Consider the following 461,373-nt stretch of genomic DNA (forward strand, 5'->3'; position numbering starts at 1 on the left):
GTGTGGACCATGTTCTCCATTCTTGGCATCCGCATTAAAGCAGAACTGAATCTGAGCGAAACCGAATTCGGCCTGCTGGTCGCGACGCCGATTCTCACCGGTTCGCTCGTCCGCCTACCGCTGGGCATTCTCACCGACCGCTTTGGCGGGCGCATCGTCTTCTTTATCCAGATGATCATCGTCGCCATCCCGATCTACGGGCTGGCGTTTGCTACCCAATACTGGCAGTACCTGACGCTCGGCCTGTTCGTGGGCCTGGCCGGCGGCTCCTTCGCCACCGGCATCGCCTACACCTCGGCCTGGTTCAGCAAGGAACGGCAGGGAACGGCGATGGGCATTTTCGGCGCGGGTAACGCCGGTTCCGCCATTACCAACCTGGTCGCGCCACTCCTCGTCGTCGCCTACGGCTGGCGAATGGTGCCGCAAGTCTATTCCATCGCCATGCTGGTCATGGCCGTCGCGTTCTGGTTTTTCACCTACCCCGACCCTAAGACCGAAGAACGTAAAAAGTCGGGAGTCCATCTGACACTTGGCCAGCAACTCACGCCACTGATGGATTTGCGGGTGTGGCGGTTTGGCATGGCGTACTACTTCGTCTTCGGCGGTTTCGTGGCCCTGGCGTTGTGGCTGCCGAAATACTACGTTGGCGAATACGGGCTTGACCTGAAGACGGCCTCTTTCGTCACCCTGCTGTTCACCCTGCCTTCCGGCGTCATTCGCGCGCTGGGCGGCTGGATTTCCGACCGTTACGGCGGTAGCCAGACGACCTGGTGGGTGTTCTGGATTTCCCTGATCAGCCTGTTCTTTCTCTGCTACCCGCAGACCACCATGACCGTGCATACCTTGCGCGGCGATGTATCGCTGAATGTCGGTCTGGGCGTGGTGTCTTTCACCGTACTGGTGTTCGTGGTCGGCATCGCCCAGGGCATCGGCAAGGCCAGCGTCTACCGCAGTCTGGCCGACTACTACCCCAATAGCATGGGTTCGGTCGGCGGTCTGGTCGGCGTCATCGGCGGTCTGGGCGGTTTCACCATGCCCATTATCTTCGGCGTGGCCCTGGATGCACTCGGCGTGCGCAGCAGCGCCTACATGATCATGTTTGCGGTGCTGGCAATTACGATGTTGTGGACCTGGTTGGCCGAGCGGAATGAGCGTGAAGCGATTCTGGAGCGTCACGCCGACGTCCGCGCGGAACTGGAGCAAGCGCAACTCATCGAGCATGTCCGACCACGCCGGCATCTGCTGGTCGACTGGCGGCCCGATGACGAAACCTTCTGGGAGAAAACCGGTAGCCGCATCGCCAACCGCAATCTATGGCTGTCAATGCCGGCCTTGCTGCTGGCCTTCGCCGTCTGGGTGGTCTGGAGCGTGATCGTGGTCGAACTGCCGCATATCGGCTTCCAGTTCACGCCCAATCAACTATTCTGGCTGGCGGCGTTACCGGGTCTGTCGGGCGCCTTGTTCCGCCTGTTGTTTTCGTTCGTGGTGCCGATCTTCGGCGGACGCAACTGGACGGTGTTCAGCACGGCGCTGCTGCTGTTGCCGACCCTGTGGATTGGCGTGGCGGTGCAGAACCCCAACACCCAGTATGCCGTGTTTGTGGCAATCGCCCTGCTGTGTGGCCTGGGCGGCGGCAATTTCTCCTCCAGCATGGCCAATATCAGCTTCTTCTATCCGCAGCGCCTGCAAGGCACCGCGCTGGGTCTGAACGCTGGCATTGGCAATCTCGGCGTGGGCCTGGCGCAACTGATCGCGCCGATTGCAGTGTACGGCGGGGCGTTGCTGGTGCTGGGCGGCGATGCACAAAGCCATCTGGACGGTGGAACCACCGCACAGATCTGGGTGCAGAACGCTGGATTTATCTGGGTTCCCTTCATCGTACTCTCGGCCATCGCCGCGTATTTCGGCATGGACAATATTGCCAGCGTAAAAGCCGGTTTTGCCGAACAGGCGGCGATTTTCGGGCACAAGCACCAGTGGCTGATGAGTTGGCTGTACATCGGCACTTTCGGTTCCTTTATCGGTCTGGCCGCCGGTTTCCCGATGCTGGTCAACACTCTATTTCCCGGTGTGGATGCCTTCCAGTTCGCCTTTATCGGCCCAATGTTGGCTGCCTTTGTGCGACCCGTCGGCGGCTGGCTGGCGGATCGTCTGGGCGGCGCGGTCATTACCTTCGCCATCTTCATCATCATGGGGCTAGCGACCTTGGCGGCGGCGGCGTTTCTGCCCGGCGCAAACGATAGCGGTAACGTGATCGGCTTCGTAGCGATGTTCCTGGTGTTGTTCCTGGCCGCCGGCATCGGCAACGGCTCTACTTTCCGCATGATTCCCATCATCTTCCGCACCCTGCGGGAGCGGCAGGTCGCTGACCGAAACGATGCAGTGGCGCTGGAGCAGGCGCGGCGCGAGGGCGCGACCGAAGCCGCTGCGGCTATGGGATTAAGCGCCGCTGTAGCGGCTTTCGGTGGGTTCTTCATCCCGATGGCCTACGGCGCGTCCATTGAGTTGACCGGCAGTCCCCAGGGCGCGTTGTTCTTCTTTAGCCTGTTTTATCTGAGTTGCGTGGGGGTGACCTGGCGCTGGTATTTCCGTAAAGGCGCGGAGGTGGCGTGTTAGAAACGGCATAAACGCCCCCCACTGAAAACTGAAAACTGAAAACTTAACTTAAAACTTCATACTATTGAGAGGTTTTATCATCATGGCCGATATTCGTGACTGGCGCGTGGAAGACCCTCAGTTCTGGGAATCCACGGGCAAAAGCATCGCTAACCGCAACCTGTGGATTTCGATCCCCAGTCTGCTGTGCGGCTTTGCGGTGTGGATCTACTGGAGCATCATTACCGTCCAGATGCTCAACGCCGGTTTTCCGTTCAAGCCGGCGGAACTGTTCACCCTGGCGGCGATCGCCGGTCTGACCGGCGCGACTTTGCGCATTCCGTCGAGCTTTTTCATTCGCATCGCCGGCGGGCGCAACACCATCGTGTTCACCACGGCGCTGTTGATGATTCCGGCGCTGGGCACTGGACTGGCGTTGCAGAGTCAGGACACGCCGCTCTGGGTGTTTCAATTACTGGCGTTTCTGTCCGGTTTTGGCGGCGGCAACTTCGCCTCCAGCATGTCCAATATCAGCTTCTTCTTTCCCAAGCGGATGCAGGGACTGGCGCTGGGCTTGAACGCGGGCCTGGGTAATGCGGGCGTCACCACCATGCAAATTCTGGTGCCGTTGGTCATGACCATTCCGCTGCTCGGCTCCTTCGGCGGCGAACCCATCGCCCTGGTGCAAACCTCGGGTACGTTGATCGGCAAAATCGCTGCGGGTACGCCGACCTATATTCAGAACGCCGGCTTTGTCTGGTTGTTCCTGCTGATTCCGCTGGCCTTCATCGGCTGGTTCGGCATGAACAATATCCGCACCGAGGAGGTTTCGCCACACATTGGTTCACCCCTGGGCGCGATCACCAAGATCGTCGGGATGTTGCTGATTGGCTTTGTCGCCGCCGGCGTCGGTTTGTATCTGATTCTGCCCGCGCCGACCGGACTGGGGTTGCCGTCATGGACCAAGTGGGTGGTGTTGCCCGGCGTGATTGCGCTGACCGTGTTCCTGCTCAAACTGATTCCCGGCGAGATCAAGCCGAATTTGCAACGGCAATTCCAGATTTTCGGCAACCAGCACACCTGGGTCATGAGCGTGATTTACACCATGACTTTCGGTAGTTTCATCGGCTATTCCGCCGCATTCGCCCTGGCGATCAAGGTCATTTTCGGCTTTAGCCACATTGAAGGCGCGGATGGGGTGTTAACGCACAGCACGGTGAATCCCAACGCGCCCAGCGCCTTGATGTATGCCTGGATGGGGCCGTTTATCGGCGCGCTGATCCGGCCGATTGGCGGCTGGATTTCCGACAAGGTGGGCGGCGCTTTGGTCACGCAAGTGATTACCGTAGTGATGATCGGCGCGGCGCTGGGCGTCGCGTATTACATGAGCGCCGCTTATCAGTCAGCGACGCCGGAACAGTATTTCCTGCCGTTCTTTCTGTTATTCCTGACCTTGTTCGCGGCCAGCGGCATCGGCAACGGATCCACCTTCCGCACCATCGCCATGGTATTCCCCAAGGAACAGGCCGGGCCGGTGCTGGGCTGGACTTCAGCCGTCGCGGCGTATGGCGCGTTCATCATCCCGCAGGTGTTCGGCGAGCAGATCAAGGCCACGACGCCGGAATACGCGCTCTACGGTTTTGCGGTTTTCTACTTCATCTGTCTGGTGCTGAATTGGTGGTACTACCTCGGCCCCAAGGCGGAATTCAAGAATCCTTAAGTAAGTCATGCGTAGGTTGGGTTAGCGCGCAGCGCGTAACCCAACCTACATTTAATATGAGGTTGATTATCATGAGTCATTTTCTTGATCGACTAAATTTCTTTAAAAAAATCACTGACACTTTTTCCGGCGATCACGGCATCGTCACTAACGAGGATCGCGGCTGGGAGGACGCCTATCGCGCCCGCTGGCAGCACGACAAGATTGTGCGCTCCACCCACGGGGTGAACTGCACCGGTTCGTGTAGCTGGAAAATCTATGTCAAGAACGGACTGGTCACCTGGGAAACCCAGCAGACCGACTATCCGCGCACCCGCGATGAATTGCCGAACCATGAACCGCGTGGTTGCGCGCGCGGCGCGTCCTACAGTTGGTATCTGTACAGCGCCAACCGGGTCAAATACCCGATGATTCGCGGGCGGCTGATCAAGCTGTGGCGCGCGGCGCTGGCCGTCAACAAAGACCCGGTCGACGCTTGGGCGTCCATTGTGGAAGACCCGGCCAAGGCCAGCGAATACAAGAGTCAGCGCGGTTTGGGCGGTTTCGTCCGCTCCACCTGGGATGAAGTGAATCAGATCATCGCCGCCGCCAATGTGTACACCGCCAAGCACTACGGCCCGGATCGCATCTACGGCTTTTCGCCGATTCCGGCCATGTCGATGGTGTCCTATGCCGCCGGTTCGCGTTATCTGTCGCTGATCGGCGGTGCGGTCGGCAGCTTCTATGACTGGTATTGCGATTTACCGCCCGCCAGCCCGATGGTCTGGGGCGAGCAAACCGACGTGCCGGAATCGGCGGACTGGTACAACTCGACGTTCCTGATGATGTGGGGTTCCAACGTCCCGCAGACCCGCACCCCGGACGCCCATTTCATGACCGAGGTGCGCTATCGAGGCGCCAAGATCGTGGTGGTCTGCCCGGATTATTCCGAAGCGTCCAAGTTCGCCGATGTCTGGCTGCATCCCAAACAGGGCACCGACGCGGCGGTGGCGATGGCGATGGGGCATGTCATCCTGCGCGAGTTTTACCTTGATGGAAGGTCCGAGTATTTCACCGAGTACGTGCGCACCAAGACCGACTTCCCTTATCTGGTGATGCTCGATCCGCGCGAGGATGGAACCTATGTCAATGGCCGTTTTCTGCGCGCTTCCGACTTGGCGAACAACGCCGGTCAGGCGAACAACCCGGAATGGAAAACCCTGGCCTTCGATGAAATCAGCGGTCATCTGATCGTCCCCAATGGCTCGATCGGCTTCCGCTGGGGCGAGCAAGAAGGGATGGTCGGCAAGTGGAATCTGGAGCCAAAGGCAGCGCTCTCCGGCGCGGAAACCCAGCTGCGCCTGTCGGTCAACGAGATCAAGGATGCGGTAGCGCCGGTCGCTTTCCCCTATTTCGGTTCCACGCAACACCCGCATTTCGCCTGCACCGCGCATAACGCCGTGCAAGTCCGCCATGTGCCGGTGAAGAAGGTGAAACTGGCCGACGGTTCCGAGGCGCTGGTCGCCACGGTCTACGACCTGACTTTGGCGCAATACGGTCTGGATCGCGGACTGGGCGGCGATAACGTCGCCAAAACCTACGATGACGATGTGCCCTATACCCCGGCCTGGCAGGAGAAAATCACCGGGACGCCGCGCGAACAAATCATCACGGTCGCTCGTCAGTTCGCCGAGAACGCCGATAAGACCCACGGTAAATCGATGGTCATTATCGGTGCGGCGATGAATCACTGGTATCACATGGACATGAATTACCGGGGCATCATCAATATGCTGATGATGTGCGGCTGCGTCGGCCAAAGCGGCGGCGGCTGGTCGCACTATGTCGGTCAGGAGAAGCTGCGCCCGCAAACCGGCTGGACCGCGCTGGCCTTTGCCCTGGACTGGCACCGCCCGCCCCGGCACATGAATTCCACTTCATTTTGGTACATCCACAGCAGCCAGTGGCGGTATGAGAAGCTGGCGATGACCGAAATTCTCTCGCCGCTGGCCGATCCCAAACAGTGGCAGGGTACGCAGATTGACTACAACGTGCGTTCGGCGCGCATGGGCTGGCTACCGACTGCGCCGCATTTCGACGCCAATCCGCTGCAGATCGCCAAAGACGCTGCGGCCGCCGGTCAAGCGCCGAACGAGTATCTGGTCGAAAATCTCAAGGCTGGCAAAATTAATTTCGCCTTTGAGGATCCGGATAATCCGGTTAATTTCCCACGCAACCTGTTTGTGTGGCGCTCCAACCTGCTCGGCTCGTCGGGCAAGGGCCATGAATACTTCCTCAAGTATCTGCTCGGCGCAGTGCATGGCGTCCAGGGCAAGGATTTGGGCGCGGAAGGCGGCGAGAAACCGCAGGAGGTGAAATGGCGCAAGGGCGCGGAAGGCAAGCTCGATCTACTGGTGACCCTGGATTTCCGCATGTCCACCACCTGCATGTATTCCGACATCGTGCTGCCGACCGCCACCTGGTATGAGAAGAACGACCTCAACACCAGCGACATGCATCCGTTCATTCACCCGCTGAGCGCAGCGGTCGATCCGGCCTGGGAGTCGCGCACCGACTGGGACATTTTCAAAGGCATCGCCAAAGCGTTTTCGGCAACCTGTCCCGGTCATCTCGGCGTGGAAAAGGACATCATCGCGCTGCCGACTCTGCACGACACCCCCAGCGAACTCGCGCAACCCTTGACGGTGAAGGACTGGAAGAAGGGCGAATGCGAGCTGATTCCGGGCAAGACTGCGCCCAGTCTGGTGGTGGTGGAGCGCGACTACCCAAGCACCTACCAGAAATTCACCGCGCTCGGCCCGCTAATGACCAAGGTGGGCAACGGCGGCAAGGGCATTGCCTGGAACACCGAACACGAGGTGGAGGCGCTGGCCACGCTGAACTACACCGTGCAGGAGGAAGGCGTTGCCAAGGGTTTGCCGCGCATCGAGACCGACATCGACGCAGCTGAAGTGATCATGATGCTGGCCCCGGAAACCAATGGCCATGTCGCGGTGAAAGCCTGGGAAGCACTGTCAAAAATCACTGGCCGTGACCATACCCATCTGGCGATTCCCAAGGAACACGAGAAAATCCGTTTCCGCGACATCCAGGCCCAGCCGCGCAAGATCATTTCCTCGCCGACCTGGTCCGGTCTGGAAGATGAAAAAGTCAGCTACAACGCCGGTTACACCAACGTCCATGAACTGATTCCGTGGCGCACCCTGACCGGTCGCCAGCAGTTTTATCAGGATCATCCGTGGATGCTCGGTTTTGGCGAGGCGATGTGCGCTTACCGCCCGCCGGTGGATATGAAGACGGTGGAGCCGATCATCGGCAAGAAGCCGAATGGCCATAAGGAAATCGTGCTGAACTTCATCACTCCGCATCAGAAGTGGGGCATCCATAGCACCTACACCGACAATCTGCTGATGCTCACCCTGTCGCGTGGCGGCCCGATCATCTGGATGTCGGAAATCGACGCCAGGAAGGCCGGCATTGAAGACAACGACTGGATCGAAGCTTACAACCTCAATGGGGCCATCGCCGCTCGCGCCGTGGTCAGTCAACGGGTGCCGGAAGGCATGTCGATGATGTACCACGCTCAGGAAAAGATCGTAAACACCCCCGGTTCGGAAATTACCGGCACGCGCGGCGGCATTCACAACTCGGTCACCCGCACCGTACTCAAGCCCACGCACATGATCGGCGGTTACGCCCAACAGAGCTACGGCTTCAACTATTACGGCACGGTCGGCGCGAATCGCGATGAATTCATCATCGTGCGCAAGATGGCCAAGGTGGACTGGCTGGATGACGAACCTGAGGCGGTCGCTGAGGCGGTGGGTCACTGATTGTTGCTGTTAACCACGAAAGACCCGAAAGACCCGAAAATTTTTTGGAATGGGTCGGTCGGGTCTTTGGTGGTGAACCGAGAGGATAGAGAGAAATGAAAGTACGCGCGCAAATCGCCATGGTGCTGAACCTGGACAAGTGCATTGGCTGCCACACCTGTTCCGTGACCTGCAAGAACGTCTGGACCAGTCGCGACGGCATGGAATACGCCTGGTTCAACAACGTCGAGACCAAGCCCGGCATCGGTTACCCGAAAGACTGGGAGAATCAGCAGCAGTGGAACGGCGGCTGGAAACGGCGCAAGGATGGCAAACTGGAGCCGAAACAGGGCGGCAAACTGAAAATCCTGTCCAATATCTTCGCCAACCCGGACATGCCGGCGATTGATGACTATTACGAACCGTGGGACTACGACTACGCGCATTTGCAGAATGCGCCGGAGTCGAAAGCCATGCCCACCGCCCGCCCGCGCTCCGCGATCAGCGGCGAGCGGATGCAGAAAATTCACTGGGGGCCGAACTGGGAGGAAATTCTCGGCACCGAATTCGCCAAGCGCTCGAAGGACTACAACTTTGAGAAAGTGCAGAAGGACATTTACGGCGAGTTCGAAAACACCTTCATGATGTATTTGCCGCGCCTGTGCGAGCATTGCCTGAACCCGGCCTGCGTGGCGTCCTGCCCTTCCGGCGCGATCTACAAGCGCGAGGAAGACGGCATCGTGCTGATTGATCAGGACAAGTGCCGGGGCTGGCGGATGTGCGTCTCCGGTTGTCCGTACAAGAAGATTTACTACAACTGGAATACCGGCAAATCGGAAAAGTGCATCTTCTGCTACCCGCGCATCGAGACCGGACAACCGACGGTCTGTTCGGAAACCTGTGTGGGCCGTATCCGCTACCTGGGCGTTTTACTCTACGACGCCGATCGTATTGAAGAAGCCGCCAGCGTCCTGGATGAGCAGAGTCTCTATCAGGCGCAACTCGATATGTTCCTCGATCCGTTCGACGCCACGGTGCAGGCCGAAGCCCGCAAGGCCGGCATTCCCGAACCGTGGCTGAAAGCGGCTCAGGAGTCGCCCATCTACAAAATGGCGATTGAATGGAAGATCGCCTTCCCGCTGCATCCCGAATATCGCACCCTGCCGATGGTCTGGTATGTGCCGGCGCTGTCGCCGATCCAGGCCCGCGCCGAGGCCGGTCAGATCGGCATGAACGGCATCATCCCGGATGTCGGTTCACTGCGCATTCCCTTGAAGTATCTGGCCAATCTGCTGACCGCTGGCGATGAGCAGCCGGTCAAGCAGGCGCTGGAGCGGATGCTGGCCATGCGCGCCTACATGCGGGCCAAGACTGTCGATGGGGAAATCCGCGACGATGTGCTGAAAGCGGTCAACCTGCGTATTGATCAGGTCGAGTCAATGTACCGTTATCTGGCCATCGCCAATTACGAAGATCGCTTTGTTATTCCTACCAGTCACCGCGAATACGCCAGCGCGACTTATGACGCCTTTGGCGAACGCGGCGGTTGCGGGTTCAGCTTCGGCAACGGTTGTTCGCCGGGTACGGACAAGACCAACCTGTTCGGCGGCAAGAAGGTGACGACGCGCCGGGCGGTTCCGATCAAGGTCGAGCCGGCGAAAGGCTAAAGGTTAAAGGCTCAAGGCTCAAGGCTCAAGGCTCAAGGCTCAAGGCTAAGGTGAAATCAATGAAAACCTTGAAAGTCCTGTCTGTTCTGCTCGCGTACCCGCAAGCGGAGATGCAGGCGGCGCTGAGTGAAATGGTGGACGTTCTGGATCGGGAAACCCGGTGGCTGCCTAAACGCGACTATCGGGCGTTGCTGGCGCTGATCGAGTACCTGCGCCGCACCGACTTGCTGGAATTGCAGGAGCGGTATGTGCGGCTGTTCGACCGGGGCCGGGCGCTGTCGCTGCATTTGTTCGAGCATATCCACGGCGAATCCCGGGATCGTGGCCAGGCGATGATCAACCTGTTGGAGGTGTACCGTCAGCACGGTTTTGCACTGAGCGCCCGCGAGTTGCCGGATTATCTGCCGCTGTTTCTCGAATATCTGGCGCAACGCCCGGAGGGCGAGGCGCTGGACATGCTGACGGACGCCATGCCGATTATTGCTTTACTTGGAGCGCGATTGAACGAACGCGGCAGCGATTATCACGTCGTGTTCGACGCGCTCACGGCGCTGGTCGGCGAACCGGCGGAGATCGAAGACATTCGCCAGCAAGCCGCGACCGAGGGGCCGGATGAAGTCATTGTTAATATGGACAAAATCTGGGAAGAGGAGGCGGTGACGTTCCTGGCGAATCAGACAGGATGCGCCAGCCACCGCCTGCGGCCTGACGCCACGCAACCGGTGCAGTGGATGCGCCAGACCGGCGCAAAGCAGTAACCCGCTCGCTCCCTGTAACGCTCCCCTCACCCGCTTGCGGGAGAGGGATTGAGAGGTGAGGGCCGCTCCCACACCCATAGATGAGGCACAAGATCATGAGTTACTTTGATACCCTGTTGTTTGGCGTTTATCCTTATCTGGCCGGCACGATTTTTCTGCTCGGCAGCCTGGCGCGCTTCGACCGTGACCAGTTCACCTGGAAAGCCCATTCCAGTCAGCTCCTGAGCAACAAGAACATGCGCTGGGCCAGCAATCTGTTTCATGTCGGCATTCTGCTGCTGTTTATTGGTCATTTCGTCGGTCTGCTGACGCCGCCGGAACTGTTCCATGTCCTCGGCATTTCCGCCGGCGCCAAGCAGGTGCTGGCCATTGTCGCCGGCAGTATCGCCGGGCTGATGTGCTTTGTCGGGCTGACGATGCTGGTGCGGCGGCGTTTGACCGATCCCCGCGTGCGCGCGAACAGTACGCGAATGGATATTTTTATTCTGTTGCTGCTTTATGTGCAGTTGATTCTCGGCTTGCTGACCGTGCCGGTGTCGCTGATGCACTTGGACGGCGGCAATATGCTGCTGCTCATGGCTTGGGCGCGGAACGTCGTGACCTTCGATCCAGCGGAAGCCGTCGCGGCGATCAGCAGCATCGGTTTCCTGTTCAAGTTGCACATCTTCCTGGGCCTGACCACCTTCCTGGTGTTCCCGTTCAGCCGCCTGGTGCATATCTGGAGCGCCCCGGTGACTTATCCAGTGCGCCCTTATCAAGTCGTGCGGCAACGCTGAGGTCCTTGACGCCCATGCCTCCATCCCCAACCCCGCTGGTCGATCGTTTCGGTCGCCGGGTCACCTATGTCCGGTTCTCGGTGACCGACCGCTGCGACTTTCGCTGTCTCTACTGCATGAGCGAGCAGATGACCTTTCTGCCGCGCGCGCGCGTGCTGACGCTGGAAGAACTGGCGACGCTGGGTCGGGCGTTCGTGGCGCTGGGCGCGCATAAAATTCGCATCACCGGCGGCGAACCCCTGGTGCGGCAGAATGTGTTGTGGCTGTTCCGGAAATTGGGTCAGTTGCGTGAACGCGGCTTAGCGGAACTGGTGCTGACCACCAATGGTTCACAACTGGAGCGCTACGCCGCCGACCTGCACGCCGCTGGCGTGGCGCGAATTAACATCAGCCTGGACAGCCTGAACCCGGATCGTTTCCGGCGCATCACCCGGGTGGGCGACCTGGAGACCGTGTTACGCGGCATTCGGGCCGCTCAATCCGCCGGTTTCCAGCGACTGAAACTGAACGCGGTCATTCTCAAGGGCCGCAATCACGAGGAGGTCACCGATCTGGCGCGTTTCGCGGTCGATAACGGACTGGACATCAGCTACATCGAGGAAATGCCGCTGGGCGTCATCGGCGATCACGACCGCGCCGCCGCCTATTATTCCAGTGACGCCATCCGCGCCGATCTGGCCCAAACCTTTACCCTGATTCCTTCCACCGAAACCACCGGCGGCCCATCACGCTATTACCGCATTCCCGGCAGTCAAACACGCATTGGCTTCATTTCGCCGCACAGCCACAACTTCTGCGGCGATTGCAACCGGGTGCGGGTCTCCGCCGAAGGCCGGTTATTGCTCTGCCTGGGCCAGGAACATTCCGTGGATTTGCGACATGTCCTGCGCGCGCATCCCGGCAACCTTGAGCGACTGAAGCAGGCGATTGTCGCGGCCATGGCGATCAAGCCACGCGGCCATGAATTCCAGCTCGGCGGCCAACCGGTCATCCTGCGCCACATGAACCATACTGGCGGTTAATTCAAAATGGTCGCAGGTAGCGACCGCTACGCGGCTATTCCATGACGGCTGATTCAGGGATGCCGGCCGATCGACCTGTAGAAAACGGAAGAATCATGCAATTGCCCATGCCTGCGTTGAAACGCTTTGCCCGGCTCTATCTGATTCCCGACATGGTCAGCCCCCCGCTGACCGAATACTCCCGCACTTGTTTGGCCAGCTTCGCCGCGTTGGTATGCACTCTGTTACTGGCCCGCTCGTTGCTACCGGAAATCCCCGCTACGCTTCTTTGCGGGCCGCTCGCGGCTTCGACTATCCTGCTGTTCATGTTGCCGCATAGTCCGCAAGCGCAACCCTGGCCGGTCGCCGGCGGCTACCTGGTCGCCACCCTGACGGGCATTAGCGCAGGATTGCTGATGCAAGACCCGCTCTGGGCAGCGCTGATCGCTGTTCCGCTTACCGCCTGGCTGATGAGCGTCTTGCGCTGCCCGCATCCACCGGGCGCCGCGGCGGCGGTCGTATTCGCTACAACGTACTCGGCAACCTGGCCCTCCTTTGGATTCAGCGCGGCTCTGGGTGGGATGCTGATTTATCCCGCGCTGCTGTTGGGCGGCGCGCTGGCGCTGAACAATACCGCCTTGCGCCGTCCTTATCCCCATTGCAAAGCGCCTCCGCCGAAAACCATTCATCGAACCGACGATCCGCCGCCCCTGGCGCGTTTGGGGTTGCAAACCGCCGATTTGTATCAAGCGCTGCGGGAAGTTGAAACCTTCATGGATATTGCCGAGGATGACCTGGAGCGCATTTATGTGCTCGCCTCCCGCCATGCTTTTCAGCGCCATATCGGCTTGACCTGCGCCGACATCATGAGCCGCGATGTGATTTCCATCGCTCCGACCACGCCCCTGGATGAAGCCTGGCGACTCTTGCGACGGCACAAAATCAAGGTGTTGCCGGTGGTGAATCCTGAAAAACGGATTGTTGGCGTTGTGACCGTGGCCGATTTTTTGAAGCGCTTTGATCAGGACGAACCGCTGGTTCTGCACAGCCGCCTGCGGAGCTGGCTCGGGCGTGACCCCACGGAAAAGCGCGGGTTCCCGCAAACCGTGGTTGAAATCATGACCGCGCCCGTCCGAACGGTCGCTGCCCGCACCCCGGTCGTCGATCTGGTGCCCCAGTTATCCGACTGGGGGTTTCATCAATTGCCGATCGTGGACGAGCGCCAGGAGTTATGCGGGATTATCACCCAGACCGACCTTATTGCCGCTTTGTATCATCGCTGGGTCTTACAAACTTCTGCTGATGAAGCGCATTAGAGGCTGTGTGCCTGGAAGGGCTGAACTAAAAGGTCCTCGTCTTCCGGGTTGGCAAACCCCACGCCCCCCCGGAATCAAGTCCTGGTTCGTTGCATCCTGCTGAATGAGGATATCCTGACCCAGGATCTCTCAATGATCCTTGGCGCATGGCGAGTATGTATTACCATACTGTCTGATGTTACCAATATCAGTAATAGTTATATGACGACCCTTGACGGTAATCAATCCTGAATCGCTCAAATTGTGCAACACCCGCGATAGCGTCTCCGGCGTCAGATTCAGCCGCGAGGCAATCACCTGCTTGCTAGCGGGAAGTTCCAATTCAACAAAACCGCTTTCCCGCGATCCCGTCAGTTGCAACAGAAAGCCAATCAGCCGCTGCGTCGAAGAGCGCAGTGAATAATTCTCCACATCCTCAATCAGGCCGTGCAACCGGATGCTCAAGCCAGCCAGCATCCGGCGGGCAAAGGCGCTGTCATGGTCGATTGCTGTGAACAGACTGTGTTTGGCGATCAGCAACAGTAACGAATCTTCCAATGCCTGGCTCAGCACTGGACTGGGTCGCTCCATAAACACAACCGCTTCGCCAAAACTTTGCCCTGACTCCACGATTGACACGACTTTTTCATTCCCCTGTGGCGAGGAAAAGGCCAGCTTGATCGCACCGCAAACGACCACATAGAAGCCGTCCAGTATTGCGCCTTTCTGAAACAGAATTTGCCCTTTGTCCAGCCGGATTTCCCGCGCGTCCGTCGCCAAGTGACTGATCTCGCTATCATGCAATTGCTGGAAAAGCGGCAGGTTACTCAAGGTCCGAGCGATATCAACAGGTTTATCCATGGTTTTTTGCTTCTTTCTGGTTTGCTGGATGATTGGAACGCAGGGGAAATTCCCTGCTTCAGATCAGGGGATCCTGCTTAAACTTGATTCAAATCAAGGCATGATCACCCCGGTTGCTGTATTTAATTAACGTGAGTTCTGGATAAGGATGGGGAGATGGTCCCCGATGTGGAACCTGTTAAGGTTCCTGGTTACCACACCGACTACACCGAGGGCCATCCCGATGAGTTTAGAAGACTTATTCTGTGACGTTGATGAGTTCTGCCAAGTATTTCTGCCTGCCTGGCATCGTCAACTCCTAACGGAGGGTACCCGCCAACGACGGCGGGCCAGTCGCTTGACCCTCAGTGAAATCATGACGATCTTGATTTATTTCCATCAGGCACAGTACCGCAACTTCAAGGCCTTTTATCTGTTGCAAGTGTGCCGGCATTGCCGCGGTGAGTTTCCCAACCTGTTGAGCTACCATCGCTTTGTGGCCCTGATTCCCACCGCCCTGATGCCGCTGTGCATTTACTTACAGACCCGGCGCGGCCAGGACACCGGGATTGCCTTCGTCGATGCAACGTCCTTGGTGGTGTGCCACAACCGCCGCATTCACAGCCACCGGGTCTTCCAGCAGGTGGCCCGTCGCGGCAAAACCTCCATGGGGTGGTTCTATGGCTTCAAGCTCCATCTTGTCGTCAATGACCGGGGCGAACTGCTGGCCTTCCGTATTACCCCTGGCAACGTCGATGATCGAGAACCGGTACCCGAATTGACAGCGGGGTTGACCGGCAAATTGATCGGCGATCGCGGTTATATTTCCCAACAATTGTTCGACGAACTCTGGGAACGAGGGTTACAGTTGATCACCAAAATTCGCCGGAACATGCGCAACAAATTGATGCCCATGGTCGATAAGTTATTGTTGCGTAAGCGTGCCCTCATCGAAACCATCAACGACCAAATCAAGAACATTCAGCAGATTGAGCACACCCGGCATCGCAGCGTGGTCAACGCCATGGTCAATGTTTTGGCCGCTTTGGGGGCTTACACCCATCAACCTCGCAAACCCTCGCTGCATTTGTCTCAAAATGATCTTAACCTATTGACTTACGATGAATAATAAACGGAACTCACGTTAATTAGGCGTCCAAACCACGAACCGGGGAGGCGGCGGCGTCCGCTTCCTTATGGGGGAGCGCACCATGCCACACACTCGCTTAAAAATAAAACAACTCAGCCTGGCTCTGGCTGCCCTGCCATTAGTCGCCAGCTTTGCTTTGGCCAAGGATGAACCGGAAGCCAAAAAGGGCGTCACCGAGGCTGAAGTCAAATACCAGGCCGGCGGCTCGCCGCTGGCTGGCGCGGAGATGCATCAGAACATTAATCCCAAAGCCCCGCCCATGACCGCCGCCGAATTCGCCAAGGGCCGCCAGGTTTATTTTGAGCGTTGCGCCGTTTGTCATGGCGAAAATCGCCTGGGTGGGCTGGGACCGGCGTTGCTGCCGCAAAATCTGGAGCGGTTGAAGCGTTCCCAGGCCCTGACCGTGATCAATGCCGGACGAATCGCCACACAAATGCCCGGCTTTCAGGCACAGCTTAAACCGGAGGAAATTCAGGCGCTGGTCGCGTACCTCTACGCGCCGCCCAGGGAAAATCCGGTCTGGGGCGAAGCCGAAATTCGCGCCTCGCGGATTGAACACGTCAAGGCGGATACGCTGCCGAATCAGCCGCAATTCACCGCCGATCCGCTCAATCTGTTCGTGGTGGTGGAAGCGGGTGATCATCATGTCACGATTCTCGATGGCGACCGGTTCACTCCGCTGGCGCGCTTTCCCAGCCGCTTCGCCCTGCACGGCGGCCCCAAGTTTTCTCCGGACGGGCGCTTTGTTTACTTCGCCTCCCGCGATGGCTGGATCGCCAAGTACGATCTTTACAATCTGAAAATGCTGGCGGAAATCCGCGTCGGCATTAACACTCGCAATCTGGCGGTGTCCAGTGATGGTCAATGGGCAATGGCAGCCAACTCGCTGCCGCACACCCTGGTGTTGCTGAACGCGGTGGATTTAAGTCTGGCGCGCATTATTCCCGTAGTGAATGACGCCGGCCAAAGCTCGCGGGTATCGGCGGTTTACGACGCCGCCCCGCGTCAGAGCTTCGTAGCCGCGCTCAAGGACATCCCGGAAGTGTGGGAGTTGAGCTATAACCCCAAGGCCGAGCCGGTGTTCAAGGGCTATGTTCACGATTATAAAATGGGCGAAGCCATCGCCGCGCCCGGGATGTGGACGCCGCGCGTGACCCGGTTGGACGCCATTCTTGACGACTTCTTTTTCAGCCCGGACTATGCCTATGTGCTGGGCGCCGCCCGTCCCGTCGATGGGAACACGCCATCGACGGCCAGCGGCCAAGTGGTGAATCTGGATGTGCGGCGCAAAATCGCCGACGTGCCGTTGCCAGGCCTGCCGCATCTGGGTTCGGGGATTTCCTGGGATTATCAGGGTCGTCGGGTCATGGCGACGCCCAATCTCCGGGAAGGCGTGATCAGCGTCATCGACATGCAGGACTGGAAAATCCTCAAGGAGATCAAAACGGCTGGCCCGGCATTCTTCATGCGCAGCCATGAAAACACGCCTTACGCCTGGGTGGACGCCATGATGAGTCCCGCCAAAGACACCCTGCAATTGCTGGACAAGCGCCGCCTGGAAATCGCCCATACCTTGCGTCCCGCGCCCGGCCAGACTGCCGCGCATACCGAATTCACCCGCGACGGCAAATACGCCCTGGTGTCCATTTGGGAAGACGATGGCGCGCTGGTGGTCTACGATGCAGCGACCTTGAAGGAGATCAAGCGTCTGCCCATGCGCAAACCGGTCGGCAAATACAACGTCTATAACAAAATCACCCGTTCCGAGGGAACGAGTCATTAAATTCAGCGGATCAGGCGGCGTCGAGTTGTGCAGTAGCGTGCTGCAACTGTCTGCGGACCACCCCCACCTTGAGGCGATCCTTGTATTGACTGAGCAGTTTCAAGGTGCTCTCCACGTACTCCTGCGAGGAGATGTCGTCAGCGATATAATGTTGCAACAAGCTGAGCCAGAATGCATGAATTTCGCATTGCGGCGACCGCCGCTCGCCCAACAGCGGGCAATCCGGGCAACGCGCCTTGACCAAAATCTGCGCCACCGCGTTCTTTTGCCACTGGCGTCGATATTCACGGGCATGCGCCCCGATCCACTCCATGGCGCGCTGGTTACGCTCGCTGTCGGGAAATGGCCCGACATACTCTTCAATGGCGCTGATTTGCCGAAGCAAAAACTCGGCATCAGATACTTCAAGATGCTGGTTTTGGCCCATGAAACGGCTGATGAGGGCTAACAGGGGGTCGTCGACGATGTACATGATTTTGATCACGCCTGACAGAATCACGGGCGAAAATCATAGCAAAAGATTGTGCGATGCACAAAAAATTAAATGCTTCAGCGACGCTTGCCGAGTCAAACCCTCATGAATTTGCCCCTGTTTGCAAAGCCCGCGACGCCACAACCGGGCATCGCCTTATTCAACCTGGGATTCCGGCCGTTTTTCCTCGGCGCGGGGATTTTCGCCATTCTCGCTATGGCGCTATGGATGGGGGTTTATCTCTTTCAATTGCCCGTGCCGATGACCGGCATTTCCTATTTTCAGTGGCATGCGCATGAAATGATCTACGGTTTCAGCCTGGCGGTGATTGCTGGATTTCTGCTGACCGCCGTTAAAAACTGGACGGGCGTGCAAACCCTGCATGGATTCAGCCTGCTGGCCTTGTTCGCCTTGTGGGCGCTGCCGAGAATTCTGTTTTTGTTCGGAACGCGCTTTATGGTGATCGCATCCCTGTTGGATCTGCTGTTCCTGCTGGGGCTGACCGTTGCCGTCGCCTATCCGGTCTTTAAGGTTAAACAATGGCGGCAAATCGGTATTTTAGCCAAACTGGCGCTGTTTATCGTGACCAGCGGCTTTTTCTATCTGGGCATCACCGGCGTTCTGGAACCAGGGGTTTACTGGAGTTTGTATGGCGGCCTGTATTTAATTATCGGCCTGATCCTCACCATGGGCCGGCGCGTCATCCCCTTTTTCGTCGAAGTCGGCGTGGGCTATCCGGTCAAACTGTTCAACGCCAAGTGGATCGATGGGTCAAGCCTGGCGCTGTATCTGGCTTTTTTTATCGTCGCGGTGTTCATGCATGAACCTCGGTTATTGGCGTTGCTGGCCGCTGGTTTGTTCGTCATTCTCTCCATCCGCTTAATCGGTTGGCATACCGTCGGCATCTGGAAAAAACCGCTGTTATGGAGTCTGTTCATCGCCCTGTTCTTCATTGATCTGGGCTTTTTACTGGTGGCCTTAAGTGGTTTCCTGAATCTGTCGGCCATGCCGGTTATCCATGCGTTCAGCTATGGCGGCATTGGTTTGATGACGCTGAGCATGATGACGCGCGTTTCACTGGGCCATACCGGCAGAAATGTGCAGGAGCCGCCACGCGCGATGACCCTGGCTTTTGGGGCGATGATGGTGGGAACCGTAGTCAGGGTGTTCCTGCCGTTGATCGATCCAGCGCATTACCCGATCTGGATTGGCCTCTCGCAGCTCCTGTGGATCATCGCCTTTGCGATTTTCATCATCCTCTACGCGCCTATCCTGATCAAACCAAGAATCGATGGACAATTTGGCTAATTTCAAGATGAGATCACCGATGCCCCCTCCTGCTTCATCTACGCCCACTCCCCTGGAACTGGTGTGTCCGGCGGGCAACCTGCCCTCGCTCAAGGCCGCTGTTGACCACGGCGCTGACGCGGTTTATATCGGTTTCCGCGATGACACCAACGCCCGCCACTTTCCCGGCCTGAACTTTGACGCCAAAACCGCTGCGCAGGGCGTCGAATATGCGCAGCGTCGCGGACGGCGCGTGTTCGTCGCCCTGAACACTTTCCCGCAACCTTCCGGTTGGGAACGCTGGCGGACAGCCGTCGACCGGGCGGCGGAACTGGGCGTGGACGCCATCATCGCCGCCGATATCAGCGTGCTGGATTACGCCTGCCGTCAGCATCCCCATTTGCCTTTGCATCTATCGGTACAGGGTTCGGCCACCAACTACGAGGCCATTCGCTTTTATCATGAGCATTTCGGCATTCGCCGGGTGGTGCTGCCGCGCGTCCTGGCCTTGCCCCAAGTGCGTCATGTCCTGGAACACAGTCCGGTGGCGCTGGAGGTCTTTGGCTTTGGCGGCTTGTGCATCATGGTCGAGGGTCGCTGTCTGCTGTCTTCCTATGTTACCGGCGAGTCGCCGAATCTGTGCGGCGTCTGTTCGCCAGCCAAGGCGGTGCGCTGGCAGGAAACGCCGCAGGGCCTGGAAACCCGCCTGAATGGGTTGTTGATCGACCGCCATGCGCCCGGCGAACCGGCCGGTTATCCCACCCTGTGCAAAGGACGCTTCGCCGTGGGCGAGCAGGTGTATTACGCCATTGAAGAACCGACCAGCCTCAACACCCTGGAGCTGTTGCCGGAACTGTACGAGATGGGCATTGCCGCGATCAAAATTGAGGGTCGCCAGCGCAGTCCCGCCTATGTCAGCCAGGTTACTCAGGTGTGGCGCGCGGCGATTGACGCCTGCCGCCGGCATCCCGCCGGTTATGCGCCCAAACCGGAATGGCAACGGGCACTGGGCAAGGTGTCGGAAGGCCAGCAGACGACGCTCGGCGCATATCACCGTCGTTGGCAATGAGGACTGCACATGAATAACGCAACATCGCGCCTTCCCAAACTGGCGCTGGGGCCGGTGCTGTATTACTGGCCGCGTGAAACCCTGCTGGCCTTTTACCAGCAGATGAGCGCCACGCCGGTGGACATCATCTATTTGGGCGAAACGGTCTGCGCCAAGCGCCGGTCGCTGAACACCGACGACTGGCTGGAATTGGCCGAACGGTTGACGGCGGCGGGCAAGGAAGTGGTGCTCTCCACGATGACGCTGCTGGAAGCCGAGTCGGAACTGAAAACTTTGCGTCGCTGGTGCGCCAATGGCCGTTTCATGGTCGAAGCCAACGACCTGAGCGCCGTGCATCTGCTATCCGGTCAGGCGCCTTTCGCGTTGGGAACCGGCATCAATGTCTACAATCATCACACCCTGGGCTTTCTGGCCAGTCTGGGCGCCCGGCGCTGGATCATGCCGGTGGAGTTATCGCGGGTCGCGCTGGCGGAAATTCAGGCGCAGCGTCCGGCAGGGATGGAAACCGAAGTGTTTGTTTATGGTCGGTTGCCGCTGGCCTCTTCCGCGCGCTGCTTCACCGCCCGCTATCACAACCTGCCCAAGGACGATTGCCAGTATCGCTGTCTTAACGACCCGGAAGGGTTGACGGTGAGCAGCCGCGAAGGTCAGGCGTTTCTGACGCTCAACGGCATTCAAACCCAGTCGGCGCAAACCGGTAACCTGTTGGCGGAACTGGCGGAGTTGCAAGCATTAGGCGTGGATGTCCTGCGCATCAGTCCGCAGGCCGAGGGAACGGAGCGAGTGATTGCTGCATTTGCCGCCGCGCTGCGCGGTGAATGCGACGCCGGCGAAGCGGCGGCAACGCTTAACGCCCGTCTGCCGTATGGGGCGTGCAACGGCTATTGGCGGGGACAGGCGGGATTGCAGCAGATCGCTGCGTACTGATGGGCTATTCAAGCGCCGCTTAACCGCTCGTAAGCGCTTATCAAACCCGTTGCGGCGCGTAACAGCGGCGGCAACAGACCGCCCAGCGCCTCCAGGTCCGCGCCGTCCAGCCAGTTCTTCAATTCCAGCCCCAATGCAGTGTCGCCGGCCATCACCACTCGCCGGTGGAAAAACAGCGTATCGGAATCTTCGCGGCGGGTGGCCAGCGCCAGGAAATCGTAAAGAGCGCCGCTGATGGTCAAATCCGGCGCGGCTGCGGTTGGCCCGGCGGTGAATCCAGTTGCGTTGATCAAGGAGAGTCGGTATGTGATCCTGGCGTCGCGGACTTCAATGAGCAAGGTCCGCTGGCGCAAAAACGCGAATTCGCCTTGCTGAATCTGTTCGGCCAGCAGGATGTTCAGGGCGGCAGCCAGCGCGGTTGAATGAACCGCCTCGGGCAACAGGGCCAGCGGCCAGGCCAGCGGAGCGGGTAACCTGGGGTGGGGCGGGAACAGCGCGCTAAATAAGGTGGGCACGATTGCCTCCTTCATCTGCGTTTGCGCAGTCAAGCACGGCATTCAGATCGAGTTGCTGCAAGGTTGAAATCGCATACTCCCAGCGGCCCTCGGCGCACAGACCGAGAACACCGCCTTCTTCGTAGGCTTCCAGCGCGGCTTTAATACAGGCCGCGCGCACCGCTTCAGCAAGTTGTTGCTTATTTGTCAAGTGCATGGAATTTCTCAATGGAATCATCGATTGACTTGATCATACTGCGAAAACCCGATTGCGCCCCGCGTGTTTCGCGTGATAAACCGCTTCATCAGCGCGTGCAAAGAGCGTTTCCAAGGTATCGTTGATCCGGTATTCACTAACGCCAAAACTGGCGGTGATTTTAGGCAGATTATTGAAACAATGGCTCTCCATCGCGCTGCGCAGTCTTTCGGCGAGATCCACTGCGGCTTGATGTCCACCTTCCGGTACAAGAATAACGAATTCTTCCCCTCCCCAACGGGCAAAAATATCGGTGGTCCGGACGCAACTTTGGACCCGTTGCGCGACGCCTTTGAGCACCTGATCCCCGGCAATGTGTCCGAATTGATCGTTGACCTGCTTGAAATAATCAATATCAAAAACAATCAGCGCCAGTTTTCCGCCATAACGCTGTTGACGCTGTAAAATGATGTCAAACCATTCGGTAAACTTGTAGCGGTTATAAATACCGGTCAGTAAATCAGTGCACGCGAGCTTGTCTTTTTCCTTAATGAGAGATTCAACAATTATGAGTAATTTATTGAAATTATCAGAGATAACGCCGATTTCATCCGGAGTGAACAGTTTAATCCGGTTGGAAAAATCCTTGGTTTTTATCGTATATTCAATGCTTTTCAACAGTATATTCAATGCATGCAGAATGCGACGGATCGCTGATCCAATCAGCAGGGTTAGCAATAATGCAATGCTAATCACTATTGCTGCATTAAATATAAATTTTTTCTGCGCTAGGGCCATCTCCCTGGTCATCCCCTCATGCAAATAGGCGGTGTATGCGCGCTCTACGGTCTGCAATTGATTGATCCAATCAGTGGCTACAGTAAACCACGCTTCAGCGGTGATCATGGTATGGCTGCCGGTCAAAATCAGTTCAATGATCCGAAGAATATTTTGTACTTCAGTTTGTGCCTGAATGGTGTGAAATATGTTGACGATCTTGGGCGTTGCATCCCGAAAAAAGAGTTGTGTGTGATGTTGATAGAAACTAAATTCCCGACTCACTGTAGCAATATGATTTATATTTAATTTTCCGAGACTGAAAACTTCATTGAGGCTGGCGCGAATTTGCCCAAGGTATTCTTTTGCATACAGCAAATGGGTGTAAGCGCGAACATCGTTTTTCAAATCGGTATTCAGATGGTCTGTCAGCACATTAATATAGTCGAGTATTTCCACAATGATTAATGTGTAGTGATTAAAAGCATGAACGGCAGTCAGCTGATTGCGTAAAACCTGCTTCCTGATTTCTGGCAGATCTTCCAAACCTTGAGCAGGGTTGAGAACGCCATCTGCTACTTGTGTCCTGGCGTGGTTGGTCGCCGTATGTTGCGCATTCAGCAAGGCGGCGCTGGATATTGAACAACCCGCTAAACAACCCACCGAAATACCACGCTCTTTTTGCAATTCATGAACCAGATCGGAAAGGCTTTCGATGACTTTGATATCGGTCATTGAAGCAATTTTGTGGTTTTTTTCCTGGTTCAGTGCGACAAAGTAAGCCGCCAGAATGTAAAACAGGCAGGCTGTAATCAGCAGTCCAATCAATAGCATTCTTGCCCTGATGGTCATCAATCATGTCCTCTCGGTGGATGACATCACGGGAAGCGTCCAGCACCCAGTCGGTCAGGTTTTCCTCGCGTTTCTGGATCATAGCGGCATTGCCGGAACGAAGAATATCGGATGGACCTGGGGCATGGGCGCTGCTGATCATCGCTATTGCTCAGGCTGTCAGACGTGTATAGAGCAACAACAGCTGACGCGGCAAATCTTCCGGGTGGCGAACCAGGACAAAGCCGTCTTTCCCGAACAGATACGGCAAATAATCATCGGCCTCCTGATCAATCGTTACGCAGAATGGATGCAATCCGGCACGCCGCGCTTCAATCAGCGCCCTACGGGTATCCTCAATCCCATAGCGCCCTTCATAATGATCCAGATCATTGGGCTTGCCATCGGTCAACAGCAACAGCAAGCGGCGGGCGGCGGTCTGCCGACCGAGGGTCAGCGTGGCGTAACGCACCGCCGCGCCCATCCGTGTGTAATAACCCGGCTTGATGGCGTTAATCCGTCCCCGGATGGTCGCGGTATACCGCTCGGTGAAACTCTTGATGCGCTGCACCCGAACGTGCTGACGCTTGCGCGAAGAAAACCCGTACAGCGCAAAGCGATCGCCGGTCGCCGCCAGCGCTTCGGCGAACAGAAATAAACTGTCGCGGATCATCTCGATCACCCGCCCGTGATTATTTACCCAGGCATCGGTGGATAGCGACAAGTCCGCCAATAAGAGACAGGCCAGATCGCGCTCCTGCCGGGCCAGTTGCCGGTACAACCCGCGCTCATAACCGGATTCGCCGCTGGCGCGGTCGGCGGCATAGCGCACCCAGGCATCCAGATCCAGCTCCTCGCCGTCCGGTTGGGCGCTGCGCCAGCCCCGAGCTGGTCGCAGCACTTCAAACTGGCGGCGCAGGCGTTGCGCCGCGCGCCGCAAGACCAGCGGCAATTCACACGGCGTCGCCCGCCGCGCCAGCATTTCCTGCACCGCGCAATAATCGGGCAATAGCTTCTGTTTGCGATAATCCCATTCCGGAAAGGGCAGTCCCGGACCCAGCGGCAGGTCATCCTCGCTGGCGGAAGGCAAATCGAGATCGAACCGCACCCGCGCGGCAGTGCTGGCGCCATCCTGGGTGATGCTCAACACCGGCATATCATTGGCCGCCCGCCCGGCGTCCGCTGCCGGATCATCGTCATCCGGGCGATTCACTCGCACAAATTCGGCCCAGGACAATAAACTCTCGGCGCGAAACGGCAACAGAAACGGACTTTGCCGCTCCGGCAAATCGGTATATTCCGCGCGCCGGCGCTGACGATCCCGTTCCACGGGTTGACTGTCCGTCGGGCGAGGCGCGTCGGCAGAGGCCTCCTTGCGCCCGGGTCGGGTCGTTGCTGGAGCCGGTGGGGGATACAGCCAGAGCGGAACCGGTGGCAACGGTCGCCGCGCCGCCGGCCATTGCGCAACGCTGCCCGGTTCCTGTAACGCCTGACCGAGCGCCGTTTCCTGGGCTGCTTCATCCGGCGGCAACTGGGCCGGGGGCGTCCGCGTCTTCAATACCGCATCGACCAGACGCCGGTAACGCGACCGCAGACCCGGATAGCGCGCCAGCGTTATTTGCGTCGCCTGCTGATTCTGCGCCCACCAGGGCGCGTCAGGCTCCACGACATCGTGCGCGGCGGCCAGGGCAATCAGCCACAAATACAGGTCGCGGTTCAAAGCCCGACTCGGCAACACCGCCAGTTGTCCCGGCAATTGCAGCGTTTCCCGATCCCGGCGCGCGGGTTCCACGGTGTCCCCGATTCCAGCGATACGCGCCAGCCAACCGCGTCGCGCGCCCTGTGGCTGCGCCGACGCAGGCGCCACGCGCAGACCAGGATCGCCGCCGAAGGCGCGGAACAGCAACCCGGCGGTTTTCTCGATTTCCGCCAGCGTAACCGTTGCTTCCGGCGCCGACCGTTGCGCTACCCGTGTGATCCAGCGATGCCACAGCGCACCGATCTGTTCTTCCATCTGAAGGTCACTCCATCTTAGGCATGAATCTGTTGAAACTTTTGCAACCACTCAATAGCCTGACTGATAAGCTAACAACCTCCTGCTTTCGACACTGAGGACATTTTATGTATACGCTTTACCGTCTGAATGCTGACGAATTATCCATCGATCTTCTTGAATCCATTAAAACGCAATTTCGCCATCAACTTATTGAAATTGCAGTCTGCCCAGCCGAAACAGCGGAGCAGGATGAAACCGCTTATCTGTTGGCGAATCCGGCAAATCGCGCTCGTCTTCTGGAAGCAATGGAAAATGTTCGTCAGCAACGCGATCTAGTGACCGTAGACCTGGCTGATTTGCAATGAAAATCGCCTTTGAAAAGATCGCATTCGCCGATTTTACCGCGTGGGCTGAGCAGGATCGGAAAATTCATAAGCGCATTGTGGCCTTGATCATGGATATCATGCGTGATCCTCGTCAGGGCATTGGCAAACCGGAACCACTCAGACATGAATTGCATGGCTACTGGTCACGGCGCATTAACGATGAACATCGGTTGGTTTATCGCGTCGAAACCGAAACCATTACCATTATTGCTTGCAAACATCACTACGAATAAAAAAATTGCTTGTAGATAAATATATTAAGTCAATTATCAAACGACGGACTTGAGGGGTCTGGAACCGGTTTTAGCCTTGTCCATTGCTGACTGGCCCGTTAGCAACCCTTGCGAGCCATCGGCCTGCAACGCCTGCTGACCCTCGATCCAGTGCAACAGACTTCCCTGGGGGTTATCGCGCTGCACCGTTCCACAGGCGTCGATGCATTGCCCGCACTGGGTGCAAGCGAACATCAAACGCTTGATATTGCGTGGCTTGAGGCGCATCGGGCAGGCGTGATCGCAGAAAGACGGGCAAGCGGCGCAATCACGGGCGCGTTCCCGCGGATAACCCACGACCATCGCCTGACGGTTGCTCATCCACGCCAGACTCTGAAACATCCCGACGGCGCAGGCGTAGCGGCAGAACAGATGCCGGGCAAAGGTGAATTCCAGAAACAGCACCGTGGTCGCCACGCCGATGAACAGCGCCTGATTGCGCGTCAGGCTCCACTGGAACAGGTTGCCGTAAACCTCAGCTGGCGGCAGCAGATAAGTCAATAACGCCACGGCCCACAGGAAGGCGAAGACCAGCGCGAGAGGCATCGCCAGGAACCAGTAGCGCCGGTCGGATAACGCCGGCGTCCCGTTCGGGTGATAAGGCGGTCCCGGCTTTTTGTCCCAGATGCTTTGCTTGCCGCTGGCCTTGCGCACCAGTTGATTGATGGTTTCCACCACCGAGAAATGCGGACACAGCCAGCCGCAGTACAAACGGCCCCAGCGCCAGGCGACGCCGAGAAACACGACGGCCAGCAGCACCAGCGGCGCGATGACCCGCAACAGAATGTTCAGCGACATCTGCTGATGGTCGATCCGTCCGGCCAGATAATCGTCCAGGCCCAGCGTCCACGGCGCGCCAAAAAGGATCAGGTGCCCTTGCGTCAAATCGAAACGCAGCAGATCGACCACCGGCGCGAACAGGAACAGAATGAAAAAGCCGCCCTGATACAGGACGCGCTGGCGTTGAAAAGGCGTCATGACAGCAAATTTCCGACCAGAGGATAGCGAAAGGTTTGTCCGGCGAGCGCCCGCGCCAGTCCCAAAATGCCCAACAGCACCAAGGTCGCGTGTGCGGTGGTGAAATAGAGAATGACGATGACCCAGGTGCTGGCCGCGTCATAACCGCCCAGGGTAATGATCAGCAGATTGACGATCACCAGCAACCCGCCGGCCCACAAACTGGCGGAAAGCGTTTGCTGTAAATGCTGACGTCCCAGCAGCGGCGCTGTCCGGCAATAGCGCCCGTACAGTCCCAGCAGCAGCAGAAACGCCAGCCCCGGCAACAGTAACAGATTGATCAGGTACAATGATTCTGCGGCAATCGCCAGGCCCTGGCCGGGAGGGGAGGGGTCCTCCATCGGAGACGACTCAGGCGAAATGGGCATTCACCACCTCCAGCAACGCCATGGCGGTCAGGTCATCATCGGTCAGCGCCTCGACCAGCGCCACCCGGCAAGCAGTCACCGGCGCCATGCCGCCCTGGATTAACTGGGCGGCGTACACCAGCAGGCGGGTACTCGGCGCTTCGTCCAGATCATGCTCTTTCAAAGTGCGCAGCGCGTAACCCAGACGCACCAGCGCTTCGACTGTGGCGGCCGCACAACCGGTTTCTCCCATGACAATCGCCCGTTCCCGCTCCGGGGCGGGAAAGTCGAAACGCAGGGCAATGAACCGTTGGCGGGTCGATGGCTTCAGGCTTTTCAACAGGTTCTGGTAACCGGGATTGTAGGACACCACCAACATGAACGAGGGCGGCGCGATCAGCACTTCCCCAGTGCGTTCAATCGGCAGCACCCGCCGGTCATCGGCCAAGGGATGCAGCACTACCGTTGTATCCTTGCGCGCCTCGACAATTTCATCCAGATAGCAGACGCTGCCTTCACGCACCGCCCGGGTCAGCGGCCCATCGCACCACACCGTTGCCCCGCCGTGCAATAGATGCCGCCCGACCAGATCGGCGGCGGACAGATCATCGTGACAGGCCACGGTATGCAGCGGCAAACCCAGTCGCGCCGCCATGTGCGCGACAAAGCGGGTTTTCCCGCAACCGGTCGGTCCCTTGATCAGCAGCGGCAGGCGATGCCGCCAGGCGGCTTCAAACACCGCGCATTCATCGGCGGAGGGTTCGTAGTAGGGGAGGTCCGGCATGGCAGGGGACAGGGGGCAGGCATCAAAATCCCCTCGCCCTTGGTGGGAGAGGGTTAGGGTCACGGCCATGAACTTAAGCCTCTTAAGCATCCCAGGGCGTTGCCCTGGGCTAAAATTAGGACGCCCCTTTAGGGCTTAACTCAATGAAAATATTGTGGGTTCCGCCCTGAAAGGGCGATTCAATGTTAGCCCAGGGCAACGCCCTGGGTGATCAAGGTCATGTGATTTTCTTAAGTTAATGGCCGTGAGGGTGAGGGTGGGGGTGGGGGGCATTATGTCGCCGCTGGCTGCGCGGTGCCGACGTCTACCGCTTGCGGCTTATCCTTGGCGAAGAAGCTGTAGAGATACACGATCAGGCCGAGGCAGAACACCACGCCCGCCAGCCAGCGCATCCAGTAGAACAGCGCGAGTTGATCCTGCACCGCCATGAACGCCTGCGGATTATCGATAATGCGCTGCAGCCAGACTTGCAGAATGCCGGCGGCGGTCAGGAACAGGGTGATAAACACCATCGACACCGTCATCAGCCAGAAGCTCCACATTTCCAGCACCTGGGCGCGCTCCGGGTTGACCTCGCGCCCGCGCAACATCGGCATGGCGTAGGAAATAATAGTCAGCACCACCATGACATACGCGCCAAAGAACGCCAGGTGGCCATGCGCGGCGGTGATCTGGCTGCCGTGCGTGTAGTAGTTGATCGGCGCCAGGGTGTGCAGGAAGCCCCAGACGCCCGCGCCCAGGAACGCCATGACCCCGGTGCCCAGCGCCCACAAGGTGGCCGCTTTATTCGGATGCTGCCGGCGGCGGCGATTGACCATGTTGAAGCAGAATACCGTCATGGCGAAGAACGGCAGCGGCTCCAGCGCCGAGAAAATCCCGCCCCACCATTGCCAATACGCCGGCGTCCCGATCCAGTAGTAATGATGGCCGGTGCCGATGATGCCGGTGACCAGCGCCAGAGTGACAATCACATACAGCCATTTCTCAATCACTTCCCGGTCGACGCCGGTGATCCGGAGCAGCACGAAGCCGAGAATGGCGGCCATGATCAGCTCCCAGACGCCCTCGACCCACAGATGCACCACCCACCACCAGAAATACTTGTCCTTGACCAGATTCGACGGGTTATAGAACGCGAACAGGAACAGCACCGCCAGCCCGACCAGCCCAATCAGGAGAATCATGCTGATCGCGGTTTTGCGACCCTTCAAAATCGTCATACCGATGTTGTACAGGAAGGCCAGCGCCACCACCACAATGCCGACTTTGGTCGGTAACGGCTGTTCCAGGAATTCACGACCCATGGTTTCCAACAGGTCATTGCCGGTCATTTCCGCCAGCGTGGCGTAGGGCACGGCCAGATAGCCGACCACGGTCAGCGCCCCGGCGATCAGAAAGACCCAGAACAGGACCTGCGCCAGCAATGGGCTGTGCAGCTCGGTTTCCGTCTCTTCCGGCACCAGGTAGTACGCCGCGCCCATGAAGCCGAACAGCAGCCAGACGATCAGCAGGTTGGTGTGCACCATGCGGGCGACGTTGAAGGGAATCGCCGGGAACAGAAAATCGCCGATCACATATTGCAGGCCGAGAATCAGCCCGAACAGAATTTGCCCGACGAACAGGGCGATGGCGGCGATGAAATAGGGTTTGGCTACCGCCTGGGATTTATATTGCAAATGCATCATCAATCATTCCTCGCTGTCAATGGCGGAAGCCTCTTTAACCCTGGATATTGGGCGGCCAGTTTTCAGTGTTGATTTCCGAGGTCCACTTCAGAAATTCCACCAGATCATCCAACTGCTCGTCGGTAAAGTGAAATTGCGGCATTTGCCGACGGCCGGGCACCTTGGTCGGTTGCACTTTGATCCAGATTTTGATGAATTCCGCGCCGCGCCGTTGATAGACATTGCCCAGTTCCGGCGCGAAGTAGGCGCCTTCGCCCAGCAGGGTGTGGCAACCGATGCAGTTACGGGTTTCCCACAACGCTTTGCCGCGCGCGACCGCTGGCGAGGGGGTTTCGCTGGGAATGCGCTGCGGAATCTGCCGGACGGTATGAAAGGTCAGGGCCAGAAACAGCAGAATGAAAAACACGGTCCCGCCATAGAATATGTTGCGGGCCATGGCCTTGGTAAAGGTTGCGCTCATTTCCCCGGGTCTCCTTGATGGTCAGAGACGGACGATCCGCGTGTCGACCGCCGGCTAAGCGCGTATTGTCGCAAGATGCGGGATGAGGTTCCTTGACGCAGGTCAAGGAATGTCATTACCGTTACCGACATCCTTGCTCAATCATCAAGAGCACAGGACCGCATACGGTTGGCCGAAACAATCGTTCCCTGAGCGTCCATGATAAAGATCCCTACCGGCAGAATATCCATAACAGATCGCAAAAGCTGTTCGCTTTCGCGCAGAATCCGGCCGGGCGGCACATTTGGGCGGGCGGGCGCTCGGTCGGCATTGAACGATTCGGCGAATACAAAGCGTGGTGACTGGAGAACGGAAAGCGGATCGAACCGCATGAATGGGCGGGAGCGCGGGCTATCGAGAAAGGCGAAACGTCGCTGGACGAAGAAATCGAAATTGAGTGTTTCAATGGTACGCACAAGATCATCCTCAACTTCGCTGTACCCATCCGTGGAGACGATGGGCGCATCAAGGGCGCAGTTATCGTTAACCAGGACATCACCGAGCGCAAGGCCATAGAAAACCAGATCAAGAATCTGGCTTTCTATGATCCCCTGACCCAGTTGCCGAATCGGCGATTGTTACTGGCACCGGGCGATGGCGGCCAGTGCTCGCAACCAACGGCATGGAGCGCTGTTGTTTATCGATCTCGACCATTTCAAGACGCTTAACGACACCTTAGGTCATGACTACGGCGACCTGCTGCTGCAACAGGTCGCCGAACGGCTGGCGACCTGTGTCCGCGAAGGCGACATGGTAGCCCGTCTGGGCGGCGATGAGTTCGTGGTGATGCTGGAACGGGTAACCTGAAGATACGTGTAAAAAGTTGGGTCCTGTAAATTTTCCTGTGATCCGAATGGTAGCGTCATGGAACCGGTCCCAAACCAGATAGCGCCAGGGTTGATCGCCGAAGCAGGACGGTGCCCAGCGCGCTGCTTCCAGCAACGCCAGTAACTGTTCACGACTAACCGGCTGATCCCGATCGATAGCGCGAGGACTCCAGCGACGTGCAATCAAATCGGCGATCGGGGTTGAAGTCAGGGCAGGTTTTTCGAGCATGTGAGATCTCCAGGTCGGTTCAGCCAGAATCAATAGTTAATGGTATCGCTTTGTCTGAAACAATGTTGTCGGAGCTTACTACGTATCAGTTCCTCATCACGGGGCAAACTCGATGGTCCTGCAAATTTTCCTGTGATGGCGGGGGTTCGCGGCATGGGGTTTAATCTCTGAGGGTCTAATTCCCCGCAGCTTGCTGCGTCACGAATCAGGTATCTGTTTTTTTTGATCAGAAATTTTTGTAAGAAGGTCACATTAGAAAAAGGGGTCTTTGGAGTAATGCTACCCTTGTTTTAGCAACTGTGCTTGGGAGTGCAGCCGAAATAGGGGTAGGGAAAGCTCTCGCCTCCCACCGGGTCGCCGGAGGCAGTCACCCGCCTCCGGCTCCCACAGAACGTCGCGAGCAGATTTCCTGCACGACGCTCTTCGCAGCGTGAAAGATTCACAGCACCGCGAGTGCCTGCAACTCCCGATAGGGAAGATGCAGCTTCGGTCGCGGTAACGGATGGCGCACCTTAATCTGCTGGAAAATCTCCCAAGAAAGGTGCCCTTCCCGGCTCCGACTGCTCAGCATCTTATGCCAATACCACTCCGCAAACCGATGCACTTTCTGCAAGGCTCGGAAGTTGCCGGCGATGCCATAGTAGGCATAGTGACCCCGCAGGACACGATCGAGATGGATCGCCTGTTCCCGTAGCGGCAGATGCCGCATCCGCCGCATCAGGTCGCGTAGTTGACCAAGACTGCGCTGAAGTCGTGCCTTCTCCGTGCGCATGCCCACCTTGAAATTGCCCTTTTGATTGCGCGTGCAATAGAGGGTGAAGCCCAGAAAATAGATCGTCTCCGGGCGATTTCTCCCCCGCTTGGCCGCGTGGGCTTGGGCAAAGCGACCGAATTCGGCCAGCTTGGTCTTGCTCGGTTCCAGGCTGAGGCCAAACTTCCCCAACCGCTTGCGTAGTACCTCCTGGACACGTAGGGCATCCTCGCGGTATTGGAAACACAGCACAAAGTCATCGATATAGCGCAGCAGGTAGGCTTCGCCCCGCAGTCGAGACTTGACCACCCGCTCAAACCAAAGGTCGAGCACATAGTGCAGGTACACATTGCTCAGTAGTACGCTGATCGATCCGCCTTGCGGTGTCCCTTCCTCGTTCGGATGGAGTTCCCCATCTTCCAGAATGCCCGCTTTCAGCCAGCGCCGGATCAGGCTGATCAGGCGCGGGTCTCCGACTCGATGTTCCACGAAGCGGAGTAACCATCCGTGGTCGAGACTCCCAAAGAAGTTCTTTAGATCCGCCTCCAACACCCACCCCACCTTGCGACCGGCGATCACCTCGTGGAGGGTCGCTATCGCGCGGTGAGCACCCAACCCGGGCCGACCACCAAACGAGCAGGGCAGAAAATCCTGCTCGTAGATGGCCGATAACACCTCCGCTGTGCTGCGCTGGAGCGCCCGGTCACTCACACAAGGAATCCCCAAGGGGCGCTTCTCCTGCTTACCGGGCTTCGGAATGTACACCCGCCGAATCGGCGGCGCCGGGTAGCCTTGGCGGTGTACCGCTTCGAGCATCGGCTCGATCCAGACCGCAAAATCCTCCTTTGCCTCCGCGACCGTCTGGCCATCCACGCCGGGGGCCGAGTGATGGGGAATCTGTTGGAGATTCTTCCAGACCCGTTCCGCCGTGATGTGGTGCGCCAGCGAGGTCAACCGGAGCTTCGGTTCACACCGAGCTTTCGCTGCTATTCGTTCAAGTCTCGTTGCCATGACGGGTTGCTCTTCGCTTTGCATCGAAGACCATTGCCTCCCTCTGGGTGGAGCTCATGTTGCCCAAGAACGATTCACACTCCGCTGACCGCTTCCCCCTGTGGTCGGCTCTCCCGACCGCCGAGTACTATCAGTCAGTCTGACTTCCGCCAGGCCATTGGGTCGTCCTCGCGTTGGGCGCTTGTTGGACCCTACAAGCTCCGCTTGAACCCGGCGGATCTCCCTTGTTCCCATGAAATCCTTGGATGACATGCCGGCGGTACGAACCCCGGAAGCACCCCAGAAGACTCGCCCATACGCCTCCTGGAATTCCGCCTTCCCCATTGGGAGACTGGGTCGGCTACTTCAACCACGTTCGATTTCGGGGCTATGTTCCCGTTCACGGTCGTTCCGGCCTATCATCTTCCTGTCTACGCTTCGCAGTGCCCGTCACCGGTTCACCACGCAAGACTCGGTACCCGGCTGCTGGCTAGGCTTTACCAGGGCAGCCATCTCAGGCTGCTGTATTTCATGCGCTTGCAAGGCGCAACTCCCTCCGAACCGTGCGAGCGGGTCTCCCGCACACGGCTCTCCAGTCGGTTGTTTCCTCATCGGGATTGGCACGCCAACGCATGGGCTTCGGTCATGGTGAAAAGACCTTGCGCAGCGAAGAAGGCATTGGGCCAGCGACTGTGATCCGCTTTGGAACGCCCCGTCCGGCTATGCAGCCGGTGTTGTCGGCGCAGCAACGCGCGGAGTCGCCGTCGGATGAAGCCGTCGAGGATGTGAAAGATCGGAGGGTAAGCGTGTTTAAAGTAGCTGTACCAACCTTTCAACACCGGGTTGAGATCCGCGATGATGCGCGTCAAGCTCTCCCCGCGGGTTCGTCCCGTTTTCGCCCGGATTTTGTCCTTGATGGCGTGGAGACTTTTCGCCCGCACCCGACGCTGACCGTTTTCAAAGCGATAGCCCAAGAAGTCAAAGCCGTGTCCCGGTTGCCGACAGTCACCCCTCTGGGTTTTATCGGGGTGTAGGGTGAGGCCGTGTTCTTGAGTCCAGGTTTGCACCGGGTCTAACGCGCGCCGCGCGTCTAACTCGTCGGCACACAGGATCACGAAGTCGTCCGCGTAGCGGGCGATCCGATACCCTTGTGCCTGCATCCGGCGATCCAGCCCATGCAGGTAGAGATTCGCTAAGAGTGGGCTAAGCACCGCGCCTTGCGGGGTGCCTCGCGCGGGTGTCCACCGGGTCAGTCCTTCCAGGATGCCTTGACCCAGATAGGCGCTGATCAGATCCAACACCCGGCCATCACTGATGTGCCGGGCGACCTGAGTCATCAGCTCCGCGTGCGGGATCGTGTCAAAGTCGCTTTTCAGATCGGCATCGACCACCCAAGTGTAACCCGCCTTGATCCACGCATCGACCGTGCGGAGCGCGTCCTTGGCGCTGCGTCCCGGACGGAAGCCGTAGCTCACGTCCAGGAATTCCCACTCAAAGATTGGTTCCAGCACCCGTTTGAGCGCCCCTTGAACAATACGATCTTTGACGGTCGGGATACCCAGGGGGCGCTGTCCACCGCCGGCCTTGGGGATGTAGATCCGACGGACGTCTCCTGGACGGTAGTTTCCTGCTCTCAAGTCGGCCTCGATTTCACCCAAGTAGCGTTCCGCCTGTGCCGCAAAGCGTTCAATGCTCATGCCATCGACCCCGGCGGCGCCGTGGTTCCGCGCAACGGCGACCCATGACGCTTCCAGCGTCCGGCGATCACACACCTTATCCCATAAACTGTACCATTGGCCTCCTGTCACCCCGTTAACCAGGGCATCCAACATCCGCTCCGTCCACACGCTCGGTTCCACCCAGCCCCACGTCCGGGGATCACGGGTTTCTTGTGCTTGTTTAGCCCACTGGGGCACTGACGCACTCAACAGCATTTCGCCTCCGTCGTTCGTGAATGTCGTGGATCAACCTTCCTACCCCCCTTTGCTCCGCCCCGCGTTACCGGAGCCTCTGACGGCGGATGGTTCCGGGCTTTAGGGTGCTGTTGGTGTTCTCCGTTGCCGCCTGGTTTCCCGGCGGTGCCACAATATCGCGCCCCATGGCCTGGCCCTTATCACACCGTCGCGCTCTTATGAGGGTTCTGACTCCTGCTCCCGGTCACCTCCGTGAGCAGGTCTCCCCGCTTACTGCGCTTGGCCTTCTGATCGTTCCGTCCTCAACCACACTCTGCGCCCGCCCGTCGTTTGCTTCGCCCATCTCAACGCGGTCGGTGATTTTCAGGCTTCGCCACGGGATAGCAGGCTCGCCGCCACAGAATGCCGAATCAGGTTCGTTCTCCTACGGACCAATCTTTCGCCGCCGGTGGCTCCCCACCTCGCCTCACAGCGACGCAGTGACCTTGGGCTACCGAGTCTTGGCTTCCTCGGACACGGACTTTCACCGTGCTGACTAAGCGCCCTCACGGGCGCACTACCCCGCAGTTTGCTGCGGGGTCGTTTATTCATTGACCGCATCTAACCCCTTGATCCTAGCGATTGATGCTCATCACATTGGCCCGATCTACAGCCTGGCAACAAGCGTTTGAATGTCTGGCGGAAGGCAATCAAATGTGGGTCAGAAACGCGCCGGTGTTGCAGCAATTCCCGGCCTCTCGCCTTGTATCTGATTTAAAGGGATTTTTTATTTCAACCCAAGGTGCGTTCCTGAACGTGTTCTTTTTAAAAATCAATTTGTTGAAAGAAAGAGACCGGGAACTGCTGCCGGTGTTGTTGCTGTCGGTGGCCGCACCCCACTTCGGTCACAACAACCAACTCAACCGCTGGGCAGAATATGATACCGGCGCCGCCAGTGAAAATCTCTGTCTTCAAGCGACTGCTTTAGGTTTGGTAGCGCATCAGATGGGTGGGTTCGATTCTGATAAGGCCAAGGCAACATTCAATATTCCCGCCGACCATACTTGTATGGCGATGATTGCTGTAGGTCATCCCGGGTCCATTGATGTGCTGCCAGGTACGCTGCGGGAAAAGGAGCAAGCGCCCCGGGAGCGCAAGCCATTGGCGCAAATTGTGTCCGAGGGCGCTTGGGCTCACCACCTATCCGTTGATCTCAAACCAGAGTTTTAGAGTATTTGGGTCGCTTTCATACAACGGCAACTCAAGCAGTGAATACCGCTTTCTGACCAGTGAACTTGGCGTCTTTATGAACTGATAGGTGGTGAGGAGCCGACCCGTCACCGCTTGTTCGTTTTGAGCGAGTGAGATACGATGTATCTCGTTTCCAAACCCGGAGGATGACATGACAGCGAGCACCATGGTTCACGTTCGCGTGGACCCTCACCTCAAAGCGCAGGCGGCTGAAACCCTGGCGGCCATGGGCTTGTCCGTGTCCGACGCCGTGCGGGTTTTCCTCACGCAGGTCGTGGCGGAACAACAATTACCGTTCACACTCAAGGCGCCAAACGCCCAAACCCGGGCCGCGATGGCGGAAGCCGACACGATCGCCCGCACCCGTCAGGCACGCTTTGTGACGGCCAAAGCCCTGTTCGATGACCTCGAAAAGAACTGCGGCGAGTAAACGTGCCACGCTGCCTCGGGCCACGGATTACACCAAAGCGTTTCTCAAGGATTGGGAGCGCTTGGGGCGATCCGGCCGGTATGACCTCCATCGGCTCAAGGAAGCCATGCTCTTGCTGATTGCTAACGAGGCTCCGCTGGGACCGGAATGGCGGGATCATCCCTTGATAGGGGACTGGGAAGGGCATCGCGAATGTCACATCGGTGGCGATTTTTTACTCCTGTACAAGCTGAATGACCCTACGAAGCCGGGTTTACTGGTGTTTGTCCGCGCCGGTACGCATGCCGATCTGTTTGAGTAGCGACATCTGATCGTTTATCGGAGAGGCGTTTTTTCTTTTTAATCTTTACTGTTTATGATGACCTTGGCCTTCGGGGAAATTGCGATGCCTGGCACCGTTCCCGGTAGGCTTTCTGCTGACAGGCACGGGAGCAATACATCCGAGTGCGGCGTGGGGCGCTGACCCGTTGACCGCATTGCGCGCACGCGATGGTTGCGGGTGGCTGTGCTTCGGTGGCATAGCGGGTGTATCTTTCAGATTGCACTTGTTCTCGGCGCGCTGCACAGGTCTGCATCCGCCCATCGTGCGTGATGAAGGCGGGATCCGCACCCGCAGGCCACCATTCGGAATTTCGTGCGCTTCTGGGTGCGCCGGGCGCGACCCTCGACTTGCGGTGTGGAGTGCGTAGCGGTTGTCGATCAAGGAAGGCTTCTTCTGTCCTGGGGGTCCGTGTGATGTTAATTGGATTACTAAAAGCCGCAAAATTCCTGATTTGGCGTATTATCAGGAGTGAATGGACGTGTTCTATTTCGTAATAAATAACATTATTACGTGTTATGTTTTGTTTTTGTGATTATAAAAATGATGATATAAAAACCGAACCTGGGTACCCGTATCTACTCCGGATAAACCGCTTCCCTGAAGGAAAAGGTAGTGTTCCAGACATGGTTTTTATACTAAAATCCCGAATTCATATCGATTAATAAACAGGCCAATCACGATGTCATGCATTTTATGGTTCTGTTGCGTTAATTTTTTTCGAGCACGATTGGGTAACCCTTGCAGGTTATTAGGCAGCCAGTGAATAAAATTGTCCTGCGGCGGAGAGATTCGTCCCTTCGGCCATGATCATTTGGCCCTTCTTGATCATGTGCAGGAGTTCGATGCCCCGCAGGGTGGTCCGAGCAGAATGAAAGCCTTTGAACCCCAGCATGGGGCGGACGATCCGTTTAACGGCGCGATGATCTTGTTCCACTAAATTATTTAAGTACTTGTTTTGGCGAATCTCAATGGCGGCGCCCGTCTCCTCCTGGAGTGCATCCAGGGCAGCGGTGTTAGCGCCACTCTTATCGATCGTGACTTTGTCCGGAAGACCGTGCTGCCGTATCGCCTTTTTGAGAAAGCGCAGGGCGGCTTTCTTATCGCGATGCGCCGTGAACAGGAAGTCGATCGTCTGGCCGTCTCGATCAACCGCGCGGTAGAGGTACTTCCACTGGCCTTTGACCTTAATGTAGGTCTCATCCATCCGCCAACTTGTGCCCACCGGGCGCTTTTGTCCTTTGCGGAAAGCCGCTTCCAACTGCGGCGTAAACTTCTGGACCCAGCGGTAGACGCTGGAATGATCCACGTCGACACCCCGCTCCGCCAGCATCTCTTCCAGGTTCCGATAGCTCAACGGATAGGCGAGGTACCAACGGACACTCGTTAGGATGATGTCTCGTTCAAAGCGGTGGCCTCTAAAATCGATCATGCGGGTTCTCAAGTCAGGACAGGGGCCGTGTAGCTTACCGAAATCCGACCCTATCAGCTAACGCAACAGAACCGCGGTATTAACATGAATCTCATGGAAGCCATCGCCATCGTCGTCGCGGGCGTATTCACCCCGGCTGTGACACACCGTATGATGATCAAAGCCCCAATCCTTCAATGGGTTATAGATTGCATATTCATCGGTATACACCCGGGTTCCCGGGGCGATGAAAGTCTGAAGGAGCGGTTGGATGGTCGCTTGCTGGACATTATCCAGCATCCGGACGACCACCGCGCCGCCGCGCTCAATCATGCCGAGAATCGGCGGCTTTTCCTGCTCCAGGGTGCCTCGACCCCGTGCCCCCTTCAGCCGGCGACGCCGCCCGCGGCGGCCTTTTTTTTCACCGCGTCCGGATGCCCTTTATGCCCGGCCACCATATAGACCTCGTCGCATTCCACTTCCCCCGCCAAGGTGGGTTCGGGTTGGCGGGCGACGATACCTTGGCGCAGTTGCTCGGTCATCCGCTGCACGTCTCCGGATTCAACGCCAACTCTTGGGCAATCTGGGCATTAGACAAGTTCAAGCCCATAAAATATAAACATAATATCCAAATTCGTAACGGCGGGTGGTGGCCGGCCAACACCGTCCCGGTTAGATCGTCAAAAGAGCGATGGCACCCGGCACACCGATATTTCTGTCGCGCCGGTTGGGTCGTGTCGTGACCCTGCTTCGTCACGTTCGCCGCCCCACAATGGGGGCAGCGAACCCCATCGGGCCAGCGCAGTTGGCGGACCGTTTCGTAACACCGGACATCATCCAGTAGATTCTGAAGGTTGATCATCGGCGGGAGACCTGGAGCGCGGCAGTTTAAAACCCCTTCAGTGTAGTTCCTGTCCCTTGGCAGGGCGAGCCATCTTCAACAGCCTGGAATCCATATTGAGCCTAAAGTTAATAGTATTATATTTATACAAAGATACAAGACTATGAAAAAAAAGAAATAACTCACTTTATGTTGCATATTTCGGAATAGGTCTATTGATAATCTCGAAAAATCCGGTGAAAGAGTTAAGCCGGAGCGGGCACCCAGAAGGCGTTGAATAAATACCCCTGCTCCTGGAAAGACTGACAATTGTTCACAATGAACATTGTGAATTAACAACTTTAGTTGATTTCAGCATATCTTTTTGAATTCGTTAATTAAGAGACAAAAATGCCACTTGGTTTTTAACAAAAAAAATTGTAATTAACTCTTTTCTCAGGTACCCACTTAAAAAATAATGCCTTAAATTCAATTTCTTGATTAAAAATTTTTTATTGGCTCGAAGCTTGCTAAAGATGGCGTGAGAAGCTTTGGCGCACACCTGTGCATTTTTGTGAACCGGTGACCCATGCGATCAGATCTCTCGTTTGAAAAGCCGAACATCGGCTTAACACTATTAAGCATGACTTAAAGAGAGGAAGTAGCTGTGTCTATATTCAATCAATGGCTAAAAAACTTAAAAAATAACCGGTTGGCGACGGTACGGTCATCTTTGCTGCTTATTGCCAGTTTAACAGCGGCGAGTACCGTTCCAGCCTTGGCAGAGGAAACTGGAGTGACCGGTGCCGCCATACAACTTGGTGGGGTGATGGATTTGAAGGGCGACTCCAAAGGACTCGGCTTAGGCATGAAAGTGGGTATCGAAGCCGCGCTCAAGAGAGAGAAAGTCCAAGGCCGTGCGATTGAATTTACTGCACTCAACGATTTTTATACTTCCACAGAGACGATCAAGGCTACCAACCAGCTCATTGATCAGGGAATATTCCTCATGTTGGGCAGCGTGGGCACTCCTACGGCGAAAGTTGCGCTTCCCCTTCTAGCCGAGCACAAAGTGCCTGCCGTTGGATTTTTCACCGGCGCCGATCTCTTGCGGCCCGGAGTTGGCGATATTGTTAACTTTCGTGCCAGCTACATTCAGGAAATCGCCTACGCGATTCAGACGGCCCTTTCCGCAGGCGTGAAGCCCCAAGAGATTTGCGCCTTTGTCCAAAACGATGCCTATGGTATGGCCGGCGTGTTGGGCATTAAGGCAGCGCTCGCGAAACAACCCGACATGGCCGGAGTCATCAGCAAACTCGATCACATTCTTGCCATGAAAGGGGAGGAGCCCGCTCGTAATGGGATTGGGCCGGTGGGTGTTTACTTGCGTAATGCGACCAGTGTGAGAGAGGGTTATCTGTCACTAAAACAGTGGGAACAGACGGCGGGTACAAATTGTAAATTTGTAGTGACGGTAGGTACTTATGCTTCGATTGCTTCTTTTATCGGTTATTCGCGTTATAAAGGTGACAATTGGATTTTTAGCGCAGTCTCTTTTACCGGTGCCGACAACTTATTATCAGCCGTGAAGGATTACAAAGTAACCGATAAGATCATTCTGACGAACGTCGTGCCTGGCTTGGATTCATCCCTGCCCATTGTGGAAGAAGCCCGTAAAGCTCTTGGGGATCAATTGAGTTATGTATCATTGGAAGGATTCATCGTTGGCAAGATGTTTTTAGCCATCGCGCGCGATATCAACGGCGATATCACCCGCGAGAATTTCCTTAAAGCGGCGCGCGGCCGGACCTTCGATTTAGACGGTTTGAAGCTGGATTTCACTAACAATAACCAGGGCTCCGATTTCGTGCAACTCGCCTATCTCGACGGTGGAGAATTCAAGAGCACCACGCCCCAACAACTGGCTAAGATATTTCAACAGTAAGGCTGCAATGGAGCCTCGATCGCCGGCCAGCCAAGCCATAAGGGGTTGGACTCGCGAACTGCAAGGGTTGGGGGCAGAAAGCGCCTAAGTGCATGCCGCTCGGGCGCAACGCAACCCCATCTTGAAATTCTGGCGCCGACCTCGTTTCAGGAAGAGCAGGATTCACCAAGGACTCCGAATTATTAGTGGGGTTCGTCAAAATTGCCTGCAAGCAGGCTCCTACCTGTCAATTTTCGCCATGTCCATTAAGTCTTTATCGCGCTGCTGGACCCGCCTTTCGTAACTGGCCCGGTTTTTGGCGCAGATCAGGCTGTAAGGGCGGCTCACTTTTTGAGTCATGTAGTCCAAATCACAATGGTTACTCCGGATCGAATTTTCCACATGACTGCGCGTGGCTTCCACGGCCTTGAGCGCCCAGGATTCCCGCTGGGGATCGGCCAGGAACAGACTGAGTTCCCGGCAATGGGCGCATTGACAGGCGACTTGGCTGGGTCGCGCCCAGTCGCTGGGCGGGGCCAGCGGTTCAGCAATGCGCGCCTTGAGATGGTTGAGGCAGGCTGTGCGCAGGCGTTGAATGGCGGCGCTGTCCCGACTTTCCGGACGCTCAACCAAGGTCAACAGCGCAGGAATCAGAATCGCGTCCAGTCCATAAGTTTCGGGCCAGGCCAGAAGATAATCAACAGCACGGTTGGCCAGTTCGGCATCGATCATCGCCAGCGCAATCATGACATCAGCGACCGACCGGGATTCCACTTTAGACCGGTAGTAGCTCCAGGTCTTTTCCGTTTCAGGGATGCGAACCGGATCGCCCGGCAGGGCTTCAAACAGCAGAGTGGCGGCAGGGAGCAGGTCAGCCTGGCCGCCGGTTTTCTGTAAAACTTCGGCGTAACGCACCAGCAAGTCGCCGCAGGCGCCCAGCGCCTGACGGGTGTTTCCGGCAATGATATGTTCAATAAGTTCAGCCGCGCGCGGTGCAGGGAGCAGATCAACGGCGCGTATCAGCGCCTCGTTATCGCCTTTGCTGTAAACGCCTTCAGCGCTGATATCAGTTAGGAAGGCTTCGATGCGGGGAATGTCGCGCAACTCGGTCAACAGATCGAGTATTTGGGCCGATTCGGCGACTGAGTTGGAACGCCAACCCATTGATCTGGGCCAGGTATTCAGCATGAGTCCGGACAGCTCATGCGCCTGGCTCCAGAGTGGAGAGGCCGGATCCTGGCCGCCTTGCTTCCAGTCATCCACCATTTCTCTCAGGCAGGGCAGGGTCATGGACAAACCGGCTTGATTGAGTACGGCCAGGCGTCGCTGGCGCGGCCAGAGTACAAAAGCCGCGCGGTGATAAGTGCGTTCAAAAGATGCGCCTTCGTTACCGGTGGCTTCCTGAAAATGAACTTCGTCCGGTTCGAGGTTGTCGAGAGATCCAGGCGGGCACAGCTCTTCTTCGCCAAAAGGAAATCGCCCAAAGTCACTGGGTTGGTTATCCGGTCGTTGCCAATGCGAAAGAAAGGCGCTCCGGTCGTAGATCTCACCGATTTCAAAATCGTCCTCGTCCTCGTCGTCTCTCGACCAGCGGCGGCGTCCATAATAACCGGTTTCAATGGCTTCGCCACTTTCCTCAATGGTTATCAGCGTCAGGTGCAGGTCGCAATCGGCCTGCGCGGCCCCGGCGATGAGCAGGTCGGCCACGGCGCCATCAGCCCCTTTCAGTGCGTCGAAGAAGAGTTCCGCCGGCGTATAGGCATGTTCCAGAGGGTAGATCAGCTTGTCCGGGGAGTCATCGTCGGGGGCATCGGGGGCGGCGTTCCATTGCTGCAACAGATTTGCGACCAGCGCCTGTTCGGTCTCATAGTCCGGCGGTTTCGGCAGGGGACCCTTGCCTTGGCGCAACAGGTTATAGACCAACGTCAGTCGGCAACCGGAGGTGATGGGGCGGATTTCGTGAACGCAGTCGGCGTAGAAGGCGGCGAACGTGATCTCGGCAGGGTCGTCGCTGCGCAGATCGCATTCCCGTTCCTGGTCGCGATGGCGAATCAGCAACTCACCGCCGGTATAAGTCGAGGGCAGAACAATGATGAGCGTAGCGAACATACCGGGAGCTTTTTCGGTGTCGCGATGACTGACGAAGAAGCTGTCCTGGTCGTACACCAGCATTTTATAGAGTTCAGCGACGACCGGTGCAGTTACGCCAAGGCTGGCGGCAGCGCGTGACACAATATCTTCCAGGGTTTTTGACCAGTACTTGCCCTTGAGGTGAATTTTTTCCGCGTCAATCTGCCAGGTGCGGCGCACGCGGGTGTCGATCAGGGTTTCCGCGCCGCGACCATAGGGGGCCTGTTCGGCAACTGCGATGAGTTGCTGAGCTTGCACCGGGAGAAGCGGCAAGGCAATCGGTCCGATGCCTTCGACCTCCAATTGAGGCACATACATATCAACAACGCCGTTGATGCAGAAATCGCCGGGACGATCAACTGCGCTGAGCGCCTTGGCTAGTTCGATCGCAATGAATGACATTGGCGCTGTCCTTTGAGATGGTATGAAAAATACCGCATTCAGCCGATTCGCGGGTAAGATATTTAATTAATGAATAACTGACATTGCTTAGACAACGCGCGCTATCGACGCACTATCAACAGGCCAACAAGCCGCCGGTGAAGAGATGCGGCAAATCCAAAATGGGGATGGCGTTTTCGCCTTGGCGGAAACAGGACAGGGCTAGCTCGCGCCAGCCGCTTGGGTGTTTCGGCAAAGGACATGCCTGAGTATCGGCGACACGCAGGCGTCGCGGAACGCCCATAAGCAACAGGGCGCCGTAGTCCGGCGCGGCGCCCGGCGCTGTTTGATAAGCGACGACGCCCGCCAGCTTCCAGTTATGATCGGTTTGGGGTCGCCCCCAAAGCCAGGCGGATAGATCCAGAGCCGGCAGCAGAAGATGGTTCCACAGCACCACCTGCCGGCAATAATACGGACTCAATGGCGTTTCCAGCAGGGTGGGTGTCTCGATCAGATGGATCAGTTCGCGTTCGCCGACTGCGGCGCGCAGTTGATCGTCCAAGGCCAACATCCAAGCCGCGCTCTGTTCAGGGTTCTCAGTGGCCACCGCCGCTCTCCGTGAGTGCGGCCAGCAACGCCGCCAGATGCTCAGTCGTGGTTACGCAGCCCAGTTCGCCATCTATCAGTGCCAGCGCCTGAATAGGCGAATCCGGTAGCTTCATGCAGGCAGGCAATTCCAGCAGACGCGGCGCTTCGGCCAGCGTCTCGACCTGATCGCAAACCAGGCCGAAGCGGTCGGCGCGATTATCCAGCAGAGTGCAGGTTCGCCGACTGTCCGGTATTTGCCGTAGCCGTTGCAACTCGCCAGACAGACAGTATACAGGCCACCATTCGCCGCCCAGTCCGATAGCGCCGATACTGTGTGGCGCTCGCACGTCCGGGTCGATATCCAGCAACGACTCCAGAGAATGAATCTCGGTTTGCGGCAATAGCCACTGGTAGCCATCCAAAGTGAGCCTGGCAAACAGCCGCATTGCGCGCAGTTCGACCAGCATGGTTGGAGCAGGCCGGTTCATGCGCGCAGCAATCGGTGAATTTGCTCAAGCAAATCGTCTTCCATGAACGGCTTGGTCAAATACATGTCAACGCCTGCCGCTTCGGCTTCATGCCGGTGTTTAGCGGTGGAGCGCGAGGTAATCATGATGACCGGTAGAGCGCTTGTTGCTTGGTTAGCCCGCAGATGCGCAGTCAACTCCAGGCCGTTCATGCGCGGCATCTCCAAATCGGCTAATACCAGATCCGGACGCTTGCTATTGATGATTTCAATCGCTTCCAGGCCGTCGCGTGCGGTGCGCACCTCAAAGCCAGCGTCGCGCACGAATTGCGCCAACGAGCGGCGGGCGCTCAACGAATCGTCGACCGCCAGCACAATCCGGCGTTGGGGCACGGATGCAGTGGCCAACGCCGGTTGAACCGCCGCTGGCCACTGCTGGCCGATCGTTCGCGTGCGCAGTAGTTCAGGCAAATCCAGCACCGGAGCCACGCTGCCGTCGCCAAGAATCGTGGCGCCGATGATGCCAGGGAGCTGAGGAATGTACTGGCCCATGTTCTTGACCACCAAGTCGCGGCTGTCCAGGACTTCCTGCACCAACACGGCGCGGAGACTGCCGGTTTCTTCCCTCACTAGCAGCACTGGCGGCGCATTGCGGCTGTGTTGACGCGGGTCTTCGGGTAGGTTGAGTAAGGTCTCCAGGGACGTGAATTCGTGAACGTCGTTACCCAGCCGGTAGGTGGTCGCATTGCCCAGAGTTTGGACCTGACCTGCTCCCGAGTACAGAATCTGCTCAACGCCACGATCGGAAAGGGCGTAGATGTGTTCGCGCACGCGCAGCAGCAAAGCGTGCGTGGAGATCAGCGTGACGGGCAATCGCAATTCCATGAGGCAGCCCTTGCCAGCTTCGGTTTGTAAACGCAGCGACCCTTTCATCTCCAGTAGCCGGCTATAGACCATATCCATGCCGATGCCGCGCCCTGAGGTTTGAGTAGCCGTATCGCGGGTCGAGAAGCCTGGCAGCAGAATCAGCCGGGCCAGCTCATCCGGCTCTAGCGGCTTATCAGAAGCGATCAAGCCGCGCTCTTCCGCGGTTCGGCGAATCGCTGGCAGATCCAGACCAGCGCCGTCGTCCCGGCAATGGATGACGATATTGTCGCCTTCACGCATGAAACGCAGTTCGATGCGCCCGTTTTGCGGTTTGCCCAGACGTTGGCGCTGAGGGGGCGATTCGATGCCGTGGTCTACCGCATTGCGCAGGATATGCATCAGCGGGTCCACCATATCGTTCAGTACATTGCTGTCCATCGGCGTGTCAGCGCCGCGCACCACCAGTTCTGCTTCCTTGTCCACCAATCGGCAGGTTTGCCGCACGGTGCGTTGCAGGCGGGGGACGATGGTTTGAATCGGCACCATCCGCGTGCGCAGCACCGCTTCCTGGCTGTCCCGGTGCAGGCGCGCTTGATCCACTAGCAGCGAGTCCAGCAACACCAAGTTGTCTTCGACAGCCCGGTTCATTTCGCGGGCGTCGGCGGCGGCCTCGACCAGGCGGTGGGTAACGGTGTTAATCTCGTTGTACTGCTCCAGCTCCAAAGGGTCGAAACCACTGCGCTGTATTGATTTGGACAGCGGTGAGGACACATTGCGGATATCGGCCAGTTGCTCCAGTTCGGCGGTCAGGTTTTGCAACAACCGGTTCTGCATCGCCACCGTCCGGGTTTGGGTAATGGTTTTGCGGATCCGCTCTTGAAGCTGGCCGGTCAGGATGATGCTTTCGCCCACCAGGCGCAGCAGGTTGTCCACTAAATAGGCGGAAACCCGTAAGACCGTTTCAGGAGTTGCAGCAGCGGACGGGGGCGCAGCCGCTGCTTCAGGCGGCGAGGGCGCAGCGGTTTCCAACGGAGCGGCGGCGGTTTCCAGCAGCGGCGCAGCGGTGACGGACTCGGGCGTCACCGCTGGCGGCGGCGGGATTTCGTCGCCGACCGGCACCCCGAAGCGGTCAATGCGGTTGGCCCAGTCCAACACGGCTTGCAGCACGACCAGCGCCTGCGGTGGCGGTTCACTCATGCCTAACAGCGCTTCGCTCATGGTTTCCAGACAGTCGGCGGCGTTGAGCAGCATGTCGGCCAGGGGCCGGTTGGGCAGCACGCCCTGCTTGGCCAGCGCTTGCAGGATATCTTCCATGTGATGGGTCAGCGTGGCGATGCCGCGCACGCCAACGGTATTGCCCGCGCCTTTCAAAGTATGGGCGATGCGCCGCGCTACTTCCACGTCGGTCGGTTGGCCGTCGCCAGCCGCCAGGCGTTGGATCGCGGCGGAAAAGTCAGCCGCCTGGTGCGGCAGTTCTTGCAACAGACCATCCAACAAATCCTGATTGACATCGGCAGGCAGATCCAGCGATATATCATCGGGTTGGGCCTGTTGGGGCCGGACTTCCGCCTCCGCTTCCTCCGTCGTCAGCTCTGGCGCGAACAGCAAGTCGGTCAGCGCTGCCGCGTCGGCGGCTGTCAATGGCTGCGGCCAGCGGGCGTCTTGCAAGCATTGCGTGAGCGCTTCACACTTCGAGCGATCGTTCAGCGCTTGCAGGTAACCCAGGGTCAGCGCCGGCCAGGTTTCGACGACATCGCGTTGTTCTGGGCGCAATGGATCATCTTGAGTCGCCAGTTCGAGCAAGTTGGCGTATAGGTGAATACAGGCTTGTTGCAGACCGGTTAAATTGATGGAAGCCGAGGCTTCTCCCAGCCGCTCCAGGTATTCGGCATAGCCGGATAGAGCCTCGCTGCGGGTTTCGCCGGTGCTGTCAGCGGCTGTAGCTATCGTGAGCATTTCATCGCTGACTTCGGCCATCTGCACAATTTCCGCGCACAGAATTTCCAGAAGTTCTTGCTGAGCGGCGTTGGGCGTGAAGGGCGTGATCGCGTTGTCAGGTTCTTGGCTTTCCGCGTCCGCTGCTGAGTCCGAGCGGCTTGTGGCAGTCGTTGGTTCCATGCCACTGGCGGTTACAATTGGGCGTTCCGACGCCTGCTCTTCTATAGCAGCGGCTGGCTCGATGCCATAAACGGTTACGCTTGAAGACGCCGATTCCTGCCCAATGATCTCTGACGCAGCTTCAAACGGCTCCAGGGGGAGCAATACAGAGGCTTCTTCTCTCGCCTGTTCCGTTGTGACATCGAGCGCTGTTTCTTCAACCTTTTCGACGAGAGTATCCAGATCGGCTGCAACCGGTGGCGGCATAGCCGTCGGCTTTTCAGCAACGAAGTTAACAGCAGCATCCAGCGCCGTTGTTTCCTCAACAGCGTCAATCGGGAGGTCCAGTGCGGCGGTTTCCGTTGCCGCCGGTTCTTCAGCAACAGCGTCAGCTGGGAGGTCCAGGGTGGCGGTTTCCGTTGCCGCCGGTTCTTCGGTAACGAGGTTGACGGCAGCATCCAGCGCCGCAGTTTCCTCAATAGTGTCAGCCGAGAGGTCCGGGGCGGCTTCTGCTGTAGAAGGGGCGAGGACCGGTGGGGCGCTGTCGATGTCCCTCCTTTCCTTATTTTCGTCAGGAAAAGTTGGCAGGGGAGGAGGAAGAGTTGGCGTCAATAAATCGCGCAACACATCCGCTTCCGCCACTGCCAGCGGCATGCTCCAAACCGGACTTTGCAAGTGATCGAGCAAAGCTTCGCTGGCCTGCGGATCGTCGGGAGCCATAAGATAACCGATCACCAGCGTCGGCCACTCCTCCAATCGTTCGCGTTCGGCGTCGCTGAGGTTTCGAGCATTGGCGTCCAGCACTGTCAGATTTTCCTGAAAGAGTAAACAGGTATCCTGCAAGCCCAGCAAACCGGCTTCACTGGCCGCTACACTGATACGCTCTACCTGTCCGATATAACGGCGAATGACTGCGCGGACTTGCTCCTGATCAGCGCTGTCGTTTTCCGCAGGCAGGCTTTCCAGAATACCGAGCGCTTCAGCAACCTCGGCTTCCAACGCTGCAATGCTTTCTTCCGATACCTGCATCAGTGTTAAACCCCTCTCGCAAGCAGCAGCAATCTGGCGGCGGCTCTATTAGCGGCGACGGACACGAACCCACCGTCAGGTCGGTAACCGGAACACACGAACGGAGCTCAACAGATTTTTAGCGTATTCGACGAGATTCGTGGTCTGCACGGTCTGCTCCAGCAGCTGTTGGCTGGTTTGTTGCGTGCTGGCTTGAATCTGCTCAGCGCGGCCAAGCAGTTCATTGCTGACCCGCGCCTGCTCTTGCGAGCGCGAGGCGATTTGCTGCACGGAGGCCACCAACTCGGTTGTGGTTTGCTGAGTGTGCTGCATTTGTTCGCCGGCTTGTTCGGCCAGTCGGCTGCCATCGACCACTTGGCTGATCGCCGCGTTCATAGCGTTCACCGTGTCTGCCGTCTCGATCTGGATATTGCTGACCAAGGTGGCGATTTGCGACGTCGCCTCGCGGGCGTTTTCGGCCAATCTTTGCACTTCGTCGGCTACCACAGCAAAGCCGCGACCAGCCTCACCGGCTGATGCTGCGTGCATACTGGCGTTCAGCGCGAGAATGTGGGTGCGCTCAGCAATCGTGTTAATCAGGTTCACCACGCCGCTGATTTCTTGGGAACGCTCGCCTAACCGCTTAATGCGTTTTTCGGTTTCACGAATGGTGTCGCGGGTGCTATTGATGCCGCTGACGGTATTGGTCACTGTCTGCAGCGCCGATTGAGTGGTCTTGATCGTGGTTTCAGCAGTGCTGTTACACTCCTGCGCCAGTTGAGCAATCTGCTTCATGGTTTCAGCCGCGGCGGCCAAATCAGCAGCGGTTTGCTCCACCGCTTGGCGCTCGTTTTCGGCCACGGCGATAACCGTATCGGACTGGGTCTTAACTTTTTCGGATGCCGTCGCCACTTGTTCGGAGATGTGGGTTACGCCCTGCAGTACGATAGCAGTTTCGTTGGTAAGCAGATTTAGGGCGTCCGCCACCGGTCCGGTCACGTCCTCGGTCACCGGTACTTTAACGGTCAGGTCTCTCTGACTGAGTTGGGACACGGCTTGCAACAGATTGATAATCGAGTCATTGAGCTGTTCGTTTTCGTGTTCTGCCTGCACCAGGGCGTTGACTCGCTCGTTTAACACCTGGTCGAAGGCCTGACCCAGTTCCGACAATTCGTCAGAGCCGGTCAAGCCAGTTCGCGCAGCATAGTTGCCTGCGCCCACCTGCTGCACGGTCGCAGTTATCTGGTTAATGGGGTTGACGATGGCGTGATAAGTGGCGCTACCCAGACTGAAGGAAATAGCGATGCCGAGCAAACCGATCACTGCGATCAATACTGCAAAGGTATTGCTGGTATTTTGCGCCGTTTCCAGGTTCTGTTCGGAGAGCGCCTTATTTTCGGCAATGTTGGTTTGCAGGGCTTTGAAGAAGGGATTGAGTAGCGCATCGAGGTCGTTGCTGACGAAGAGGTTCAAACGAGCTCGATCCCGACCGGCAAACAAGTCTTCCAGTTCGGTAAAGGCATCGTTGATGCTGGCGAGGCCTGCTTGGTAGGCGCTTTGCAGGCGCTCTTGTTGGCTCGCGCTCAAAGTGCTGAGAAGCTCTTGCCAGCTTTTCTCGAACTGCGCTTTTGCTGCGGGTAAGAGGGTGGTTCCCTGCTCCCAGTTGCTGGTGCCGCGAGCCACGCTGTTCACCAGTGACAGCACGTCATTACGCAGGATTTCACCTAATCGCACCAGATCGGCTTGGGTAGTCAGGGATTGATTGAAATTTGATACATTGTTGTTCAATCGATTCATACCAACATAAGCGGTTAGTCCGATTCCCACCAGGATGACAAGCTGTACGATAATTGTAAAAGTCAAGCGAGCATTGATTTTTTGGCCGCCCATGATTATTTTTCCTCATAAAATGAGTTAGCAAGCTCCATGAATTGAAACACTCGTTTGCATTTCATGGATGGATATAAAGGTTTATCGGCTCAACAGCTTTTTAACATCGCTCGGCTCGATCACTCTAAAAGCGTCGTCTTGCAACAAGGTCAGCAGCACAAAATCGGAACCTTGATTGTCATTGGTGAAATCCACTCGAATACCGCCAATGTCGTAGGGCTGGCGGCGCGCCGCCTTAAGGAAGTTTTCCCGAGTCAGTGGGCCGTCGATTGCTTGCAGGATGGTGACAAACAATTTGCCGACGATGTAGCTTTCCAATGACGTGTAATCCAGATTGTCGCCTAACGCCTGATGCGCTTCTTTAACTACAGGCAAGGGCGCATCGAGCGCTGGCACGATCTGGGTAGCGATCACCTTGTTGCGAATTTTGTATCCCCGCAGAAGAACCGCTAACGGCTTGCCTGCCGCTGGCGAGGGTGAGCTGAAGATCCAGTTTTCATCTTTAAGATCGGCGGCATATCCAATGAAGGTAGCCGCTGGGTTGTAAACCGCCGTCGTGGCTACCAGCCGGCAGCGGTTACCGGCGCCGGTTTCCCATTTTTTCAACGAAAGATAGCCAGGCCGCGCGCTGACCGTATCGCGCGTATAAACCCCGACCGGACCGATATTATTGCGCTCAGGGTTATCCCCCGGCATGTTCAGGACTTGATCAATCTTGGCGACAATCTCTTCGGTACCTGGTTGCTTCGCCAAGGCGTTGCGAACCCCCTGAACACCGGCCATGCCATAGGCGTCGTTCTGGGCGTAGGCGCATACTTCGGTCGGTTTGACGCCCGCCGCCAAAGCCGCTTCCACTACGCGCTCTACTTCGGTGGCGTAACTGGCCCGGAAATTCAGCACATCGCCAGGTCCGGTGAAGGCGGCGCCGGTGTAAAAGCCGAATGCCGGCACTTTATGCTCAGCCAGCAACGGTAGCACCGCCTTGGTGGTGGGTGAGCCGAAGCTGTTGACCATCGCAAACACGCCTTGCTCAATCAATTGTTGGGCAGCTTTGATCGTTTCGGGAGGATTGTAAAAATCGTTGACGGCGACGAATTCGATACGGTGTTTCTGCACGCTTTGGCCAGCCAACGCCGCTTCCATACCGCGTTTCATTGCCTGACCGTACACTTCGAAATCGCCCTCCAGAGGGAGGGTAGCGCCGATGCGGAGAGTGTCGTTGGTAACGCCAGGCGCTGCGGCCCAACTCCAGGGCGCGATTGCACATAGACCCAGTAGTAGTCCGAGTACGACGCTGCTTCGCCATTTTCGCCAGCTTACCGCTCTGCTCATGCCGACGATAGAACGATTTCTTATACACATGCTGCGATACCTCTTTTTAGGTTCCTTCTATCCTGGTTTGTTGCCGGCAGCAACCACTCCAGTTTAACGTTGCCGGCATCAGGTGATTCCAGCGGCTTGCCCGCCTAATGCCCTAAAGAAGCTTTGATGATCAAACTCCAGCCAGATTTGCTCGTCCTGCGCATAGCCTCTGGCGACATGAGGCCGCAGCGCCGTGGGTAGTGGCGGCAGCCGGGAAAGCGCTTGACGGGTGATCGCTGGCCGGGGCAGGCCATCAACAAACAGGCCCACTGCGCGCTCGCCTCGATCCAGGACCAGCAGCCAGCGCTTTTCTCGCGCGCCTTCTTCCAGTTGCAAAAGCTGTTTCACATCGAATACCGGCGCCAGGTTGCCACGCAGGTTGATCAGCCCCGAAAACCAGGGAGGCGCGTTGGGCAGCGGATAAACCACCCAGCGCTCCAGCACTTCGCTGGTGGTGTCTTGATCGATCAGCAAGCCAATATCGCCGATTCGGAAACCGTAGCGCGCGCGCCGGCTTTCGACTCGGTCGAGACCGCCGACAATGCCGGGAGGCGGTTTGAAGCGATTGAGCGCCGCGCTGGGCTCCAGCCAGCGCCGGGGCATTTGGCCAGCTTTGTCATTGTTCATCAGGGGTTCCAGCCGACTAAAGCCACTTAGGAGAATGCTTTCAACTGATCGGTGATGGCGTCTGCAACGTAAGGCTTGGTGATGTAGCCCTTGCCGCCTTGCATCTGCGCCCACAAACGGTCAGCTTTCTGATTTTTGCTGGTTACGAAGATCACTGGAATGCTCTTGGTTTCGGATTCGTTGCCGAGCGAACGACAAGCGGCGTATCCGTCCATGTCAGGCATGATGATGTCCATAAAAATCAGATCAGGTTTTTCCGCCTTAGCTTTTTCAATGGCTTCTTTACCATTAGTGGCGGTGACTATGGCGCAGCCTGCCTCGCTGAGGATGCTTTTGATGTTCGCCAGATCAGTTGGGGAATCATCAACAACCAAGACTTTTCGTACCGGCATGGAAACCTCCTTTAATTTGATTTAATCAATTAAAACACACGCTTTCATATTTGACACAGACTGTTTCAGCGATTATCCAAAAAACGGGATGTCTGGGATTTTAAGGGGATTTCAAATACTTCTTGACCACTTTTTGAAAAGCGTTTTGTTTGGCGGGCTTGGTTAGATAAGTGTCGCAACCCGCCAATGCGCCCTTAACGCGATCGAAAGGCGATGACTTGCTGGTCAGCATGATGATCGGCGTCTTCTTCCTGGCTTTGTTTCGTTTAATCGTCTTGCAGATCTGGTAACCGTCGATTCCGGGCAACACGACATCCAGGAAGATGATGTCATAGTCTTGTTGCGCCAAGAGTTCGAATGCGTCTTCACCGGATTCAGCGGTGTCAGTCCGGATGCCAAGCAGCTTCAATTCCAACTCAACCTGTTTTCTGACCGTGCTGCTGTCATCCACCACGAGCGCCGTGAAAAGCGGAGCGTCGGCAGGCGGTTGTTCATCAGCCGCCGGAGTTTCTGTGCCGATGATGCGTTCCTGAGCGTGAGTGGAGGCAGTGATCAGTTGGCCAGCGACCTGATCCAGCACTGTCAGTACGCGGGTGGCTACGAAAGGCCGGCGAATGGAGTAGGATTGTTCGCTAGGCGCCTGATCTTTGGTGACCATGACGGACACGAGCGGGGCCGACAGATTTCCGTCGGTTGAAGATAGTTTAAAAGACCGCCATTCCGCTATAGCTTCGGGGTTTTCCGCGTCGACCATCAAAATTTGGATCGGCTCGCCAGCAGTAGCGAAAGAATAGGTGTGGGGGCGATAAAGAGAGAGCTTGAAGATATTTCTCAAGACATTTCGCTCGTTTTCGGGAATTCCGATCAAGGCAACGCTAAAGGGTTTCTTCTCGCTCATAAAATCCCCACTCCTCCTCTTTCCATCTTCTATTCGTTATTATTTTAAAGGCATTGTTGGAATTATGGAAAAATTTTAGCTTGGAACACAGGCGCTAAGAGACTCCCGTTTGGTGTGGCTGGGAGCTTGTAATGGCGTCAATAAGCATTGACTATAGTTGCCAGAAGTTTCAATGCAAGATAGAAGAGTAAGAAAAAATTGCGAAGTGACCAAGGGCGAGTAGGAACGCGCATGTCGGGCAAATCCTGTACCCGACCTACCGGCTGCGACATCAATTCCATAAGAATCATCGAAGTGACCGTTCAGTCCTCCCTTTTGGCAAAGGGGGGCTAGGGGAGATTCTGGCCCCAGCGCCCGTGCGGAATCCCCCCCGACCCCCCTTTTTCAAAGGGGGGAGGTGAATGCTTATCCATCGAAGAACCAATAATTCGGACCTTTTTGGCTAATTTATTGCGATCCCTCGAAATCACCGCACGCACCGGTAAAACGCTTCCGATTTCGTCGTGTGGTCGTCACCTTAAATCAGCCGACGCGGAAGGGTGATAAAAATCTCGTTCTATTGCAGCCATTACCGTTCTCCCGCAAGCGGGAGAACGGTTGGAGATGATAACACAATGAGAACTATTATTAATTGACCGTACTCACCCGCGCGTCAAACCGCGTAGTTCGCGCAAGGCCACCGACACCATGGGCATATCGAGACCGCCGCTTTGCCGCAACTCGGCCACGACCTGGGTGTAACGCTCGAACTGGGTGTGATGCGCGGTTTCCCATGCTGAAATCAGCGTTCCCGCACCATAACCCGGTGGACATTCAGCAAATACCCCCGTAGTCAACTCGGCGACGATGCCCGACAGATCATCGCGCAAGGCGTCGCGCGCCAGCATCTGCCAATGGCTTTCAATAGGCAGTTGGCGAATCTGTTGACTGAGCCACAGCAGATCAAGTTGGCTGACCAGTTCAAAATAAATGGACGCCACCTCTTCAACCCGCCGGTCAGCGTGCCGGGCAATCTCGGCGATGTCCAGCGCCGAATAAAGCGGCAGCAAACTGACCACCCGCCGGGCCAGCGGCTCCGGCGCGCCGGCTTGCACATAATCGGTCGCCGCGTCGTCAAAAGCGCCGCGCTCAGCGTCCTGGAACAACCGATCAAGCGTTGCTGACAGACCGGTGATGGCGTCACTAAACAACGTGACGGTTGACGCCAGATCATTGAGATAGTTCGGCCGGCGCAGGAACCAGCGCACACTGCGCGCCGCCAGGCGGATGATTTCGGCGAACAACGCATTCTGAATCGCCGCGGGTACGGACGTGTCCAGCGCTTCAATATCCTGCCACAGCTCCGCAAGGCGATAGGCGTCGCGGGTCACTACATAGGCTTTCAGCACCTGTCCAGCAGTGGCGCCGGTTTCCTCAGCCAAGCGGAAGGCGAACGTGCTGCCTACTCGGTTAATCATTTCATTGATGACGCAGGTGGCGATGATTTCCCGCCGCAGAGGATGCCGCGCAATCACCGCCGGAAAGCGTTCACGAACCAGAGTTGGGAAATAGCTTTCCAATACTGCGCCCACCAGCGGATCTTCCGGGGCGTCGGAAGCCACGACTGCATCGTAAAGATCGAGTTTGCTGTAGGCCAGCAGCACCGACAGCTCCGGCAGGGTCAGCCCTTGTCCCGCCGCGCGCCGCTCAGCCAGTTCTTCATCGTCCGGCAGGAATTCCAGCGCCCGGTTCAGCCGACCGGTCTTTTCCAGATGCCGCATATAGCGCGTCTGCTCGTCCAGCAAGCTCGCGCTGCGAGCCACCATCACACTGAGAATCTGCGTTTGCTGAATATTGTCGTGCAACACCAGGGTCGCTACTTCGTCGGTCATAGCCGCCAGCAATTGATCGCGCTGTTTCCGGGTCAATTCGCCATCGGCCTCTACGACATTCAGCAGAATCTTGATGTTGACCTCGTGATCCGAGCAGTCCACACCCGCCGAATTGTCAATGGCGTCGGTGTAGATGCGCCCGCCGGCTCGGGCGAATTCGATGCGCCCATTCTGAGTCAAGCCCAGATTGCCACCTTCGCCCACCACCCGGCAGCGCAACTCCACGCCGTTGACGCGAATCGCGTCATTGGCGCGATCGCCGGCGTCGGCGTGACTCTCGTCAGTTGCCTTGACATACGTGCCGATGCCGCCGTTGTACAGCAAATCCACTGGGGCTTTCAGAATGGCCCGGATCAGCGCCTCACTGGTCAGGGTGGGGAAGTCAACGCCGATAGCCCGCTGCGCTTCCTTCGATAAAGTGATCGACTTGGCGCTGCGCGGCCACACGCCGCCGCCTTTGGACAGCAGTTTCCCGTCGTAATCCGCCCAGGATGAACGTGGCAGGGCAAACATCCGTTCACGTTCAATGAAACTGATTTCAGGATCCGGGTTCGGGTCGATAAAGATATGGCGGTGATCGAACGCCGCGATCAGCCGGATATGGCGGGAACGCAGCATCCCGTTGCCAAACACGTCGCCGGACATATCGCCAATGCCGGCCACAGTGAAATCCTGGGTCTGGGTATCCAGGCCCAGTTCGCGGAAATGGCGCTTGACCGACTCCCAAGCGCCGCGCGCGGTGATGCCCATTTTCTTGTGGTCGTACCCAGCGGAGCCGCCGGAAGCAAAAGCGTCGTCCAGCCAGAAGCTGTATTCCCGCGCTATGGCGTTCGCGGTATCAGAGAAGGTCGCTGTGCCCTTGTCCGCCGCGACCACCAGATAGGCATCGTCCTCGTCATGGCGCACCACATTGGGCGGAGGCGCGACCTGCCCGGCTACCAGATTGTCGGTAATATCCAGCAACCCGCGCAAATAGGTCTGGTAACAGGCGATGCCTTCCCGCAACAGCGCGTCACGATCGCCGGGCGGCGGCGGACGCTTGACCACGAAACCGCCCTTGGAACCGGTCGGCACGATGACGGCGTTCTTAACGACCTGCGCCTTGACCAGGCCCAGGACTTCGGTGCGGAAATCCTCCATGCGGTCGGACCAGCGCAAGCCGCCGCGCGCCACATGGCCACCGCGCAGATGGACGCCTTCGATGCGCGGCGAAAATACGAAAATCTCGAACATCGGGCGCGGCTCCGGCAGACCAGGCACCTGTTTGGGATCAAACTTAAAGGACAGGTAATGCTTCAAATCCGCACCCTCTTCGCGCCGATAGTAATTCGTGCGCAAGGTCGCGCGAATCAGAGCTAGGAACTGCCGCAGGATGCGATCATCGTCGATATTCTCCACCTGATCCAGCGCTTCCAGAATCGCCTTGACTTTAGTTTCCTCATGGGCGCTTCGGTCGCCGGCATGGTTCGGATCGAAACGGATTTCGAAGAGTTCGATCAGCGCCCGCACGATAGCGGGGTGGGCGGCGACCGTGGCCTGCACGTAGGAACGGCTGAAGGTGAAGCCAATCTGCCGCAGATATTGTCCATAGGCGCGCAGCACTTTGACTTGCCGCCAGTCCAGTCCGGCGACTAACACCAGGCGGTTGAAATTGTCGTTTTCCACCTCACCGCGCCAGATTTTCAGGAACGCTTCGTGAAACAGCGTGCGCAGGCGTTCAATCGGCAATTCACCGCGATCGTGGCGCAGACCGAAGTCGTGAATCCACACCGGCGGCGCATTGCGACGGGCGATGTAATAAGGCTGTTCGTCGATGACCCGTACCCCCATGTGCTCCAGCATGGGCAGGCTGTCGGACAGATTCACTGGCCGTTCCGCATGATAAATGCGGAAACGCAACGCGCCTGGCGGGTCCTCCAGCAGTACATACAGGTTCACTGCAATACCGCCACAGGACTCCAAAGTTTCCATCATATCAATGTCATAGACGGCAGCGCGCCCCCCGACGGTTTCCCGATAGGCTGCTGGAAATCCTTCACCATAGCGTAACATCCGCTGGTTGCCCAATTCCTCGCCACAGTGGTCGACCAGTGCTTCCGCCAGTTTATCCTCCCAAAGTCGGGCGGTTTCCGCCAGGCGCTGCTCCAGTTCACGCACGTCGTATTCCGGCGCGGAACCGGGCGGGGTATGGATGATCATCAGCACCCGCGCCAGCATCGATTCCAGGAGCTGCACGGAAAACTCGGCGGAGGTTCCGGCGAACGCCGCCATCAACACGCTCTGCATCCGTTCGCGCAATTCGGTGTTGTAGCGATCGCGCGGGACGAAGATCAGACAGGAGAAGAAGCGCCCGTAGGGGTCGCGCCGCACGAAGAGCCGGGTTTTCTGGCGCTCGCCCAGTCGCAGGATGCCCATTGCGGTCATGTAAAGCTGTTCCTCGTCGATCTGAAACAGCTCGTCGCGCGGGTATTGCTCCAGTAACACCGCCAGTGCCTTGGCACCGTGACTGTTGGGCAGAAATCCGGTGCGCTCCATCACCCGGCCCACTTTGCGCCTCAGCAATGGAATGTCGGTCGGACTGGCGTTATAGGCGGTAAAAGTGAACAGGCCCAGAAAGCGATGTTCGCCGATCACTTCACCCTGGTGATCAAAGCGCTTGACGCCGATGTAATCCAGATAAGCCTGCCGATGCACGGTGGCGCGAGCGTTGCTTTTTGCCAGAATGAGTAATTTTCGCTCGCGGGCCTGGGCGCGCACCTCGGGCGGCAGGGTGGCGAAGCTGCCGGATACTGCGTCAGTGCCGCCGCGCAGGATGCCCAGCCCGGAATCCGGCGTGACCCGCAGCACATCGGTGTCGCCCTCTTTCCCAAGGTCATATTGCCGGTAGCCGAGCAAGGTGAAATGGTTATTGGCGATCCATTGCAGAAAGTCGCGATCCTCGGCGGTTTGCGCGGCGTCCTGGGGCGGCGGATTGCGGTTAATCTCCGCCAGTACTTCGCCCAGACGCGCCTGCATAGCCGGCCAATCTTCCACCGCAGCGCGCACATCGGCGAGCACCCGCGCTAATCCGGATTGCAGGGCTTCCAGTGCCGCTGCGTCGCTGCGCCGGTCCACTTCCAGGTGAATCAGGGATTCCAGTTTGCCTACCGAATCATGGCGATCGGCGGCGACATCCAGCAATTGGCTGGTTTCATCGCGCACCACGCGCATGACGGGATGAATGATCAAATGCAGGGTCAGGCCCTGGCGATTGATCTCGGGCACGATCGAATCCACCAGAAACGGCATGTCGTCGTTCAAGATTTCAATAATAGTATGCGGCGACTGCCAGCCTTGTTCCGGGACGTTTGGGTTATAAACACGCAGCTTGGGCAGGCCATCGCCCAGTTGCTGGATAAAATGCCAGTGGGAAAGCACTGCGCCGTAGAGATCTTCGACCGAGCGTTGCGCCAAGTCATCAGGATCGACCTGCTGGTAGTAGTTCGCGACAAAGCGCGCCACAACATCGACTTGCTCGCCAGCCATGCGGGTTCGCACCTGATGGATGACGTTTTCAATCAGTTCGAGTTTGCGGTCTTCGATATTCATTATGGTTCTCCCGGGGCATCCGATGATGAAGATCATCCTAATCAGGATAGCAGGCGTTTGTTGACTGTGACCCAAGATCACCTTTTCAGGCGATTGCAAACGTTGGTCACAAAGTACAGACTGCGATGGCCATTGCAACGGAGACCTGGGTAAAGGGTCGCTCTTATGATTGTTAATGGAGGTGAAGGCTGGGATGAGAGTTGAACAGTTACGTTCAGGCGATCTCGTTCCGGCTGAATCCACCCCTGTGAGCGGTCCAGACCGCTGCGACGGTCCACTTTGCCGCAACTGGCGACAGCGGCTGCATTCTGATAATGTTACATAGTTTAAATCAGGCGACAACATTAGTGAGGAGCGATGTATGCGTTGGCGTGATCTTCGGCGCAGCCGGAATGTGGAAGACCGACGTGATGAATCCCCTTCCGCGGAGCGAGGCGGAGGGGGCGGCGTGCGGCTCGGTGGGACGGGGTTGCTGCTAGTGCTGGTGGCCAGCCTGATCTTCGGGGTCAATCCGCTGGAGGTGATGAATCTGCTGGGGAATGCGCCGACCACCTCGGTCCCCCGGCAAACGCCGCCCCGGTCGCCCTCTCCGGATGATCCAATGGCGGACTTTGTCAGCGCCATTCTGGGCGATACCGAAGATGTGTGGAGCCGCTGGTTTCAGACCCAGGGTGGTCAGTATCCGCCGCCAAAGCTCGTTTTGTTTCGTGATGCGGTGCAATCCGCCTGCGGTTTCGCCAATGCGGCGGTGGGTCCGTTCTATTGCCCCGGCGACCGACAGGTTTATCTCGATCTGGCGTTTTTCCAGGAACTGTCCCAACGCTTCGGCGCCCCTGGCGATTTTGCGCGCGCCTACGTCATTGCCCACGAGATCGGCCATCATGTCCAGAACGTGATCGGCCTCTCCGAAAAGATTCAGGCGCAACGACGACAACTGCCCGAAGCGCAAGCCAACGCTCTGTCGGTATTAATGGAATTACAGGCGGATTGTCTGGCCGGGATTTGGGGCCATTTTGCCCAACAACAGGGTGTACTGGAGCCTGGCGACATCGAGGCGGCGCTGCGCGCCGCCGCCGCAATCGGAGATGATCGTCTCCAGCGACAGGCGCGCGGCGTGGTAATCCCTGATTCTTTCACGCACGGCACCTCGCAACAACGCACACAATGGTTCACGCGAGGGCTGGAAACCGGCGATGTCAAGGCCTGTAACACGTTCGTCGCACAGCGCCCTTAAGCGATGTTTGTCCATCCTGCACCTATCTGGATTTCAGAAGCTTCCAAACGGAGGCGAACCGGCAGCAGAGGCCGCCACACCAACCGCTCCAAGCCGATGCAGACCACTGTATCAAAGATTGATGAACCCGTCGTTTATTCGGTTAGTCAGCCACTACTTGATAGACGCCTTCGGTATAGGCCGCTATGGTGTCCCAATTGAATCTTTCCTCTATGGCCCGACGGCTATTGGCCCCAAGCGCCCGACAATGTTAACGCGCTTCCGGATTAGCGTTGCTTGCCCCATTGCCGCCATGTTGCAAAGCAGCAGTTCCCATGATTCACTTCCTGTTTTGGATTTTTTGTAATACTTTCCCTAGGGTTTTTAAGCGTTGTATTGATCTTTTGCTAAACTGAATAATTAATGTTTGGCCGGAAATTCCAGGACCTTGCAGGTTGGGCTTTGTAAGCCCAACCTGCAAGATTTGAAGGCGTCCGGGTATTGAATTAATTTTTTAAAAAATTATGTTAGGGAACTCAGCCTCAAAAATGACTTACCGAGTGCATGCTTCATGTGGAAAGCGCTGATTCGTTTTTTCTGGCCAGAAAAAACTTCCAGTTCACAATCATCTCAGAAAAAAACAGCTTCTGTCTGGGAAGCGCCCCTTCAATTTGAACAGGAAGATCTGCAGGCTGTTGACCTGGATGTTGATGAGGCTTTTTTGAAACTCGTTCTGGGCGTTCATTTATTCCTGGATATCAGATTAAATTTGATTGAAAAAAGAACGCTGGAGCAGATTGATCTTTTATTAACTTCAGATGTTTTTGATGACCGAACGCTGCCTCGATTACCCGCCGTTGTTCCACAATTGTTAAGTTCATTAAAAAGCGATGATATATCCGGTAAGCATTTAGCTGACCAAATCAGTCGGGATCCGGTATTGGTTGGTGAAGTCATTCGATTGGCTAATAGCGCTTTTTATCAGACTGGCTCTAAAATCAATAGCCTGCAACGCGCGGTTGTTCTGCTGGGGCGGACGGGTTTGCAGCGCTTAATCGCTAACGTAGTTATGAAGCCAATTTTCAACGTCCATGAAGGACATTTTGGTCATCTCGCAGCGAATTACCTATGGTCCCAGTCGGAGCGTTGCGCTCATGCCTGCGCGTATTTGGCCAGAGGTCGTTTCGACGGTTTCGACGCTTATCTGGCGGGTATCGTCTGCAATATCGGGATGATTGTCATTCTACGCATCATGGATCATCTTCGGATAGGTCGTGAAACCCCGCGATCCATCGCTTTTTACGAAGCAGTGCTGCTGAAAACCAGACAGTTGTCGTCTCGAATTGCTGAAAATTGGCAATTTCCTTCCCCGGTGCTGAACGCTTTACAGGAATTAGCCATTTTGGATCAGAAACCGGATATGGCAAAATTGAGCGGCACGCTTTACGCCGCTAATCAACTGAGTCAATTACGGGTGCTCGTTGACGAAAATCGTCTGGATGACGATATTGATCAGCTAAATCGCCGATTGGGCGGACAATTGACTGAACATTGCGTGCGCTGTTTTTTTGAATTAAAGCGTCTATCGGAATTGCATAAAAACTAGGCTTTCAGCAGTTATTGCTGACTTCATCCACAATAATTGATCCGTCATAACTGACATAATGTCATCGCCAACAAACCATAACGAGGAGATGCGCGATGCGGGAAATTTACCATGCTCTGGTGCTGAACATGCACCAACCTCCTGGCAATCTTGAACATTTGCTTGAGGTCAATGATTGGGAAACCAAGGAAATTCTTTTTGCCTACGATCGCATGCCCCGGTCGCTATGGGCTTATCAGGACATTGCGCGCGTCCACCTGTCATTATCCGGGACGTTGCTGGAGACACTGTCTAACCCTGACTTTCAGAGCCGGGTTTACGGCATGGTGGATTGCGGCAAGTTGCTTTGGCATTTGCAAAACCAGAATCTCTTCGAAGTGCTCGGCACAGGTTATTATCATCCCGTGCTGGCGCTGATTCCTGAAGCCGATTGGGACGAGCAGATTGCCCGTTGGCAATCCATTGCCGGTCATTTACTTTGGCGAACTCGGTTCAATGGTTTCTGGCCGCCGGAAATGGGGTTTGACATGCGGCTGATCCCGCATTTGAAGAAAGCAGGCTATCGCTATGTCATGGTTGACTGCGAATATGTTGATCCCGTGGGCCAAATGAGTTGGCAGGAACTGCGCTATCGTCCGCATATCGCGGAATACGGTGGGGAACAAATTGTGATTGTAGTGCGCGACCGTGAATTATCGGATGCCCAGTTAGCCGGCATGGACTATGGCTGGTTTTATCACGAACTGCATGAACGCACCAAATGGTGTGATTTCCCGCCGTTGGTGGCCACCGCAACCGATGGCGACAATGGCGGCTGGTTCCGTAACGTCACCGAAAAGTCCAATTTCTGGACCTGGTTCTATCACCAGGCGATGGAGGAAATTCGCGCGGGCCATTCCAGCATGCGCCCGATTTTTATCACAGAGTACCTGGACCGATTTGGCGCGCATGGGCAGGTCACAGTGCGGCGCGGCGCCTGGAATACCGATGAGCACCATGGCTGGGATTTTCACCAATGGCAAGGTTCCTGGGCGCAGCGCGATACTCTGGTGCGCATTCATGACATCAGTCGGGAATATCACACGATGGTGAAGGCGGTCGCGCGGGCTAACGATCCTAATCCGGAGCTGGCGCGCGTGATGAACGAGGCGCACTGGCATTTATTGCGCGCGGAAACCAGCTGTAATTTGTACTGGGGCGAGGCCTGGATTCATAAATCCCATGCCGACCTGGACAATGTCGCCTGGCATTTGGGCGAAGCCAGGGCCATCCTGGGCGGGCGGTTAACCCTGCTTATGACTTCGGAGCCGCCCGCAGAGACTGAAGCATCACCGAAAACCCGGAAAGGCATTGACGTTGACAACGTACCTGACGACGTTCCCGAGGCTACGCCAGCAGATGAAACATCCACGCCTTCCGAAAAGGCCCAGACCGGCACAAAATAGCGTAATCCCATAGCGTCTGTCGTGGCGCAGGCTCTCAACCCGTGCTACGCATTTCATACTACATTTTGGAGATTCATCACATGCCACTGCTCGCCCTGCAAACTTCCATTTCCTTGTCCAGTCAGCAACGTCATGAACTGCTTGCGCCGCTCTCGCAAATCGTTGGTGAATGTATTGGCAAACCGGAACGCTACGTGATGATCACGATCGCCGAAGCAGCTATGCTAATGGGGGGCGTCGAAGGTCCAACTGCTTATGCTGATATCCGTAGCATCGGCGGTCTGAGCGGCGCAGTGAATCGCAAACTCTCTGAACGTGTCTCCAATCTGCTCAAGGAACGGCTGGGCATTCCACCGGATCGGGTTTATCTTGGCTTCACCAGCGTCAGCGCCGAGAATTGGGGCTGGAATGGCGGCACGTTTGGCTGAACCTTGATTCGTCTCTTTTCCTTACTATCCACAGGCTGTGTATGACTGCAAAAACTCTGATGAGCGCGGATTTGGTGGCGCTGAAATCCACCGATACGGTAGCCATTGCCGCTGAAGGTATCTTGCAACATCACCTGCGTCATCTGCCAGTGGTGGATGAACAGGGCCGTTATCTTGGCACCTTTGGCATTTATTCAGTGCTGCAACTGACTCTGCCGTCGGCGGTGCTCAAACACGGGTTGGACAACATCGCATTCGTTACCGAAACTGCGCATGATATGGCCCAGCGTCTGCGCAGGCGTCAGGATGAATTGGTGCGCAACTGGCTGATTCAGGACCCGGTGGTGTATCCCGACACGCCTGCTATGAAAGTGGTGCAATTGATTCTGCACGGCCACACCAGCGTACCGGTTGTCGATCGAGAAACCGGTCGGTTGGAAGGCATTATTTCTTCCTGGAATGTCCTGGAAATTCTGATGCGGGAGCGCGCCTGAATGCATGGGTCAGAAGGTGCTGTAACATCGGTGATTTTCGGCCTGAATCCCATGTGGACCGCCGCTATCCTGTTCGCCATCACCTACGTGGTGGTCATGACCGAGAAGATCAATCGCGCCATTGTTTCGCTGGCGGCAGCGGGCATGATGATCGTTCTTGGCATTCTCAATCAGGAATCAGCCATTCGCGGCGTTGACTTTAATACTATCGGCCTGCTGATCGGCATGATGGTGATCGTCGCCATTACCCGCCAATCCGGGGTGTTTCAATTCATGGCGATCTGGTCGGCCAAGAAGGTCAATGCCAATCCCTGGGGCATCCTGGTGATGATCGCGCTGGTGACGGCAGTGACCTCGGCGCTCCTCGACAACGTGACGACGGTGCTGCTGGTGGCGCCGGTGACCCTGTTGATCACCGAGGAGTTGAAAGTCAAACCGTATCCGTATCTATTTGCCATGATCTTCTCCTCGAATATCGGCGGCACCGCAACGCTGATCGGTGATCCGCCGAATATTATGATCGGCTCCGCCACTGGGCTGACCTTCAACGATTTTGCCTACAATCTGGCGCCGGTCATTTTCGTCATTATGGCGGCCACCCTGATCCCTATCTACTTACTGTGGGGCCGGCATCTCCAGGCTGCTCCGGAAGACCGTCAACGGGTGATGCAGTTCAATGAGCGCGAAGCGATTACTGATCCACGCCTGCTCAAGCAATGCCTGCTGATCATTGGTCTGGTGATTGCCGGCTTTGTCTTCGCCCGCTTCCTGGAGTTGGAAGCAGCTACCGTCGCCATGACTGGCGCGGCGTGGCTGTTGCTGTTGAGCAACTGGGGCCGTAACGCCGAACATCAAAGTAAGAAAGTCACTCGTGCTTTCAATGAAGTGGAGTGGATCACTATCTTCTTCTTTGTCGGCTTGTTCATCGTGGTGCATGGGGTAGACAGCACCGGTTTGCTTAGGCTGCTGGCCGATAAGATGCTGGCGGTGACCGGCGGCGACCGGAACACGACTTCGATGGTTATTCTCTGGTCTTCGGCTATCCTGTCGGCGATCATCGACAATATTCCCTTTGTCGCCACCATGATCCCGATGATCAAAGACATGGCCCCGACCTTTGGCGGACCGGATGGACTGATGCCGCTGTGGTGGTCGCTGTCGCTGGGCGCCTGTCTGGGCGGCAATGGCACCTTAATCGGAGCCAGCGCCAATCTGGTCGTCGCCGGTTTTGCCGAACGGGCCGGTCAACCGATTCGCTTCGTCCAGTACGCTTTGTTGGCGTTTCCGGTCATGCTGCTCTCGATCGCCATTAGTACGGTCTATCTGTACTGGCGGTATTTGTAATCAATAGGCATTGCCCCGCCTATTCGGCCCAGAACTAGCGAAGCTGTCATGCGCTGCCATAGGAGCCAGTCAGGTGCTGGCCAAGCCATTTAACCGTCAACAACTACTGGAAGCGGTCGAGACAGCGCTGAAGTAAAACCTTCAAGTCCCAAGTTCGGGAGCTATACCGAAAACCAGTCTGTTGATTGATTGACAAGAACGTAACTCGGATGGAGCGCAGCAGAATCCGGAAAAACCCGGATTTCGGCCTGACGGCCTGCACAGGCTACGAAGTTTTCATACAGCCTTTAGTCCTCTACAGCGGCCGGATCTTCGCCCAGCGCATCGCGCAGGCAAACAGTCAGCGTGTCCAGAGTGTAGGGCTTCTGCAAAAAGCCGCATAACCGTTTGCCAGCGAAACGCGGCGCAATTTCCGCTTCCGTGTAACCACTGGTCATCACCACCCGCACTCTCGGATTGGCCCGCCGCAATTGCCGGAACGCCTCCTCACCATCCATATAAGGCATCGTTAAATCAAGCAACACCAACACAATATCTTCACTCCGCGTCTCATACAGTTCCAGCGCCTCCTGACCGTCGGTAGCGATCAGCGTTTGAAATCCAATACGCTCCAACATTCGGGCGCCTAGCGACCGCACCGATTCCTCATCGTCCACCAACAAAACAGTGCCGACTCCCTTCCACTCGCCCGACTTCACGCTGGGTTGGACCACGGATGTCCGCTTTTCCTGAACGACGGGGAACAAAACCTTGAAAGTCGTTCCCCGTCCTGGCTCGCTATATACTCGCAGCGTCCCTCGATGGCCCCGCACAATACCGAGCACCGCCGAAAGACCGAGACCGCGCCCGGTAAATTTGGTGGTGAAAAACGGCTCGAAAATCCGGCGCTGGGTTTCATGGTCCATGCCACAGCCGGTATCGGAAATTTCCAGCCAGACATAGGTTCCCTCAGCGAGGTTTTCATCCAGATAGCCTTCGGCCAGATAATCATGGGCGCATTCCATGATGCCCGTTGAAACCGTGACTACGCCACTTCGTTCGCCGATTGCTTCCGAGGCGTTGATAACCAGATTCATGACCACCTGACGAATCTGACTGGGATCGCCCCGCATCGGCGGCAACGACTCTTTCAGGTTCAAATTCAGAATCGCCTTCTTGGAAATCGACGCCTTGAACAGCGAAATCATCTCGCCAATCAGATCGTCAAGCCGGATATTTTCAATAACAAAACGGCCCTTGCCCGAATAGGCCAGCATCTGCCGACACAGTTCGGCGGCGCGCAGCGAGGTTTTCTCAATTGCTTGCAAACTGTCTCTAGCTGGAGACAACTGAGGAAGTTCGTCCAGCGCCAGGCTCGCATTGCCCAGCACAATGGTCAGCAGATTATTAAAATCATGAGCGATGCCCCCTGCCAATACTCCCAGGCTCTCCAACTTCTGGGTTTGCTGCATCTGGCGCTCCAGTTGCAACCGCTTGTCTTCGGCCCATTTGCGTTCGGTAATATCGGTTACTGCTAGCAGCAACAATGGCGCCTTCGCTTCACGACGTCCCTCCAGCGGTGTACCAAATACCGCCGCCTCCATTTGCGCGTAAAAAGCGGGACCCTGCGCCCGCAGAATCAGCGCCTCCAGACTTTTGCCCGTGGGATTCCTGAACAAAGCCCGGTAACGCGCCAGGAACACGCCACGATCATCCCCCTCCATACATTCCGAGAAAGGATTACCAATAAGCTGGTTCCGGTGCTGACTGACCATCCGACAGAAAGTCTCGTTCACCTCATGCACCAGTCCTACATCGTCCAGCACCAGATAACCTACCGGCGCCCGGTGAAACAACAGGGAAAACTGATTGCGAGAGTGCTCCAGATCGGCCATGATGCGGCGCAACTCTTCATTCTGAATCTCGAGTTCGATTTGATGAACTTGGAGTTCATGGACCAGCCGGCGGGCATCCTCAACCGAAAGCTCCGGCATCTCCGACTGACGCTGGGCAGCACTAGCTTCCGCCTTTTCCCTGAGGATTCGCGCCCGGTCTTTCTCACCCTGGATCATAGCGTCTCTTCACCTTGTTGTTGACTAGCTGTTTCCGCATCCGGCTCCCGCGAATTCCGCAACTGACCACGGACCCGGGCCAGCTCATGTATGGCATCGACCATCTCGGTAATGTCATTGAAAGTGGTATAAACCTGAAAGGGTTTTTTCTCACAGGTCTTGAACAATGGAATTGCGCTAACGCGCAGCCAACGCGGCGGGTTCCGCTGAGGATTAAAAATTCCCATCAATACACCGGTGACAGCTTGGCCCGTTCGCAACGCCATCATGGACGGATGCTGATCGCTGGGAAATTTCGAGCCATCCTCGCGAATTGCCTGCCAACGCGGATCTGCCGAGGTCCGGCCATTCATTTCATCAACGGTCAAACCCAGAATATTGACTGCCGCTGGATTCGCCGAGATGATCTCACCCTCCAGATTTTGATACACCACACCTTCGGCTATGGTGTTGAAAAGCTGCTGATACCGCTCTTCGCTAATGCGGACCTGTTCTGCTGCGCGTTTACGGCTGGACAAATCTAGTACGGTAAAAGTTGTCCCCGCATCGGGATTCCCTGGATTTACGAGCGATGAACTGAGCAATACCGGGAGTAGACCGCCATCCTTGCGCCGCCACTCCGTCTCTACCGCATTCACGCCATGTTCACGGATCTGAGTGTGCTTTCCATGACCTACAGATTCAAATTCCTCATTGGAGGGATAAAGCAGGCGAGAATTTTGACCGACCAGCTCCTCACGCGCATAACCCATCATCCGGCACATCTGGTCATTGACTTCCACGAAGATCCGGTCGACCACTCGGCCAATACCGATTGATGCAGCGCGATACAGGCTGGATAACCGACTCTCAGTATCCAAAAGGGCGCTTTGTATGGTTTTGAGCAACCCAATATCGATGAAAGTCAACACAATTCCTGACACAGCGCCAATCCCTACCTGGTAGGGCAGAACGCGCATCAAAAACCAAGCCCCATCCTGTGTGCGTACTTCCCGCTCCTGCTCGGCGGCGCTACGAACCACTTCGTCAATGAGTTCAAAAAGATTCAGCCCGTCCAAATTATACATGAGGTGATTCACCGGACGCCCCAGATCACTGTCCAGGATCCTGAAAATGCGACGAATCTCCGGGGTAAAACGACGCACGGTCAAGTTTTCGTCCAAGAATAGCGTACCGATTCGAGTGCTGGCCATCAAGTTGTCCAGATCATTGTTCAGCTCGGTCAGCTCAATAATCTTGCTTTGATATTCAGCATTAACCGTATGCAGCTCTTCATTGACCGATTGCAACTCTTCATTGGTGCTTTGCAATTCCTCGTTGCTGGCCAACAGCTCCTCATTGGTTGCCTGTAATTCTTCATTGGAGGTTTCCAGTTCCTCAATCGTAGCTTGCAGGTTCTCGCGAGAAAATTGAAGTTCCTGCTCCAGATCGTGAATACGCTGTTCAGCTTCCTCGGTGACGTTGTAAACCTGCATTTCACCCGAAGCCGTCTCCTTGAATTGTTGGGTCGTTTCCTCGATGAACACCGCCGCCAACAGGTCCTGGCCCTTTTTGCCAGGCAGGGGCCGGATGCGAATTTGCACAGTCCTGGGTTCATTATTCCACTTTAACCGGACGCTGGTGTACTTCAGTTCTTCGCCGGTCTTGAATACTTTTTGCAAACCAGTCGCCAGCGGGATGGCCAGCTCCCGCACCGCAATTTTAGTGATATCATTGATCATCTTCCCGGAGGACAATCCAAAGTAGCCTTCCGGATTACCCAGAATATGCAACACTTCCAATTGCTCATTCACCACGACGGCCAAGGGCACATAGTCGCCGGCCAGCAATTGCAGAAAGCGATCAAGCATACGCTCCTCATCCTGACCGCGTGGCCATGGACCATTTGGGAAGCGCGGGCGATTTTGCCAGGAGCGGACTTCGGGGACTGACAAAAACTCCGGGCCGCCTGCCGGACGACGCTTGCCCCTGGACGCATAAATTTTGTACTTCTGGTGCAGCGTTTCATAGAGGTCGGAGACCTCACCGGTGGTCTCACTGCTGCCCAACAGCAAAATGCCCTGCGGATTCAGGGAAAAGCTCATTAACTCCAGCGCCTTGCGCTGCAAGACGGGTTGCAGGTAGATCAACAGGTTGCGGCAGCTAACCAGCTCAATGTTGGTAAAAGGCGGGTCCTTGATCAGATTGTGCTGGGCAAACACCACCATCTCGCGGATCGAACGGTCAATCTGATAATGTTCTTCCCGGCGATGAAAATACTTGGTCAGCAATTTCGACGACAGATCGGCGGCGATGCTCTCGGGATACAAGCCGTTACTAGCGCGCAAAATCGCGTCGCGGTCGATGTCGGTCGCGAAAATTTTGATGTCGACCTGCCTGCCAATGCGCTCCATGACCTCGCGGCTTGACATCGCCAGCGAATAGGCTTCCTCGCCGGTCGAGCAACCCGCGATCCAGAAGCGAACTTCACGACCAGCAACGCGCTCGAAGAGCGCCGGGAGATGATTTTCCTCAAGCTCCTCGAAGACCTCGTGATCGCGGAAAAAGCTGGTCACGCCGATCAACAGTTCGCGATAAAGCGTCGTGACCTCGCCGGAGTAACTTTCCATGAACTTTACATAATCGCGCAAGTCATGGATTTGATTAACCGTCATGCGCCGCTCAATGCGCCGGATGACCGTGCTGGGCTTGTAGAAGGTAAAGTCTACCCGGGTTCGTTCGCGCAACAGAGCAAAAATGCGCGTCAGACGGTCTTCATCGGATAGCAGCGTTTGCGGACGGTCTACCTTGGCAGCGTAGGGATGGCGGACAAACGACGTCAACTTGGCAGGCATTTCGTCAGGCGGCAGGATAAAATCCGTCAAGCCGGTGGAAATCGCCGCTCGTGGCATCCCGTCAAATTTAGCGGATTCTTCGCTCTGCACCATGACCATGCCGCCAGCTTCCTTGATGGCCCGGATGCCGCGCACGCCATCGCTACCGGTGCCGGACAGAATGACGCCAATGGCCTTTTCGGCCTGATCATCAGCCAACGAGCGCAGGAACACATCGATGGGCAAATTCAGCCCCCGGGAATGGTCGGACTCGCTCAACAACAGCTTGCCGTGAAAAATCGACAAATTCTTTTTGGGAGGAATCAGGTAGACCGAGTTGACTTCGACCAGCATTCCTTCTTCAGCGCGGCGAACCGGCATGGCGGTGCGCTTGGACAGCAACTCCACCATCATGCTTTTATAATCCGGGGAAAGATGCTGGATAACGATAAACGCCATGCCGCTTTCCGCGGGCATTTGCGAGAAGAATGATTCCAGCGCCTCCAGACCACCCGCCGACGCGCCGACGCCCACATAATAAATCAGGTTGGAGCCATCGGCATCGGACTGGGAAAGAGTGTGATCTTGCATAGTGTTTATTCGTTTCGATCCGCGCCTGTGGGCAGACAACAGACGACTCAATTTAGTAACGCGAAAGGGTCATAATGGCTCCAGGAGTCATTTATCGCTCATCGCCGTTCAACTTCGCTGCTATCCTACTGCTTTATTCGCTTGATGTGAAAGAAACCTGGAACCTGGAACATGACGATCCATCATCTCGATGCGCTTTTTAAACCGGATGCCATCGCCCTGATTTGCGGAGAGGGCGACCGTGAAGTGATGATCGCCCGCAATTTGATGAAGGGCGGTTTCAAAGGGCCGGTGATGCCGGTGGACGCTACGCGCTGGGCGCTGGAAGGCGCCCTGACTTATCCCGATATCGCCAGTCTGCCGGCGCCTCCGGCGCTGGCGATCATTACTCAGCCATTGCAACAGGCGCCGGGGTTGATCGAGCAGTTAGGCGCGCGCGGCGCGCGCGCGGTGTTGTTGATTAGCGACCAGCGCAGCGTAATCGCCAGCGAACGCAAGAGGCTGTCCCAGGCCATGTTGAACGCCGCCAAGCCCTATGGACTTCGCATACTGGGGCCGGGTTCCCATGGGTTCAACGTACCACTCTCCCAATTAAATGTCAGCCTGAGCCATCAACCGCTGTTGCCGGGTGAAATCGCGTTTATCACGGAATCGGATACCATCGGTCAGACCGCTCTGGATATTGGCAATCATTACGGGTTTGGTTTCAGCTACTTGATTCATCTGGGCGATAGCCTCGATGTCGATCTTGCCGATCTGCTTGACTATCTGGCCGGCGATTATCGAACCCGAGCGATCCTGCTGTACCTGGAGCAAATTCGCGATGCGCGCAAGTTCATGTCAGCGGCGCGCCGCGCCGCGCGCCTAAAGCCGGTGATCGTGTTAAAGCCGCGCCGCTATCCCGAGGAGCCGGATGACGCGGTTTATGCCGCCGCCTTTCGCCGTGCGGGTCTGCTGCGGGTCGAGGACAGCGATGAACTCCTGCAAATGGTTGAGGTGCTGAAAGCCGCCAAACAAGTGAATAACGATCGGTTAGCCATCGTTAGCAACAGCTCCAGCATGAGTTTGCTGGCCACTGACACTTTGTACCGTTTTGACGGACGGCTGGCCCAACTTTCCGAGGTCACGCAGCAAGGTCTGGAAGCATTAATCGAATCTAGCGCTTTGCCCAATCCAGTGGACCTGGGCGATCAGGCCACCGTTCAGGCTTATCAGCAGGCGCTGGATTTACTCTTGGCTGATCCCGGAGTCGATGGAATACTGGCTATCAAAACGCCCAGCGCGTTCAGTGAGACCGCACCATTGGCCGAGGTATTGATTGAATGCCTCAGCCATAGCCGTTGTTGTCTGATCGCCAGCTTTCCAGGTCCGCAGACGGGAGAACAAGCGCGTAGGGTGTTGCTGAAACGGCAGGTTCCGACCTATGAGACCGCCAGCGCCGCCGTGCAGGCTTTCATGCGCATTGTTCAGTACAAGCGCAATCAGGCGCTCCTGATGGAAACGCCGCCTTCCCTGCCCGAGGCGTTCGCTCCTGACATCAGCGCGGCGCGGGCCATCATCCATCGGGCGCTGGCCGAGGGGAGGCGGCGGCTCGACGAATGCGAGGCGGCGCAATTGTTGAAAGCCTATGGCATCCCTATGGTAGACACGCGGTTGGCGCACACTCCAGAAGAAGCGGCGGAAATCGCCGCACTGCTGACCCCACCGGTTTTTCTGAAGATCTTCTCCCCGGATATTCCGCACAAATCGCTAGTGGGAGGAATGACTGGCTATCTCAACACGCCTGGGGTGGTGCGGGACGCTGCGATCGCCATGCTGGATCGGTTGCGCCAAGCTGCGCCGACGGCGCGCTTCGGTGGATTTGTACTACAACCCATGGTCGCGCGTGATGGCGCCTATGAGTTAACCCTGGGGGTGCGTTCAGGGGAGCGTTTTGGTCCGGTGATTTTCTTTGGCCAAGGCGGCGCCGAGGTCGCGGCGATCGACGATCTGGCCTATGGCCTGCCGCCGCTTAACATGCATCTAGCCCGCGAGATCATGGCGCAAACCCGGATTTACCAGCGATTGCGCTACAGTTTGTTGCGTCGCGCTAATCTTAATGCGTTGGCGCTGGCGCTGGTCAAACTCTCGCAGATGGTCATCGATCTGGGGGAGCTGGCGACCTTAGACATTAACCCCCTGTGGAGCAACGCGCAGGGGATTATGGCGCTGGACGTGCGAGTCGACGTCGCGCCAGCGGGTGGCGATCCGGCGCAACGTCTGGCGATCCGCCCTTATCCCAAGGAATTGGAGGAAACGGTTTGTCTGCCGGATGGACAGGAACTGTTGTTGCGTCCAGTATTGCCCGAGGATGAGCCTGCTCTGCAAGCGCTAGTTGCGCGAGCTTCACCCGAAGATTTGCGACGGCGTTTCTTTCAACCGATTCGTGAACTCAGCCATGAGATGGCGGCAACCCTGACGCAGATCGACTACCATCGGGAAATGGCGCTGGTTGCGGTGGGTCCAGGGTTGCCCGGTAAGGCGGAAATCCACGGCATTGTTAATCTCAGCACCGACCCGAATCAGGATCGGGCGGAATACTCAATTATTGTTGATCGAATAATGATCGGCCTGGGATTGGGCAATCGCCTGATGCGGCGGATTATCAGCTACGCCCGGGCGCGCGGCATTAGCGAGATTTATGGCGAGGTATTGCAGGAGAACAAACCGATGTTGCAACTGAATCGGGCGCTGGGTTTTGCGATTCGCTCTGACCCTGATGATCCGGGTCTAAAGCATGTTATTCTGAAACTCCACGAAGTCGGAATGTCCGCAGGCTGAGTAACATGAGCGAAAAACGTTTGCTGGTCGTCGACGACGAACCTGAATTTGGCGAGCTGGTGGCTCGAGTGGCGACTGATTTGGGTTACGAAACCCGGGTGACAACGAACGGTCGGGATTTCCAGAACGCCTTTCACGAACTGCAGCCCACTCTGGTTGTGCTGGACATGGTGATGCCCGAGATGGATGGCAATGAACTGGTGCTCTGGTTAATGGAACAACGTTATGCCGCCGATTTGATCATCATCACCGGCTATAGTCCCGAGTACGCCAAGGATGCTCGATTGTTAGCCGAATTCAAGGGCTTACATTCGGTGACTACCCTGACCAAGCCGATTCGGTTGGCCAGACTGCGGGAAGCGCTGGGAGGCTAGCTGGAAAGGGGGATCAAGCTGTATTGTATGATGCATTCATGCGCCCTCTCCCCCAGTCAAGAGGGAGAGGGTTAGGGAGAAGGGGGCGAATGTCAGCCCGTCTCGACCGTCGTCTGATCAAAGAAGGCTTCCACCGGCTTGCCAACCGTGCCGCCTTTAGTGTCCTGTTGCTCGTAATGCACGGTCACCTTGGCGTAGGCAAAGCTGACATTACTGATCGGCTCATCCTCGCCGCCGCTGCCGGACCAGTCCACATGCTCGACCAGGCAGTTGTCGAAGGTGTAAATCTCGAAGGGTTTCTGCACCGCGCCCTTGGCCCCAACGTTCTTGGTCAGATGCACGATGATTTTATCGATGTGCTGACCCGCAACCATGAACCCGAACAGTTGTGGAGTGGCCTTCTCACGCCGCATCATGACGTTGAAAGAACTAACCGATGTGCGTCCCGAGGACAAGCCAGTCGAACCTGAACTGACCGTGGACGGATTCGCTGCGCCAAAGCTGTAGCTATACAGCTTGATCCATTTTTCATAGCCCTTGGCCGTGCTTTCGCCCTCAATACCATTCGAGACCTGCATATATGAATCATAAGACATGTCATTCACCTCATGTTGGTTGTTCATCATGCGGCGCGGATAAGCTAACCGTGTCGCCAGTTTCAAACCGAGTTAGCCATCAATTCCCTTGTCTCTCTGAACATTGGGTTTAATCGCGCTCTTGATTTGATCTTTGCACAGCCTGTGCCATTTATATAAGTTATTTATTTTTAAATTTTTTTTAAAATCCAGGTTTTAGATACGGCTGGTCAGTTTGACCCAAGCCCATTCATTGTGAGCCACTGGTGGGTTAGCCAAGATCGGACCGGTGTGACAAAAAACCCGGTTTATGATCGAATATCCAGGCTCCAGAGTCGTCCTGGCGTCCTTGAACCGTATCCATGATCCGATCGCTTGCAACTTGGTGAACCCCCTATGAAGACCATGATGAACCGCTTGTCGCCCGCTCCGATCGCCATTCTGAGCTTGGCTGTTGCCATTCTTGTGCCTGCCGCATCTGCTTTTTCCCAGCCGGTTCCCCTGGGAGCGCCGGTCATGCGGGTTGATCAATGTGGCGACAAGGGATGGTGCTATGTCACGGTCTATCCTGACGGCAGCCGTGAAGCCCGGGCCAATCCGGTTACAGATATTTCCTATCCCCCGGCAGGCGTTTCCGCGAAGTTTGTAATCGGTGACCAGCAAACCGGCGTGGAAATCAACGAAGCAGACTTGCTAGGGGTGCTCAACAGCCAGCGGCTGATGATCCAGAATAATCCTTGAGTTCATAAAGAACTCGTCGGGGAATGGCCAGCGCTGCAGTCAACCCTGGCGATTCGAGTCCGAACAGATTGACCAGTCCGGCCACCCCGTGCGCGGCGGGTCCCTGAATCATGAAATCGCCGGCGGGTTCCGTGGGGCCAGTAATTTTAGGGCGAACCCCGGTATAGCCAGGTTGCAACGCGCTGTCGGGCAAATCAGGATAGTAGCGGCGGATCGCCTGGTAAAACTTGCTCTCCAGTCCCGGCTCGAATTTGTCATCCGGGGTCGTGGGCCAACTGCTGACGTCGGGACCGAATTTGCATTGTCCCCCGAGATCGAGGGTAACGTGAATGCCCAGACCCGCGCGATCGGGCATCGGGTAAACCAGATGCTGGAAGGGATGGCGCCCGCTCATCGTAAAGTAGTGGCCCTTGGCGTAAAACGTGGGTGGAATCCGGTCGGCGGGAAATCCGTCCAGGCGGCGCGCCATATCCTGGGCAAATAGCCCAGCCGCATTCACCACCCCCTGACACAACAATTCAAACGGCTCATCGCCCCCGATGCGCAGGATGATGCCTTGCGGGGTGAGGCGTCCACTGATCACCGGCGTGCAGGTGACCAATGTTGCGCCCGCCCGTTCGGCGTCCCCGAGCAACGCCAGCATCAGGCCGTAGCTGTCGATGATGCCGGTCGAGGGAGAGTACAAACCGGCGATCGCGCGCACGGCGGGTTCCAGTTTATGAATTTCCGCAATCGTCAGCGGTTCCAGCGGGACGTTATTGGCTGCCGACCGTTCCGCGTAACGGGCCAGTTCAGGCAATTCTGCCTCATCGCAAGCAACCAGCAGTTTGCCGATGCGGCGGTGGGCGATGCCGCGCGCTGCGCAATAGCGATAGAGCCTTTCCTTTCCTTCCACGCATAGCTGCGCTTTCAGCGAACCGGGCGGATAATAGATGCCAGCGTGGATCACCTCGGAATTGCGCGAGGAGGTTTGCGTTCCAAAGCGCTCGCGCGCTTCCAAAATCAACACTTCATGACCCGTCAGGGCCAATTCCCGGGCAGTGGCCAAGCCAATGACGCCCGCGCCGATTACGACGGTATCGATGGATTCCATAACGCGAACTCACTCGTTGGTTTCGATAGGGTATTTAACCATCCTATCAAGCGTCTGGCTGAAGACTCCATCAATCTATCGCCAGTTCGGGTCGATCCGGCCATCGACAATGCCAATACGCCGGTCAGCGGCGCTGGCGAAGGTGAGATCATGCGTGACAGCGACCACGGTTTTGCCCATCCGCCGGGTTAGGTCATGCAAAATCTGCTGCACGTTCGCCGAGGCGTGACTATCCAGATTACCGGTAGGTTCGTCGGCCAGAATGATCGGGGGATCATTGGCCAGCGCCCGGGCGATGGCGACGCGCTGACGCTGACCGCCAGAAAGCTGATGAGGATGTTTGTGAGCGTGGTCGCGCAAGCCGAACTGATCCAGGAGATGTTCAGCCTGACGCCGGGTCGCTGCCTCACCAAACACGCCCAAGCGGCGCATCGGCAAACACACGTTCTCCGCCACAGTAAATTCGGCCAGCAGGAAATGGAACTGGAACACGAAGCCCAACCGGCGCAATCGGGTGTCCGCCAACTGGTCTTCTCCATAACCGGAAGTATCCTGTCCATCCAGCAGCACCCGGCCCGAGGTAGGCGTATCCAGCAGGCCCAGCAGATACAGCAATGAGGATTTGCCGGAACCGGATGGCCCCATGATGGCCAGGAATTCGCCGCGCTGAACCTCCAGGTCAATGTCCCGCACCAAAGTCACTGCGATTTCGCCCGGCAGGATGCGCCCAAGTCGTTCCGCCGCCAGTACAGCATGTCCCGCGCCCTCGGTGGAAGAGTTAGGGGTGAGAGGGAAATTCACGCCATGCCCCGCAAAATCGTCACGGGTTGCACTCGTCCTGCTTTGCGCGCCGGTAGATAAGCCGCACCCACCGCCGACACCAGCGCGAAACTGGCCGCCAACAGATACTGCTCCCAACCCCAATAGATCGGCAGGTGAACGATCTCGGTCGCGCCCGGCGGCTTAATCTCAACCTGCGCCAACAGCCACATCAGCCCGATGCCTAGCGTCACTCCCATCAGGCTACCGAGTGCGCCGAGAATGACGCCCTCCGCCAGAAAAATCTGGCGGATATCGCGGGCGTGAAAACCCATCGATTTGAGAATGGCGATATCCTGGGTTTTCTCCATCACAATCGTGGAAATGGTGTTGTAAATGCCAAACGACGCTACAACCAGGATCGCCGACACCACGCTGTACATGATCAGATTGCGCACTAGCAACACGCTCATTAAATCTTCGGTCGCTTCCTGCCAGGACAGCGCCTTATAACCGATCCGCCGCTCGATCACCGCCGCAACCTCGCGCGCGGCGTAGGGATCGTCCAATTGAAGAATCAGCCGGTTGACGCGATTGGCCCGATCCAGCAGGCTCTGCGCCCGTTTCAGCAATACAAAGGTCTGCGACTCATCGTAATTGGCGTTACCTGTGCGGAAAATACCGGCGACTTTCAGCGTGCGCACTTCGCCGGCTGGTGAGGAAGCATTGACCACGCTACCCATTTCCAAACCGAACTTTTTAGCCAGACCATCACCGATGACCACACCGTTCGGATTGGCGGCCAGTGTATCCAGGGAGCCGTGAATCAGCTTATCCTCGATGGTCGATACTTCCTTCATTTTCTCCGGAATAACGCCGTTCAGGGTGACGCCCTCGATGCGTCCGGCGAAGGTCAACACCACTGATCCCACCAGCACCGGTGCGGCGCGCAGCCCCGGTAAGGACTCAATGAAGGCAAGCTTTTGGCCATGGCCGCGAATGCCGCGTACTTCGGTCAAGGGCTTGACTCGCAGTACTTCAACCGCGCCATCGGGCCATTGCTGACGCGCCGGTTGTTCCTGGGGTTTGCGGTACTCATCGGAAACCGTGATATGCGGATTGTTGTCGATCAGTCGCTTGATGAAATCACGCTCAGAACCGCGCATCAGCGAAGAGACCGCTAGAAAGAACGCCACCCCGAGGGCGATACCGGTTAACGAAACCAGGGTAGGCCGGCGACGGCTGATCAGCTGTGTCACAGCAATGGCGAGTTGGACAGACATAGTATTGCCAAGGCAAAAGAAGTAGCGCTCCAATCGTCTTGAATTGATGGGTAAAGGCGCTTGAGTTTAATGCGCGAATCGGGCGTGGTGAAGCGCCGGTTGATATAGAGGCATCAGGTATCAGAAACGGAAACAGAGAGTTGCTTCCGAAATTGTCCGATTTCCATCTAAAAAGGTAATAATGCAGAAAAATCCATACGAAGAAAACAATGCAAACTATCGATGGATAATGGTTAACATTAATACCATAATATAAGCAGCCCTCTCCATCGATCCCTAACCGAACGCCGACATTTTGCAACCGGAGAAAGACCGAATGAAAAGATATCGCAGCCTCAACGACGATGTCGAGCGCATCGTCATACTGAAACACGGTTCAGGTGGGATTCGCAAGGTCATCGACGCCCGCGATAACCCGCCAATCTACGCCAGCGACAGCAACATCAAGGCGCGGATTATTCGCCGCGACCGGCATGGCGTCTTGCAAATCGATGAAGTCTTTGGGCGTCGAAGCAAAAAACAGTCACGCTTCCTGCGTCCACTGGAAAAAATCATTCGCAAAGGCGTGAAACGAAACGTCCGGGTCATGCAACGATACCTGAATCTGCATGAGCGCTCCAACCGCAAGAAGAGAAATGGATGGATGCGCGATTACATTCGCAATATATCCAAGGCTCGTCGCAAATAAAGAAGTGCCCTTAACTCATCCATCGTGGAGAACTAAAAATGACTCTCAATTCCAATGGCAATGAATCAGCCCAGGCAAATGTGACTGGAAAACATGGTGCGGACGATCGTATGGGCGACATCTGCGTTCTGGATATGGGCAAACACGCCCGCAAGCGAATCAAGCAATTACGGCGCGGCAAGGGCAAACTGATGTATAAAGTCGAGCAGGCGATTGAGGACTTGCGGGAAGATGGCGTTCTGTCGTCGACGGCTCAAACGGTCATTGTCGTGGTGCGTGAAGAGGCTGGATTGTCGGGTCTTTTCGATTAACCCAGGGACGGTGCGGAACCGTGACGGCTCAAGCCGTCGCACCGATGCGAATCTAAGGAGATTTGGATGAACCAGCGCCGCGCCGTTGAGTGGATTGCCCTGCTGTTCATTGGGATGATCAGCGTCGCTTCTGCGGCGGCTGTCGCCGACGATGCGATGCCCGCTGCATCATCAGCGAAACCGGTGCCGGTGCAGGTTGCAGCGGTCGAAACCGCAACCATGATCGAAACCGCCAGTTTCATTGGTTCACTGGTTCCTTGGCGCAAGGCCGAGATTGGTTCGGCCAACCTGGGAAATATCACCAAGGTTTACATCACCCAGGGACAGAAGGTTGCGCAAAACGATCCGCTGTTCCTGCTCGATGACCGTGTGGCCAAGGCGGACCTGGAGTCAGCGCAAGCACAACTGCAAAACGTTGAACGGAATCTCAAACGCTCGCAAGAGTTGTGGCAAACTAAATCGATTTCACGGTCGCAACTGGACCAAGCCTCTACCGATTATGTAACGGCTCAGGCCAACCTGAATTCCGCTCAGACCAAGCTTGACCTGCTGACCCTGCGCGCGCCATTCACTGGCGTGGCGGGAATCATCAAATTCGACGTAGGCGCTTTCGCGATACCGGGGCAAACACTGGTGTCGCTGGAAGATAACTCCAAGCTGTATGTCGATTTCCAAGTCCCCCAGCGATTCTTGCCGCGGCTACAGATTAACCAACCATTCACGTTCACCTCGGACGCCCTCGGTCAACAGCGGATCAAGGGCCAGATCAGCTTTATCGATCCCAGCGTCGAAGGCAAAACCCGCTCGATCACGGTTCGTGGCTTAGCGCTGAACCCCGATGGCAAATTGGCCGGTGACTTAGGAGTGCGCGTCGATTTGCAAATGGCGGTGCATAACAATGCCTTAATAGTTCCGGCGTCAGCCTTGATTCCCACGCTGGAGGGAAATCAGGTTTATCGGGTTGTCGACCATAGGGCGCAGCGCGTACCTGTAAAAGTGGGCATGACCAGCGACGGTCGCGCTGAAATTCTCCAAGGCGTGCAAGCCGGTGATTCCATTGTCACCGTCGGCCAGTTTGCACTGGAAGACGGCATGGCGGTCACCGTAACCGGCGGGGCGCGCTGATGTTTCTGCGCGACTTCTGCATCCAGCGTCCGGTTTTTGCCATCGTTATTAACCTGTTCCTGCTGGTGGGTGGGTTTTATGCAATTTTTACCTTGCCGGTTCGCAACCTGCCGCAATTCGATATACCAGTGGTCGTCGTGACCACCACCCTGCCGGGCGGCAGCGCCGAATTGATTGAGCGTTCGGTCACGACGCCTATCGAACAGGCGATTTCCCAGGTTGACGGCATCGATTACATCGCTTCGACCAGTTCGGCCAACTTGTCATCGATTCAAATGGTGTTCAAGGGCAATGTCGATCCCGCTCTGGCGGCGAACGATGTCCGCGCCAAGATCAACCAGGTCCAGCAACAACTGCCCGTCAACGCACAACCACCGGTGGTGCAGCAGATCAGCATCGATAGTCAGCCCATCCTCTACTTGTCGTTCCGCGATCCCAACCGCAGCGCGCTGGAAATTACCGATCTGATCAATCGCCGCATTCGCCCGATGCTGTCGCTGGCCCCAGGTGTGGCCAGCCTGCAAATCAGTGGCGAGCGGAAATATTCCCTGCGGGTGCGCCTCGACCGGTTCCGATTGGCCAACAACAATCTGACGGTCGATGAGGTCATGCAGGCTTTGCGGGCGCAGAACGTCGATCTGCCGGGTGGGGAGATCATCGGCGATGACCGTCGCATCAGCGTACTGGCCCGCACTCTGCTGAGCCGCCCTGCGGAATTTGCTGAACTGGTGGTGCATTCCGGGGGAGATAGCGCCGCGCAGCCGAGTCTGTTCGGGACCGGTTCACAGCAAGGAGCCAGTTATCCGATCCGCTTGCGCGATGTCGCCGACATTGAAGTCGCTCCCGAATCCATCGACACCGGGGTGCGCATTGATGGCGCTGAAGCGGTTGCCGTGGGCATTGTGCGCCAGAGCGACGCCAATCCAGTCGATATTTCGCGCGCGGTTCGGAACATGCTGCCCCAATTGCGCCAGGTGTTGCCCGCGGGCATGAGCATGGAAATTCCCTACGATCAGGCCACGTTCATCGATGCCTCGATTCGGGAAGTCTTTGACACCCTGATCATCACCATTGGGCTGGTGGTGCTGGTGGTGCTGGTCACGCTGGTTTCATTGCGCTCCTCGTTTATCGCACTGGTGGCGATTCCCTTATCGCTGGGCGGCGGTTTGGCCTTCCTGGCGACGGCGGGCTACAGCCTGAATGTGTTTACCTTGCTAGCCTTCGTCCTGGTCATTGGTCTGGTGGTGGATGACGCCATCGTTGAAGTCGAAAATATTCAGCGCCATGTCGACGCCGGAATGGACACGCTCATCGCCGGCTTCAAGGGCAGCCGGGAAATCGGTTTCGCTGTCATCGCCATGACCCTCACGCTGGCCGCAGTCTATGCGCCGATTGGCCTGTTGCCCGGCATGATCGGCTCGCTGTTCCGGGAGTTTGCCTTTACCCTGGCGATGACCCTGATTTTCTCCGGCTTCGTCGCGATGACTCTGTCATCGATGCTGTGCTCGCGTATGCTGCGCCCACAGTCCGATAACTGGATGACGCGGGGGGTTGATGGATTCTTCCGAAATCTGGGCGCGGGGTACCGGCGAGCGCTGACCTTCAGCCTGGGCCATCGCTGGTTGGTCGCCCTGATTGCGATAGGCGCGGTCGCTTGGGGCTTCATCGCTCTGTCGAAGTTGCCGGGCGAGCTGGCGCCGTTTGAGGATCAGGGGTACTTGTTGATCATGTTCACGGGGCCGCAGGACGCCTCGCCGGATTACATGAATGCCCGCGCCGCCGATATTGAGCAGGTATTGACGACAGTTCCAGAGCGGCAAATGGTGATGTCGCTGACCGGCATTCCTACCCTCTACCAAGGGGTTGTCTTCATGCTGCTGAAACCTTGGGAGCAGCGCCAGCGCACCGCCGCGCAGATTCAGGCCGGTCTGGAGGCGGGACTGGCCGGGGTTGCCGGAGTGCGGGTGGCGGCGATCAATCCTGATCCCCTGGGCGGAGGGGGCCAGTATCCTATTCAGTTTGTCCTGAAATCGACATTGGAGTATGCACAACTCGATCAGGCGATTCAGCCCTTCCTGGCCGAGATCCGCCAACATCCCGGCTTGCGAGCGATCAGCACCGATCTCAATCTCAATACCCCGGTGGATAATATCGAGATTAACCGTGACCAGGCGGCGGACCTGGGGGTCCAGATGCAGGCCATCGCGGATGTGCTGGGCAAGCTGATGGGGCAACAGCAAATCAATCAATTCAACTGGCAGGGTACACTGTACCCGGTGATGATGGAGTTGCACACGAACGAAGGGACGGAGGAAACTGCGCAGCTTGAACAGGTTTACCTGCGCACCGCCGCCGGAGACATCGCGCCGCTCAGCAGTTTTGCGACGATCCACCGCGATGTCGGGGCCGCATCATTGAGTCATTTCAACCAGTTGCGTTCTGCGACGGTTAGCGCTGATCTGGCACCGGGTCAAAGTTTGGCTGCGACCGCCAAGGATATCGAGGCGATTGCGGCACGAACCTTGCCGGCTACGGTTCAGACTGACTGGAGCGGCTCGGTGCGGCAGATGAGCCAGGCCAGCGCCTTGATGGGCCTGGTGTTTGTGCTGGCGTTCGCTTTCATTTACCTGACCCTGGCGGCGCAATTTGAAAGTTTCCGCGATCCGGTCATTATCCTGTCGGTCGCGCCGCTGTCGATTGCCGGCGCGGGTCTGGCGCTAACCTTCAGCGGCGGAACGCTGAACCTGTATTCAGGGATCGGTTTTATCACCCTGATCGGCCTGATCGCCAAGCACGGCATCCTGATCACTGAGTTCACTAACCAACTCCGCGAGGCGGGCCAGGCCAAGCAGGACGCCCTGGTTGAAGCCGCCACCATCCGCTTGCGCCCAATTCTGATGACCACCGCAGCGATGGTGTTGGGCGCTCTGCCATTGATGCTGGCGAGCGGCGCAGGTTCGGTGAGCCGCCGGGATATTGGCTGGGTGATTGGCGGCGGCATGTTGTTTGGCACGCTGTTATCGTTGTTCGTGATCCCTACGGTTTATTCCTGGCTATCGCGCAAAGAACGACCGATCATCCCGCCGATTCCTCCCAACCTTTGAAGCAGGATCGAAAATCGATGCAACAGGTTCAGCAAAACCCGCTGAAGGAAGCGTTGAGTTATCTGTGGTGGTTTTACACGCCGTTTCGCGCCAAATCCGTTTCTGACATCTATGAATTGATATCGACCAACGCCTACAGTGGCGATGGGCTTTATCTCAATCTCGGTTACTGGAAGGAAGCGGATAATATCGACGACGCCTGTCGGGCCATGGCGCGATTGTGTGCGGATCAGGCCCGGTTAAGCGACCATGATGAATTGCTCGATGTCGGCTTCGGCTTCGCCGACCAGGATATGTACTGGATGGAGCATTATGGCCCCCGGCGCATCGTGGGGCTGAACATCACTCATTCCCAGGTTGAATTGGCGCGGCAACGAGTCGCCGAGCGCGGGATGAGTGATCGCATCGAACTGCTGGAAGCCTCGGCGACCGACATGCCTTTGGAGAACGAAACCTTCGATAAAGTGATCGGCCTGGAATGCGCTTTTCACTTTAATACCCGCGAGCGTTTCTTTGCCGAGGCCCGGCGCGTTTTGCGACCCGGAGGACGCTTGGTGCTGACGGATGTAATTCGCATGAAGCCGATGGAAGGCGCTTGGCAACGTTTGATCCAGCGGAGTAACTGGAATTTCTTTAGCAAGAAATATGTGGTTCCCGAAGAAAACGCCGATACCCAGGATACCTATGCGGAAAAATTGCAGCACGCCGGCTTTGTCAATATTCGAGTCGAATCCATCCGCGAACAGGTTTATCCACAATTGCATCACTATATGGCTACCGATCCGGAGATGTTGAAACGCTTCCACTTTCTGGCGCGGCTGCCCTACTATCTGGCGCTGCGCTTCGACGCCAGCAAGGTCTATATCGCCTACGATTACGTGCTGGTTTCCGCGGAGAAACCGGCTTGATCCATCCATCTCAGGGATATTCTGCGGGGTTCGACCTGAATGATCCGGACACGCAGCGCGATCCTTATCCGAGCTATCGCTGGCTACGGGAACATGCGCCCGTCTACCGGATTCCAGGCGCGCCGATGTGGGTGTTGTCCCGGTATGAAGATATTTCGCGGGTGCTGCGCGATCATCGCACTTTCTCCTCCAATATGGGGATCGATATCCCGATTATGTCGCTGGTGATGAAGGATCCGCCGGATCATGAACGCCTGCGTAAATCCCTGGGTCGCGCTTTCACCCCACGCCAAATCCAGCACCTGGCGCCGCGTATTGAAATGATTGCCGAAACATTGGCGGCGGAGCTGGATGAACGCAGCGAATTCATCAGCGCGTTTGCCGATCCGCTGCCGATCACGGTGATTTGCGAAATGCTGGGCGTGCCGACCGAACAGCGCGCCGCCATGAAGCAATGGTCGCGGGACGCACTGTTAGCCAGCTTTGCCGCTAAGGGGTTTGGAACGCCTGAACAGTTGGCCCGCGCGACCCGTGGTCTTGAGGCATTGCTGGCTTACCTGGATCAGGTCGTCGACGCTCATCAGGCGCAACCCCGAGATAATCTCATCAGTGCGCTGATTGCAGTGCAGAGGGAAGGACTGCTCAGCCGCGATGAAGTGCGTTATTTCTGCTGCTTACTGTTGATCGCCGGGCACGAAACAACTGGTAATCTACTGGGCAGCGGCATGGCGATTTTGGCGGAAAATACCGAACTCTGGACCCAGATCAAGACGCAACCGGAGCAAATTCCCGGCTTCGTTGAAGAGACTGTCCGCACTCGTCCGCCCTTGCAACGAATCGTGCGCCGTACAACCTGCGCTGTCGAAATCGCTGGCGTTCAACTACCGGCTAATGCGTTATTGATGTTGTTGCCCGGCTCTGCGAACCGGGATGCCGATCAATGGTCGGCGCCTGATGAGTTTGCCCTTGACCGGGATCACGGTGGCCATTTGGGATTTGGCGCGGGGATTCACTACTGCCTTGGCGCCCCTTTGGCCCGGCTGGAAGGCCGGATTGCTTTTGAAGTGTTGTTGCGTCGTTTCCGTGCGATCCGCTTGGACCCTGAGCAACCATCGATGCCGATTATGGGGTTTGCTTCGGGAAGTTTAGGTTGGGAAACCTTGCCGCTTTGCCTTGAGCGGGGGTAATCCATACATGATCTGAGAGACTGTACTAAAAATAAGTTATTGATTCTCGTTCGGGATACATACCCCGCAGCTTGCTGCGGGGTCGTTTATTATATACCCATATCCAATTAATGCATCGCCAACAGTATTATTACTTCTTGTTCCATATGGGTATGGCTGCCGTATTTCATGATTAAAATCAAATGGTGTTTGTTCAAGTTTCGAGGAGTACTTACTGTAATTTTTTCGTATAGCTCAAATTGTCTATGGCGATAGTCTGCTGAAAAAGGGTCTTCTATAATTTCGGAAGACCTTGGTTTATAAAATATCTTTGCCAATGCACTTCTTAACGCATCATCTGAAATAGCTGCTTTTTCTTCAGCACTATCTAGTGCTAAGATTAATTCTTCAACATTATCATACACATGAATTTTCGACATGTTTTCTTTCCTTCCGATTAGGCTAACGGGCGCGAGTTGAGCATCATTCCGCACGGAGCGTCTCTGTCGCCCGGCCAGGGAACTGTGAAGTTCCGTGCGTCGTGGTGGGCGGCAGGGACGCGAGTACGGGACGACGAAGTCGCCCCGAAGGGGTGACGTTCCAACAAGGGTTCGACGGCGCGCAGCGCCGAGAACCCGACGTTGGCTCAACTCGCGCCCGTTCATCGGCGCGAAGCGCCGATGAACATCTAGCTTGAGGGGCGCGGAGCCGGCTTGCCGGCGGAGCGTCCCTCTCAAAGCGATTGTTGGGCATGGCCTCGGATGACATTAGCGATTCCATGGGAACAGTGGCCGCAGAATGCGCTCGTAGTCTCTGGACAATGCCGTTAAAAGACAAAAGCCAAAAAGCTGGCCGAGGTAAGCCGTGGCGGTACTGCCTGGGAAAGCAACTGCGACGACTAAAAGAGCCAACAGGCTTATGCCGGCACCCCAACCAAATATCGCGGTTACGTACTCCCAGCGCAGCGATGAATGAGGCCCGCTTAGAAGATTGGCGACGAGCACAACAATTGCCGGCACGATTTGTGACAAGAAGTCCATGTTGATCGCGTCTCCTCTGGTTATGCCCAACGGGGCGCGAGCTGAGCGGAATCGGTCTAATACCGGAGAGCGCATAGGCGCTTGCAGGTGATTAGGCCGATTACCGCTCCAGCGAGTTGATAAGCGGAGCGCGCAGCGCGACACCTGCAACTCGCGTCGAGCGAAGCTCGGCTCGCGCTCCGCTTACGACCAAGCTGAGCGTCGCCGCGCAGCGGTGTACGCTCCAGCGCCGAGTTAGCCCGCGCCCGCTCACTGTCTCTGTCAATTCTCCAAAAAATCCCGGCCCCGCCTGCGCTCACCGTTCCTGCAGCGTCACTGACGGGCACCACTGACGCATCAACCTGTTATGCGTCTGCGGCGCCGCAGCGACGCTGCATAACCGATATTTGAAGTTTTTGCCAGAATTTTATTAAGAATTTCTAATAAAATCAATACGGGCGATGGGCTAACATCAAGTAGGTATCATAATTGACGCCTAACCTTACGTCAAAATTGACGCCTAATCACCAAAAGATCGATCAACTTCTTGATCAATATAGCACGTTGTGCGATAACAACGACACTAAAGCGCATGACCTTGGCGTCAGTGTTTCAGGTTCGCTTCTATTTGCCACTGCCCGCAGGAAATCAGCATTTTTGAAGCTTCCATGATCACAAGTATGGATGAGGAAAATGATGGATGTCAAACCAAAGTTGCTTGATCAGGTACGTCAAAAAATTCGTCTTAAACATTAGACTCGACTATCAAGGATTTTTTGGGTTGACCACCCTTGACAAGCTGTCTTGGATAAGATTGAGCGATACCCTATTGCCACGGTTTGCGCGGGAGAACCCGAATGATTTTTACCCAGCCACTGCCGTTCATCAATGAATTTGTTGAACTATTGGATCAGGGGATTCGAGAATGCGCCCTGCATCACCAGCTGTCGATCGCCCAGCGTTACTGGTTAAGCTTTTGCTTGATGGGCATCCTGCTGTCGCAGCAAGTCTGCTGGGCGGCGTTTGAACGCGTGGGTTTAAAGGGCTATTCGCAAGCGGCATTATCGTGGATGTTTCGACGCAGCAAGGTGCTGTGGCCGTTGCTGTTTCATGTGAGCATCCTGCTGATTTTGAAGAAGTATGGGACCACGGAGGAGGTATTGGTCGGGGACGATAGCGATCGTCAGCGGGCAAAAGTGACGAAACGGATTTTCAAGACGCACCAGATTTTCGATAAAAAGACCGGGGGCTGGTTTAATGGTCAGACGGTGGTGTTGCTCTATCGGGTGACGGCCGAGGTTAGCTTGCCGGTGGGGTTTGCGTTCTATCAACCGGACCCAGTGATCGCGACCTGGAAGAAAACTGATGCAGCCCTGAAAAAGCAGGAGGTCAAGAAAGCGGCCCGGCCGGCGAAACCGGTACCAAATCCGGCCTATCCGAGTAAATTGGACATCCTGATCAACCTGTTACGGAAGTTTTCGTGTTATCATCCGACCGTTCGGGTGAAGGCGGTGCTGGCGGATGCGTTATACGGCAGCGCGGAGTGGATGAATCGGGTCATGGCCCAGTGGCCGCAGACGCAAGTCATCAGTCAACTCCAGAAGACGCAGCAGGTGCGGTTTCGCCAGCGCACCCTGACCGTGGCACAGTATTTTGCGACGTATCCCGGGGTGGCCCACACCCTGCGCTTCCGCGGTGGTGAAGCCATCACCGTGATCTTGGGGAGTGCGCGGCTGTACGTCGGCGCCCACGAGCAAAAACGCTTATCCCGGTGAGGAAGAGTATCGGTATTTAGTGGCCAGTGACCTGAGTTGGCGCGCGATCGATATCGCGTCGGCGTATACCCTGCGATGGCTGGTTGAGGTTTTCTTTGAGGACTGAAAGTTACATGAAGGATGGGGGCAGTTGGCCCCGCAGTGGGACGCAGGGGGGGTCAAGCCGCGGCCTGACCCTGAGCCTGCGGTTGGACACGCCCTCCTCCTTCATCCCCAACAACAAGCCCGCCTGGAAAACCGGCGCCCCGCGTGTACCGTGGGGAGCCTGCAACCGTACGCCCGGATGGAAACGCTGATCAACGCTTTGACTGTCAAGACCGCCGATGATGGGATGTGGTAAACACTGAGTTCATGAAAAACGTTGGCGCCCTGCGCAAACTCAGCCACTGGGCATCGTTGCAATCCCGGTCGCGCACCCCGTTGTTTATCGCGCTGGGCGCCGGGTTGTTGATCATCGTGGCGATCATCGGGTCTTGGGGTGCAGGCGTTCTCATCGACTCGTTTTCGAAGCCTTCGCTGAAAGCGGAGCCGATCAGGATTGCCGTGGCTAACGCCTTCAGTGGGCCGAATGCCGCTGCCGGCATCGCCATGTTGCGCGGCGCGCAACTGCTCATTGATAAAATCAACGCTGAGGGTGGCGTTCACGGTCATCCTCTGGCGCTCCAGCCGTTCGACGATGTGCGTAATGCGCAACAAGCCGAGCGCGTCGCGGAACAGATCGGCCTCAGTCCGGATATCGTGGCGGTGATCGGTCATGGCTCCAGCACCGCCTCGCGCGCTGCCGGCTCGCTGTACCGATTGTACAAAGTGCCGGCGGTCACGCCGACCTCGACCAATCCCAATGTGACGCAGTTCAACCCCTGGTACTTCCGCGTTATTTTTAACGATGACTTGCAGGCGAACATCCTGGCGCATTACATCAAATCGGTCCTGAATTTCCGGTCCGTAGCCGTTGTGCGCTTGGCGGACGCTTACGCCGCCACCTTGAATCGAACGTTTGAGTTCACTGCAGACGCCATCGGGTTGCGCGTCCGCTCCTCGATCGTGTTGTCAGAACAACCCCGGCCCGAAGAGATCGACCAGGCAGTGTCGCAGTTAGCGGCGGATAACAAAATACAGGCCATCTTATTAATTCTGCGTCCCTCTCAGGCCAAGCCCCTGGTGCATGCCCTGCGCCAACGCGGCGTTACTGCGCAACTGCTGGGCAGCGACTCGCTGGCCTTGGCGGGGTTTAGCGCAGAACCGACCCCGGAATCGGCTGCTGATCGTGAACCTTCGCTACACTTTACCGAAGGCATGTATATCGCCGCGCCCTTCATTCCCGATACAGCGACCGCGGCAGCCCGGCAATTTATCCGCGATTATGCAGCAATCTATCAGGAAAACCCGGTGTGGAGCGCGATTTACGCTTATGACAGCGCGCAGGTGATCGCCGAAGCGCTGCGGCGATTGCCGGCGATCGATGGGGTTGATGTCCCAAGTCTGCGTCAGGCGGTGCGTGATCAACTCGCGGCGATGGATTCACCGGCGCGCGCCGCTTTGGGTCTGATGGGGCCGCTGTATTTCGATGCGGAAGGCGATGCGATTCGACCGGTTTACATCGCCCGCGCCAAGAATGGACATGTGACCCCCGCGACCCGCCAGTTGCAGTTCGTTCAGGACCCGGAGCAAGTCAGCGCCTTGCGGGCGCAGGGCGAGAACATCATTGATCTGGGCGACAGCCTGTTGCAGATCGTCCAGGTGGTTTATACCGGCATTCATTGGAACAAACTGTATGCGATCGACGAAAAGACGCGCACTTTTGCCGCCGATGTGGATGTGTGGTTTCGCTATAGCGGCGCGCTGGACATCGAAAACATTGTGTTTCCCGACGCGGTGACGCCGATCCGCTTGGCGAAGCCCAGCGTAACCCGGGATCTGTTCGGCGAGCACTATCGAGCGTTCCGGGTCCAGGGAACTTTTCACTACATCACCACGCACCGGAACCTGATCGACGGCAACGAAGATTTTACCCTTCAGTTTCATCACGCCTATCTGGATCACAATCGACTGGTCTTCGTTACCGACAGCCAGAACATGGGCTTGCGCGAAGGACACCGAGGATGGGGGCAAATTCTGCGTGCAGAGCAAGTGCTGGCGGCTGATTCCGGCTGGGTGATCAAGGACGGTGCGGTCTATCAGGAAATCCATAACCGCAGCACACTCGGCGATCCGCTGTTTCGGAGGATTGTGTTGCCGTACTCGCATTTCTACGCTCGCATCCAGGGTCATCAGGCGGAAGTCTCCTTGCGACGCCAACTCGCCCGGATTTTGCCCGATCAGTTTAGTGGATCGTGGTTTACCTTCTTCAGTATTCTGTTTTTCGTGAGCTGGACGCCCTGGCTACAACGCCGCGTTCCGGTGTCCATGGTTTTGCTGCGGCTGTTGGCCAGCGCCTGTCTGCTGTACCTGCTGGAATACCTTTTTAATAGCTTGTATGCCGAACGCCTGGAACTCTATCAGCTGGAATTGATGTTACTTTTCTTCAAGAGCCTGTGGTGGTTGTTGCCGGCGCTCTGCGTGGTTGCGCTGCTGCCACCGCTGGTCTGGCGTCCCATTGAACGGCAGACGCACTATCCCGTCCCGAATGTCGCCCGAACCTTCGTCAATTTGGTGGTTTTCGGGATAGCCGGCGTGTGCATTCTCGCGTTTGTGTTTGACCGGCCACTGACCACGATTTGGGCCGCTTCTGGATTGTTGACGTTGATTCTGGGCATCGCCCTGCAAAATTTGATTCTCGATGCATTTAGCGGCCTGGTGTTGAATCTGGAACGACCGTTCACTTTGTCGCAGTGGATCGGCATCGCGACCCGTTGGTACGGGCGGCAGTTCGGGCGCGTTGAGGAATTGAACTGGCGCACCACCCGGATCTGGACCCGGGATAACAATCTGGTGGTGATTCCCAACAGTGTGATCAGCAATGCAGTGATCACCAACTATTCCCGTCCCACCTATCCCAGCCGGATGGAGATCCCGGTCGTGCTGGAATTTTCCGTGCCGGTTGAACGCGCCCAGCAGGTGTTGGAGAACAGCGTTCGGCAGGTGGTCGCGACTGGCGTGTTATTAGCAGACCAGCCGATCCGCGTCGTGGTCGATACGCTGGAAAGCTACGGCGTTCGTTACAAACTACAGGTTTATCATCATCCGGAACGAGTTTCTCCCGAGATGGTCAAGACTGCGGTGAACCGGGCGATTATGGCGGGGCTACAGGCGGAAGGACTTCAGGTCGCCTTGCCGCTGGAACCGTGGTTAATGCGGCGAGGGTTCGGCTAGTAGTTCAAGAGGCGACCCGATCTCCGGCTTGATGGAGAAGAACGTCGATTTAGCAATTAACATGCCAGCAAAAGCGTGAAAATCGTTAACTCGGCTAGGTCTGGGTTCTCGTCGAATATGCGATGTGCCTTTTGTCTTTTTGAAAACCCCGCCGCAAGCGGCGGAGTTCTTTACTCTCCAGAATCGCAGCGCAATCCGTTACCGCTTTTCAATCGACACATAATCCTGGATAGCGTTACCGGTATAGATCTGCCGTGGCCGGTGCAAGCGAGCCTTGGTATTGTCATGAATTTCCTTCCAATTGGCGATCCAGCCGGGCATTCGGCCTATGGCGAACATCACGGTAAACATGTTGAGCGGAATACCCATGGCGCGCAAAATGATGCCGCTGTAGAAATCTACGTTCGGGTAGAGCTTGCGTTCTATAAAATAGGGATCGTTTAATGCCACATCTTCCAGTTCGCCAGCAATCTCCAGCAGCGGATCCTTGACATTCAGTTTGGCCAGCACCTTGTCCGCCGCCGCCTTGAGAATCTTGGAGCGTGGATCGAAGTTCTTATAGACCCGGTGACCAAAACCCATCAACCGCAACTTGGAATCCTTGGCTTTAACTTTGGTGACATAGTCGGACACGCTCATGCCGGATTGATTGATGAATTCCAGCATTTCCACGACCGCCACATTCGCGCCGCCATGCAGCGGCCCCCACAGGGCGCAGACTCCAGCCGCACAACTGGCGAACATGTTAGCGCCGCTGGAAGCGACCATCCGCACTGTGCTGGTCGAACAATTCTGTTCATGGTCGGCATGCAGAATCAAAAACAGCGAGAGGGCGCGAGTGATCTCCCGATCCGGCACATATTCCCGATAAGGCAGGGAAAACATCATGTGCAAAAAGTTATTGCAATAACTGAATTCGGGGTGGGGATACATCAGTGGTTGGCCAATCGACATCTTGTAACTGGCTGCGGCGACGGTGCGCACCTTGGAGATGATCCGCGCCGCTGCCCGCTCCAGAGTCGTTTCATCCTCGATCTCCATCATTTCCGGCTCATAGCAGCTCATGGCATTGATCATCGCCGAGAGAATGGCCATCGGAGGCGCGTTGGGCGGAAATCCCTCGAAATGATTGCGCAAGCTCTCATGCAACATTTCATTCGTGGTCAGCCGCGCCCGGAAGCGTTGTAATTCTTCGGGTGTAGGAAGGCGGCCCCAGATCACCAGCCAGGCGGTTTCAATAAAGGAACCCTTTTCGGCCAGTTGTTCAATCGGGATGCCGCGATAGCGCAGTATGCCCTTGTCGCCATCAATGAAGGTAATGTCCGAGGTGCAGGAACCGGTGTTGCCATACCCCTCGTCCAGAGTGATCAAACCCGTCCGGTCACGCAAAGTGGTGATGTCGATCGCCCGTTCTTTTTCAGTTCCCTCGATGATCGGGAATTCATAGGACTTTCCTTCCAGTTCGATACGGCAGTTTTGGCTCATGGCTAGGCTCCTAGGATTGGAATAGAGTGAGTTGTTTGGCAAAGCCTGATCATGGAGTCGATTTTTCTCGCTCCGTATGATTGCACAGTTCTTTTGGAGGCCGATCAGTCCTGTTGCGCCTTTTGGGTCAGTCCCAGGCATCTTGGGAAGATTATACAGGGGCAACGCGCGTTGCATAACTGGAACCTTGTGGATTTCCACATATAATCGAATAGTTATTAGATAATTTTAATATTATCTAATAATAACAAAATCTTATAGATAAGCGCGAAACCCCCCTCTTTGAAAAAGGGGGGCTAGGGGGGATTTTGATCCGCTCCAGGAGGGTTTGGCGTCGTTGGGCGGGCGATCATCGATGACCCCAAGCGCGCTATCACCAGGGCCTGTCTCTACGGTCCGCAAGTCCAGCGGAGTTATGCCGATTGCGCGGAGGGGTATGTGTTCCGGATTGAGCCATGTCCGCCCCGAGATCCGCAAAAAAAGTCCCGAGCTGCGCGTTCCATGCGGTTGAACATCGCCTTGTATAGCTCACAGTAGGGGTCTTTTTCAAACAGGGAGCCATGTACAGTGTAAGTTCGTACCGGGCAACCGCCGTGACAGAGTGATAAATAATTGCAGTTGAGGCAGTCACGCTGGATAAGTTGAATCGGTCGTTCGTTGAATTGCTGACGGGCGGGACTATTGCGCAACAATTCGCCAAAGTTGTCCGATTCAAAAATGTTCCCGTAGTGATATTCAGGATAACTGGTCACCCAGCAATCGCATTGCGCCACGTAACCCCGAGCGTCAATCGAGACCAGTGCGTTGGCGCAATTGTCACCCCAAATGCAAGGCAGTGTCGCTGATTCATGACTGAAATACTGGAGGAGGGCGTCCAGGGGTCCAACTCGCACCCCTTGATGGTAGCCGCGCTCCAACCAGACTTCAGCCAAATCCGTGTAAAAGCGATTGAGTTTCTGCACTTCCTTCACCGGCAATTCTTTTTTGACGCTGCTTGCTTCGCCGCCGGGGAAGGGCGTATTGACCTGGAAATCGGTAATGCCCAATTCATCGACGAAATGGGTGTAGAACCGTTCGGCACCGATGTCCAAGGTAGCCTGATTCGGCACCGCAATGACCTGCACATCGATACCCGCTGCCCGCGCTTCCCGCACCCGTTTGCCCCAGATTTCGTTATAGCTCTCCGGCCCCTGGCCAAGGAGTCTGCGGTGCAGGTTGGGGTAGTCCAGCGAGGTGCCCACGGAATTGCCGAACATTTTGGCAATGATTGAATTCCAGCGGGAACTGTAAGCCAGCATATTGCTTTGCAGGCTGTGAAAGACTTGTTTGCCGCGCGCTTCGGCTTCCCGCTGGATCAAATCGTGAGCCTGCTCGTACCAGCTCGGCGGCAGTAACATGGCTTCCCCGCCCTGCCAATAGATCGTCACTGCCGATAGCGACTTCTCCACCATATAGTCCAGCACTTTGCGCATAATCTCGCCCAGGCGATCGAGCGTCAACCGGTCAGTGGTTTTGTTCTCGAAACAGTATTCGCAATCTGCATTACATTGCAGGGTGGAGAGCAGGATCAATGAAAAGTGATTTTTCATGGGGAGGGTTCCTTAAAAACGGAAGGCAACCTTAATATAGAAGCTTCAGGCGTCAGGTTTCAGGTATCAAGAAAGGAAACAGGGAATTGCTTCTGAATTTGTCCGGTTTCCATGCGGAAAGACAATAGCAGGCGTTGTCTAAAGTCGGGTGGTGTCCCTCAGTTTACGTGATGAGCATCGTCGAGTGCGGGGAACAAGTGTTTGATGGTTTCCAAGGTATTCAGAAACGGTGCGGGTACCCGAAAGCCCAGCAACTCCGCCGTGGTCCAGATATGATCGGTCATCCCCGCCGCCATGGCCGGCGTGACAGGCCGCCATTTACGGGGCGATCCGTTGCCTCGGGTCGGTTCCGGGGTGGGCAATTCCTCACGCAGGCTCAGGTGGGGCAAGCAGAAATGGTAGTAAGCCAACGACAGCCACACCTGCTTTTCCATCCACGACCGTTGCTTGGAAAACGCGGTCGTCTTGCGAGCCAACCGCCGATTGTGTTCGCGCCAGGCCAGGTTATCCCGCTCCACAAAGCTCGTGTTGATCGTCGTGCTGGTGGCGGATGCGGCCAATCGCGCCTGAAGCTCGTCCGCGCTTCCCCAGACCCTCTTACGGGTCACCTCGACCACCCGTCCTTTTTCACGTCGCTTAACCACTTGAGCATACAGCAAATTCGGCGGTGGGCGGCACCGTGGGGCCGGATATCGTCCTCGCGTCCCTTGGCGCTCGGGCTGATACCATTCCCCATAGGCATGGAGCAAGGCGCTGGGATAGCCCGGCCATTGGTCGCTAGTAAAGAAGGGGACGTGATCGTCGGTCACATACACCACGCGCTCCAGGAGCAGGTTCGCCTGAGCCTGCGTGCGCTGGCCCACGACAAACCCTACCACCAGGCGCCATTCGGGCGCAAAGGCGACCCACACCCAAGCATCGCCATCCGTCTCGCACCATTGCTGCGCCATCGGCAGATTCTGGTCCTTGGTATGGACAAAGCTCCACAATTCATCCAGTTGACACTCGGTCACCGTCAGCTCGCGCCAATGGGACAAAACCACCAAACGACATTGCTGGGCGGCCCGAGTCAACCACGCACAAACCGTATCCTTGTCGATCTGGACGATTCGTGCCGTACCCTGGATGGAATTTCCCTCCGCCAACGCCCGCATCGCCAGTTCGAAAACGGCGGGGTCGGCCTCGAGGTCAAAATACGCAGTTCCGTACGTCAAGGACACTCTCCTCCCGCACGAACGACACAACGCCTGCTTTTTCCCGTGACTGGAACCATTTTTGACCAACAACCCTTGACCAAAGGGCCGACCGTAGTGGTGACAGGAACGATTGGGGCAGTAGAGCGTTTCCCACTTCATAAGATCCCCGGTCAGTGATTAACACCACAATCACAATGAGGATACATGTTGTCGTCGTCACTGGCTTAGCTCATCACGTAAACTGAGGGACACCACCTAAAGTCGTTGAAGGTTACTTTTCCAATCTTCCATTGCTTCAACTTTTGGTAGTGTCCCTCAACTGCTGTGGTGAACCTAGATGCTACTTTGATCATGCTGGGGCATCCGCCTCTGAGCTATGGTACTCAGCGGGGAGATCAGCATGGAGTGGGAGTCGTTGTATTGCCCAAACCGGAACTGCCGTCACTATGGAAAGCCCTTTAAAACAGGACAGTTGATCAAAGATGGGAGTAGCCGTGGTCATCCAAGAGCGCTCTGCCGAGCGTGCGGGAGACATGTCGTCTTGAGTTATGGAACGGCCTATTGTGGTTTGGATGCTGAACCCGCCGTTTTCGAATTGGCGGTACGCGCACTGGCGGAGGGGACTTCGCTGCGGGCGACCGCCCGGATTGTCCTGACGGACAAAGATACGGTGTGTGCCTGGTTGGACCGGGCGGCGCGCCAGTGTCGGCGGGTGATGCTCTATCTGTGGCATGATTTACATGTACTCCTCAGTCGTAAGTTCTCGGTCTAATCGTCGAACAAGACCGCCCCTGACTGAAGGTTAATCAGCCAAGAATACATTATTTAACCGAGTGATTTGAGCAAGGATTCAGACGATCGAAGGCGGGTCGGCCGGTTCCTCCTCCGTGGTACCTTGGAAAGCGTGTCGGATCTGCGCGATGAGACTGTTTGGTGGGAGATCGAGAAGTGGTTTGATCACCTGAGGAGCGAGGACTTGCCGGACTGTTTTCTCCGAGGGCAGGTCGCGGGAACGGGTGCGCAGATAGAACCGATGTTGTTGCCAGACTTCAGGGCCAAAGCGCAGAGCGATCAGCTGCAACAAGCCTTGGGCGACCACGGCGCAGAAGACGAAGACTTCATAGGCTTGCCAACAGGCGGCGACCGTGGGCTGACGCTCAATCACCGGGGCCTTGAGCGACCGATTCCGGGTCGGACGGCGGGCATGGCGTGGTAGGTGTGAAGTCCAGAAGTGAAAACAAAAAGCGCCCAGGAGCTGCTTTAATACCGCGAACAGAATTTCGATGCGGGTGCGGACACAATAGAGTTCCAACGCGGTGATGGGTGAGAGGCTCAGATCGGAGCACATGAGGACCAAAGGGCCGCGCGAGGTGATCGCGAAGATGAACAGGAGGGCGTCGCCGAGGGTTCTGTTGCGTTAATTTTTTTCGAGCACGATTGGGTAACCCTTGCAGGTTATTAGGCAGCCAGTGAATAAAATTGTCCTGCGGCGGAGAGATTCGTCCCTTCGGCCATGATCATTTGGCCCTTCTTGATCATGTGCAGGAGTTCGATGCCCCGCAGGGTGGTCCGAGCAGAATGAAAGCCTTTGAACCCCAGCATGGGGCGGACGATCCGTTTAACGGCGCGATGATCTTGTTCCACTAAATTATTTAAGTACTTGTTTTGGCGAATCTCAATGGCGGCGCCCGTCTCCTCCTGGAGTGCATCCAGGGCAGCGGTGTTAGCGCCACTCTTATCGATCGTGACTTTGTCCGGAAGACCGTGCTGCCGTATCGCCTTTTTGAGAAAGCGCAGGGCGGCTTTCTTATCGCGATGCGCCGTGAACAGGAAGTCGATCGTCTGGCCGTCTCGATCAACCGCGCGGTAGAGGTACTTCCACTGGCCTTTGACCTTAATGTAGGTCTCATCCATCCGCCAACTTGTGCCCACCGGGCGCTTTTGTCCTTTGCGGAAAGCCGCTTCCAACTGCGGCGTAAACTTCTGGACCCAGCGGTAGACGCTGGAATGATCCACGTCGACACCCCGCTCCGCCAGCATCTCTTCCAGGTTCCGATAGCTCAACGGATAGGCGAGGTACCAACGGACACTCGTTAGGATGATGTCTCGTTCAAAGCGGTGGCCTCTAAAATCGATCATGCGGGTTCTCAAGTCAGGACAGGGGCCGTGTAGCTTACCGAAATCCGACCCTATCAGCTAACGCAACAGAACCGACTTGAATGGCATCTTCGAAAATCAGAATTTCCCGACTTTCTGGGTCGTAAATATCAACATCAGGGTCAATGTTGATGACAGAACCACTCGTCTTCGATAAGGTTTCTTCCACTTGCGCGACGCACGCTTGACTGAGCGCTTGCGCCTTTTCAACCACCACATGGTGGATTTTTTGGTCACTGAGTTGTCGGAACCCGGTGACCCTCTCTATTAAATCGGATACATCGATATAGCTTAAGCGATTGCTATAATAAGCGGAGAATTCTTTTAACCGATCACTCACATAATCTTCCTGAAATTGATCCGTCAAATCAAAGTAGGTTCGATGAGGCAAACTAGGGTATTCTCGATCAATAAATCGCTGAAGTCTAAATTCAAAAGGTCCATGAAGCGTCTTAATCTTGATGGGTGTTGTCCCATTGCAAATCAAGTCTTTTTTTTATCCTGAATAAAGATGTTTTGAGCCGCTTCTAACAAATCAGCCTGAAGATCCGGTAGTGCATTTTTCTTAAATTCTTCAACTGCACCTTCAATACAATGCAAGCTTTGATTTCTCCAATCCAAAGAATATGTTCGTGTGGATCGATGATCAATAATACGACCTTCATCATCACGAAGAATCAATTCAACGGTCGGCATGGCGCTTCTCCAGATCAAAGAGGAGGCGTGGTTTTTTACAGAATTTCTGGACGCATCCTCAGCCGCCGCCCGATCGGCAGCCTTCCATGGATTTCGCCCTTTTTCAAAATCAATCAATGCCCTAATAGGCCGGCTCCAAAAGAGTTCTTGAAAAAGCAAAAAGTTAGATATCAGTATACCCTATGGTTTGTCTATCACAGGAAAATTTACAGGACCATTTTTCTTGGCCCGGGCCACGATCACCAAATACGGTTGCTTCAAGGCGATGGAATAAACGGATTGGGCCAAGCGAAAGACCCCCGCGATCGAGAAAAAGGCATCCAAGACTAAAAATGCGGGGCCATCCTGATCGATGGTCAACGTCAGGGCCATCTGCACCACCCGCTCGGGCAGGCTCGGGTCCGCGCCCCTTTGGGGTGAAGTCGGTTCCACCTGACCTAAATGGCAAAAGCCTTGATGCATGCGCAGGGCTAAAGGCAAACAAAAACAAGCATCGAGTGCGCCAACCACCACCCCGATCGCGCCCCAGCAGTGCCCGCGGAAGTACGATGGCTTGTGCTGGGTTTCTGAAGCGTCATGTAACGACACGACGCCTGGCATACGCCCCCCATCCTTGACCACCAGCGTATGATCACCCAACAAGACAGCCCGCCCGGCCACCTGGACGGCGACGGCCTGACGCCACACATAACCCTGCCACGTCGCCAACAGGGTCTCTAGATCATAAGCTTTGGAGCGACAGAAATGCAGAAACCGGTGATAGACCGCTTCATTCCCCTGCCAGAACCGGCACATTGACGTCACCCCGATCATTTCCGGGGCGGCGAGAAAGCTCAACACCACCGCGCAGAACAGCAGCCAACTGCGCTGCCGCGCAAAGGCGCTGCGAAAACTTTCTCAAGCATGGTATACATAAATCAGCATGGATTCTCCTCGGGCGACCGGGTTGTTCAGGCGCGGACCGCTGAGGGGAATTCATGCTGCTCTTGAGGAGCGGCCGTCAAGGCTTTTCAGGGAGAGAACTTATGACTGATGAGTACATGTACAAGAGTGTCAACTCGATGAATTGTGGAGTTTTGTGCATACCAAACAAGCGAATCTGCCGGGCACCAAAAGTTATCATGAAACGTATGGCGATGCGTGGGTCTGGCTCGCTTTTGCGCCGGAATGGCGGTTGGTATTGGCGTTTGTGATCGGCAAACGGACCCAAACTTATGCGGATCAATTGCTGGCACGCGTTCGACAAGTGACTGATCTACATATCCCTTTTTTTACCAGTGATCAATGGCCCGAGTATGAAAAAGCGCTGTTGATGACCTATGGGGAATGGTATCAACCGGTGCGTCGCGGTTCGCGAGGTCCTCAGCCCAAACCCCGGCGCCGACCGCTGCCCGAGATGCAGTATGCCCAAGTCATCAAAATCCGCCAGCAGGGTCGGGTCGTGAAAGTGAAGACCCATGTGGTGTTTGGCGATACCCAGACCGTGGCGGCCTACGTGCAAACTTCCCCCGTTAGCGGGGGGATCAATACCAGTTTTGTGGAGCGCGATAACCTGACCCAACGACAAAGCAACCAGCGTCTGACTCGGCGTACGATCAGATTTTCTAAAAATCTCAAATGGTTTGAGAAACAATTATGGGTTTCATTAGCCTACTATCATTTGGTGTTACCCCACCGCAGCTTGCGACAACCGCTCGTATCGCCCGAACCGACGCGCGGACACGGAACCCTGCGTCGATGGTCCCCCGGTACGCCCGCGATGGCGGCTGGCATGACCGATCATGTCTGGACCACCGCAGAATTGTTATCCTATCGTGTCCCCGCTGAAGTCATCGATCAACTACCGAAACTCGAACAGGTGTTTCCCGACTTCGCCCAGATTCACCACAGCAGTTGAGGGACACTACCCATATTTTAGACCAGGCTCTAAGAGAGAAGGCAACAGCGAAAGGCAAGGTGAAATATGGCAGGAGTGCGCAAAAGGCATACGGTTGAGTTCAAGACCAAAGGGGCCTTGGAGGCGATTCGTCAACAGAAAACCAGCAATCAGCTGACGGCAGAGTATGGTATTCACGCCACTCAGATCAACGCCTGGAAGAAACAGGCCCTGGCGGCGATTCCAGAAGCGTTCTCGGGTAAACCAGCGCGGGTACAGGAGACGCAACAGGGGCAAATCGATGAATTGCACCGGCAGATTGGACAACTGATTGCCGAGCGGGACTGGCTGAAAAAAAAGTCCTCAGCCCTGCATTAGAGGTCAGGAAGATGCTGATTGAACCCCACAACTCCACCTTCAGTCTCCGGAAACAATGCGAACTACTGGGCCTGAATCGTTCCAGCTTGTACTATCAGCCCGTCGGTGAGCGCGCGGAAAACCTGAACCTGATGCGCCTCCTGGATGAGCAGTATACGCGAACGCCCTACTACGGTGTTCTGCGCATGGTTGCTTACTTGCGCAGTCTCGGACATCTCGTCAACGTCAAGCGGGTTCGACGGTTGTTGCGCATCATGGGACTGGACGCGGTGTACCAGAAACCCAATACCAGTCAACCGAACGTGGAGAATCCCATCTATCCCTACCGGTTGCGGGGCCTGTCCATTGAGCGCTGTGACCAAGTATGGAGTACGGATATTACCTATGTCCGACTGGCCTCCGGCTTTGTTTACCTGATGGCGGTCATGGATTGGTACAGCCGCTATGTGTTGGGTTGGGCGATCAGCACCACCCTGGATGCGGACTTTTGCATCGAGGCCGTTGATCGGATTCTGGAGTCACGGCAGTGTGAAATCTTCAAGACGGATCAAGGTGCCCAGTTCACGACACCGCGCTTTACCCAGCCACTCCTGGACAAAGGTATCCAGGTCAGTATGGATGGACGAGGACGGGCCTTGGACAACATTTTTGTGGAACGACTTTGGCGAACAGTCAAGTATGAATACGTCTACTTACAGGAAATCCAGAGCGTTCATGAAGTCCGGTTAGGGCTGCAAGACTTCTTCCACTTCTATAACCACAAACGTTTCCATCAATCATTGGACTACCGGACACCCGCTCAGGTGTATCTGGGATCGTTGCAGGACAATGGTGACAGGATACGTGTTTATCAACCCGCCTCTCTCTTAATTTCATAGAATTTTGGTCTTGACAAGGGGGAGTATCTTAAATCACCTGCTTTTTCAGTAATCAGTTGAGCGATCGCTTTTTGACAATTCATGGCATCGGCTGTGACAATACATCCTGATAAATCAAGAAGTTGAAGAAGTTCTGGTAATGCATTAATTTCATTTGATTTGGAATCCGTTTTGCGCTGTCCAAGAATGAGATTATTTTCTGAAGCCCAAGCACTGATGATATGAAGGGCTGATTGTCCCTGTTTTTCATCATGGGAACGGCGCAAAGTTTTTCCATCGACCGCTACGACTTCTCTGGGAACTTTAAATCGAATCAAGTTCACCCACTCAATAAAACAGGCCTCAAATTCCTGAGGGTTAATCAATGAAAAGACCCGGCCGAAGGTGTCATGTGATGGAATTCCATGAGGGAGGGGTAAGAATTTTTTAAACCAATCATAATGATCATTTCCAAAGGATTCGATCCCAACCCAATCATCGATACCACCAATAACTGCACAAATGGCAATCACAATAGTATCAGACAAAAGGTGTCTTTTTTTTCGATCAAGGCGTGGATCTGCAGCAATTCCCGGTCTCTTGAAAATTTCTATATAATCAGTGTATTATGAAAAGCGATTTTTCGCCTCAATTTTTGTTTTTTTGGCGTGTTTGGATCTAAAACGCATCCGGTGTGGTTTGATCATGAAGAAATTCCCTTTTCACCCTTTACCGAATTCTTTAAATCAAACGGTGTCAGCGCCCAGCAATTCCCGCTCTCTTTTGCTCATCTAAATGATTTATCAATATATTTTTTATTAAACACTGATAAATTTTTTAGAAAAAACCATTATCAATCAAAGACTAGGAAAGAGACCGGGAATCGCTGGTCAGCGCCAGCGCTCCTGAATCAGGCGCGGCGGGCCTTTGAAAACATCCCTGACCCCCGTCGTTATGGCCAACAATATTCATTAACCGATGTCTTAATGTCGGGTTTAGCGGTCTTCAGCTTAAAATATCCTTCCTTGTTAAAATTTGATGAACACCGCAATGAAGCACGAATTCGCGCAAATTTAAAATCATTATATGGCGTTGAACAAGCGCCCTGCGATACCCAGATGCGGTCGGTGCTGGATCGCGTGGATCCCCTCGAACTTCGCGCCCCCTTTATTCAAATTAACCAAGGACTTTATGATCAAGGTCTTTTGGAAAATTTTCGTTATTTAGGACATTTTTTAATCAGTATTGATGGTACCGGGGAATTCGCTTCATCAAATGTTCATTGCCCGCACTGCTGTACCCGTCAGCATCGCAAGGGTGAAGTGAGTTATTATCATCAATTATTAGGCGCGGTGATCGTTCATCCTAACCAGAAACAAGTCATCCCTTTTTTTCCCGAAGCCATTACACATCAAGATGGTGAAACCAAAAACGATTGTGAAGCGAATGCGGGCAAACGCCTATTAAAAGCGCTTCGTGAAACCTTTCCTCATTGGCCTTTGCGCGTGGTGGAAGATAGTCTATTCGCGAACGGTCCGCACATCAAGTTACTGAAAGAACTAAATATTGGTTATATTATTTCGGTAAAACTGGGAGGTCAGGACGCTCTCTTTGCTGAGGTTAAACATCGTATTTACACGGGTCAATATGAAGAATTTGAGGTCTTAGGAGACGACAAAATTCTCCGAGGCTATCGGTGGATCAATGGCATTCCTTTGAACAAATCACATCCCGATTTAATGGTCAATTTTCTCGATTATTGGGAAATTCGCGACGGTCAGGAATTCAACTTTTCATGGGTGACGGACATCACACTCACGGCAAAAAATGTCCATCTTGTGATGAAAGGAGGGCGCAGCCGCTGGCACATTGAAAATCAAGTCTTCAATACCCTGAAAAATCAAGACTACGAATTTGAACACAACGATGGACATGGGGAACAGTATTTAGCGACCGTTTTTGCGATGTTGATGATGCTGGCTTTTCTTATTGATCAAGTCCAGGAATATGGCTGTGCCTTTTTCCAGGCTGCTCGCCAGCGTTTTCATTCACGCACCGCGTTATGGATCAAAATAAAAGGACTTTTTACCGAATTCTTTATTGATACTTGGGAATCACTCTGGCGTGCGATTATCTATGGACATTATGGTGGATTCCTACAGCCGAATACCTCTTAGCGTCTGGTTAGACTGTGGGCATGTTCTATTTTCTTAGTCTGGTTATCAGGGTCTCTTTAATATATAAGCTATTAAGCGTCTTTGAACGCTTAGGGGATATTTTTTCTTTCTTTTCTTGTATTCTATAATCACTAGAATTGATCTATTCGAAAAAGGTCTAAACAGAGAGAACGGGAATTGCTGGTGGATCTGTTATTTTTGAGAACACTTCTAAAATCGTTGATTTTGGTAGTGAATAAAGCGAAATTGGTTTTGATTCCCGGCATACATCCCCCATTGCACGGGCCAACGGATTCACAATAAATTGTGATTCTTGTATCGCAGCTAATGACTGAGACGGAAAAATACACATAAGAAAAATCTCATGACTAATTTAAAACTTTAACAGAGTGTTATAGTCATCATTATAATGAGAAAATAGGATTTTTAAAATACCTCAAAAAACTACAAAAAAGTAATTTATTTATGATATTGATTTTAATAGACTTTTTAATGCGCTTGCCCTGGCAAGCAAATTTAGGTTTATGATTATGAATACTGCCGTTTTTAACGACACTTAATTAATGAGTGGCAACGTGGACAAATCATGGTTTTTTATCGCTTCTCTTATCACCACTAAAACTATACCATAAATCAGTCACTACTTTCTACAGGACTACCCGGCGATGAACCGAAAGGGCGCAGGTAAAACAGCTGACGGTATCGGCAAGAAGTGGTGCCGATTGCTCCGATTGCCAGGTTTCGTGGCTCAACTAATGAGTATGGGCGGATTTACGACTTTCTTCATTGCCGCAGAGGTTTTGGCGGCATCTACAACCATAGAGAACGTGACCGCACACTTTCAACTCCCTATCCTGAGTGTTTTTGTACTGATATTGCTAGGTTTGGCGGCGATCAGCATCATCGCTTTCCTGATTATTCGGGATCGCCGCAGCCAGAAAGAGCGGGAACAGCAACAGGCGCGAATTGTTGTGCTGGATGACCGTCAACAACAATTGGAAGCAGAGTTGAAACGCCAACAAAATATTACGGAAGCACTACGTGAGAGCGAACAACGTTTTCGGAAACTGACGCAGCAACTGCCTGTAGGGATATTTATTAATGATACGCATGGTGAATGTCGTTACGTCAATAATTACTGGTGTTGGCTGGCAGGTTTAACCGCTGAGCAGGCAATGGGTTTGGGCTGGACACAAGCGCTGCATGCTGATGATCGTGAACAAACGTTGCAAATTTGGAAAAACGCCAATGAACAGGGTAACGAAGTTGCCACGCAGTACCGATTTCGGACGCCTTCGGGCCGAGAAACCTGGCTAAAAACCCGCGCCAGACCGATGCGTGATCGCGCAGGTCGGATCACGGGCCATTTGGGCGCCAGCATCGATATCGCCGATCTCAAGAAGACCGAAGAAACCCTGCGCGCTAGCGAGGCCCGTTTTCGTAATTATTTCGAATTACCGCTGATCGGTATTGCTCTGATTGGTCCTGACAAACGTTGGTGGGAAGTCAATGACCGAACTTGCGAGATGCTAGGCTACCGGCGGTCGCGATTGCTGGGCATGACCTGGGCGGAAATGACTCATCCCGATGATCAATCCGCTGAGGAGATCCAACTTAAACGGGTTCTTAATCGCCGCATCGAAGGTTACTCGCTCGACAAACGCTTCATTCGTCAGGATGGCGCGTTGCTGTACGCCAGCGTGTCCACCCGTTGCGTACGCCAGGCGAATGGCATGGTGGATCACTTTGTGACTGTCATCCAGGACATTACGGAACGTCGGCAGGCGGCTGAGCATATCAAGCATCTGGCTTATTATGACGCCCTGACCGGATTGCCCAACCGCACCTTGCTAAATGATCGCCTGCAACAGGCGTTGTTGCGCGCCGGACGCGAACATAATCTGGCTGGAATGTTGCTAGTGGATCTTGATCGTTTCAAATTGATCAATGATGCGTTAGGCCACAAAATTGGCGATCGATTGTTAAATGAAGTTGCAACTCGATTACAACAATGCATTCGTCAATGCGATACTATTTCTCGGCAAGGCGGTGATGAATTCGCTATTTTATTGCCTGATCTAACCAGTAATGATGACGCAACGCGAGCCGCACAGCGCATGTTGGACGCCATAATTCAACCCTTCCGTTTGGATGGACGTGAACTGAACATCACTTGCAGCATCGGGATCAGTCTGTATCCGCGCGATGGCCGCACGAATGAATCGCTGCTTAAAAATGCCGATATTGCTTTGTATCGAGCCAAGGATATGGGAAGGAACAACTACCAATTCTACCTGTCTGGCGGGACGATGCTGTCGCGGGAACGGTTAAACCTTGAAACTGATTTAAGACATGCAATGAATCGGCGTCAACTGGAGCTGTATTATCAACCGAAATGGGATTTTCGCACTGGCGCCATCACGGGCGCCGAAGCCTTGATTCGTTGGAATCATCCGGATATGGGTCTGGTTTCGCCGGTCCGATTTATTCCGATTGCCGAGGAAAATGGGTTGGTGCTGCCCATAGGTGAATGGATATTACGAGCTGCCGTTAACGAAATTACACAGTTGCATAAAGATGGTTTTCCTGGATTGCGTATTGCGGTCAATCTCTCGGGTCGTCAGTTCCGCCAAACGGATTTGAAGGATCGGGTTCGCGAGGCGTTAACGACGAGCGGTTTTGATCCCGCTTGCCTGGAACTAGAGTTGACCGAGGGAATCCTGATGCATAACAACGAGGAGAATATGGCGGTCTTGCACGCCTTCAAGGCGATGGGTGTGCGTATTGCTATTGACGACTTTGGCACGGGCTACTCATCACTCAGTTATTTGCAGCAGTTTCCGGTGAACGTACTTAAGATTGATCGCGCCTTCGTGAAGGATCTCCCGGAAAATACCAGCAGTGTGGCTATTGTGGACGCCATTGTCACCTTGGCGCATGGACTGGAGTTGGAAGTGGTGGCTGAAGGAGTGGAAACGCCTGAACAACAGGCGTTCCTGCAAGCGCACGGTTGTGATGAGGGCCAGGGTTATTACTTTGGTCGGCCCATGCCACTGGCCGAGTTCCGGGAACTACTGATACAGAACCGCCTTAGAACGGCAGCAGAAGCGGCGTCATGATCAAGGTAAGCGCCATGATCGCTAATAACAACGGTAATCCGACCCGCACGAAGTCGTTGAATCGATAACCACCCGGCGCCAGCACCAGGGTATTGACCGGTGAGGATACCGGAGTAACGAACGCCGCCGAGGCGGCGATGGCAACGGTCATGGCAAAAGGGTAAGGAGAGACGCCGATTTTTTGAGCGGCGACGATCGCGATCGGCGCTACTAGCACGGCGGTGGCGGTGTTGGAGATAAACATGCCGACCAGCGCGGCGAGCAGGAATACGCCAGCCAGCAGGACCAGCGGGCTGAACCCGCCCAGTCCGGCTACCAGTCCATCGGCGATCAGCGTGACACCCCCCGTCTGTTCCAGCGCCCTGGCCAAGGGCAACATGCCAGCGATCACAACCAGGCTGGGCCAGTTGATGGAACGGTAAGCGTCTTCCATGCGCAGGCAACGGAAGACGCCCATGGCCAAGGCCGCCAGCAGAACCGCCGCTACATTAGGCACGATGCCAAAGGTCATGAGCGCGACCATGGTCAGAAGGATGGCCAAAGCAAATGGGGCTTGTCGATACGCAGGAGCAACGTCGCTGAGTTCTGCAGGTAGATTGAGCACCAGGAAATGCTTATGGTCGTTTTGCAACAGGCTGATTTGCTTCCAGGCGCCAGCAATGAGCAGGGTGTCGCCAAACGCCAGTTTTTCCTCGATCAGATTGCCCGGCAGAGGCTGGCGATTGCGGCGAATGCCCAGTACGCTCAAGCCGTGATGGGTGCGGAATGCCGCCTGGCGCAGGGTTTGCCCGATTAATTCGGAATCGGGGGGCAACATAACCTCGACCATGCCCAATTCCTGAACCAGGCTGCGTTGCTGACTTTCCTGGATTAACAGACGGCCCAGACGTTCATTCGCGCACAGAGTTGCAATCGCTTCGTCTTCACCAACGACGTAGAGCGCATCGGCAGGATGAAATTCGGTATTGGCCAGCGCGGGTGATACGATTTCCGTGGCGCGCTCCGAATGACCAATGCCGACCACCGTGATGCCGTAACGGGTGCGTAATTGCGCCTCGGAAACCGTTTGGCCGATCAAAGGCGAACCCGGATCGAAGCGCAATCGATGGAGTTTCCCCATCAAATTGTAGTTCTCGGCCAGATCCACCAGGGTTTGTCGCCGACCCACCGTTCCGTTCCTGAGGGGATCAGCGGGCAGAAGGCGAGCGCCAACTATCCACATATAGAAGATGCCCAGCGCCAGCGCCAGCAGGCCAATCGGCGTGATGTCAAAAAAGCCAAACGGTTGCAGACCCGCGCTGCGCAAAGCGTCGTTAATGACCAGATTCGGCGGCGTAGCGATCAGGGTTAACATACCGCTAAACAGGGCGGCGAAGGCCATGGGCATCATCAGCCGGCTGGGGCTGATCCCAAGCCGGGCGGTGATGCCGAGCACTACTGGAATGAAAATAGCGACCACGCCAGTGGAACTCATAAATGCGCCCAGACCGGCGACCGCGAGCATGAGCAGAATCAGCAACCGACCTTCGCTGGCCCCAGCCATGCGGGTCAGCCAAAGTCCCACTTGATAAGCGACGCCAGTGCGCACCAGGCCTTCTCCAACCACGAATAGGCCGGCGATCAGCAGGACCAACTGGTCGCCAAAACCGGCGACGGCTTGAGCGACAGGCAGGATGTCGCCGAGAATCAGCGCTAAAATGACCAGTAGGGCGACTACATCCGGTCGCAATCGGTCGCTGGCGAACAGAACGACGGTCACGGCCAGCAGACCAAATACGAAGAGAGCATCAAAAGTCATGATTTAGTGGGTTCCTTTGAGGTCGTAAAATGAATTAGGTATTGGCGGGATCATCAATCGGAGATAAAGTTACAGCTTAAATGATAACGCGCCTATGAATAGCCGCACCGACTCCCCTCCCTACCACTTTCCAGGTTCAAGACATGCAGACTCATTCACCCAATATCTTCTTTAAAGTGGCCGCTATAGTGCTCGCGATTGGCCTGTTCCCTGGTTCGCCGCCGGTGCGCGCTGAGGATCCCTCCAAGGGTTTCATCCCTAATTTCGTGGGGTTAGGAGTAGGCGTGACCCCGGAGTACAGCGGTTCCGACGATTACATCTGGGGGGCGGCGCCCGGCTTATACTATCAATTCAAGGATAGTAATCGATTCATTGAGTGGTATGGCCCTATCCTGGATATCAACCTGCTGGATTCGCCGACCTGGCAGATCGGTCCGATTTTCTCTCTGCAATTCGGGCGCAGCGATGTGGACGACAAGGTCGTCGCCCGTCTGTCGGATGTAGACAACACCGTCCAGGGGGGGGTTGTCGTCTCATACATTTACAACAACTTTGAAGGTATTCCATGGCGCTTTCGGGTCGGCGCGCAGGTCATGGGCGATCTGGGTGATGTTTATAGCGGCACAAATAGTTCATTGTGGGCTAATTTCTGGTTCCCCATCAGTCACAGAGCGGTCATTGGGGTCGGCGGCGGCGCTTCGTGGGTGAGTTCAAGCTACAACCAGGCTTATTACGGCATCACTCCAAAAGACTCGCGGGCAAGTGGCTTGCCGATCTTTAGTCCCGGTGGCGGGCTAACGCAGTGGTATGCCTGGCCGGCGGTAGTGGTTCAAATCACGCCGGAATGGTACGCGGGCGCGGGATTGCTTTACCAACGGATTTCCGGCGATGCCGCTGACAGTCCGATTGTCAAACGCGGCGACGCCAACCAGTTGAGCGGTGGCGTCGGCATCGGTTACGCCTGGAAGTAGACTCTTTTAAATCTTGATCGGCGTGACAATCATCTGAATTTCCCGAAGATGCAACCGGCGCTGCATGGCGATGGCCGTGTGGTTATGCAGCCATGAAATCAGCCAGTTTTCATGGGAAAAAATGAGTTTGCTGCCTAGGCAAACGCTGTTGGGATACTCGCTGGTGACTTCCACCACCAGCTTTTCCAGCTCAGATTCTACATCTGTGCCATAAGCAGCATAGGAAGTCGCTGCCCATCCCTGGTTGTGGCAATAATGGACGTAGTAACGCAGTGAGTTTTCGATCTGATATTTCAACGAGCGTAGCGCGCCCTTACCGCCATAGCTTTCCGCATCCACCTCGCCTACGCTCAGAAAAATGAAATTTCTGAAATGGCCGGCAAATACTTCATTAAGCCATTTTAACGTGTACATCCCCAGGCCGCGATTCTTGCCGACCAGGAAAATGGCGGTAGGTAGAGCGGGATCCAGCGGTGGTTCTGGCAAATCCTCACCCCAGTCCGGGCGCGGCGCATAAAGCGCATCGACCGTGCGCAGCTGCTGGCGCACCTCTTCATAGTGGCGTTTGATCAGTGCGCAGAGGGTGATGATCAGACCCGTGATCAGGATCGTCAGCCAGCCGCCTTCGGTGAATTTTTCCACTACGGTTACGATCAGAATGCCCCCGGTGACGGTGAAACCCAGCAATGACAGCATTAACCGCGATTTGTAGTGTTTCTCATCGTAGCGATTGGTCCACCAATGCTTGCACAGGCCCAGCAGCGATAACGAAAAAGTTATGAACACATTGATGCTGTACAGCACCACCAGCACCGACACATCACCCTCGGTCCACGCCAGAATGCCGAGCGCCCCCAGTCCCATCAGCAGGATGCCGTTCTGGGTGACCAACCGTCCGGACAGATTGCGGAACTGGCGCGGCGCCCAGGAATCCACCGCCATATAGGCCAACACGCGCGGCCCGCCGAGAAAACCGATATTGGCCGCAACAAACAGCAGTCCTGTCTCCAGTAGCATCACAATCGCCAGCATGCTGTGGCTCAAAGCCGGGTCAAGCCGCCAACTGTCAATAATGGCGCTGAAGGTTACCGCATTCAGGGTCTGGTAGGGGATATATTGAGCGTTCCAAAGCAGATAGAGCAGGATAACGCCGCCAGCAGTGAAACTGAGCGCGATAGCCATGTACAGCATGGTATAGCGGCCAGTGGTTACCCGCGGCTCCCGCAGCAGTTGAACATTATTGGAAACCGCCTCCAAGCCTGTGTAGGTGCCGCCGCCAAGTGAATAGGCTTTCAGAAATAACGAAGCAGCGAATATCCAGCCCATCTGCTGGGTAAGTTGCTCGGTCTCGGCGAGCGTATCCGGGATCAGCGCAGGCAATCCTTCGGCATGGGTGACGATGCCATAGATGATCAATCCGGCGTGGGTCAGAATGAAACCGACGAAAATCGGCAGCAGGACTTGGAGCGACTCTTTCATGCTGCGCAGGTTGAGCGCGATCAAACCGATACCCAGAATGATTTCGGTGATCAGTTTATAAGGCTGTGCGCCAATGGGCAGCAGGCTGAACAGGGCATCGACCCCAGCGGCGATGGAAATCGCAATGGTCAATACGTAATCCACCAGCAGCGCTGAACCCGATACCAGCCCAGCTCGGGAACCCAATAGTTGCGTGGCGATTTTGTAACCGCCGCCGCCCGAAGGAAACAGTTCAATGACCTGGTTGTAGGCCAAGGCGATGATGAACACCGTCAGAAAAGTAGCGACCGCTAGGTAGAGGCCGAGATGGGTATAACGCCCTAGCGCCAAAAAAGCTTCCTGCGGGCCATAACAGGCCGAGGATAAACCGTCGGCGCCCAGGCTGATCCAGGCGAGAAAAGCGACTAAAGCGATGTTGTAGCGCTTGTCGGAAACATGAGGAGAATCAGTATGGAGGGGGTCTTGCGGTTTACCAATAACCACCTCCTTGACTTTGTTAGCGAACGGCATACATGGTTTCTCGTTGCGGTTTTAATAATGCCGGGTTTCACCATTGCAGCAGGTATCTGTTCAAAATACTTCGAGAGACAGATCTCTTGCCATGCTCATCCACCCTACCTCGTTTGGCCAAGTTTGTGTCGGAAATCGCTTTGAACTTCAGAGAGCGACTCTGATCACCGCAAATAAGTCCCATCCGCGCCGATTTTACCAGGACCATTCAACACATAGATCCCGGCGGAGTTACCGCGCACATGGAAGGAGATGTGGCCATGGCCGACCTGGATTTCATGGCCGGTGACTGCGTCGCGGTAAACGCCGTTGCGAATCCCGCCGACATTGACGCCTTGATCGCCACCGATGGCCAAGCCAACCACTACATAGCTTTCCCCGTTGTTATGATCGCGGACAAAGTTCATGCCGCTGCCCCACTCGTTGATATGGCTCATCGCGCCTTTTTGCAGGGCCGGGACGCTGCGGCGAATCTGGTTCAGGCGCTTGATATGTTGATAGAGTGGGTGGCTTTGAGTTTCAGCAATCCTTGCGTTAGTAAGGTAATCGCCGAAATAAGCGCGACCGGTCTGGTCAAGGGTGTCGTCGTTGCCGATCACATCCTGTGGCGCGCCCTTCATGAATTCGATTTCCTCGCCGTAGTACAGGCAGGGGATGCCGCGCACCGTCCAGAGCAGGTTGTAAGCCGCCGCCGCCATCCATTGCTCGCCCTTAAAACGGAAACGGAAGTCGTTGTCCGGACCTACATCATGATTTTGCAGGAAGGTGACCAGTGTACTGGCGTTGCCATAAATCCAGTCCATTTCCAACACCCGGGCCACGCCGTCAAAACTGCCCCGGCTGAGATTGTCGCGGAAGGTGGAGAACAGACCAAAGTCGAGTTGCGGAAACCCGGAGTCGCCGCCGGAATTCGGATTGCGGGGATCATGGCCCAGGCGGGTGTACCACCAGGGCCGGATGAATGAGGGCCCGTTGTCGCCGCCACCTAAATCGCCCCAGCCATAGCCCTTGACCAGGTTTTCACCAAAAACGAACAGCCCCGGCTTATACGCCTTCCAGGCGTTGACGTATTCCAGCAGGTTGTCGCGTGGTACGTGCTTGACGGTGTCGATGCGCAGCGCGTCCACGCCCATGTCAAGATAATGGTTGATGGAACCAATCAGGTAATCCTTGACGTTCTGCCGGTCGGTGGCCAGGTTGATGCAATCACCAGCGATATGCTTTAACTGCACCGCCGCGCTTTCCCAGTCGCCGCCACAGATGAAGCCGTGCTGCATGTACCATTCGGGATCAAGGGTTTGCGCGTCGATGCCGAAGAAGCGGCCCGGATTGTAGCCCGGCTTGGGCACGGTTTCGCCGGTCTTGGGGTCGACCAGCGGAATCTTACCCTCCGGGTCTATGTCATGCCGTTCCCGGTACCAGTCGGGCGCGACCGGGTTGTCAATGTCGTCGCGATTGGGCCAGGCGTAGTTGCCGAGATTGCCCTGGTAAGGGCCATGATTGACCCGGCCATGCTCGGAACCCTGGGGGATGTAGTATTTAATCGGTAGGTGATCGATGTGGACCTTGCCGCGAATGCCGTACTGGCAGGAGTGGTTGACGACCACGTCCTGGATGATCTTGATGCCGCGTTCATGAGCGGCGTTGATTAAATCCTGATAGGTCGCGTCCGGTGATTCCAGCCGGGGATCGATGCGGGTCCAGTCATAAGCGTGGTAGCCGTGATAGTCCAGACCACTGCGGTTTTCCACCGGCGGAGTGATCCAGATGGCGGTGAACCCGAGGTCGCGGATGTAATCCAGCCGTTCAATGAGGCCCTTGAAATCACCGCGCCAGTGGGGGTCTTCCGGCTGGCCGGTTTCGCGATTGAACTTGATGCGGTCCCGGCAAAAGAAGCTGGTGCTGGGGTCGCCTTCGTAAAAGCGGGCGGTGAGCAGGAAGTAGATGGTTTCCTCACGGAAGTCGCCCAAGGGGCCAGTAGGATCGATCGGGCCGCGCGGTAATGGGTCAACTGTGGCGATGACCGCTGTGGATGGGGCAGGATCGCCGTCATCCGTTGGATCTTCGGGTTGTTGGTCGTACCATTCGCCATTCAGGTAGTAGCCATCGCGTTCCCGGCGCAGATCGCTGGTTTGCCATCCCTGGACATCGTTGAAAATCAGATTGGCGGCTTTGACGCCGTTGAAACGGTAAATGAACCAGCCGTCATCAGCAGGAATCATGGGAACGCCGGGCCAAGCAGTGGCCGAGCCGCCCGGTTGCGTGTTCCAGTAATGAATATGAATGCTGTCTGCCCAGTCAGCGGGCTTTTTGAAGTGTACGGTCAAGTCGGTCATTTGATGAGATCCCAGCAGAGTAAGCAACTAGCAAATGGATGATTTGAATTGTAGCGACAATTTATCTGGAATCGAGGAGAATCAGCCGGGAATATTGCGCGCCTGGATGATTGGCCTGCCAGATCGATCGCAGCTTACTTTCATGAAAGTCCCAAGTCGCCCACCGACAGATGTGTTCTAAGAATACCATTCTGTCTATCGAGACATATCAGCATGAATATACCTCTGCTCTTCGGTTATGATGATCAGGCGCCGATCAACCATCAGCGTGTTGGTCTTGTTTCTTCAGCTGATCCTGATGAAAAGATCATATGGATGACCCGGCGCTTTATCGCCGGGTTTGATCTTGATTACCTGGTTATCCCCCTGCGCGTCATTCGCGAGCCGGATAGCATCACTGTGATTGCGACTACCCGATTCTAGGAGAAAATTACATGATCCCTAAAGCGCCTAAGATATCGATCATCCTCGATGCCATCGACAATCCTTTATCGGCTCAATCCCGGATTCCAGAGCGCGCGCTATGAAATACATTGCCGGAACCATCGCGGACGTGCTGGATGATGGAGCCATCGCGACGCTTGTCCTGGATACGGGTGCGCATAAACATCACCTGCAGGCTGATTCGGGTCCACTTTCCGAAGCCTTGAACGCACTTTATGGTAATGATTGTATTGGCAAACCTGTTGCCGTAGAGTGCGATGGCGCAATGCTTAGGAGCATCGAGATCCCTGGCGCTGCGCCCGATTACGCTATTTAATCCTAGTGGGCTGACACAGAAGTTTTGACAGGTAGCGGTGGGTGCCCTATGGTTGAGATCAACAGGAGGAATCACCATGGCCCACAAGTATCTGGTTGATCTAACTGAAGAGGGGCGGGAAGACCTGCTGAAGGTCATTCATAAAGGCAAGGCAGCGGCGCGCAAGGTTGCCCGTGCCCATGTGTTGCTGCAGGCTGCGGAAGGGGCGACGGATGAGGCCATTGCCCAAAGCCTTCACTTGGGGATTTCGACCGTTCATCGTACCCGTCAACGGTTTGTCGACGAAGGGTTGCTGGCGGCGTTAAGCGAGCGGCCACGAGTCGGTTTGCCCCCGGCCTTGACCGGCAAACAGGCCGCCTTTCTGGTCGCCTTGGCCTGTAGTACCCCGCCCGCTGGCCGTTGTCAGTGGACTCTCCAATTGTTAGCGGACCGCTTCATGGAACTCCGGCCCATCGAAGCCATTTCCCGTGAGAGTGTGCGGCGCATCCTTAAAAAAACGACCTCAAACCCTGGCAACGTCAAGAATGGTGTATTCCCAGTGTCAGTCCCGATTATGTTTGGCATATGGAGGATGTGTTGGACCTGTACGCCGAACCCGATGATCCTCAATACCCCCAAGTGTGCTTCGATGAAAGTCCGGTGCAATTGACCAGCGAAACCCGCTGTCCTCAACCCGCCCGCCCGGGTCAACCGGCGCGCTATGACTGTGAATACAAACGCGAAGGCACCGCCAATTTATTTCTATTCGTACAACCCTTGCGCGGGTGGCGTCATGTTAATGTCACGAAACAGCGCACCAAACGCGATTTTGCCCAGCAAATGCAGCAACTCGTTGATGTGTACTTTCCGAAGGCGGAGCGAATCCGGTTGGTCGTGGATAACCTCAATACCCACACTCCTGCGGCCTTGTATAGTGTCTTTTCTCCAGAGGAAGCCCGCCGGATCACCCGCAAGCTCGAATTTCATTACACCCCCAAGCATGGCAGTTGGCTCAATATGGCGGAATGTGAGTTCGCTGTTCTCGCCGGCCAGTGTTTGAATCGCCGCATTGCGAACCTCGAAACTTTGCGGAAGGAAATCGCCGCTTGGCAAGGCCCACGCAACCTACGTCAGACCAAAATCCACTGGCAGTTCGGCACCGACTTGGCCCGGGTCAAACTCAAGCGCCTCTATCCTCCCTTGAAATCTTCTGAAACCCCGGTGGACCTAGAAACCTCTGAACCTGTCAAAACTTCTGTGTCAGCCCACTAGGCAACGCAATCAGTTCCTCGGGAAGATCCTGCTCCTCGCGCCATGGCACTCAGTTGACTCCGAGCAGCGACAGGCCGAGCTTGCAGCCGGAGGCGTTGATTTTTAGCAAATTGAATTGTTCGACTGCGTCTTACAATTTTTTCAAGGTCGTTCAATCCCGCAACTCCTGGCGATCGCGGAATTGTTCTAGTGCCTCAGGATTTGCCAGCGCCTCGGCGTTTTTGATGGGCCGCCCGTGGATGATTTCCCGCACTGCCAGTTCAACGATTTTGCCGCTCCGGGTGTGCGGAATGTCGGTGACTTGCACAATTTTTGCCGGCACATGGCGCGGCGTCGTGTTATCGCGGATTGTGCGCTTAATTCGCTCCCACAGCGCATCGTTCAGTTCCAGCCCCTCGCGCAGCTTGACGAACAGCACGATTCGCACATCGTGATCCCAATCCTGACCCACAATCAATGCTTCCATGATCTCGGGCAATTGTTCCACCTGGCGGTAAATTTCCGCCGTGCCGATGCGCACCCCGCCGGGATTCAGCGTGGCGTCGGAGCGGCCGTAAATCACTACGCCGTCATGAGCGGTCATCTCGCAGAAATCACCATGCCGCCACACGCCCGGAAAGCGTTCAAAATAAGCCGCGCGGTACTTGACGCCATCCGGATCGTTCCAGAACCCGACCGGCATGGCTGGGAAGGGTTGCGTACAAACCAGTTCTCCCTTAGCGCCGCGCACCGGTTGTCCCCTCTCGTCAAACACCTCAACCGCCATGCCTAATCCCCGGCATTGGATCTCGCCGCGATAGACCGGCGCGCACGGATTGCCGAGTGCGAAGCAGGAGACGATATCGGTGCCGCCGGAAATCGAGGCGAGTTGCAGATCAGGCTTGATATGGCGATAAACGTAATCGAAGCCTTCTGGGGCCAGTGGGCTGCCGGTGGACAACATGACTCGCAGATGTTCCAGGCGATGGCTGATGCGGGGTTGCGCGTTAGCCTTGGCCAAGGCGTCAATAAACTTGGCGGAGGTTCCAAAGTGGGTCATGTCTTCGGCGTCGGCGAAGTCGAATAGAATGCGTCCATTCTTCACGAACGGATTGCCATCGTAGAGCAGTAATGTTGCGCCGGAAGCCAGACCGGACACTAACCAATTCCACATCATCCAACCGCAGGTGGTGAAATAGAAAAGCCGGTCGCCGGACTTCAGGTCGCTATGCAGTTGATGCTCCTTGAGATGTTGCAACAACGTCCCGCCGTGGCCGTGAATCATGCATTTCGGTACGCCGGTGGTGCCGGAGGAGTAGAGAACGAACAGGGGATGGTCAAAGGGAACTCGCTGAAACGGGATTTCGCTAGCGGAATGCGGCGCCAGGAAATCAGCGTACCCGATCCCCTGGCGGATCATGGAAACATCTGGCATGGGGTCTAAATAGGGGATGATCACGGTTGTCGTGACCGATGACAGGCGCTGAGCGATTTCGCTGGTGCGCAGCAGGCAATCGATGGCCTTACCGTTGTACCAGTAACCATCGGCGGCGATCAGCAATTTGGGTTTGATCTGCCCGAAGCGATCCAGCACTCCTTGCACCCCAAAATCTGGTGAAGCGGATGACCAGATCGCGCCGATGGCGGTCGTAGCCAGCATCGCCGCCAGAGCTTCCGGCAAGTTGGGCTGGTAACCGGCGACCCGGTCACCAGCCTGAACGCCAGCGGCCTTCAGGGCCTGAACCAGCCGGGAAACTTCGGCATATAATGCTGCGCGGCTCATCCGTCGCTGAACCTGATCCTCACCCCAAAACACCAGCGCATCGGTTTCGTCATGTTGGCGCAGCAGGTTCTCGGCGTAATTCAGCCGCGCTTGCGGAAACCAGCGCGCGCCGGGCATCCGGTCGCTATTGATTAGCACAGTCTCGCCCGGTTCGCCGATAACGCCGCCAAACGCCCACATCAGCCGCCAGAAATCGGTGGGAGCATCCACTGACCATTGCCAGAGTGACGCATAATCATCGAGCGGGCGCCCCGCGCACTGCGCCGCTTTTTTGCGGAACGCAGTGAGGGCAGCAGCTTTGATCCATTCGGGCGAAGGAGTCCAGAGTGGTTGATCAGCGTCGGTCATGATAGCGGTGCTCAAGAGGGCAAGATTATTATGGAACTTGCAATGACTTTCCATGACTCAAAACAGGGTTTGAACTTTGGAGGTCGCAACATGAAGAGACTTGCAGTGCTGGCGGCGGTATCTTGTTTTTCCCTGGCGGCGTTGGCTGACCATGGCGGTCCGCCCGCGCCCGGCCAGCCCCTGGTCATCGATGTGCGCACGCTGGGTGAATACCAGGCGGCCCATGTTCGTGAAGCGGTTAACATCCCCTATGATGAAATTGCAGGGCGCATTGCCGCCTTCGTTCCTAATCGCGACGCGAGAATCGTCCTCTACTGTCGCAGTGGTCGCCGGTCCGGCATCGCCGAACAAACCCTGCGGAAACTCGGTTACCAGCAGGTTGTTAATGGCGGAGGACTGGATAACATGTTGCACAACGGCTATCGAACCCATTGACTGCTAAGAGGCAATCCTGTGAGCAAAATTCATGTTGAACGTCAACCCGGCGCTCAGCGTTTGCATGAAATGAAGGTTGAAAGCTGGCCCATCTGGATAAAAGGGTAGTTCTGGGCGTGCGCGAGCGGACTGGCGATCAGACGCTGTAGATCGAATGTCAGGATTCATGCTTGAGTCTCTTTGTAGCGGGGACAGAGAATCTCAAACTCCGTCCCATGGAGGCTGTCAGCGATCCGCAGTGGCGACATGCGCTTTTCACCGCGCCGGCCAAAGGTCAGGATGCGCGCGACCAGATCGCACGCCCGTCCGGTGGCGATCATAATTTGCTGGAGATTCTCCTGGGCGACTGGCTCATTGAGTACAGCGTCCTGGGTCATTTCCGCATAGCCGAGGATCACGCCCAGCAGTGTGTTGAAGTCGTGAGCGATGCCGGAGGCCAGCGTGCCGAGCGCTTCGAGCTTGCTGGTTTGCTCCAAATGTTGCTGCACCATGGATTCATAATGTTGATGGAGTTGATGGCGGAACGCCAAGCCATACGCAATGAGCACTTCGATCAGCGGCGGAGTGAGCCGGCTGGCGATTTCGTCGAATGGGGTTGTGGGTGCAATTCGATTAAGTTCGGTGAGCGCAAACTGCTGAAATTCGCCAATCTCTTCCGAGGAGAGTTCCTCGTGAACCAGTCGCTTGCCCAAATCTGTTGCCCGGGCCAGAGCTTCCTCACTGCTGTTTAGCCAGTAGTCCTTGACTAACTCGATGTATTCATTGCGCAATATATCAACGTTCATGGTTAGGAGGCCAGGTTCAGGCGCGATAGACCAGGAGCGCTGCGTCGTCGGTTTCGACCGCCCATTCCTGTAGTGGCTATCACACTTGTTCGTCCAGTCCCTCTTCTCGCAGTGCTCGCTCCCAGAAGTCCGGATCATTGTAGCGCTCGGCGAGCGCGTCGAGATCGACGCCCGACCCTGTATGCGTGAACTCGAACCGTCCGAACAGATTGATGTGCTGCCAGGCGACGGGCGAAATAGGCCTGAGAATCTCAAGGGCCTCCACGTCGCCGGCGGCTTGCTTTTGCTCGTAGATCCGCGACAGCAACGCGGTGTTGTAGTAAATGACCGCGTTGGCGATCAGCCGCGAGCACTCGCTCCAGATCTGTTGTTCGGATTCGGTCTTCACCCGGAACTTGCCGGAATTGACGTAGGCGATGGCGCGACGGAAACGGTGATAGGCCTCGCCACGGTTCAAGGCCTTCTGCACGCTCTGGCGCAACTTGACATCGTCGATGTAGTCAAGGGTGTAGAGGGTGCGACAGATGTTGTCGAGCTCTGCCAAGGCCTTCTTGGTCCGGTTCTGCCGGGCATAGGCGTTCAGTTTCCGCACCATAGTGGCTTGCGTCACGTCCTTTTGAGCCAGGGAGACCATGATGCGCTGGATGTTCGGCCACTCGCTGCAGATCAGCGACTCGAGCACCTGGCGCGACGGCTTGATGAGGCTGTCGGCATAGTGCTTCGAATGCCGGAATCCGACCAGGCTCTCGGTCTTCTTGCGAAGATTGCGGTAACGCGGCGCGAACAGGTAGTCGAACATACGCAGAATCCAGAAGTTGACCTGGTTCGTGCCGTGCGTGTCGGTGGAGTGGCGCTCGGGCCTGACGTCCGTGGTGGTGTTGTGCAGCAGGTCGAACACGAAGTGGCTCTCGTGCTCGTGGGTGCCGATGATCCGGGCGCTGATCGGCACGTGATTGGCCACCAGCGTATACGAGCTCACCCCCTTCTTCAGGCCGAAATACTTGCGCGAATGCCGGGCGTTGATGGTCTCGATCTGGGTCTCGAGGCGTTGACCGTCGCTGCTGGAGTGCAGCTCGTCGCGGATGTCGTACTGGCGGAACATCGGCAGCGCGGCGATGGCGTTGGTCAACGCGTCGTTGGCCACATGCAGGGTCTCGAGGCGCAGGTAATTGCGCGCCGCGCTCACCAGTGACGGATGACCGAGTCCCGAGACTTCGGCCATCTTCCACAGCCCCCTGTTGGTGCCCATGGCGACGATACAGGCGAGGATGTTCCGGGCATCGGACTCGTACTTGACGTAGCGGTCGAGGACATGGGTGAAGCGGTCCATGAACCCCGTTTTCTCGGCGACGAACCACAGCAAGTCGGCGATGCCGATCACCGGCAACCGGCTGTAGAAGGGACTCTCGGTCGGCTGCTCGATGCCGGGGGATCTCAGTGTCCAGCGGCGTTTCTCGCCGGCGCCGGTGATCTTGATGTGTTTGTTCCGACCGCTGTCGATGTTCTCATTGACCGATTCGAACTTGGCGTTCAACTCCTTGCGGAAGGCCGCCAGGGTCTCCTCGATCGGGGCTGTGAGCATCGGGGCGCCGACCTCGCGCAGCACCGCGTCCTTATCTTGCCAGCGGGTGTCGCTGATCAGATCGTCCTCGAAGCGGCGGAACTCGGTACTGTCCGCCACATACAGGTCGCCTGCCTCCAAGGCGTTGTGCACCAGGCGGTAGACGAGAAACTCATAGAGGTCGACCTGCAGCTGCTTCTTCTTCGGGGCATTGTCCGTCTCGACGAACAGATGCCGGCGCAAGGTCTTCGGTATGAACGCCGTGGGGAAGGTGGCCGGATCGACGCGCCGCGGTGCGCGTCCGCTGCGCAGCAGAGCCTGCAGGAAAACCACGGCCTCCATCAATGGGGCATCCTCGACCCTGCCGGCGAACTGCAGGGCGGCGAACAGGTGGCGCAGATTCCGTTTGAAGTGCGTCGACAGGGTCTTGTAGTGGGCCCATTCACTGGCGGCCTTGTCGAACTCGACGTCGCGCAGATAGGCTGAAACCTGCTCGAATCGCTCGGGCTCGAGCAGGTCGAACGCCTGTGCTCGCACTTGCTCGAAGGGGACCTCGGCCGGGATGGAGGGGTCGACGAAGAGATTCAGCACCGCTCCGGCGGACTTCAGATGCTCGCTCGCCTCATCCAGCGACTGCCGTGCCGCCTCCTTGGCGGCCTGCTTGGCCTGTTTCTCATACTGATCGACAAGATGGATGAACGCGTCGGTGAGATTGTCGTTGATCTGGCCAAAGCGCTGATGGGCGAAGCACAGTAGATACAGACGCGTCGTTGCCACGGCCATGCGCCGCAGCTTATAGATGGTGTAGAACGGCACCAGGGAGGCGTAGTATTTGACGCTCTCGTTGGATAGGCCCGTGGTCTGCAGGAACTCGTGCGCGAACCGGTACAACGGCTCGAAGGCTTGGCGACGCTCGACCTCCTGGTGCAGCTCCATGTAGGCGAAGCTCTTGGCCTCGCGTTGCAGCGCGCGGATGCGGTAGATGCCTTCGTCCGCCTCCAGCAAGTCGTCCAGTTGGCGCTGTATCTCCGGAGTCAGGGCTCGCTCGAGCAGCTGCGTGAGTCGTTGGCGCTCACCGGAAACGGCCCGGCCGACCAGATCCTGCAGAAAGCTATACCCCGGTGCGACCAGGCGCTGCTGTTCCAAATACTTCAGCGCCTCACGCAGGATATAGACCGGCTGCGTCGAGAGCATGGCGACTCGCTGTGCCTTGCGCTCCAGATCCGCTCGGGCGGCGGCGTCGCACAGACGATAGGCGAACAAGCCGAGCACGATCTCCTGCTGACCGAGGCGGGTTGGCTTGGACAGGAGTTTGACGGTATCCAGGTCGCGCTCGGGGAAGTAGCGCCGCAGGATGTGCTGCAGATCGTCGAGCACCGCCGCGTGCTCGTAGACAAAGAACCGCCGCTTCGCCTTGAAGTAGCCGAGCTGAAGCACGAAATGCACGGCGGCCGAGGTGGTGTGCACGCCGTCCACGGCCTCTCGCTCCGTCGGGCTCAGCTCGAAATAGAGCTGCCGGTCGTCCTCGGTAAAACGCGGCAAGCCATAGAGGTCGTCGATCTCCGATGCGGTCAGGATCGACAGGCGGCGCGAATCGGCGGCCATGGGAAGGCGAGAATCAGGGAGTGCAGAAAGTACACTTCTTGCACGGCGGCTCCATGCCGTCCGAGAGCGCGTCTTCTCCCGTCTGGATCAGTGCAAAAACTGTTGCTGTAATCATCGTGCATTTATACTACAGGCACGACAGCTTTTTGCACCATCCGGGCCAGCACCTTGCCCACCACGGCACCATCAGCAAATCGAATCGGTTACGCCCGTGTCAGCAGCCAGGGTCAGAATCTCGACTCGCAGATGGATGCGCTGCGCGAGGCCGGTTGCGAGAAGATCTTTACCGACCGGATGACCGGATCGCGGTTAGACCGGCCCGGCTGGGAACAGATGATGGCTTACCTGCGTTCCGGCGATACCCTGGTGGTCACCGAGCTCAGCCGCATGACGCGCTCGCTGCTGGATCTGCTGGAAACGGCCAAGACACTCCAGCAACGCCGGATCGATTGGGTGTCATTGCGCGAGCGCATCGATACCGCAAGCGCCACGGGGCGCTGCTTCCTGTCGATGATGGGCGCCATCCACCAGATGGAGCGGGAACTGCGCGCCGAGCGGGCTGCAGCGGGTCGCGCCTCGGCGAGGGCCCGAGGAAAGACCGGCGGGCGACCGCGGACCGATGCGAAAAAGCTCGAGAACGCCAGAATCCTGTATGAGAACTCGGGGAAGACCGCCGCCGAGGCCTGCGCGGTTGCCGGCGTCGGACGACGGACTTTCTTCTCTTACCTGGCCAAGCACAAGAAGGCCCATGCCGGTGGGAGCGAGCGCATCGCATGAACTATTCCCAGATCCTCGAAGCACTGAACAGAGCTTCCCTGTTCGAGCTCTATCGCCTGCAGCAAGCCATTCGCCGCAGTCTGGAAGATCCCGCCAGAACCAGGCAGATCAAGAATTCGTTGAGGGTGGGGCAGGATATCGAGTACTTCGAGGCGGATGAGAACCGACTGATCGAGGCGACCATTGTCGAGCTGAAAAGGACGAAAGTCTTGGTCAAGAATCGTCACGACGGGGAACTCTGGAACATCCCCTTCTACCTCATCAACCTTGATCGCGCTGATGTCGCGATCTCGAATTCGAGCGGCAAGCTCGACCGAAACAGCCTGAAGGTTGGCGACAAAGTGGCCTTCAAGGATCGCAAGGGCAACGAGCAATTCGGCGAAGTGATCAAACTGGACCCGAAAACAGCGGGTGTGCTGGTCGGCGCGATGCGATGGAAAGTCAGTTACGGTCTCCTGTCCTCGATCATCGAAGGCGAGTTGAGAAGGGAGCCGAACTTGATCGAGAGTCAACCGATCCAAGGGGAGCTGCTGGGCAAGGAGTAGTCTCCAGAGACTCCGATCTCTGGATCCGGAGGGCCAGAGAGGCACCTGGAATATTAGCAAGAGCTAATTTTTACCTTTTCGAGGGGATGGGCTTAGATAGCCGTAGTAGAGCCTCTGCCAAGCGCTGCGCGCTCGAAAAGCCCTCTGAGATCGCGTCAGAGACGACGAAATGTTCGGGTATGCCTATCCCTCGCCATAATTAAAATATCGCCGGGAAGGAGGCTCTGCGTGTCTATAAACAGGTTTTTGAAACCGGCGCCGACAATTCCATAGCCACAAGCGAAGCGTCGGTGCTGGGTTGAGTTGATCAGCAGGGCGCGGATATTGCCCACGCCGCAGAAGCTAACGGGGCGCGAGCTGAGCGGAATCGGTCTAATACCGGAGAGCGCATAGGCGCTTGCAGGTGATTAGGCCGATTACCGCTCCAGCGAGTTGATAGGCGGAGCGCGCAGCGCGACGCCTGCAACTCGCGTCGAGCGAAGCTCGGCTCGCGCCCCGATAAGCGGAGCGCGAAGCGCTCCGCTTATCAGCCTGAGCGGTCGAATCCACCATAGCCAACCCCATCGCTACGCCGCGCGTAGAACGGAGGTCTTCGTCGCACTGGGCGATGATGTCGGGTAGAGAGGTGCTGGCGGGTTGACGCTGCGCGCTGGCCATTGCTGCTTGCGCTGCTTCGTTGGCGAATTTGCCATGCCCGAGACCGTCAGCCAGACTCAGATAAATCCGGTGGTCCTGTTCCCACCACGCGCAGACATCGCCACACAAGGTTTCGCCGGGGATAGGCCGGGTCACGATACCGATTTCCAATGATTTGTTTTTATTCACTAATATTCTCTTCTTCGCCTTGATCCTGGCTGGCGGCAAGAAAGGATGGTTGGTGTCAATGTCATTTTGATTGAATGTTAGTCTTTGAAGGATAATTGAAAATTCTGTTTCTATTCTTGATTGATGGTGTTGGAGTGTTAATGGATGGACTGGTGGTTTGTTGTTTTGGTGGATTCTTCTTGCCTGTTCGTTGAACGCTTTGCTGCGGTCTCTGGTTAGGAAGATGACCTTCGGATAACCACCTCCTGTAGACCGTCTTTTTGGGAGCGTCCGGGTTAGCGATGCCTTCCCCATCGTCTGCCTCTGTAGACCGTCTTTTTTTCCTTTGGAGTTCCGATGTGTTTGATTAAACCCTGTGCGTGTTTTCGATCGTCGACAGCTTTGTGGATAAGTCGCGATTTTGCAGCGGCGCCATATCGGAAAGACTATCGGGTATACATATAGGTTTGCGGGAGAAACTACCCGTGGATTTTCCCGGTCAAGCGGGAGAAACTACCCGTAGAAAGCGGGAGAAACTACCCGTAGAAACTGACTTATCCACAGGCTTTCAGGGTGAGCGGGAGAAACTACCCGTAGCCCAGCGCCCCAAACTACCCGTACCTCTTAGCTTATAAAATAAATTTATTTTAATAAACAATAGCTTTTTCATTTGCACTAATATGGTGCGGGAGAAACTACCCGTGCACTTTAAATCTTTTGAAAATAATGTTATCCACAGAGTTAAGTCCATTTTAGGGTCAAGCGGGAGAAACTACCCGTGGATTTTCTTGATGAATTTTATTAAAAAATAAATATAATATATTGATAAATAAATTAAATTTTAAAAAATGGCTTTGTAAGATTTAATTTACTTCTAACTGGCGATTTATTGTACAACGATTTTAAGCGATTTTGGGTTGAAATTGCCTTTTTGGCAAAGTTATCCACAGAGCTGGTTATTTTTTGATCAACAAAAAGGGGTATTTTTGGCAAAGTTATCCACAGCTTATTAAGTCTTTGATTAAAATATTATTTGTAAAAATACGACAATTTTTTGTTGTAAAAATACTACAGAAATGCCGGAAGAATTCGCTTGTATGACGAGGATCCTGCATCGCCCACAAATGGGTTCTTCCATAAAAAAACCTTCAGGATTTAGAACCATTGGGATCAGGTTTGGCCAGTTGTGGCGGATGTTCAATCAACACCGAGCGCTTTGGCACGGGTGACGGACTGTGGGAAAGCAGCATCCCGCCTTCGTCAACGCTGAATCGCGCGGTAGGGTACTGATCCTTGACCGCTTTCAGAACATTGAGGAAATCACGCCGAAACTTGCGAACTTCCTGGTAACCTTGCCCAAACTGTTGATGCAATTCAACCCATGGGACGAATTGGCCGCTTTTGGGGTCAACCCGGTGTAGGCGTTGCGCCAGCCAGCAATAAACATCCAGCCCCATCGCGGAATGCGCCAGAGCGGCTACCGCTCGTTCATCCAGCGGAATCGCATGTTCCTGGAGACTGGCGAAGTAATCCGCGCTCAGTTTGATGCTTTTAGGGGATAACACCCGCTCGCCGTCGAACTGTTCAACCCATAAATCGAGGGCGCTAACGATTTGCGTGTTGATTTGTACAGCGCGGGTTTCGTTGCGGCTCATCGAAAGACGAATCAGCGCGGCGGAAAGGCGGGTTAATTGCTCCTTGAATTTCGCAATCTCCTTCCCGTTGGGCGCATAGCCCTGCAAGCTACGGATGAAGGCGCTCAGACTGGTGTCCATCTCGATCACCGGTGAACCGGTGCGCAGGGCTTCGGTGTTCAGATGGCACAGGATCAAACGGGCGGTTGCGCCAAAGGGCAGACCTACCGGCACATACTGACCCTGGGGGTCCTTGGCCCGTCCCGCTTCCAAAGACAGGCGAACATTCCCCTGTTGGCGCTCCCAGATCCGTACTTCCGTGCCGGGATCACGATAAGGCAACACGGTTTGGCACAGCACCGTGTGTTGAAACAGCAATTCGTCAGGAATCCTGGCGTGGATATCGACGCTGCTTTTCAACAGGCGGCGGCGAACAGGTGTCGTTTTGCCGTGACCTTCGGTTTTGGCTTTCTTTGTTTCCAATTGTTGGCGGCGCTTGAGTTTTTCCAGCGCATCATCAAACGAAATGGTCATATCAGTCCCTCCGTTGGCAGTGTCATACGATTATCCGTGCGTTCATGACGGATCATGCCCCATTTATGGGCAAGAATGCGCGTTCCACAGCCCGGTTCGGATTGAATTTCCATTTCATCCATCAGGCGTTTCGCCCCAGGCAGACCACAGCCTAGCCCGCCCGAGGTAGTGAATCCGTCGCTGAGGGCCTGCTTCAGATCGGTGATGCTTGGCCCTTCGTCCTGAGCAATCACTTCAATGCCCACTCGGTCGGCTTGTTCAATGATGTTCAGTCGGATGGTAGTGTTCCAGACATGGTTTTTATACTAAAACCCCGAATTCATACCGATTAATAAATAGACCTACAACGATGTCATACATTTTGTCCAGCGTAGAGAAACAAATGGTCTTTCTCGCGAATCGTTTAATGCGTGTCCGCAGGGTGAGGTGCTTCCGTTCAATCTTCTGCGTATGGGCTTTACCCACCGTATGTTGTCCAGAGAGCAGGTGGCGTTCATAGGCTCCCCACCCATCCGTGTAAAATCGGTGAATTCCGAAAGGGTCTAGCAGCGCTTTAAGCGTTAAAAACACTTCGTCTTTGTGATCACCGAGGGTATAAGCCAGAATGTTCCCGGTCGGGTGATCGATGGTATGCCACCGCCAACGCGGATGGGCTTTGAGCTGGACGAAGCTCCACCTCTCGTCCAGCTCAACCTCTTGAGCTTCAACCTCTTGAGCTTCAACTTTTTGAATCTCAACGATGGCTTCCTGTGGATTGAAGCGGTTCAACACGGTTCGATGGACGGATTCAAGGTAAAATTCTTTTTTTTAATTCATTGACGACGGTCGTCGGACTGATTTGTAAAACGCGCGCGGTATCCCGAATGCCACTGCCATTCATCGCCCTATCAATACTCTGGTTTTTGATTTCAGGCAAATAGCCATGGTAATCGTAGTCTAAAATAAATGTTTTGACCGAGCATTCCGGATTCTGACAAAGGTAGCGTTGTTTTCCATTCTCCGTTTTTCCACGTTTTGCGATTTGTTCATGACGACAGCCGGGGCAAAGGACAGGATTTAAAACCATATTTGAATGCCTTAAAAAATATTAAAATACTTAAGCGAATTCTAGACCAAATATAGCATATCCAAGTCTAGAACACTACCCCCGTTCAGCCATTCAGCCGTCGACAAGCTTCGGGATGGGTCTATTGAGCAGGCTGCCTTGTCGCTCGATGAACACGGCGCGCAGCCGTTCAGCCAGAGTTTCATCCAATTGTTCCGCGCCAAGAATGGCAATGTCTTCACAAACTTCAAAAATGCTGGGCGTCGTGGCGACGCCAGTGACAATCACTACAACCGGGGAGAAGCGCTCATCCCGCAGGTGAGCGACAGCGCGCAGCAGTTTAAGCGCCGGTGCATCCCGGGGAAGAACGATCACGTCCGGATGAGTCATTAACGTTTGGCGTAACCCATCATCGCAATCCATCGCGTCGCCAATGAGCGTAAACCCAGGAACTGTTGCGAATTTGACTCGTTCCTGCGCGAGATTCCCTTTATGCATTCCGATGGTGAGCACCCGAATGCTACCTTGAGTATCGGCTGGATATGCCATCGATTGATAGGTCTCGACAGAAGTATAATCTGTAATTAAGTTAAATCTGCCGGGAAAAAGATGTGTATCAGGAGATACCTGATATTACCTCAGGGAAATGCTGATTTTGTTGTCCTTTTATTAGACAATAATAAATAATTCCAATAGATAATTTATTTTTTTATATTACTCAATAACTCGGGACTGATCAGACCGACACGGATGGCGAAGCGGGTGAGTCCAGCGATATCATGGATATCCAAACGCTCCATGACTTGAGCACGATGCGATTCGGCGGTCTTGATGCTGATGGATAGGCGCTCGGCAATATCGCGCGTGGAATAGCCCTCGGCGATCAGTTGCAGGATTTCGCGCTGGCGGCGCGTCAACAACTTAAGACCGGAAGTTGTGACCGATTGGCCGCGAATCATGCGTAGATACTCGTCGAGCAGGTGGTGCGACACGGCGGGACTAAGCCAGCGTTCGCCTCTATCAATGGCGCGCAATGCCTGCTCCAGTTCCTCGACGGCGGCATCCTTGATGACGTAACCGACGGCGCCTATCCGCAAAGCTTCCAGCACATAGTTCTCGGTGGAATGCATGGACAGAATGATGACCCGCGTTTTAGGCGCGTCTCGAATAATCAGAGTGGTTGCATCCAGTCCATTAAGTCCCGGCATACTGATATCGATTAAAGCAATATCCGGCTCCAGGAGCCGGCTCAGACGAACGGCTTCACGGCCTTCGCCCGCCTCGGCCACCACCTCAAAACCGTCAAATCCTTCGACCAGGCTGCGTAAGCCTGCTCTAACCAGCGTATGGTCGTCAGCTAGCAGGATCCGGGTCAGACTCATAGCGTTTTTCCAATAAGGGCAAGATAACTTTAACCGTCGCGCCTTCGCCCGGTCGACTGGCGAGAGTCCACTGGCCGCCAAGCAGTTCAGCGCGTTCGCGCATATTGCTCAAACCCATGCCAGGTTCGCAATGGGTAGGCGGCGTTTCCAGTTCGAATCCGCCGCCATTATCCTGGATCGTCAGCGTCAGTTCCTGATCATCAGTATGGATAGCGATGATGATGGATTGCGCCTGTCCATGCCGAATAGCGTTGTTGACCGCCTCCTGAGCGATGCGGAATACGGCGATTTCCAATTCTGCGGACAAGGGGGGAAGGTGGTCCTGAACTTTGATGACGCAGCCGGTGCGTTCGGTCTGACGCCGCGCGAACCAGTGCAGAGCTGAGGAAAGGCCGAGGTCATCCAGCATCGCCGGGCGCAGATTGCGTGCTGTGTCGCGGATATGTTCGAGGGTGTGGTCGACGATTTCCAGGCAGTCGGCGATCCGCCGCTGGTTTCCGGCATTCGTCAGGTTGCGCCCGAGAATGCCCAGATTGAGCTTGAGGGCGGTCAGTTGTTGTCCCAGGTCGTCGTGCAGTTCGCGCGCCAGGGCGCGACGCTCCTCTTCCTGCACCGACAGTAATCGACGCGACAGTTTCCTTAAGTACTCAGCCGATTGACGTGATAGTTCCTGAGCGAGATGGCGCTGTTGATTTTCCCGTAACTGGCGCAGCAATTCCTCATCGAATTTTTGATAGCGACAGAGGAGTCGGTAGAGTAAGGCTGAAGTAACGCCAATGAACAGCCAGCCCTTGCCAATGGAATAAATGAAGGGAAGAACGGCGGTCGACGCAGAGAATTGCGCCAGGAATAGATCAGAGATAAGCACCCAGGATAAGGCGACGATGGTGTAGAGCGCAGTCAGCTTTTGCGCCCGCGAGACGGTTCGGTCCATCTGACGATGTTCCGGTCAACGGTCATGCTGACTGGAACGTTAAGTAGTTTGCGGTGGGATAGCTAGATTCGATACTATATCTTCCATAAAGATTTCCATGACATCGCACAAAAGAAGCAGCGATCCGGGATGGCGATCCAGCATCTTCAGCAAGACGCCCGCCAGCGCGGGATTGCAATATTCGAGAGTGATGAGCCAGCGTGTGGTGCGGTCGACGAGGGCGGCGTTGGAGGGAACAGGCTGCATGTTGTTTCTCCGATACCTAATGTTAATAGTTTGTTTTTTTAGATACGACAATGTTGATAATTTACGACAAATTTTAGGATTGTGCAAGGGCGTGGGAAGCGCTGCACCAAATGCCCATGACCGGCCGCGCATAACCACGCATGATTGCTTTATAGTCAAACAGTTTTATAATTTTATCTAAATCAACAGGTTGTTTTTTTAATCTAACAAAGTAGAAATAGATATTGCGCCTTAGCAGGTTGAGTTGAACGAGGCTTGCTCGAACGGATTGCCAACGGAATCGGTGTGGTTGACAGCTAGGGCGGGATGCTCAGCGGTGGGCCGATCAAGATAATAGCCTTGGGCAAGGTCAACGCCCAGGTCCCGCAACATGTCAAAAGTGGCGGCGTCCTCGACGCATTCCGCCACCGTGGTTTTTCGCAGACCGCGCGCCACTTCCACCATAGCCCGGATGAATACTTGATTGTCGTGGTTGTTGGGCAGATCGCGGACGAACAGGCCGTCTATTTTCAAAACTTTGACATTCAAATACTTCATATATGCGAAAGTGGAAAACCCGCTGCCGAAGTCGTCCAGACAGACGCCGCATCCTAGCTGTTGAATGGCCTCGATAAAACGTTGCGCATCCTGGACGTCGGAAACGGCGGCGGTTTCGGTGAGTTCAATGAATAGCCGCTGCGAATTCACATTATGCTCTGTGAGCAGGCGCTGGATAAACTGGGGCAAGGCCGGATCGTCAAAGGTGCGGCCCGAAATATTGACGGCGAGCGGCGGCAAGTCAGGGCGCTGGCCCAGCAGAGCAATGCTCTGCTTTAGCATCCAGCGGTCGATGTCGAGCACCTGACCGCTTTTTTCCGCCAGGCGAATGAACTGACCGGGCAGAATGGGATGATCGGGGTCATCCGGATTATGCATCCGGATCAGCACTTCCAAGTGGCTGAGGATATTGTTTTTAGTATGATAAACACCCTGGAAGTGCAGCTCGAACAATCTGTCTTCCAATGCCTGGGCGATCCGGCTATTCCAGTTCAGGCGCCGCATTATCGCCTCGGTCGAGTCGCGGCTAGGGTCGTACAACGCCCAGGAGTTCTTACCCTGATTTTTCGCTTGATACATCGCCGTATCGGCGTGGGCCACCAGTTCTTCCACGTTCTCGCCGTGCTCGGGGAAGAGGGCAATCCCCACGCTGGCCGTCAGGCGCAGGTTGGTCCCGCGGAAACGAAACGGTATCGCGGAGATCATATCCACGATGCGCGTGGGCAATGCGCCAACCTCATGTCCAGTTCCGACGTTGCTGAGAATGGCGAACTCGTCGCCGCCAAGCCGCGCGAAGATTTCCGTGGCGCGCACCTGGGTGGTGATTTCACCGGCTGTGCGCACCAGCGCCATATCACCGGCTCGATGGCCGAAAGTGTCGTTGATAGCCTTGAATTCATCCAGATCGAAGTAGATCACCGCGAACTGATCGCCCGTTCGCAATGCGGTGGCGATTTTCTGTTCCAGATGTTTTTGGAAACTGTGCCGGTTACACAGACCGGTTAGCGGGTCGCGCTCGGCCAGATATAGCAGTTGCTGGGCGGTCTGGCGTTCGTGGGTGATATCCTCGTAAAGCCACAGTCGTCCCAATAAGCGGTCTTCGCTGTCCATGACTGGATACGACATTTGAGTGAGAGTGCGCCCATCGTAGAGATCGATTTCGCAGCGCTCGCTGATTGCATGAGTGTCCAGCACCTGAAGCACGTAGCGCGAGGCGTGGTCTGGCCGCGCGAAGCGGTGAGTGGAATGTTCCAGGATCTCTCGCAGCGGATGCCCGACCAAATCCAGGGTTTCGTCGATGGCCCACATCCTCAGGAAGGCCGGGTTGAGATATTCCGCCCGTTGTTGATTGTCTTCGAACAAAATGCCAACGTTCATCGCCGCCAGCAAAGCCCGTAACCGGCCCTGTTCGCGCTTGGTCACCGCCAGCAATTCCCGCTGCCGCTGCTCGGCGATCCGCAGTTCCTCAACGGTTTTCGCCAGCAAGGTTTCGGCTTGCTTGCGCTGAGTGATGTCGGTATTGGTCCCGATGATCCGTAGTGGTTCGCCTTGATCGTTCCACTGGACAATGCTGCCGAGGGAAAGGATCCAAATCCAGTCGCCGGTCTTGGCGCGCTGGCGAAATTCCGTCCGGTAGTCGGGAGTTTCCCCGGCGACATAACGCTGATAAGTCTCGGCCACCGGCTGGCGATCGTCCGGGTGCAGCCGCTCGATCCATGCCGCGCGCGTCTCATGGAACTCTTTGGGTTCATAACCGAGCATTCGGGCGTACTCGGGGCTAACGACGGCCACGCCGGTCCGCACGTCCAGATCGTAAAGACCTTGGTTGGCCCCCTCCAGCGCCAGCCGTAAACGTTCCTCGTTTTCGCGCAACGCGGTTTCGGCTCGCTTGCGTTCGCCGATTTCCTGCTCGAGTGTCGCGTTAGCCGCGGCCAGCGCCTGATTGCGCTCGACCTCGATCTCGGCCTGGCGGTGTAATTGCCGATGAGCGTTGCCCAGCTGTTCCAGCATCCGGTTGAAAACGCGCCCAAGTTGCTCGACTTCGAGCGCTCCGCGGAAAGTGAATCGGTGTTCCAGCGAGCCGCTCCTAATGATCGACTGGGCGACGGATTCCAACTCGCGCAGAGGCCGGGTCAGATAATGAGCGCCCGCCCGGGCGAGAGGAAAAACCGTCAACACCATGCCGATCCCGATGACGGCATAGAGCAGAAGCAGTCGGTTCAAAGATCTGGCCAGGGCGCTTCGATCGGTCGACACTTCCACAGCAATCCACAGGGGTTGCAGCTTAGTCGGCAGAGTAAGCATTTCCGTATGCGCCAGACGGTCGGGACCCTGAAGAGCGCCGGATAGCGCTACGGTCGGCGACGCGGCCACCCCTGGCTTCGGGTAGACCAGCCGCATGGTGGTGCGCTCATCGCCTGGACCTGGTAGGGTGGATTGGATGTTGGCGAGCATGACCTTGTAGAGCAAGGCTCCCTCGGGGGAGAGCGTGCGGGAATAAAAGATCGGTTCGGCCACGAGCAAATAATCGCCCGCAGCGTCGGTCCCGATCGCTGCATAAGGCTTGCCGGTCTCCAGCACCCGGCCCCGCCAGTCGTGGGCTTCGAGGGACAATTCGCGGTTTCCGGCGACGGGCTGGCCCTCGAAATCCGTCATCAGCAGGGTCACGGGCACGTCATTGACGCGGGAAAAGTCCTTGAGGAAGGGCGTCAGCGCGGTTTGGCGCGTCAGGCTGTCCATCAGCGAGTTCAGGATCAGTGCGTTTTCGGGCAGTGTTCCCAGGGTAGATGTGATGGAGTGCAAGGTGTTGCCAACCTGCTGAGCATACAAGATAGCCTGATTCTCCAGGGCGGTGTTCTGGTTGTCGATCAATTGCTTCCGGGTGACGGTATAGGATAGGCCGCCAACCGTCAGGATGAAGCTAAGCGTCAGGACCGTCGCCGCGAGCGCGATGCGTGTGGATAAGCGGATCCTGGAAAGCACGGATCCGCTATCAGCGCCGGAAGGAGAAGCCGACTCCCCTGGGTTGGCAGCGCACATGATTCAATCTCCCGGCGACACGGGCACAATAGCGCCATTGAGGCGGTAGGTCGCCATGAACACATCTTCGGCGCCGAGCGCGTCGTGGTTGTCCGGAGTAAAGGGCTGCTCGAAATACTTGACCAGCCCACGGTATTGGGTCACTCGCTCCAGGGCGTCGCGCACCGCTTGCCGGTCCGTAGTTCCGGCCAGGTCGATGGCGCGCGCCGCCAGATGGGTTAAATCGTAGGCGTGGCCGACCCCGACGGGCGATTCGATCTGTTCGATGCGAGACAGGCCGAACAGCCGGTCGCTCACCGCCAGCACCCGTTGCGCCATCTCCGGTTCCGCCTTGTAGAAGCTGAAGGTCTGCACCACTGAGAAATCCAGCTTGGCCAGATCTTCTCCCACCAGATTGACAAAATTCCCACCCGTGACTCCCCAGTGACTGACGATCGGCAGTCGCTGTTCCGGAGGCAAGGCGGCCATCTCGCGGCAGAGAATCACCGCCTCGCTGTCGTTGGCCACGAACACGATGGCTTGCGCCCCGCTCGAACGCAGCGCCTGGTACTTGTCAATCATGGTCTGGTCGCCCCACTGATACCACTCGATTCCCACCATGTGCGGTTCGGGCGTCTCAAGGAAGTATTTTTTGGCGGAAACCAAGTTGCTTCTGCCCCAGGAGGTGTTGGGCAGGAGCAGGCCAACTCGCTCGGCGCCTTTGCTGAGCGTATGCTTCAGCATCGCCGGCATCGCCAGTCCATCCCGCAACGAAAGGCGAAACATATAATTGGGCTTTCTGCCGTTGCGCGTGATGGCGTCCGCCGCCGCCCACGGGTCGAGAACGATCATTTTCAGTTCATGCGCCAGATCGACATACTCCAGCACGACCGGACTGAAGCGGCCGACGAACATCGCCACCAGGTCAGGCATCTTGGCGAATTCCTTCAGGTTTTTCACGCCGCGCGCCGTAACCGCGCGGTTGTCCTTGGAGATGAGCCGCAAGGGGCGGCCACCCAAGACGCCGCCCGCACGGTTAATTTCGTCGATGGCGATTAGAATGCCGCGCTCGATGGCTTGAGCAGAGGTGCTCTGCTCGACGCCGAATTCGCCGTCGAACCCTAAGTAAATCGGCTTGACTTCTTCGGCGCACAGGGTTGATGAAAGGAGGAGAACCATGTAGAAGAACAATGTTTGGAAACGAAACATAAGCGGCCCTCGAGCTGAGAGAACAAACGGGATGTGTAACTCAATATGGTCAACATGCGGAGTTATCAACAGTCATTTCAATCGGTCTTGACATCCCCGATGCTGAGAGTAGGGAACTACCGTATATTCATGCTGTTCATGATAATCTAACTTGAAATCATGCGAGTATTCTTTGGTTTCCATGATAAGTTTAAGAAAAACTAAGGAAACATTTTATTAATTAATATGAGGATATCTAAAAATAGTTCGACTGTAAATTCTCAGTATTGGAAAGTTAAGTATGAGATGCCGTGGTCTTGTTATACGTCGAGCCTTCGCCGGTTACTGACCGAAGACACTATTGTCATTCTCAGCCTGGCGGTCGATGCGATCTCCATCGGGGAGTGGAAGGAACTGTATGGGACGCTGAATTCTGTGGAATACGACCGCGTCCAATCCTTTCACTTCGATTTAGACCGGCGAGCCTACACAGCCGCGCACGCCCTACTCCGCCATTCGTTAAGCGCGGTGATTCAAGCCGACCCCGCTGACTGGCGTTTCGCCACGGGCGCGTTCGGCAAACCGCATCTTGCTGATCCGCCGCCAGGCTGCGACTTACGTTTTAATCTTTCGCATTCCAGAAGCCGCGTTGCGGTCGCTTTGGCGCTGGGCGCTGAAGTCGGCGTGGACGTGGAGGCTCTCGACCGCGCGACCCCGCTTGATCCGGGAATCGCTGACGCCTGTTTTGCCCCGGATGAAGCTGTGGCGCTGCGCGCTATCGAGACTGAAACCCTTCGGCGCGAGCGATTTCTGCGGCTATGGACGCTCAAGGAAGCGTGTATCAAGGCAACTGGTCACGGTTTGTCACAGCCCCTTAATGCATTCAGTATCGATCCTGACCGGTTGTGGATCAGCTCACCGTCCCTTCAAATCGACCGCTGGCGTCTTGCTCAGTGGTGCATCGGAGCGCATCAGTTAGCGGTAGCGGTTGTTTGGCCGCATTTAACGCCGCCATGCTTCATTCACCAGATTCTCGCAAAATAACCACTGACGCTCCGTAAGCTTTTAGCGTAGGCATTCACCTCCCCCCTTTGAAAAAGGGGGGTCGGGGGGGGATTGCGCACGGGCGCTGGGGCCAGAATCCCCCCTAGCCCCCCTTTGCCAAAGGGGGGAACTGAACGGTTACCTTTTAGCAAGTCCTTCAGTATTCAGGATTCCGCCACGGCATGGCGTAATCGCTCTATCGCGCGCCTGCTCAGCAATCCAGCTTCATCTGCCCGGCTCCAGGCAGCCGGCCAAGTGAACAGCCAGGTCAACCGGCCAGCAACCGTCACGGTTGAAATCACTGGCCCCCCGACCATCACTGTACCAGCGCTGATGGCTGACTGGAGCTGTAACGGGCCGTAATGCGGCTCCAGGGAAATCAGTCCGGGATTGGTCAGAGTCGCCACCAACTCCGGGCCGGTTTCCAATCGCCCGCCGGGCGCCAGCGCGCGAATCGTTTCCAGGGTCCGGTCAAAAGGTTCACCGCTTTGCATCGCGGCGGTGATCTGATGGCGCACGTTCCGCGCTAATGCCCAGAAGTCGGCGTCCGGCGTGATTCGATGCCAGGTCAGCAGCCGGGACAGGCATAAGCCCACCTCATCGCCAAAAGGCGGCGCGACGCTTTGACGCAAACTGACGCTGTGCGTGCAGGCAACCTCCGTCGGTTCATCAACCAGCGTCAGCAAAACCGTGGCGCTCAACGCCCCATGCACCGTCGTTTGTTCCGCGCGACAACGGGCGATCAGTTTAGCCGTGGTCTCCGGTGCCAGCGCATCGGCGATCACCCGAGTTTCGCCCACGAACGGCAACCGCTCAGCAAGGTCGTCCCAGTCAATGGCGGCCAATCGCTCACCGGTCTGACGACTCCACCAGCCATCTCGCAGCGTCGCGCTATCGGCAGCGCCGAATGCCTCTGCTGGAATCAGTTCCTCAAACGCGGGCATGGGCAGGCGCGGCGCGATTTCGTCACCCGCCAACAGGGTCAGGAGATCGCGCAACAGAATGAAAACGCCCAGAGCGTCGGCGGCGGCGTGGCTGACACACAGGATTAGATCCACGGCGTCAGCGCCCCGCAAGAGAGTCAATCGCAGCAATGGCCCCTCAGCCACCGGCAAACGGCGATTGAGTTCCTGTTCCAATACCCGTCGCCAATGGTCATCGTCAGTCCGCGTCTGGATTTCGAGAAGCGTCGAGGGTATTGGAGCGGTAATAAATCGGGGCCTTCCGTGAGTTTCAATCCGCAGGGCCAGGAGAGGATGAGCGGATTGTAAGCGGGCTGCCGCATGATGCAGCGCGGCGGCCTCCAAGCATCCGGTCATTCGCGCCGCCACGACCACGTTAAAGGGGGTGCGCCGGTCGAATAACCAGAGTTTTAATTCTTCTGGACCTAACAGTCTTTTCATCGAATTTTTCAGAACGGGAAGGGCTTTATTCACCCGATCTTAATAAAACCACTACCGATGCTCAGTAAGGTTTAGTTAATGTCTTAATAATCTTGCGCAGATAGCCGATAATCACCACCGCAAAAAACAGCATGATAATCCAATCATCATAGTTAAAGACATTGCGGAATCCTTCGGCGAAATTGTTCAGTAACGGATAGGTGGTAATCAACTTATCCGAATGGTAAAGATAAAGAAAAGTGTAAAGGCCAAACAAACTTACTAAAACCAGCACCATTCGCACCATGCTAAACACTGCCGTACCGAAATGGGCCAATCGTTCGGATTTATTGATCAATGCGGTCATATTAATCGCCTGCCAGCGCAGCATTGGGCTAATGACGTTGTCATATTCCTCAATGGTGGTCGATAAGTTCTTAATGCCGCGCATCATATTTGGAATTATTTTGCGAATGTTGCTGCGTCGTTCCGCAGCTTCGCGGAAATAAATCTGGAACAGCCGCATGTGATTCGCCTTGGGCATCAGAAAGCTTAAGGAAGCATCCAGCGTTGACCACGTTCGGCTGATGCGCATAAAAGCCCAGGTGAGCTGTACCTGATATTTGAACATGATGCGTCCGGAGTCGCTGCCCGCTGACGCGAGAGACCGTTCATGATAATCCAGCCCATGCAGATGCGTTCGCCCTTCCCAATAGCGGTAGGAACGCACCAGTTCAGCGCGTAATGCGTTTAATTGCGACGCCGCGGGCGGATTGATAGCCAGGCGCAGGGTGTAATCCGCGGCCTTCACATAATCATTTTCAGCCAGTGCGCGGAGACTGGAAACATAATTGCTGAGAAAGCTTTTTTCAGATCGGCCAATCGTGCCAAAATCAATCAGCGCAAATCGGCTGTCGCGCAGCAATAAAATATTGCCCGGATGAATGTCGGCATGGAACAAATTATCTTCGAACAATTGGCGCATGGCGGTCAGAAACAACCGGCGTCCGACCTTGCGCGGATTCACTTCGTTTGCATGGCACCAGCGGATCAAGCGTTGCGGATTGATTTGTCCGATGTGGATAAAATCCGACATTAGTACGCCCGCTACATACTCGGTGACCAATACCCGGCTTGTTGAATAATCAAGAAAAACCCGGGGAGCATAAATATCATGCCCGCGCAAAACCTTACGCATCCGCTGGGTATTGGAGGCTTCGTAGCGGAGATCCAACTCCTCCTGCACCATCTGCTCCAGTTCCCAGTAGGCGTCACGCCAGCGGATATGCGGCGCGACATTGAAGAATTCGAGCATGCGGATCAGCCGTCCGATATTCCGCAAATCCCGCATAAAGGAAATGTCGGCGTTCGGTCGGCAAACCTTGACCGCCACCTGGATATGGGGGTCGCGCAGCATGGCCAGATGCACCTGGCTGACCGACGCAGCCGCCAGCGGCAACTCCTCGAAGCTTTCAAAAATCAGCCCTAAATCCTCGCCCAGTTCAGCATGAAGCGTCTCGTAAACCCACCGGGTTGGAAAACCCTGCGCCCGGTATTGCAGTTTTGACAATTCACGGCAGATCGCTTCGGAAAAAATATCGGTGCGCAACGATAAAAGCTGTCCGAGCTTGATCCATAAACCGCCCAGACTTTCAAACACCCGGCGCAGACGCACCGCCGACGCATCCTTATCATAACGACGAATCAGACGCAGCCACCATCTGATCAAGAGGAAATGCGCAAAGCGGCTCAGCACCCGCAGCGAGGCAAAACGCGGTTCCTTCGGCAGTTCGACGATCTCAACCGTTGGGCGCTCTTCTTTCCAAAGTAGCGGGGTCGGTATCCATTCTTCATCTAACATCGAGGTCTCTGATCATTAGTCTTGTCAAGGTTTCCGCCAAATGATCAATATGGGGCGGGTTCATCATCTGCAGGTGATCGCCGGAAATCTCCAGCACTTGTATGGGATGCTCACAGAGCGTAGTCCAGCCCAGGGCGGGATCGGCCAGCGATTCGCCGCTTTCATGCTCCAGGAACTCCTCGGGAAATCCGCCCTCGCTCCGCACCAGGGTCAAAACACCCATATAGCGTTGCGGTTGATAGTCGGCCATCGCCTTGAAATTGGTCTTGAACACCCGCAATATCCCGTCTATGGATACGCCATCGGCGATCAGTCGCCGCTCCCGGAGTCGTTCCATCACCCGCTCCAACCGTTCTCGAAGCGGACGCTCACACAATGCCGCATAGGATTCAAGATGCGGCTCATACAAAGCGTAAAGCGCGCGAACGATGGAATCCAGGGCGATGTCGTCGATCTGGAAGGCTTCCAGACGGGAGCGCACCACAACGGTGTCGAGCAGAACCAGCAAACCCACCCTCTCGCCCGCTTGCATTAACTGTCGGGCCATCTCGTAAGCGACATAACCACCGTAGGAGTGGCCCACAATCTGGTAGGGACCCTGTGGTTGAGTGTGGCGCACTGAACGCAGATAGTAAGCGGCCTGATCCTCGATGCGCTCCAGCGGCAACCCGCCGTCCAGACCGGGCGCCTGGAAGGTGTAAAGTCCTCTTGCAGGCCCAAGACGCTCGGCCAGCGCGTTCAGATAATAGGGCGCAGCCAGAACCCCAGGCACGATGAACAGCGGTGTTTCCGGTCCGCTCCGCAGCGTGATCATGGCGTCGGCAGCCGGGGCTACGATTGGCGCAGTGCGCTCCACCAAGGCGGCGATTTCCGCGACGGTGGGATTACGGAACAGTTGCGCGACTTCCAGTTCCGCACCCAGTCCCTGGCGCAGTCGATTATGCAATTGCACCATCGCCAGCGAACTGCCGCCCAGGGCAAAGAAACTGTCTTCACGGTTGACCTGTTCCGCGCCGGTCAATTCGGCGAAAATCGCCGCCACTTTTTTCTCCAGGACCGATTCCGGGGCATTCCCGGCGCGGCGGGCCGACGGATCAGCGTATTCCGCCAGGGCGTTGCGATCCACTTTGCCATTGGCGGTCAGCGGCAAGGCCGACAGCAAAACCATTTCCGTGGGTACGAGCGCGGTTGGCAGTTGTTCGCGCAGGAAAGCGGTCAATGCTTCCACGGTTAGCGGCGGTGCGGCTTCCGGCGCGCGGGCTAGGAAGACCTCCAAACCCAGCGCATCGGCGATGCCGCCTTCAACCGCGAAGGCTTCGCTCTGCTCAAAACCGGTTTCCGCCAGCGCGTCCAGCCAGCCTTGACGCGAGAGCAACGGATGACGCCGCCGCCGCTGGCGGTCTTCAAAGCGGTCAAAACCCTGTTGCAAACCCATGCTCAGGTCATACCAGGGATGGAAGCGGGTTTCTTCCACCAGCAACAAGGCGCCGCCGGGCGCCAGTAGTTGCCGAAGATGACGCAGGCTTTCGGCGATATCGCGAGTCGCGTGGATCACGCTGCCCGCAATGGCCAGATCGAAGCCATGCCGGGTCATCCCCTGGTCTTCCGGCGGCTTTTCCAAATCGAGCAGGGCAAAGCGCATAAAACGGCAATCGGCGAACGCCTGACGGCCCGCTTCCAGGAAATAGCGGCTGATGTCGGTAAAGATGTATTCAACCGTTTCCGGCGACAGGCGATCCAGCACGGCCCGAGTCGTCGCGCCTAGACCCGCGCCCACTTCAAGAATCCGCAAGCGGGGGTGCTCATTGGCCAGCGCAGCGACGATGTCGCCTACGACCGGCAGAGTGAACTGGAACAGCGTGTCGTAGATGCCCGGCGTTTCTCGGGCGGTGTAAATCGCGGCGGAGTGCTGGCGTCCGGTCAGCAAATCCGGCAACGCGGCGACCACTTGTTCGAGCAGGGCAAAATCGTCTTGACCGAAGCCGAAGCGATCCATAGCGCGGACCTCATCTAGCGTCGGCGCGGATTCCGGCCAAGCGGCTACGCGGTGGAAGCCGTCGCCGGTTGCTTCCAGTTGACCGTGGGCGGTCAACGCTTCCAACGCCCGTTGCAGCCAATGCTGATAGCGCGGCTCCATATCGCACTCTTGCAACACTTCGTCAGGACGCGCGATTCGACCTGTTTCCCGGAAAGCGCCCAGGCGTTGCAAAGCGGAACTGACGGCGTCACGATAGAACTGCTCCAATCGGTCGCGTACTAATGCGAAATCAGCGGTCTCGAACGCCTGAGCGACCATTTGGGCGCGGTCGTGACCGGCATCTCGCATCGCCGCCCACGGGAGCGGCGGATCGACTGAGGCGGCGTCCGCGACTTCGGGAACGACAAAAGCCGCTAACCGCCGGTCGCCGCGCGCTTCTCCCAGCACCGTGGCTGCCGCCTGCCGCACCCCCGGATGACGGTCCAGCGTAGCTTCGATTTCGCCCAGTTCAATCCGGTGACCGCCAACCTTGACCTGAAAGTCTTCGCGCCCGAGAAACTCAATGTCACCGCCGGGGAGATAGCGCCCCAGATCGCCGGTAGCGTAAAAACGTTCGCCGGTTTCCGGATGCTGGATAAAGCGCCGCGCGGTTTGCTCGGGATCGCGCCAGTAACCTCGGGCTAACCCGATGCCACCGATATAAAGTTCGCCGGTGACCCATACCGGACAGGGTTCCAGCCGATCGTTGAGCACATGGAATGATTGATTCTCCAGCGGTCGGCCATAGGGGATGCTGCGCCACTGCGGGTCTACCGTTTCGATGGGATGATGAATCGACCAGATCGCCGCTTCGGTCGCGCCGCCCAAGCTGATGGTGTGGGCTTGGGGCGCCAAGGCTTGAATTCGCGCGGGCAAACCCAGGGGAATCCAGTCGCCGGACAACAGCACCAGGCGCAGGCGCTCGCCCAGCGGTTGCCCGTACTCGCAAAGCATGGCCATCAGCGCCGGCACCGTGTTCCACAAGGTGACGCCTTCATCGACGATCAGTTGTCGCCAGCGCTGCGGGTCGCGGGCGGCGTCTGCGCCAGGGAAGATCAACGCGCCGCCCGCCCCCAGTACGCCGAACACGTCGTACACCGACAGATCGAAGCTGAGCGAAGACAGGGCCAAGACCCGATCTTCGGCGCTCACCTTGAACCGCTGGTTGATGTCCAACACGGTGTTTAAGACCGCGCGATGCTCCATCATCACGCCCTTGGGCTGACCAGTGGAACCGGAGGTATAAATTACATAAGCCAGATCGTCGGGCGTTGCGTCGCACATTGGCAATGGCGCGGGCGGCTGATCGTCCACGATCAGCGGCTCGACTTCATCCGGCCAGTCCAGACGCAACGCCGGGTCGGTTAGAGCGATGCGGACTTCACCGTGGGCCAGCAGATAACGGCGGCGTTCCTCCGGCAGGGCGGCGTCAATGGGCAGATAAGCCGCACCCGAAGCCAGAATACCCAGCACCGCCGCCACTTGCCGCCAGCCTTTGGGCATCACCGCCGCCACCAGTTCACCGGGCTGCACTCCGCGAGTTTGCAGGGCTACGGCTACGCCGCCAGCGCGACCCAATAGCTCGGCATAGTTCAGGCGGCGGTCGCCGTCGACCAGCGCTTCCCGTTCACCGTAAGCCAGCGCTTGGGCCACAAAAGGACTGTGCAGCAACCCTTCCGGGATAGGCACAGTGGTTTGATTAGCCTGTTGGCGCTCGGCGAATTCCACGGCAGGCAACCAATAGGCGATGGGCGCATTCCAGGCGGCTTCGTCGCGGGCCAGTTCCCGCAACAGTCCGCAATAGGCGTCGAACATCCGGCTGGCTACGCCCGGCGCAAATACCGCTTCCACCACGTCCCAAGTGAACAGCAAACCGACGTCCTGTTCCGAAACCTGATGATCGATCAACACTTGCGGGGTTTGCGCGACGCTGTACACCATTTCGCCTAGTCCTTCCCAGGCGGAATCGCCAGGTTGACCGGCGTCCAAACCCAGGGCGCTGGTGAAAACCACTGGCACCGCCGAAACCTGCCCGCCCTGCCGCCGGGCCTGTTCGCGCATCACCTGGACGCCGCTGAACGCGCCGTGATCCAGGTCCGCAGCCAAGCGTTTCTGCAAAGTACGCGCGCGCTCAGCGAAATTCGGCGCGGACCCATCAAACTCCAAGAGAATGGTTGAGGTGAAATCGCCGATAATCTGCATGATTTCAGGATGCAGCGCCGGGCGATTGAACAGGGTCAGGGTAATGCAGAATCGAGGGTGGCGACTCCAGGCGGCCAGCACATCGGCGTAGGCGGCGCACAGCAGACCGGACGGAGTCAGTCCCAACTGCTGGGCGCGCGCGCGCAAAGCAGACCACTCGGCCTGATCCAGCCGCTGTAAGCGGCGGACAAAATGCGGGTGCGTCAGGCTGGCCGGATCGCGCAGCAACGGCAATTCCGGTCCGCCGGGTAGATCGGGTAGTCGCTCCAGCCAGTAATGTTCGGCCCGGTGGTAACTCTCACTCTCGCGTTGAGCCACTTCTGCCAGCACCACATCGCGGAAGGACAATTCCAACGGCGGCAGTTCCAGCGCTGGATCAGCGGCGAGCCGCACCCATTCCTCGCGCAACTGGAAAATGCTGGCGGCGTCCAGCACCAGCAGATCGAAGCCCAGATGCAGACGGGTGCGATGCTCATCGATATGGGTCGCCCGGATGTCGAACAGCGGCCATTGGGTAGCGTCGAAAACCCGATGCGACAACCCGCCACGCAAGCGGGTTAACTGCGTCTCCCGTTCGGCCTCGGGTAGGTCACGTAAATCCAGCACCGGAATTTCATAAAGCGGAACCTGCGTCAGAATGCGTTGCTGCCCGTCCCCGGCGACTACTGCCCGCAGCATATCGTGCCGCGCCACCAGCCGCCGCCAGGAATCCTGGAACTGTTCGAGCGGTAGATCATAGCCATCCATCTCGGTGTAGAGGTGGCAACCGATGCCGCCCAACTCCATCCCCGGTCCCCGGCCTACCCAGTAGGCTTGCTGAATATCGGTCAGCGGGAAGGGTTCGTAACGATGCGCTGGGTCCGGCTGAATCAATTCAGCGGGCGCGGCAACCGGCGCGGTTAGGTCTAGGTTGGCCAACAGCAGATCGGCCAGTTGTCCGACGCTGGCCCCTTCCAGAATGGCGCGCACCGGTAATTCGATGCCAAGCGCGGTCTTGACCCGGTTTTTCAGCTCCACCGCCATCAACGAATCGAAGCCCAGTTCCGGCAGCGGCGTCTCCAATTTCGGTGGACGACTCAAGCCAATCACTTCCGCGACCCGCGTTGCCAGGAAGGTTTGCAGCAGGCTCAGCCGTTCTGTCGCATCCGCCTGGCGCAACCGGGTTGGCAGGTCGGTGGTAACGACGGGCGCTTGCTCCGCCACGGCGGTTGACTGAATCGCCACGGTTTTTTCAAAGCCGGCGAAAAAGGGTGGATGGGCCGATTCTGGGAACTGCGCCAGCAATTGCGGCCAGTTCACTTCGGGCAACACGACGGCTTGCGCCGGTTGTTCAGTCAACGCCCATTCGAAAATCGCTAATCCCTGTTCCGGCATCATCGCGCCGATGCCGATGCGCTGCATCTGCCTTTCCACCCCGCGCCGCGCCGCCGCGCCGATGTCTCGCCACGCACCCCAGTCCAGACTGATCGCCGGTTGCCCTTGCGCCTGGCGGGCCTGGGCGAAAGCGTCCAGCCAAGCGCTGGCGGCGGCATGATTGGCCTGCCCCGTTGAACCGAGTACGCCAGCCATCGAAGCGAACAGCACGAAGAAATCCACAGGATGATCCAAGGCCAACCGATGCAAATGCCATGCGCCATCGATCTTGGCCGCCATAACTCGCTCGAAATGCGCCCAGTCCTGATCGCGCAACGCCGCATCGTCCAAAGCGCCCGCAGCGTGAATGATTCCGGCCAACGGCAGCCAGTCCTGTTGCAATTCGGCAAACAGCGCTTCCATCGCCGAACCATCAGCCACATCGACCTGGGGCGTCCACACGTGTGCTCCCGCTTGTTCCAGCCGAGTGATCGTTTGCCGGGCGGCTTCATCCGGGGCGCTGCGTCCTACCAGCGCCAGTGTGCGAGCGCCCTGCGCGACCAGCCAGTCCGCGACCGCCAAACCCAGACCACCCAAACCGCCGGTGATCAGATAAGTCGCATCAGGGCGAATTTCCGGCGTAGTGAGTGATTGCTCCCGGTTTGTCCGACGACCTAATCGAGCCACGCGGCGACCAGTTGGCGAAAGCGCTACCTGATCTTCACCACTGCCAGCCCAAATCTCGGCGAACAAGGCGTCGACCAGAACAGTCTCCCCCTTTAATAAAGGGGGGTTAGGGGGGATTTGCGTCGCACTGTCCGTGAGGAATCCCCCCCGACCCCCCTTTTCCAAAGGGGGGAGATAGGAGGTGGCGTCTTCCAAAGGGGGGAGATGGGAGGTGGCGTCTTCCAAAGGGGGGAGATGAGAGGTGGCGTCTTCCAAAGGGGGGAGATGAGAGGCGGCGTCCAGGTCAATCCGGGTGCAGCGCAGCTCGGGATGCTCCAACGCAATCGTGCGCCCCAGTCCCCACAGGGAAGCCGGTGCAACCGTCATCGGCGATCCCTCTGCAAATTGCGCAACCCCCGGAGTCACCAGCCATAACCGGGCCGGTTCCGATCGGTCGAGCAAACCTTGCGCCAGACGCAGAGCGGAAGCGCACAGCCGACGCTGCTCATCCAGCCGAGAGCCGGTGGCAGGCTCAGGAACTGGAGTATCCAGGGCGCGGAGATGAATCACACCGCGCCAGTTCCGGGAAACCAGCGTTTCGTCGAGAATTTCATCCTCTTCCTCCGCCAGCAGTCGGCAATGCGCGCCCTGCGTCTCCAGACGGTCGGCCAATGCCTCGCCCACTCCGCTTCGATCAGTGAGCAGAAGCCAATCGCCTGCGTCAGTACCCTTCGCTGCTGGCGCTTCGGCCAGAATCAATTCACCGCCGGGTAATGCCGCAGCCTGGGCAAAACCACAGGTGGGCAACAAATCCAGCCAGCCCTGGCGATCCAGCAGCGGATGATCGGGCCGCAAATCCGTGTCGGTAAAGCGCCACCAGCCTTCGGTCAAGCCGAACACCAGATCGACCCAGCGCCGCCGGGCAGTGCTTTCCAGCAACAGCAATTGCCCGCCGGGCGCCAGCAGGTTGAGAATGTGACTCAGACTTTGCCGCAAATCGCGGGTGGCGTGCAGGACATTCGCGGCCAGGATCAGGTCGTAACGCGCGCTGGCGAAACCTTGCGCGGTGGGTTCCTGTTCGATATCCAGGGTGTGGAAGGTCATGAACGGGAACGCTGCAAAGGCGGTTGCAGCCTGGGTTGTGAACCAGGACGAGACATCGGTGAATACATACTCCGCAGCGTTCGGGAGCAGACTTGGCAATACTGCCTGAGTCGTCCCGCCGGTGCCCGCGCCGATCTCCAATACGCGCAGACAGCGCCCCGAAGGTTGCTGCACCGCCATTGCCGCTACCGCATCCGCCAGCAGGTGGTTGACCACTCGCGCATAAGGCGATTCGCCATAGAGTTCACCGGCGCTTGAATGCTCCCCAAACAGCAGCGACAAGGCATCAACCTCACCGCGCAGCACTGCCGCCAGTTGCGCCCCGCATCGACGCAATAATCCCAATTCAGCGGCGCAGGCCGGGAATCGCTCCAGCAACGCCGCGCATTCGGCATCAAAATCCCCCCTTTTCCAAAGGGGGGTGAGGGGGGATTTCGCATCAGCGGGTTGCATCATTTGCACGACCCGCCACAAGGCATGATCGCGTTCCAACAATCCCTCCTCGGCCAGCATATCCAGCAAGCGCTCAAACAACCGCCAGTGAATATCGGCAATCTCAAGTTCTTCAGCCAAACCGTTGACGGTGAAGCGCTGGCCCGGACTGAAATCAGCCCCCAATTCAGCGAACGCCGCCAGGATATAGGCGATGCTCAACCGATCCAGCGCGGGTTCGAGTTCGGCGTAAACCGCCAAGCCCTGCTCTTGAGCTAACGTCTCCGCCAGCGGCGTCAACCGGTCGATCTGGGTTTTGATCGACGGGAGAAAATCCGGGCCGGGCAACCCTTCTAGCAAAGGCGCGGTGGGCCAGTGAATCTCATAAAGCCAGTCCCGAGGCAAATGCCGGGCGGCGCTCAACAACTTTGCCTGGGTCACGCGCGCCAAGATCAAACCCTCAACCCGCGCCAATTCCTCACCCTGTTCGTCCAGCAAGGTGACCCCGCCCTGCACCGTATCGCCATCGGCTTTGGCTTGGGCCAGGCACCAGCAACGCTCCAAGGCGGGCCGGTTCAGTCGATAGCGTTCGATGCGCATCGGTAACCAAGCCGTCCCCTCCGGTGTCACCGGCAACGCCGCCGCTAACACTTGCAAAGCGGCGTCCAGCAACGCCGGATGCAGTTGATAGGCGCTCAAATCCGTGTGGAGCGCAGGAGGCGCCGCGACTTCGGCCAGCGCCGCGCCAGCGCCGCGCCACAGGCGGAGAACACCCCGGAAACTTGGGCCGTAGTCCAGGTTGCGCTGCTGGAATCCGGCGTAGAAATCGGCAACCGGCGCTTGCGTCCACTGCTGGCGCAGCGACTCCAGATCAACCGGCGTAGCGGACGGCAAAGCGCCCATTCGCCGCAAACGCCCGGAAACCAGTTTCACCGGCGCAGCTTCATCGGCACAATGAAAGATGTGAATCGCCAACGTCTCGTCAGGACTGGGAATAGCTAACAGTTGTATCCACGCCCCGGAGTTTTCATCCAGACGCAGCGGGGCCAGCAAATCCAGGTCTTCGACCTGAATAGTCCCAATCCCCCCCTTTGTCAAAGGGGGGTGAGGGGGGATTTCGACCGTTCCAGGCAACAACTCATGGCCAGCGGCCAGGGCCATCTCCAGGAATCCAGCGGCTGGAAACACCGGCATTCCATAAACCTGGTGATCGCTCAAAAACGGCAGGCGGTCAACGGTCATCCAGGTCTCGAAACGAGACTCGGCGGACTGAGGCAGACGCAGGCGACGGGCCAGCAGGGGATGAATCGGCGGCGATAGTTCATCACTGCGATGCCAACTCCTCGTCGACGCTTTTGTCGCTGGCGCCAAATCCGGCCAATAGCGCTGACGCTGAAAGGGGTAAGTCGGCAAAGTGGCTTTGGCGTAATGCTGATCGCCTTCCATCGCCCGCCAGTCAAGCCGCGCGCCAGCGACCCACAGTCGCCCCAGGCTGTCTAACAGGGCGCGCCCGTTCGCTGTATTGCGCCGCAGCGAGGGCAGCCAGTCTCCCGAAGCGCCGGAACGCTGGCCGAGAATGCTCAACATCGGTTCGGGGCCGATCTCGATGAACAACGTGCAACCCAATCCGGCCAGCGTGCGCAGACCATCGGCGAAGCGCACCGGATAGCGGGCCTGCCGACGCCAGTAGGCCGCATCAAACCGCCGGGTTGGCTCAGCGGTAACATTGGCGATGATGTCAATGCGCGCTTCGGTATGAGGCGTTGCCGCCGCCGCTCGCTCCAGCGCATCCAGGCAGGGTTCGATCAACGGCGAATGGAAAGCGCGGGTAACCGCCAGAGGTCGGCTGTCGATGCCCTCTTTCGCCAGCGCCGCCGCCACCCGTTCCACCGCCGCGCGCTGCCCGGCAATCACCGTCGCTGTCGGCCCATTTTCGGCGGCGACTGAAACCTGACCTCCGCCTTGCTCATCGACCGCCTGATAGACGGTATCCGCATCCGCCAGAATCGCTATCATGGCCCCGCCTTCCGGCAGAGCCTGCATCAATCGACCGCGTTCTGTTGCGAATTGGAGGCCCGATTCCAGATCGAAAACGCCTGCCGTACAAGCCGCCGCCAGTTCGCCGACGCTGTGACCCAGCACCGCCCGAGGCTCCACGCCCCAACTGCGCCACAACGCCACCAGCGCCATTTCCAGGGCAAACAGCGCCGGTTGCGCCAGATCAGTGCGCGCCAGCAGTCCCTGGTCTTCGTCGAACAGCACACCCAGCAAGGGATATTCCAACTGATCGCCAAGCAGGGCGGCGCAACGATCCAGCACGTGCCGGACACGCGGCTCGCTCTCGTAAAGCTGACGACAGGAACGACCGCCCCGCGCGCCTTGACCGGTAAACAGGAAAGCAATGCCCGGCGGCTGATGACTAGCCTGACCCAGCGCGATGTCTGACGGCGTTTCACCAGTAGCCAGCGCCGTCAACGAGGCGCTGGCCTCAGCGGCGCTCTCGGCAACCAGCGCCAGGCGATGAGTAAAGGCTGTGCGGCCTACGCGTGAGGCATGGCACAAATCTGACCAGAGTTCGGCGCTGTTTTGTAGATGAATTGCGGCGCGGCCCGCCAGTTCGGTCAACGCCTCGGGTTCCCGAGCCGAAAGACAGAACAGAGTGCCTCTCTCGTCCCTGCGTGGGAGAGAGGTTGGAGTTGAGGAAGGCGGCGGCGCTTCCTCCAGCACGATATGAACATTCGTGCCGCTGAAACCGAAGGAGCTAACCCCGGCGATGCGGCGGTCATGAATGGGCGTCCAGTCGCGGGTGACGGTCGGGATTTCTATCGGAAAGCCGTCCAGCGTGATATGTGGGTTCAGCGTGGTGAAATTGCGGTGAGCCGGAATACGCTGGTGACGCAACGCCTGAACCACCTTGATCAGCGAAGAAACGCCGGCAGCGGCTTCCAGATGGCCAATGTTGGTCTTCACCGATCCCACCACCAGCGGTTCCTGCGTTGGGCGACCGGCGGCGAACACCTCGGCCAGCGCCTGCATTTCGATGGGGTCGCCCAGGGCGGTGCCGGTGCCATGCGCCTCGACGTAGGACACAACGCCTGGCTCCAGCCTGGCGTCTTCCAGCGCCTTGCGAATGACCATGACTTGCGCACGGCCATTGGGCGCGGTCAGGCCGGAAGAACGACCGTCCTGATTCACTGCGCTGCCGCGAATCACCGCCAGCACCCGGTCGCCGTCCGCCTGGGCGTCGGACAACCGCTTCAACACCAAGACCCCGCAACCTTCGCCACGCGCATAACCATCGGCGGCAGCGTCAAAAGTTTTGCAACGGCCATCGGGCGACAACATCCGGCCCTGACAGAAGTTAATCGTAATTTCCGGCGACAACATCAAATTGACGCCGGCGACCAAAGCAATCGCGCATTCCCGCTGCCGCAGGGCGCGCACCGCCAGGTGAGCCGCGACCATGGACGAGGAGCAGGCGGTGTCAATCGCCATGCACGGTCCCTGGAAGCCGAAGGTGTAGGAAATGCGCCCAGAGGCGACGCTGGCGGCGTTGCCAGCTCCGGCCTGGGCGTTGTTTGACGACGATTGCGCTGATTGACTGAGAATCTGACCGTAATCGTTGGTGCTGATCCCAAGGAACACGCCGGTATCGCTGCCGACCAATCGCTCGGGGATTAACCCGGCGTCCTCCAGCGCCTGCCAGACGGTTTCCAGCAACAAGCGCTGTTGCGGATCGATCCCGACCGCTTCACGCGGTGCGATGCGAAAGAACTGCGGATCGAACTGATCCACCTCGCTGACGAATCCCCCACGCCGGGTGTACATCTTGCTGGGAACACCCGGTTGAGGATCGTAGAAGCGATCGACATCCCAGCGATCAGCGGGAATCTCGCGGGTCCCGTCATTCCCGGCTTCCAGAAACCGCCAGAACGCCTCGGGGTCCTCGCCACCCGGCAGCTTGCAGGCCAGACCGATCACGGCGATGGGTTGGCGGGCGGCGGATTCCAACATATCCACACGCTGACGCAGGCGCTTGATGGCCAGGGTTGCCTTTTGCAATGGGGTCAGCGAGTCGGTCACGGTTGGAATCCTTGCGGGCTGGGAGTGAAGATATAAAGATTATATCAATTCACGCTGACCGATATGGCTGATGGGGAGTGCTGGCCGCTACCCGCCAGCCTCCAATTCAACCTATTCGCTGCACCGGTGTTTCGGCGAAAACGTCCGCCAAATGACTCGCCGTCAACACCCGCTCACTCCAAGTCAACAACGTTGTGCTGTCCGCCGCCGCCAAACGCGCTTGGGTCGCTTCATCCAGCGGTCCGAATTTCAACGTCAACAAGCGCTGTAGAATCAATGATTCTCCCTCCTGACGACCTTTCTCCATGCCTTTCTCCATGCCTTTCTCCATGCCTTTCTCCATGCCTTTCTCCATGCCTTTCTCCATGCCTTTCTCCATGCCTTTCTCCATGCCTTTCTCCATGCCTTTCTCCATGCCTTTCTCCATGCCTTTCTCCATGCCTTTCTCCATGCCTTTCTCCATGCCTTTCTCCATGCCTTTCTCCATGCCTTTCTCCATGCCTTGCCGCTCCCATTCTCGGGTCCACTCGATGACTCGTTCCGCTAACATATTTCGCACCTCGTTCAGTTCCGACATCGCTTCAATTCGTACTCCGGGCACTCGCGCCGGCAGTAACACATCCCGCAACCAGACGGCAAACGCCCGGCGCAAACTGACCTGTTCCGGGGCGTGTAACCAGTCGATCAGGCGTTCAATGACCGCTTGCAAATCTTCCGGTCTCCGGCTGTTTTCCAGTTGGAACAACGCCGCCGCCAGATTGTGCAAGGGGGCCAGGATCTCGGGCGGGTAACGGTTCTCTTCCAGCAGCAGATATTGCAATCGGGGTTGATAGCGTTCCAGACCGACCGGCGGCGGGACGATTAAATCATTGACCTCCGTCTTGGCGGTCCAGCACGGTTGGCCGTTATACAACACCAACGGCAGCACCGGCGGTAATTGTCCCTCGTCGGTGAGTTGCTTCGTGCGGATCAAGTCCTGGTAGAGCATCCCAACGTAGACTAGCAACCGCACCGCCATGAACGGATCGACGTCGGACTGGAATTCCAGCAGCAGATAGACATACAGCCAGCGCTCCCGCCAACGCACGCGCCAGACCACGTCATCGGCTCTGGGGCGCAAATCGTCGCTGACGTAGCTGCCTGATTGCTTCTCCAGGGTGGTGAAGTCCAGCTCTTTAACCCAGTTTTCATTGACGAAGCCGGTGAGCAAATCAGCCACCATCTCGGGATGCGAGAACAGCAGCTTGTAGCCGGAATCATGCGGCTGCGCCAGGTGTTGACGCGCCTTCGCCGTTTTACGCCGGATGCGACCGGTTTTTTGGGGTCGGGGTCGTTTGGTCATTCAGGGAGATTTCGCCCGGCGGCGCGGCGGACGCGGTCCGATCACTTCTTCCAGTGTGGCGGCGTCAAGAATTGCATCCAGCCATCCATCCAGTTGCGTCTCCACCGCCGCGTCGATGTGCGTGATCGCCCACTTGGGTAATCGGCCAAAACGGCGGGTGAGCAGGCGCTTGAGAGATTCAGCTTTGCCCTCGGTTTTGCCCTTGGCTTCCCCCTTGGCTTCCCCCTGAATTTCGCCCTCGGCGAACACTTCCTGGTAAAACCGGCTTTGTTTGAGATTGATTTCCGTTAAACCCAGCATGGTTTGAATCTCCTGTCGAGTCAGTTGGGGTAATCGGTAGACCAGGATCGTTTCGATCAAATCCAGCCATCCCGTAACGGGCAAGGCGCTCGGCACTCCGGGTGCGCGCAACTGCTGCGCCAATCGGGTCGCTGCCGGTTCCAGCGCCGCCGATTCGATCACCAGCAATTGCAGGAGCGCCTGTTCCAGGGTGTGCGCCGGTCGCTCCCGCCAATCTTCGAGATAGATGCGATGCACTTCCGGGAGCGTCAATAACGAGGCATAGCGTTCGTCGAGCTGTTCGACGCTCCGGTCGGGGTAGAGACGATCACTTGCCAGTTTCGGGGCGGCGTGGCGCGATACAGGTAGAGAAACAGTTCAGCAAACAAGCGTCCATAAAGCGCGTCATCCGGCTGATATTGCACCTCGACGATCACCTGCAAAATCTCCCTTCCTATCTCCCCCCTTTGAAAAAGGGGGGCCGGGGGGGATTCCGGTCACGGCGGCGTGCTTTCCCCGTCCTCATCACTCCCCCAACACACTACAAAACCATCGCTCTGCACCCCGCAGGTGTGATTCTGACCTGCGCTGACCTGGGTGAAAGTCCCTGCGGGGCGCATGGCTTGGCCATCCCCATTAGCCCCCCAACAGGCGACGGTGCCGTCGGTCTGCACCCCGCAGGTGTGAAAACTGCCTGCGCTGACCTGAGTGAAGGTCCCATCCGGCGGCGTGGCTTGGCCATAATCGTTATCCCCCCAGCAGGTGACCGTATCGTTGGTCCGCACGCCGCAGGTGTGAGAGCCGCCCGCACTGACCTGGGTGAAGGTACTTGTAGAGGGATTGACAAAGACCGCAGAGACCGTTTGAGCGTCGCTCATCGTTACTGTACAGGTAGAGGTACTCTCCGAACAGGCACCCTCCCAACGACTGAAGCGCGCTCCCTTTGCCGGAAGCGCTGACAGGATTACTTCTGTATCGGGTAAGTATTGCTCACCACAATCCGTCCCACATGCTATTCCCGTTGTGAGACTCTGCACTGTCCCGTGTCCAGTTACCTCGACCTGTAGAAACTGGTAATTCACTCCATCCGGCGGCGTGGCTTGGCCATACTCGTTATCCCCCCAGCAGGCGACTACACCGTCAGTACTCACGCCGCAGGTGTGCCCCCAGCCTGTGCTGACTTGGGTGAAGGTCCCGGCCGGCGGCGTGGCTTGGCCAGACCTGTTATTTCCCCAGCATTCGACCGTGCCATCGGTCTGCACCCCACAGGTGTGATAATCGCCCGCGCTGACTTGGGTGAAGGTTCCGGTTCCATTCGGCGGCGTGGCTTCGCCGTCCCCATTGGCTCCCCAGCAAGCGACCGCACCGTCGGTCTGCACCCCGCAGGTGTAAGCCCAGCCTGCGCTGACCTGGGCGAAGGTTCCACTTGGCGGCATGGCTTCGGCGTCATTATTCCGCCCCCAGCAGGCAACCGTGCCGTCAGTTCTGATCCCGCAGGTGTGAGACACGCCTGCGCTGACTTGGGTGAAGGTTCCATTCGGCGGTGTAGCTGTACCGTCCCTATTAGCCCCCCAGCAGGCTACTGCACCGTCAGTCTTAACTCCACAAACGTAAGATCCGCCCGCACTGACCTGAGCGTAGGGGCTATTGGAAGCGCTCGTGAAAATCGCTGTGACTGTTTGGGTTTGGCTCATAGTCACCGTGCAAGTTGGCGAGACACCTTGACAGCCACCCTCCCAACGCACGAAGCGGGTATCATCGGTAGAGATCGCAGTTAGCGTGATGACCATGTAGGCGGCATAGCCTGCATGACAAGCCGTTCCACACGCGATACCGTTAGGATCACTCTGTACCACGCCCCGTCCGGTCACCGCTACACCCAGGAGTAAATAAGAGACTCCCTCGGGTGGTGTAGCTTTGTCGTATTGGTTATCTCCCCAGCAAGCGACCACGCCGCTGCTCTGGAGTCCGCAAGTATGACTCGCTCCGGCGCTAACCCAAGTGAAGGTCCCAGCCGGTGGCGTGGCTTGGCCGGCCCAGTCATCCCCCCAACAGACGGTGGTACCATCGGTCTGCACCCCGCAAGTATAGAAAACGCCAGCGCTGATCTGGATAAAAGTCCCGGCTAGCGGCGTGGCTTGGCCGAAAAAATTATCCCCCCAACACGTGACGGTACTGTCAGTCTTTATTGCACAGGTATAGCCATACCCCGCACCGACCTGGGTAAAGGTACCGGCCGGCGGTGTGGCTTGGCCGTTATCATCACTTCCCCAGCAGACGATGGTACCGTCGATCTCTACCCCACAAGTGTGATCATAGCCGGTACTGACTTGGGTGAAGGTACCGGCTGGCGGCGTGGCTTGGCCGTCATCATCACTTCCCCAGCAGACGATGGTACCGTCGATCTCTACCCCGCAAGTGTGATCATAGCCGGCACTGACCTGGGTGAAGGTACCGACTGGCGGTGCGGCTTGGCCGCGCTCGTTATCACCCCAGCAGGTGACCGTGCCGTTGGTCTTGACCCCGCAGGTGTGAGACCCACCCGCGCTGACCTGGATAAAGATGCCAGCCGGCGGCGTGGCTTGGCCGGAACCGTCAGACCCCCAGCAGGCGACGGTGCCGTCGGTCCGCACCCCGCAGGTGTGAGCACTGCCCGCGCTGATCTGAATGAATTTCGTGACGTTCGGATTCCAACAGCCTTGCTCAATCACCTGCTGCACCCGTCCCTGAAATTCAGGCGTCACAATAAAGGCTTGCCGTATTTGTTCACGGGTCTGCACGCCGCGCGCCAGCTGCTCCTGCCAGTAATCGAATCCAGCCCAATCCGCGCCCCGGCGCAGAAAAGCGCCATACAGGTCTTGCAGGTATTCGCTGTCGGTGCGTTGCCGATCTCGGTATTCAGGAAGGTTGATGAACTGGTGGGAGATGGCTTCGACTGTGGCATTGATCGCGGCTGCGCCCTGACATTGGGCGGTGCGAAATTGCGCCAGCCAATAGGCAAAGCCGTCGTTATCCGGCAAGCGTCCGAGCAGGCCCCGGTAGAAATCGACGATGGTCGCTACTTCGGCGCGGCTGGTCGCCGGGCCAAACTGTTCTTGCATGTACGTGGTGAATTCAGGCGAAAACAGGAACTGGTAGAGGACGATGTTACGCGGTAACCCGGCGCGGATCTGACCGAGCCAGTAGCTCAGGCCGTCGTCGTCCGGTTCCCGGTTAAAGAAGGTGCGGTAGAGATCGGTGACAAACTGGGTATCATTGGGTTGCCGGTTTTGGTATTCAGCGCTGGCGAAGAATTGTCCGGCCATGACGCGCAGGGCTTCCTGCGGATCAATGCCTAATTCAATGGCCCGCGCCACTTCGCCTTGCCAGTAGGCCGCGCCGTCGTCATCCGCCGCGCGCCCGAGAATCGCCTGGTAGTAGTGTTGAACCAGCGCCGCCGCCGGGCCGCCTGCCGTGAAGGTGGCGGTGCAGGTGAGATCGTCTTCCGGCATCGCGAATTCTGCCGCGCAGGGGGCGGGACTCCAGCCAACAAACTGGCTGCCGGCTTCGGGGGTCGCGGTCAGGGTAATGGTGGTTCCCGGTTCATAATCCCCGGCGCTGTTGCTCACCGCACCACGCCCATCCCCGGCCAGGCGAATCTCCAGGCGGCGCAGACGGCTGGCGAAGGTCGCAATACACGTCAAATCGTCCCCAGACGACAGGGTGAACGCTGTCGCACAGGGCGCAGGACTCCAGTTCACGAAATCACTGGTCACGTTCGGCTGGGCGCGGAGGCTGACCGTTTCCCCGACGAAATACTCGCCACCGCCATTCACCGTACCCGCGCCATCGCCGGCCGTCCTCAGCGTGACCAGCCCGATCACCGGCGGCCCGAAAGTTGCGGTGCAGGTCAGCGCTTGCGCGGGCAGGGTGAAACTCGCGGCACAAGGCGTCGGTGTCCAGCCGGTGAAGGTGTCGAAACCGTCGGGCGTCGCCGTCAGTGTGACCGTCGCTCCTGCCGGATACGTCCCACCGCCGCTCACCGTCCCGCTACCTGCGCTGGCCGGGTTCACCGTGACCGTGAGCGGGTAGCTCACCGTCTCCCGTCGGGTAAAGGTCGCCCGACAAGTCAGCGCCTGCGCGGGCATGGTGAAACTCGCGGCGCAGGGTTCCGGTTTCCAGCCGGTGAACTGACTGTTGGCGTCCGGCGTCGCCGTCAGCGTCACGGTCGCGCCCGCTGCGTACTCCCCGCCGCCGCTCACCGTGCCGCCGCCATCGCCCGCCGAATCGATCTCGACTGTCACCGGACAGCCCGCAGGCGGGGGCGTTTTGACATTCAGCGCGCCGACCCGACACAGGCCCTTGACCGGCTTGGGCGTACCGTTGTCATCCGCCGTCCCGTCGCCCAATTGACCGGTGTCGTTTTGCCCCCAGGCCCACACCGTCCCGTCGCGTTGCGTCACCAGCGTGTGCGCTACCCCGGCGCTGATCGTCTCGACGCCCGTGACCCCGGTGACGGCCTGGGGCGCACACCGATCGGTGGACGTGCCATCGCCCAACTGTCCATGCCCATTATCGCCCCACGTCCATACCTGTCCATCCGCGGTCAGGGCCACGCCATGCGCTCCACCGCCGGCCAGGGTGGTTACGTTGCCCAAGCCATGCAAATGAGGCAAGGTCACCAGCGTCGTCTGCTTCTCCCAGGTCGTTCCGCCCAACTGACAGCGGCTGTTGTTGCCCAGCCATAGAAAGTTCCGTCTTCGGTTTACGCCAGAGTGTAGGCCGTGCCCAATTCCACATGGGTGCTGGCAAAGCCGCCGGCGATAATAGCGCACACACCGGTCAAGCCTGCCACCGGTTTTGCCGTCGCTGACCCGCCGAACGCCCGTTCGTTACCGAGCTGACCGTACTGGTTACCCCCCCACGCCCACACCGTGCCATCCCGTTTCAGCGCCACGCTATGCACTTCGCTGGTCGCCACCGCCACCACGTCCGTCAGCGGCGGGAAAGTCCAGGCCCCCATCGCTGCGTTCGACCACCGTCACCACCGGCGTCGGGACATGCGATTCGTCGGCACTGTTATTGCCCAACTGCCGGTAGGAATTATTGCCCCACGCCCACACCGTACCGTCGCTGCGCAAGGCCAGGCTGTGCCAGTCGCCGCTGGCCACTTGCACCGGCGCGTCATCTGTTGCCAGCACACTGACCGAGGAATCCGCCGCTGCAAAGGGTGACCAGCGGGAAGGGTACGGCTGATTGCGCCCGGTCTCTTCGTTGCCCATCTGCCCGTCCCGGTTTGCGCCCCAAGCATAACCAAAGGCATTGCCGGGACTGATCGCCAGCGAGTGCGTGCCCCTACCCGCCAACAGCCCGGCGGCGAAAACGCCCGGTGACCACAGCAAAACCGCCAGGCTGATCAACAGAAAGGACAATAGATGCAGTGGATTAAAGCGGGAAGATCGGTTCATGATGGCTGACTCGGAAAAGCGATATAGTCAATTATGAATAACATGTACTTTATTGAATCATATCAATTTTACGAACTGCCTTAAACCAGATTAGAAAGCTCATTATCGATCAACGCCTCCAGATCCGCTTCGGACAAATCAGCGATTTCCGCCCGCAGGGCCTCTTCCTCCGTCGAACGAACAGCCGTAGCGGGCGCCTCGGCAAGATCAAGCACATCATCCAGCAGATGTCCGGTCAGGGCAGCAACGCTGGGATAGTTAAATAACAAAGTCGCTGGCAATTTCCCACCGGTCGCCGCGCCCAGCCGGGTGCGCAACTCCAAAGCCAGCAGCGAATCCAGTCCCAGTTCGCTCAAGGGTTGATCGGGATCGATGCGCTCAGGTTCAGCGATGCCAAGCACCGCGGCGGCCTCGCTTTGTAGCAAGGTCATCAACCGGGTTTGGCGCTGTTCCGGGGGCATCGCCGCCAGCAGGGAACGGAGATCGATGCTGGAAGGCGCCACATCCAGGGAACGCTGTTTCCGCGCAGCGCTCACACCAGGAGCGCGAACCAGCCGTTCGAAGAAGGAGGGAGTTCGCGCGCCGTATCCCGCAAGGAAGAGTGGCCAATCCACGGGAATCACCCCAATCTGCGCCCGATGACCTTGCAGCGCACGACTTAGCGCCTCCAACCCGATAGCCGGCGACAGGGGCTTGGCGCCGGATGCCTGGAGACGTTCGGCATAAGCACCCTCCACCACCGCGCCCATCTCTCCCCAAGCGCCCCAGTTAACGCTCAGGCCGGGCAATTCATTCGCCTGACGGGCGCAAGCCAGCGCATCCAGCACAGCATTGGCGGCGGCGTGATTCGCCTGGCCCCGGTTACCGATCAGGGCCGCTGAAGTGGAAAACAGCACGAAATAATCCAGCGACCGGTCGCGAGTCAGGAGGTCCAGATTCCGCGCGCCTTCGACCTTGGCGGGCAACACGCTGGCGAAACGCTCCCAATCCTGCTGGAGCAATACGCCGTCGGCCACGCCACCCGCCAGGTGGAATACGCCCCGAAGCGCTGGCCCTTCACGATCCAGGTCAGCGAATAATCGGGCCATTGCCGCACGGTCCGCGACATCGGCCACTTCAAGCCGGACTTTCGACTCCAGAGAGCGCAAGCGTTCAGCCAGCGCTGGCGGCGGTAAGTGATGGCCCACCAGCGTCAAAGCGCCAGCGCCTTGCCCAGCCAACCACTCCGCTAACAACGGTCCGAGTCCGCCATAAGCGCCGGTAATCAGATAACTCCCTTGTGGGTTAAGCGTTAGAGGGGCGACCGCTGGCAGCGCAACCGGCGACAATCGACTGGCGTAGCGTTGACCACCGCGCCAGGCCGTTTCCGCTTCGGCATCGTCGCCTAACAACTCACTGGCCAATTCAGCAATCGGATTAAGCGTTGCAGGGTCCAGATCGACTCGGCGGCAACGCAGTTCAGGATGTTCCAGCGCCGCGACCTTGCCCAAACCCCACAACGCTGCGCCATCGGGTTGAGTGATCACATTGGCGACATTCTGCGCGCCCTGAGTGACCAACCACAGCCGCTCACGTCCCTCAGCAGCCATGACACGAATCAGATCAAACGCCTGATGTAAAGCCACCTCATCATCAGCACCCACGCCGCCGGTATAGACCACGCCCGCCGGCGCAGCTTCAGCCAGTCGCGGCAACGCTTCGGCAACCGGCATCACCTGACAGACGCCGCCGCGCTTTTGGAGAGCGCCCGCCAGTTCTTCAGCCAACCGCCGGGAGGGACTTTCGCCACCATCGTGAACGGCGAACAACGGCGCTTCCCAACCCACGCACGCCAGAATCAGCGACTGACACGCTTCCCGGTCAATCCCCACGGTAGCTGTAGCGGCAAAACCCTGTTCGATGAGCAATACACGCCAGGTTTCCGCCGGCAACAGCGGGTGGCGGGGACGCAGATCGGTATCCGTGAAACGCCACCAGCCCTCGGTCAGGCCAAACACAATATCCCACCAGCGTTGTGCGGTGGTGCTTTCCACCAACGCTAACAAGCCGCCGGGCTTTAACAAAGCGCGCAGATGAGCTAGCGAGCGACGCAGGTCCGCGGTGGCGTGAACCACGTTGGCAGCGATCACTATATCGAAACTGCCGGGCGTGAGTCCTTGCGCTGCTGGCGCTTGTTCCACATCAAACCGGGTAAATTCGATCCCGCGCTGCTTGCTGAAAGTGCGTTGCGCAGCGGTAAGAAAGGCCGGCGCAATGTCGGTGAACTGATAATGGGCGCTATCCTGATCCTGCAAAAGCGGCAGTAAGACCGCCGTGGTGGCCCCGGTTCCTGCTCCTGCCTCCAGGATGCGCACCGGGCCGGGGCCACGCCGTCGCAACGCCTCAGCGACCGCAGCGGCGATCATGGCGTTTGCCGCCTTGGCCAATTCGGAATCGCTGTAAATATTGTCGCCCGCCGTTTCCGAATCGTTGACGCCTGCCTGTAGATCGTGGGCAAACAGAAGTTGTAAAGGATCGGCTTGCCCACTCAGAACGCCGGCCAACCCGCCGCCACAGCGCGCGACCAGATCGATTTCGAGGGCATTCGCTGGATAGCGGCTACGCAGCGCTTCCGCCAGTGATTTACCGCCGATCAGAGCGGCTTCCGGATCTAGGGCGGCGATTTCGGCAACCCGGCGGAACAAACGTCGCCGGGATTCACGGGATTCAGTAAAGGTGTGTTCAATCGCTTCGATTTCATAGCTATCAACGCCTGGCGCCACACCCAGAGTGCGCAATGCATCAGCGGCAAATGCGCTTGCCAGCCGCTCCAAATCATTCGCCAACCCCCGATCCTCCGGCAGTTCGGCATCATGCGATCGGGCCGCTTCAACCAATAGCGCTGGGTCTGCCCAGTCCAGATCAGGCAACGGCGCGGGAATCCAGTCCAACTCCAAGAGGGCATCGGTTAGAGGGTCTGCCGGCGCGGGCGCGGCCACTCGCTTGATTTGCAGCCCCTCAACGCTCATGCAGATTTGGCCATTGGCATCCAGCAACCGGAAATGCCCGACCGCAATGTCGGCGCTGGACAAACCACCGCTGGTTGTCACATGGCACCAGAAGCGTTCCAGGGGACTGCGCCAGAACCGGACCCGGTCAATGGACAGCGGCAAAAACCCGCCTGAAGCGCCATCACCGCTGAACGTCGCACCCAAGGTTTGAAAGCAGGCATCGAGTAACGCGGGGTGGATCGGCAAATCGGACAGATCGCCCAACGCATCCGGCTTCCGGATTTCCGCCAACGCTTCGCCTTCACCCCGCCAAAGCGTCTGAATGCCCTGAAACATCGGCCCCAGGCGGATGCCGCGTTCCGCCAACAGAGCAAACAGCGATTCAGCACCGGCTTCGTCCTGCGTCAACCGGGCGCGCAGCGATTCCAGATTTTCACTGCTGGACGCCGATCGGGCATCCTCGATAATTCGCCCAGCGACGTGCCGAACCCAGTCCTGACCCTCGCGCTGGCTGTGCAGGGTGAAATCCCCGGACGGCTCCAGGATCAACTGCACCCGCACCCCTTCGGCAGGTACGGTCAGCGCCTGGGCAAATACCACATCCTCCAATGCGGGCGACGGTCGCTGCGTCGCCTGCGCCGCGATCAACGCCAGCACCGTATGCATAGCGCCCGGAACTACGATCTCGCCAAAGACGACATGATCGGCCAGAAACGGCAGAGTCTCTGTCGTCATCCAAGTTTCAAAAAGATGCTGTGGCAACGGCGTATCGAGTGGATGACCCAACAAGCGGTGCGCCGGTTTCCCCGGTCCCTGTTGAGAGAGGCGTGAAGTCTGAGCGGTCAATCTGGAAGTCGCTGGCCAAAAACGCTCGCGGCGAAACGGATAAAGCGGCGCTTCCACCCGGCGCCAGCCGGGACCCCAGTAAGCATTCCAATCGACGGAAGCACCTGCGGTGTATAACCGGGTCAGCGCCTCGGTTAAAGCGCGCCGGGGTTCGCTCTCCTGCCGCAGGGCGGCGATGAATTCCGCGTCCTCCACGATCTCACGGCCCAGAGCGGAAAGAATAGGGCGTGGTCCGACTTCCAGAAATACCGTACATCCTCGATCCGCCAGCGCCTGCATTCCTTCGGTGAACGCCACCGGTTGCCGCGCCTGCCGCCGCCAGTAACCGGCGTCGAAATGGTGTATCAGGTCGCCCGTCAGGTTTGAAGCCACTGGCAACCGGGCTGAACGCCAGGCTACAGCCGCCGCTGCTTGTTCCAGCGCGTCAAGACAGGGATCGAGCACCGGGGAATGAAAAGCCGTGGCGACTTCCAGTCGGCGATACGCAATGCTGGCCTGATCCAGCATCGCCAGGGCGCGAGGCAACGCTGCCTTGTCGCCAGACACGACGGTGTTTGCTGGGCCGTTGTGGGCAGCGATGACTGCGCCACTGCCGGTGATCGCAGCAGCCACCGTCTCCGGGGCGGCAAAGGCGGCGACCATGCCGCCCAGACCCGCGGTCGTTCCCATCAAGCGGCCACGCTCGGCAATGAAGACCAGACCTTCCTCCAGCGACATCGCGCCGGCAAAGCAGGCGGCGGCGACTTCGCCCACACTGTGCCCAAGCACCGCTACCGGCTCCATGCCCCAGCTGCGCCATAGTTCCGCGATTCCGTATTCCAGCGCGAACAGAGCCGGTTGCAACAGTTCCGTGCGATCCAGCGGCGCATCCTCAGCCAACAGCAAATCTGTTAACGACCGCTCCAAGCGTCCCGCCAGCGCCGTTTCGCAACGCTCGATGATTTCCCGGAAACGCGGTTCGGCCATCAATCCTCGGGCCATACCGGGATACTGGCAACCCTGGCCGGTGAACAGGAAAGCAATCACCGGCAGTTGCGTGGACCGAACTGGTTGCGCCGACGCCAATGCGGCGCGGGCGTCTTCAGCATTCCCGGCGACCACAGCGATTCGACAGGCATGGTGCGCGCGTCCTGCGCTCAAGGTCGCAGCCAGACCCGCCAGGTCTACGTCCGGCGCGGCCAGCGCGGCGTCTGTCTGGCGCCTCAATTCATCGAGCGCTTCGGGGTCACGGGCGGACAGGCAAAGCAGTCTTCCTGCCTCCCTACTCCCTGTCTCTCTATTTCCCGGCGCTTCCTCAAGCACGACATGAGCATTGGTGCCGGAGAATCCGAATGAACTGACTCCGCCGATGCGCCGGCCCGCGACAGGCGTCCACGGCGTGGCCACGGTGGGAATGTGGAACGGAAAACCATCGGCGGCGATATGCGGATTCAGCGTATGGAAGTGTAAATGAGGGAGATAGGTTGCATGACGCAGAGCCAGCGTTATCTTGATCAGTCCAGCGATGCCCGCTGCGGCTTCCAGATGGCCGATCTGGGTTTTCACCGAACCGACGGCTGGCGGTGTTGTAACCCGCTCACCGCCGAACACCGTGGTCAGGGCGCGCGCCTCGATCGGGTCGCCGAGCGCGGTGCCGGTGCCGTGCGCCTCAATACAGGAAACCTGAGCAGGCTCGACGCCGGCATTCGCCAGCGCGGCTCGGATCACTGCAACCTGAGCCGGTCCGTTGGGCGCAGTCAGACCATTCGAGCGACCGTCCTGGTTGATGGCGCTGCCGCGAATGAGCGCTTCAATCCGGTCGCCCGTCGCTAGTGCGTCAGACAGCCGTTTGAGCACCACCACCCCGCAGCCTTCACCACGAACATAACCATCCGCCGCCGCATCGAAGGTCTTGCAACGACCGTCCGCCGCCATCATCCGCGCCTTGCTGAACCCGATGGTCAATTCCGGACGCAGGGTCAGATTAACGCCTCCGGCCAGCGCCAGCCCGATTTCGCCGGTGCGCAGCGCCTGGCAGGCCAGATGCACCGCGACCAACGATGAGGAGCAGGCGGTGTCCACGACCATGGCTGGCCCCTGCAAACCTAGGGTGTAGGCCAGACGCCCCGCTGCGACCGCCGCCGAATTGCCCAAGCTAGCGTGGGCGTCAATCCAGTCGGCGCTGGCGCGGTCACCGAGAATTTCGGCGTAGTCGTGCGTGCTCAAACCGACGTAAACGCCGGTGAGGCTCCCGGTCAACCGATCCGGGGCGATGCCCGCCTGTTCCAGTGCGTGCCAGGCGACTTCCAGCAGCAGGCGTTGCTGGGGATCGATGCTCAGCGCTTCGCGCGGGGAGATGCCAAAGAACGTGGGATCGAAACAATCAGCTGCGTCGATCAAACCACCCCAGCGCGTGTTCATCTTGCCTGGCGCATCCGGGTCGGGATCATAAAACGCTTCGATGTCCCAGCGTTCCGGCGGAATTTCACGGATCGCATCGCGCCCTTCCACGAGGGTGCGCCAGAAGGCGGCTAAATCCAGGCCGCCCGGTAATCGGCAAGCCAGGCCAATAATTGCAATCGGCTCATGCGCTCGCGCTTCAACGGCTTGCAGCTTTTCACGCATGTCTCGAACCGCGCCGAGCGCGCGCCGAAGCTGTTGGGCGGCGTCTTGATTTAAGTGGTTATTCGACATTGGGTTAACGCTATGCTGACTCTCCAGACTCGGGAGAGCGGGGGCCAAGGGAGGAATTGCTATAAAGTGTAGCACTACCGTCTACCGTCCTTGCGCGAGATAACTCATCAGTCATCGCGTAAAAACATCCTGTAAAAAATATTAAATCCTGCTTGTAGAATGAGACACTCCACTCTATACCTAGAAATGGGAGTCTTCCCGAAAACACTTCCTGGTTTCACGAACCAAGAGTTCTAATATTTTCTTCATACAGGAGGAAGGTGGAGATGGTGACTCAGCAGTTTTCTTAAACCTATCGTCGGTATACTGTTGGGAATGCTGCTTACGGTCAATGTTCAGGCCGAGCCTGTGTCCTTCACGCCCTATTTCTTCCGTTCAAACGTGATGAATCCGAACGGGAGTATGTTTGACCTACTTTTGATTGGCGCGATTGTAAATCCCGTGCAAAACACCAGCGCCGTTGCCACGCAAGGCGCAACCAGCATCGTCCTCCAAGACACAGGGTTTAGATCTGACGAATTGAGCGCCAGCGCGCCCTACAATCCAGACCAACTGGGTCCGTGGACGGTCACCGCAATGAACGGACTTGACACCGCGACAAGTGTTACCAACGATCTTTTTGAAGTGCAAGCGCTGCCCTTTGTCAGCAACATCAATATCTCCGGCGATTTGCTCATGCCTATGATAACGTGGGAATTACCGGCGACCGGTTTGCCCTACACCCGCATTAGAGTCAGGGTAGTCGACTTCGCCGGAGGAGCTTTGGTCTTTACCTCCGATGCATTACCTATTGATGCCACGGCCTACGCTCTGCCCAGTGATGTATTGCAACCGGACCGGGATTACATGCTGCGCGTCATGCTGGAAGAGGTGCAAGGCAGCGCTTTAGTGAATCGTTCCGATACCCGAGTGACATACACAACTCACCAAGGCCCGGTAACGATCTCTGATGCCGAGGTTTATTACTTCAGGCGCACGGTTCGACAAGAGGGAACTGCAGATCGGGATCAGATTGTGCTGGAGGCTACGGTCAAGCCCGCCCTGGGTACGACCGTGAACGCAACAAGTTTGGTTGACAGTAATGTCAACCTTAATCTCGATTTCGATGGCTGCGGGATTTTCCCGAATGACTTTTTCACAGGCCGTCCCTTTGCGAATTTTTCCACTGATGTCGCAACCGGCGGCTTTACCATCACTGCTGAAAACAGTGGGGTTCAGGATCAAGTCATCAAACCTGGTATCGACGCCCCATTACCTATTGCTTTTGTGGAAAACGTCACCCTCTCTGGCGACGCATTGACGCCGACGCTTTCCTGGACTTTGCCGGTAGCCACCGCACCGTATAACTATGTTGAGGTGCGTATTGACCAATTTGACGCAAATTTCTGCTTCCTGTCCATTTTTTCTTCGTCTGGTCTCCCGACCACGACAACCACTTACACCTTGCCAAATGGCGTATTGACGCCTGATCATGGCGGTTACCAAATCCGCATCAGACTCAACGATGTCCGTGACGGGTTGTTGGTCAACCGCTCCGAAGTGCGGATTCCATATTCAACAGCCGGTTTTTCCAACGCAACCACCCTGATTACTCACTACTACGTCTCCATTCTGCGCCGCGACCCTGACGCGGAAGGACTGGCCTTCTGGCAGAATCTGATTGCCGAGCGCCAGAGGGAAGGCATGGACGTCAAACCGGTATTTCGGCAAATGGCGGACTTCTTCTTCAATAGCGCCGAATACCTGGGGAGAAATACCACCGACTTTGAATTCGTCACCAACCTTTATCTCACTTTCTTTCAGCGTGAACCGGACGAAGGCGGCTATACGTTCTGGCTGGAACAATTAGCGAGTGGTATGACGCGCAATGCTGCGATGGCGGGTTTTCTCTATTCTGTGGAATTCACTGACTTTATGCAGAGGCTTGGATTCTGAGGAGCGTAGGAGCGTAGCCTGGATGAAGCGAAGCGGAATCCGGGAACCTCCGAGTTTCGGCTTGAGGGCTGCATCCGGGCTACGGTGTTTTTGTATATATGGTCCGCCCCGCGATGCAAGAGGAAATCGCAGTTTGACTGAAGGAAAAGTTGCGGCCATATATCCGGCATCGTATTGAGGCACTGTCGCCAGTCCTCGTGCCCTGATGGAATTCGCGCGCATCCCCGTCCTTATCAATCTCGCAGTCTCGGCGGAGCCGGCTTTTGTACGAATCAGGTTTTCGGGAATGCAGGACTTGCCCTTTCATGCCATCACCGTGAGATTCACTCTTCGCAACTTGTGGTATTGTCTTGCTAATAGTTATCCCCACAAAAATCATGCTGGAGCTTTTTCAGGATTAGCAGCAATTCCCGGTCTCTTTTGCTCATCTAAATGATTTATAAATATATTTTTTATTAAACACTGATAAATTTTTGAGAAAAAATCCTTATTAATCAAAAGATAGGAAAGAGACCGGGAATTGCTGCAGGATTAGCGTATTGAGTATCAGGGAGCCTAAAAAATGATTTGACCCTTTCCTGAAATTCTTTTAGCTTTTCCAAAGCAGAATAAACGCGCGCTCTGAAATCAGCCCGGTTTTTAATTGGCTCCTTTTCCAGATGATCATTTTTGATCTCATTCCAAACCTGTTCATCCGGATTTAACTCTGGCGAGTGGGGGGGAAGAAAGAACAAGCGGATTTGTTTTCGATGCGTCTCAAGAAAGGCTTTGACTTCTTTCGAGGTATGATAAGACGCATTGTCCGTGATGACAATTAATGGGCGCTCTCGACCCTCTAATGCCTTCTCTAAAAAGGCAATGAAAACCCCACTCACTCATTTTTGAGTGGTCACTTCAAATATTAACTCGCCCGTCGCCGTAACCATCGATAAAATGTGAAACCCACCCCGGTCATCACTCACTTTAATTTCAGGCGGATGACCGACTAAGCCCCACGTCCGTCCAGAACGCGTATGGCCTTGAACCCATGACTCATCCTGAAACGCAATATCCGCTCCAAGTTCTTGAGCCCGCTTCTGAATCTCTTTAAATTCTTCATTAATAAACTTTTTAACTTCCTCCTGATCCTGGTTTAAGGCATGATAACAAGGTTTTTGACAACTCAGTCCTAATTGATGTAAATGCAGACGAACCGTGGCATCCGATACCCATAAACCAAAGTACTCTTTCAATAAATTAACCATGATCTCTAAAGTCCATAAAACCGTATCATAGCCATGATCCGCCGGCGTCGTATTGAGTATCGTTTCTTTTAACCATCGATCAATATCCGGAGTCATCACACACGTGGCGCCGAGCGCTTTCCGGGTATCCAGGGCTTCTTCTCCTTCATAACGATAGTTGCGAAGCCAATCATAAATACTCGTTCGGTCGATACCCAAAAAATCAGCAACAAGCTCCGGACCATAATGCTTCTCTTCGACCGCGCGAACCGCAATACGCCGGATGTAATTCATCACTTCATCCGGTATTTTACGTGCATCAAACATCCATTCCGCGTTCATTGCCGCACCTCCTCTATAAATTTAGAGTCTCTAAAGAGGTCTTCTATAGTTATTAGACAATTTGATTAACGCTCAGTTCGTTGATAATGTAGGGATAATCGTTGGCAAGCCTATAGGCGACCAGCAGTTCCAAGAGAGGTCTGAGCAAGCCTTTGCCCCGAATGCGGACGTTATGCACGAACTGAAAGAAGCCCAGGTAGAGCGGCAGCTTTTCTTGCGAAATTCCTCGATGGGGTCGCAACCAGGAACGCAACAGGGACCAGAAACCCTCAGCGGTATTAACATGAATCTCATGGAAGCCATCGCCATCGTCGTCGCGGGCGTATTCACCCCGGCTGTGACACACCGTATGATGATCAAAGCCCCAATCCTTCAATGGGTTATAGATTGCATATTCATCGGTATACACCCGGGTTCCCGGGGCGATGAAAGTCTGAAGGAGCGGTTGGATGGTCGCTTGCTGGACATTATCCAGCATCCGGACGACCACCGCGCCGCCGCGCTCAATCATGCCGAGAATCGGCGGCTTTTCCTGCTCCAGGGTGCCTCGACCCCGTGCCCCCTTCAGCCGGCGACGCCGCCCGCGGCGGCCTTTTTTTTCACCGCGTCCGGATGCCCTTTATGCCCGGCCACCATATAGACCTCGTCGCATTCCACTTCCCCCGCCAAGGTGGGTTCGGGTTGGCGGGCGACGATACCTTGGCGCAGTTGCTCGGTCATCCGCTGCACGTCGTCCGGATTCAACGCCAACTCTTGGGCAATCTGGGCATTAGACAAGTTCAAACCCATAAAATATAAACATAATATCCAAATTCGTAACGGCGGGTGGTGGCCGGCCAACACCGTCCCGGTTAGATCGTCAAAAGAGCGATGGCACCCGGCACACCGATATTTCTGTCGCGCCGGTTGGGTCGTGTCGTGACCCTGCTTCGTCACGTTCGCCGCCCCACAATGGGGGCAGTGAACCCCATCGGGCCAGCGCAGTTGGCGGACCGTTTCGTAACACCGGACATCGTCCAGTAGATTCTGAAGGTTGATCATCGACGGGAAACCTGGAGCGCGGCGGTTCAAAACCTCTTCAGTGTAGCTCCTGTCCCTTGGCAGGGCGAGCCATCTTCAACAGCCTGGAATCCATATTGAGCCAATTTTTAAAGATCATTAGCCGGTAAATCATTGAGTATTGATCACTACTTCTGCAAGACTACCCTTTTTCCAAAGCAGGATCATCATCGGGAGGAGTCACGCTCACTCCCTTCTGGTTCTTCATTTTTCGGTCGGTCGGACCCAGAATCGTGCCGAAGACCGACCGATTCAGCGGCCTCGTGATGCGCCGCCGGACTGCCCTTTGCCCCCACTATGCCGGCCACCGCCAAACCCTCCTGGCCCCTGGCTTCCCGCAGATGGGTTCTTTTTGCCATTAACCGATGCAGGCGGGTTTGCCGTGGAGTCGTCGCGATGGGTCGCTGCGCTCAGATCCGGCGCGGTCGTTTGGCCTATCGGTTCATTGCGGTCGGATGGTGCTGCCCGATCTTGGCTATCTGGGGGGGTCGGTAGGCCACCGATGGTGGAGGGTTGGTCGAGATCGCTGACATTGCGGTGGGCGGGGCGAACAGCGGTGGGTGAGAAGCGCTGGCTAAGAGGGGTCGAGCCATGCGATCCAGCGCTGACAGAGCCTTTGATGGTGTCGGCGACGATGCGATTTTTCCCCGCGAGATGGCCGGAAACGAGGACGAGCCGACCCTTGGCCAGCAAGCGGCTAGGGTCAGTATCGCTGATCTGGGTTTGCGGAGTGAGATCGATATCAAAATTCGAAATCCTCAGCTTGAGCGGATCCTGATGCTCCAACACCAATCCTTCGGCGATCATTTGGACACCCTCTTCCAGCAACGACGGTAGCGGATCGATTTCGACCTCTCGCATTACCAATTGCCGGCCGTTCCATCGACCTCGCACCAACGCGTTTTCACCCACACTAGCCGACAGACGGCGATTCGTCGCGTGCAGTGGCAAACCCGAAAGATTCCAGGCTCCGGATGCCGTGCGCTGCAACGTACCGACAGCACTGTGTTCCTTAAGATGAGAAACCGGTTCAAGGCGGGTCGCATGGACGATGCCGTTCACATCGCGAAAACCAGAGACGCGCACCAAATTGTTTAATTGTAGCGCTCCGAGCGTCACCAGACCGTTTGGACGCGTGGTGTCATTGATGATGATGGGTTGATCCATCACGTAAAGCATTCCGTGGCGCGGATCGAGGCGGGTCACGGGTCCTTGCAGCGCGTCCAGAATGAAAATATGTCGTGCCGTCAGTCGCAATTCGGGGCCACTGGCGTCGATGGCGACAATCTGACCGAGCGCCAAAGCACGCAAGTGGACAGGGATACCATTGTGACGGAGGGTTGTGCTGGAGTCGAAATCAATTTCCAAACCGTTGACGCAGACGCTGCCGAAAGCGGTGATGGTTCCCATGATGCCGGTACCGCCGCTGCCCCCTGGCATTTTGCCAGTACCGCCACTACCGCCCGGCATTTTGCCGGCGCTACCGCTGCCGCCCTGGGCCCAATGGCTGCGACCTTCGATTCCACCATGATCCAAGTCGTTGCTTGGTATTGGTTCAATGCAAGTCGGCTGCGCAGCCTGCGCGGCTGTCAGCCCGATACAGATCCCCAGAATCAGTAGCCATGCGGTGGTGACGAGATAGAGGGGATGTATCGCGGATCGAAACCACTGATAACGGTTCATGATGATTCATTTCCCTCTGACGACGTCGGTTCACTGTAGAAATAAATGCCGTAAGTAAAGCGTTGTCGATTTTGCTCGGTCATGGCATCTCGTTCTTCCAACGCAATCGCCTTGCTGTTGATGAGTTGCAACGATTTCATGCCAAGCCGTTTGGATAGCGCCTCAAGTTCCGAGATGCTTTCTAGCGACAAGGCGTCGTAATGGACGCTGCGCTCCAGTAGGGGGGGTGCTTCGCCGAGCAGATTGTGCACGGAAGCGGCAGCATGATCGTGCAGATTGTGGTTGAAATAAAAAACGATTTCATCGAAGCCGGGGCGTGGTACGAAACTGCCAGTGCTGAGTACCACTTCATCGCGCTCATTGAGCGTGGCGATTCCCAGGCGCAGCCATTCATCGAGCACGACGCGGGAGCGAATGTCTTTGCTGACGCTCGCCACCAGCGATTCAAAAGAAACGTCGGTACTCCCACTCGCCAATCGAGGCAACGGTCGCGGTTGGCCTTGTTGGTCGAGGTAAGGTGTTTTACCGATCCAGAGGCCGACCAGTTGCGCCCCGAAAGACACCGATTCGGGCGTTCGCCCTGCCGGGTCCGGTGGAATCTCGCGCAGGCGTTTCAGTTCCTTACGATGGATGCCGGTCAGTAGATGAAGGCGGCTGTCGCTGAGCGGAGTTTCAGGCAGAGAGAAATGACAGCGGGCCACATCGACGAATAGCGTTTTCAGTAGTTCCGAAAAAGCCGGGTAGGTAATGCCGTGTGCCAATGCGAGACGCACGATGGGTCTCAAGATGCGTCTCAGTGCGGCAGCCAGCGTGGAAGGCGGGGTGAGTGGCGTCATGATTCGGATTGGTTGAAGCCAATGAATGAGGTGATTATCCTACATTTTCTTGACGTGGGAAATTATCCCACTTAATATAATTCTACGTGGGAAATTTTCCCTCGATAAAAATGACCATTTGGAGCGATATGATATGAAAGCGCGTTATATTCCGGTATTGATCACGATTGGTTTGATGACTTGCGCGACCGCGCTGGCCCACGGCGGTCGTAATGGGGATGGTACAAGCATATCGACGACTGCTACCATTCCCACCACGGCCGTCAGCATCGATGAAAGCGCGACCTGTCAAGGCGGCGGCACACGCGCCATTAGCGGTTCGTATGATCCAACGACAGGCGCTCTGGAAAGTACGGTCACTTATACCAATTGCATAGACCGGGATTCAACCCAGGACGGTTCCATAACCACGACGGGCAATTTGATTCAGGATACCAGCGACAGCAATCTGTATATCTTGAGTCTGAGCACCACCACCGACATGAGTCGCACGAGAGGAACCGATGAAAACCAAATGACGTGCACGCGCACGACTGCTGGTACTTATGACCTAAGCGCGCAAACCTTTACTGGAACGGTCACGCAAGAGGCGGACTGCGTTGAAGAGATGGTGGCTACTCAATACGGCGATATCGTACAGCAACTGCTGAGTGGGGGCATGGGCGGACGTCACTGAAGTTTATCTTGGAGCTGAGAATTTTACTCAATAGCTAAAGGTCAATGACTAGCCTAAAGGCGGTAAACCGTCCGACGCACGGTATTGAGGATTGGGAATTCCAGATCCGTCGATCCATTGGCCAGAGTACCCGGAAATCGCGAATGTTTGGCACTGGTGGCGAATTCTCCTGGGTCGTTCACGCCACTCCTTGAAGGGCGGCAAACCGCGAACAACGGGTCGGAGCTGTTGGGGTCCCCGCTAACCACTCACCGGCCCGAATCAGGTTAATCGCGACGGCAGGGAGCACGTGTTGTAGGTGGGTTTTGGTCAGTCTAATGTAGCGGCACTGGCGCAGACCACAGCGCCGAATGGCTTGCTCGTGGGTACTTTCAACGGTTCTGTCGCGTTAGCCAAAGGAGTTCCAGTTTCGGTAAGCTACACGGCCCCTGTCCTGACTTGAGAACCCGCATGATCGACTTTAGAGGCCACCGCTTTGAACAAGACCTCATCCTGACGAGTGTCCGGTGGTATTTGGCGTACCCGTTGAGTTATCGGAACTTGGAAGAGATGCGGGCGGAGCGCGGTGTCGACGTGGATCATTCCAGTGTTGACCGCTGGGTCCGGAAGTTTACCTCTCAATTCGAAGCGGTGTTCCGCAAAGGATAAAAGCGCCCGGTCGGCACGAGTGGGCGGATGGATGAGACTTACATCAAACTCAAAGGCCAGTGGAAGTACCTCGACCGCGCCGTCGATCGGGATGGCCAGATGATCGACTTTCTCCTCACCACCCATCGTGATAAGAAGGCGGCTCGGCGCTTTCTCAAAAAGGCAATACGGCACACGGCCTGCCGAACAAAGTCACGATCGATAAGAGTGGCGCCCACACCGCGGCCCTGGATGCTCTCCAGGAGGAGATGGGCACCGCCATCGAGGTCCGTCAAATCAAATACTTGAATAACCGGGTGGAACAGGGTCATCGGGCTGTGAAACGAATCATCCGACCGATGCTAGGATTCCACACCTTTCATTCGGCCCGGGTGACTCTACAAGGCATCGAACTCATGCACATGATCAAGAAGGGCCAGATGATCATGGCCGAAGGGCTGAGTCTTTCCACCGCAGGACAATTTTATTCACTGGCTGCCTAATAACCTGCAAGGGTTATTCAATCGTGCTCGAAAAAAATTAACGCAACAGAACCGCGTTATTTACCGCTCCGGGCCGCCCAACGGCACCGATTGCAATCCTTCCGTTCCGCCCGAGTGACCCTGCAAGGTATCGAACTGGTGCACATGATCAAGAAGGGGCAGATGATCATCGTCACCAATCAGGGGCTATCTATGATGCTCCCCATATTTTAGACCAGGCTCTAAGAGAGAAGGCAACAGCGAAAGGCAAGGTGAAATATGGCAGGAGTGCGCAAAAGGCATACGGTTGAGTTCAAGACCAAAGGGGCCTTGGAGGCGATTCGTCAACAGAAAACCAGCAATCAGCTGACGGCAGAGTATGGTATTCACGCCACTCAGATCAACGCCTGGAAGAAACAGGGGTTCTGTTGCGTTAGCTGATAGGGTCGGATTTCGGTAAGCTACACGGCCCCTGTCCTGACTTGAGAACCCGCATGATCGATTTTAGAGGCCACCGCTTTGAACGAGACATCATCCTAACGAGTGTCCGTTGGTACCTCGCCTATCCGTTGAGCTATCGGAACCTGGAAGAGATGCTGGCGGAGCGGGGTGTCGACGTGGATCATTCCAGCGTCTACCGCTGGGTCCAGAAGTTTACGCCGCAGTTGGAAGCGGCTTTCCGCAAAGGACAAAAGCGCCCGGTGGGCACAAGTTGGCGGATGGATGAGACCTACATTAAGGTCAAAGGCCAGTGGAAGTACCTCTACCGCGCGGTTGATCGAGACGGCCAGACGATCGACTTCCTGTTCACGGCGCATCGCGATAAGAAAGCCGCCCTGCGCTTTCTCAAAAAGGCGATACGGCAGCACGGTCTTCCGGACAAAGTCACGATCGATAAGAGTGGCGCTAACACCGCTGCCCTGGATGCACTCCAGGAGGAGACGGGCGCCGCCATTGAGATTCGCCAAAACAAGTACTTAAATAATTTAGTGGAACAAGATCATCGCGCCGTTAAACGGATCGTCCGCCCCATGCTGGGGTTCAAAGGCTTTCATTCTGCTCGGACCACCCTGCGGGGCATCGAACTCCTGCACATGATCAAGAAGGGCCAAATGATCATGGCCGAAGGGACGAATCTCTCCGCCGCAGGACAATTTTATTCACTGGCTGCCTAATAACCTGCAAGGGTTACCCAATCGTGCTCGAAAAAAATTAACGCAACAGAACCTTTTTTCGTGCTGTGGGGGGTGGGGCAAAACGGTAAATCCACGTTCGTTGAAACCCTCTCGGCGCTCCTCGGTACGGATTACGCCCAGCAGGCCACGCCGGATCTGCTGATGCAGAAGAAGCAGGACCGCCACGCCACCGAGCTGGCGGTATTGCGCGGCGCGCGCCTGGTCGCCAGCGTCGAGACCGGGCAGGGCAAGCGGCTGAATGAGGTGCTGATCAAATCGATGACCGGCGGCGACCGCATTCGCGCCAATTTCATGCACCAGGACACTTTTGAGTTCCGCCCGGAGTTCAAGGTGTGGTTGTCCACCAATCACAAACCGGTCATCGCCGGCACCGACTTGGGGATTTGGCGACGCATTCGGCTGATTCCCTTCACCTATTGCATCCCTGACCACGAGAAAGACGGGAGTTTCAAAACGAGACTGCGCGAGCCGGCGGCCCTGTCGGGCATTCTGAATTGGGCGCTGGAAGGGGTGCGGCTGTGGCGCGAGGAAGGATTGAAGCCGCCGCAGGCCGTCTTGGACGCCACGCAAGCTTATCGGGAAGAGATGGATGTGTTGGCGGCCTGGCTAGCAGATTGTTGCGTGGTTAATAAAGTGGCCGAAGCGAAAGCGGCTGATTTGTACAAATCCTATAGCGATTGGTGCGAGGCGCAAGGAGAACGCCCTGAATCACAACGAAGTTTTGGATTAAGACTGGTTGAGCGTGGTTTTGACCAAAAGAAACGCACGGGCGGAACCCGCTACTGGCTAGGTATTGGTTTGCTTGTTGACAGTGGCGCAAGTGGCGCAAGTGGCGGAACTTCTGACATTAAGGAACCTAATTTTCTATAGGACATTAGAAATGTTGAAATCAACGCCACTTACGCCACTTACGCCACTCTTCATCACCTCATGGAAATTCGGATGGAATCGTCGTACCGCGTCGGTCAAATCCGCTGGTCGGGGGAATGGACGCCCAACTTGCCGACCACCGATTGGCAAGATCGGCTCGCCTGGCGCGAGGATGGCAATGTGGTGGCGCTGGTGCGCTGGGAGACGCCGGGCAATCAGCCGGGCTTCCGAATTGTGGTCATCGATGGCGTGGCGCGAACCGTGGAGACCAGCGAACGCTTTCCGGGCTGCTGCGAGGCATTAACCTGGGTCGGACTCGATACGCTGGCGTGGCGGGCGTTCCCCGACCAGGTGGGGTGTTACCGAATCCCAGGCGTGGGTGGGATCGAAGACGGTCGCGATTGAATGCTCCGAAACAATCCAGTGATAAAGAGACCGGATCAGAGCGAGGGCGCCGGATGCAACTGACGGGCGCGCGTCGCAAAGGCATCGATCATCGTCGCCCCCATCTGGGCGATCAACACCGTGTTGAACGGATTGAGCCAGAGCGCCCGAATCTCGCAGTCAAGGGTAAAATCAACGCAACAATGACCTTCAGAGGTGGGGGTAAAAGACCAACCGATCTCGAAGCGACGAAAGGCCCAATCGGCGGAGGTCACCCGGATGGCGTGTGGCCGGTTCAATTCAGTGCGGGTGCGAAACCGGTAGATCATGACGCCCAGCGCCAAGGTTTGTTGCGTTTCGTAAGTGTGGGCGTCGCGGCGAACGATTTGGGCCTGGCGCATCAAGGACAGAAATTCAGGATAGCGTTCTACATCAGCGATAAGATCGAACATCTGCTCACTCGAAAGGGGAAGCCTCCGACGTGCACGATACGGGATCAACATCCTCTTACCTCACAGACCTCTCAGGAGTAGACCTCTTTTTCACTGATCGTCAGTCCCGAAACGTCGCGGCTTGTCCGCAGCGCTGGCCTGCCGCATCGGTCAGGTTCCAGACGGTGGCGCGCTCGATCCGGAGGCGCCGACAGTGCGCGCGGTGCGCACCCCGGAATAATCGTCAATGTAGCCGCATGCAGCGACTTCCGCCAACAACCGCGCTCCTTCGGCCCGGCGGTGGCTTCCGGTTGCATGCACTGCTCTACAACGCTATGGTTTTACCCGGTCGTCTGGGCTTTCTTGTAAAACGTCCATACAACAGCCCCACTTCCCGTTCGTTCACATCGGACGACATCGAAAGGTTCTTCCCACCTGGTTTTCTTGTCGGTTTCACCACAATGCCAGACGAGCGCGATCCGCGGCGTTGCAAGTTCGACGAGCACGGAGGATGCAGAGGAAACAGGCACATCACCGTTTTTCGCCGTGAATCGGACCACTTCATCAATGGAACATTCACCGGCGCGAGCGCCGAGAAACATCAAGTTCTCATTCAGACGTCCAATGGCTTTTGCGAGCCTTGCATTCGTATGATCCAGCTTTTCGATCAAATTCTTTAGATCAGATTCGGCTTCTGCCGCCCGTGCCGCTGCAACTTGTTGGTCTGAATACGTTGTATAGGCGGCAAGAAAAAGTGAAGCTACAGCGGCAACAATGGCAAACTGACCGGGTTGAGTGAGCCGCTTTTTGTGTGGGGCTTTGGGATCGTCCTCTGTAAATTTAAACAGCCAATTTCCCGCGAATCCGAGTAGCGTTGGAAGCAGCCATGCAATGTATTTGACGATGTCCATGATGGGATGGGTTCTATTTTGCTTTAGCAGAATAGTTTTAAATTTCATTCCAATATAGGCATCACCTGCTGGACGGCGACCAAACCGTCCGGCCAGGCTTCATTGAAATGACTTAAATTGACTTCAGTTGATATGAATTAATTGAGATTAAAACACGTCATTTCCAGTCAATTTGACGGATTCCGCTCAGTAGCCCATTGTTCCAGCGTCAACTGCTTGAGAATCGGGATCAAGTGCCGATTCAGCAGTTTTTGCTGGCTGATATCCCGCGCTTCCGCCAGATAGCGCAGCATCGCCAACTGGTAATCGTTCAGCCGGATGGCGACGTTGTAGCGCGGCTTGGCGTTGGGGTCGAAGTGGTCCCAAGGCGGCGCTTCCGCCTTCCCGGTGTCCCGGCCCCTGGCGCCGGCAGCGAACGCTTCCAGCGCCTCGGGATTGATGTCAGGTTCTACAGCCGGCGTCGGGTTGGGTTTAAGGCTGAATTTCGCCATGAGTGTCTCCATAGATTTCTCCCGCCAGCGCCGCAATCTCGGCGCGGGCTTTGTCGTTGTCGAGTTCACAGGCCCCCCGCCCCTCGGTCATGGCGTCTCGGTAGACCTTGCGCTCGCTGATGGTCACAGCGGACGGTAGGAGGGCGGAAAGCTCTTGTAGCAGTTCCCGCGCGTCGACGGCTTCCTTGACCGAAGGATTCGTCGGAGCCATCGAAATCAGCACCCGTGCCTCCAGAGTGGGGTTCATGCCATGCGCCAGGGTGACCAGCTCGTTCATGTGCAAGCTGGTTTCCAGGTCAGGCTGGCTGGCGCGGAGCGGGACATAGACCTGGTGGGCCGCGACCAGGGCGGTGCGCAACTCTTCGGAGTCCCGGCCACCAGCATCGACGATCACCTGTTCATAGCGCTTGGCCAGATCGCGCAGCGCATGAAAGACATTGCCCCGGCGTTCGGCGCAATGCACAGCAGGCACATTCGAGAGCAGATGACGCCGGTCGACCCAGTTGGCGGCGGTGCGTTGCACGTCGGTATCCACCAGCAGCACATCACACCCTTGAACCGCCAGCCAGGCGGCCAGGTTGGTCGCTCGTGATAGCCGCGCTGGAGACGTCGCCGTTGTACGCGCTGGAAACGCGCCAGGGTGGCGGGATAGTTTTCGCAGGGGATATTGCGCTGCTGAACCCAGGCAGCGCCCCGCCGCCCCCAGGTTTACACCAACACCCACTCGCCCCACAGATCTTGCTGGATGCGCGCCTCGTAGTAGCGGCTGCCGCGTTCCCATCGACAGTAAAACCAGGACATGGCGGTCACCTTGCAGCGACTTAAATGAAGTTAATCTAAAATGATATAGATTAATTCAAGTCACTGCAAATTATTTTGAATCGATTCATCTTAACTTGAATCAAAATAGCTTAAGTCAACTTAATTCATAACGATGATCGGTCAATTATCGAATTATTTTTCAGAAATAAATATTTTTGAAAGTTTATGATGAAATCATGCATTTTTTTCAGCTTACCCCTTCATCGAATAGCCCATTTTTCGCGGACTTGGGGTATCATGCAGAAAATGACCTTCAACTTTGGTTTTCGGAAATCACCAATTCCGAAAATCATCAAGCCCGCCCGGAGCGCAGCAGGATCGCGCGGAGCGGGTGGAGCAGCGTCGCCATGTTCGACCGTGAAGTCTTTGACGAGGCCCGGAAAGAGTTCCTTTCGCATCTGCTGTACACGCGGGGCCACCGCACGTCGACCTGTTACGCCTACAACTCCGACCTGGGCCTCTGGGCCGACTGGCTCCAGGAGGCCGGCAAGGACTGGCAGCGCGCGCGGGCGGTGGACGTGGAACAATTCGCCGCCTGGCAGTTGCGCGAGCGCCAGGTCAGCGTCGCCATCGTCACCCGGCGGCTGAGCACTTTGAGCAGTTTCTACAAGTGGGCGATGCGCCATGAGATCGTCACCGGCGACCCGGTGTATCTGGCCGACAAGCCCAAGCGCCCCCAGCGCCTGCCGGTGTGGATGGAGAAGGAGGAGCAGGCGAAGCTGGAGGCGACCTTGAAGGATCGGAACAACCTGCCGTTGAACATCTTCGGCCAGAACCCCGAGCGGATGACGGCGACCCGCCGCCGTTACGAACTGCTGTTTGGGTTGTTGCTGAACTCGGGGCTGCGCATCTCGGAAGCGCTGGGTCTGAAGGTTTCGGATGTGCGGCTGGTGGACGGGATAGCCCGCTCGGTACGTGTGATCGGCAAGGGTGACAAGGAACGGCGGGTGCCGTTGCCCGAAGCGTTCGGCCAGGTATTCGGCTTCTGGCTCAAGGATCAGCCGCGCGGGGAGCGCGTGTTTGCCAAAGCGCCGGGTCAGCCGCCGGCATCCTCCCAGGCGGCGCGGGCTTACTTGCGGGGCATGGTGCGCCAGGCCGGGATTAATAAACCGATCACGCCGCATAAATTGCGCCATACTTACGCCACCAACCTCCTCAACGCCGGTGCCGAACTGGTGGACATCCAGGCGCTGCTGGGCCACGAGAGCATCGCCACGACGCAGATTTATACCAACGTGGGGCAGGAACGGATGGAGCAGGTGGTGGGGAGGTTGTGAGCGGCAGTCATATCTGCTGCTTGCACGGTGCGAAGCGCTGCACAATCACGCGGATCAAGTCGACATCGGTTGTCAAAGCCTTCGGTTTATCCGCCCTCGCGGCTTACCCGCCGCCTCGGTAGGTGTAGAGGACTGAAATCGAAAACGGTCAGGACTGAAATCAGCACCATTTCAGGCAGGTAGGCATCATAGAACTAGCACTGAGGAGAAAAGGCAATGGAGGTTAGAAGGTCTGTTCGTCAGATAATCTTGGCCCTCGCTCTTTGTACCATTACAGTCATGCACCCTTCAGGAGACTCGCTAGCTGCGCCCTTGCTCTTAGACGAGTTTTCCAGTTCAGCGTTGGATAGCTCCCGATGGACTATTATTAATGGTGCATTCGGTATCCAGGTGATTAATGGTGTATTGCAATTATCGGGGGGTCCAGATCATAAAGATGTTAATTCCCTCGCAACTTTCCAGCCTGGTACTGACATGCTCATGGCAACAGCCCGCATCAGCTTAGGCGGCGATTACCAGAAATTTGGGTTCGGCGTAAATTCGTTTTTGACGCCAATTGGTTTTTATTTCGATACCTATGATGCCAGGTTTGGCCCAACTATCAACTCTATACGAGCACTGGTGCTTTCTGGTTCTACAGGTACAGAACTCCTGAATGTAGGCATCCCAGTTTCCTGGGGCACTTATCATAATTTCACGGTTAACTGGACGCCGACCACAGTGAGCTTCTTCATTGATGGAAAAAGAGTGGCCAATTATAAGTACAATGCCACATCAGTAGCTCTTCCTGTCGGTGTTTGGAACGACCGAATGCCGACAATGATAACTGACATAGTAAAAGTGTCGGCAGGCCCTACCGTCACGACTCTGGCCAAGCTTGCTGAGGATGCCTACAGCCCTATTGCTTTTGGAGCAGACGGGTATAGCATCATAGATGATATTCTTACTATAGATGGCCTCAGTGCGAATGCATACCAGAAAAACAATCATATTGTAATTGCGATTCGTGGCACGGATACACAGAGTAATAAGGAAACTACCATTAAAAACTTTCTAGGAGACACATCCTTTGGAACTGGAACTCCAAATCTTCAGTTCATCAAGTACACGGTGGACATAGTAGACTTTTTAGCAGGCATAGCTGCTCAGCATTCCAACGCAGATATCACACTTACTGGCCATTCTCTTGGCGGAGGGATTGCACAGCTCTTGGGGGCAACGGCGAATCTCCGAACAATAACCTTCGATGCCCCTGGTCCCGCAGCTTTGCTGTCTCCGCTTATTGGTCTAGGTCTACTTAAGCCAATCGCTAACTTGCAGAATTTTTCGACGTCCCCAGAGATTACCAACTATCGGCTCTATGGGGATGCGATTTCGTTGGTTGGAACTCAACTTGGAGGAAGTGTGACAGTAGACCCGCCAGCGAACTTGGCTCGCATGGATATTGACAATGCTCCTTGGAACTTTCTCGACTATCACGGCATAGAGTTACTTCGCTTACAGATTAGCGCTGATGCCACTGAAACCGAAGGGGTAATCGGTGGGACGCCACTTGTTCTGGGCGTCAACTACATTGTTCCGACAACTGCAGCAAACAATACATTGAGATTTTTCGTGAATGCAGCGAGTGGCATAGAATATCTGCTCGATCCATTACCAGGTATCGGATACACCCTACTGGCAGACACTAGCTCACCATTCTTTCACTCAATCGGGCTTCCACATCTAGACACAGTCTCAGCATGGCGTCTTAATTACCTTGTAAACGGTGTTTGGTCTAGTGACCAATTCTTGACAGGTCTAGATGACTTCATCTTCGGACCAAACGTCAACGGTGTTCGATTCTTTCCACTCGATTCTGACGGTCTGCCTGTATTTAATGTCTCCCCTTTTGCATTCGGATTGTCTTTTACCAGCGACGGAGTATTTAGTGGCACTCTTCTGATTGATCCAGGTCCTGAGACAGTGCCAGAACCACCGGATTGTTCGGATGCTATAGCGTCTCCGGCGCAACTCTGGCCACCAAACCACAAGATGGTGCCTATAGAAATCCTTGGGGTCACGGATCCAAACAGAGATTCAGTGGCTATTACTGTTACCGCTGTGCAGCAGAATGAACCACTGCTTGGAACAGGAAATAATGACGCATGTCCAGATAGCAGTGGAATTGGTACTGCTACGGCCCTCGTGCGTGCAGAGCGGAGCGGAGAAGGACTCGGCCGTGTGTACTATATCAGTTTTATCGCTGTGGATGGCAAGGGCGGTCAGTGTGCTGGCACCGTAACGGTTTGTGTCCCACACGACCAAGGGGCAGGAGCAACATGTGTTGATAATGGTGTTATGGTGCCGTTAGCAGGGTTTTGCAAGTAGTGCCGTAGGCTGGGATGAGGTCGTACCGAATCCCACTAGTGGGCTGACACAGAAGTTTTGACAGGTTCAGAGGTTTCTAGGTCCACCGGGGTTTCAGAAGATTTCAAGGGAGGATAGAGGCGCTTGAGTTTGACCCGGGCCAAGTCGGTGCCGAACTGCCAGTGGATTTTGGTCTGACGTAGGTTGCGTGGGCCTTGCCAAGCGGCGATTTCCTTCCGCAAAGTTTCGAGGTTCGCAATGCGGCGATTCAAACACTGGCCGGCGAGAACAGCGAACTCACATTCCGCCATATTGAGCCAACTGCCATGCTTGGGGGTGTAATGAAATTCGAGCTTGCGGGTGATCCGGCGGGCTTCCTCTGGAGAAAAGACACTATACAAGGCCGCAGGAGTGTGGGTATTGAGGTTATCCACGACCAACCGGATTCGCTCCGCCTTCGGAAAGTACACATCAACGAGTTGCTGCATTTGCTGGGCAAAATCGCGTTTGGTGCGCTGTTTCGTGACATTAACATGACGCCACCCGCGCAAGGGTTGTACGAATAGAAATAAATTGGCGGTGCCTTCGCGTTTGTATTCACAGTCATAGCGCGCCGGTTGACCCGGGCGGGCGGGTTGAGGACAGCGGGTTTCGCTGGTCAATTGCACCGGACTTTCATCGAAGCACACTTGGGGGTATTGAGGATCATCGGGTTCGGCGTACAGGTCCAACACATCCTCCATATGCCAAACATAATCGGGACTGACACTGGGAATACACCATTCTTGACGTTGCCAGGGTTTGAGGTCGTTTTTTTAAGGATGCGCCGCACACTCTCACGGGAAATGGCTTCGATGGGCCGGAGTTCCATGAAGCGGTCCGCTAACAATTGGAGAGTCCACTGACAACGGCCAGCGGGCGGGGTACTACAGGCCAAGGCGACCAGAAAGGCGGCCTGTTTGCCGGTCAAGGCCGGGGGCAAACCGACTCGTGGCCGCTCGCTTAACGCCGCCAGCAACCCTTCGTCGACAAACCGTTGACGGGTACGATGAACGGTCGAAATCCCCAAGTGAAGGCTTTGGGCAATGGCCTCATCCGTCGCCCCTTCCGCAGCCTGCAGCAACACATGGGCACGGGCAACCTTGCGCGCCGCTGCCTTGCCTTTATGAATGACCTTCAGCAGGTCTTCCCGCTCCTCTTCAGTTAGATCAACCAGATACTTGTGGGCCATGGTGATTCCTCCTGTTGATCTCAACCATAGGGCACCCACCGCTACCTGTCAAAACTTCTGTGTCAGCCCACTAGGTAGCCAACTTGCGATTTAGCCAACTGGTTGAAAAGGAATTATAGAAACCGCCGCAACTGCACCGGTATCCGCTCCACCTCCCGTCCCTCCCCCGTCCCCAATGTCACCGCCGCCTCACCGGGCTTGAGCCAAAACTGCACCACGACCTCACCCCGGACGGCCACTCGATCCAGCCACGGCTGTAGCTCTTGGGCGCGGGCATAGTGGAGGGCAAGGATGCCGCCCTGGTAGATCGCCGGGTTGTAGCGTTCCAGGCTCTCCAGCCGTCCGGCCAGGGCGGGCGTCTTGCCGTCGGCAATCTCCACTTCCCCCAACAGGTAGTAGGGACGGTCGGGATCAATCCGGTTAATCAGCCCGCGCAGGGTCCGGCCTGTCATGTTGACTCGCTCAGCAACCACGCGCAGCGGTTCACCCTCGATGAGCCTTGCAGAAACCGGCAACAGGTTGTGTTGCGCTTGACTCTTGCCCACGGCTCGGGGTTTTCCCTCATACAGCACAATCAAGCCGTTTTTCCACAGGCCCATGACCGGGCAGCGGCAATGCACTCGCTCCAGGGTCAGATTATCGGATGCGATCAATTCCAGGTCGTACCAGTGCGTTCCGATCTGGCGCGTGTACTGCTCCACGGCAATATCGAAGCTCTTGAGCACCGCCTGGAGCGCATCCCGAAAGCCCCAGTGACTGAGCGGATACAAGGCGACGGTCAGACTCAGCAGCACGGCTAGCAGGATCATCTCCGCTTTGCTCCCGACCTGAATCCGCCAGTTCCGATTACCGGGCGTGACCAGCCGCACCGGCGAGGGCCAGAACAAATCCACGCCCCGGAGGTTCACCATATCCAGCCACAAGTGCGACCAGTAGCCGCCCACGATGCAACCCCAATAGTGCGGTTGAATCCAGGCCAGCGGATAGGTGACAACAGCCAGCGCCCCCAGGGCGACCAGGGAATGGGTCAAGGTGCGATGCCCGAAACGGCGCTCCAGCGGCACGGCGATGAACCAGAACAGCCGTCCGATCTTGGCGGGAGGATGATCGATGTCGGGCAGGAGGCTGGCGGCCACGATCAACAGCCCGCCGATCAAGTCGGGCTTGTAGCCAAACAGCGTCGCGCCGCCCAGATAGAGCACGGAGGCAAAGGCGGCATGGGTGCCCAGGGTCATGGGTCTATCCCGACCGCAGGGAAACACGCTGAATTCCCCGCCATCGCCGCCTTGCCGCAGGGCGGTAATGTTATTACTCTTGTAGCAACAAAAGAGGAATTTTTCATGGTTGAACTCAAGGTTCGCAAAGTCGGCAACTCGCTCGGTGTCGTTCTGCCCAAAGAGGTGATCCACCGCTTGAAGGCGAAAGATGGACAAGCCCTGTTCTTGATCGAAGCGCCGGACGGTGGCTATCAGCTCACCCCTTACGATCCGACCTTTGAACAGAAAATGGCGAAGGCGGAAGACCTTATTGAACGCTATCGCCACACGCTCCATGTGCTTGCCCAGTGACCGAGCCGCTCTGGATCGACACGCGGGACGCACTTGCCCTCCATGATCGCTTGCTCGCGCTGCACGGCGGCGCGCCCGGTGTGCGGGATCACGCCTTGCTGAATTCCGCGCTTGCTCGTCCGCAACAGCTTTACGCCTATGCCGATGCGCCTGACCTCCTCGACTTGGCGGCAGCCTACACCGCAGGCATCGTGCGCAATCATCCGTTCATCGATGGCAACAAGCGCACCGGTTTTATCGTCGGCATCTTGTTTCTCGAACTCAACGGCGCTCGCTTCACCGCACCCGAAGCGGAGGCGGCTCAGGCCGTTTTGGCGCTGGCCGCTGGGACGCTCGACGAAACGGTTCTGTTGCGTTAGCTGATAGGGTCGGATTTCGGTAAGCTACACGGCCCCTGTCCTGACTTGAGAACCCGCATGATCGATTTTAGAGGCCACCGCTTTGAACGAGACATCATCCTAACGAGTGTCCGTTGGTACCTCGCCTATCCGTTGAGCTATCGGAACCTGGAAGAGATGCTGGCGGAGCGGGGTGTCGACGTGGATCATTCCAGCGTCTACCGCTGGGTCCAGAAGTTTACGCCGCAGTTGGAAGCGGCTTTCCGCAAAGGACAAAAGCGCCCGGTGGGCACAAGTTGGCGGATGGATGAGACCTACATTAAGGTCAAAGGCCAGTGGAAGTACCTCTACCGCGCGGTTGATCGAGACGGCCAGACGATCGACTTCCTGTTCACGGCGCATCGCGATAAGAAAGCCGCCCTGCGCTTTCTCAAAAAGGCGATACGGCAGCACGGTCTTCCGGACAAAGTCACGATCGATAAGAGTGGCGCTAACACCGCTGCCCTGGATGCACTCCAGGAGGAGACGGGCGCCGCCATTGAGATTCGCCAAAACAAGTACTTAAATAATTTAGTGGAACAAGATCATCGCGCCGTTAAACGGATCGTCCGCCCCATGCTGGGGTTCAAAGGCTTTCATTCTGCTCGGACCACCCTGCGGGGCATCGAACTCCTGCACATGATCAAGAAGGGCCAAATGATCATGGCCGAAGGGACGAATCTCTCCGCCGCAGGACAATTTTATTCACTGGCTGCCTAATAACCTGCAAGGGTTACCCAATCGTGCTCGAAAAAAATTAACGCAACAGAACCAATACCGCTGAGGGTTTCTGGTCCCTGTTGCGTTCCTGGTTGCGACCCCATCGAGGAATTTCGCAAGAAAAGCTGCCGCTCTACCTGGGCTTCTTTCAGTTCGTGCATAACGTCCGCATTCGGGGCAAAGGCTTGCTCAGACCTCTCTTGGAACTGCTGGTCGCCTAACAACGCCAACTGACTGGAATCCATATTGAGCCTAACTTTATTAATCGGTATGAATTCAGGGTTTTAGTATAAAAACCATGTCTGGAACACTACCGACTGAGACATGGGTGACCTCATTTAGCTTCTCCGAAGCGTTATTGGTATAACACTCATTATATCAATGAGTTGAATGAGGTTCGCTTTTTTTTTATGGATAATCCGGGTTAGGAGTGTAGCCAAATACCCCGCAGCTTGCGGCGGGGTTCTTTACTGGGTTGGCCTTGAGAGATCATCGTCTTTTTCCAAGCGCACGGGTTGCCCAGCGTGTCCTGCTGTATTGCGCGCCGGCGGTGCGTATTTCACTGATGCCGGCCATCCATTTCACGGGATGACGGCCGGCGAGTTCAGTCGAAGGCGGCAGCGTATTTCACTCGGTCGGAGCGCAGCGACGCAGTGGATGAGTGTTTACTGTTCCGTGATGGAGTTCGTCAAGGGGGTTTTACGTTTTCGTAAGGATTCTCCGGTCAGGTTGAGGGTGTAGGCGTTATGGACGAGCCGATCGAGGAGGGCATCAGCCAGAGTGGGTTCGTCCAGATAGGCGTGCCAGCTTGCCACGGGCAACTGGCTGGTCACGAGGGTGGATTGACGGTGATGCCGGTCATCGAGGATTTCCAGAAGATCACGGCGGCCCTCGCTGGTGAGCGGTGTTAAGCCCCAGTCATCGATGACCAACACGTGTGCTTTAGCGTACTCGCGTAGCAGCTTGGGATAGCGGCCATCGGCGCGGGCCAACGCCAGTTCAGGGAGCAAGCGGGGCAAACGGACATAGCGCGCGGTATAGCCCAGACGACACGCATGCTGAGCCAAGGCACAAGCAATCCATGTTTTCCCCACGCCGGTGGGGCCGGTAATCAGGCAGTTGAGATGCTCCACAAGCCAGCGTTCACCGAGCAGATGCTGGATGAGGGTTTTATCCAGGCCCCGGGGATGTTGGTAATCCAGGTCTTCCCGGCAGGCTTGCTGGGGCAAACGGGCTTGCTGTAAGCGGTACTGGAGGCGACGATTCGCGCGTTCGGTCAGTTCGCGATCAACCAGGAGACTCAAGCGATCCGTAAAGCTGAGCTGATCGCTATCGGGCATCTGGAGTTGCTCGTGCAAGGCCTGACGCATGCCGCTGAGTTTCAAGGTGTGCAGTTGATCGAGAAGGGGTTGTTTCAGCATGGCGGAGGCTCCTGGGTTATTGGTAATAGCGTGCGCCGCGCACGTTCGCGTGGGTCGCGGTCGAAGGGATGGGCGGTGGCGAAGTCCCCGCATCCGGGAGGCGTTGCTGGTCCAGGCCATGCTTGAGAATCGACTCGATGCTCTTGTAACTCAGTCCCCCAATGGCTAACGCGCGCTGACAGGCGGCCTCCAAGCGGTCGGCGCCATAGGCTTTGCCCAGACGCAAGATGCCCAAGCACGAGCGGTAGCCCTGCTGAGGATGGGGCCGCGTGGCCAGGATACGTTCCACTAGAGTCGCCGTGTGGGGGCCGGTCTGGTGAGCCCAGCGCACTAACCGTTCGGGCGTCCATTCGGCGTACTCCCGATGGGCTTTGGGCATGTGGGCGGTTACGGTGGTATGGCGACCAGGCTGCGGATGGCGGCGATGACAAGCCACCCGCTGACGTTGATGGAAGACCTCGACCGTGGTGGCGGTCAGGCGCACCTCCACTTCCTGGCGCACCAGGAGGTAGGGGACCGAATAGTAATGGCGCTCGATGTCAATGTGATAGTCAATGTTGACGCGCGCTTTTTTCCATTGCGCGAACACGTAGGGTTCGGCCGGTAAGGGACGCAACGCCGGTTGTTCCAGCGTTGCAAACCAATGCTGACGGGAACCGGGGAGTTTTTTGAAGGCGCGCTGATTGAGGGCGTCGCGCAGTTCGCGGATGACCGTGTTGAGTTCGTCGAGACTGAACAGAGTCCGATGGCGCAAGCGGGCCAGAATCCAGCGTTCCACCACGAGCACGCCACTTTCCGCTTTGGCTTTATCACGCGGTTTTCGGACACGCGCGGGGATCACCGCGACGCCATAATGGGCGGCTAACTCCAGATAACTGGGGTTGAGGTCGGGCTCATAGCGGTGCGGCGTCTGGACGCCGGTTTTCAAATTATCTGGAACCACAATTTCCGGGACACCGCCGAAAAATGCAAAGGCCCGGACATGCGCCATGAGCCAGTCATCCAGTCCTTGGGTCCAGGTCGCCTCCACATAGGTGTAATTGCTGGCGCCCAGCACCGCAACAAACACTTGGGCCTGGCGGAGTTCACCCGTGATGCGGTCCACGATGGGCACGGTGGGACCGGCGTAGTCCACAAACACCTTCTCACCGGCCCGATGGGTCTGGCGCATCACCACATCGGTATGCGCCACCCAAGCCCGATACTGCTGGCAGAACCAGGTGTATTGATAGCCCTGGGGATGCGTGGCTTTGTACTCTTCCCACAAGAGCCACAAGGTGACGCCGGGGCGGCGTAATTCCTGGTGGACGGTGGCCCAATCCGGTTTTCCGCGATCCGCAGACCCAGCGGCGGGGCGCGGCGGAAACAACCGTCGTTCCAATTCATCGGCCATCATGCCCTTGGGCAGGGGCCAACCCAGGCCCGCTCGTCGGGCGCGTTGCAGATACTCTCCGACCGTGCTACGGCCGATCCCGCAACTCCGGGCAATTTGTGGTTGGCTATGGCCCGCCGCCTGCAAACGAAGCACTTCTTGAATCTTGCGCATGGATAACCTCTCAGTCGGCATGAGTTCCTCCTCGGAAAAAAAGGAACCAGCCTACAAGTTGTTAACCTGCGTCGCTGCTCATTGGCGAAACAACCCGCCGCCTTCCGTGTAATGGCCTGCCGCCTTCCGTGAAACGACCTGCCGTCATCCCGTGAAACGACCTGCCGTCATCCCGTGAAACGACCTGCCGTCATCCCGTGAAACGACCTGCCGTCATCCCGTGAAACGACCTGCCGTCATCCCGTGAAACGACCTGCCGTCATCCCGTGAAATACGCACGCCGGCGGTTCGGAGTTCTCCGGCAAAACCCGGATCACGCCGGTCATGGCCGGGCGTTCGGCTTTTCCAGAAAAGGTTTGGTTGGCATTCTGGCTCATATCGCCGCCGTGGGTGTTGGCCGGGCAGGGCGCATCCTGGTAGAAAATCCGCCCATTGTTCTCAACACACTTGTTGATGGCCATGGCTGGCGTAGCCAACAGACTCAATAACATGATTCCAGCCCATTGCTTATCTTTCATGATATTCCCATCGCGGATGCCTCAACAAAACGCTATTCTAGCTTGATACACGCCAGCCCGAGAGAGTTTCTCTGTTGAAAAAACCATGACCAGTAGGTCAGCATCCGCCCTCTCCCCTAAACCCGCTCTCGCAAGCAGACGAGTAGAGTAAGCGATCACACTCGTAACCAGAATAGAACAGGAGCAAGACATGACGACTGCCCGAATGTGGCGAACGCCCGGTGTTGTTCTCTTCAGTGGGGCGTTGGCGCTGTCCCTTTCCCTTGGTATTCGCCATGCCTTTGGACTGTTCCTACAACCCATGTCCGTTGATCTGGGCTGGGGACGGGAGGCTTTCGCTCTGGCGATTGCCACGCAAAATCTCATTTGGGGGTTGGCGCAACCGTTCGCGGGCCGGTTAGCCGATCGGCATGGCGCGGGCTGGATTGTGCTCAGCGGCGCGTTACTGTACGTGACCGGACTCTACTTGATGAGCCTGGCGGCCACCGAGTGGAGCTTACTGATCAGCGCAGGTTTGTTGATCGGCGTCGGCTTGAGCGGAACGACCTTTCCGGTGGTCTTTGGCGTCATCAGTCGGGTCGTTGCGCCGGAGAAGCGGAGCTGGGCGATGGGCGTTTCCATGTCTATCGGATCGCTTGGCCAGTTCCTGTTGTTGCCTGGTAGTAATGTGATGATTGCGGAATTAGGCTGGAGCCATGCGCTTTTGGTGCTGGCGGGGTTAAGCGTGCTCATGCTGCCCTTGTCCGCTGCGCTGATGGAACCGGGGCAAGGCGCGAAACATTCCGCCATGCCGTTGCGCGCTGTTCTCGCCGAGGCGGTGACTCATCGAGGATTCTGGTTGCTGTCCTTTGGGTTCTTTGTGTGTGGATTTCAAGTCATTTTCATCTCCACTCATCTCCCAGCCTTTCTCGTGGATCAGGGCTTGGCCCTGAGTTCCGGGGCAACGGTGCTCGCCCTGATTGGGCTGTTCAATATCGCGGGTTCCTTTCTGGCGGGATTCTGGGGCGGTCATTTCCCCAAGCCGTTGCTGCTTAGCGGGATTTACGCCGCTCGTTTGATCGTAATCGCGCTCTTTATCGGGTTCCCGGTAACCACATGGAGCGCCTGTGCGTTCGGCGTCGCCATGGGCCTCTTATGGTTAAGCACCGTGCCATTAACCAACGGTGTCGTAGCAACGCTTTTTGGCGTGGAGAATCTGTCGATGCTGGGCGGCATTGTGTTCCTGTTCCATCAGATGGGCGCTTTCCTCGGCGGCTGGCTGGGCGGCTACCTCTATGATCTGGCGGGCAACTATGACCGGGTCTGGATGATCGCTATTGCCTTGAGCGTCATTGCCGGCTTGCTCAATCTCCCGATCCGGGAGCGATCGGTTCCACGCCTTGTGCGGGCTGGCGCGTGAATCGATGAAGGCGCGTTCGTTAATGACCTTGGCGGGCGTCATCGCCTTAGGCGTTGCCCTGGGGTCAATGGCGCGGTTACTCCTGAATTATTACGGCTCGGCGGATATGACGATGACCGTGTTTCTTGCCAAGCTACCGGGATGTTGGTGAAGACCTGTTTCATCAGTTCCTATCCACTGCGGATTCGGACGTTTTTATTCATCTCCCAGCTCAGCAGCCAGCAGCGCCGATAAAGCGGCGGCATCCAGTCCAGCCAGATCCGCTTCGGTTTCGGGAGCAGGCGCGGTTGGGAACAGGTCAGTTAAAGCGCCCTTCGCCAGGAATGTAGCCAGCGCACCGACGCTCGGCTGATCGAACAATAAAGTCGCCGTCAACTTGACGCCGACCTGCGCGGCCAGCGCGTTGCGCATTTCCACCGCCATCAACGAGTCGAGGCCCAGATCGCGCAGCGGACGTTCATCCGTAATGGTATTCGCATCGTCCAGGCGCATGATTCGGGCGGCTTGCGCACGAATCGCATCCAGCAAAACCTCCATCCGGTGCGACAGGGGCGTAGCAGCCAGCTGCTCGTGCAAAGTAGCTGATTCCTGGAGAGTGAAGGGGCCTGTCTCCTCTCGCCCGGTGGGAGAAGGGCTGGGTGTGAAGATTGGCGCTCCACCCAACGGAAAGCGTTGGCGATAAACCACCCAGTCAGCGTCCACAATCGCAATTTGCGTCGCTTTCTGGCTCATCACCCAGGCGAGCGCCGCCAACGCTTGATCGGGCGCCATGTGGATTAATCCGGTGCGTTCCACACGCGCTTCCAGATCATCGCGCACCGCCGCCCCCACTTCCGCCCAAGCGCCCCAGTCAATCGCCAGCGCAGGTAAATGAGCCGAACGCCGTGCATGAGCCAGTGCGTCAACGAAGCTATTGGCGGCGGCGTGATTGCTTTGTCCAGCGGGTCCCAGCAATCCGGCGGCAGATGAGAACAATACGAAATGCTCCAGATCAAGATGAGCGGTCAGTTCATGCAAATGCCAGGAGCCGAACACTTTGGCCGCCAGCACCCGCTCGAACTTCTCCCAGCTTTGGCCGGCTAGATTGGCGTCGGCCAGCGCCCCGGCGGCATGAATCACGCCTTTCAACGGAGCCGTCTCTTGCGCAGTAGCGATCAGCGCCTGAACCTGAGAACGATCCGCCACGTTACAGCGGACAGGAATGATGTTGACGCCCTGACCACGCAAGGCGTCCAGTACGGTTTCGGCTTCCGGCGCAGGCGGGTTGCGACCGGCGAGGATCAGCGTCTGTGCTCCTCGTTCGACCAGCCAAGCCGCAACTTTAAGACCCAGTCCGCCAAAAGCGCCGGTGACCAGATAACTGGCGGCGGGATCGAAACGCAACGGCGGAGCGAGCATGGCTGGACGACCGATCAATTGCGGTTTCCGGCGGATGCCGCCGCGCCAGGCAATTTCGCGTTCACGCTCGAGGGTCAATTCACTGGCCAGCGCAGCGGTTTGATCGGTCACAGAACCGGCGGAATCAAGATCAATCAGGCGGGTATGGAATTCAGGCCGCTCGCTCATCAATGCGCGACCAAAGCCCAGCAAGGTCGCTTGCGCTACATGGACCGCGTCACCTACCGCCTGAGCGCCCATAGTAACTAAGGTCAATCGTAGTGACTCGGTCCGATTGATCAGCGTTTGGGTCAGCGCCAGCGCTGGAGCCAACACGGCGTTCTGCTGCAAGGGATCAGTGGCGGCGACCGCGCCCAGATAGACCACGTCGCTGATATTCGCCAATAACTCATCGGGTTGTTCTGGAAGCGCTTCAATACACGCACATGAATCTCCAGTCGCCGTCAGCGCTTGAAACAGCGGCGCAGTCAGCTCGTCCGGGCTGCCGACCAGCAACCAATGGCGTTGTACCTTGCGCTGCGCCAGAATCACGCATTGCTGCGACAGGCCACCCTGATCCGGCTCGCCCGGCGTGAGAATGGAAACTTTTTCAAACCCACAGCGCGGCAGCAGTTCCCGCCACTGGTGTTGATACAACAGGGCATAGTCGCGCAATGCCGTGTCGGTAAAATTCCACATGCCGTCAGTCAGGCCAAAAGTCAAATCTCCCCAGTTTAGGCGTCCGGTATTTTCGATCAGCAACAGCAGGCCACCGGGCGCCAGCAATTCATGGACATGGTTCAGGGTGCGCGCCAGATCGGGCGTCGCGTGCAATACATTGGCGGCGACCACCACATCCCAGACACCAGCGGCGATTCCCTGTCCTTCCGGTGGACGAGCGATATCGAGTACGGCGTAATCCAGACCGGCTCCGGCAAATTTGTCCTGCGCCCGAGCGACCAGTCCCGCGCCTAAATCGGTGAACAGGTAACGACTACCTGGAGGCAGATGTGGTAACAGATGCGCAGTTGTCGCCCCGGAACCGCCGCCGATTTCCAGAAAAGTCAGAGGCCGGGCGCGTGGTAAGCGAGCGATCGCCAAGCCAGCCAGGCGCTGCACGGCCTGTGAAAATGGAGAGTGCTCGTACAGCCGCTCGGCCAAGCGAATATCGCCGCCGGGGAACAACAATTCCAGCGGATCGACTCGTCCGGTCAGCACTTGACTCAACTGCCCGCCGCAACGACGCAGCAAGGTGAATTCCGCTTCCGCTTCAGGGTAGCGTGCTAATGCCTCGGCGGCGCGAGCATCCAGATCGCCGGTATCCGGCAGTTCACGCAGACCCGCCGCCTTCATCACCGTGACCAACCGGTCGCGTAATCGGCGGAAGGGCGGCGCAATTTCGACCTTGGCGGCGGCGTCCACATCGGTACAGCCCAGCGTGCGGAAAGCAGCGACCGTATAGTCGAGACTCAATCGGTCAGCCGTTGCGCCGGTTGCTGCGAACGGCTGCAAAGCGACCTGTTCTCGTTTGACGTCGGGAGTGAGGCTATCAGCGATAACCGAGGGATCCGACAGGGGTTCGGGGTTCGGCAGGGTGAGCCAGTCGATGCTATAGAGCCATTGTTGCCATGGGGAAATCCCCCCCAACCCCCCTTTTTCAAAGGGGGGAGTAATGCCTCTCTTTTCAAAGGGGGGAGTAACGCCCGTTCTAACCCCCCTTTGAAAAAGGGGGGTGGCGAAGCCGGGGGGATTTTGAGATCGCTGGGCGTTGCGTAACAGCCCTTCATTCGTTTCCCGCAGTACGGTTTCCTGCTCATGTGGCGCAGGTTGCGCGGTCAACAGCAGGTAGCGCATGAGGTCAGCGCGCAAGGCTCTGCCGATGTTAGCGTTCGACAGCAGGTGTCGACAGGTCAGTTCGCTTAAACCAAAACGGGCGGCCAGTGCGGCGACGTTCGTTTCGATGTTTGGATCTTCGAGCCAGTTGGCGATTTCAAGGCTGGTGTCCACCGCTCGGGTGAGCCGCAAGCGCCGGTTGCTGAACAATGCCGCCCACTGGGGAAAGTCTGGCGTGAAAGAGTGCGTTTCTGGGTTAGCGATAGGATCAGCGGTTGCTACAAAGTCGGCGATGACCAGTAGCCCGCCCGGCGCCAGATGAGCGGCGATATTGTCGAACAGAGCCTCTTTGTCAGCGATCAGGCCGGTGACCTCGAAGCCGAAGATCAGATCGAATACCCCAGGAAAAGGAACGGCGCTGGAGTCGGCGCGGTGGACTTGAACCCGGTTTTGCAAACCCAGCCGGGCGATGCGCTTAGCTCCAACATCGACCTGTCCGGCAGACAGCGTATAGCCCCACAGTTCAAGATGTGGATGATGCAGGGCCAGGCTGCATAAATCCGCCGCGTGACCACAGCCATAATCGAACACGCGCTTCATGCGGGAAAAGTCGATGCCTGTGAATAGACTGTCCTTGAGTTCCCGCTGACTGGCGCGGAACAGCGTGTGAGCGTCCGGATTTTCGTTCTTCTCGAACAGCGCTCGAACCCAGGAGAAACCGGGCAAGGGTTCCGGCAGGAAGCCGAAGGTTAGATGCGCTTCTGCATCCAAATCCGCAGTGCTGTCTGTTTCGTAAGTGCATGAAACAACCGTTAATTCGTCGTAGAAATCGTAGACCAGGGCTGAACCTTGCGACGTGGAGCTGGCTTCTAGCCGGTTTAATGGACCAGAAACCTTAACCCTTTGCTGTGGCGTATCCAGCCAATAGCGCCGATGCTGAAAAGGATAGGTTGGCGCGGTTGCCCAACCTGGCTGGGTTTCAGCGAACACGCCCGTCCAATCGACCGCTGCGCCAGTGCAATAAACCCCCGCCAAGGTCTCGGCAAGACAGACATCATCTGCAACCCCACGCCGCAGCGAGGTTAGCCAATGACCATCGTCCAACGCTGCTTTACCCAATGCGGTCAATACCGCTTGTGGCCCGATTTCCAGAAAAGCGTCGCAACCCAGGGCTTTCAAGGTTTCAAGACCCTGCATGAAACGCACGGGTTGACGCGCGTGTTCACGCCAGTAACCCGCGTCAAAGATCTCACGCGGCGTTCCCGTCAGGTTGGAAACCAGCGGCAGGTGAGCGCGGCGCACGCCATACCGGCGGGCCGCCTGTTCCAGTCCCGGCAGCGCGGGTTCCAGCAATGCAGAATGAAAGGCGTGGGAAACCGCTAAGGGGCGACTGTCGATATTGTGTTCGTCTAACTGTCTGGCCAGTCGGTCGAGCGCCGCCAGATCACCGGACACAACGGTATTAGCGGGACCGTTGAATCCTGCCAGATCGAGAACGCCATCTGTGACCGACAGCAGAGATTCTACCGCTTGAACCGGCGCAAAGACCGCCAACATGCCGCCGCCCGCTGGCAACGATTGCATCAACCGCCCCCGTTCCGCGATCAGGGCCAACACTTCTTCCGGGGTAAACACGCCCGCTACGACGGCGGCGGCATATTCACCGACGCTATGGCCCATGACCGCAACCGGAGTGATGCCCCAGGAACGCCAAAGATCCACCAAGGCCAGTTCCACGGCCACCACCAGCGGTTGGGCAAGACCGGTGGCGTCAATCGACGCATCGCCAAACAGCAGATCAAGCGCCGAACCGCCCAGCAGGTCGTCAAGAATGCGGGCATAGCGGTCCAGCGCGGCGCGGAAGACCGGGAAACATTCATAAGCACGACGCGCCATACCGGGATATTGCGATCCCTGACCGGTGAACAGGAAGGCGATGCGCGGCGCCCTTTGCACCTCAACCGGGGTAGCGCGGCGCAATGCAGCAGCAGCGGAGCGCGCATCGGATGCCGTAACCGCCAGGCGATGCGCGAAGTGGTTTCGGCCCGCGCCAGCGGTGTGAGCAATCGCGGGGAATGGTTCAGAAGTTTCCTTCAGCCAGTCCGCCCAACGCGCGGCAAGTTCGGCCAGCGCCTGTGGATCGCACGCCGAGAGCGGCAAAACTTGAACAGGCAAAGGTTCCCCTTGTGGGGGAGAGTCGGGGTGGGGGGTGAGAGGCGGCGCTTCCAACACCAGATGCGCATTCGCGCCGCCAAAGCCAAAAGCGCTGACTCCGGCAATCCGTCGCCCATCCACGCCTTCCCAGGTCATTGGTTGTGTGGGAATCACCAGATGCGCGGGTTTCGGGTCGATCTCCGGGTTTAGCACCGTAAAGTTCAGATGCGGTGGAATCACGCCGCGCTCAACGCACAACACCGCTTTGATTAATCCAGCGACGCCCGCAGCGGCTTCCAGATGACCAAGGTTGGTTTTGACTGAACCCACGATCAGCGGCGTATCCCGTTCTGCGCCCAGTACGGCGGATAGCGCTTCGATTTCAATAGGGTCGCCCAACCGGGTGCCGGTGCCGTGGGCTTCCACGTAGGACACCTGACGCGGCGCAATGCCAGCGCGCTCCAGTGCGGCGCGGACGACTGCTTCCTGGGCTGGACCGTTGGGCGCGGTCAGGCTGTTGGACCGGCCATCCTGATTAACCGCTGAACCGTGGATGACCGCCAGGATGCGGTTGCCATCCGCCAACGCATCCGGCAGGCGCTTCAGCAGGACCAGACCGCATCCCTCGCCATGACCAAAGCCGTCGGCGGCAGCATCGAACGCCTTGCAGCGACCATCGGGCGCAGTCGCGCCGAGTTTGGTGCTGGCCACCAGCGCCTCGGGCGCTAACAGCAAATGAACACCACCTGCCAGGGCCAGCGCGCACTCACCGGTTTGCAGACTGCGCACCGCCAGATGCACTGCGACCAGCGACGAAGAGCAGGCAGTGTCAACGGCCAGACTCGGCCCTTTCAAATCCAGCAAATAGGACAGGCGACCTGCAGCGATGCTGGTGTGATTGCCCGAAGCCGACCAGCCGTCGATAATTTCGGGAGCAGGCGAGCCGCGCCCGGTCAGCGCGTAGTTATTGTTGTACAGCCCGATAAAAACGCCACAATTCGCGCCTTTCAACCGATCAGGAGCGAGCGCCGCGTTCTCCAACGTCTCCCAGGCAACTTCCAGCAACAGGCGTTGTTGCGGGTCCATGCTGGTGGCTTCGCGCGGGGCGATGCCGAAAAAACCGGCGTCAAACCGGTCAATCCCTCCGGTGAGAAATCCGGCGCGCTGCATATTCATCTTGCCGGGCGCATCACGGTCGGGATCGTACCAGTCCGCGCTATTCCAGCGATCCGGCGGCGTTTCGACAATGCCGGAGCGGCCTTCTATCAACAAGCGCCAAAACGCCTCAGGTCCATTGACTCGTCCATTAACTCCCCCTGGAAACCGGCAACCGAGGCCAATCACGGCAATCGGCGTCGGAGCCTCGGCGCGAGCCAGGCGCGTTTTTAGATCCTCAATAGTCAGAATGGCGCGTTTGAGCGGACTTAATTCATCAACGTCAGAAGAGGTGGTCATCGGCGAGATTTCGACTCAAGTTCGGCCAACAGGCTAGTTAAATGGCTTTCCGCCTCTGATTCGGTCATGCGCTCGATCCGGGCGCGGTTCGCGGCAGGCGCTGGAGAAGCCGTGATCGAGCGTGCAGTGAGGAAGCGGACGATGGCGGCCACCGAGGGATGGTTAAAGGCGAGCGTGGCCGGAACGGGGGTGCCCAGTCGCCCGGACAATCGGTTGCGTAAGGTAATCGCCGCCAGCGAGTTCAGGCCCAGTTCGCCAAAAGGCCGATCCAGTGCCGGGTCCGTCACAGTCAGGCCCAACACCTCGGCTACAGACTCACGCACCAGGGTTTCCAGTGAGTGGCGAGTGGCGAGTGGCGAGTGGCGAGTGGCGTCGGTTGCTGGAACCAGCTCCGCATAGAGTTCCGCGCCGGAACCTTCTTCTTGCGCCCAATGGGCCAACCGGGACCAGTCAGCCCGCGCTGCTATGGCTTCGCTCACTTCCGGCGCGGACAGCAACGCTTCCAAAGCAGCGAGGCCGGTTGTCGGAGAAAAAGGCATCAGACCGTGGGCTTGCCATTGAGCGGCCAATTCCTCACCTGCCGTTGCCGTCATGCCGGAACCTTCCCAAGTGCCCCACTGGATGCTCAAAGCAGGCAAATCCTGACGCCGTCGCCAGCGGGCCAAGGCGTCCAGCGCAGCGTTGGCTGCGGCATAAGCGCCGGTTCCCGCCAAACCGCATAGGGCGGTAATAGAAGAAAACAGGACGAAAACATCAAGCGGTCGATCTTTAGTCGCCTGATGCAATACCAGCGCGCCTTCCGCCTTAGCGCGCAACGCCTGAGCAAATCCCGGCCAGTCCTGACGGAACAGCAATTGATCGGCAGTCACACCGGCAACATGGAATACACCGGCCAGCGGCAGACCTTCGGCATCCAGATCAGCAAGCATCTTCACCAGGGCATCGGCGTTTGCCACGTCCGCCGCCACGGTTCTAATTTGCGCCCCTTGCGCTTCCCAGGCAGCGCGTTCCGGGCATTCGCGAACAGTGCGGCCCATCAGCGACAAATGCCGTGCGCCATGCGCGATTAGCCATCCCGCCACTTGTCGTCCAATGCCGCCCATGCCGCCGGTGATCAGATAAACGGCGTCAGGCCGGGCTACAAACGGGCTGCACTTGACCGTTAAGAGTTTCAGACGCGGGATTAGCCGCCCGTTTGGCGTATGACGCACCCATTCTTCGTGATCCTCGGACGCCAGTTCTGCCGCGAGAACCGCCGCTGGATCGGCCAGCCGTGGATCGAGATCAATCCGCCGGCAATTCAATTCGGGATGCTCTAGCGCAATGGTTCGGCCCAGCGCCAGTGCCATAGCTGGGGTCAGTCCATCATCCCAGCCGCCTTCGGTGACGATTCGCAACTGTCGGGTTTTCTGCTCCGCCACGCTTTGAACCAGGCGCAACAAACCACCCAACATCTGGGCTTCCCGCTCGCGCAACGTCGTCAAGTCTGGCTCTGGCCCACCGCCCACCAGATAAAGCAGCCGCGCTTCAGGATCGTCCGATAGCTGTTCTGTTGTAGCAATCGTTGCGGTGAATCCGGCCTGGGTCAGTCCTGGCGCCAGCCGGCGGGCCAATGCTTCATCACCCAATAACAGCAAGCGTCCAGAGGCGCGGCGCAGCTCACCTATTGGAGCAGGACGCCAATCCAGTTGATGAAGTAAATCATCTCCCCCCTTTAACAAAGGGGGGTGGGGGGGGATTTTGGCCTTTTCCAAAGGGGGGAGTTGGCCGCTTCGGTCGTCATCCGGCCAAAAGCGGCGGCGCTGAAAGGGCGGTGACAGAGGACGCGATTTGCGCACAGATCGTATTGAACTCCCCTCTCCCTTTGAGGGAGAGGGGTTGGGGGTGAGGGGGGCAACAATCAGATGCGCGCTGGCCCCGCTCATGCCAAAGGCGCTGACGCCGGCGAATGCAGTATCTTCCGGCCAAGGCGTTGGCGTTGTCACCAGTTCCAATTGCAATTCAATGGGATCGATATCCGGATTCAGCCGTTCCACATGCAAAGTCGGCGGAATGCGGCGGCGCTGCATCGCCAGAATGACTTTGATCAGTCCAGCCATCCCCGAGGCTGCCTCCAGGTGACCGAGATTGGGTTTAACCGCGCCGATGCGCAAGGGATGGGCGCGCTGGACGCCATAGACTGCGCCTAAAGCCTGCGCTTCAATCGCATCACCCAAGCGGGTGCCAGTCGCATGGGCTTCCACATAGCCGACCGCCGCCGGTTCAATCCCGGCTTCCGCCAGCGCCTGACGCAGCACCGCTTCCTGTGCGGGACCGTGTGGAGCGCTTAACCCATTGCCGTGTCCATCTTGACCGATGGCGCTTCCCGGAATCACGGCCCACGGTTCATCATCTGCCGCTACCACATCGGAAAGTCGTTTCAACACCAGAACCCCGCCGCCTTCGCCGCGCACGAAACCATCGGCCCCAGCGTCAAAGGAACGGCAACGACCGGTAGCGGAGAACAATCCGCTTTGTTGCACGGCCAGCGACACCAGCGGCGACAGCACCAAATTAACCGCCGCAACCAAAGCGGTGTCGCATTCCCGTCGGCGCAGCGCCTGGCAAGCGAGATGCATGGCGGTTAAAGCGGATGCGCAGGCAGCGTCCACCACCAGGCTCGGTCCGCGCAGATCCAGCAAGTAGGAGAGACGCCCCGGCATCAAACTGTGGAAACTGCCGCTAATGACCTGCCCGTTGAGCCGTTGGGGATCGTTCAGCAACCACCAGGCGTAGTCGCTATTTTGCGCGCCCAGGGCCAGATAGACGCCGGTACGGGTTCCCGCCAGCGTCTCTTTGGTCAGACCGGCATCGGCCAGCGCTTCCCAAGCCAATTCCAGCAACAGCCGTTGATGAGGGTCCATGGCCAGTGCTTCGGCATCGGACAAACCGAAGCGTTCGGCATCGAAATCGGCAATATCGGCAAAAAACCCGCCTCGTCGAATTTCATCCGAGGCAACGGCGGCAAAAGGCGCAGCGCGTTCCGTTGGCGCGTCGCATACAGCATCCCCGCCCTTTTCCAGAAAATCGGCAAACGCTTCGGGGCCTTCCGAACCGGGAAAACGGCAACTCAAACCGACGATGGCAATCGGCTCGCGCACGGCGTGCTCAACCGCTTGCAAACGCGCCTGCATTCGCTCCAGAGCGTTTAGCGCGCGACGCAGGGCTTCAGTTTCGGCAGTCGGGCGGTTCGTCACCGATTCTGCTCCAGCATCCGGTCAATGCTTGCCAATTTGTCCTCCAGTTGATTCAACAAATCGTCGGCACCCTCCTCCAATTCTTCTGCTGCTTGTGGGTGAGCAGCGTTAATCGTTACATCGGCTTCTGGCGGCGGCGCAGTTGGTGTGATGCGGGTTAACAAATGCGCTGCGAGCGCGTCGAGGGTTGGATAATTGTAGACCAGCGTTCCCGGTAAGCGGATGCCCAACGCGGTGCTGAGCGTTGCAGCTAACTCGGTAGCCATCAATGAATCCAGCCCCTGTTCGCTGAATGGACGGTCGGATTCAATCGCGGCGGATTCCGCATGACCGAGGACGCGCGCCACAGTGTCCTGAATCAACGCTCGCAATGTTTCAGGAGTAAGGGGTAATTGACTCTCTCCCGATGTCCGAAGCTTGGAGTCTGATTCTTCAATAGCGGACAGCCACGGCGGCGGATCACCCATTTGGACAAGGTAACGACGCCAGTCGATGTCCAGGGCGATGGGGTCGCTATCGCCGCTCATCAAATCGTCGAACAGCGCCAGACCCGCAGCTTCTGTCAACGGTTGCACACCCCAGGAACGCCAGACGGCTTCGGCGCGCTGGCCCATGCTGTGACCGATGCCCATCGCCCACGGCCCCCAGTGAATCGACGTTGCGGGCAGACCCAGCGCTCGGCGTTGCCGCGCGAGATGATCCAGCGCGGCATTGGCGGCGGCATACGCTCCCTGTCGCGCCGAGGGCAATACCGACACCACCGAGGAGAACAGAGCGAAGATGCGCACCGGAAACCCGCGACTGAGCCGGTCGAGCAATCGCGCGCCTTCAACCTTGGGCCGGAAAACCTGCGCGAAGCGTTCGGCATTGAGTTCAGCGAGCGGCGCATCGTCGGTGATCGCCGCAGTATGCACGATGCCGGTCAGCGGCGGCCACTCAGCGCGCACCTGAGCGAAGAGCGCGGTCATGGCCGATTCATCCGTGATATCGAGAACTGCGGGCAGCGCTTCAACACCCTGCGCGTTCAACGCGGCTAACCGTTCAGAGGGCGGCGCAACACGATCCAGCAAGACCAGGTGGCGAGCGCCACGCGCGGCGAGATGCTGCGCTAACACCACGCCAATCGCTCCGCTGGCCCCGGTGACGAGCCAGGTTCCAGTTAATGCTAATGGTGGTTCTTCGGCCAGTCTCAGACATACGCGGCCTGGCGTGCGGCCCTGAATCTGACGGTGGAAGAGTTGAGGTAACTGTTCAGTCTCCCCCTTTTTCAAAGGGGGGAACTGAACGCTCTTATTCCAGGATACAGTTTCATGCGGCAACGGCGGCAATCGACCATCGTCCAACGCTTCAGTGACTGCATCAAACAACCGGGCAAAAGCGTCCGGTTCCTGCGTAGCCAGATGATCCAGATCAATTTCACCCGGCTCCCCGCGCCGGGTCAGGTCGATCAAACGCCCACTATCGGCCAGCGACTCCCGCGCCGCCAGAGCCAGGACGTCAAAAGCGCCAATGGCGACATCCACGCCCCGCCCCTCGGTCGCCTGTCGAGCAGCAGCAGCAAAAGCACCATCCCGTGAACTGCCGATAATCGGAATACCCAACGCAACCAGGTTAGCCTGCTTGGCCGGACTGGCGGTCGCCAGCACTCGTGCGCCGATCAGACGCGCAATGGCGATGGCCGCCAAGCCTACGCCGCTGCCGGCAGCATGGACGAGGACCGTTTCGCCGGCTTTCAGTTGCGCCCGTTCGATCAAGCCATGCCAGGCAGTGAGGTAGGCAACGGGAACCGCAGCCGCAGCGGTGAAAGATAACGGTGCGGGTTTGGGTCGCGTCAGGCGGGCTGGCAACGTCACATGCGTAGCAAGCGAGCCTTGCCCGTTCGGGACGTAGGCGATCACTGGATCGCCGGGCGCGAAATCAGCGACTTCCGGCCCCACCGTGGCAATCCGGCCCGCGCAATCCGCGCCCAGCCCTGGCGTCGCTGGGAACCGGTCGTGGATGACCAGTAGATCGCGGAAATTGGGCGCAGCGGCAATTACGGCGATTTCGACTTCACCAGGACCAGGGGCGCGGCGCTCCAGGGGAACAGCCCTCACCCCCAACCCCTCTCCCTCCGGGCGAGGGGAGTAAATGAGGCGCATTGGCGCGGTGGGCGATTCCAGCGGCTGACGCGGTTGCAGCCGCGTTGCGAAGCGTTGGCCATTGCGCCAGGCGCTGGCGGTTTCCGAGCCATTGTCAGCCAGTTCCGCCAGCAACGCCGGTAACAGATCCATCGTAGGATCGAGATCAACATTGCGCACAACAAGATCGGCCCGCTCCGCCCGCACGGCCTGAGCCAATCCCCAAAGACCCGCGCCGCCTTTAGCGACTGCTTGCACATCAGCGCCCGGTGTCCAGACGCCGCGAGTGATGAGAAATAGCCGGGCTGCGGACGGGCGAGAATGCATGGCGGTCAGCACATGGGCCAGCGCCGCCGGCTCAATCGCTGGATCGGTTTCCATCAGCAGCGCCGTGACAGTTCCAGATGCGCCGAACCGTTCGGGACGATCCGTCATCAGGCGTGTCGCCAAAGTTTCAGTTTCTGAACCCGTAGCCAGCAGACGACACGTTGCCGGTGTGGATTCAGTCGTGGGCGTCGGCTCCCAAACCAGCTCGCCGATCCAGGGCAAAGCCGGGTGTGGTTGCTCCGCTGGCGATGAACGCACATGGGTATTGAACGGCAGCGCCGCCGGATCAATGCGCGCCAGGATTGCTCCCTCGATACGCGCCAGCGTCTCGCCATCATCGGCGCACAACGTAATGTCCGCATCCAACCGGCTGCCATCGGCGCTGGCGGAAGCTGTGGCGCGAATCCAGGCTCCTGGCCGGTAAGCCGATACAGTACGAGTGAATCGCCGCCAACCGATGAGCATATAAGCGCCCGTCCGCTCGGGACAGGCCGCGATGGGTAACTGAACACCGGCTTCAATCAAGGCGGCGGGCAACCCGAAGGCCAAAGGTTCATCCACCGCTGGCGCGGACAATTGCGCCAAAGCTTCGCCGGGTTGACGCCAAAGCCGCTCGATGCGGCGCAGGTTCGAGCCTAGTGGGAAACCACGCGCCTCCAGGTCAGCATAAAAATCTTGTTGGGCCGCCGCTTGGCCACAACGGTTTCTCACAGATTCAAGATCGATTGCCGGGATTTGCGATGACGAACCCACCATCACACTCGCCTGAAAATGCTCGACCCAACCGCCTTCCCCGGAACGCGCAAACAGCGTCACGCAGCCCTCCGGCTCCCGAACAATTTGCAGATCGTGCGGCGCATCCAGCGTCAAGGCGCGTGGGAATGCCGCGTCGTCGATTTGAACGGGACCGGCATTCGCCTGATTCAACGCCGCAGCGAGAAAAGCCAGATGCAGACCCACATGAACTAAATGACCGCTATCGGCCAGGCCCGGTACATCCTCCGGCCTCAACCGGTCGCTGTAGATCGTTCCGTTGAAGGCCGGGGAATCCAGGCGGGCGCCAAACCAGCGTGTTCGAGGCGAAACAGCGTGATCGGGGATTTTCTCCAGCCAATGCCGGGTGCGACGGAAAGGATAGGGCGGCAAGGGCGCGCTCTCACGCGGCGTGATGCGCAGCGCCCGACGCCAATGGATCGGTGCGCCCAGTCGCCAGGCAGTTCCCGCTGCTTCCAGCAAAGTGCGCTGTTCGTCTTCGCCCCGGCGCAGGCTGGGCATCCATGCGCCATCTTCACGACAGGCGCGGCCCAGACCACACAGCACCGGTTGTGGCCCGATCTCAATAAAAGTATCGCAACCCAGTTCGGCAAGAGTAGCCATGCCCTCCGCAAAAGCGACGGCGTTACGCGCCTGAGCGCGCCAATAAGCCGCATCGAACCGAGTGCGCGCCTGACCGTCCAGATTGGCGGTCACCGGAATACGGGCCGGTTCAAACCTGATTCGGCCCGCTGTTTGTTCCAGATCATCGAGCATGGGATCGAGGCGCGGCGAGTGAAAAGCATGACTGACCATCAATGGCCGGCTTTCCACGCCGTGCGCCGTCAGTTCGGCCAGCACGGCCTCCAGAACGGTCTCGTCGCCGGATAACACGAGGTTCGTCGGCCCATTACGCGCTGCAACGACCACTCTGCCCTCCGCCTTAGCCAGTGCCTGAGTAATGTCCGTTTCCGGGGCCAGCACCGCCGCCATTGCGCCGCCAGCGGGTAAAGCTCCCATCAGGCGACCGCGTTCAATGATCAGCGTCATTGCGTCTTCCAGCGTCATCGCGCCCGCCACACAAGCAGCGGTGATTTCACCCACGCTGTGACCTAGAACCGCTATTGGCTCCACGCCCCAATGCCGCCACAATTCCGCCAGGGCGTAGCCCAGGGCGAACAGCGCCGGTTGAACATGTTCGGTGGCGACCAGTGGCCGGTTTGCATCAAATAATAAGGACGGCAACGGCCTAGCCAGGCGACCTCGTGCGATTTCAGCGCAACGATCCAGCGCCTCCCGGAACACCGGCTCCCGCTCGTAAAGAATTCGCCCCATGCCGGGATATTGCGACCCCTGACCGGTGAACAGGAAGGCAATGCGCGGTTGTCCGGCCCGACTGCGCGGCGCCGTGGCCAGCTTGCGCCGCAACTCATCGGAATCCGTTGCAACAACGGTCAGTCGATGTGGCAAACCATCGCGAGTCAGCACGGCCTCCTGACAGGCTTGCCGCCAATCCGGCGCAGCCAGAACATCCTTAGCCAACCGATCCAAATCGCTCGCACGCCGGGCTGAAAGGATCAACAGACGACTTCCATCGCTCTCTGGAACAGGGGCCAGGGGTGAAGGGGGAGCCTCCACGATTAAATGCACATTCGTTCCGCTTGCCCCGAAAGCGCTTAAACCCGCTAATCGGCGACCCTTGATCGGCTCCCACGGCGCACCCTCAGCAGCGACTGTCACTCGCTCGGTGGATACCTGAATGTGCGGATTCAGTCGCTTGAAGTTCAAATGTGGCGGGATGCATTCAAGATGCAGGCTGGCGATCAGTTTCAGTAGTCCGGCAATGCCTGCCGCCGCTTCGGCATGGCCGATCAGCGTTTTGATCGAACCGACCCACAGCGGACGGGCGCGCCCACCGCCATAAACCGCGTCAAGCGCATGTAGTTCCACCGGATCGCCCAGCGACGTACCGGTCCCATGCGCCTCGACATAAGACACACAGACTGGATCTATGTGAGCCTGAGCCAACGCGGCGCGCATCACCGCTTTCTGAGCCGCGCCGTTGGGTACGGTGAAACCGCTGGAAGTGCCGTCATGATTTGCCGCCGTTCCACGAATCACGGCGAACACCCGGTCGCCGTCGGCCTCGGCCTGGGCAAGCGGTTTGAGAACGACCAGTCCGCAACCTTCCGCCCGCACGTAGCCATCTGCTGCTGCGTCAAAAGTCTTGCAACGACCGTCCGCCGCCAACATCCGGGCCTGGATCAGCATTTCGGTGGTTTCCGGCATCAACATCAGGTTGACGCCGCCGGCCAGCGCTGTATCGCACTCGCCCGACCGCAGCGCCTGGCAGGCCAGATGCACCGCCATCGCCGAAGAGGAACAGGCGGTGTCGACCGCCAGACTGGGTCCGGTTAGTCCCAGGGTGTGGGAAATGCGTCCGGCGGCTACATTGAGGAACTGCCCGCCCACGGCATGAGCGTCCGGGCCGCCGTGCGCCGCCAGCGTCGCGTACTCCGTTCCGGTAATACCAACAAAGACGCCGGTGCGACTTCCCGCTAGCATCGGCGGCGACCAGCCCGCGTGTTGCAACGCCTCCCAGGCGACTTCCAACAACAGGCGATGCTGAGGGTCAATCCGCGCCGCTTCGCGCGGGCTGATGCCGAAGAAATCGGCGTCGAAACAGTCAATGCCGGTCAGAAACCCGCCCCGGCGGCGAGCCGGATCAGCAGGCAACGAGCCAACCCAGCGCTCCGCGGGTTGATCGCCCACCGCTTCAATTCCCGCCACAAGTAAACTTTCCAGACTCGCCAGATCGTGAACCCCGCCTGGCAGACGCAATCCCAGTCCGACAATGGCGATGGGTTCAATACAGCTTACATCTCCCCCCTTTGTAAAAGGGGGGTCGGGGGGGATTTCGTGCGGGCGCTGGGGCCAAAATCCCCCCTCACCCCCCTTTGTCAAAGGGGGGGACTGGATAGTAGGAGAAAGATTAAGGGAGGAGGGGGCCGAACCCGGCGCGAGACGCGCCGCCAGCGCCGCAATGGAAGGCGCTTCAAACAGGACGGATGCCGGCAACGTCACCCCAAACTCGGTTTCCAGTCGCCGCCGCAGATCGACGATGCCAAAACTGTCCAGACCCAGGGCAAAGAACCCGCGTTCAACATCAAGTTCTTCGGGTTGATCCACGCCGAGAATTTCCGCAACCCGCTCCCGCAATCGGGCTAATACCCACGGAAGCGTCAGCTTGCCGACCTCTGCGGACTTCTCTGCAACCGCAGGCGCAGCGGTGGATGCAGCAGCAGGAGTTGATCCCAGTCGCGCCAGCAGAGGACGGGGACGCTGACCTTCGTAAATGGGTTTGAAAACCGGCCAGCGCACTGCTGCAATTGTGGCTTGCGGTTGATCGATCGCTGCCAAACGGCGCATCGTGGCAAACGCCAGATTCGTCGGAATCGGGTCTAGCCCCATCCGGTCCAACAGCGCTGCGCCTTCCGCATCCAGCATCCCGCGCACGTCAAACCGGCCCCAATTGATGCTGAGCGCTGGCAATCCCTGCGCCCGACGCCAATGGGCGAAGCCATCCAGGGCGGCGTTCGCAGCGGCGTAAGCATCCAGACGCCGGTCACCCCACACCGCTGCTGCCGACGAGAACAGTACGAATTCTTCCACGGGCCAATTGCGCGACAGGTCATGCAAAACCTGAGCGCCCGCCAACTTCGGACGCAACACCGTGGCAAAGTCACCGTTCTTGACGCCCGCTGCGTGAAAGATGTAGGTGACCGGCGGCAGGTTTTTTTCAATGTGCGCCGCTATCTCAGCCATACGCCCGGTATCGGCCACATCGGCGGCGAATACCGCAACTGTGACGCCTCGGCTTTCCAGCCCTGCAATAATCTTTGCGGCTTCATCCTTTGGCGGGCGGCGACCGATCAACGCCAGATAGCGCGCTCCCGTTTCCGCCAGATAACCGGCCAGCGCCAGACCCAATCCGCCCAGTCCGCCGGTGATGAGACAGGTTCGGTCAGGGCGAATCGGACCCGATTCCGGCAAAGGCGCGGACCAGCGCGCCAAGCGTGGCGCATAAATCTGATAGACAGTTCCCCCCTTTGAAAAAGAGAGGTTAGAAATCTGAGATGCGGTTCCCCCCTTTGAAAAAGGGGGGTTAAGGGGGATTTTGCGCAGGACAACCTGATCTTCCCCTTGTGGATCGGCCAGGAAAGCCGCCAGCATCGCTCGATCCTGCGCCGGGTCGGCGGCTGGATCCAAATCGATCAATCCGCCCCAATATTCCGCATGACTCAACGCCAGGATGCGGCCCAATCCCCATAAGGCGGCGCCAGCGGGATGGGTGGTAGAAGCGGAGTCAATGCTCACCGCGCCGCGCGTGATCACCCAAACGGGCGCTTCAGCGGATTCAACGAATTGTTTAAGCGCCTCGCACAACGCTGGAATTGTGTCCGGTTGCGCGTCAAGTCCGGCCCACCAGAGTAGGCCCGCCGGGGTCGGTTCCAATAGGCTTTCCGGGTCAGCGGACAACCCCTCGCGGCCTTCCCATTCGATCCGGTAGACCCAGTCGGCGGATGGATCACGCGCGCCATCACGCTGACGACGGGTATCCATCCAGTCGAGCCAGTAGCGCTTACGGCGAAAAGGCGTCGTTGGGCGATTCAGTTCACTTAGAGGAGCAGGAAGCGGCGGCGCTTCGACAATAACATGCACATTGGTGCCACTGGCCCCAAACGAACTGACTCCGGCGATGCGTCGACCCTCGATCACTGGCCAGGGCGTCGTCACCGTCGGCACAACCAGCGGCAATCCGTCCAAACGAATATGCGGATTGAGCCGGTTAAAGTGCAAATTGGCGGGAATTTGTTCCATCGCCAGCGCCAAGACCGTTTTGATAAAGCCCGCAATGCCCGCCGCCGATTCCGCATGGCCGATATTGGTTTTCACCGAACCGACATACAACGGCGTCGTGCGGTTTTCCCCCAAAGCGGCTTCCAGCGCATGCGCTTCAATCGGATCGCCCAGCGCCGTGCCGGTGCCGTGGGCTTCCGCATAGCCGATTTGCGCTGGCTTCAAACCCGCGTCCGCCAGCGCCGCCCGAATCACCTGTTCCTGGGCGCGACCGTTGGGGACAGTAAAACCACTGGCCCGCCCGTCGTGATTGATCGCTGAACCGCGCACGACGGCCAGTATCGGATCATCGTCTGCCAGCGCTGCTGACAGTGGTTTCAAAACCACCACGCCGCAGCCTTCAGCACGCACAAAGCCATCGGCGCCCGCATCGAAAGTACGGCAACGACCGGTCGGCGACAACATGCCGGCGCGGGAGAGAATCACTGAGGTTTCGGGGGCCAACACCAGGTTCACTCCACCGGCCAGAGCAAGGCTGCATTCCCCGGAGCGCAGCGATTGACAGGCCAGATGCAAGGCGACCAGTGAGGACGAACAGGCGGTGTCCAGCGCAATCGCCGGGCCATTCAATCCCAGGGCGAAGGCAATGCGCCCCGCCGCCGTGTTATTGGGCTGACCGGTGATCGCCTGTGCTTCCAGATGTTCCGGCGGACCGCGCCGTGCCAGGGCCGCGTAATCGTTGCTGGTAATGCCGACGAAAACCCCGGTGCGCGTTCCGGTTAACCGTTCCTGACTCAATCCCGCCCGTTCCACCGCCTCATGGGCCACTTCCAGCAACAGGCGCTGCTGCGGGTCCATGTAAGCCGCTTCCTTGGGCGGGATGTTGAAAAAGGCGGCGTCAAACTGGTCGATGTCCTCCAGAAAACCGCCCCAGCGGCTGACCATAAAGCCAGGAGTATCCGCATTTTCAGAAAACCATTCGCGCCAGTCCCAGCGCATGGGCGGGACTTCAGTAACGGCATCGCGGCCTTCAAAGAGCAGCCGGGTAAACCCGTCGGGATCGACCACGCCACCGGGGAAACGGCAGCCAATGCCGATAACCGCGATGGATGCATCCACACGGCTGGAAATCGCCAGAGTCTCAGGAGGAGTCGGTGGCGCTGCTGAGGGCGCGAGCCAATCGGTGAGCGCAGCGACCGTTGGGTGGGAGAACAGCGCCGCTGCGGGAATGGATCGACCCAGGGCTTCCTCCAGGCGTCGGCGCAACCGCACCGCCATCAATGAATCCAGGCCCAACTCGAAAAATCCTCGGTCGGGGGCCACGGTTTTCGGATCGGCATGACCCAGGGTTTCCGCTACCAGCCGCCGCACTTGGTCAAATACGTCCTCCTTACTTTCTCCGACAAGAGGCGCAGGACGTGGAGTAACCAGAGCAGGGGTGATCTCAGCGCGCGGCAGTTCATCCAGCAGGGGGCGATGACCACGCGCTTCGTAAACTATGCGGAATCGCGGCCAATCCACCTTGGCGATGACGGCATGAGGCCGTTCGCCGCCGGTCAAGCGCCAGGCCAGATCAAAGGCCGATTTCGGCTCCATCGCTTCAAGGCCCATCTCGGCCAACGCTGCATCCTCGGCGATGGACAACAGACCGCGCTCGGTGAAGCGGCCCCAGGCGATACTCAGCGCCGGCAGTCCCCGACTTCGCCGTTCTGCAGCAAAGGCATCGAGCGCGGCGTTGGCGGCGGCGTAAGCTTCCTTCCCCTTCGCGCCCCAAACTCCGGCAGCAGATGAAAACAGCAGGAACAGTTCCGGCGCTGCTTCGGCGGTGACCTGATCGAGAATGCGTACGCCATCGAGCTTGACCGCCAAGGCTTCCGCCGGATCGTCTGTAGCGGTTCCGGCGGCATGGATAATCCCGGCCAGCGGCGGCGCTTGCCTGGCCAGCGACGCCATGACCTGGCGCATGGCGTCGAGATCGGCGATATCGGCGGCGAAGGTCCAGACCTGTACGCCAGCGGCCTTCAATGCCGCAATGGCGCTTGCCGCCTCGGCGGACGGGGGGCGACGCCCGACTAGCGCTAGATGTCGCACCCCGCGTTCAACCAGCCAGCGGGCAAAGCGCATTCCCAAAACACCGAGACCGCCGATCATCAGGTAAGTCGCATCAGCGCGCACCGGCAACCCGTTGTCTAGCGCCGTTAAAGAGCGAAGTCGTAGTCCTTGCGGTTCGGCGCTGCTAACGTCCAGTAATTCCTCATATTCAGTTCCCCCCTTTGTAAAAGAAGGGTTAGGGGGGATTGTGACCCCATCGTCGCTGCGAAATCCCCCCCCACCCCCCTTTACGAAAGGGGGGAGATGAGCACTGACCTCGGAATAAGCCAGTAACGCTTCGGCGATGCGCTCCGGATCAGCGCCGCGCAGCGTTCCACCCCAACGAGCTGGATCAGCTAAACCCGCTGCTAGCGCCCACCCACGCCGAACGGCTTGCAATACCGCATGATCGGCAACTGGCGTTTCCACCAACCGTAACCGACCCAACCGGGGATCCGCAAACAATGTCGCCAACCGGCGGCAAGCGGCAACCGGCGTTTCTTCGTCATCCAGAATCCAGGTTTCTCGCCATGAACCTTCGGCTGGAATCGACTCGGCGACTTCAATCGGCATTCCTGCTGCTTGTAACCGTTCCGCCAGTTCAGCAGCAAAGGAGGGATTGCCCAGCAACAAGCGCTGGCCCGGAACGACGCCGGCGCGAGCCAGAATCAGACTTTGCCGGTCGCCATCGGAAATAGCGGAAATGGCGTCAAATCCGGCTTTGGCCAACAATTCACGCCAGCGCTCCACCGGCAACAGCGCCGAAGCTTCGCGCAAGTCGCTATCCGCGAAACGCCACCAGCCCTCTAGCATCCCGAACACCAGATCGAGCCAACCAGGCGCTCCCGTTACTTCCACCAGAACCAGCCACCCTCCGTGGCGCAGCAAACCGCGAACATGAGCCAGCGTCGTCCGCAAATCGCGGGTCGCGTGCAGGACGTTGACCGCTAACGCTACGTCGAAAGCCGCCGTAACGCCCTGTTCAGCGGGCGGTCGCTCAATATCCAGCCGCGCCGTGGCAAAACCGGGATGCGCGCTGAATCGCTCCTGCGCCCGATCCAGAAAAGCGGGTGAGACATCCGTGAATAAATAGCGTCCGCTTTCCGGCAGGCTGGGCAATACGCGAACGGTCGCGCCGCCGGTGCCTGCACCGATTTCGATCACGGAGCTAATGCGCGGAGCGACTGTCGCAAACACCGTTTCCACCCAGCCGACCGTGACGCGGGCAAAGGGCGAGCGCTCGTAAACCGGTTGCACCCAGTCCATTGAGCCATCGGGAAACAACACATTCAGAGGATCAACGCGACCGGCCAGCACCTCGGACAACGCCTCGCCCGCCCGGCGAATCAAAGCCAGTTCATCCGCGCTCTCGGGATAGCGGGTTGCAATATCTTCAACCAGTGTCGTCGGTAACCGTTCAGTCCCCCCCTTTGCCAAAGGGGGGTTAGGGGGGATTTTGGCTCTGTCGCCTGTGTGCAATTCCCCCCGGCCCCCCTTTTTCAAAGGGGGGAGATGAACGCTTACGCTTGTGGCTTGGGTTGCCAATCCCCGAAGCGCGGCGAGTTGCCGGGAACGGAAAGCAGGTTCCACCGCCGGTTCAGGCACAGCGGCCAAGGCGTGCGCCGCATAAGCCACCGCCAGTTGATCGAGTAGCGCGGGTAAGGCAAGCCCCCTTTTCGCAGTAAAGACCGGAGCAGGCAGCGCCGCAACTATCTCACCCGGATCGGGCAGATCAACCCGGAACGGCGCAACCGGCGTCCAAGCTAACTCATAAAGCCAGGATGCAGCAGGCTTGGAAACCGGTGGCGTCGGCCAGTAACGCACCCGCTGAAAGGGGTAGGTGGGCAATAACACCCGGCGGCGCGGATACAGCCGGTCAAATGCGCGCCAGTCAATAGTCACCCCGGAAACATACAGATGGCCCAGGATTTCCAGCAGCACCCTCCATGCGTCCCCGTCGCCGAAGCGGATCATCAGCGCATCTGGTGCTGTCGACTCCAGCGCCAGTTCCGGTAAATCGCCCGCCAGCGTCAGCCGTAGCGCTTCTTCATCCGCCAGCCGCCCCGCCAGCGTCTCGGCAACCCAATGACCGATTCCTTCGCCCTGAATCTTCGCCGGACGGACTCCCCAAACGAACAGCAAGCGGCCCAGCGCCAGTTGCAGCCCGAATGCAAGAGCGCGTTCAGTCCCCTCCTTTAGCACTAGGGGCATTTTGCCAGTTCCCCCCTTTAACAAAGGGGGGTCAGGGGGGATTTTGTCAGGCGCAGGCTCCGCGAGTAAATCCGTCAGCAACCCGCCAGTCTGATCCAGAAAGATCGGGTCAAGCGCGCCGACCGCATCAGCAAAGACCGGTTGAGTGCGTTGCAATGCCTCCAGTCCGGTTAAATGGGGTAGATCGTTAGTGAACTGGAAAATGACCGGCGGTGTTTGACCAGGGCGAACATGACTCCGTTGAATAGATTGCCCCATCTCTGACCCATTGGCCAAAGCCGCCAGCCGTTCGCGCATCTCGTCAGCCGTCGCCGCAATCAGCGCCGCCCGCTCGCCGAATACTTCACGACCTGTATTAGCTGTATAGCTGGCGTCAGCCAATGCATCGGGCAGCGCCGCTGCATAACGCCGCGCCAGATCCTGCAAGCTCTCGGCATTCCGGGCGGATAACGTCAACAAGTGAAGCGGTCGATCTGGCGGCGCTTCCCCGGCAACCACGCCTATATTGTTCAAGCGTTCCAACAGATGGCGCAACGATACCGTGGCCGATTCGTCACGGATCAGGGTATACAGCGCCGGACCCGTTGCGCCCTTTGCCTCCAATCCCTGTTCCACCGCATGAGTCAGGATCGGATGGGGCGACAGTTCGACCAAGATTCCATCAGGCAGAGTAGCCACCGCCTGGGCGAAACACACCGGTTCGCGCAGATTGCGCCCCCAGTAATCGGCGTCGAAGGCGCGGCCAGGCAGGAGGGTGCCGGTCACCGTGGAGTAAACGGGAATGCGTTCGAAGCGTGGCCGTAATCCAGCCAGCGTCTCGACCAAACGCTGGCGCGGCGCTTCCATGGCCGGACTGTGATAGGCGATATTGACCCGGATGCGTTGACTGTTCACGCCCCGCTCCGCCCATGCGCCTATGACCGTTTCCACCGCAGCAGCCGGTCCTGAAATCGTAACCATCGCTGGCGCATTTGCGCCCGCCACCACCACTTCAGGGTACGTCGCCAACGCGGCTTGGGCTTCCTCCCAGGTCAGTTCGACTTGCGCCATTGCGCCCTGACCGGCGACTTCGGCTTGCAAGCGGCTGCGGTGAAACACCACGCGCGCCGCATCGTCCAAGCTCAACGCCCCGGCGGCACAGGCGGCAGCGACTTCACCCAGGCTGTGGCCCACTACCGCATCGGGCGCATAACCCCAGGATGCCAACAGTCGGGTCAGGCTGATCTGCACGGTGAACATCAGGCTCTGGGCAACCACTGTATCGCTCAGGCGCGACCCACCTGCATCCGCTATTAACTCATCCAGTACGCTCCAGGCATCGGTCAGGGCGCTAAAAGCAGCGTCGCACGCCTCCACGCTCGCGCGAAACGCCGGTTCGGTCGCCAGCAGATCGCGGCCCATGCCCAGCCACTGCGCGCCGTTACCGGAATAAACGAAAATCAGCGGGCGATTTCTTTGGGCGGGAGGATGAGAAGAGTGAACCAGCGACTCCGCCCGCCATTCTTCCAGAACCACATGGGCATTGGTTCCCCCAAAACCGAAGGAGCTAACCCCCGCCAGGCCCGGTCGGTTAACGGTCAGCCAAGGTTCCGGGGCTGTGGGAACTCGTAGATTAAGCTGGGCAAAGTCAATGTTCGGATTGGGCGAAAGAAAGTGCAGGCTGGGGGGAATCACTCGATGCTGCAAGGCCAGCGTGGCCTTGATCAAACCGGCGATCCCGGCGGCAGCTTCCAGGTGACCGATATTGGTCTTGGCCGAGCCGACGATCAGCGGTCGATCCGGGCCACGCGCCGCGCCCAGCACCGCACCGAGCGAGCCGGCTTCAATGGGATCGCCCAACAACGTACCGGTGCCGTGCGCTTCCACATAATCGACTTCCGCTGGAGCAATTTGGGCGCGGGCGTAGGCGTCGCGCAACACTGCGCGCTGGGCGTCTGGGCTAGGCGCAGTCAGACCGTTGGAAGGACCGTCATTATTAATCGCGCTGCCGCGCACCAACGCCAGCACCGGATCGCCGTCCGCCAGCGCCCGAGACAGCGGTTTGAGCAACGCGACGCCCGCGCCTTCGCCACGCACATAACCATTGGCCCGCGCATCGAAGGCTTTAGAGCGGCCATCCGGCGCCATCGCGCCAAACTTGGTCATCGCCACTGTACTGTCCGGCATCAGAATCAGGTTGACGCCGCCGGCCAACGCCAAGGTGCTTTCGCCTTCGCGCAGGCTCTGGCAGGCCAGATGCACGGCGACCAGCGACGAAGAACAGGCGGTGTTGACCGTCAGGCTGGGACCGGTCAAGCCCAGCAGATAACTGACTCGGTTGGCGATAATAGCGGTGTCGCGCCCGGTAGCGGAATGCTGGGCAATCGCTTCCAGCCCGGCAGCGAGTTGACCATATTCCGACCACATCGCGCCCATGAAGACGCCGGTGCGACTACCGGTCAGGCTTGAGGCGGGAATAGCGGCCCGCTCCAGCGCCTCCCAGACCAGCTCCAGCACCAAGCGTTGCTGCGGGTCGATCTCCAGCGCCTCGCGCGGCGAGATGCCGAAAAATTCAGTGTCAAACCCGTCGACCTGATCGAGAAACCCACCCCAGCGCGTCGCCATGCGACCCGGCGCATCGGGATCGGAGTCGTAAAGGGCGGCGACGTTCCAGCGGTTGTCCGGCATGGGACCGACTGCATCCACGCCATTCAACAGTAACCGCCAGAAAGCCTCTGGATCAGCCGCGCCGGGCAAGCGACAGGCGATGCCAATAATAGCGATGAGTTCCGTATCAGGCAGCCGGCGCATCGCTGTCGTTTCCTGCACGTCAGCGCTGCCAGTCAGGAAGCGAGCCAGTCGAGTTGCAGTCGGGTGATCCCAGACCAGTGTCGCGGGCAACGGACGATCCAGTTCCGCTGCGAAACGGGCGATCAGACCGACCGCCAGGCGCGAACTCAGTCCGTAACGACTGAATCGCTCATTGGGATCAATGCTGGCAGGGTCAATGCCCAGCGTTTCCGCCAGCATTTGAATGATGTGCGCGGTGGCGTCCTGATCGAAGTCAGCGGTCATATCCGGCTCAGGTTAGCCACGGTCGCTGGTTCAATTCACCGGCCAAATGCGGCAAAAAGCTGTCTCGCTGCTCATGCAAATAGAAATGTCCGCCTGGGAAACAGCGCAGATCAAAAGCGCCGGTCGTTAACGCTCGCCAGGCTTCCAGGTCATCCGATGAGGTTTGGGGATCGTCTTGCCCGCCATAAGCAGCAATCGGTACGTCAAGCACCGGTTCCTGCTTAAAGTCATGTCGCTCCAGCATCGTCAAATCAGCGCGCAGGATCGGCAAAAATAACGCCAATAGCTCCGGTTCCGCCAGAATAACGGCAGGCAATCCGGCAAAGCGGCGCTTCAGTTCGGCAATAAACTGAGCGTCAGGAAGCGGATGCAGCGGCGGTTCCCGGTTAGGCCGCGTGGGCGCGCGCCGTCCAGACGCATAAATCCGCACTGGCATTGGCAGTCCCCGCTGCTGCAACTCCCGTGCGGCTTCATAAGCCACAATAGCGCCCATGCTATGGCCAAAGAAAGCAAACGGTCGATCCAGTCGGGGCGCTAATTCATCGACGAGACGCTGCTGCAAAATCGCAAAATCCGTAATCAGTGGTTCGGACAGACGGCCTTCCCGGCCAGGGAGCTGGATTGCCCATATCTCGACTCCCTCCAGTTTTGCGCCCCAGGGATGGAAAGCAGAGGCCGCTCCACCGGCGTGAGCGAAGCAAAACAAACAAAGATCTGCATGAGGTTTGGGTTTAGATCGGACAAACCAGGGGCTGCTCATGAGTGTTTTAATTTCAAAAATTCATTAATGAACCAGGCGCTGTGGCTTGGCGTATCCGATAATCTTACTTCATCCTTCTCAAAGTAGTTTGACCAGAGTGTAGCCCAGATGGAGCGTAGCGAAATCCGGGAAAACCCTGCATCCAGGCTACAGAAGCCTTTGTACAGCTTCTTAGCTATTGCTTGAGGGCCTGCTTGCAGGCGAAGACGCCAATCGCTCCCAACGCTGAAAGCGGTAAGGCCAGGCATGATCGGCGTCGGCAGGATGCGTTTCCTCCCATTCCAGTCGCCAACGCTCTGGGTTCCATCCCGGAAACCAGGCGTCGCCGGGGAGATCGGTTTCAATCCGGGTCAAATACAGCCGGTTGGCCAACGGCAAGGTTTGCGCATAGAGCGCCGCGCCGCCGATGACCATGATTTCTGGAACTGGACCAGCGGCAATCACCGCCTCATCCAGGGCATGGACTACGGTGCAACCGAGCGCCGCGTAGTCGGGATCATGGGTCAAAACTATCATGCGTCGGCCTGGCAACGGCTGGCCAATGGATTCCCAAGTGCGCCGGCCCATGAGCAGGGGTTTGCCCATGGTGATTTGCTTGAAGAAACGTAAATCCGCCGGCAACCGCCAGGGCAGGCGGTTGCCATGCCCAATCACCTCGTTTCGGGTCAGCGCGGCGATCAACGTGAGTTGCGTAGTCATTTTTCTCCTTGTTCCATCCATGTCTATTGAGAATCATGGACGAAGTCATCACAATGTTTTAATTCTAATCGAATATCCTCACTGATCTCGTTTCGGCTTCCGGGAGAACGTTTGCAATGAAGAAAACGGTTTGGGGTGCAAGGATTTTTGCCGCTCTGGGTATGGCGCTGTCGCTATCTTTGACGGCAGGCGCGGAAGATCAACTGCATATCTACAACTGGTCCGACTATATTGCCGAGGACACCATCGCTTCCTTCGAGAAGCAGACGGGTATCAAGGTCACCTATGACGTTTACGACTCCAACGAGATCCTGGAAGCTAAACTGCTGGCCGGACGCAGTGGCTATGATCTGGTTTTCCCGACCGCACGGCCCTTTGCCGACCGGCACATCAAGGCCAGTATCTATCAGCCTCTCGATAAGAAAAAACTGAGCCGCTACGCGAATCTCGACCCAGTGATTCTCAAGTCGCTGAGTGACATCGATCCCGATAATCAATACCTGGTTCCCTACATGTGGGGTACGACAGGGATTGGCTTCAACATTGACAAGGTTCAGGCGATTCTAGGCGATCAGACGCCAAAAGATAGTTGGCGGTTGCTCTTCGATCCCGAGATCGTGAAAAAGCTTGCGGAATGCGGCGTCTCGCTGATGGATGATCCTATTGAAGTGTTTGTCGCCGCCCGCGCTTATTTGGGGAAGCCGACTGACGATTTCAGTCAGAAAGCCATCGACGAGGCGGCCCAGGCCGTCAGCGCCGTACGTCCCTTTATACGTTATTTTCACAGTTCCCAGTACATCAATGACCTGGCGAATGGCGATCTATGCGTGGCTCAGGGCTATTCTGGCGATGTTCTGCAAGCACGGGATCGCGCTAGAGAAGCGGGCAATAATGTGCGCATTGGTTATGTCGCGCCGGCTGAGGGCGCGGTAGTCTGGACCGATGTGATGGCGATTCCAGCCGACGCGCCGGACCCCGGCGCTGCCCACCAGTTCATCGATTATCTACTAAATCCAAAGGTTATCGCGTCGATTAGCAACTATGTTTCCTATGCCAACGCCAACGCGAAGGCTACTGAATTCGTTGACGAGGCGATCCGCAATGATCCGGGCATCTATCCGCCGCCATCCACTCGGGAACGGTTCATTGTCCTGAAAACTCCGTCCGAATCAGCGATGCGCGCGCTCAATCGGGCATGGACCCGTGTCAAGACCGGGCAATAGCAGCGTTTTTGCGAATCCCGTCACTTGCTCACCCCAACCTTGCTCCTGCCAGGAGTGGGGACGTTTTTTCGATCCAATGCCTCCATCCGCCATTCTGAATCCCGAGTACCCCTGGCAGTCGCCGGATGCTGAGCCGATTGTGCGCATTGACCGCGTTACCAAAACCTTTGGTTCGGTCTACGCGGTCGATGAGGTCAGCCTGACCCTCTATCCTGGCGAGTTTTTCTCGCTGCTCGGCGCGTCCGGTTGCGGGAAAACTACCTTGTTGCGGTTGATGGCCGGTTTTGAACAGCCGACCAGCGGGCGCATTTTTCTTGCCGGACAGGATGTTACCGATGTGCCGCCGTACCATCGGCCGGTGAACATGATGTTCCAGTCCTACGCGCTGTTTCCCCATATGAGCGTGGCCAACAATATCGCCTTTGGCCTGAAACAGGAGCGGATGCTCAGGGCTGAACGTCGTGAACGGGTCCGGGAAATGATGGCGCTGGTGCAAATCGAATCCCTGGCCCGGCGTCGGCCTCATCAACTCTCTGGCGGTCAGCGCCAGCGCGTGGCCCTAGCCCGGGCGCTGGCGAAACATCCGAAGATTCTGCTCTTGGATGAACCGTTGGCCGCGCTCGACAAGAAGCTCCGGGCGCAAACCCAGTTTGAGTTGGTGAACCTGCAGGAGCGCCTGGGCATTACCTTCATCATCGTGACGCATGATCAGGAAGAGGCGATGACCATGTCTTCGCGCATCGCCCTGATGCGCCAGGGCCGCATTGAGCAGGTGGACCCGCCCCGGCGTATGTACGAATTTCCACTGACCAGATATGCTGCTGATTTCATTGGGTTGGTCAATTTGTTTGAGGGTCGGGTGATCAGCCAGGAGGATGACCGGGTGCGGGTGCATTCCGAGCAGGCCGGCGGCGACATCCTGGCTCGCCATAGCGAGCAGTTATTGCCCGGCATGGAAGTCACCGTCGCCGTGCGTCCGGAGAAGCTGCTGGCAATCCCTGGCAATCGCAACGACAATGATAATAGCGATGAGCCGAACCGGATTCGCGGCGTAATCAAGGAAATCGCCTACCTGGGCGATGTCTCGATCCACTATGTGCAATTGGCCAGCGGTTATCTGGCCAAGTTCACCCAGTCCAATGTTCAAGTCTTGGCGGAACAAGCGCTGACCTGGGACCAGCCGGTCACCCTTGGCTGGGATTTTCACAGTTGCCGGCTGTTGACCCAGTGAAAGCGGCTTTCCGTTTCGATGTACACAGTTTAGTCGTGGCCATACCCTGGTTGTGGCTGGCGGTGTTCTTTGCGTTGCCCTTCCTGTTCGTGCTGAAAATCAGCCTCTCAGAGCCGACCCTAGCGCAACCGCCGTTCATGGCTATGCTGCGCGAGGTCGATCAAGGCCTGGTGACCATCAAGATTAATTTCGGCGGTTACCTGATGCTCTGGGAGGATCCGCTTTATCTGAACGCTCTATTAGGGTCGTTCAAGGTTGCTGCGATTTCCACGCTGTTCTGTCTCTTCATTGGCTACCCGATGGCTTATGGTATCGCCACGGCGCCGACCTATTGGCGGTTGCCGTTGATCATGCTAGTGGTGCTGCCGTTCTGGACCTCGTTTCTGATCCGCGTCTACGCCTGGATCGGCATTCTGAAAAACAACGGCTTGCTGAATCAACTACTGATGGGCTTGGGCGTGATCGATCAACCATTGGAGATTCTTCACACTTCGACAGCCGTTTACATCGGTGTGGTGTACAGCTACCTGCCGTTTTTGGTGTTGCCGCTTTATGCGACCCTGGTGCGGCTCGACCCGATTTTGCTGGAGGCGGCGGCGGACCTCGGTTGCAAGCCCTGGAAGCAGTTTCTGACCATCACCCTACCACAGTCCTTGCCCGGCGTTCTGGCCGGATCGATGCTGGTGTTTATTCCCGTGATGGGCGAATTCGTGATTCCGGATCTGCTGGGCGGACCGGACACGCTGATGATTGGCAAGATGATGTGGATGGAATTTTTCAACAACAAGGACTGGCCGCTGGCGTCCGCCCTGGCCTCAGTGCTGCTGGTGGTCCTGATCATTCCGTTCGTGCTGATGCGGCATTTTGAACAACGCCTGGCCGAGGGTTCCTGATGAAACGTCATGGGTTGGCCTGGGTCACCGTTTTGCTGTTGGGTTATGCTTTTCTCTACGGGCCGATCGTCAGTCTGATCGTCTATTCTTTCAATGAGAACCGGCTGGTCACCGTCTGGAGCGGATTCAGCACGCGTTGGTATGCCGCCCTGCTGGAGAATCAGGCGCTGCTGGACGCCGCTGGATTGAGCCTGAAGATCGCCGCACTCAACGCCAGTCTGGCGGTGGTGCTGGGCACCCTTGCTGCACTGGCGCTGGTGCGTTTCCGCAAGACCTGGGGCCATGCCAGTCTGGGCATCATGGTCACCGCGCCCCTGGTCATGCCGGAAGTCATGATTGGCCTTTCGTTGCTACTGCTTTTTGTCGCGATGGAAGGCTTGGTCGGCTGGCCAGCTGGCCGCGGACAAACCACGATCCTGCTGGCCCACGCCACATTTTCGATGGCCTATGTGACCGTGGTCGTGCAAAGCCGGTTGTCCGGTTTCGACCGGTCGCTGGAGGAAGCGGCGCTGGACCTGGGCGCTAGACCCACGAAGGTCTTTTTCACCATCACCCTGCCGCTGATTGCGCCAGCGCTGATCGCTGGCTGGCTGCTGGCGTTTACCCTGTCGCTGGATGATCTGGTGGTTGCCAGTTTCGTTTCCGGCCCCGGCGCCACGACCTTGCCAATGCTGGTCTACTCCAGTGTGCGCCTGGGGATCAGTCCACAAATTAATGCCTTGGCGACGATTATTATCGCGCTGGTTAGTTGCGCGGTGCTGGTGGCGGGATTGTTGATGCAACAGTCACGAAACCCCTGGCGATGAACCCAGAAACCATTGCATAACCTTGCCAATGGTTATCCATACATTTAGAAATTGTATTTAAACTAAGTTATTTATGCCGAATAGTATTAGGGATGCCATGACTTCAGAAACATCGCCCTACGCTAGGATTGACCTTGCCTGGCTCCTGTTTCTCATGAGCGTGGGGAGCGTACTGAGCGCCGTTCTATCGACGAGCGTCTTTGACCTTAGCGTCTTCCTTTCTGGGATATTATGCGTGGGTCTGATTGCCATCGGGCGTCGGGAAGGGTACTTGATCGGCCTTTACAACAGTCTCTCCTATTCTGTTCTGGCCTACGGCAACGGCCTGTACGGTGAGGTCTACCTCAATCTCTTCTTCTTCGTCCCGACCGGCATCGTCGGCTATCTCTTGTGGCGGCGCCACACGACATCGAGCAAAACGGTGGCCATGCGCCAGCTGAGCGGATTCCAACGGGCGTTCATTGCGGCTGTTTGCATGATCTGCACCGTGGCGCTCGGAGGGGTCTTGCAACTGAACCCAAACCAGAACACGCCCTTTATCGATGCCGCCACCAACGTTCTTTCCATTGTGGCCACCTTCCTGATGATGGGGCGGTACAAAGAGCAGTGGTTGGTCTATATCTTGCTAAATGTCGTCACGATCGGCCTATGGGGCCTGCGCGTCAGCGCCGGGGGCGAGGCCGGCGATTTGATGGTCCTGATGTGGTCGCTTTTTCTGCTCAATGCCCTGTTCGGGTATTGGCGGTGGCACCAAGGGATGAAGCAGGTGATGGCGTTGGAAACTCGTAAGAACACTGCGGAGGGCGTATGCGACGCGGTTTAACGCTGGGCAAGTTCGCGCCATTCCATCGTGGACACCAACTGCTGGTGGAAACCGCTTTGGCCGAGGTCGATGAGTTAATCGTCATGGTCTATGCCACGGACGTGACCGACGTGCCGCTCCAGGTTCGCGCCGGCTGGATAAAAGCGCTGTACCCCACGGTGCGGATCATCGAAGCCTGGGATGGCCCCACGGGCTACGGCGATACCCCGGAAATTCGTCACGAACAGGAAACCTACATACTCAAGAAGCTCGGGGGGCTGCGCATCACGCACTTCTACTCGAGCGAATTCTATGGCGACCACGTCAGCCGCGCGCTGGGCGCTGTGGACCGTCGGGTTGACGAGGCGCGTCGGGCCGTGCCCATCAGCGGAACCGCATTGCGCGCCGACCCCTTCGCAGGGCGGCCGTATATTGCGCCACGGGTCTACGCCGACCTGATCACCAAGATCTGTTTTATGGGCGCGCCTTCGACCGGCAAGACTACGCTCGCTCGAACTCTGGCGGAGCGGCACAAGACAGCGTGGATGCCTGAATACGGCGCAGAGTACTGGCTGGAGCGCCAAGTGGACCGGCGAATCACGTTGCAGCAGTTCGAGGCGATCGCCCCCGAACACAACCGCCGGGAAGATGCGCTAGTACTTAATAGTTGCACCTACCTCTTCTGCGACACGAGTCCGATCACCACCTACGTCTTCGCCCAGGACTACCATGGCTGTGCAGGTCCGACATTGACGCGGCTGGCGCGGGAAGCAGAAAAACGGTACGACCTTTTCTTTCTCTGTGATACGGATATTCCCTACGCGGACACCTGGGATCGCAGCGGTGACCAAAAGCGGAAATGGTTTCAGAAACAGATTGTTGGTGATCTTGCGGAAAGACGGGTGCCTTTCTTCAATGTCCGTGGCCCATTGGATGAGCGTATCGTATACGTCGAGAAGATACTGCGACGGCATAGAAAGTTCAGTAACTTGTTGGATGTTTGCAACTGAAGCCGGATTCTACGCGGCAAGAAAACTCTTATTGAGCTAACACTTAAAATTATCGCCCACCGCTACCAGCAATTCCCAGCCTCTTTTTCCAGAATTTAAATCGCAATGCTATTTTCTTAACACCAGAGTCCAGGCGTAGCAACTCCGGCGCACGTTGCCGGAGCGTAGGTTATGAACTTTTTCCTGGGGCTGAAGGACATCGACGGCTAAATCACTCCCTCGCGCTTCAATTGCGTGGTTAACACTTCGATCTGGATATCGAGATCAGTGATATCGCTTTCCAGCAGTTTCTGTTGCTGTTCCTGGAAAACCGCTTCAATCGTCACCAGCACCTGGCGAAAACTATCATCTAGTTCCGGCGCGGCAACCCGGCTGTGGGTTTTCGCATAACCCTCCGTAACCTTCTGTGCGCCGTCTAGATAGATGTTCAGGAACTTGCGAGCGCGCCGCAGATCGCGCGGGTCTTCCTCCAGCATCTTCAGAATATCCCGCGCCAGTTGCGCGATGCGCTGCAACCGGGCGTTCAACTCCGCATTGCGAATATCGTGGGTCGCTTCCTCAATCGCAGCAAGCGTGCGTTCGGCTTGTTCCAGCGCCTGCAAAACCGGTTCGGTAGCGTCCACGCCAGCGCTGTCGGTGAAGCGCTTAGCCACACGCGGATCGAAACCGTAGCACAGATAGCAACCGAGCAGCGCGAGCAGGGCAAACGCCCCGCTGATGGTCAGGTGATGACCTACCCCCAGCCAGGCGGTAATGCCGGTAGCCACCGCAATTAGACTACTACCCAGGATTTTAAACGGCCAGGGCGCTTTGGCGATGCGGCGACGATCGTACTCCCCTTCGGACAACAGGCCCCGTCGCAAGAACAGGGCGCCGGCTAAAAACAATCCATAACCGGCGGCATCGCCGATCAAGGGGTCGAGTTGGCCTCGCGCCAACGACATAAAGGCCGCGGCCAGCACCGGCAACGGTAGCAGAAACATCAGAAAGCCCTTAGTTGAGGGAAATTCGCCGGAGGGCAGGCGGTAACGTTCAGCCATATTTTGAATCGTATGTTTGATGAAGAGAAGGAGGGCGGTGAACGGGATCAAGATAACGCCGGCCAGCAGGAGAAAGCGGCCCATGATAGCGGTTCCCGCAGTTAGCGCGGCGCGTGGAGAGTCGGCGCGGCGGTAGCGCTGTGCGAACAGGAGGCAACCAGCGCCTGGCAGGAGGCGACGCCCACTGCGGCGAAAATGAGTAACAGGCCGATGAACTTGCGCAGGAAATCAGGCATAGCGGCGGAAGGGTTCAGTAGCTAACGATTAAAAGTAACTATACACGTCAATGGTGATTGAAATAAATATGTAGAATGATATTTTGGGTAGTGGCTTGCAAGGCATAACCTGCACACTTGGATTCGTGTCAAGGGAAAAATCCTTAATAAGCAAATAACGGGTAAGTATGACTAGTGCTTCAACCACCCTGAATTGATGGGTAAAGGTGTTTAAGCTTAATGCGTGCATCGGGTGTGGTGAAGCGCCAGTTGATGGCTTGAGTATTGGCATTACGGGCGTGTTCCTTTGCCCCTCCGGTGGTTCACTACAGGCCAGTGTAATCATGCGCCCCATCCAGTTTGCGGTAGAGCCGGCCGGCCGGTTTCTTGCGGAACAGCGCGCCCGCTATCCCCTCCTCGACAAACACTTGACGAACTCGATAGACCGTCGAGGGGCTACATTCGATCGCTTCGGTAATGCGATCAGCGTCCCAACCTGGCCCTCCAGGGCCGACATCCGCTTTCAGCAGAATCCGGGCATGGATCAACGTGACGGCCGCCTGGTGCGACCCGGTGTGGATCAGATCTTTCAGATAAGCGCGCCCTTCAGTAGTCAGACGAACGTGTATTTGGGTAGAGGCATGATCCGGCTTCTCTATTCGTAGTTCCGTACAGCAAACGAATCTGCCCTGCAAAGTCAAATCAGATCGGTTGAAGCACTAGAGTTATCCACAGAAGCTGTGGATAACTTCCGAATACCGAAATCAGGGTGATAAGCGAGAGCTTGAAAAACCGGAAGTTGGTGTAGGTTAGTGAAATTGACTAAAAAATGACCGCAACATGACATCTTGCATAATGGCCAGTAAACTGTTTTGTGTTAAGCTTTCTTATATCATCATCTTTTTAAAAAACCACAACACTCGACGAATCACACAGACTAAACACCCTTATTTCTGAAGAAAAACTCCGACAATAAAGGAACTACTGCAAAACAAACGAACGCATTGACAGAGAAGCCAGATCAAATCCTACATTGAAAAAGCGTAGCTCGTCCCTTTCATCAGCTGCACCAAGCGGGTAAAGAACAGGCAAATAGTGTTCCGAGGTCGGATGCGCAAGCCGCGCGACATCACCCAGCATCTGATAATCAGCAGCGGCCTGAAAATTCCGCGCTTCCAGTTTAGTAGTGAGATCCGCGTCAAAGACTTCGGCCCAATCATAAGCCAATGCATCCAGCCGCATAGCACGCAGATTGTGAACGATATTGCCACTTCCCACAATCAACACACCTTTTTCACGCAGTGGTTTAAGTTCACGTCCCAACACAAAGTGTTCAACCGGTGGCCGGGCAAGATCGAGAGAGAGTTGAAACGTGGGAATATCCGCTGCCGGGAACAAATGCATAAGGATCGACCACGCACCATGATCCAGGCCCCACTCAGTATCAGCAGATACCGGAGCACGCACAAGACTCATCATTGCTTCCGCCATCTCCGGTGCGCCAGGAGCCGGATACTGTTGGGTGTACAATCCGGCAGGGAAACCTCCAAAATCGTGGATCGTTTTCGGTTGATGACCTACATGCGCTAGTATCGTCCCACGGGTCACCCAGTGCGCTGAGACGCACAAGATAGCGCGCGGTTTAGGTAGCGTATTCCCGACCTCACGCCACGTTCGACTGAAACGGTTGTCCTCGATGGCATTCATCGGACTGCCATGACCGACAAACAAGACCGGCATTCGCGGCATATCGGGAAGGCAGTTAAAAGCTTCAGAGTAGGACATAGTCTATACACCAACAACAGAAAACCTCTTAACGATAAGGCGATTTGGATAGGTTCTGTCACCAACAGACACACCGCTTCCATCATCTCCTCACAATCTCAGGTAAACTCATCTTAAACAATAGTTCAGACAATTTTTAATGGGATCAGGTTAATAAACAACCCCACAGCAAGCTGTAGGGTATTTAACAGACGATACCTCGCAGCTTGCTGCGAGGTATGTATCCCAAACGGCAATCAACCTTACCGAAAACTAACCCGATACCGCTCCTAATCAGTGTACTGTCGAACCAGAAATACAGCCAACCCTTTCAGACATTTCTGAACAAATTGCTCATACTTTATGTTAATCATACCAGAGCAGGCGACATTCCAGAGCCGGAATCGCTACAGTGCATATGATAAAGGATCTATTCCTTATCAGTCCCACGCCTTTTGGCAAAGCGACAGATTTCGGCCATGTAAGCACTATCAAAGAGGCGCAACTTCACCACCTATCAGTTCCTCATCGCGGACAGATCGATAGCTTGCAGCTCCAGCCCTTTTAAGGTGTTTACATAATCACTTGATATTTAATAATCTAAATTTTTTACTTGGCACAATTCTTGACAAAAAACCCGCTATAAGTCATTGATTCCACACTGCCACCTTAAAAAGGCTGCTTGTAACTCGTAACTCGTAGCCTAGATGGAACATAGCGGAATCCAGGGCGCCCCAGATTTCGCTTCGCTTCATCCGGGCTATAACATCTACAACGGCCTATGATGCGGAACCGATAGGTAGTAAGAGGCACAACAAGTCACTTGCGGGCTTCAGAAAAAAAGAAACCACCTGCAAAACGGGTGGTTTCTCTACCTCACCTTCTGTGCATACCAAAAGTGAAGCCATACGGATGCTAAAGTCGATAGAGCAGCCATTCAAAAGATTTCTGACTACACTGTAGGAGTGTTTACCCTACCATAAACCTGTGAGGAGTTGTTAATGATAAAGAAACTGCATGCGCTTTGGATTAGCTTTCTGTTCGTTATGACTTTGCCGGTGGAGGCTGCCGAGGGATTGATTGCTATTAAAAGCCCTTTGAGTCCCAAAGAAACGATGGATCGTCTGGAACAGATTGTCGAACAAAAACACATGAAGGTATTTGCCCGGATTGACCATGCAGCCGCCGCAAGAGAGGTTGGCGAATCATTACGTCCAACGGAAGTGCTAATTTTTGGCAATCCACGGGTAGGGACGAAGTTTATGGGATGTAGCCAAACGGTCGGGATCGATTTGCCCCTGAAAATACTCGTCTGGATGGACGCTTCAGGTCAGGTTTGGCTTGGTTACGAAGACCCGGACGCGCTGGCAGCGCGTCATGGCATTGCGCAGTGTCCCGTGGTAAGAAGAATCAGCAAGGCGCTCGCCGAATTTACCGAGGAAACCGTTGCTCAGGAACACTCAAGAAGAGGGCGTCGCTCAAGAGAGCAATCATCCCAGCCGGCTTCTCGACAGGATATTTCCGAGTAAAGAAGCCACCTACAAAGGGGTAGTTTTGGTCAACCCCCAAAAAGGGATAGTCTGCCTTATCCCCGGAAGGAGGCAGAGCTGTTAAGTTCTCACCGAACTGCAAATCCGCCCTGCATCGCGTGAAAAACGAATTGATAGTGGAGATCTACTGAACAGGAGTGTAATAACCCCCCTCTCACTGGCAGGAGAGGGGGCAAGAGAAAATTACGGAAAAGCGGGAATAGTCGGTTCCATGCCTTCTGGATGCGCTTCGGGATGATGCGAAGCCACCAGATCGGTGATTTCATTAACGCGATTACGTGGTACATCGATCATCATCAGCAATTCACCTTGTTCGATAGCCACTTCAAATTGTTTCAGCCGGGTATTGTCGACGCTGAGGCCCACCATTCCGCTCAACCAAGCGCCAACGCCAGCGCCCGCCAGACCGCCAGCCAGCACAATGCCGCCGCCCGCCACGACCAGGCTTGCAGAAGTCAGAACTACAGCCACCAGTCCCGCCAGTGCGCCAAACGAGCCGCCCACCGCCAAGCCGCGTTCCATGGCGGGGATAAAATCAGTTCTTTGAAGGAACGAAGCCTCTGGCAAATGCTCAAGCGGCGTGCCTTGCTTCGCCAGGATGTGGATGTGCCGCTCCTCAATACGTGCGAGCAATAATTCATCCACGATCTTTTTCGCCACCTCGACCTGAGGAACCAGAAAATAGATGCGCTTCATCTTGCTCTCCTTTTCCTGCTATCCGCGGCAAAACTCGACCGGCTAACGCCGCGGAAAAGTACATGCGTCCGGTCCCACATTGAAACGCCTTTGGTAATCCATGGATTACTGAATCCGCGGAATCGCCATGGCTTGATTGATGCTATGCCTTGCAGCATGGGAAGTAAAGCCATACTGTAGTTTAATAAAGCCACATCGGATAAATCGGCCAAATTGGTCTTTTTGGCGCAGATTACTGTTTCACACAGTGGATGCCCACATCCAGATAAATCGAAAACTAGAATCGCATGGCATGACGCCACACGGTAGTCTAGTCAGACAGGCTAATCACCGAAAAAGAGGGACGGCAACCAAGTAATCAGACCAGGGAAGATCACCAGCAGAATCAGGCCAAGAATTTGAATCATGACAAAGGGCATGATGCCTTTGTAGATATCACCCATCGTGTAAGCAGGAGGCGCGACACCCTTGAAATAGAACAGGGCATAGCCAAACGGCGGCGTCAGGAAAGAGGTTTGTAAATTCACACAAACCAGCATCGCGAACCAGAGAGGATTAAAATCCAGATCCATGGCGATCGGGGTAAAGATCGGGGTTCTGTTGCGTTAGCTGATAGGGTCGGATTTCGGTAAGCTACACGGCCCCTGTCCTGACTTGAGAACCCGCATGATCGATTTTAGAGGCCACCGCTTTGAACGAGACATCATCCTAACGAGTGTCCGTTGGTACCTCGCCTATCCGTTGAGCTATCGGAACCTGGAAGAGATGCTGGCGGAGCGGGGTGTCGACGTGGATCATTCCAGCGTCTACCGCTGGGTCCAGAAGTTTACGCCGCAGTTGGAAGCGGCTTTCCGCAAAGGACAAAAGCGCCCGGTGGGCACAAGTTGGCGGATGGATGAGACCTACATTAAGGTCAAAGGCCAGTGGAAGTACCTCTACCGCGCGGTTGATCGAGACGGCCAGACGATCGACTTCCTGTTCACGGCGCATCGCGATAAGAAAGCCGCCCTGCGCTTTCTCAAAAAGGCGATACGGCAGCACGGTCTTCCGGACAAAGTCACGATCGATAAGAGTGGCGCTAACACCGCTGCCCTGGATGCACTCCAGGAGGAGACGGGCGCCGCCATTGAGATTCGCCAAAACAAGTACTTAAATAATTTAGTGGAACAAGATCATCGCGCCGTTAAACGGATCGTCCGCCCCATGCTGGGGTTCAAAGGCTTTCATTCTGCTCGGACCACCCTGCGGGGCATCGAACTCCTGCACATGATCAAGAAGGGCCAAATGATCATGGCCGAAGGGACGAATCTCTCCGCCGCAGGACAATTTTATTCACTGGCTGCCTAATAACCTGCAAGGGTTACCCAATCGTGCTCGAAAAAAATTAACGCAACAGAACCCGCAGTCTCGGCAGAGCCGGCTTTTGTACGAATCAGGTTTTCGGAAATGCAGAACTGGTCTTTCATGCCATCACCGTGAGATTCACTCTTCGCAACTTATGGTGGGAGGTACTGGGGTGGTCGTAGCGACCGGGTCGCGGATGAAGCGTAGAAAGACTCAAACCGGAGCCAGAGCGCCTTTGGCCGCATCATAGGGCTGGCCGGTCGTCATCACCGCATAGGCGATCCGGGCGATCTTGTTGGCCAACGCGACGGCCGCCACGTTGGCATGGCGACGGCCTTTCAGTCCCCGGGCCCAGCGGCTCGTCGGATCGTCCTTGCGCTCGACCCAGCGCAACACGGCGCGGGCGCCATGAATCAGCAACTGCCGCAGGTAGACATCCCCCCGTTTACTGATACCCAGTAAGCGGTCCCGTCCACCGGTGGAGTGCTGGCGCGGCACCAGGCCCAGCCAAGCCGCCAAACCCCGCCCGTTCTTAAAGAGTCGGGGATCCTCGCCGACGGCCGCTACCAACGCGGTCGCGCCCTTGGCGCCCAGACCGGGGATCGTCATCAACGCTTGCGCCTGCGGATGGCTTTCCGCCAGGGTCTCAATCTGGGCGTCATAATGAGCAACCCGTTCATCCAAGTGACGGAGTTCGTCAGCCAACTCGCGTAGCTCAGCCCGGAAGCGCTCGCTGAGGCCGTTCTCTGGATCCTCAAGAATCTCCGGCAGGCGCTGGTTCACCGCCACACGCCCCTGCGGGATTTCAATGCCGTATTCCAACAAAAAACCGCGAATCTGATTGACCTGGGCGGTGCGGCGTTCCACCCCCAAACTGCGCATCCGGTGAATCGCCTGGATATCTTGCTGTTCCACGCTCTTGATCGCCACCAACCGCATCCTGGGCCGCTGGGCCGCTTCGCAAATCGCCTCGGCATCGACGGCGTCGTTTTTATTGGATTTCACAAAGGGCTTCACGAACTGGGGCGCGATCAACCGTACCTCATGGCCGTCCTCCCGGAACTGCCGCGCCCAATAGTGCGCACTGCCACAGGCTTCCATGGCCACCGTACAGGCGGGCAGATTCGCCATGAATTCACTCAGACGTACCCGGTTGAAGGTCCTGCGGATCACCCGTTGACCGTTCTCGTCCACGCCGTAAACGTGAAAACTCCGCTTGGCCAGATCAATGCCGACAACCTTAATGACGCGCTCATTGGTATACTCTTTCATGGGTCCGCTCCGTTATCTCGGTTAATATGATGTGAGTCAGCATTCACTATTTCGCCCGCTTTGGGCTCGTTGGAGGAGCGGGGCGGACCATTCCATTAGTCTCTAAGGCGGATTATGTTGCATCTCTTTATTAGGATTAATTCTCATCCATTTATTACTGTGACCAACGTTAATATTCCAAGTCCTAAAAGGACTAGGGACGCAGTAAAGAGAAGTATCGTGTTCTTAGAGTGGGCATGCTTTGGGTTTCGCGGATTGATAAGAATAGGAATCTTTTGGCCGATCACGTATTGACACGGCGAGATCCAAATGGGATTTTGACACTCGAAGACTTCTGTTTCTCCTGGCAAGTAATATGCTATTGTCTTGCTAATAGTTATCCCCACAAAAATCATGCTGGAGCTTTTTCAGGATTAGCGTATTGAGTATCAGGGAGCCTAAAAAATGATTTGACCCTTTCCTGAAATTCTTTTAGCTTTTCCAAAGCAGAATAAACGCGCGCTCTGAAATCAGCCCGGTTTTTAATTGGCTCCTTTTCCAGATGATCATTTTTGATCTCATTCCAAACCTGTTCATCCGGATTTAACTCTGGCGAGTGGGGGGGAAGAAAGAACAAGCGGATTTGTTTTCGATGCGTCTCAAGAAAGGCTTTGACTTCTTTCGAGGTATGATAAGACGCATTGTCCGTGATGACAATTAATGGGCGCTCTCGACCCTCTAATGCCTTCTCTAAAAAGGCAATGAAAACCCCACTCACTCATTTTTGAGTGGTCACTTCAAATATTAACTCGCCCGTCGCCGTAACCATCGATAAAATGTGAAACCCACCCCGGTCATCACTCACTTTAATTTCAGGCGGATGACCGACTAAGCCCCACGTCCGTCCAGAACGCGTATGGCCTTGAACCCATGACTCATCCTGAAACGCAATATCCGCTCCAAGTTCTTGAGCCCGCTTCTGAATCTCTTTAAATTCTTCATTAATAAACTTTTTAACTTCCTCCTGATCCTGGTTTAAGGCATGATAACAAGGTTTTTGACAACTCAGTCCTAATTGATGTAAATGCAGACGAACCGTGGCATCCGATACCCATAAACCAAAGTACTCTTTCAATAAATTAACCATGATCTCTAAAGTCCATAAAACCGTATCATAGCCATGATCCGCCGGCGTCGTATTGAGTATCGTTTCTTTTAACCATCGATCAATATCCGGAGTCATCACACACGTGGCGCCGAGCGCTTTCCGGGTATCCAGGGCTTCTTCTCCTTCATAACGATAGTTGCGAAGCCAATCATAAATACTCGTTCGGTCGATACCCAAAAAATCAGCAACAAGCTCCGGACCATAATGCTTCTCTTCGACCGCGCGAACCGCAATACGCCGGATGTAATTCATCACTTCATCCGGTATTTTACGTGCATCAAACATCCATTCCGCGTTCATTGCCGCACCTCCTCTATAAATTTAGAGTCTCTAAAGAGGTCTTCTATAGTTATTAGACAATTTGATTAACGCTCAGTTCGTTGATAATGTAGGGATAATCGTTGGCAAGCCTATAGTGGGCTGACACAGAAGTTTTGACAGGTAGCGGTGGGTGCCCTATGGTTGAGATCAACAGGAGGAATCACCATGGCCCACAAGTATCTGGTTGATCTAACTGAAGAGGAGCGGGAAGACCTGCTGAAGGTCATTCATAAAGGCAAGGCAGCGGCGCGCAAGGTTGCCCGTGCCCATGTGTTGCTGCAGGCTGCGGAAGGGGCGACGGATGAGGCCATTGCCCAAAGCCTTCACTTGGGGATTTCGACCGTTCATCGTACCCGTCAACGGTTTGTCGACGAAGGGTTGCTGGCGGCGTTAAGCGAGCGGCCACGAGTCGGTTTGCCCCCGGCCTTGACCGGCAAACAGGCCGCCTTTCTGGTCGCCTTGGCCTGTAGTACCCCGCCCGCTGGCCGTTGTCAGTGGACTCTCCAATTGTTAGCGGACCGCTTCATGGAACTCCGGCCCATCGAAGCCATTTCCCGTGAGAGTGTGCGGCGCATCCTTAAAAAAACGACCTCAAACCCTGGCAACGTCAAGAATGGTGTATTCCCAGTGTCAGTCCCGATTATGTTTGGCATATGGAGGATGTGTTGGACCTGTACGCCGAACCCGATGATCCTCAATACCCCCAAGTGTGCTTCGATGAAAGTCCGGTGCAATTGACCAGCGAAACCCGCTGTCCTCAACCCGCCCGCCCGGGTCAACCGGCGCGCTATGACTGTGAATACAAACGCGAAGGCACCGCCAATTTATTTCTATTCGTACAACCCTTGCGCGGGTGGCGTCATGTTAATGTCACGAAACAGCGCACCAAACGCGATTTTGCCCAGCAAATGCAGCAACTCGTTGATGTGTACTTTCCGAAGGCGGAGCGAATCCGGTTGGTCGTGGATAACCTCAATACCCACACTCCTGCGGCCTTGTATAGTGTCTTTTCTCCAGAGGAAGCCCGCCGGATCACCCGCAAGCTCGAATTTCATTACACCCCCAAGCATGGCAGTTGGCTCAATATGGCGGAATGTGAGTTCGCTGTTCTCGCCGGCCAGTGTTTGAATCGCCGCATTGCGAACCTCGAAACTTTGCGGAAGGAAATCGCCGCTTGGCAAGGCCCACGCAACCTACGTCAGACCAAAATCCACTGGCAGTTCGGCACCGACTTGGCCCGGGTCAAACTCAAGCGCCTCTATCCTCCCTTGAAATCTTCTGAAACCCCGGTGGACCTAGAAACCTCTGAACCTGTCAAAACTTCTGTGTCAGCCCACTAGCGAGACTATAGGAGTAGCTCCTGGAAGGGGTAGAAGGGTATTTCTGACTAGGCTCAATATGGATTCCAGTCAGTTGGCGTTGTTAGGCGACCAGCAGTTCCAAGAGAGGTCTGAGCAAGCCTTTGCCCCGAATGCGGACGTTATGCACGAACTGAAAGAAGCCCAGGTAGAGCGGCAGCTTTTCTTGCGAAATTCCTCGATGGGGTCGCAACCAGGAACGCAACAGGGACCAGAAACCCTCAGCGGTATTAACATGAATCTCATGGAAGCCATCGCCATCGTCGTCGCGGGCGTATTCACCCCGGCTGTGACACACCGTATGATGATCAAAGCCCCAATCCTTCAATGGGTTATAGATTGCATATTCATCGGTATACACCCGGGTTCCCGGGGCGATGAAAGTCTGAAGGAGCGGTTGGATGGTCGCTTGCTGGACATTATCCAGCATCCGGACGACCACCGCGCCGCCGCGCTCAATCATGCCGAGAATCGGCGGCTTTTCCTGCTCCAGGGTGCCTCGACCCCGTGCCCCCTTCAGCCGGCGACGCCGCCCGCGGCGGCCTTTTTTTTCACCGCGTCCGGATGCCCTTTATGCCCGGCCACCACATAGACCTCGTCGCATTCCACTTCCCCCGCCAAGGTGGGTTCGGGTTGGCGGGCGACGATACCTTGGCGCAGTTGCTCGGTCATCCGCTGCACGTCTCCGGATTCAACGCCAACTCTTGGGCAATCTGGGCATTAGATAAGTTCAAACCCATAAAATATAAACATAATATCCAAATTCGTAACGGCGGGTGGTGGCCGGCCAACACCGTCCCGGTTAGATCGTCAAAAGAGCGATGGCACCCGGCACACCGATATTTCTGTCGCGCCGGTTGGGTCGTGTCGTGACCCTGCTTCGTCACGTTCGCCGCCCCACAATGGGGGCAGTGAACCCCATCGGGCCAGCGCAGTTGGCGGACCGTTTCGTAACACCGGACATCGTCCAGTAGATTCTGAAGGTTGATCATCGACGGGAAACCTGGAGCGCGGCGGTTCAAAACCTCTTCAGTGTAGCTCCTGTCCCTTGGCAGGGCGAGCCATCTTTAACAGCCTGGAATCCATATTGAGCCTCTGACTAAAACCGCCTTACCACCTATCAGTTCTGAGTTAGACTAGGATTATGAGTTTAACGAACATCATGAGGGGATCATGGGAACGATTCGGCAGTTGGCAACAGAAATCGAAGCGGGGTTGAGAGCTGCCCACCCGACGCTACGCAAGACGGTACGCGCCAAGCTAGCTTTAGCGGTGGGCGCCATCCTGGAAGCCCAGACCCCGAATACGGTGGAACTCGCCAATCTCCTACCCTTGGAGACCGAACGGCAAGATATGCGCGAGCAGTGGCTGCGGCGGTTGTTGAAGAATCCGTTGCTGTCGAGTACGGAAGTGCTGGAACCGTGGGCGCGCCAAACCTTGGCGGCGACGGGCCAGCAGGGACAAACGATTATTTTGAGTCTGGATCAAACCGATTTGGGGGATCGTTTTGCGATTTTGATGGTGAGCCTTGGGATCGGCGATCGGGCCTTACCCCTTGCTTGGCGGGTGGAAGCCGGCCCGGCCAATCTGGGTTTTGCGGCCCAGAAAGCGGTATTAGAACAAGTTCGAGCGTGGCTCCCGGCGGGAGCCGAGGTGCTGCTTTCGGCGGATCGCTTTTATCCCTCGGTGGATTTATTCGCGTGGCTTCACGCGCAGTCCGGTTGGCATTATCGGTTACGATTGAAAGGCAATCTCAATGTGGATCCAGGGTTTGGAGACATGACCACGACCGGGGTGCTTGCCACAGGGCAAACCGAGCGCTATCTGCCCAATGTGCGGTTATTCAATCAAGGGGTCGCGACGAATCTGGCGATTTGGCATGAGGGGGCCCACCCGGAACCCTGGATCATCGCCATGAATGACCCGCCGAATCGGGCGACCGTGCGGGATTACGCAAGTCGCTGGGGCATTGAGCCGATGTTCTCCGATTTCAAAAGTCGCGGTTTTCAATTAGAAGACACGCAGTTACAGGCCGCTGATCGGCTCGATCGGTTGCTGCTGATCATGGCCTTGGCCATGTACTGGTGCGTGCGCGTCGGTCAAGAGGAGGCCCACGATCACCCCACGCCCCTGGAAAAAAGACGCAAGAACAGACCGATCCTCACCATTGGACCTTTCGAAAACTCGCCCGTAGCGCCGTTTCCTGGTTCACCTGGGGTCTGCGCGCAATCCACCGGAAGCTACAAATGCAACAACCTTTACCTTCCTTCTATCGAGTTTGCCCCGTGATGAGAAACTGATAGGTGGTAAGCTAAAACCGCGACGGGTCAATTTTGCCAGTATTGATGTTATATTCTCATACATTTTTCTGAAATTGATAATGAATAGGTACACACATGAACGATGAGATGACGACGGTGAGTTCCTCAGACGAACCATCCTGGGATCTGGGTGACCGTGATTGCATCTTCGCAATTGGGGACGTTCATGGAGATCTGGACGCCTTGGTGCGGATTCTCATCGGGTTGGGGATCGTGGATGCGGCGGGGAACTGGGCTGGTGGATCGGCAAACCTGATTCTGATGGGAGATATCAATGACCGGGGTGCCGACTCGGTCAACGCGATTGCTTTCGTGATGATGCTTCAGCAAGATGCGCCGCTTCAAGGCGGAGCGGTGCATGCCTTGCTTGGCAATCACGAATTGTTGGTCGCCCAAGGTGATTTCAGGTACGTCGCTGCCCGCGAGGTCTTGGCGCTTGAGCGCTTCTGGTACGACGACGTGGATGGTCTTCATGCGATCTACCGAGGTAATAGTCCATTCGCGCAGTGGATCCGGCAGAGACCAACGATCCTGAAATCAGGGACGACTGTGTTCGTTCATGCGGGCTTGGATGAACGGGTTGTCGGCATCCGTCCTGAGGTCATGAACGCTACGCTCAAATCGTGGGTGGCGCACTTCCAGGGTGCCGGAGAAGCACCGGATGACGGCTCCATGTGGCTTACCTCGGAGGAAGGGCGTGGACCGCTGTGGAGTAAGGGTTTTAGGGTTAGTACGGCGTGTGCGCCTTCCGATTCGGATAGAGATCGATCCAAACTTCGAGAATGGCTAGGGTTGCTTGGGGGGAAGCGGCTTGTGGTCGGACACAGGCCGACCAAGGCGCTGGGCTACGACATTGCGCTTCCGCATCCGACATTTGGCGACCTCGTTACCGCAATCGATACAGGGATCTCCCGGTTCTATGGCGGGCGTCTGAGCGCCCTGGAGATCCGGGGTGGCGAGCTGCGTCCACGTTACTTCGATCGTGGGAACTCAGATCTTGTGCTTACACAGACGCTTCGACAAAAGTACCATTCCGAGCGAGAGGCTATCTCTGGTGGGAAGTCGATCGCTGCCTAACTGCAGCGACCTGCAAACATCGGTGGCTCAGCCTGCAAACATCCGGGCTGACCCCGGTTATCTGCCAACGAGGCAGGGCTGAGGCAACCGCTTGTCGTTCAAAAAAAAACGACCGCTTTTCCAGACCGATCCGTGCGACCCGTTCTGTCGGCCCGGAAGACCATCGCTCAGTCCGAAAAACCGGTTCTATAGTCAAACTGTTTTTAGTTAGTTTATATATTTTCATTAATTTCAGTTATTTATTTCATGAAAATCAATTAACATAAAACTGTTTTACTATAGCAATCAACGTCCGAATTTCCTAAACGCCGTCGAGTATATCGAACCAAACGACCATCGGAGATGGTGATGCAGATCAACGACGTGCAGCGGCTCGCCACCGGTCTGATAGGCTCGGTATCCACAGCATCCAGCCGTTTGCAGATAATTCCGGCCAAGGCGGATGTTTGCAGGCCGTTGGCGAATAATCAGGGCTGTTAGCAGAATAATGTGAGCCGCAGAGGCCGGATGTTGTCAGCTAATCTGGGCCGGAATCGGCGATGTTTGCAGGTCGGGCGGCGGATGTTTGCAGGTCGCTACACCTAGTTTTCCGGTGATCGCCGCCACCCATTGCGGGTAGTTTTCGGGGTCCGGGGAGCAATGGAACAGCGAACCGATATAAGGATAAATTATTAATTATATTAAATTATTACAGTCATCAGATAATGAAAGTTCAGTAAACTAACCGAAACGAGTTCTTACTGAATTTTGATTTCGCAAACCAGTTTTCTGTACTAGTTATTCTACTTTTGCATCCTATGGAAGCGTCCTACCAGCAGGTTCATCAAAACGATGGTTTTATCGAACCGCTTAAGCCGGTTGACTGTTCCATTGCTCCCCGAACCCCTTTTCCGCCGCCGTCTTCAGGGTGTTCCATTGCTTATTCTTCATCTCGACAATCACTATGCGCCCGTCGGCCTGCACAGCAAACAACATCGTGCCGGATGAAGCGGGTTTGGCTTGGGGGAGTTGATTGATCTTCAGGGTGGGTGTTTTTGCACAACGCCCCGAAAAGGTGTATTTCAAAACTTGAGAGCCGACGGGCAAATAAACCAAAATATTGAATTGTAGATTTATTTAAGGATAAATTCTCTCTTATAAATCATACTGCAAAGAAGTTAAACCAGAACCCTTGTAAGTGTTCAGCTTTCAAAAACGGACATTTTCGCAAGATTTTACATATCACTTACAAAACAAACACTAAATACTTTCATAAACCACTTTCAAAACCTATGGGAATGGCAAGAGGTTTTTGCAACTTTGTTGGAATGCTCCTTTTCGGGGCGTTGTGCAAAACTACCCAGGGTCACATCGAGTTTGCCGGGAATGGCCATCGCCATCACCTCCTTGAACAAGGCTTGTCGTTCCGCCGGTGATAACGCCGGAGCGGCGGGGGATGGAGCAGGGCTGGACGGCGGCCCGGCGGTTTGCTTGCGGGGCGTTTGGGCCAGCGCCTGTTGTTCAGGGGTCACCTCGCCTGCCGGTTGCCCGGCCAGATCATAGCGCGCCCCCCCGGTAGCCAGCACCTTCCGGTAGCGAAACGACCGCGTGTATCCCTTGATCGCTCGGCGCATCTGGGTCCGGGTCCAGGCGGCGAACGCCGGATGCTCGCCGGCCATAGCCATCAGTTCTTCGCCCACGCCAATCTTCAAGGGCTTGGGCGTCTGGCGGTTAAAAACCGCTGGGAAGGTCTCACACAGTCGGTCGATGATCGGATTCATATCCAGGGACATGCAAAAGCCTCATGGCAGCATAAGGCTGTTGAGTGTTGGGGTTTGAAGTCCAACGGAACGAAAACGTACGCTAAGTCGTAGGTGTCTAATATGTTTTAAGTTTGTGGACATCATAATCTGGCTCAGATAGGGCGTCCATTAAATCGTTTTTTACGCGATGTTCGACTTTTCCGAGGGGAGATGAGAGCAGGCGGATGCGGCATGGCGATGTGAGCTAAGCTGAGAGGAACCAACCGCCTCAACCGCACGGAGAGACCGCCATGCCGCTCGAAGACTTTATCATCACGGTGTTTTGTTGGGTAGACGAACACCTGAATGCCCTGCTCGGGGATCACTGCTTACGCTCGCGAGGCTTCGCCCCCAAGCTGAATGATAGTGAAGTGATCACGATGGAAGTCGTCGGCGAGTTCTTAGGGCTGGATACGGATGTGGGCATCTGGAAGTACTTCGGTCGTCATTGGCCGTCGTGGTTCCCGGAACTCGGATCGCGGACGACGTTTGCCCAGCAGGCGGCGAATCTGTGGGTGATCAAGCAGGGGCTTCATCAGCAGCTGCTGATCGAGTTGGGGGCGGCGACGGACCCGATTCGCTTGGTGGATGGTTGCCCTCTGCCCCTCTGTGTGTTGACCCGTGCCCCGCACTGTCGGTTATTAACAACGTAGAAAACCACGCCCTTAGGGCGTGGTCAGAGATCAACGGCTTTGCCAGTTGATCGACTCATGGGGTACTACTACGGTTTGTTGGGTTCTGTTGCGTTAATTTTTTTCGAGCACGATTGGGTAACCCTTGCAGGTTATTAGGCAGCCAGTGAATAAAATTGTCCTGCGGCGGAGAGATTCGTCCCTTCGGCCATGATCATTTGGCCCTTCTTGATCATGTGCAGGAGTTCGATGCCCCGCAGGGTGGTCCGAGCAGAATGAAAGCCTTTGAACCCCAGCATGGGGCGGACGATCCGTTTAACGGCGCGATGATCTTGTTCCACTAAATTATTTAAGTACTTGTTTTGGCGAATCTCAATGGCGGCGCCCGTCTCCTCCTGGAGTGCATCCAGGGCAGCGGTGTTAGCGCCACTCTTATCGATCGTGACTTTGTCCGGAAGACCGTGCTGCCGTATCGCCTTTTTGAGAAAGCGCAGGGCGGCTTTCTTATCGCGATGCGCCGTGAACAGGAAGTCGATCGTCTGGCCGTCTCGATCAACCGCGCGGTAGAGGTACTTCCACTGGCCTTTGACCTTAATGTAGGTCTCATCCATCCGCCAACTTGTGCCCACCGGGCGCTTTTGTCCTTTGCGGAAAGCCGCTTCCAACTGCGGCGTAAACTTCTGGACCCAGCGGTAGACGCTGGAATGATCCACGTCGACACCCCGCTCCGCCAGCATCTCTTCCAGGTTCCGATAGCTCAACGGATAGGCGAGGTACCAACGGACACTCGTTAGGATGATGTCTCGTTCAAAGCGGTGGCCTCTAAAATCGATCATGCGGGTTCTCAAGTCAGGACAGGGGCCGTGTAGCTTACCGAAATCCGACCCTATCAGCTAACGCAACAGAACCAACCATTGTCCCGTCAGCGGGTGAAAGGGATGAGTGACCTGAAAATGCCGGCGATCACTACCTGCATCGGGTGCAGTTAGTGACCTTTTCCTACCCGTTGAGTGATCGGAACTTGGAAGAGATGCGGGCCGAGCGGGGCGTTGAAGTGAATCATTCCAGCGTTTATCGCTGGGTTCAGAAGTTCACCCCGCAATTGGAGGCGGCCTTCCGCAAAGGGAACCAGCGCCGGTCAGCAAGAGCTGGCGGATGGACGAGACCTACATTAAGATCAAGGGCCAGTGGAAATATCTTTATCGCGCCGTCGATAAGGCGGGGCAGACCATTGACTTCTTGCTCACCGCCCACCGCGATAAGAAGGCCGCACTGCGCTTTTTCAAGAAAGCGGTACGATCGCACGGTCTTCCCGATACGGTCACGATCGATAAAAGCGGGGCGAATACGGCGGCGATCGAATCACTCAAGGAAGAAACCGATCATGCTATCACGATCCGCCAGAGCAAGTATTTGAATAACCTCGTGGAGCAGGATCATCAAGCCATCAAACGGCTCGTCAAGCCCATGCTTGGCTTCAACACCTTCCACTCGGCTCGCCGCACCCTGTGTGGGATCGAACTGATGCACATGATTAAGAAAGGGCAAATGATCACCGTCACCGGGCAGGAGTTATCCCCTGCCGAACAATTCTATTCCTTGGCCGCCTGATTCCACACAGAGATCGTCAGAATCCTATCGGTCTCAAAATAACGCAACACAACCCAATCTTGATGTCGTGGTTACAACCCAAACTGGGTTGACTTTTGAGGTGATTCAGGCCCCGATCTAGGGGCGCCACAACCACATCGAGTACGAACCGTGGCGACAGCGAACGATCAACTATTCTTGTCGGAAGAAACCGGAAACGCGCCGCGTCGAGGATGAGATCATGAAACGAGTGAAAACTGGTGGGGGTTGGCCGGCCATCCGCTACGCTTGGCACAAAGCCCGTGAAGGCGGTCCATGGCGACTCTACCGCGCCATGCGGGGTAAAAACGCCTGTAAGAGTTGCGCGCTCGGCATGGGCGGCCAGAAGGGCGGTATGGTGAACGAGGCCAGCCAATTCCCACAGGTCTGCATCAAATCGTTGCAGGCGATGGTGGGCGATTTGCAAGGCGCGATCCCCGCCACATTCTGGTCCGAACATGCCATCGCCGATCTCCAATCCTGGACATCGCACGCGCTGGAACACAGTGGTCGGCTGGTGCAGCCGCTGCTGCTGCGCCCGGGCGCCACGCATTTCCAGCCGATCGCCTGGACGGAGGCACTCGACCGGATCGTCGCGAAACTCCGCGCGACACCACCGCCGGAAACCTTCTGGTATTTCAGTGGCCGCAGTTCCAACGAGGCCAGCTTCCTGTTCCAATTGTTCGCGCGGCTCTACGGCAGCAACCATGTCAACAACGTCAGTTATTATTGCCATCAAGCCAGCGGGGTCGGTCTCGCCAGTGTCACCGGCAGCGGGACGGCCACCCTATCTCTCGACGACCTTCAACAGGCCGACGTGGTCTTCGTCATCGGCGGTAATCCGGCGAGCAACCATCCACGGCTGATGCATGTGCTCATGCACATTCGCCAACGTGGTGGCCAAGTGGTGGTCATCAATCCAGTGATCGAAACCGGGCTGGTGAACTTCAGCTCGCCCAGTGAGTGGCGAAGCCTGCTGTTCGGGACCGAAATCGCCAGCCTGTACTTACAGCCCGATATCGGTGGCGATCTGGCGCTCTTGACCGGCATCGCCAAGCATATCGACGAAATCGGCGCCAGCGACGAGGTGTTCCTGAACGATCATTGCAACGGGTGGTCCGAGTTGCGCGCCCAGCTACGCCAGTTCTCCTGGCCAGAACTCTGCTCGCAGAGTGGAGTGATGCAAGAACAAATACAGCGTGCCGCTCAAATTTATGCCCATGGCCGAAATGTGGTCTTCGCCTGGACCATGGGCATCACCCATCATCGACACGGCGTCGAGAATGTGCAGGCTATCGCCAATCTCGCGCTGATGCGGGGCATGGTGGGCCGCCCTCACGCCGGTCTGCTCCCGATCCGCGGGCATTCCAACGTCCAGGGGATGGGATCGATCGGCGTCACGCCCAAACTCAAGGACACAGTCATAGAGCGACTGGAATCCCATTTCGGCGTCTCCTTGCCGACGGCGCCGGGACTCGACACCCTGGCGTGTCTGGAAGCGGCCCAGGATGGGCGGATGCGCGTGGCGCTTTGTCTCGGCGGCAATCTCCATGGCGCCTCCCCCGATTCCGCATTTACCCGCGACGCCTTGGCTCGGCTTGACCTGCTCGTCCACCTCAACACCAAGCTCAACACCGGCCATGTTCACGGACTAGCCCGAGAGACGCTGATTCTCCCGGTCCTCGCCCGCGACGAGGAGCCGCAACCCACCACTCAGGAATCGATGTTCAATTACGTTCGCCTAAGCGACGGCGGCCCGGCCCGGCACGCCGGTCCACGCAGCGAGGTCCAGGTGATCGCGACGCTCGCGGCGGATGTTCTGGGCGATGCCAAGCAGCCTCTCGACTGGCAAGCCATGGCGGACACGGGGCGAATTCGGGAAGCGATCGCGGCGGTCATCCCCGGTTTCGAGAAAATGGCCACGATCGACGCGACGCGGGAGGAATTTCATGTGCAGGGGCGTCTTTTTCACACGCCGCGCTTCGCCACCGCCGACGGGCGGGCGCGACTACACGTCCACGCGCTGCCTTCTCTCGGCGGTGGGAACGGCGCATTCCGCCTGATGACCGTTCGCAGCGAGGGTCAATTCAACACCGTGGTGTATGAGGAGCAAGACCTGTACCGGGGTGTCGTCGGGCGTGATGTGATTCTCCTGCACCCGGAGGATATACGGGCGCATGGACTGACGGCGAATCAGCGAATCACCGTGCGCAGTTCGACCGGGTCGTTGTCCGGTATCCGGGTCATTCCTTTCGAATCGATCAAGGCCGGCAATGCGCTGATGTACTATCCCGAGGCGAACGTGCTGGTCGGTCGCGATGTCGATCCGCAATCGCACACCCCCGCCTACAAGAATGTTTCGATTACCCTCGATCAAGCTTTGTAGTTGAGGATGTGGAGTTGGAGGACGCGCGGCAGCCATGACGGCTGGGCGAAGATCGGAGCGATGGATCACTGGGTCGCTTGCCTTGCCACTGCCATCTGGCTTGATCGATGGCGCGACCTAGATAATCTCGTGAGTCACAAGTTCTCATGAATCATGGGGCTGGATAGCATATAATTTATTGAATAATAATTGTTTTTCTTATATAGCAATAACTTGTCGAACAGTTGAATTTGAACGACTTCAACAAGTTATTAAAACTTATGACTCACGAGTTAATATTATCATCGCACTTTCAATAATCGCGGAGGTAGTCCTGCAGATTGTAGTGAACCCTTATGCAGTCACGACCGATAGAGAATTGTTATAATGATGGATAAAATACCAAATAGCTCCAATGTGGTTTTCCAGTGTCTTCGAAAAAGAGAGCGTCTTTCTAACGAGACGAGAAATTCTTTGTCTTAAAGTACCATTGAATCTTTCAATTTTGTAAGTCCGACCCCTTTCTTTGCCTACGGCTTTGTGACGTTTGGTTGGGAATATCACCTCATACGCTTCCCAAAAATCGGTATAAGCGACGGCGCATTGGCGATAAACCGGCGGTAGGGAGTCCCACAGTCCTTGAGCGCCTTTTTGGCTTCGATTACCGACAAAAACGCCGACGATCTCGCTTGTGCCTTGATCAATCGCTAACCAAACCCATTGTTTGTTATTCTTATTTCCTACAAAAGACCCCAGTTCGTCACATTGAATCACGAGCCGACCTTTGGGCTTTTTTTAACAGCGACTTGCTGAGGGACTCCTTGATATTTTCGATTGACATCGCCTTGTAGCCAACGTTCTGAAACCCCAACGACCCGTGCAATACCGGCAATAGGAATTCGTTCTAATAACAGTTTGTCGATTAAATCCTTTTTATCTTGCGAAATTCTATTCTCTGGATTTTCGACAAATTGTCGACTGCAATCTTTGCAAGAAAACGTGGGCTTGCCGTTGTGAATGCTGCCGTTTTTTACAACATTGACGGAATGACAATTAGGACAAATCATCGCTCTTTACTGACTCTATTTGTTACCACTAAAATCATACCATAAATTAATCACTACTTTCTACAGGACTACCCCCGGAAGTACTTCGGTCTCAAGAAAGGTGTCACCGCCTACACACTGGTCGCTAACCACGTCCCGATCAACGCTAAAATCATCGGTACCCACGAGCACGAGCGCCATTTCGTCTTCGACCTGCTCTACAACAACATGACGGAGATTCGGCCGGAGCGACATTCGACTGACACCCATGGAACCAACCAGGTTAACTTCTGGATCCTGATGATGTTTGGCTACCAGTTCGCACCCCGCTACCGGGATCTGCATAAAAAGATGGATACACTGATTGGCTTCCATCCTCCCAGTCACTACGCTGACGATCTCATTAAACCCGCCCGCCAGGTGTTCGAGGGGCTGATCATCCGGGAGTGGCCTAACATTCAGCGCCTCATGGCTTCCCTCGCGCAGAAGGATGTGACCCAGGCGACCCTGATCCGCAAGCTCAATTCCTTTATCCGCCAGAACCAGACCAAGAAAGCACTGTGGGAACTTGATGGCCTGTGCCGGACTCTTTACATCCTCGACTATATCGACGATGTCGGTTTGCGGCAGAACGTCCAAAAGGCGTTGAATCGCGGCGAAGCCTATCATCGTTTCCGCCGAGCCATCGCCTACGTCAATGGCGGGAAGTTTCGGGTCAAGACCGAGGCTGAACAGCACCTCTGGAACGAATGTTCACGACTCCTTGCCAATGCCATCATCTACTACAATACGGCCCTCCTGTCTCGTATCTACGAGCAACAGCAGGCGGCCGGCGACGTGGCGGTGCTGGACCTGATCAAGGCGATCTCCCCCATCGCCTGGCAGCACATCAATCTGTTTGGAAACCTGGATTTCAACGCCGCTCAATCCAACCTCGACTTGGAAGCGCTGGCCGCACGCTATGCCGGCCCGGAATACTGGCGTCAAGGCTGGTCGGATGATCCCGAGGACCCTCCACTCCATTAGCAAAGGCTGATTTTTACCTTTTCGAGGGGTTGGGCAAATTTAGTCTAGTGGGCTGACACAGAAGTTTTGACAGGTTCAGAGGTTTCTAGGTCCACCGGGGTTTCAGAAGATTTCAAGGGAGGATAGAGGCGCTTGAGTTTGACCCGGGCCAAGTCGGTGCCGAACTGCCAGTGGATTTTGGTCTGACGTAGGTTGCGTGGGCCTTGCCAAGCGGCGATTTCCTTCCGCAAAGTTTCGAGGTTCGCAATGCGGCGATTCAAACACTGGCCGGCGAGAACAGCGAACTCACATTCCGCCATATTGAGCCAACTGCCATGCTTGGGGGTGTAATGAAATTCGAGCTTGCGGGTGATCCGGCGGGCTTCCTCTGGAGAAAAGACACTATACAAGGCCGCAGGAGTGTGGGTATTGAGGTTATCCACGACCAACCGGATTCGCTCCGCCTTCGGAAAGTACACATCAACGAGTTGCTGCATTTGCTGGGCAAAATCGCGTTTGGTGCGCTGTTTCGTGACATTAACATGACGCCACCCGCGCAAGGGTTGTACGAATAGAAATAAATTGGCGGTGCCTTCGCGTTTGTATTCACAGTCATAGCGCGCCGGTTGACCCGGGCGGGCGGGTTGAGGACAGCGGGTTTCGCTGGTCAATTGCACCGGACTTTCATCGAAGCACACTTGGGGGTATTGAGGATCATCGGGTTCGGCGTACAGGTCCAACACATCCTCCATATGCCAAACATAATCGGGACTGACACTGGGAATACACCATTCTTGACGTTGCCAGGGTTTGAGGTCGTTTTTTTAAGGATGCGCCGCACACTCTCACGGGAAATGGCTTCGATGGGCCGGAGTTCCATGAAGCGGTCCGCTAACAATTGGAGAGTCCACTGACAACGGCCAGCGGGCGGGGTACTACAGGCCAAGGCGACCAGAAAGGCGGCCTGTTTGCCGGTCAAGGCCGGGGGCAAACCGACTCGTGGCCGCTCGCTTAACGCCGCCAGCAACCCTTCGTCGACAAACCGTTGACGGGTACGATGAACGGTCGAAATCCCCAAGTGAAGGCTTTGGGCAATGGCCTCATCCGTCGCCCCTTCCGCAGCCTGCAGCAACACATGGGCACGGGCAACCTTGCGCGCCGCTGCCTTGCCTTTATGAATGACCTTCAGCAGGTCTTCCCGCTCCTCTTCAGTTAGATCAACCAGATACTTGTGGGCCATGGTGATTCCTCCTGTTGATCTCAACCATAGGGCACCCACCGCTACCTGTCAAAACTTCTGTGTCAGCCCACTAGAATACGATTCTATATATCGGGGCGCGAGCTGAGCGGAATCGGTCTAATACCGGAGAGCGCATAGGCGCTTGCAGGTGATTAGGCCGATTACCGCTCCAGCGAGTTGATAGGCGGAGCGCGCAGCGCGACGCCTGCAACTCGCGTCGAGCGAAGCTCGGCTCGCGCCCCGATAAGCGGAGCGCGAAGCGCTCCGCTTATCATATAGCACACCTGATTATGTGGATTCCGTTGTTATAGATGCTACTGATACAAATAGTCCAATTTTCACAGCATTCTCTGGAAGTGAAATAGCTAAGACAGCAGCACTGCACTACTTTGCTGAAAAATTAAAAGATCAGCGTTATGCATCTATCACTATAAAGACATTAAATAGTTCTACTAGTGTTAAGGGTGGTATTTCTAATATTTTAAGATTTATGGCGAATGACCAGGATGGTAATGGGTGTTCAAGTTGGCCGAAAATTTGATAAGGGTTTTCTTCACTCGGAGAAATTAATACTGAGTAATTAGTTTTTAGAATCTACAAAAACGCCCGCAACTCCTTCGGAATCGGATCAACCGGCAGCTCATCTCCCAACTCCAACACCACTGCCGCCTCGCCCGGCTTGAGCCAGAACTGCACGACCACCTCACCTCGCACCGCTACCCGATCCAGCCACGGCTGTAGTTCCTGAGCGCGGGCGTAGTGCAGGGCGAGGATGCCGCTCTGGTAAATCGCCGGGTTGTAGCGCTCCAGGCTCTCCAGCCGTCCGGCTAGGGCGGGCGTCTTGCCGTCGGCAATCTCCACCTCCCCCAACAGATAGTAGGGGCGGTCGGGATCAATGCGGTTGATCAGTCCGCGCAGCGTCCGTCCGGTCATGTTGATTCGTTCGGCCATCACCCGCAGCGGTTCACCCTCGATCAACCGGGCGGAGACCGGCAGCAGGTTGTGATACGCCGCACTCTTGCCCACCGCGCGCGGCTGACCTTCGTACAGCACAATCAAGCCATCTTTCCACAGACCAACAACCGGGCAACGGCAGGCGATCCGTTCCAGGGTCAGGTTGTCCGACGCGATCAACTCCAGGTCGTACCAATGCGTCCCGATCTGGCGCGTGTACTGCTCGACCGAAATGTCGAAGCTCTTGAGCACCGCTTGCAGGGCATCCCGGAAGCCCCAGTGACTGAGCGGATACAAGGCGACGGTCAGGCTCAGCAGCACCGCCAGCAGAATCATCTCCGCTTTGCTGCCGACCGCCATGCGCCAGTTGCGGTTGCCGGGCGTCACCAGCCGCACCGGCGAGGGCCAAAACAAATCGACGCCCCGGAGATTCACCATATCAATCCACAAATGCGACCAGTAGCCGCCCACCACGCAACCCCAGTAATGCGGCTGGATCAGCGCCAGCGGATAGGCTACGAGGGCCAGCGCCCCGAGGGCGACCAGGGAATGGGTCAGGGTGCGATGGCCAAAGCGGCGCTCCAGCGGCACCGAGGCGAACCAGAACAGCCGCCCGATCTTGGCGGGGGGATGGTCGATGTCGGGCAGGATGCTGGCGGCCACGATCAGCAACCCGCCGATCAGGTCGGGCTTGTACCCGAACAGCGTCGCGCCGCCCAGATAGAGCACCGAGGCAAAAGCAGCGTGGGTGCCGAGGGTCAAGGGATTAACCGGAGTGTTGCGCGATCCATTCCTTGAGCGCCTCATCCATTCGCGTCTGCCAGCCTTGGCCCGTGGCCTTGAAGTACGCCACCACTTCGGGCGAGTAGCGCACGGTCAACGCCCGCTTGCGCGGCTTGCGGCCTGGCCCGCGCGCCCGGCGCAAGGCGGCCAGCGTGGCCTCGACGCCCCCGCCCGGTGTGACGATGGCGCGGCTCCAATCGACCTGATCTTCCTCGCCCCCCTCATCGGGCGCGGCTTCCAGCGCCGCCGCGATGCACTCAGGGCTGAACGGTCGCAAAGTAGTTTTGAGTTTGGCGTTTGTTGGCATAGCGGCATGAAATCAGATGGGCGGCGGTGGGCCGCTCGGTCCAGACCAGAAAGACGACGCGCCCGCGCCAGAACGCGAGGCTTTGTAGCCGTTGTTCGCCGTAGGCGTCGCGGTCGTCTTCCACAGTATTCATCGGAGCGTCGAAAACCTCATCAAGCATCGCTAAGTCAATGCCATGCTTGCGCAGGTTTTCTAAACGCTTGGGTTCATCCCAGGTGATCATGAGTAAATTGTAACTACATTATAGCTTTTTTATGACCGGATCGGGGAACGAACGCGGGGTCAATTCGCCTTCCCCGCGCCTTTGAACAGAAACACTCGAACCGAGATCACCACCGCCGCCAGCATCCCGGCGAAGATGTACAACTCGGTATCGCCGGTGCCGATGGCCAGGTAACGCGCCCCGACCACCGAGGCCAGGGCAATGATCATGACCGGTGTAAAATCCACATAGCGCACCCCCGCCGCATGGCGCATGTCGCGGATCTTGCGCTTGTCCACCAGCCGTTCCTTGGCCGAGTCGTCCAGCATATCGGCGATGGCTTGCGGGTTGCCGCCGGATTGCTTGACGATATGTCCTACGAACAGGCCGGGCGATTCGATGAGCATCCCTTGCCGGGCGATGTATGCCTGGACAATTTCCCGCGTGGCGTCCGGCGTGAGCGGCGGAATCGGAATCTCGGTCATCTTCCACCAGAGCTTGGACACGTTGGCTTTCTTCTGGCGGGCGCAGCCGATGACTTGGGCAACCTCGAACACCGCCAGCCAGAACGCGACCAGGGTGGGCGTCAGGCTGGTGAAATCGTCCACGGCGATGAGAACCTTGCCGTGATGATCATGCAGGGCGGGGATAATCGCCGCCGTCAAATCCCGCATACTCAAGCGATTCACCTGGCGGCGGATGCGCGACCACTCAATCAGTTCGGGCGGCAGGTAGCGGTATTCTTCGGGCAACTCCAGCGCCCCCGAATCGAGCAGGCCAACCGCCAGCAGCTTGCGGGCGATGTCGACAAACTGCGCCTTGGGTTGATGGTCGGCGATATGGATCACGGTCTGGGTGCGCCGCGTCCGCTCATGACCGTGCTGATTTTGCGCGTCGCCGGTTTCGGCATCGTGGGGCCAGTCATCGGCTTCGGCATCAACCGGCATCCGCTCAGCCCGCCGCCGCTCCAGGCGTTCCAGGAGCGTTTCCAGGACAGCGGATTTGCCCACGCCGACCGCACCGGTCAGGAGGAGATGACGGCCTTTCTTGATCTCCTTGAGCGCCTTGTCGACGAGGGCTTCACGCCCAATCAGCCCGGTGATGGCTTTCATGTTCAACCCTCCGGCAATTGCTTGCGTTGGCCGCTCAGGTAGTCCAGCAACGGTTGCCACTGTTCCCCGGCCAAGTGCGCGATCTGGCGGCGCTGGGCATCGAGGAGCAAGTCCAGGCGTTTGGCGGCGGCGGCTTCCACGTTCTGTTTCTGGGCGGCGTCCCAGAGCTTTTCGACTTCCCCCTCGTAGCCGGTTTTGATGCGCTCTTGCACCCAATCGGCTTTGGCTTTCTGGAAGTCCAGCCGTTCCCCCACCGCCGCCCGCTCGGCTTCCAGTGGTTCTGTTGCGTTAGCTGATAGGGTCGGATTTCGGTAAGCTACACGGCCCCTGTCCTGACTTGAGAACCCGCATGATCGATTTTAGAGGCCACCGCTTTGAACGAGACATCATCCTAACGAGTGTCCGTTGGTACCTCGCCTATCCGTTGAGCTATCGGAACCTGGAAGAGATGCTGGCGGAGCGGGGTGTCGACGTGGATCATTCCAGCGTCTACCGCTGGGTCCAGAAGTTTACGCCGCAGTTGGAAGCGGCTTTCCGCAAAGGACAAAAGCGCCCGGTGGGCACAAGTTGGCGGATGGATGAGACCTACATTAAGGTCAAAGGCCAGTGGAAGTACCTCTACCGCGCGGTTGATCGAGACGGCCAGACGATCGACTTCCTGTTCACGGCGCATCGCGATAAAAAGCCGCCCTGCGCTTTCTCAAAAAGGCGATACGGCAGCACTGGTCTTCCGGACAAAGTCACGATCGATAAGAGTGGCGCTAACACCCAAATGATGGATGCACTCCAGGAGGAGACGAATCGCCGCCATTGAGATTCGCCAAAACAAGTACTTAAATAATTTAGTGGAACAAGATCATCGCGCCGTTAAACGGATCGTCCGCCCCATGCTGGGGTTCAAAGGCTTTCATTCTGCTCAGGGCCCACCCTGCGGGGCATCGAACTCCTGCACATGATCAAGAAGGGCCAAATGATCATGGCCGAAGGGACGAATCTCTCCGCCGCAGGACAATTTTATTCACTGGCTGCCTAATAACCTGCAAGGGTTACCCAATCGTGCTCGAAAAAAATTAACGCAACAGAACCGTTCGATGCCCCGCAGGGTGGTCCGAGCAGAATGAAAGCCTTTGAACCCCAGCATGGGGCGGACGATCCGTTTAACGGCGCGATGATCTTGTTCCACTAAATTATTTAAGTACTTGTTTTGGCGAATCTCAATGGCGGCGCCCGTCTCCTCCTGGAGTGCATCCAGGGCAGCGGTGTTAGCGCCACTCTTATCGATCGTGACTTTGTCCGGAAGACCGTGCTGCCGTATCGCCTTTTTGAGAAAGCGCAGGGCGGCTTTCTTATCGCGATGCGCCGTGAACAGGAAGTCGATCGTCTGGCCGTCTCGATCAACCGCGCGGTAGAGGTACTTCCACTGGCCTTTGACCTTAATGTAGGTCTCATCCATCCGCCAACTTGTGCCCACCGGGCGCTTTTGTCCTTTGCGGAAAGCCGCTTCCAACTGCGGCGTAAACTTCTGGACCCAGCGGTAGACGCTGGAATGATCCACGTCGACACCCCGCTCCGCCAGCATCTCTTCCAGGTTCCGATAGCTCAACGGATAGGCGAGGTACCAACGGACACTCGTTAGGATGATGTCTCGTTCAAAGCGGTGGCCTCTAAAATCGATCATGCGGGTTCTCAAGTCAGGACAGGGGCCGTGTAGCTTACCGAAATCCGACCCTATCAGCTAACGCAACAGAACCCATCGAACTCCTGCACATGATCAAGAAGGGCCAAATGATCATGGCCGAAGGGACGAATCTCTCCGCCGCAGGACAATTTTATTCACTGGCTGCCTAATAACCTGCAAGGGTTACCCAATCGTGCTCGAAAAAAATCCTCCTGTAAATTTTCCTGTGATGCTCTATGCGTTTGAAACTAACCGCAAGTTTGACGGATCATTCGCGGCTTCTTGAGGAAACCAGACAGAATCCCATTCATTATTGAGTTCGATCACCTTTAAAATGCCTAAACTTCGACTTCCTGCAGGACGCCAACTCATCCCTTTTTTCTTCTGACGACGTCCGATAACTTGATCACAGCCTTTCTCGATAGAACCACTTCCGATGGGTTTGCCTGCAATCTGACGACTTCGATAATCGATAATTTCATGCTGATGTTTTTCAAGATAATTGATCAGTTCAAGATGCTTTTCTGCATTTTTGGGTTGCACCTGCTCGACTAAGTAATTCAAAACCGTGACAACATCACCACGCCAGAGGTGATAGAACATAAACTTTAGATGCTGATTCTTCTCATCCTTATTCAAGGCAATCATACTCATTAAATCACGAATTTTTTTACCAAGATGGTACCAATCCAGGATAATCAGCACGGTGATACCAAATACCGCCCAAAGATGCTCACGAATGATTTTTGCGCCATCTGTAATCGCGATAATCGGCAATGGCTTTTCTTCTTTCCCATAATCTTCAATCACCCGGCTTTTCAGAATATCAGCAACCGGAATGATCGCTTTCCCCTGTCGATCAATCGGTGCGGTCAGGTATTCAAGATCGCCGTCTTTATTAACAACGTAGAAAACCACGCCCTTAGGGCGTGGTCAGAGATCAACGGCTTTGCCAGTTGATCGACTCATGGGGTACTACTACGGTTTGTTGTCCCCACAACAGATCGAGAGGAGTACTGACCATGAGTCGATTCAGAAAGTTATCACATACGATCTGGCACTGCCAGTATCATATTGTTTGGGTTCCGAAATACCGGTATCGAGTCCTCACAGGGCACATTGCAGAAGAGGTATCGCGATGTATTCACGCCTTTTCGGACTATCAAAAAGTGGAAATTGTTGAATTAAATATCCAGGTGGATCATGTTCATCTGTTGGTGATGATTCCGCCGAAGTTGTCGATTTCTAACTTTGTGGGAACGCTGAAGGGGCGGACGGCCATTCGGGTCTTCAATCGGTTTTGCGAACTGAAAAGGAGACCCTATTGGGGCAACCACTTTTGGGCGCGCGGCTACTGTGTGGATACGATAGGACTGGATGTCGAGAAGATTCGCAAGTATGTGCGGTATCAAGAGCGTAAGGAAAGAGACGCCGAACAGCGCGGTTTCGATTTCTAAAGTGAGAACCCATCCTGTGGGGACGACGCCCTTGCCTCCTCAGGGGGCAAGGCAGACTATCCCCTTTTAGGGGTTAACCAAAACCACCCGCTTTGCGGGTGGTTTCTTTACTTTCAAAGAGAATGACGTCACTCGATACGGCAGACGTCTTCTTCGGTGCGGATTTCTCTGGCACTTCTTCCTTTATAACTGATTGTTTTCTTATACGATTTTCTTTCTGACCACGGACTTGAATGGCATCTTCGAAAATCAGAATTTCCCGACTTTCTGGGTCGTAAATATCAACATCAGGGTCAATGTTGATGACAGAACCACTCGTCTTCGATAAGGTTTCTTCCACTTGCGCGACGCACGCTTGACTGAGCGCTTGCGCCTTTTCAACCACCACATGGTGGATTTTTTGGTCACTGAGTTGTCGGAACCCGGTGACCCTCTCTATTAAATCGGATACATCGATATAGCTTAAGCGATTGCTATAATAAGCGGAGAATTCTTTTAACCGATCACTCACATAATCTTCCTGAAATTGATCCGTCAAATCAAAGTAGGTTCGATGAGGCAAACTAGGGTATTCTCGATCAATAAATCGCTGAAGTCTAAATTCAAAAGGTCCATGAAGCGTCTTAATCTTGATGGGTGTTGTCCCATTGCAAATCAAGTCTTTTTTTATCCTGAATAAAGATGTTTTGAGCCGCTTCTAACAAATCAGCCTGAAGATCCGGTAGTGCATTTTTCTTAAATTCTTCAACTGCACCTTCAATACAATGCAAGCTTTGATTTCTCCAATCCAAAGAATATGTTCGTGTGGATCGATGATCAATAATACGACCTTCATCATCACGAAGAATCAATTCAACGGTCGGCATGGCGCTTCTCCAGATCAAAGAGGAGGCGTGGTTTTTTACAGAATTTCTGGACGCATCCTCAGCCGCCGCCCGATCGGCAGCCTTCCATGGATTTCGCCCTTTTTCAAAATCAATCAATGCCCTAATAGGCCGGCTCCAAAAGAGTTCTTGAAAAAGCAAAAAGTTAGATATCAGTATACCCTATGGTTTGTCTATCACAGGAAAATTTACAGGACCAAAAAAATTAACGCAACAGAACCAATCCGACCCTATCAGCTAACGCAACAGAACCATTAATGTTCAGGACTTTCGCTTATGGGCTATTTTTTACCATATATAGATATTTATTGATCAGAACCATACTTTATATGGTAGCCAAGCGAAAGTCCTGATGTTTTGTCCAGCCCCTCAGAGGTGTGGTGATGCTAAACACTCATCAAAACCCGCCAAATTCCTGATTGGGGCTGGAGTTTGGCGCCAGGATGCCGCAGTCGGTGGGGCGCGTCCATGTCATGAGGACCTTATGGAAAGCGAATCTGCGAAAAGTGGCGACCATTCTGAATGGCACAGCGTTCAATCGCCTCCGCTGAGGCAATCCAGCCTCTTTCCTCCAGAAAAGAGAGGTAAGCGCGGGTGGAAACGCGGTGCACGCTATCGGGCAGATGAAAACTCGCCCGCGCGATCTTGTGATCTTCAAACAGGAAGACGGCCGGTACCGCTGGATCTTCCAACCCCAACCGGGTCATGTATTCCTGAACGGCCAGTTCACCCAAACCTGTCTTGCGCGGTGGCGCGCCCTTGCCGGCGGTCGCGTCGGCCAGACGCTGCTGATAACGCTGCCAGACTTCAGTCGTTACCACCGTCAAGGCATGCTCTTTAACCAACGCGGCGATAGCCTCGCTGGTGGGCGTCCGGTTACGGGTCACCTCGTGCAACACCATGTCCACGATGTGGACCGGCCAGCCCGGCTGTTGCAGCACGTCCAGTCGGTCGGCGTAGGCCAGCGTGATCAACGGTCCGGCATCGGGCACCAGAATCGGCACGGTGCTTAACCCGCTAACCGATGTAAGGTATCCACCATCTTACGGGTTTCCACCTCCGGCAAGCGTGGCATCGGCAGGCGAGCCTGGGCCATCAGCAGAAACAGATCTTCTTCGCTGTCGATGCCCAGCGTTTTTATGACGGCCTGGTCATCCAGTCGACCCAACGAGAACGCCAGCAGCGTGGCATAGTTCTCATTGTGGGCCACCTCACCGGCCTCGTAGGTCTCTACCAGAGAGCGGAGTTGCGCATTCAACAACGCATTCACCGACGTATCGCTCTTGGCCGCCACGATTTTAGCCCGCTTGAGTAAATCGCGGTCGATGGCGCCTGTAAAATTAACCGTTGTGCTGGCCATGATCGACCCTCCTAGAAACACTTAAAGAAGTGTAGCACATATTTATGTGTTGACAATAGAGCGAGGTTTCCCATCTATCAGTTTCGGCTTAACGCCTTCACCAGACTTTCGATATTTCAAATGAATACAATAGCTAATATTCTGACCAAACATCTGCTGATCTAGCTTTAACCCCTTCCGTGATTAAGAATCACAGCTCGGCCCTGTCACTTTGCGGCGTAATGGCGCCAGCGATTTTCGGCGTAATGGCGCCACCACCAAGTACTGAAATCAGGGGTTCGAACGCACCTCAAGAATGGCTGTTTTTAGGGTTCTGTTGCGTTAATTTTTTTCGAGCACGATTGGGTAACCCTTGCAGGTTATTAGGCAGCCAGTGAATAAAATTGTCCTGCGGCGGAGAGATTCGTCCCTTCGGCCATGATCATTTGGCCCTTCTTGATCATGTGCAGGAGTTCGATGCCCCGCAGGGTGGTCCGAGCAGAATGAAAGCCTTTGAACCCCAGCATGGGGCGAACGATCCGTTTAACGGCGCGATGATCTTGTTCCACTAAATTATTTAAGTACTTGTTTTGGCGAATCTCAATGGCGGCGCCCGTCTCCTCCTGGAGTGCATCCAGGGCAGCGGTGTTAGCGCCACTCTTATCGATCGTGACTTTGTCCGGAAGACCGTGCTGCCGTATCGCCTTTTTGGGTAGTTTTGCACAACGCCCCGAAAAGGAGCATTCCAACAAAGTTGCAAAAACCTCTTGCCATTCCCATAGGTTTTGAAAGTGGTTTATGAAAGTATTTAGTGTTTGTTTTGTAAGTGATATGTAAAATCTTGCGAAAATGTCCGTTTTTGAAAGCTGAACACTTACAAGGGTTCTGGTTTAACTTCTTTGCAGTATGATTTATAAGAGAGAATTTATCCTTAAATAAATCTACAATTCAATATTTTGGTTTATTTGCCCGTCGGCTCTCAAGTTTTGAAATACACCTTTTCGGGGCGTTGTGCAAAAACAGGTGGTGTCCCTCAGTTTACGTGATGAGCTAAGCCAGTGACGACGACAACATGTATCCTCATTGTGATTGTGGTGTTAATCACTGACCGGGGATCTTATGAAGTGGGAAACGCTCTACTGCCCCAATCGTTCCTGTCACCACTACGGTCGGCCCTTTGGTCAAGGGTTGTTGGTCAAAAATGGTTCCAGTCACGGGAAAAAGCAGGCGTTGTGTCGTTCGTGCGGGAGGAGAGTGTCCTTGACGTACGGAACTGCGTATTTTGACCTCGAGGCCGACCCCGCCGTTTTCGAACTGGCGATGCGGGCGTTGGCGGAGGGAAATTCCATCCAGGGTACGGCACGAATCGTCCAGATCGACAAGGATACGGTTTGTGCGTGGTTGACTCGGGCCGCCCAGCAATGTCGTTTGGTGGTTTTGTCCCATTGGCGCGAGCTGACGGTGACCGAGTGTCAACTGGATGAATTGTGGAGCTTTGTCCATACCAAGGACCAGAATCTGCCGATGGCGCAGCAATGGTGCGAGACGGATGGCGATGCTTGGGTGTGGGTCGCCTTTGCGCCCGAATGGCGCCTGGTGGTAGGGTTTGTCGTGGGCCAGCGCACGCAGGCTCAGGCGAACCTGCTCCTGGAGCGCGTGGTGTATGTGACCGACGATCACGTCCCCTTCTTTACTAGCGACCAATGGCCGGGCTATCCCAGCGCCTTGCTCCATGCCTATGGGGAATGGTATCAGCCCGAGCGCCAAGGGACGCGAGGACGATATCCGGCCCCACGGTGCCGCCCACCGCCGAATTTGCTGTATGCTCAAGTGGTTAAGCGACGTGAAAAAGGACGGGTGGTCGAGGTGACCCGTAAGAGGGTCTGGGGAAGCGCGGACGAGCTTCAGGCGCGATTGGCCGCATCCGCCACCAGCACGACGATCAACACGAGCTTTGTGGAGCGGGATAACCTGGCCTGGCGCGAACACAATCGGCGGTTGGCTCGCAAGACGACCGCGTTTTCCAAGCAACGGTCGTGGATGGAAAAGCAGGTGTGGCTGTCGTTGGCTTACTACCATTTCTGCTTGCCCCACCTGAGCCTGCGTGAGGAATTGCCCACCCCGGAACCGACCCGAGGCAACGGATCGCCCCGTAAATGGCGGCCTGTCACGCCGGCCATGGCGGCGGGGATGACCGATCATATCTGGACCACGGCGGAGTTGCTGGGCTTTCGGGTACCCGCACCGTTTCTGAATACCTTGGAAACCATCAAACACTTGTTCCCCGCACTCGACGATGCTCATCACGTAAACTGAGGGACACCACCAATAACACCCTTTTTGAGAAAGCGCAGGGCGGCTTTCTTATCGCGATGCGCCGTGAACAGGAAGTCGATCGTCTGGCCGTCTCGATCAACCGCGCGGTAGAGGTACTTCCACTGGCCTTTGACCTTAATGTAGGTCTCATCCATCCGCCAACTTGTGCCCACCGGGCGCTTTTGTCCTTTGCGGAAAGCCGCTTCCAACTGCGGCGTAAACTTCTGGACCCAGCGGTAGACGCTGGAATGATCCACGTCGACACCCCGCTCCGCCAGCATCTCTTCCAGGTTCCGATAGCTCAACGGATAGGCGAGGTACCAACGGACACTCGTTAGGATGATGTCTCGTTCAAAGCGGTGGCCTCTAAAATCGATCATGCGGGTTCTCAAGTCAGGACAGGGGCCGTGTAGCTTACCGAAATCCGACCCTATCAGCTAACGCAACAGAACCTGAATACGGTTCTGTTGCGTTAATTTTTTTCGAGCACGATTGGGTAACCCTTGCAGGTTATTAGGCAGCCAGTGAATAAAATTGTCCTGCGGCGGAGAGATTCGTCCCTTCGGCCATGATCATTTGGCCCTTCTTGATCATGTGCAGGAGTTCGATGCCCCGCAGGGTGGTCCGAGCAGAATGAAAGCCTTTGAACCCCAGCATGGGGCGGACGATCCGTTTAACGGCGCGATGATCTTGTTCCACTAAATTATTTAAGTACTTGTTTTGGCGAATCTCAATGGCGGCGCCCGTCTCCTCCTGGAGTGCATCCAGGGCAGCGGTGTTAGCGCCACTCTTATCGATCGTGACTTTGTCCGGAAGACCGTGCTGCCGTATCGCCTTTTTGAGAAAGCGCAGGGCGGCTTTCTTATCGCGATGCGCCGTGAACAGGAAGTCGATCGTCTGGCCGTCTCGATCAACCGCGCGGTAGAGGTACTTCCACTGGCCTTTGACCTTAATGTAGGTCTCATCCATCCGCCAACTTGTGCCCACCGGGCGCTTTTGTCCTTTGCGGAAAGCCGCTTCCAACTGCGGCGTAAACTTCTGGACCCAGCGGTAGACGCTGGAATGATCCACGTCGACACCCCGCTCCGCCAGCATCTCTTCCAGGTTCCGATAGCTCAACGGATAGGCGAGGTACCAACGGACACTCGTTAGGATGATGTCTCGTTCAAAGCGGTGGCCTCTAAAATCGATCATGCGGGTTCTCAAGTCAGGACAGGGGCCGTGTAGCTTACCGAAATCCGACCCTATCAGCTAACGCAACAGAACCTGATGGAGGCTTGCGAAATCCTGTTCGGTGACCAGGCCCGGCAAAAGTACCTGGAGTATTTCCCCGAATCCTCGATGGAGCGCCATGCGAAATCTCATCCAACCACCTCCGATGCCGCCTGAAAAATGACAGAAACCTATTCATCAAAGGAGACCCTGTGATGATGATCCCTTTTCTTGGCGAAGTGATCGGTACGGCCCTGCTGATTCTGCTGGGCGACGGCGTCGTGGCGAACGTGGTGCTCAATGAAACTAAAGGCAAGGACAGCGGTTGGATCGTGATTACCTGGGGCTGGACGATGGCGGTGTTCGTCGCCGTGTTCACCGTGGCGGCGTTCAGCGGCGCGCATCTCAACCCGGCGGTGTCCGTCGGTCTGGCGATCGCCGGCAAATTTGAAGGTTGTGTTGCGTTATTTTAAGACAGATAGGATTCTGACTTTCTCCATGTGAAATTAGGCGGCCAAGGAATAGAATTGCTCGGCAGGGGATAACCCCTGCTCGTCGACGGTGAGCATCTGCCCTTTTTTGATCATGTGCATCAGTTCGATGCCTTGCAGGGTCACTCGGGCGGAACGGAAGGATTGGAATCCCAACATCGGCCGGACGATGCGTTTAACCGCGCGATGATCCTGTTCGATTAAATTGTTTAAGTACTTGTTTTGGCGAATCTCAATGGCGTGACCGGTTTCCTCTTTCAGGGCCTCAATCGCCGTAGTATTCGCGTCGCTCTTGTCGATCGTGACCTTATCCGGAAGGCTGTGCTGCCGTACCGCCTTCTTGAAAAAACGGAGCGCGGCTTTCTCTTATCACGATGCGCCGTGAGCAAGAAGTCGATCGTCTGACCGTCCCGATCAACCGCACGGTAGAGATACTTCCATTGGCTCTTGATCTTGATATACGTCTCATCCACCCGCCAACGGTTGCCTACAGGCCACTTGTTGCCTTTGCGGAAGACCGCTTCCAGTTGGGGGGTGAACTTCTGGACCCAGCGGTAAACACTGGAGTGATCCACGTCGACGCCGCGCTCCGCCCGCATCTCTTCCAAGTTCCGATAACTCAACGGGTACGCCAAATACCAACGGACACCATCGTCGATGTAGTCGAGGGTGTAGAGGGTGCGACAGATGTTGTCGAGCTCTGCCAAGGCCTTCTTGGTCCGGTTCTGCCGGGCATAGGCGTTCAGTTTCCGCACCATAGTGGCTTGCGTCACGTCCTTTTGAGCCAGGGAGACCATGATGCGCTGGATGTTCGGCCACTCGCTGCAGATCAGCGACTCGAGCACCTGGCGCGACGGCTTGATGAGGCTGTCGGCATAGTGCTTCGAATGCCGGAATCCGACCAGGCTCTCGGTCTGGTTCTGTTGCGTTAGCTGATAGGGTCGGATTTCGGTAAGCTACACGGCCCCTGTCCTGACTTGAGAACCCGCATGATCGATTTTAGAGGCCACCGCTTTGAACGAGACATCATCCTAACGAGTGTCCGTTGGTACCTCGCCTATCCGTTGAGCTATCGGAACCTGGAAGAGATGCTGGCGGAGCGGGGTGTCGACGTGGATCATTCCAGCGTCTACCGCTGGGTCCAGAAGTTTACGCCGCAGTTGGAAGCGGCTTTCCGCAAAGGACAAAAGCGCCCGGTGGGCACAAGTTGGCGGATGGATGAGACCTACATTAAGGTCAAAGGCCAGTGGAAGTACCTCTACCGCGCGGTTGATCGAGACGGCCAGACGATCGACTTCCTGTTCACGGCGCATCGCGATAAGAAAGCCGCCCTGCGCTTTCTCAAAAAGGCGATACGGCAGCACGGTCTTCCGGACAAAGTCACGATCGATAAGAGTGGCGCTAACACCGCTGCCCTGGATGCACTCCAGGAGGAGACGGGCGCCGCCATTGAGATTCGCCAAAACAAGTACTTAAATAATTTAGTGGAACAAGATCATCGCGCCGTTAAACGGATCGTCCGCCCCATGCTGGGGTTCAAAGGCTTTCATTCTGCTCGGACCACCCTGCGGGGCATCGAACTCCTGCACATGATCAAGAAGGGCCAAATGATCATGGCCGAAGGGACGAATCTCTCCGCCGCAGGACAATTTTATTCACTGGCTGCCTAATAACCTGCAAGGGTTACCCAATCGTGCTCGAAAAAAATTAACGCAACAGAACCCTCCATCAAGCCTTCCGCGTTACGAATGTATTTTCGGTGGATCACCAGGGCGATCTTGGAGCGCCGGCGCAGGAAGTCTTCCAGCTTGACAATCATTTCCTGACGCTTAGCGAGCCGAATTTCGCAGCGGAGATAGTCTGTGCCTTTGATCAGCACCTCCGCTTGGCGCGGGTCTTCGCGGATTTCGGCGAGCAGTTCCAGCGCCTGCTGGTCGTAGCGCCGCCACAGTCGGCTGCTGAGGTTCTCAATCGATTCCGGCGAGGTGTAGCTGTCCAGATTCATCAGCTTGGCTTGATGGTGATATTCCTCGCGCACGGAGGCATGCGGTTCGCCGTACCACTTATAACCGCGATGCGGCAGGGCAACGCCAAGTTGGGCGACGATGTCCGAGACCTCATCGCCGACGTTGACGCAGTCGGTCAACTTGCCGCCGAAGATGCTCAGATGCGCCCTGGTCCGATCCACGTTGATTTCATGCTTGCGGGACAATTGCAGCCAGTCGCGGACGTTGCCGTCAGCCTTGGCCTTGACCACCAATGGCCGCACGCCGCAACGCTCGGCGATGATGTCGGCGCGGATCAGCGGTCGCTCCAGATTCAGGCGCTTGTTGATGTTGTCCAGCACAAACTGGCGGTCTTCATCCGTGACTTCGGTGAACGGCGACTCGACGCGGGTATCGGTGGTGCCGATGCAGGTGCGCACCCCCATTGGGATGACGAAGAACAGCCGTCCATCGTCGGCAAAAAAAGTCAGAATCCGTTGATGCGGGGTAATCCGAGGCACGATCAGATGGATGCCCTTGGAAAACATATGATGGTGTTCGGTCTCCTCGCCGGTCAGCGCATTGTGCTCATCCACGAACGGGCCGGCGGCGTTGATCAGCACCCTGGCCCGAATGGCCATTTCCCGACCGTCAATGACATCCCGCGCTCGCGTGATCCACTGATCGCCCTCACGGCGCGCGCCCAGCGATTCCACATAGTTGGCGGCGATACACCCGCGATCCATCGCCGAGCGCACGAACTGGAACACGAAGCGCGAATCATTATCATGCAGGTAGGCGTCGGAATATTCGAAACCCCCGGCGGCGTTGTCGGTCTTCACCACCGGTTCTCCCCGCTGGATGGTGCGTTTGAAAAACAGGCGTGGGATTCGAGTGAACCCGTTGCCAAACAGCCAGTACACCCAGGTTCCCGCCCATAGAAACAGCGGATGAAAGCGGAACCCTTTATCGATGGTGGCAAAGAAGCGGATTTCCTGGACCCGCGACGGGTAACTGCGAATCAGATGATTGCGGCTCAGGCACAGCTTGCGGACTAGTGGGCTGACACAGAAGTTTTGACAGGTAGCGGTGGGTGCCCTATGGTTGAGATCAACAGGAGGAATCACCATGGCCCACAAGTATCTGGTTGATCTAACTGAAGAGGAGCGGGAAGACCTGCTGAAGGTCATTCATAAAGGCAAGGCAGCGGCGCGCAAGGTTGCCCGTGCCCATGTGTTGCTGCAGGCTGCGGAAGGGGCGACGGATGAGGCCATTGCCCAAAGCCTTCACTTGGGGATTTCGACCGTTCATCGTACCCGTCAACGGTTTGTCGACGAAGGGTTGCTGGCGGCGTTAAGCGAGCGGCCACGAGTCGGTTTGCCCCCGGCCTTGACCGGCAAACAGGCCGCCTTTCTGGTCGCCTTGGCCTGTAGTACCCCGCCCGCTGGCCGTTGTCAGTGGACTCTCCAATTGTTAGCGGACCGCTTCATGGAACTCCGGCCCATCGAAGCCATTTCCCGTGAGAGTGTGCGGCGCATCCTTAAAAAAACGACCTCAAACCCTGGCAACGTCAAGAATGGTGTATTCCCAGTGTCAGTCCCGATTATGTTTGGCATATGGAGGATGTGTTGGACCTGTACGCCGAACCCGATGATCCTCAATACCCCCAAGTGTGCTTCGATGAAAGTCCGGTGCAATTGACCAGCGAAACCCGCTGTCCTCAACCCGCCCGCCCGGGTCAACCGGCGCGCTATGACTGTGAATACAAACGCGAAGGCACCGCCAATTTATTTCTATTCGTACAACCCTTGCGCGGGTGGCGTCATGTTAATGTCACGAAACAGCGCACCAAACGCGATTTTGCCCAGCAAATGCAGCAACTCGTTGATGTGTACTTTCCGAAGGCGGAGCGAATCCGGTTGGTCGTGGATAACCTCAATACCCACACTCCTGCGGCCTTGTATAGTGTCTTTTCTCCAGAGGAAGCCCGCCGGATCACCCGCAAGCTCGAATTTCATTACACCCCCAAGCATGGCAGTTGGCTCAATATGGCGGAATGTGAGTTCGCTGTTCTCGCCGGCCAGTGTTTGAATCGCCGCATTGCGAACCTCGAAACTTTGCGGAAGGAAATCGCCGCTTGGCAAGGCCCACGCAACCTACGTCAGACCAAAATCCACTGGCAGTTCGGCACCGACTTGGCCCGGGTCAAACTCAAGCGCCTCTATCCTCCCTTGAAATCTTCTGAAACCCCGGTGGACCTAGAAACCTCTGAACCTGTCAAAACTTCTGTGTCAGCCCACTAGACCAGTTGCCGCGCCTTTTGCCCAAGATTCAGCGCTCCTATCCCCTGGCCACCATGCCCACGGTCATTGACGCCCTGGACCAAGAGCGCGATACCTGGATTTCCCAAGCCGAGTTCATCAAACCCAATCGCCGGGTAGTTTATCTGCTACGGCTCAATCTCTGTTTTGTCGATTTAGATACCTATAAAACCCCCTGGGCGGGCACTCCGCCTGAATCACTCTCTCAGCGCGTTCAAGGCTACTGCCTGGATGAAGATATTCCTTCGCCCTCACTCATCCTCTACAGCGGGCGTGGCCTGCAAGTAAAGTGGCTCCTGGAGCGACCCTTACCACGAGCGGCGCTACCGCGCTGGAATGCGGTACAAAAGCAATTGATAGTGTTCCTCGAACCCTTCGGGGCCGATTCAGGGGCACGGGATGCCTCCCGCCTCTTGAGGCTGGTAGACACTGTCAATACCCGCTCTGGGGAGCGCGTGCGCGTGCTCTGGGTCAATGAGCAGGCCGGGGAAGTCAAGCACTACAACTTCGAGTATCTCGCTGAAACGGTCTTGCCGCTTGGGCGGGAAGCCGTCAAGGAACGTAAAGAAGATCGCCGCACTCATTTAGTCGTCATTCCCGGCACCAAAACCGGCAACCTTCGTGCTTTCTCTGGGCGGCAATTGGCCTGGGACCGGCTGGAAGATTTACGAACCCTTGCCAAGCTCCGAGGCTGGACTGAGCACGGCATTCCCCACGGCTACCGGTCCAAATACATCCATTGGTGTTTGAACTTCCTTCTCCTTTCTGGCGCGGTACATTCCAGCCAACTGTTTCAGGAGGCCCAGGCGCTGGTAAGGGAAGTCTGCCCCGACTTCAATAAGGAAATCCGTTCCATCCTCTCGACCCTCTACCGCAAGGCGCAAGCCTACGAAGCAGGAGAAAAGGTTGAGTTTGGTGGTCGGAAATACCCGCCGCTCTATACCCCCAAAAACAGCACGCTCCAGGAGCTGTTCGATATTACCGATGTAGAAACCCCACACCTGAAGACCATCATCTCGCCAGCGGAAGCAGCGGAACGGGATGCAGGCCGAAAACGAGAACAGCGCCAGCGTTCAGGGGCTATGGATCGAGCCACCTATCTGGAAACAGCAGAGCAGCGACGGGTTGAAGCCCGGCTTAGACGGGCAAGAGGAGAATCCCTACGGCAGATTGCTACAGCTTTAGGTGTAAGCCATGAAGCCGTCCGCAAAATGCTCAAGGTGTAGGTGTCAACAGTCCGTCCGTATTACTAGTGGCGTAGCCCTTGGGTTGTTGGGGTGTGCGGTGCCGTGGCTGGAGGGTTGCTGGCTTAGTGGTGTCAACAGTCCTTCGTATTACTGGTGGTGTGGTTCTGCTCTGTGTCTGCTAGCTTTTATATCGTCGTGCTGTACTGCTTGGTGTGCGTGATCTTGGTAGTCCTGTGCTTTCGGGGTGTATTTCTTATTGGTGGTCTTTGGTAAATGCTGACGCCAAGCCAGGGATGGCGATCGGTTCCCGCTCATCCATGAGCGAGAACCGTGGCGTCCCCGCCAGGATGGCGGCTTGGCCACGCTGACAGGGATGTGGTGCTCGGGTGTGCTTCCTTATTTGGGCTAATCTTGTCGGGAATCAATGTTGCTTTGGAATTCTTGCTCGTGATATCTGATGAAGTGGGAGGCTGTCTTGAACATCCTGGAAATCTGGCGGTATCCGGTCAAGACCTTGGCTGGTGAGAAGTTGTCCCGCGTGTGTCTTGGGCCGCTGGGTCTTGAAGGTGACCGTCTTGTGCATGTTGAAGATGTGAATGGGCGGGTGATGACTTCCCGTTCGCATCCGCGCTTTCTGGGCCATCAAGGAACGTATGATTCGCGGGGTGTTATTCGCGTGGGGGGGCAACTGTGGGGGAGTCCAGAGGTCGCTGCGATGGTCGTGGATATTGCGGGGCTAGGTGCAAAGCTGGTGCGTGGTGAAGGTCCTGAGCGGTTTGATGTCTTACCTTTGCTCATTGCGACGGATGGCGCGATTGCCGCCTTTGGCTATGACGCGCGTCGTCTCCGGCCTAACTTGATCATTGGCGGTGTTGAAGGGTTGACTGAAAGTGAGTGGCCGGGCGCGCGCCTGCATATTGGCCCGGTCATTATTGGCGTTCAGAAGCGGCGGCTCCGCTGCATCATGACCTCTTATGATCCTGATACTCAGGTTCAGGATAAGGAAATTACGCGGAGTATCTACCGGCGCTTTGAAGGTCAACTGGCACTTGATTGCTTTGTCATTGAGGGCGGTGAGATTGCTGTTGGCGATGCGGTACAGCTTGTGCGTGAATCGGCGTAGGCTTGGTACTGAATCGTGTGTGTTCTTGAATCTATAGAGAAATGGATCGATGACTGAACTTTATATCAGCACGGATGTTGAAACCGATGGCCCGATTCCTGGGCCGCATTCCTTATTGAGCCTGGGTTCAGCCGCCTATACCGCTGATAAGCAGCTTATCGCTACGTTTAGCGCCAACCTGGAAACCCTCCCTGGGGCCACGGCGCATCCGAAAACAGCCGCTTGGTGGGCCACTCAGCCTGCGGCCTGGGATGCCTGTCGTCAGAATCTTGAACCGCCGGAGGTGGCTTTGCAGCGCTATGTCCAGTGGCTGCGCGCCTTGCCAGGGCGTCCGGTGTTTGTAGCCTATCCAGCCGGCTTTGATTTCCTCTTTGTTTATTGGTATCTCATGCGATTTGTGGGCGAAAGTCCCTTTAGTCACTCGGCATTGGATATGAAATCCTTTGCGATGGCGCTCTTGAAAACCGATTATTGCAAAAGTACGAAGCGCCACATGCCCGCGCGCTGGTTCGATCCTTTGCCTCATACGCATATTGCCTTAGACGATGCCATTGAGCAGGGCGCGCTGTTCTGCAACATGCTGCATGAAAATCGGCACGGTGATTGAGCCCCATTGTTGATTGGGGCTATAGGAAAAAGAAAGGTTTGGGGTCGGGATGTGGTAATTGTAGAAAGGACCTCCTCTCTCTTGGGGCGAATTGGATATAGAACTTGTCTAAATGGATATAATTGGATATTGCTAGGTCATCATGGATAGAAAAATGGCCTTAAAATGAAGACTTCTTCCCTTAAAATTACCCCTGAAATGCTTCGGTTAATTGCCGAAGTTGATGAATTCAAAGGCTCTTGGCGGGCGATGGTGGCCTTGGCTCCTGAGCGGCTGGCGGTGCTTAGGCGGGTGGCCACGATAGAAAGTATTGGCTCTTCCACGCGCATTGAGGGCGCGAAACTCTCAGATCGAGAGGTGGAAGCGCTCCTGGGACGGCTGGAGCAGACGGCCTTTGAAAGTCGGGATGAACAAGAAGTGGCCGGTTATGCTGAAGTTATGGACGCTATTTTTGAGAACTATGCCGCGATTCCCCTGACGGAGAACTACGTCAAGCAGCTTCATTCCCTTCTTCTGCGCCATGCCGTAAAAGATGAGCGGCATCGAGGGGAATATAAGAAACTCCCCAACCATGTTGAAGCCTTTGGGCCAAACGGTGAAACCTTGGGGGTCATCTTTGCTACGGCCTCTCCCTTTGATACGCCTATGCGAATGCAGGAGCTATTGGTCTGGACGCGGGAAAGTCTGGAGGATGGTAGTCTTCATCCCCTGGTGGTGATTGGCCTTTTCATCGTGGAATTTTTGGCGATTCACCCTTTTCAAGATGGGAATGGGCGTCTGTCGCGGGTGTTGACGACCCTGCTCTTACTTCGCTCCGGCTATGCCTATGTGCCCTTTAGCTCCCTGGAAAGCCTGGTGGAACACAGTAAGGACGGGTATTACCTGGCACTCCGGCGAACTCAAGGAACCCTAGAGCATGAATTCCCCGACTGGGAACCGTGGTTGCTGTTCTTCCTGCGCTTGCTCAAGCAGCAAAAGGACCGGTTAGCCGCCAAGATTGCGCATGAAGAGCGCTTAGAGGGTTTACATCCCGATGCGCTAGCGATTCTGGAACAGGTTCGGGCAACTGGGCGCATTACCACGAGTCAAGCTGAAAAACTCACCGGTGCACCTCGACCTACGGTCAAGGTGCGACTGGGTGAACTGGTCAAACGGGGGTTACTGATGCGACATGGACAGGGTAGGGGATCGTGGTATGGGTTAGCAGTTTAGCAGGGATCGCCATAATTTTGGTTTTTTACTAAGTAATAACAATCAGCTAACTTGGGAGACTGACTTTCTACGTGTGGAATAATTTGCTAGTTGTTCAGGGAGTGTATCTTAATTTTTCTGCACGAACATAATCAGCTACACTTAATAAAAATAGTGCTCAAATGGAGCCAGGAATGTCACAAGGAAAGATTAAAGCGGGGATGACGGTGAGTGGTTCGCTTCTCCCAGAACCCATTGAGGTGTTGGCCCTGGTGCCGATGGGTACGTCGCTGAAGGTGATTGGACGGGGTACCAAGACGGGGATGACCCATACCCCGATCTTTAGCGAAGAGCAACTGAATCAATTAATTCTTTCAGCAGAACAAGAGCCTTTTGACGGGGATGCCGCCTTGTTTCGGCTCGGGGTTGAAGCACATCGTCTCGGCCTGGCCTATGAATACGATCCCTATTTTTCGCTCTCCATTGCGCGGGTTGATCCGCTGCCTCATCAATTAGAAGCCGTTTACGACTATTTCATCCGACTGCCTCGAATTCGTTTCCTACTGGCGGATGACCCCGGCGCGGGTAAGACCATCATGGCGGGTCTGCTCCTCAAGGAATTGAAAGCGCGGGGTCTAGTGCAGCGGACCCTCATTGTGACCCCGGCCAATCTGACCTTTCAATGGCAGCGCGAACTGAAAGACAAGTTTCGCGAGAACTTTGAAATTGTGCGGGGGGATGTCCTCCGGGCCAACTACGGCCAAAACCCCTGGCAGGAAAAATCGCAAGTGGTGACCTCTATTTCCTGGGTCTCTACGCGAGAAGATGCGAAAGCTAGTCTGCTCCGCTCTCATTGGGATCTCATCATTGTGGATGAGGCCCACAAGATGAGCGCCTATGCCAATGATCGGAAAACCTTGGCCTACCAGTTAGGCGAAAAACTCGCGGAGATGACCGATCACTACCTGTTGATGACTGCCACGCCACATAAGGGGGACCCGGAAAACTTTTGCCGCTTTTTGGCCCTGCTGGACCGTGATGTGTACGGCAACATCCAAAGCCTGCAAAAAGCGATGCGAGAACATGAAGCCCCGTTCTACCTGCGCCGCACCAAGGAAGCCCTGGTGGGTTTTCCTGACCCGGAAACTGGCGCGGTGCATCGGCTCTTTACCAAACGGGTGGTGCATACAGCGGAATTCGAGCTGGATGGAGAGGAACTGGAGTTTTATGACCAGTTGACCGCCTACGTGGAAGATCAGTCGATGCGCGCGGCGCAAGATGACTCGCCAAGGGGTCGGGCGGTCGGCTTCACGATGGCGATGCTGCAACGGCGTATGGCTTCAACCCTTTATGCCGCGCGCCGGACCCTGGAGCGCATGAAAGAGCGACGGGAAAAGATTCTGGCAGACCCAGACGCCTACCGTCAGGAGCAAATCACCAAGCGTTTGCCCGATGATTTCGAGGATCTCACCGAAGAAGAACAACAAGAGATCGTGGCAGCACTGGAAGATGTGGTGGCCTCGGTCGATCCCACTATCCTCCGAGAAGAAATTGCCCGTTTGACCCAGTTGATTGATCAGGCTCGCCCCTTAGAGAAGCGCGAGATTGAATCCAAGCTCACCAAACTGAAGCAAGTCTTGAACGAGCAAGGGTTCTTTGCCGATCCGAGTAAGAAACTCCTCATTTTTACTGAACACAAAGATTCCCTCGATTACCTCGCCGGAGATGGCAAGGAAAACCGGCCTTATGGCAAGTTGCTGGAATGGGGTCTGACCGTGACGCAAATTCACGGGGGGATGAAGATCGGGGATCGTGATACGCCGGGATCGCGCATTTATGCCGAACGCGAATTTCGGGAACAGGCCCAGATTCTGGTAGCGACGGAAGCGGCGGGCGAAGGCATCAACCTGCAATTCTGCTCGCGGATGATTAATTATGACATTCCCTGGAACCCGATTCGCCTGGAACAGCGCGTGGGGCGAATTCACCGTTACGGCCAAGAGTACGATTGTCTGATTTTCAACTTTGTTGCCAAAAACACCCGCGAAGGTCGCGTTCTGCAAATGCTCCTGGAACGTCTCAAGGAAATCCGTCGAGAATTGGGCACGGATCAGGTTTTTGATGTCGTTGGCGAAGTTTTTCCGGCCAATTTACTGGATAAATTGTTTCGCGATTTGTATGCGCGGCGCACCAATGAAAGTGCGGTCACCGATCGCATTGTGCGAGATGTTGATCCGAAACGCTTCCGGGCGATTACCGAATCGGCACTGGAGGGGCTGGCCAAGAAAGACCTCAATCTCTCGGCGATTGTGGGCCGCTCGGTGGAAGCGCGTGAGCGCCGCCTGGTGCCCGAAGCCATTGAACAATTTTTTGTGCAAGCCGGGCCGGTGGTCGGGATGCGGTCCAAGCCGACAGCGGCAGAAAGCCACATCTACCGGATTGGCAAGGTGCCCCGGTTCCTGGTTCAGCGCGGCGATGCTCTGGAACCGCGCTTTGGTCGCTTGGGGCGGGAGTACAAGCTGATTAGCTTTGATAAGGCGCTGCTCAAGCGCGATCCGACCTTGGAATGGGTTACACCTGGTCACCCGCTCTTTGAAGTGGTGCGGGAAGCGTCCTTGGAGCAAGTGGAAGGCCACTTAAAGCGTGGCGCGGTGTTTTTCGATATTCAACGCCGGGAACCCGGTTTCCTCGACCTGTTTGCCGCTTCCATCAAGGATGGGCGCGGGAATACCCTCCATCGCCGGTTATTTGTCATGGAAACGGAACAAAGCGGGTCGATGGCGATCCGGCAACCCACCGTATTTCTCGACATTAACCCGGCCCCGGCGGAAACCTCGGTGCTGGAACCCGAGACGGTCCCGGCCCGGAGTCTGGCGGAAGGCTATCTCTATGAGCACGCGCTCAAACCCTGGCTGGAGGACAACGCCACAGAGCGGGCGCGTGAAATAGTCCGAGTTGCCCAGCATGTGGAAATCAGCCTGCACGCCTTAATTGACCGCCAGAACGAACAACTGGCCGATTACCTTAACCGGCAAATCGAAGGGCAAACCGGCTTGGAGGGGATTATCGCCCAAGCGGAACAACATCTGGATGACTTGAACAACCGTCTGGAAACCCGGCGCAAGGAACTGGAGATGGAACGCCACTGCACGGTAGCGGACATTGTTCACCTGGGCCGGGCGCGGGTGATCCCTCACCCGGAACGGCAAAGCCCACAAATTGCGCCGATGGTGCGGGATGACGAAGTCGAGCGGATTGCCGTCGATACCGTCCGGGCCTATGAGGAAGCGCGGGGCTGCGTGGTAGAAAGCGTGGAAGCCGACAATCGGGGCTTTGATCTCATCTCGCGCAAACCGCATCCCGAAGATCCCAAGAGCTTTATCGAAGTGCGTTTCATTGAAGTCAAAGGCCGGGCCGGAGTCGGGGAGATCTTCCTCAGCGCCAATGAATATCGGGCGGCGGAACGATTAAAAGGCGATTACTGGCTTTATGCGGTGTTCAACTGTGTTTCCAAGCCCGAACTCCATCCCTATCAAAACCCGGCGCAACTCGACTGGCAACCGGTGACCAAGGTAGAGCATTACAAGATTAAGCCTGATTCAGTACTGGGGGTTCGATGATGGATATCGAAACCCTCAAGATACAGCTTGCTCTTGGTGAATCCGTCGAACGGGAATTCAAGTCTGATCGCCGACAGATCTCCGACAAGGAGATTTATGAAGAAGTGACCGCTATGGCCAATGCTTCCGGGGGAGTGCTGTTCATCGGTGTGGAAGATAATGGAATGGTATCAGGTGCAAAGCCCCGTCATGGGAAAATGACTGATGCTGTTAAGATGCAAGCGGCCATTTTTAACAATACCGTTCCCAGCATTAACACGCGAATCTCCTTGATTGCGCATCCCGATGGTCAGGTTATTGCTATCTCAGTTGATCCTTATCCAGAACCCTGTGCTACGACAACGGGCAAGTCGCTGCGGCGTACCCTTGGGGGTGATGGTAAACCGCAAACCGTGGCCTACTATCCCCGCGACCATCGTTCCCGGCGCGTAGATTTGGGGCTTCTTGACTTTTCCGCTCAACCCATCCAAGGAACTGGTCTCTCTGACCTCGATCCTTTGGAATTTGAGCGGTTGCGGCAAACGATTACCCGTCTTCGGGGAGATCGTAGCTTGCTGGACCTCTCTGATGAAGATTTGGCCAAGGCGCTGAGATTGGTGGAAACCCAAGAAATCGGCCTTGTGCCTAACGTTGCTGGCCTGCTGCTGCTCGGTAGAGAAAAAGTGCTACGCGATGTCTTACCTACCCATGAAGCACATTTTCAAGTTCTCGATAGCCAGCAACAAGTGAGAGTAAACGATACCTTTCATGGGCCATTGCTTCAAACCTTGGAGCATATAGAAGCTCGCTTTACCGCTCGAAACAACGAACAAGAGGTTGCAGTGGGCCTGTTTCGCCTGCCTGTGCCGGACTATTCCCTAATGGGCTTTCGGGAAGCTGTCAACAATGCAGTGCTGCATCGAGACTTCAGTCAAATGCAAGCCGTGTATGTGCAGTGGCAACCCGACCATCTGCTGATTACCAATCCTGGTAGTCTCCCGTCTGGCGTGACCTTGGAAAACCTACTGGTCCATGAACCAAAGCCGCGTAATCCTCGTTTAGCAGAAGCATTTAAACGGATTGGCTTAGTGGAGCAGACGGGGCGTGGGGTAGACAAAATATTCCTAGGGCAACTGCAATACGGTCGTCCCGCACCGGACTACTCGCGTAGCGATGCCTACGGTGTGCGAGTGATTTTGCGTGGAGGGGAAGCCTCCCTTCAATTTGCAGCCTTTGTATTTGAGCAGGATAAACAAGGCCATCCTCTGACTTTGGACGATCTGCTCGTGCTGAACACGCTCTTTTTTGAGCGACAGATTGACTCGGAAACTGCCGCTAGGTTGCTCCAGAAAGAGAGTGCCAATGCGCGAGCTACTTTGGAGAGGTTGCACGAACGCGGTTTAATTGAGCGACGGGGCAACAAGCGAGCGACTTCTTACCACCTCTCAGCCGCACTTTACCAGCGCTTTGATATGAAAGCGGAATATATTCGTGCTAAAGGATTTGGGCCAATTCAGCACGAACAGATGGTGCTCGAATATGCGCGCCAACATGGGGAGATTTCGCGCAAAAAAGCGGCTGAATTATGTCAACTTAATGTTCATCAAGCGAGTCGGGTATTGCAACGTGTTAGCAGTAAAAATAAAGAATTGCAGTTAGTTGGAAATGGAAGGGGCGCTCGGTATGTCTGGAAACACCACAAATAAACGCACGCGCTCGTTTGTATTTATTGTAGAAACGCGCGCGCTCGTTTATGCGCTCGTTTCCCAAATATCAGTGAGATCAGTATGGATACTTTAGCCTACCCCAAGCGCTTGATAGAAGTGGATTTGCCGATAGCAAGAATTTCGGCCCATGCGCGGCGGGAGAAATCCATTCGACATGGCCATATTTCGACCTTGCATATCTGGTGGGCCAGACGGCCACTGGCGGCCTGTCGGGCGGTGATCTGCGCCTCGCTCTGGCCTGATCCGGTGGATTTGAGCACCTGGGCTAAGCGGGGTGATGAGGTTCCGGTAGGGGATGGTTCGGTGATAATCCGGCCTAGGCGGTTTTTGGATACCGCGCGGGAGCGGATGCTGGCCTGGGGAAAAGAACATCTTGGCAAGGTCAGTCGAGAGTCCTCCTCGCGCTTTATTGCCATTCAGAAGGGCAATAATATCCTTGCTGATCCCTGGGATTTGCAAAGAACGTTGCTGGATTTCATCGCTGACTTTGCCAACTGGGATAATTCGACGGACAAGGATTACCTGGAAACCGCCCGCGTATTGACCCAAGCCGCGCATGAAGCCCTGGGCGGGGAACTGGAGACGCGCCCGCTGGTGGTCGATCCGTTTGCTGGCGGTGGTTCGATTCCGCTGGAAGCCTTGCGCGTCGGGGCGGATGCCTTCGCTTCGGATTTGAATCCGATCCCAGTATTGCTGAACAAGGTGGTGCTGGAATACATCCCGAAGTATGGCCAACGGCTTGCCGATGAAGTCCGCAAGTGGGGGGCCTGGATCAAGCAGGAAGCGGAGAAAGAGCTTGCGGAGTTTTACCCGAAAGACCCGGATGGAGCCACGCCAATTGCCTATCTTTGGGCGCGAACCATTCAGTGTGAAGGGCCGGGGTGTGGGGCGGAAGTGCCGTTGATGCGGTCGCTCTGGTTGGCGAAAAAGGGCAAACGTTCGGTGGCGTTGCGCATCGTCCCCAAACCTCAAGAAAAGCGGGTTGACTTTGAAATTATCGAGAATGCTAAAACCGGTGAAGAAAGACTGGGAACGGTCAAGCGTGGGTCGGCAACGTGTCCTTGCTGTGGATATACAACGCCGGTGGCAAATGTTCGGAAGCAATTTAGGGCTAGGTGCGGCGGCACTAATGATGCACGTTTTTTGTGTGTAATATCTACTAAAAAGGGTGAACAAGGGCGTTTCTATAGAGTTCCCAATTCAAAGGATGAATCTGCTGCCTTTGGTGCTAAAGCTGAGTTAGAACGAATTAAAAATAAGCATAAAGGAACAATAAGTCTATTACCTGATGAAAAGATTGATATCCGAGGTATACGTCATACTTGGGCTATGATTTATGGTATCAATAATTGGAGTCATTGCTTCACTTCTCGACAAGCACTTGTGTTAGTAAAACTTTTTGATTTATCTGCTGCATATGAAAGATTAACAAATAATGAAAAACAAGAAACCCTATTGAAAGCAGCACAAACATGTATAGCCCTTATTATTGATAAATTAGCACAATATAATTCGTCAATGTGCCGATGGAAAGCTAGTGGAGAGAATATTGTTGATACTTTTGGTCGGCAAGCGTTACCAATGGTTTGGGATTTTGCTGAAGCAAACCCATTTGCTGGTGCCAGCGGTGATTTTTTAAATTTACTTGATTGGCATACAAATGCACTTGTCATTACTTCAAGCGCTATTCAAGGGCAAGTAGCATCTGTTGGTTCAACATCAGCAACCGTGCATCCGTATCCCGATGATTCTATAAGTGCATTTATAACAGATCCTCCATACTATGATTCAGTGCCTTACGCTTATCTTTCTGATTTTTTTTATGTTTGGCTTCGTAGAGCACTAAACCACATTTATACTCCAATAATGATGCATCCACTTGTCCCAAAAGATGCTGAAATAGTTGTTGATAGACCCCATGAGCTAAGTAACTCAACGCATAATATAGCTTATTACGAGGGTGAACTAACTAAAGCTTTTAAAGAAGGCTGCCGCATAGTTCGCCATGATGGTATTGGTGTTATTGTCTTTGCCAGCAAAACAACTTCAAGTTGGGAAGCGATTTTGAAGGCGGTTGTGGATGCTGGTTGGACTATCACGGGTTCTTGGCCGATTGATACGGAAATGGAAACCCGCGTTGCCGCGCAAGGACAAGCGCGACTAGCGTCTTCTGTCCATCTGATTGTTCGTCCACGATCTGAACAAAATATCGGCGATTGGCGCGATGTACTCACCGAACTTCCCCAGCGTATCCATGCTTGGATGCCGCGCCTCGCTGACGAAGGCGTGGTCGGCGCTGATGCAATTTTTGCCTGTCTCGGCCCCGCTCTCGAAGTGTTCAGCCGCTACAGCCGGGTAGAAAAATCCAGCGGGGAAGCGGTGACCCTCGGTGAATATCTCGAACACGTCTGGGCTGCCGTCTCCAAAGAAGCCCTCTCGATGATCTTCAAAGACCCGGATACGGCTGGCCTGGAACCGGATGCTCGGCTGACCGCCATGTGGCTTTGGACCTTGGGCGCAAATAACAGCGGTGCCGGTGCTGAGGAATCCGAACAATCTGAAGATGATGAGGCCGATGAGGAATCCAGTAAAGCGCCGAAAGTAACCGGCTTTACCCTGGAATTCGATGCCGCCCGCAAGATTGCCCAAGGTCTTGGTGTCCATCTGGAAAAATCGCCCTCGGTCGTGGAAGTGAAAGGCGATAAAGCCAAGTTGCTCTCAGTTGCGGAACGGGTCAAGTATCTTTTCGGCAAGGAGGCGGAAACCGCTGTTACCGGCAAAACCCCGCGCAAGAAGAAAAAAGAACCTGTCCAGCAATCCCTGTTTGCCGAATTAGAAGCCGCCGAATCGGCTGCGGAAGCCGAATGGGGCGATGTGAAAGGCCCCAAACCCGGAACCACGGTCTTGGATCGCCTGCATCAAGCGATGGTGTTGTTTGCCGCTGGGCGTGGGGAAGCGATGAAACGCTTCATCGTGGAAGAAGGGATTGGCAACGATGCCCGCTTCTGGAAACTTGCACAATCGCTGACGGCGCTCTATCCGGTGGGTAGCGATGAAAAGCGGTGGGTGGATGGCGTCTTAGCCCGTAAAAAAGGATTAGGTTTTTAAGGAGATAAAAACAATGAGCAATCTCAAGCCCTGGTATCAAGTCGTCGTTCCGCGTGAAGATTTACGCGATAATCGCCCACTGGATGCCTCCGAATTTGCCGTCCACCTCGATCATATCCGCGAACACCGCGCCCATCCCGATTATATCGATCCCGCGCGGTTCTTCTCCCGAACCTACCTGACCCAAAGCCTGCTCGATCTCTCCTCGCAAGTAGTGCGTCGTCTCTCCGGCATCAAGGTGGAAACCTCCGCCGTGTTTAACATGGCGACGCAGTTTGGCGGGGGCAAAACTCACTCTTTGACCGCGCTCTACCATCTCGCCCAAGGTGGCCCTGCGGCACAGAACTGGAAAGGTGTGGACAGCATCCTCAACCGGGCGCAAGTGAAAGAGATTCCGCAAGCAGCGGTCGCGGTTTTTGTCGGCACAGAGTTTGATGTGGTAGAGGGCAGGAAAGGAGAAGGACAACCGCAGCGAAAAACCCCTTGGGGAGAGATCGCTTGGCAGCTTGGCGGTGAGGAAACCTTTGCCGCTGTCGCCCAGCATGATGAACAGGGTATTGCTCCAGCCGGAGACGTGCTGCGCCGCATGTTGCCGGGTGGCCCCACGCTGATTCTCCTTGATGAGTTAATGAACTACGCTTCGCGCTCGCGCCGCACTGGCCTAGCCTCACAACTCTATGATTTCCTCCAGAACCTCTCCGAAGAAGCCCGTGCCCGCGATAACCTGGTGCTCTGTGTTTCGATTCCAGGATCAACCCAATTGGAGATGAACCCTGAAGATCAACAAAGCTATGAGTCCTACAAAAAATTGCTGGATCGGGTGGGCAAGGCCATCAGCATGTCCTCGGAAACCGAAGTGACAGAAATCATTCGCCGCCGCCTCTTCGACTGGTATGGGTTACCCGCCGATGGAAAAAAAGTGGCAGCAGAATACGGAGCCTGGGTCCAGGATCATCCCACAGAATTAGCGAATCTAGGTGGAGAATCCCCGGAAGAACTCTTCCTGGCCTGCTATCCCTTTCACCCTTCCTTGATTTCCGTTTTTCAGCGCAAATGGCAAAGCCTGCCGCGCTTTCAACGAACTCGGGGCATTCTTCGTCTGCTTGCCCTCTGGATTGCACGGTCCTACCAGGAAGAACACCGCAAGAATTCACGGGAACCGCTCATCACGCTCGGTTCTGCGCCACTCGATGACCAAACTTTCCGGGATGCCTTGTTTGAACAACTGGGTTCCGATCAACTCTCGATTCCGGTCACTACGGATATTCTTGGAAAGAAAGATGCTCACGCCCTTCGTCTTGACCGGGAAGCCATTGACGCGATCAAGAAAGCCCGCCTCCATCAGCGCGTGGCCACGACCATTTTCTTCGAGAGTAACGGCGGGCAAAGCCAAACCCGCATGGAAGCGACCGTTCCTGAAATCCGGGCAGCGGTCGGCCATACCGATCTAAATCTGGCCGATGTGGAAACCGTGTTAGAGGGCCTCACCGCCAACTGTTTTTACCTCAATTGGGATCGCAACCGTTACCGGTTCGGTCTGCGTCCCAACCTCAATCAAATGCTGGTCACGCGCCGGGGAACGGTGAAGGATCAGGACATTGAGGCCCGTATTCAGCAAACCACATTGGATTTGGTCAAATCTGGCAGTAAAGCCGTGGATCGGCGTTGTTTTCCAACCCGGTCAAATGATATTCCTGACCGTCCCCAACTGACCCTGGTGGTCTTGGGCTTAGCGCATCCCGCGCAAGACCCAGCAACCCAGAATTTCATGGAAACCCTTTTGCGAGAGTGTGGTACCGCAGGACGCACCTATAAATCAGGCTTGCTGTTTATCGCTCCCGATCAGGGCGGGGCGGTCATCGAAGCGGCGCGCAACGTGCTGGCTTGGGAAGATATCGAAGCGGATGAAGACACCGCCCGACAACTGGAAGAAGCCCAGCGCCGTTCTCTCGGTCAAAGCCTGGACCGCGCCAAGGCGGATCTGAAGGAATCTCTCTGGCGGGCTTATCGCCATGTGTTTCTGCTCAGCAAAGACAACACGCTCAAAAACCTTGACCTGGGGCAAATCACCTCCAGCATGGCCCATTCAATCTGCGATCTGGTAGTCAATCAACTTGTCAAGGACGATGAGATTACGGCTATCGTAGGACCCAATAAGCTGGTGCGGCTCTGGCCGCCCGCGCTGACTGAATGGTCCACGAAAGCGGTACGGGATGCCTTTTTTGCTTCACCAGCCTTACCTCGCTTGCTCGATCCTAACTCCATCAGGCGCACGATTGCCGATGGCGTCACTTCCAAGCTGTTTGGTTACGCCAGCCGAGATGCCTCGGGTCAACTCCAACTGGATTGTTTTGGTGAAAGTCTCTCGGAACAGGAAGTGGAGATCAGTGATGATCTCTTTATTCTGCGTGCTCAAGATGCCGAACGACTCATCGAACCGCCGCACTTGTATAGGCTGGTCCTTCAACCGAGTGCAATTGACGTTAGCCCTGGTGAGCACATCACCTTCAAGGTCAGTGGTGTTGACCAATACGGCCAAAGCTTCCCGGTGGAAAACGCAACCTGGTCAGCTCCCGAATGCACGGTAAATAACGAGGGCAGCTTTCAGGCGAATAGCGCGCCGGGTCTCTACTTGGTGACCGTGCAGGTGGATAACCTCCAAGCGGAGGCCAAGGTACGGGTTAAGCCGCCGATCATCTCGACACCTGTTCCACCTAGAGAAGAACACCAAACCGCCGAAGAAGAACATCCACCTGGCTATAGTGAACAAAAAATACGATGGAGTGGAACCATTCCACCCCGGAAATGGATGAACTTTTACACCAAGGTCATCGCAAAGCTCGCGAACTCGCCGGGATTGACCGTACAGGTCAGCCTAGAAGCATCAGCAGAAGGAGACAGTGCTTCGGCGAAGATTGAGGATATAAAGAGTGCTCTGAAGGAGTTGGGGTTGGACGAGAGTGTAAATGGATGATTGTTTTTGGTTTGCGCGAAATGGAGATACCCTAATAATGAGGATTTTACCGATTGAGCTGATCCCTGAAACAATGTGGAAGAAACAGGTACTTTACTTACCTGGTGAATTAATAACCTCATATTTAGTAGAATTAAAAGATCGTGGCCTTCTTCAAGAAGCAAAGCAAGGTACAGATAGGAAAGATATTCATGGAGGTTTTAGTGATAAAGAAACATTGGAGCATTTTACTCATCGATTCGGTGTTTCATCTGGCAGATCTGAGTTTACTATACTAGCGCCAAATGAGGACCTGACAGAATATTCTGATGCACTATTAAACACATTTTCAGAAGGGCATATTGGATTGTTAGATATTCCATGTGGAACAGGAGCATCGTGTGTAACTTTTCTCACAGTCTTAGCTGAACTTCGGGCTAGGCGTGTATTACCAACTCTTCCATTAACAATTTCGATTGTAGGGGGCGATTGTTCAATGGCAGCAAGAGAAATATGCCAAAGTATGTTAAATAGAGCGAGGACTATCTTAGCCGATCAAGGAATTATAATCAATTACAATCTGACTCAGTGGGATGCAACTCGAAATGATGAAACTGCAAAAATGATTGATGAGTGGTTTAAGTTAGCAAGTGATGCGTGTGAGTACGTAGTATGTATTAGTAATTTTAGTGGCGCGTTAATAAAAGGAAAAATGTTTGACGATTTTACACCATGTTTGTCACAGATACTAGCGCGACTACACGATAAAAAAAGTACTTTGATATGGATCGAACCAATTAACTCAAACGCTGTAAAAGGACTAATTCCAAAGGTATTTAAATGGCTAAATAGATATGTGCCTTGGTTTTCTAACGTGCATAAAAAAGGAGAATTTCCTTCGGCAGAGTATCGAATGAGTAACCCTATTAATCAACATATACATCAAACAGGGGTTCAAGTACAACGCTTCGTGAGAGATTAAGATAATGTGGCCAGTCCCATCAAATATGTTGGCTATTCGTGCTTTGCAAGCGACACGAAAGCTTCATTTGCCAACGTATGTTGCAACAAGATTTTTTGTTGACTCAATTGTTGGATATCAAGATAGTTCATGGAGCTATGTTACCATTCCCAGAAAATATCCTATGCGTAAGCAGGGTCAATTTTTAGTATCAAAGAAATTAAAGAAAATATTAGAGAATGGTTGTTGTGAATATCGAGACTTCCTTGTGTCGAGTCCGTCTACTGCATTAACCGAGTCTCTAATACTTGCTTATCTATCACAAGAATCATCTTTTCATAAAGAAAATTATATATATAGCTACAGATGGCCAAATAATACGGAAGAGTGTCCATATAATTTCGAGCATTATATTAATGGTTATAAATGTCGAAATAACGATATTTTAAATTTATTATTAGATAATAGTAACAACATTGTTATTGTTTCCGATATAGAAAATTTTTATCCAAGTATAAATCAAGAAACTGTATTAAAAAAATTTAATCAAGCGCTCAAGGATACGAAAATACAAGACAGTATAAAGGTTACAGCTCTGAAATTTATCGAGCATTTATTTAATTACTATCCTGATGGTAAAGGGATTCCGATTGGCCCAGAAATTAGTCACATCCTCGCTGATTTTGCTCTGTCTACTATAGATACTACTTTGTCGGCACAATTTCCTGGTAGGTATTTTCGGTATGTTGATGATATTGTACTCGTTGTGGACAATGACAAAAAAAATTCTGTAATAGAAATGCTAGAAAATTTAGCAAGTGATGAAGGTCTAACTATTCATCCACAGAAGACAGATTGTCTATCCGGGAGTGAATGGTTGACCTATGGGCCACATACTCAACATCAGGTTAGAAGAAATTCATTTGAATCACTTGTTTTTTTTATAAAAGTATTCTTGTTAACCCATCGAAATAGAGAAGATGAATTAGCGACAAGTCTATTAGAAGAAGGTTTTTCTCTTCCGATTAGTCGATTAACATCCAAAAGCAGAGAATCCAACTTTTTTGGGAACTTTAAATATCTTCTTGAAAGAAGATGGAACATTGCATGGCAAGCGTGGAAAATAAGAAAAAAAGATCTTATTAAAATGGCAAGGGAAGTGAGAAACGAAGTAAAAAGAGAATTATATGATATTCTCTTAGAAAAGCCACCTGAAAATAAAACAAGAAAAAAATGGTTTCTTCAAAGATTGAGATACCTCACTAACAGATCAATCTATCTATTTCCGCCTAATGAATTAACTCATTTAGTTGAACATTTAAGCCCCTTTCCTGAATTTCAGGATACTATTGCTTTGATAAATCTATTAGTAAAAGATAGTTATAAAGATATATTAGGTATGCCAGGACCAGTATTAAATACTGCTGCAAGTTTACTACGGCAAGCAAATAGAAAATTACCCCCTATCACTTTAGATAGCCACTCAGATCAAGTTATTATAGATTCAGTTAGTATCTTATTATTATTTGGAGTTGTTGACCTGCAACGTAACGCTCTTATTAAAGTTAACCAAACAACATCCGAGTTACTGCAATTTTGTGCAAATCAACCAAAATCAAGTGATATGCAACTAATACAAGATTTTTCTTATATAAATGAAATTAGAACACTCCAATATCCACACTTACATGATAGCTATGTAAATATATTAGAAACAAGATTTTCTGATCTTGAATCCCCTGTATTAGATGCATTAGACATTGGTGGGGGTTACTTATCTTGGTAAAATTAAACAATGATTCGATAGATCATATTCATAAAGTCATTCAAAAAGCCATTTATTAATAGAAAACATTAATACTCAACTTTACCTTTAATTATATTATTAAAATAATGGTTTCTTAAATCTCACAATTATTATTATCTTTCCCGTCTTTTACCAATTTTTATAACATCATTCCAATCTATTCCATCTCCATCTGGGTATTTATCCATCACCGTCAAATCCCCTCGTCTAGTAGCCAGAACCAGCCCTTTAATCTCCTCAGAAAGATGCCTACCGCCCGCATCATTGTTCATTGCAATCACAATGACCGTACTTGTTGCCAGCTTCAGAAAAGCCGCCTCCAGCAACTGCCGCTGCATCGTGTTCATTTCCCCGGCAATCGAGAAATACCGCGATCCTTCCGGCCCATAGAGCGCATGATAGCTCAGGCCCTCAATCGCGCTTTCCGTAATGACCAGGCGTTCATCCTCTGGAGTTGAGGTGGAATACCACAATCCTTTTTGCCCTCCCTTGGCAAACCCCTTGAAGTGGTAGTTACGCAATTCAAAGCCGCAAAGCCCCTGCCGGTCATAGTGGGGAAAGACGGCATTGCCATAGCGATCTCGATAAATCTTCCCGGTAAAGCGTGGATGAACCAACACCTCGGCAGGAATGCGCCGCTCCTTCTCCAAATAGGGGTGGGTGTCTCGAATCGGTTTCATCGCCGCAAACTGTGCTCGGATACCCGCCAAATTGCGGGTAATCGGTTCAACCTGTGCCACATAGCGATCAGGAGAGAGGTGAGGGGATAACCGAGTGGCCCCACCGATCCACATCCGAAGTTGCTTGCGGACTTCCCCCAAATTCAGGTGCTGTCGCTTCTGGACAAAATCAATAATGGTTCCGTGATCCGCCTCATCTCGAACCGAGAAATAAATCCAATCCCCGCTCGTGCCTTCCTTACCAATGATGATTTTGTCATCATTCGGCCCGCGCATGGTGACGCTGTTCCGGCTGCTCTCCTTCCGTTCCAGGACATACCCTTGGCAGGCTGCATATTCCGTCAGATTGATCTGCTGCTTAAAGCGATCTATTTCCTGCGAATCGTTCCGTTCCATTGCCTCACCGGTTTAGGGCCATAGGAAAAAGAAAGCCTTTTACCTCTTCCTATTGCCGGGTTGTGAAGTGAATCATTGACTCGTTTCTCACATAGATTCGGTGTTTTTCCTTAACCAATCCGCAAACGCCTCCTCGCTGAGTTCATTACTGGCTAGCCCCAAGACCCATTGAGCGGCTTCAAGCTCAGAAGCCATAAGCTGTAAATGATTTCTTGCCATAAACACATAACCCGTCATGAACCCTGTGCGTTTGTTGCCATCCACAAACGGGTGATTGCGGATAATACCGGCGATGTAAGCGGTTGCGAGTGCCGCTAAGTCCGGCTGTTCGTAGGCCCAGCGATGACGAGGCCGGGATAATGCCGATTCCAGTAAACCGGTATCGCGTAAGCCACTGGGTCCGCCGTGCTCAGCGAGTAAGCGGTCATGGATGGCCAAAACAACCTTCGTTTCAATCCAGATCGGTTCCTTCATTTCGCTAAGATATGTAAGGTGTTTCGGTAACGCGCCATTCCTTCCTCAGCCAACTTCAGTTGAGCTTCAAATTCTGGATCATACGGGGTTAGTCGGTAACCCCCTTCCGGCGCTTCCGTCAGAAAGAGACGATCACCATCTTCGAGATGCAAGCGACTGGTTACCTCTAGTGGGAGCACCACCCCCAGCGAATTACCGACTTTGCGAATTTTAAGATTAATCATGATTCATCATGCCTTTAAGTAAGGTTATAACTATTGTAGTAACATGTAAATCTCTTCAATTCAAGCAAAAAATGGAGGCATTCTGGCTAATACTGCACGGCAAAGCTTGCACTTTCCCGGTAATGCAGCTTGCGCTTGTCATACATTTTGGTCGTGGCGATATGGCTATGCCCCACACTCGCCTGCACGGCCTCAATCGGACACTTCCGGTCCAGAGCCTCGGTAATAAACGTCGCTCGGGCGCTGTGCGGGGTGACGCCGATGGGTAACCCGGCCTCCAGCGCATAGCGATGAAACAGCTTGCTGATCTGTCGGCTGGTCAGCGGTTTACGCCGTTCCCGGCGCTGAACTGCGAGAAACAGCGGGCTCTCCCGTTCGGCCCCGTGACCACTTTCGGAAAGATAGGCCCGCAAGGCCAGTTGCAGTTCCTGGTGAATGGCAATCCGGTTGCGCTTGCCGCCCTTGAGGATGAAATCCAATACCCAGTAGCCACCATCTTCAAAAAAATCCTTCACTTTGAGGGTGGTGACCTCATTAATTCGGCAACCGGTGTAGAACAGGACATGCAAAATAGCACGGTCCCGAATGCCCTTGAGCTGGTCTAGCTGGGGGGCATGGAGAAGACTCCGTACTTGTTCGGGTGTGAGAACGGCGGCTTCCACACGCTGGGCGCTGACTTTGGGGCGGCGAACTCCGGTGGCTGGGTTGCGTGTCGCCACTTGCTGCTCACAGAGATGCTTAAACAGCGAAGACACCGCCGCTAGGCGGTTTTGCACCGTGCGGGGGCTGGCCCCAGACTGGATGAGGTGCTCCCGCCAAGCAATCAAGTGACTTTGCCCAATGCCGCGTAACTCATCGGACGACTGGAAACCATGAAAGGCAATGAAACTCTGTACGGCCGCTTGATAGGTTCGTTTCGTGCGGGGCGAGACAAAATTGGCTAACCACACCGATTCCTCGGGAATGTCCGCTAACGTGGCGTGAGTCACCGTGGACAGTTCGCGGTCTTTTTCCGATACGGGGGCTGGGGATTTCGGCGAAAGGGTCATGGATGCAGTGTCTTTTTGAGGGTGATTCAAGAATTCTGATAAAATGGGTTATCAGAACTCTTGAACAGGGTAAAAAAGACCCCGAAAGTTGTCAAGGAAATTGGTGAGCTACCAGTGGAAAACTGATTCGTGATACAGCAAGCTGCGGGGAATTGCCCCTCAGAGATTAAATTTATCTACTTATTCTTTTCTGGTTCGGTGCCTTTCCTTAAGCAACCAGAAAACACTTTTTCGTTAAGTTTGTTATTTGCTAATCCCAAATCGATTTAAAATTCGATAGTATTTGATGTTTAGCATCATCAATAGAAACACCCCATATATTTGCTAATATTGGAAGAGTTGATTCTACATCCCATGGCATCAATGGTTGATCACCTATTTTGGCAAATGGGCCGTCTGTCTCAGTCAAAATCTTATTCCTTGGTATGAACATCACTAGTTCCTTACCTTTTTTTGTGTTTAACATGGCAGGGCCAATAGAAAATAAACATCCTAACTGTATAGCTTTCTTAAGCTCACTTTTACTACCTGTAAACCAGTGTAGTATAGGTATGCCAGGTACACTTTTCAATTCGTCTAACACAACTGCTGCACTATAGCGGGTATGTACACTCATAATTCGCCCCCCAGAACGACCTACACTCTTGAGAATATGGCGAAACACTTTGAGCTGAACATCCCAGTGATCTACAAATCCTTTTCCATGGTCAAGACCAATCTCTCCCACATATTTAGCGCTAGGAAGCAGCGTGTCGAAAAGCTCAAGTTCACTAGAGCGCTGATGAGCGATCTGTGGATGCAAACCTAACGCTGTTCGAATACACTGACTGCCTTCAGCGAGTTTACATGTCCCGTCCCAAGCCTTTGGTGTCGTTGTCACTGATAGGACATAAATGCCTCTTGATTTACATTCATCGGCTACCTTGAATGGATCTGGATACAGATCGAGATGGCAATGCATATCGATGCTCATAGTACCCCCTCATCCTTAAGAAAAGCCTCCACTTCCTCCAATCCTTGTGAAAAGACCGTTTGAAAATTCCCAAATTGATTTGGAGGCAGATTACCACTATCCAAAATCCAGGAGCCAAGCTTCCGGGTTCTTTTTTGCATTACAGCAATGGATAGCGCCAGGAGGTCATCCCTGCGGTCGATTTCATTAAGAACGTCAGGCAACTTATTAAAAGTATAGTCTATTCCTTCGACAAGCCCTCCTACATGGAGGGCAGCTCGACGAATAATACAAGGTACGCATACTCCACACTGTTGATTTGATCGCTTCCAATGGCTGCACGACACAGTACTACCAATAATACCTGTCAACGACTGTTTATTTAGGCATTCTGCTGCCATTTGACCTTTGGTTTTGAACTGGTAGGGGTTAATGATGTTGCAAGGAATACCTATTGCATCAAAGAGCTTTTGGATGCTGTCAATGAAATATGGGTGAGTGGTACGGGTACTAAGTGTCCCGATCCGTCTAGGTGTTAATGGCGCATTCAACGATATAAACCCGTTCTCTGGAACAAACAAGTCAACTCGCTCTTGCTTCGAGACTGTTTGCACTGCACTTGCACCAATCGCAGCAAACGCAAGAAAGTTGAGGCTACGTGTCCGCATAGTGATATCAGTCTCACCGATGCATAGATGCGGATCTGCATTGACCTCAAATCGTGAGTATCGTCCCTGGAGTGCTTTGGCTATCTGATCTTGGTGGGATTTGTCGCCCTTATAAGCATGGCTCACCAGTAAAGGGGTTTTGCCTTGAGCCAATAAATCAATTGCCCCAATAGCTGAATCTAATCCTCCAGAGAACAGGCATACACAATTGAGTCCTTTTAACTGAACTAGATGAAAGTGATTACGCTGACGATATGGTAATGGGGGGGAGTAACCACCTTCCTGAAAATCAAAATTCCAGATATCGCCACTGAGAAAATGTAGAGCTCTCTCCAAGTTTTTCTTCAATGGTTTCCAGCGGTCTGGTTCATGGAGTGGCACTTGAAGAAAAAACTGCCGGGTCCAGCCATCCGCAGTGTCCGCTCGACAAACAAAGGTATCTGCGGCAGTCACGGCAAGCGCTATAGTTAAAAAATCCATAACCTGACCTGGAATGCACACTCCCAGTCGCTTTATCTTGTCGATAACTGGGTGTCCGATGATAGATATGTCCCCGCGACTTTGGCCACTTAATTCATAAAGCTGCACTGGGAGCAGATCATTGCTAGCCGCAGGCAGCATCTGGTGATTGTGATGAAAAACTAATAGCGTCACTAATAAGCCTCCCACTCCTTCCAAGCATCAATAATAGCCTGGCGCTCGATCTGAGCCATTTGTTGTTGGGTGAATGTACGAACATTACTAGTGAGTTTGGAAGCCATATGCCTGTCGACAACTACCTTGATCAATTCCCGTAAGTCCGTTTCGGCGCGTATCGCCATCACCGGGGTATCTGCCTTATTCCAAGCCTTGTTTGAGTCCAATACCATCTGAAGGAAAATGCTCTCCGCCAAATACCCAATCATGGTATTGATGATAATATCGTCTGTGATACACTCTGGATCAAAGATGATTACGCCATCCAGTGCTTCCACTAGAGCATGGTTCATCGCTACACGGATCTTCTCTGAATCCCCGTCTTCAGTGGTAAGTGCTTGGGTAATAGCTGATATTGCCAGTTCGCATGGAAGTCCGGTCAGACTGCTAATATCTACACCAATCCTGCCTGGACCAGCTTGCGCACCTGCTAATGCGCCAAAGAGCCCTGCTCCAGCCTGGATAACACTGCCCATGCGCCGAGCTGCACTGCTACTTCCGCCACTGGCTCCGCGAGCATAGTGGCCAACAGCACTCTTCAGATCGCTCTGATCGCCACCAGATACGAAACGCCCCAATGACTGGCGGAAACTTTTGAATCTAGCTGGTTGAGGCGTGGCTTGCGGTTGCTGTGGTTGGTTGTCCGCCCATGGTGGTATTAGTGGTGAACCGCCACCCGGACCAGTGCTTGATTGCGATGTTCCCATTAAGCGCCCTTATACCATTGCTCTTCTTTTAGCGCCGCCCTCATCCAAGGTATGGGTTTATCGCGAAAATCTTGCAGAAATCGAATCAGAATCTTGGCAGCATTGGATGAATGGCGGGCCAGCCGAAGAGCACCTGCAAATCCTTTAGGTTGCCGAGACCAGTCGGATACTTGCCTCAAATGGCTGATGACCCCCTCCATAACCGGAATCTGCTCTTCCAGTGGCAGGTTGTTCAGGTGATTCTCAGCCGTAGGCGAGGTAATACTCTTCATCTCCACTAATACGTTTAGTACTTCTCGACCAACCGGTGACAAACCCACTACGTAGGTACCAATCGGCATGGTTTCTCGGGACAAGTAAATTGCAGCCCGAAGGTCAACTCCACTTAGCTTAGGTTCGAGCCTGGTCCACTCAATAATGAAGGATTTTGTGGTCGGGTTATTCGTCCACGCCTCGGGGGCATTATCGGGTATCTTGCCATCCCCTTCTTCCATCTGCTTGAGCAGCAAGGGCTTTCCCTGTTCGGCATCCACTAGCCGATAGAAATCTGCTGTTGCCTGCGCTCCCACGCATCGTTCAAATATTACTAATTTGGTAATAATGGCTTCATCCAGGGGCATTGAGCGGCGCTGTGCAATCTGTGCGCGCATTTTGATAACATTCAACAGCCGTTTCACGATCCGTGGGTTCCCGTGGATAATCGGGGAATTAGCCAGCACTGGTGCAATACGGTCCGCGCGCTCAAATGCACTGGCTAGGTCGCTATCCTCTGATTCCCCAGTCAGTGCGAGTGCATCTTGTCGGGATATGGGATCATCCTTCCATGATTGTTGCAGGGCATTTTCAAGACCTTCCCGGAGAAGTACGCACTTTTCCTTAGACAAGCCAAGATCGACGGCATACAGCATAAACAGGTAAGAACGGACTTCCCGAACACCGGCTTTTGGTACTCTAATAGGGACCTGAATCAGCTTATCCAAGTAATCGATCCTGTGACGGTCCGAGGCTCCCTTGAAATAGTCGGCTACAGAAGAACGAATCATCTCTTCGTCTGCTGCAATAATAAACGCAGTATTGTTTAGGAACAGGAACAGCCGAATAGCTTCGAGGGTATGGATGGCATTCGTCGGCAGACAGCGATCAAGGTTGTCGATGACTACTACTAGGGGCCTTTTGAGCTCTTTTAGGATTTCCCCGTACTCTTTACGGAATGCATCAATTTGCTGAGGCGGACTCTTTTTCGCTTCAGACTTCAGCAAACCGCTAACCTGATCTTTGACCTCTTTAGCTGTTTCACCCAGGTTTGCATACTCCTCCTGATCTTGGATGCCATCAGCAGCACTCCCCAAAGCACCTACACTGCGTGCAATGAGCCCACCTGTAGGTATGCCGGCCCACATAGCTGCACCCTCAGCTAAAAAGCCTAGGAGCCTAATACCGCTGACTTGGGAGCAAAGCTTCTTGATCTTTTCGGCTAGACTTGCGTTCCCATCCGTAGCTTTTGTCAATTCAGTCGCGATCACATCTAGGAGGGCTGCCCGTGCATCGTCGTACCCCTGATACAGCCAGGCATCAAACTCAATAACTATCCAATTCTTCTCATCTTTTTTGAGATCCTGCTCGATCAACCTCAAAAGAGAGGATTTGCCAGCACCCCAGTTGCCGAACACGCCAATGGAGACCGGTAACATCCCATCTACAGCAAGTATGTCGACTGCCAGTTGTGAAACTTCCCCAAAATTAAGGTAATCCTCTTTAGATTCCGTATCCGACCACATTCTCAATTCCTTCTACTGCATCAATTGCCAATAGCAACCATCCACCGGCAGAGCCGGTGGATTTCTCATTCTTGAATCAATCATTAACTGCTTGCTTTTATCCTTACTTGTTTACTTCTTTCCCCGCCCTGGCCGCTGCGTCAAGGCTGATCCAGCAGCGCTTTTGGCATCCTTACTTGCCTTCGGGTCCCGTAGTACCTTAGCTGCTGCGGAAGCGGCCTTCTTGCTCGTTACTTCGTTATTGGCTTTCTTTGCCATAAGAACCACCATATATATTTGAAATTAATGAAAATATTTAGAATATTACTATTCTCACAATCTTATTCTATAGTTTTATAATCCAACATACAAGTATTATTTTGCCATTTTTGTTCGAAAATGCTAAAATTTATATAATAAGGAAAACTTCAGGGAGCGAACTCTTCGCCACCCTTACCCACGGGAGAGCAAAACTATGTCCTTCGACCCACACACCCTCGGAAGGAGGCTGCGCGAAGCAAGGGAAAACTGTGGCTTGAGTCAACAAGTTGTGGCTGATGCTATCGATATACCGCGAACGGCGGTTACGCAACTTGAGGCTGGCAACCGTGCTGTCTCAACCTTGGAACTGGCCCAGCTTGCCCAGTTGTATAAGCGGCCTGTCGCTGATTTCTTTGGCGAACAGCCTCTTGATGAAAACGATCTACTGGTCGCGTTGCATCGTCTAGCTCCTGGCCTCGATTCCCATTCGGATATCAAAGAACAGGTGGAGCGCTGCTTAAGCCTCTGTCGGGAAGGTTGCTCGCTGGAACGGTTATTAGGCCGATCCTCGCGAAGTGGCCCACCCGCCTATACCCTCTCAGCGCCGCGAACCGCTGGTGAGGCCGTTCGCCAAGGCGAACAAGTTGCTTTCCAAGAGCGCAAGCGGCTTGGCTTGGGATATACGCCCATTGCGGACATGGGAGAATTAATCTCGGATCAAGGAATTTGGTCGGCTGGCGTCAATCTGCCTGATGAGATGTCCGGCCTGTTTCTACGCCATACCTCTATTGGCATGGCGATTCTCGTCAACTTTAGCCACGCCCGAGGCCGCAAACGCTTTTCGTATGCTCACGAATACGGCCATGCCCTCCTTGACCGTGACCGCACGGCCACGATCTCGACTCGCGATAATTCCTCGGAAATGGTCGAAAAACGGGCCAATGCCTTTGCCGCCGCTTTGCTGATGCCCAGTGAAGGAGTAACGGAATTTCTTCGCTCTCTCGATAAAGGCTTACCCAGCCGATATGAGCACGCCATATTCGATGTCGCAACCGAAGGGCGTATTGATACCCAAACCCGGCCTATTCCTGGATCTCAAGCCATAACTTATCAGGATGTGGCATTGCTTTCTCATCACTTTGTGGTTAGCTACCAAGCTACTGTTTATCGGCTACGAAGCTTGAATATCGTTTCCCAAGCGGAGTGTCTAAAACTGCTGGAACGTGAAGGTGAAGGGAAAGCGTTTCTCGCATTCTTGCAAATGCTGGAAGATCTAGAGGAACCAGAGAGCAAAGAGCGACAAGAGCGTGAATTGAAGAGTCAAATTGTTCATCTCGCTATTGAAGCCTATCGCCGGGAAGAGATTTCTCGGGGAAAACTCCTTGAACTCAGCAAGAAACTAGAGCTGCCTGGACGCAAGCTAGTCGAGCTTGCTGAAACTGTTAAGGAAGATTAGTTATTGGAGCCGGCTTAGTGGAAGATCCATCTCTTATCGTTATTGCGGACACCTCGGTACTCATCAATTTTCTTGCGATTAATCGTATGGACCTCATCAAGCGGCATTCGTGCCGCTTTTTAATTACCGATCACGTAAGACAAGAAGTGACGGACCACTACTATGAACAATCTACCCGTTTAAACGAGGCTTTAAAACAGGGCATTCTTGAAGAAATATCTGTCACAGATCAACAAGAATTGGAAACATTTGTCGCGTTAAGTAAATTTGAAAATCTAGGTGATGGTGAATGTGCTTGTATCGCCGTTGCTCTTCACCATAGCTATATGCTTGCTATAGACGATAAAAAGGCGATAAAACAAGCTCGCCTCTTAATGCCTACAATCAATATCTTTACCACACAAGACTTGATGCTTTCCATGATAAAATCTGGACTTGTTACTATCAATGAAGCTGATACCATTAAACATGAATGGGCTTCCACTCACAGATTTACACTCAAAATACATTCATTTGCTGAGCTTCTTCCTTGAAGTTTTTAAAATATTAATACCCCATATCTAGTTTTTGTGCTTGCTCAGTAAGTTCATCCAAAATTTTCATTCTTTCCTTATCAATCCGATTTTTGTACTTGGTCAGATCACTTAGAAGAACTCGGCGATGTGTTCCCACTTTTCGATAAGGTATCTCTCCTTGATCCAACAGTTGGATTAGATAAGGTATGGAAACATTCAATAAATCAGCGGCTTGTTGTGTTGTCAGCTCTGCATAAACTGGGATCAAGGTCACCCCATTGCCTTGGGCAATTTCAGTGAGGCTATCCACCAGTAAACGCACTGCTGAAGCAGGTAGCGCCAAAGTCTCTGTTGGGCGTCCAGCCTCAATTATTTGGATGGATAAATCGTGATGCTTCCCAGCATATAGGGCAAGAAGACAACTTGCAGCCCGTGCAAGCAGGACCTCACTAGCTGTTGGGGCAATTGGCTCCGTAGCCCTTTTAAACAAAAAACTCATTGTTTCTATCTCAAAAATAATCTGCGGGACCGTTTATCACTACCGCTCCGATAGCGGATAAATCCATCCCGCAATTTGTCCACCTGTTGGATTGGTAGCACTGTTCACGGGGACATCCAGAAGGGTGTAACGTCCGCCCACATTAAAGAGACGAATCTGGCGTGCAAATGCCTTCGGATCTTGCCAAGGTGCGTTGTCGTAGTTTTCCTCAGCAAGCGCCACGGTTCCGGCCTCCAGGTCCGTGGCTACGACAACGGCGACATGACCATGACGCCATTCCGGGTCCTCACGGTCAGGATAATAAACTACCAGGTCACCCCGGCGCGGCGCTCGTTGGGCCACACCATTGATAGAACGGGCCAGGGGAAACGATTCCTGAGTCCGAATCTGTTTACCTTCCGTGAGATAGATAATTTCGTAGGCGCTGTCGATGCTTCCGAAGGTGATGTTCTTATTTTTCATCCACCACTTCCGGGCATACTCGACACACTGATAGGTCACACCGATATAGTGGAGTTGCGGATTTTTAGGATCTTCCTGATGGACCGTGACATCGCCCGTTTTCAGATCAAGAAAGGAAAACTCTGGTCGTATACAGGTGGACACACAGTTCGAGTAGCTCGTAGCGCCATCAGCAACCCCCAGCACCTGGCCAAACGGGGTCACGCATTGACCTTCACACGCCTGCTTTCCAGCGGTTAGATAGGCGGCGCTCTCTATTGCAGTAAATGCCGGAAGTTTGGGTAACAACCCAAAACCATCGGTGTAAGGCAGCTCGGCATCATTAGCCGCTATTGGACGTGGCAAAGCAGGAGTTGCCGAACTATCAGCATCTGCCATGCCGGAATTGAGCAACATCCCAAGAATGAGAGACAAAGCAATCAAGCGTAGCCAATTCATAGGCTTACCACTAGGCATTTTCAGTGATTCCATGCAATTTCTCTCCGAGAGATCGGGCTTACTTACGAGAGCATATAAAAACTATTAACTGTAGGTTGGATAGTAGCGTTTGTTTGATAATTAATATCTTTGTATAAGACATACATCAAATGAACACTTTCCCTCTCAGAAATTAAGATCAGCAAATTTCAAGACAACAACGGTTTCCTGTTCACAAAGGGTTCTCTATTTTGACTCAGCATGAAGCTGATAGGGCTGAATTAATACATTAGCAGAGATGCAAAGTTTCCCACTAATTCGTCTAATCATATTGATAGTTAATGGGCGTTTACGATTTAAGATTTCAGAAACACGCGCTCGGGTACCTATGATTTTTTCCAAATCTTTACGGTCTATCCCTAGTACGTCCATACGATGCAAAATAGCATCTATAGGATCAGGGTTTTCAATTGGGTAATGTTTTTCCTCATATGCTGCAATAAGTGTCGCCATAATATCTAGGCGATCTCCCTCTGGGGTATCCGGTTGTGCATCCATTAACCTCTCAATTTCCTTAAGAGCATTTTGATAGTCTAACTCTGTTTTAATTGGGTGAATATCCATAATCGCTCTCATTAAATCGAGTTCACATCAATCCTATCGTATTCTTTATGCGTCCCAATAAATCTTATGTAGATGACCCGGTATGGATAATTTATTTTCACAATTAACCAATATTTATTTCCAGAGATATTAAAACACACGCGATTATCTTGTAACAGACTTGCATTACCATAATCTGTTTTGACTGCTTGTGGTGTTGACCAATTCGCTAACTCCGCTGCCTTAAACCAAGCCTTCAAGGGTTGTTCTGCATCAGCGTGCTTAAGCCAAAAATCTTGCAATATCTTCCGTGAAATAATTCTCATTCTTCAATATATCATGTTCCCAATTTGGGATCAAGCCTATAATACACTTCCTTATGAAATCTTTTTTTATCTTATTAAGATATATAATAAATTTATTTAAATTTTATTTTTAATGCCACAATTTGGCCTATTCTAATATCTCAGACAACCACCTACTGATCAGCAATATAACTAGTTAATTATTCTATTTTTCTTGGTCAATAATTCATAAAAGAAAGTATAAAACTTTGGCTGCTTTCTAATAACCAATACTTATAACCTCGCTCTGTCATTGACTCTCTTCTCTTTAAGGTAAATGTTTCTCTAAACAGCCCCTCATACCACCCGCACAACCTCCCCTACCAGCAAGCCCCATCCCTTGGACTTACTGATTCACCTTCCAACCTACACCGCCACACTCCCCTCTTCCGACTCCTTCACCAATCGACATAAATACTCAAACGCCTTCTGCGCCTGACTTGCTGCCCGGACCAGCGCTCGGTAATCTTCCTTGAGAATCTTGAGCCAGCCGTCCACGTAGCTTTCATGCTGAAGCTCACCTTTTAAGCCCAAGAAAGCACAGAGAAAGGCCGATCCCATTTCAGCCACTAACTCCTCAAAGGCATAGGCTTGGTCACCAAAGCGCTTACCCCAGACGCGGTCTAACCGGCTCTGATGCCCCGTCCAATGGGTCAACTCATGCAGGCCCGTGGCATAGAAGTTTTCAGCGACTTGGAACCGCCAGCGGTCGGGAAGCTGCACATGGTCATCGGATTTCCGATAAAACGCCCGTGTGCCGCCTTCCAGAATCCGTGCGCCACTCCTGGCCAGCAGCTCTTCGGCTGCGCGGATTGGCTCAAACACCTCTTCAGGCACAGGAGGCGCTGGCCGTAAATGCTCCAGGCCCTCAATCTGATCCAAATTGTAGACGTAAAAAGTCTTCATGAGCGGAATCGTCCGCTTTGCTTGACTTTCTGTCTCTTCCTCGCCACTTTCGTCTACTACAAGCGGCTTGTAGATGATGCCTGCCGTTCCTTTCTCGCCTTTTCTGACATAACCGCCCAGAGTCTTGGCCTGCTCATAGCCAAGCCAAAGGTCGGTGGTATAGCCCATGCGGGACGCGGCCTCCCAAAGAATCGGAATGTTGATACCGTGATAATCCTCCTTGGTCTTCCCGTTACGGGGAAGACCAAACTGCCCACCAGAGCGATCCCAGTCACAGGCCCACGGTTTCACGCCTTGTTCCAACTGCTCTATGATTCTAGCTGTAACTTTGGCGACAATTTCTTGGTTGTTCATGACAAAACCCCTCAAAGATGGGGTCTTGCCGGTCACGGTAAGGCTCTGTGGCCTCACCATAATCGGCTCGGCCACAACGTCTCAAACCTCCTGCGGCATGAGAATTCTTCCTCATACCGCTACCCTTTGCAGGTAGCACAAGGCTGCCGCCGCCTGCGCGTTCGCACGCGGTCACAGCCCGGAAATGTCGTCTACTCGAAGAACACTGCTTAGAAGGGATTAACGCAAGAAAGGCAGAACAAACAAGTCCCTTTTTTGCCCTATAAAGTCAGAACCACCACGAAAGAAAACCCATCGTGCAACTGACGGATCGTGATCGGGAAATCCTCATCGCCCTGACCCACAAGGTCCGGCTGATGTCGCTTGACCAGATTGCCCGCACTTGGTGGGGGAATTCACCCTCAGCGCTGGCTACCGCTCGCAAGCGGCTTACCGTGCTCAGTGCTTACGCCCTCCAGCGCATGAAACTCAATGCTCACCCGGAATTGACCCTGACCGGTCCTCTCTTTGCCTGGCAACCCGGACAAGCCACGCCCCATTTCGGCGGGCTCAGTTACCGCCTGAAAAAGCGCTGGGACCAGGCCCCGGTGCCGACCACGGTGTATATTGCTACGGAAAAAGCCGCCCGCCAGTTTGGCGGTTTTGGCGGCAAACTCCGGCGTCCCCTACAGGCCACACATGACCTGCATGTAGCCCAACTCTATCTTCAATTCCTCCAGACCGCTCCCGAACGGGCCGCGCTCTGGGTCTCAGAAGAGCGCTTTGCGCCAGAACGGCGACACGAGAAACTCCCGGATGCTGTTCTACGGGATGCCACGGGCAATATTACCCTGGTCATTGAATTCGGCGGGGCTTATGACTCAAAACACGTTGAGCGCGTCCACCTGGATTGCGTCACCCGTTCCCTACCCTATGAATTGTGGTAGCGGTTTTTCAGGGCAGGAGCAGGCCCTTCTCAATCCAGATGTCGGCATATTGCTTAATCTGTTCTAAGCGCTTGTCCATCTCCTCCCACTCTTTATCAGTGGAGGGATAAACCCATTTCGGTCGATCATTTTCCTTTCTATTGATAGCCTTGGCAAAATATTCCGCTTTTTCGAGCATTCCCGATCTCGACATCGCCTCAAAGGAAACAGGTGTTTTGCGCTCTCCAGGCTTGTACCATTTGATGATCATCCCTGCCCCCGACGAGCGATAGGGTTGCGTATACCCCAAGGCCAAAATCGGCTGGAAACGCCTGATGGTCCTTGGACTGGTGGCTTCTTGAATCAGTCGCTCGCGCTCGGCTTCCGCTTGCAACCTCTCGGTTTCCTGATTAATCTGCCCGGCTTCCTGCTTGGCCATTTCCACTTCTTTTCTTGCCTTGGCCTCTGCAATCTCCCTCTGGGCCTCCTGAATGGCTTGATTGCGCGCGGCTTGCTGCGCTACGAGATTGCGCTGAACCTGCTCTTCCTTTCTTTTCTCTAGCGCCATTGCCAGAGTCGGCGCATTCGCCTTCACTTGCACGCCCTGGCTGCGTTTGAGCAAGCCTGCCCACGCGGCTTGAAACTGGTCATAGTCCCTTACCGCTTTTCTGACCTGCTCCCCCACCTCACGTATGGCCCCGACCATGACAGCGCTTGGCGCATAAAAGCTGTTATCTCCTGCGGCCTGAACCGGTTCCAGCAAAGCTTGAACCTGACCGCGCGCTGCCTCAATTTGGCTTATCGAGTAGCGTGGACTTTCCTGAAGTTGTGCAAAATACTCGACATTGTCAGAGTTCATCGCCAGCGCTCTTCCTTCGGGACTGGTCAGCATCGCCTGCATCTGACTGTCCCAATTCAGAATCGTGGTTTGCAGCGTATCCAGTTTCTGGAGCACGGCCTTCCCCTCAGTGAGCAAGGCCACACGCTTGCTCTTAGCAATCGCTGCTTGCTCTTGATGGGTTTGACTGGCCTGTTCGGCCTGCAAACGTTGCTGGAGAAGGTTGCCTACCTCACTTTGTCCTGCGCCCAGCGCAAGCGGCGTCACCATCGTTAGCCCCAGTGACAAGATCCAGCCTTTATGCATGATTTCTCCCATGAATGAACTAATGAATAATCCTAATCATCCGCGCGTCTGATAGAGCCTTTCCAAGTGTTTTGCCCATGAAGAGGAAGCCACTTTTTCGCTCACAGCAGGCGGCGCTTCATCATCGGATAAAATATAGACGGTGTGGAGCGGTGGCGCTTCTGGACCAGGCCCTGTCTCTCCTCGGCGCTTCCTCCGGGCCACCAAAGTCTGAGCACTCACCCTCGGCCACGCCGCGTTTTGCCGGCGTTGATACTCTTCAAAAGTAATGTGATAGCGGCTACGAACCGGAAAGGCATACCCGCCAAACTGTGAATACCCCTCCCCTCGGCTGATGAGCACAATGCTGGTATCGGGTTCATCGCTTAAGGCGATGATGTCATTGACCATTAATCTTGGCCCAATCCTCTCATGCTCTTCAACCGCTAAACCCTCCGTATCCAGTTTTCGGGCATAGTAAATCGTCTCCCCGGATGCCTTCCCCAACTCCTCGCGTTCCTGGGGATTGCTCATAGAAAAGATCTGCTTAAATCGGGTATTGCTCTGGACCGTGGCCTTCAAATTGGCCTCTTTGCTCCAGAGATCGCTATCAGCTTGATTGGCCAAAATCATCCCCAGCCCCATACTTCTGGCCTGCTGTAAAATCAGCTTAAAATTCAGAGAGGCGATATGTTGAAATTCATCCACAAACACCCAGATCTTGGGGGTTTCTTGCTCTTGGCGCTGATGTTGATAGGCGCTGGTAAACAGGGTGTATAACGCCAGTTTCGCGATTTCTCGAACCGAAGCGGTTTCAATCGCTGCCGGTAGCCAGAAATAAACCACCTCGCGATTCTTCACCACGGTCCTCATATTGATGCTCTGTTCCGTAACCCGGTCCCGTTCAGCATAATTCAACTGTGGAATAACCGCCAAGGACTCCACCACGGCAATCAGCTCAAAGGCATCCTGTTCTTCACTCTGGTTCTTAGTTAGCTTGCCCACTTTTTCCCGGAGTTCTTCAAACGAGGCGATATCCGGGTATTCCTGAATCGTGCGTGACAGCAGATTGCGTGCTATGCGCGAGTAATAGGAGCGTCCATAGCCCTCGCCATGATCGAGTCCTAAAGCACTGAGAAAGACCTCACAGACCTGATTTAAACTGACATAGTCGGTTGATAGTGGCGAAAAGGGATTAAAGACATAGCTGGCCTTTTCAACTTCATTGGTAAAGAACTTAAATCGGTTCCCGGCCCCTTCTTTAGCCGTTTGAAAGAGCGGCATATCCCCTTTCAAGTCGATAATCACAATCGCTGAGTCTTGCGCTCGAATCAATTGCGCCAGCACCGGGGCCATACCCAGCGCCGTTTTACCGCTCCCGCTATCGCCCAAGAAATGGGCATGTTCCCCCAAAATGCTGCGGTGCAGCAAAATAGGGTAATCTTCCGTAGCATGAACACCTAGCCAAAGGTGTTCTCTAGCCTCTGGTACCGGTGAGTTTTGTAGGCGCTCGGCATAACCTTGCCAGTCCGGTATGGGAGTTTTCAGGCCCTCCAACATCTGGGCATACTGCGGTAACCTGCGACCAAACACGGCTAAACAGGCCATGAGAAAAAGGGCAATAGGAAAAAGAAAGCATTGGAGCACACTAAGAAGCAGGGTCCAAATCGCCTGGGGCTCTCCCATGAAAGCGCTATCGAGCATGAGACTCAACCAAGCGCCGGGACTGGTCTGCAAGTAATCAGCTAGTTGTTGACTCAAGATAAACTCTTCCTGGGCCACCAATCCAGCTTCTTTTAGCAACAAGACTTCCTCCATAGAAAGATGCTCAACTATGTAGGCCGCACTCGGCGGTTGATAGTGCGCAAGGTAAGCGAGAACCGTCGTGAGTGTGATCTTGCTTTCCACCACTTGACCAAAGGCCATTAACAAGGGTTCTAATGGACTGGACAGGAGGCCAAGAGGTGCATAGGCGATAAAATGAATCGTGGTAATAAACAAGGCCCCGAGGATTCCGGCTGTTAAGAGATTGCGGATAATCCAATGGCCACCTGGACTCCTAAAGAGCCCTGGCGGGGAAACAGAATGAGGGAAGATTGTACCGTTGAGGTCATAGGCTGTATAGAGAGCAACATAAACAGCATTGGCCGTGATGAGAAAAACGATCAACATCATGACTGTTGAAGCGATTTTCCCGATGCTCAATTTCATGAATTCCGCTGGCGAAATAACAAATGAGATAAATAGGATAAGGATGCCAAAAACCATTAACCTAAAAAGAGACCTCATACCGTGGTAGGTGTGTTGCTCAGGTGGTTTTACATCGACAAAATCAATATGCACGGCTTGATAACGATGATACGTCAACCAACTGACCAGCGCGGCCCAACACAGGGAACATGTTTTTCGTACATCCTTAAATCCTGTGGCGCGATAAACAATACCCACAGTAAAGAATAAGGTTATCCATAAGAATGCGCTAAATCCAAGAATCGGCGTTCCTGCACACAGGATGAGTAGAATCCCGTAGCTACCTATAATGATATAACCTTCGTAGTGGTGATTCTCCCATTTAGCTTCAGCTTTTTTACGCCTTTCTCCCACAAGTTGTGGACTGGCAGAAAGCCACTTTGCATAATGATTGGCAATGCACTGGGCAAGGTAACAAACTAAGCCCAGACTCACCAGAAACAGCGCGTATCCAAGACTTGGATAACGATGAACCAAGCTAGGTAAAACCGCAATTCCCCATAATCCCGGACCCAGCAAGGCATACACGCCAGCGACCCATTTAGACTGGTCAGTAAAAAAAGAATACAAACCGACCAGAATGCCGATAGCACTGAACAAAGCAAAGATAAAAGGTGTCTCCAGATAACGGCTGGTCAAAGAACCAGAAGTATTGAGTAGCATACTCAAAAAGCCAATCAATCCAATGATAAAAATGGCATAATGACCGTCCTGGCGATTTAAGACCGGTTGGGTTCGGTAATCCAGTCCCAGTTCGGCAACATTCTTTAATCGATGGAGTTGTAAAACATCCCATTTTTTGGCGGTACTTGGACGATAACCCTGCTCGGTTGATGCTCGACCTACCTCATGAGTTCTCATTTGTTCGTAAGACATAATAATTAGGCCAGATGGGGCATGAGATAACCGAGGTCCTGGGCAACTTCTGCCCGACACCAGACGGGAAGTGGATTTTTGCGCAAGTGAGAAAGAAGCATCTCGCGCTTACTCTCCTCAGCCAAAACAATTGAGATAACAAATAATTCATCATTAATGATTTCCTGAAAACCAGGCAACTCCCTACCCCGCTCAATGAGTTTGCGGCATTTATTCACCAGGCGCTGATACTCTCCCCCCTGTTCAACGAGGATTTGCCCGAGTCGCGTCGTCTTTCCATCAAAATCTAAATAGAAATGGTTTTGCCCCAGATCCAGCGCCTGAGCAAAGCCAGAAAACGCCTGAATAAATTCCGTTCTGGTAAACACCGGCCTGATTGTTTTTCCCAGACAACAAAACGCCAGCACACCATAAAGCCGGACTAACGCTTGAGGCCCAAAAGGGGTGGCGCTTTCCTCAGATTCCCCCAAAACCTTAGCGGCCTTGGGCGTCAATTGGTAGTAAACGCGCTTACCATAGAGCGGCTGTGGCTGAAGGTAATCCCCCGTCAAACGCCGTACGATATTCTTCTCCCCGCCGGGCTTGGCCTCTGGGAAGAACAACCGCCGCAAAGCATCGGTGGTGGTCAAGCGGTAGCGCGCCACATGTTTTAAGACCTCCTCATCCCTCTCCGTTAGTGGCATCAGAAACTCCTGGGTTGCTTCCGGCAAGTTTAGGACATGAACCCCCCATTCTTCCGCCCTACACCATCCTTTATCCCCCCTACACCAAGGTATGGTGTAGGGTAAGTCTCATCACAAGATATTGATTATTAGTAGTAATACTAACTCAAACAATGGTTACACGATTAATAGGTGTACGGCCCAACCTACAGTCCCCCCTAGGGGACTGGCGCCCCGGCCAAGGGGCGCGCGTGCCCCAGCACGCGGGGTATGGAGACCCCGTCCAGGGGTCGGAAGTACCCAAGCAAGCCGGCCTAGGCTTGCAGGCCCCGACCCAGGGGCCACACCCCGGCCTAGGGGTGGCCTCACAGCGTGCCCCAGCACGCTTGAGGCAAGCCGTCCAGGCGTGAGCGTCCAGCGAACAAGGGCGCTAGGCTCCGTCCAGGAGCCTATTGCGCCCTGGTGGGGGGATGCGGCGGGGCCGTATCTGGGAATCTCCCAAGGACGAAGTCCTGGGGAATTTCCAGATGCGGGCAATAATCTGGGCTGAGCGGTAGCGATTCTTTATTGGGGGGGAGCGTTTTCCGCGAAGCGGAATAAGCGGAGTGGCGGCCATTCCTAGGGAATCTCCCGAGGACGAAGTCCTGGGGAATTTCCTAGGAATGGGCAGCAAGCTGGGTGAGCGAAGCGATTCCTTATTGGTTGGGTGGGCAGTGTGTTTTCCGCGAAGCGGAATAAACACTGCAAGGGGTGAGCTAACTCCGAAGGTGGGTGATAAGATAAAGCAGAGTGTTTGAAAAGAACGAGTGTGTATTTCCCGCTGATAAGCGGGAATGCACACTCAGTTCTTTTGATTGAGAGGGATGAAGTCACGAATGAGGGCCACGCACATTATGGGAGTATGTTGATTCTAAGAACTGTGTTGTTTACATGCAAAAATCAGGATTTATCTGTGTTTTAGTGTGGGGTATGTCGATAGTTTGTGGCTTAGCAGATGCCGAATGGCGACAGGATTTCCCAAGCGCGAAGCGCTAGGGAATCCTGGAGGCATAAGGTAGATAAAGCGGCTCGTGTAGCGAGTCCTCATTAGAGAGGAGCGTTTTCCGCGAAGCGGAATAAGCGGAGCGACGGCCATTCCTAGGGAATCTCCCAAGGACGAAGTCCTAGGGAATTCTCTAGGAATGGGCAACAAACTGGGTGAGCGAAGCGATTCCTTATTGGTTGGTGGGTGGGTAGTGCGTTTTCCGCGAAGCGGAATAAGCACTGCAAGGGGTGAGCTAACTCCGAAAGCTGGGGGCAAGAGAAAGCAGAGTGTTTGAAAAGAACGAGTGTGTATTTCCCGCTGATAAGCGGGAATGCACGCTCAGTTCTTTTGATTGAGAGGGATGAAGTCACGAATGAGGGCCACGCACCTTGAGGACGTATGTGGATTCTAAGAACTGTGTTGTTTACATGCAAAAATCAGGATTTATCTGTGTTTTAGTATGGGGGTATATCGATAGATTGTGGCTTAGCAGATGCCGAATGGTGTAAGGATTTCCCAAGCGCGAAGCGCTAGGGAATCCTGGAGGCATGAGGCAAAAAGCTACAGATCGCGCAGCGATTCTTTATTAGTGGGGATGTGGGCAGTGTGTTTTCCGCGAAGCGGAATAAACGCTGCAAGGGGCGAGATAACCCCGAAAGTTGGAAAGAGGAAAGAGTGGGGTATGAGAAAAAAGAGTGAGTGTGTATATCCCGCTGTCAAGCGGGAATATACGCTAAATTGGAGAGGAGCGTTTTCCGCAAAGCGGAATAAGCGGAGCGGCATGGCTATCTTTAGGGAATCTCCCAAGGACGAAGTCCTGGGGAATTGCCTAGAGATGGCCAGCAAACGGGGCTGAGCGACAGCGATTCCTTATTGATGGGGGTGGGTAGTGCGTTTTCCGCAACGCGGAATAAGCACTGCAAGGGATGGGATTAGCAGGAGTGTGCTCATCTAAAGGGCGCTGGAGTTTCCCCGATTTATGCAAAAGGTTACATCAATTCGCCAACCAAGATGCAGGAATTAACCCCAAAATCTTGTATAAAAATTCGGGGCGTTACGGGGTGTCCCCGTAGAAGGGGGTGTGTCGAAAACAGCTTGCTGGTTGAGACCAGGGGGAAGGCTTTCCCCCCTTAAATCACCGCCATAAGAGATAAGAATATCAGAGTCTATAGCCTTAAGAAGTAGAATAAAATTAACAGCTATCACTTCAATAGAAGAGGTTAACTACCCGATAAATAGCACTAAAAATCCATGAATATCTTTTCATATCCCACATAAAGAGAGCAAGATTTCTCATTTTTCCCCTTCCCTACAGACCTTGATTTGCATTAATGCTCAAGGAGTCATCACGAATAGGAAAACGTGGCTGACACTGTTGATACGGCCCAGTACGCCCGGTAAACCAAACTCACCATTTGGCTAAGGGAATGAGGGTGGCTCCTCATCAGTATTGTGCGCGTAGAGCCGGATGCATCGAGAGGTGCTTGTCCGGATCGACGGAGGCTCGCCGGAGTAATCCTTACAAGGGTTCTATGGATGCCTTGGAGAGTAATCCCGACGTTCTATCCGATAGTTCTTTTCTCTTTTCTACAAGGTTTACCTGGGCGACGGAGACCAGCCTGATACGAGTTGGAAACTGGTATTAGGTCGTGAAGATTCCAAGCGGGTGAAAATCCCGTCCAGGGGATTCTGGACCTTCTGGGTTCGTTTAACCTGGCTGGCGTGGGGAGTTCATTATTGGCGACAATAATGACCGGATTTGACTGATCCGGGGTTCCTGAGAAATGCAGGACCGCGAATAGCTCAACCATGAGAGGCCCGAAAGGGCTTGCCAGTAAGTTTCTGAAGAGACGGTGCCGAACAGCAAATAGCCTTCAACCGCCGGTAAGCGAATGCTTCTAGGTTCGGTTGGCTGAAATCTTGAAGGATTTATTCTTCAAGGAAAGTATGGCCTGACGGGAGTTGGGTACATAGGTTGAAGGACTGGGCGACAAGCCCTAGCGACGTGACTTCAGAAATGCAGAGCTTCACTAATCCGGGAAGCACTCTAGCAGCCGGACTAAGCCACCGGTGCTCGTGAATGTCGATACGAGTGTTTTAAATGCTGGAGTGTGGGAGTGTGCTTTGAGTAGGAGTGGGCGGTTGAGGCGGTGTGGATTGAAGCGGGGCGGTACGCCACCACTAGAAGTACGCCACCACAACAATAGAACCTAGTGGGCTGACACAGAAGTTTTGACAGGTAGCGGTGGGTGCCCTATGGTTGAGATCAACAGGAGGAATCACCATGGCCCACAAGTATCTGGTTGATCTAACTGAAGAGGAGCGGGAAGACCTGCTGAAGGTCATTCATAAAGGCAAGGCAGCGGCGCGCAAGGTTGCCCGTGCCCATGTGTTGCTGCAGGCTGCGGAAGGGGCGACGGATGAGGCCATTGCCCAAAGCCTTCACTTGGGGATTTCGACCGTTCATCGTACCCGTCAACGGTTTGTCGACGAAGGGTTGCTGGCGGCGTTAAGCGAGCGGCCACGAGTCGGTTTGCCCCCGGCCTTGACCGGCAAACAGGCCGCCTTTCTGGTCGCCTTGGCCTGTAGTACCCCGCCCGCTGGCCGTTGTCAGTGGACTCTCCAATTGTTAGCGGACCGCTTCATGGAACTCCGGCCCATCGAAGCCATTTCCCGTGAGAGTGTGCGGCGCATCCTTAAAAAAACGACCTCAAACCCTGGCAACGTCAAGAATGGTGTATTCCCAGTGTCAGTCCCGATTATGTTTGGCATATGGAGGATGTGTTGGACCTGTACGCCGAACCCGATGATCCTCAATACCCCCAAGTGTGCTTCGATGAAAGTCCGGTGCAATTGACCAGCGAAACCCGCTGTCCTCAACCCGCCCGCCCGGGTCAACCGGCGCGCTATGACTGTGAATACAAACGCGAAGGCACCGCCAATTTATTTCTATTCGTACAACCCTTGCGCGGGTGGCGTCATGTTAATGTCACGAAACAGCGCACCAAACGCGATTTTGCCCAGCAAATGCAGCAACTCGTTGATGTGTACTTTCCGAAGGCGGAGCGAATCCGGTTGGTCGTGGATAACCTCAATACCCACACTCCTGCGGCCTTGTATAGTGTCTTTTCTCCAGAGGAAGCCCGCCGGATCACCCGCAAGCTCGAATTTCATTACACCCCCAAGCATGGCAGTTGGCTCAATATGGCGGAATGTGAGTTCGCTGTTCTCGCCGGCCAGTGTTTGAATCGCCGCATTGCGAACCTCGAAACTTTGCGGAAGGAAATCGCCGCTTGGCAAGGCCCACGCAACCTACGTCAGACCAAAATCCACTGGCAGTTCGGCACCGACTTGGCCCGGGTCAAACTCAAGCGCCTCTATCCTCCCTTGAAATCTTCTGAAACCCCGGTGGACCTAGAAACCTCTGAACCTGTCAAAACTTCTGTGTCAGCCCACTAGTAAGCAGCGCTTTCTGCGATGCAGGAAATGAGCACTTACTAAGGAGTCTTTAGCCTGGCGATGCCGTGGCAAGGCAGTCACGGCTCGTTTGCGTGTTCGGCGTGGTGTCCGAATACCCAGCGACGACGAAAGAAGCGACGCGCGTTAAGCGCCTATCAACAGTGTGCAGGCGCGCTCTTGGGATTCCTGCGTTCACCGCTTGCGGTGGACGTAGGCCACTCGGAGTGTGTTTTGCTCCTTGGCAGGAAGCTTTGTGGTGTCATGACTAGGATCTGGCGGTCCTGGTCATGAGACAACGAATTGAGATGACATTCATCATTTTTGGGTTTGCTGGGCTCCCTTGGGTCAGGGTGATGACTTGGGGTTTGAGTTGGGGTTTTTTAATGAGGAGGTTTAATCCATAGGCAGCGCTTGGTTATGTAAACGGTTCAGGCTTTAAGTGGAATTGTGCCTTAGAAACAATTCCCTTCCTTAAAACCGTAACCAGGGAGGCGCTATGAGCTATCACTATTTGACCCAGTCGATTGGGGGTTTTATTCAGCAAACAGCCGTTTGCTATCTACAGCGGGGGTATTGGTTTTATGTGCTGGGGGATATTCCCAAAGGAAAGGACCCCGAACGAATTGACCAGAAATTGCTAGAGAAATATCAAATCGGTCTTTCCAAATACCAGCGTTACCGTAGGAAGAAATTAGGACAGGCCAGTCTGCAATATATTCGTTATCAGAACACTTTTCTGTTGTTATCCACCAAGGGTGAACACCTTTTCTTTACAGAAGAACAAAGTAAAATCCAGGATGCCAGGCGGCATCCCCTGCGAGTCTTTGGCTATTCCCTCACCTACCGAGATAACCATGCCCTTGTCAGTCTGGACAAGGAAACTTACCGCAACCTGGAAGCCTACTTCTTGGAACAGGCGCTTCACCGGAAAGCCGATACCTTAATCCATGAATTGAGAACGCTACCGTATGAACCCTACACACCTGTTTACCGGCAATTGATATCCATTTGGAAAGGCATGAATGAACGACGCCAGCAGGCCGGGTTCAGTCCCCTACCCTCCTCCGCCGTGCGCCGCCTGCGGAAAATCCATAGTCCGTTTAAGGAAATGGAGAAATGCGAATGAAGTTAAATTAACGTTGATTTGAGTTTATTGCTAAGTTATTTTTAGATTGAGGTTCAGTGGGAAACAGCTTTCTGCTCATCCACTAGAATAAATATTTTACCAGTTTTGTTATTTTATTTGCTTTGGATCTGCTATTGCAGAATTAAAATTTACCAACTTATCCCAATCAATTTCTCCATTATCTTTGCAAAATAGATTCGCAAATTCTTTGGTAAATTTATTAATCATCTGTGAATAAGATTTTAAAAAATCATCATTCCTTTCTTTAGCTTTATATCCAAGTGGTTCTATGATTTCTGTAAATAGGTCACTGTCTCCAGATATGAACTCCCAAAAACGTTGACCACAATATTTGAAATAATCTCCTTTATCTGGATTATTATCTCTTCCATAACAGCAACCGTTTACAGCATCAATTCTCAATTGTGAGTTGCTAGTTCTCAGGGTTTTTTTAGCAGTTGTAAAGTCTGCTTTCATTTTAGATATTTGTGAACTATTACCCCAATTTGGTCCAGATTTAATTGTTACAATATTTCTTGTTCCATTACTATCAAATTCAAGATCTATACCTGTAATGCCAGATTTACGTCCACCATAAACTTTATGATTGATAAAGATAGAAAGTCCTTCAAGCCAATCGCCAAAAATGGTTTCTTCATTCGAAGATATATGGGCATCTATCAAACCTTTTATGATTTGTTCAGATGTCAATACATATTTCGCTTTAAACAGGTATGGATTTTTTCTTTTAATAACTTTAGATAGCTTTAATCCATCAAGACTCTCAATGCGCTGTCTGTGAAAATTACCAATGTTTTCTTCAACGTACTGTAATACGTCTTCTAGGTTTAATGTTATCATATTCAGCCTTTGGTTCAGATGGATTTAACTCAACAGGTTTCAATTGCTTCCTCACCATTTCGCAATACTCAGAAACAATGTCGATGCCTATAGAGTTTCGTCTCATTCGGTTGGCAACAATTAATGTTGTTCCAGAACCCATGAATGGGTCAAGAACCGTGTCGTTTTCCTTTGTAAAAAGCTTGATGAACCATTCAGGCAATTCTTCAGGGAAAGCTGCACTGTGGTTTTTATTGTTGCATTCGGTTGCTAAATGCAAAACATTTGTTGGGTATGCCTTATCTCTATCAATCCAGTTTGAAATATTTTTACCAAACCCACTTCCAACTTTTGAATTATCACGGATTTTATCAGTTTCAGAAAGATTCTTTAATCTTGCATTTGCCCATTCACCCATAGGTACCATAACTTCTTCCTGATACATGTGAAATTTCCGGTTTTTATTGAATTGAAGAAGCCTTTCCCATGCATCACGAAAACGATTGGGCCATTTTCCAGGATAGCAATTTTTTTTATGCCAAATGAATTCTTCTGTCCACAACCATCCTTGCTTACGCATTTCTAAAATGAGTTCCATTACATAGGTACTACGCTCACCTTCAACTACTTTTTCCTTGATGTTTAAGACGAAAGTTCCTGTCGGTTTAAGGACACGTAAAAGCTGTTCAGAAATAGGCAAAAACCAGCTCACGTATTTATTGTGATGAATGCCACCGTATGTGTTTTTTCGTTGGTCTGCATAAGGTGGTGATGTCACTATAAGGTCAATAGAATCATCTGGAAGCAGTTTTAATTGCTCCTTGCTATCTCCAAGATATATATCTGTAGTTACTTCCATTTTATACACACTTGTTTCATGGCGTTTTGTTTCTTTGAGGGTTTCTGTAAAATTGGCTCATATGGCTGAAAATAACCAGCCAATCTAGCGCTACGTCTTTTAGTTATTGTCATATCCGATTTCAGGTTATCGGATTCCACAGGAACTCTTGAGGAACTAAAGATTTTGACCATACTAGTTTTTCATTGGCCTATCATCTTGCAATCCTACCCCTACCCTCCTCCACCTGCGGAAAATCCATAGTCCATTTGGAAAATCCTCACTTAAGGATCAACTTCAAGAAACGTCAGTTGAGGATGTAAACAACGTTAATATAACGTTAAGTTAAAATAAAATTAACCTTTATTCAACGTCATGTAAGGTATTTTGTATATCCCAGATAATCGTATCAGAACTAAAATCTTGTTCATGAGACCACATAATGCCGTAATGAGCTGGACGAACCAGACGAAAATAAGATTCATTGGTAAGCTCTTTGAAAGCGCTGCCTTTTAGGTATGGTTTAACATCAAAAATACCTGAAATACCACTATTAGTGAGTATTTTTATTCTGTAGTTTTCAAGTGGAGTAGCCTCTATGATTTTATCCATTATGCTCTACTATTACCCAACTTCCCCACCCTCTCTTTCCAGCTTCTCGCACAGTGCTTCTAATATCCAAGTGTGGCGTGGAATTTTAACCTTGCGCTTTTTCAGGGCCTCATCGATTTGCGCCAGAAAATCGGGATTCAACCTCAGTTGAATAAATTGCTGTTTATTCTGAGCAGATTTCTTTCCCCCCTGCCGGGCCACACTACCCCCCTTGTCAATTAAGGCGGCAATCTCTGCTTCGGGTAAGTTCCCTTTCTCGACCAATCGGGGTTTCTTGGTAATCGTCATGCCGATTCTTCTCCATTTAACGTTGGATTAACATTAAAGACATATTGGTATAACGTTAAAATCTCTTCACTGGCCTTCGGGTCCTGGGGTTTGAGCTCCACAACGCCTAAACCCTGAGCGGCGGCATTAGAAAAGGCTTTGCGGGTTCCCAAGGGGGTATTGATGAATTCTAGTCCGGTCGCCTCTTTGAGAATCTCGGCGCTTTCATCGTTATCTTGGCCGCGCGGGTCCGCCCGGTTGATGAAGATATAAGCCGAGAGTTCAGGATTGGCCGCGCGCATCTCTTCTACGAGGTGCGAGACTTTTTCCAGGGTCCAAATATCAAAAGACCGGGGCACAAAAGGCACAAGCAATACATCAGCAATGCTTAGCGCGGCCCGTTGGCTGGCGGTGTCACGTCCTCCGGTGTCGATGAGGATGGTGTCATACTTGCTGGAAAGCCGTAAGGTTTCCGTGCGAACAGCCGAACCGGTCAACTTAATGCTGGTATACCCGGCCCCTTCGGGAAGGCGCTCATTTCGCAGAACCGTAAAGTCCGTAGAGGTTTCCTGGTCATCGGCATCAATGAGCAGCACGTCATGCTCTCTCGCGCTCAAAACGGCTAGGTTAGTCGCTACAGTGGTTTTCCCTGAACCCCCCTTAATCCCGCCAACAACGATTTTCATGGCGTCATTCCAGTTAATTTAACGTTAATGTAACATCTAAATAAAGTTATTTAGGCATAAAAATAACATCAGACTCACTGGATTACAATCTCCCTTCCCCACTTGCCCTGACGGGATACCCAAGCAGATAGCTGCCTCAAAGACCTTTGGGCGATGACACCGGTTACCCTGGCAGCAGTCCTTGCCGGAAATAACCACTAAACAAATCTCAAATTCAAGTTATTGTCTTCCTAATTGATATCCAGAAATCGGATATTAAGCTAGCTCGTGAATTCCTGCGTACTGAGTATCAGGTAGTCTAAAAAAAGACTGAACTTTCTCGGCTTTTTCTTTCAATGATCTCAATAAACCATCAATCCTTCTATTCAAGTCGGCTTTATTTTTGATCGGCTCTTTCTCTAAATGTCGATGCTTGATCTCATTCCACACTTGTTCATCCGGATTCATCTTCGGAGAATAGGGAGGAAAAAAGAACATCCGGATTTGATGGCGGTGACTTCGAACAAAATCTCTGACCTCTTTTGAACGATGAAACGGGGCATTATCGGCGATGACTATCAATGGATGGGTGCGGCCTTTTAACAACTTTTCCAGAAATTCGATATACCGTTTTCCATTAATATGATCCTCTTTAATATCAAAATTTAATTCGCCCGCCGCCGTAATCGCAGACAGCACGTGATAACCCTCGCGTTGTTGATTCACCGTGACCACCGGCGTTATATTCACTTCACCCCACGTCCGGCCCGAGCGGGTCCGAATCCCGATCCCTGATTCATCCTCAAAGGCAATATCGGCCCCGATCTTTTCAGCAACTCGTTCAATTAAAAGAAATTTATGATTAAGAAAATCGTCCACCTTGCGCGGATCCTGTTGCCGCGCCTGATAACACGGCACTTGACAACTTAATTTCATGGCGTGTAAATGCCAGGCAACCGTCGCATCCGAAACACAAAGATCAAACTGCTTGTCTAACAAATCTACAAGAATCTTTAGCGTCCATAAAACCGTGTCATAACCATAGGCTTCCGGCGTTGACGTTAAAATCGTCTTCCGCAACCATTCATCGATCTCGGGCGTGATCATCAATGGTGCGCCCGGTGCGGTCTTTGTATCCAAAGCCTCCTCGCCTCCTTCGCGATATTTGCGTAGCCAATCATAAAGGCTACTTCGACTGATATTTAAGAAATCCGCAACCGTTTCTGGACGATAGCCCTTTTCTTCTATCGCCCGAACCGCAATGCGCCGTAGATAACTCATAACCTCATCCGGTATTTTACGGGCATCGAACATCCATTTGGCGTCCATAATCAGACTCCTCGCTCAGTCACCTATTAGTGTGTAATTATATATAGTCGTTTAGACATTCGACTTGCCATTTGGTTGATTTTGATGTCCGGATAACTTCCTGGAAGACTATATATATTTGCTTTTACGACTATTTCTATCTAACAACACTTTGATTTGAGTTCTAAAAGAGTTTATTTTAACGTTTATATAACGTTATTTTGATTAGCTTATTGCCTTCCTACCTCCTTGCCAAACTCCTCCGTCATTTGAAGACCTTGATTAAGCGGCCTGGGAAGGCCCGTAAGGGCATTTTTCATCTTAAGAGCTGGAAACCATTACATTAACTCCAATCGCGCCATCTGAGGCCAATACAGGCCGTTTTTGGCAGATGCTCCTGATGGCCTTCAGGTTGGCCTTTGCAGGTTGCTCATTTCGAGGTGGTTTCTGATGCTACCAAAGAACTAAAAATATCAATAATTTTAATTAGTTGTACTATATTTGTGTGAGTAAATATGCGTAAGTTGCATTTCCTCATGAAGCCTTGAGGTAATCTCGTTACCTGAAATCACCTTTCCCTTTTCCCCTTCTTTTCTCAAAAAACACTTTCCCTGGTGCTTGGAAAGTGGCCAGGGAATGGAGTTATCAACAGGCAGTTTCGGACCTACAGGTGTTTAAAGGTAAGTACAGGGTAATACAGGGGGGAGCTGTTTAGCCTATAATTTCCGATACTTGAGGCACTTTTCGGTGAGTGTTTATGCGCAGATCGGTGAGTGTTTATGCGTAAACTGGTGAGTGCTTATGCGTAGATCAGTGAGTGTTTATGCGTAAGTGGTGAGTGTTTATGCGTGCCCAAATGGCCTACCTGTGAATAACTTTCTGGCGCTGGTTTATCCGACAGAGTTGATTTATGTTTGAGTGGATCACCTAAGTAACATTCAGGGTAAATCACTATGAAAGACAAAGATGACGATCAGAATAATGATGAAAAAAAGAATAAGGATTTCAGTGAAATCATCACCGAAACCCTAGCCATTGAGATTGGTGAAGCTAAAAGTGCAGGTAAGATAGGGTTTATTTCCAGAGCACTGACCCAAGCCACATTGCCGCATCGGCGGATTCCCGGCTGTGAATTCAGCCGAAGTAACGGTAATTTTACTCTTTCTATCGTTTCGCCAAGTGTAATTGGTTTACCCTATGGAAATATTCCCCGGTTATTGGTGTCCTGGGTGACTTCTGAAGCGGTGCGTATGCGCTCGCCTATCTTGGAACTTGGGTCGTCCCTGTCGCATTTCATGAGGGAGTTAGGACTGACGCCAACTGGGGGAAGATGGGGAAGTGTCACACGACTTCGCGAACAAATGCTTCGTCTCTTTGCCTCTTCGGTGACCTGCATTTACAGCGACAGTAAAAAAACGAATATTCTTGGCGTTAAAATCGTTTCTGAGGCCAATTTGTGGTGGGACCCAAAATCACCTGACCAAATTCCTCTTTGGAAATCCAATCTGAGATTAGGACAAGAATTTTACAACGAAATTATCAATAACCCTATTCCCATTGATATGGGAGCACTCAAGAGTTTGAAACGCTCGCCTATGGCGTTGGATATTTACTGCTGGCTTACCTACCGCATGTCCTACTTGCGCAAGCAAGCTGATATACCCTGGCCTGTCTTGGAAATGCAGTTTGGGGCCGATTACAAGCGTACCACTGACTTTAGAATAAACTTCATTAAGCACTTGCGATCAGTGCTTACCGTCTATCCTGAAGCCAATGTCGAGGTCAACGAGCTTGGTTTAGTGCTCAAACCAAGCAAGCCCCATGTGGCCCAGGCGTATAGGCCGCCCTTAAGGGGAACAGAACCAAGGCATGGATTACCGCGTGGCTATTTACCTTTTGAGGGTGAAATCGTCGTTGAGGAAGTCAAGGCTCTGCCAGCTCCGCCGCTCAAGGTCGTTCCTCCGTCACAAGCGGGGCCTGTTCCCTCCACCAAACCACCTGCCATACTGCTTGCGACTGAGACCTACGAGAAGGCCAAGAAAGCCGCCCCTGGCTGGGATGTTTACTCCCTGGAACAAGAATGGCGGGTCTGGATTGCTGATAAGGAACGGCCAAAAAACCCGGATGCTGCTTTCATCGGCTTTTGTAAGCAGAGGTTTCAGAAGAAGGGGAAGCCATGATTATTCCATAGCCATTTTACGTTCAATGAGCTTCAGTTGCTGTTAAAAAGTGTCGGGTCGAATAATTTCATCAGTGAAATAACTTCTTCAGGAGAGGTCAAAAACCATTCAGTGCCTGGACTATCTTTCATATTTAATCCTCGAATGGTCAAAATGCTGTGGATGGCTTTCTCCCAAGCGTGCGGGTTCGGTGTGCGGAGAATAAAGTCAATCACAGGTTGTTCTGGCAGAGCAGTTGCGATTTGGTTCATTACTCGCTCTAAGGGATCTCGATTAGAGCGACCAATTTTACAGGGCCAAACCGATTTGCCATGTTGCTGCGCATGGTCTCGATAGGTTGGCAGGTAATAGAGATAAATCGCTCCAGAACCATCGCCGAAAGTTTTTTCAGCAGCAATCCTAGGTTGGGAAATTCCCTCCGTGACTTGTGATACTGAGGATATAGTGGTTGCTAGCAGTAATGATTTGGATTGTTGATAATTCTGTTCGAGGATGCGCCAATGACCTAGTGTGGGATTCTCTGCGTGGCCCTCCCTAAGCATGTTGTTGAGGGCTTTCTTGAAGGAGTTAGTTATGCTTTTTGTGCGGCCTAGCGTGCCGCCCCTGGATAGGTGAATTCGAGTTACCTCGTTGATAATCTTTTGGCGTTGAACTAGGTGTCCGGCAAAGAGTTCAAATATTAATTTTTTAATGATAGCAGGTGTTAACGGTAACTCTATATGACTGTTGACTAAGTCATTCCCTGAATTAGTATCCGTTAACTTAACATCTAACGAGTGATCGCTATTCTTTTGTTTCTCCATAGAAACCATAAGTCTATCTTGCTATTAATTAATAGTAGGGGAGCTTTCACTATAAAACTTACTGATTTTCTTTTAAATCCCAATACGTTTAGAAATTAAGATGTTCTAGTTAAACGTCATGAATGGCTGATGACTTAAATAAATTTTTGGAAAGCCAGTCATCATCTTATTATTTGTCATCATTGAAATAACTATCTGATTCAGTATTCATAGGTAATGTTCTTTTTGAATTCGATAAAAATTATTTATGTGCATCAGAATAAAATTGATGCAGAATCCATATTGTTTTTTATAAAGTGTCTAATTAGTCTCTACAGCTTGAGTTATTTTTGAATCCATTGATGCGCAAAAGAAGGGAAAGGCGGCAAACTCAATAAGTTTAACTTCATTATTTAGTTAAAATAAATCTAATTTAGGTTTGTTTTGACGTTATTATAACGTTATTTTGATTGGCGTAAAGCCTTCCTTTGATAAGTCGCCCCTGGCTGAGATGATTACGTTCTGGAGCAGGATTAGCGGGCCTGGATTGCTGATAAGGAACGGCCAAAAAACCCCGATGCTGCTTTCATCGGCTTTTGTAAGCAGAGATTTCAGAAGAATTTTATACAGTAAGCAATTGTAATTTCTATATATATCTATATAAATGTAAAGCATAATAGCTTTATTAAATATTTAAAAATTGCTTTCTAGTGGGTCAAGTGCCTTGCTCATGGCCATTATTGTCCCTCACTTTGTTAGTTAATTGATTGATAAAAATGCTTTTCCTATTTCATTAATAGCGATGTTCAAGGCACTTGACCCACTAGCACTGAATACTGGCTTTTTCGATCAGATGACTTACATTCCTCTTTGGATATCAAACAGCCAATGTCTCAGAGAAGCTTTTAACTTAAAAAGCTCTTTCTAGAATTTAAGACAGGCATCCATGCTTTTCTAAGTGTATTTTCTATGTCTGTTTCAATTAATTCTCCATGTGCCAGTATCACTTGTTTTGCGTTCCATGATAATACTTTTTCTAGCCCAATTTTTACGGAATTTTTATCTCCCCAGCCCATTTGGTATTCGGGAGCAGCTTTTGGATTATTCCACATTCTGAATACGACTTTCCACCAGAACTTTAACAGGCTAGATGCTTTGTGTTGATAACTGTCGCCAATGTTTTCAATCAAATCAACTAAAATCAATGTGCCAGAAGGTTTATGAAAGAAAGGAACCTCCCACATATACTTTGTACCTTGAATAACGACCAACTCAAATTCGTTATTCCACCTCGGATCAGGTTCATTACCGAGTATCCACTGAAAAGGAATATCGGGTCGTTTTCTCTCTAATCCGGGACAGAGCCAAGTTTCTGCATTGGGGTAGTGAGATTGAAACTCTGTGACAAATAAGTGATGATAAGATCCCGGTACGATGATGTATTTCACGTTTCCAATTGCATCAATCTTAGCTTTTAGCTCCACCTCGATCTGACAGGGATCATGAATTAATATATCGCCATTTTCCAGGCGAATAACTGTCATTCGACCGAAAAGATCAATTCCAAAATATCTAACCGGATATTCATATATCCATATTTGATTTTTTACATATTCATCTAGCACCATGTTGTTAATTACTCTTAGAGGTATAACGACGCCATTCAGTTGCGCGGCTTTTTACATCGGCAGAATTCGCCTTATTATGCGATTTCTGCATTATTAGCTACAAGTCTCATCTCAATGAAAGCCCTTATTTCTGAGGGAAGTTCAGCCACTGGGATGAACATGAATTCGCCTCCAGAAAAGAACAGAAGCCAAATATTCTCGAAACGCCATAGTTTCCGAACTAAAGACCACTGAATTTCGGAAGATCCGATATCAGAGGTGATCTTGAATCTTTCTTCACTAAGCTCCAAAATCGCTTCAGGACTTTTCATTCTACGCAAACGCTTCAACGACCTGCTCAGGTGAACGAAATAGGATGCTGCCATTGTAGCGAAGGCAATCACCACAACGGTGCCCAATACGCCGACCAACCATGAATGGTTACCCGCAACCACCAAGTAACCGCAGTAGGCACTAAGGAGCACAGCAACAAGCGGAAAGGTGATTCCTATCTGTTTTCGCCAATATGCCGATATTCCTTCTCGGATCAGCGCCTCGGAGTATTTTAGCTTGTATGATTCCATGTAGATTCATGTATTACGCATGACGTTCACGTTATTTAGCCAGCAGAAAGTATATGAAGCGCCGGTATGACGGGCGCGAAGCGTCCACGATAACGACTGATTATACTGCTTCCGTTTATCTACCAATATTTTGCCACAAAGTAAATCAAGTACGCTTTATAGCATGCTTTACAAGCATAAAGCACTCCCCTCCCCTACCAAACCTCTCGAATCAGCCTCAACAGCTTATCCGGTGCAGTTTTCTCCCCAAGGGCAATCAAGCCCTTGATGACGGCGGTTTCGCTAATCGGCCTCTCACTTTCCCCGTTGATGGCATCAGTGATTTTCTGCAAGCGCATGATGTCGGCTGGGGCAAGACGAAAATTCTTTAGTTTGGGCTTATAGCGCTGGCGCACCAGCGGAAGGCCCTCATTCTCTTCGGCAGATTTGCGCTGGATGGCTTCAGATAGCTTGCTTTGACCGGTAAGAGGTTTTTTAGCCATGACTTAAAATCTCCTCGGTTAAAGCCAAGAAATCCTGGGTTCCGTTCCCTTTCGGGTCAAAGGTAAAGACGGGTTCATTATTAATCTGGGCCTGATTGAGCGCTTCTGTTTTGCGGATGATGGTTTTAAGTAAGTTTTCAGAAAATGGCTCTAGTTGAGATTCGATGAACTGATTAGTTTGCTTATTTCTCCCGTCATAGGCATTTCGCAAAATCAGATATTTGAAATTCTCGCTTTCTTTGACCTCGGCAATGGAAGCAAACAGGTCGGCTATCCCGTCCAGCGAATATTTACCGTAGGTTGTCGGAACAATAATCTGGTCAGCGGTATAAATAGCATTAACGGTCAGTACGCCAAGATTTGGCGGACAATCCAGCAAGATAACGTCAAAGTCCTTTGCTATTTTCTTGATATGGTTATAAAGCAGCTTTTCTCGATGAGTCCTTACAGTAATTTGCTCAGCAGTGATGGCCAAGCGGATATTGGATGGAATAATGAATAAACCAGGTGTGGGTTCTCCGTTGACAAGCGCTGGTTGGATAAGCTGTTTCAGATTTAGATTCTTTTCGATGAAGATTTCCTTGGTGGTTAGCTCCTTGGGAATATCTGGGCAGTAAATCACGCTGGCATGGGCTTGAGGGTCCAGATCCACAAGCAAGGTGCGCTTCCCCGCCTGGGCCAGGCCGTAGGCCAGGTTAACGGCGATGGTTGACTTCCCTACCCCGCCTTTTTGGTTAAGGACTGCATAAATCATAAACTGTTTTTCATAAAAAGTTTAATAATTACAGATGATAACATATCATATCATAAAGCATAAGTACATTACAAATTGCTTTCACTATGCTTTATCTTTATAAATCATTTTTGCTTGATTCTTGTGAAGATAAGTAGGATGGTAGGAGTGCCCAAGTCGCACTCATATTGTATATACGCTGTAAGAACAACCGACCCAGTTATGGCGAAAATTGAATCGAATAAAGAACCGGCTAATGTCACTATTTGCCTTCGTGCTCAGCGGCGGCAGCGGGATTTAATAGACCAGGCAGCGTCCCTGCTAGGTCAGAAGCGCTCTGACTTCATATTGGACGTTGTCTGCCGTGAAGCGGAATCTGTAGTACTTAATAGCAATACGTTTATAGTGAATGCCGATACTTGGGCAAATTTTAATGCGCTTTTAGATGCGCCTCCGCGTCCACTATCTGAACTCCGCAAATTGCTCCTTATAAAAGCGCCTTGGGATGAACAATGAGTGAGAGTAGGGGATGAATGTGTTTTTCTTCCTGAGAGTAAGGTAATGTTAGCCTTTTTTCTAAAAGCTGATAACCGTTAAGTTTCTACTAAAAAGTTAATTTAACTAATAATAACAATATATTATATAAATATAGTAAATAACAAATGCTTTATATTTATAAAGCATAAATACTTTATTATCCATAATTACCAATACATTGGGAACGTTAGCAAGCGTGGCGCGGGCTTTAGGAAAGCGTATTGAGTTTAGACTTGTTTAATATCTCTATAACTCCATAAAAGTATCAAAATACACTCTAATTAACTTCATTATAATATCTAAATAACTTTAACATAACGTTATTTAGCGAATTCTGTTGAAAGAACCTTGCTGATATTGGATAAATGCCAGCAGGAAATCAGTATGGTTAAAAGGTATTCAAAAAGGGTTATTTCTCATCATGTGCGATGATTTTCCTATGACTGGGAACAATAGATAACAAGTTTGCCTTGTTCTCTGCTATTTTCAGCCGGAGGAGACCATTGACATGAAACTAACGGTTCAAGATTTACGGTCCTGTAAATTTTCCTGTGATAGACAAACCATAGGGTATACTGATATCTAACTTTTTGCTTTTTCAAGAACTCTTTTGGAGCCGGCCTATTAGGGCATTGATTGATTTTGAAAAAGGGCGAAATCCATGGAAGGCTGCCGATCGGGCGGCGGCTGAGGATGCGTCCAGAAATTCTGTAAAAAACCACGCCTCCTCTTTGATCTGGAGAAGCGCCATGCCGACCGTTGAATTGATTCTTCGTGATGATGAAGGTCGTATTATTGATCATCGATCCACACGAACATATTCTTTGGATTGGAGAAATCAAAGCTTGCATTGTATTGAAGGTGCAGTTGAAGAATTTAAGAAAAATGCACTACCGGATCTTCAGGCTGATTTGTTAGAAGCGGCTCAAAACATCTTTATTCAGGATAAAAAAAAGACTTGATTTGCAATGGGACAACACCCATCAAGATTAAGACGCTTCATGGACCTTTTGAATTTAGACTTCAGCGATTTATTGATCGAGAATACCCTAGTTTGCCTCATCGAACCTACTTTGATTTGACGGATCAATTTCAGGAAGATTATGTGAGTGATCGGTTAAAAGAATTCTCCGCTTATTATAGCAATCGCTTAAGCTATATCGATGTATCCGATTTAATAGAGAGGGTCACCGGGTTCCGACAACTCAGTGACCAAAAAATCCACCATGTGGTGGTTGAAAAGGCGCAAGCGCTCAGTCAAGCGTGCGTCGCGCAAGTGGAAGAAACCTTATCGAAGACGAGTGGTTCTGTCATCAACATTGACCCTGATGTTGATATTTACGACCCAGAAAGTCGGGAAATTCTGATTTTCGAAGATGCCATTCAAGTCCGTGGTCAGAAAGAAAATCGTATAAGAAAACAATCAGTTATAAAGGAAGAAGTGCCAGAGAAATCCGCACCGAAGAAGACGTCTGCCGTATCGAGTGACGTCATTCTCTTTGAAAATAAAGACGGCGATCTTGAATACCTGACCGCACCGATTGATCGACAGGGGAAAGCGATCATTCCGGTTGCTGATATTCTGAAAAGCCGGGTGATTGAAGATTATGGGAAAGAAGAAAAGCCATTGCCGATTATCGCGATTACAGATGGCGCAAAAATCATTCGTGAGCATCTTTGGGCGGTATTTGGTATCACCGTGCTGATTATCCTGGATTGGTACCATCTTGGTAAAAAAATTCGTGATTTAATGAGTATGATTGCCTTGAATAAGGATGAGAAGAATCAGCATCTAAAGTTTATGTTCTATCACCTCTGGCGTGGTGATGTTGTCACGGTTTTGAATTACTTAGTCGAGCAGGTGCAACCCAAAAATGCAGAAAAGCATCTTGAACTGATCAATTATCTTGAAAAACATCAGCATGAAATTATCGATTATCGAAGTCGTCAGATTGCAGGCAAACCCATCGGAAGTGGTTCTATCGAGAAAGGCTGTGATCAAGTTATCGGACGTCGTCAGAAGAAAAAAGGGATGAGTTGGCGTCCTGCAGGAAGTCGAAGTTTAGGCATTTTAAAGGTGATCGAACTCAATAATGAATGGGATTCTGTCTGGTTTCCTCAAGAAGCCGCGAATGATCCGTCAAACTTGCGGTTAGTTTCAAACGCATAGAGCATCACAGGAAAATTTACAGGAGGAGATTTACTGGGTGATTATCGCGTTGCAAGCCCAGAAGAGGTACTTGCTGCTGCTGGAAAAATCATCGCGCATAATCATCCGTCTGGGTCTTCCGAACCAAGTCAAGCAGACAAAAATCTGACATATCGTCTTAGGGAAGCCTTAGCTTTGGTTGAAGTGCGATTACTCGATCATATTATTGTGGGAGAGGACTGTACTTCACTATCAGAAAATGGGTTGATGTAATACCGAAAGCGCCAAAAGTAGCTTTGGCGCTTTCCGGTTAAAACGATGATGATTTCCACATTAAATAACCTAATCGTAAATTGAGCATCAAGAAATTCCAAGAAAGGTGAGGGGACTGTTGCAACCTCCAGCCAATGACTGTCACGCTAAGGAAGGCGTGGCTACTTCCCGCGAAAAAGGGGAAGCGTCTAACTTCCCCTATATAAAATTATTCTAATTGAGCATGCCTATTAAGCATGGAGTTAGCAATTGCATTGATATAGACAACTCCAGCAACAAAAGACAGGCTATCCGCTAATAGCTTAGCTTCTTTGCAAACCTCTGATGATATCTTATGAACTTCATCGATGCTCAGATTATCAAGTGGCCAGCCATGACAACAAATGAGACAGTGTAGGTCAGCACTGAAATTCACTAAATCACCTGCGTAGTTTATCCCGATTTCTATAGTTTCTGCTTTATTCATTATTCTATCCCTTATTAAACTGTAATTCTTTGCGCTGCACGAGCATCTTCTGCATATTCACAGATACTTTTAGTGGCCTTAAAATGCCTATCGCGTTCCACAGGTAACCCAAAATGACCGCGTACACTGAGAATTTCCGAAATGCACACATAACCAAGTTCAGGAAATCCCAAACCCAAGTCACAAAGCCCAAAAGCAATATCGGGTTCATCCGGGTCAAGCTCTGAAAGTAACCAAGTACAACCCGCATCTGGGGTGAACAGTTTCACAACTGGCCAATGGTTCCCGATACGGTCCTGTTTGGTTTGTCTGCCGTTTTGAATCATTTTTTCTTTTTGTTCTTCTGTTATCAGCGGTTTCATATACCTCCATAGGTTGTTGTTTATTATTTTAATTGGAGTCATTTCCAATGAATGACTCCTGACCGTCTGGCGAAGACTGGGGAGGCAAACGCAAGGCCGGAAGTAGGAGAGGGGGATCACCCAACTTGTACGGAGCTTTGCGGAGGAAAGTTGGGGAGACTCCTACTGGAGCGCCTTGCGTGCGCCAGGGGCAAGGCCCCTTAGCTGCGGGGCGTTACGGGGTGTCCCCGTAGAAGGGGGTGTGTCGAAAACAGCTTGCTGGTTGAGATCAGGGGGAAGGCTTTCCCCCCTTAAAAGATGGTGCTTAAAAGGGCTTTCCTAGGAATTTATTTTCAAACTGAGGTGCTACCTACTGCTAAAGACGATGTCTTACCTCTTGTGAATTAGCTTCTACTTAATCAGTAAGTCACCCATTACCCAGGAATACCGGCGTCTTTTTGCCAAAGGAGCTCTCCGTGTCGCGACCAAAAATGTTGATCTTACGGGGTAATTCGGCCCCGGCGGGATCATACCCCGATGAACAGGGGAAAAAGATCGCCTGGCCGGTGGGCGCACTCCATGTATCAGCGGCCAGTGAATATGCAAGGCGCAGAGGCTATGACGCCATTGTCCTGGATGTCCCCGGCCAGCCCCAAAACCAGCAGAGTCCACAAGCCAAAGCAGCACTGAAAAAGTTCTTTGAAGACCCGGCGGTTTGTGCGTTCTATGGCTTTTCAGGCGGCGGCTACAATTTACGGCACATTCTGGATCGTTTGGCATCGCACGATCCTGACGCCTTGCACCGCATTGATTTGATTGTCGTGCTGGGCGCACCGCTACAGCCAAAAAGAGCGTATGAGGCGTCTAAATACAACCCGATAGCAAAGAAGAAAGTCCACCCTATCCAGTGGAAGGATGCCCAATGGGAGGTGGTCTACGGGACCGATCCGCCCCCCAAATGGGCCTTACCAAAAGGTGTTCCAGAAGGTACCAGCAAGCATATGTTCGGACCAGAATGGCTCCTTGCAGGAATGCCGACTAGTTGATTGCAAATGAAAATCTGTCGCTTAATGACAAGGGATAACACAAGTCGAAATAACGTTATATTAACGTTATTAAAACGTTAATATAGTATCTTGTTCAAGAAACAAACGAGTACGATCGTTTACGCTAAAGTAGACCCTACCGTTTCTTGTGCGGCTGCTTTGGTTTTCCCTCTTCCACAGCCTCTAGCTCCTCTAGAGAGGTGGTTATCTGCCCTAGCTCGGCCTGGACCTCCTCCAAGGTAGGAAAGCTACCCTCAAGCTCCTTGGGTAAGGTCCCGGCTAGTTCGTAGCGCGAAATTCCAATCGGCTTATTCATATCCCGTAGGGCATATTCCGCTACAATGTTATTTCGGTCCTGGCATAGAATAATCCCGATAGAGGGGCCATCTTCTTTCATCTTAACGAGTTCATCTAAGGCGGTGAGATAGAAATTAAGCTTACCGGTATATTCCGGCTTAAAATGGCTATTTTTAAGCTCAATGGCGACATAGCAATGAAGCCGTAGATGGTAGAACAGTAAATCGATATAAAAATCCTCTCCACCAACCTCTAGATGGTATTGTCTCCCTACAAAGGCAAAACCTTTGCCCAGCTCCAGCATAAAGCGGGTAATCCGCTCCACCAGTGCAGTTTCTACTTCCCGTTCATGGGCATCATCCCCAACACTGAGAAAATCGAAGAGATAGGGATCTTTGAGCGTTTCTCGGGCTAAGTCCGATTGTGGAGCAGGTAAGCGCTCGATGAAATTATCAATTCGGGGTTTTTCGACCTGTCGCTCATAAAGCTGACTTCCGATTTGGTGATCTAAAACACTCCGAGACCAGCCGTTTTCTATGGTTTTCCTGACATACCACAGGGCCTTATCTCTATCCTTAATTTTCTGAAAAACAATGATATTGTGACCCCAAGGAATTTGTCGCACAAGCTGTGCGACAAATTCAATCTCTCCTTGGGTTTGCGGCATTTCTTTGGATAAACCCTCGTCTATTCTTGCGTAAAAGCCATAAAACCGCTTCATGCGATAGAGATTAGCGCGGGAAAACCCCTTCATTGTCTGAAATTCTCGGCTTAAATCCTGAGCAATCTGCGTGATAACCGCATCCCCCCAACCGCTAGCCTGCTGTTTCTCAGCAATCTGTTGGCCGATATCCCAATACAGCCCAATAAGCTGTGTATTAACCGTAACGGCTGCTTTAATCTGGGCCGTTTGAATGCGGCTTTTTAGGTTGGCAATCCAGAGACGATATTCATCTGTTTTGATAATGTCTTGTTCCATAGGGAACTGTTGTATGTGATTTGAGGAATGTTTTCAATCAAGGCATTCCAAGAAATCTTGATGATTCAAATAACTATCATCATCCATCCCATTAACAGGGACATTCCATATTCAAGGTAGGGGATAAGGAATCTCCCAAGTGCGAACGTACTAGGGAATTCTGACGGCATTGAGGCCAATCTGCTGCTGGGGGAAGGGGAAAGCGAAAGTTATGCTGTAAGAAAGTGGCAGACTGTCAAAACAGCCACTATGCTGTAACGCATATTCCAGCATAAAAAAGGACAACCAAAATCATGGGCGCAAAAGTGCCAGCGCCCCGTAACCCGAATGCTTTGGTCGGCGCAAGGTTACGAGGCACTGTACCGAGTTCGCTTAACGCGGGCGGTTTCGGCACTCTTAAGAGTAGCCAGTCTCCGGTCTGGATTCAAGGGCAGGAGGCTGAATATGTTGCCTGCCGCTAAACCGCTACTCACCGGTCTTGAAGAGGCCGAACTCTATCATCGTGTCGAAGACCGGGGTTTCTTCACCCTCCTCTGGGCCGATCCCCTCCAAGCCAAACGCGCCGCGCGCGTGGCCTTGGAACGCCGACAACTCAAGCTCGAACTTGCCGCCCTGGAGCAATACCGACAGTTTGACCTCCTCAAGCCTCCGGGCAAGACCATAGAAGAAGTCAAGGCGCAACTAGTGGGCTGACACAGAAGTTTTGACAGGTTCAGAGGTTTCTAGGTCCACCGGGGTTTCAGAAGATTTCAAGGGAGGATAGAGGCGCTTGAGTTTGACCCGGGCCAAGTCGGTGCCGAACTGCCAGTGGATTTTGGTCTGACGTAGGTTGCGTGGGCCTTGCCAAGCGGCGATTTCCTTCCGCAAAGTTTCGAGGTTCGCAATGCGGCGATTCAAACACTGGCCGGCGAGAACAGCGAACTCACATTCCGCCATATTGAGCCAACTGCCATGCTTGGGGGTGTAATGAAATTCGAGCTTGCGGGTGATCCGGCGGGCTTCCTCTGGAGAAAAGACACTATACAAGGCCGCAGGAGTGTGGGTATTGAGGTTATCCACGACCAACCGGATTCGCTCCGCCTTCGGAAAGTACACATCAACGAGTTGCTGCATTTGCTGGGCAAAATCGCGTTTGGTGCGCTGTTTCGTGACATTAACATGACGCCACCCGCGCAAGGGTTGTACGAATAGAAATAAATTGGCGGTGCCTTCGCGTTTGTATTCACAGTCATAGCGCGCCGGTTGACCCGGGCGGGCGGGTTGAGGACAGCGGGTTTCGCTGGTCAATTGCACCGGACTTTCATCGAAGCACACTTGGGGGTATTGAGGATCATCGGGTTCGGCGTACAGGTCCAACACATCCTCCATATGCCAAACATAATCGGGACTGACACTGGGAATACACCATTCTTGACGTTGCCAGGGTTTGAGGTCGTTTTTTTAAGGATGCGCCGCACACTCTCACGGGAAATGGCTTCGATGGGCCGGAGTTCCATGAAGCGGTCCGCTAACAATTGGAGAGTCCACTGACAACGGCCAGCGGGCGGGGTACTACAGGCCAAGGCGACCAGAAAGGCGGCCTGTTTGCCGGTCAAGGCCGGGGGCAAACCGACTCGTGGCCGCTCGCTTAACGCCGCCAGCAACCCTTCGTCGACAAACCGTTGACGGGTACGATGAACGGTCGAAATCCCCAAGTGAAGGCTTTGGGCAATGGCCTCATCCGTCGCCCCTTCCGCAGCCTGCAGCAACACATGGGCACGGGCAACCTTGCGCGCCGCTGCCTTGCCTTTATGAATGACCTTCAGCAGGTCTTCCCGCTCCTCTTCAGTTAGATCAACCAGATACTTGTGGGCCATGGTGATTCCTCCTGTTGATCTCAACCATAGGGCACCCACCGCTACCTGTCAAAACTTCTGTGTCAGCCCACTAGACAAACTAAGGAGTATCTCAATGTCCAAGCCATATAGTGAAGATTTAAGAACAAGAGTGATACAGAATTATTTGAATGGTACGTCGAAAATTGACATAATTACCTTATTCAAAATCGGGATGGACACCCTGAATCGTTGGATTCGTCAGTATTTGCAAACAGGTGATGTTAAACCAAAGAAAAGTAAGATACTCCCCCTTGTCAAGACCAAAATTCTATGAAATTAAGAGAGAGGCGGGTTGATAAACACGTATCCTGTCACCATTGTCCTGCAACGATCCCAGATACACCTGAGCGGGTGTCCGGTAGTCCAATGATTGATGGAAACGTTTGTGGTTATAGAAGTGGAAGAAGTCTTGCAGCCCTAACCGGACTTCATGAACGCTCTGGATTTCCTGTAAGTAGACGTATTCATACTTGACTGTTCGCCAAAGTCGTTCCACAAAAATGTTGTCCAAGGCCCGTCCTCGTCCATCCATACTGACCTGGATACCTTTGTCCAGGAGTGGCTGGGTAAAGCGCGGTGTCGTGAATCCGATCAACGGCCTCGATGCAAAAGTCCGCATCCAGGGTGGTGCTGATCGCCCAACCCAACACATAGCGGCTGTACCAATCCATGACCGCCATCAGGTAAACAAAGCCGGAGGCCAGTCGGACATAGGTAATATCCGTACTCCATACTTGGTCACAGCGCTCAATGGACAGGCCCCGCAACCGGTAGGGATAGATGGGATTCTCCACGTTCGGTTGACTGGTATTGGGTTTCTGGTACACCGCGTCCAGTCCCATGATGCGCAACAACCGTCGAACCCGCTTGACGTTGACGAGATGTCCGAGACTGCGCAAGTAAGCAACCATGCGCAGAACACCGTAGTAGGGCGTTCGCGTATACTGCTCATCCAGGAGGCGCATCAGGTTCAGGTTTTCCGCGCGCTCACCGACGGGCTGATAGTACAAGCTGGAACGATTCAGGCCCAGTAGTTCGCATTGTTTCCGGAGACTGAAGGTGGAGTTGTGGGGTTCAATCAGCATCTTCCTGACCTCTAATGCAGGGCTGAGGACTTTTTTTTCAGCCAGTCCCGCTCGGCAATCAGTTGTCCAATCTGCCGGTGCAATTCATCGATTTGCCCCTGTTGCGTCTCCTGTACCCGCGCTGGTTTACCCGAGAACGCTTCTGGAATCGCCGCCAGGGCCTGTTTCTTCCAGGCGTTGATCTGAGTGGCGTGAATACCATACTCTGCCGTCAGCTGATTGCTGGTTTTCTGTTGACGAATCGCCTCCAAGGCCCCTTTGGTCTTGAACTCAACCGTATGCCTTTTGCGCACTCCTGCCATATTTCACCTTGCCTTTCGCTGTTGCCTTCTCTCTTAGAGCCTGGTCTAAAATATGGGGAGCATCATAACTTTCATGAAATCCAAAAACCCGGAAGACAATCAGCGCAAGGCGGCGACGCTGGCCGGCCCGCGCTTCGTCTGCACCAGTGAAGTCGATGAAGAACATCGATTGAACGAACAGTTGATTAAAGACATCACCGGTGGTGACACTATTGAAGGGCGCCGTCTCTATCAGGAAGCCTTCACCTTCAAACCACAGTTCAAACCGTGGATGTACGGTAACCACAAACCGGAAATTCGCGGCACCGATGATGCGATTTGGTCACGGGTACGCCTGGTGCCTTTCGAGGTGAGCTTCAAAGGTCGTGAAGATCTCAACCTGCCTGATCGACTGGAGGCGGAACTGCCAGGCATCCTGAATTGGGCGATCCAGGGTTGTCTGGACTGGCAGCGACATGGACTGCAACCCCCGGTCAAGGTTCAGGCGGCAACACAGGCTTATCGTGATGAAATGGACATCTTCGGTCCTTTCATCCAGGAATGTTGTGTTATCCACAAATCTGCTGAAGTGCGCGCTAATGATTTATGGAACGCCTACAAAACGTGGTGCGCCGAAAACAGCCAGCGCGAGCAAAGTCAGCATAAATTTGGCCGATACCTGACCGCCAAAGGTTGGAGAGCCGATGGAACCAAGCCCGTCAAACGTATCGGCATAGGTTTGTTGGACAAACACGATGCCGATCCTACCGAACCTCAGTTCTAAAAGCTTCCTTGATAAATATCATAAATACAATGACTTAAATAGAAAGTTGTTGTTGAAAAGTCAAGGGAGCTAACCCCATCAAATGCACCAGTATCGATTTACTGGACCTCCACGATGCCGACCTTTACGACCTTTACGACCTTTTGCCGGAAATTCGGTATACGAGAAACCCCCATAGGGACTTTCCGGGAAAAGGTCGTAAAGGTCGGCATGGTCGGAAACCGTCGTTGTCTCTGAGCGAGACAACGTATTTTCTTCACAGGAACACTGTTGCGCATTTGAAAGGTTATTGCATAATAAAGGCGCAACAAGGGGATTGATATGACCATTGGGATTAATGAACCTGCTATCTTCCTGGAGAACTTCGCTCGAGCAGGTAGCCACTTACTTGAAGAACTGCGTAGCATCGCTACTCAGCCTCATTTGAATAAATCGCTGAAACGATTTCCTATCCGGGAAGCCGCCGCCATGCTGGGATTCACTCCCCAGTACATTCGGCGGCTTGAAACCGAAGGCAGCGCCCGACGACCTCCGTTTGGCATTCCTCCCAAGGATGAGCGCGGCCAACGCTCTTACAATCTTGAGCGGATCAACGATTACCGCGATCGACTCGGCATCCGTCGTTTGCGCCCAACAGGCAGTCGCGCTATTCGTTGCGCGGTCGCCTTTTTTAAGGGGGGCTCGGCCAAAACGACAACCGCAACGCATCTTGCCCATCGTTGTGCATTGGACGGCTTGCGCGTTCTCCTGATTGATTTGGATCCACAAGCGTCCTTGACCATGCTGCATGGCATCCTGCCGGACATTGATATCCAGCGCGAGGACACCTTGGCGGATGTTCTCGTTTATGATCCATCGGATATCCGCAGCGTAATCCGGGAAACTTATTTCCCGGGACTTTGGTTAATTCCGGCCAATCTTGGCTTACAGGATGCGGAAATTAGACTGCTTGACCATCGGGAGAATCAGGAAGAGTTTCTTGATCTGCTGGCATTTCAGCGGCTGGATTACGGACTTTGCCAGGTAGAGGGCGATTTTGATGTCATCATCGTCGATTGTCCTCCCAATATGGGATCGTTAACGCTGAACGCCGTCGCGGCGGCCAACGCCATGCTGCTGCCGATTCCTCCACGAGCCGTTGATTTCGGGTCCGCCGTTCTCTATGCCCAGACTATGAGCGCCTTGAAACGTGATCCACGTTTCTCGCGACCGCTGGATTTCTTTCGGGTATTGCTGACTCTGCATAGCGGCTCGGGCGAAGCCAAGAATACCGAAGCCGCTTTACGTATGCTCTTAAAGGATTATGTGTTGGAACACGTCATGCCATTAAGCGTGGAGATCGAACGATCCGCGGCGGATCTCAGTTCAGTTTACGAGATTCAGCAACCCAAGGGCTCTTATGAAGCCTATCAACGCGCTTTGAGTTATCTCAATGCGTTGAATGGTGAAGTCATTGATCTTTTTCGCCAGGTTTGGGAACAGCAGACCGAAGAATTACCTGCGAAGGACGTCGGTTCCTCTGACGCTACGGGTTAACCAGGTCGCTTATGAACGAGATCAAAGACCAACGTCGCCGCGATAATGCCGAGGCCGGCGCGGTGGGCAGGTTAGGGCGTAATCGACAATCCGCCATGGTTAAGGCGCTCCAGAACATGGAACGCGCCGCCGATACCGATGCAACCGTTTCACGTGAAACGGTTGTCATGGATCCGGTAACGACCGATCCCCTTGAGCGTCCAACGCTCTATCCCACCAAAGGGCAACGTTTCGTTGATCCTGAAGTCTGCCGACCTTGGCGTTGGGCCGACCGGCCCGATTCGGAAACGCCTCATTTGGATGAGTTGGCGCAATCCCTGGAGCGGGATGGGCAAGTCGCTCCCGCTATTGTGCGTCCGGTTCGAGATCCTGAACAGCCAGCAATCCGCTATGAAATTATTGCCGGTTATGTGCGCTGGAAAGCTGCCTTGCAAGCCCAGCGGCAGCTATTAGTGGATATCCGCCCGGACCTTGGTGATCGAGAGGCATTTTCGATCATGGTCGTTGAGAACGATTTGCGGCGTGGGCTTTCCGATTACACCCAAGCCAAACGGTATCAGCGCGTCCTGGACGAGAACTTGTTTAACTCCAAGGGCGAACTGGCTGAGGCAATGGGTTTGAGTCATGCGCAGCTCTCCAAATATCTGGGGTTTGCCAAATTGCCCGCCGAGGTGGTGATGGCCTGCCGGGACATCACTGCTCTCCCTCTGACGACTGGTTATCTGCTGGGCAGTCTGTGTGCAAAGGGTTTTGAGGATCAAGTGATGCTGTTGTTACCCCAGATTGAATCGGGCGACATTGCCGGACGACAACTGGAGGAACTGGCGGTTGATCCCAGCCAACTTGAGCGATGGTTGCCTCGTCCGACAGCCAATGGAGCGGATGAAACTCCGCCAAGAGTTAAATCGGAACCCCGCAATTTTGTTTCGTCGTCGGGGAAGCCGTTGTTCAAGGTCAATATTTCTCAACGGCAGGCATCGGTATCGTTTGCAGGTCCTTCTCGATGGCTGCTGGAAAATGAGGAATTTCTCGAACGTTTGCGGGCAATGGTCGAGGCAGAGTCTCCTCAAGATGACTGATGGGATTTTCCGTGCGGAAAATGGAGACTGCGGTGACTGATGGGATTTTCCGTGCGGAAAATGGAGACTGCGGTGACTGATGGGATTTTCCGTGCGGAAAATGGAGGCCGCAGTCTCATGGCGCGTTATGTGGACGATTGCGGCTACGCCTCTTACATGTTGTGCTACCCCCCGTGGATTCCTGACTGCGGAGAGATCAACCCTTAATGTGTGGCCGGTTCATTCAATGCACATCCGGCGATCGGCTGGCTGAACGGTTCCATCTGCCGACGATCCCGGCCCTGATGCCCCGTTATAACGTCGCGCCGAGTCAGTCCGTCCTGGCCATTCGCATGACGGAACTGGGCCAACGGGAAGCCGTGGCGTTGCGTTGGGGCTTGGTGCCGGCCTGGTCGTCGGAACCGCGCACGACGTACAGCACTATCAACGCCCGCGCTGAGACGGTGACCGACAAGCCGACCTATCGTCAGGCATTTCGGCAACGCCGCTGTCTGATCCCTGCAGATGGGTTCTATGAATGGCGCAAAGAGGGGTCGCGTAAACAGCCGTATTGCATGGCTCCAGCGGACGGTGCGCCGCTGGCTTTTGCCGGGTTATGGGAACATTGGGAACGGGAGGGGCAAGTGTTGGAGTCCTGCACGATTCTGGTGACCCAGGCCAATGCGCTGATGGCCCCGATTCATGACCGGATGCCGGTGATTCTCGCGCCCGAGGACGAAGCCCGCTGGCTGGATCCAGCGATTACTGATCCTGCCATCTTGAAACCGCTCCTGGTTCCTTGTCCCGTGGCGCGATTGCAGGTCTGGCCGGTGAGCACCGCCGTCAACGCGCCCGGCCATGACGGACCGGAATTGATGGTGCCGTTGAATGCCGGTTTGAACCTTTAAGCCGACGAGCCTCGCCATCGCATGCGCGATTGATGATATCAAGCATTGATAACCTATTTCCATAATCTTGATAGAAGCTATTTAACACCTTCTTCGTTTAAAAGAGATTCTGGAAAAAGAATAGCTGCTACTCCAATTAAAAGGTACTCAATAAATCCTAATGAGCAACTTCCAAACTCTTGCCAAATGTGGTCCTGTAAATTTTCCTGTGATAGACAAACCATAGGGTATACTGATATCTAACTTTTTGCTTTTTCAAGAACTCTTTTGGAGCCGGCCTATTAGGGCATTGATTGATTTTGAAAAAGGGCGAAATCCATGGAAGGCTGCCGATCGGGCGGCGGCTGAGGATGCGTCCAGAAATTCTGTAAAAAACCACGCCTCCTCTTTGATCTGGAGAAGCGCCATGCCGACCGTTGAATTGATTCTTCGTGATGATGAAGGTCGTATTATTGATCATCGATCCACACGAACATATTCTTTGGATTGGAGAAATCAAAGCTTGCATTGTATTGAAGGTGCAGTTGAAGAATTTAAGAAAAATGCACTACCGGATCTTCAGGCTGATTTGTTAGAAGCGGCTCAAAACATCTTTATTCAGGATAAAAAAAAGACTTGATTTGCAATGGGACAACACCCATCAAGATTAAGACGCTTCATGGACCTTTTGAATTTAGACTTCAGCGATTTATTGATCGAGAATACCCTAGTTTGCCTCATCGAACCTACTTTGATTTGACGGATCAATTTCAGGAAGATTATGTGAGTGATCGGTTAAAAGAATTCTCCGCTTATTATAGCAATCGCTTAAGCTATATCGATGTATCCGATTTAATAGAGAGGGTCACCGGGTTCCGACAACTCAGTGACCAAAAAATCCACCATGTGGTGGTTGAAAAGGCGCAAGCGCTCAGTCAAGCGTGCGTCGCGCAAGTGGAAGAAACCTTATCGAAGACGAGTGGTTCTGTCATCAACATTGACCCTGATGTTGATATTTACGACCCAGAAAGTCGGGAAATTCTGATTTTCGAAGATGCCATTCAAGTCCGTGGTCAGAAAGAAAATCGTATAAGAAAACAATCAGTTATAAAGGAAGAAGTGCCAGAGAAATCCGCACCGAAGAAGACGTCTGCCGTATCGAGTGACGTCATTCTCTTTGAAAATAAAGACGGCGATCTTGAATACCTGACCGCACCGATTGATCGACAGGGGAAAGCGATCATTCCGGTTGCTGATATTCTGAAAAGCCGGGTGATTGAAGATTATGGGAAAGAAGAAAAGCCATTGCCGATTATCGCGATTACAGATGGCGCAAAAATCATTCGTGAGCATCTTTGGGCGGTATTTGGTATCACCGTGCTGATTATCCTGGATTGGTACCATCTTGGTAAAAAAATTGGTCCTGTAAATTTTCCTGTGATAGACAAACCATAGGGTATACTGATATCTAACTTTTTGCTTTTTCAAGAACTCTTTTGGAGCCGGCCTATTAGGGCATTGATTGATTTTGAAAAAGGGCGAAATCCATGGAAGGCTGCCGATCGGGCGGCGGCTGAGGATGCGTCCAGAAATTCTGTAAAAAACCACGCCTCCTCTTTGATCTGGAGAAGCGCCATGCCGACCGTTGAATTGATTCTTCGTGATGATGAAGGTCGTATTATTGATCATCGATCCACACGAACATATTCTTTGGATTGGAGAAATCAAAGCTTGCATTGTATTGAAGGTGCAGTTGAAGAATTTAAGAAAAATGCACTACCGGATCTTCAGGCTGATTTGTTAGAAGCGGCTCAAAACATCTTTATTCAGGATAAAAAAAAGACTTGATTTGCAATGGGACAACACCCATCAAGATTAAGACGCTTCATGGACCTTTTGAATTTAGACTTCAGCGATTTATTGATCGAGAATACCCTAGTTTGCCTCATCGAACCTACTTTGATTTGACGGATCAATTTCAGGAAGATTATGTGAGTGATCGGTTAAAAGAATTCTCCGCTTATTATAGCAATCGCTTAAGCTATATCGATGTATCCGATTTAATAGAGAGGGTCACCGGGTTCCGACAACTCAGTGACCAAAAAATCCACCATGTGGTGGTTGAAAAGGCGCAAGCGCTCAGTCAAGCGTGCGTCGCGCAAGTGGAAGAAACCTTATCGAAGACGAGTGGTTCTGTCATCAACATTGACCCTGATGTTGATATTTACGACCCAGAAAGTCGGGAAATTCTGATTTTCGAAGATGCCATTCAAGTCCGTGGTCAGAAAGAAAATCGTATAAGAAAACAATCAGTTATAAAGGAAGAAGTGCCAGAGAAATCCGCACCGAAGAAGACGTCTGCCGTATCGAGTGACGTCATTCTCTTTGAAAATAAAGACGGCGATCTTGAATACCTGACCGCACCGATTGATCGACAGGGGAAAGCGATCATTCCGGTTGCTGATATTCTGAAAAGCCGGGTGATTGAAGATTATGGGAAAGAAGAAAAGCCATTGCCGATTATCGCGATTACAGATGGCGCAAAAATCATTCGTGAGCATCTTTGGGCGGTATTTGGTATCACCGTGCTGATTATCCTGGATTGGTACCATCTTGGTAAAAAAATTCGTGATTTAATGAGTATGATTGCCTTGAATAAGGATGAGAAGAATCAGCATCTAAAGTTTATGTTCTATCACCTCTGGCGTGGTGATGTTGTCACGGTTTTGAATTACTTAGTCGAGCAGGTGCAACCCAAAAATGCAGAAAAGCATCTTGAACTGATCAATTATCTTGAAAAACATCAGCATGAAATTATCGATTATCGAAGTCGTCAGATTGCAGGCAAACCCATCGGAAGTGGTTCTATCGAGAAAGGCTGTGATCAAGTTATCGGACGTCGTCAGAAGAAAAAAGGGATGAGTTGGCGTCCTGCAGGAAGTCGAAGTTTAGGCATTTTAAAGGTGATCGAACTCAATAATGAATGGGATTCTGTCTGGTTTCCTCAAGAAGCCGCGAATGATCCGTCAAACTTGCGGTTAGTTTCAAACGCATAGAGCATCACAGGAAAATTTACAGGAGGAAAAAATTCGTGATTTAATGAGTATGATTGCCTTGAATAAGGATGAGAAGAATCAGCATCTAAAGTTTATGTTCTATCACCTCTGGCGTGGTGATGTTGTCACGGTTTTGAATTACTTAGTCGAGCAGGTGCAACCCAAAAATGCAGAAAAGCATCTTGAACTGATCAATTATCTTGAAAAACATCAGCATGAAATTATCGATTATCGAAGTCGTCAGATTGCAGGCAAACCCATCGGAAGTGGTTCTATCGAGAAAGGCTGTGATCAAGTTATCGGACGTCGTCAGAAGAAAAAAGGGATGAGTTGGCGTCCTGCAGGAAGTCGAAGTTTAGGCATTTTAAAGGTGATCGAACTCAATAATGAATGGGATTCTGTCTGGTTTCCTCAAGAAGCCGCGAATGATCCGTCAAACTTGCGGTTAGTTTCAAACGCATAGAGCATCACAGGAAAATTTACAGGAGGAATTTTTTTACCAAGATGGTACCAATCCAGGATAATCAGCACGGTGATACCAAATACCGCCCAAAGATGCTCACGAATGATTTTTGCGCCATCTGTAATCGCGATAATCGGCAATGGCTTTTCTTCTTTCCCATAATCTTCAATCACCCGGCTTTTCAGAATATCAGCAACCGGAATGATCGCTTTCCCCTGTCGATCAATCGGTGCGGTCAGGTATTCAAGATCGCCGTCTTTATTTTCAAAGAGAATGACGTCACTCGATACGGCAGACGTCTTCTTCGGTGCGGATTTCTCTGGCACTTCTTCCTTTATAACTGATTGTTTTCTTATACGATTTTCTTTCTGACCACGGACTTGAATGGCATCTTCGAAAATCAGAATTTCCCGACTTTCTGGGTCGTAAATATCAACATCAGGGTCAATGTTGATGACAGAACCACTCGTCTTCGATAAGGTTTCTTCCACTTGCGCGACGCACGCTTGACTGAGCGCTTGCGCCTTTTCAACCACCACATGGTGGATTTTTTGGTCACTGAGTTGTCGGAACCCGGTGACCCTCTCTATTAAATCGGATACATCGATATAGCTTAAGCGATTGCTATAATAAGCGGAGAATTCTTTTAACCGATCACTCACATAATCTTCCTGAAATTGATCCGTCAAATCAAAGTAGGTTCGATGAGGCAAACTAGGGTATTCTCGATCAATAAATCGCTGAAGTCTAAATTCAAAAGGTCCATGAAGCGTCTTAATCTTGATGGGTGTTGTCCCATTGCAAATCAAGTCTTTTTTTTATCCTGAATAAAGATGTTTTGAGCCGCTTCTAACAAATCAGCCTGAAGATCCGGTAGTGCATTTTTCTTAAATTCTTCAACTGCACCTTCAATACAATGCAAGCTTTGATTTCTCCAATCCAAAGAATATGTTCGTGTGGATCGATGATCAATAATACGACCTTCATCATCACGAAGAATCAATTCAACGGTCGGCATGGCGCTTCTCCAGATCAAAGAGGAGGCGTGGTTTTTTACAGAATTTCTGGACGCATCCTCAGCCGCCGCCCGATCGGCAGCCTTCCATGGATTTCGCCCTTTTTCAAAATCAATCAATGCCCTAATAGGCCGGCTCCAAAAGAGTTCTTGAAAAAGCAAAAAGTTAGATATCAGTATACCCTATGGTTTGTCTATCACAGGAAAATTTACAGGACCCCAAATGTTAGGACAATTATAATTCCAAGCAGTACACCAGAATTTGATTTGATATTTAAGTCGAGGTGAATCACTTGGTATTTCATGAAAAAGAGCCTGTCCCCATCGCTTGTATTTTGGTGATATTTTAACTGGATCGTGGCCAATTAAAACTGCTGCACTTAAATCACCAATATGATAAGCGGAGCGCTTCGCGCCCCGATATGCGTAATTGTAACCCCATCTTCCAAACTTACTTTTATTTTTCCTGATATTGATTAAATTTGCTGATACTCTATAACCATCATGACCAAATCTACCAGCCCGACCAATGTAGAGAGGATAAACAATATCTTCATCTATTTGCTTGAACATCATATATAAAATACCCTGCATAAAATCTGTTGGATCTTGTAACACATATTCAACTTGTTTGATCAATAAATCTTCCATTTCTTGAGATCGTTTAAGCAGAAATCGACCGTCTAAACCATACTGGAAAGTTTCAACTATACCATCGCTTTTTGTAATAATAAAGAGGAACCCCAATTTTATGTGCGCCCAGCATGTGCGCACTCTTGTGGGTGAAAGTCCCGCCGTAAGTGGATCACCGCGAACGAAGCGAAGCGCAACCGCATGAGGGTGACCGAGTGTGGGGAGGAAGCGTGGAGCGAAACTGCGAGCCGATGGACAAGAACCGGATAGGAGGCGCTGCGGAGCAGGGCGAGCGGGCGTAACTTCGCGAAGCTCTGGTGATCAAGGCGAAGCGGCGTAAATTCGGCGGTTGTGCAGTGACGGAGTGCGTACTTAACGTGAGTTCTGTTTATTATTATTGTGAAGTCAACAAGTTAATCTCATTTTTCGATATATTCAGTGACGGTTTGCGCGGTTGGTGCGTGTAGGCTACCAAGGCGGCCAGGACGTTGACCATGGCATTCACCACGCTACGATGCCGGGTATGTTCAATCTGCTGGATATTCTTGATCTGATCGTTGATCGTTTCGATGATGGCACGCTTGCGTAACAACAACTTATCCACCAGGGGCATCAGTTTATTGTGCATGTTCTTGCGGATTTTGGTGACTACGTGCAGTCCTCGTTCCCAGAGGATGTGGAACAATTGCGAGGAAATATAACCGCGATCGCCGATTAACTTCCCGGTCAGCCCTTGGGTCAGCTCGGGGACGGGTTCCCGATCATCGACGTTGCCGGGGGTGATGCGAAAGGCTAACAGTTCGCCCCGGTCATTGACCACGAGATGGAGCTTGAAGCCCTAGTGGGCTGACACAGAAGTTTTGACAGGTAGCGGTGGGTGCCCTATGGTTGAGATCAACAGGAGGAATCACCATGGCCCACAAGTATCTGGTTGATCTAACTGAAGAGGAGCGGGAAGACCTGCTGAAGGTCATTCATAAAGGCAAGGCAGCGGCGCGCAAGGTTGCCCGTGCCCATGTGTTGCTGCAGGCTGCGGAAGGGGCGACGGATGAGGCCATTGCCCAAAGCCTTCACTTGGGGATTTCGACCGTTCATCGTACCCGTCAACGGTTTGTCGACGAAGGGTTGCTGGCGGCGTTAAGCGAGCGGCCACGAGTCGGTTTGCCCCCGGCCTTGACCGGCAAACAGGCCGCCTTTCTGGTCGCCTTGGCCTGTAGTACCCCGCCCGCTGGCCGTTGTCAGTGGACTCTCCAATTGTTAGCGGACCGCTTCATGGAACTCCGGCCCATCGAAGCCATTTCCCGTGAGAGTGTGCGGCGCATCCTTAAAAAAACGACCTCAAACCCTGGCAACGTCAAGAATGGTGTATTCCCAGTGTCAGTCCCGATTATGTTTGGCATATGGAGGATGTGTGGTTCTGTTGCGTTAATTTTTTTCGAGCACGATTGGGTAACCCTTGCAGGTTATTAGGCAGCCAGTGAATAAAATTGTCCTGCGGCGGAGAGATTCGTCCCTTCGGCCATGATCATTTGGCCCTTCTTGATCATGTGCAGGAGTTCGATGCCCCGCAGGGTGGTCCGAGCAGAATGAAAGCCTTTGAACCCCAGCATGGGGCGGACGATCCGTTTAACGGCGCGATGATCTTGTTCCACTAAATTATTTAAGTACTTGTTTTGGCGAATCTCAATGGCGGCGCCCGTCTCCTCCTGGAGTGCATCCAGGGCAGCGGTGTTAGCGCCACTCTTATCGATCGTGACTTTGTCCGGAAGACCGTGCTGCCGTATCGCCTTTTTGAGAAAGCGCAGGGCGGCTTTCTTATCGCGATGCGCCGTGAACAGGAAGTCGATCGTCTGGCCGTCTCGATCAACCGCGCGGTAGAGGTACTTCCACTGGCCTTTGACCTTAATGTAGGTCTCATCCATCCGCCAACTTGTGCCCACCGGGCGCTTTTGTCCTTTGCGGAAAGCCGCTTCCAACTGCGGCGTAAACTTCTGGACCCAGCGGTAGACGCTGGAATGATCCACGTCGACACCCCGCTCCGCCAGCATCTCTTCCAGGTTCCGATAGCTCAACGGATAGGCGAGGTACCAACGGACACTCGTTAGGATGATGTCTCGTTCAAAGCGGTGGCCTCTAAAATCGATCATGCGGGTTCTCAAGTCAGGACAGGGGCCGTGTAGCTTACCGAAATCCGACCCTATCAGCTAACGCAACAGAACCGGTCGAACCGCCCCACGTAGGTCAGGCCCGCGGTCACCGAGACCTCCAGCTTCAGCTCCAGCAGGGGCTGGTTCTGGTGATCCAGGGCCGGGAACCAGCCCAACGTCGGCCAGCGCGTCATGAACTGCGTGACCAGCGCCTCGCCGGTCGCGGTCAGCGATTCCGGCGATTGCGTGGCGGAATAGGCGATGCCGCCCTGTGTGCGCGCCGTCTGCCAATCGGCGGCAAACGCGGCGCGCGCATCGAAGGGCTGGCCCTGAACGATCTGGCGCAGCGCCTGTTCCACGATCCGATGCACCACCCGGCCAAAGATCAGGTTGGCGGCGGTATGCATTGGGCGAATCCGCCGCACCTCTTCGAGGTAATACTGCTGCGGACAGGTCTCGTACTTCAAAACCGACGTGGGGGACAGTCTCATGGTCGTCCTCCTCACGCGGCAACGGCGGGGTGTTCGGCCCTGGTTGCTACGGGCTTCGCACGACGATCATTTTCCTGGGCTGCCCGGCGCCGGTAATGGGCGGCGGCGGCTTCAAAGCCCGCTGGCATCGGCTTCCAGCGGTCGATGCCGCGGCCTTTCAAGAAGACCGCGATGACCAAAGCCGCCGCCGCATCGTGGGCGGAGGCCGGCGTGTGCGGGGTCAGCTCCCAGACCTGCATCGCCCCGGTGGGGAAGCGCACGGTCTCGAAGCGCGCCACAGTGACGCCGTGACCGGCGTACTCGGCGATTTCCAGCACCGCCCGGAAGGACGGTGAGGGTACTGCAAGGTTGAGTGGCATGGGGCGTGTCCTCCCAAATGAATCGATTGAAAGAAAAAAAGGGGACACACCCCATCCCCGCTGGAGATGGAGGGATCCCCAGGGGGTTGCAAAAAAAAGAATTCATGCCAGCCTGCTCCTCTCACACGAACCGGAGGGCAGCGATGAATCCAAACGATGAGAAACGCCGATGGTTTATCGCGGATACGGGTTCCGACCGCATCCGCTTTACCGCCATCGGTCATCAGGCGCTGGCGGCCGACCTGGCCCGAGCCGGGATCGACATTCGCCAGATTCGCACCCGAACGCAGGCGCGCGCCGCCCTCGATCGATCGTTCGAGCACTCGTTGGATCAATTAGCGGCGTATGCCGCCGCTGACCCAAAGCTCAGCGCTATCCTGGCGCCGTTGTTCGATGAGGAGCCTCCTCAAACAACGCCATGAGTTCGCGTTTAGCGATTTCGCGCTCGACGCACTCCAGGCATTTGACGGCGTTGGTGCCGGCCAAGGCGCCGGACAAGAGCCTGTCGCTTAACGTCTTGCGCGTTTCAATTAGCCGATTCCGGCTCGCCGACCGGCAGAACGACTTGACTTTAGAGAGTTGCATCGTGTGTCTCCTGATAAGAAGAAAAAGGGGACACACCCCACCCCCGCTGGGGATGGCATATCCCCAGCGGGTTGCAAAAACCGGCATTCATGCGCGCCTGATCCTCTTTTTTCACCGGAGGGCCGACATGAATGCCGATCAAGAAAACTCAATCCTCGATGGCGATGAACGCGAACCGCTTGACCATCGGGATGAAAGCGGTCATTTCACCTTGACCGAGAAAGGCATTGAACCATACCGGAAACGATTGGCCCGTTTCGGTCTCCGCGTGGAAGCCATCCACACCCTGGAAGACTTCCAAAGTGCGCTTGCGCTTTCGGCGGCGGGCTTGAACGATTACCGGGTGGCGATCGCCAGCCACGGCCCGCGTTCGCTGGAGCGCAACCTGTTAGTGACATTCGCGCGCGGGGATGAGGTCGAGTATCAGCGGCTGTTTCACCTCGTCGAACGACGAAACACGCTGGGTTTGCGGGTGGTCGATCCATCCGGTTCTGTTGCGTTAGCTGATAGGGTCGGATTTCGGTAAGCTACACGGCCCCTGTCCTGACTTGAGAACCCGCATGATCGATTTTAGAGGCCACCGCTTTGAACGAGACATCATCCTAACGAGTGTCCGTTGGTACCTCGCCTATCCGTTGAGCTATCGGAACCTGGAAGAGATGCTGGCGGAGCGGGGTGTCGACGTGGATCATTCCAGCGTCTACCGCTGGGTCCAGAAGTTTACGCCGCAGTTGGAAGCGGCTTTCCGCAAAGGACAAAAGCGCCCGGTGGGCACAAGTTGGCGGATGGATGAGACCTACATTAAGGTCAAAGGCCAGTGGAAGTACCTCTACCGCGCGGTTGATCGAGACGGCCAGACGATCGACTTCCTGTTCACGGCGCATCGCGATAAGAAAGCCGCCCTGCGCTTTCTCAAAAAGGCGATACGGCAGCACGGTCTTCCGGACAAAGTCACGATCGATAAGAGTGGCGCTAACACCGCTGCCCTGGATGCACTCCAGGAGGAGACGGGCGCCGCCATTGAGATTCGCCAAAACAAGTACTTAAATAATTTAGTGGAACAAGATCATCGCGCCGTTAAACGGATCGTCCGCCCCATGCTGGGGTTCAAAGGCTTTCATTCTGCTCGGACCACCCTGCGGGGCATCGAACTCCTGCACATGATCAAGAAGGGCCAAATGATCATGGCCGAAGGGACGAATCTCTCCGCCGCAGGACAATTTTATTCACTGGCTGCCTAATAACCTGCAAGGGTTACCCAATCGTGCTCGAAAAAAATTAACGCAACAGAACCCGATCGTCTGCTGGACCAGCAAGGATCCTACGAAATCGCACAATGCCTCAATCAGCAAGGCAGGCGGACCGCTGAGGGTAAGGCTTTCGATGCCGAAATGGTTGCGGCTATCGCAAAGCGCCATGGATTACCGAGTCGGTATGATCGATTACGCGCCAAAGGGTTGCTCACCATCCACGAAATGGCAAAACAGCTGAAGGTCTCCGAATCCATGGTCTGGCGGTGGCCCAAGAAAGGTATTCTGCAAGGACAACCTTACGTTCGAAACGATGGCCTTTGAAGTCGATCATGCGGATTCTCAAGGGAGGGACGGCGGCCGTGTAGTAGGCTTGCCAACGATTATCCCTACATTATCAACGAACTGAGCGTTAATCAAATGGTCTAATAACTATAGAAAACCTCTTTAGATACTCTAAATTTATAGAGGAGGTGCGGCAATGAACGCGGAATGGATGTTTGATGCACGTAAAATACCGGATGAAGTGATGAATTACATCCGGCGTATTGCGGTTCGCGCGGTCGAAGAGAAGCATTATAGTCCGGAGCTTGTTGCTGATTTTTTGGGTATCGACCGAACGAGTATTTATGACTGGCTTCGCAACTATCGTTATGAAGGAGAAGAAGCCCTAGATACTCGCAAAGCGCCCGGTGCTCCGTGTGTGATTACTCCGGCTATTGATCGATGGTTAAAAGAAACGATCCTCAATACGACGCCGGCGGATCATGGTTATGATACGGTTTTATGGACTTTAGAGATTATTGTTCATTTATTGAAGGAGTCCTTTGGTCTCTGGGTATCGGATGCCACGGTACGCCTTCATTTGCATGATTTAGGGTTAAGTTGTCAAAAGCCTTGTTATCGAGCGATCAACCAGGATAAGGAGCAAGTTAAAACGTTTGTTAATGAAGGTTTCGAAGAAATTAAGAAGTTGGCTCAAAAACTTGGAGCGGATATTGCGTTTGAGGATGAATCGTGGGTGCAAGGCCATACGCGTTCCGGTCGGACGTGGGGGTTAGTGGGGCATCCTCCGGAAATTAAAGTGAGTGATGACCGGGGTGGGTTTCATATTTTATCGATGGTCACGGCGACCGGGGAGTTCATGTTTGAGGTGACCACTGAAAAATTAGTGAGTGCAGTTTTCATTGCGTTTCTGGAGAAGACATTAGAAGGTCGAAAGCGCCCATTAATTGTGATTGCGGATAACGCATCCTATCATACTTCAGGAGAGGTCAAAGCCTTTCTTGAGACGCATCGGCAACAAATTCGTCTCTTTTTTCTTCCGACGCATTCCCCCGAGTTAAATCCGGATGAACAGGTTTGGAATGAGATCAAAAATGGTCATCTGGAAAAAGAGCCGATTAAAAACCGAGCTGATTTCAGAGCGCGCGTTTATTCTGCTTTGGAAAAGCTAAAAGCATTTAAGGAGAGAGTCAAATCATTTTTTAGGCTCCCTGATACTCAATATGCTAATCCCGAAAAAGCTCCAGCATGATTTTTGTGGGGATAACTATTAGCAAGACAAAGCTTACAGAAATCGAGCCTTCTCAGCTATAGTAAAACAGTTTTTAGATAGTTTGGAAAACCGCAACTAACGCATCAAAAAGATTTTGAAAATTTGCAACAATTTTCCTCAACTTTCCCTTAAGAAGTGCCCAGTAGTTTTCGATGGGATTTAAATCCGGTGAATAAGGAGGCAAAAACAACAATTGGTGGCCATTGTCTTCAATGATTTCTCGTGTTTCTTCCGATTTGTGAAAACGAGCATTATCCATCACGATAATACAATTTTTTGGAAGTTCAGGGATTAAGAATTTCTCAAGCCAAGTATTAAATATCTCCGTATCTGTATAAGATTGATAGGCAAGTGGCGCAATGATTTCATTGTTGAGTAGTCCACCCAATAAATTTAGTTTTTCAGTGGGTCTGCTTTTCCTTTCACCAAAAATAATTTCGCCTCTTGGACTCCAGCCAAATTCATTTCTTACATTATTATGAAATCCAGATTCATCTACATAAACAATTTGTTGTGCATCATCTCCCCGGGATGCATTCGCCGCTAATTGTTGAATAAACTCCATTCTTTGTTGTTCATCCCTTTCTTCGTAGAGAAATTGTTTTTTTTATATGTAATATTGAGTGCTTTCAATCTTGCTTGAACCGATGAGGGTTTAACCGAAAAATGTTCTGCAATTTGTTTGATGGTCACCGAAGGATTGTTTCTAATGTAATCTTTTAAATCAGAGTCACTGAATTTTCTTGCACGAAACTGAGTCCTTTTTTTTGGTTTAATATCCCCCGTTTGCAAATACTGACGAATCCAACGATTCAAAGTATCCATCCCTATTTTGAAAAGCGTAACGATATCCATTTTCGACAGACCATTCAAGTAACTCTGTATCACTCTTGTTCTTAAATCTTCACTATACGGCTTGGACATTGCAATACTCCTTATTGAGCTAACTTCTTCATTATATATTAACTAGTAAAGAAACCACCCGCAAAGCGGGTGGTTTTGGTTAACCCCTAAAAGGGGATAGTCTGCCTTGCCCCCTGAGGAGGCAAGGGCGTCGTCCCCACAGGATGGGTTCTCACTTTAGAAATCGAAACCGCGCTGTTCGGCGTCTCTTTCCTTACGCTCTTGATACCGCACATACTTGCGAATCTTCTCGACATCCAGTCCTATCGTATCCACACAGTAGCCGCGCGCCCAAAAGTGGTTGCCCCAATAGGGTCTCCTTTTCAGTTCGCAAAACCGATTGAAGACCCGAATGGCCGTCCGCCCCTTCAGCGTTCCCACAAAGTTAGAAATCGACAACTTCGGCGGAATCATCACCAACAGATGAACATGATCCACCTGGATATTTAATTCAACAATTTCCACTTTTTGATAGTCCGAAAAGGCGTGAATACATCGCGATACCTCTTCTGCAATGTGCCCTGTGAGGACTCGATACCGGTATTTCGGAACCCAAACAATATGATACTGGCAGTGCCAGATCGTATGTGATAACTTTCTGAATCGACTCATGGTCAGTACTCCTCTCGATCTGTTGTGGGGACAACAAACCGTAGTAGTACCCCATGAGTCGATCAACTGGCAAAGCCGTTGATCTCTGACCACGCCCTAAGGGCGTGGTTTTCTACGTTGTTAATAAAAAACTGTTTGACTATAACGCAACAGAACCCGGTATTGTTTCAAACGACAAAAGAAGTTCTCGATCAGGTGGCGAGCCTTATAAAGTGCTTTGTGGTAGTCCCGTTGCTCTTTGCGGTTTTTCTTCGGCGGAATGACGATTTCCTTTCCGGCTTCGCGCAGCGGTTTGAGCACACGATCTTCGGCATCATCGCCCTTGTCCGCCAAGATTGTTTTGGCCTCAAGCGCAGGCAAAAGCACGTCCGATCCATCCAGATCGCACGCCGGTCCTTGCGTTAAGCAAAAGCGTGTTGGATTACCCAAGGCATCGACCGTTGCGTTGATTTTCGTGCTTAATCCGCCTTTGCTTCGTCCGATGGCTTGGTCTTCACCTTCTTTTTTTTCGCGCCTGCGCTGTGCTGATGCGGGCGAACAAGGGTGCTGTCGATCATGGCGTATTCGTGGTCTGCATCCGTGGCCAGATGTTTGAAAACCTCTTCCCAAACACCTTTTTCCGCCCATCAGCTAAACCGCATGTGAACGGCCTTCCAAAACCCAAATCTTTCCGGTCAATCCCGCCACGGAATGCCCGCGCGATAACGATAGAGAACCGCCTCGACAAACCGCCGATTGCCTTTGGCAGTTACACCTACGGTGTCTTCCCGGCCCGGCAAAAGCCCTTCAATTTTTTCCCATTGGTCGTCTTTCAAAGCATAGCGTCGCGTCATGGGTCAGCCCCTCCGTCAGGCCGATTATCTATGAATCACATATGCTTGGCTTTGTGAACCCTCTAATTGAGGACACGCCCTACGGACATCTCGCGGCGTTGGAAGTCGCTCATGAAGTTGCAGAGCGCCTCCACTGCATCCATCGTCACGGCGTTATAGAGCGAAGCCCGCACCCCACCGATCGTGCGATGTCCACTCAATCCAGAAAATCCTGCGTGCGCCGCCGTCTCTAAAAAACGGTCTTCCAATGCACGGGTCGGCAGATTGAATACCACATTCATCATTGACCGATCCTCGATGGAGGCTCGCTGTTGATAGAAACCATCGCTTTCATCAAGGAGCTGATAAAGCAGAGTCGCTTTAGCGGTATTGATCACCTCCATTACGGTCAAGCCGCCGATTTCGTCTTGCAGCCAGCGAGTCACTAAAAGGGCTACATAGATAGCAAACACCGGCGGCGTGTTATAGATCGATCGTTTGAGCACATGCGGACGATAATCCAGGATGGTATGCAGGTCGTCCGGCGCAAGCTGAAGCACATCATCGCGCAATATCACCACAGTGACTCCTGCTGGCCCCAGATTTTTCTGCGCATGAGCATAGATGAGCGCGAAGCGTTTGAGGTCAATAGGACGAGATAGGAAATCCGAGGACATATCACAAATTCGCGGCACATCGTCCTGCCCCAGAATACGGTGAAATTGCAACCCCTCCACCGTTTCATTCGAAACGTAGTGGAAATAACTGGCATCCTTGCCAAAGGAGAGTTCTTCGTCGTGTGGGAGGCGTGTAAAACCCTGTGGCTCTCCATCCCAAAGCACATTGACACAACCTTCCCGACACGCTTCTGGAATAGATTTGCTGCTCCAATAACCCGTTCTCAGATACTCGGCTGGGTATTGCCGACCGCGTAGTAGGGTCATGGGAATCATGGAAAACTGTAAACTACTGCCACCCTGCAGAAATAGCACATGGTAATCCTTGGGAATTTTCAGGAGCTGTCGGATGTTATCCTCAGTTTCATCAACGACTTGTCGAAACCAATCCGAGCGATGACTGATACCCAGGATAGAGAGTCCTACTTCCGGGATTTCGCGTACCGCTGCTTGAGCGGCATCGAGCACCGATTCCGGCAGCGCGCCAGGGCCCGCAGAGAAATTATATTGATTCATGGGTTTTCCTCTCCGAGAATCCAATCGCCTTGGGTATTTGTTGAAGACTCGCCTGCCTCAAGAGTGGCGGCGTTCAAAATCGTCTGGATCGAGGCGTCGGGTTGCACTGTGGCGACCTGCATCAGGCGCAGATATTCCTCGATCCAGCATACGACTGTCTCTTTATCGAACAGGCAGGTGGTGTACTCCCAATGTCCGTGCAACCCATCCACGCTTTCGTGGATTTGGCAGATGAGCGGACCGCGGGCGATCCCCAGCAGATCCCAATGGACATCTAGCGAAAAGCTCACGCCGGCTACTTCCACCCTGCTTTGCAGCGCGTTCTGGTAAGCGAAAGTCACCTGGTTCATCGCGCTCCAGTACTTCGGATCTTTGAGGTGCAGACGTTCGAAGACCCGCAGCATCGGGACATCCTGATGCTTGAGACCCTCGCGAACGGTCAGACCGATTTCCTGAACAAGCTGCCTAAAGGACAGACTCTCATCAAGTCGCGCCTCGATCGGTAAGAGGCGTCCGAAGCAGCCAATGGCGTTCTTGTGCGTTGCGCGCGTGCGATTGGCGACGGGTACGGAGATGATGAGGCGCTCCTCGCGCGTGCGCCGGTAGAGGAGCAACGAGAAGTTCGCCAATAGCAACGCGAACAATGTCGTCTTCAGCGCCTGACTAGCCCGTATCAGGTCTTTGTGCAACGAATGAGGTACGGAGAACGGCTCGAAGCAACCAGCGTGCGGGTAGTTCGGATAGAGCGGATGATCGAAGAGGGCGTCCAGGAACGTGGGGGGCGGCATGATCACGCGCTCCCAGTAGGCGAGCGCGTTCTCCAGTTTGCCACCTTCCAGGGCCGTCATATGTTCGGCAATATAGTCTGCGTACTGACCAGGGGCCGGGACGAGCGGTGCCGACGCTCCCGAAGCGTAAGCGCCGTAGAACGCCGTTAGATCCTGTAAGAGAGCGCGTTGCGACCAAGCATCGAAGATCATGTGGTGGATGGCCAGGAAGCAGAAATATCTGTCGCGATCCAGACGATACAGCGTGATTCGCCAGGGTGGCGTGTGTTCCCAATCGAAGGACAGCAGTAATTGCTCGCGCATGCCGTCGCGTAAGACGCTTTCCCGCACCTCACTCGGGTAATTCATCAGGTCGACGCGCTCAAGCCCCAAGGGTGTGCTGCGGTGAATGCGCTGGAGCGGCTTACCCAACAGCGAGGCGCGGAAGGTGCTGCGCAAGGTCTCATGCCGCTGGATCATCACTCCCCAGGAGCGCTCGAAGATGTTGATATCCAGCGGACCTTCGATCCACAGTCCGCCGGGAAGATGCCAGTGATGGGTCGGCGCATGGGGATTGATCTTGGCCATGAGCCAGCCAGGCAGCACATGCGCCAAGAGCGGAAAGACGCCGTGACGCGCCCCAGGTGGACTAAGCTTGGTTTTGGCTCTCATAGCTTTGACACCCGTCAATCTTGGCCGTGACGATGGCTGCGGACAAGCCCATCTCCGGCAGGGTCGCCAGCAACCGCAGCGCCTCCAGGAACCACCCAGTAGCGCGTTGAGCGGTTGTCGCCGTGAACAGATCCGTATCGTACTCCAGGTAACCCGTCAGGCGCTCACCGTCCTCGTAGACATGGAACGTCCAGTCGCGAACCGCGCGACCGCTCCCACAGCGGTGGCAGATCTCGATGTCCAGCCCCTCTACCGCAGACGCCAGAGCGCGGGCGCGGGCATCGAATTCATTGTGTAAAATGAGAACGACTTGGAGGGCGGCGTGACTGCGCGGCGTCTCAATCACCAAGTGCTCGGCCAATACCGAGAACGGCAGGTCGCTGCGCTCTTGGGCCGCAATGGCTGTGTCCCTGGCCCGCTGCAAGACCGTCCTCAGATTAGGGTGGCCGCTCAAGTCCATTCGCAGCGGCAACTGGTTGATGAAGCAGCCGATCAGATCCCGAGCCAATGGCGGACGGCTGGCGCTGAAGGCACCGAGACAAAAATCTTCTATGCCGGTCTGCCCATGAATGGCGATGGCCAGCCCGGCAAGGAGACCGGCGAAACGAGTGGCGCCCTCGGTGCGGACTAGCGCGTTTAGCCGGCCTACAACTTCCGGTGGAAGGGTGAACTCGTGGGTAGCGCCATAAAAAGAAGGCATTGGCGGTCGCGGACGGTCCAGCGGCAGGGGTAGTGCTGGCAGGCGCCCGTCCAGAGCCTGGCGGCCAGCCTTGCGCAGACGCTGCATGGCGGCCTGTCCCAGTTGATCCTGTTGCCAGGCCACGAAATCCCGATACGACCACGGCAACGGGGGCAGCACGCTGCTCTCTACTCCCGGTTCGGTCTGATACAGCGCGATGGCGTCGCGCGCTAACACGACGATCGAGGCCCCGTCGAAGAACAGATGGTGTACAGCGACCAGAAGCGCATGATCGTCGTCCGCCAAGCGCAGCAGGCTGGCGCGGAATGGGATTTCCGCCTCCAATTGAAACCCGCGGCTGGACCATGCGTGAAAGACGTCGGTGATCACCGCGTCGCGATCCGCCGCACCCTGGCTCGGGCTGTCCAGCATCTCCACCTCAAAGCTTGGGTCGTGCAAAATCCGTTGCATCGGCCCGTCCGGGGTCTCCAGAATGAGGGAACGCAACGGCGCATGGCGCAGTACCACCCGCCGCAGCGCGGCGGCGAATCGGGTCGGGTCGAGTTGGCCCCGCAGGCGGGCAATGCCGCCAAGGTCGAACACAGCGCGATTCTGGGCGGCGCGGGTGGTCTGCCAGATTGGCGTTTGTTGCCGCGACAAGGGAACGATCTGTGCATCCGTCGCACCGGCCCAAGTTTCAGGTTCCGGCGCGCCGGCTACCGCGCCACTGCCGTAGTCACGCCGGCCCCAGGTGTCGACCCTTTCGAGATAGAAGACATCGGCCTCGCGGTCACCGCGATCCTCGGGGATGAAGTCGAACCGGCCATAGGCTGCCGAGTACTGATGGGTCAGGCGCAGATATCGTTCCGGCTCAAGGCGAATGCGCCGCTCCAACCGCTCGGAAACAGTGCGGTCAATGGCGGGTGGTCGCATCACGCGCAGCCGGTACATCGTGGCCGCAGCGCCGGATCCATACGAGTAGACGCACACAGTCTTGCCGGCCCACTCGTCTTGCCGGTGCAGGAACAGTGAATAGAGGTTGACGTAGACGGACGCCGTATACGTGGAGCCGATTTGCTGAGTCAGGAGGGTCCCAGGATGGGCCTGTTGTTGATACAAGGCCCGCCGGTCGGCCAATGACCGGCTCGGCCCGGCGTTCTGCACGAGGCGCTCGAATGCGCGTTTGCATAGATAGGCGCTGGTGCAGTGAAAGACGAAGTAGTCGCTCTCCCGGAGCAGGTCGATGTCGCCGAGGCGGCGGGTCAACGCCTGCTGGCAACCGTCCAGGCATTGCAGGTAGATGTCGACGCTGTGCTCGCCGTCGCGCATCAGTGGATAGCTATCCTTCCAGCCAACCGGCTTGTAAAAGTCCCAGGCGTTCACCATGTGGCTGCCGCGCTCCGGCAGCATCACCACCGGTGCGTCCGGGCCAACCAGTAGGGCTACCGCGGCGGCGCCGTTGAGAAAGGCGTACTCTTCGCTCAGATCGGCGATATCGACGGCGACGACAAGGCCCAAACGCCCGTCCCAAGCCTCACTCTGACACCAAGCCACGGTATTGAGCAGGGCCGCCGTGCCACCGTAGCAGGCGTTGTAGGTATCGACGCCTTCGATGTCGCAGCATCCGCGCGCGGCGAACAAGCCCATCAGGTGAGTCTTGATGGCTTTACTGCGATCGACCTGACTTTCAGTGCCTACTTCGAGCCGACCGATTCGGTCCCAGCCGATCTCATAGCGACGCATGAGACGCGAGACAACCGTCATCGCCATAGAAATAGCGTCTTCCTCATCGCCGCAGAAGGTGATGGCCTCCTGCAACAGGCCCGCCGTGTACTTGCCCGGCGCGCCGTGGAACCGCTCCAGGTCGCTCTGCAGGACCATGTAGCGAGGAAAATACAATTCCATCGCGTGAATGCCGATGTTATGCCCGGACGCACGTCCGGGCGGCGCCTGAATGTCTTGCGACGATAGGGCGACCTGGTGGGCGGCGGGATTCACCAGCACAGGCTCCCCGAGCCAACGCTCCGGCGCTTTCCAGCCAGCCTCGAAGGCGTTGCCCTGCACGTTGCAGCGGGCGATGCCGAGGCTCTCCTTGGCTAGACGCGCTTCGTCCACGGGCGGGCGGATCAGTTCGAGAGTCGCGCGCACTCCCATGGCCGGAAAACGCGACAGGCGCTGGGCAAGGGCCAGCGCGTTAGCCTGCGCCGCCGCCGCATCGGGGGCCAACTCGTGAACCAGCCCGATTTCACGCGCCTGCGTTGCAGTGAGCGTGTAGTCTTGCAGATAGAGATCCATGGCCCAGCGTGCGCCAACCACGCGCTCCAAATTCTCCGAGAGCAACATCCCCGGACACACGCCGCGCGGCAGATTGCCGTAGTTAAACACCGTGGACTGCGCGGCGATACGGTAGTCCGCGTTGAGCATGGCCGCGAGTCCGCCGCCCATCACCTTGCCGTGGAGGACGCAGACCACCGGCGCGCCGAGGTCGCGAATGCCGACGAAGGCCCGGTAGATCTCGTAGGTCACATGGGCGGCGGTCAACACCGGCAAGTCCTTGGTGCGCCGGATAAAGCTGTAGGGATTAACGCCGACGCAGAAGTGCTCGCCGCTTCCCTGTAGAACAACGGCGCGCACCGCATCGCCCATCGCTTTCGCGGTCGCAATCGCCCGGTGCAAATCGTTAGCGATAGCCCAGTCGATTGCATTGGCGTGAGTGGGATCATTCAGCGTGATGACCAGCACCCCGGTATCCGGCTGGTGCTGTAACTCGACGAGAGGATCGGGCGTCCGCTCGCGTCGGCGTTCGCGGCGATCGAGCCCGCCCATGGCGACGAGGGCGGTCTGCTCCGTCGCGGCGGGAAGAAGCGCCGCGCCGGCGGCAAGCAAATCAGGATCGATAGTGCTGAACCGGCGCAGCAGACGTTGGAGTTCGTGTTCGACCTCAGCTTGCGTCCCCACGAAATCGACCAGCCCGAGTTGCTTGGCGGTCTGCGCATCCATACGGTCGCCCGTGAGCATGTAGCGCCGGCACTGCGCTTCGGTAAGCCGCGCGCGCGCAGCAACGCTCACCAGTCCGGGCAAGCCGCCCTGCCGGATCTCTGGAAAACCGAAGGAAGCGTCGGTCGTGGCCAGCACGCTGGTAGCCAGGCTGGGGAACAGCATACCGCCGCCTCGGCAAGTTCCCTCAACGACACAGATCACCGGCATCGGCGCAGCGCGCAAGCGCTCTGCGAGCCGCTGGAACTGCTCAAGCCCTGCGCTCATTCCAGCTTCACCGAAACGAGCCTCGTCCAGGTCCATCCCCAGGCAGAAGTGCTCACTGCCCTCTCGCCGACGCAGGACCAGAATCTGGCGAACGCCTTCCATTTGCGCCAGCAGCCGGGTCAGGCTTTCGCGCCCAAAACTGGATGGGATGGTCACGGTGACCGATCCTGAGACGACACCCGGCGCATCGTGCAGCGCAATGGTCTCGAAGCGGGCAGACGCATCCTGTGCTGGAGAGAGTGGGGCATCGGTCGCCGAGGCCGGTGCAGGGATAGGCGCAGCGGTGCACGGTCTGGGTCTGGAGGCGGCGTCCGTTGGCGATTCCGGTAGCGTGGTCGTGTTGGCGGCCATCTGGGATTTTGGAACGTCCGCATCGACTCGACCACTGTCCGCGCCGGTGTTGTTCAAGTCGTCATGAACATATTGGGCCACCGACGCGGCCTGCTCTCGATTCGGCGGCGCTGGTGTCGGAGCGAGTGCTGCGCCTCTAGCCGCAACGATCTTGCTAATAAAGGCATTGCAGCTGAAACCCGTGAGAATTTCAGCCTGCGAGATCGCCACGCCGTAGGTAGTTTGCACCCAGGCGACTAGCTCGCGCGACGCCAGCGAGTCGACGCCAAGGTCGATCAGCGGCGTCTCAGGCTCGATGTCGTCCAGGCCAGCGCCTAGCACAAACGCGACGCGGCTGCGGATTTCACGGTCGAGCTGCCCGCGGTCGAGATCCTGGCGCGCGCCGATGCCCGGTTCAGCAGTTGCGCCCTCCAGCGCCGAGCGCGGCACGAGATGCTCGAAAAAGGCGCGATGCCGGTTCAGCGCCAGGTAGCCCATCCAGTTCGGGTGATCCACGCAGACCACGGCCGGACAGGCGTCCGGCGCGGCGCAAACGTGCGCGAGCAGACCTTCGATCTCGGCGAACGAGACGGCCGCAAAGCCCTTGCCTACGTTGAACTCCAACTCGCGGATATGCGCCGGACGGCTGAGTCGGCCAGCGCCCAGCAGGATTGGGAGATCGACGGCAACGGCGGGCAAGCCCTGCTGACGGCGCATACACACCAACTCATGCAATGCCGTGTTGGCGGCGACGTAGGCAGCTTGGTCGGTGTTGCCATGCACTCCGGCGAGCGAGCCAATGAGCACGAAATGCCGGAGGCGACGGTCGCGCGTTAACGTGTGCAGACGCCAAGCCGTCTCAGCTTTGATAGCCCACGTTTGCAGTGACTCCGCGTCGAGCGCCGTCGAGCGCTCAGCGTGATAGCTCGTGGCGGCGTGGAATATCCCGGTGATGCCTGACTCGCGGGTCAGCAGCGTCGCCAGCGCCGCCGGGTCGGTGAGTTCCAGCGTCACCACTTCAATCTGCGTGTGTGGATGGTCATTGCGCAGGTCGTCCAGGTGCAGCTGTTGTTCCTGGGTACGCAACCCACCCCGGCTGGCGAGCAAGATCCGCCCGGCCCCATGCCGGGCCATGAAGCGCGCCAGCGCCAACCCCAGCCCGCCGGTTCCACCGGTGATCAACTGAGTTTCCGTGGCGGCGAACAGGGCCTCCGGGATGCATGGGTCCAGCGCTGTGGGTGGGCCATCTCGTTTGGCATCGGGTGAAAAACTCGCGGGAATCCGGACCAGCACCTTGCTCTGATGTTTCCCTGCGGCCATGAGCCGGAAGGCGTCGATGACGTCAGCAGCCTCGAATACGGTCACCGGAAGCGGTCTCGCCTGTCCCGACGCCAGGCGGGACACGCACTCAGCGACGAGCGCCCGGACCACTTCAGGGTGACTATCGGCAAGGAGGTCCAAATGCACGCTGTGCAGGCTGATGTTGTCTTTCAGCAGCCGCAGACCCAGCGACGTATCTTCAAGCATGTCACGTTTGCCGATTTCGACATGGCGGCCACCCGGCCGCAGGCAGCACAGGCTTGCGCGCAGCCCTTCGCCAGCAAGACTGTTGAGCACCAGATCCACGCCGCGACCGTCGGTGAAATTCATCACGTCATCGACAAAGCGCTCAGGCCGGTGTGAGTCGAGGACGCTGGCAACGCCAAGCTCGGTGCACAGCAACTCACGCTTGGTCTCACTGCCCGCAGAGCCGATCACCCGTGCTCCGAGGTCGTGTGCGATTTGTATCGCCGACTGGCCGACCCCACCGGCAGCGGAGTGAATGAGCACCGTCTCGCCGGCGCGTAGCCGTCCGATGTGCGTGAGAGCGTACCAGGCCGTGGCGTACACGCCGAGGAATCCGGCGCCCTGTTCCAGAGTAACGCCGTCCGGCAGCGGAAAGACGCAGCGCGCATCGACCGCAGCGACAGTGCCGAATAGCGAGCGCCGCGCCGCGCCCTGGTCGGTCGTCATGGAGACACATAGCACCTGGTGCCCCAGCTTCAGCTCCGGGTATTGCGCGGCCGCCTGCGCGCCGATGGCGAGCACCGTACCGCTCGCTTCCATGCCAAGGATAGGCTTGAATCCGCGCAGCATGCCCATCGCCAGCATGACATCCTTGAAGTGCATGGAGACGTAAGCGACGCGTAGCCTCACTTCGTCGGGACACAAACCCTCCAATTCGGGCCGCGCCGCCCGCCAGCGCAGTGACGCGAGTTGCCCGGGGCGAGTTAAATCCAGCCGCCACTCAGTGGCGACTTCGACCGGCCGTGGAGGATCAAGAGGCGTGAGGCGCGGCACCGTCCAACCCGAGGCGCTCCAGCGCCGCTCGGGAGCGCCGTCCAGCCCCTCGCGATAGGCTGCCGCCAAAAGCGCAGCGGTTTCCGCCACCGGCTGTGCGACCGGGACGCCCATGCAGTAGACGCGCAGTCCCGGATGTTCATTGCGCGCGGCCCGCGCCAGCCCCCACAGAGGCGAAGGGTGGCGCGCCGCGCCCTCGCGGACCATGAACAGCAGGGCCGGAAGCGAAGGCAGCTCCAGCACCTGGCTCAGGGTCTGACTGGCCTCAAGCAACGACTCGCGTAGGTCCACGACACAGTCAGCGGCTGCGAGTTCGTCGGTGAGTTGCTCGGCAGGCCAGCCGGTGACATCGCCGAGCACATGAAACAGTGGATGCGCCGGAGTCGTCTCAACGGCGCACACGCGACCCTCGCCAGCGGGATCGATCACGATATTGAGGCCCTGAACCACAGACCACTCGTGGTCGCTATGCCTGGCGAAGACCAGATCGTAACTTCGCTTCGGCAACGCCTCCAGGGAAGCAGCGCGATGAATGCAGCCCGGAGCGTTGGCTGGCAGCTCGCCCAGCGTCGTCACCAGTAGATCGAGACCATCAAGCTGGTTCAGATTCAGCTCGCTGACGGCGGGAACGGCTGCATCGCCAACCACGTCCAGAATCCGCAGACCGCGAACGCGCTCGTCTTTTTGGAGCAGTCGCCGCAATTGCGTGGCGGGCGCAGTCCAATCCAGGTTACGAAAATCCTCCGGAACCCCTAGTCGTCGGTGGACAATGGTGAACAAGCGTGGGCATGGGGCCTGGCTCGAAGCCACGCGGTCGAGGCGCAGACCTTGCACGTTGCCCAGTGGACGACCGTCTTCCGCCTGGATCGTCAAGTCAGCGACGATGCGCTGTTCACCCAATGCGCGGATCCGAGCATGGCACCACGCCGCCCGCACGGTCTCAGCCGACAGCCATGCCAAGGACTCAATGCTGACCGGGACACACGCATGGGCGTCTAGGGTTTGCGAAAGGCCCGCGACCTGGAAACAACCATCGAGGAGCACCGTCAAGATTCCCTCGGGATCACGGACGTCATCGGCGACGCGCACACGCCCGAGAGCTTCCGCATCACCCGCGTAAACGTCCTGCAGGCTGCGAAAAGCGCCGCGCAGATCCAAACCGGAATGCTCACTCAGGAAGCGATATAGACGCGGCGCGTCCAGGATGGTCGCACACCTTGCCCGGATCGCCTCGACCGGCTCAAGTTCAAAGGTGCTCAAGTCCGTCTTAGGCAGTCGACACGACACCAGATCGCCGTTGGCGTCCGCCCAGCGGCCATGCTCGCCGTCCTGCCTCCAGGTCAAGACCGTGTCTTGCGCTTGCGGCCACAGCGGCAGGAAGCGGTGAAATTCAAGCGCATCCAGGCGGTGCCCATCCATCCGGGCAAGGGTGTGAGCAACCCAACCGGCTCCCGGCATGACGACCTGACTGTCGACGATGTGGTCGCTTAGGTAAGGCGCGCCAGTCAGCGTAATCGCGAGGTTGTCGGACGCCGCAGCCATCGAGGCAGCGGCGTGAGGCGGCTGCCAAGCCGCGCTGCGATGTGCGACGTCATGGCGCCAGGGCGCTCGAGGCAGGGCCACAAAGCGATGCGGGGCCTGCTGCGCCTCCCGCCAGTCGATATCGACGCCGCGCACGAACAGTTCAGCAGCGCCGCGCAGCAGAGACAACACCTCCGGCTGCCGCCGGTGCAAGGTGACGATGACCTCGCGCGCGCAGATCTGTTGAAGATAGCCGGCCAGCACCGCGCGCGGCGAGACCTCAAGCGCCAGGTCCCCGACCAAGTCCAGGCTGGAGCCGGCGCCCGCTAGATCGACGGGGCGCGCGATGTTGCGAACCCAATACTCGTTATCCAAAGCCTCTCCGGCCACAGGCCCGACATGACCCTGCACCGAGGAAATGAAAGGGATCTTAGCAACGCCGGGCGTCACGAACGCCAACTCGGCCCGCAGCGGCTCAAGGATTTCGGTCACATGGTGACTGTGATACGCCCTGGGCACGTCGAGCCGGACGCACCTGATTCGGTGCGCCTTGCCATACTGGATGAGCCGATCAATCGCCGCGGGATCGCCAGAGAGGGTGAGCGCGCCGGGCGCGTTCATCGCGGCGATAGTGATCTGTCCGGCGACGCCCAACCGTTCCAGCAGGGCGGCAGCTTCCTCTGGCGTATCGGTCCAAGCCGCCATAGCGCCAGGCCGCATCCGATATTGCAGTTGTGCGCGCACATGAGTAAGCCGGCAGAGGTCGGCTTCGGTCAATGCGCCGCAGGTCCAGGCCGCGACCATCTCGCCGGTCGAGTGTCCGACCACGGCGACCGGATGCACGCCCAGCGCCGCAAGTTGCTCGACCAATGCGGCCTGGATCATGACTATGCACGGCAACACCATGCGCACGTCAGCCAGATCTTCGGCGCGCATGTCGCCCTGGCAGAACCCGTGGTCGCGGATCAGCGAGTCGCTGCCGATCTGCTGGAAAATCGCATCCAACCGGTCGATGCAAGCCCTAAAGCGCGGCAAGCGGGCATATAGGGCGCGCCCCATCGCCGGGTGCTGCGCGCCCTGGCCACCAAAGGCGAAAATGACCCGTGGCGGCTCACCCTTCGCCTCGCCGGTGAAGACTTGCGCGGTTTCAAAAAAGGGTCCCGACGGGTTGGCCAATAGCACTTGGCGGTGACGCCGTGCTGGGAGGGCGATGCCCGCCCAGCGCGCAGCTTCGCTTAGATCATCGTTGGATAGGGCGCGAAACCCATCGACGAGCGCCGGAATGCCCTCGGGATGATGGGCGGAGAGCGGCAGCGCAATCGCAGTATCCAGGTCGTTCGTCGGCGCAACGCCGGCGGGTGCGCCAGCCGAGCTAAGGAAGGCGCAAGCATTCGCGCCGCCGAAGCCATACGAGCAGACGCCCATTACGGGTTCAGGGTTGGCGACCGGCTCCGGGGCGACCGGCACACGTAACCCAAGCGCCCTGCCATCGATGGAGGGTGGAAACTGTGTATGGCCGGCAGTAGGAACCAACTGGCGATGGTGGATGCACAATGCAATCTTGGTGAGGCCGACGATCCCCGCCGCGGTTTCCAGATGGCCGACATGGCCTTTGGCCGAGCCGATGGGTAACGGCGCAGCACGACCGGCCGCGACGGCGCACGCGATGGCTTCGGCCTCAGACGGGTCGCCGATGGGCGTCCCGGTACCGTGCGCCTCAATATAATCCACAGCGCCGGGATCGAGGCCCGCGCGCGCCATCGTCTGGCGAATCAGCGCCGCCTGGTGAGCTGTGGCCGGCATGGTCATGCTGGCGGTGCGCCCATCCTCGTTGACGCCCGAGCTCAGTACCTGGGCGTAAGCGCGTCGCACGTCGTTCAATGGCCGATCCTTGCGACCCAACAGGACCGCGCCACAGCCCTCGCCCCGCACAAAGCCGTCCGCTGAAATATCGAAGGGCGCCAGCACGCCACGCGGCGACAGCATTTGAGCCTGCGAGAAACCGATGAAGGGCGACGGACTCAGCAAGGTGTTGACACCGGCGACAATGGCGAGATCGCACTCGTCTGCGGCGAAGCTCTGGCAGGCAAGATGGAAGGCCGTGAGCGCAGCGGAGCAAGCCGTATCGACAGTCAGGCTCGGCCCGTGAAGATCGAGTAGGAACGAGAGCCGGTTGGCGATCACCGCCAGAGAGTTGCCTGACATGGTGTGCTGGGTCATCGTCGCAGGTGCGGAGAAAGCCATCGCCTGGTACTCAGCGATGCCGGCTCCGACGAACACCCCGACCCGGCAACCGCGCAACCGGTCCGGATTGATATTAGCATCGAGAATCGCCTCGCAGGCCACCTCCAGGACCAGCCGCTGCTGCGGGTCCATCTCCGCCGCTTCGCGCGGGGAAAGCCGGAAGTAGCCGGCGTCGAACCGGTCCACCGCGCGCAACCAGCCGGCGCGGAAGGTCACTGACCTGCCCGGTGTGGCGGGCGTTGCGCTCAGGTAAGCCTCCGGCGTCCAGCGTCCTTCTGGGATCTCGCCAATCGCAGACTGGCTAGTTTGCAACAGCTGCCAAAAATCTTCCGGGGAGTTCACATTGCCGGGATACCGGCAGCCGATACCTAGAATCTCGATCACAATAGCGGACTTCTTCGGGTTGGTTGGGTCTGCGGCTATTGCCGGTGCGTAACAGCGGCATCCTGCCAACGGCCAATGGTAACCGGCAATCTGGAGATCATCCGCAATCCGAGCCGAAATCGCCAACCGCAGTCGACGGGGGCAATGGCGAGCCGCAAGTCACCGGTGCGTCGTAGCAAGGCGCTCAATGCAACTTCGGCCTCTAGCCGCGCCAAGGCCGCACCCAAACAGTAGTGTGGACCGCCGCCAAATGCCAGGTGTCGGTTCGGGCGACGTCCGACATCCAGCCTATCGGGTTCCGCGAAGACGGCTGCGTCGCGGTTCGCCGACAGCAGGACGGCGGCGACCGGCGCGCCCTGTGGAATCCTGACGCCGGCGAGCATGACCTCCTCGCGGGTGAAGCGGGTCACGAAGCGTACCGGCGAGACAAAGCGCATCAACTCCTCAACACCGGGGCGCATGAGCGTCTCGTCCTCGCGCAATCTCTCCAACTGTTCGGGGGACTGCAGCAGGGCGAGAATACCCATGCCGATCAGGTTGGCGGTCGTCTCGTGTCCGGCGAGCAGCAACAGCATGACGGTTGCGAACAATTCGTCATTGGTCAGGGCTTCACCGTCTTCGCCCACACGCAGAAGGTCACTCAGCAGATCGTCACGGGGTTCGCGCCGGCGCGCGTGGATCAGGTCGCGGACGCACTTAAACAGCCTGAAGATCTGTGGCGCGGCCCAGACGAGGTGCATAGGGTTCTGTAGGGTCGAGGTCAGCGCCAGCACCCAGCGGCGCGGCGCCTGGACGTCAGCGCTGGACACACCTAAAAGATCGAGGATGACGGTCGTTGGGATCGGTGTGGCGTAGTCACGCACGAGGTCGACGCGCCCGCGTCCGTGTTGCGCATCGAGCAGTTCCTCCGTGAGGCGCTCGATGCGAGGGCGCATAGCTTCGATCCGGCCTGGTGTGAAGGCCCTGACCACCAGCGCGCGGATTCGAGCATGGCGCTGGCCATCGATGGTGAGCAGATTGTCGCGTAACTGCTTAAGGAAGCCGGGGATCTGAGCAGGCAGGCGTTGTTGTTGCTCGGGCGTCAGCGCATCGCGGTAGTCGCTGCAAAAGCGCGGATTTTTCAGCACGGTTTCCACATCCGTGTAGCGCAGGACCTGCCACCCGCGCCGCCAGCGTCGGAACGATCGCTGGATGACCGGCTGCTCCGCGCGCAGCCGCTCATAATAGGGGAACGGGTCCATGATGAAGGCCGCGTGCTTAGGTTCGGCCGGCAGTGAAGAATCTGTAGGGCGTGGATGCACCGATTTCACCGCCCCGCCCTCGCGGTTCGACGTGTCAGGCGAGGACGCCGATTGACGTGCAGGATGCCGGTCATTTCGCCAGTGAACCGACAAGGGCAGCGAGGATATCATCCGCAAACCCAGCCTGGAGCGCCAGCCGCAGGCGCTGGGATCGACGGCGAGTCTCAGATCCACAGTGCGCTGCAGCAAGTTCGAAAGCGCGATCTCTGTCTCCATACGCGCCAACGTCGCGCCCAGGCAGAAGTGCCGGCCCGTACCTAAACTCAGATGCCGATTCGGATTGCGGGCGATATCCAAGATTTCCGGATCGTGAAAAACCTGCTCGTCGCGGTTTGCCGAGAGGATCACGGCGGCGACTGGCGAACCCTGGGGAATCGTGACGCCAGACAGGGTGACCTCCTCGCGGGTGAAGCGCAAGGCCGATCGCAAGGGTGAAACGTAGCGAAGCAACTCTTCAACGGCGCTTGGCATGAGAGCAGGTTCGTTGCGCAGCCGCGCAAGCTCCTCTGGATTTTGGATGAGCGCCAACATGCCGATGCCGATGAGGTTGACCGTGGTCTCGTGCCCGGCGAGGATCAGCAGGATCACCGTCGCGAGCAGCTCGTTCTCAGAGAGCGTGTCGCCTGCCTCCTCGGCTTGGATCAGATGACTCAATAGATCGTCTCGCGGCTGCATCCGGCGCTCACGGATCAGCCGCCGCACGCTGCGAAAAAACATCACGACTCTCGGAGCCGCCCACCACGCAGCGCGCAGGTCTTCGACCAATGCGATGAGCGCTTCAGCTCGACGATGCGTCGCATAGATTTCAGTACCTTCTTCAATACCCAGCATCTCGAGAATGATCCGGGTTGGGATTGGCGTCGCGTAGTCACGCAACAGATCCATGCGGCTCGCGCCGGCGCGAGCATCAAGCAACTCTGCTGCAAGTTCATGAATACGCTCGCGCATCTGTTCGATTCGGCACGGCGTGAAGGCCCTGGCGACCAAGGCGCGGACTCGTTGGTGCCGATCACCCTCCAATGACAGAAGATTGTCGGCCAACATGCTCAGGATTTTGGGTACCGGAGGCCGGGAATGTCGCTGCTGCTCAGGCGACAGGGCCAAGCGAAAATCGCTCACGAACTGCAGATCCCGCAGTACGGTCGCGACGTCCTCGTAACGAGTAATCAGCCAGCCCTGCTGCCAACGCGGGAGGCGTGCGGGGACCACAGGATGGTCTTCGCGCAACCGCCGGTAGAACGGCCCTGGGTCCAGCAGGAAACCTTGGGAACTCGGTTCGGTGATTACCGTTGGTGAAACTAATGTTTTCACTGGTGGCGAATTCTCTCGGAGGGTTCACGCCGCTGTTGGTTTTGTTGCGTTAATTTTTTTCGAGCACGATTGGGTTACTCTTGCAGATTATTGGGCAGCCAGTGAATAGAATTGTCCTGCGGCGGAGAGATTTGGCCCTTCGGCCATGATCATCTGGCCCTTCTTGATCATGTGCATGAGTTCGATGCCCCGCAGGGTGGTCCGGGCAGAAGGGAAGCATTCCCACCCCTCCTACAATGTTGCGAAAAACGGTCGTTTCCACCACTGGGAAACGTTCCTTCCTCGACGCGGAATACCACGTTAACGCATTCTTGGTCAATTTCAACGCGCCTGACCAGCGTGCGGATCAGTTCCCGCCGGCCCAGCCAATCCAGGTCGTCTAAGCCGGTTTTGACTTTCTCGCTAAACGCCTCCAGACGACCGATCACCAGCTGTAGCTCGCTCTGCTGTTGCGCGTGGGTCTGCAGCTGGTGAGCATGCTCCTCCAGTACTTGTAGCCGTTCTTTAAAGCGTCGGATGCGCGGTTCCGCTTCGGCTTTGTCGAGATAGCCCTCGGCATAGCCGTCGATGAGCCGGACGATGCCTTGGCGCAGCTTGGCAATCTGTTGATTGACCTGGTGGACCTCGGCCTCTCCTGGGGGAGCTTGCACGGTGGCTAGCCGGCGCTGGTATTCCTCGGCCAAACGGTTGGGGTTGTCGAGCAATCGGCAGACTTCGGCCCACACGGCCTGTTCGAGTCGGTCGGTGCGCAGTTGCTTGTTGTCGCAGAGTCGTTGGCCACCGAAGCGATACCCATCGTTACCGATGCAGCGATAGTAGGCATAGGCCCGTGGACGGTTTTTCCGGGCACTGGGACTCAGCGGCTTACCGTAGAACGCATACCCACAACAGCGGCACACTAGCAGGCCCTGCAAGAGATACTTCGCCCCGCGTTGGCCGGTACGGGCGCGGCGGCGGTTGTCGTCGAGCTGGGCGTGGACTGCGTCAAACAGGGCTTCGCTAACCAACGCCGGGACCGCGATCGACTGCCACTCGTCGGCGGGTACGTCGTAGGTCGAGCGGGCGCGACGCGGCTGTAAGGCGCGTCCACGTTGAGCGCGCAACCGGGGCCGCAGTTCGCCGGCGCGGGTTTTACCGAACGCCGCCTGGCCTTGATACGCGGGGTTTTTCAGGATGCCCCAGATCGTACTGCGATCCCAGTCGCGTTTGCCGGCGGGACTCGGCGTCGATGCCGCCGTGAGCCGACGCTGGATTTCGCCAATGCTCAGACGGTCACGGCCCATCCAGGCAAAGATCTGACGGACCACCCCGCTGCCGCCTCGTTGATTTCGTAACGGGCTTCCCCACCGCCTTCCGCGCGGGTGATATAGCGATAGCCATACGGCGCCCCGCACAGGACGTTGACCGAGCCTTGCCGGGCTTTATGGCGTTTGCCTCGCCGGCTGCGTTCGAGCATCTGGGCGCGTTCGTATTCAGCGATCATGCCTTGCATTTGGAGCAGCAGTTCGTCTTCGGGAGACTGACCGAGTTCGCGGTTGAAAAACACCAGGTCGACACCGGCGCGCTGAAACTCATCGACGAGCATCACCTGATAGGCATACTTACGCGCCAGCCGATCCGGCGCGTACACATAAACCCGTTCGACCTCGCCGTTAGCAACCGCATCGCGCAATCGTTCCAGCGCCGGGCGGATGAGCGTCGAGCCGCTGTAACCGGCATCGACAAACGCATGATTCGGGTTCAGTACCACGCCGTCGTGCGCGATGCGCTCACGCAGCGCCGCCACCTGGCTGTCGATGGTCTTGGCCTGGGTTTGCTGTTCGGAGGAGACCCGGGCGTATAACGCCACGGCCTGGGTTGTCATGAGCGCCTCCTCGTCTTCACGGCAGCCGGTTGCGTCTCGGACGAGACCTCCGGCTCAGAACGGTGTACGGTGCGCGTGCGCAACGGCACCAACTGACGATAGGCATCGGCTAAATGTTCAGCGGCTAAGCGACTGGATTCAAACATGATCGTCACCTCCAACGGTTTTCGAGCGGTTCGGTTTGCGTGGCCCATCAGCGCGTTCTCCCACACTGGCAGGCGGGCAGCGCAAGGGCGAGAAATCCTGCAGCGGCGCGCCGCCAAAACCCTCACCGTACCTGACTTTTAGGCCTTCGCGCTGGATGCTCGATGAAAATTCCAGTGGGAAGTTCGCTCTATTGTTGGAGGAGTCACAACCCCAGCATGGGGCGGACGATTCTTTTCACGGCCCGGTGGTCCTGCTCCACTGGGTTATTGAGGTACTTGATCTGACGCACCTCGATCTCGGTACCGGTTTCTTCCTTGAGCGCGTCAAGGGCCGCTGTGTTGGCCCCACTTTTGTCGATGGTGACCTTCTCCGGGAGACCCTGCTGTCGAATCGCTTTCTTGAAGAAGCGCCGGGCAGCCTTCTGGTCACGGTGGGCCGTGAGCAGGAAGTCGATGGTCTGTCCCTCTTTGTCGACCGCGCGATAGAGATATTTCCACTGACCCTTGACTTTAATATAGGTCTCATCCATCCGCCAGCGGTTGCCCACCGGGCGCTTATGCCCTTTGCGGAAAGCCGCCTCAAGTTGCGGTGTGAACTTCTGAACCCAGCGATAAACGCTGGAATGATTCACTTCAACGCCCCGCTCGGCCCGCATCTCTTCCAGGTTCCGATCACTCAACGGGTACGCGAGATACCAACGGACACCGGTCAGGATAATGTCTTGTTCGAAACGATGGCCTTTGAAGTCGATCATGCGGATTCTCAAGGGAGGGACGGAGGCCGTGTAGCTTACAGAAATCGAGCCTTCTCAGCTAACGCAACAGAACCTCTTGCTGGCCCGGCGGTGGAAGACGCCCCCGGTCAACGATTCAATGCCTCGAGGATACGAGGCACCGTATTCGATTGCGGGCTGCGCGCAGCTCGGGCCTGTTTGGACGACCCCCAGGCGCATACACATGGACAACGGTCGGTTGCCGTTCGACAGTGACTTCGTCCAGGTAGGTTTAACTCGAAAAATGGAGGAGCCGCCAGGATATCACTACATGTGTAGGGCTACCAATTTTTAAAGATCATTGGGCCGAAGAGGGAGTCAATTGGCATACTTCCTCGCTCCTGCGACGCAGATCACCGCAGCCAGCGTCACGATCAGCATCGTCCAGCTCACTTTTTCGTGGAGCAGCAGCGCGGCCAAGCTAAGCCCCATAAAGGGCTGGAGTAACTGAAGTTGCCCGACTGCAGCGATGCTGCCCCGCGCCAAGCCACGATACCAAAACACGAAACCGAGCAGCATGCTGAACAACGAGACGTAGGCAAGGCCGAGCCACGCTGGCGTACCTACACGATCAAACGACACGGGCATAACCAGCAGCGTGATCGGTAACATGATGGGCAGCGACAGCACCAGCGTCCAGCTGATGACTTGCCATCCTCCCAGGGTGCGGGACAGGCGCGCACCTTCCGCGTATCCCAGGCCGCACACGATGACGGCCGCCAGCATCAGCAAGTCGCTTTGAAGGGAAGCTTCGATGCCGCCCATCACCGCGTAACCGGCCACGAAGGCAGCTCCCATCACTGAAAACAGCCAGAACGCCGGTCGGGGACGTTCGCCAGCGCGAAGTACGGCAAAGATTGCTGTGCAAAGCGGCAGCAGCCCCACGAAGACGATCGAATGGGCCGACGTGACATGTTGCAGCGCGAGCGCGGTCAATAGCGGAAAGCCGACTACAACACCAAGAGCGGTGACCGCGAGCGCAAGAACATCCACCGACTTCGGTCGAGGTTGTCGAAACAGCAACAGCAGTGCCAGGCCCGGCAAGGTTGCAAGGGTCGCCCGTGCGCAGGTCAGAAATACCAGATCAAAGTCAGCGACCGCCACGCGGGTAGCCGGCAGCGATCCCGCGAAGATGGCCACCCCGATCAATCCGTTGATCCAGCCACTAGTTGTTTTTTCCATCGAGAGCTCCTTCGTTGACAGGTTCCAGTAGAGCATCGACGGGCTGTTCAAGCTAGGTTCAATCAAATACAATTAAAAAGAACTGTTATGCCTATAAATACAGTACGGTTGAGGAAAAAGTGAAGCGGAGCAGCACACGAATCCAAGCGGTGATGACGGAAATCCAATCGCGGATCGCCTCCCGTACTGACCTGCCGGGGACACGCTTGCCTTCCGTGCGTGCGCAGGCACGAGCCATGCGGGTTTCGGTTTCAACCGTGGTTGAAGCCTATGAGCGGCTGACGGCCGAAGGGGTCATTGTTTCGCGCCCAGGGTCGGGGTTCTATGTGGCCGGACCCGTCGCCCCGCTCACGCTAACGCAGATCGGCCCTAAGCTCGACAGGGAAGTTGATCCGCTATGGGTATCGCGCCAGTCGCTCGAGACGGACGCCACCGTACTCAAACCGGGGTGTGGCTGGTTACCCGCCGACTGGCTGTATGAGACGGGGATGCGTCGTGCCCTGCGTGCGCTCGCGCGGGCCGATACGCTGGAACTGGCCGAGTACGCCACGCCACTGGGCCACCCGGCGTTACGTCAACTTCTCTCCCGGCGATTGGCGGGCGCCAGCATCAAGGCCATTCCTGAACAAATCATGCTCACCGAATCGGGGACGCAGGCGATCGACCTAATTTGCCGCTTTCTGCTGGAGCCGGGCGACACTGTTCTGGTGGATGATCCTTGTTACTTCAATTTCCACGCCTTGCTCAAGGCGCATCGCGTACAAGTTGTAGGTGTGCCCTATACGCCGAACGGGTCGGATGTGGAGCGGTTCGAGGCGGCGTTGCAGGCGCATTCGCCTCGGCTTTACATCACCAATTCAGGCATCCATAACCCAACGGGCGCGACACTGTCGCCTGTGACTGCGCACCGGCTCTTGAAGCTGGCCGACAATTCGGATCTGGTGATTGTCGAGGACGACATTTTCGCCGACTTCGAGGTCATCCCCGCCCCAAGGCTAGTGGGCTGACACAGAAGTTTTGACAGGTTCAGAGGTTTCTAGGTCCACCGGGGTTTCAGAAGATTTCAAGGGAGGATAGAGGCGCTTGAGTTTGACCCGGGCCAAGTCGGTGCCGAACTGCCAGTGGATTTTGGTCTGACGTAGGTTGCGTGGGCCTTGCCAAGCGGCGATTTCCTTCCGCAAAGTTTCGAGGTTCGCAATGCGGCGATTCAAACACTGGCCGGCGAGAACAGCGAACTCACATTCCGCCATATTGAGCCAACTGCCATGCTTGGGGGTGTAATGAAATTCGAGCTTGCGGGTGATCCGGCGGGCTTCCTCTGGAGAAAAGACACTATACAAGGCCGCAGGAGTGTGGGTATTGAGGTTATCCACGACCAACCGGATTCGCTCCGCCTTCGGAAAGTACACATCAACGAGTTGCTGCATTTGCTGGGCAAAATCGCGTTTGGTGCGCTGTTTCGTGACATTAACATGACGCCACCCGCGCAAGGGTTGTACGAATAGAAATAAATTGGCGGTGCCTTCGCGTTTGTATTCACAGTCATAGCGCGCCGGTTGACCCGGGCGGGCGGGTTGAGGACAGCGGGTTTCGCTGGTCAATTGCACCGGACTTTCATCGAAGCACACTTGGGGGTATTGAGGATCATCGGGTTCGGCGTACAGGTCCAACACATCCTCCATATGCCAAACATAATCGGGACTGACACTGGGAATACACCATTCTTGACGTTGCCAGGGTTTGAGGTCGTTTTTTTAAGGATGCGCCGCACACTCTCACGGGAAATGGCTTCGATGGGCCGGAGTTCCATGAAGCGGTCCGCTAACAATTGGAGAGTCCACTGACAACGGCCAGCGGGCGGGGTACTACAGGCCAAGGCGACCAGAAAGGCGGCCTGTTTGCCGGTCAAGGCCGGGGGCAAACCGACTCGTGGCCGCTCGCTTAACGCCGCCAGCAACCCTTCGTCGACAAACCGTTGACGGGTACGATGAACGGTCGAAATCCCCAAGTGAAGGCTTTGGGCAATGGCCTCATCCGTCGCCCCTTCCGCAGCCTGCAGCAACACATGGGCACGGGCAACCTTGCGCGCCGCTGCCTTGCCTTTATGAATGACCTTCAGCAGGTCTTCCCGCTCCTCTTCAGTTAGATCAACCAGATACTTGTGGGCCATGGTGATTCCTCCTGTTGATCTCAACCATAGGGCACCCACCGCTACCTGTCAAAACTTCTGTGTCAGCCCACTAGCGGCCTTCGACGGCCTCTCGCGGGTCATCCACATTGGCAGCTTTTCCAAGACCATCTCGGCCTCGCTGCGTTGCGGCTACATCACGGCACGAAGCAATTGGATCGAAAGCCTGACCGACTTGAAGATCGCCACCACCTTCGGGGGCGGACGACTGGCCGCCGATGTGGTGTTGATGGCGTTGACCGACAGCAGCTACCGCAAACACATGGAGAGGGTACGGCTACGACTGGCCGAAGCAATGATGAAGACCATTGCACGGCTCAAGGCCATCGGCATCCGGCCCTGGCTGGTTCCTCAGGCCGGCATGTTCCTATGGTGCCGACTGCCGGAAGGCATAAACGCTGCCACCATCGCGCGGTCATGCTTGAAAGATAGCGTGGTGCTGGCACCGGGCAACGCTTTCAGTCAATCCTTGAGCGCAAGTGACTTTTTACGCTTCAACGTCGCGCAAACCACCGACGACCGAATTTTCAGCGTTCTGGCGCGCGCGCTTTCCGCCTAGCAAAGCGTGGCGGCAGGGGTTGTGTTGCGTTAGTTTCTGACAGACGAGCTTAAGAGTCTGTCTGGCAAAAGTTCAGACGCAATTTGCAAGCGTTTTCTTCAGCATGGCGATGCGGATCATATTTTCGGCTGTGCCCGTCAGGATCTCAAAATCCTTGCTGAGCCTGCGGAAGCGACCGAGCCAAGCGAACGTGCGCTCGACAACCCAACGTTTTGGAAGGACGGCCCATCTGTCTTTGATCTTGGTTGAGAGGTGCAGGACCAGCCCGAGCGTCTCGTCCACGAACTTCACGGCCGTCCCGCGATAGCCCGCATCACCAGAAAACGCGTCAATGCTCGGGTGCTTCTCCGCTGCACGCGCCATGACAGGACCCCCCGCCACGGTATCGGCGCAATGGGCTGCGTGCACGGACACCTGCAGGAGGTTGCCGAGTATATCGACCCCAATATGGCGCTTACGCCCTTTGACTGTCTTGCCTCCGTCGATGCCGCGTTCTTCACTCGCGTACTCGGTTTTGACGCTCTGCGCGTCGATGATTCCGTCACTGGGCGATACCGAACGCGCGTGGGCTTGGCGATGGAGCGTGTTGAGCTGATCCAGTGCCGATTCCCAGACACCGCGTTTGCTCCATCGGCTGAAATGATCGTAAACCGTTTGCCACAGCGGAAAATCGTTGGGCAGCATGCGCCACTGGCAGCCAGATTTCACGACGTACAAGATGGCGTCGACAATCCGTTTACGCGGATGCAGACACCCACGACCACGCCGGTCGCTGGGTTGAAAATGGTGATGAATCCGATCCCATTCGGTGTCTGTTAGGTCGCTTGGATAGCCCATGGCTTGTCCTGAATGTAAAAACCGCTTGACTTTGGTAGATACTTTTTTGCCAGACAGATTCTAAAAGTCACGGTCACTAATGGGTCAATCCGTTAAGCCGTACGCTTATCAAGCCTAAAAGTACCTCACGATCAAATACAAGATCAAAGCAACACTCTAGCGAGAGTCCCACATTACGCTTTGGTTCGCTTTCAAAGCAAGCGGGGTTTTGTATGATCGCACGATGCTATCTTTATGTATTCCAACACGTTAAACTAAACCCGTGTGAGCGTTTATGCGTAAAGCTATTTGTTCCCGGATAACTGCCTATCTCGATTCAGGCAGTAGGTATTGTCAACTTATCGAAAGGAGGCCGTAATTTTTCTGTGATGCGGTGAGATTTGGAGACTCAATCAGCTTTCTGGGCGCATGTCACCTGCTGCCAGGTTTCAAACGCCTGGGTGCGAACGGCGCGATAGTCGACAGCGGCCATCCGGTGACGGCGGGGGCGGAAGTGATTGTTAATGGGATCATGGGCAGAGAGAAAGCGCTGGGCATGGCCGGGGGACTTGAACCGGCGCATCGGTCGCTCTCGCTGTCGGGTCGGCGGGTGGGATAGTTCGGCGCGGTTGTTCAGGCCCTTATGCTGACGGTGCTCAACACCCGGCATCAACTCCTTGCGAGCCGCTTCGCAGCTTTTGAGCTTGTCGGTGATGATGACTCGCGGGACGTAGCACAGGCCCTTGAGGAGTTTGCGGAAAAATCGCTTGGCCGCTCGCTTGTTACGCCGCGACTGAACCAAGATATCGAGCACATAGCCGTCCTGATCCACCGCGCGCCAGAGATAGTAGCGTTGCCCGTTGATGCTGAGATAGACCTCGTCCAGATGCCACTTGTCGCCCCGTCTGGGCGCACGGCGGCGCAGTTCATTGGCGAACTCCTGACCAAATTTCAGACACCACTGGCGTACCGTCTCGAAACTAACGATGATGCCGCGAGCAGCCAACAGCTCCTCTACGTCGCGGTCGCTTAATGTGAATCGAAAGTACATCCACACCGCGTGGCTGATAATCTCGGCGGGGTAGCTGTAGCGGCCTGCAAACAAAACGGCATGGGCCTACAAACAAGGGATCGTTTGAGACCACATTAACTGCAAACAGAGCGTGCTTTCGACCCACATTCGCTGCAAATAGACCCACATTCTGTGCAATGGGCCTGCAAACAAGGATTTTGGCCCACATTGTTTGCAAACAACCTGTTAAAGCGGCACGCCATCTTTAAGTAGTTGATCTTTCAGTTCCTGTGACCTTCCCGGTGGTAACTGTCCGCCGAGAAAGGCCCGGATTTCGGTCGGTTTAACGTTGATCAGCTGCGCCAGTGACCTCACCTGGTAGCCGTGGCGGATTAAGTGAGGTTCTGGATCATTCAAACGAATGGCCAGGACACTGTTGACGATCTCAGCCGTGACGGGCTTCTGACCGATCTGGAATGCTTCCTCAAGGGCGCGCGTCAGGTAGTGGCCCAATTGGAGGGGCGTCACCAACCGCTCGGTCAATACGTCCAAAGCCTCGTCGGTGATGATCGTTTCGGACTTCACCTGGCTCGCAGTACACTGAGCCAGTAGCCAAACGAGGTACTCACGCTGCTGACCCTGGATGCCTTCCAAGGTGAAGATCTCAGTACGCGCGCCAATCTCCTCTAACGTCGGACGGCGTAGATCATTTTTCAGCTTGGGATGACCGGCCAAGACGATCGAGAGCATCTCCCCTTCATCGCGAACAATCTCGGTGAGCCGCTTCAAACCGGCCAAGGTACTGGCATGCAGGTCATGGGCGTCATCGCAAAAGAGCACCGTCGGTTTCTTGTGTTTTGCGATTAACTCAATGACGCGATGTTCCCGGTCTTCGGGTTGTTTCGGCAAATTGACCGCTTTGTCATCGGTCGCCAACGCATACGCGATCGCCCGCATCAACACCGCCAGGTTGACCCGTGTTTTATCAACCGCCAAGGAGCGCGCGACCATGACGGCATTTTCCTGCTTGAGCGCCCGACGCCATTGTTGGAGCAGTTTGGTTTTGCCGCAGCCGACCATGCCCGTCAGGGCGATGATGCGGCCTTTCTTGATCGCTGCGGTCATCTCCTGACTCAGATAGCGATGGTTTTCCGTGTCGTAGTAACCAGCCTGATCGAACTCATTCCTGAGATTAAAATAGTGCATGACGTCGCTCAGCATGGTGAGTTCCTTCGCAAGACGCTGAAATAGCTGCGGACTTGCGTCATCACTTCACGTTTTTCCAAGGTGTTGGCAACGAGCGTGTTAATAAAATCGAGTTGTTCCGGCGGTAGTTTGGCCAGTGGGAGGGCCAAATAATCCGCAATGGCTTTTTTGGCAGCGATGGTGTTGGCAAACGTCAGTTCTTGAAACGGATCAGGATCCACAAAGGGTTGGGCCGGCAAGGGCGTACCGGCTAAAGAACTCTGAAGGGGCGGCGCGACCTCCAAGGCGGCTTTCGGGAGCTGTAACTGGTCGGCCAACGCTTCGATGCGATCCGCGCGTTGTTCCAGCGCCGTTTTTTTGAACCGTCGGAAGCGGTGCAGGGGAATTGGGCCACCGACTGGATGATAAGGGCCATAGCGTTGCTCGCCCAGCTCGACGAAGAGTTGCTCGTCAAACAGTCCCCACCAGAGCACCACGGTTTCCCCCGCCAGTTCTGGATCGACTTGATAGAGTACGCCGTCGACCGCCAGGCGAGCGTCAATCCCCACCTTGCGGCGCTCGGGTTCCCGCGCAAAGGTGCAGAAGCGTTCCCAACTACACATGGTTCGGATACCGCTGGGGGGCAGATTTTGCACCCAGTCTTCCAAGCGTGAGTGAGCTTCTGAACGGTGCGGCCGGTCGTTATAGCGGAGCAGATAATTGAACAACCAGGCGTTCGCCTCGGGTTCTGATTCCGGCTGATGAAAATGGTAGAGCGTCTCGTGCAACTCTTTCACGGTGCGAAAGGGCCGCTCGACTTTACCCTTGGCCCGCGCGGTGGTGCGTCGGCCATCCGATCCTTTGGGCATATGGGTGCGGATCTCCACGCCCAGATAGCGCATGACCTGTTGAAAAACCTGGCTACGGGCGATCGGCCCCCCGTCCATATACAACAGGCCTGGGATGCCTTCATAGGGGCAGCGCGCATCGGCTTTCGGCGCCATTGCCCGAAACAGAAATTTCAAGGCGGCGTGAACGTCCTCGCCATAAACGCCGTGATATTCTTGGTAAGCAAGGCCACTGCGATCATCGACGACGCTGTAGAGCATCAGCAGCGGATGGCCACGGCCTTCTTCGAACCAAACGGGTTTCTGGACCTGTTTGAGATCGGAGGGACTCAAATCAAAATGCCAGCACTCGTTGCTGTGGCGGGCCTGGAAACGCACCGCCGGTGGCTCACGCAACAGGGTATTGCGGTCATAACCCCACTGTTTGAGGTAACGGTTAATCGTCGTTTTCGTCAACTGTCCGGCGGGTGCTTGCACCAGGCCGTCCGGTGTTTCGATCCCGTAGTTTTCGAGTAGCCGAAGGGCCTCACCGGTCGAGAGATGCCGACCTTTCTGGTTCGACGTGCGGATCTTGAGGGCCGCGATGACTTCGCAATACCGTTCGAGGGTGGTTTTGGGCAGGACGCGCGGCTCGCCCACATCCGATCGGCGCAGGGGTTGGGGTCGTCGGAAGGTCCGCAGAGCACGGTACAAAGTATGTTCTGAAACACCGTATAAATGGGCGGTCTCCTGGATCAGGCGCCGCCGCTCAGGGCTGCGAGACGGCAAGGTGTGGAGTCGCTGCCGCAGCTCAGCCAACGCTTCGACCGGCAGCGACTTGCGACTCATTCGGTTCTCGATGCCGGGGGGGTCTGGCGAGTTCGGGGCCGCAGGCACCGTCGGTCCAGCCAGTCATAGAGGGTGGACGGCGCACAATCTACCAACTTGGCAATCGCGCGTTTGCTAATCCCTTTGGTCAGATAGCGGCGGATGGTCTCTTCCTGGTCATCCAACTTGACGCGGGCGGCCCGGCGGCCCTTGGGGCGGCCGAGCGGTTGACCGTCGGCTTTGCGCTTGGCCAAGGCTTCGGCGGTGCGTAGTGAGATAAATTCACGCTCGATCTCGGCGGCCAAGCCTAAAATCGTGGCGGTGATCCGGCTTTGGATGGAACTGTCCAGCACCATCCTCTGTTTGGCGATATGGACGTTGATGCCCATTTGGGCGCAATACTCCAAAATCTCTAACACCTGCAGGGTGGAACGTGCCATGCGACTGATTTCAGCAAACACCACGACATCGCCGGATTGGGCCTGCTCCCTCAGTAACCGGCCTACCTGACGATCATGCCAACGGATTTGGCCGGAAACCGTATCGTGAACGAAGATCAGCGGTCCCAGTGGATAAGTGTTCGCGTACTCGTAGATACCATGCCGTTGGTTATCCACATCTTGATGGTCGGTTGAAACCCGTAGGTAAGCATAAACCGTCATCGTTCATCCTTTTCCGGAAAAAACCTTAAGCGAACTTTAATCGAACGCATACCGTCCAGTTTAAACGTTAATTTTCGGATGTAAACGTTCGGCGAAAAGGATGGTTAAAACTGGACACACGGAAGAGGGCGGAGAGAAAAAAAACCGCATCTAATTTAATATAATAAAAACAATATATTGCAGGTGATAGGCATCATTTGCAGACAATGTGGGCCAAAATCCTTGTTTGCAGGCCCGTTGCACAGAATGTGGGTCTATTTGCAGCGAATGTGGGTCTAAGGCACGCTCTGTTTGCAGTTAATGTGGTCTCAAACGATCCCTTGTTTGTAGGCCCATGCCGTTTTGTTTGCGGGCCGCTACAGCTATCGGGCATCTGGAGTTGCTCGTGCAAGGCCTGACGCATGCCGCTGAGTTTCAAGGTGTGCAGTTGATCGAGAAGGGGTTGTTTCAGCATGGCGGAGGCTCCTGGGTTATTGGTAATAGCGTGCGCCGCGCACGTTCGCGTGGGTCGCGGTCGAAGGGATGGGCGGTGGCGAAGTCCCCGCATCCGGGAGGCGTTGCTGGTCCAGGCCATGCTTGAGAATCGACTCGATGCTCTTGTAACTCAGTCCCCCAATGGCTAACGCGCGCTGACAGGCGGCCTCCAAGCGGTCGGCGCCATAGGCTTTGCCCAGACGCAAGATGCCCAAGCACGAGCGGTAGCCCTGCTGAGGATGGGGCCGCGTGGCCAGGATACGTTCCACTAGAGTCGCCGTGTGGGGGCCGGTCTGGTGAGCCCAGCGCACTAACCGTTCGGGCGTCCATTCGGCGTACTCCCGATGGGCTTTGGGCATGTGGGCGGTTACGGTGGTATGGCGACCAGGCTGCGGATGGCGGCGATGACAAGCCACCCGCTGACGTTGATGGAAGACCTCGACCGTGGTGGCGGTCAGGCGCACCTCCACTTCCTGGCGCACCAGGAGGTAGGGGACCGAATAGTAATGGCGCTCGATGTCAATGTGATAGTCAATGTTGACGCGCGCTTTTTTCCATTGCGCGAACACGTAGGGTTCGGCCGGTAAGGGACGCAACGCCGGTTGTTCCAGCGTTGCAAACCAATGCTGACGGGAACCGGGGAGTTTTTTGAAGGCGCGCTGATTGAGGGCGTCGCGCAGTTCGCGGATGACCGTGTTGAGTTCGTCGAGACTGAACAGAGTCCGATGGCGCAAGCGGGCCAGAATCCAGCGTTCCACCACGAGCACGCCACTTTCCGCTTTGGCTTTATCACGCGGTTTTCGGACACGCGCGGGGATCACCGCGACGCCATAATGGGCGGCTAACTCCAGATAACTGGGGTTGAGGTCGGGCTCATAGCGGTGCGGCGTCTGGACGCCGGTTTTCAAATTATCTGGAACCACAATTTCCGGGACACCGCCGAAAAATGCAAAGGCCCGGACATGCGCCATGAGCCAGTCATCCAGTCCTTGGGTCCAGGTCGCCTCCACATAGGTGTAATTGCTGGCGCCCAGCACCGCAACAAACACTTGGGCCTGGCGGAGTTCACCCGTGATGCGGTCCACGATGGGCACGGTGGGACCGGCGTAGTCCACAAACACCTTCTCACCGGCCCGATGGGTCTGGCGCATCACCACATCGGTATGCGCCACCCAAGCCCGATACTGCTGGCAGAACCAGGTGTATTGATAGCCCTGGGGATGCGTGGCTTTGTACTCTTCCCACAAGAGCCACAAGGTGACGCCGGGGCGGCGTAATTCCTGGTGGACGGTGGCCCAATCCGGTTTTCCGCGATCCGCAGACCCAGCGGCGGGGCGCGGCGGAAACAACCGTCGTTCCAATTCATCGGCCATCATGCCCTTGGGCAGGGGCCAACCCAGGCCCGCTCGTCGGGCGCGTTGCAGATACTCTCCGACCGTGCTACGGCCGATCCCGCAACTCCGGGCAATTTGTGGTTGGCTATGGCCCGCCGCCTGCAAACGAAGCACTTCTTGAATCTTGCGCATGGATAACCTCTCAGTCGGCATGAGTTCCTCCTCGGAAAAAAAGGAACCAGCCTACAAGTTGTTAACCTGCGTCGCTGCTCATTGGCGAAACAACCCGCCGCCTTCCGTGTAATGGCCTGCCGCCTTCCGTGAAACGACCTGCCGTCATCCCGTGAAACGACCTGCCGTCATCCCGTGAAACGACCTGCCGTCATCCCGTGAAACGACCTGCCGTCATCCCGTGAAATACGCACCGAGCAGCGCTTCCTCGATTCGACGCTGGTTATCATGCATCGCATGCAGGCGTTCAACAGACCGATTCCGAGTTCTGCGCATCGTGCGGATGAACATCTCGACGAGCTGATCCCGCGTCTCGGTTTGGGTTTGATGCAGCAGGCACAGCAGCAAAGTGTGTCGGCGGCCAGGTCGGCAGACATCGCGCAGGTCGCCGGTCTCCAGGGCCGTGGCCTCGGCGACGAACTGACGGATCTTGGTGTAGGGGATATCCGCCAGGAGCGATCTCGGATCGAGGATCGCATCGAGCTCGGCGAGCCGGTCGGTCCACTCACGAAGATGCTTCAGGGTTGGCGGTCCCGGAGTCTCCTTCAGCCGCGAGAAGGCGTTCAGATGCTCACCTTCCGGATGATCGAGCAAGGCGTCGAGGACTTGGCGCTGCAGATCGCTCAACGCCGCGTCGATGCCTACAAATAGCTCTTCGTGGATTTGTTGACGAAGCGTGCCGACAAGACGATCCAGGGTTCTGTACACTGGGAGTTCGATCCGCTCCTTGACAAGGGCCTCGACCGACGCGCTGATGAGGTCGGCGGGATCGCTCATGGTCTGGGCGGCATGGCGAACCGTGGCGATCACGATCTCTCGGCCGCCATGAGAGAAAGGACGGCTGCCCAAGTACTCGCGAATCGCGTCTCGGTAGCGGTGTACGGTCGCCGGCCGGCCGACACCATCCACCAGATCGGTCTGCTCCGCGAAACCGAGCGTGTTGGCGATGTGCAGCCGGATCGGGTTCGGGATATCGGAGAGTGCGGCGAAATACCCCAACCGTTGCCGCGTCTTCAGTAAGACCCCCAGCGACAATCGGCCAACGTCTCCACGAGCGTGCCGGCGCACAAAGGCCACCTCGCCCTCACTCAGCGTGTAGTCGGCCTCCAGCTCCTTGTCGGTGAGATGGACGCCAAGGCGCGGATAAGCAGTCCTTTCGATTGAAGCCATAACGATGTACCGGGAAGTGTCCGAAAAAGGGTTTGCCGCGACGAACAAAAAGTGGTTGATTTACCAGTACTCCTCAGTCGTAAGTTCTCGGTCTAATCGTCGAATAAGACCGCCCCTGACTGAAGGTTAATCAGCCAAGAATACATTATTTAACCGAGTGATTTGAGCAAGGATTCAGACGATCGAAGGCGGGTCGGCCGGTTTCTCCTCGGGTGTTTTTGCACAACGCCTCGAAAAGGTGCATTCCAGCCATCCTATCGCGAGATCATCCGGGAACGTCGGCTTGGCGGGCTCGGCTTGCGATCCGCGACACCGTGGTTTCACTGACATGGTAAAGTCGCGCCATGTCGGCACCGGACTTGCGGCCTGAGAGAACATTGTCGGCGATGTCCAGGCGTTGTGGTTCCGTGAGCTTGGGTGGGCGGCCGCCGGTGCGGCCCTCGGTGCGGGCAGCTTGAAGACCAGCGCGGGTGCGTTCCCGGATCATTTCCCGCTCGTACTCAGAGAAGCTGCCGACCATCTGCATCATCATGCGACCTGCGGGTGTCGTTGTGTCGATAGACTCGGTAAGAGAGCGAAATCCAGCGCCGGCCTGATCGATGCGCTCCATCAGGATGAGCAGGTCTTTCAGGGAGCGGGAGAGGCGATCGAGTTTCCAGACCACGACCACATCATCCGGGCGCAGCTGATCCATCAAGCGTTGCAACTCCGGGCGGTCCCACCGGGCGCCGGAGGCGGTCTCTTCGAAGACGCGCTCGACCATCGCCGCTTCAAGTGCCTTGCGCTGTAACGCAAAGTTCTGCTCTTCGCCTTTCGATACTCGGAGGTAACCAAGAATCATCCGCAGTCATCTTCCCGTCAAGGCTCCCCGAGCCTTTCAAAAACGCTCGTTTTTGCAAGATTTCCGCGATCACGCGAAAATTACCGATTTTCACTTGCGTAAACCTCTAACAAAACTCTATCGTTTGGCAAGTGTTTTTTGAAAGTCCGTGTGGCATCTGCGCTAATTGAGGCCGGAGAATGGGCTGTAATGCACGAACAAACAGAGCAAGACAACGAGCGAACACCGGGTACGCGGAATCGGCGCCTGAACATTCTGGGGCAAGACGAAATCGACGAACTCTACGGACTTCCCCGGTTTTCGGACGAGGAACGAGAACATTATTTCGCGCTAACGCCATCCGAAGAAGTTGCACTTAAGGAGCTTCATTCCACCCCATCCAAAATCGCCTTTATCCTCCAGCTCGGCTATTTCAAGGCACGACATCTATTTTTTGTTTTCATTGCCGATGAGGTTGCCGCCGACTTGCACGATGTCGCCGTGCGGTATTTCCCCGATACTGCTGAACCGGATTGTACCATCTCGAAACGAACCCGACTCAAGCATCAGCGCATGATCTTGGCACTGTGTAACTACAAGCTATGCGACGACCGTGATCGACAAAACCTCGAAGTCAAGGCGCGTGAAGCGGCGATGGTCAGTGGCAAACCCATCTATGTCTTCCGCCAGCTCCTGTTGGAAATCGAAGCCCGGCGTCTCACCCTACCAGGCTACAGCTTCCTCCAAGACACGGTGAGCCGGGCACTGACTTTCGAACAAAACCGGCTATCCACCATCTTGAAGGAACGTCTCACGCCCTCAGACAGGGAAACCTTAAATGCGTTGTTGAAAGATAAGTCCGACCTTTATCACATTACTCATCTCAAACGCGATCCCCGTGATTTCAGCGTCACGGAGATCAAACGCGAAATCGAGCGCGGCACACAGATCAGAGATCTCTACGTGCGCTCACAACAAGTACTCCCTGCGCTGAACATATCCAACGAGAGCATCAAATACTACGCCTCGCTCGTTAACTATTATTCCGTGTTCAGGTTGAAGCGGCTCGGCCCCTGGATTGTTTATATCTATCTGCTCTGCTTCATCTATCACCGCTATCGGCAACACAGCGACCATCTCCTCGCAAGTTTCATTTTCCATGTCAGAAACTTTGCCAATGACGCAAAAGCCGCCGCCAAGGAGAGCGTCTACCAAAACCGGGTCGAGGTTAGCAAGAATCTACTCAAAGCGGCCCAGGTGCTCAAGCTTTTCACGACGGACGAAATCGCCGGAGATGCACCGTTCCATGAGGTTCAAGCCAGAGCCTTTGCGATTCTCCAACGCGAGAAACTGGACGATGTGGTTGAGCACATCACCTCGCAGATCAGTTACGACGAAACGGCATTTCAATGGGAGCACATCGACAAGCTTGGCTTCCAGTTCAAGCGGTATCTGCGACCGATCTTGTCATCGGTCGATTTCAAGGGTTCGCCTGCCCAGAAGCGACTGATCGAAGGGCTTGTTTTCCTGAGAGCGGCGTTCGCCAAGAGAAGATCGCTCGGGCAGTATTCCCTGCAAGATATTCCCGTTGGTTTTATCCCGACCCACCTCGAGCGGTATCTGTATATAAATGAACAAAAAAGGATTATTCCAGATCGCTACGAGTTTTTCGTCTGCCGCCTGCTGCGCGACCGGCTGGAAGGGGCGACATCTATTGCCACGATAGCATCCGATTCCGCAGCTTCAAGGACGATTTGATCGACGACGAAACATGGCGTCACCACAAAGAGAAGCTCATCGAACGCACCAGATGCCCGATCCTTAAACTGCCCGTCGAAGAACATCTGTCCGCCCTTGAACGTGAACTGGAAGAACGGATGACCACGGTCAATCAGCGGATCGCCAACGGTGAGAACAAATCGATCAAGATCAAAACGGGTAAACCCGGTTGGAGCTTGATATACCCGAATGATAAAGATGAAACCAATCATCCCGTTTTCGATAGTCTCAAGCAGGTTGATATCAGCAGCGTCCTGGATTTCGTCAACCGGCAATGCCGATTCATGGAAGTCTTTGAGCATACCCTCGGCCGCTATGTTAAAACCAAAGCGGATGAGCGGGCGATTTCCGCGTGTATTCTTGCCTGGGGCTCCAATACAGGCCTCGGACGGATGGGACAAATTTCCGATATTCGCTATGACCTATTGGCGTCGACATCGGACAACTTCATCAGACTGGAAACCCTCAGAGAAGCCAATGACCTGATCACCAATACTCTCGCTGAGATGCCCATTTTCCGCGAATATGATATCGGCGGCGTCCTACATTCCAGCTCCGATGGCCAGAAATTCGAAACCGGTTTGCCCACCATCAATGCCCGTCACTCACCCAAGTATTTCGGCCTGCAAAAAGGTGTGGTTTCCTACACGCTGGTGGCCAACCACATTCCCGTTAACGCCAGGATCATCGGGGCGAACGAGCATGAGAGCCATTATGTGTTCGATATTCTGTTCAATAACACATCCGACGTGAAGCCCGATATCCATTCCACGGACACGCACGGAACGAATGCAATCAACTTCGCGATTCTGTACACCTTCAAGTATCTGTTTGCTCCGCGCTACAAGGATATCGCTGGGACCGTCGCCACATCACTCTACGGTTTCAATCATCCGAACCCTATGACGGCTTCCTCAAACCGGTGCGCCAGATCAAAAAACAACTCATCATCGATGATTGGGACTGGATTCAGCGGATTATGGTATCTCTGGCGATGAAAACCACCACACAAAGCATCATCACGAGCAAGCTCAGTGCCTATGCGCGCAACAACAAGACCAAAACAGCATTATGGGAATATGACAATATCATTCGCAGCCTATACCTGCTCCGGTTCATCGACGAGCCACAGCTGCGTCGCAATGTCCAGTTGGCACTGAATCGCGGCGAAAGCTATCACAAGTTGCGCAAGGCGGTCGCCTTTGCGAATTTCGGCAAGCTTCGCTTCAAGAACGAGCACGAACAACAGATCTGGCAGGAGTGCAGCCGGCTGATTACCAACTGCATCATCATCTACAACGCCACGATCCTCTCAAACCTGCTTGCATATAGAGAAAGCATCGGTGACATCGAGGGTGCAGCGGCGCTTAAGAAGGTTTCCCTGATCGCCTGGCAGCATATCAATCTTCACGGCCGCTACGAATTTACCAAGAACATTGATTTGATAGACATAAACGATATCATCAGGACCTTGGCCCGCGTCCCGGTCAGAGAGATTTAGTTGCCTCAAAGGCTGGAATGCACCTTTCCGAGGCGTTGTGCAAAAATACCCTAAATGGCAAAAGCCTTGATGCATGCGCAGGGCTAAAGGCAAACAAAAACAAGCATCGAGTGCGCCAACCACCACCCCGATCGCGCCCCAGCAGTGCCCGCGGAAGTACGATGGCTTGTGCTGGGTTTCTGAAGCGTCATGTAACGACACGACGCCTGGCATACGCCCCCCATCCTTGACCACCAGCGTATGATCACCCAACAAGACAGCCCGCCCGGCCACCTGGACGGCGACGGCCTGACGCCACACATAACCCTGCCACGTCGCCAACAGGGTCTCTAGATCATAAGCTTTGGAGCGACAGAAATGCAGAAACCGGTGATAAGCGGAGCGCTTCGCGCTCCGCTTATCGGGGCGCGAGCCGAGCTTCGCTCGACGCGAGTTGCAGGCGTCGCGCTGCGCGCTCCGCCTATCAACTCGCTGGAGCGGTAATCGGCCTAATCACCTGCAAGCGCCTATGCGCTCTCCGGTATTAGACCGATTCCGCTCAGCTCGCGCCCCGATAGACCGCTTCATTCCCCTGCCAGAACCGGCACATTGACGTCACCCCGATCATTTCCGGGGCGGCGAGAAAGCTCAACACCACCGCGCAGAACAGCAGCCAACTGCGCTGCCGCGCAAAGGCGCTGCGAAAACTTTCTAAAGCATGGTATAATGCGATGTTCGACTTTCAGGCGATCAGGCCCTCAAACTGGAGGTCTGACCGACCGACTTGTCGGTTCATGAAAATACCCAAGGTGTGCGCTAAGACTTTTCGGGCGATCCGACTCGTCAAATGCCACACATCCCGCGCCCGGATTTTCTCAAAATGGAATGGCTCGGTGAGCTGACCGATGACCGTTTCCACGAGGCGGCGGGTTCTCGTAAGCTGCTGGACAGCCCACGGGGGACGCGGATCGATCATGTTGGCCCGCAAGGGGGTTTGCAAGTCAATCCCGGTCGTGGCCAGTTCCGTCTGAAGAAAGGCGCTCAGGTAACCTTTGTCGCCGATCACCCAACCCTGAACACCTTCGGTCAAATCCCACAACGCCTCGCGTTCATCACCCGTAGCGGGCGTCACCGTCCACGCCGTGATGACGCCATGGATCGTGACCATCAGATGACCGTGAAGCCCGTAATAGTACTGCTTCTTTGCCGCACAATAGCCAAAATCCGCCACCGCAGGAAATAACCGACAGTGCGGGGCACGGGTCAACACACAGAGGGGCAGAGGGCAACCATCCACCAAGCGAATCGGGTCCGTCGCCGCCCCCAACTCGATCAGCAGCTGCTGATGAAGCCGCTGCTTGATCACCCACAGATTCGCCGCCTGCTAGGCAAACGTCGTCCGCGATCCGAGTTCCGGGAACCACGACGGCCAATGACGACCGAAGTACTTCCAGATGCCCACATCCGTATCCAGCCCTAAGAACTCGCCGACGACTTCCATCGTGATCACTTCACTATCATTCAGCTTGGGGGCGAAGCCTCGCGAGCGTAAGCAGTGATCCCCGAGCAGGGCATTCAGGTGTTCGTCTACCCAACAAAACACCGTGATGATAAAGTCTTCGAGCGGCATGGCGGTCTCTCCGTGCGGTTGAGGCGGTTGGTTCCTCTCAGCTTAGCTCACATCGCCATGCCGCATCCGCCTGCTCTCATCTCCCCTCGGAAAAGTCGAACATCGCATTATACCATGCTTGAGAAAGTTTTCGCAGCGCCTTTGCGCGGCAGCCTTACCACCTATCAGTTCTGAGTTAGACTAGGATTATGAGTTTAACGAACATCATGAGGGGATCATGGGAACGATTCGGCAGTTGGCAACAGAAATCGAAGCGGGGTTGAGAGCTGCCCACCCGACGCTACGCAAGACGGTACGCGCCAAGCTAGCTTTAGCGGTGGGCGCCATCCTGGAAGCCCAGACCCCGAATACGGTGGAACTCGCCAATCTCCTACCCTTGGAGACCGAACGGCAAGATATGCGCGAGCAGTGGCTGCGGCGGTTGTTGAAGAATCCGTTGCTGTCGAGTACGGAAGTGCTGGAACCGTGGGCGCGCCAAACCTTGGCGGCGACGGGCCAGCAGGGACAAACGATTATTTTGAGTCTGGATCAAACCGATTTGGGGGATCGTTTTGCGATTTTGATGGTGAGCCTTGGGATCGGCGATCGGGCCTTACCCCTTGCTTGGCGGGTGGAAGCCGGCCCGGCCAATCTGGGTTTTGCGGCCCAGAAAGCGGTATTAGAACAAGTTCGAGCGTGGCTCCCGGCGGGAGCCGAGGTGCTGCTTTCGGCGGATCGCTTTTATCCCTCGGTGGATTTATTCGCGTGGCTTCACGCGCAGTCCGGTTGGCATTATCGGTTACGATTGAAAGGCAATCTCAATGTGGATCCAGGGTTTGGAGACATGACCACGACCGGGGTGCTTGCCACAGGGCAAACCGAGCGCTATCTGCCCAATGTGCGGTTATTCAATCAAGGGGTCGCGACGAATCTGGCGATTTGGCATGAGGGGGCCCACCCGGAACCCTGGATCATCGCCATGAATGACCCGCCGAATCGGGCGACCGTGCGGGATTACGCAAGTCGCTGGGGCATTGAGCCGATGTTCTCCGATTTCAAAAGTCGCGGTTTTCAATTAGAAGACACGCAGTTACAGGCCGCTGATCGGCTCGATCGGTTGCTGCTGATCATGGCCTTGGCCATGTACTGGTGCGTGCGCGTCGGTCAAGAGGAGGCCCACGATCACCCCACGCCCCTGGAAAAAAGACGCAAGAACAGACCGATCCTCACCATTGGACCTTTCGAAAACTCGCCCGTAGCGCCGTTTCCTGGTTCACCCGGGGTCTGCGCGCAATCCACCGGAAGCTACAAATGCAACAACCTTTACCTTCCTTCTATCGAGTTTGCCCCGTGATGAGAAACTGATAGGTGGTAAGGCGCGGCAGCGCAGTTGGCTGCTGTTCTGCGCGGTGGTGTTGAGCTTTCTCGCCGCCCCGGAAATGATCGGGGTGACGTCAATGTGCCGGTTCTGGCAGGGGAATGAAGCGGTCTATCACCGGTTTCTGCATTTCTGTCGCTCCAAAGCTTATGATCTAGAGACCCTGTTGGCGACGTGGCAGGGTTATGTGTGGCGTCAGGCCGTCGCCGTCCAGGTGGCCGGGCGGGCTGTCTTGTTGGGTGATCATACGCTGGTGGTCAAGGATGGGGGGCGTATGCCAGGCGTCGTGTCGTTACATGACGCTTCAGAAACCCAGCACAAGCCATCGTACTTCCGCGGGCACTGCTGGGGGTTCTGTTGCGTTAGCTGATAGGGTCGGATTTCGGTAAGCTACACGGCCCCTGTCCTGACTTGAGAACCCGCATGATCGATTTTAGAGGCCACCGCTTTGAACGAGACATCATCCTAACGAGTGTCCGTTGGTACCTCGCCTATCCGTTGAGCTATCGGAACCTGGAAGAGATGCTGGCGGAGCGGGGTGTCGACGTGGATCATTCCAGCGTCTACCGCTGGGTCCAGAAGTTTACGCCGCAGTTGGAAGCGGCTTTCCGCAAAGGACAAAAGCGCCCGGTGGGCACAAGTTGGCGGATGGATGAGACCTACATTAAGGTCAAAGGCCAGTGGAAGTACCTCTACCGCGCGGTTGATCGAGACGGCCAGACGATCGACTTCCTGTTCACGGCGCATCGCGATAAGAAAGCCGCCCTGCGCTTTCTCAAAAAGGCGATACGGCAGCACGGTCTTCCGGACAAAGTCACGATCGATAAGAGTGGCGCTAACACCGCTGCCCTGGATGCACTCCAGGAGGAGACGGGCGCCGCCATTGAGATTCGCCAAAACAAGTACTTAAATAATTTAGTGGAACAAGATCATCGCGCCGTTAAACGGATCGTCCGCCCCATGCTGGGGTTCAAAGGCTTTCATTCTGCTCGGACCACCCTGCGGGGCATCGAACTCCTGCACATGATCAAGAAGGGCCAAATGATCATGGCCGAAGGGACGAATCTCTCCGCCGCAGGACAATTTTATTCACTGGCTGCCTAATAACCTGCAAGGGTTACCCAATCGTGCTCGAAAAAAATTAACGCAACAGAACCCTGACCTACGCCCTCGATACCGCGCCCGCAGGCATGACCATCGATGCCGCGACCGGAGCAATGACCTGGACGCCAGCCCTCGCGCAGATCGGCGATCATCCGGTCACGGTGCGCGTGACCGACACCGGTGGACTGACCACAACCCAGAGCTTCACCGCGACCGTGGCATCGGTGGCCGTGCCGAATCTGGTGGGACTGGCGCCGGAATGGGCGGCGTCGTTCATCGATGTTGCCGATCTGACTACCGGAACTCAAACCAGCCAGGGCGGGGCGATTACGCTGAACTTCGATAGCTTGCCGAGTCGGCAGGGGTGGAGGTTCTGGATCGAGGGTGGCGCAGGCGCTCCCAGCGAAGACAGCTTGTTCCGAGTAAGTGGTGAGGTGCTGTTCCAGGACACGATCGGGATGGGTGGCCTAGCTACGGGATACGAAATCCTGAGCGGCGTCGATCCGAGATTGCCTCTGTCGGTTGCTGTTCGTGCGCGCGTCACTGCGGAAGAGGGCGGCACTTCACAGAACCATTTTGGGTTCGGTTTCGTCGCCTGGACCGGATCCAGCTTAGCGGGGAACAGCTTTTTTGGCGTCGGCCTTGGAACCGATGTGATCATGTTCCGGGAAGCACCGTCCAACGCCTTCGACAACATCGCATTCCACGACTATGTGTTGCGCGCCTACCCGGGTGCAGCGGCGGACCTAGTCGTCGATGGCAATTTGGTTCTTAGCAGCCCGCCCTCCGTCTACCCCGAAATTCCCTTTTACGATCTTTATCTAGGGGACGTGACGGCGGGACCCAACGCCCGCGCCGAAGTCACCGCTTATTCTTTCACCCAACCCCGCGTGGTCGGCCAGAACCCGCCCGCCGGTACGCTAACTTCCAACCAAACCGCCGTTGATCTCACGATCGTTGAGGGGCCGGCCACTGAAACCGTACCGAATCTAACCGGCCTCACCCAAGCCCAGGCTAATGCCGCAATTCTCGCCGCTAATCTGACAGTGGGTGCATCCAGTTCTGCGCCCAGCGTCACGGTTCCTGCTGATCAGGTGAGCGACCAATCGCCGCTACCCAACATTCACGTCCCGAAGAACACACCGGTCAACCTGGTGCTGTCCACCGGGCCGCCAACCTCGACGAATCACGCCCCCACCATCACCTCGACGCAAGTGACCACCGTAACCGTCGGCCAGCCCTACGCCTATGACGTGGACGCGACTGACCCCGATGCGGGCGACACCCTGACCTTCTCCCTCCCGACCGCGCCGGCGGGGATGACCCTCGACCCCGCAAGCGGCCTGATCGAATGGACGCCGACCGAGGCGCACGTGGGCGATCAAACGGTGATCGTGCGTGTGACCGATGTGGGCGGGCTGTCCGATGAGCAACCCTTCACCATCACGGTCGAGCCAGCACTACCGACGAACCAGCCACCGGTCATTTCCTTTGCGGGTATCGCTCCTCAGTGGACACAACTTGTGCCGACGGGTACGACACCGACCCCGCGCGCCCACAGTCGCAGTGGCTACGATGTCGCTAACGACCGGCTCATCGTGTTTGGTGGTGAAGAAGTCGGCGGAACCAAACTCAACGAGGTTTGGGTACTCGTCAACGCGAAAGGTATAGCTGGCGCTCCAAGTTGGGTGCAGCTCACGCCTTCTGGTACGCTGCCAACGCCTCGGTCGCTGAGTGCGGTGGCATACGATCCAACAGCCAACCGGCTGATCATTTATGGCGGATGCACCGGAAACTGCGGATCGGTTCTCAACGACGCATGGGTGTTGACCAACGCCAATGGGCTAGGTGGCGCACCAGAATGGATTCAACTGCCTTCTGGCACACCGAGTGCGTGGCAGGGCGCGGCCTACGACCCGATCTCGAATCGGTTGATGGTCTTCGGTGGCCTCACGCAACCGTCACGGGGTTCGGAGACCAACGCCGTCCGCGTGCTTGTCGATGCCAACGGTATCGGTGATCCACGATGGGTTGATCTTGCGCCGACGGGGACTCTTCCATCGCCGCGCTCGCTGAATCAGGATCTCGGGTACGACCTGATCACTAATCGTCTCATCGTTTTTGGAGGGCTGTCTGGCAGTACCACGGAGTTCAATGACACCTGGGTGCTCACGAATGCCAATGGCCTGGGTGGCGCACCCGCATGGCAACAATTGAGTCCAACAGGCGTCCTGCCATCAAGCCGTAGCTCTTTACCGGTCTCCTACGACCCGAACAGTAATCGGTTGATCCTCTTCGGTGGGATCAATCACTTCGTTGATGTCAGGACCTATGATGATAGCTGGATCCTGACCCACGCCAACGGATTGGGCGGTAGCCCAGAGTGGCGCAAGCTGGACGTCCTCGCACCCCTGCCAGCAGCGCGGCGCGCTTATGTGAGCGCCTACGACCCCAAGACCAACCGGCTTGTCGCGGCATTAGGCGAGAGCTTTACGCAGGGAGTGACCACGACGCTCAACGACACCTGGCTCCTCTCTACCGCCTCCGGCCTCTGCACGACTGGGCAACTCTGCACCTTCCAAACCACGGCCAACGACCCGGACGCGGGCGATACGCTGACCTACGCCCTCGATACCGCGCCCGCAGGCATGACCATCGATGCCGCGACTGGAGCAATGACCTGGACGCCGACCCTCGCGCAGATCGGCGATCATCCGGTCACGGTGCGCGTCACCGACACCGGGGGGCTGACCACGACCCAGAGCTTCACGGCGACTGTGGCATCGGTGGCCGTGCCGAATCTGGTGGGACTGGCGCCGGAATGGGCGGCGTCGTTCATTGGCGCTGCCGATCTGACTACTGGAACCCAGACCAGCCAAGGCGGGGCGATTACGCTGAACTTCAATAGCTTGCCGAGTCGGCAGGGGTGGACGTATTTCACCTACGGCACACCAGCACCCGAAGCCCAAGTCTTTTCGCTGGCGAGCGGAGTTTTCTCTCAAGATTCGCTGACGGTCGGATTTGCCGGGCAGGGAACAAACCGATATGTCATGCATGATACGGTGGACGTCCGACTTCCGTTCTCGCTCTTCCTGACAGCTCGGGTATTGGCGGAGGAAGGATCAGTCAGTAGTAACAATTTTGGATTCGCAGTTGGCGCACTGACGACGACTCACGCCATCGAAGCGGGTTTTGGTACGACGGGAATCCAAGACATTTCTAACGTAGCAATCGCCAGTGGCGTAGATAACACCACATTTCACAGCTTCCGGCTTGACGGGGCAATGGGCATAGGGTATCGATTCTTCACGGATGACAATCTCGTAGCGTCCGGCCCCACTGTAGCAACGGGTAACGATCAGGGGCGTGCGCATCTCCTACTGGGCGACAATACTGGTGGTACCAACGCCCGCGCCGAAGTCACCGCCTTCTCCTTCACCCAACCCCGCGTGGTCGGCCAGAACCCACCCGCCGGCACCCTGACGCAGAATCAAACCGCCGTCGATCTCACGATTGTTGACGGCCCGGCCACTGAAACCGTACCGAATCTCACTGGCCTCACCCAAACCCAGGCCAGCGCCGCGATCCTCGCCGCCCACCTGACAGTGGGTGTAACCCGTTCCGCGCCCAGCGTCACGGTTCCTGCTGATCAGGTGAGCGACCAATCGCCACTGCCGAACATTCACGTCCCGAAGAACACGCCGGTCAATCTCGTATTGTCCACCGGGCCACCGGCCTCGACGAATCACGCTCCGACCATTACCTCAACGCAAGTAACCACCGCAACCGTCGGCCAGCCCTACGCCTATGACGTGGATGCGACTGACCCCGATACGGGCGACACCCTGACCTTCTCGCTCCCGACTGCGCCGGCGGGGATGACCATCGACCCCGCAAGCGGCCTGATCGAATGGACGCCCACCACGGCCCAAATCGGCAATCAAGCGGTGACCGTGCGCGTGACCGATTCAGGCGGTCTGTCCGATGAGCAACCCTTCACCGTTACCGTATCCGCAGCAGACAATCAAGCGCCCGGCTTCACCTCCACGCCGATCACCACGGCCACGGTCGGTCAGCCTTACACTTACGACGTAGACGCCACCGACCCTGACGGGGATCCGCTCACCTACGCGCTCACCACCGCCCCAGCCGGGATGACGATCAACCCCACCACCGGCGCGATCCAGTGGACGCCGGCCACCGCGCAAACGGGTAATCAGGCGGTTGCAGTGCGGGTCGAAGACGGCCAAGGCGGCTTCGCCGTGCAGAACTTCACGATCGCGGTCAGCGACGGCTCGACCAACGCCGCGCCCGAAATCACCTCCACGCCACCGACCGGGGCCACTGTCGACCAGCTTTACCTGTACGCCGTGCAGGCCACCGACCCTGACGGGGATCCGCTGACCTTCGCCCTGACCACCGCCCCCACCGGCATGGTCATCGACCCGACCTCCGGCCTGATCGAATGGACCCCCACCGCCACGCAAACCGGCGATCACCCGGTGACGGTGACCGTAACCGATGGTCGCGGCGAGAGCGCCGGCCAATCCTTCATGATCACCGTCCCGGCTGGCGTCGGCACGATTACCGTTCCCGAGGTCATCGGCGCGACCCCGACCGCAGCGGAAACAACCCTGGTCAACGCCGGTCTGAGCGTCGGCGCGACCGCCGAGGTGGATAACCGCCTCACCCTGGACGTCACCGCCCTGCCCAGTACGCAACTCTGGGCCTACGGCGCTTTCGGCAACACCGCACCCGAAACCCAGGTGTTCACCCTCACCGGCGGCGTCCTGCAACAGAACACGATGGGTCTGGGCGTCACGCAAGGCATCAACGTCTATCAGCGCGCGGCGGGCGTGCATCCCACCCTGCCGTTCGTGCTGACCGTCACCGCCCGCGTGCTGCAACAGGAAGGCGACCCGACCGACGCCTTCGGTTTCGCCTTCGGCCTCATCGCGGGCAACGAACAGATCGGCATCGGCCTGCGCACCGACGGCGTTCTGGACGCCGCCGGGACCGTGTTGTCCCGCGCTATCGACACCACCCAATTCCATACCTACCGCCTCGAAGGCGCATCCGGCAGCGGCTACCGCCTGTTCGTGGACGGTCTTTTAGGGTTCTGTTGCGTTAATTTTTTTCGAGCACGATTGGGTAACCCTTGCAGGTTATTAGGCAGCCAGTGAATAAAATTGTCCTGCGGCGGAGAGATTCGTCCCTTCGGCCATGATCATTTGGCCCTTCTTGATCATGTGCAGGAGTTCGATGCCCCGCAGGGTGGTCCGAGCAGAATGAAAGCCTTTGAACCCCAGCATGGGGCGGACGATCCGTTTAACGGCGCGATGATCTTGTTCCACTAAATTATTTAAGTACTTGTTTTGGCGAATCTCAATGGCGGCGCCCGTCTCCTCCTGGAGTGCATCCAGGGCAGCGGTGTTAGCGCCACTCTTATCGATCGTGACTTTGTCCGGAAGACCGTGCTGCCGTATCGCCTTTTTGAGAAAGCGCAGGGCGGCTTTCTTATCGCGATGCGCCGTGAACAGGAAGTCGATCGTCTGGCCGTCTCGATCAACCGCGCGGTAGAGGTACTTCCACTGGCCTTTGACCTTAATGTAGGTCTCATCCATCCGCCAACTTGTGCCCACCGGGCGCTTTTGTCCTTTGCGGAAAGCCGCTTCCAACTGCGGCGTAAACTTCTGGACCCAGCGGTAGACGCTGGAATGATCCACGTCGACACCCCGCTCCGCCAGCATCTCTTCCAGGTTCCGATAGCTCAACGGATAGGCGAGGTACCAACGGACACTCGTTAGGATGATGTCTCGTTCAAAGCGGTGGCCTCTAAAATCGATCATGCGGGTTCTCAAGTCAGGACAGGGGCCGTGTAGCTTACCGAAATCCGACCCTATCAGCTAACGCAACAGAACCTAGGTCAGCGTATCGCCCGCATCCGGGTCGCTGGCGGTGGTTTGGAAGGTGCAGGGTTGTCCAGCCGTGCAGAGGCCGGAGGCGTTGGAAAGCACCCAAAGATCGTTGAAGATTGTGCTGCTGGTGGTGGAGCCGTTTGCAAAAGCATCATACTCACCGAATCCCATCATGAACCGGTTAGTCCGGGGATTGTAGGCGGCGATATGGCTGCGACGGCCAAGGGGCATCGGTCCGGTTGGCTTCAGTTGAATCCATGTCGGTGTTCCGCTCAACCCATGCGCGCCGGTCAGCACCCAACTGTCGTTATAGGTGACGTGTTCGCTGAACTGATTCAGCCCGCCAAAGACGATCAGGCGATTGCTATTTGGATCGTATGAAAGTGGCAAGCTATGCCGACTTGACGGCAAAGCACTCGGCGGCGTGAGCAGTTGCCATTCGGGCGCACCGCCGAGACCATTGGCATTCGTCAGCACCCAGGTATCGTTGTATTCGGTATTGCCGGCCCCACGATAACCGCCAAAAATGATCAGGCGGTTGTTGATCGGATCATAGGCGATGTTCTGCAACTCGGAACGCGGTGGTGGCAGGGTTCCGCCAGGTGTCAGGTCAAGCCACTGCGGCGTCCCGATGCCATTAGCGTCTATCAGCACGCGAACCGTGTTCAGATCCGAGTAGGGTCCGACGGCGGTTAATCCACCGAAAACCATCATCCGATTCGAGATCGGATCATAGGCTGCTCCTGCTCCTTGAGTCGCTGCGGTGGACGGTAATTGGATCCACGTCGGCGTACCTCCCAATCCGTTGGCGTTGGTGAGAACCCAAGCGTCCCCCAGCATCGTTCCGCAGTTGCCGGTACATCCGCCGTGGATGATCAAGCGGTTGGCTGTCGGATCATAAACCCCAACGGCAGCATGACGCGCTGCTGGCGGACCGCCGGTCGGGGTCAGTTGCGTCCAGCTCGGCGTTCCATTCGCGCCCGAAGCATTGATCAGTACCCAAACCTCATTAGACTTCGCACCGTGGTTCTGTTGCGTTAATTTTTTTCGAGCACGATTGGGTAACCCTTGCAGGTTATTAGGCAGCCAGTGAATAAAATTGTCCTGCGGCGGAGAGATTCGTCCCTTCGGCCATGATCATTTGGCCCTTCTTGATCATGTGCAGGAGTTCGATGCCCCGCAGGGTGGTCCGAGCAGAATGAAAGCCTTTGAACCCCAGCATGGGGCGGACGATCCGTTTAACGGCGCGATGATCTTGTTCCACTAAATTATTTAAGTACTTGTTTTGGCGAATCTCAATGGCGGCGCCCGTCTCCTCCTGGAGTGCATCCAGGGCAGCGGTGTTAGCGCCACTCTTATCGATCGTGACTTTGTCCGGAAGACCGTGCTGCCGTATCGCCTTTTTGAGAAAGCGCAGGGCGGCTTTCTTATCGCGATGCGCCGTGAACAGGAAGTCGATCGTCTGGCCGTCTCGATCAACCGCGCGGTAGAGGTACTTCCACTGGCCTTTGACCTTAATGTAGGTCTCATCCATCCGCCAACTTGTGCCCACCGGGCGCTTTTGTCCTTTGCGGAAAGCCGCTTCCAACTGCGGCGTAAACTTCTGGACCCAGCGGTAGACGCTGGAATGATCCACGTCGACACCCCGCTCCGCCAGCATCTCTTCCAGGTTCCGATAGCTCAACGGATAGGCGAGGTACCAACGGACACTCGTTAGGATGATGTCTCGTTCAAAGCGGTGGCCTCTAAAATCGATCATGCGGGTTCTCAAGTCAGGACAGGGGCCGTGTAGCTTACCGAAATCCGACCCTATCAGCTAACGCAACAGAACCCAGCCTGACGCTGCCCGACGGCCATGTCGAAGAATTCGATCTCACGCCGTCGCCCAGTAGCAGTCCGTTCAACCCCATCGGCGCAGTCAGTCTGGTCTACACCCCCCGTCCCGGCACTTTGGGCAGTCTGGCCCCGGCCGTGACCGGCAGCTTCGCGCCCAGCGCCGACACCGGCGCGGTGCAACTGATCGATACCAACGTGACCGTCCTCGACCCGCGCGCCTACCGCTACACCACGCCGGAGGGCAACGTCTACCTGATCGACAAGATCGCCGGTGTCCAGCAGGTGCAATGCGCCAGTGGCCCCACTCTGACCGTCACCCCCAACGGCATCGCTCATTCCGACGGCAAAGGGGTGACCTTCACCCGCGACGCCGAGGGGCGGATTACCGCGCTGACCGACCCGGCAGGGCACGTCCAGCAGTACGCCTATGACAGTCACGGCGATCTGGCCAGCCATACCGACGCCGAAGCTCAGGTCACCGCCCTGAAGTACGACTACCGCCACCACCTGCTGGAAGTCCTCGACCCGCGCGGGGTGCGCGCCGTGCGCAACGAGTACGACGCCGACGGACGGCTGGTCAGCACCACCGATCCGCTCGGTCAGGCCGTAACCTTCAACCATAATCTGGTCGCACGCACCGAAACCGTCACCGACCGGCTGGGCCACGCCACCGTCTATGAATATGACGATCGGGGCAACGTGCTGCGCCAGACTGACCCGCTGGGCGGCGTCACGACTCGCACTTACGACGCCTTCGGCAACGAGCTGACCCGCACCGATCCGCTCGGACGCACCACCACGCTGACCTACGACAGCCGACGCAACCCGTTGACCGAAACCGACCCGCTCGGCCACGTCACCGCCTACAGCTATACCGCGCTGAACGCGGTGCGCACGGTCACCGATCCATTGGGCCGGGTGACCACGAATACCTATGACGCCAACGGCAATCTGACCGCGACCACCGACCCGGCCAGCCAGACCACGAGCTACGCCTACGATGCGCGCGGCCTGCAAACCCAGAAGACCGATCCGCTGGGCCAGGTGAGCCACTACGCCTACAACAGCGTCGGTAATCTAATTCAGGAAACGGACCCGCTCGGCCATGTCACCACCTACACCTACGACGCCAACGGCAATCGCCTGAGCGAGACCCGGAGCCGCACCGTGGGTAACATCACGGAAACCGTGGTGACCCGCTTCGAGTACGATGGCAGCAACCGGCTGGTGCAGACCATCTACCCGGACGGTTCCACCACCCGCACCGAATACAACGCCCTCGGCAAGCAAGCGCGTACCGTCGACGCGCTGGGGCGCGCCACGAGCTATGCGTACGATGACGCCGGGCGGATGACCCGCACCGTCTATCCGGACGGCGCAAGCGAAACCTCGACCTACGACGCCGAAGGGCGGCGCATCGCCGGCATCGACCGGGCCGGACGTAGCACTACCTACGGCTACGACGCCCTGGGGCGGTTGATCGCCACCACGTTCCCGGACGGTACGCAAACGACCACCGCGTATGACGCCGCCGGACAAGTCACCGCCAGCACCGATGCGCAGGGCCATACCACGGCGTATCAGTACGACGCCGCCGGACGGCGTATTCAGGTGACCGATGCGTTGAGTCATGCGACCACCTTCAGCTACGACGCCGCCGGCAATCAAACCGCCGTCACCGACGCCAACAGTCACACCCTGAGCTTCAGCTACGACGCCAACAACCGGCGCACGCGCACCACCTATCCGGACGGCACTACCGACCAGGTGAACTATGACGCCTTGGGCCACCAGGTCAGCAAGACCGATCAGGCCGGCCAGACCACCCAGTACGGCTATGATGCGCTGGGGCGGCTGATCAGCGTCACCGACGCCCTCGGCCAAGTGACGAGCTACGGTTACGACGAACCGGGGAATCAAATCCGTCAAACTGACGCCAACGGCCACACGACGACCTTCAGTTACGACGCGATGGGGCGGCGCGTGAGCCGCACCTTGCCGCTCGGCATGACCGAGACCCTGACCTACGACGTCGCTGGCAATCTCACCGGCAAGACCGACTTCAACGGTAAAACCACCACGTTCAGCTACGACACCCTCAACCGGCTGATCGAGAAGCAGCCCGACCCGACGGTCGGCGAACCGACGGTTCGTTTCACCTACACCACCAGCGGCCAGCGCGCCCGTATGGAAGACGCCAGCGGCGTCACCACCTACACCTACGACAATCGCGACCGCTTAACGCAGAAGGCGACGCCGCAAGGCGCGCTCAATTATGCCTATGACGCTGCTGGCAACCTGCGGTCGATCCAGTCCGATCACGCGGGCGGCGCGGCCATGACCTACGCCTACGACACGCTGAATCGGCTGGAAAGCGTCACCGACGCGAACGGCCCAACGACTTACGCTTACGACGCCGTGGGCAATCTCCAAAGCTACGCCTATCCCAACGGCGTGGCGCATCGCTACACCTACAACCCGCTGAACCGCCTGACCGATCTCACCGTCGCTCACGGTACGGCGACCCTCGCGAGTTACGCCTACACCCTCGGCCCCACGGGCAATCGTCTGTCCGTCACCGAACACTCCGGGCGAACCGCCAACTACAGTTACGACGCGCTCTATCGCCTGACCGGCGAAACCGTCAGCGGCGATCCGGGCGGGGTCAACGGCCACATCGGCTACGTTTACGACCCAGTCGGCAACCGACTGACCCGCAGCTCCACGGTCGCGCCGATCTCCGCGCAGACCTTCAACTACGACGCCAACGACCGCATCATCACCGAGAGCTATGACGACAACGGCAACACGTTGCACACCGACGGGCGCACCTTCGGTTATGACTCCGATAATCGCCTGACCACTGCCGACGGCGGAGTGAGTTTCGTCTACGACGGCGACGGCAACCGAGTCGCGCGGACCGCGGGCGGCGTCACCACCCAATTCCTGGTGGATACCCTGAACCCCACCGGCTACAGCCAGGTGTTGGAAGAGATCGAGAACGGCAACGTGGTGCGCAAGTACACCTACGGCCTCGACTTGGTCAGTCAGGAGCAGTCAGGTGGAGTGAGCTACTACGGCTACGACGGCCACGGCAGCGTCCGGCTGCTCGCCGACGCAGCGGGGAATGTGACCGATACCTATGCGTATGAGGCGTTTGGGAGTCTGACCGGGCAGATAGGGACGACGGGGAATGTGTATTTGTATGGGGGGGAGCAACGGGACAATGCTATAGGTCTCGATTATTACAGATCGCGGTACTACGCTGAGCAGTTAGGTCGATTTGTTGGCGCGGATCCATATATGGGTGAGTTAGATGATCCTATGACGCTGCATCAATACATATACAGTCGAATAAATCCAATTGATCTTGTTGATCCAAGTGGCTGGAGATTTAGTCCGGATTTTGGTCGCCAAGTTGAAAAAATTGTTCAGGATCAATATCGAGAAACTCACCGTCACGATCGAGTCTCCTTCGGGACATGGGCCAGGATCGGGAACGTGCTTGAGTATTTAAAACCGGATATCTTGAACAAGACAAGAAGGAAGTTCCTTGAGGTAAAGCCGCTGTCTTCTAGTGGGATATCGGCGGGATTGTCTCAAATGAATTTGTACTGCGCTGTGCTGTGTCCATTCTCTTACTCTCCTGACGTTACCTGGATAGTGCCACGGCCGGTTCAAAGGGTGGATTTCTCGACCGTGGTCATATTCAATATGGGAGGCTTGGTCTTTTATACAGATCAGTTCAATCAGACGGAAGTTGAACAATACGCCCATAGACCGGTTCAAGATTTGCGAGAAATCCTCAAACAAACAGGAGCTAAAACCGTCAGTAAAGTCAACGACTTCGATGCCGTCAATCGACTTAGAGGCGTCCTTGGACGAGAGATGTCACTTTGGAATTTGTTCTTGGCTGCACTCCCAAGCATGATTGTAACGGAAATTCTTCTCACAACTTTCGGTGGAATCTACAGGTAGCCACCACGGTACGGCGGATTAGCACGGTAGGGCGGGTTAGCGCAGCGTAACCCGCCGATTCTGTGGAACTTCCCCCAAAGGCGGGTTACGGGCTGACCTACCCGACCCTACGCCAATGGCGTATCATACTGCCCATGGTTATCATCGAAACCCCGCTTTTTACCCGAATCATTAGCGACCTGATGAGCGACGATGCTTACCGTGAACTGCAAGACGCCCTCATTCGACAACCTGACAAAGGCGATCTCATTCCGGGCGCGGGCGGTCTACTCAAAGTTTGCTGGGAACGCGAAGGCCAAGGTCAACGCGGTGGCGTCAGGATGATCTACTACTGGGTGGTCGCCAATGAGCAGTTACGAATGCTGTACGCCTATGTCAAAAGCCAGCAGGAGAACCTGACGCCCGATCAATTGGCGGTATTGCGGAAGATTGTGGAAAGCACGGTACGGCGGATTAGCACGGTAGGGCGGGTTACCACGGTACGGCGGATTAGCACGGTAGGGCGGGTTACCACGGTACGGCGGATTAGCACGGTAGGGCGGGTTAGCGCAGCGTAACCCGCCGATTCTGTGGAACTTCCCCCAAAGGCGGGTTACGGGCTGACCTACCCGACCCTACGCCAATGGCGTATCATACTGCCCATGGTTATCATCGAAACCCCGCTTTTTACCCGAATCATTAGCGACCTGATGAGCGACGATGCTTACCGTGAACTGCAAGACGCCCTCATTCGACAACCTGACAAAGGCGATCTCATTCCGGGCGCGGGCGGTCTACTCAAAGTTTGCTGGGAACGCGAAGGCCAAGGTCAACGCGGTGGCGTCAGGATGATCTACTACTGGGTGGTCGCCAATGAGCAGTTACGAATGCTGTACGCCTATGTCAAAAGCCAGCAGGAGAACCTGACGCCCGATCAATTGGCGGTATTGCGGAAGATTGTGGAAAGCACGGTACGGCGGATTAGCACGGTAGCACGGTAGGGCGGGTTAGCGCAGCGTAACCCGCCGAATTCACGATGTTTCCAAAAGGCGGGTTACGGGCTGGCCAATCAATTGGAGAAATGAAGATGAAAAAGATAAGGCTCAATATGGATTCCAGGCTGTTGAAGATGGCTCGCCCTGCCAAGGGACAGGAGCTACACTGAAGAGGTTTTGAACCGCCGCGCTCCAGGTTTCCCGTCGATGATCAACCTTCAGAATCTACTGGACGATGTCCGGTGTTACGAAACGGTCCGCCAACTGCGCTGGCCCGATGGGGTTCACTGCCCCCATTGTGGGGCGGCGAACGTGACGAAGCCAGGTAGGGTACGCATGGCGTACCTTTTTCGAGGCGCGGACGCTGGCCGGTACGCGATGCGTACCCTACGGGGCTCAGCCAGCCACCACGGTACGGCGGATTAGCCCGGTAGGGCGGGTTAGCGCAGCGTAACCCGCCGAATTCACGATGTTTCCAAAAGGCGGGTTACGGGCTGGCCAATCAATTGGAGAAATGAAGATGAAAAAGATAAGGCTCAATATGGATTCCAGGCTGTTGAAGATGGCTCGCCCTGCCAAGGGACAGGAGCTACACTGAAGAGGTTTTGAACCGCCGCGCTCCAGGTTTCCCGTCGATGATCAACCTTCAGAATCTACTGGACGATGTCCGGTGTTACGAAACGGTCCGCCAACTGCGCTGGCCCGATGGGGTTCACTGCCCCCATTGTGGGGCGGCGAACGTGACGAAGCAGGGTCACGACACGACCCAACCGGCGCGACAGAAATATCGGTGTGCCGGGTGCCATCGCTCTTTTGACGATCTAACCGGGACGGTGTTGGCCGGCCACCACCCGCCGTTACGAATTTGGATATTATGTTTATATTTTATGGGTTTGAACTTGTCTAATGCCCAGATTGCCCAAGAGTTGGCGTTGAATCCGGACGACGTGCAGCGGATGACCGAGCAACTGCGCCAAGGTATCGTCGCCCGCCAACCCGAACCCACCTTGGCGGGGAAGTGGAATGCGACGAGGTCTATATGGTGGCCGGGCATAAAGGGCATCCGGACGCGGTGAAAAAAAGGCCGCCGCGGGCGGCGTCGCCGGCTGAAGGGGCACGGGTCGGGCACCCTGGAGCAGGAAAAGCCGCCGATTCTCGGCATGATTGAGCGCGGCGGCGCGGTGGTCGTCCGGATGCTGGATAATGTCCAGCAAGCGACCATCAACCGCTCCTTCAGACTTTCATCGCCCCGGGAACCCGGGTGTATACCGATGAATATGCAATCTATAACCCATTGAAGGATTGGGGCTTTGATCATCATACGGTGTGTCACAGCCGGGGTGAATACGCCCGCGACGACGATGGCGATGGCTTCCATGAGATTCATGTTAATACCGCTGAGGGTTTCTGGTCCCTGTTGCGTTCCTGGTTGCGACCCCATCGAGGAATTTCGCAAGAAAAGCTGCCGCTCTACCTGGGCTTCTTTCAGTTCGTGCATAACGTCCGCATTCGGGGCAAAGGTTTGCTCAGACCTCTCTTGGAACTGCTGGTCGCCTAACAACGCCAACTGACTGGAATCCATATTGAGCCAAACCGATAATCTCTCCTTTCGGGGTGTGGAACGCCTTTTCAAAACTATCGAAAAGCTTCAACAGCGTTTAAATCCAACCTTGAATATTTTTGGCGTTTTGCCAACACAGTACAATCCGCGCAATCTTCATGACAACGAAACCTTGGAACGGGTGCGTTTGGGGCTTGAGCCGCGCCAGATCCACATGTTTGAACCTGTGAATCGCAGTACGGCTTACGACAAAGCAAGTACTGAAGGTCGCCCTACTCTAGAAGTTGCCCCCAATACGCCAGGTGTGCAAGTGTACTATACAGTCGCAGACGCGCTCATTGAGCGCTATGCACCTGTTCCTTCTTAAAAGATCACGCTTAAGGTCATGAAACCACCCAAAACCAAAAAGGACTTCTTTTTCGGTCTTTCTCCCGATTTGCCAAAGATTGTAGAAATTGATCTTGGTGAGATTCATCCCAATCCTGACCAGCCACGTAAAACCTTTCGTGATGAGAGTTTGGCGGAATTGGCGGCGTCAATTGAACGGCACGGACTTATCCAACCAATCACGGTGAAACGCGAGGACGATGGAACTTATCTATTGGTGGCTGGGGAGCGACGATTCCGGGCATTTGAGAAATTAGAGAAATCAACGATTCCTGCTATTGTAACGATGGGCAACGCGGAGGAGATTGCTCTTATTGAAAATATTCAGCGGGAAGATTTGCATCCACTGGAAGAGGCTGAGGCACTTGAGCGGATGATGGAACGCTACCATTATACCCAGGAAGAATTGGGAAAGGTGATTGGTAAGGCGCAGAATACGGTGAGCGAGACTTTGCAACTCAACGCCTTGCCACCTAAGGTCAAGGAGGAATATCGGACGTCCGATAATCGTCTGATCTCCAAGTCCGCACTCATCGAACTCACCCGGATCAAAGATACCGATCGCCAACACTCGATCTGGGACGCAATGAAGCAAGGGAAGTGGACAGTACGGGCGACTCGAAAGGCTAAAAGCAATCCCGCATTAGGGATTCTGGTGCAGGACAAGACGATCGGTGCCGGACGGTTGTTCTTGAAAAAGCTTCGAACTATTGAACGTATAGACAGCGTGTATTACCAAGAACTGGCATTATTAGTTACCGCACTCTCAGAGCAGCTTGACCGGTTGCAACCCGATGAAGACGAATAGTATAGTCAAACAGTTTTATGTTGATTGCCCTTCCAGCAAGGAATACTGTAGTGGTCTGGGTACATGGCGAACTATTAAAAAACTGTTTGACTATAATTCTAGCGTTCTTTGTCGTGGGGTGATGGCTTATATAAACTGAACCGGTGATGGTCGGGCAATCGGTTCAAGTTTTGCCGCACCGTAGCAAACGTCGAGTCAGTACCATAGATCAAGCTTGGCTTAAGGCCCATACCCCAACCGTTCCAAGACCCCATCGAGAATCTCTAACGTATCGAAATCGATGACCAATTGCCCCCGACCCTGCCCACCATAAGCCAGCGTGACGCGCGTACCCAGTCGTTCGGCCAGTTCCGATTCCAAGCGCATGAGATCGGGGTCTTTAGCCGGTAACGAGGGGGTGGCTTCGGCATGGGCTGAACCGTTCTTCTCTGGGTGTTTGTAGGCTTTCGCCAGGGTTTCCACTTGGCGCGTATTCAACTTTTCCCACACCAGGCGTTGCACTAATTCCAATTGCACCGACGCCGGCAACCCGACCAAGGGGCGGGCTTTCCCCATCTCCAGTTGGCCAGCGGCGATCCGCGCCTGGACACTCGGCGCCAACTGCAACAACCGCAGGCGATGGGAAGCCTCCATGCGCGATAGACCGAGTGCCCGGCCAGCGGCTGTAATACTTTTCCCTTGGGCGACCTCGGTCTGAATCATCCGGGCTTCGTCCATCGGATTGGCCACCGCATCGCCAGAATCCAGGAGGATGAGTTGATGGGCTTGCGCATCGCTGAGCGGTTCCCGCACCTGAATGGCGATGGTCGGCAATTGCGCACGTTGGGCGAGCAACCAGTGTTTGAGGCCGGTGAGAATCTCATAGCGTTGCGGTCCGGTCGCCGCGATCGGGCGCACCGTAACTGAATCGACAAAGCCCACGCTTCGGGCCAGCGCCACCGCAGCAGCCGGAGGCCAAGGTAACGGGGCAGAAGGCCGCAGCGGGCTGATCTGTAGGAGATCGAGGGGAACATTGCGCATGGAAGGGTTTTCCGTGGGATGTGACACGGTCGGGGACTTTACCACAAGATGTAGCTGGTCATCTCCAGAAGGCGTTGCGACTTTTCACAGAAGGCGTTGCGACTGAAGGAGGAAGAGCCCCGGCATGGCGCCCCGCCCCGCTGGATGAACCCGAACCCAACCGGGCCGATATTAATGGGTGCGGTGAGCGGGTTCAGGCAGCTTGTTGCCGCCTTCCAGTGCGTCGATGATGGAGGCCAACCGATAGGCCACATCCAAGGCGCTGGTTTGGCCAGTCAAGACATGGTCGCACAGGGCGCGCCGCGCGACCGGCAGATTGCGAAGCAGTTGCTCAGGGGTAGGGTACTTCTCGCTTTCGCGGTAACGGCGCACCATGGCGATGAGGGCGTCTGTGGTCGCGGTCTCGGGATCGAGATCGTCGACGGTCAGCCGGTGAGGCAAGGGATAGGCAGGATCGGTCATGAGCAAAAGCGTCCGGGCGGAAAAGCGGGTTGGCGTTCTCGGCGACCGGTCACAGGCCACCGAAAAAACCCGGTGGAATTCCCGTGCGGTGCGGCGGGGCAATGCCCCGCCAAAAGGTCTGGAATAAATGCATTTTTCAGCATAGTAAATTGCGCGGATTTGTCCAGGCGCATTTCCTGGGTCTGCCCCGGGCCGCCGTGACCCCGACCGCCCAGCTCTTGGCCCACGGCGACGGCGGGTTGTGGTTTGAACCGGGAGAGCCGATTGCTGTTTGGCACGGATTTCCCGGGCCGCACGGATTTCCCGCCGCTTCGCTGGCGGAGGCGCTCCCGTGTGTTAAACAGGGAGCCATCGGGTGATGCCAGAAGAAAACCCGATGGAGGCGGCGACGCAACGTCGCGAAACCTTGGAATCACTGACCCGAACCCGGCAATGGGCGCATCAGACGCTGTTGAAGCACGGCTCCCAGGTCTATCAAGCCTTTCTTGACTTGGAGCACGCAGCGTTCGCTGACGGCGCGTTACCGAAAAAAACCAAGGAACTAATCGCCATTGGCATCGACGCGCTTTCTCCCCGGCGCGGACACGACGGCGTGGGGTGGGAAAGTTCACGCCTACCCTGAAGAGGTGTTCATCGTCAGCGGTCGCTTGCATGACCAAGCGTTTGATCAATGGCTGGAGGCGGGCCACTACGCCAGCCGCCCGCCCGGCGAATGGCACGGCCCTTTTAAGACCGATGAGGGCTGTGTGGTGCTGGAGGTCTCGTTTCCCCAACGGGTGGACGCCGGAGCAGCATCGACCGGATCTTTTGAAGGGTCGGCGCAACCGGGGTGATCCCGGCGATGGGCCGGGAGCGCAGACAGGACGCATCCAATGACGGGTGGCCAACGCCTTATGGATGGACTCAGGGCTGTGCTTCAAGGGATCCGGGGCTACACCGGGATGACTCGGTCGTGCATCGCGGCATGCGGGTTGCGCCGGGCCAGGAAAAGCCCCGGAGGTGCACCCGGGTCCTCACTGGAGGATGCCGCATGGCTCGCCCAACGTCAGCCGCTGTGGATCGCGTTCTCGGAACTGTTTCTGGACACCGAGCTCATGCTCGCAGACCTCGAAAGAATCGCCCAGGCGATGGCGGATTCCGGGCTGAGTACCTGCGAGCTGCACGAAGTATATGCGCGGGAAGTCGCGCCGGTCGTGTCAGCCAATCTGTTGACGGTAGCCGGCGTATGGAGCGGTTTTGACGAGGCGTGGTTGTGTGCGCAGATCGTTCATCATCTCCGAAATCGTTCCGGGTGGAGCCGTTTCATGCCCGAATGGGCGCAGGCGTCGGGTCTTGGGAGGACCCCGCCACAGTGGCGATGGCTGATTCGTCAGGTCCAGATGAGGCGCGGGAAACCCACGGGGCCGCCCGCCAGCGGCGAATAAGCGGTATTGGGGGCGGGAGCAGGGCGGCGTTTCTACGGCGTCAGGAACGGGTGCAGCGCCGTCATGGAAGCTTGCCAGAGTGCTTCGGCCAGCCGTTCATCGCGGGCGGTGGTGGACGGCGTGGCCGGCAGAGCGTCAACAAAATACTGCCCGGTGATCGTACTTACTTCCGCTGCCGTGGCCAAATAGACTGAGGTGCGCGCCCCGTCGGCGACCGGTGCGCCGCCGATGCCAAACCCACTGCGCAGCAGCTTCGTATCGATCACCCCCGGATGCAAAGCGTTGGCGGTGACCGCCGTGCCGGCCAAGCGCCGCGCCAGCGCCTGGGTGAACAGAATATTGGCCAGTTTCGAGGCCGCATACGCGGCATAGCCGTCAAAGCGGCGGGCGAAGGTCAAATCGTTCACGTCCAGCCGCCCGCTCTGATGCGCGATGGAACTGACGGTGATGATGCGGCCCTGAGGACTGGCTTTGACGAGATCGAGCAACGTCTGGGTGAGTAGAAAGGGCGCAAAATGGTTGACCGCCATCGTCCGCTCGAAACCGTCGGCAGTCAGGTGGCGCGTGTGTTCATAGACGCCGGTATTGTGCAGCAGGACATCGAGGACGGGCGTGTGTTGCCGGACCTGGTCCGCCAAGGCCAGTACCTGGGGCATCTCGGCCAAGTCACCCCAGACCGATTCCGCCGTAGCGGCGTTCAGCGCGTTGATCGTCTGCTGCGCGCGCTCGTGGGTGCGTCCATGCAGCAGCACCCGGTAGCCCTGTGCCAGGAGTTGGCGGGCGGTTTCTCGACCGATGCCGTCGGTCGCGCCGGTGATGAGGATCGTTTTCATAAGGTCTTCGCGATATGAGGCGTCAGGGGGACAAAACGCCGCTCATGCCTTGGTAGAGATCCAGGCCCTGGACGGTTCCAGGGACCCCAAGAGCGCCTTGTTGAAAGGAAAGTCCGGGGTTGGGTCGCCGGATGCAATCATCGCCCTGACCCAGCTCGCGAGTGCGCCCGCCACACGCCCACGGCTAAACACCCCCAACCCGCCAGCAACAGTAACCCGCCGAGCGGCGTGAGCGTGCCCAGCCCTTTGATGCCGGTGAGGCTGAGCAGGTAAAGGCTCCCCGAGAACACCAGCACGCCGCTGATCAAGAGCCAACCGCCGACATTGACCCACGGACTGGGCCATCGCGTGCCGGCCCCGCTCACGCCCAGCAGCGCCAGGGCGTGGTACATCTGATAGCGCACTCCGGTCTCGAAGAGGGTTAGTCGGTGAGCATCCAGCCAGCCCGGCAACCCATGCGCGCCCCAGGCGTCCAGCGCGACGGCCAGGCCGGCCAAACCGGCAGCGATGATGAAAAAGATCCGTTCCATAGCGACCTCGATGGATGGGTTAACGTCCGGGAGAGGACCGGGAAATGAAAGCCACAAAACCCCGATTAAGCTACCGCCATCCAGCCCACGGGATCGCGGAGCACGGGCCGCGCCTCCAGGGCGAACCCCTCGCGCAGGTAATCGGCCAGGCATTCGCTGGCGGCCGAGATCGAACGGCCCCGTTGCAACGTAATGCTGGCCGGCGGCAGCGGTGACAGCGGCGAACAAGCCGGTGATGCTGGCGCTGGTGTAGGCCACGCGATAGGGACGCCCGGTTTCGCCGAGACCCGCCAGCGCCCAGTCGCGGAACGGACAGCCGGGTTGAAACAGCGCCAGCGGTAATGGGTCCTGTTCATGGGCCAGATGGCGTTCGGCCGTAGCCCATACGGTAGGTTCGCGACGCAGGACTTCCCCGGTTTCCGCACCCGGCGCGCAGGTGATCAGCGCCAGGTCAAGCCGATCCTCCGCCAATAATCGCCGCAGATGCAGGCTCGGCTCACAATGGACTTCGACTTGCACCCGGGGAAACGCGCGGGCGAAGCGCACCAGGATGTCGGGCAAAAACCGTTCGACGTAATCATCAGGCGTACCCAAGCGGATAAAGCCGGTCAAATCCGGGCGGGTCAGCACCGCCAGCGCTTCATCATGCAGCTTTAACAACCGGCGGGCATAGCCAAGCAGCGCCTCGCCGTGTGGAGTGAGTTGCACTCCGCGCCCCGTGCGTTGGAACAAGCTCCGATCCAGCGTCGTTTCCAGGCGGCGCACCTGCATCGAGACGGCGGATTGGGTGCGATGGGTTCTGTTGCGTTAATTTTTTTCGAGCACGATTGGGTTACTCTTGCAGGTTATTAGGCAGCCAGTGAATAAAATTGTCCTGCGGCGGAGAGACTCGGCCCTTCGGCCATGATCATTTGGCCTTTCTTGATCATGTGCATGAGTTCGATGCCCTGCTGGGTCACCCGGGCCGAACGAAAAGAGTGGAATCCCAACATTGGCCGGACGATCCGTTTAACGGCGCGATGATCTTGTTCCACTAAATTGTTTAAGTACTTGTTTTGGCGGATCTCGATGGGGTGACCCGTTTCTTCTTTCAGGGCCTCGACCGCCGCGGTGTTAGCCCCACTTTTATCGATCGTGACCTTGTTCGGCAGGCCGTGCTACCGTATCGCCTTTTTGAGAAAGCGCCGGGCGGCTTTCTTATCGCGATGGGCGGTGAGGAGAAAGTCGATCGTCTGACCTTCCTGATCGACGGCGCGGTAGAGGTACTTCCACTGGCCTTTGATCTTGATGTACGTTTCATCCATCCGCCAACTCTTACCCACCGGGCGCTTCTGCCCTTTGCGGAAAGCCGCCTCCAATTGAGGGGTAAACTTCTGAACCCAGCGGTAAACGCTGGAATGATCCACGTCGACACCCCGCTCCGCCAGCATCTCTTCCAAGTTCCGATAGCTCAACGGATATGCGAGGTACCAACGGACACTGGTCAGGATGATGTCTTGTTCGAAACGATGGCCTTTGAAGTCAATCATGCGGGTTCTCAAGTGGAGGACTGGGTGGGTGCGTAGCTTACCGAAATCGAGTCCTCTCAGCTAACGCAACAGAACCCGTGAAACCGATGCGGTGCTGCGTACAAGTTGGCGTGCCCCGGACGATGCGGAGTGCGTGGAGCGATCCGGCCCCACCGCGGGTCCGTCGTCTGAAACGTGAAAGCGACGTCACTGAGGGCTGCCGCGTCGGCAAAATTCGCTATAATGGAGAAAAGTTCCATGTCGAGGTTAAACATCCTGATGAGCTAACAACCCACTACCCCAAAAAGACCAAACCCCCGAGCGATAAAACCCGGGGGTGGCATGTGAGATCTTGAAGGATCGTCGCCTATCGATCCGCTAAGGACGACAATCAGAGCACATAAACTACCTCTGATTATAGCGGTCATGGCGCAGCTTTCAAGACCCTCACAGGTGAAGTGTTGCCTTTAAAAAGGGAAATCCATGAAAGCGCAGACCCATCAGCCGTCTGATCGGCCCTCCTTGGACGCGGCTACAGCGTTCTATTCACCCCCTCTTTGCCCTTCCTCCCGACGGCGCCGAATCGCTCCGCAGCGAACGCTGCCGGAACAGGGCGCGAGCACCCGCTCCCCATCGATGGAGGAGCAGCCATGAAGACGGCGAATCCTCCGAGCTTTAAATCCTGTTGGCAACGAGCCATAGGGGAGAGTGATTTACCACCCACCACACGACTGGTTCTACTCACCCTCAGTGTTCATTTCATGGATGAAAACGGCGGCCACTGCTATCCAAAAATCGTTGATCTAATACAGGTTACCGGCCTAAGCAAACCTCATGTTATTCGTCATCTTAACCTAGCAATTGAAGTAGGTTGGTTGGAACGCCGGTCATGGGGGAAAGGACGTGGTTACCGGCGTTGGAACTATCAAGCTGTCTTTCCCCAAGCTATGGAAAGCAAGGTTTGCCATTTTCCTCAAGATAGTCTTTCTGATGACTTGGTAACTCTAGGTAACCAAGAAGCTGATGACTTGGTAACTCTAGGTAACCAAGAAGCTGATGACTTGGTAACTCTAGGTAACCAAGAAGCTGATGACTTGGTAACTCTAGGTAACCAAGAAGCTGATGACTTGGTAATCCAGGGTGACCACAAATCATGTAGAGATATAACCATGGAAAGAGAGAGCAACCATGCGCGCGCCCGCGCGGCGGCAACCCCGGTGTCTGCTTCTGCCACAGCCCCTGCTCTCTCTGTCTCTGAACCAGAAAAAAACCGGATGACGAAACTAACGGATGCGGTGATCGAAGCAGCCCAAAAGACCATTCGGCAGCGGAACGTCCGTGAAGATTTGAGCGATGCGGCGTTAAGCCACAGCATTGAGAAATGCCGGGCGCTGAAAGGCTACTGCGAAATGACCGAAGCGGCCTGGATCGAAACCGTCGTGCAATGGGTGGGCAAAGAACGCTGCGAGAACAGCCCAAAAACGCGATGGGAAACGTGTTCTCCGTCAACCCCGATCATCCCCTCACCCGAAGAGAAAAAGCGCCAGAACGCCGAATTTGAAGCGCGTATGGTGGCGGCCGAGGCGCAGCACCAGCAACGGTTGGAAGGCTACTACGCAGCGCACCCCCCTCTTTCGGTCGCCGACCCGGTTCCCTCTGTCGTGGAGCGCCCGGTCGATCCGGTACAGGCCCTGCAAGCCTTGGCCGCCAAAGTCCGCAGGGGCGCCACCACAGCACCTGCGGCGCCGGCGCAGCGCACCTTTGGCCCCATGGGCGCCCTGCCTGCCCGCCGTCCGCCGCTCACCGCCGAACGGCGCGATGCGCTTAACGCGGTGCTCCGGGAGATGCAAAAAGCCAGGTGTTCAGCGGAAGATCTGACCCAGGTTTATCAGGGGGTTCATGACGCCTCTGAGGACGCCTGGCCCGCCGTGATCGCGCAGGCCCGACAACGCCTAGTGGTCCCCGGTCAGGCCGTGGCCTGATGGGCACGAACGCAAGTTCTGGAGGATTCGCCGATGAGCGCCACCGATAAGCGCGCGGTCCAGGCGGTCCATGCTCTGCTGCGGGGCAACAACGCCTGGACGCGTCCCAGCAGCGCCAGCAAGCCCAAGCCCAGCACCGCCGGGACGAGAAAGCCCGCGAGGAAAAACGCCGCCAGCAACGGGAGATCGAGCGCCGTAATCGGGAAGCGAAAGCGGCCCGCAAGGCGGAACACGAACGCCGACAGCAGGAAATCGCTGCGCGCAAGGCTGCCCTGATCGCGCAAGGAATCACGCCCGAATCCCGTTCAGAGCGGAAACGGCGCTTAGCCTGTGAGGCAGCCGAACGCGCCGCGCGGAAAGCTGCTCGGTGACAATTACACATTAACATGGATGAAATTAGACCTTAACATGGCAGGCCACCTGTAAGTTGATGGCAAGCTGTGCGCTTTGGCAAGCCGGAGAGCACAGGCGTGATAACGACCGACCGACAGGTGAGAATGATCATGAAAGAGCTGAGTAAGCAGGGGAATCAGGGGAGAGCGGCGGCCAAAGCAGGTGTCTGCCGACAGACGGCAGCCAAGGATCAGCGGTTGGGAAAGTTGCCCTCAGAACTCAAAACTGGGCGGGAGTGGCGGACCCGGTCGGATCCGTTTGCGACGGTCTGGCCCGAAATTGAGGCCCGTTTGAGGGAAGCGCCGGGACTGTGGGCACGGACCCTGTTCGAGGAGTTGCAGGAGAAATACCCGGGTCAGTTCGTGCCGGGCCAGCTCCGGACGTTGCAACGGCGGGTGCAGCAGTGGCGAGTGGTGCATGGAGATGACCGGGCGGTCGAACTGTTCTTTCCGCAGCAACACCGGCCGGGGGAAGCGGCGCAGACCGATTTTACCCACACCGGCGAGTTGGGACTGACCTTGCAAGGCGCACCGTACGCGCCGTTGCTGTGTCACCTGGTGTTGCCCTACGCCAACTGGCAGTGGGCCTGCCGCTGTCGCTCGGAGTCGGTGCTGGCGCTGAAACGGGGGATTCAAGAAGCCCTATTTCGGTTAGGAAAAGTACCGGAATGGCATCAGACCGACAACTCGACCGGCGCTACCCATCAAGTGCGCACCGGCCAGCGGGACTTTAACCGCGAGTATCTGGAGCTGATGACCCACTTGGGGATGAAACCGCGCACCATCGCAGTTGGCCAGAAACAACAAAATGGCACGGTGGAGGCCCAGAACGGCGCGTTCAAACGGTTTCTGAACCAGGGCCTGCTACGGCGGGGCAGCCGTGAGTTTGATGCCGAGACGGCTTTTGACCGGTGGCTGGAGCAGGGACTCACGCAGGAAAACCACCGCCGCCAAGCCCGGTTACAGGATGAGCTTGCCGTGATGAAACCGCTCCCGGTCGATCGTTTCCCCGAGTTTAAGGAAGTCACGGTCGGGGTCAGCCAAAACAGCACCATCAACGTGCTCGGCAATCGGTATTCCGTACCGCCCCGACTGCTGCATCAATCCCTGCGGGTGCAGATCTATGAAAACCACTGGGTGGTCTTTGCCGGCCAGACCTGGATTCAGGAGATGCCGCGGCTGATCGGTCGGTCCCATCATGCCATCGACTACCGCCACGTAATCTGGTCGCTGGTGCAAAAACCCGGCGCCTTGGTTCGCTATCGCTATCGAGAAGCGTTATTCCCGACGCTGGTGTTTCGCCGAGCCTACGCGGCCCTGCAAGCGGCCCATCCCGGTACCGCGGGGGATGCCGCCTACCTGCGGCTGTTGCACTTGGCCGCCTCGACCCAGGAAGCGGACGTCCAGGCCGCCCTGGAACGGGTGTTGGAAGCCGGGCAAGTGCCCGAGCCGGACCGGGTGCGCGAACTGGTCCGTCCGGCCACCCCGGTCGTGCCGGCCTTGGCGATCCCGGCGGTCGAATTGGCCAGTTACGACGCCCTGCTCGGTGGGCTGACACAATGACGGACACACTCGACCATCTGTTGCGCGAACTCCACTTGCCGACCATGCTGGCCCAAGCGCAAACCGTTGCCATTGAGGCCGAACGGTCGGGTTGGAGCTTTACCCGTTATCTCTACACCCTGGCGGCATTGGAACTGGAGGAACGCCACCAGCGCCGGGTTCAGCGGCGGCGCAAGGAATCCGGCTTGCCGGCCAACAAAACCCTGACCACCTTGCAGATGGCTCATCTCCCCATTCCGGTACGGCGCCAACTCCCCACGCTGTGTGAAGGGTCGTTTGTCGAGCAGGCGCAGAACGTGCTGGCTTTCGGCTTACCCGGTCGCGGCAAAACGCACGTCCTGTGTGCCGTGGGCCACGCCTTGGTAGAACGAGGTTATCGCGTCCTGTTCGCGCCCGCTTACCAACTGGTGCAACGGTTGCTGGCGGCCAAACAGGCGCTGCGGCTGGAACAGGAACTCCATAAGTTGGACGGCTTCGCCGCCATCATCCTGGATGATATTGGGTACATCCAACAAAGCCGGGCGGAAATGGAAGTGCTATTTACCTTTTTGGCCGAGCGCTACGCGCGCAAGAGCGTCCTTATCAGTAGCAATCTCGTGTTCAGTCAATGGGAGCGGATTTTCCAAGATCCCATGACCACGGCGGCCGCGATCGACCGGTTGGTCCACCATGCCATCATCCTGGAACTGACCGGACCCAGTTTCCGGACTGAACAGGCCCAAGGGCGACAACAGCCCGCCGCGCTGACGGAGCGTGACCCCTCAATGGACCGTGATACACCGAGCAATCACCTCGCTCCAGAGACGGTGACCGAGTTGGGTGGCCACTCTGCCAATGTTAAAAAGTACTCCTCAGTCGTAAGTTCTCGGTCTAATCGTCGAATAAGACCGCCCCTGACTGAAGGTTAATCAGCCAAGAATACATTATTTAACCGAGTGATTTGAGCAAGGATTCAGACGATCGAAGGCGGGTCGGCCGGTTCCTCCTCCGTGGTACCTTGGAAAGCGTGTCGGATCTGCGCGATGAGACTGTTTGGTGGGAGATCGAGAAGTGGTTTGATCACCTGAGGAGCGAGGACTTGCCGGACTGTTTTCTCCGAGGGCAGGTCGCGGGAACGGGTGCGCAGATAGAACCGATGTTGTTGCCAGACTTCAGGGCCAAAGCGCAGAGCGATCAGCTGCAACAAGCCTTGGGCGACCACGGCGCAGAAGACGAAGACTTCATAGGCTTGCCAACAGGCGGCGACCGTGGGCTGACGCTCAATCACCGGGGCCTTGAGCGACCGATTCCGGGTCGGACGGCGGGCATGGCGTGGTAGGTGTGAAGTCCAGAAGTGAAAACAAAAAGCGCCCAGGAGCTGCTTTAATACCGCGAACAGAATTTCGATGCGGGTGCGGACACAATAGAGTTCCAACGCGGTGATGGGTGAGAGGCTCAGATCGGAGCACATGAGGACCAAAGGGCCGCGCGAGGTGATCGCGAAGATGAACAGGAGGGCGTCGCCGAGGGGCTTCCAGAGTAAGGGGACGCTCATCAACCGCACCCGTTCCCGCTGGCCATAGACGCAACACTCGACCTCGTCAAAACCTTGTGGATAATCAAAAACTTCTATCAGATGGACTTTCTCGCCATAACGGGGTTGTGGTCCGGGCCGGCCGGCCGGCTTCGGGGTCGCCGGAAAATAGGCGACGTAATTTTTCTTGGCCCGGGCCACGATCACCAAATACGGTTGCTTCAAGGCGATGGAATAAACGGATTGGGCCAAGCGAAAGACCCCCGCGATCGAGAAAAAGGCATCCAAGACTAAAAATGCGGGGCCATCCTGATCGATGGTCAACGTCAGGGCCATCTGCACCACCCGCTCGGGCAGGCTCGGGTCCGCGCCCCTTTGGGGTGAAGTCGGTTCCACCTGACCTAAATGGCAAAAGCCTTGATGCATGCGCAGGGCTAAAGGCAAACAAAAACAAGCATCGAGTGCGCCAACCACCACCCCGATCGCGCCCCAGCAGTGCCCGCGGAAGTACGATGGCTTGTGCTGGGTTTCTGAAGCGTCATGTAACGACACGACGCCTGGCATACGCCCCCCATCCTTGACCACCAGCGTATGATCACCCAACAAGACAGCCCGCCCGGCCACCTGGACGGCGACGGCCTGACGCCACACATAACCCTGCCACGTCGCCAACAGGGTCTCTAGATCATAAGCTTTGGAGCGACAGAAATGCAGAAACCGGTGATAGACCGCTTCATTCCCCTGCCAGAACCGGCACATTGACGTCACCCCGATCATTTCCGGGGCGGCGAGAAAGCTCAACACCACCGCGCAGAACAGCAGCCAACTGCGCTGCCGCGCAAAGGCGCTGCGAAAACTTTCTCAAGCATGGTATACATAAATCAGCATGGATTCTCCTCGGGCGACCGGGTTGTTCAGGCGCGGACCGCTGAGGGGAATTCATGCTGCTCTTGAGGAGCGGCCGTCAAGGCTTTTCAGGGAGAGAACTTATGACTGATGAGTACATGTAAATCATGCCACAGATAGAGCATCACCCGCCGACACTGGCGCGCCGCCCGGTCCAACCAGGCACACACCGTATCTTTGTCCGTCAGGACAATCCGGGCGGTCGCCCGCAGCGAAGTCCCCTCCGCCAGTGCGCGTACCGCCAATTCGAAAACGGCGGGTTCAGCATCCAAACCACAATAGGCCGTTCCATAACTCAAGACGACATGTCTCCCGCACGCTCGGCAGAGCGCTCTTGGATGACCACGGCTACTCCCATCTTTGATCAACTGTCCTGTTTTAAAGGGCTTTCCATAGTGACGGCAGTTCCGGTTTGGGCAATACAACGACTCCCACTCCATGCTGATCTCCCCGCTGAGTACCATAGCTCAGAGGCGGATGCCCCAGCATGATCAAAGTAGCATCTAGGTTCACCACAGCAGTTGAGGGACACTACCCGAAATTTCGTGCAAGAAAGTTTCGTGACTCTGATTTAATTGATTACATTAGAAACAATCCTTCTGTGACTATAAAGCAAATCGCGGAACATTTTTCTGTTAAACCTTCATCTGTTCAATCAAGATTAAAGGCGCTAAAGATTACTTATAAAAAAAACATTTCTGTACGACGGAAGAGATGAACAGCAAAGAATAGAGTTTACTCAACAATTAGAGCAAAATGCGTCGCGTGAAGATGGGTCTCGTGATGTTGTTTATGTTGATGAATCTGGATTTTATGACAATATCAGAAATGAATGGGGTTGGAGACCAAGGGGCGAAATCATTATCGGTGAGAGGAAAAGCAAACCCACTGAAAAACTTAATTTGATTGGTGGTCTCATCAATAATGAAATTATTGCTCCGCTGGCCTATGCATCTTATACGGATACGGAGATATTTAATACTTGGCTTGAGAAGTGCTTAATCCCCGTACTCCCAAAAAATTGTATTATTGTTATGGATAATGCAAGCTTTCATAAATCGGAAGAAACAAGAAGCATTATTGAAGAAAATGGACATCAGTTGTTATTCTTACCTCCTTATTCACCTGATTTAAATCCTATTGAAAACTACTGGGCTATTCTTAAGGGGAAGTTGAAAAAAATTCTTCCAAATTGTCAAACTCTTTTTGATGCACTAACAGCGGTTTTTCAAACTATCTAAAAACTGTTTGACTATATAATGATGGCTCAATATGGATTCCAGTCAGTTGGCGTTGTTAGGCGACCAGCAGTTCCAAGAGAGGTCTGAGCAAACCTTTGCCCCGAATGCGGACGTTATGCACGAACTGAAAGAAGCCCAGGTAGAGCGGCAGCTTTTCTTGCGAAATTCCTCGATGGGGTCGCAACCAGGAACGCAACAGGGACCAGAAACCCTCAGCGGTATTAACATGAATCTCATGGAAGCCATCGCCATCGTCGTCGCGGGCGTATTCACTCCGGCTGTGACACACCGTATGATGATCAAAGCCCCAATCCTTCAATGGGTTATAGATTGCATATTCATCGGTATACACCCGGGTTCCCGGGGCGATGAAAGTCTGAAGGAGCGGTTGGATGGTCGCTTGCTGGACATTATCCAGCATCCGGACGACCACCGCGCCGCCGCGCTCAATCATGCCGAGAATCGGCGGCTTTTCCTGCTCCAGGGTGCCTCGACCCCGTGCCCCCTTCAGCCGGCGACGCCGCCCGCGGCGGCCTTTTTTTTCACCGCGTCCGGATGCCCTTTATGCCCGGCCACCATATAGACCTCGTCGCATTCCACTTCCCCCGCCAAGGTGGGTTCGGGTTGGCGGGCGACGATACCTTGGCGCAGTTGCTCGGTCATCCGCTGCACGTCGTCCGGATTCAACGCCAACTCTTGGGCAATCTGGGCATTGGACAAGTTCAAACCCATAAAATATAAACATAATATCCAAATTCGTAACGGCGGGTGGTGGCCGGCCAACACCGTCCCGGTTAGATCGTCAAAAGAGCGATGGCACCCGGCACACCGATATTTCTGTCGCGCCGGTTGGGTCGTGTCGTGACCCTGCTTCGTCACGTTCGCCGCCCCACAATGGGGGCAGTGAACCCCATCGGGCCAGCGCAGTTGGCGGACCGTTTCGTAACACCGGACATCGTCCAGTAGATTCTGAAGGTTGATCATCGACGGGAAACCTGGAGCGCGGCGGTTCAAAACCTCTTCAGTGTAGCTCCTGTCCCTTGGCAGGGCGAGCCATCTTCAACAGCCTGGAATCCATATTGAGCCTATATTTTATGGGTTTGAACTTGTCTAATGCCCAGATTGCCCAAGAGTTGGCGTTGAATCCGGAGACGTGCAGCGGATGACCGAGCAACTGCGCCAAGGTATCGTCGCCCGCCAACCCGAACCCACCTTGGCGGGGGAAGTGGAATGCGACGAGGTCTATATGGTGGCCGGGCATAAAGGGCATCCGGACGCGGTGAAAAAAAAGGCCGCCGCGGGCGGCGTCGCCGGCTGAAGGGGGCACGGGGTCGAGGCACCCTGGAGCAGGAAAAGCCGCCGATTCTCGGCATGATTGAGCGCGGCGGCGCGGTGGTCGTCCGGATGCTGGATAATGTCCAGCAAGCGACCATCCAACCGCTCCTTCAGACTTTCATCGCCCCGGGAACCCGGGTGTATACCGATGAATATGCAATCTATAACCCATTGAAGGATTGGGGCTTTGATCATCATACGGTGTGTCACAGCCGGGGTGAATACGCCCGCGACGACGATGGCGATGGCTTCCATGAGATTCATGTTAATACCGCTGAGGGTTTCTGGTCCCTGTTGCGTTCCTGGTTGCGACCCCATCGAGGAATTTCGCAAGAAAAGCTGCCGCTCTACCTGGGCTTCTTTCAGTTCGTGCATAACGTCCGCATTCGGGGCAAAGGCTTGCTCAGACCTCTCTTGGAACTGCTGGTCGCCTAACAACGCCAACTGACTGGAATCCATATTGAGCCAAATTAAAATAATAGCCTCGTTTTAGCCCAATTTCATCCCCTTTGGCTATATGAAAATCAATGAGTTAGTTTCAATACAGCTTCTTAGAAAATTTTTTCCCGCTAACCAGACATCTTCAACCGGATTTTGTTCCGGTGCATTGGGAGCTAAAATAATACAAGTTATTTTCCAGTCTTTTTCTTCAAGACCTTGGTTAACTTGATTCAGATAAGCCCGCATTTCTTTACTATGATGGTAGGTGGCTCCATCCCAAATAATAATCAACTTCTTATCAGGGTAGAGCCTCTGTAAATACTTGATAAATTCAATCGTATTCTTCCCGTTTCCAGAAGCATAAGGATTAAGAATAAATTTCTGATCATACAGATTTAATACCACATAATAGGTCTGTCTTTGTTTCACATTTTGTATCGGTGCCTCCGTTCTTTCATTACACCAACCCCAAATATAACCCAGCGTATCTCCCCAAACTAAGTGACATTCGTCTTCAATAAGAACAATAACTTCACCGGATACAATCTCAGCCTGACACACCTCAAGTTGAGTCTTGATCTCTTCCCGCTTTAAAAGCACTTCCGTTTCGTTATGCTTCGGATTCATGGCTTGGCTTCGATGCCAACTGAATCCCGCTTCTTTTAGAAAATCATAGTAAGATTGCCGAGATTGATAAACCACACCGTAATGGCGCTCAATATAATCTTTCAATTCTTCAACTGTACAATGAGAAGGTTTCTTAAATGATAGATAATTTCATAACGCTCATCCTCTGTTAAAAACCCTTTACCCCCTTTATATTGAATTCGTAGGGCTTCTGGACCTTCGTTTTCGTAAATGATTTTCCATTTGCTTACAAAAGCATCTGAAACGCCTAACAGTTTACAAATATCCTTTGTTTTGAACCCAAGGAGCACCATCCTGACCGCTAATGCTCTTTTCATTTCCAGATTTTCTTTCGAATCGATAATGTCATCTAGTGTTAACATGATAACATCTCATAAAAATTTTTACTAAAATGATAATGTATTTTTAATATTCCACAACCTGTAAAGGACTTCTATATGCACCAACGCCATTTCCTGGCGTCAGCTTAAAAGCAAGTTGCTCACCATGGTCATTAATAATAAGGTGCAACTTGAACCCAAAAAACCAGCCGGTTGAAGTCTTGCCTATTTTTGCTAAATCTTTGAAAGTACGGTTATAGAATGAATTCTAAGATTAGGGCAAACGACGAGAGAAGTTGAATCGATAAATGCAATACCCGTAATGGTGCCTTTTCGACGACTGAGATAAGTGTATAAGGGGATCAGTAAATAGGACTGGAGTGCGACGAAGCGTGGATAGCTTACTAAACCAGGGAATTCAGCACCCCAATCCTGCCGAACGTGATCGTAGAAATATTTAAAGGTATGATAATTGCAAAGATTGAAAGCGATAACCAAAGTGATCATTTCACTCATTGATAAGGTGCAAGGCGGCATCATTCCAAGAAGGAATGATCTCTTTGGGACACGCGAGAAGATGCTTAGGAAAACGAGATTCAAACTCCTTGCAGTAGTCATCAACTTCGCAGAAAATCTGGGTCAATAAAATCATTTTCATCGCCAATCACCTTGTTAACAATCGAATCTATTTTAGTAAAGTAACAATTAAGTTAATAGTATCATATTTTATACAAAAATACAAAACTATGAAAAAAAAGAAATAACTCACGTTAATTATGGCATAATTAATTCTGTTCCTACCTAAAAACTGTCCGAACCATTGGGTAAAAACAATCTATGAAGCTGAATATCAGTAAGGAAACCGGGATTATTGCAGCCAAGGGGTTCTGCATGGGCAGCGCCGATATAATTCCCGGAGTGAGTGGCGGCACTATGGCCTTCATTCTGGGCATTTACCCCCGACTGCTAGCGGCGATCAACTCATTCGACCTGATTTGGCTGCGAATGGTGATGCGCTTTGATATGAAAGGCGTGCTGACTCATCCGCACTTTGGTTTTTTGTTGCCGTTAGTCGCCGGGATTTTGGCGGCTTTGCTTTTCTTCACCCGTGTCGTGCCTTTGCCCAGTTACTTGGTCACGGACCCGGAACTAGTTTACGGCTTATTCTTCGGACTCATTGTCGGTTCGATCATCGTGTTGCTTAGGCATATACCGCAATGGTCCATAATGCGCTGGGTACAATTAATCTTCGGAACTCTCCTTGGGTGGCTAGTGGTCAACTTGGTTCCGACTACCACGCCGGATGATGTCTGGTTCATCTTTCTAAGCGGCGCGCTGGCCATTACCGCCATGATTCTGCCGGGTATTTCTGGTTCCTTTATCCTGCTCATCCTGGGCAAATACGCCTATATTTTCGACGCTATCGGGCATTTCCGCTTTACCGTGATTATTCCCTTTGCCTTGGGTATAGCCACGGGTTTGGCGTTGTTCAGCCGGTTTCTGGAATGGCTGCTGCGCGTCTATCGCCAGGGGACCATCATGGTCATTATCGGAATCCTGATCGGCTCGCTGTGGCTGATCTGGCCTTTCCAAAATCGAGTCTATGTGGAAGTGCGCGGCAAACTGCAATTGCTGGGATCGACACCACAACTACCCGATAGTCTTGATAATACGGTGTTACTATCAGTAGCTTTGATGGTCGCTGGCTTCATAGCTGTGCTAGTCATCGACCGTCTATCGCTAGTGAAATAGGGGGAGGGAAAGCTTTTGCTTCCCCGGTAGTGTTCCAGACATGGTTTTTATACTAAACTTACGCGATGTTCGACTTTTTCACGGGGAAGTGAAGCGGCATGGTGATCGGCGCTAAGCTGAAAGGAACCGACTCCCTCAACCTTGCGAAGAGACCACCATGCCACTTGAAGACTTTATCATCAGGGTATTTTGCTGGGTAGATGAACACGTGAATGCCCTGCTCGGGGATCACCGTTTACGCCAACGGGGCTTTGCCCCGAAGTTGAGCGATCGTGAAGTGATCACGATGGAAGTGGTCGGCGAGTTTTTAGGTTTGGATACCGATGTCGGCCTCTGGAAATACTTCAGTCGTCACGGGTCGTCATGGTTTCCCCAGTTAGGATCGCGGACGACGTTTGCACAACAGGCCGCCAATCTCTGGGTGATCAAGCAACGACTCCATCAGCAAATGTTGATCGACCTCGGCGCAGTGACCGATCCCATTCACCTCGTAGATGGCTGCCCCATGCCGGTGTGCGGATGGGCCCGGGCGTCCCGCCGTCGGGTGTTTCCTGAAGGAGCGGATGTAGGGTATTGTGCTGCAAAAAAGCAATATTATTATGGGCTTCATGGTCATCTCCTCATCACGATCGACGGGGTCATCACCGCGTGGACGGTGACCTCCGCCACCGGTGATGAGCGCGAGGTGCTCTGGGAGTTGACCGCCGGGGTTCACGGCTTGGTGATGGGCGATAAGGGCTACCTCAGTGCCTTTGTTCAGGAGGAGCTGGCCACTGCCGGGATCGATTTGCAAACTCCCTTGCGGGCCAACATGACCGATCCACGGCCCCAATGGGCGGTCCAGCAACTGACCCGAACCCGCCGCCTCGTCGAAACCGTGATCGGTCAGCTCACCGCGCCGTTTCATTTGGAGAAAATCTGGGCGCGGGATACTTGGCACTTGACGAGTCGGATCGCCCGAAAAGTGTTAGCGCACACCTTGGGTATTTTCATCAACCGGCAAATCGCTCGCTCAGACCTGCAGTTTGAGGGCCTGATCGCCTGAAAGTCGAACATCGCGTAATACTCTATAATTGAATCTCTGAATGGTCTAATTCCCTGTAACTTGCTGTGAGGGCGTCTATCACTACCGCTCCGATAGCGGATAAATCCACCCAGCAATTCGTCCACCTGTTGGATTCGTAGCACTGTTCACGGGGACATCTAGAAGGGTGTAACGTCCGCCCACATTAAAGAGACGAATCCGGCGTGCAAATGCCTTCGGATCTTGCCAAGGTGCGTTGTCGTAGTTTTCCTCAGCAAGCGCCACGGTTCCGGCCTCCAGCTCTGTAGCTACGACAACGGCGACATGACCATGACGCCATTCGGGATCATCACGGTCAGGATAATAAACTACCAGGTCACCCCGGCGCGGCGCTCGCTGGGCCACACCATTGATAGAACGGGCCAGGGGAAACGATTCCTGAGTCCGAATCTGTTTACCTTCAGTGAGATAGATAATCTCGTAGGCACTGTCGATGCTTCCGAAGGTGATGTTCTTATTTTTCATCCACCACTTCCGGGCATACTCGACACACTGATAGGTCACACCGATATAGTGAAGTTGCGGGTTTTTGGGGTCTTCTTGATGGACCGTGACATCGCCCGTTTTTAGATCAAGAAAGGAAAACTCTGGTCGGATACAGGTGGACACGCAGTTCGAGTAGCTCGTAGCCAGCAATTCCCGTTCTCTCTGTTTAGACCTTTTTCGAATAGATCAATTCTATAGGCTTGCCAACGATTATCCCTACATTATCAACGAACTGAGCGTTAATCAAATTGTCTAATAACTATAGAAGACCTCTTTAGAGACTCTAAATTTATAGAGGAGGTGCGGCAATGAACGCGGAATGGATGTTTGATGCACGTAAAATACCGGATGAAGTGATGAATTACATCCGGCGTATTGCGGTTCGCGCGGTCGAAGAGAAGCATTATGGTCCGGAGCTTGTTGCTGATTTTTTGGGTATCGACCGAACGAGTATTTATGATTGGCTTCGCAACTATCGTTATGAAGGAGAAGAAGCCCTGGATACCCGGAAAGCGCTCGGCGCCACGTGTGTGATGACTCCGGATATTGATCGATGGTTAAAAGAAACGATACTCAATACGACGCCGGCGGATCATGGCTATGATACGGTTTTATGGACTTTAGAGATCATGGTTAATTTATTGAAAGAGTACTTTGGTTTATGGGTATCGGATGCCACGGTTCGTCTGCATTTACATCAATTAGGACTGAGTTGTCAAAAACCTTGTTATCATGCCTTAAACCAGGATCAGGAGGAAGTTAAAAAGTTTATTAATGAAGAATTTAAAGAGATTCAGAAGCGGGCTCAAGAACTTGGAGCGGATATTGCGTTTCAGGATGAGTCATGGGTTCAAGGCCATACGCGTTCTGGACGGACGTGGGGCTTAGTCGGTCATCCGCCTGAAATTAAAGTGAGTGATGACCGGGGTGGGTTTCACATTTTATCGATGGTTACGGCGACGGGCGAGTTAATATTTGAAGTGACCACTCAAAAATGAGTGAGTGGGGTTTTCATTGCCTTTTTAGAGAAGGCATTAGAGGGTCGAGAGCGCCCATTAATTGTCATCACGGACAATGCGTCTTATCATACCTCGAAAGAAGTCAAAGCCTTTCTTGAGACGCATCGAAAACAAATCCGCTTGTTCTTTCTTCCCCCCCACTCGCCAGAGTTAAATCCGGATGAACAGGTTTGGAATGAGATCAAAAATGATCATCTGGAAAAGGAGCCAATTAAAAACCGGGCTGATTTCAGAGCGCGCGTTTATTCTGCTTTGGAAAAGCTAAAAGAATTTCAGGAAAGGGTCAAATCATTTTTTAGGCTCCCTGATACTCAATACGCTAATCCTGAAAAAGCTCCAGCATGATTTTTGTGGGGATAACTATTAGCAAGACAATAGTGATTATAGAATACAAGAAAATAAAGAAAAAATATCCCCTAAGCGTTCAAAGACGCTTAATAGCTTATATATTAAAGAGACCCTGATAACCAGACTAAGAAAATAGAACATGCCCACAGTCTAACCAGACGCTAAGAGGTATTCGGCTGTAGGAATCCACCATAATGTCCATAGATAATCGCACGCCAGAGTGATTCCCAAGTATCAATAAAGAATTCGGTAAAAAGTCCTTTTATTTTGATCCATAACGCGGTGCGTGAATGAAAACGCTGGCGAGCAGCCTGGAAAAAGGCACAGCCATATTCCTGGACTTGATCAATAAGAAAAGCCAGCATCATCAACATCGCAAAAACGGTCGCTAAATACTGTTCCCCATGTCCATCGTTGTGTTCAAATTCGTAGTCTTGATTTTTCAGGGTATTGAAGACTTGATTTTCAATGTGCCAGCGGCTGCGCCCTCCTTTCATCACAAGATGGACATTTTTTGCCGTGAGTGTGATGTCCGTCACCCATGAAAAGTTGAATTCCTGACCGTCGCGAATTTCCCAATAATCGAGAAAATTGACCATTAAATCGGGATGTGATTTGTTCAAAGGAATGCCATTGATCCACCGATAGCCTCGGAGAATTTTGTCGTCTCCTAAGACCTCAAATTCTTCATATTGACCCGTGTAAATACGATGTTTAACCTCAGCAAAGAGAGCGTCCTGACCTCCCAGTTTTACCGAAATAATATAACCAATATTTAGTTCTTTCAGTAACTTGATGTGCGGACCGTTCGCGAATAGACTATCTTCCACCACGCGCAAAGGCCAATGAGGAAAGGTTTCACGAAGCGCTTTTAATAGGCGTTTGCCCGCATTCGCTTCACAATCGTTTTTGGTTTCACCATCTTGATGTGTAATGGCTTCGGGAAAAAAAGGGATGACTTGTTTCTGGTTAGGATGAACGATCACCGCGCCTAATAATTGATGATAATAACTCACTTCACCCTTGCGATGCTGACGGGTACAGCAGTGCGGGCAATGAACATTTGATGAAGCGAATTCCCCGGTACCATCAATACTGATTAAAAAATGTCCTAAATAACGAAAATTTTCCAAAAGACCTTGATCATAAAGTCCTTGGTTAATTTGAATAAAGGGGGCGCGAAGTTCGAGGGGATCCACGCGATCCAGCACCGACCGCATCTGGGTATCGCAGGGCGCTTGTTCAACGCCATATAATGATTTTAAATTTGCGCGAATTCGTGCTTCATTGCGGTGTTCATCAAATTTTAACAAGGAAGGATATTTTAAGCTGAAGACCGCTAAACCCGACATTAAGACATCGGTTAATGAATATTGTTGGCCATAACGACGGGGGTCAGGGATGTTTTCAAAGGCCCGCCGCGCCTGATTCAGGAGCGCTGGCGCTGACACCGTTTGATTTAAAGAATTCGGTAAAGGGTGAAAAGGGAATTTCTTCATGATCAAACCACACCGGATGCGTTTTAGATCCAAACACGCCAAAAAAACAAAAATTGAGGCGAAAAATCACTTTTCATAATACACTGATTATATAGAAATTTTCAAGAGACCGGGAATTGCTGGCTCGTAGCGCCATCGGCAACACCTAGCACCTGGCCAAACGGGGTCACGCATTGACCTTCACACGCCTGCTTCCCAGCGGCTAGATAGGCAGCGCTCTCTATTGCAGTAAAGGCCGGAAGTTTGGGTAATAACCCAAAGCCATCGGTGTAAGGCAGCTCGACATCATTAGCCGCTATTGGACGTGGCAAAGCAGGAGTTGCCGAACTATCAGCATCCGCCATGCCGGAATTGAGCAGCATCCCAAGAATGAGAGGAAAAGCAATCAAGTGTAGCCAATTCATAGGTTTACCACCAAGCATCTTCAGTGATTTCATGCAATTTCTCTCCGAGAGATCGGGCTTACGAGAGCATATAAAAACTATGGCTCAATATGGATTCCAGTCAGTTGGCGTTGTTAGGCGACCAGCAGTTCCAAGAGAGGTCTGAGCAAGCCTTTGCCCCGAATGCGGACGTTATGCACGAACTGAAAGAAGCCCAGGTAGAGCGGCAGCTTTTCTTGCGAAATTCCTCGATGGGGTCGCAACCAGGAACGCAACAGGGACCAGAAACCCTCAGCGGTATTAACATGAATCTCATGGAAGCCATCGCCATCGTCGTCGCGGGCGTATTCACCCCGGCTGTGACACACCGTATGATGATCAAAGCCCCAATCCTTCAATGGGTTATAGATTGCATATTCATCGGTATACACCCGGGTTCCCGGGGCGATGAAAGTCTGAAGGAGCGGTTGGATGGTCGCTTGCTGGACATTATCCAGCATCCGGACGACCACCGCGCCGCCGCGCTCAATCATGCCGAGAATCGGCGGCTTTTCCTGCTCCAGGGTGCCTCGACCCCGTGCCCCCTTCAGCCGGCGACGCCGCCCGCGGCGGCCTTTTTTTTCACCGCGTCCGGATGCCCTTTATGCCCGGCCACCATATAGACCTCGTCGCATTCCACTTCCCCCGCCAAGGTGGGTTCGGGTTGGCGGGCGACGATACCTTGGCGCAGTTGCTCGGTCATCCGCTGCACGTCGTCCGGATTCAACGCCAACTCTTGGGCAATCTGGGCATTAGACAAGTTCAAACCCATAAAATATAAACATAATATCCAAATTCGTAACGGCGGGTGGTGGCCGGCCAACACCGTCCCGGTTAGATCGTCAAAAGAGCGATGGCACCCGGCACACCGATATTTCTGTCGCGCCGGTTGGGTCGTGTCGTGACCCTGCTTCGTCACGTTCGCCGCCCCACAATGGGGGCAGTGAACCCCATCGGGCCAGCGCAGTTGGCGGACCGTTTCGTAACACCGGACATCGTCCAGTAGATTCTGAAGGTTGATCATCGACGGGAAACCTGGAGCGCGGCGGTTCAAAACCTCTTCAGTGTAGCTCCTGTCCCTTGGCAGGGCGAGCCATCTTCAACAGCCTGGAATCCATATTGAGCCTTGACTTTTTGAGCGGCTTTTGCTTTATTTTGATAAATGAATCACCGGTCGCCCTGACCGCGCCGATTCCCGCGTCCGACCCAGACGCGGCAAGCGCCACCCGGAGCGTCAGGGATGTCCGGGGACCACGGGGGCGTTGGCCAACCCGTCAAAATCCGCAACGAACGCTGTGGGGTGTCGCGTGGGGTGTTCGGCCCGACGCCGCCAGCGAAAGCCTCTTTGGAGGGGCGTCCCCGTTGGGTGCGTTCCTCATGCGGTCGGCATGACCGCCATACCCGGTTAAACCGGCGGGGGATTGAAGCCTCCCCCGTGCGGGTTCCTCTGCGAGGCGCGGCCCTGCGCCGTCGTATTGTCGTGTCTTGCGTGATCGCGGCGTCCTGCGTGGATGCGGATCGTCGTCCCGCGTGTACGCTGGACGAGATTCCGGTTGATCCCCGGTGTCGTTCTCCCCTTTCGCGCACGTCCCCGTTGCGCCGCACCCCGGCGCGCCCCGGTGGCGTGATGTCGCGTCGTGTCCTGTGCCCTTTCCCTTGCAAAACCCCCTGACGGCGATTGCCGTCCCGAATTCCGGGCCACTGCATCAGCGATGGCCTTCCTCGGTTTTAAACGGTTCCGGTCCCGTCCATGGCCGGGGAGCGTGCTTCGGGCGCTCTTGAAACTTCCCGAATCCTGGCGTCGCCGGCCCCCAGGCTAAGCAACGGGCGAGCGCGGCAGCATCCTGCCGAGAGAGGACCCGGCCTGGCTGGCGGTGAGGCGAAACACCGGCAAAACCCGATTCGCCATGGGAATGGAACGGCCCCCCATGTCAATCCAGGCCGATTCAGCCGTGGCCCTACGGCTTCAACGAGGTGGGTGAAAGGTGTGTTGTGGACGTGAAGGTAGAAGTGAAGATGGAAGATGAAGGTGAAAGTGAAGATGAAGATGAAGATGAAGATGAAAGTGAACCTGCAAACGGAGGATCAACCGACCGCCGTGGCCCTACGGCTTTAACCCGGTGGGCGAGATGCGAAATGCGTGATGTGGACGTGAAGGTAGAAGTGAAGATGGAAGATGAAGGCGAAAGTGAAGATGAACCTGCAAACGGAGGATCAACCGACCGCCGTGGCCCTACGGCTTCATCAAGGTGGGCGAAATGTGTGATGTGAACGGTGAACCGTGAAGTGCAAAGCATGAAAGGTGAAAGAGGAACGATGTGATGAATGAATTGGCGATAAAAACCGGCGCGACGCCGGAGGAAGCGGCCGCGTTGATCGCGGCGTTGCGGAGCCTGATGGACCTGGAGGACGGGGAGTTGTACACCCTGCGCAAAGGGATGTTCCATCGCGTCACCCGCAGTGAGGACGACAACGGCTTGCGCCGGATCAAGATCATGGAGGCGGCGTATGACGATGCCGCCCGTGTCGCCAAACGGTTGCGCCCGCGGATGCGTGGCTATCGGCCCGATCCGGCGTTGGTGATTTCAGCGTTCGTCCAATATGCGGCGCATTTGGAGGACGCTGAAGAGATTGCCTTGGATTATCTCCAGTGGGTGTTTAGTCGCACGGAGCCGGAGCCGGAGCCGGAGCCGAACGGGCCGGCGGATTCCAAATCCGTCCCGGACGGTGAAGGCCAGAAGGCAGGTTCCCCGGCCTATTAATCCACCCACCCCCTTAGAAGAACGCCGTCAGCTCGTCCGCAGGACGGAAGTTGCCGGAACGGCAAGTCACGAACGGTGACGGCCCTTCGGTGGCGCGTTCACCCCCGATGCCATTCGGGCGGTCGAGGAAAGGAGAACGAAGTGATGATGAAGCAAGACAGGACAGTCCGGCTCCTTCAAGGAGTCTGGCCCGCGCCGGCGACGGTTCGGGACGGGAGCGTCTTCCGGGCAAGACCCCTGTTGCTGGTACAGCCCTCAAGCATGGCCCGCGTTTAACCGGTTTCGTTTTTTAATGGCGTGCGTTTTTTAAAGGTTCGAGCAAGACCATGAGATGGTCCAGCGAAGGTGCAGGCGCAGCGCCCACCCCACCGCCGCACGGCCGGCGCGCGCGGGCGTTCACCTCGCTCAATGCCTTGCTCAAGCGCCATCTGCGGCGCAGCGCCGACGGGCGCAAGGTGGTCAGCCACGCCACCATGGCCGACCGGTCGGAGTTTTTCTCGCGCATGATCCGCCAACTGCATGACCTGGGCTACGCGCTGACCGATGTCCAGCATCTCAAGCCCAAGCATATCGAAGCCTTGATGCGTCTCTGGGAACGGCAGGGGTTGTCGGCGTCGACCCTGCAAAAGCGCTTTTCCTATCTGACCCTGCTGTGCGGCTGGATCGGCAAGGCGTCCATGCTCCGGCCGGGCGCGTCCTACCTGGACGATCCGACCCGTTATCAGCGCACCTACACGGCCGATCACGATCATTCCTGGACGGCGGCGGGCGTCGATCCCGCGGCGAAGATCGCCGCGATTGAAAACGACGATCCGGCGGTGGCGCGGGTCCTGCGTCTGCAACATGCTTTCGGGTTGCGGATTCAGGAAGCGTCGCTGCTCAATCCGGCGCGCGATACCGTGAACGCCACGCAGCTTCGGGTGATGGCCGGCACCAAGGGCGGCCGGCCGCGCGTCGTGCCGATCGAGACCGAGGCCCAACGCGCCGTGCTGGCCGAAGCCCAAGAGTACGCCGCACAGACCCGACGGTCGATGATTCCCCTCGACTATGACCTCAAGCAATGGCTGGCCCACTGTTATCATGTCCTGGCCCGGCATGGCGTTACGCGCAAAGACGGTCTGGTGAGCCACGGCTTGCGGCATCAGTACGCCAACGACCAGTACGAAGCCGCGACCGGCGAACCCGCGCCCGTGCGCGGCGGCGGACCGGTCGATCCAGCCCTGCAGCGCCAGGTGCAATGCGATGTGGCGAGCCGCCTGGGTCACGCCCGGCCGGGGATTACCACTGCCTATTACGGCACACCGGACGCTGTGGGTGGGGCGGTGGCGCGGGCCGTGGGACCGACCGCCGCTTCCGCCCAAACCCGGCGTTCTGAACTGCGCGTCCAACAGCAGCTCTTGGCGGCGCGACTCCACGATCCGATCGGGCAACGAGCCAACGGTGCGGGCGCGGTGAGCACCCACACCCTGCGACAACGCTGGACGGTGCTCCATCGACTGCTGGCGCTCTGGGCAGACGCCGGCGTGCCGTTGTCCACCCCGGACGCCCTGAGCGAAGCGCATATCGCGGTGCTGCACCGGCATTGGTCCGCCCGGCCTGACCAAAACGCCGCCACCGTCCGCAACCAGGCCCAACTGCTGGCCCAGCTTTGTGGCTGGCTGGCGCGGCCAGACTTGATCCCGCTCGCCCGTGCGGCGGGGCAGCCGCCGATCGCCAATGAAAACGCTCCGCGTCCTCCGTGTCCGCTGAGCGAGGATGCCATCGCCGAGCGGATCGCACGCATCCGTGCGGAAGATCCAGTAGTAGCCGTGCAGATCGAACTCGTGCGCGGGATCGGTCTGACCCATCGCCAGGCGGCCCGGCTGCAACCGGCGGCGTCCTACCGGGACGGGGTGCTCGATGTGTTCTGGGAGACGCCCAAGGATCAAGTGCTGCGCTTCGCCGTCACCGGTGAACGTGCCCAGGCCGTGCTCAACGCCGCTTTGGCCTTGCGGCCGGAACCCGATCAAGCGGTGTGTCCGGTGGAGCAAAGCCTGCCATCCTGGCTGCGTCATGTTTATCATCTGCTGCGCGCGGTAGGTCGCATTGGGGTGCCGGGTGAACCGACTTTGGCCGCGTTGAAAGACCCCGCCGCACCCACGCCGGTGGTGTTGCCGCGCGAGATCTGGCTGCTGGAGCGGGCGGGATTGACGGTTCCGGGGCGGCGGTCGTGATGGCGCGTGGCGCCCCCGTTCGACCCGGTTGTGCCTGCTGAAGTATCCCCTGCAAGGGGCGATGGCCCAATCAGTCTTCACAGAAACGCTTTTTTCAGGAAAGCACCGATCCGAATCGCCGCCGATCGCGCGCCTTCAATTCAAACGCTTCAAATAGTCTTTCAGTTGCTGTAACTCGTCTGGCCCCAAGCCGCGCAGGCGTTCTTCCGGTCCCAGGCCACGCAAGCGTTCCTCGGGTGAGAAGCGTTGAAAGACCTCCTCCGGTCCCAAGCCGCGCAGACGCTCGTCGGGGTCGAGCCGAGCGAGGAACGCCTGCCGTTCCTCGGGTGTCAGACCCTGTAACAAGTCCTGATGGGCTTCGCGAATGAACTCGTCCATCGTATAAGCCATGCTCGGTTCCTCCAAAACGTAAACGAGGTACAATTGTCGCATAAGCTCCCGTGCGCCGGTATGCCGCCAGGGATAGTGCTGTGCGCCATGCCGAATCCGATCTTGTTGGACGCTGAACAGTTCCCAGGCGGCGTTGCGCGGGTGACGGTCAATGGCGCTGAGGACGATCAAGCGCACCGGGTGTGTGCCCCAGAGGACGTCGAACACTCCGGGCCATGCGGTGGGGATCAGCGGGACCTGCGCCGCCAATCCCTGCGGAAACCGGGTGGCGACCGCGTAGAGTTGGAAGTCGGCTTCTGGCGGCAACGGCGCGCCCCGGCTCAAGAGTTTCCGGTAGTTCACGTAATGCCCGATCAATTCGTCCAGCGCCCAGGCGTCCGATGCCTCGTGCTGAGATTTATAGGTCAGCAAGTTATGGACGCGCAAGCCCTCCAAACCATCGGGCAGTTCCCAGTCAGGGCGTGATAACGTTGGTTCCCCAGCGGCCTGTTCGATGATCACCACGTCCAGCAGTTGGCTTTGCAACGCCAGTTCCTTTTCCAGTTCCACCCGCCAAGGGGTCGCGCGGAACACATCGGTCAGGGTAATGCCGAACAGGCGATGCCATTGGCGAATGCGGTCGGATGTCATGGCATGGCCTCGGTCTTGACGGTTTGCGCGGCCAGGGTCGCCCGTTCCGGGTCGGCCCTTTCGGCCGTAACCCGGTCAGCGGCCGGGGAGAAGCGGATAGGAACGTGCGCGTTGTGCATGAAAACAGGGTACCGCTTCAGGCCGTTTTGGCCAATCCCCTGGGGTCGGGACCGGTCTGTGAGAGGATCATTCGATCTTCTCACGAGTTTGTGTCCAGGCCCGCGCGTTAACAAGGGCGCTGCGCCCGCCCCGTCGATTGCCGAAAACGCCACATGATTTTCCCGGCCTCCTTCCTGGAGGCCAGGAACGTCCCGCGTCCCCGATGGATACTGGAGCCGATTTACGCCTGCGGCGGCACTCACGCCATGCGCCTGGATACTTGCGAGAAATGGCGATGAGGTGTTGCTTGGGGTGGGGTTCTGAATCAATCAGGATCGGGGTTATGAAGGAAAACTGCATTTATCTTGGTAATTTGCGCGTACAAGCTAGGGAGATCGCCCTGAATCGTCTTCCAAATGATTTCCAGATCCACTGTATCGTAGCCGTGCGAGACGCGGTTACGCATGGTGTACATCACGAGCCAAGGGATGTCGTCGTGCTGGGCCGCGAACTCTGGAGCCACGCGCTGGATATTGTTCGACGCTTCGCCAATGATTTCGATGTTGCGGATCACAGCATCCTGAACCAGTTCGCTGTTCAGGAAAGCGATCTCGTCCATGTCTGCTATATACCGGTCAATGCGCTTAATGGCTTTGAGGATATGCCCGAGGTAGTCCGGGACGCGCAGCGCCTTGCTCATACCGGTATCGCCTCGGAGAGTACATGGCTGCGGAATGTGTCGGGTAAGGCTTTTGGCGTCAGTACATCAACCGATACGCCAAGAAGGCGTTGCAGTTCCACCTGGATGGCAGCCACATCCATCAACGTTGTTTCCGGCGTTGGATCAATAAGAATATCTAGATCGCTGTTTTCGGTATCCAGGCCGCGCAGCACAGAACCGAACACCCGCGCATTCTGGGCGCGGTGCGACTCGACCACGCGCCGAATCACGGCGCGGTTTGAGGCTAAGGCTTCAGATGGCTTCATAGTTTCGATGGGTGGTAAGTGAACCGCCCCGGGTTTCGAGAAGACCCGGAGGTGTGAGTCAGACCGGCAGGGTCTGCTCGGAAAGTTGTTGATCATAGTTTGCCTCAGCTTCTGCCGGAGGGATATAACCGATCGCTTCCAGTCGCCGCGGGTGGTTAAACCCAGCGACCCCTTCCAAGGTCGCAAGTTCGACGGCTTCCCGGCTTTTCCAGGGTGCCTGGTGATGGATCAATTCCGCCTTGTACAGACCATTGAGGGTCTCGGCCAAGGCGTTGTCATCGCTGTCCCCCTGGCTGCCGACGGACGGTTCAATACCGGCTTCCGCCAAGCGTTCGGTATAACGGATTGCAACCTATTGTGAGCCTCGGTCCAAGCTTTGCGAACCGAGGGGCCGTAAAGACGGAGAAAATTCATGTCATCCATCACGACCGAACTGACCGGACTCTTGAACAAGGTCCAGCGTCCCGGCGATTTTTACGCGACCGGATCAAACGAACTGTTCGCGCCATCTTTGGAGGTGGACGGCGTCGGTTCCATCGCTCTGCCGTTGTTGCCGATCCAGGCCAAGCAACTGATCGCCGTCGCCGAGCAGGCGCCCTACGGCCAGGGCGAGGAAACCCTCGTTGATACCCGCGTGCGACGCACCTGGCAGATCGATGCCACCCAGGTTCATATTGGAGGTCGAAACTGGCCACGTACCTTGGAGAGCATCGTCGAGCGGGCTGCCGAGGGTCTGGGCGTCACCCAGCCGGTGGTGGCGGAACTGTACAAGCTACTGGTGTACGACGTGGGTAGCTTCTTCGTGAGTCATCGCGATACCGAGAAGGCGCCTGGCATGTTTGCCACCCTCATCATCGTGTTGCCCTCCCTGTATACAGGCGGTGAACTACAGGTGTGCCACCGCGACCGGGATGTCCAACTTGATCTGCGCAACCCGGAACCCTCGGAAGTGACCTTCGCCGCGTTCTACGCCGATTGCGTGCATGAAGTCTTGCCCATCGCGTCCGGTTGCCGGCTGACGCTGGTCTACAACTTGCTGCTGCGTCCCGGCAAGGGCCATCTCCCCGAACCGCCCCGCTACGAGACCGAACGGGCCGCCCTAGCGGACCTGTTGCAACAATGGGCTGCCGACAAGGCATCATCCGACGACGACGCGCCCGAAAAACTAATTTACCCCCTCCACCATGCCTATACTCCGGCAGGACTCGCCTTCGACGCATTGAAAGGTGCGGACGCCGCCACCGCGTCCGTATTGGTCCCGGCAGCAGCACAGGCTGACTGTGACCTCCATCTGGCGCTGGCCTCCATTGCAGAAAGCGGCAGCGCCGAATACACCGGCGGCTATTACGGTTCACGCCGCCGCTGGGGGCGATCTGATGAAGACGAGGAGGATGAAGAATTTGAAGTCGGTGAAATCTTCGACCGACGCGCTACGTTGACCGAATGGCGGCGACCGGACGGCGGCTCGTCGGATCTGGGCGCCCTTCCTTTCGAGGAAAACGAACTGTGTCCGCCCGACGCCTTCGACGATCTGGAGCCCGACGAGCAGCACTTTCACGAAGCGACCGGTAACGAGGGCGCCTCCTTCGAGCGAACCTACCGCCGGGCGGGCCTGGTGTTGTGGCCGCGCGGGCGGCGGCTCGCGGTGCTCAACCAAGCGGGTTTGCCAGCCACTTTGCCCTATCTGGGCGAACTGACCCAACGCTGGGCCGAGAGCGGTGAAGGCCCGGAATCGTCCCTGTGGCGGGAAGCGCATGAACTGACCGGACACATGCTGCGCACTTGGCCAAAAGAAGGACGCCATTGGCGAACCGACACCCAGAGTACGGAGGCCAAGGTGTTGGCTCTTCTGAACCGATTGCGAGATACGGCACGCATCGACGCTTTTCTAGCCGACCTTTCCGCCACTGGCCGATACAGTCTGGGCGACAATGCAGCCCTGGTCCAGGCTATCGGTCTCCTACCACCGCCACGCGCCGCCGAACGGATCGAGCGCATCATCGCTGCGAATGCGGGGCCAGCCCTCGGCGCCTGTGGTGATCTGCTGGCTCGCTGCGCCGCCGTGGCGCGGGACACCCACTGTGGGGTGGATTTTCTCCCCGCCGCCCAGGCCCTGATCGACGCTTTGCCCGGCGATCCAGCGCGGACGCCGCGGCACGATTCCTGGCGCCAGCCGCCACCGGTGGAACCCGGTTTCGTCGTCGATCTCATGACTGCTTTGAACCAGCTCGACGCGGGGCTAGCTGATCGCGCGGCGGATTACATTCTGGCATGGCCTCAGACCTATGGGCCGGATCCCGTGCTTATTCCTGCCACCCTTATTCTGACCGACCGGGCAGCGAGCCGGGACGGGACGGCGGTTCGCCGCCTGCGCGCTGCCAGCCTGGCGCACCTGCGCGCCCGGATCGCGGAACCGCTGGAACCGCCGCGCGACTGGACGCGGTCCAGTACGCTGGCCTGCCGGTGTCCACATTGCAGCGAACTCAGCCGCTTCCTGGCCGATCCCGACCGCAAGATGTGGACCTTCAAAGCCGCCCAAGCGGCCCGCGCTCATGTGGAGGATTCGATCCGGCGCGGTGCATGCGACCTGGATCGGGTCACCGATCAGCACGGCCGTCCTTACAGCCTGATCTGCACCAAGAACCAGGCCAGTTATGAACAGCGGATGCAACAGCGTAAGAAGGACCTTGAGGATGTGGCGCGGCTTGAGGTAGCGCCAACTTGAAAACATAGGGTACCGTCGCTGGAGAAGTTCGCCGTAAGACCCTGGCGGCCGGCACCCCGTGGTCACTGGCCGACGGTTTAATCGCCGCCATGGCGCATACGCAGGGCTTTGCTGTCGCCACACGCGACACGGCCCCCTTTCGGGCCGCCGGGGTCGAAGTGATCGACTCCTGGGAATATCGCGGGTCAGCCTGACCTCCCGGTTCCGGAGCTGACCATTACCCACATTTATTCACGGAGTTGCTGACTCGCATAGACGCCGGCACGGAAGCCGGCGACGAGCACGCTCAATGCCTGTAATCCTCGCCATAAGGTCCGCACACCGGGCATCCCATCCCTTTTTCGGTTCAAATGCCCTTCCAAGCGACCGATCCACAGCACCGCCTGACGGATTGTCACCTGTTCAATCGGCAACGGTTTTTTTTGGCCAAAATGATTCACTAACGCCTCGACTTCTTCGATCGGTAATATAGTAAAACAGTTTTTATGCAGTTTGAAATACTACTGATAAAGATTCAAAAAGACTCTTATGATTTGGAAGAATTTTTCTCAATCTTCTCTTCAGAAGAGCCCAATGATTTTCGATAGGATTAAGATCCGGTGAATCAGGAGGTAAAAATAGCAATTGATGTCAATTTTCTTCAATAACGCTTCGTGTTTCTTCAGATTTATGAAAACTCGCATTATCCATAATAAGAATACACTTTTCAGGAAGCTCAGGAATTAAACATCTCTCAATCCACGCGTTAAATACTTCTGTATCCGTATAAAATGAATACATGAGCGGTGCAAGAATCTCTTGATTCAGCAAGCCTGCAATCAGATTGAGTTTCTCGGTCGGCCTGCCGTGCTTGTCATCCAAAATGAGGTCACCTCTCTTACTCCAACCATATTCACTTTTGATATTATTGTGAAAACCACATTCATCAATATAAACAATAGGCTGTTCTTCATCTCCTCGGGATTTGTTCCGCCTTAGTTGCTCAATAAATTTCGCTCTTTTCTGTTCATCCCTTTCTGCATAAAGAAAGGTTTTTTATAAGTGACTCCTAGCATCTTTAATCTCGCTTGAATCGAGGAGGGCTTCACAGAAAAATGCTCTGCCATTTCCTTGATTGTTGCCGAAGGATGCTGGCTAATGTAATCATTGAGGTCCGAATAACTAAATTTCCTCGCTCGGAATCGAGTCCTTTGTTTTGGCTTAATATCCCCCGTTTGTGAATATTGCCGAATCCAACGATTGAGTGTATCCATGCCGATTTTGAATATCGCAATAATATTCATTTTAGGCATGCCCAATAGATAACTCCGTATCACTCTCATTCTCATTGTCTTGCTAATAGTTATCCACACAAAAATCATGCTGGAGCTTTTTCAGGATTAGCGTATTGAGTATCAGGGAGCCTAAAAAATGATTTGACCCTTTCCTGAAATTCTTTTAGCTTTTCCAAAGCAGAATAAACGCGCGCTCTGAAATCAGCCCGGTTTTTAATTGGCTCCTTTTCCAGATGATCATTTTTGATCTCATTCCAAACCTGTTCATCCGGATTTAACTCTGGCGAGTGGGGGGGAAGAAAGAACAAGCGGATTTGTTTTCGATGCGTCTCAAGAAAGGCTTTGACTTCTTTCGAGGTATGATAAGACGCATTGTCCGTGATGACAATTAATGGGCGCTCTCGACCCTCTAATGCCTTCTCTAAAAAGGCAATGAAAACCCCACTCACTCATTTTTGAGTGGTCACTTCAAATATTAACTCGCCCGTCGCCGTAACCATCGATAAAATGTGAAACCCACCCCGGTCATCACTCACTTTAATTTCAGGCGGATGACCGACTAAGCCCCACGTCCGTCCAGAACGCGTATGGCCTTGAACCCATGACTCATCCTGAAACGCAATATCCGCTCCAAGTTCTTGAGCCCGCTTCTGAATCTCTTTAAATTCTTCATTAATAAACTTTTTAACTTCCTCCTGATCCTGGTTTAAGGCATGATAACAAGGTTTTTGACAACTCAGTCCTAATTGATGTAAATGCAGACGAACCGTGGCATCCGATACCCATAAACCAAAGTACTCTTTCAATAAATTAACCATGATCTCTAAAGTCCATAAAACCGTATCATAGCCATGATCCGCCGGCGTCGTATTGAGTATCGTTTCTTTTAACCATCGATCAATATCCGGAGTCATCACACACGTGGCGCCGAGCGCTTTCCGGGTATCCAGGGCTTCTTCTCCTTCATAACGATAGTTGCGAAGCCAATCATAAATACTCGTTCGGTCGATACCCAAAAAATCAGCAACAAGCTCCGGACCATAATGCTTCTCTTCGACCGCGCGAACCGCAATACGCCGGATGTAATTCATCACTTCATCCGGTATTTTACGTGCATCAAACATCCATTCCGCGTTCATTGCCGCACCTCCTCTATAAATTTAGAGTCTCTAAAGAGGTCTTCTATAGTTATTAGGCAATTTGATTAACGCTCAGTTCGTTGATAATGTAGGGATAATCGTTGGCAAGCCTATAGCCTCGTTTTAGCCCAATTTCATCCCCTTTGGCTATATGAAAATCAATGAGTTAGTTTCAATACAGCTTCTCAGCGCGTGGCGCGGCGAGCGCGCTTGGAGCAGTTCTGGCCATGGCTGCTCGGCGGGGGCGTTCTGATGGCGCTGGCGCTGGTGGTCGTGACCGGAGTGGCCTTGGGCTATGGTCGCCAACAAGGCTATACGACCGGTTACACCGAGGGCTATGCTTTGGGTTTACAACAAGCGCAAGCGTCGGCCCGCCGGCATTCTCCGTCCGATTCCTCTCTAACCCAAGCGCATTGAAGCGAACGCCGGCGCTAACCTCGACGGCGGTGGCCACGCAAGTGCGCCAGCGGTGACGCAGCGATTTACAGGCCTCGGGGAATACGGTGGGTCGAATCGAGCGGTAGACGCCTTCCACCAGGCGTTGCGTGAGGAATTTTTCAAAGGAACCCCCTGTCATGAACGAAAACCCTGTTGATGAGACCGATCTGATCTTGCGGCTCGATCCGCGCCGCACGGCGCTGCTGGCGGGCCATGCGAATACCCTGGAAGTGCTGGTGCGCGTTCAGGCGCCGCCTCGTCCGGAGCAGGACGGCGAGCCGCGTCTGCCCTTTAATCTGGCGTTCGTGCTGGATCGTTCCGGTTCGATGCGCGGTCAGCCGCTGGCGGAAGCCTGCCGCTGCGCCCAGGCCATGATCGAACGCCTGGACACGCGCGATCAGGCCGCGTTGGTGGTGTTCGATCATCGTGTGAAGGTCTTGGTCGCCAGCCAGCCGGTCACCGATCCGCGCGTGTTTTACCGGGCGCTGGCGACGGTTCATGACGGGGGCCAAACCGATCTACACGGCGGCTGGGTCCAGGGCGCGGCGGAAGTGGCCCGCACCCTGCTCGCCGAGGGTCTCAACCGGATCGTGCTGTTGTCCGATGGTCATGCGAATAACGGGTTATGTGACTTGCCGGAAATCGCCCGGCAATGCGCGGAGCTGGCGAGTAACGGCGTGACCACCTCCACCTATGGCCTCGGCCACCATTTCAACGAAGAACTCATGGTTGAGATGGCCAAGGCCGGCCAAGGCAATGCCTACTACAGCGAAACCGCTGACGATCTGCTGGACAAGTTCGAAGAGGAATTTGCCTTGATGCAGGCGCTGTACGCGCGACAGTTGCAATTGGCCGTGCGCACCCCGCCGGGCGTTCAGGCGGAACTACTGAACCCTTACCGATCATGGGGCAATGGCCTTTGGCGACTGCCGGATCTGGCCTACGACAGCGAGGCTTGGGCCTTATTGCGCCTTCAGATCAGTCGCCCAGCGCTCGATGCGGCCGGGGACGAACCCGGGTCGGTGCTGGAAGTGGAGCTGGCCTGGACCGATCTGGACGGACAAACCCGGCGCAGTCCATGCGCTACATTGGCGCTGCCGATCCTGCCTGCCGCCGCGTTTGGCGCAATCGCCGAGGATGCGCGGGTCATCGCCCGGCTGACGGAACTGGAAAGCGCCGACTTGCAACTCCAGGCACGCACGGCGGCTCGCCAGGGCGACTGGGCGCGTGTTGAACAATTACTGGATCGTGCCAAACGGTTGGCGCACGATCACCCCTGGCTGGAGACCGTGGTGCGCGAAATGGAGCAACTCGTCGCCGCGCGCGACGAAGAACGGTTCAGTAAGGAAAGCTATTACTCGTCGCAGCGGATGTCGAACCGGCTGGCGGTGAAGGATGAGTCGCCTCAGGACGCCACGTCGGACCAAGGGCCGGCGTTTTTGCGGCGCCAGTCCCGGCAAGGCAAGAAGCGGCCCTCATGAACTCGACAACGCCTGTCGCGCTGGTCACCGGCGGAGCCCGGGGGATCGGCCAAGGCATCGTGCGCCGGCTCCTTGAACGGCAGTATGCGGTGGTCATCGCGGACCATGACGTTGAGGGCGGAGAAAGCGTCTGCGCCGCCGGTCGATCGCGGGGGCCGGTCCAGTTCGTAGCCACCGATGTGGCGGATGAGGCAGCGGTTCGGCACAGTGTGGCGGTCGTGGCCGAAACCTTTGGCCGTCTTGATGCCCTGGTGAATAATGCGGGCATCGCCGACCCGCCCCGGCAGCCCGTCGATGTCCTGGATCTGGCGCTGTGGCATCGGGTGATCAGCGTCAACCTAACGGGCAGTCTGCTCATGGTCAAGCACAGCGTCCCGCTGTTGCGAGCCTACCGGGGCGCCATCGTCAACATCGCCTCAACCCGCGCCCTGCAATCCGAGGCCCACACCGAGGCGTATGCGGCGTCCAAGGGAGGCCTAGTTGCCTTGACCCATGCCTTGGCGATCAGTCTGGGGCCGGACATCCGGGTCAACTGCATCAGCCCTGGCTGGATCGATGGGGGACACAGTCTGTTGCGCCCGGCGGATCATGCCCAGCATCCGGTGGGGCGCGTCGGTCAGCCTGACGATATTGCGGCGCTGGTGACGTTCCTGCTGTCCGCCGAGGCGGGCTTTATTACGGGCCAGAATTTCATCGTGGATGGGGGCATGACCCGGAAAATGATTTATTGGGATTGAGCGCGTCCAGGGCCGTCAACGCTTCCAGCGCGCCGACCGGCAACAGCACGCCGCGGGTCGGCGGTTCGGTGTCGTGGGGATTGATGCGGATTAATCGCCATGCCGTGTATTCACATTCCCGCCGCACGGTGGCGATGGTGGTTCCCGCGCCCAACTCAATCGCTACCAATCGCTGATCCTGGACGGTGCGCAACCAGGTCTTATAGCGGCGATGTTGGGTCTCATAGCGAGAACGCCGCCAGTCGCCGTCATAGAACATCAGAATATTGGGTCGGGCCAGCGCGCTGCACTGGGGACAACGGGGTAAGGCCGACCGCGCGCGGAAGGTGTGCGGATCGATGTCCAATTCCACCGCATCCGCCGGCCAGGTCTCCGGGCAGCCGGCATGGCATTGCAGGTGATGAAGCGAGCCATGGCATTCATAAACCGGTTCGGGCACGAACCCGGCGCGCTGGAAATGGCCATCCACATTGCTGGTCATGACGAAAGCGCCGAGCGGCATCGCTTCGGCCCAGCGGCGCAGGATCGCAAACCCAGCATGGGGCGGATGCTGGCGATAGAGATTCAAGCGATGGCCATAGAAGCCCCAGGCCAATTCCGGATCACTCGTGAAAGTCTCCGGAGTGGCGATGTCCATAAAGGAACGGCCCTGATAGGCGGGGTAGGCCGACCAGAAGCCTTGCGTCCCGCGAAAGGCCGGCAGGCCGGAATCGACGCCCATCCCAGCCCCGGCGCCAATGAGCAGCGCTTCGGCATCGGTCAGGTACTGGGCGGCGGTGGGGTAGTCAGGAGAACTGGAAGGGGTTCTGTTGCGTTAATTTTTTTCGAGCACGATTGGGTAACCCTTGCAGGTTATTAGGCAGCCAGTGAATAAAATTGTCCTGCGGCGGAGAGATTCGTCCCTTCGGCCATGATCATTTGGCCCTTCTTGATCATGTGCAGGAGTTCGATGCCCCGCAGGGTGGTCCGAGCAGAATGAAAGCCTTTGAACCCCAGCATGGGGCGGACGATCCGTTTAACGGCGCGATGATCTTGTTCCACTAAATTATTTAAGTACTTGTTTTGGCGAATCTCAATGGCGGCGCCCGTCTCCTCCTGGAGTGCATCCAGGGCAGCGGTGTTAGCGCCACTCTTATCGATCGTGACTTTGTCCGGAAGACCGTGCTGCCGTATCGCCTTTTTGAGAAAGCGCAGGGCGGCTTTCTTATCGCGATGCGCCGTGAACAGGAAGTCGATCGTCTGGCCGTCTCGATCAACCGCGCGGTAGAGGTACTTCCACTGGCCTTTGACCTTAATGTAGGTCTCATCCATCCGCCAACTTGTGCCCACCGGGCGCTTTTGTCCTTTGCGGAAAGCCGCTTCCAACTGCGGCGTAAACTTCTGGACCCAGCGGTAGACGCTGGAATGATCCACGTCGACACCCCGCTCCGCCAGCATCTCTTCCAGGTTCCGATAGCTCAACGGATAGGCGAGGTACCAACGGACACTCGTTAGGATGATGTCTCGTTCAAAGCGGTGGCCTCTAAAATCGATCATGCGGGTTCTCAAGTCAGGACAGGGGCCGTGTAGCTTACCGAAATCCGACCCTATCAGCTAACGCAACAGAACCGGATGTGTTGGACCTGTACGCCGAACCCGATGATCCTCAATACCCCCAAGTGTGCTTCGATGAAAGTCCGGTGCAATTGACCAGCGAAACCCGCTGTCCTCAACCCGCCCGCCCGGGTCAACCGGCGCGCTATGACTGTGAATACAAACGCGAAGGCACCGCCAATTTATTTCTATTCGTACAACCCTTGCGCGGGTGGCGTCATGTTAATGTCACGAAACAGCGCACCAAACGCGATTTTGCCCAGCAAATGCAGCAACTCGTTGATGTGTACTTTCCGAAGGCGGAGCGAATCCGGTTGGTCGTGGATAACCTCAATACCCACACTCCTGCGGCCTTGTATAGTGTCTTTTCTCCAGAGGAAGCCCGCCGGATCACCCGCAAGCTCGAATTTCATTACACCCCCAAGCATGGCAGTTGGCTCAATATGGCGGAATGTGAGTTCGCTGTTCTCGCCGGCCAGTGTTTGAATCGCCGCATTGCGAACCTCGAAACTTTGCGGAAGGAAATCGCCGCTTGGCAAGGCCCACGCAACCTACGTCAGACCAAAATCCACTGGCAGTTCGGCACCGACTTGGCCCGGGTCAAACTCAAGCGCCTCTATCCTCCCTTGAAATCTTCTGAAACCCCGGTGGACCTAGAAACCTCTGAACCTGTCAAAACTTCTGTGTCAGCCCACTAGAGACCCTGTTGGCGACGTGGCAGGGTTATGTGTGGCGTCAGGCCGTCGCCGTCCAGGTGGCCGGGCGGGCTGTCTTGTTGGGTGATCATACGCTGGTGGTCAAGGATGGGGGGCGTATGCCAGGCGTCGTGTCGTTACATGACGCTTCAGAAACCCAGCACAAGCCATCGTACTTCCGCGGGCACTGCTGGGGCGCGATCGGGGTGGTGGTTGGCGCACTCGATGCTTGTTTTTGTTTGCCTTTAGCCCTGCGCATGCATCAAGGCTTTTGCCATTTAGGTCAGGTGGAACCGACTTCACCCCAAAGGGGCGCGGACCCGAGCCTGCCCGAGCGGGTGGTGCAGATGGCCCTGACGTTGACCATCGATCAGGATGGCCCCGCATTTTTAGTCTTGGATGCCTTTTTCTCGATCGCGGGGGTCTTTCGCTTGGCCCAATCCGTTTATTCCATCGCCTTGAAGCAACCGTATTTGGTGATCGTGGCCCGGGCCAAGAAAAATTACGTCGCCTATTTTCCGGCGACCCCGAAGCCGGCCGGCCGGCCCGGACCACAACCCCGTTATGGCGAGAAAGTCCATCTGATAGAAGTTTTTGATTATCCACAAGGTTTTGACGAGGTCGAGTGTTGCGTCTATGGCCAGCGGGAACGGGTGCGGTTGATGAGCGTCCCCTTACTCTGGAAGCCCCTCGGCGACGCCCTCCTGTTCATCTTCGCGATCACCTCGCGCGGCCCTTTGGTCCTCATGTGCTCCGATCTGAGCCTCTCACCCATCACCGCGTTGGAACTCTATTGTGTCCGCACCCGCATCGAAATTCTGTTCGCGGTATTAAAGCAGCTCCTGGGCGCTTTTTGTTTTCACTTCTGGACTTCACACCTACCACGCCATGCCCGCCGTCCGACCCGGAATCGGTCGCTCAAGGCCCCGGTGATTGAGCGTCAGCCCACGGTCGCCGCCTGTTGGCAAGCCTATGAAGTCTTCGTCTTCTGCGCCGTGGTCGCCCAAGGCTTGTTGCAGCTGATCGCTCTGCGCTTTGGCCCTGAAGTCTGGCAACAACATCGGTTCTATCTGCGCACCCGTTCCCGCGACCTGCCCTCGGAGAAAACAGTCCGGCAAGTCCTCGCTCCTCAGGTGATCAAACCACTTCTCGATCTCCCACCAAACAGTCTCATCGCGCAGATCCGACACGCTTTCCAAGGTACCACGGAGGAGGAACCGGCCGACCCGCCTTCGATCGTCTGAATCCTTGCTCAAATCACTCGGTTAAATAATGTATTCTTGGCTGATTAACCTTCAGTCAGGGGCGGTCTTGTTCGACGATTAGACCGAGAACTTACGACTGAGGAGCAAGGTTATTCTGTCTTGAAAAAACAGAGAGAGGGGAAATATCGCCCTCATTTTATTTATGCACCAACGCCCATCCACGCCGTCCCGAACGGCGATGTTCCCGTTGGTCAGCGCATTGCCGCCCAGCGCAGCGAAGGTGTTGATCGGTAACACAGTGTGCGGCACTTCAGCACGTGCGGCCACCTGTGCGGCGCAGGCCAGTTCAATGCGGTGGCGCTGGCCGTAATCGAAGGTGACGGTCTCGACCGCGCCGGTGCCGAACCGCTTCAGCGCCCAGTACAGACACGTCGTGGAATCCTGCCCGCCGGATAGAACAACGAGAGCACTCTTCATCACCCACACCCTCCCCTCGGAATTTTTCTCAAACGGACTTAATGGAAATTCAACCACTTTCAGGATGTCTTCTTGCATCGGTTCCATGCCAGCAGTGACATTCAGCATGACCGGCGTTTCCTGGATCATGACCTATTCGGCGAGGCCGTGGAGCCTCTTTGTACCTTGCGCGCCATCCTGACCTGGCGAGCCAAAGGACGGTATGACTCGACTATCAAGTTTTCTTTCCTTGACAGAACTTGAAATATGGGGTTCATGCCGCGCAAGCGACCGCCCGATACTTCAATGAGGGGGTCGGTTCCAATCGACCTAAATCTCGGCCATTCATGTGCTTGGCGGAGTCGCGCAAGGGAAAGAGGTGTTTAGCGGCGGTGAGGATTTCCTCTAAGCGTTGATGGGGATTTTCCGCATGAGCGACCCCGCGCATCACCTCGATCAGCGCTTCCATCCGCGTGTGCTGTTGCAGGCTCCCCACGGTGCACGCGGGGCGCTGATGTTCCAAACGGGCTGGTTGCTCGGGGTGAAGGAGGAGGGCGTGGTCCAACAGCAGACTCAGGGTCAGGCCGCGGCTTGATCCTTCTTCGTCCCACTGTGGGGCCAACTGCCCCCATCCTTCATGTAACTTCCAGTCCTCAAGGAAAACCTCAATTAACCAACGCAAAGTATACGCTGATGCAATATCGACCGCTCGCCAACTCAGATCGCTGGCCACTAAATACCGATAATCTTCCTCGCCAGGATACTTGAGCGCGACCACAAAGCGTTTTTGCTGATGCGCGTTGACATACAGCCGCGCACTCCCCAGGATCACGGTCACCGCTTCCCCGCCTCGGAGGCGTATGGTCTGGGTCACCCCAGGATAGGTGGCAAAATAATGGGCCACCGTCATCTCCCGTTGGCGAAACCGGATTTTCTGCGTCTTCTGCAGTTGGCTGATGACTTGCGTCTGCGGCCACTGGGCCATGACCCGATTCATCCACTCCGCGCTGCCGTATAACGCATCCGCCAGCACCGCCTTCACCCGAACGGTCGGATGGTAAAACGCAAACGCCTGTAACAACTGGATGAGGAGATCCAGTTTGCTCGGATAGGCTGGGTTCGGCGCCGGCTTCGCCGGCCGCGCGGCTTTTTCACCCCCTGTTTTTTCAGGGCTTCGTCCGCGGTCTTCCACGCCGTAAGCGCGGGGTCCGGTTGATAGAACGCAAATCCGACCGCTAAACTGACCTTGGCCGTCACGAGGTAAAGCAATACCACCGTTTGACCATTAAACCAACCCCCGGTCTTTTTATCGAAAATCTTGTGCGCCGCGAAAATCCGCTTCGTCACTTTGGCGCGCGGATGATCGCTATCGTCGCCCACCAACACGCCCTCCGTGATCCCATACTTCTTCAAAATCAGTAAGATGCTGACATGAAACAGCAGCGGCCAGAGAATCTTGCTCTGCCGGAACATCCAGGATAATGCGGCTTGTTTATACCCGCCTAAGCCGACGCGTTCAAATCCTGCCCAACACACCTGATTAGAGAGCAGAATCCCGGTGAGACAAAAGCTTAGCCAGTAACGCTGAATGGTCGATAGCTTGTGGTTTGCCGCACATTCCCGAATTCCCTGATCCAATTGTTCAACAAATTCCGTGATGAACGCGAGGGGCTGGGTGAAAATCATTCGGGTCCTCCTGCACAAACCGTTGTGATAAGGTATAGCTCGATCTTATCCAACAAGGTTTGTCAACCTAAAAATCCTTGATAGTCGAGTATGATGATCTGACCGCCTTCAGCGACCCCCAGGCATTGCAGCCACTCAACGGGCAGGTTGCGCTGATCACCTGCCATCGTTCTCCATCACCCCCGGATTCCGTCGCATGATGCCGCCTTCCAGGGTTCTGTTGCGTTAGCTGATAGGGTCGGATTTCGGTAAGCTACACGGCCCCTGTCCTGACTTGAGAACCCGCATGATCGATTTTAGAGGCCACCGCTTTGAACGAGACATCATCCTAACGAGTGTCCGTTGGTACCTCGCCTATCCGTTGAGCTATCGGAACCTGGAAGAGATGCTGGCGGAGCGGGGTGTCGACGTGGATCATTCCAGCGTCTACCGCTGGGTCCAGAAGTTTACGCCGCAGTTGGAAGCGGCTTTCCGCAAAGGACAAAAGCGCCCGGTGGGCACAAGTTGGCGGATGGATGAGACCTACATTAAGGTCAAAGGCCAGTGGAAGTACCTCTACCGCGCGGTTGATCGAGACGGCCAGACGATCGACTTCCTGTTCACGGCGCATCGCGATAAGAAAGCCGCCCTGCGCTTTCTCAAAAAGGCGATACGGCAGCACGGTCTTCCGGACAAAGTCACGATCGATAAGAGTGGCGCTAACACCGCTGCCCTGGATGCACTCCAGGAGGAGACGGGCGCCGCCATTGAGATTCGCCAAAACAAGTACTTAAATAATTTAGTGGAACAAGATCATCGCGCCGTTAAACGGATCGTCCGCCCCATGCTGGGGTTCAAAGGCTTTCATTCTGCTCGGACCACCCTGCGGGGCATCGAACTCCTGCACATGATCAAGAAGGGCCAAATGATCATGGCCGAAGGGACGAATCTCTCCGCCGCAGGACAATTTTATTCACTGGCTGCCTAATAACCTGCAAGGGTTACCCAATCGTGCTCGAAAAAAATTAACGCAACAGAACCTCCCGCAGGCGTGTGCGGTGCCAGCGAGCGGAATTCCCTTGGCCACCGCCGGCAGACCGATTTTCCACAGCGAGAAACTGAAATCGCGCACCAGTCGCCGATGCTCCTCCCGCGCCGCCGGCAAGCGCGCCGGATCGTAATCCAGTTGAGGATAACGGGCATCATTAGTCTGAGCGACGACGCGATTGGCGGGATCGGAACCGTCCTCGGTTTGCAAGAAGAAACCGTAGGCGCGATGACCAAGCGCACGGGCGAACCCACGCGGCACGAACCCCGGAATCAAGGTGCTGAGCAACTCGCCATCGAAACCCAGGGGCTGAATGCTGCTGTGCGGCAACCGGTCGTTCAACAGCAACAGGGTCTTCCGCAGCAGATCAGTCTTGGGCGTGGCGGAAAAGGCTAGCACGGCGCTGAGCAAGTGGGATTTGTAGTTTCGCCCCACCGCGTCCGCGTACGGCAGCCGCTGGGCTAAACCGCTATCAGCCAAATAGCCTTGCAACAAGCGCGGCGAATGCAACGCGCCCGCCGCCAGTAACACCGTATCGGCTTGGAATTCGTCGCCTTCTTCGGCGCGAACCCCGATCAACCGCTCGGGCCGTTCGGGGTCGAAGATGAAATCGCACACTGCCTGCCCGGTCAGGATGGTGAGGTTGGGCAACTGCTGAACCCGCTCCAGTAAGGCGAGCTGGCTGTCGGCCTTCAAGTTCTTGACCGAAGCGAAAGCGTCGAAATGCGCGGCTTCTTCGCGATGTTCGACGATGCTGGAATCCAGGGCCAGCGCCAGGGGCCGGGCGTTCCAACCGGCTCCGTTGCGAGTCAGCTTGCCGACGATGGTTTGTAGATCCGGCTCCGGCTCGAATTGATGGACACCCAGCAAGCTTTCGGCCTGCTCGTAGTAGGGTTCCAGTTCCCGATACGCAATCGGCCAGGGCAAACATTGATGCGCCGGTTCGGCCTCGAACTCATGCGGCTCGAAACGCGCTAGAGCCGCGCCGTACCACTTGGTCTTGCCGCCCAGATTGAAATATTCCTCCGGCTCGAAGGTCTGGCCGTTCTTGTCGAACCAGCGCTCCTTGCTCTTGAAAATTCCTTGCCGGATCACCTTGTCCACGTCCAGGGTGCTGCCATCGCGCGGGAGCTCCCGTCCCTTCTCCAGCAGCAGAACCCGGCGACCCGCGTTCGCCAGACGGTAGGCCGCCGCCGACCCGCCCGCGCCGGAGCCGACGATGAGGACGTCATAGCATTCGTTCATATCAACCCCCCTGATCGAAGCCCGGATAAAGAGTCATACCGCCATCCACATACAGCGTGGCGCCGGTGACGTAATCGGAGGCGTCGGAGGCGAGCCATACTGTGGCGCGGGCGATGTCCTCCGGCTCCCCAACGCGACGGCAGGGAATCAGCTTCAGCAGTTCCGCCTCGGCTTCGGGCGTCATCCAGGCGGCGGTGTTGATCGGCGTCTTGATCGCGCCGGGCGAGATGGCGTTGACCCGGATGCGCTGCGGCGCGAGTTCCTGAGCCATGGTTTTCATCAACAGGCTGACGCCGCCCTTGGATGCGGCATAGTTGGCGTGTCCGGCCCACGGAATGACATCGTGGACCGAGGACATACAGATAATTTTGCCGGCGACGCGCGACAGTTCCGGCACGACGCCGCGATGGAGGAACTCGCGCACGGCGGCGCGGGAACAAAGGAACTGACCGGTCAAATTGATCGCGATGACCTGTTGCCAATCGGCCAGGCTCATTTCGACCAGCGGTGCATCTTTTTGCAGGCCGGCATTGTTGACCAGGATATCAATGCTGCCCCAGATCTTGATCATCTGGGCAAACATCGCCTCAACCTCCTCTTCCCGACTGACGTCGGCGCGCATCGCCAGCGCCTCGCCGCCAGCCGCCCGGATCTGTTCGACCACGGCCTGCGCCCGATCCGCGCCGCCGGCGTAGTTGACGACGACTTTAGCGCCAGCCTCTGCCAGCGCTTTGGCGATAGCGGCGCCAATACCGGAACTGGCGCCGGTCACCAGGGCGCGCTGGCCTTTTAGAACGGGATCGCAAGCAGGGGTTGTCGACATGGAGATTCTCCTTAAGGTAACGATTCAACGAATGATTTAAAAGGACAAGACGGTTTTAACCGCTGGGGGTCGCAACGGAAACTGCTTGGTTTTGTTGCGAACGGCCAGGCTCAGCAAGGCGGGCGATAGATCCAAGCTATACACGCCTCCCATTCTCCATTTTCCTGGATAAACTGGGGTCGCACCGGTGGCGGCAGAAACGGATAGCTGACTCATGACATCACCTCATAGCCGATAAAATACGATGAATCATCGAGTCGCCGCCCAGTCATCCAAGCTGGAAAACTCGGCAAGCGATCTCGGCTGATCGGAATTTAGCTGCGGTCATTAAACGCGTGCGCAATAACCGAAAGCCTGTTGGGGATGGAAGACTCAACAGCAGCGCTAGAATTACCCTTAGTCACTGTGTAGTCCGTCCGGTCGTTAAAACCACTGACCGTCGCCATCGTGTCGACGTGTCGAACATTTCGCGTACTTGGGGTAGTGGTGCTGGAATAAACATTGCTGATAGCATTCACATAGGAACTGCCGTGATTAAAAGGCTCCGCTAGCGTAGTCGTGCTCAGGGTCAAGCCGGAGGTCAGAATCAATAGGGTGGTGGCGATGGTTTTATTCATGGGGTAACTCCTTAAAATCAGGCTGGCTTAGGGATAACATCGTTGGTTGATTGTAATTTAGCAATGTCCATGCCAACGAAAATAATTATATTATTAATAATAATATTAATAACTTAAAAATAAATATTTCAATGACGGCCAGTTGAAGGCGCAACGGATTCCGCGATATATCGCAAGACCGCTGAATAGCGCGGTTGATGGCCATCGCTTGCGAAATGATCGTTGATACTTCAGTTTTTCGACGGAAAATAAAGGGGTTTTACAAGGAAATAGAAGCGGATAAACAGACGCGAAAACCATCGGTCGAAAACCGATGGTAGGAGAGATAAAAGCGGGGGCTGGATTGGGGAGATTTCAGGATTTAGGTTTGCGAATGTTCAGTTTTTGCATTCGAGAACGCAAGGTGCTGGGATTGAGGTCTAAAATGGCTGCTGCGCCTTGCTCGCCTTCGATCACCCAGCGCGTTCTCTCCAGCACTTTGAGGAGATAAGATCGCTCCATATTCTCGAATGAACCCAATGGTTCAGGTGTGTTTTTTGTTTCCTGATCTTCCAGACGAAGTTCCAGCGCATTATCAATTTCCAGCAAGGGACCACGGGCAAGGATGGCCGCGCGCTCGATCACGTTTTGCAGTTCCCGGATATTGCCTGGCCAGGAATAACGCAGCAGTCGCTCACAGGCCCGAGGCGATAAATCGCGGATCGATTTGTTCATTTTCCGGGCGAACTTATCCAGAAAAAAACGGGCTATTGTCTTGCTAATAGTTATCCCCACAAAAATCATGCTGGAGCTTTTTCAGGATTAGCGTATTGAGTATCAGGGAGCCTAAAAAATGATTTGACCCTTTCCTGAAATTCTTTTAGCTTTTCCAAAGCAGAATAAACGCGCGCTCTGAAATCAGCCCGGTTTTTAATTGGCTCCTTTTCCAGATGATCATTTTTGATCTCATTCCAAACCTGTTCATCCGGATTTAACTCTGGCGAGTGGGGGGGAAGAAAGAACAAGCGGATTTGTTTTCGATGCGTCTCAAGAAAGGCTTTGACTTCTTTCGAGGTATGATAAGACGCATTGTCCGTGATGACAATTAATGGGCGCTCTCGACCCTCTAATGCCTTCTCTAAAAAGGCAATGAAAACCCCACTCACTCATTTTTGAGTGGTCACTTCAAATATTAACTCGCCCGTCGCCGTAACCATCGATAAAATGTGAAACCCACCCCGGTCATCACTCACTTTAATTTCAGGCGGATGACCGACTAAGCCCCACGTCCGTCCAGAACGCGTATGGCCTTGAACCCATGACTCATCCTGAAACGCAATATCCGCTCCAAGTTCTTGAGCCCGCTTCTGAATCTCTTTAAATTCTTCATTAATAAACTTTTTAACTTCCTCCTGATCCTGGTTTAAGGCATGATAACAAGGTTTTTGACAACTCAGTCCTAATTGATGTAAATGCAGACGAACCGTGGCATCCGATACCCATAAACCAAAGTACTCTTTCAATAAATTAACCATGATCTCTAAAGTCCATAAAACCGTATCATAGCCATGATCCGCCGGCGTCGTATTGAGTATCGTTTCTTTTAACCATCGATCAATAGCCGGAGTCATCACACACGTGGCGCCGAGCGCTTTCCGGGTATCCAGGGCTTCTTCTCCTTCATAACGATAGTTGCGAAGCCAATCATAAATACTCGTTCGGTCGATACCCAAAAAATCAGCAACAAGCTCCGGACCATAATGCTTCTCTTCGACCGCGCGAACCGCAATACGCCGGATGTAATTCATCACTTCATCCGGTATTTTACGTGCATCAAACATCCATTCCGCGTTCATTGCCGCACCTCCTCTATAAATTTAGAGTCTCTAAAGAGGTCTTCTATAGTTATTAGACAATTTGATTAACGCTCAGTTCGTTGATAATGTAGGGATAATCGTTGGCAAGCCTATAACAAGGGAATATCGGTCGGACGTTCGCACAAAGACGGTAACCGAATGGGAAACACGTTCAGCCGGTAATACAAATCGGCGCGAAACCCACCTTCCTTGATCATTTTGGCCAAATCGCAATTGGTGGCGGCGACCAGCCGCACGTTGACTTTCAAAGTCTGCGCGCCGCCGACGCGCTCGAATTCCTGATCCTGCAATACTCGCAACAATTTGGCTTGCGCGCTGGCGGTCAGCTCGCCGACTTCGTCCAGGAACAACGTGCCGCCGTCAGCCAGCTCGAAACGGCCCTTGCGTTGAGTGGTCGCGCCGGTGAACGCGCCCTTCTCGTGACCGAACAATTCGCTTTCCACCAACTCACCTGGCAGCGCAGCGCAATTGACGTTGATGAATAATTTATCGCGCCGGTCACTCGAATCGTGAATCGCCCGCGCAATCACGCTCTTGCCTGTGCCGGTCTCGCCAGTCAGCAATACGGTCGAATCGGTGCCGGCGACCTGCTCAGCATAGGCGAAGACCTCGCGCATGGCCGGCGAATCGCCGACGATGTGGTCGGGGGCCTGTCGGGTTTTGATTTCTTCTTGTAGATAGAGGTTTTCCAGTTGTAACTGCTTGACGGTTTCCTCAGATCGCCAACGCTCGGTTACATCCCGCAAAATCACGGTAAAAAACCGTCGGCCTTCGATTTCCAAGGGTGAAATCGTGGCTTCTACGGGAAATTCCTCGCTGTCCTGGCGGCGAGCGGTCAAACCCTCTGGCGCCCACAGGTGTTGGGAAGTCACCGTAGCCGGTTGAACGGCCAGGCAATAGCCTTTGAGCAAATTGCTGAAGCGCTTGGAGAGGAACGACTCAAACGGCTGGCCGATGGCCTGTACCGTCTGGCAGCGAAACGCTTTTTCGGCAGCGAGATTGAAGAGCGTGATGCGTTGTTCGACGTCGATGGTGATGATGGCGTCCATAGCGCTGGCCAGCACGCTGGCCAACCGCTCCTCGCTTTTGCGCAGCGCCTGTTCAGCGCGCTTGCGCTCCAACTCGACTCGGGCACGGGTGGCGAAAATTCGGAGCAACGCCATACCCCGAAATTCCTTGACCAGCGGCTGATCGTGAAACACAGCCAAATGACCCATCATGACATTGCCTGACTCGGAGACCAGGGGCACGCCGAAGTAGCTTTCGATCCTCAAATTCACCAGTCCATTATCGCGGGGAAACATCTCGTAGATTTTAGAGGTGTAATAAACTGTTTCACCTCGGATCACCACCTCACACGGACTGCCATCCAAATCGAATTCGAAGTTGTCGACGAACGTGCCGTTGAACCAATACGCCAGCGTGCGCACCCGTACCTTATTTTCCAGCAATTCGCACACGAAAGCGTAGCGAACGTTCAGGGCCTGAGCCAATTCCCGCACGAGCGCGCGGAAAAACTCGGCGCCGGTAGCGGTCGCGGTGCCTTCAACGATGGCGCGCAAGGCCAAGTCCATGGGGTCTTGCGCGTCGGTTTGCACAGGGCCCCCTGCATCCAAAGCATCGGCTTGCTCGCCGGCGGTCGGTACTGCCGCTGCCGCTCCGTTCATGCCCATTTCCTCGTCCGGTTATCTTGGAAACTGATTAAATGTAGCGCATTTTTCATTGATTGTGCTGCAGGGCGGCGCTAACAAATGGGCTATAGTGTTTCAGTTACCATAGTCCTTTGCGGACATACAGCTTGCTCAGCAATGTCACTTGCAAGAGGATGGCTTTCAGGAGCGCGGACTGCATCCGCTCAATGTCCTGCGACGCCACGCCGCAACCGGCCAGTAAGGCGCACGCGGCGGCGACCAGCGGGAAAGACAGGGCGACGAGATAGCGGAAGCCCGGCCATTCCGCCGATATCGCCTGCGCCAGCCGTTCCGGTGGAAAACCGGAATACCGCGTATATAACCGCTCCAGCCAAGACGGCTCGCGCGGAGCAAGGCAGGTTTCGCTTAACCACTGCTGGAACAGGCGGCGAACGGTCGCGGAACCGTCCACCGATTCTCCCAAGCTCTCTCGACAAACCGTGGCCAACGCGCCCGCCAGCGCCGGATAAGCGGCCACCATGCCGAGCACCATATCTAGGTAATCGTCGGTCTGCCCCTTCAACAGCCGCCACAACTTTCTCAAGGCACGCTCGTCATCTGAGGAAAACAGGCCGATTCGCCACAGCAAGTCGACCTCCTCGCTAGCCGGAAAACCGGATGAAACGGTCATGGTCATTGCGTCCTCGCCGATGAGGGGAGCTAAGTCGTTCATGGGAAATTGGCGACTCCTGGATCTGCAACGTATAGTCAAACAGTTTTTTATTAGTTAATATATAATGAAGAAATTAGCTCAATAAGGAGTATTGCAATGTCCAAGCCGTATAGTGAAGATTTAAGAACAAGAGTGATACAGAGTTACTTGAATGGTCTGTCGAAAATGGATATCGTTACGCTTTTCAAAATAGGGATGGATACTTTGAATCGTTGGATTCGTCAGTATTTGCAAACGGGGGATATTAAACCAAAAAAAAGGACTCAGTTTCGTGCAAGAAAATTCAGTGACTCTGATTTAACGGATTACATTAGAAACAATCCTTCGGTGACCCTCAAACAAATTGCAGAACATTTTTCGGTTAAACCCTCATCGGTTCAAGCAAGATTGAAAGCACTCAATATTACATATAAAAAAACAATTTCTCTACGAAGAAAGGGATGAACAACAAAGAATGGAGTTTATTCAACAATTAGCGGCGAATGCATCCCGGGGAGATGATGCACAACAAATTGTTTATGTAGATGAATCTGGATTTCATAATAATGTAAGAAATGAATTTGGCTGGAGTCCAAGAGGCGAAATTATTTTTGGTGAAAGGAAAAGCAGACCCACTGAAAAACTAAATTTATTGGGTGGACTACTCAACAATGAAATCATTGCGCCACTTGCCTATCTATCTTATACAGATACGGAGATATTTAATACTTGGCTTGAGAAATGCTTAATCCCTGAACTTCCAAAAAATTGTATTATCGTGATGGATAATGCTCGTTTTCACAAATCGGAAGAAACACGAGAAATCATTGAAGACAATGGCCACCAATTGTTGTTTTTGCCTCCTTATTCACCGGATTTAAATCCTATCGAAAACTACTGGGCTATTCTTAAGGGAAAGTTGAGGAAAATTGTTACAAATTTTCAAAATCTTTTTGATGCGTTAGTTGCGGTTTTCCAAACTATCTAAAAACTGTTTTACTATAGCGACAGTTTAGCGGCGCACCAGACGGCTGATCAGATGATCCAGAGACAGCTTACCGGGACCGTGGCACAGCGTGATCAACAGCAACAATCCCCAAACCTGATGATCTTTCAAGCCCGCTTCCATCAGTTCCGGGTAGGAAACGACGGCCACAATGTTAAACACGAACAGAGCGAACGCGGCGTAGCGGGTGCCAAGTCCCAATAACAGAAAGACCGGCAACAGCAATTCCGCCGCTGTCCCCAGATACGCCGCTAGCGCCGGCGGCAGCAACGGCACCTGGTATTCGTATTCGAACAACGTAAACGTACTCTCCGCTGGGAACACGCTCAACGGATAGTGGAAAGTGTGCCCAAACAGTGTGAAACTGCCGGTGATGGTCTTGGTCAGCCCCGAACTGAAGAAAGCGGCGGCGACCCAGTAGCGGGCGAACAAATCGGCGACGGGCGTCAACCCATCCGCCGCCTTGTGGAACAGCGCGTCGGCTTTCTCGAGGGCGGGAGTGAGTTTCGCCCAGAACGAGCGCTGGAGCGGAGGGTTGAGCAGATCGGTAGCGGTCATCATGAGGTTCTCCTCGGGTGGTTGAAATCAGTTAGTTGATCAAGAATCAGGCAGGTAAAAGGCGGTCAGGACGCCTTGGGAAACATACCGGTGAAAGCAGGCCGGCAAATCGAGCGTTGGCTGCGCAGTCATCGCCCGCTCACAGGCCGTGGCGAAGTCGCAAGCTCCGGCCAGGGCCTGCAACAGATGAAACGCCCCCTCTTCCAGGGGTTGAAATTCGATCTCCAGATTCTCGCGGCGGATGACCAGCAACTTGACGCCGCCCTCGCGCAAATCCACCGTTGCATCGCTACCCTCATCGTCCTGGTTGACCTGCCAGATCCGTAGGATCGGAAAGGCTGATTCCAGCAGGCGCGCGGCGGGATGGAGCTCGAAACGCAATTCTCCTTGCCGTTCGACGGGCGCTTGCGCCAGCGCCGCCACATCCAATGATGAATGACCGGCGGCGTGAAAAACCTGGTGATAAGCCCATTCCAAGCGGACGACATCGGGCAGGTAAACCAGCTCGGCCGCCGGCGCGAACGCCTGGAGAAACAGCGGGAAATGCTCGCCGAATTCGTGTAAATCGCCCGAACGGGAGGGATGGCACGCGATGTACTGCGCTGCTGCGTAGCGAAAGAATCCCTCCCCCACCAGGCGGCGCACCACGGGATAAACCGCTTCGAGCGCGCCGGTCAGGCTGAGCAAGGTATTGTTGCGGTAGACGTGCAGACGACGAGCGCCGCTTAGCCCCGCTGCCTGGACATGGCGGGCGAAATCGCCCTCGACGCTGTCCAGCACTGCGGCGGCAAAACCGAGTTGTAGTTCATGCAGCCCAAGCATGGCGTTCCTCCAGAATAGCGTCGGCCCGGTGCGCCTCGTCCACCAACACCGCCAGTTCGGGCAGGTCGGTATCCCATTCGATCAGGGTCGGCATACGACCGAAGCGTTGCACGGCCTGGCGGTAAAGCGCCCAGACGGCTGGCCAAACCGGGCGGTTGTGGGTGTCGATCAACAGTTCGCCGTCGTCGAAGCGGTTCACCGTAAACCCGGCCAGATGAATTTCCTGGACGACGTGACGCGGAATTGCACGCAGATAGGCGCTGGCGTCGAAACCGTGATTGCGGGCGCTGACGTAAACATTGTTCACATCCAGCAACACACCGCAGCCGGTGCGGCGGGTCAATTCGACCAGAAACTCCTGTTCGGGAAGGGCTGATTCCACATATTGCAAATAGCTGGACGGGTTCTCGATCAGGATTGACCGACCGAGAACGTCTTGTACCTGGGCTACCCGCGCGACCATGTGATAAAGCGCTTCTTCGGTATAGGGCAGCGGCAGCAGGTCGTTGAAGTAGCGCCCACCGACTGAACTCCAGGACAAATGTTCGGAAACCAGCGCAGGCTCAAATCGCTTGATCAAGCCCTTGAGCTTCGCCAGATGCTGGCGATCCAGCGGATCGGTCGAGCCGATCGACAGGCCGACGCCGTGCAAGCTCAGCGGATAATGGGCGCGGATGCGTTCCAGATAATCCAGAGGTCTGCCGCCCGCGCCGAAGTAGTTTTCGCTGTGGACCTCCAGCCAGCCGACCGGCGGCCGCGTCTTCAGAACCGCGTCGTAGTGTTCGGCCCGCAGGCCGATTCCGGCGCGCGCTGGAATCGAACTGGGACCAAGCCTGGAGAGAACCGGCTTGGTGGTCATTGGAATCGCCTTAAGCCTTCGGTTGCAGGCTGCCGCCGACGATCTTTTCGCAGGCGCCCTTGGGAACGTAAATCCAGGAATCGCCCTGACCGTCTTTGCTGGCCTGACCGGCGCAGGCATGGGCATTGGTCTGGCAGTCATTCTTGCCGGCCTTGACGATGCCGTAACACTTCTCGGCGTTCTTTTCTTCGGCAGCGACGGCTTGGCCAACGGTGGCAACCAGACCGAGAGCGAAAACGCTGGCAAGGGCGGAATTGACGAGGGTTTTGCTATTCATGATACAAAGCTCCTTACAGGGTTATGAAGAATTAGCAAGAGCAGGGATGCGCCACTTACTGGATGCCCCTGACTTGTTTTGGGATGACCATCAGTGGTGGCGACCCGCCCGAAAGTTATTTCAAGCCCCGTGCCAGACTCGGAAATTAATTAAAATTTATTATAATTCAAAATATTATTTTATTGGCAACGATTAGATCGAAGTGGTTAAGCTTTCATGCAACCACGTTATTTCGCGGTTGCCACGACATGGCGCGGCGACAACGGGCATGGACGTGATGGTTCAATTTCGGCAAGCTACGTGGCCTCCGTTCCTCCCTTGAGAATCCGTATGATCGACTTCAAAGGCCATTGTTTCGAACAAGACATTATCCTGACCGGTGTCCGTTGGTATTTGGCGTACCCGTTGGGCAATCGGAACCTGGAAGAGATGCGGGCCGAGCGGGGCGTTGAAGTGAATCATTCCAGCGTTTATCGCTGGGTTCAGAAGTTCACACCGCAACTTGAGGCGGCTTTCCGCAAGGGGCATAAGCGCCCGGTGGGCAACCGCTGGCGGATGGACGAGATGTACATCAAGATTGGGGGCCAGTGGAAATACCTTTGCCGCACCGTCGACCAAGACGGACAGACCATCGACTTCCTGCTCACGGCCCACCGTGACCAGAAGGCTGCCCGGCGCTTCTTCAAGAAAGCCATTCGGCAACACGGTCGGTTCTGTTGCGTTAGCTGATAGGGTCGGATTTCGGTAAGCTACACGGCCCCTGTCCTGACTTGAGAACCCGCATGATCGATTTTAGAGGCCACCGCTTTGAACGAGACATCATCCTAACGAGTGTCCGTTGGTACCTCGCCTATCCGTTGAGCTATCGGAACCTGGAAGAGATGCTGGCGGAGCGGGGTGTCGACGTGGATCATTCCAGCGTCTACCGCTGGGTCCAGAAGTTTACGCCGCAGTTGGAAGCGGCTTTCCGCAAAGGACAAAAGCGCCCGGTGGGCACAAGTTGGCGGATGGATGAGACCTACATTAAGGTCAAAGGCCAGTGGAAGTACCTCTACCGCGCGGTTGATCGAGACGGCCAGACGATCGACTTCCTGTTCACGGCGCATCGCGATAAGAAAGCCGCCCTGCGCTTTCTCAAAAAGGCGATACGGCAGCACGGTCTTCCGGACAAAGTCACGATCGATAAGAGTGGCGCTAACACCGCTGCCCTGGATGCACTCCAGGAGGAGACGGGCGCCGCCATTGAGATTCGCCAAAACAAGTACTTAAATAATTTAGTGGAACAAGATCATCGCGCCGTTAAACGGATCGTCCGCCCCATGCTGGGGTTCAAAGGCTTTCATTCTGCTCGGACCACCCTGCGGGGCATCGAACTCCTGCACATGATCAAGAAGGGCCAAATGATCATGGCCGAAGGGACGAATCTCTCCGCCGCAGGACAATTTTATTCACTGGCTGCCTAATAACCTGCAAGGGTTACCCAATCGTGCTCGAAAAAAATTAACGCAACAGAACCAACGAGTGTCCGTTGGTACCTCGCCTATCCGTTGAGCTATCGGAACCTGGAAGAGATGCTGGCGGAGCGGGGTGTCGACGTGGATCATTCCAGCGTCTACCGCTGGGTCCAGAAGTTTACGCCGCAGTTGGAAGCGGCTTTCCGCAAAGGACAAAAGCGCCCGGTGGGCACAAGTTGGCGGATGGATGAGACCTACATTAAGGTCAAAGGCCAGTGGAAGTACCTCTACCGCGCGGTTGATCGAGACGGCCAGACGATCGACTTCCTGTTCACGGCGCATCGCGATAAGAAAGCCGCCCTGCGCTTTCTCAAAAAGGCGATACGGCAGCACGGTCTTCCGGACAAAGTCACGATCGATAAGAGTGGCGCTAACACCGCTGCCCTGGATGCACTCCAGGAGGAGACGGGCGCCGCCATTGAGATTCGCCAAAACAAGTACTTAAATAATTTAGTGGAACAAGATCATCGCGCCGTTAAACGGATCGTCCGCCCCATGCTGGGGTTCAAAGGCTTTCATTCTGCTCGGACCACCCTGCGGGGCATCGAACTCCTGCACATGATCAAGAAGGGCCAAATGATCATGGCCGAAGGGACGAATCTCTCCGCCGCAGGACAATTTTATTCACTGGCTGCCTAATAACCTGCAAGGGTTACCCAATCGTGCTCGAAAAAAATTAACGCAACAGAACCGTTTTGTTTGCGGGCTGCTACAGGTAGCGGTAGCCGGCATAGAGATTCTTGGTGTCGTCCATGGCCGGGAAGCCTACCGGTTCGGCTGGTAATACTCAAGTTGACAATACCCCGCCGATGGCGCGCCTTCAATTCAAACGCTTCAAATAGTCTTTCAGCTGCTGTAACTCGTCCGGTCCCAGGCCGCGCAGGCGTTCTTCCGGCCCCAAGCCGCGCAGGCGTTCTTCCGGCCCCAAGCCACGCAGACGCTCGTCGGGGTCCAGTTCCGCCAGAAACGCTTGCCGTTCGACCGGCGTCATGCCGTGCAGGATCTGCTGGTGCGTTTCGCGAATAAAGTCTTCCATCGTGTAAGCCATGCTCGGTTCCTCCAAAACGTAAACGAGATACAATTGCTGCAAGAGTTCCCGTGCGCCGGTATGCCGCCACGGATAATGCTGCGCGCCATGCCGAATCCGATCCTGCTGGACGCTGAACAGTTCCCAGGCGGCGTTGCGCGGGTGACGGTCAATGGCGCTGAGGACGATCAAGCGCACCGGGTGTGTGCCCCAGAGGACGTCGAACACTCCGGGCCATGCGGTGGGGATCAGCGGGACCTGCGCCGCCAATCCCTGCGGAAACCGGGTGGCGACCGCGTAGAGTTGGAAGTCGGCTTCTGGCGGCAACGGCGCGCCCCGGCTCAAGAGTTTCCGGTAGTTCACGTAATGCCCGATCAATTCGTCCAGCGCCCAGGCGTCCAATGCCTCGTGCTGAGATTTATAGGTCAGCAAGTTATGGACGCGCAAGCCCTCCAAACCATCGGGCAGTTCCCAGTCAGGGCGTGATAACGTTGGTTCCCCAGCGGCCTGTTCGATGATCACCACGTCCAGCAGTTGGCTTTGCAACGCCAGTTCCTTTTCCAGTTCCACCCGCCAAGGGGTCGCGCGGAACACGTCGGTCAGGGTAATGCCGAACAGGCGATGCCATTGGCGAATGCGGTCGGATGTCATGGCATGGCCTCGGTCTTGACGGTTTGCGCGGCCAGGGTCGCTCGTTCCGGGTCGGCCCTTTCGGCCGTAACCCGGTCAGCGGCCGGGGAGAAGCGGATGGGAACGTGCGCGTTGTGCATGAAAACAGGGTACCGCTTCAGGCCGTTTTGGCCAATCCCCTGGGGTCGAGACCGGTCTGTGAGAGGATCATTCGATCTTCTCACGAGTTTGTGTCCAGGCCCGCGCGTTAACAAGGGCGCTGTGCCCGCCCCGTCGATTGCCGAAAACGCCACATGATTTTCCCGGCGTCCTTCCTGGAGGCCAGGAACGTCCCGCGTCTCCGGTGGAGGCGGGCGCGTATTCCACAGTCATCCCGGCATCGGCCCAGGCATCCGTCAACCCGCGCGCGTTGCTCTGGAACGACCGGACGCTACACTCCTTATACCAATTACCGTTAGGTTTAACTCGAAAAATGGATGAATCGCCAAGCTCATCCAGGGAAAAAAAGATTCAGAATCTATCGAAATTTCCTTTCATAGTATGGATAGCGGTACTGCTCTTCGGGGGCCTGGGCGGGCTGCAGCGACAGGCCTTCTGTGCGTCCGGAGCCCCGATCGCCGAGGTGCTCGCGCTACCCAATGCGAGCCTGCTCGTGGAGGAGGACGGGCATGTGCGCATCTCCCGGCATGCGGACCGGCCGATGGTGCCCGCCTCGACGATGAAGATTCTCACCGCCCTGGCCTCTATCCAGCGCTGGGGAATGGGACACCGGTTCCATACCGACTTTCATGTGGCCGGTGACGGGGTTCTGTTGCGTTAATTTTTTTCGAGCACGATTGGGTAACCCTTGCAGGTTATTAGGCAGCCAGTGAATAAAATTGTCCTGCGGCGGAGAGATTCGTCCCTTCGGCCATGATCATTTGGCCCTTCTTGATCATGTGCAGGAGTTCGATGCCCCGCAGGGTGGTCCGAGCAGAATGAAAGCCTTTGAACCCCAGCATGGGGCGGACGATCCGTTTAACGGCGCGATGATCTTGTTCCACTAAATTATTTAAGTACTTGTT

The 461,373-nt window shown here is 55.4% G+C and carries 355 protein-coding genes and 46 pseudogenes (1 of these 401 only partly in view); 173 read left to right on the forward strand and 228 right to left on the reverse strand.

Annotated features, from left to right (window positions below; genetic code table 11):
* The 8 genes from H6973_17030 to H6973_17065 form a co-directional block, all read left to right on the forward strand.
* Nucleotides 1–2,616, forward strand: a 2,616-nt coding sequence (locus H6973_17030; GenBank protein ID MCP5127281.1) for an MFS transporter, incomplete at its 5' end; no start/stop codon positions are given.
* An 82-nt stretch (nucleotides 2,617–2,698) separates the two neighbouring features.
* Entirely contained in the window at nucleotides 2,699–4,315 is a 1,617-nt protein-coding gene (locus H6973_17035) for an antiporter (GenBank protein MCP5127282.1), read from the forward strand.
* Nucleotides 4,316–4,386: 71 nt separating this feature from the next.
* Entirely contained in the window at nucleotides 4,387–8,148 is a 3,762-nt protein-coding gene (locus tag H6973_17040) for a nitrate reductase subunit alpha (GenBank protein MCP5127283.1), read from the forward strand.
* A 95-nt stretch (nucleotides 8,149–8,243) separates the two neighbouring features.
* A complete protein-coding gene (gene narH / locus H6973_17045; GenBank protein MCP5127284.1) occupies nucleotides 8,244–9,794 on the forward strand; it encodes a nitrate reductase subunit beta in 1,551 nt (516 codons plus the stop codon).
* A gap of 59 nt (nucleotides 9,795–9,853) precedes the next feature.
* The gene (gene narJ, locus H6973_17050; protein MCP5127285.1) at nucleotides 9,854–10,552 is read left to right on the forward strand and encodes a nitrate reductase molybdenum cofactor assembly chaperone; all 699 of its coding nucleotides are present in this window, start codon (nucleotides 9,854–9,856) and stop codon (nucleotides 10,550–10,552) included.
* A gap of 95 nt (nucleotides 10,553–10,647) precedes the next feature.
* Nucleotides 10,648–11,328: a respiratory nitrate reductase subunit gamma gene (narI, locus tag H6973_17055; protein ID MCP5127286.1), complete on the forward strand. Its 681-nt coding sequence runs from the start codon at nucleotides 10,648–10,650 to the stop codon at nucleotides 11,326–11,328.
* Nucleotides 11,329–11,342: 14 nt separating this feature from the next.
* Nucleotides 11,343–12,350, forward strand: a complete 1,008-nt coding sequence (moaA, locus tag H6973_17060; GenBank protein ID MCP5127287.1) for a GTP 3',8-cyclase MoaA — start codon at nucleotides 11,343–11,345, stop codon at nucleotides 12,348–12,350.
* A gap of 95 nt (nucleotides 12,351–12,445) precedes the next feature.
* Nucleotides 12,446–13,645: a CBS domain-containing protein gene (locus H6973_17065; protein MCP5127288.1), complete on the forward strand. Its 1,200-nt coding sequence runs from the start codon at nucleotides 12,446–12,448 to the stop codon at nucleotides 13,643–13,645.
* Nucleotides 13,646–13,774: 129 nt separating this feature from the next.
* Here the strand turns inward: H6973_17065 and H6973_17070 are convergent, their stop codons facing one another.
* Nucleotides 13,775–14,485, reverse strand: a complete 711-nt coding sequence (locus H6973_17070) for a Crp/Fnr family transcriptional regulator (GenBank protein ID MCP5127289.1) — start codon at nucleotides 14,483–14,485, stop codon at nucleotides 13,775–13,777.
* A 223-nt stretch (nucleotides 14,486–14,708) separates the two neighbouring features.
* On the opposite strand from H6973_17070, the gene H6973_17075 reads away from it, so the two are divergent.
* Both H6973_17075 and H6973_17080 read left to right on the forward strand, forming a co-directional pair.
* Nucleotides 14,709–15,593, forward strand: coding sequence for an IS982 family transposase (locus H6973_17075; GenBank protein MCP5127290.1), 885 nt, complete (start codon nucleotides 14,709–14,711; stop codon nucleotides 15,591–15,593).
* A 247-nt stretch (nucleotides 15,594–15,840) separates the two neighbouring features.
* Nucleotides 15,841–17,397, forward strand: a complete 1,557-nt coding sequence (locus H6973_17080) for a c-type cytochrome (protein ID MCP5127291.1) — start codon at nucleotides 15,841–15,843, stop codon at nucleotides 17,395–17,397.
* 10 nt (nucleotides 17,398–17,407) lie between these two features.
* Here the strand turns inward: H6973_17080 and H6973_17085 are convergent, their stop codons facing one another.
* Nucleotides 17,408–17,896 carry a hypothetical protein gene (locus H6973_17085; GenBank protein MCP5127292.1) on the reverse strand — a complete coding sequence of 163 codons (489 nt, stop codon included), beginning with the start codon at nucleotides 17,894–17,896 and terminating at the stop codon, nucleotides 17,408–17,410.
* 78 nt (nucleotides 17,897–17,974) lie between these two features.
* On the opposite strand from H6973_17085, the gene H6973_17090 reads away from it, so the two are divergent.
* From H6973_17090 to H6973_17100, 3 genes are read left to right on the forward strand one after another with little or no spacing between them, the layout of a single operon-like run.
* Nucleotides 17,975–19,177, forward strand: a complete 1,203-nt coding sequence (locus H6973_17090) for an NnrS family protein (protein MCP5127293.1) — start codon at nucleotides 17,975–17,977, stop codon at nucleotides 19,175–19,177.
* Nucleotides 19,178–19,196: 19 nt separating this feature from the next.
* Nucleotides 19,197–20,225, forward strand: coding sequence for a U32 family peptidase (locus tag H6973_17095; protein MCP5127294.1), 1,029 nt, complete (start codon nucleotides 19,197–19,199; stop codon nucleotides 20,223–20,225).
* A 9-nt stretch (nucleotides 20,226–20,234) separates the two neighbouring features.
* Nucleotides 20,235–21,152: a U32 family peptidase gene (locus tag H6973_17100; GenBank protein ID MCP5127295.1), complete on the forward strand. Its 918-nt coding sequence runs from the start codon at nucleotides 20,235–20,237 to the stop codon at nucleotides 21,150–21,152.
* 8 nt (nucleotides 21,153–21,160) lie between these two features.
* Here H6973_17100 and H6973_17105 read toward each other — a convergent pair whose 3' ends face one another.
* From H6973_17105 to H6973_17120, 4 genes are all read right to left on the reverse strand, one after another.
* Nucleotides 21,161–21,682: an SCP2 sterol-binding domain-containing protein gene (locus H6973_17105; GenBank protein MCP5127296.1), complete on the reverse strand. Its 522-nt coding sequence runs from the start codon at nucleotides 21,680–21,682 to the stop codon at nucleotides 21,161–21,163.
* Nucleotides 21,651–21,863, reverse strand: coding sequence for an acetyltransferase (locus tag H6973_17110; GenBank protein ID MCP5127297.1), 213 nt, complete (start codon nucleotides 21,861–21,863; stop codon nucleotides 21,651–21,653). Before H6973_17110 ends, H6973_17105 begins: the two co-directional genes overlap by 32 nt.
* A gap of 33 nt (nucleotides 21,864–21,896) precedes the next feature.
* Complete coding sequence (locus tag H6973_17115) at nucleotides 21,897–23,471, reverse strand: diguanylate cyclase (GenBank protein MCP5127298.1); 1,575 nt, start codon at nucleotides 23,469–23,471, stop codon at nucleotides 21,897–21,899.
* 151 nt (nucleotides 23,472–23,622) lie between these two features.
* Entirely contained in the window at nucleotides 23,623–25,464 is a 1,842-nt protein-coding gene (locus tag H6973_17120; protein MCP5127299.1) for a VWA domain-containing protein, read from the reverse strand.
* A 107-nt stretch (nucleotides 25,465–25,571) separates the two neighbouring features.
* Between H6973_17120 and H6973_17125 the strand changes: the two genes are divergently transcribed.
* On the forward strand, nucleotides 25,572–25,811 hold the full coding sequence (locus H6973_17125; GenBank protein MCP5127300.1) for a hypothetical protein: 240 nt from the start codon (nucleotides 25,572–25,574) through the stop codon (nucleotides 25,809–25,811).
* Nucleotides 25,808–26,065: a Txe/YoeB family addiction module toxin gene (locus H6973_17130; GenBank protein MCP5127301.1), complete on the forward strand. Its 258-nt coding sequence runs from the start codon at nucleotides 25,808–25,810 to the stop codon at nucleotides 26,063–26,065. The genes H6973_17125 and H6973_17130 overlap by 4 nt, the downstream gene beginning before the upstream one ends.
* Before the next feature lie 36 nt (nucleotides 26,066–26,101).
* Here the strand turns inward: H6973_17130 and H6973_17135 are convergent, their stop codons facing one another.
* The 6 genes from H6973_17135 to H6973_17160 form a co-directional block, all read right to left on the reverse strand.
* A complete protein-coding gene (locus H6973_17135) occupies nucleotides 26,102–27,082 on the reverse strand; it encodes a 4Fe-4S binding protein (GenBank protein MCP5127302.1) in 981 nt (326 codons plus the stop codon).
* Nucleotides 27,079–27,462, reverse strand: coding sequence for a hypothetical protein (locus H6973_17140; GenBank protein MCP5127303.1), 384 nt, complete (start codon nucleotides 27,460–27,462; stop codon nucleotides 27,079–27,081). The genes H6973_17135 and H6973_17140 overlap by 4 nt, the downstream gene beginning before the upstream one ends.
* A gap of 10 nt (nucleotides 27,463–27,472) precedes the next feature.
* Complete coding sequence (locus H6973_17145; protein MCP5127304.1) at nucleotides 27,473–28,252, reverse strand: CbbQ/NirQ/NorQ/GpvN family protein; 780 nt, start codon at nucleotides 28,250–28,252, stop codon at nucleotides 27,473–27,475.
* 272 nt (nucleotides 28,253–28,524) lie between these two features.
* A complete protein-coding gene (locus H6973_17150; protein MCP5127305.1) occupies nucleotides 28,525–29,928 on the reverse strand; it encodes a cbb3-type cytochrome c oxidase subunit I in 1,404 nt (467 codons plus the stop codon).
* Nucleotides 29,929–29,971: 43 nt separating this feature from the next.
* Complete coding sequence (locus H6973_17155; GenBank protein MCP5127306.1) at nucleotides 29,972–30,397, reverse strand: cytochrome c; 426 nt, start codon at nucleotides 30,395–30,397, stop codon at nucleotides 29,972–29,974.
* Between the two features lie 137 nt (nucleotides 30,398–30,534).
* Nucleotides 30,535–30,852, reverse strand: coding sequence for a hypothetical protein (locus H6973_17160; GenBank protein MCP5127307.1), 318 nt, complete (start codon nucleotides 30,850–30,852; stop codon nucleotides 30,535–30,537).
* Here H6973_17160 and H6973_17165 point away from each other — a divergent pair.
* Nucleotides 30,739–31,243 (forward strand): annotated as a pseudogene (locus H6973_17165) (diguanylate cyclase). The gene H6973_17160 and the pseudogene H6973_17165 sit on opposite strands and share 114 nt — an antisense overlap.
* Before the next feature lie 51 nt (nucleotides 31,244–31,294).
* Here H6973_17165 and H6973_17170 read toward each other — a convergent pair.
* The 3 genes and pseudogenes from H6973_17170 to ltrA (H6973_17180) all read right to left on the reverse strand — a co-directional run bounded on the left by H6973_17170 (nucleotide 31,295) and on the right by ltrA (H6973_17180) (nucleotide 35,167).
* Nucleotides 31,295–31,492, reverse strand: a pseudogene (locus H6973_17170) (nitroreductase family protein).
* A 439-nt stretch (nucleotides 31,493–31,931) separates the two neighbouring features.
* Nucleotides 31,932–33,254 carry a group II intron reverse transcriptase/maturase gene (ltrA, locus tag H6973_17175; protein MCP5127308.1) on the reverse strand — a complete coding sequence of 441 codons (1,323 nt, stop codon included), beginning with the start codon at nucleotides 33,252–33,254 and terminating at the stop codon, nucleotides 31,932–31,934.
* A gap of 587 nt (nucleotides 33,255–33,841) precedes the next feature.
* Nucleotides 33,842–35,167: a group II intron reverse transcriptase/maturase gene (gene ltrA, locus H6973_17180; protein ID MCP5127309.1), complete on the reverse strand. Its 1,326-nt coding sequence runs from the start codon at nucleotides 35,165–35,167 to the stop codon at nucleotides 33,842–33,844.
* Between the two features lie 624 nt (nucleotides 35,168–35,791).
* Here ltrA (H6973_17180) and H6973_17185 point away from each other — a divergent pair.
* From H6973_17185 to H6973_17200, 4 genes and pseudogenes are all read left to right on the forward strand, one after another.
* Nucleotides 35,792–35,866 (forward strand): annotated as a pseudogene (locus tag H6973_17185) (nitroreductase).
* Nucleotides 35,840–36,355 (forward strand): nitroreductase family protein, encoded by a 516-nt coding sequence (locus tag H6973_17190; protein ID MCP5127310.1) that lies wholly within the window; start codon nucleotides 35,840–35,842, stop codon nucleotides 36,353–36,355. The pseudogene H6973_17185 and the gene H6973_17190 overlap by 27 nt, the downstream one beginning before the upstream one ends.
* Before the next feature lie 172 nt (nucleotides 36,356–36,527).
* Nucleotides 36,528–36,806, forward strand: coding sequence for a type II toxin-antitoxin system RelB/DinJ family antitoxin (locus tag H6973_17195; GenBank protein ID MCP5127311.1), 279 nt, complete (start codon nucleotides 36,528–36,530; stop codon nucleotides 36,804–36,806).
* A complete protein-coding gene (locus H6973_17200) occupies nucleotides 36,778–37,107 on the forward strand; it encodes a type II toxin-antitoxin system YafQ family toxin (protein ID MCP5127312.1) in 330 nt (109 codons plus the stop codon). Before H6973_17195 ends, H6973_17200 begins: the two co-directional genes overlap by 29 nt.
* 769 nt (nucleotides 37,108–37,876) lie before the next feature.
* Here H6973_17200 and H6973_17205 read toward each other — a convergent pair.
* A complete protein-coding gene (locus H6973_17205; protein MCP5127313.1) occupies nucleotides 37,877–38,557 on the reverse strand; it encodes an IS6 family transposase in 681 nt (226 codons plus the stop codon).
* A gap of 57 nt (nucleotides 38,558–38,614) precedes the next feature.
* Nucleotides 38,615–39,398: pseudogene (locus tag H6973_17210) on the reverse strand (IS1595 family transposase).
* Nucleotides 39,399–40,185: 787 nt separating this feature from the next.
* Between H6973_17210 and H6973_17215 the strand changes: the two are divergent.
* Nucleotides 40,186–41,301 carry an ABC transporter substrate-binding protein gene (locus H6973_17215; protein ID MCP5127314.1) on the forward strand — a complete coding sequence of 372 codons (1,116 nt, stop codon included), beginning with the start codon at nucleotides 40,186–40,188 and terminating at the stop codon, nucleotides 41,299–41,301.
* A gap of 219 nt (nucleotides 41,302–41,520) precedes the next feature.
* Here H6973_17215 and H6973_17220 read toward each other — a convergent pair whose 3' ends face one another.
* The 10 genes from H6973_17220 to H6973_17265 all read right to left on the reverse strand — a co-directional run bounded on the left by H6973_17220 (nucleotide 41,521) and on the right by H6973_17265 (nucleotide 59,445).
* The gene (locus H6973_17220) at nucleotides 41,521–43,812 is read right to left on the reverse strand and encodes a 2OG-Fe(II) oxygenase (protein ID MCP5127315.1); all 2,292 of its coding nucleotides are present in this window, start codon (nucleotides 43,810–43,812) and stop codon (nucleotides 41,521–41,523) included.
* 115 nt (nucleotides 43,813–43,927) lie between these two features.
* Nucleotides 43,928–44,398: a hypothetical protein gene (locus H6973_17225; GenBank protein ID MCP5127316.1), complete on the reverse strand. Its 471-nt coding sequence runs from the start codon at nucleotides 44,396–44,398 to the stop codon at nucleotides 43,928–43,930.
* Nucleotides 44,388–44,867: a hypothetical protein gene (locus H6973_17230; protein ID MCP5127317.1), complete on the reverse strand. Its 480-nt coding sequence runs from the start codon at nucleotides 44,865–44,867 to the stop codon at nucleotides 44,388–44,390. Before H6973_17230 ends, H6973_17225 begins: the two co-directional genes overlap by 11 nt.
* Nucleotides 44,864–48,838, reverse strand: coding sequence for a response regulator (locus H6973_17235; GenBank protein ID MCP5127318.1), 3,975 nt, complete (start codon nucleotides 48,836–48,838; stop codon nucleotides 44,864–44,866). The genes H6973_17230 and H6973_17235 overlap by 4 nt, the downstream gene beginning before the upstream one ends.
* Nucleotides 48,839–48,913: 75 nt before the next feature.
* Nucleotides 48,914–50,707, reverse strand: a complete 1,794-nt coding sequence (locus H6973_17240; GenBank protein ID MCP5127319.1) for a HAMP domain-containing protein — start codon at nucleotides 50,705–50,707, stop codon at nucleotides 48,914–48,916.
* A gap of 81 nt (nucleotides 50,708–50,788) precedes the next feature.
* Nucleotides 50,789–52,069 carry an ABC transporter substrate-binding protein gene (locus tag H6973_17245; GenBank protein MCP5127320.1) on the reverse strand — a complete coding sequence of 427 codons (1,281 nt, stop codon included), beginning with the start codon at nucleotides 52,067–52,069 and terminating at the stop codon, nucleotides 50,789–50,791.
* 78 nt (nucleotides 52,070–52,147) lie between these two features.
* Nucleotides 52,148–52,696 (reverse strand): chemotaxis protein CheW, encoded by a 549-nt coding sequence (locus tag H6973_17250; protein ID MCP5127321.1) that lies wholly within the window; start codon nucleotides 52,694–52,696, stop codon nucleotides 52,148–52,150.
* Between the two features lie 26 nt (nucleotides 52,697–52,722).
* A complete protein-coding gene (locus H6973_17255; protein ID MCP5127322.1) occupies nucleotides 52,723–53,088 on the reverse strand; it encodes a response regulator in 366 nt (121 codons plus the stop codon).
* A 100-nt stretch (nucleotides 53,089–53,188) separates the two neighbouring features.
* Entirely contained in the window at nucleotides 53,189–53,746 is a 558-nt protein-coding gene (locus H6973_17260; protein ID MCP5127323.1) for a response regulator, read from the reverse strand.
* An 881-nt stretch (nucleotides 53,747–54,627) separates the two neighbouring features.
* The gene (locus H6973_17265) at nucleotides 54,628–59,445 is read right to left on the reverse strand and encodes an NAD-glutamate dehydrogenase (protein ID MCP5127324.1); all 4,818 of its coding nucleotides are present in this window, start codon (nucleotides 59,443–59,445) and stop codon (nucleotides 54,628–54,630) included.
* A 361-nt stretch (nucleotides 59,446–59,806) separates the two neighbouring features.
* Between H6973_17265 and H6973_17270 the strand changes: the two genes are divergently transcribed.
* The 6 genes from H6973_17270 (at nucleotide 59,807) to H6973_17295 (ending at nucleotide 65,975) form a co-directional block, all read left to right on the forward strand.
* Nucleotides 59,807–60,679 carry a neutral zinc metallopeptidase gene (locus tag H6973_17270; GenBank protein MCP5127325.1) on the forward strand — a complete coding sequence of 291 codons (873 nt, stop codon included), beginning with the start codon at nucleotides 59,807–59,809 and terminating at the stop codon, nucleotides 60,677–60,679.
* Between the two features lie 550 nt (nucleotides 60,680–61,229).
* Complete coding sequence (locus H6973_17275; GenBank protein MCP5127326.1) at nucleotides 61,230–62,264, forward strand: HDOD domain-containing protein; 1,035 nt, start codon at nucleotides 61,230–61,232, stop codon at nucleotides 62,262–62,264.
* Between the two features lie 95 nt (nucleotides 62,265–62,359).
* Complete coding sequence (locus H6973_17280; protein MCP5127327.1) at nucleotides 62,360–63,709, forward strand: glycoside hydrolase family 57; 1,350 nt, start codon at nucleotides 62,360–62,362, stop codon at nucleotides 63,707–63,709.
* A gap of 80 nt (nucleotides 63,710–63,789) precedes the next feature.
* Entirely contained in the window at nucleotides 63,790–64,137 is a 348-nt protein-coding gene (locus H6973_17285) for a hypothetical protein (GenBank protein ID MCP5127328.1), read from the forward strand.
* A gap of 59 nt (nucleotides 64,138–64,196) precedes the next feature.
* Nucleotides 64,197–64,631, forward strand: coding sequence for a CBS domain-containing protein (locus tag H6973_17290; protein MCP5127329.1), 435 nt, complete (start codon nucleotides 64,197–64,199; stop codon nucleotides 64,629–64,631).
* Nucleotides 64,632–65,975: an ArsB/NhaD family transporter gene (locus tag H6973_17295; GenBank protein ID MCP5127330.1), complete on the forward strand. Its 1,344-nt coding sequence runs from the start codon at nucleotides 64,632–64,634 to the stop codon at nucleotides 65,973–65,975.
* A gap of 287 nt (nucleotides 65,976–66,262) precedes the next feature.
* Here H6973_17295 and H6973_17300 read toward each other — a convergent pair whose 3' ends face one another.
* Nucleotides 66,263–68,026: a response regulator gene (locus H6973_17300; protein MCP5127331.1), complete on the reverse strand. Its 1,764-nt coding sequence runs from the start codon at nucleotides 68,024–68,026 to the stop codon at nucleotides 66,263–66,265.
* Nucleotides 68,023–71,430 carry a PAS domain S-box protein gene (locus tag H6973_17305; protein ID MCP5127332.1) on the reverse strand — a complete coding sequence of 1,136 codons (3,408 nt, stop codon included), beginning with the start codon at nucleotides 71,428–71,430 and terminating at the stop codon, nucleotides 68,023–68,025. The genes H6973_17300 and H6973_17305 overlap by 4 nt, the downstream gene beginning before the upstream one ends.
* A gap of 171 nt (nucleotides 71,431–71,601) precedes the next feature.
* On the opposite strand from H6973_17305, the gene H6973_17310 reads away from it, so the two are divergent.
* Both H6973_17310 and H6973_17315 read left to right on the forward strand, forming a co-directional pair.
* Entirely contained in the window at nucleotides 71,602–74,250 is a 2,649-nt protein-coding gene (locus tag H6973_17310) for a bifunctional acetate--CoA ligase family protein/GNAT family N-acetyltransferase (GenBank protein ID MCP5127333.1), read from the forward strand.
* A gap of 5 nt (nucleotides 74,251–74,255) precedes the next feature.
* The gene (locus tag H6973_17315) at nucleotides 74,256–74,624 is read left to right on the forward strand and encodes a response regulator (protein ID MCP5127334.1); all 369 of its coding nucleotides are present in this window, start codon (nucleotides 74,256–74,258) and stop codon (nucleotides 74,622–74,624) included.
* 92 nt (nucleotides 74,625–74,716) lie between these two features.
* Here the strand turns inward: H6973_17315 and H6973_17320 are convergent, their stop codons facing one another.
* On the reverse strand, nucleotides 74,717–75,220 hold the full coding sequence (locus H6973_17320; protein ID MCP5127335.1) for a type VI secretion system tube protein Hcp: 504 nt from the start codon (nucleotides 75,218–75,220) through the stop codon (nucleotides 74,717–74,719).
* A gap of 375 nt (nucleotides 75,221–75,595) precedes the next feature.
* Between H6973_17320 and H6973_17325 the strand changes: the two genes are divergently transcribed.
* Nucleotides 75,596–75,940, forward strand: coding sequence for a hypothetical protein (locus H6973_17325; GenBank protein ID MCP5127336.1), 345 nt, complete (start codon nucleotides 75,596–75,598; stop codon nucleotides 75,938–75,940).
* On the opposite strand, the gene H6973_17330 is transcribed toward H6973_17325, so the two are convergent.
* The 3 genes from H6973_17330 to H6973_17340 form a co-directional block, all read right to left on the reverse strand.
* Complete coding sequence (locus H6973_17330) at nucleotides 75,903–77,033, reverse strand: NAD(P)/FAD-dependent oxidoreductase (GenBank protein MCP5127337.1); 1,131 nt, start codon at nucleotides 77,031–77,033, stop codon at nucleotides 75,903–75,905. The genes H6973_17325 and H6973_17330 overlap by 38 nt on opposite strands.
* 75 nt (nucleotides 77,034–77,108) lie before the next feature.
* Nucleotides 77,109–77,834 (reverse strand): ABC transporter ATP-binding protein, encoded by a 726-nt coding sequence (locus tag H6973_17335; protein MCP5127338.1) that lies wholly within the window; start codon nucleotides 77,832–77,834, stop codon nucleotides 77,109–77,111.
* Nucleotides 77,831–79,075 (reverse strand): ABC transporter permease, encoded by a 1,245-nt coding sequence (locus H6973_17340; GenBank protein MCP5127339.1) that lies wholly within the window; start codon nucleotides 79,073–79,075, stop codon nucleotides 77,831–77,833. Before H6973_17340 ends, H6973_17335 begins: the two co-directional genes overlap by 4 nt.
* Nucleotides 79,076–79,391: 316 nt before the next feature.
* Between H6973_17340 and H6973_17345 the strand changes: the two genes are divergently transcribed.
* The 6 genes from H6973_17345 to H6973_17370 all read left to right on the forward strand — a co-directional run bounded on the left by H6973_17345 (nucleotide 79,392) and on the right by H6973_17370 (nucleotide 86,398).
* Nucleotides 79,392–79,763: a hypothetical protein gene (locus tag H6973_17345; protein MCP5127340.1), complete on the forward strand. Its 372-nt coding sequence runs from the start codon at nucleotides 79,392–79,394 to the stop codon at nucleotides 79,761–79,763.
* Between the two features lie 38 nt (nucleotides 79,764–79,801).
* On the forward strand, nucleotides 79,802–80,074 hold the full coding sequence (locus H6973_17350; GenBank protein ID MCP5127341.1) for a hypothetical protein: 273 nt from the start codon (nucleotides 79,802–79,804) through the stop codon (nucleotides 80,072–80,074).
* Nucleotides 80,075–80,140: 66 nt separating this feature from the next.
* Complete coding sequence (locus H6973_17355; protein MCP5127342.1) at nucleotides 80,141–81,199, forward strand: efflux RND transporter periplasmic adaptor subunit; 1,059 nt, start codon at nucleotides 80,141–80,143, stop codon at nucleotides 81,197–81,199.
* Nucleotides 81,199–84,303: an efflux RND transporter permease subunit gene (locus H6973_17360; protein ID MCP5127343.1), complete on the forward strand. Its 3,105-nt coding sequence runs from the start codon at nucleotides 81,199–81,201 to the stop codon at nucleotides 84,301–84,303. Before H6973_17355 ends, H6973_17360 begins: the two co-directional genes overlap by 1 nt.
* A 17-nt stretch (nucleotides 84,304–84,320) precedes the next feature.
* Nucleotides 84,321–85,211, forward strand: a complete 891-nt coding sequence (locus H6973_17365) for a class I SAM-dependent methyltransferase (GenBank protein ID MCP5127344.1) — start codon at nucleotides 84,321–84,323, stop codon at nucleotides 85,209–85,211.
* Nucleotides 85,208–86,398 (forward strand): cytochrome P450, encoded by a 1,191-nt coding sequence (locus tag H6973_17370; GenBank protein MCP5127345.1) that lies wholly within the window; start codon nucleotides 85,208–85,210, stop codon nucleotides 86,396–86,398. The genes H6973_17365 and H6973_17370 overlap by 4 nt, the downstream gene beginning before the upstream one ends.
* Nucleotides 86,399–86,505: 107 nt before the next feature.
* On the opposite strand, the gene H6973_17375 is transcribed toward H6973_17370, so the two are convergent.
* Together H6973_17375 and H6973_17380 are read right to left on the reverse strand one after the other, a co-directional pair.
* Nucleotides 86,506–86,817, reverse strand: coding sequence for a hypothetical protein (locus H6973_17375; GenBank protein MCP5127346.1), 312 nt, complete (start codon nucleotides 86,815–86,817; stop codon nucleotides 86,506–86,508).
* A gap of 327 nt (nucleotides 86,818–87,144) precedes the next feature.
* On the reverse strand, nucleotides 87,145–87,417 hold the full coding sequence (locus H6973_17380) for a hypothetical protein (protein MCP5127347.1): 273 nt from the start codon (nucleotides 87,415–87,417) through the stop codon (nucleotides 87,145–87,147).
* Nucleotides 87,418–88,253: 836 nt separating this feature from the next.
* Between H6973_17380 and H6973_17385 the strand changes: the two genes are divergently transcribed.
* The 3 genes from H6973_17385 to H6973_17395 all read left to right on the forward strand — a co-directional run bounded on the left by H6973_17385 (nucleotide 88,254) and on the right by H6973_17395 (nucleotide 92,483).
* Nucleotides 88,254–89,171, forward strand: a complete 918-nt coding sequence (locus H6973_17385) for a transposase (GenBank protein ID MCP5127348.1) — start codon at nucleotides 88,254–88,256, stop codon at nucleotides 89,169–89,171.
* Between the two features lie 130 nt (nucleotides 89,172–89,301).
* Complete coding sequence (locus tag H6973_17390) at nucleotides 89,302–89,511, forward strand: hypothetical protein (GenBank protein ID MCP5127349.1); 210 nt, start codon at nucleotides 89,302–89,304, stop codon at nucleotides 89,509–89,511.
* Between the two features lie 11 nt (nucleotides 89,512–89,522).
* On the forward strand, nucleotides 89,523–92,483 hold the full coding sequence (locus H6973_17395; protein ID MCP5127350.1) for an ABC transporter substrate-binding protein: 2,961 nt from the start codon (nucleotides 89,523–89,525) through the stop codon (nucleotides 92,481–92,483).
* Between the two features lie 198 nt (nucleotides 92,484–92,681).
* Here H6973_17395 and H6973_17400 read toward each other — a convergent pair whose 3' ends face one another.
* On the reverse strand, nucleotides 92,682–93,968 hold the full coding sequence (locus H6973_17400) for a citrate synthase (protein ID MCP5127351.1): 1,287 nt from the start codon (nucleotides 93,966–93,968) through the stop codon (nucleotides 92,682–92,684).
* A gap of 330 nt (nucleotides 93,969–94,298) precedes the next feature.
* Between H6973_17400 and H6973_17405 the strand changes: the two are divergent.
* Nucleotides 94,299–94,451, forward strand: a pseudogene (locus tag H6973_17405) (IS21 family transposase).
* On the opposite strand, the gene H6973_17410 reads toward H6973_17405, so the two are convergent.
* Both H6973_17410 and H6973_17415 read right to left on the reverse strand, forming a co-directional pair.
* Nucleotides 94,382–95,557, reverse strand: coding sequence for a radical SAM protein (locus tag H6973_17410; GenBank protein ID MCP5127352.1), 1,176 nt, complete (start codon nucleotides 95,555–95,557; stop codon nucleotides 94,382–94,384). The pseudogene H6973_17405 and the gene H6973_17410 sit on opposite strands and share 70 nt — an antisense overlap.
* Nucleotides 95,558–95,715: 158 nt before the next feature.
* Nucleotides 95,716–96,801, reverse strand: coding sequence for a helix-turn-helix domain-containing protein (locus H6973_17415; GenBank protein ID MCP5127353.1), 1,086 nt, complete (start codon nucleotides 96,799–96,801; stop codon nucleotides 95,716–95,718).
* 493 nt (nucleotides 96,802–97,294) lie between these two features.
* Here H6973_17415 and H6973_17420 point away from each other — a divergent pair, with 493 nt between their 5' ends.
* On the forward strand, nucleotides 97,295–97,525 hold the full coding sequence (locus H6973_17420) for a hypothetical protein (protein ID MCP5127354.1): 231 nt from the start codon (nucleotides 97,295–97,297) through the stop codon (nucleotides 97,523–97,525).
* A 78-nt stretch (nucleotides 97,526–97,603) separates the two neighbouring features.
* Here H6973_17420 and H6973_17425 read toward each other — a convergent pair whose 3' ends face one another.
* The 5 genes from H6973_17425 to H6973_17445 all read right to left on the reverse strand — a co-directional run bounded on the left by H6973_17425 (nucleotide 97,604) and on the right by H6973_17445 (nucleotide 100,446).
* Nucleotides 97,604–98,101 (reverse strand): hypothetical protein, encoded by a 498-nt coding sequence (locus tag H6973_17425; protein MCP5127355.1) that lies wholly within the window; start codon nucleotides 98,099–98,101, stop codon nucleotides 97,604–97,606.
* A 110-nt stretch (nucleotides 98,102–98,211) separates the two neighbouring features.
* Complete coding sequence (locus H6973_17430; protein ID MCP5127356.1) at nucleotides 98,212–98,892, reverse strand: IS6 family transposase; 681 nt, start codon at nucleotides 98,890–98,892, stop codon at nucleotides 98,212–98,214.
* A 34-nt stretch (nucleotides 98,893–98,926) separates the two neighbouring features.
* Entirely contained in the window at nucleotides 98,927–99,301 is a 375-nt protein-coding gene (locus H6973_17435) for a hypothetical protein (protein MCP5127357.1), read from the reverse strand.
* Between the two features lie 92 nt (nucleotides 99,302–99,393).
* Nucleotides 99,394–99,723, reverse strand: coding sequence for a hypothetical protein (locus tag H6973_17440; protein MCP5127358.1), 330 nt, complete (start codon nucleotides 99,721–99,723; stop codon nucleotides 99,394–99,396).
* A 63-nt stretch (nucleotides 99,724–99,786) separates the two neighbouring features.
* Complete coding sequence (locus H6973_17445; GenBank protein MCP5127359.1) at nucleotides 99,787–100,446, reverse strand: hypothetical protein; 660 nt, start codon at nucleotides 100,444–100,446, stop codon at nucleotides 99,787–99,789.
* A 226-nt stretch (nucleotides 100,447–100,672) separates the two neighbouring features.
* Here H6973_17445 and H6973_17450 point away from each other — a divergent pair, with 226 nt between their 5' ends.
* Both H6973_17450 and H6973_17455 read left to right on the forward strand, forming a co-directional pair.
* Nucleotides 100,673–101,503, forward strand: coding sequence for a helix-turn-helix domain-containing protein (locus tag H6973_17450; GenBank protein ID MCP5127360.1), 831 nt, complete (start codon nucleotides 100,673–100,675; stop codon nucleotides 101,501–101,503).
* A 66-nt stretch (nucleotides 101,504–101,569) separates the two neighbouring features.
* Nucleotides 101,570–102,738 (forward strand): IS3 family transposase gene (locus tag H6973_17455; protein MCP5127361.1). Its coding sequence is split into 2 segments (ribosomal slippage): nucleotides 101,570–101,843 and nucleotides 101,843–102,738, totalling 1,170 coding nucleotides; the frame shifts between segments, so codons are not numbered across the junction.
* Here H6973_17455 and H6973_17460 read toward each other — a convergent pair.
* Nucleotides 102,711–103,265, reverse strand: a complete 555-nt coding sequence (locus H6973_17460) for an ISAs1 family transposase (protein ID MCP5127362.1) — start codon at nucleotides 103,263–103,265, stop codon at nucleotides 102,711–102,713. The genes H6973_17455 and H6973_17460 overlap by 28 nt on opposite strands.
* A gap of 357 nt (nucleotides 103,266–103,622) precedes the next feature.
* On the opposite strand from H6973_17460, the gene H6973_17465 reads away from it, so the two are divergent.
* Together H6973_17465 and H6973_17470 are read left to right on the forward strand one after the other, a co-directional pair.
* Nucleotides 103,623–104,894 (forward strand): transposase, encoded by a 1,272-nt coding sequence (locus H6973_17465; protein MCP5127363.1) that lies wholly within the window; start codon nucleotides 103,623–103,625, stop codon nucleotides 104,892–104,894.
* Between the two features lie 665 nt (nucleotides 104,895–105,559).
* Nucleotides 105,560–108,013, forward strand: coding sequence for an EAL domain-containing protein (locus tag H6973_17470; protein ID MCP5127364.1), 2,454 nt, complete (start codon nucleotides 105,560–105,562; stop codon nucleotides 108,011–108,013).
* Here the strand turns inward: H6973_17470 and H6973_17475 are convergent.
* The gene (locus tag H6973_17475) at nucleotides 107,985–109,811 is read right to left on the reverse strand and encodes an SLC13 family permease (protein MCP5127365.1); all 1,827 of its coding nucleotides are present in this window, start codon (nucleotides 109,809–109,811) and stop codon (nucleotides 107,985–107,987) included. The genes H6973_17470 and H6973_17475 overlap by 29 nt on opposite strands.
* Before the next feature lie 143 nt (nucleotides 109,812–109,954).
* Between H6973_17475 and H6973_17480 the strand changes: the two genes are divergently transcribed.
* On the forward strand, nucleotides 109,955–110,782 hold the full coding sequence (locus H6973_17480; GenBank protein ID MCP5127366.1) for a MipA/OmpV family protein: 828 nt from the start codon (nucleotides 109,955–109,957) through the stop codon (nucleotides 110,780–110,782).
* 6 nt (nucleotides 110,783–110,788) lie between these two features.
* Here H6973_17480 and H6973_17485 read toward each other — a convergent pair whose 3' ends face one another.
* Together H6973_17485 and H6973_17490 are read right to left on the reverse strand one after the other, a co-directional pair.
* Nucleotides 110,789–112,771 carry an APC family permease gene (locus H6973_17485; protein ID MCP5127367.1) on the reverse strand — a complete coding sequence of 661 codons (1,983 nt, stop codon included), beginning with the start codon at nucleotides 112,769–112,771 and terminating at the stop codon, nucleotides 110,789–110,791.
* A 164-nt stretch (nucleotides 112,772–112,935) separates the two neighbouring features.
* The gene (locus H6973_17490; GenBank protein ID MCP5127368.1) at nucleotides 112,936–115,107 is read right to left on the reverse strand and encodes a starch-binding protein; all 2,172 of its coding nucleotides are present in this window, start codon (nucleotides 115,105–115,107) and stop codon (nucleotides 112,936–112,938) included.
* Between the two features lie 213 nt (nucleotides 115,108–115,320).
* Here H6973_17490 and H6973_17495 point away from each other — a divergent pair, with 213 nt between their 5' ends.
* The 3 genes and pseudogenes from H6973_17495 to H6973_17505 all read left to right on the forward strand — a co-directional run bounded on the left by H6973_17495 (nucleotide 115,321) and on the right by H6973_17505 (nucleotide 117,118).
* On the forward strand, nucleotides 115,321–115,530 hold the full coding sequence (locus H6973_17495) for a hypothetical protein (protein MCP5127369.1): 210 nt from the start codon (nucleotides 115,321–115,323) through the stop codon (nucleotides 115,528–115,530).
* A 100-nt stretch (nucleotides 115,531–115,630) separates the two neighbouring features.
* The gene (locus tag H6973_17500; protein MCP5127370.1) at nucleotides 115,631–115,867 is read left to right on the forward strand and encodes a hypothetical protein; all 237 of its coding nucleotides are present in this window, start codon (nucleotides 115,631–115,633) and stop codon (nucleotides 115,865–115,867) included.
* A gap of 76 nt (nucleotides 115,868–115,943) precedes the next feature.
* Nucleotides 115,944–117,118 (forward strand): annotated as a pseudogene (locus tag H6973_17505) (IS630 family transposase).
* Nucleotides 117,119–117,269: 151 nt separating this feature from the next.
* Here H6973_17505 and H6973_17510 read toward each other — a convergent pair.
* Nucleotides 117,270–119,228, reverse strand: a complete 1,959-nt coding sequence (locus H6973_17510; protein MCP5127371.1) for an acetoacetate--CoA ligase — start codon at nucleotides 119,226–119,228, stop codon at nucleotides 117,270–117,272.
* 90 nt (nucleotides 119,229–119,318) lie between these two features.
* On the opposite strand from H6973_17510, the gene H6973_17515 reads away from it, so the two are divergent.
* On the forward strand, nucleotides 119,319–119,663 hold the full coding sequence (locus tag H6973_17515) for a rhodanese-like domain-containing protein (protein ID MCP5127372.1): 345 nt from the start codon (nucleotides 119,319–119,321) through the stop codon (nucleotides 119,661–119,663).
* 164 nt (nucleotides 119,664–119,827) lie between these two features.
* Here H6973_17515 and H6973_17520 read toward each other — a convergent pair whose 3' ends face one another.
* Complete coding sequence (locus H6973_17520) at nucleotides 119,828–120,448, reverse strand: hypothetical protein (GenBank protein MCP5127373.1); 621 nt, start codon at nucleotides 120,446–120,448, stop codon at nucleotides 119,828–119,830.
* A gap of 79 nt (nucleotides 120,449–120,527) precedes the next feature.
* Nucleotides 120,528–123,614: a Tn3 family transposase gene (locus tag H6973_17525; protein ID MCP5127374.1), complete on the reverse strand. Its 3,087-nt coding sequence runs from the start codon at nucleotides 123,612–123,614 to the stop codon at nucleotides 120,528–120,530.
* A gap of 168 nt (nucleotides 123,615–123,782) precedes the next feature.
* Here H6973_17525 and H6973_17530 point away from each other — a divergent pair, with 168 nt between their 5' ends.
* Together H6973_17530 and H6973_17535 are read left to right on the forward strand one after the other, a co-directional pair.
* A complete protein-coding gene (locus H6973_17530) occupies nucleotides 123,783–124,391 on the forward strand; it encodes a recombinase family protein (GenBank protein MCP5127375.1) in 609 nt (202 codons plus the stop codon).
* Nucleotides 124,388–124,936 carry a hypothetical protein gene (locus tag H6973_17535; GenBank protein MCP5127376.1) on the forward strand — a complete coding sequence of 183 codons (549 nt, stop codon included), beginning with the start codon at nucleotides 124,388–124,390 and terminating at the stop codon, nucleotides 124,934–124,936. Before H6973_17530 ends, H6973_17535 begins: the two co-directional genes overlap by 4 nt.
* A 372-nt stretch (nucleotides 124,937–125,308) precedes the next feature.
* Here the strand turns inward: H6973_17535 and H6973_17540 are convergent, their stop codons facing one another.
* The 10 genes and pseudogenes from H6973_17540 to H6973_17585 all read right to left on the reverse strand — a co-directional run bounded on the left by H6973_17540 (nucleotide 125,309) and on the right by H6973_17585 (nucleotide 136,201).
* Nucleotides 125,309–125,761, reverse strand: a complete 453-nt coding sequence (locus H6973_17540) for a hypothetical protein (GenBank protein ID MCP5127377.1) — start codon at nucleotides 125,759–125,761, stop codon at nucleotides 125,309–125,311.
* Between the two features lie 1,127 nt (nucleotides 125,762–126,888).
* A complete protein-coding gene (locus tag H6973_17545; protein ID MCP5127378.1) occupies nucleotides 126,889–127,908 on the reverse strand; it encodes a plasmid encoded RepA protein in 1,020 nt (339 codons plus the stop codon).
* The gene (locus tag H6973_17550) at nucleotides 127,905–128,153 is read right to left on the reverse strand and encodes a hypothetical protein (protein ID MCP5127379.1); all 249 of its coding nucleotides are present in this window, start codon (nucleotides 128,151–128,153) and stop codon (nucleotides 127,905–127,907) included. The genes H6973_17545 and H6973_17550 overlap by 4 nt, the downstream gene beginning before the upstream one ends.
* A gap of 55 nt (nucleotides 128,154–128,208) precedes the next feature.
* Nucleotides 128,209–128,974 (reverse strand): annotated as a pseudogene (locus H6973_17555) (IS1 family transposase).
* 93 nt (nucleotides 128,975–129,067) lie between these two features.
* Entirely contained in the window at nucleotides 129,068–129,502 is a 435-nt protein-coding gene (locus H6973_17560; protein MCP5127380.1) for a hypothetical protein, read from the reverse strand.
* A gap of 152 nt (nucleotides 129,503–129,654) precedes the next feature.
* The gene (locus tag H6973_17565; protein MCP5127381.1) at nucleotides 129,655–130,335 is read right to left on the reverse strand and encodes a response regulator transcription factor; all 681 of its coding nucleotides are present in this window, start codon (nucleotides 130,333–130,335) and stop codon (nucleotides 129,655–129,657) included.
* A complete protein-coding gene (locus H6973_17570; GenBank protein ID MCP5127382.1) occupies nucleotides 130,307–131,269 on the reverse strand; it encodes a sensor histidine kinase in 963 nt (320 codons plus the stop codon). The genes H6973_17565 and H6973_17570 overlap by 29 nt, the downstream gene beginning before the upstream one ends.
* 39 nt (nucleotides 131,270–131,308) lie before the next feature.
* Nucleotides 131,309–131,515, reverse strand: a complete 207-nt coding sequence (locus H6973_17575) for a hypothetical protein (GenBank protein ID MCP5127383.1) — start codon at nucleotides 131,513–131,515, stop codon at nucleotides 131,309–131,311.
* A 231-nt stretch (nucleotides 131,516–131,746) separates the two neighbouring features.
* Entirely contained in the window at nucleotides 131,747–135,034 is a 3,288-nt protein-coding gene (locus H6973_17580) for an EAL domain-containing protein (protein MCP5127384.1), read from the reverse strand.
* A 60-nt stretch (nucleotides 135,035–135,094) separates the two neighbouring features.
* Nucleotides 135,095–136,201 (reverse strand): ABC transporter substrate-binding protein, encoded by a 1,107-nt coding sequence (locus H6973_17585; GenBank protein ID MCP5127385.1) that lies wholly within the window; start codon nucleotides 136,199–136,201, stop codon nucleotides 135,095–135,097.
* 363 nt (nucleotides 136,202–136,564) lie between these two features.
* Here H6973_17585 and H6973_17590 point away from each other — a divergent pair, with 363 nt between their 5' ends.
* Nucleotides 136,565–137,302 carry a 4'-phosphopantetheinyl transferase superfamily protein gene (locus H6973_17590; GenBank protein ID MCP5127386.1) on the forward strand — a complete coding sequence of 246 codons (738 nt, stop codon included), beginning with the start codon at nucleotides 136,565–136,567 and terminating at the stop codon, nucleotides 137,300–137,302.
* Nucleotides 137,303–137,466: 164 nt separating this feature from the next.
* Here H6973_17590 and H6973_17595 read toward each other — a convergent pair whose 3' ends face one another.
* The 10 genes from H6973_17595 to H6973_17640 all read right to left on the reverse strand — a co-directional run bounded on the left by H6973_17595 (nucleotide 137,467) and on the right by H6973_17640 (nucleotide 165,979).
* Nucleotides 137,467–138,705 (reverse strand): hypothetical protein, encoded by a 1,239-nt coding sequence (locus H6973_17595; protein ID MCP5127387.1) that lies wholly within the window; start codon nucleotides 138,703–138,705, stop codon nucleotides 137,467–137,469.
* Nucleotides 138,706–138,766: 61 nt separating this feature from the next.
* A complete protein-coding gene (locus H6973_17600; protein ID MCP5127388.1) occupies nucleotides 138,767–140,545 on the reverse strand; it encodes an AarF/ABC1/UbiB kinase family protein in 1,779 nt (592 codons plus the stop codon).
* Nucleotides 140,535–152,402, reverse strand: coding sequence for an amino acid adenylation domain-containing protein (locus H6973_17605; protein MCP5127389.1), 11,868 nt, complete (start codon nucleotides 152,400–152,402; stop codon nucleotides 140,535–140,537). Before H6973_17605 ends, H6973_17600 begins: the two co-directional genes overlap by 11 nt.
* Nucleotides 152,403–152,508: 106 nt before the next feature.
* A complete protein-coding gene (locus tag H6973_17610) occupies nucleotides 152,509–153,675 on the reverse strand; it encodes an Rpn family recombination-promoting nuclease/putative transposase (GenBank protein ID MCP5127390.1) in 1,167 nt (388 codons plus the stop codon).
* Nucleotides 153,676–153,744: 69 nt separating this feature from the next.
* A complete protein-coding gene (locus tag H6973_17615) occupies nucleotides 153,745–154,296 on the reverse strand; it encodes a DUF2887 domain-containing protein (GenBank protein MCP5127391.1) in 552 nt (183 codons plus the stop codon).
* On the reverse strand, nucleotides 154,293–154,466 hold the full coding sequence (locus H6973_17620) for a DUF2887 domain-containing protein (GenBank protein ID MCP5127392.1): 174 nt from the start codon (nucleotides 154,464–154,466) through the stop codon (nucleotides 154,293–154,295). Before H6973_17620 ends, H6973_17615 begins: the two co-directional genes overlap by 4 nt.
* Nucleotides 154,467–154,520: 54 nt before the next feature.
* Entirely contained in the window at nucleotides 154,521–158,684 is a 4,164-nt protein-coding gene (locus H6973_17625; protein ID MCP5127393.1) for a DUF4214 domain-containing protein, read from the reverse strand.
* An 83-nt stretch (nucleotides 158,685–158,767) separates the two neighbouring features.
* Nucleotides 158,768–158,983: a hypothetical protein gene (locus tag H6973_17630; protein ID MCP5127394.1), complete on the reverse strand. Its 216-nt coding sequence runs from the start codon at nucleotides 158,981–158,983 to the stop codon at nucleotides 158,768–158,770.
* Nucleotides 158,961–159,470, reverse strand: coding sequence for a hypothetical protein (locus H6973_17635; protein ID MCP5127395.1), 510 nt, complete (start codon nucleotides 159,468–159,470; stop codon nucleotides 158,961–158,963). Before H6973_17635 ends, H6973_17630 begins: the two co-directional genes overlap by 23 nt.
* A gap of 80 nt (nucleotides 159,471–159,550) precedes the next feature.
* Nucleotides 159,551–165,979, reverse strand: coding sequence for a polyketide synthase dehydratase domain-containing protein (locus H6973_17640; protein ID MCP5127396.1), 6,429 nt, complete (start codon nucleotides 165,977–165,979; stop codon nucleotides 159,551–159,553).
* A gap of 402 nt (nucleotides 165,980–166,381) precedes the next feature.
* Between H6973_17640 and H6973_17645 the strand changes: the two genes are divergently transcribed.
* Nucleotides 166,382–167,914, forward strand: coding sequence for a DUF4214 domain-containing protein (locus H6973_17645; GenBank protein ID MCP5127397.1), 1,533 nt, complete (start codon nucleotides 166,382–166,384; stop codon nucleotides 167,912–167,914).
* Nucleotides 167,915–168,408: 494 nt separating this feature from the next.
* Here H6973_17645 and H6973_17650 read toward each other — a convergent pair whose 3' ends face one another.
* The 5 genes and pseudogenes from H6973_17650 to H6973_17670 all read right to left on the reverse strand — a co-directional run bounded on the left by H6973_17650 (nucleotide 168,409) and on the right by H6973_17670 (nucleotide 173,060).
* Nucleotides 168,409–168,789, reverse strand: coding sequence for a transposase (locus H6973_17650; protein MCP5127398.1), 381 nt, complete (start codon nucleotides 168,787–168,789; stop codon nucleotides 168,409–168,411).
* On the reverse strand, nucleotides 168,790–169,479 hold the full coding sequence (locus H6973_17655) for an IS630 family transposase (GenBank protein MCP5127399.1): 690 nt from the start codon (nucleotides 169,477–169,479) through the stop codon (nucleotides 168,790–168,792).
* Between the two features lie 115 nt (nucleotides 169,480–169,594).
* Nucleotides 169,595–170,520 (reverse strand): annotated as a pseudogene (locus tag H6973_17660) (IS1595 family transposase).
* A gap of 270 nt (nucleotides 170,521–170,790) precedes the next feature.
* On the reverse strand, nucleotides 170,791–172,221 hold the full coding sequence (locus tag H6973_17665) for a hypothetical protein (protein MCP5127400.1): 1,431 nt from the start codon (nucleotides 172,219–172,221) through the stop codon (nucleotides 170,791–170,793).
* On the reverse strand, nucleotides 172,218–173,060 hold the full coding sequence (locus H6973_17670) for a hypothetical protein (protein ID MCP5127401.1): 843 nt from the start codon (nucleotides 173,058–173,060) through the stop codon (nucleotides 172,218–172,220). Before H6973_17670 ends, H6973_17665 begins: the two co-directional genes overlap by 4 nt.
* Nucleotides 173,061–173,190: 130 nt before the next feature.
* Here H6973_17670 and H6973_17675 point away from each other — a divergent pair, with 130 nt between their 5' ends.
* Nucleotides 173,191–173,733 carry a hypothetical protein gene (locus H6973_17675; GenBank protein ID MCP5127402.1) on the forward strand — a complete coding sequence of 181 codons (543 nt, stop codon included), beginning with the start codon at nucleotides 173,191–173,193 and terminating at the stop codon, nucleotides 173,731–173,733.
* 256 nt (nucleotides 173,734–173,989) lie between these two features.
* Here H6973_17675 and H6973_17680 read toward each other — a convergent pair.
* Nucleotides 173,990–174,070, reverse strand: a pseudogene (locus H6973_17680) (hypothetical protein).
* Nucleotides 174,071–174,183: 113 nt separating this feature from the next.
* Between H6973_17680 and H6973_17685 the strand changes: the two are divergent.
* The 5 genes and pseudogenes from H6973_17685 (at nucleotide 174,184) to H6973_17705 (ending at nucleotide 177,313) form a co-directional block, all read left to right on the forward strand.
* Nucleotides 174,184–174,863, forward strand: a pseudogene (locus H6973_17685) (IS6 family transposase).
* A gap of 267 nt (nucleotides 174,864–175,130) precedes the next feature.
* Entirely contained in the window at nucleotides 175,131–175,283 is a 153-nt protein-coding gene (locus H6973_17690; GenBank protein MCP5127403.1) for a hypothetical protein, read from the forward strand.
* 53 nt (nucleotides 175,284–175,336) lie between these two features.
* Nucleotides 175,337–176,017, forward strand: coding sequence for an IS6 family transposase (locus H6973_17695; GenBank protein ID MCP5127404.1), 681 nt, complete (start codon nucleotides 175,337–175,339; stop codon nucleotides 176,015–176,017).
* A 60-nt stretch (nucleotides 176,018–176,077) separates the two neighbouring features.
* A complete protein-coding gene (locus H6973_17700) occupies nucleotides 176,078–176,908 on the forward strand; it encodes a hypothetical protein (protein ID MCP5127405.1) in 831 nt (276 codons plus the stop codon).
* Between the two features lie 72 nt (nucleotides 176,909–176,980).
* Nucleotides 176,981–177,313, forward strand: a complete 333-nt coding sequence (locus H6973_17705) for a hypothetical protein (protein ID MCP5127406.1) — start codon at nucleotides 176,981–176,983, stop codon at nucleotides 177,311–177,313.
* A 35-nt stretch (nucleotides 177,314–177,348) separates the two neighbouring features.
* Here the strand turns inward: H6973_17705 and H6973_17710 are convergent, their stop codons facing one another.
* The 5 genes and pseudogenes from H6973_17710 to H6973_17730 form a co-directional block, all read right to left on the reverse strand.
* On the reverse strand, nucleotides 177,349–177,744 hold the full coding sequence (locus H6973_17710) for a type II toxin-antitoxin system RatA family toxin (protein MCP5127407.1): 396 nt from the start codon (nucleotides 177,742–177,744) through the stop codon (nucleotides 177,349–177,351).
* Nucleotides 177,745–177,844: 100 nt separating this feature from the next.
* Nucleotides 177,845–178,044: pseudogene (locus H6973_17715) on the reverse strand (MEKHLA domain-containing protein).
* Between the two features lie 20 nt (nucleotides 178,045–178,064).
* Nucleotides 178,065–178,682, reverse strand: a complete 618-nt coding sequence (locus tag H6973_17720) for a hypothetical protein (protein MCP5127408.1) — start codon at nucleotides 178,680–178,682, stop codon at nucleotides 178,065–178,067.
* A gap of 119 nt (nucleotides 178,683–178,801) precedes the next feature.
* Entirely contained in the window at nucleotides 178,802–179,125 is a 324-nt protein-coding gene (locus H6973_17725; protein ID MCP5127409.1) for a hypothetical protein, read from the reverse strand.
* Entirely contained in the window at nucleotides 179,106–179,702 is a 597-nt protein-coding gene (locus tag H6973_17730; GenBank protein MCP5127410.1) for a cobyrinic acid ac-diamide synthase, read from the reverse strand. The genes H6973_17725 and H6973_17730 overlap by 20 nt, the downstream gene beginning before the upstream one ends.
* 592 nt (nucleotides 179,703–180,294) lie before the next feature.
* On the opposite strand from H6973_17730, the gene H6973_17735 reads away from it, so the two are divergent.
* Together H6973_17735 and H6973_17740 are read left to right on the forward strand one after the other, a co-directional pair.
* Nucleotides 180,295–181,224, forward strand: a complete 930-nt coding sequence (locus H6973_17735; GenBank protein MCP5127411.1) for a tyrosine-type recombinase/integrase — start codon at nucleotides 180,295–180,297, stop codon at nucleotides 181,222–181,224.
* Between the two features lie 216 nt (nucleotides 181,225–181,440).
* Nucleotides 181,441–183,594 (forward strand): family 16 glycosylhydrolase, encoded by a 2,154-nt coding sequence (locus H6973_17740; GenBank protein ID MCP5127412.1) that lies wholly within the window; start codon nucleotides 181,441–181,443, stop codon nucleotides 183,592–183,594.
* Nucleotides 183,595–183,629: 35 nt separating this feature from the next.
* Here the strand turns inward: H6973_17740 and H6973_17745 are convergent.
* A pseudogene (locus H6973_17745) lies at nucleotides 183,630–184,804 on the reverse strand (IS630 family transposase).
* 113 nt (nucleotides 184,805–184,917) lie between these two features.
* Nucleotides 184,918–186,039, reverse strand: a complete 1,122-nt coding sequence (locus H6973_17750; GenBank protein ID MCP5127413.1) for a metal-dependent hydrolase — start codon at nucleotides 186,037–186,039, stop codon at nucleotides 184,918–184,920.
* A gap of 105 nt (nucleotides 186,040–186,144) precedes the next feature.
* On the opposite strand from H6973_17750, the gene H6973_17755 reads away from it, so the two are divergent.
* The 4 genes and pseudogenes from H6973_17755 to H6973_17770 all read left to right on the forward strand — a co-directional run bounded on the left by H6973_17755 (nucleotide 186,145) and on the right by H6973_17770 (nucleotide 187,690).
* A complete protein-coding gene (locus H6973_17755; protein MCP5127414.1) occupies nucleotides 186,145–186,372 on the forward strand; it encodes an AbrB family transcriptional regulator in 228 nt (75 codons plus the stop codon).
* Nucleotides 186,369–186,731, forward strand: a complete 363-nt coding sequence (locus tag H6973_17760; protein MCP5127415.1) for a type II toxin-antitoxin system death-on-curing family toxin — start codon at nucleotides 186,369–186,371, stop codon at nucleotides 186,729–186,731. Before H6973_17755 ends, H6973_17760 begins: the two co-directional genes overlap by 4 nt.
* 57 nt (nucleotides 186,732–186,788) lie before the next feature.
* Nucleotides 186,789–187,469, forward strand: a complete 681-nt coding sequence (locus H6973_17765; protein MCP5127416.1) for an IS6 family transposase — start codon at nucleotides 186,789–186,791, stop codon at nucleotides 187,467–187,469.
* Between the two features lie 53 nt (nucleotides 187,470–187,522).
* Nucleotides 187,523–187,690: pseudogene (locus H6973_17770) on the forward strand (DDE transposase).
* A gap of 444 nt (nucleotides 187,691–188,134) precedes the next feature.
* Here the strand turns inward: H6973_17770 and H6973_17775 are convergent.
* The 3 genes from H6973_17775 to H6973_17785 all read right to left on the reverse strand — a co-directional run bounded on the left by H6973_17775 (nucleotide 188,135) and on the right by H6973_17785 (nucleotide 190,954).
* The gene (locus H6973_17775) at nucleotides 188,135–188,890 is read right to left on the reverse strand and encodes an ATP-binding protein (protein ID MCP5127417.1); all 756 of its coding nucleotides are present in this window, start codon (nucleotides 188,888–188,890) and stop codon (nucleotides 188,135–188,137) included.
* Nucleotides 188,891–188,906: 16 nt separating this feature from the next.
* The gene (locus H6973_17780; protein MCP5127418.1) at nucleotides 188,907–190,436 is read right to left on the reverse strand and encodes an IS21 family transposase; all 1,530 of its coding nucleotides are present in this window, start codon (nucleotides 190,434–190,436) and stop codon (nucleotides 188,907–188,909) included.
* Between the two features lie 236 nt (nucleotides 190,437–190,672).
* Nucleotides 190,673–190,954: a DUF4124 domain-containing protein gene (locus tag H6973_17785; protein MCP5127419.1), complete on the reverse strand. Its 282-nt coding sequence runs from the start codon at nucleotides 190,952–190,954 to the stop codon at nucleotides 190,673–190,675.
* Nucleotides 190,955–191,144: 190 nt separating this feature from the next.
* On the opposite strand from H6973_17785, the gene H6973_17790 reads away from it, so the two are divergent.
* Nucleotides 191,145–192,353 carry an MFS transporter gene (locus H6973_17790; protein ID MCP5127420.1) on the forward strand — a complete coding sequence of 403 codons (1,209 nt, stop codon included), beginning with the start codon at nucleotides 191,145–191,147 and terminating at the stop codon, nucleotides 192,351–192,353.
* Between the two features lie 4 nt (nucleotides 192,354–192,357).
* Nucleotides 192,358–192,504 carry a hypothetical protein gene (locus tag H6973_17795; GenBank protein MCP5127421.1) on the forward strand — a complete coding sequence of 49 codons (147 nt, stop codon included), beginning with the start codon at nucleotides 192,358–192,360 and terminating at the stop codon, nucleotides 192,502–192,504.
* A 44-nt stretch (nucleotides 192,505–192,548) separates the two neighbouring features.
* Here the strand turns inward: H6973_17795 and H6973_17800 are convergent, their stop codons facing one another.
* The 5 genes from H6973_17800 to H6973_17820 all read right to left on the reverse strand — a co-directional run bounded on the left by H6973_17800 (nucleotide 192,549) and on the right by H6973_17820 (nucleotide 219,283).
* Entirely contained in the window at nucleotides 192,549–199,172 is a 6,624-nt protein-coding gene (locus tag H6973_17800; protein ID MCP5127422.1) for an SDR family NAD(P)-dependent oxidoreductase, read from the reverse strand.
* Nucleotides 199,169–202,408 (reverse strand): SDR family NAD(P)-dependent oxidoreductase, encoded by a 3,240-nt coding sequence (locus tag H6973_17805; protein ID MCP5127423.1) that lies wholly within the window; start codon nucleotides 202,406–202,408, stop codon nucleotides 199,169–199,171. Before H6973_17805 ends, H6973_17800 begins: the two co-directional genes overlap by 4 nt.
* Nucleotides 202,405–217,824 carry an SDR family NAD(P)-dependent oxidoreductase gene (locus H6973_17810; protein MCP5127424.1) on the reverse strand — a complete coding sequence of 5,140 codons (15,420 nt, stop codon included), beginning with the start codon at nucleotides 217,822–217,824 and terminating at the stop codon, nucleotides 202,405–202,407. The genes H6973_17805 and H6973_17810 overlap by 4 nt, the downstream gene beginning before the upstream one ends.
* A gap of 7 nt (nucleotides 217,825–217,831) precedes the next feature.
* Nucleotides 217,832–218,530, reverse strand: coding sequence for a thioesterase (locus tag H6973_17815; protein MCP5127425.1), 699 nt, complete (start codon nucleotides 218,528–218,530; stop codon nucleotides 217,832–217,834).
* Nucleotides 218,531–218,755: 225 nt separating this feature from the next.
* Nucleotides 218,756–219,283 (reverse strand): dihydrofolate reductase, encoded by a 528-nt coding sequence (locus H6973_17820; protein ID MCP5127426.1) that lies wholly within the window; start codon nucleotides 219,281–219,283, stop codon nucleotides 218,756–218,758.
* Nucleotides 219,284–219,399: 116 nt separating this feature from the next.
* On the opposite strand from H6973_17820, the gene H6973_17825 reads away from it, so the two are divergent.
* The 6 genes from H6973_17825 (at nucleotide 219,400) to H6973_17850 (ending at nucleotide 225,248) form a co-directional block, all read left to right on the forward strand.
* On the forward strand, nucleotides 219,400–220,506 hold the full coding sequence (locus H6973_17825) for a polyamine ABC transporter substrate-binding protein (GenBank protein MCP5127427.1): 1,107 nt from the start codon (nucleotides 219,400–219,402) through the stop codon (nucleotides 220,504–220,506).
* 76 nt (nucleotides 220,507–220,582) lie between these two features.
* Nucleotides 220,583–221,737, forward strand: a complete 1,155-nt coding sequence (locus H6973_17830; GenBank protein ID MCP5127428.1) for an ABC transporter ATP-binding protein — start codon at nucleotides 220,583–220,585, stop codon at nucleotides 221,735–221,737.
* A complete protein-coding gene (locus H6973_17835; GenBank protein ID MCP5127429.1) occupies nucleotides 221,734–222,630 on the forward strand; it encodes an ABC transporter permease subunit in 897 nt (298 codons plus the stop codon). The genes H6973_17830 and H6973_17835 overlap by 4 nt, the downstream gene beginning before the upstream one ends.
* On the forward strand, nucleotides 222,630–223,436 hold the full coding sequence (locus H6973_17840; protein MCP5127430.1) for an ABC transporter permease subunit: 807 nt from the start codon (nucleotides 222,630–222,632) through the stop codon (nucleotides 223,434–223,436). Before H6973_17835 ends, H6973_17840 begins: the two co-directional genes overlap by 1 nt.
* A 97-nt stretch (nucleotides 223,437–223,533) precedes the next feature.
* A complete protein-coding gene (locus H6973_17845; GenBank protein MCP5127431.1) occupies nucleotides 223,534–224,259 on the forward strand; it encodes a nicotinamide mononucleotide transporter in 726 nt (241 codons plus the stop codon).
* Entirely contained in the window at nucleotides 224,244–225,248 is a 1,005-nt protein-coding gene (locus H6973_17850) for an AAA family ATPase (GenBank protein MCP5127432.1), read from the forward strand. Before H6973_17845 ends, H6973_17850 begins: the two co-directional genes overlap by 16 nt.
* 206 nt (nucleotides 225,249–225,454) lie before the next feature.
* Here H6973_17850 and H6973_17855 read toward each other — a convergent pair whose 3' ends face one another.
* From H6973_17855 to ygiD, 3 genes are all read right to left on the reverse strand, one after another.
* Nucleotides 225,455–226,372, reverse strand: a complete 918-nt coding sequence (locus tag H6973_17855) for a 5-bromo-4-chloroindolyl phosphate hydrolysis family protein (GenBank protein ID MCP5127433.1) — start codon at nucleotides 226,370–226,372, stop codon at nucleotides 225,455–225,457.
* 457 nt (nucleotides 226,373–226,829) lie between these two features.
* Entirely contained in the window at nucleotides 226,830–227,198 is a 369-nt protein-coding gene (locus H6973_17860; GenBank protein ID MCP5127434.1) for a helix-turn-helix domain-containing protein, read from the reverse strand.
* 286 nt (nucleotides 227,199–227,484) lie between these two features.
* Nucleotides 227,485–228,288, reverse strand: coding sequence for a 4,5-DOPA dioxygenase extradiol (ygiD, locus tag H6973_17865; GenBank protein ID MCP5127435.1), 804 nt, complete (start codon nucleotides 228,286–228,288; stop codon nucleotides 227,485–227,487).
* A 980-nt stretch (nucleotides 228,289–229,268) separates the two neighbouring features.
* Here ygiD and H6973_17870 point away from each other — a divergent pair.
* Nucleotides 229,269–229,796 carry a DUF302 domain-containing protein gene (locus H6973_17870; protein ID MCP5127436.1) on the forward strand — a complete coding sequence of 176 codons (528 nt, stop codon included), beginning with the start codon at nucleotides 229,269–229,271 and terminating at the stop codon, nucleotides 229,794–229,796.
* Between the two features lie 204 nt (nucleotides 229,797–230,000).
* On the opposite strand, the gene H6973_17875 is transcribed toward H6973_17870, so the two are convergent.
* The gene (locus tag H6973_17875) at nucleotides 230,001–230,513 is read right to left on the reverse strand and encodes a DUF1269 domain-containing protein (GenBank protein MCP5127437.1); all 513 of its coding nucleotides are present in this window, start codon (nucleotides 230,511–230,513) and stop codon (nucleotides 230,001–230,003) included.
* 323 nt (nucleotides 230,514–230,836) lie between these two features.
* Nucleotides 230,837–231,085: a TRAP transporter large permease subunit gene (locus tag H6973_17880; GenBank protein MCP5127438.1), complete on the reverse strand. Its 249-nt coding sequence runs from the start codon at nucleotides 231,083–231,085 to the stop codon at nucleotides 230,837–230,839.
* A gap of 94 nt (nucleotides 231,086–231,179) precedes the next feature.
* Here H6973_17880 and H6973_17885 point away from each other — a divergent pair, with 94 nt between their 5' ends.
* Nucleotides 231,180–231,860: an IS6 family transposase gene (locus H6973_17885; GenBank protein ID MCP5127439.1), complete on the forward strand. Its 681-nt coding sequence runs from the start codon at nucleotides 231,180–231,182 to the stop codon at nucleotides 231,858–231,860.
* A 210-nt stretch (nucleotides 231,861–232,070) separates the two neighbouring features.
* Here the strand turns inward: H6973_17885 and H6973_17890 are convergent, their stop codons facing one another.
* The 3 genes from H6973_17890 to H6973_17900 form a co-directional block, all read right to left on the reverse strand.
* Nucleotides 232,071–233,129, reverse strand: a complete 1,059-nt coding sequence (locus H6973_17890; protein ID MCP5127440.1) for an IS110 family transposase — start codon at nucleotides 233,127–233,129, stop codon at nucleotides 232,071–232,073.
* Nucleotides 233,130–233,520: 391 nt separating this feature from the next.
* Complete coding sequence (locus H6973_17895) at nucleotides 233,521–233,886, reverse strand: transposase (GenBank protein ID MCP5127441.1); 366 nt, start codon at nucleotides 233,884–233,886, stop codon at nucleotides 233,521–233,523.
* Nucleotides 233,887–234,576, reverse strand: coding sequence for an IS630 family transposase (locus tag H6973_17900; GenBank protein MCP5127442.1), 690 nt, complete (start codon nucleotides 234,574–234,576; stop codon nucleotides 233,887–233,889).
* Nucleotides 234,577–234,762: 186 nt separating this feature from the next.
* Here H6973_17900 and H6973_17905 point away from each other — a divergent pair.
* A pseudogene (locus H6973_17905) lies at nucleotides 234,763–235,937 on the forward strand (IS630 family transposase).
* 82 nt (nucleotides 235,938–236,019) lie between these two features.
* On the opposite strand, the pseudogene H6973_17910 reads toward H6973_17905, so the two are convergent.
* Nucleotides 236,020–236,947 (reverse strand): annotated as a pseudogene (locus tag H6973_17910) (IS1595 family transposase).
* Between the two features lie 181 nt (nucleotides 236,948–237,128).
* Here H6973_17910 and H6973_17915 point away from each other — a divergent pair.
* A pseudogene (locus H6973_17915) lies at nucleotides 237,129–238,166 on the forward strand (IS4 family transposase).
* Nucleotides 238,167–238,351: 185 nt separating this feature from the next.
* Nucleotides 238,352–239,353: a metallophosphoesterase gene (locus H6973_17920; protein ID MCP5127443.1), complete on the forward strand. Its 1,002-nt coding sequence runs from the start codon at nucleotides 238,352–238,354 to the stop codon at nucleotides 239,351–239,353.
* Nucleotides 239,354–240,202: 849 nt separating this feature from the next.
* Here the strand turns inward: H6973_17920 and H6973_17925 are convergent.
* Nucleotides 240,203–240,418 (reverse strand): hypothetical protein, encoded by a 216-nt coding sequence (locus H6973_17925; GenBank protein ID MCP5127444.1) that lies wholly within the window; start codon nucleotides 240,416–240,418, stop codon nucleotides 240,203–240,205.
* A 197-nt stretch (nucleotides 240,419–240,615) separates the two neighbouring features.
* Nucleotides 240,616–241,125 (reverse strand): ProQ/FinO family protein, encoded by a 510-nt coding sequence (locus H6973_17930; GenBank protein ID MCP5127445.1) that lies wholly within the window; start codon nucleotides 241,123–241,125, stop codon nucleotides 240,616–240,618.
* Between the two features lie 260 nt (nucleotides 241,126–241,385).
* On the opposite strand from H6973_17930, the gene H6973_17935 reads away from it, so the two are divergent.
* Entirely contained in the window at nucleotides 241,386–241,787 is a 402-nt protein-coding gene (locus tag H6973_17935) for a hypothetical protein (GenBank protein MCP5127446.1), read from the forward strand.
* Nucleotides 241,788–241,921: 134 nt separating this feature from the next.
* On the opposite strand, the gene H6973_17940 is transcribed toward H6973_17935, so the two are convergent.
* Nucleotides 241,922–242,602 (reverse strand): IS6 family transposase, encoded by a 681-nt coding sequence (locus H6973_17940; GenBank protein ID MCP5127447.1) that lies wholly within the window; start codon nucleotides 242,600–242,602, stop codon nucleotides 241,922–241,924.
* A gap of 134 nt (nucleotides 242,603–242,736) precedes the next feature.
* On the opposite strand from H6973_17940, the gene H6973_17945 reads away from it, so the two are divergent.
* Together H6973_17945 and H6973_17950 are read left to right on the forward strand one after the other, a co-directional pair.
* Nucleotides 242,737–243,377 (forward strand): IS6 family transposase gene (locus H6973_17945; protein MCP5127448.1). Its coding sequence is split into 2 segments (ribosomal slippage): nucleotides 242,737–242,886 and nucleotides 242,889–243,377, totalling 639 coding nucleotides; the frame shifts between segments, so codons are not numbered across the junction.
* A 220-nt stretch (nucleotides 243,378–243,597) separates the two neighbouring features.
* The gene (locus H6973_17950; GenBank protein MCP5127449.1) at nucleotides 243,598–245,781 is read left to right on the forward strand and encodes an FdhF/YdeP family oxidoreductase; all 2,184 of its coding nucleotides are present in this window, start codon (nucleotides 243,598–243,600) and stop codon (nucleotides 245,779–245,781) included.
* A gap of 333 nt (nucleotides 245,782–246,114) precedes the next feature.
* On the opposite strand, the gene H6973_17955 is transcribed toward H6973_17950, so the two are convergent.
* A protein-coding gene (locus tag H6973_17955; protein MCP5127450.1) for an IS1 family transposase occupies nucleotides 246,115–246,827 on the reverse strand; the annotation gives its coding sequence in 2 pieces (ribosomal slippage) (nucleotides 246,115–246,557 and nucleotides 246,557–246,827; 714 coding nt in all).
* A gap of 78 nt (nucleotides 246,828–246,905) precedes the next feature.
* Between H6973_17955 and H6973_17960 the strand changes: the two are divergent.
* A pseudogene (locus H6973_17960) lies at nucleotides 246,906–247,832 on the forward strand (Tn3 family transposase).
* A 44-nt stretch (nucleotides 247,833–247,876) separates the two neighbouring features.
* Here H6973_17960 and H6973_17965 read toward each other — a convergent pair.
* Nucleotides 247,877–249,051 (reverse strand): annotated as a pseudogene (locus H6973_17965) (IS630 family transposase).
* A 292-nt stretch (nucleotides 249,052–249,343) separates the two neighbouring features.
* On the opposite strand from H6973_17965, the gene H6973_17970 reads away from it, so the two are divergent.
* Nucleotides 249,344–249,592: a hypothetical protein gene (locus H6973_17970; GenBank protein MCP5127451.1), complete on the forward strand. Its 249-nt coding sequence runs from the start codon at nucleotides 249,344–249,346 to the stop codon at nucleotides 249,590–249,592.
* A gap of 53 nt (nucleotides 249,593–249,645) precedes the next feature.
* Here H6973_17970 and H6973_17975 read toward each other — a convergent pair whose 3' ends face one another.
* The 5 genes from H6973_17975 to H6973_17995 are packed head-to-tail and all read right to left on the reverse strand — an operon-like array spanning nucleotide 249,646 to nucleotide 252,663.
* Nucleotides 249,646–250,767 (reverse strand): metal-dependent hydrolase, encoded by a 1,122-nt coding sequence (locus tag H6973_17975; protein ID MCP5127452.1) that lies wholly within the window; start codon nucleotides 250,765–250,767, stop codon nucleotides 249,646–249,648.
* 4 nt (nucleotides 250,768–250,771) lie between these two features.
* Complete coding sequence (locus H6973_17980; GenBank protein ID MCP5127453.1) at nucleotides 250,772–251,095, reverse strand: BrnA antitoxin family protein; 324 nt, start codon at nucleotides 251,093–251,095, stop codon at nucleotides 250,772–250,774.
* Nucleotides 251,046–251,318 (reverse strand): BrnT family toxin, encoded by a 273-nt coding sequence (locus tag H6973_17985; protein ID MCP5127454.1) that lies wholly within the window; start codon nucleotides 251,316–251,318, stop codon nucleotides 251,046–251,048. Before H6973_17985 ends, H6973_17980 begins: the two co-directional genes overlap by 50 nt.
* A gap of 59 nt (nucleotides 251,319–251,377) precedes the next feature.
* Nucleotides 251,378–252,409 carry an ATP-binding protein gene (locus H6973_17990; GenBank protein ID MCP5127455.1) on the reverse strand — a complete coding sequence of 344 codons (1,032 nt, stop codon included), beginning with the start codon at nucleotides 252,407–252,409 and terminating at the stop codon, nucleotides 251,378–251,380.
* Nucleotides 252,410–252,411: 2 nt separating this feature from the next.
* Nucleotides 252,412–252,663 carry a hypothetical protein gene (locus H6973_17995; protein MCP5127456.1) on the reverse strand — a complete coding sequence of 84 codons (252 nt, stop codon included), beginning with the start codon at nucleotides 252,661–252,663 and terminating at the stop codon, nucleotides 252,412–252,414.
* A 95-nt stretch (nucleotides 252,664–252,758) separates the two neighbouring features.
* On the opposite strand from H6973_17995, the pseudogene H6973_18000 reads away from it, so the two are divergent.
* Nucleotides 252,759–253,442, forward strand: a pseudogene (locus H6973_18000) (IS6 family transposase).
* A 54-nt stretch (nucleotides 253,443–253,496) separates the two neighbouring features.
* On the opposite strand, the pseudogene H6973_18005 reads toward H6973_18000, so the two are convergent.
* Nucleotides 253,497–254,087, reverse strand: a pseudogene (locus H6973_18005) (IS6 family transposase).
* Nucleotides 254,088–254,321: 234 nt separating this feature from the next.
* Nucleotides 254,322–255,005 carry a hypothetical protein gene (locus tag H6973_18010; GenBank protein ID MCP5127457.1) on the reverse strand — a complete coding sequence of 228 codons (684 nt, stop codon included), beginning with the start codon at nucleotides 255,003–255,005 and terminating at the stop codon, nucleotides 254,322–254,324.
* Nucleotides 255,006–255,109: 104 nt separating this feature from the next.
* Here H6973_18010 and tnpA (H6973_18015) point away from each other — a divergent pair, with 104 nt between their 5' ends.
* Complete coding sequence (gene tnpA / locus H6973_18015) at nucleotides 255,110–255,544, forward strand: IS200/IS605 family transposase (GenBank protein MCP5127458.1); 435 nt, start codon at nucleotides 255,110–255,112, stop codon at nucleotides 255,542–255,544.
* Between the two features lie 73 nt (nucleotides 255,545–255,617).
* On the opposite strand, the gene H6973_18020 is transcribed toward tnpA (H6973_18015), so the two are convergent.
* From H6973_18020 to H6973_18040, 5 genes and pseudogenes are all read right to left on the reverse strand, one after another.
* On the reverse strand, nucleotides 255,618–256,106 hold the full coding sequence (locus tag H6973_18020; protein ID MCP5127459.1) for a hypothetical protein: 489 nt from the start codon (nucleotides 256,104–256,106) through the stop codon (nucleotides 255,618–255,620).
* A 61-nt stretch (nucleotides 256,107–256,167) separates the two neighbouring features.
* Nucleotides 256,168–256,527 carry a hypothetical protein gene (locus tag H6973_18025; GenBank protein ID MCP5127460.1) on the reverse strand — a complete coding sequence of 120 codons (360 nt, stop codon included), beginning with the start codon at nucleotides 256,525–256,527 and terminating at the stop codon, nucleotides 256,168–256,170.
* A gap of 383 nt (nucleotides 256,528–256,910) precedes the next feature.
* Complete coding sequence (locus tag H6973_18030) at nucleotides 256,911–257,432, reverse strand: hypothetical protein (protein MCP5127461.1); 522 nt, start codon at nucleotides 257,430–257,432, stop codon at nucleotides 256,911–256,913.
* Between the two features lie 5 nt (nucleotides 257,433–257,437).
* The gene (locus H6973_18035; protein MCP5127462.1) at nucleotides 257,438–257,788 is read right to left on the reverse strand and encodes a hypothetical protein; all 351 of its coding nucleotides are present in this window, start codon (nucleotides 257,786–257,788) and stop codon (nucleotides 257,438–257,440) included.
* A 362-nt stretch (nucleotides 257,789–258,150) separates the two neighbouring features.
* Nucleotides 258,151–258,477: pseudogene (locus H6973_18040) on the reverse strand (IS6 family transposase).
* 520 nt (nucleotides 258,478–258,997) lie between these two features.
* On the opposite strand from H6973_18040, the gene H6973_18045 reads away from it, so the two are divergent.
* Complete coding sequence (locus H6973_18045) at nucleotides 258,998–260,083, forward strand: helix-turn-helix domain-containing protein (protein ID MCP5127463.1); 1,086 nt, start codon at nucleotides 258,998–259,000, stop codon at nucleotides 260,081–260,083.
* 20 nt (nucleotides 260,084–260,103) lie between these two features.
* On the opposite strand, the pseudogene H6973_18050 reads toward H6973_18045, so the two are convergent.
* A pseudogene (locus H6973_18050) lies at nucleotides 260,104–260,463 on the reverse strand (IS6 family transposase).
* Nucleotides 260,464–260,596: 133 nt separating this feature from the next.
* The gene (locus tag H6973_18055) at nucleotides 260,597–261,277 is read right to left on the reverse strand and encodes an IS6 family transposase (protein ID MCP5127464.1); all 681 of its coding nucleotides are present in this window, start codon (nucleotides 261,275–261,277) and stop codon (nucleotides 260,597–260,599) included.
* 236 nt (nucleotides 261,278–261,513) lie between these two features.
* On the opposite strand from H6973_18055, the pseudogene H6973_18060 reads away from it, so the two are divergent.
* Nucleotides 261,514–261,747: pseudogene (locus tag H6973_18060) on the forward strand (aquaporin).
* 54 nt (nucleotides 261,748–261,801) lie between these two features.
* Here the strand turns inward: H6973_18060 and H6973_18065 are convergent.
* A pseudogene (locus H6973_18065) lies at nucleotides 261,802–262,475 on the reverse strand (IS6 family transposase).
* Nucleotides 262,476–262,775: 300 nt separating this feature from the next.
* On the opposite strand from H6973_18065, the gene H6973_18070 reads away from it, so the two are divergent.
* Complete coding sequence (locus H6973_18070) at nucleotides 262,776–263,456, forward strand: IS6 family transposase (protein ID MCP5127465.1); 681 nt, start codon at nucleotides 262,776–262,778, stop codon at nucleotides 263,454–263,456.
* Here H6973_18070 and H6973_18075 read toward each other — a convergent pair.
* A pseudogene (locus H6973_18075) lies at nucleotides 263,453–264,829 on the reverse strand (FAD-dependent oxidoreductase). The gene H6973_18070 and the pseudogene H6973_18075 sit on opposite strands and share 4 nt — an antisense overlap.
* 70 nt (nucleotides 264,830–264,899) lie before the next feature.
* On the opposite strand from H6973_18075, the pseudogene H6973_18080 reads away from it, so the two are divergent.
* From H6973_18080 to H6973_18130, 11 genes and pseudogenes are all read left to right on the forward strand, one after another.
* Nucleotides 264,900–266,074: pseudogene (locus H6973_18080) on the forward strand (IS630 family transposase).
* A gap of 17 nt (nucleotides 266,075–266,091) precedes the next feature.
* On the forward strand, nucleotides 266,092–267,318 hold the full coding sequence (locus tag H6973_18085; protein ID MCP5127466.1) for a replication protein: 1,227 nt from the start codon (nucleotides 266,092–266,094) through the stop codon (nucleotides 267,316–267,318).
* A 436-nt stretch (nucleotides 267,319–267,754) separates the two neighbouring features.
* Complete coding sequence (locus H6973_18090; GenBank protein MCP5127467.1) at nucleotides 267,755–268,402, forward strand: MOSC N-terminal beta barrel domain-containing protein; 648 nt, start codon at nucleotides 267,755–267,757, stop codon at nucleotides 268,400–268,402.
* 49 nt (nucleotides 268,403–268,451) lie between these two features.
* Nucleotides 268,452–269,009 (forward strand): exonuclease, encoded by a 558-nt coding sequence (locus tag H6973_18095; GenBank protein MCP5127468.1) that lies wholly within the window; start codon nucleotides 268,452–268,454, stop codon nucleotides 269,007–269,009.
* Nucleotides 269,010–269,174: 165 nt separating this feature from the next.
* A complete protein-coding gene (locus H6973_18100) occupies nucleotides 269,175–270,221 on the forward strand; it encodes a Fic family protein (protein MCP5127469.1) in 1,047 nt (348 codons plus the stop codon).
* A 173-nt stretch (nucleotides 270,222–270,394) separates the two neighbouring features.
* Nucleotides 270,395–273,820 (forward strand): DUF3883 domain-containing protein, encoded by a 3,426-nt coding sequence (locus tag H6973_18105; protein ID MCP5127470.1) that lies wholly within the window; start codon nucleotides 270,395–270,397, stop codon nucleotides 273,818–273,820.
* Entirely contained in the window at nucleotides 273,817–275,505 is a 1,689-nt protein-coding gene (locus H6973_18110; protein ID MCP5127471.1) for a putative DNA binding domain-containing protein, read from the forward strand. The genes H6973_18105 and H6973_18110 overlap by 4 nt, the downstream gene beginning before the upstream one ends.
* An 81-nt stretch (nucleotides 275,506–275,586) precedes the next feature.
* Entirely contained in the window at nucleotides 275,587–278,634 is a 3,048-nt protein-coding gene (locus tag H6973_18115; GenBank protein ID MCP5127472.1) for a DUF1156 domain-containing protein, read from the forward strand.
* Nucleotides 278,635–278,647: 13 nt separating this feature from the next.
* Entirely contained in the window at nucleotides 278,648–281,608 is a 2,961-nt protein-coding gene (locus H6973_18120; protein ID MCP5127473.1) for an ATP-binding protein, read from the forward strand.
* Entirely contained in the window at nucleotides 281,601–282,569 is a 969-nt protein-coding gene (locus H6973_18125; protein MCP5127474.1) for a hypothetical protein, read from the forward strand. Before H6973_18120 ends, H6973_18125 begins: the two co-directional genes overlap by 8 nt.
* Nucleotides 282,570–282,594: 25 nt before the next feature.
* On the forward strand, nucleotides 282,595–284,334 hold the full coding sequence (locus H6973_18130; GenBank protein MCP5127475.1) for an RNA-directed DNA polymerase: 1,740 nt from the start codon (nucleotides 282,595–282,597) through the stop codon (nucleotides 284,332–284,334).
* Nucleotides 284,335–284,468: 134 nt separating this feature from the next.
* Here H6973_18130 and H6973_18135 read toward each other — a convergent pair whose 3' ends face one another.
* The 8 genes from H6973_18135 to H6973_18170 all read right to left on the reverse strand — a co-directional run bounded on the left by H6973_18135 (nucleotide 284,469) and on the right by H6973_18170 (nucleotide 291,979).
* Nucleotides 284,469–285,431, reverse strand: coding sequence for a DUF3991 domain-containing protein (locus H6973_18135; protein ID MCP5127476.1), 963 nt, complete (start codon nucleotides 285,429–285,431; stop codon nucleotides 284,469–284,471).
* Nucleotides 285,432–285,518: 87 nt separating this feature from the next.
* The gene (locus H6973_18140) at nucleotides 285,519–285,905 is read right to left on the reverse strand and encodes a type II toxin-antitoxin system death-on-curing family toxin (GenBank protein ID MCP5127477.1); all 387 of its coding nucleotides are present in this window, start codon (nucleotides 285,903–285,905) and stop codon (nucleotides 285,519–285,521) included.
* On the reverse strand, nucleotides 285,902–286,129 hold the full coding sequence (locus H6973_18145; protein MCP5127478.1) for an AbrB/MazE/SpoVT family DNA-binding domain-containing protein: 228 nt from the start codon (nucleotides 286,127–286,129) through the stop codon (nucleotides 285,902–285,904). The genes H6973_18140 and H6973_18145 overlap by 4 nt, the downstream gene beginning before the upstream one ends.
* An 86-nt stretch (nucleotides 286,130–286,215) precedes the next feature.
* On the reverse strand, nucleotides 286,216–287,178 hold the full coding sequence (locus H6973_18150; GenBank protein ID MCP5127479.1) for a tyrosine-type recombinase/integrase: 963 nt from the start codon (nucleotides 287,176–287,178) through the stop codon (nucleotides 286,216–286,218).
* Between the two features lie 250 nt (nucleotides 287,179–287,428).
* Nucleotides 287,429–288,151 carry a TatD family hydrolase gene (locus H6973_18155; protein ID MCP5127480.1) on the reverse strand — a complete coding sequence of 241 codons (723 nt, stop codon included), beginning with the start codon at nucleotides 288,149–288,151 and terminating at the stop codon, nucleotides 287,429–287,431.
* A complete protein-coding gene (locus H6973_18160; protein MCP5127481.1) occupies nucleotides 288,148–289,467 on the reverse strand; it encodes a DNA-binding protein in 1,320 nt (439 codons plus the stop codon). Before H6973_18160 ends, H6973_18155 begins: the two co-directional genes overlap by 4 nt.
* On the reverse strand, nucleotides 289,452–290,201 hold the full coding sequence (locus H6973_18165) for a hypothetical protein (protein MCP5127482.1): 750 nt from the start codon (nucleotides 290,199–290,201) through the stop codon (nucleotides 289,452–289,454). Before H6973_18165 ends, H6973_18160 begins: the two co-directional genes overlap by 16 nt.
* On the reverse strand, nucleotides 290,201–291,979 hold the full coding sequence (locus H6973_18170) for a KAP family P-loop domain protein (protein MCP5127483.1): 1,779 nt from the start codon (nucleotides 291,977–291,979) through the stop codon (nucleotides 290,201–290,203). The genes H6973_18165 and H6973_18170 overlap by 1 nt, the downstream gene beginning before the upstream one ends.
* 454 nt (nucleotides 291,980–292,433) lie before the next feature.
* Between H6973_18170 and H6973_18175 the strand changes: the two genes are divergently transcribed.
* Both H6973_18175 and H6973_18180 read left to right on the forward strand, forming a co-directional pair.
* The gene (locus tag H6973_18175) at nucleotides 292,434–293,675 is read left to right on the forward strand and encodes an ImmA/IrrE family metallo-endopeptidase (protein ID MCP5127484.1); all 1,242 of its coding nucleotides are present in this window, start codon (nucleotides 292,434–292,436) and stop codon (nucleotides 293,673–293,675) included.
* 17 nt (nucleotides 293,676–293,692) lie between these two features.
* A complete protein-coding gene (locus H6973_18180; GenBank protein ID MCP5127485.1) occupies nucleotides 293,693–294,208 on the forward strand; it encodes a hypothetical protein in 516 nt (171 codons plus the stop codon).
* 13 nt (nucleotides 294,209–294,221) lie between these two features.
* Here H6973_18180 and H6973_18185 read toward each other — a convergent pair whose 3' ends face one another.
* From H6973_18185 to H6973_18205, 5 genes are all read right to left on the reverse strand, one after another.
* The gene (locus H6973_18185) at nucleotides 294,222–294,689 is read right to left on the reverse strand and encodes a helix-turn-helix domain-containing protein (GenBank protein MCP5127486.1); all 468 of its coding nucleotides are present in this window, start codon (nucleotides 294,687–294,689) and stop codon (nucleotides 294,222–294,224) included.
* Nucleotides 294,690–294,728: 39 nt separating this feature from the next.
* A complete protein-coding gene (locus tag H6973_18190) occupies nucleotides 294,729–295,589 on the reverse strand; it encodes a CHAP domain-containing protein (GenBank protein MCP5127487.1) in 861 nt (286 codons plus the stop codon).
* Between the two features lie 225 nt (nucleotides 295,590–295,814).
* Nucleotides 295,815–296,192, reverse strand: a complete 378-nt coding sequence (locus H6973_18195; protein ID MCP5127488.1) for a transcriptional regulator — start codon at nucleotides 296,190–296,192, stop codon at nucleotides 295,815–295,817.
* Nucleotides 296,193–296,203: 11 nt separating this feature from the next.
* Nucleotides 296,204–296,497 carry a type II toxin-antitoxin system HigB family toxin gene (locus H6973_18200; GenBank protein ID MCP5127489.1) on the reverse strand — a complete coding sequence of 98 codons (294 nt, stop codon included), beginning with the start codon at nucleotides 296,495–296,497 and terminating at the stop codon, nucleotides 296,204–296,206.
* Between the two features lie 384 nt (nucleotides 296,498–296,881).
* Nucleotides 296,882–297,775, reverse strand: a complete 894-nt coding sequence (locus tag H6973_18205) for a DUF1738 domain-containing protein (protein ID MCP5127490.1) — start codon at nucleotides 297,773–297,775, stop codon at nucleotides 296,882–296,884.
* Nucleotides 297,776–298,071: 296 nt separating this feature from the next.
* Between H6973_18205 and H6973_18210 the strand changes: the two genes are divergently transcribed.
* A complete protein-coding gene (locus H6973_18210) occupies nucleotides 298,072–298,701 on the forward strand; it encodes a hypothetical protein (protein ID MCP5127491.1) in 630 nt (209 codons plus the stop codon).
* Between the two features lie 7 nt (nucleotides 298,702–298,708).
* Here the strand turns inward: H6973_18210 and H6973_18215 are convergent, their stop codons facing one another.
* Genes H6973_18215 through H6973_18225 form a run of 3 tightly spaced genes read right to left on the reverse strand, consistent with a single transcriptional unit; the run spans nucleotide 298,709 to nucleotide 303,612 of the window.
* Nucleotides 298,709–299,824, reverse strand: coding sequence for a hypothetical protein (locus H6973_18215; GenBank protein MCP5127492.1), 1,116 nt, complete (start codon nucleotides 299,822–299,824; stop codon nucleotides 298,709–298,711).
* A gap of 36 nt (nucleotides 299,825–299,860) precedes the next feature.
* Nucleotides 299,861–302,929: a type IV secretion system DNA-binding domain-containing protein gene (locus tag H6973_18220; protein MCP5127493.1), complete on the reverse strand. Its 3,069-nt coding sequence runs from the start codon at nucleotides 302,927–302,929 to the stop codon at nucleotides 299,861–299,863.
* A 5-nt stretch (nucleotides 302,930–302,934) separates the two neighbouring features.
* Nucleotides 302,935–303,612, reverse strand: a complete 678-nt coding sequence (locus tag H6973_18225; GenBank protein MCP5127494.1) for a hypothetical protein — start codon at nucleotides 303,610–303,612, stop codon at nucleotides 302,935–302,937.
* Between the two features lie 3,287 nt (nucleotides 303,613–306,899).
* Between H6973_18225 and H6973_18230 the strand changes: the two are divergent.
* A pseudogene (locus H6973_18230) lies at nucleotides 306,900–308,074 on the forward strand (IS630 family transposase).
* A 511-nt stretch (nucleotides 308,075–308,585) separates the two neighbouring features.
* Entirely contained in the window at nucleotides 308,586–309,200 is a 615-nt protein-coding gene (locus H6973_18235; protein MCP5127495.1) for a hypothetical protein, read from the forward strand.
* Between the two features lie 108 nt (nucleotides 309,201–309,308).
* Here H6973_18235 and H6973_18240 read toward each other — a convergent pair whose 3' ends face one another.
* From H6973_18240 to H6973_18265, 6 genes are all read right to left on the reverse strand, one after another.
* Nucleotides 309,309–310,061: a cytosolic protein gene (locus tag H6973_18240; GenBank protein MCP5127496.1), complete on the reverse strand. Its 753-nt coding sequence runs from the start codon at nucleotides 310,059–310,061 to the stop codon at nucleotides 309,309–309,311.
* Nucleotides 310,021–310,899 (reverse strand): site-specific DNA-methyltransferase, encoded by an 879-nt coding sequence (locus tag H6973_18245; GenBank protein ID MCP5127497.1) that lies wholly within the window; start codon nucleotides 310,897–310,899, stop codon nucleotides 310,021–310,023. The genes H6973_18240 and H6973_18245 overlap by 41 nt, the downstream gene beginning before the upstream one ends.
* A 342-nt stretch (nucleotides 310,900–311,241) precedes the next feature.
* Complete coding sequence (locus H6973_18250) at nucleotides 311,242–311,490, reverse strand: DUF2442 domain-containing protein (protein ID MCP5127498.1); 249 nt, start codon at nucleotides 311,488–311,490, stop codon at nucleotides 311,242–311,244.
* Between the two features lie 12 nt (nucleotides 311,491–311,502).
* Nucleotides 311,503–311,778, reverse strand: a complete 276-nt coding sequence (locus H6973_18255) for a hypothetical protein (GenBank protein MCP5127499.1) — start codon at nucleotides 311,776–311,778, stop codon at nucleotides 311,503–311,505.
* A complete protein-coding gene (locus H6973_18260; GenBank protein ID MCP5127500.1) occupies nucleotides 311,775–312,443 on the reverse strand; it encodes an AAA family ATPase in 669 nt (222 codons plus the stop codon). The genes H6973_18255 and H6973_18260 overlap by 4 nt, the downstream gene beginning before the upstream one ends.
* Nucleotides 312,444–312,698: 255 nt before the next feature.
* Nucleotides 312,699–313,751: an IS630 family transposase gene (locus tag H6973_18265; GenBank protein MCP5127501.1), complete on the reverse strand. Its 1,053-nt coding sequence runs from the start codon at nucleotides 313,749–313,751 to the stop codon at nucleotides 312,699–312,701.
* A 932-nt stretch (nucleotides 313,752–314,683) separates the two neighbouring features.
* Between H6973_18265 and H6973_18270 the strand changes: the two genes are divergently transcribed.
* Nucleotides 314,684–315,910 carry a hypothetical protein gene (locus H6973_18270; GenBank protein ID MCP5127502.1) on the forward strand — a complete coding sequence of 409 codons (1,227 nt, stop codon included), beginning with the start codon at nucleotides 314,684–314,686 and terminating at the stop codon, nucleotides 315,908–315,910.
* A 32-nt stretch (nucleotides 315,911–315,942) separates the two neighbouring features.
* Here the strand turns inward: H6973_18270 and H6973_18275 are convergent, their stop codons facing one another.
* From H6973_18275 to H6973_18295, 5 genes are all read right to left on the reverse strand, one after another.
* A complete protein-coding gene (locus H6973_18275; GenBank protein MCP5127503.1) occupies nucleotides 315,943–316,722 on the reverse strand; it encodes a GIY-YIG nuclease family protein in 780 nt (259 codons plus the stop codon).
* A gap of 875 nt (nucleotides 316,723–317,597) precedes the next feature.
* Nucleotides 317,598–318,320 carry a DUF4336 domain-containing protein gene (locus H6973_18280; protein ID MCP5127504.1) on the reverse strand — a complete coding sequence of 241 codons (723 nt, stop codon included), beginning with the start codon at nucleotides 318,318–318,320 and terminating at the stop codon, nucleotides 317,598–317,600.
* Between the two features lie 74 nt (nucleotides 318,321–318,394).
* Nucleotides 318,395–318,883, reverse strand: coding sequence for a YcxB family protein (locus H6973_18285; GenBank protein MCP5127505.1), 489 nt, complete (start codon nucleotides 318,881–318,883; stop codon nucleotides 318,395–318,397).
* 194 nt (nucleotides 318,884–319,077) lie between these two features.
* Nucleotides 319,078–319,365: a hypothetical protein gene (locus tag H6973_18290; GenBank protein ID MCP5127506.1), complete on the reverse strand. Its 288-nt coding sequence runs from the start codon at nucleotides 319,363–319,365 to the stop codon at nucleotides 319,078–319,080.
* Nucleotides 319,358–320,119 (reverse strand): ParA family protein, encoded by a 762-nt coding sequence (locus tag H6973_18295; GenBank protein ID MCP5127507.1) that lies wholly within the window; start codon nucleotides 320,117–320,119, stop codon nucleotides 319,358–319,360. The genes H6973_18290 and H6973_18295 overlap by 8 nt, the downstream gene beginning before the upstream one ends.
* Nucleotides 320,120–320,320: 201 nt before the next feature.
* Here H6973_18295 and H6973_18300 point away from each other — a divergent pair, with 201 nt between their 5' ends.
* The 4 genes from H6973_18300 to H6973_18315 all read left to right on the forward strand — a co-directional run bounded on the left by H6973_18300 (nucleotide 320,321) and on the right by H6973_18315 (nucleotide 323,057).
* A complete protein-coding gene (locus H6973_18300) occupies nucleotides 320,321–320,614 on the forward strand; it encodes a DUF1778 domain-containing protein (GenBank protein MCP5127508.1) in 294 nt (97 codons plus the stop codon).
* A gap of 653 nt (nucleotides 320,615–321,267) precedes the next feature.
* The gene (locus H6973_18305) at nucleotides 321,268–321,597 is read left to right on the forward strand and encodes a hypothetical protein (GenBank protein ID MCP5127509.1); all 330 of its coding nucleotides are present in this window, start codon (nucleotides 321,268–321,270) and stop codon (nucleotides 321,595–321,597) included.
* Nucleotides 321,598–321,689: 92 nt separating this feature from the next.
* Nucleotides 321,690–322,805 (forward strand): hypothetical protein, encoded by a 1,116-nt coding sequence (locus H6973_18310; protein MCP5127510.1) that lies wholly within the window; start codon nucleotides 321,690–321,692, stop codon nucleotides 322,803–322,805.
* A gap of 3 nt (nucleotides 322,806–322,808) precedes the next feature.
* Entirely contained in the window at nucleotides 322,809–323,057 is a 249-nt protein-coding gene (locus H6973_18315; GenBank protein MCP5127511.1) for a hypothetical protein, read from the forward strand.
* Nucleotides 323,058–323,265: 208 nt separating this feature from the next.
* On the opposite strand, the gene H6973_18320 is transcribed toward H6973_18315, so the two are convergent.
* Nucleotides 323,266–323,523: a hypothetical protein gene (locus tag H6973_18320; protein MCP5127512.1), complete on the reverse strand. Its 258-nt coding sequence runs from the start codon at nucleotides 323,521–323,523 to the stop codon at nucleotides 323,266–323,268.
* Between the two features lie 14 nt (nucleotides 323,524–323,537).
* The gene (locus tag H6973_18325; GenBank protein ID MCP5127513.1) at nucleotides 323,538–323,885 is read right to left on the reverse strand and encodes a DUF2958 domain-containing protein; all 348 of its coding nucleotides are present in this window, start codon (nucleotides 323,883–323,885) and stop codon (nucleotides 323,538–323,540) included.
* A gap of 455 nt (nucleotides 323,886–324,340) precedes the next feature.
* Between H6973_18325 and H6973_18330 the strand changes: the two genes are divergently transcribed.
* The gene (locus tag H6973_18330) at nucleotides 324,341–324,910 is read left to right on the forward strand and encodes a hypothetical protein (GenBank protein MCP5127514.1); all 570 of its coding nucleotides are present in this window, start codon (nucleotides 324,341–324,343) and stop codon (nucleotides 324,908–324,910) included.
* Between the two features lie 136 nt (nucleotides 324,911–325,046).
* Here H6973_18330 and H6973_18335 read toward each other — a convergent pair whose 3' ends face one another.
* A complete protein-coding gene (locus H6973_18335; GenBank protein MCP5127515.1) occupies nucleotides 325,047–326,186 on the reverse strand; it encodes a DUF1016 domain-containing protein in 1,140 nt (379 codons plus the stop codon).
* Between the two features lie 444 nt (nucleotides 326,187–326,630).
* Here H6973_18335 and H6973_18340 point away from each other — a divergent pair, with 444 nt between their 5' ends.
* Nucleotides 326,631–326,879 (forward strand): hypothetical protein, encoded by a 249-nt coding sequence (locus tag H6973_18340; protein MCP5127516.1) that lies wholly within the window; start codon nucleotides 326,631–326,633, stop codon nucleotides 326,877–326,879.
* Here H6973_18340 and H6973_18345 read toward each other — a convergent pair.
* Nucleotides 326,868–328,042 (reverse strand): annotated as a pseudogene (locus H6973_18345) (IS630 family transposase). The gene H6973_18340 and the pseudogene H6973_18345 sit on opposite strands and share 12 nt — an antisense overlap.
* A gap of 94 nt (nucleotides 328,043–328,136) precedes the next feature.
* Between H6973_18345 and H6973_18350 the strand changes: the two are divergent.
* A complete protein-coding gene (locus tag H6973_18350; protein MCP5127517.1) occupies nucleotides 328,137–328,337 on the forward strand; it encodes a hypothetical protein in 201 nt (66 codons plus the stop codon).
* Here H6973_18350 and H6973_18355 read toward each other — a convergent pair.
* A pseudogene (locus H6973_18355) lies at nucleotides 328,332–329,450 on the reverse strand (IS3 family transposase). The gene H6973_18350 and the pseudogene H6973_18355 overlap by 6 nt on opposite strands.
* 73 nt (nucleotides 329,451–329,523) lie before the next feature.
* Here H6973_18355 and H6973_18360 point away from each other — a divergent pair.
* The 9 genes from H6973_18360 (at nucleotide 329,524) to H6973_18400 (ending at nucleotide 337,213) form a co-directional block, all read left to right on the forward strand.
* Entirely contained in the window at nucleotides 329,524–330,213 is a 690-nt protein-coding gene (locus tag H6973_18360) for a hypothetical protein (protein ID MCP5127518.1), read from the forward strand.
* Nucleotides 330,214–330,534: 321 nt separating this feature from the next.
* Nucleotides 330,535–331,749: an AAA family ATPase gene (locus H6973_18365; protein ID MCP5127519.1), complete on the forward strand. Its 1,215-nt coding sequence runs from the start codon at nucleotides 330,535–330,537 to the stop codon at nucleotides 331,747–331,749.
* Nucleotides 331,750–331,760: 11 nt separating this feature from the next.
* Complete coding sequence (locus tag H6973_18370; GenBank protein ID MCP5127520.1) at nucleotides 331,761–332,828, forward strand: ParB/RepB/Spo0J family partition protein; 1,068 nt, start codon at nucleotides 331,761–331,763, stop codon at nucleotides 332,826–332,828.
* A gap of 206 nt (nucleotides 332,829–333,034) precedes the next feature.
* Nucleotides 333,035–333,715, forward strand: coding sequence for an SOS response-associated peptidase (locus H6973_18375; protein ID MCP5127521.1), 681 nt, complete (start codon nucleotides 333,035–333,037; stop codon nucleotides 333,713–333,715).
* Between the two features lie 289 nt (nucleotides 333,716–334,004).
* Nucleotides 334,005–334,334, forward strand: a complete 330-nt coding sequence (locus tag H6973_18380; GenBank protein ID MCP5127522.1) for a hypothetical protein — start codon at nucleotides 334,005–334,007, stop codon at nucleotides 334,332–334,334.
* 92 nt (nucleotides 334,335–334,426) lie between these two features.
* Nucleotides 334,427–335,149, forward strand: a complete 723-nt coding sequence (locus tag H6973_18385) for a hypothetical protein (GenBank protein ID MCP5127523.1) — start codon at nucleotides 334,427–334,429, stop codon at nucleotides 335,147–335,149.
* Nucleotides 335,150–335,212: 63 nt separating this feature from the next.
* The gene (locus H6973_18390) at nucleotides 335,213–335,542 is read left to right on the forward strand and encodes a hypothetical protein (protein MCP5127524.1); all 330 of its coding nucleotides are present in this window, start codon (nucleotides 335,213–335,215) and stop codon (nucleotides 335,540–335,542) included.
* A gap of 92 nt (nucleotides 335,543–335,634) precedes the next feature.
* Nucleotides 335,635–336,750: a hypothetical protein gene (locus H6973_18395; GenBank protein ID MCP5127525.1), complete on the forward strand. Its 1,116-nt coding sequence runs from the start codon at nucleotides 335,635–335,637 to the stop codon at nucleotides 336,748–336,750.
* Between the two features lie 43 nt (nucleotides 336,751–336,793).
* Nucleotides 336,794–337,213, forward strand: coding sequence for a hypothetical protein (locus H6973_18400; GenBank protein MCP5127526.1), 420 nt, complete (start codon nucleotides 336,794–336,796; stop codon nucleotides 337,211–337,213).
* Here H6973_18400 and H6973_18405 read toward each other — a convergent pair.
* The 4 genes from H6973_18405 to H6973_18420 form a co-directional block, all read right to left on the reverse strand.
* The gene (locus H6973_18405; protein MCP5127527.1) at nucleotides 337,162–337,926 is read right to left on the reverse strand and encodes a hypothetical protein; all 765 of its coding nucleotides are present in this window, start codon (nucleotides 337,924–337,926) and stop codon (nucleotides 337,162–337,164) included. The two genes, H6973_18400 and H6973_18405, sit on opposite strands and share 52 nt — an antisense overlap.
* Before the next feature lie 92 nt (nucleotides 337,927–338,018).
* Nucleotides 338,019–338,348, reverse strand: coding sequence for a hypothetical protein (locus H6973_18410; GenBank protein MCP5127528.1), 330 nt, complete (start codon nucleotides 338,346–338,348; stop codon nucleotides 338,019–338,021).
* Nucleotides 338,349–338,411: 63 nt separating this feature from the next.
* Entirely contained in the window at nucleotides 338,412–338,879 is a 468-nt protein-coding gene (locus H6973_18415; GenBank protein ID MCP5127529.1) for a hypothetical protein, read from the reverse strand.
* A 376-nt stretch (nucleotides 338,880–339,255) separates the two neighbouring features.
* Complete coding sequence (locus H6973_18420; GenBank protein MCP5127530.1) at nucleotides 339,256–339,681, reverse strand: transposase; 426 nt, start codon at nucleotides 339,679–339,681, stop codon at nucleotides 339,256–339,258.
* 92 nt (nucleotides 339,682–339,773) lie between these two features.
* On the opposite strand from H6973_18420, the gene H6973_18425 reads away from it, so the two are divergent.
* Complete coding sequence (locus H6973_18425) at nucleotides 339,774–340,331, forward strand: helix-turn-helix domain-containing protein (protein MCP5127531.1); 558 nt, start codon at nucleotides 339,774–339,776, stop codon at nucleotides 340,329–340,331.
* On the opposite strand, the gene H6973_18430 is transcribed toward H6973_18425, so the two are convergent.
* Together H6973_18430 and H6973_18435 are read right to left on the reverse strand one after the other, a co-directional pair.
* Nucleotides 340,328–341,008: an IS6 family transposase gene (locus H6973_18430; protein ID MCP5127532.1), complete on the reverse strand. Its 681-nt coding sequence runs from the start codon at nucleotides 341,006–341,008 to the stop codon at nucleotides 340,328–340,330. The genes H6973_18425 and H6973_18430 overlap by 4 nt on opposite strands.
* A 53-nt stretch (nucleotides 341,009–341,061) precedes the next feature.
* Entirely contained in the window at nucleotides 341,062–341,499 is a 438-nt protein-coding gene (locus tag H6973_18435; protein ID MCP5127533.1) for a PD-(D/E)XK nuclease family protein, read from the reverse strand.
* A 29-nt stretch (nucleotides 341,500–341,528) separates the two neighbouring features.
* Between H6973_18435 and H6973_18440 the strand changes: the two genes are divergently transcribed.
* The 5 genes from H6973_18440 (at nucleotide 341,529) to H6973_18460 (ending at nucleotide 345,230) form a co-directional block, all read left to right on the forward strand.
* Nucleotides 341,529–341,834: a hypothetical protein gene (locus H6973_18440; GenBank protein ID MCP5127534.1), complete on the forward strand. Its 306-nt coding sequence runs from the start codon at nucleotides 341,529–341,531 to the stop codon at nucleotides 341,832–341,834.
* 167 nt (nucleotides 341,835–342,001) lie between these two features.
* Nucleotides 342,002–342,280: a hypothetical protein gene (locus H6973_18445; protein MCP5127535.1), complete on the forward strand. Its 279-nt coding sequence runs from the start codon at nucleotides 342,002–342,004 to the stop codon at nucleotides 342,278–342,280.
* 290 nt (nucleotides 342,281–342,570) lie between these two features.
* Nucleotides 342,571–342,969 (forward strand): hypothetical protein, encoded by a 399-nt coding sequence (locus H6973_18450; GenBank protein ID MCP5127536.1) that lies wholly within the window; start codon nucleotides 342,571–342,573, stop codon nucleotides 342,967–342,969.
* 34 nt (nucleotides 342,970–343,003) lie between these two features.
* Nucleotides 343,004–343,684: an IS6 family transposase gene (locus H6973_18455; GenBank protein ID MCP5127537.1), complete on the forward strand. Its 681-nt coding sequence runs from the start codon at nucleotides 343,004–343,006 to the stop codon at nucleotides 343,682–343,684.
* Between the two features lie 490 nt (nucleotides 343,685–344,174).
* Entirely contained in the window at nucleotides 344,175–345,230 is a 1,056-nt protein-coding gene (locus H6973_18460) for an IS630 family transposase (protein MCP5127538.1), read from the forward strand.
* A gap of 73 nt (nucleotides 345,231–345,303) precedes the next feature.
* Here H6973_18460 and H6973_18465 read toward each other — a convergent pair whose 3' ends face one another.
* The 12 genes and pseudogenes from H6973_18465 to H6973_18520 form a co-directional block, all read right to left on the reverse strand.
* Nucleotides 345,304–345,816, reverse strand: a complete 513-nt coding sequence (locus tag H6973_18465; protein ID MCP5127539.1) for an IS630 family transposase — start codon at nucleotides 345,814–345,816, stop codon at nucleotides 345,304–345,306.
* Nucleotides 345,795–346,175, reverse strand: a complete 381-nt coding sequence (locus H6973_18470) for a transposase (GenBank protein MCP5127540.1) — start codon at nucleotides 346,173–346,175, stop codon at nucleotides 345,795–345,797. The genes H6973_18465 and H6973_18470 overlap by 22 nt, the downstream gene beginning before the upstream one ends.
* Before the next feature lie 156 nt (nucleotides 346,176–346,331).
* Complete coding sequence (gene tnpA / locus H6973_18475) at nucleotides 346,332–346,766, reverse strand: IS200/IS605 family transposase (protein MCP5127541.1); 435 nt, start codon at nucleotides 346,764–346,766, stop codon at nucleotides 346,332–346,334.
* A gap of 120 nt (nucleotides 346,767–346,886) precedes the next feature.
* A pseudogene (locus H6973_18480) lies at nucleotides 346,887–347,599 on the reverse strand (IS5 family transposase).
* A 62-nt stretch (nucleotides 347,600–347,661) separates the two neighbouring features.
* Nucleotides 347,662–348,771 (reverse strand): phosphoserine transaminase, encoded by a 1,110-nt coding sequence (locus tag H6973_18485; protein MCP5127542.1) that lies wholly within the window; start codon nucleotides 348,769–348,771, stop codon nucleotides 347,662–347,664.
* The gene (locus tag H6973_18490; protein ID MCP5127543.1) at nucleotides 348,768–350,210 is read right to left on the reverse strand and encodes a hypothetical protein; all 1,443 of its coding nucleotides are present in this window, start codon (nucleotides 350,208–350,210) and stop codon (nucleotides 348,768–348,770) included. The genes H6973_18485 and H6973_18490 overlap by 4 nt, the downstream gene beginning before the upstream one ends.
* Nucleotides 350,188–360,972: an acyltransferase domain-containing protein gene (locus H6973_18495; GenBank protein ID MCP5127544.1), complete on the reverse strand. Its 10,785-nt coding sequence runs from the start codon at nucleotides 360,970–360,972 to the stop codon at nucleotides 350,188–350,190. The genes H6973_18490 and H6973_18495 overlap by 23 nt, the downstream gene beginning before the upstream one ends.
* A 35-nt stretch (nucleotides 360,973–361,007) precedes the next feature.
* A complete protein-coding gene (locus H6973_18500; protein MCP5127545.1) occupies nucleotides 361,008–363,584 on the reverse strand; it encodes a cytochrome P450 in 2,577 nt (858 codons plus the stop codon).
* A gap of 167 nt (nucleotides 363,585–363,751) precedes the next feature.
* A pseudogene (locus H6973_18505) lies at nucleotides 363,752–365,448 on the reverse strand (recombinase family protein).
* Nucleotides 365,445–365,642 carry a hypothetical protein gene (locus H6973_18510; protein MCP5127546.1) on the reverse strand — a complete coding sequence of 66 codons (198 nt, stop codon included), beginning with the start codon at nucleotides 365,640–365,642 and terminating at the stop codon, nucleotides 365,445–365,447. The pseudogene H6973_18505 and the gene H6973_18510 overlap by 4 nt, the downstream one beginning before the upstream one ends.
* A gap of 155 nt (nucleotides 365,643–365,797) precedes the next feature.
* Nucleotides 365,798–366,349: an IS6 family transposase gene (locus tag H6973_18515; protein MCP5127547.1), complete on the reverse strand. Its 552-nt coding sequence runs from the start codon at nucleotides 366,347–366,349 to the stop codon at nucleotides 365,798–365,800.
* 336 nt (nucleotides 366,350–366,685) lie between these two features.
* Nucleotides 366,686–367,549, reverse strand: a complete 864-nt coding sequence (locus tag H6973_18520) for a DMT family transporter (GenBank protein MCP5127548.1) — start codon at nucleotides 367,547–367,549, stop codon at nucleotides 366,686–366,688.
* Nucleotides 367,550–367,668: 119 nt separating this feature from the next.
* Here H6973_18520 and H6973_18525 point away from each other — a divergent pair.
* Nucleotides 367,669–368,547 (forward strand): annotated as a pseudogene (locus H6973_18525) (PLP-dependent aminotransferase family protein).
* Here H6973_18525 and H6973_18530 read toward each other — a convergent pair.
* Nucleotides 368,545–369,719: pseudogene (locus H6973_18530) on the reverse strand (IS630 family transposase). The pseudogenes H6973_18525 and H6973_18530 sit on opposite strands and share 3 nt — an antisense overlap.
* Between H6973_18530 and H6973_18535 the strand changes: the two are divergent.
* On the forward strand, nucleotides 369,658–370,296 hold the full coding sequence (locus H6973_18535; protein ID MCP5127549.1) for an aminotransferase class I/II-fold pyridoxal phosphate-dependent enzyme: 639 nt from the start codon (nucleotides 369,658–369,660) through the stop codon (nucleotides 370,294–370,296). The pseudogene H6973_18530 and the gene H6973_18535 sit on opposite strands and share 62 nt — an antisense overlap.
* Nucleotides 370,297–370,368: 72 nt before the next feature.
* Here H6973_18535 and H6973_18540 read toward each other — a convergent pair whose 3' ends face one another.
* The 8 genes from H6973_18540 to H6973_18575 form a co-directional block, all read right to left on the reverse strand.
* On the reverse strand, nucleotides 370,369–371,133 hold the full coding sequence (locus H6973_18540; GenBank protein ID MCP5127550.1) for an IS5 family transposase: 765 nt from the start codon (nucleotides 371,131–371,133) through the stop codon (nucleotides 370,369–370,371).
* 388 nt (nucleotides 371,134–371,521) lie between these two features.
* The gene (locus tag H6973_18545) at nucleotides 371,522–372,217 is read right to left on the reverse strand and encodes an IS6 family transposase (GenBank protein MCP5127551.1); all 696 of its coding nucleotides are present in this window, start codon (nucleotides 372,215–372,217) and stop codon (nucleotides 371,522–371,524) included.
* Between the two features lie 153 nt (nucleotides 372,218–372,370).
* On the reverse strand, nucleotides 372,371–373,345 hold the full coding sequence (locus H6973_18550; protein ID MCP5127552.1) for an AAA family ATPase: 975 nt from the start codon (nucleotides 373,343–373,345) through the stop codon (nucleotides 372,371–372,373).
* Entirely contained in the window at nucleotides 373,339–374,970 is a 1,632-nt protein-coding gene (locus H6973_18555; protein ID MCP5127553.1) for an IS481 family transposase, read from the reverse strand. The genes H6973_18550 and H6973_18555 overlap by 7 nt, the downstream gene beginning before the upstream one ends.
* A gap of 11 nt (nucleotides 374,971–374,981) precedes the next feature.
* Nucleotides 374,982–375,626 carry a recombinase family protein gene (locus H6973_18560; GenBank protein MCP5127554.1) on the reverse strand — a complete coding sequence of 215 codons (645 nt, stop codon included), beginning with the start codon at nucleotides 375,624–375,626 and terminating at the stop codon, nucleotides 374,982–374,984.
* A 470-nt stretch (nucleotides 375,627–376,096) separates the two neighbouring features.
* Complete coding sequence (locus H6973_18565; protein ID MCP5127555.1) at nucleotides 376,097–377,626, reverse strand: IS21 family transposase; 1,530 nt, start codon at nucleotides 377,624–377,626, stop codon at nucleotides 376,097–376,099.
* Nucleotides 377,627–377,839: 213 nt separating this feature from the next.
* Nucleotides 377,840–378,835, reverse strand: a complete 996-nt coding sequence (locus H6973_18570) for a DUF4158 domain-containing protein (GenBank protein MCP5127556.1) — start codon at nucleotides 378,833–378,835, stop codon at nucleotides 377,840–377,842.
* Nucleotides 378,836–379,100: 265 nt separating this feature from the next.
* The gene (locus H6973_18575; protein MCP5127557.1) at nucleotides 379,101–379,676 is read right to left on the reverse strand and encodes a recombinase family protein; all 576 of its coding nucleotides are present in this window, start codon (nucleotides 379,674–379,676) and stop codon (nucleotides 379,101–379,103) included.
* Between the two features lie 189 nt (nucleotides 379,677–379,865).
* Here H6973_18575 and H6973_18580 point away from each other — a divergent pair.
* Nucleotides 379,866–382,935: pseudogene (locus H6973_18580) on the forward strand (Tn3 family transposase).
* Between the two features lie 721 nt (nucleotides 382,936–383,656).
* On the opposite strand, the pseudogene H6973_18585 reads toward H6973_18580, so the two are convergent.
* Nucleotides 383,657–384,544, reverse strand: a pseudogene (locus H6973_18585) (IS982 family transposase).
* A gap of 217 nt (nucleotides 384,545–384,761) precedes the next feature.
* Between H6973_18585 and H6973_18590 the strand changes: the two are divergent.
* The 4 genes and pseudogenes from H6973_18590 (at nucleotide 384,762) to H6973_18605 (ending at nucleotide 392,188) form a co-directional block, all read left to right on the forward strand.
* A pseudogene (locus H6973_18590) lies at nucleotides 384,762–385,799 on the forward strand (IS4 family transposase).
* Nucleotides 385,800–385,866: 67 nt separating this feature from the next.
* Nucleotides 385,867–386,271: a hypothetical protein gene (locus H6973_18595; protein ID MCP5127558.1), complete on the forward strand. Its 405-nt coding sequence runs from the start codon at nucleotides 385,867–385,869 to the stop codon at nucleotides 386,269–386,271.
* 53 nt (nucleotides 386,272–386,324) lie between these two features.
* A complete protein-coding gene (locus H6973_18600; protein MCP5127559.1) occupies nucleotides 386,325–387,005 on the forward strand; it encodes an IS6 family transposase in 681 nt (226 codons plus the stop codon).
* 86 nt (nucleotides 387,006–387,091) lie between these two features.
* The gene (locus H6973_18605) at nucleotides 387,092–392,188 is read left to right on the forward strand and encodes a putative Ig domain-containing protein (protein MCP5127560.1); all 5,097 of its coding nucleotides are present in this window, start codon (nucleotides 387,092–387,094) and stop codon (nucleotides 392,186–392,188) included.
* Here H6973_18605 and H6973_18610 read toward each other — a convergent pair.
* From H6973_18610 to H6973_18620, 3 genes are all read right to left on the reverse strand, one after another.
* The gene (locus H6973_18610) at nucleotides 392,174–392,854 is read right to left on the reverse strand and encodes an IS6 family transposase (GenBank protein ID MCP5127561.1); all 681 of its coding nucleotides are present in this window, start codon (nucleotides 392,852–392,854) and stop codon (nucleotides 392,174–392,176) included. The two genes, H6973_18605 and H6973_18610, sit on opposite strands and share 15 nt — an antisense overlap.
* Nucleotides 392,855–392,926: 72 nt before the next feature.
* Nucleotides 392,927–393,763 carry a hypothetical protein gene (locus H6973_18615; GenBank protein ID MCP5127562.1) on the reverse strand — a complete coding sequence of 279 codons (837 nt, stop codon included), beginning with the start codon at nucleotides 393,761–393,763 and terminating at the stop codon, nucleotides 392,927–392,929.
* Between the two features lie 238 nt (nucleotides 393,764–394,001).
* A complete protein-coding gene (locus tag H6973_18620; GenBank protein MCP5127563.1) occupies nucleotides 394,002–394,682 on the reverse strand; it encodes an IS6 family transposase in 681 nt (226 codons plus the stop codon).
* 212 nt (nucleotides 394,683–394,894) lie between these two features.
* Between H6973_18620 and H6973_18625 the strand changes: the two genes are divergently transcribed.
* From H6973_18625 to H6973_18655, 7 genes and pseudogenes are all read left to right on the forward strand, one after another.
* Nucleotides 394,895–398,737 carry a hypothetical protein gene (locus H6973_18625; GenBank protein ID MCP5127564.1) on the forward strand — a complete coding sequence of 1,281 codons (3,843 nt, stop codon included), beginning with the start codon at nucleotides 394,895–394,897 and terminating at the stop codon, nucleotides 398,735–398,737.
* Between the two features lie 134 nt (nucleotides 398,738–398,871).
* Nucleotides 398,872–399,174: pseudogene (locus tag H6973_18630) on the forward strand (hypothetical protein).
* Between the two features lie 204 nt (nucleotides 399,175–399,378).
* Nucleotides 399,379–399,717 carry a type II toxin-antitoxin system RelE/ParE family toxin gene (locus tag H6973_18635; protein ID MCP5127565.1) on the forward strand — a complete coding sequence of 113 codons (339 nt, stop codon included), beginning with the start codon at nucleotides 399,379–399,381 and terminating at the stop codon, nucleotides 399,715–399,717.
* Between the two features lie 201 nt (nucleotides 399,718–399,918).
* Nucleotides 399,919–400,038: pseudogene (locus H6973_18640) on the forward strand (transposase).
* Between the two features lie 308 nt (nucleotides 400,039–400,346).
* Nucleotides 400,347–401,269 (forward strand): annotated as a pseudogene (locus H6973_18645) (IS1595 family transposase).
* A gap of 25 nt (nucleotides 401,270–401,294) precedes the next feature.
* Nucleotides 401,295–401,639: a ParA family protein gene (locus H6973_18650; GenBank protein MCP5127566.1), complete on the forward strand. Its 345-nt coding sequence runs from the start codon at nucleotides 401,295–401,297 to the stop codon at nucleotides 401,637–401,639.
* Nucleotides 401,640–401,657: 18 nt separating this feature from the next.
* Nucleotides 401,658–402,467, forward strand: a complete 810-nt coding sequence (locus H6973_18655) for a ParB/RepB/Spo0J family partition protein (GenBank protein ID MCP5127567.1) — start codon at nucleotides 401,658–401,660, stop codon at nucleotides 402,465–402,467.
* Nucleotides 402,468–402,686: 219 nt separating this feature from the next.
* On the opposite strand, the gene H6973_18660 is transcribed toward H6973_18655, so the two are convergent.
* The gene (locus H6973_18660; protein ID MCP5127568.1) at nucleotides 402,687–403,487 is read right to left on the reverse strand and encodes a ParB/RepB/Spo0J family partition protein; all 801 of its coding nucleotides are present in this window, start codon (nucleotides 403,485–403,487) and stop codon (nucleotides 402,687–402,689) included.
* Between the two features lie 171 nt (nucleotides 403,488–403,658).
* Nucleotides 403,659–403,949, reverse strand: coding sequence for a hypothetical protein (locus tag H6973_18665; protein ID MCP5127569.1), 291 nt, complete (start codon nucleotides 403,947–403,949; stop codon nucleotides 403,659–403,661).
* A 149-nt stretch (nucleotides 403,950–404,098) separates the two neighbouring features.
* Between H6973_18665 and H6973_18670 the strand changes: the two genes are divergently transcribed.
* From H6973_18670 to H6973_18685, 4 genes are all read left to right on the forward strand, one after another.
* Nucleotides 404,099–404,308: a hypothetical protein gene (locus tag H6973_18670; protein ID MCP5127570.1), complete on the forward strand. Its 210-nt coding sequence runs from the start codon at nucleotides 404,099–404,101 to the stop codon at nucleotides 404,306–404,308.
* A 17-nt stretch (nucleotides 404,309–404,325) separates the two neighbouring features.
* Nucleotides 404,326–404,571, forward strand: a complete 246-nt coding sequence (locus H6973_18675; protein MCP5127571.1) for a carboxymuconolactone decarboxylase family protein — start codon at nucleotides 404,326–404,328, stop codon at nucleotides 404,569–404,571.
* Nucleotides 404,501–404,782 (forward strand): cupin domain-containing protein, encoded by a 282-nt coding sequence (locus H6973_18680; protein ID MCP5127572.1) that lies wholly within the window; start codon nucleotides 404,501–404,503, stop codon nucleotides 404,780–404,782. The genes H6973_18675 and H6973_18680 overlap by 71 nt, the downstream gene beginning before the upstream one ends.
* Before the next feature lie 261 nt (nucleotides 404,783–405,043).
* The gene (locus tag H6973_18685; protein MCP5127573.1) at nucleotides 405,044–405,373 is read left to right on the forward strand and encodes a hypothetical protein; all 330 of its coding nucleotides are present in this window, start codon (nucleotides 405,044–405,046) and stop codon (nucleotides 405,371–405,373) included.
* A gap of 32 nt (nucleotides 405,374–405,405) precedes the next feature.
* On the opposite strand, the gene H6973_18690 is transcribed toward H6973_18685, so the two are convergent.
* From H6973_18690 to H6973_18700, 3 genes and pseudogenes are all read right to left on the reverse strand, one after another.
* Nucleotides 405,406–406,206: an SDR family oxidoreductase gene (locus H6973_18690; GenBank protein ID MCP5127574.1), complete on the reverse strand. Its 801-nt coding sequence runs from the start codon at nucleotides 406,204–406,206 to the stop codon at nucleotides 405,406–405,408.
* A gap of 137 nt (nucleotides 406,207–406,343) precedes the next feature.
* Nucleotides 406,344–407,507 carry a DUF423 domain-containing protein gene (locus tag H6973_18695; protein MCP5127575.1) on the reverse strand — a complete coding sequence of 388 codons (1,164 nt, stop codon included), beginning with the start codon at nucleotides 407,505–407,507 and terminating at the stop codon, nucleotides 406,344–406,346.
* Nucleotides 407,508–407,584: 77 nt separating this feature from the next.
* Nucleotides 407,585–408,265: pseudogene (locus tag H6973_18700) on the reverse strand (IS6 family transposase).
* A gap of 629 nt (nucleotides 408,266–408,894) precedes the next feature.
* On the opposite strand from H6973_18700, the gene H6973_18705 reads away from it, so the two are divergent.
* A complete protein-coding gene (locus H6973_18705) occupies nucleotides 408,895–410,226 on the forward strand; it encodes a helix-turn-helix domain-containing protein (GenBank protein ID MCP5127576.1) in 1,332 nt (443 codons plus the stop codon).
* Here the strand turns inward: H6973_18705 and H6973_18710 are convergent.
* Entirely contained in the window at nucleotides 410,211–410,510 is a 300-nt protein-coding gene (locus H6973_18710) for a hypothetical protein (protein ID MCP5127577.1), read from the reverse strand. The genes H6973_18705 and H6973_18710 overlap by 16 nt on opposite strands.
* Nucleotides 410,511–410,729: 219 nt before the next feature.
* On the opposite strand from H6973_18710, the gene H6973_18715 reads away from it, so the two are divergent.
* Nucleotides 410,730–412,181 carry a transposase family protein gene (locus H6973_18715; protein MCP5127578.1) on the forward strand — a complete coding sequence of 484 codons (1,452 nt, stop codon included), beginning with the start codon at nucleotides 410,730–410,732 and terminating at the stop codon, nucleotides 412,179–412,181.
* Nucleotides 412,178–413,089: an ATP-binding protein gene (locus H6973_18720; protein MCP5127579.1), complete on the forward strand. Its 912-nt coding sequence runs from the start codon at nucleotides 412,178–412,180 to the stop codon at nucleotides 413,087–413,089. Before H6973_18715 ends, H6973_18720 begins: the two co-directional genes overlap by 4 nt.
* Nucleotides 413,090–413,133: 44 nt before the next feature.
* On the opposite strand, the gene H6973_18725 is transcribed toward H6973_18720, so the two are convergent.
* Complete coding sequence (locus H6973_18725) at nucleotides 413,134–414,498, reverse strand: transposase (protein ID MCP5127580.1); 1,365 nt, start codon at nucleotides 414,496–414,498, stop codon at nucleotides 413,134–413,136.
* A gap of 170 nt (nucleotides 414,499–414,668) precedes the next feature.
* Nucleotides 414,669–414,899 carry a hypothetical protein gene (locus H6973_18730; GenBank protein MCP5127581.1) on the reverse strand — a complete coding sequence of 77 codons (231 nt, stop codon included), beginning with the start codon at nucleotides 414,897–414,899 and terminating at the stop codon, nucleotides 414,669–414,671.
* Nucleotides 414,900–415,087: 188 nt separating this feature from the next.
* Between H6973_18730 and H6973_18735 the strand changes: the two genes are divergently transcribed.
* Both H6973_18735 and H6973_18740 read left to right on the forward strand, forming a co-directional pair.
* Nucleotides 415,088–415,318, forward strand: coding sequence for a winged helix-turn-helix transcriptional regulator (locus H6973_18735; protein MCP5127582.1), 231 nt, complete (start codon nucleotides 415,088–415,090; stop codon nucleotides 415,316–415,318).
* On the forward strand, nucleotides 415,284–415,841 hold the full coding sequence (locus H6973_18740; protein MCP5127583.1) for an IS630 family transposase: 558 nt from the start codon (nucleotides 415,284–415,286) through the stop codon (nucleotides 415,839–415,841). Before H6973_18735 ends, H6973_18740 begins: the two co-directional genes overlap by 35 nt.
* Before the next feature lie 55 nt (nucleotides 415,842–415,896).
* Here the strand turns inward: H6973_18740 and H6973_18745 are convergent.
* A pseudogene (locus H6973_18745) lies at nucleotides 415,897–416,825 on the reverse strand (IS1595 family transposase).
* A gap of 110 nt (nucleotides 416,826–416,935) precedes the next feature.
* On the opposite strand from H6973_18745, the pseudogene H6973_18750 reads away from it, so the two are divergent.
* Nucleotides 416,936–417,611, forward strand: a pseudogene (locus H6973_18750) (IS1595 family transposase).
* A 78-nt stretch (nucleotides 417,612–417,689) separates the two neighbouring features.
* Here H6973_18750 and H6973_18755 read toward each other — a convergent pair.
* The 3 genes from H6973_18755 to H6973_18765 are packed head-to-tail and all read right to left on the reverse strand — an operon-like array spanning nucleotide 417,690 to nucleotide 418,814.
* Entirely contained in the window at nucleotides 417,690–418,349 is a 660-nt protein-coding gene (locus tag H6973_18755; GenBank protein MCP5127584.1) for an IS630 family transposase, read from the reverse strand.
* Nucleotides 418,346–418,627 (reverse strand): helix-turn-helix domain-containing protein, encoded by a 282-nt coding sequence (locus H6973_18760; GenBank protein MCP5127585.1) that lies wholly within the window; start codon nucleotides 418,625–418,627, stop codon nucleotides 418,346–418,348. Before H6973_18760 ends, H6973_18755 begins: the two co-directional genes overlap by 4 nt.
* A 43-nt stretch (nucleotides 418,628–418,670) precedes the next feature.
* A complete protein-coding gene (locus H6973_18765) occupies nucleotides 418,671–418,814 on the reverse strand; it encodes a hypothetical protein (protein MCP5127586.1) in 144 nt (47 codons plus the stop codon).
* Between the two features lie 608 nt (nucleotides 418,815–419,422).
* Between H6973_18765 and H6973_18770 the strand changes: the two genes are divergently transcribed.
* Both H6973_18770 and H6973_18775 read left to right on the forward strand, forming a co-directional pair.
* Nucleotides 419,423–420,337 (forward strand): DUF368 domain-containing protein, encoded by a 915-nt coding sequence (locus H6973_18770; protein ID MCP5127587.1) that lies wholly within the window; start codon nucleotides 419,423–419,425, stop codon nucleotides 420,335–420,337.
* Nucleotides 420,338–420,494: 157 nt separating this feature from the next.
* Complete coding sequence (locus H6973_18775) at nucleotides 420,495–421,382, forward strand: IS982 family transposase (protein MCP5127588.1); 888 nt, start codon at nucleotides 420,495–420,497, stop codon at nucleotides 421,380–421,382.
* Between the two features lie 81 nt (nucleotides 421,383–421,463).
* Here H6973_18775 and H6973_18780 read toward each other — a convergent pair whose 3' ends face one another.
* Nucleotides 421,464–422,090, reverse strand: a complete 627-nt coding sequence (locus H6973_18780; protein MCP5127589.1) for a CHAP domain-containing protein — start codon at nucleotides 422,088–422,090, stop codon at nucleotides 421,464–421,466.
* A gap of 125 nt (nucleotides 422,091–422,215) precedes the next feature.
* Here H6973_18780 and H6973_18785 point away from each other — a divergent pair, with 125 nt between their 5' ends.
* The gene (locus tag H6973_18785) at nucleotides 422,216–422,905 is read left to right on the forward strand and encodes an IS630 family transposase (GenBank protein MCP5127590.1); all 690 of its coding nucleotides are present in this window, start codon (nucleotides 422,216–422,218) and stop codon (nucleotides 422,903–422,905) included.
* Nucleotides 422,906–423,271, forward strand: coding sequence for a transposase (locus H6973_18790; GenBank protein MCP5127591.1), 366 nt, complete (start codon nucleotides 422,906–422,908; stop codon nucleotides 423,269–423,271). It begins immediately after the preceding gene.
* Between the two features lie 164 nt (nucleotides 423,272–423,435).
* Here the strand turns inward: H6973_18790 and H6973_18795 are convergent, their stop codons facing one another.
* From H6973_18795 to H6973_18805, 3 genes and pseudogenes are all read right to left on the reverse strand, one after another.
* Complete coding sequence (locus H6973_18795) at nucleotides 423,436–424,773, reverse strand: transposase (GenBank protein MCP5127592.1); 1,338 nt, start codon at nucleotides 424,771–424,773, stop codon at nucleotides 423,436–423,438.
* Nucleotides 424,774–424,874: 101 nt separating this feature from the next.
* Nucleotides 424,875–425,177 carry a hypothetical protein gene (locus H6973_18800; protein MCP5127593.1) on the reverse strand — a complete coding sequence of 101 codons (303 nt, stop codon included), beginning with the start codon at nucleotides 425,175–425,177 and terminating at the stop codon, nucleotides 424,875–424,877.
* Nucleotides 425,178–425,290: 113 nt separating this feature from the next.
* A pseudogene (locus H6973_18805) lies at nucleotides 425,291–426,219 on the reverse strand (IS1595 family transposase).
* Between the two features lie 216 nt (nucleotides 426,220–426,435).
* Here H6973_18805 and H6973_18810 point away from each other — a divergent pair.
* The 4 genes from H6973_18810 to H6973_18825 all read left to right on the forward strand — a co-directional run bounded on the left by H6973_18810 (nucleotide 426,436) and on the right by H6973_18825 (nucleotide 430,170).
* Nucleotides 426,436–426,867, forward strand: coding sequence for a hypothetical protein (locus H6973_18810; protein MCP5127594.1), 432 nt, complete (start codon nucleotides 426,436–426,438; stop codon nucleotides 426,865–426,867).
* A gap of 326 nt (nucleotides 426,868–427,193) precedes the next feature.
* Nucleotides 427,194–427,466 (forward strand): hypothetical protein, encoded by a 273-nt coding sequence (locus tag H6973_18815; protein MCP5127595.1) that lies wholly within the window; start codon nucleotides 427,194–427,196, stop codon nucleotides 427,464–427,466.
* A 47-nt stretch (nucleotides 427,467–427,513) separates the two neighbouring features.
* On the forward strand, nucleotides 427,514–427,957 hold the full coding sequence (locus tag H6973_18820) for a hypothetical protein (GenBank protein MCP5127596.1): 444 nt from the start codon (nucleotides 427,514–427,516) through the stop codon (nucleotides 427,955–427,957).
* 326 nt (nucleotides 427,958–428,283) lie between these two features.
* On the forward strand, nucleotides 428,284–430,170 hold the full coding sequence (locus H6973_18825; protein ID MCP5127597.1) for an integrase domain-containing protein: 1,887 nt from the start codon (nucleotides 428,284–428,286) through the stop codon (nucleotides 430,168–430,170).
* A 135-nt stretch (nucleotides 430,171–430,305) separates the two neighbouring features.
* On the opposite strand, the gene H6973_18830 is transcribed toward H6973_18825, so the two are convergent.
* From H6973_18830 to H6973_18845, 4 genes and pseudogenes are all read right to left on the reverse strand, one after another.
* Nucleotides 430,306–431,190: a hypothetical protein gene (locus H6973_18830; GenBank protein ID MCP5127598.1), complete on the reverse strand. Its 885-nt coding sequence runs from the start codon at nucleotides 431,188–431,190 to the stop codon at nucleotides 430,306–430,308.
* 424 nt (nucleotides 431,191–431,614) lie between these two features.
* Nucleotides 431,615–431,989, reverse strand: coding sequence for a DUF86 domain-containing protein (locus H6973_18835; GenBank protein MCP5127599.1), 375 nt, complete (start codon nucleotides 431,987–431,989; stop codon nucleotides 431,615–431,617).
* Nucleotides 431,986–432,276 carry a nucleotidyltransferase family protein gene (locus H6973_18840; GenBank protein MCP5127600.1) on the reverse strand — a complete coding sequence of 97 codons (291 nt, stop codon included), beginning with the start codon at nucleotides 432,274–432,276 and terminating at the stop codon, nucleotides 431,986–431,988. Before H6973_18840 ends, H6973_18835 begins: the two co-directional genes overlap by 4 nt.
* A gap of 58 nt (nucleotides 432,277–432,334) precedes the next feature.
* A pseudogene (locus tag H6973_18845) lies at nucleotides 432,335–432,646 on the reverse strand (transposase).
* A gap of 42 nt (nucleotides 432,647–432,688) precedes the next feature.
* Between H6973_18845 and H6973_18850 the strand changes: the two are divergent.
* Nucleotides 432,689–435,001, forward strand: coding sequence for a 2OG-Fe(II) oxygenase (locus tag H6973_18850; GenBank protein MCP5127601.1), 2,313 nt, complete (start codon nucleotides 432,689–432,691; stop codon nucleotides 434,999–435,001).
* Nucleotides 435,002–435,228: 227 nt separating this feature from the next.
* On the opposite strand, the gene H6973_18855 is transcribed toward H6973_18850, so the two are convergent.
* From H6973_18855 to H6973_18880, 6 genes are read right to left on the reverse strand one after another with little or no spacing between them, the layout of a single operon-like run.
* Entirely contained in the window at nucleotides 435,229–435,441 is a 213-nt protein-coding gene (locus H6973_18855) for a hypothetical protein (protein MCP5127602.1), read from the reverse strand.
* Nucleotides 435,442–435,484: 43 nt separating this feature from the next.
* Nucleotides 435,485–435,625, reverse strand: a complete 141-nt coding sequence (locus H6973_18860) for a transposase (GenBank protein ID MCP5127603.1) — start codon at nucleotides 435,623–435,625, stop codon at nucleotides 435,485–435,487.
* A gap of 6 nt (nucleotides 435,626–435,631) precedes the next feature.
* Nucleotides 435,632–435,988, reverse strand: coding sequence for a transposase (locus tag H6973_18865; protein MCP5127604.1), 357 nt, complete (start codon nucleotides 435,986–435,988; stop codon nucleotides 435,632–435,634).
* Nucleotides 435,976–436,299, reverse strand: coding sequence for a hypothetical protein (locus tag H6973_18870; protein ID MCP5127605.1), 324 nt, complete (start codon nucleotides 436,297–436,299; stop codon nucleotides 435,976–435,978). The genes H6973_18865 and H6973_18870 overlap by 13 nt, the downstream gene beginning before the upstream one ends.
* Before the next feature lie 59 nt (nucleotides 436,300–436,358).
* On the reverse strand, nucleotides 436,359–436,724 hold the full coding sequence (locus H6973_18875; protein ID MCP5127606.1) for a transposase: 366 nt from the start codon (nucleotides 436,722–436,724) through the stop codon (nucleotides 436,359–436,361).
* A complete protein-coding gene (locus tag H6973_18880) occupies nucleotides 436,725–437,414 on the reverse strand; it encodes an IS630 family transposase (protein ID MCP5127607.1) in 690 nt (229 codons plus the stop codon).
* A gap of 210 nt (nucleotides 437,415–437,624) precedes the next feature.
* Between H6973_18880 and H6973_18885 the strand changes: the two genes are divergently transcribed.
* The 3 genes from H6973_18885 to H6973_18895 all read left to right on the forward strand — a co-directional run bounded on the left by H6973_18885 (nucleotide 437,625) and on the right by H6973_18895 (nucleotide 440,070).
* Entirely contained in the window at nucleotides 437,625–437,831 is a 207-nt protein-coding gene (locus H6973_18885; GenBank protein MCP5127608.1) for a hypothetical protein, read from the forward strand.
* 158 nt (nucleotides 437,832–437,989) lie between these two features.
* A complete protein-coding gene (locus H6973_18890) occupies nucleotides 437,990–439,333 on the forward strand; it encodes a VWA domain-containing protein (GenBank protein MCP5127609.1) in 1,344 nt (447 codons plus the stop codon).
* A complete protein-coding gene (locus H6973_18895; protein ID MCP5127610.1) occupies nucleotides 439,330–440,070 on the forward strand; it encodes an SDR family oxidoreductase in 741 nt (246 codons plus the stop codon). The genes H6973_18890 and H6973_18895 overlap by 4 nt, the downstream gene beginning before the upstream one ends.
* On the opposite strand, the gene H6973_18900 is transcribed toward H6973_18895, so the two are convergent.
* Together H6973_18900 and H6973_18905 are read right to left on the reverse strand one after the other, a co-directional pair.
* Nucleotides 440,024–440,791 (reverse strand): NAD-dependent protein deacetylase, encoded by a 768-nt coding sequence (locus H6973_18900; protein ID MCP5127611.1) that lies wholly within the window; start codon nucleotides 440,789–440,791, stop codon nucleotides 440,024–440,026. The genes H6973_18895 and H6973_18900 overlap by 47 nt on opposite strands.
* A 134-nt stretch (nucleotides 440,792–440,925) precedes the next feature.
* Nucleotides 440,926–441,606: an IS6 family transposase gene (locus H6973_18905; GenBank protein MCP5127612.1), complete on the reverse strand. Its 681-nt coding sequence runs from the start codon at nucleotides 441,604–441,606 to the stop codon at nucleotides 440,926–440,928.
* Between the two features lie 77 nt (nucleotides 441,607–441,683).
* Between H6973_18905 and H6973_18910 the strand changes: the two genes are divergently transcribed.
* Together H6973_18910 and H6973_18915 are read left to right on the forward strand one after the other, a co-directional pair.
* Complete coding sequence (locus H6973_18910; GenBank protein MCP5127613.1) at nucleotides 441,684–442,361, forward strand: IS630 family transposase; 678 nt, start codon at nucleotides 441,684–441,686, stop codon at nucleotides 442,359–442,361.
* A gap of 8 nt (nucleotides 442,362–442,369) precedes the next feature.
* Nucleotides 442,370–443,602, forward strand: coding sequence for a hypothetical protein (locus H6973_18915; protein MCP5127614.1), 1,233 nt, complete (start codon nucleotides 442,370–442,372; stop codon nucleotides 443,600–443,602).
* A 78-nt stretch (nucleotides 443,603–443,680) separates the two neighbouring features.
* On the opposite strand, the gene H6973_18920 is transcribed toward H6973_18915, so the two are convergent.
* Both H6973_18920 and H6973_18925 read right to left on the reverse strand, forming a co-directional pair.
* A complete protein-coding gene (locus tag H6973_18920) occupies nucleotides 443,681–444,040 on the reverse strand; it encodes a 7-cyano-7-deazaguanine synthase (GenBank protein ID MCP5127615.1) in 360 nt (119 codons plus the stop codon).
* Nucleotides 444,041–444,293: 253 nt separating this feature from the next.
* Nucleotides 444,294–445,705: pseudogene (locus H6973_18925) on the reverse strand (transposase).
* A 286-nt stretch (nucleotides 445,706–445,991) separates the two neighbouring features.
* Between H6973_18925 and H6973_18930 the strand changes: the two are divergent.
* On the forward strand, nucleotides 445,992–446,672 hold the full coding sequence (locus H6973_18930; GenBank protein ID MCP5127616.1) for an IS6 family transposase: 681 nt from the start codon (nucleotides 445,992–445,994) through the stop codon (nucleotides 446,670–446,672).
* Here the strand turns inward: H6973_18930 and H6973_18935 are convergent.
* The 8 genes from H6973_18935 to H6973_18970 all read right to left on the reverse strand — a co-directional run bounded on the left by H6973_18935 (nucleotide 446,658) and on the right by H6973_18970 (nucleotide 453,637).
* The gene (locus H6973_18935) at nucleotides 446,658–447,977 is read right to left on the reverse strand and encodes a GMC family oxidoreductase (GenBank protein MCP5127617.1); all 1,320 of its coding nucleotides are present in this window, start codon (nucleotides 447,975–447,977) and stop codon (nucleotides 446,658–446,660) included. The two genes, H6973_18930 and H6973_18935, sit on opposite strands and share 15 nt — an antisense overlap.
* 1 nt (nucleotide 447,978) lies before the next feature.
* On the reverse strand, nucleotides 447,979–448,800 hold the full coding sequence (locus H6973_18940; protein ID MCP5127618.1) for an SDR family oxidoreductase: 822 nt from the start codon (nucleotides 448,798–448,800) through the stop codon (nucleotides 447,979–447,981).
* A gap of 314 nt (nucleotides 448,801–449,114) precedes the next feature.
* Nucleotides 449,115–449,417 (reverse strand): hypothetical protein, encoded by a 303-nt coding sequence (locus H6973_18945; GenBank protein MCP5127619.1) that lies wholly within the window; start codon nucleotides 449,415–449,417, stop codon nucleotides 449,115–449,117.
* 354 nt (nucleotides 449,418–449,771) lie between these two features.
* A complete protein-coding gene (locus tag H6973_18950; protein MCP5127620.1) occupies nucleotides 449,772–450,131 on the reverse strand; it encodes a hypothetical protein in 360 nt (119 codons plus the stop codon).
* 65 nt (nucleotides 450,132–450,196) lie between these two features.
* The gene (locus H6973_18955; GenBank protein MCP5127621.1) at nucleotides 450,197–450,562 is read right to left on the reverse strand and encodes a transposase; all 366 of its coding nucleotides are present in this window, start codon (nucleotides 450,560–450,562) and stop codon (nucleotides 450,197–450,199) included.
* Nucleotides 450,563–451,252 (reverse strand): IS630 family transposase, encoded by a 690-nt coding sequence (locus H6973_18960; GenBank protein ID MCP5127622.1) that lies wholly within the window; start codon nucleotides 451,250–451,252, stop codon nucleotides 450,563–450,565. It lies immediately after the preceding gene.
* Between the two features lie 110 nt (nucleotides 451,253–451,362).
* Complete coding sequence (locus H6973_18965; GenBank protein MCP5127623.1) at nucleotides 451,363–452,940, reverse strand: sigma 54-interacting transcriptional regulator; 1,578 nt, start codon at nucleotides 452,938–452,940, stop codon at nucleotides 451,363–451,365.
* Between the two features lie 103 nt (nucleotides 452,941–453,043).
* Nucleotides 453,044–453,637, reverse strand: coding sequence for a hypothetical protein (locus H6973_18970; GenBank protein MCP5127624.1), 594 nt, complete (start codon nucleotides 453,635–453,637; stop codon nucleotides 453,044–453,046).
* A gap of 96 nt (nucleotides 453,638–453,733) precedes the next feature.
* Between H6973_18970 and H6973_18975 the strand changes: the two genes are divergently transcribed.
* The gene (locus H6973_18975; protein MCP5127625.1) at nucleotides 453,734–454,081 is read left to right on the forward strand and encodes a transposase; all 348 of its coding nucleotides are present in this window, start codon (nucleotides 453,734–453,736) and stop codon (nucleotides 454,079–454,081) included.
* A gap of 10 nt (nucleotides 454,082–454,091) precedes the next feature.
* Nucleotides 454,092–454,604 carry an IS630 family transposase gene (locus H6973_18980; GenBank protein MCP5127626.1) on the forward strand — a complete coding sequence of 171 codons (513 nt, stop codon included), beginning with the start codon at nucleotides 454,092–454,094 and terminating at the stop codon, nucleotides 454,602–454,604.
* 24 nt (nucleotides 454,605–454,628) lie between these two features.
* On the opposite strand, the gene H6973_18985 is transcribed toward H6973_18980, so the two are convergent.
* The 4 genes from H6973_18985 to H6973_19000 are packed head-to-tail and all read right to left on the reverse strand — an operon-like array spanning nucleotide 454,629 to nucleotide 457,138.
* Entirely contained in the window at nucleotides 454,629–455,180 is a 552-nt protein-coding gene (locus tag H6973_18985) for a DoxX family protein (GenBank protein ID MCP5127627.1), read from the reverse strand.
* Nucleotides 455,181–455,219: 39 nt separating this feature from the next.
* Entirely contained in the window at nucleotides 455,220–456,002 is a 783-nt protein-coding gene (locus H6973_18990; GenBank protein MCP5127628.1) for a putative DNA-binding domain-containing protein, read from the reverse strand.
* Entirely contained in the window at nucleotides 455,986–456,861 is an 876-nt protein-coding gene (locus H6973_18995) for a DUF692 domain-containing protein (protein ID MCP5127629.1), read from the reverse strand. Before H6973_18995 ends, H6973_18990 begins: the two co-directional genes overlap by 17 nt.
* A 10-nt stretch (nucleotides 456,862–456,871) precedes the next feature.
* A complete protein-coding gene (locus H6973_19000) occupies nucleotides 456,872–457,138 on the reverse strand; it encodes a DUF2282 domain-containing protein (GenBank protein MCP5127630.1) in 267 nt (88 codons plus the stop codon).
* 330 nt (nucleotides 457,139–457,468) lie between these two features.
* On the opposite strand from H6973_19000, the pseudogene H6973_19005 reads away from it, so the two are divergent.
* From H6973_19005 to H6973_19015, 3 genes and pseudogenes are all read left to right on the forward strand, one after another.
* A pseudogene (locus H6973_19005) lies at nucleotides 457,469–457,846 on the forward strand (IS6 family transposase).
* A gap of 74 nt (nucleotides 457,847–457,920) precedes the next feature.
* A complete protein-coding gene (locus tag H6973_19010) occupies nucleotides 457,921–458,601 on the forward strand; it encodes an IS6 family transposase (GenBank protein ID MCP5127631.1) in 681 nt (226 codons plus the stop codon).
* 36 nt (nucleotides 458,602–458,637) lie between these two features.
* Nucleotides 458,638–459,291: an IS6 family transposase gene (locus H6973_19015; GenBank protein ID MCP5127632.1), complete on the forward strand. Its 654-nt coding sequence runs from the start codon at nucleotides 458,638–458,640 to the stop codon at nucleotides 459,289–459,291.
* Nucleotides 459,292–459,472: 181 nt separating this feature from the next.
* On the opposite strand, the gene H6973_19020 is transcribed toward H6973_19015, so the two are convergent.
* Nucleotides 459,473–460,330, reverse strand: coding sequence for a hypothetical protein (locus H6973_19020; GenBank protein MCP5127633.1), 858 nt, complete (start codon nucleotides 460,328–460,330; stop codon nucleotides 459,473–459,475).
* Nucleotides 460,331–460,781: 451 nt separating this feature from the next.
* Between H6973_19020 and H6973_19025 the strand changes: the two genes are divergently transcribed.
* On the forward strand, nucleotides 460,782–461,129 hold the full coding sequence (locus tag H6973_19025) for a D-alanyl-D-alanine carboxypeptidase (GenBank protein MCP5127634.1): 348 nt from the start codon (nucleotides 460,782–460,784) through the stop codon (nucleotides 461,127–461,129).
* A 37-nt stretch (nucleotides 461,130–461,166) separates the two neighbouring features.
* On the opposite strand, the gene H6973_19030 is transcribed toward H6973_19025, so the two are convergent.
* Nucleotides 461,167–461,373, reverse strand: the 3' end of a protein-coding gene (locus tag H6973_19030; GenBank protein MCP5127635.1) for an IS6 family transposase. It continues 474 nt past the right edge of the window; only the last 207 of its 681 coding nucleotides appear in the window; the start codon falls outside the window, past its right edge; the stop codon is at nucleotides 461,167–461,169.

Source organism: Gammaproteobacteria bacterium, from assembly GCA_024235095.1.
Classification (GTDB): domain Bacteria; phylum Pseudomonadota; class Gammaproteobacteria; order Competibacterales; family Competibacteraceae; genus UBA2383.

Excerpts from the sequence above, each read along its gene's own strand:
- H6973_17035 (MCP5127282.1), top strand. The coding sequence starts at position 2,699 with ATGGCCGATATTCGTGACTGGCGCGTGGAAGACCCTCAGTTCTGGGAA.
- H6973_17040 (MCP5127283.1), top strand. The coding sequence starts at position 4,387 with ATGAGTCATTTTCTTGATCGACTAAATTTCTTTAAAAAAATCACTGAC.
- narH (MCP5127284.1), top strand. The coding sequence starts at position 8,244 with ATGAAAGTACGCGCGCAAATCGCCATGGTGCTGAACCTGGACAAGTGC.
- narJ (MCP5127285.1), top strand. The coding sequence starts at position 9,854 with ATGAAAACCTTGAAAGTCCTGTCTGTTCTGCTCGCGTACCCGCAAGCG.
- narI (MCP5127286.1), top strand. The coding sequence starts at position 10,648 with ATGAGTTACTTTGATACCCTGTTGTTTGGCGTTTATCCTTATCTGGCC.
- moaA (MCP5127287.1), top strand. The coding sequence starts at position 11,343 with ATGCCTCCATCCCCAACCCCGCTGGTCGATCGTTTCGGTCGCCGGGTC.
- H6973_17065 (MCP5127288.1), top strand. The coding sequence starts at position 12,446 with ATGCAATTGCCCATGCCTGCGTTGAAACGCTTTGCCCGGCTCTATCTG.
- H6973_17070 (MCP5127289.1), bottom strand. The coding sequence starts at position 14,485 with ATGGATAAACCTGTTGATATCGCTCGGACCTTGAGTAACCTGCCGCTT.
- H6973_17075 (MCP5127290.1), top strand. The coding sequence starts at position 14,709 with ATGAGTTTAGAAGACTTATTCTGTGACGTTGATGAGTTCTGCCAAGTA.
- H6973_17080 (MCP5127291.1), top strand. The coding sequence starts at position 15,841 with ATGCATCAGAACATTAATCCCAAAGCCCCGCCCATGACCGCCGCCGAA.
- H6973_17090 (MCP5127293.1), top strand. The coding sequence starts at position 17,975 with ATGAATTTGCCCCTGTTTGCAAAGCCCGCGACGCCACAACCGGGCATC.
- H6973_17095 (MCP5127294.1), top strand. The coding sequence starts at position 19,197 with ATGCCCCCTCCTGCTTCATCTACGCCCACTCCCCTGGAACTGGTGTGT.
- H6973_17100 (MCP5127295.1), top strand. The coding sequence starts at position 20,235 with ATGAATAACGCAACATCGCGCCTTCCCAAACTGGCGCTGGGGCCGGTG.
- H6973_17105 (MCP5127296.1), bottom strand. The coding sequence starts at position 21,682 with ATGAAGGAGGCAATCGTGCCCACCTTATTTAGCGCGCTGTTCCCGCCC.
- H6973_17110 (MCP5127297.1), bottom strand. The coding sequence starts at position 21,863 with ATGCACTTGACAAATAAGCAACAACTTGCTGAAGCGGTGCGCGCGGCC.
- H6973_17115 (MCP5127298.1), bottom strand. The coding sequence starts at position 23,471 with ATGACCATCAGGGCAAGAATGCTATTGATTGGACTGCTGATTACAGCC.
- H6973_17120 (MCP5127299.1), bottom strand. The coding sequence starts at position 25,464 with ATGGAAGAACAGATCGGTGCGCTGTGGCATCGCTGGATCACACGGGTA.
- H6973_17125 (MCP5127300.1), top strand. The coding sequence starts at position 25,572 with ATGTATACGCTTTACCGTCTGAATGCTGACGAATTATCCATCGATCTT.
- H6973_17130 (MCP5127301.1), top strand. The coding sequence starts at position 25,808 with ATGAAAATCGCCTTTGAAAAGATCGCATTCGCCGATTTTACCGCGTGG.
- H6973_17135 (MCP5127302.1), bottom strand. The coding sequence starts at position 27,082 with ATGACGCCTTTTCAACGCCAGCGCGTCCTGTATCAGGGCGGCTTTTTC.
- H6973_17140 (MCP5127303.1), bottom strand. The coding sequence starts at position 27,462 with ATGGAGGACCCCTCCCCTCCCGGCCAGGGCCTGGCGATTGCCGCAGAA.
- H6973_17145 (MCP5127304.1), bottom strand. The coding sequence starts at position 28,252 with ATGCCGGACCTCCCCTACTACGAACCCTCCGCCGATGAATGCGCGGTG.
- H6973_17155 (MCP5127306.1), bottom strand. The coding sequence starts at position 30,397 with ATGAGCGCAACCTTTACCAAGGCCATGGCCCGCAACATATTCTATGGC.
- ltrA (MCP5127308.1), bottom strand. The coding sequence starts at position 33,254 with ATGGCAACGAGACTTGAACGAATAGCAGCGAAAGCTCGGTGTGAACCG.
- ltrA (MCP5127309.1), bottom strand. The coding sequence starts at position 35,167 with ATGCTGTTGAGTGCGTCAGTGCCCCAGTGGGCTAAACAAGCACAAGAA.
- H6973_17190 (MCP5127310.1), top strand. The coding sequence starts at position 35,840 with ATGTGGGTCAGAAACGCGCCGGTGTTGCAGCAATTCCCGGCCTCTCGC.
- H6973_17195 (MCP5127311.1), top strand. The coding sequence starts at position 36,528 with ATGACAGCGAGCACCATGGTTCACGTTCGCGTGGACCCTCACCTCAAA.
- H6973_17200 (MCP5127312.1), top strand. The coding sequence starts at position 36,778 with ATGACCTCGAAAAGAACTGCGGCGAGTAAACGTGCCACGCTGCCTCGG.
- H6973_17205 (MCP5127313.1), bottom strand. The coding sequence starts at position 38,557 with ATGATCGATTTTAGAGGCCACCGCTTTGAACGAGACATCATCCTAACG.
- H6973_17215 (MCP5127314.1), top strand. The coding sequence starts at position 40,186 with ATGGATTTGAAGGGCGACTCCAAAGGACTCGGCTTAGGCATGAAAGTG.
- H6973_17220 (MCP5127315.1), bottom strand. The coding sequence starts at position 43,812 with ATGTCATTCATTGCGATCGAACTAGCCAAGGCGCTCAGCGCAGTTGAT.
- H6973_17230 (MCP5127317.1), bottom strand. The coding sequence starts at position 44,867 with ATGAACCGGCCTGCTCCAACCATGCTGGTCGAACTGCGCGCAATGCGG.
- H6973_17235 (MCP5127318.1), bottom strand. The coding sequence starts at position 48,838 with ATGCAGGTATCGGAAGAAAGCATTGCAGCGTTGGAAGCCGAGGTTGCT.
- H6973_17240 (MCP5127319.1), bottom strand. The coding sequence starts at position 50,707 with ATGGGCGGCCAAAAAATCAATGCTCGCTTGACTTTTACAATTATCGTA.
- H6973_17245 (MCP5127320.1), bottom strand. The coding sequence starts at position 52,069 with ATGTGTATAAGAAATCGTTCTATCGTCGGCATGAGCAGAGCGGTAAGC.
- H6973_17250 (MCP5127321.1), bottom strand. The coding sequence starts at position 52,696 with ATGAACAATGACAAAGCTGGCCAAATGCCCCGGCGCTGGCTGGAGCCC.
- H6973_17255 (MCP5127322.1), bottom strand. The coding sequence starts at position 53,088 with ATGCCGGTACGAAAAGTCTTGGTTGTTGATGATTCCCCAACTGATCTG.
- H6973_17260 (MCP5127323.1), bottom strand. The coding sequence starts at position 53,746 with ATGGTCACCAAAGATCAGGCGCCTAGCGAACAATCCTACTCCATTCGC.
- H6973_17265 (MCP5127324.1), bottom strand. The coding sequence starts at position 59,445 with ATGAATATCGAAGACCGCAAACTCGAACTGATTGAAAACGTCATCCAT.
- H6973_17270 (MCP5127325.1), top strand. The coding sequence starts at position 59,807 with ATGCGTTGGCGTGATCTTCGGCGCAGCCGGAATGTGGAAGACCGACGT.
- H6973_17275 (MCP5127326.1), top strand. The coding sequence starts at position 61,230 with ATGTGGAAAGCGCTGATTCGTTTTTTCTGGCCAGAAAAAACTTCCAGT.
- H6973_17280 (MCP5127327.1), top strand. The coding sequence starts at position 62,360 with ATGCGGGAAATTTACCATGCTCTGGTGCTGAACATGCACCAACCTCCT.
- H6973_17285 (MCP5127328.1), top strand. The coding sequence starts at position 63,790 with ATGCCACTGCTCGCCCTGCAAACTTCCATTTCCTTGTCCAGTCAGCAA.
- H6973_17290 (MCP5127329.1), top strand. The coding sequence starts at position 64,197 with ATGAGCGCGGATTTGGTGGCGCTGAAATCCACCGATACGGTAGCCATT.
- H6973_17295 (MCP5127330.1), top strand. The coding sequence starts at position 64,632 with ATGCATGGGTCAGAAGGTGCTGTAACATCGGTGATTTTCGGCCTGAAT.
- H6973_17300 (MCP5127331.1), bottom strand. The coding sequence starts at position 68,026 with ATGATCCAGGGTGAGAAAGACCGGGCGCGAATCCTCAGGGAAAAGGCG.
- H6973_17305 (MCP5127332.1), bottom strand. The coding sequence starts at position 71,430 with ATGCAAGATCACACTCTTTCCCAGTCCGATGCCGATGGCTCCAACCTG.
- H6973_17310 (MCP5127333.1), top strand. The coding sequence starts at position 71,602 with ATGACGATCCATCATCTCGATGCGCTTTTTAAACCGGATGCCATCGCC.
- H6973_17315 (MCP5127334.1), top strand. The coding sequence starts at position 74,256 with ATGAGCGAAAAACGTTTGCTGGTCGTCGACGACGAACCTGAATTTGGC.
- H6973_17320 (MCP5127335.1), bottom strand. The coding sequence starts at position 75,220 with ATGTCTTATGATTCATATATGCAGGTCTCGAATGGTATTGAGGGCGAA.
- H6973_17325 (MCP5127336.1), top strand. The coding sequence starts at position 75,596 with ATGAAGACCATGATGAACCGCTTGTCGCCCGCTCCGATCGCCATTCTG.
- H6973_17330 (MCP5127337.1), bottom strand. The coding sequence starts at position 77,033 with ATGGAATCCATCGATACCGTCGTAATCGGCGCGGGCGTCATTGGCTTG.
- H6973_17340 (MCP5127339.1), bottom strand. The coding sequence starts at position 79,075 with ATGTCTGTCCAACTCGCCATTGCTGTGACACAGCTGATCAGCCGTCGC.
- H6973_17345 (MCP5127340.1), top strand. The coding sequence starts at position 79,392 with ATGAAAAGATATCGCAGCCTCAACGACGATGTCGAGCGCATCGTCATA.
- H6973_17350 (MCP5127341.1), top strand. The coding sequence starts at position 79,802 with ATGACTCTCAATTCCAATGGCAATGAATCAGCCCAGGCAAATGTGACT.
- H6973_17355 (MCP5127342.1), top strand. The coding sequence starts at position 80,141 with ATGAACCAGCGCCGCGCCGTTGAGTGGATTGCCCTGCTGTTCATTGGG.
- H6973_17360 (MCP5127343.1), top strand. The coding sequence starts at position 81,199 with ATGTTTCTGCGCGACTTCTGCATCCAGCGTCCGGTTTTTGCCATCGTT.
- H6973_17365 (MCP5127344.1), top strand. The coding sequence starts at position 84,321 with ATGCAACAGGTTCAGCAAAACCCGCTGAAGGAAGCGTTGAGTTATCTG.
- H6973_17375 (MCP5127346.1), bottom strand. The coding sequence starts at position 86,817 with ATGTCGAAAATTCATGTGTATGATAATGTTGAAGAATTAATCTTAGCA.
- H6973_17380 (MCP5127347.1), bottom strand. The coding sequence starts at position 87,417 with ATGGACTTCTTGTCACAAATCGTGCCGGCAATTGTTGTGCTCGTCGCC.
- H6973_17385 (MCP5127348.1), top strand. The coding sequence starts at position 88,254 with ATGATTTTTACCCAGCCACTGCCGTTCATCAATGAATTTGTTGAACTA.
- H6973_17395 (MCP5127350.1), top strand. The coding sequence starts at position 89,523 with ATGAAAAACGTTGGCGCCCTGCGCAAACTCAGCCACTGGGCATCGTTG.
- H6973_17400 (MCP5127351.1), bottom strand. The coding sequence starts at position 93,968 with ATGAGCCAAAACTGCCGTATCGAACTGGAAGGAAAGTCCTATGAATTC.
- H6973_17410 (MCP5127352.1), bottom strand. The coding sequence starts at position 95,557 with ATGAAAAATCACTTTTCATTGATCCTGCTCTCCACCCTGCAATGTAAT.
- H6973_17425 (MCP5127355.1), bottom strand. The coding sequence starts at position 98,101 with ATGTGCTCCGATCTGAGCCTCTCACCCATCACCGCGTTGGAACTCTAT.
- H6973_17430 (MCP5127356.1), bottom strand. The coding sequence starts at position 98,892 with ATGATCGATTTTAGAGGCCACCGCTTTGAACGAGACATCATCCTAACG.
- H6973_17470 (MCP5127364.1), top strand. The coding sequence starts at position 105,560 with ATGAACCGAAAGGGCGCAGGTAAAACAGCTGACGGTATCGGCAAGAAG.
- H6973_17475 (MCP5127365.1), bottom strand. The coding sequence starts at position 109,811 with ATGACTTTTGATGCTCTCTTCGTATTTGGTCTGCTGGCCGTGACCGTC.
- H6973_17480 (MCP5127366.1), top strand. The coding sequence starts at position 109,955 with ATGCAGACTCATTCACCCAATATCTTCTTTAAAGTGGCCGCTATAGTG.
- H6973_17485 (MCP5127367.1), bottom strand. The coding sequence starts at position 112,771 with ATGCCGTTCGCTAACAAAGTCAAGGAGGTGGTTATTGGTAAACCGCAA.
- H6973_17490 (MCP5127368.1), bottom strand. The coding sequence starts at position 115,107 with ATGACCGACTTGACCGTACACTTCAAAAAGCCCGCTGACTGGGCAGAC.
- H6973_17495 (MCP5127369.1), top strand. The coding sequence starts at position 115,321 with ATGAATATACCTCTGCTCTTCGGTTATGATGATCAGGCGCCGATCAAC.
- H6973_17500 (MCP5127370.1), top strand. The coding sequence starts at position 115,631 with ATGAAATACATTGCCGGAACCATCGCGGACGTGCTGGATGATGGAGCC.
- H6973_17510 (MCP5127371.1), bottom strand. The coding sequence starts at position 119,228 with ATGACCGACGCTGATCAACCACTCTGGACTCCTTCGCCCGAATGGATC.
- H6973_17515 (MCP5127372.1), top strand. The coding sequence starts at position 119,319 with ATGAAGAGACTTGCAGTGCTGGCGGCGGTATCTTGTTTTTCCCTGGCG.
- H6973_17520 (MCP5127373.1), bottom strand. The coding sequence starts at position 120,448 with ATGAACGTTGATATATTGCGCAATGAATACATCGAGTTAGTCAAGGAC.
- H6973_17525 (MCP5127374.1), bottom strand. The coding sequence starts at position 123,614 with ATGGCCGCCGATTCGCGCCGCCTGTCGATCCTGACCGCATCGGAGATC.
- H6973_17535 (MCP5127376.1), top strand. The coding sequence starts at position 124,388 with ATGAACTATTCCCAGATCCTCGAAGCACTGAACAGAGCTTCCCTGTTC.
- H6973_17545 (MCP5127378.1), bottom strand. The coding sequence starts at position 127,908 with ATGACCATTTCGTTTGATGATGCGCTGGAAAAACTCAAGCGCCGCCAA.
- H6973_17560 (MCP5127380.1), bottom strand. The coding sequence starts at position 129,502 with ATGGCATATCCAGCCGATACTCAAGGTAGCATTCGGGTGCTCACCATC.
- H6973_17565 (MCP5127381.1), bottom strand. The coding sequence starts at position 130,335 with ATGAGTCTGACCCGGATCCTGCTAGCTGACGACCATACGCTGGTTAGA.
- H6973_17570 (MCP5127382.1), bottom strand. The coding sequence starts at position 131,269 with ATGGACCGAACCGTCTCGCGGGCGCAAAAGCTGACTGCGCTCTACACC.
- H6973_17575 (MCP5127383.1), bottom strand. The coding sequence starts at position 131,515 with ATGCAGCCTGTTCCCTCCAACGCCGCCCTCGTCGACCGCACCACACGC.
- H6973_17590 (MCP5127386.1), top strand. The coding sequence starts at position 136,565 with ATGCCGTGGTCTTGTTATACGTCGAGCCTTCGCCGGTTACTGACCGAA.
- H6973_17595 (MCP5127387.1), bottom strand. The coding sequence starts at position 138,705 with ATGAAAAGACTGTTAGGTCCAGAAGAATTAAAACTCTGGTTATTCGAC.
- H6973_17600 (MCP5127388.1), bottom strand. The coding sequence starts at position 140,545 with ATGTTAGATGAAGAATGGATACCGACCCCGCTACTTTGGAAAGAAGAG.
- H6973_17635 (MCP5127395.1), bottom strand. The coding sequence starts at position 159,470 with ATGAACCGATCTTCCCGCTTTAATCCACTGCATCTATTGTCCTTTCTG.
- H6973_17640 (MCP5127396.1), bottom strand. The coding sequence starts at position 165,979 with ATGTCGAATAACCACTTAAATCAAGACGCCGCCCAACAGCTTCGGCGC.
- H6973_17645 (MCP5127397.1), top strand. The coding sequence starts at position 166,382 with ATGTTTGACCTACTTTTGATTGGCGCGATTGTAAATCCCGTGCAAAAC.
- H6973_17655 (MCP5127399.1), bottom strand. The coding sequence starts at position 169,479 with ATGAACGCGGAATGGATGTTTGATGCACGTAAAATACCGGATGAAGTG.
- H6973_17665 (MCP5127400.1), bottom strand. The coding sequence starts at position 172,221 with ATGAACCGTTATCAGTGGTTTCGATCCGCGATACATCCCCTCTATCTC.
- H6973_17675 (MCP5127402.1), top strand. The coding sequence starts at position 173,191 with ATGAAAGCGCGTTATATTCCGGTATTGATCACGATTGGTTTGATGACT.
- H6973_17695 (MCP5127404.1), top strand. The coding sequence starts at position 175,337 with ATGATCGATTTTAGAGGCCACCGCTTTGAACGAGACATCATCCTAACG.
- H6973_17705 (MCP5127406.1), top strand. The coding sequence starts at position 176,981 with ATGGAATCGTCGTACCGCGTCGGTCAAATCCGCTGGTCGGGGGAATGG.
- H6973_17710 (MCP5127407.1), bottom strand. The coding sequence starts at position 177,744 with ATGTTCGATCTTATCGCTGATGTAGAACGCTATCCTGAATTTCTGTCC.
- H6973_17720 (MCP5127408.1), bottom strand. The coding sequence starts at position 178,682 with ATGAAATTTAAAACTATTCTGCTAAAGCAAAATAGAACCCATCCCATC.
- H6973_17725 (MCP5127409.1), bottom strand. The coding sequence starts at position 179,125 with ATGGCGAAATTCAGCCTTAAACCCAACCCGACGCCGGCTGTAGAACCT.
- H6973_17735 (MCP5127411.1), top strand. The coding sequence starts at position 180,295 with ATGTTCGACCGTGAAGTCTTTGACGAGGCCCGGAAAGAGTTCCTTTCG.
- H6973_17740 (MCP5127412.1), top strand. The coding sequence starts at position 181,441 with ATGGAGGTTAGAAGGTCTGTTCGTCAGATAATCTTGGCCCTCGCTCTT.
- H6973_17750 (MCP5127413.1), bottom strand. The coding sequence starts at position 186,039 with ATGACCCTGGGCACCCATGCCGCCTTTGCCTCCGTGCTCTATCTGGGC.
- H6973_17755 (MCP5127414.1), top strand. The coding sequence starts at position 186,145 with ATGGTTGAACTCAAGGTTCGCAAAGTCGGCAACTCGCTCGGTGTCGTT.
- H6973_17765 (MCP5127416.1), top strand. The coding sequence starts at position 186,789 with ATGATCGATTTTAGAGGCCACCGCTTTGAACGAGACATCATCCTAACG.
- H6973_17775 (MCP5127417.1), bottom strand. The coding sequence starts at position 188,890 with ATGCTGAAACAACCCCTTCTCGATCAACTGCACACCTTGAAACTCAGC.
- H6973_17780 (MCP5127418.1), bottom strand. The coding sequence starts at position 190,436 with ATGCGCAAGATTCAAGAAGTGCTTCGTTTGCAGGCGGCGGGCCATAGC.
- H6973_17785 (MCP5127419.1), bottom strand. The coding sequence starts at position 190,954 with ATGAAAGATAAGCAATGGGCTGGAATCATGTTATTGAGTCTGTTGGCT.
- H6973_17790 (MCP5127420.1), top strand. The coding sequence starts at position 191,145 with ATGACGACTGCCCGAATGTGGCGAACGCCCGGTGTTGTTCTCTTCAGT.
- H6973_17795 (MCP5127421.1), top strand. The coding sequence starts at position 192,358 with ATGAAGGCGCGTTCGTTAATGACCTTGGCGGGCGTCATCGCCTTAGGC.
- H6973_17800 (MCP5127422.1), bottom strand. The coding sequence starts at position 199,172 with ATGACCACCTCTTCTGACGTTGATGAATTAAGTCCGCTCAAACGCGCC.
- H6973_17810 (MCP5127424.1), bottom strand. The coding sequence starts at position 217,824 with ATGACCGCTGACTTCGATCAGGACGCCACCGCGCACATCATTCAAATG.
- H6973_17820 (MCP5127426.1), bottom strand. The coding sequence starts at position 219,283 with ATGACTACGCAACTCACGTTGATCGCCGCGCTGACCCGAAACGAGGTG.
- H6973_17825 (MCP5127427.1), top strand. The coding sequence starts at position 219,400 with ATGAAGAAAACGGTTTGGGGTGCAAGGATTTTTGCCGCTCTGGGTATG.
- H6973_17830 (MCP5127428.1), top strand. The coding sequence starts at position 220,583 with ATGCCTCCATCCGCCATTCTGAATCCCGAGTACCCCTGGCAGTCGCCG.
- H6973_17840 (MCP5127430.1), top strand. The coding sequence starts at position 222,630 with ATGAAACGTCATGGGTTGGCCTGGGTCACCGTTTTGCTGTTGGGTTAT.
- H6973_17845 (MCP5127431.1), top strand. The coding sequence starts at position 223,534 with ATGACTTCAGAAACATCGCCCTACGCTAGGATTGACCTTGCCTGGCTC.
- H6973_17850 (MCP5127432.1), top strand. The coding sequence starts at position 224,244 with ATGCGACGCGGTTTAACGCTGGGCAAGTTCGCGCCATTCCATCGTGGA.
- H6973_17855 (MCP5127433.1), bottom strand. The coding sequence starts at position 226,372 with ATGGGCCGCTTTCTCCTGCTGGCCGGCGTTATCTTGATCCCGTTCACC.
- ygiD (MCP5127435.1), bottom strand. The coding sequence starts at position 228,288 with ATGTCCTACTCTGAAGCTTTTAACTGCCTTCCCGATATGCCGCGAATG.
- H6973_17870 (MCP5127436.1), top strand. The coding sequence starts at position 229,269 with ATGATAAAGAAACTGCATGCGCTTTGGATTAGCTTTCTGTTCGTTATG.
- H6973_17875 (MCP5127437.1), bottom strand. The coding sequence starts at position 230,513 with ATGAAGCGCATCTATTTTCTGGTTCCTCAGGTCGAGGTGGCGAAAAAG.
- H6973_17880 (MCP5127438.1), bottom strand. The coding sequence starts at position 231,085 with ATGGATCTGGATTTTAATCCTCTCTGGTTCGCGATGCTGGTTTGTGTG.
- H6973_17885 (MCP5127439.1), top strand. The coding sequence starts at position 231,180 with ATGATCGATTTTAGAGGCCACCGCTTTGAACGAGACATCATCCTAACG.
- H6973_17890 (MCP5127440.1), bottom strand. The coding sequence starts at position 233,129 with ATGAAAGAGTATACCAATGAGCGCGTCATTAAGGTTGTCGGCATTGAT.
- H6973_17900 (MCP5127442.1), bottom strand. The coding sequence starts at position 234,576 with ATGAACGCGGAATGGATGTTTGATGCACGTAAAATACCGGATGAAGTG.
- H6973_17920 (MCP5127443.1), top strand. The coding sequence starts at position 238,352 with ATGAACGATGAGATGACGACGGTGAGTTCCTCAGACGAACCATCCTGG.
- H6973_17930 (MCP5127445.1), bottom strand. The coding sequence starts at position 241,125 with ATGTCCCTGGATATGAATCCGATCATCGACCGACTGTGTGAGACCTTC.
- H6973_17935 (MCP5127446.1), top strand. The coding sequence starts at position 241,386 with ATGCCGCTCGAAGACTTTATCATCACGGTGTTTTGTTGGGTAGACGAA.
- H6973_17940 (MCP5127447.1), bottom strand. The coding sequence starts at position 242,602 with ATGATCGATTTTAGAGGCCACCGCTTTGAACGAGACATCATCCTAACG.
- H6973_17950 (MCP5127449.1), top strand. The coding sequence starts at position 243,598 with ATGAAACGAGTGAAAACTGGTGGGGGTTGGCCGGCCATCCGCTACGCT.
- H6973_17980 (MCP5127453.1), bottom strand. The coding sequence starts at position 251,095 with ATGCCAACAAACGCCAAACTCAAAACTACTTTGCGACCGTTCAGCCCT.
- H6973_17985 (MCP5127454.1), bottom strand. The coding sequence starts at position 251,318 with ATGATCACCTGGGATGAACCCAAGCGTTTAGAAAACCTGCGCAAGCAT.
- H6973_17990 (MCP5127455.1), bottom strand. The coding sequence starts at position 252,409 with ATGAAAGCCATCACCGGGCTGATTGGGCGTGAAGCCCTCGTCGACAAG.
- tnpA (MCP5127458.1), top strand. The coding sequence starts at position 255,110 with ATGAGTCGATTCAGAAAGTTATCACATACGATCTGGCACTGCCAGTAT.
- H6973_18035 (MCP5127462.1), bottom strand. The coding sequence starts at position 257,788 with ATGGCCAGCACAACGGTTAATTTTACAGGCGCCATCGACCGCGATTTA.
- H6973_18055 (MCP5127464.1), bottom strand. The coding sequence starts at position 261,277 with ATGATCGATTTTAGAGGCCACCGCTTTGAACGAGACATCATCCTAACG.
- H6973_18070 (MCP5127465.1), top strand. The coding sequence starts at position 262,776 with ATGATCGATTTTAGAGGCCACCGCTTTGAACGAGACATCATCCTAACG.
- H6973_18095 (MCP5127468.1), top strand. The coding sequence starts at position 268,452 with ATGACTGAACTTTATATCAGCACGGATGTTGAAACCGATGGCCCGATT.
- H6973_18100 (MCP5127469.1), top strand. The coding sequence starts at position 269,175 with ATGAAGACTTCTTCCCTTAAAATTACCCCTGAAATGCTTCGGTTAATT.
- H6973_18105 (MCP5127470.1), top strand. The coding sequence starts at position 270,395 with ATGTCACAAGGAAAGATTAAAGCGGGGATGACGGTGAGTGGTTCGCTT.
- H6973_18110 (MCP5127471.1), top strand. The coding sequence starts at position 273,817 with ATGATGGATATCGAAACCCTCAAGATACAGCTTGCTCTTGGTGAATCC.
- H6973_18115 (MCP5127472.1), top strand. The coding sequence starts at position 275,587 with ATGGATACTTTAGCCTACCCCAAGCGCTTGATAGAAGTGGATTTGCCG.
- H6973_18120 (MCP5127473.1), top strand. The coding sequence starts at position 278,648 with ATGAGCAATCTCAAGCCCTGGTATCAAGTCGTCGTTCCGCGTGAAGAT.
- H6973_18125 (MCP5127474.1), top strand. The coding sequence starts at position 281,601 with ATGGATGATTGTTTTTGGTTTGCGCGAAATGGAGATACCCTAATAATG.
- H6973_18130 (MCP5127475.1), top strand. The coding sequence starts at position 282,595 with ATGTTGGCTATTCGTGCTTTGCAAGCGACACGAAAGCTTCATTTGCCA.
- H6973_18135 (MCP5127476.1), bottom strand. The coding sequence starts at position 285,431 with ATGGAACGGAACGATTCGCAGGAAATAGATCGCTTTAAGCAGCAGATC.
- H6973_18140 (MCP5127477.1), bottom strand. The coding sequence starts at position 285,905 with ATGAAGGAACCGATCTGGATTGAAACGAAGGTTGTTTTGGCCATCCAT.
- H6973_18145 (MCP5127478.1), bottom strand. The coding sequence starts at position 286,129 with ATGATTAATCTTAAAATTCGCAAAGTCGGTAATTCGCTGGGGGTGGTG.
- H6973_18150 (MCP5127479.1), bottom strand. The coding sequence starts at position 287,178 with ATGACCCTTTCGCCGAAATCCCCAGCCCCCGTATCGGAAAAAGACCGC.
- H6973_18155 (MCP5127480.1), bottom strand. The coding sequence starts at position 288,151 with ATGAGCATCGATATGCATTGCCATCTCGATCTGTATCCAGATCCATTC.
- H6973_18165 (MCP5127482.1), bottom strand. The coding sequence starts at position 290,201 with ATGGGAACATCGCAATCAAGCACTGGTCCGGGTGGCGGTTCACCACTA.
- H6973_18170 (MCP5127483.1), bottom strand. The coding sequence starts at position 291,979 with ATGTGGTCGGATACGGAATCTAAAGAGGATTACCTTAATTTTGGGGAA.
- H6973_18175 (MCP5127484.1), top strand. The coding sequence starts at position 292,434 with ATGTCCTTCGACCCACACACCCTCGGAAGGAGGCTGCGCGAAGCAAGG.
- H6973_18185 (MCP5127486.1), bottom strand. The coding sequence starts at position 294,689 with ATGAGTTTTTTGTTTAAAAGGGCTACGGAGCCAATTGCCCCAACAGCT.
- H6973_18190 (MCP5127487.1), bottom strand. The coding sequence starts at position 295,589 with ATGAATTGGCTACGCTTGATTGCTTTGTCTCTCATTCTTGGGATGTTG.
- H6973_18195 (MCP5127488.1), bottom strand. The coding sequence starts at position 296,192 with ATGGATATTCACCCAATTAAAACAGAGTTAGACTATCAAAATGCTCTT.
- H6973_18200 (MCP5127489.1), bottom strand. The coding sequence starts at position 296,497 with ATGAGAATTATTTCACGGAAGATATTGCAAGATTTTTGGCTTAAGCAC.
- H6973_18205 (MCP5127490.1), bottom strand. The coding sequence starts at position 297,775 with ATGAACAACCAAGAAATTGTCGCCAAAGTTACAGCTAGAATCATAGAG.
- H6973_18215 (MCP5127492.1), bottom strand. The coding sequence starts at position 299,824 with ATGCATAAAGGCTGGATCTTGTCACTGGGGCTAACGATGGTGACGCCG.
- H6973_18220 (MCP5127493.1), bottom strand. The coding sequence starts at position 302,929 with ATGTCTTACGAACAAATGAGAACTCATGAGGTAGGTCGAGCATCAACC.
- H6973_18225 (MCP5127494.1), bottom strand. The coding sequence starts at position 303,612 with ATGCCACTAACGGAGAGGGATGAGGAGGTCTTAAAACATGTGGCGCGC.
- H6973_18240 (MCP5127496.1), bottom strand. The coding sequence starts at position 310,061 with ATGATAACATTAAACCTAGAAGACGTATTACAGTACGTTGAAGAAAAC.
- H6973_18245 (MCP5127497.1), bottom strand. The coding sequence starts at position 310,899 with ATGGAAGTAACTACAGATATATATCTTGGAGATAGCAAGGAGCAATTA.
- H6973_18250 (MCP5127498.1), bottom strand. The coding sequence starts at position 311,490 with ATGGATAAAATCATAGAGGCTACTCCACTTGAAAACTACAGAATAAAA.
- H6973_18255 (MCP5127499.1), bottom strand. The coding sequence starts at position 311,778 with ATGACGATTACCAAGAAACCCCGATTGGTCGAGAAAGGGAACTTACCC.
- H6973_18260 (MCP5127500.1), bottom strand. The coding sequence starts at position 312,443 with ATGAAAATCGTTGTTGGCGGGATTAAGGGGGGTTCAGGGAAAACCACT.
- H6973_18265 (MCP5127501.1), bottom strand. The coding sequence starts at position 313,751 with ATGGACGCCAAATGGATGTTCGATGCCCGTAAAATACCGGATGAGGTT.
- H6973_18270 (MCP5127502.1), top strand. The coding sequence starts at position 314,684 with ATGAAAGACAAAGATGACGATCAGAATAATGATGAAAAAAAGAATAAG.
- H6973_18275 (MCP5127503.1), bottom strand. The coding sequence starts at position 316,722 with ATGGTTTCTATGGAGAAACAAAAGAATAGCGATCACTCGTTAGATGTT.
- H6973_18280 (MCP5127504.1), bottom strand. The coding sequence starts at position 318,320 with ATGGTGCTAGATGAATATGTAAAAAATCAAATATGGATATATGAATAT.
- H6973_18285 (MCP5127505.1), bottom strand. The coding sequence starts at position 318,883 with ATGGAATCATACAAGCTAAAATACTCCGAGGCGCTGATCCGAGAAGGA.
- H6973_18290 (MCP5127506.1), bottom strand. The coding sequence starts at position 319,365 with ATGGCTAAAAAACCTCTTACCGGTCAAAGCAAGCTATCTGAAGCCATC.
- H6973_18295 (MCP5127507.1), bottom strand. The coding sequence starts at position 320,119 with ATGATTTATGCAGTCCTTAACCAAAAAGGCGGGGTAGGGAAGTCAACC.
- H6973_18300 (MCP5127508.1), top strand. The coding sequence starts at position 320,321 with ATGGCGAAAATTGAATCGAATAAAGAACCGGCTAATGTCACTATTTGC.
- H6973_18320 (MCP5127512.1), bottom strand. The coding sequence starts at position 323,523 with ATGAATAAAGCAGAAACTATAGAAATCGGGATAAACTACGCAGGTGAT.
- H6973_18325 (MCP5127513.1), bottom strand. The coding sequence starts at position 323,885 with ATGAAACCGCTGATAACAGAAGAACAAAAAGAAAAAATGATTCAAAAC.
- H6973_18335 (MCP5127515.1), bottom strand. The coding sequence starts at position 326,186 with ATGGAACAAGACATTATCAAAACAGATGAATATCGTCTCTGGATTGCC.
- H6973_18340 (MCP5127516.1), top strand. The coding sequence starts at position 326,631 with ATGTTGCCTGCCGCTAAACCGCTACTCACCGGTCTTGAAGAGGCCGAA.
- H6973_18350 (MCP5127517.1), top strand. The coding sequence starts at position 328,137 with ATGTCCAAGCCATATAGTGAAGATTTAAGAACAAGAGTGATACAGAAT.
- H6973_18360 (MCP5127518.1), top strand. The coding sequence starts at position 329,524 with ATGAAATCCAAAAACCCGGAAGACAATCAGCGCAAGGCGGCGACGCTG.
- H6973_18365 (MCP5127519.1), top strand. The coding sequence starts at position 330,535 with ATGACCATTGGGATTAATGAACCTGCTATCTTCCTGGAGAACTTCGCT.
- H6973_18370 (MCP5127520.1), top strand. The coding sequence starts at position 331,761 with ATGAACGAGATCAAAGACCAACGTCGCCGCGATAATGCCGAGGCCGGC.
- H6973_18375 (MCP5127521.1), top strand. The coding sequence starts at position 333,035 with ATGTGTGGCCGGTTCATTCAATGCACATCCGGCGATCGGCTGGCTGAA.
- H6973_18400 (MCP5127526.1), top strand. The coding sequence starts at position 336,794 with ATGAGTATGATTGCCTTGAATAAGGATGAGAAGAATCAGCATCTAAAG.
- H6973_18415 (MCP5127529.1), bottom strand. The coding sequence starts at position 338,879 with ATGGAAGATTTATTGATCAAACAAGTTGAATATGTGTTACAAGATCCA.
- H6973_18425 (MCP5127531.1), top strand. The coding sequence starts at position 339,774 with ATGGCCCACAAGTATCTGGTTGATCTAACTGAAGAGGAGCGGGAAGAC.
- H6973_18430 (MCP5127532.1), bottom strand. The coding sequence starts at position 341,008 with ATGATCGATTTTAGAGGCCACCGCTTTGAACGAGACATCATCCTAACG.
- H6973_18435 (MCP5127533.1), bottom strand. The coding sequence starts at position 341,499 with ATGAGACTGTCCCCCACGTCGGTTTTGAAGTACGAGACCTGTCCGCAG.
- H6973_18445 (MCP5127535.1), top strand. The coding sequence starts at position 342,002 with ATGAATCCAAACGATGAGAAACGCCGATGGTTTATCGCGGATACGGGT.
- H6973_18450 (MCP5127536.1), top strand. The coding sequence starts at position 342,571 with ATGAATGCCGATCAAGAAAACTCAATCCTCGATGGCGATGAACGCGAA.
- H6973_18455 (MCP5127537.1), top strand. The coding sequence starts at position 343,004 with ATGATCGATTTTAGAGGCCACCGCTTTGAACGAGACATCATCCTAACG.
- H6973_18460 (MCP5127538.1), top strand. The coding sequence starts at position 344,175 with ATGAACGCGGAATGGATGTTTGATGCACGTAAAATACCGGATGAAGTG.
- H6973_18465 (MCP5127539.1), bottom strand. The coding sequence starts at position 345,816 with ATGGAGTTTATTCAACAATTAGCGGCGAATGCATCCCGGGGAGATGAT.
- H6973_18470 (MCP5127540.1), bottom strand. The coding sequence starts at position 346,175 with ATGTCCAAGCCGTATAGTGAAGATTTAAGAACAAGAGTGATACAGAGT.
- tnpA (MCP5127541.1), bottom strand. The coding sequence starts at position 346,766 with ATGAGTCGATTCAGAAAGTTATCACATACGATCTGGCACTGCCAGTAT.
- H6973_18485 (MCP5127542.1), bottom strand. The coding sequence starts at position 348,771 with ATGAATCAATATAATTTCTCTGCGGGCCCTGGCGCGCTGCCGGAATCG.
- H6973_18490 (MCP5127543.1), bottom strand. The coding sequence starts at position 350,210 with ATGAGAGCCAAAACCAAGCTTAGTCCACCTGGGGCGCGTCACGGCGTC.
- H6973_18510 (MCP5127546.1), bottom strand. The coding sequence starts at position 365,642 with ATGGGCCACGCAAACCGAACCGCTCGAAAACCGTTGGAGGTGACGATC.
- H6973_18515 (MCP5127547.1), bottom strand. The coding sequence starts at position 366,349 with ATGATCGACTTCAAAGGCCATCGTTTCGAACAAGACATTATCCTGACC.
- H6973_18520 (MCP5127548.1), bottom strand. The coding sequence starts at position 367,549 with ATGGAAAAAACAACTAGTGGCTGGATCAACGGATTGATCGGGGTGGCC.
- H6973_18535 (MCP5127549.1), top strand. The coding sequence starts at position 369,658 with ATGACCTTCAGCAGGTCTTCCCGCTCCTCTTCAGTTAGATCAACCAGA.
- H6973_18540 (MCP5127550.1), bottom strand. The coding sequence starts at position 371,133 with ATGGGCTATCCAAGCGACCTAACAGACACCGAATGGGATCGGATTCAT.
- H6973_18550 (MCP5127552.1), bottom strand. The coding sequence starts at position 373,345 with ATGCTGAGCGACGTCATGCACTATTTTAATCTCAGGAATGAGTTCGAT.
- H6973_18560 (MCP5127554.1), bottom strand. The coding sequence starts at position 375,626 with ATGACGGTTTATGCTTACCTACGGGTTTCAACCGACCATCAAGATGTG.
- H6973_18565 (MCP5127555.1), bottom strand. The coding sequence starts at position 377,626 with ATGCGCAAGATTCAAGAAGTGCTTCGTTTGCAGGCGGCGGGCCATAGC.
- H6973_18570 (MCP5127556.1), bottom strand. The coding sequence starts at position 378,835 with ATGGCTTCAATCGAAAGGACTGCTTATCCGCGCCTTGGCGTCCATCTC.
- H6973_18575 (MCP5127557.1), bottom strand. The coding sequence starts at position 379,676 with ATGATTCTTGGTTACCTCCGAGTATCGAAAGGCGAAGAGCAGAACTTT.
- H6973_18600 (MCP5127559.1), top strand. The coding sequence starts at position 386,325 with ATGATCGATTTTAGAGGCCACCGCTTTGAACGAGACATCATCCTAACG.
- H6973_18605 (MCP5127560.1), top strand. The coding sequence starts at position 387,092 with ATGACCATCGATGCCGCGACCGGAGCAATGACCTGGACGCCAGCCCTC.
- H6973_18610 (MCP5127561.1), bottom strand. The coding sequence starts at position 392,854 with ATGATCGATTTTAGAGGCCACCGCTTTGAACGAGACATCATCCTAACG.
- H6973_18615 (MCP5127562.1), bottom strand. The coding sequence starts at position 393,763 with ATGCTGGGGGACGCTTGGGTTCTCACCAACGCCAACGGATTGGGAGGT.
- H6973_18620 (MCP5127563.1), bottom strand. The coding sequence starts at position 394,682 with ATGATCGATTTTAGAGGCCACCGCTTTGAACGAGACATCATCCTAACG.
- H6973_18635 (MCP5127565.1), top strand. The coding sequence starts at position 399,379 with ATGGTTATCATCGAAACCCCGCTTTTTACCCGAATCATTAGCGACCTG.
- H6973_18655 (MCP5127567.1), top strand. The coding sequence starts at position 401,658 with ATGAAACCACCCAAAACCAAAAAGGACTTCTTTTTCGGTCTTTCTCCC.
- H6973_18660 (MCP5127568.1), bottom strand. The coding sequence starts at position 403,487 with ATGCGCAATGTTCCCCTCGATCTCCTACAGATCAGCCCGCTGCGGCCT.
- H6973_18665 (MCP5127569.1), bottom strand. The coding sequence starts at position 403,949 with ATGACCGATCCTGCCTATCCCTTGCCTCACCGGCTGACCGTCGACGAT.
- H6973_18675 (MCP5127571.1), top strand. The coding sequence starts at position 404,326 with ATGGAGGCGGCGACGCAACGTCGCGAAACCTTGGAATCACTGACCCGA.
- H6973_18685 (MCP5127573.1), top strand. The coding sequence starts at position 405,044 with ATGCTCGCAGACCTCGAAAGAATCGCCCAGGCGATGGCGGATTCCGGG.
- H6973_18690 (MCP5127574.1), bottom strand. The coding sequence starts at position 406,206 with ATGAAAACGATCCTCATCACCGGCGCGACCGACGGCATCGGTCGAGAA.
- H6973_18695 (MCP5127575.1), bottom strand. The coding sequence starts at position 407,507 with ATGCAGGTGCGCCGCCTGGAAACGACGCTGGATCGGAGCTTGTTCCAA.
- H6973_18705 (MCP5127576.1), top strand. The coding sequence starts at position 408,895 with ATGAAGACGGCGAATCCTCCGAGCTTTAAATCCTGTTGGCAACGAGCC.
- H6973_18715 (MCP5127578.1), top strand. The coding sequence starts at position 410,730 with ATGAAAGAGCTGAGTAAGCAGGGGAATCAGGGGAGAGCGGCGGCCAAA.
- H6973_18720 (MCP5127579.1), top strand. The coding sequence starts at position 412,178 with ATGACGGACACACTCGACCATCTGTTGCGCGAACTCCACTTGCCGACC.
- H6973_18735 (MCP5127582.1), top strand. The coding sequence starts at position 415,088 with ATGATCAAAGTAGCATCTAGGTTCACCACAGCAGTTGAGGGACACTAC.
- H6973_18760 (MCP5127585.1), bottom strand. The coding sequence starts at position 418,627 with ATGTTAACACTAGATGACATTATCGATTCGAAAGAAAATCTGGAAATG.
- H6973_18770 (MCP5127587.1), top strand. The coding sequence starts at position 419,423 with ATGAAGCTGAATATCAGTAAGGAAACCGGGATTATTGCAGCCAAGGGG.
- H6973_18775 (MCP5127588.1), top strand. The coding sequence starts at position 420,495 with ATGCCACTTGAAGACTTTATCATCAGGGTATTTTGCTGGGTAGATGAA.
- H6973_18785 (MCP5127590.1), top strand. The coding sequence starts at position 422,216 with ATGAACGCGGAATGGATGTTTGATGCACGTAAAATACCGGATGAAGTG.
- H6973_18795 (MCP5127592.1), bottom strand. The coding sequence starts at position 424,773 with ATGAAGAAATTCCCTTTTCACCCTTTACCGAATTCTTTAAATCAAACG.
- H6973_18800 (MCP5127593.1), bottom strand. The coding sequence starts at position 425,177 with ATGAATTGGCTACACTTGATTGCTTTTCCTCTCATTCTTGGGATGCTG.
- H6973_18810 (MCP5127594.1), top strand. The coding sequence starts at position 426,436 with ATGTCCGGGGACCACGGGGGCGTTGGCCAACCCGTCAAAATCCGCAAC.
- H6973_18825 (MCP5127597.1), top strand. The coding sequence starts at position 428,284 with ATGAGATGGTCCAGCGAAGGTGCAGGCGCAGCGCCCACCCCACCGCCG.
- H6973_18830 (MCP5127598.1), bottom strand. The coding sequence starts at position 431,190 with ATGACATCCGACCGCATTCGCCAATGGCATCGCCTGTTCGGCATTACC.
- H6973_18835 (MCP5127599.1), bottom strand. The coding sequence starts at position 431,989 with ATGAGCAAGGCGCTGCGCGTCCCGGACTACCTCGGGCATATCCTCAAA.
- H6973_18840 (MCP5127600.1), bottom strand. The coding sequence starts at position 432,276 with ATGAAGCCATCTGAAGCCTTAGCCTCAAACCGCGCCGTGATTCGGCGC.
- H6973_18850 (MCP5127601.1), top strand. The coding sequence starts at position 432,689 with ATGTCATCCATCACGACCGAACTGACCGGACTCTTGAACAAGGTCCAG.
- H6973_18880 (MCP5127607.1), bottom strand. The coding sequence starts at position 437,414 with ATGAACGCGGAATGGATGTTTGATGCACGTAAAATACCGGATGAAGTG.
- H6973_18890 (MCP5127609.1), top strand. The coding sequence starts at position 437,990 with ATGAACGAAAACCCTGTTGATGAGACCGATCTGATCTTGCGGCTCGAT.
- H6973_18895 (MCP5127610.1), top strand. The coding sequence starts at position 439,330 with ATGAACTCGACAACGCCTGTCGCGCTGGTCACCGGCGGAGCCCGGGGG.
- H6973_18900 (MCP5127611.1), bottom strand. The coding sequence starts at position 440,791 with ATGGGCGTCGATTCCGGCCTGCCGGCCTTTCGCGGGACGCAAGGCTTC.
- H6973_18905 (MCP5127612.1), bottom strand. The coding sequence starts at position 441,606 with ATGATCGATTTTAGAGGCCACCGCTTTGAACGAGACATCATCCTAACG.
- H6973_18920 (MCP5127615.1), bottom strand. The coding sequence starts at position 444,040 with ATGAAGAGTGCTCTCGTTGTTCTATCCGGCGGGCAGGATTCCACGACG.
- H6973_18930 (MCP5127616.1), top strand. The coding sequence starts at position 445,992 with ATGATCGATTTTAGAGGCCACCGCTTTGAACGAGACATCATCCTAACG.
- H6973_18935 (MCP5127617.1), bottom strand. The coding sequence starts at position 447,977 with ATGAACGAATGCTATGACGTCCTCATCGTCGGCTCCGGCGCGGGCGGG.
- H6973_18940 (MCP5127618.1), bottom strand. The coding sequence starts at position 448,800 with ATGTCGACAACCCCTGCTTGCGATCCCGTTCTAAAAGGCCAGCGCGCC.
- H6973_18945 (MCP5127619.1), bottom strand. The coding sequence starts at position 449,417 with ATGAATAAAACCATCGCCACCACCCTATTGATTCTGACCTCCGGCTTG.
- H6973_18950 (MCP5127620.1), bottom strand. The coding sequence starts at position 450,131 with ATGAACAAATCGATCCGCGATTTATCGCCTCGGGCCTGTGAGCGACTG.
- H6973_18960 (MCP5127622.1), bottom strand. The coding sequence starts at position 451,252 with ATGAACGCGGAATGGATGTTTGATGCACGTAAAATACCGGATGAAGTG.
- H6973_18965 (MCP5127623.1), bottom strand. The coding sequence starts at position 452,940 with ATGAACGGAGCGGCAGCGGCAGTACCGACCGCCGGCGAGCAAGCCGAT.
- H6973_18970 (MCP5127624.1), bottom strand. The coding sequence starts at position 453,637 with ATGAACGACTTAGCTCCCCTCATCGGCGAGGACGCAATGACCATGACC.
- H6973_18975 (MCP5127625.1), top strand. The coding sequence starts at position 453,734 with ATGTCCAAGCCGTATAGTGAAGATTTAAGAACAAGAGTGATACAGAGT.
- H6973_18980 (MCP5127626.1), top strand. The coding sequence starts at position 454,092 with ATGGAGTTTATTCAACAATTAGCGGCGAATGCATCCCGGGGAGATGAT.
- H6973_18985 (MCP5127627.1), bottom strand. The coding sequence starts at position 455,180 with ATGACCGCTACCGATCTGCTCAACCCTCCGCTCCAGCGCTCGTTCTGG.
- H6973_18990 (MCP5127628.1), bottom strand. The coding sequence starts at position 456,002 with ATGCTTGGGCTGCATGAACTACAACTCGGTTTTGCCGCCGCAGTGCTG.
- H6973_18995 (MCP5127629.1), bottom strand. The coding sequence starts at position 456,861 with ATGACCACCAAGCCGGTTCTCTCCAGGCTTGGTCCCAGTTCGATTCCA.
- H6973_19000 (MCP5127630.1), bottom strand. The coding sequence starts at position 457,138 with ATGAATAGCAAAACCCTCGTCAATTCCGCCCTTGCCAGCGTTTTCGCT.
- H6973_19010 (MCP5127631.1), top strand. The coding sequence starts at position 457,921 with ATGATCGATTTTAGAGGCCACCGCTTTGAACGAGACATCATCCTAACG.
- H6973_19020 (MCP5127633.1), bottom strand. The coding sequence starts at position 460,330 with ATGACATCCGACCGCATTCGCCAATGGCATCGCCTGTTCGGCATTACC.
- H6973_19025 (MCP5127634.1), top strand. The coding sequence starts at position 460,782 with ATGGATGAATCGCCAAGCTCATCCAGGGAAAAAAAGATTCAGAATCTA.